The sequence below is a fragment of the Pseudomonadota bacterium genome, assembly GCA_016711215.1.
GTDB lineage: Bacteria > Myxococcota_A > Polyangia.
The window spans coordinates 402,889-773,985 of the sequence record JADJTL010000003.1 but is presented as its reverse complement, the minus strand read 5'-3'; the positions used below and the strand labels follow the sequence as shown (position 1 = coordinate 773,985).

The following is a 371,097-nucleotide window of genomic DNA, read 5'->3' as shown; positions in this document are numbered from 1 at the left end:
GAGTGTCAGCAAGCTCGGCGCGGCGGGCCGGTAGCCCCACCGCAGCACGAAGATGTCGTAGGCGCTGATGCGGCGCAGAGCCTGCGTGACGCTGAGCAGGTCGACCTCTCCCTGACCGCGGAAGAGCAGGCGCAGGTAGTCCTGGGTGGCGGGGTCGCTGGGGTCAGCGCCGCGTCCCATCAAGGGCAGGGAGATCAGCACGAAGATGGCGACGTTGATCGCGATCAGGCCATAGGTTACCCAGGGCGTGAAGCCGCGCGGGTTGGGCTGGTCGCCGATCGGGAGGATCACGCGAGGGTCATAGCAGATCGCTCGCCGACTGATCCAGCGCGGGGGCTGGCCGCGCGCGCACGCAATCTGGCGCTGGCTGGTGCTCGCAACCGGATACGCGCAAGCTGCTGCGCGCAGCTGATACAATGGGCGCTGGCGCCGCGCGCCGGCGACGAGGGGAGCTGGATGGATCGCGAAGCGACGTTGGTCGAGCCAGCCAAGCTGCTTGATGCGCTGGCCGATGGGGTCTACGCGACGGACAAGCACCGCCGCATCATCTATTGGAATCGCGCCGCCGAGCGCATCACCGGCTATCGCGCCGAAGAGGTGCTCGGCCGTTCGTGCTTCGGTGGCATATTGGCGCACGTCGACAAGGACGGACGTCGGCTCTGCGGCTGCGAGACCTGCCCACTGCAGCGCGCGATCAGCACCGGGAAGGCCAGCCGGCGACCGCTGATCATTTTCGCGCGTAAGAAGGGCGGCACGCGCCTGCCTACCGAGGTTTCGGTCGCGCCCTTGCGTGATCTCGAAGGGCGCGTGGTCGGTGGGGTCGAGGTCTTCCGCGACTCGACGGGGTTGCTCGACGATCTCGAGCGCGCGGCGGCGATTCAACGCCACGCCGTGCGTCTCGACCTGCCTGCCGATCAGCGCATCAGCTTCGCGGCGCGCGCGACGCCGCTCGACTTCGTCGGCGGCGACTTTCACCGCGTCGATCGCCTCGACGCCGACCGCTACGCCGTGTTGATCGCCGATGTCACGGGTCATGGCGTGGCGGCCGCGCTCTATACGATGCAGCTCCGTATGCTCTGGGAGGAGCTGCGCGCCCAATGGGGCGAGCCCGCGGCCCTGCTCGCGGCGATGAGTGAGCGTCTGCGCAGTGTCTTGCAGCGTGCGGAGGACTTCGCCACCGCCTTGGCGGGGGTCATCGATCTCGGCGCGCGCTCCTTCACCTTCGCCAGCGCCGGTCACCCGCCGCCGCTCTGGTTCTCCAGCGATGGGGGCGGCTCGGTGCTCGAGGCCGAGGGCGTGCCCCTTGGGCTCTTCGCGGGGACGCGCTACCAGGTGCATCGCCAGGCGTTGGCGCCCGGCGATCGCCTGCTGCTCTGCAGCGACGTCGCGATCGAGCAGAGCGCCGCGAGCGGCGAGCCGTTGGGCTCCGAAGGCCTGCTGGCGCTGCTGCAGACGCTGCGCTTCGACGGCTCGGCCGCGAGCCTCGCCACGCTCGAGCGCCGCTTGCTCGGCCACAGCGGCGCGATTCGTCTCGACGACGATCTGACGCTCGTGGCTGCGCGCCTGAGCTAGGCGTTGACAGTCGAGGCCGCGCTTGCGACCCCTTCGCTCGGGCGTATACTCCCGCCCGGCGGCGCCGGGCCTTGAGCACAGGAGCTGTTCCGGTCAGGTGATCCGCTAGAAACGATGTTGAAATGATCCGGTCGAAGACGCCGGTATTGGCGCTGTCGCGCTGGGCCGCCGCAGGCCGCGCGTCGCCGCGTGGTGGCGAGCGCCGGGGATGAGCAACTCGCTCCCGGTCGTGCTCACCATCGCCGGCTCCGACTCCTGCGCCGGCGCCGGGATTCAGGCCGACCTCAAGACCATCGCCGCGCTCGGTGGCTACGGCGTCAGCGCGATCAGCGCGTTGACGGCGCAGAACACCCGCGGCGTGCAGGCCGCGCAGGCGGTCGCTCCCGACTTCGTGCGCGCCCAGCTCCGCTCGCTCTTCGCCGACCTGCCGATCCGCGCGGTCAAGAGCGGCATGCTCGGTGGGCGCGAGGTCGTGCGTGTCGTCGCGGCGCTGATGCGCGAGCAGGCGCCTGCGCACTTCGTGCTCGATCCCGTCGGGCGCGCGACCAGCGGCGACAGCCTCCTCGATGCCGCCGGCCTGGCGGCGCTCGCGGATGAGCTGCTGCCCTTGGCCACCGTCGTCACCCCCAATGGGCATGAGGCGGCCGCGCTGACCGGCTTGCCCGTGACCACGGCCGCCGAGGCCGCCGTCGCGGCGCGCGCGTTGCTCAATCGCGGCGCGCGCGCCGTCGTCGTGACCGGCGGCGACCTGCGCTCCGACCGCGCGATCGACGTGCTGGTCACGGCCGCCGGTGAGCAACGCTTCGAGGGTGAGCGGCTCGCCTCGCGCCACACGCATGGGACGGGCTGCACCTTCTCGGCCGCGATCGCCACGCTGCTCGCGCAGGGCCATGCGTTGGCTCAGGCTGTGGCGCAGGCCAAACAGTACGTGACCCTGGCGATCGGCGCCGCGCCGGGCCTGGGCGCTGGCCACGGCCCCACCGATCACTTCTTCTTCCTGCGCCAGGCCGGTGCGGGCTGGGTGCCCACCGCCGCTCCCGCCCCGCGTCCGCTGCCCCGCTTGCACGTCATCACCGACGAGCAGCAGCAAGCGCGCTACACGCACGTGGAGCTGGCGCGCCTCGCCGCGGAGGGCGGCGCCGACGCGGTACAGCTGCGGGAGAAGCGCCCGCGGGCCACGCGTGAGCTGATCGCGCTGGCGCAGGCGATGCGGGCGGAGCTGGCGCCGCGGCAACTCCCGCTCGTGGTGGACGATCGGCTCGACGTGGCCCTAGCGGCGCAGGCGGAGGGTTTGCACGTCGGTCGCGACGACCCGGAGCCCGCGCTGGTGCGGCGCCTGCTCGGTGGGGCGGCCTGGGTGGGCGCGACCGCGAACAGCCTCGAGGAGGCGCGCGCGCTGGCGCAGGCCCCCGTTGACTACCTCGGCGTCGGCCCCGTCTTCGAGACGCACAGCAAGGCGCGGCCGGCCGCGACGCTGGGCCTCGACGGCCTGGCGGCGATCGTCGCCGCCGTCGACAAGCCCGTGATCGCCATCGGTGGGATCACCGCCGAGCGCGTGGCGGGGGTGCTCGAGGCCGGCGCCTGGGGCGTGGCGGCGACGGCTGCGGTCGTCTGCCAGCCGGACCCCGCGGCGGCGACGCGGCGCTTGCGTGAGGCGATCGAGGCCTTCGATCTCAGGAGCAGCGGATGAGCCCGAGGCTAGCGAAAGAGCCCGCTGACGTGGTGGTGATCGGCGGCGGGATCATCGGCCTCTCGGTAGCCTACGAGCTGCTGCGCGGCGGCGAACCGGCCCGCTTTCGGCGCACGGTCGTGCTCGAGCGCGGCCTCGCCGGCAGCGGCGCGACGCAGGCCGCCGGCGGGATGATCGCGCCGATCTCCGAGGCCGAGGTGCAGTCGCGCGCGGTGGTCGAGCTCGGGCTCGACAGCCTTCAGCGCTGGGGCGACTTCGCCGCGGGGATCGAGCAGCTCACGCCGCTGCGCTGCGGCTATCAGCGCGAGGGCACGCTCTGGGTCGCTGCCGACGGCGACGAGCTGCGCGAGCTCGAGCATGTCCAGGCGCTGCAGCGCGACAAGGGCGTCGCCTCGACCCTCTTGACCGCGCGCGAGGTGCTCGAGCGCGAGCCGCACCTCTCGTCGCGCCTCAGCGGCGGCCTGCGCATCGCGCTCGATCATCGCGCCGATCCGCGCCGGGTCACCGCCGCGTTGGTCGCGGCCCTCGACCAGCTCGGGGGCAGCCTGCGCGAGGGCTTCACGGTCGAGCAACTCGAGCGCGAGGGCGAGCGCTGGGCTGTGCGCGGCAGGGATCCCACGGGGCAGCCCTTCTGCTTGCAGGCGCGAAGCGTGGTGCTTGCCGCCGGGGCCTTTAGCGAGCAGGGCCTCTCGAGCCCGCTGCCGAGCCTCGGCCTGCGCCCAGTCAAGGGGCAGGCGCTGCGGCTGGAGCAGGGGCGGGGCCGCCTCTTGCGCCATGCGCTGCGCAATCCACGCGTCTACCTGGTGCCGCGCGACGACGGCGCGCTCTTTGTCGGGGCCACCTCCGAGGAGCAAGGCTTCGAGGGCAGCTCGACCGCTGGCGCCACGCTCGACCTCTTGCGCTATGCTTGGCGCCTCTTGCCCGGCATCTACGACCTTCCGCTGACCGAGCTGATCGTCGGCTTTCGGCCCGCGCTGCGTGACCACCAGCCGGCGATCGGTCCGCTGGCCGCGCCCGAGTGCCGCGGCCTCTACCTGGCGATCGGCCACTACCGCGACGGCATCCTGCTCGCGCCAGCGACCGCGCACTACCTGGCCCAGGCGATCCGCGAGGAGCAGGTTCCCGCGGCGCTCGCGCCCTTCCTGCCCGAGCGCCTGCTGGCCCCGCCCGCTGCTTCCGCTGCCGCCCTCGCCCCCTCGCTCGCCGAGGTCGCGCGATGAGCGGGGGCGCGGCGCTTCCGCCGCCCGCGGGCGGCGCCGGCGGCGGCTCGGACACGTCCGCGCAGATCACCCTCAACGGCGCGCCCCAGGCACTGATAGAGCCCAATCTGCAGGCGCTGCTGGCGCGACTCGGCCATGCCGAGCGGCGAGGCATCGCCGTGGCGCTCAACGATAGCGTCGTACCGCGTGAGCGCTGGGCGGCGACCGCGCTCCGCTCGGGCGATCGCCTGGAGCTGCTGGTCGCCGTGCAAGGAGGATGAGGAAGATGAGTGATCCAGCCGAAGCTGGGGCGCTGACCGCGCCTGCACCCTCCGCGCCGCCGACCGACGATGGCTTCGAGCTCGCGGGGCTGCGCCTGCGCTCGCGGCTGCTGCTCGGGACGGCGCGCTATCCGAGCCGTCAGACCCTCCTCGACGCGCTCGCTGCCGCGCAGACCGAGCTGGTGACGGTCGCGCTGCGGCGGGTCGGCGTCGGCGGCGATGGTGAGAACCTCTACGTGCAGCTACGCGAGCGCGGCTACCACCTGCTGCCCAATACCGCCGGCTGCTTCACCGCGCGCGATGCCGTGCTCACGGCGGAGCTGGCGCGCGAGGCGTTGGGCACACCGCTGATCAAGCTCGAGGTGATCGCCGACGAGGAGACGCTCTTGCCCGAGGTGCAGGCGCTCGTCGAGGCCGCAGGCGAGCTCGTGCGCAAGGGCTTCAAGGTGCTGCCCTACACCAACGACGATCCGATCGTCGCGCGACGGCTGCAGGAGCTCGGCTGCGTGGCGGTGATGCCCCTGGCCGCGCCGATCGGCTCGGGCCTCGGCATCCGCAACCCGCACAACCTGGAGCTGATCCGCCAGCTCGTCAGCATCCCCGTGATCGTCGACGCCGGCGTCGGCACGGCGTCGGACGTGGCCCTCGCCTTCGAGCTTGGCTGTGACGGCGTGCTGCTCAACAGCGCGATCGCGCGGGCCCGGGATCCCGTACGGATGGCGCGGGCGATGTACCACGCGGCCGCCGCCGGTCGTGACGCGCTCCTCGCCGGCCGCATGCCCCGCCGCTTCTATGCCGAGGCCAGCACCGCGCGCGAGGGTCGGCTCGGCGGGAAGGCGGAGTAGACGATGGTTGCAAGCAACGCTGATAGCGCCGCCTCGCCCCTCCCGGGGCGCGCCTTGCCGCGGCTGATGCTGGTCTGGAGCCCCGTCGCCGCGCCCCCCCTGCACGCCGATTGGGGGGGCCCGACGCGACCCTTTGCCGTGATCGGCGCCGCCGTCGACGCCGGCCTGCGCCTCCTGCAGCTCCGGGGCCGGGAGCTGCCGGGCGACGAGCGACGACGGGCGGCGCAGACGCTGCGCGAGCGCTTTCCCGCGCTCGAGCTCTTGATCAACGACGATCCGGCGCTCGCGCGGGAGCTGGGCAGCGGGCTGCACCTGCCCGAGCGCGCTGCCCTGCCGGTGGACTGGCCGCCAGCCGCGCGGTGGGGCCGGGCCGTGCATGGCGTGGAGGCGGCGCAGGAGGCCGCCTGCGCGGGTGCGCACTTCGTCGTGCTCGGGACGATCTTTCCCACGCCGAGCAAGCCCGGCCACCCCGGCGCCGGCCTGAAACTCGTCGCGGCCGTGCATGCGGCCGTGGCCACGCCGATCTACGCCATCGGTGGCATCGACGCGGCGACGGCGCCGACCTTGCGCGCCGCTGGCGCCCATGGCGTGGCCGTCCAGCGCGCGATCCTCGACGCCCCGGATCCCGCCGCCGCCACCGCGGCCCTGCTCTCCGCCCTGGCCTAGCGCCCGAGCGCATCCTTCGCCCGGTCGCGGCTGCTGGATCCGCCAGCCAGCCCTTCGCCGATCCTTCAGTAGCCGCAGGCAGGGGTCAATCGACACCAGCGCGGCGTCTTGTCTGGACACGCAACCTCTCGCAATGGCTAAGACAACATCATGGCACGGTTGATGCTTTTGTTCGCGGCAGAGAGCGTTTCCACGAGTCCCGAAGACGAGTCCCGAAGACGAGTCTCCAAGACGAGTCTCCAAGACGAGTCTCCAAGACGAGTCTCCAAGAGGTGTCCGATGAAGTCGCAGCGAATCAACCCCCGTCCTGGAAAGTCCCAGCGCTCCTCCGCGCAGGTCTCTCGGTCCTTCCGCGCGCTACGCGCCGCCACGCTGCTGGTCGGCCTCCTCTCCAGCGCTTGCACCAAGGGGCCGAGTGGCAGCGGGGCGCGCGAGCAGACCGGTTGGTTTGGTGACCAGAATGGCGAGTCGCGGGTGCTCCATCCCGGCACCTCTGGGGCCAGCGAGGTCTTCTCGCTGGCGGGTGGCACGCTGAACTGCATTCTGACGATCGCGCCGGTCACCAACGACAACAGCGCATCCTACGAGCCCGGCGCGGGCCAACTCATGGGCACCGTGTCGGGCTCACTCGTGTGCAACGGTCTCGAAGAGGTGCCTTTTTACGATTCCTCGGTGCCCAATCGGAACCGCTTCGACCGCTTCGGCGTCATTGTCGACCTCAACCGCATCGTCCATCAGTACGGCCAGGCGGGGGCCTCGGTCGATGTGACCCTCTACCCTGATTGTCCCTCGACGGGTTGTCCCGGGCCCGGTGCGGGCTCGGGCTCCGTCCTCGGCAGCGGCTCAGTCGCCACCGGCGCCGAGCAGCCGGGCTTCTTCTCAGGCGTTCGCTCGGATCTGAGTGCGCAGTGGATCGCGAGCCCCGGGGCGGCAGAGTTCAGCGTGGCGCTCCCCGGACTCGGCACCAAGAGCTGTTGGGTCTACGTCACCGCCGTCTCGCACGTCGACCTTGGCCCGCAATACGACTCGGAATCTCCCGTCGCCGGCGAGGTCTACTGCGAACCCTGGGCGCCCGTGCCCTTCAGCCTGCCGGTGCCCTCCAGCGGCAGCAGCACCTTCAGCGCCGCTGCCGCCGGCGGACCGCCCGTGCGGCTGACCTTCTGGGGCACCTCCGGCGCGCCGCCCCAGGTCAACGTCAGCGTCGCCGCCGAATGCCCAGCCAACGGCTGCTCCGCCGCACCCGCCCTCGTCGACTACGGCAACGCGGTCACGGTCGTGCCCGTGACCGCGTCCACGGTGACCCAGAGCGCGGGGAATACGGTCTTCGATCCCGCGCGGCATTGGTATCTCTGCCAGGACGAAAGCCTCGCCTTCGGCAACTTCTGCACCCGCCAGGGCAAGAGCTGTATTCGAGATGCCTCAGATGGCAGCGGCATCAACTTCCGCTGTCTCGACGACAGCCAGCTTTCGAGCCTGGCACCGAATCAGCACACCTTCCGCGAATGCGCCCTCGGCGGCGGCGCCTTCGGTTGGCAGTATCGCGACAGCGCCACCGGCCGTTGGTTCCCCTGCCAGGCCCCCGGAAACACGACCGGCGAGTGCCGCTGGGTCTTCGACCAGCTCGCTGACATTTTGGGTTCCCGGGGCGTAAGCGTGGCCTTGCTGCCAGCCGCTGCGCAGCAGCAGATCGCGGCCTGCAACCCGTCGGCAAGTACCGCAAGCCCCACGCCGTGGGCCATCGGCGGTGCCAACCCGCGCGCCACGAACTCTGCAGCCAGCCCTGTCGCAACCCCGCCGACCTATGCCGCGAGCAATCTCGCGACCAGCACGGCGCCGCCGGCGGAGCAGAGCCTTTGCCAGAGGGCCTGCGCGGTGGGGTCGAGCTGCGTCTTCGCCGTAGACTTCCCAGCGCTGGGCGTGGCCTCAGTGCAGGCGCAGCAGAGCGCCCAGTCGATCGCGCCCCAATGCCTGACGGACCGTGACCTTGCCGAGCGCTTTCAAACCCTAGGAGGGCGTTCGAGCCTTTCCCTCGCCTATCGGCAATGTCGCCCGGCGGGGGCGACGGGGTGGTGTGGTGTCAGCGGAGTGCTTCGCGCAGGAACGCCGTCGACCGGGCAAGCCTGCACGCGCGTGCGACCCGGAACGCCGACCTACTTTGGGCTGCGGCGCGCCGGCATTGCCCTTCCGGACTGCTAGGCGCTGGGCCCTTCCGGAATGCTAGGCGCTGGCCGTGCAGCGACTTCACGACGTGGGCGGAGGAAGACCGATGGAAACGCTAGGCGGACGAGTGAGACGGGACCCGGGACTGTGGTGTTCAGTACTGCTGACGACGACGCTCCTCGCCGGTTGTGGAGTTCTGGGCAGCGACGCGTCGGATGGAAAGAGCATCGAGCTGGCAGCCGTACTCACGGGTCCAGGTGGGAAGCCGCTCTTCCAGGTCTTCCAGGCGCTGAAGGCGTCCCGCTGCGGTGGGAGCGACTGTCTGATCGTCGTCAGGCCTCCGGTGGATATGGCCGCGCTTCCTCAAGTCATGGTGTCGCCAGCGGCTGGTCCGGTTCCTGGGGTGCCATGCGTTAGCCTCTCGAACGATAGCTTCACTGCCGCGACCTGCTCGGATGGCGCGGGGAGCGTGGGTTTCGCCCTCTGTTTGCCCGGCCCCGGAGACACCGCCTTCGCCTGGACCCCCTGCGCCGCGACGGAAGCGCTTTGGATGGGCCCCGACTACCTCGAAGCGATCCTGATGATGGGGCCGGCGCTCTCGGCCCTCGCCGGTGAGGCACCCGCCACCGCGGACGCCCCCGAGCCGGTGGTGGCCGGAAGCTGGCCCGCGGGACCCGCCAAGGTCTGCGTGGCGATGACGCCAGAGAGTGGCGTGGATCTCTTCTCCTTCGCAGTGACGATCAACGGCGGTATCGCCCCAGTTCGGGTTCAGGGACCGTCGGGCATCACCAACCAGCCGTCGAGCAACCCGGCCTGCGTCCTCGTCGAGGTCCCGCAGAGCGGCGGGGCCTCCATCGTGATCCGCGTCAACGCCAACGTGATGAAGAGCGCCAGCGACTGGGATAGCGTCAGCTGCACCTACACCTACGTGAATCCGGCGCAGAAGCCGGTTGTACGGTGTGCGGGTGGTGCTGCGCTGCCGAGCACTTTGATCGTCGGGCCGCCCGGCGAGATCGACCAGCAGATTTCGCAGATAGCGGCGACGCTTGCCGTGATCGGCGGGGTGCCGTCCGCGTGATTCGGCTGCTTCGATGCTGCTTGCTGCCGCTGGGTGGGGAACGCCCACCTGGAGTTCCCGAGCAGGCCAGGTTACCAGGCAGGCCCTCTGCGCCAGGATGAACAGTAAAGAGAGGGGAGAGAAGACATGATCCAGCAACCAAGCGTCCCCGATCGATGCGAGAAGCGCCCGCGGCCAGCCAAGTGCCGGCGCATGGGTCGGCCAGGCCGCGCGCGGCATCGAGCCGCAGACCGGCGGTCGAGGGGCGGCGGCGTTGCGGCTCTTCCGGGACTCATTGCATTCGCGGTCCTTGCCACGCTTCACGTCGGCTGCGGTCTGGATTTAGGGCCGACCGAGCAGGCCAAGGCCGGATGGACTTCGGAGACGCAAACACCGACGCAACTGGACTCGAGTCTCGCGAGTCTTGCGAATGGCGCAGGGCGAATCGAGATTGCGAGCTTTGGCCTCGACGGTCAACCGAGCGTGTTGGCGCTCGACGTAGCCTCGGTCAGCAGCGCCTCGGTCAGCAGCGCCTCGGTCAACAACGAGGTGGGCGGAGGTTTGGCCTCGCCGGATTGGATCGCGTCCCTTCGAGTGCAGGCCGCGGTCGACGGGTACGGGGTTGCCGCGCAGGTGCTTCCCGGCACGAGTGCCGAGGTGCAGGAGCTGCTCGCGAGCACCCCCTTCGCCCAGCTCCCAGGCGAGGACTTCGCCGTCATCACCGTCGACCTCGGTTCGGCGGCCGCGTTCACGGCCGCGCTCGTTGACGCGCCAGCGCGTTTCGCTAGCGCGCGCTGCGATGGGCCCCTCTGCGCTTCAGGTACCATGGCAGACGCTCCGGCGCCGCATGCTGTGGCGCGGCCTGCTCAAGTGCGGGTTACGCCTCCGGCCGCGATTCAGGCGACGACGGGGGCAGGCTCCTCCGCTTCGCCAGCAACGACGCCCAGGATCTCGGCGCAGGCAGGAGCGGCCGCGGGCACGGCGATAGCGTACACGGCTGGCCTGTGGAGTTCCGCGCACCCCTGCATAAGGACCGCGATGAGGCTCGGTGCCCTGCTGATGACTGGCGGTGTGGCATTCCTCGTTGTGCGAACGGCTCTCCCGTTCGCGATAGCGGGTGCGGCTAGCACGGCTCGTGTGGTGGGCACAAACGCCGCTGTCGCGGGTACGGGCGCGGCACTGACTGTGGCCGGCGCCGTGGCGATGGTGGCCTGGAACGCTGTCGCGGAGGGAGTTCAGGACGCGACGAAGTGCTACTCAGACCTCGACGAACTTGATCGTGCCGCGGGGCAGCAGGTCGAGGCCATAGGGGCAGCAGTCGATCAAATTCGCTAGCTAGCACACACAACATCTCCCACCCGACACGAAATCCCCAACCCACTAAACATCCCAAACATCCCCCACCTAAAACATCCCCCACCCCCCAGCAAACATCCCCCACCCGGGTTAATATGACGCGCTAGAGAAATGCAACTCATCTTGCTTTGCCAGCTTAGAACCTTAAACATCCCCCACCCGGGTTAATATGACGCGCTAGTAAAACATCCCCACAAAACATCCCCCACCCGGAAAACATCCCCCACCCTCACAAAACATCCCCCCAACCCACAACACATCCCCACCTACCAACATCCCCCACCCGGGTTAATATAACGCTCTTGAGAAATGCAACTCATCTTGCTTTGCCAGCGTAGCCACATTCGCGAAAACCTCGAAGCTCTGAGAGAAAGCAGCCCAAACAAAACATCCGACAAACATCCCCCACCCGGGTTAATATGACGCGCTAGAGAAATGCGCAACATCCCCCACCCGGGTCAATATCCCCAACCTCCCCACCCGGGTTAATATGACGCGCTAGAGAAATGCAACTCATCTTGCTTTGCCTCCAACATCCCCCACCCGGGTTAATATAACGCGCTAGAGAAATGCAACTCATCTTGCTTTGCCAGCTTAGCCACCTTCGCTAAAACCTCGAAGCTCTGAGAGAAAGCAGAGTCACAGTCCGTACCTGTCGCGCGCTGGGGCTTGCGAGGCAGGTGCCGCGCCGAACGCCGTGCCGCTGGTGAGCCGGCCGAGGCCGACGGCGGTGATGCGCTCGGCGAGCGGGTAGGAATGATCGCCGGGTAGACGACCCAGCGCTGGTCCAGCGCGAGGTCCGGCAAGGCGACGGTCATCGAATGCGTCAGCCGACAACAACAACAACAACAACATCCCCACCCGGGTTAATATGACGCGCTAGAGAAATGCAACTCATCTTGCTTTGCCAGCTTAGCCACATTCGCGAAAACCTCGAAGCTCTGAGAGAAAGCAGAGTCACAGTCCGTACCTGTCGCGCGCTGGGGCTTGCGAGGCAGGTGCCGCGCCGAACGCCGTGCCGCTGGTGAGCCGGCCGAGGCCGACGGCGGTGATGCGCTCGGCGAGCGGGTAGGAATGATCGCCGGGGTAGACGACCCAGCGCTGGTCCAGCGCGAGGTCCGGCAAGGCGACGGTCATCGAATGCGTCAGCCGCGGGGCGTCGGCGACCTTGACCTCGTGGCCCCAGCGTTGAGCGCGACGCATCGGCGCTGCGGCCGGGGGGAGCTCGGTGGCCGCGGCGTCCTCCCAGCGGCTGCCAGTCTACGACCTAGGGCACGCGCCAACGCAGGCCCGTGAAGCGTGCGTAGTCGCGATCGAGCGTGATCCATTCGCAGCCCGACTCGATCGCCAGGGCGGCGAACCAGGCGTCGGGCACAAGGTTACCGCGCGCGTCGGCCTCGCGACACAGACGCGAGAAGATCGACCAGTGCCCTTCGCCCGGCTGGACCGTCACGCAGTGTGCGGGCGCCAGCAGCACTTCACAGAAGCCAAGGGCCTCGGTCAAGGGGCTGGGCCTGACGAAGACCTTGGGGTGGGTGACGACACGCAGCACGCCGCTCAAGACCTGCGGGGCCAGGCCGTAGCGCGCCTCGCCATTGACCACGCCATCGAGCCACGTCCGACAGGCGCGGTGAGACGGCGAGTCGCTGCGGAAGGCATGCACCAACACGTTGACGTCTGGAAGGATCACGCCCCGCTCATCACGTCCTCGAGCTCGCTCGCCCGACTGAGGTCGACACCGGGCAACACGCCGCCCGTGCTCCGGGAGACCGGCAGCTCCACGCGCTCGACGGGCGCCACCCGCTTGCGGGCTAGCACCAGCGCCAACCCTTCCTCGACCATGGCCGTCAGGGTGCGTCCCTCGCTGTGCGCACGACGCTTGGCCCGTTGCAGCAGCTCATCACGGATCCGGACGGTCGTTCTCATATGTCAGAGCATATGGCCTTGACATCGATATGTCCACGGGCGAGCGGCGCCCGCACGGGGCAATCGGGGCCGAGTTCCCCATAATTCGAGAAGACGGCGAATCGCTGCAAAAGGACCGAGTCACGAGCCGTGCCGGTCGCGCGCTGGGGCTGGCGAGGAAGGTGGCGAGGCAGGTGCCGCGCCGAACAACGCCGCGCCGATCGTGAGCTGGCCGCTCGAGGTTAAGCGCCGACGCGCCCTGATGACGCGCCGTGGCAGTCCTAGGCCCCGCTAGTGGGCGCCTGCTGCTGGCTCCGGATTGCGAGGTTCCGGGCGCCGCGTCGCAGTGCCATGCACGCTCTTGGCACTCTTGTCTCGCGCGGGCCGCTGGCCTCCGCGTCCTAAGGCGAGCCAAGCTGCGGAGGTCAGCGTGACGCCCGCAAGTGCGGCAAAGCCGATCGCGCCGCCCTTGTACCGCGCGCGCCATTCACCGGCCTCTTGGGCCCGGAGCCTCAGGTGCCGGCCGACCGAGTCGGCGTTTCCGAGCAAGGGCGGCGACATCATTGGTTTGGCTATTTGCTCAAGGGCGTAACGATGGGCGTTGTTGGCCGGCGGCAGGTACACGGGCCACAGGGGTGATTGCACGGCGCGCTCCCGCCGGTCGCCCAAAGCTGCCAAGAAGGGTCCGATTCGCCGATAGAAGGGGTCCCTTCCGGCAAGTGACGCCGGCTCGGCGACGTTCTCGGTCTGGTGCCACGCCTGCTGGGCGTCCTCGTAGGCCTGTTGCGTCCCAACCTCTTCCAGCCCGAAGACGCTGCACACTGCGGAAAGGCAGAGCGCCGCGGCCGCTAGGGCGGTCTGCGCCCCCAGGCCAAGACCCGCCGTGGGCTGCTTGCCACCCACGGGCCGCCCCGTGGCCCGCGCCTCCGCGGCAGGCCCAAGGGTCGCCGTGAGGAGGGTAACCACGGCGATCTCCGCCGCGAGCGTCGACCAGCGCCTGCGTCTCGCTGGCCCTCGCGCCTGCCTATCGCTCATCGCTCCGACCTCCCCGCTCCCCGGCCTTTTCACCTACGCGCATGGCGCCAGTCAACCAGTGTCAAACAACGGGCACAAATCAATAGGCGCCAATCAACAGGCGCCAAGCGCCCACGACGAGCGCGATTCCCACCGACGACACGGCGACCCTCGGCCAAGCAGCCTTCGTGCCAGCTCCGTGGTCGCCTGGGGAGCTTGTAACGGACGGGAATCACCACCGCTCGGCCCGCGAAGGCGCTGGGCCTCCTCGCCGGGCATCCTCCGTCGTGGAAGCTGGACCTGGCAGCCGTCTCTGGCTTTCGGAGCGTGCGGCATGGCATCAGCGGCCACCTGCGGCCTGGTCGCCTCGGAGCAGCGTTGCCCCTCGGCCCCTCCGCCCCTCCGGCCCCCCAACACTCCGCCTCTCCCCTCGTTCCCTGCGCCGCCTGCCTCGGTTAGACTGCCGCGTATCGTCAGGCGAAGAACAGGGACAACGCGTCGCGGGCCACGTGGCCGGGCTGCTAGTTGTACGTAGGAGGCCGCGCACGCGCGCCCGCGTGGGAGAGGGTGGGGTAGCCGCATGATCGAAGACCTGAACACCGCCTTCGCGCAGCTCGTGCGTTGCTCGCCGATGGGGATCCACTTCTATGAGCTCGAGCCGAGCGGACGGCTCGTCTTCGTGGGCGCCAATCCGGCGGCCGATCGCCTGCTGGGTGTCGACAACAGCCAGTTCATCGGCAAGGCGATCGAGGAGGCCTTTCCGCCGCTCGCGGCTACCGAAATCCCGGCGCGTTACCGTACGGCCGCGGCGGAGGGCGTCGCCTGGAGCACGGAGCAGATCGACTACGACGATGAGACGATCCGTGGGGCGTTCGAGGTGCATGCCTTCCAGACCGGCTCAGGCCGGATGGCGGTGCTCTTCGCCGATATCACGCAGCGCCTTTGCGACCGCCGCGCGCTCGAAGAGAGCGAGCGCAGGTATCGCGATCTCTTCGAGAACGCGAGCGATATGATTCAGATCGACGATCGGCACGGCCGAGTCGTTTACGTCAACGCGGCCTGGCGGCGCCGGCTGGGCTATGCCGAGGCGGAGGTCGCGCCGCTGACGCTCGCCGAGCTGGTCCATCCCAATTCGATCGCCGCCTGGGAGTCGGTGCGTCGGCGCGCGCTGACGGGGGAGAACGTCGAGCGCTTCGAGGCCGTGCTGCAGACCAAGGAAGCCGAGGGCGTCTTCGTCGAGGGCAGCGTCAACGCGCGCATCGAGAGCGGCGCGCCGCTCTGGGTGCGTTACATCCTTCGGGACGTGACGGAGCGGCGGGAGGTCGACCGCGTCAAGGACGAGTTCATCTCGCTGGTCAGTCATGAGCTCCGCACGCCGTTGACGTCGATTCGCGGGGCCCTCGGGCTGATGGCGGGGGGCGTCGTCGGGGCGCTGCCCGAAAAGACGCTGACCATGGTCGAGATCGCCTGCCGCAACGCCGACCGGCTGATTCGGCTGATCAACACGATTCTCGACCTCGAGAAGCTCGAGGCCGGGAAGATCGTGCTGTACACAGAGCGCCTGCGGCCGCCGGAGCTCCTCCAGCCGGTGGTGGACATGCTGGCGGTCGTGGCGGCCGACGCCGGGGTGGCGCTGGTGGTCGAGGAGGTCGAGCCGACGCCCTGCATCGAGGGCGATCGCGACCGCCTGATCCAGGTGCTCACGAATCTGGTCGGGAACGCGATCAAGTTCTCGAGCACGGGCGAGACGGTGCGCCTCCGTTGCCGCGCAGCGGAGGACGCTGTGGTCTTCGAGGTCGAGGACCATGGCCCGGGAATTCCAGCGGGGGCGGAGCCGAAGCTCTTCCGTCGCTTCCAACAGCTCGACGGCTCGGCCACGCGTGCGCGAGGCGGCACTGGCCTGGGGCTCGCCATCTCGCGCGCCATCGTCGAGCAGCACGGCGGCTCGATTGGCGTCCAAAACGCGCCGCAGCAGGGTGCACGCTTCTTCTTTCGTCTGCCGCGCGCGCGCAGCTAGAAGGCATGCTGCGGCGGCCACGGGTGACCGGCCTTCTATCGTCTATCGAGCCTGACCCGTATCGAGCCCGACCCCGTATCGAGCCCGTATCGAGCCTGACCCCGTATCGAGCCTGACCCCGTATCGAGCCATCGAGCCTGACCCGGGTTCATGATCATCGACCCATCCATCGAGCTGGACCCGGTTGATGATCGGGGGCTATCGAGCCCGACCCGGCTATCGAGCCCGACCCGCTATCGCTATCGACCCGCTATCGCGCTATCGAGCCCGCTATCGAGCCCGACCCGCTATCGAGCCCGACCCTATCGAGCCCGACCCGCGCTATCGAGCCCGACCCGGGTTCACGTATCGAGCCCGACCCGGGTTGATGACCGGGGACAGGCCTCGACTCCCGCTTTCCCCACTGCTGCGGGCCGAGGAATGGGTTGGGCGTCTGGGTTGGGCCGTCACAGGACCGGATGTCGGACGCGCTGCCCGACCGGATGTCGGACGCGAGCGGCGACGTCATGCGCCAAGTAAGCAGGAAGATGCCGAAGAGCGATGGGCACGCGGTCTGCAGATGCCGACACGCTGCATGAGCATCCCTCGGCCGGTCATCGCTGGTGAGACCATAATGATCACCCGACGGTGCACGCAGCGGCAGTTCCTGCTGCGGCCCTCTTCGGCGGTGGTGGCGATCGTTGGGTACTGCCTCGCGGTGGCGGCGGCGCGGTACGGGGTGCGGATACACGCCTTCTGCGTGCTCTCCAATCACCTTCACCTCGTGGTCACGGACCTCAGGGGCACGCGGCCGGAGTTCTGCCGCTGGTTGTTCGAGTTCACCGCCGCGCCTCAACGCGCACTGGGGGCGCTGGGAGAACCTCTGGGCTACCGAGCCCCCGTCGGTCGTGCGCCTCGTCGACGCAGACGCGCAGCTCGCGAAGGCCGTCTACACGATCACCAACCCGGTGGCGGCGCTCCTGGTGACCGAGCACCACTACTGGCCGGGACTGATCAGCCTGCCGGCGCGAATGGGGCGGCCCCAGGCCTTTAAGCGACCAAGGGGCTTCTTCCGCGACAAGGGCCCACTTCCCGCGCACGCCGTACTGTCCGTCGATCCGCTCCCCGCCTTCGCGCACCTCGCGTGATCGAGCCCGACCCGGGTTGATGACCGGGGACAGGCCTCGACTCCCGCTTTCCCCACTGCTGCGGGCCGAGAAATGGGTTGGGCGTCTGGGTTGGGCCGTCACAGGACCGGATGTCGGACGCGCTGCCCGACCGGATGTCGGACGCGAGCGGCGACGTCATGCGCCAAGTAAGCAGGAAGATGCCGAAGAGCGATGGGCACGCGGTCTGCAGATGCCGACACGCTGCATGAGCATCCTCGGCCGGTCATCGCTGGTGAGACCATAATGATCACCCGACGGTGCACGCAGCGGCAGTTCCTGCTGCGGCCCTCTTCGGCGGTGGTGGCGATCGTTGGGTACTGCCTCGCGGTGGCGGCGGCGCGGTACGGGGTGCGGATACACGCCTTCTGCGTGCTCTCCAATCACCTTCACCTCGTGGTCACGGACGTCAGGGCACCCGGCCTGAGTTCTGCCGCTGGTTGTTCGAGTTCACCGCCAAGTGCCTCAACGCGCACTGGGGGCGCTGGGAGAACCTCTGGGCTACCCAGCCCCCGTCGGTCGTGCGCCCCGTCGACGCAGACGCGCAGCTCGCGAAGGCCGTCTACACGATCACCAACCCGGTGGCGGCGCTCCTGGTGACCGAGCACCACTACTGGCCGGGACTGATCAGCCTGCCGGCGCGAATGGGGCGGCCCCAGGCCTTTAAGCGACCAAGGGCTTCTTCCGCGACAAGGGCCCACTTCCCGCGCACGCCGTACTGTCCGTCGATCCGCTCCCCGCCTTCGCGCACCTCGCGCAGGACGAGTATGCCGCGTTGCTCACCGACGCCGTGGCCGCGCGCGAAGGCGAGTTCGCGGCGCTGCGGCGCGCCCAGGGCAAGGCCGTCCTCGGCCGACGCCAGGTGCTTCGGCAATCCGCTTTCGAGACGCCGCGCCGGGCCGAGCCACGCCGTCAACTGAGTCCACGCGTCGCCGGCGGCAACAAGTGGGCTCGGATTGAAGCGCTGCAGCGACTGCGCGAGTTTGTCAGCGGCTATCGCAGCGCCTGGCGCCGCTGGCGCGCTGGCGACCGGAGCGCAGTCTTCCCTTACGGCACCTGGGCGCTTCGCCTGCACGCCGGCGTTTGTTGCGCCCAGGCCCCCTGACGCCCGTCCCGCCCGGCCCCCTGGACCTGCCTGCTGCGCCCGCTCAGCCTGCTTCGCCACGCTGAGGTCCCACCGCTGCGCCCTGCGCAAGAAATAGCGCCCGCCCCAGGTCCCGTCGCTCCCTCCGATCCGGCCGATCAAGCCGAGAATTACCGCCTGGCCGTTCTACCACCACGGTTGCGGTCCGGTCCGGTTCGCGGTCCGGTTCGTCATCCCCGGTCTGGTCCGGTGGTCCCGCGTCGGCGCTCGCTGACGATCATTTTACAAAGGGCTGAGGTGCAGCTCACCACCGCTCGGCTCGCGCGCGCCATGCTGCCCAAGAGGTCACGGCCACGCGGCGGAGTCGATGCCGCGCACCGGCTGAGCTGACCACTGGCGTCGCCCGCTCAGGGGCAAGAAGAAGGTGAGGTGCGTGATGGCCCGTTGTTACTCGTCAGCGTGGAAGGTCGCCGTCGTCGGCGTGGTGCTCGTGGTGGCCGCGCTGCCAGCGCCGGCCCGGGCGAAGGCGACCGCCTACGTCGCCCTGCCGCAGGAGGGCGATCGGCCCACCAAGCTCAAGATTCGCCTGCTTCGCTACGAAGGGGGCACCAACGGCAAGGCGCTGGTCGAGCTCAAGAACACTGGCCAGGCTGCCGAGGTCTTCGTCGCCACGGGGCTCTATCTCGTCCCCGCAGGGGCCCCCGGCAGCGCGCCGCAGCGGCTCGGCGCCGCCGGCCCCTTCGAGGTCGAGCGAGCGGGCGGCTGGCAGGCCGAGGAGCAGCTCAAGGTCGCCCCCGGGGCCAGCGAGCGCCTGCGCCTCCAGGTGTTCTGCATCGATTCCCATCGCGCCTCGCCCGGGCAGGGCCAGGGCTTCAAGGTCGGCAAGACGCGCCTGCCCGCGGACCTCAGCAGCAAGATCACGGCGCGCACGAAGGCGGCGATTGCCAAGAACGGTGGGCGAGTCGAGGCCGCCATCAACGAGATTCAGGGGGAGGTCTGGAAGGCGCGCAACGAGGCCTGGGTACCGCTGGACGGCGAGCGGCCGCACGAGAAGGGGTCGCCGCCGCCGTCGAGCGCGACGCCCAGCCAGGGAACGAACGCGCCCTACTCGCTGGGGACGTTGCGGCAGCGCGCGCGTTCGAGCGAGCAGTCCGATCGGCGCTAGGGCGTTGGGCTAGGCGCTCCGCCCACGACCGGCGCGCTCGCGGCAGGTCGTCGAGCTGAGCTAGTTTCAGCCGCGTTGAATGCGGCCACGGAGGAGGAGTCGATGAAACCAAGAACCACGGTAAGCGTTCGCGGCCCCGCGCCGGTGCTGGCGCTGGTGCTGACCCTAGTCCCCTCGCTCCCCGCCGCCGGCTACGGCGTCAAGATGAGCGTCGAACTCAGTCACGGCGTGCTCGAGGCCAATCGGCGACAGCACGCCTTCCTCAAGGTTGGCCTGATCGGTGACGAAGTGCGGGATCTGTCGAAGCGGGCCGCGGTCAACGTCGCGTTGGTGCTCGATCGCTCGGGGTCGATGACGGGCCGCAAGCTCGAGCACGCCAAGCGCGCGGCGATTCAGGCGCTCGACGGTCTGGGACCGCAGGACATCGTGTCCGTGGTGGCCTACGACACCACGGTCGAGGTGCTGGTGCCGGCGACCAAGCTCCGCGATCGCGCTGCCGTCTATCGGCGAATCGCGCAGCTACGGGCCCGCGGGACGACGGCGCTCTTCGCCGGTGTGAGCAAGGGGGCGCACGAGGTGCTGAAGTTCCTCGACGGCCGTGGCGTCAATCGCGTGATCCTCCTCTCGGACGGACTGGCCAACGTCGGTCCGAGCTCGCCCGGAGCGCTGGCCGGGCTGGGTAGCTCGCTGGCCAAGAACGGCATCACCGTCAGCACGATCGGTCTCGGCCTCGGATACAATGAGGACCTGATGTATCGGCTCGCCGGCGCCAGCGATGGCAACCATGTGTTCGTGGAGCGTGAGGATCAGCTCCCCGCGGTCTTCGCGCGCGAGTTCGGTGACATGTTCGCAGTCGTCGCCGGCGAGGTGGAGGTCCGCATTCGTTGTGGTGTGGGTATCCGCCCGCTGCGGGTGCTCGGCCGGAGCGCGCGCATCGTTGGCGACGAGGTGAGCGTGCGCCTCAGCCAGCTACAGGCCGCCGTGCAGAAATACGTACTGCTGGAGGTCGAGGTCGATCCCCAGCCCGCGGGGAAGGCGATGACGCTGGCCGCCATCGCGCTGCGCTATCGCAGGCTCGACAACGAACGAACCGAGCAGCAGTCCGGTCAAGCCCAGATCACCTTCTCCGCGGCCGGCGAGGCGATCGCGGCCAGCGCCAACCGCGCGGTGGCCGTGGCGGCGCTTGAACAGCTCGCCAACGATGCGACCAAGCAGGCGGTCGAGCTGCGGGACGCGGGGCGCATCGCAGAGGCCCGCGTCCTGCTGAAGAAGAACGTGGGCGAGCTGAAGGCGTCGAACAAGGTGCTGAAGTCGAAGCAGCTCGACGCCCTCGAGAAGGACATCGCGGCGGCCGCCGAACGGGTCGATCAGCCCGCGGAGGTCTGGCAGCGGACGCGCAAGGCGATGCGTGGGCAGCAGCGGCGGGTCGAGAGCCAGCAGGCCTTCTAGCACGGCCGCGCGCCGGCCAGCCGGCGCAGTGGCCCGGTCATGGTCTCGTCGCGGAGGCGGCGGATTGGGAAGCGAGCACGGCGTGTGAGTCCACCGATCCGGAGGCACCTGCGAGCCAGCAGGCGACTCGTCGCAGCGCTGGCGCTGATGGTGCTGATCCCCGCCGCGCTGCTCGGCGGGCTGGCCCACGAGGTCGTCGTCGCCGACCGGCACCGGGCGCAGCGCGCCGTCGGTAGCCTGGTCGCCGGCGAGCTGCACCAGGTCGAGGCCCGGCTGCTGGGCGTGCTGGAGCGGCGCCGCGCCGCGCTGCTCGATCGCGGTCCGGCGCCGAGCGACACAGCGGCGCTGCGGGCGCTGGTCGCCGAGCATCCGGCGGTGCAGCAGGTCTTCCTGCTGGGGCCCGATGGTCAGCGCTTGCATCCCCCCGCGCTCGGCCCCCTCAGCGCCGAGGAAGAGGCCTTCCTGCAACGGGTGCGCGGCTTGCTCGCCGACCCCTCGCGGCTGGTGATCGCCGAGGAGGAGGGCGCGTCGTGGCTGCCACGGCGGTCGTCGTCGAGCGCGCGCGCGACCCTGCCGGTCAGAGCGCGGACGCCGGGCGCACGCGGGCCGCGCTCCTCGACGTCCAACAAGGCGGTCGCGGTGCCAGCCGCGGCGCAGGGGTGGTACGCCTGGTTCTGGGAGGACGGGCTGCAGCTGCTGCTTTGGCAACGCAGCCGTGCAGGCTACCTGCTCGGCCTGGAGCTCGACCGCTACCGACTGCTCGCCGACCTCGCAGCCGCGTTGCCCGATACGCCGCGAGGCCACCTCGCCGACCCACGGCGTCGTACCGTGCTCGTCGACGAGCGCGGTGGGGCGCTCTATCAATGGGGCGGCTATGACCCGGCGCCTGGAGCAAGCCCGGCGGCGAGTGTCGCGCTCGCGGCGCCGCTGCAGGCCTGGCAACTGCAGGGCTTCATCGACCCGCGGGTCACGGCCGCCTCGACCGGCCGGAGCCTGGCGCTCGCTGCGGGTGCGGGGGTGCTGGCGGTGACGCTGGCGCTCTGCGGTCTGGCGCTCTTTCTGTGGCGTGAGAGCACCCGGGCCGCGCGCGAGGCGGCGCAGCGCGTCTCCTTCGTCAGCCGCGTCTCGCACGAGCTGAAGACGCCCTTGACCAATATCCGAATGTACTCAGAGCTGCTCGAGGCGGAGTTCGGCGCGGGGGAGCCGCGCGCCGCGGGCTACCTGCAGATCGTCAACAGCGAGTGCCGGCGCCTCAGCCGCCTGATCGAGAACGTGCTCTCGTTTGCCCGGCAGCAGCGAACCGCGCCGATGCTGCGGCCCAGCGTGGGCCGGGTCGACGCGCTCGTGCGCGAGCTGATCACCGCCTTCGAGCCCGCCTTCGCGGCCAGGAGCGTGCAGCTCGTCTTCGACGCTCAGGCCGCGCGCCCGGTTTGGATCGACGCCGACGCGCTGCGGCAGATCCTCAATAACCTGCTCAGCAACGCCGAGAAGTACGCGGGCGGGGGCAAGCTGGTGCAGGTGTCGACCCGAGCGCGCGAGGGTGTGACGGAGATCCGGGTGCGCGACCAGGGTCCGGGGATCAGCGCGGCGCAGGCCGAGCGGGTGTTCGAGCCCTTCGTGCGCCTGAGCAGCGCCCTCGACGAGGGTGCGAGTGGCACCGGCATTGGCCTGGGTATCGCACGCGAGCTGGCCCGCGCGCACGGCGGGGATCTGCTGCTCGAAGAGGACGAGGCCGAGGGTGGTGCACCAGGGCCGCGCGGCGCGACCTTCGTTTTGACGTTGAGGACGGCGTCCGCGTCCGAGCCCGCGGTGGAGGCGAAGCCGGCGAGCGCGGCGACAGCGGGTTCGGGGGAGCGCGCATGAAAGTTTTGATCGCCGAGGATGATCTGCACACGCGCAACGGCCTAGCCGCGATCCTCGCCGCCGAGGGCTACGAGCCGATCCTCGCCGCCGATGGCCAGGCGGCGCTTTGGCTCTTCGAGCAGCAGCGGCCGGACTTCGTCTGCCTCGACATCATGATGCCGGGCCGCTCGGGCTACGAGGTGTGCCGGCAGCTTCGGCGCGCCAACGAGTCGGTGCCGATCATCTTCATCAGCGCCAAGTCCGAGGAGATCGACAAGGTGCTCGGCCTCGAGCTCGGAGCCGACGACTTCATCGTCAAGCCCTTCGGCGTCAACGAGGTCGTCGCCCGCATTCGGGCGGTCACGCGGCGCTGTCTGCAGCAGCGCGGGGGAGCGACGACGGGGACGTCCTTCCGGATGGACGACCTACAGGTGCTGCCGGCCGAGCTGCGCGCGCGGCGCGAGGAGCAGGCGATCGAGCTCAGCCTGCGGGAGGTCAAGCTGCTCGAGCTGTTGTGGCGGCACAAAGGGCAGGTGGTGGACCGCGGCCGAATCTTCGATCACTGCTGGGGGCTGCAACACGTGCCCAACAGCCGCACGCTCGACCAGACGGTCTCGCAGCTCCGCAAGCGGATCGAGCGCGACCCCAAGGCACCCCGCATCGTGCAGACGGTCCATGGCGTGGGCTACCGCTACGAGGAGCCGCGCTGAGGCGCGTCCGCGTCGTGCTGCGTCCGCGTCGTGCCGGGGTGCTGTGAAGAAAATGGCAAGGACACGCCGAGTCGCACAGCCCAATTCCGAACCGGCGAAGGCACCGTCGAACTTCGGCCGCGCGCGCATGACAGGGCCGGGACCATTCGGGTCAGTGCCGTTGACAGACCACGAGCAGAGCCTATTCTGCGGCGTGCACTGAAGCGGCTTCCGTCACACGTAGAACTGGAGGACCCGATGGCGACAAGGAATGGAAAGGTGGTGCTGATCACCGGCGCCAACAAGGGCCTTGGCAAGGAAATCGCCAGGCAACTCGGCGGCCGGGGGTACACCGTCGTGGTGGCCTCGCGGGACGAGAAGGCAGGTAAGTCGGTAGCTGACGAGCTCGTTGCCGAGGGCTGTGACGCCTATGCTGTTCGTCTCGAGGTGACCAACCCAGACCACATCGGCGCCGTCGTGAGCTACCTCGACAAGACCTTTGGCAAGCTCGACGTGCTCGTGAACAACGCCGGTATTGCCATCGAGTGGGACGGCAAGCCGACCAGCTCTGACAAGATCCGAAAGACCCTCGAGGTCAATGTCGTGGCCCCCTTCGCGATCACGGAGGCCTTGGTCCCTCTGCTCGCCAAGAGCGGCGACGCCCGGGTGATCAATCATTCGTCCATGCTCGGATCCATGGGGATGGCCGAGAGCCTGTGGGACCAGGTCAAGGGCTTCATGACGGTGGGGTACTGCACCTCGAAGGCTGCGCTCAACATGCTCACGCTGATCCAATCCAGGACGCTGGCCGCGAAAGCCATCGCCGTCGCCGCTGCGCACCCGGGCTGGGTCAAGACGGACATGGGCAGCCAGGCTGCACCCATGGAGGTGGCGGACGGCGCCAAGACCGTCGTTGGGCTAGTGACCATGTCGCGCGAAGATTTCCCCCACGGGCAAATGCAGCACCTCGGTGAACGGCTGCCCTGGTAGCCTCGACTCGGCTGGGTCCGCCGCCGGTTCGCCGGACGCGCTACACTCGCGCGATGCAGGCGCTCTCCCGACTACCACCGGTGGTCCTCGCTCTCTGGAGCCTGCTGCTCGTCGTCGCCGCAACGTACATTTGGCGCTGGTGGAGCGTGGAGCGAACGCGCGGCACGGCAGGCCACGCGTGGCCCACGCCAACCTTGCTCGGCATCGGCTTCGGCGTGAACTTCCTCGACACGCTCGGCGTCAGCTCGTTCGCCACCACCACGGCGGTGTTCCGCCTGGGTCGGCTGGTGCGCGACGAGCATCTGCCCGGAACGCTGAACGCGGGCCACGCGCTGCCGACGGTCATCCAGGCGCTCGTGTTCATCGTCGCCGTGCAGATGGACACGCTGACGCTGATCGCGATGATCCTTGCGGCCGTGCTCGGCGCGTTCTTCGGCGCGCAGATCGTCACGGGACTGCCGCGCCGCGCGATCCAGCTCGGGATGGGCACCGCGCTGCTCGTCGCCGCCGGCCTCTTCCTCGCCCGCAGCTTCGAGTTGGTGCCGGGCGGCGGCGCCGCGCTCGGCCTGTCCCAGCCGCTGCTCGCCGTCGGCGTCGCCGGCAACTTCGTGCTCGGCGCACTGATGACCCTGGGCATCGGCCTGTTCGCACCGTGCCTGATCCTCGTCAGCCTGCTCGGTCTGAATCCGCTCGCGGCGTTCCCGATCATGATGGGCTCGTGCGCGTTCCTGATGCCCGTCGCCGGCATGCCCTTCGTTCGCAGTGGTCGCTACGACGGGCGTGCCGCGGTCGGCCTCGCGCTCGGCGGCATCCCCGGCGTGCTGATCGCGGCGTTCATCGTCAGGTCGCTGCCGCTGAAGGTTCTGAACTGGCTCGTGTTCGTCGTCGTGCTCTACACCGCGATAACGCTGCTGTGGTCGGCGCTGCACGAAGCGCGGCGCGGCTCGTCCCCCGCCTGACGGCCCACGGCCTGAGGCCTGACGGCCCGTCCCGCTCGGCCGCCTGGTCTGGGTTCCGGTGGGTCTGGGCTCCGGGTGACCCTTGCGTGGGCTACCGAACCACGACGACCATCTTCCCCGTCGCTCGATTCTCATCCATGGCTTGATGAGCCGCGGGAAGCTGATCGAAAGACCACACGGGTCCCCGCCGGAACTCGAGCTGCCCGCCTTCAACCATCGAGACGTATTGCTGCAGCTGCTCGCGGGAGATGTCGCCGGCGCCGCCTGAGTACGACGTCAGCCGCACGGCCGTCGGGATGTGGCCCATCGGGCGGAAGGAGGGCAGTTCCCACTGCCCTCCGAGGATGCCCGTCATGCAGACGACCCCGCCCGGACGCGCACACTGGAGTGAGTCGAGCAAAGTGGAAGTCCCGATCAACTCGAGGACGCGGTCCACCCCTTCGGGATGCAACGCACGGACGCGCTCTGCGACGGTGCCAGCGTCGATGATGACTTCGTCGGCGCCGGCGCCTTTGAGTACATCCGCCTTCGCTTCGCTTCGGGAGGTCGAGATGACCTTCAACCCGGCGTGTTTCGCCATCGCCAGTGCAGCGAGGCCGATCGAAGACGTGCCGCCGCGAATCAAGAGTGTCTCGCCGGTCTGCACCTCGAGGCCGGTGCGAAGCGAGCCGTGGCACGTCTGCAGCAGCTCGGGCAGCGCGCCGAGCAGTTCCCAGGGAAGCTCCGTCTCGAGCGGGAACACGCTCGACCAGGGCACGCTGGTGTATTCAGCGTACGAGCCGTCGAACTGCCGGCCCATGCCGCCCATCATCGCTGCGACGCGCTGTCCGGCTGCGAGCTCGCCGCTTGGATCGCCGACGACGGTTCCCACGCACTCGATGCCCAGGACTCGCGGTAGCTTCACGGTGGGCGACTCGCCGATACGCGTGAACCACTCGGAGCGGTTCAGACCGAAGGCGCGGACCGCGATGAGCACTTCGCCTGCTGCGGGTTCAGGCCTCGGAATATCCTCGAGCACGAACGCCTCGGGGCCGCCGGGCTGATGGAGTCTCCAAGCTTTCATTTCTCATCCTTCCGGCTGGGTCGTGCGTGGTTGGGAGCCCAACCCGGTTGGGAGCCCGACCCTGGTTGAGAGTTCGCCCGCCGATCACGAGCGCGCGATTCGTGTCCCCATCGCAGAGAGCACGCGCTTCCTGTTGCGGGGCACGGACTTCAGCGTTCGTGCTCTCTGTCGCGACCATTCGGGGAGAGAGCACGGAGGCTGGTTTACAGGCGGCCGCGTTCCACACCCGCGACCGTCGAAGACGGGTTTACTGTCCAGCGGGGACATCCTCCGCGGGCAATTCTCTGCGCGCTCTCTGGTTTACAACTTCACGTCATCCAGGCTTGTTTGCGCCACACTGGTGGCGTAAAAGGAGGCCCGACGGAGAGCACGGGAGAGCCACCATGACGATCACAGATCCGAAGCCGCGACCGGCGGCCGGCAAGCGAGCCTTACCGGCACGGCGAGTAGTTGCAGATTCTGCAACAACTGGATCCGGAGCCTGGACCCATCCCATCTTAACGCGGTGCTCGTGGAGACATCGATGACCGACCTGACGCGCGAAGAGGAGGACCTCTACCGCCGAGTCGCGGAGATCATCGAGGCTGCGCGGAGCCACGTCGCCCGGTCCGTCAACACGGCGATGGTCAACGCCTACTGGCATGTGGGCCGCGAGCTGGTCGAGGTCGAGCAGCACGGAAAGGTCCGCGCGGACTACGGAGAGCGGCTCGTCGCCAAGCTCGCCAAGCGGCTGAGTGAGCGATTCGGCGGCGGGATGGGCGTCGCTACGCTGCGGCGGATTCGACGGTTCTACCTCACCTATCCCAGTGGCACCGCATTGCCCAGTGATGTCAGCGGCTTGGAGATTCGATCAACAGCGTTGATCGAATCTCCGGTGCCCGAGAAACGGTCAGCAGCGTTGATCGAATCTGCCACCGACCGCGCGCTTTTCCCGCCCGCTCTCGGCTGGAGCCACTACCTCGTGCTGATCCGGGTCCAGGACAACCATGCCCGCGCCTTCTACGAGATCGAGGCCGCCAAGGAGAGCTGGTCGGTTCGGGAGCTGGAGCGGCAGGTCGCATCCCTCCTGTTCGAACGCCTGGCGAAGAGCCGCAACAAGGACGAGGTCCTGGCGCTGGCCAAACAGGGGCAGACCATCACCGCCCCGAAGGATGTCGTGAAGGACCCGTTCGTCCTCGAGTTTCTCGACCTGCAGGAACGGTCCGCGTGGCTCGAGCGCGACCTCGAACAAGCGATCATCGATCGCCTCGAGTCATTCCTTCTCGAGCTCGGCAAGGGCTTCTGCTTCGTCGCACGACAAAGACGGCTCACCCTCGCGGGCGATCACTTCTACGTCGACCTGGTCTTCTACAACCGGCTGCTGCGTTGCTTTGTCCTCATCGACCTCAAGCTCGGCAAGCTGACCCACCAGGACCTGGGCCAGATGCAAATGTACGTGAACTATTTCGACCGGCACCAGCGCGAGGAACACGAGGCGCCCACGGTCGGCATCGTGCTCTGTTCCGACAAGAACGACGCGATGGTGAAGATCACGCTGCCCGAGCACAACCACCAGGTTCACGCTAGCCGCTACCAGCTCTACCTCCCGACCGAAGAGGAGCTACGCGAAGAGCTCGAGCGCGAGCGTGAAGAGGCCGAGCGAACGCTTCGGCTGGCTGCGTCGGAGACCGACGATGGCGAAGGTTAGCCCGCACAAGTGGGAGTTCCGTGCGCGCTTTCGCCGGCACGCCTTCGGCTGGAAGTCGCAGCCGGCCATCAAGCGCATCAAAGAGGCCGTCTCCGAGATCAACAAGGTCGCCCGTAAGGACAAGGTGCTGGCGGCCGAAGGGGCCGTGCTCTTCCTCGAGAAGGTGTCGCCTGCCTTGGAGCACGTCGACAGCTCCTCGGGGTCCATCGGTACCGCGGTCAACAATGCCATCGCGGCGCTCGTGGACATCATCGCCACGGCGCCGGCCGACGACAAGACGCGCGAGAAGTGGCTCCAGCGCCTGTTCGACGCGCATGCGGCCGACCAGATCCCGTACATCGAGAGCCTCGCGGAGTACTGGGCAGAGCTCTGCGCGTCACCGGAACTTGCAGCACGCTGGGCCGATGAACTCATCGGCATCACCCGGATGGCGCTAAGCCCCGACAAGAACCTGCGGGGACACTTCCACGGGACCTCAGCCTGCCTCACTTCGCTCTACGCTGCGGGTCGCTACGACGACCTACTCGACCTGCTCAAGGACGAGGGTTTCTGGCCCTACAAACGTTGGGCCGTGAAGGCATTGGCTGCGCAGGGCAAGAAGGCTGAGGCCATCGGTCTTGCGGAAAGCAGCCGAAGTCCGTGGGCGAGCGACCTGGACATCGATCAGCTTTGCGAAGAGATGCTGCTGTCCTCCGGTTTCGTCGACGAGGCCTACGAGCGCTATGGCCTACGAGCGAATCAAGCCGGCACCTACGTCGCGTGGTACCGCGCCGTCGCCAAGAAGTACCCGCACAAGAAGCCGGCCGAGATCCTCGACGACCTCGCTGGCGAGACGCCAGGTGAAGAAGGCAAGTGGTTTGCCGCAGCCAAGGACGCGAAGCTCTTCGACGAGGCGATCGCCCTGGCCAACAGCACACCCTGCTCGCCGCAGACCCTGACCCGCGCTGCGCGTGACTTCGAGGAGAAGAATCCAACCTTCGCCATCGAAGCAGGCATGGCAGCGCTGCGCTGGCTGGTGGAGGGGTACGGCTACGAGGTCACCGGCCTGGACGTCTTGAATGCCTACTCGCACACCATGAAGGCCGCCGAGCACGCCGGCTGCGCGGAGCAGATCCGCGGGCGCATCCACGACCTCGTTTCGCGGGAATCCTCCGGGGAGCGCTTTGTCACCAAGGTGCTCGGTCGTCGCTTGGGGCTGTCATGATGGCTCGCCGTCACGCCGCTAAGCCTACGCCGGACGCATCGGTGACCGAGGCCGCGCTCGAGGCGATGGACGCTGGCGAGCTGCGCGCGCTCATCCGCGACATCATCCCGTGGCTCGACGAGGCAGTCCACGCCCGCCTCGTCAACGCCCTGGTCGACCGCGCCGCGCGCAATCCGTCGGGATGGGCTCCCGCGGGACCCACGGATGCAAGGGTCGCCGACATCGTCGCGTTCGCCGAAGCGGCAACCCGCGTAGGCCGTGCCGACCCGTCGGACGTCGACGACTACCTGCGCCAGGGTTCGAACGCCTTTCTGGGCAAGAACTACCCGGCCGCCTTTCGCATCTTCCGCGCGCTGCTGCTTCCCATCGGCAACGTCGAGAGCGATCTCGGTCAGCACGAAATGCTCGACGAAGTGCTTGGCGTCGACGTGGCTGCCTGCGCCTCCCAATACGTGGTCTGCATGTACATGACAGCCACGCCCCAAAACCGAGGCAAGGCGGTGCTCTCGGCCATCGACGAGATGCGCGGCATCGGGCATTTCTGGGAGCCCCTACGGGAGCTGGAACGCGTCGCCGTCGAGCCTCTTCCCGAGCTCGATGACTTCCTCTCGCGGTGGAAGCCTCTCGTTGAGTCGCGCGTCCAGAAGGACCGCCAGAACGATTGGGACTCCGACGAAGACCGTTGGCTGCGTGAGGTCGTGCAACGAACACAGGGCGCTGACGGCCTGGCCGAGGTCGCGCGTGCCTCGAAGCGCGCCGACGACCTCCGGGCCTGGTGCCGAGCCCTGGTCGAGGCCGGCGACTGGAAAGGCGCGCTGGCTGCCTACGACGAGGCGGCCAAGCTCGTCTCCGACAAGGAGTACGCCCGTGGAGACTTCCTCGACGGCGCCGCGTTGGCGACGCAGGAACTCGAGCGCAAAGACCTGCCCGCGCGACTCGAACGCGCCTGGAGGGAGGCGCCGAGCATGGTGCGTTTGCGCCGGTGGCTGGGCTCGTCGAACACCAGGAAGGTACTCCTTGGACGCGTGAGCGAGACACTCGCCGCTGTCCCCAAGCACGCGCATTGGCAACGCGCCTTGCTCCACGTCCTGGGCGGGAACTTCACGGAGGCGGCCAAGCTCCTCGGTTCCGCGAAGGGGCTCGGTTGGTCGAGTGGAGATCATCCAGGTCACCTGCTGTTCCCGCTGTTCAACTCCTTGCTGGGTGGCATCGAGCTGCCCGATGAGGGCATGCGGGACTACGACGAGCTGAGCCTGCTCTCAGACCGTGACGAAGCTCGGCTCGTGACGCCGGAGGTGGCCGACCTCATCCGCCTTGCAGGGATTCAGGCACCCGACTCGGCAACACGAGCAGCCGTCATCAATTCGATGCGCACCGCTGCCGAGAAGCGCATTGCCGGTGTCACCGAGAACAAGCGTCGGCGCCACTATGGTCACGCGGCGTCTCTCGCTCTTGCGTGCGCACAGGTCGACAGCTCAACCACGGGCACGAAGTGGCTCGAAGGCATCCGCGACGAGTACCGGCGCTACCCCGCGCTCCAACGCGAACTCGGCGGACGCAAGGGGCGAGCATGAGCCGACGGGCGAAAGCTGCCGAGCAAGGCAGCGCTGAAGACGTCGAGCTTCACTACACGATCACGCCCAGACTGGTGTCATCCCTGGGCCACGCCCGATGGGTTGCTGGGAAGGCCTCGGTGCTGGGGCTTTCGCTCTACGGACTCCGTGCCCTGCAAACCGAGATGATGCACCTACGCATCGCGGAGATGACGGTCGCGTGTACCTTCAACGTGACGATGAAGGAGGTCGAGCGCGTGGTCGCCGGTGACCTCTTGCCGCCACGTCGGCAGGCCGCGATGGACACCATCCGTATGGCCACTGCGCTGTGCGAGGCTGTTCGGCTGGCGACTAGCCGCTCCAAGGCAACGGACGCCGAGACCTGCTGGTCCTACTTCGAGTTCGCGAAAGCCCAGCCCATGGGCTGGGCGCACTTTGTTGGTCTTCCGCGGGGCAGCCTGATCGACCACCGCCGCAAGAAGACCAAACCGCCGCCCGACATCGTGCGGCTCTACGAGTGGATCGACGGAGACGAGCTGGTCTCCGATGACCCGATCCTGCGGGCGGCGACCCTCTACTTTGGCCTTCGAGAACTCGACGAGGGACGGCCCGGACGGATCGCGCGGATGGCCGTCGTGGACCACGAGCTGCAAGCCCACCTCGACCCGCGAGGACTCCTCGTGCTGCGCAACCGCAAGCTCGGTGGCATGGCCCTTCGCCCGACCGCCCCTGGATTCGGGCAAGCGGAAACGACGAGCGACCTCACTCGCTACTTCGAGTTCTTCGCGAGTGCCGTGGGTGACGGCATGTCGGACATCGCCCGCGACCTCGAAGGCCGGCAGGAGACCGAGCAACGGCGTCCTTGGATGACCGTTCGCCCCCCAGACCAACTCGACCGCCAGATCTTCGACGCCGTGCGGCGACTTGGCAGCGCCACGATCCAGCAGCTCGTCGGCGCCCTCCATGCCCCGCCACCGCTGCGCACCGTTCAGCGCCGACTCAAGAAGCTCTGCGACAAGGGCCTCCTCGCCAAGCACGGCAGCCGCCGGGATGCGTTCTACAGACTGCCAGAGCGCACGCCGTAGGTCGCGTTTCGTCCGCCACTTTTGCGCCACCAACTGGCGCAAGAAACTGACCGCGGTCATTTCTCTTCGATGCGGAAATCATTTGGGTTTTGCGACGCGGCTGTTAACCAACGGGTCGTAAGTATACATCCTTGCCTTCGAGCCATTTTTGCCCCCACGCCAAACAGCGTGGGGGCGCCAGTTTACAAGAGCCCCGGTCGAAAGCGCCCGGGGCTCTTTCTTCTAACGCCCAGTCTTCGCGGGGTTCTGCGCGATCGGTGATCGCCGCGGTGGTCTCGGGCGCACGCTCGTAGAGATCACGGACGGCGACGTCGCGGGCGGCTTCGGGTCAGGTTTGGCTCTCTGTCTCTGAGATCGGGGAGAGAGCGCGGGGCCTGGTTTACAGCTCGGCCGGTTTCGTCCGCGGGAGGCTCGAAGGCGGGTTTACTGCGGGATGGGGACATCGTCTTCGTCACGGCGAACGGGCACAGCGTTGGCATACGGCCCCGGCACGCACCGGACGCGGTGGCCAAACCTGGCGCGGCATGATGCACCGCTCGCCCCCTACCATGCGGCCATCTTGAAGAGTCGCCCATCGGGGCCTTCATCGTGAAGCCTGAGCACGATCTCCTCGTCGGCGAACATGGGCTCGTCGCCCTCAGCCCGCGCTGGAAGCTCGGAGTCGATGAGCGTGATGACGAACTGAAGCCCGAAGTTCACGTACTCGCCCATGACAGCGAGCAAGTTTACCTTCTTCCGGTCGTCCAGCGATTCGAATACCCCGTCGTGGTAGACGAACCTCGGCGCCTTCTTCTCAAGGTGCGCGCGCAGCACGGCCATGTCGAACGCGACGCAGAGCAGCTTCCTGTAGGTGTGGCCCAGGTCGGCGCTCGTGGCGTTCCCGGACTCATCGAGAATCTCCGCTCGGAATTCGAGGTGCCCATGCTGGTTCGGAGCGACGCTGAGGAGCGCCTTGCGATCGATAACGTCTTCCACGATCTCGCTGAAGAACAACCGGATCGACGAGAACAGACTCGTTCCGTCCGAATTCTGCTTCTCGACGTCATCCTCGATCTGAGTTTGGAGACGCCCCTTCTCGTCGGTGATGGTTCGGATCTCCGTTCGCATCTCCTGGAGCCGATGAAGAAAGCCGCGCTGCCGCTCGAGCGACGTGATGTCCGCCTTTAGGCCGACGAGTTCATCGGAGACCTGTCGATACTTCGTGAAGACATCGGTATCCGTCAGGAAAGCCAGCATCTCGGATCGCCGCTTGCCGAGTTCAGTGAGATCAGTCGTCAGCCGTTTCAACGCAGCCTCGATCTCAGCGCGTTCTTCCTGCAGGTACTGCCGTCTCTCGTCGGTGATCGCTCGATTGAACGCGATCAACTGTTCGTAGTCCTTCTTGAGCTGCCCAGGGAAGGTCACGCCGACCTCGGCGAAGAGTCGCTGCGCGTCATCGGGATTGAAGAGAACCTGATCGTCCTCGAGTGAGGTGACAATCTTCTTCTTGGCGAGGCTCAAGGAGTAGCGCTCAGCGTTGAGCGCGGCGATTCGAGCATCGACGTCATCCACGACCAACTTAGTCTTCTCTTTGTCAGCAGTGCGGAAGTCGAAGGCGTTGAGCAGTTGCTGCTTTTTCTCGGCTTCCTTCTGCTTCAGAAGCAGCATGCCTTCGATCTTGCTGACGTCTTCGACTGACCCCCCCAGCTCCGCGCGGATGGTCTGGACCGTCGCCTGCTTGCCCGAGAGCTCCGCTTCTTTCTTGTACAGCCCTTCGACGAGCGCGGAGTCGAATCCAAGCACGTGCGCGAGAAACGGCTTCCACTCGACGTGCTTGTGGCCATTCCGAAGCTGGAAGACGTCGCGATAGTCGTCCTGCGACCGCAGCAAGTAGCCGAGCCCCTTCCGGTAGTCCCACGGCTTCATTGTTCGCAGGTCCAGAACGCCGTCGAGCAGGTCCTTCGCGCGATCGAACGGCACATCGACGTGGTCCCACTGTGGCGCCTGCAGTTCGGAATAGTCCTGCATGCGAGCCTGGTGGCGCTTGAAAGAAATCTTCGTGGGTTCATTCACTCCGCGTCGAACCGTCACGTACGATCCGTCGAGCAACTCAACCTCAAGCAAGAACACGAACCCGTCGAACAACTGCTGATGCTTGAAGAGGAAAAACTTCGAATCGCGACCAGAGAGCAGGCAGAAATCCACGAGTCTGCCCAGAGTGGTTTTTCCAAGGTTGTGTGTCCTTCTTCCGGTTCTGCGGCAGCCGGATCTCCGCCAACACGACGTTCAGCCCCGGCGTGAAGTCGACTGCGCTGAATACGGCAGGGCGATTCGTGTAGAGCCTAGAGAGCTTCATTGGGCCCCAGGTACTCGAGCGAGTCGGTTTTCGGGCGGTGCTCGACAAGACCGAGCAGGAAGAGGAAGTTGAGGGCTGGCAGGAAAAGCACGTCCCCTCCTGCGATGGCCTTGCGCGCGAACTTTCGCAGGGCATCGTACTCGTCGAGCCGCCGCGACTTCAGCCGCCCGAGAAGTACGAGTGCGACCCCGACTACCGTTCGATCCGGGTGGGAGTGTTTAGTCGGTCGAAGCATCATCTTCCGTCGCTCCGATGTCGCAGTGCCAGTACATGTAGAAGAGCATCGCTCGCGTGAGTCGCTTGTGCGCCCGCAGCACCGGATCGCGGCCAAACAGGAGGTCAGTGAGGTACTCGAGGACTTCGTCGAACGACTGGTGGGTCTTCTTCTTCGCCGTGATCTTGAGCTGGAACTCTGTCACCACGGTTTCGTAGAGCTGGCGCAGCCGCAGGTTCTCGGGTGCGGCGAGGAAGGCCTGGATTTGAGCGGTGTCCTTGAGGTAGTTCCGCCGCTGCAACTTGGCGTATTCCGCGGACATGTTGTTGAGCGCGTTCTTATCGGCGTAGGACACGCGTGGCGTCGGAGGGTTGTCGACGGCCGACTGGATGATCTCCTGATTGCGTGCGAACGCCTCAACCAATTCGGCAAGCTCGTCGGGGCTCACGATGAGCGGCGAATCGACGGGGTCAATGTTCGCGAGCGTTGCAACGCGCGGAAACGTCTTCAGCCACACTTCAAGCTGCTCGATGCCGCAAAGGTAGAGCGAACCGACAGGAAGGCCGCACTCCTTGGAGAGGTGCCCACGAAGCGTCTCATCGGCGTTCCCCGCCAAGCGCCGGTTCGAGAAGAGCATGTAGTGGTCGATCGCGCTCTTGGCCTTCAGGTTCTTGATGCGGGGGATCTCCTTGCCGATCACGGTGTCGCCCGCCGTCGAGCTGAAGAAATCGGCATCTGAGAAGGTCCGGTTGACACCGTTCGTGTGCTTCGCCTGCACGATAACCGTACCGACCCAAGGTGCCGACTTGCTGGGGTGCAGTTCCGCCGTGCCGACGAACTTTGCGTCTCGGCCACCGTCGGGCCCCTTCGAGAAGCCCTGCACCGAGATCCCGAGAAGCTGCTGGCACAGAAACACCACCAGGGCCTCAAACTGCTCGGGGCTCAGGTCTTCGTACGCGTACTTCACGTTGATGCCCCCCCGTGCGCGGTCCAGAAATCGGAAAGCAACTCAGCCTGCTGAAGCACCGTATTCGTGGCGGCTTCCTGTTTGTCGGGCGGATAGCCGTACTTGCGGAGGATGCGTTTGACGATGACGCGGAGCTTGGCGCGGACGGACTCTTTGACGGTCCAGTCGATGGTGACGTTGCGGCGGACGGTCTCGACGAGCTCGCGGGCGATGGTCTTGAGGGTGTCGTCGCCGAGGACCTTGACGGCGCTGTCGTTGACTTCGAGGGCGTCGTAGAAGGCCAGCTCGTCGGAGGTGAGGTGCAGCTTCTCACCGCGGCGGCCGGCCTCGCGCATCTCCTTGGCCAGCTCGATCAGTTCCTCGATGATCTGCGCGGCCTCGATGGCGCGGTTCTGGTAGCGACGGATCGACTTCTCCAGGAGATCGGCGAAGGACCGAGACTGCACCAGGTTGTGGCGCGAGCGGGCCTTGACCTCGTCGTTGAGCAGCTTGCGCAGCAGCTCGACGGCGAGGTTCTTGTGCTGCATGCCGCGCACCTCGGAGAGGAACTGGTCCGACAGGATCGAGATGTCCGGGTTCTTGAGGCCCGCGGCGGCGAAGATGTCGATCACCTGGTCCGAGGCCACGGCCTTCGAAACGATCTGGCGGATGGCTAGGTCGAGGTCACCCGAGGCCTTGCGATCACCCGCGGTGCTCTTGGCAATGGCAGTGCGGACGGCCTGGAAGAAGCCGACGTCGTCGCGGATGAGGATCGCCTCATCGTGGGGCACGGCCAGGGCGAAGGCCTTGGACAGCTCGGTGACGATTTGAAGGATGCGGTCCTTGCCGCCATCCTGGGCGAGCACGTGCTCCTGCGCGGCCGGCAACAGCGATAGGCGCTGGGCCGCTGTACCAGTAGTCCAGGCGCTCCAGTCGAAGCCGTGGAACAGACCACAGCAGACCTCGTGCTTCTCCAGCATCAGCGCGACCGCTTCTTCCTGGTCGATGGCCGTGTCGCCGTGACCGCCGCTCTCGGTGTAGGTGTGCAGCGCCCGCTTGAGTTGGTCGGCGAGGCCCAGGTAGTCGACCACCAGGCCGCCGGGCTTGTCGCGGAAGACGCGGTTGACCCGGGCGATGGCCTGCATGAGCCCGTGGCCCTGCATCGGCTTGTCCAAGTACATCGTGTGCATGCACGGCGCGTCAAAGCCGGTCAGCCACATGTCACGGACGATGACGAGCTTGAGCGGATCGGCTGGATCCTTGAAGCGTTTGGCGAGGGCCTCGCGGCGCGGTTTGTTGCGGATGTGGCCCTGCCATTCGGTGGGGTCGGAGGCCGAGCCGGTCATCACGACCTTGATGGCGCCCTTGGCGTCGTCGTCATTGTGCCAGTCGGGGCGCAGCGCGACGATGGCCTTGTAGAGGTCGACGCAGATGCGCCGGCTCATGCAGACGGCCATGGCCTTGCCGTCCATGGCCTCGAGGCGGCGGTCGAAGTGATCGACGAGATCGTCGGCCACCAGCGACATGCGCCGCTCGGTTCCCACCAAGGCTTCGAGCGCCGACCACTTGCTCTTGAGCTTCTCCTTGCCCTCGAGCTCCTCGCCCTCGGTGGCCTCCTCGAACTCGGAGTCCAGCTCCGGCAGCGCTTCGTCTTTGAGCTCAAGCTTGGCGAGCCGGCTCTCGTAGTAGATGGGGACCGTCGCGCCATCTTGCACGGCACGCTGGATGTCGTAGACGCTGACGTAGTCACCGAAGACAGCCCTGGTGTTCTTGTCGGTCAGCTCAATGGGCGTTCCGGTGAAGCCGATGAACGAGGCATTGGGCAATGCGTCGCGCATGTGGCGGGCGAAGCCGTCGATGAAGTCGTACTGGCTGCGGTGCGCCTCGTCGGCGATGACGACGATATTCTGGCGGTCGGAAAGCAGCGGGAAGGTGTCGCCGCGCGTCTCGGGAAAAAACTTTTGGATGGTGGTAAACACCACGCCGCCGGCCGCCACCTTAAGCAGCTCGCGCAGGTGCGTCCGGTCCTGGCCTTCTCGGGCTCCTGGCGCAGTAGCTCCTGACAACGCGAGAAGGTGCCGAAGAGCTGTTCGTCCAGGTCGTTGCGGTCGGTGAGGATGACCAGCGTTGGGTTCTCCATCGCCGGGTGTAGCACCACGCGGCCGGCGTAGAAGGCCATGGTGAGGCTCTTGCCCGACCCCTGGGTGTGCCAGACGACCCCGACGCGACGACTTCCGTCCGGCTGCGAAGCTTCGAGCGTGGCTTCGAGCGCGCGCCCGACGGCATGGAACTGGTGGTAGCCGGCGAGCTTCTTGATCACCGTGTCGCCGTCGCTCTCGAAGACGATGAAGAAGCGCAAGAGGTTGAGTAGCCGCCGCGGCTCGAACACGCCGCGGATCAGCACCTCGAGCTGCGACATGGAGGCCGGCGCCAGCTCCTCGCCCTCGATGGTGCGCCAGGGGGCGAAGCGTTCCTTCTGCGCCGACAGCGTACCGATGCGTGCTTCGAGTCCGTCGGAGATCACGAGCAGCTCGTTGAAGGTGAACAGCCCTGGGATCTCGCGCTTGTAGGTCTGAAGCTGTTGGTAGGCGCTCCAGATGGTGGCGTTCTCACTGGCGGCGTTCTTCAACTCGATGACCGCCAGCGGCAAGCCGTTCACGTAGACCACGACATCGGGCCGGCGCGTGCGCCCGCTCTCGGTGACCGAGAGCTGGTTCACCACCAACCAGTCGTTGTTGAAAGGCTCGTCGAAGTCGACGATGCGCACCGGGTCGTAGCCGATGGTGCCGTCGCCCCGCAGGTACTCCACGGCGACGCCGTTGACGAGGTAGTAGTGAAGCTCGTGGTTGGCATCGACGAGCTGCGGCGACGAGATGCGCGTGAGCTTCCGGAACGCTTCGTCGAGCCCCTCCTGGGGTACACCGGGGTTGAGCGCAGCCAGGGCCTCTCGCAGCCGGCCTTCGAGGACGACCTGCTCGTAGGTCGCGCGCTCGGCCGCCGGCTCGCCGGGAGCAATCTCGGGCCCGTGGGTGACGCGATAGCCCAGCTCCCCGAACCACTCCAGGGCCGCGTCCTCGACGACCGATTCGGTGAACGCTGTCATGGCTTCTTCCGCTCCTTCTTCTTGCGGGGCTTGGGTGCGTCGGTCTTCGCCGCGAGGCGTTTGGTCTCGGCCACGATGCGGTCGAAGTCGCTCTCGAACAGTCGGTCCTGCACGATGCGGTACTTCTCGAACTCGCTCTCGGCGTGTGCCTTGGCGATCTCGGCCGTCACCTTGCCGGCGTCCGAGAGCACCTCGCGATCGGTCGCGGCGAGGAAGCGATTCAGCCGAACCTCCCAATCCTGCATGGTCATGGGGATCTTGCGGAGCGCCATGTCCTCGGCCACGTCGAGGTAGGCGTTCACCAGCCGCGAGAGCTGCGCTAGCTCGTGCTCGGTGAGGTAGTTCTTGGCCACCACCACGTCGAACTTCTGGATCTTGCCGTGGGGCGCGTCGGTCCAGGTGTGGAGGCCCATGTGGTCCTTGGTGGAGTCCGCGCGGTCGACGATGACCTCGGCGGCGGTCTGCCCGTGGATGGCCCAGTGCAGCTTGTTCTGCACCGTGGCGAAGAAGCGTTTGGTGGCCTGCGCCGTGACGTCGTAGTCGACGGACGTCGCGTAGATGTCGGTGATCTTCTGGTAGAACTTGCGCTCCGAGATTCGGATCTCGCGGACGCGCTGGAGTTGCTCCTCGAAGTAGCGATCGCTCAGGACCGAACCGCCGCGCTTGAGGCGCTCGTCGTCCATGGCGAAGCCCTTGATGGTGAACTCCTCGATGACGCGCGTGGCCCACTTGCGAAATTGGACGGCGCGCTCGGAGTTGACCTTGTAGCCCACAGCGATGATGGCCGAGAGGTTGTAATGCTTGGTGTCGTAGGTCTTGCCGTCGGCGGCAGTTATTCGAAAATTTCTAATAACTGCCCCCTCCTCGAGCTCGCTGTCCGAGAACACCTTTTTCAGGTGGTAATTGATGGTCGGGACCTCCACGTCGTAGAGCTGCGCCATCATCTTCTGGCTCAGCCACACGTTCTCGTCGGCGTAGACCGCCTCCACACCGCCCCCGCCGCTGGCCGCCACGAAGGTCAGGTACTCGGCCGCCGAAGAACGGACGAGGGAGGTGGTCGGTGGGGTCTTCTTGCGGGTCATCCGACCTCCAATCGACACCTGGTGCGCACTCGATCGCCCGCGGTCTGCTCGGGATCGGGCCAAGATGGCCCGAGTCGTGGCTCGATTCCGGTTCCGGCAACAGTTGCCGGATTCGTTGCCGGAATGGTCATGCGGAGCCCTCCTGTGCCGCCGCTGGCCCGGACAGCAAGCCTTTGTCGCGCTGGAAGAGGTAGGACTCGACCAGGAAGACCGCGACCGTCTTGGCGGCGTTGACGATCACGCGGGCATGGTGAGGTGCGGGCTTGCGCTGTCTCGGGTGCCCGTCGCTCATCTTGTTGCGGATGGGCGCGAGGCCGTTGACGACCTGCACCAAACCGCGAACGACCTGTTTGAAGTTGTCGTCGAGGTCCGTGCGCTGGTCGTCGATGCGAAGCTCCTTTGCGACGGCCTTGAAGAGTCGCTGCAGGTCGCCCTTGTGGTCGCCGTTCTGCCCGAGGAGCTGACGCTCAAGCTCATGGAGGACAGCCTCCAGCATAGTTCGCCCTGTTGTAATCGCGCCCTCTAGGTCGGAAGCAGCCATGCGCTGGTCCGTCTTTGCCTCCAACTCGTGCACGTAGGCCAAGCTGAGCACGTCGACGTGGACATCCACAGTCGGAATCGCCACCGACGTGCCACGAAGTCGTGCCATCAGGTTCTTGTACTTGGCGAGGTGCGAGGACGTCTCGTCCCCCTCCCGATCACCGCGCCGCTCCAGCATCGCTTCGAGGACTTTGGCTGCTAGGCTCGGTTCCGCAGCCCGAAGAAAAGCGCGCAGCCGATTGGCCTTCGAGCCCTGTGGCTGCCGCTCGTCGATGTCGATACCCAGGTCGGCAAAGAACATCGCGAAGGTGCGGTTGCTGAAGTCGAGTACGTACCCGCTCCCCATCTCGAGCACTTCCTCGATGGCCGGCAGATCGAGCGTGGTGATCGTGGGCGGTGACGTCACGGCAGCCCCCCGAGATGCGCCGTCAAGGCCTCGGCCCAAGCCCGCACTCCCGCCGCTGTCGCCTCGACCTCCGACGCGGAGATCGTCACACGACGTCCCTCGCGAGCCTCCTGGTCCGCCGTCTGGCGAAGGTAGTCTTCGTCGACGACGCCCATGCGATGGGCGAGCAAATGCCGCTTCTGAAACGCTCGATGAAGTGCAGCCATCGTCTCTGTGCCGAGGACAGCCTCCGCGTCGAAGTCGAAGTGGATTTTGAGCGCGTCGTGCGCGCGCCTGATGTTCTGAAGGAAACCTTGCCGGCTTTGACTGGATCAGCAGCCTTGGCGGCGAACGCTTCGGACACCTCCCGTCCCCAGCCGTCAAAGGCGGAGACGCAATCTTCGAGCGCGTTCTCGACGAGGTTCTTCGCCACGTCGGCGTCGGCCGTCGCCGCCAGGGTCACCATCTTCGCGACAAGGCGCAGGTTCGCGTCGAGGATGTTGAGGTTGTTGTGTGCGCCGCAGTCTGGGCAGAAGCCGAAGACGCCGTAGATCGCGTAGCGGAGAGTGCAGCCGTCGCAGACGGTCTCTGTCTCCAGGTCCTGCTCAGAGTAGCCGCGGACGGGCGGCAGGTTCGTGGTGGCTATGGTGGTGCCTGCGCACTTCCTGTCGTCATCGATCTCGAACTCGACCTCGCCCTCCGCGAGGTTGGTTCCCTTCTCGATATGGGCGAACAGCGACGACAACGTCGTCTTGCCGCAGCCGTTCCACCCGTAGATGAGGTTGAACTGGCCGAAGCAGTGGAGATCGCTCGGCCACGCGAAGTCCCTGAACACGCGGTGCCAGCGGATCTTGGTGACCCGAGTGATCCTCATGCCATGGCCTCCCCTTGCTCGGCTTGGGCGACCGATAGCTCGCCGGAGAGAAGGCGTGGCAAGAGCGCATCTCGCAGTTTTGCCAGCGTCACGTTCTCGTAGTGGAGGGAGCGGATGCGCGCCACAACCGGCGACACGTGGGTTTCAAAAAGCTTGAGCACTACCGGCCCCGGATCGACAGTTCGCGCTCGTTCAAACGTGCGGGTGGTGATGGTGTCGAAAACGCTTCCATGCGCCTGAGCTACGAGTCGCACGAGCAAATCGTCGGCCAGAAACCGGAGATACCAGCGAGCATGCTTTGCCTTGGGGGCCAGCGCGTAGCACGTCTGATTCATGGCCATGTCTTCCGCGAACACGGTGAATCGACCGCAAGTCGCGCCACGAGCCACGACAACCACAGATCCTGCAGGGACTATCTTTGTCGCACTACGTTCCAGCCCCTGCGCTGTGATGGTTCGCTCTGTGTCTACGAGGAAGAACGATCCGCACTGCGAGACATCTTTGGCAGATGCCCACTTGATGCCGCCGTTCCAATAGTCAGGGACTGACGTTTTCGGAGTTCCGCCGGATAGCAGGTCTGCAAACTCCAGGAAGGGCACCACACGCCACCCCTTCGGAATCTCGCCCAACTCGGAATCCTGGAACTCTTTGGGGAAGAGGGCGGCGGTGGCGGGGTCCATGCCGGGGGCGTTTGTCCTTGGGCTTTGGCGCGGACGGGGTCGAAGTCGACGAACCAGGACTTGAAGAGCGCGCGCGCCATCGCCTCCAGCGTCTCGTTCATACGGCGGTTCAGCTCGATCTTGTCGTCGAGCGTGCCGAGGATGTGGGCGATGGCGCGTTGGTCGTCGGGCGGCGCGTGTGGAGCACGTAGCACGCCCAAGCCGCTTTGGGTTACGAGAGGCTGCGCGCTGCCCGTGGCGGTGGAGCGGAGGTCGAGTGATGCCAGGCGGTAGTAGAGGTACCTGACATCCTCGCCAGCCTTTGGACGAGCGACAATCGCGTTATCAGTTACCCACGACGGTTCGAAGACGGGGTGGACCGAGCCGCAGTAGGCACCCACACGGCCTATGACAACGACGGAATCTTCGTTCAGGAGTTCGTCTGTTCGCGCTATCTGACCGTTCGAGCCGAATACGGGATACTTGCCAACCGCGGTGTACTTGTCCGGGGATAGGCCTTTCCCGTTGCGAAAATCCGCAATCTCGCCCAGCGGGAGTTCTTCGTAACGACTATCCCCCATACCCAAGCCCCCTCAGGTTCTGGCGGATGGCCTTCTCGAGCTTGGCGCCCTCCTTGAACTGCTCGTCGAGCTTGGCGACGAGGCGTGCCATCTTCTCCTCGAAGGGCTCGCTGTCGTCTTCGATCTCTTCGGCGCCGACGTAGCGTCCCGGCGTGAGCACGAAATGATGCACTTCGATCTCCTCGGTCGTGGCGCTCTTGCAGAAGCCGGGCACGTCTTCGTACTTGGCGTTCTTTCCGTCCGGGCCGTCGCCGCGCCAGCGGTGATAGGTGTCGGCGATGCGGTCGATGTCGGCGTCGGTGAGCTCGCGGTGGACGCGGTCGATCATGGTGCCGAGCTTGCGGGCGTCGATGAAGAGGGTCTCGCGCTTGCGGTTGCGCATCTTCTTGCCGCGACCGCCGAGGCCGTTCTTCTTGTCGCGGGACAGGAACCACAGACAGACCGGGATCTGGGTCGAGTAGAAGAGCTGGCCGGGTAGCGCGACCATGCAGTCGACGAGGTCGGCTTCGACGATGGACTTGCGGATCTCGCCTTCGCCCGATTGCTGCGACGACATGCTGCCGTTGGCGAGGACAAAGCCGGCGAGTCCCGCCGGCGCCAGGTGGTGCAGGAAGTGCTGGACCCAGGCAAAGTTGGCGTTGCCCGCGGGTGGCGCGCCGTACTTCCAGCGCACGTCGTCGCGCAGGCGCTCGCCGCCCCAGTCGCTGTCGTTGAAGGGCGGGTTGGCGAGCACGTAGTCGGCCTTGAGGTCCTTGTGCTGGTCCTTGTGGAACGAGTCGCCCCACTCGCCGCCGAGATTCGCGTCGATGCCGCGGATCGCCAGGTTCATCTTGGCCAGGCGCCAGGTGGTGGCGTTCGACTCCTGACCGTAGACGCTGATGTCGCCAATGCGGCCGCCGTGGGCCTCGACGAACTTCTCGCTGGAGACGAACATGCCGCCCGACCCGCAGCAGGGGTCGAAGACGCGCCCCTTGAACGGCGCGAGCATAGTGACGAGCAGCTTCACCACGCATTGGGGCGTGTAGAACTGGCCGCCCTTCTTGCCCTCGGCCGAGGCGAAGGAACTCAGGAAGTATTCGTAGACGCGGCCGAGCACATCGCGCGAACGGTTTTCCTTGTCGCCGAGACCGATGGTGCCGATGAGATCGATGATCTCGCCGAGACGCTGCTTGTCGAGGGCCGGGCGCGCGAAGTCCTTGGGCAGCACGCCCTTGAGCGTCGGGTTGTCGCGCTCAATGGCCAGCATGGCATCATCGATGAGCTTGCCGATGGTGGGCTGCTTGGCCTTGCCTTGCAGGTGGGGCCAGCGGGCTTCCTTGGGCACCCAGAAGATGTTGTCGGCGCGGTACTCGTCCGGATCTTCCGGGTCGGCGCCGGACTTCTTCTCCGCCTGGAGGGCAGCGTACTTCTCCTCGAAGGCGTCGGAGATGTACTTGAGAAAGATGAGCCCGAGGACGACGTGCTTGTACTCCGCCGCGTCCATGTTGTTGCGCATTTTGTCGGCGGCCTGCCAGAGCTTCTGCTCGAAGCCGAGGTTCGCGGCCGAGCCGTTGCCGTTCGTCTCCGCCTTCACCTTGCGCGCGGTCTTCTTTGCTTTCGCCATCAGCGATCCCCCTGACTGCCATCGCGGTCACGGTCGCGGCGGGGCGCTGCAGCCTGCTCGGCCATCCACTTTTCAAAGTCGAGTTTGCGTATCCGCCACTGGCCCCGGACCTTGAACGCCGGCAGCTCACCGTCTTGGGCCATCGAGTACACGGTCTTCTCAGCAAGCTTGAGAATCGCCGCGATGTCTTTGATGGTGAGGACTTGGTCTTCGCTCATGTGCGCACTGCCCCGCTTCACCCGCGGGCATCCCGCGGCATTGGACTCCAACGAACGGCATCATATTCCAAAGCCGTCAGACGGACAATGCCGAACTGCGGTCGAAGTGCTCGAAATCAGACCGATCGGACGCCGGGACGCACTTCGCCCTGCCAGGTTGCGATCTGCTCCTCCCACGCGAGGCTCCCGAGCACCCGCCGCAGATCCCGCTCGCTCATCGGCTCCCGGCCATCAACGGCCTCGAGAAAGAGCACCTGCTCCTGAATGTCGGGCGCCAGGTGGGTGAGGTTCATGAGCTGGGTGATCCGGGCTCGGGTCAGCTGGTAGTGACGGGCGGCGTCGGCCTGGTCGCGGAAGTCGCCGCGCTCGATGGCGGCGCCCAGGCCATGGGCGAAGGCCAGCATCTGGGCCACGCGGGCCGGGCGTCGCACGGGCTGGCCATCGAGCCCGACCCGGGTTGATAATCGCGGCCGACCCGTCCATCGACCATCGACTCTCGCTAGCCCGACTGCTGCGGGCCGATGAATGGGTTGGGCGGTGAAAGGACCGGATGTCGGACGTGGTGCCCGACCGGATGTCGGACGCGCTGCCCGACCGGATGTCGGACGCGAGCGGCGACGTCATGCGCCAAGTAAGCAGGAAGATGCCGAAGAGCGATGGGCACGCGGTCTGCAGATGCCGACACGCTGCATGAGCATCCCTCGGCCGGTCATCGCTGGTGAGACCATAATGATCACCCGACGGTGCACGCAGCGGCAGTTCCTGCTGCGGCCCTCTTCGGCGGTGGTGGCGATCGTTGGGTACTGCCTCGCGGTGGCGGCGGCGCGGTACGGGGTGCGGATACACGCCTTCTGCGTGCTCTCCAATCACCTTCACCTCGTGGTCACGGACGTCAGGGGCACGCGGCCGGAGTTCTGCCGCTGGTTGTTCGAGTTCACCGCCAAGTGCCTCAACGCGCACTGGGGGCGCTGGGAGAACCTCTGGGCTACCGAGCCCCCGTCGGTCGTGCGCCTCGTCGACGCAGACGCGCAGCTCGCGAAGGCCGTCTACACGATCACCAACCCGGTGGCGGCGCTCCTGGTGACCGAGCACCACTACTGGCCGGGACTGATCAGCCTGCCGGCGCGAATGGGGCGGCCCCAGGCCTTTAAGCGACCAAGGGGCTTCTTCCGCGACAAGGGCCCACTTCCCGCGCACGCCGTACTGTCCGTCGATCCGCTCCCCGCCTTCGCGCACCTCGCGCAGGACGAGTATGCCGCGTTGCTCACCGACGCCGTGGCCGCGCGCGAAGGCGAGTTCGCGGCGCTGCGGCGCGCCCAGGGCAAGGCCGTCCTCGGCCGACGCCAGGTGCTTCGGCAATCCGCTTTCGAGACGCCGCGCCGGGCCGAGCCACGCCGTCAACTGAGTCCACGCGTCGCCGGCGGCAACAAGTGGGCTCGGATTGAAGCGCTGCAGCGACTGCGCGAGTTTGTCAGCGGCTATCGCAGCGCCTGGCGCCGCTGGCGCGCTGGCGACCGGAGCGCAGTCTTCCCTTACGGCACCTGGGCGCTTCGCCTGCACGCCGGCGTTTGTTGCGCCCAGGCCCCCTGACGCCCGTCCCGCCCGGCCCCCTGGACCAGCCGCTGCGCTCTCTCAGCCTGCTTCGCCACGCTGAGGTGGCAAGGTTGCGCCCTGTGCAAGAAATGGCGCCCGCCCCAAGCCCCGTCGCTCCTTCCGATCCGGCCGATCAAGGCGAAGACTACCGCCTGGCCGTTCCCCCACCACCGTTGCGGCGGTGCCGCAACGGACTCGCCGCCGTGACCGTGAACCATCATCCCCGGTCTGGTCCGCCGAGCCGGGTCTGGTCCGCCGAGCCGTGACGTGAGGTGTAGACGGCAGCGAGGCCGGCCGAACGCCCGCGGGGGGCGGCGGCGGTTGGGGAGAGCTCGCTAGACACCTGCGGCAAGGCGCCGCGGTGAGGATAAACGCTAGCGATTGAGTGGAGCTGATGGGGATCGAACCCACGGCCTCCAGAGTGCGATTCTGGCGCTCTCCCAGCTGAGCTACAGCCCCGTGCAAACAAACCGCCCGCGTCAACGGACCGGCGCTGGATAGCATCGGGGTTCCTGGAAGTCAATCTGCGGGAAGTCAATCCGGCGACTCGGGCGTATCCGGCGTGGCCGCCGGCGCCGTGGGGCTGGGCGCCTCGCTCTGGTCGTCGTCGTTGAGCGTGGGATCGTCGCTGAAGACGTGCATCACCGGGTAGGGGTGGCGCTCGGCGAGGTCGAGCAGCCAGACATAACGCCGGTCGCTCGATTTGCAGCCGAGGGTCGACGATGGCGAGGAGACGACCATCGGGTGGCCGGGGAGCTGGACCATGTAGCCATGGTGGCGGTGGCCGTTGAGCATGATGTCGATGCCGGCGTCGCTGCAGGTCTGCATCACCTCCGGGGCATTGCGCAGCCGCATCCCGACCTCGATCGGCGCGCGCCGACCGAGCTCGAAGGGCATCCGCAGCAGGTGGTGGTGGACGAGGCAGAGGCGCAGCCGCTCCTGCTGGAAGGCCGGATCACGCCCGAGCTCATGCAGCCAGACGAGCTGCTCACGCGCGACCTCGCCGCTGGCCGAGAGCGGGCCGACCAGGGGATTGCAGGAGTTGAGGCCGACGATCGCGATGTCGCCGATGCGCCGCACGTAGGCCCCCGCCGCGTTCGGCGCGTTGCCGATGCGCTGGCTGAAGGCGCGGTATTGCTCCCCCTTGGCCTGGATGCGCGCCCGCCGTCCGCGCCGCGGCATGATCTCGTAGGTGTCGTGGTTGCCGGGCACGACGAAGAGGCGCTGGCGGTCGATCCAGGGCTGCAGGTAGTGCTCGAGCAGGCGGTAGCCGAAGCCGTTGTCGGTCGTGTCGCCGGTGACCGCGATCAGCTCGGGCCCGAGCGGCAGGAGCTGGTCGACGACCTGGAGGAAGCGCAGGTTGGTGTTGGTCGGGTCGAGGCGCAGCAGCGCCTGCAGGTCCTCGGGCGTCGGCCGATTGGTCACCAGCGCCTCGGCCGAGGTCAGGTGGCGCTCCATCGCCAGCGCCAGGAGGCGGCTGATGATCTTCTCGTCTTTGCGCGCCGGCCAGCCGCGCCCCTGGTGCACGACCCCCTCGGGGTCGAGCAGGCGCAGCTTATCGGGCCGGCCCTTGCGATCGCGGCGACCCTCGATGCGCCAGCGCTGCCATTGATGGACGAGCTCCCAGCCCTCCTCTTCGTCGGGCTGGCTCCAGTCGCCACGTTCGCCGTAGCGGGAGAGGTGAAGGTCGCTGAGGTGGAGCAGCAGCATGCGGCGTCGGCCATTGCAGCACGAGCCTGCGGGTCGGTCAAAGCCTGCGGATGGGTGCGCGCGCGCCGCGACACGGCCGCGCCCGAGGGCGCGCCTAGCTGCAGCCGCTGGTCGAGCCGCAGTTGAGGCATTTGTAGCAGGTGCCGTTGGGCACCATCTCGATGCTGCCGCACTCCGAACAGGGGGGCGCACTATGCGCCGCGTAGAGCATCGACATCTGCGTCGACGGGATGCGCAGCAGCCCGCCCTGATCCTGGCCGAGGCTGTCGTCCGCCGGATCGAGCGCCCGGCCGGCGACCTGCTCGATCAGCGGGGCGTGCTTCGACTCGACGTCGATGCCCGGCAGCGTCTGCTGATCGGCGTAGTGGCCCTCCGGGAACTTCAGATCGAGCCAGCGGAAGATGTAGTCCATGATCGACTTCGCGTAGCTGATCTTCTTGTTGTCCGACCAACCCGAGGGCTCGAAGCGCGTGTGGGCGAACTTGTCGACCAGGAGCTTGATCGGCACGCCGTGCTGCAGCGCCAGCGAGATCGCCGTGGCGAAGCTGTCGACCAGCCCGCTGATCGTGCTGCCCTCCTTGGCCATGCGGATGAAGATCTCGCCCGGCCGTCCGTCCTCATACATCCCGACGGTCAGGTAGCCTTCGTGGCCGCCGATGCTGAACTTATGCGTCAGGCTGCGCCGCTCGGCCGGTAGCCGGTGCCGCACGGCCTGCGGTGGCCCCTTGGCCTCCGTGCGCGGATCGAGCTTGCCGCTGACCGTGGCGGTCTCGGCCGCCGGCTGCTCGTCGCGCTTGGTGCTCAAGGGCTGCGTACGCTTGCAGCCGTCGCGGTAGACCGCCAGCGCCTTGAGACCGAGCCGCCAGGCCTGCAGATAGGCGTCCTCGATGTCGGCCGGCGTGCAGTCGTGCGGCATATTGACCGTCTTGCTGATCGCCCCCGAGAGGAAGGGCTGCACGGCCGCCATCATCCGCACATGGCCCAGGTAGTTGATCGTCCGCTTGCCCTTCGGCGCGGGGAAGGCGCAGTCGAAGACCGGAAGGTGCTCCTCCTTGATCGACGGGGCGCCTTCGATGCCGTCGTGCGCATCGATGAAGTCGATGATCTGGCGCGTCTCGTGCTCGGCATAACCGAGCCGCCGCAGCGCCTCGGGCACGGTGTTGTTGACGATCTTCAGCATGCCCCCGCCGACGAGCTTCTTGTACTTGACGAGCGCGATGTCCGGTTCGACTCCCGTGGTGTCGCAATCCATCATGAAGGCGATCGTGCCGGTGGGCGCCAGCACCGTGACCTGAGCGTTGCGGAAGCCGTGCTTGCCGCCCAGCTCGATCACCTCGTCCCAGGCGCGGCGCGTCGTCTCCATCAGCTCATAGGGCACGTAGGCGGCGTCGATGCGGTCGAGCTGGGCGCGGTGCTTCTGCATCACGCGCAGCATCGGCTGCCGATTGATCGCGGCGCCCTCGAAGGGGCCGCGGTCGGCGGCAATCAGGGCGCTGACGCGGTTGGCCTCACCGTGCATCAGCGCGGTGATCGCCGCGGCGACGGCGCGTCCGGCCTCGCTGTCATAGGGCAGCCCGCGGCTCATCAGCAGCGCGCCGAGGTTGGCGTAGCCGAGGCCGAGCGGGCGGAACTTGTGGCTGTTCTCCGTGATCCGCGGCGTCGGATACTGGCTGTTATCGACGAGGATCTCCTGCGCCAGGATCACGATGCGCACGGCATGGCGAAAGGCCTCGACGTCGAGGGAGCCGTCGGCCTGCTGGAACTTGCGCAGGTTGAGGCTCGCCAGGTTGCAGGCCGAGTCGTCGAGAAACATGTACTCCGAGCACGGATTCGACGCGTTGATCGGCGCCGTGTTGGGGCAGGTATGCCAATCGTTGATCGTCGAGTGGAACTGCATGCCCGGATCGCCGCATTGGTGCGCCGCGCCGACCAGCGCGCGCATCACCTCGCGGGCGGGCAGGGTGCGTACGACCTTGCCGCTGGTGACGGCGCGCAGCTCCCACGCCTCGTCATTGGCCACGGCCTGCATGAAGGCATCGGTGACGCGGACGCTATGGTTGGCGTTCTGGAAGAACACCGAATTGTAGGCCTCGCCATTGAACGACCCGTCGTAGCCGGAGTCGATCAAGGACCAGGCCTTGCGCTCCTCGTGCGCCTTGGACTCGATGAACTCCATGATGTCTGGATGGTCGACGTTGAGGATCACCATCTTGGCGGCGCGGCGCGTCTTGCCGCCCGATTTGATCACGCCGGCGAAGGCGTCGTAGCCGCGCATGAACGACACGGGGCCCGAGGCCTGTCCCCCGCCGCCCAGCAGCTCGTTAGAGCTGCGCAGCGCCGAGAAGTTCGTGCCGGTGCCGGAGCCGTACTTGAAGAGCATGCCCTCCGTCTTCACCAGCGTCATGATCGACTCCATCGTGTCGTCGACCGAGTTGATGAAGCAGGCGGAGCACTGCGGATGTGCCTCGACGCCGACATTGAACCAGACGGGGCTGTTGAAGGCGGCCCGCTGCGTCACCAGCAGGTGGGCCAGCTCGTCGGAGAAGATCCGCGCCGTTTCTTCGTTGGCGAAGTAGCGCTGCTCGCGTCCCCAGCGGGCGATGGTGTCGACCACGCGGCCGATCAACTGCCGCACGCTGGTCTCGCGCTGGGGCGTGCCGACGGCGCCGCGGAAATACTTCTGCACCACCACGTTGGTGGCCATCTGCGACCAGCTCTTAGGCGCTTCGACGCCGCGTTGTTCGAAGACCACCTCGCCCGATCCGGCGCTGATCACCGCGTCGCGCGACTCCCACTCGAGGGTGTCGAAGGGATGCACCTGGCCGTCCGTGAAATGGCGCTCGAGCCGCAGGCCGGTCTGGCGCGGCTGAAGTGTCGTTGGCGGCTCGGACTTCAGGGTGGTGATCTCGACCCTCTTTTCCAGCATGGTGCCTCCCGAAAGCCAACCCCCTCATGGGGCCGGGATGTTCGCGCGGTCCGAAGGACACGGCCGTGCACGCGACACGCGCACGCGACCCGGGCCGCCGCCCAATCACGGATCTCCCCCCGCGCGGCCCCGCGCCGCTGCGCTCGGCGCAAGGCCACGACGATCCAGCGCTAGGCATGACGCTAAGCCCTGGCGAGCTTAAAACTACGCGCTCGCTTGGGCCGCCGCCAGGCGCCGACCAATGCCGACCTGGGATCTCCTGTGCACGGAGAAATTAGGCACCGAGGCGCGGCGCGTCAAACTTTTTTGCACAAGATGTTGTGCCCGAGGCCTGCCTGATCCCCAAGTCCTTGTGTCGTGGGTGTGGATAAGCTTGTGGGCTGAGCGATGAACCCCGAGCATATGCCTGGGCTTAGGCTTTGCGACTGCCGCCGCGGCTGGATTCCGGGCGGAGCGCGCCTATGCACGTGGCGGACCACCAGCGGAGTCCTCCTATCGCCGTGGTGAGCCTTGGACATACATCGATACATGTTTGAAATTGCTAAGCATTCTATCGACGAGCGGGCATCGCCGCGAGAGGCGGCCGGTCCGGCCTGCCGGCCACCCCGGCGGGCGCTTTCTTGCCCCGTCAGATCAGGCGTGATAACGGCCAGATATGCGCCCTGGCTGCGGAGCCAGCGCAGCGCTCGCGGCCAGCATCGCGCGGGCGGTGTAGGCTCTGGGCACCCGGCTCCCATGAGATACGACGCCAAAGACTGGTCGCTGGAAACCCGCCGCTCAGGGGTCGGGGCGATCGCTAGCGTCAGGTCGATCGCTGGCGTCAGGTCGATCGCTGGCGTCGGGTCGGGGCGCGACGCGCGGCGGTTGGCCTTCGGGGGACGGTGCCCATGAGCGATGAGCTGTCGGCGGTGCCGGTGATTCAGCTCTTTGGCGTGAGCAAGCGCTACGGCGTGGTCGCGGCGCTCGACGATGTCTCGCTGCAGGTCGCGCGCGGCACGCTGATGCTGCTCACGGGCGCCAGCGGCGCGGGTAAGACGACGCTCCTCCGCACGATCTTCGCCGCGGAACAGCCGGACGCCGGGCAGGTGGTGATCGCCGGTCGCAATATCGCGCGGCTGCGTGCCAGCTCGATCCCCTTCCTGCGGCGCAACGTTGGCGTGGTCTTCCAGGATTTTCGGCTGCTGCGCGAGTGCAGCGTGGCGCGAAATGTGGCCCTTCCGTTGGAGATCCAGGGGCTGTCGCGCAGGGTCGTGCGCGAGCGCAGCCAGGCGGTGCTGGCCGCCGTCGGCCTCGAGCGAGCGGCCGACACGGCTGCCGGGGCCCTCTCCGGCGGTGAGCAGCAGCGGGTGGCGATCGCGCGCGCGCTGATCGCGCAGCCGACGATTATCCTCGCCGATGAGCCGACCGGTAACCTCGACCCGGTTTGGACGCTGGTGGTGCTCTCGCTGCTGCAGGAGGCGGCGCGGGCGGGCACGACGGTGATCGTCGCGACGCACGATCCGCTGTTGATCGATCGCGCCGGCGATGCCCAGCTCTTGCGCCTCGAGGCCGGGCGTGTGATCGAGCTGCGCTACCCGGTGGAAGACGCGCCGGGCGGCGAGGAGGGGGCGGAGACGCCGCCGCCGGCGAGCGCCGAGGGCAGCGGGCTGGGGCCGGTCGCGCCCTGGTTCGAGGCGGTACCCTCGGCATGACCCGCTGGCCCTACTACGCGGGGCAGGCGCTGCGTGCGATGCGGCGCAGTGCGCTGGTCCAGCTCGCGGCGATCGCCGCGATGGCCGTGACGATGCTGCTGATCGGCCTCGCCGTCCTCGGCTCGCATAACGTCGATCGTCTGACGCGGCGCTGGGGCCGTGGCACCCAGCTGATCGCCTTCCTCAGGCCCGCCGCCGCCGCGCCTGCGGTCGACGCGCTGGTGGCCCTGCTGGCGAGTCGGCCGGACGTGAAGCTGGTGCAACGCATCACGCCCGCGCTGGCCTACCAGCGGCTGCGGCAGGTGCTCGGGCCGCGCAGTAACCTCTTGGCGGGCGTCGAGACGGACTTCTTTCCGAGCTCGCTCGAGCTGCGGCTCCGCGAAGGCCTGGGGCCCGCGCTCTTGCCCTTGTTGGCGCTGCTCGAGGCCTCACCGGCGGTCGAGCGTGTCGAGCACCTGGGGCATTGGGCCGCGCGGCTCGGGCAGCTCGCGCAGCTCCTGCGCGGCCTGGCGCTGCTGGTCGCGCTGCTGGTCGGCCTCGCCTGCGTTTATCTGGCGGCGAGCACGATTCGTCTCGGCGTCTATAGCCGCCGCGAGGAGATCGAGATCCAGATGCTGCTCGGCGCGACGCGCGGTTTCATTCGTGGGCCGCTGCTGGTCGAGGGCGCGCTGCAGGGCCTGACGGGCGGCGTCTTGGCGCTGGCCGCGCTCTATGGCGCCTTCCGTTGGGGTGCACCGCGGCTCACGGCCCTGCTCGGGTCGCTGCCCGGTGGCGCCGAGCTGAGCTTTTTTGAACCGCTGACGATCGCGGCTGGCCTGCTCGCTGCCGTCGGCGTCGGGCTGATCGGCAGCGGCGTCGCGCTTGGCCGCAGCGCTGAGGTCTGAGCGATGAGGGGGCACCGCGGCCGAGGGCGGCGCAGCCTCGCTCTCGTCGTCCTCGCGTTGCTGTCGGTCGGACCCCCGCCGAGCGCCCAGGGTGGCGCGGGCCTGACGGGGCTGTTGCGCCGCGAGACGACGACGCTGGCGGCGTTGGAGGGCCTCACGGAGCAGGCCGTGCAGCAGCAAGCCACGCTCGAGCAGCTCGACGCGCGGCGTCAGCTCATCGACGTCGAGCTCGGAGAAACGCGCCGGCGCCTCATGGCGCTCACGCAGCGCAGCGCCGAGCGCCGCCTCCAGCTCGCCCAGCGCCTGCGCGCGCTCTATGAGCTCAGCGCGGGAGGCCAGCTCCGCTTGCTGCTCGAGGATCAGCGCCCTGGCGCGTTCCTGCTCAAGTCGGCCGCGGTCCACTACCTGCTCGAGCGCGACGCGCGCGAGCTGGCACTCTATGCGCGCGAGCGGCGTCAGCTCGCGCGGCAGCAGCAGGCGCTGGCCGAGCAACAGCGCAAGCAGCGCGCGCTGAGCGCGGCGCTGCGCCAGGGTCAGGAGGAGGCGGAGCGGCTGCGCCAGGCCCATCGCAGCTCGCTGACGCGCATCCGCCGCACGCGGCAGGCGCGGCAGGCGCTGCGCAGCGAGCTCTCGCTGGCCCAGCGCGCGCTGCTGCGGAAGGTCGCCCAGCTCGATTCGCGGCTCGAGCGCGCGGGGGGCTTCGCCGCGCGTCGCGGGCATCTCCCGGTCCCGGTCGAGGCGCCCCTGGCTGCCGGCGCTGCCGGCACCGCCACCGCCGCTGGTGCCGCGTCAGCCGCGGTGGGCCCGACGGTGGGGCGCGGTGCGCTGGTCTTCGCGCCGGCGCGCGGCGCGCCTGTGCGCGTGGTCCACGGCGGGGTCGTGCGCGTCGCGCAGACCTTGCCGGGCTATGGTCAGCTCGTGCTGGTCGACCACGGCGAGGGGTACTACACGCTCTACGGCTATCTGACCCAGCTCGCCGTCGAAGCCGGGCAGCGCGTCTTTCGCGGTGCGGCCGTCGGGCGAGCGGGTCTCGACCCGCTCAGCGGTGACCCCGCCGCCTATTTCGAGCTGCGCCATCGCGAGCTGCTCTTGGACGCTCGGCAGTGGCTGCGGCCTTGAGGCGCCGGTGCGGGCTCGGCCGGCTGCTGGTGCCCGTCGGACGGGCAGCGCTCGTGCCGCTGCTGGGGCTGGCGCTCTGGCTGGGGCTGGCGCACTGGCTGGGGCTGGCGCACTGGCTGGGGCCGGCCCATTGGGGCGGCTTGGCCTGCGATCGCGCCCCGTGGCGGGTCGCCGCCCCCGCCGCGCCGCCCGCAACGGCGCCGCTGCCGCGCTGCGACCGCGCGCGCCCCTGCCTGGCGATTGTCATCGACGATCTCGGTCGCGCGCTCGGGCCGCTGCGCGAGCTGCTCGCCTTGCCGCTGCCGCTGACCTTCGCCCTCCTGCCCCACGCGCGGCAGACGGCGGCCAGCGTGGCCCTGCTGCGCGCGGCGGGGCGCGAGCCCTGGCTGCACCTGCCCCTCGAGCCGCAGCGCTCGACGGCGATCAGCGACGAGCCCGTCGTGCTGGGTCGCGGCGGCCGCGTGGCGCCGGTGCTGGCCGAGGCCTTGTCGCGGGTTTCCGGGGCCGTGGGGGTCAACAGCCATATGGGTTCTGCCTTCAGCGCCGACCCCGACGCCGCCGCCCGCTTGCTGCGGGAGCTCAAGCGCCGTCGCCTGCCCTTCCTCGACTCGCGGACCACCAGCGCGACCGTGCTCTGCCGCGTCGCCCGCCGGATCGGCGCCACCTGCCTCGAGCGCGACGTGTTCTTGGACGACGCGCGTGACCTTGTTACAGTCCCCGAACGACTGGGAGCGGCGCTCGCCTTGGCGCGGCGCCGAGGTTGGGCGGTGGCGATTGGCCACCCCAAGACCTCGACCATCCGGGCTCTGGCGGCTTGGGCTCGGCGCGACCTCGGCGGGGTGCGCGTTTTGCCCCTGTCGTCGATTGTCGCGGGTGCGCGGCCGGGTGGCCCTTGACGGGGAAATCTGCGCGCCCCTAGACTGATTGGCCCGGCGATCACTGATTGGCCCGGCGATCACTGACTGGCCCGGCAACCCTGCGTCTCTGCCCGAGCGAGCCCGATCATGTTCAAGCTGATCATCGAGGACGACGAGGGGAAGACGACGGTCGTTCCCCTCATCCGCGATGAGATCACCATCGGGCGCAAGGAAGGCAATACGATCCGCCTGACCGAGCGCAACGTCTCGCGGCGTCACGCCAAGCTGGTCAAGAGCAACGGCGCGGTCTTCATCGAGGACCTCGACAGCTACAACGGCATCAGGGTCAACGGCGCGCGCATCTCGGGCCGCGCGGCCTTCGGCGAGGGCGAGCGCGTCGAGATCGGCGACTACGTGCTCGGGTTGCAGGTCGAGGGCGACATCGAGCTCGGTCCCGTCGTCTCACATCGCCTCGGCACGACGGTTCAGGAGGCGCGCGAGCCCCTTTCGCCCTCCGCGCCCAGCAGCGAGGAGGGCGGCGCCGGGGCGGCCGACGCTGACGCCGCCGCGCGCGCGGCACCCGGTGGCGTGGTGCGCGATGTGGCGCGGCTGGTTTGTGTCTCGAGCAATTTCGCCGGGCTCGAGGCGGTGATCAGCAAGTCCCTGGTGATCGTCGGGCGGACGCCGGACAACGACATCGTGATCAACCACCGATCCGTCTCGCGCCACCACGCCCAGGTGATCGAGGAGAGCGGCCGGTTCACGATCATGGACATGCAGAGCGCCAATGGCGTGCGGGTCAATGGCGAGGAGTACGGCAAGGTCGAGCTCCGCCGCGGCGATTTGATCGACCTGGGCCACGTGCGACTGCGCTTCGTGGCGCCGGGCGAGGCCTTCCAGTTCTCGCGCGACGCCACCATCTACGACCTCGGTCGCGCGGCGCCGGGCAAGCGCTTGCTCCTCGTGGCTCTGGGTCTCGTCGCGCTGAGCGTGGCGGGTGTCTTGACCTGGCGCTGGATGCGCGCGCAGGCGGCGACGACGGAGCTGGGCGCCGCGGCGGGGTCCGGCCTGTCTCCCGAGGAGAGGTCGCCAGGCGCGCCGACGCCACAAACCCCAGAGCAAGCGGCGGCGATCCTGAAGAGCGTGCGCGAGGCGATCGCCGTCCAGTCGTGGGATCAGGCGTTACAGCGCTGCGCCGAGCTCGGTGACGAGGCCCGCGAAGGGGCGCGCGCCGACTGCGCGCGGGCGGGCGCCGAGCGCCAGGCCAAGCAGCGCTTCGACCAGGCGATGGCGGCCGCGACGACCAACGATCACGCAGGTGCCCTGGCGCTCTTCCAGCGCCTTCCCCTCGAGAGCGGCTATCGCGCGCAGATGGCGCGCAGTAGCGCCTATGCGCAGGCCCGGGCCAACTTCGAGGCGCAGGCGCTGCAGGAGATCGACGAGGCCGTGCAGCGGCGGCAGTGCGATCAGGCGCAGGTGCAGGTCGACCGGCTGCGCGCTCTGCTCGGCAACGCCGACGCCGCCGCGGGCCGCGTGGCGGCGTGTCGGGAGGCGCTGAAGCCTGAACGGACCAAGCCCGCCGTCGTGCGCAAGCCGCCAGCTCGGACGCTCCAACCGAGCGCACGCGGCAGCACTGCCGCGCCCGCCGGCCGTGGGGTCAAGCCGACCCCGGCGGCAGCGGTGACGCCCGCGCCGGCGATCGATCCGGCGGTGGTGCGCAGCCTGATCGATCGGGCCTGGACCGCCTATCGCGAGGGCTTCTATAGCAAGGCAGCCACGCTCGCGAATCAGGTGCTGCGGGTCGCGCCGAAGGATCCGCAGGCCTGGTCGATCGTCGGCGCCTCGGCCTGCTATCTCAAGCAGGAGGCGCAGGCGCAGTCGGCCTACACTCAGCTCGACAGCCAGCGCCGCCAGCTCCTGCGCCGCGTCTGCGAGCGTATGGGCGTCAATCTCAAGTAGACCCGCGGGATCAGGGTACCGCTGCCGGGCTCGGGTCGCTGGCCGCGTCGATCCACGCCATGCTGCGGGTGATCTCCGCGGCCGTGGTGGCCGCATCGAAGACCAGGATGGCCTCGGCGCACTTCGCTAACGCCGAGGGTAGCGCCGTCTGCCAGCCGATCTCCCCGCAGCCCAGCGGCAGCCGCAGGCGCAGCCCAGCGGCATCCGCTAGGCGCAGGGCGCGGTCAACGCTTCGAGCCGGCGCCGAAGGCGAGGTCGCCGCCGCCTCGGTTCCGGCGTCGGGCGGCGGAGGGGTCGCGGCCCCGCCGGAGGGCACGAAGAGCGTCGAGCCAGGTCCTGCCGGCACGACGGCCTGAGCCGCCGCCCGCGCCCAGGCGTCTCCGGGCTGGGCCGCGACCGGGCCGCGTCGTCGCGGGGCTGGACGGCTGGCGGCGCTCGCCACCACCTGCGCGGCGTGCTCCCAATCGCTCGCCGGAAGCGCCTCGAGCGGTGCGCCCGCCAGCTCGGCGCGCAGCGCCAGCAGCTCGGCCTCGGTGGGGAGCTGCTGCGGCCAGATCGCGGGCGTGAGCAGGGCGATGGTGATGCCCTCGTGTGCTGCGCGCTCGAGCAGCGGATCGAGACAGCCGAGCAAGCCGTCGAGCGCTCGCGGCGCCGCGTCGGTGCGTTGCTCGTTCAGCTCGGCCAGAGGCAGCGCACGACCGGCCGCAAAGCGCTGCCGCAGCGCGTCGGGGTCGCGCCGCAGCGTCAGGTTCCAGGGGTGGAGCACGAGGCGGGGGACCTCATGCTCGGCCGCCAAGCGGAGCGTGTCGAGCAGCTGCTGCGTCGCCGCGCGTCGTTCGCTGCGTTCGGCGCCGAGCGGCGACGCCATCGGATAACCCTCAGCGCTGCCGAGCGGGTGGGCCAGCTCGACGCAGCCGATGCCCTGCGCGCGCGAACGCGCCAGCAGCTCCCGCATCACGGGCGGTGGCAGGCGCGGATCGAGCGCCAGCGCGAGCGGATGGGTCGCGCGCAGCGAGCGCCAGCGATCGAGTAGCACCTGCGGTGGGCCCGGCAGGCTACAGACAGTGGTGGAAAGGGCGAGCCTTGCTGGCATCGGTTGGCGGCGCCGCTTGGAGGGGCCACCGGCCTCGTAGCACGGCTGCGCCGGCCTCCGCAACGCGGCCCGGTCTGACGCCAGGAAACCACGGGTGATTTTGACAAGCGCTGGAAACGGCAGCTAAATGGACGGCAAACCGTTTCGCGAGGAGCCCCATGCACGCCTGCCGCCGCCTCGGAGCCGCTCTGCTCCTCAGCCTCGCGCTGCTCGTTCCTTGCTCCCGCGCGCTGGCGCAGGTCTCGGGTGGTCCTGTCGACCTGCAGCTCTTCCGCCCGGCGATCGATTCCAAGGGCTACATCACGCTCGATGCCTCGCAGGTGCTGGGCCACCTCAACTTGAGCTTCGGCCTCGTGCTCAACTACGCGCGCCGGCCCTTCTCGATCGCCGGTCCACCCACAGGCGGCACGTGGTGCGCGGACCCCTCGACGCCCGGCACTGCCTGTTCGCCGGAGGCCCGGCTGCTCAGCCGCTACCAGGTGAAGAACCTGGCCACCGGTCAGCTGCAGGCGGCGGTCGGTCTCTTCCGCCACCTCGAGCTCGGCATTGGCCTGCCGCTGACGCTCTGGGACGGCGACACGACGCCCAATCCCGCGGCGCGCGACCACGGCAGCATCGATGCCCAGGGCGTCGGTGATTTGGTCCTCCACCTCAAGGGGCGAATCCTCGATACCTCTCGCTACCCGGTCGGGCTCGCGCTGGTCACCAGCGTGACGCTCCCCACCGGCGACGAGCATGCGTTTCTCGGCTCAGGGCGCGTCGGCTTGCTGCCGCGCCTGGTCGTCGACCGTGAGTTTCTCCGCGGTGGTCGACTCAAGCTGGCGCTCAATGTCGGCACGTTGCTGCGCTTCGGCAGCAACGCCGGTTGGACCGATGAGCGGCTCTGTGCGCTGCAGGGCGCGGCAGGGGTCGCGGCGGCCTGCGGCACCGGGCGCACGCTCAGCACCGATGATCAGCTGGTCTACGGCGCGGCGATCGCCTTCGACTTCGTGCCGCAGCGCCTGCAGGGCGTCGCCGAGCTGATCGGGCAAACGGGTTTCGATGGGCTCTACGATCGGTCCCGCCTCAACTCGGCTCATGAGGCGCTGGCGGGTCTCAAGGTGTACCTGGCCGACAATTCGTATCTCGCGCTCGGCCTCGGGCGCGGTCTCCGGGGCGGCGGGGATAATTTCCAGTACGGCTCGCCGGACGTGCGGGCCTTCCTCGCCTTCGTCTTCGAGCCGTCGATCGGCGATCGCGACGGCGATGGCATCAAGGACGACGTCGATCGCTGTCCGACGCGGCCCGAGGACTTCGACGGCTTCGAGGACGAGGACGGCTGCCCCGACCCGGATAACGACGGTGATGGCATCCTCGACGGCGACGACAAGTGCCCCAATGAGCCGGAGGATAAGGACGGCTACCAGGATGAGGATGGCTGCCCCGAGACCGAGTCGCTCGACCGCGACGGCGACGGGATCCCAGACGACCGTGACCAATGTCCGGATGAGCCCGAGGACAAGGATGGCTTCGAGGACGAGGACGGCTGCCCCGACCCGGATAACGATCGCGACGGAATCCTCGACCTCGATGACCTCTGCCCGAACGAGCCCGAGGATAAGGACGGCTTCGAGGACGAGGATGGTTGCCCCGACCCGGATAACGATAAGGATCGCATCCTCGACAAGGACGACCAATGCCCGAACGAGCCGGAGACCTACAACGGCAATCAGGACGAGGATGGCTGCCCCGACAAGGGGCGCGTGATCGTGCGCCACGGCGCGCTCGAGATCCTCGACAAGGTCTACTTCGAGACCGCGCGGGCGGTGATCATGCCGGTCAGCTTCCCGATCTTGGACGCGGTCGCCGCCACCCTCCGGGGCAATCCGCAGATCGAGCTGGTCGAGGTGCAGGGCCATGCCGACGAGCGCGGCAACGACGGCTATAACCTCACGCTGACCGAGCAGCGGTCGGAGGCCGTGCGCCAGGCCCTGATCGAGCGCGGTGTCGCGGCCGAGCGGCTGGAGGCCCATGGCTATGGCGAAACCAAGCCGATCGACCCCGCGCATAATCTCGCGGCGTGGTCGAAGAACCGCCGCGTCGAGTTCATCATCCTCAAGCGCGCGACCGAATAGGCCTGCCGTCGCGCAGCGCGCGCGCGCGGGCGACAACAGGGGCGTGATGTTCCGCCTGATTCGTGGGCTCCTCGGCTTTGTGCTCTTCGTCGCGTTGATCTACGCGGCGGTGACGGTGACGCTCGGTGAGCGCACGCTCTGGCAGCATCTCTGCGCCATCGCCGGCAGCAGCGAGAGCCGCGCCTTGGTCGACGGCGTCAAGCAGCGGACCCAGGGGCTGTGGGGGGGCTCGGCGACGGATCCCCAACGCGCTTCCCCTGGGCCGACGCCGGCGGCCGGGGCAAAGGGCGCCGCGGATCCCTTGACCGCCGACGAGCGCAGTCGGCTGCGTCGCCTGATTCGGCAGCGCCTGGCGGGGCGCGCTGCGGATGCCGGCGCGGGCCGGCGCGGCGCTCAGCGCAGTTCGAACTCCTTGCAGAAGACCACCTCTGCGCGCGCGTCGGCGTCCGCGCCAGAGCGGCCGGGATCACGCGCTAACCCATAGCGCTCTGACCGATGCTCGTCCTGCGGCCAGCCGTGGGCGCAGCGGGCGCGAGGCTCGGCGAAGAAGTAGGCGCAGCTCTCGCAGCAGAAGCGCAGGCCGAGGCGCGCGCATTGCTCAGCGAAGGCTAGCCTGTCGACGTTGACGCGCACGGCCCGAGCTTAACCGATCGGCGCTTGCGGCACGCCCTATGCTGTGGCAAGGGGCGAGGGCACGGTCGCGCCTCGCTGATGACATTCTCCCGCCGCCACAGGTACAGTCCGCGCGCATCGATGGGCCATTTCAATCGACTCAGGAGCTTTTCGACCGCCTTCGCTGGTCAGCGGATCGCGGCGTCCCACGCGGGCCACTGGCTGCGGCGCTGGCTGGTGGTGTTGCCGGCGCTGGCGGCTGGGCTGGGCAGCGCCCAGGCGCAACAGCTGCTCCCTCCCCGGCCGGCGGCGCCGACCTTGCCCGAGCCCACCTGGTCCCAGGCCTATTCGCCGGAGAGCGAACACGGCAGCTTCACGCCCGACGTCTACAAGGAGGATATCGGTCATACGATGCGCGTGACCGAGCTGATTTCTGTGGCTGTCGACTATCAGCACCCCGATGTCGCCTACGTCTCGTCGCAGGGCGGTTATGTCTTCAAGACCGAGGATGGCGGCAAGACCTGGACCGAGTCCCGCCTGATCGTCGAGCGCCGGCCGACCTACGGCGATGCCGGGCAGGTGATCTTCTACGGCGCGCAGCGCTTTGATGGCTGGGGCAGCCGCGCCACCAGCGTGCTCGGACCGCGACTCAGCATGGTGGTTCCCTCGGTGACGCGCGGACAGCTCGAGATCGGCGGCGGATCGCTGCCCGATATCGTCTATGGCAACTCGTCAGCGCAGCCGACGATGCTCAGTCGCCCGCGCGACTCGACCTTCCGCCGCTCGCCCGTCTCGACGGGTGGCCCCGAGCCGCTCTCGATCACCTCGGGGCATCATCGCGCGATGAAGTCGCGCTGGAATGTGCTGGGCTATGCGCCGATCGCGCCAGGGTCGGGCGGCCGCATCAGCGAGGAGGCCAACCGCAACTTCGGCGTCGGCCTGCCTGGCCGCGCGCCGCGCCTCCAGTCCGTGGTGCGCCGCTTCGGCAAGCCGACAGCTGGCCTGAATATCAAGCAGACCCTGCTGCTGCGCGGCAACATCATCCCGCACGGTCGTCTCTTCGTGATTCACCCGCGCGACCCCAACTGGGTCTATCTCTGCACGCTCTTCGGCCTCTTCATGACCGAGGACGGCGGTCAAACCTGGGTCCGCACCTGGGGCGGCTTCGCCAACTGGTCGCGCATGGTCTTCTCGGCGGCCGTCGACCCCCTCAACCCCGATCGCGTGTTGATCGCCACCGGTGATGGGCTCTTCTTCTCCGAGGACCGTGGCCATAGCTGGAGCAAGTCGACGCAGCAAGGCCTCGGGGCGGGCGTGGTCTGGTGGATCTACTTCAACCCCTGGGACCCCCGCTACATCTTCGCCGGCACGGACTACGGCATGCTGCGCTCGCCGGATAGCGGGCGCACCTGGGAGTGGATCTACTTCACGACCTTCCCGACGGCGCGCGTCGTGCGCTGGGTGACCATCGATCCCCATGACCGCCAGCGCGGCTATATCGCCACGCATGACGGCCTGTTCACCACGGCGAACCTGATGACCGCGCAGCTCGAGGACTGGACGCAGCTCGGCGGCCCGAAGTTCCTCGGCCAGGAGATGGTGAAGGTCTCGGTCAATCCCTGGCGCAAGGGGCACCTCTGGGCGCTGAGCAATCTGATGCTGCCCTCGCTGCTCTCGCCCGGCATGGTGGACTCGGGAGGGGCGTATATCTGGGAGAGCATCGACGGCGGCCAGCAGTGGAAGGTCATCTACTCGGGCGAGACCTTCGGGCGGCTATCCTGGTTCGAGCACGATCCCCGCGACCCGGCGCTGCTTTGGGTCGTCTGGAGTCGGGCTCTCTGGCGCATGCGGCGCAATCTCGGCGACCGTCCGCGTCAGCCGGACGAGCTCCCGCCCGCGCGGCGCGCGGCGCTGGCGCGGCTGCTGCGCGGCGACTCCGCCCCCGTCATCACGGACATGCTCTGGGCGGCCTACCGCTACACGGGCTTCGAGGTGCGGCGGCAGCTCGACTATCGCGCACGGGCGCGGCTCAAGGGCTTGTTGCCGCGGGTCGACCTCTCGTGGACCCACCTCCAGGCGCGCGACTACGGCCTGACCCAAGATGGCATCCTGCGCGGCGCGGGCTTCACCTACCGCTTCGACAACAAGCCGGCCTTTCGCTTCAACGAGCTGCGCTTGATGCTCTCCTGGGATCTCTCGTCGCTCGTCTTCAACCTCGAGAGCGCCCTCTTCGGCCGCATCGAGCGTCTCAACAGCGAGGGCCGCGATTGGCTGCGGCGCAGCATCCACCGGCTCTATAGCGAGTACCGCCGGACGCAGGCGCTGCTGATCGCTGCGCCGCCCGAGGATATGCGCCTGCGCTTGACCTATCGGCTCTGGCTCGAGGAGCTGCACGCCTATCTCGACTTCATCACCGGTGGCTATCTGACGCGCTATGCGCGTGGCGGCCGACCGCACGGTTACGATGCCAAGTGGTTCGTGCGCTGGCCGGGTACAGGGCCGGATCTGCGCTTGCCACCCCAGGAGGGTACCCATGACTAGAATCCATCGCCGCCGCGGCCTCCGCGCCACGCTCCTCGCTGCCGCGGGGCTCTTCACCGCGCTCTGCCTGGCGCCCCTGCCGGCCCAGGCGTTGAGCGAGGAGGAGGTGCTGGCGCGCTTTCATCACGAGCCGACCGTCCAGCAGGTGCAAGACGCGGCGATTCGCTATTACTTCGTCCATCCGGACAGCATCCGCGCGATGCGCCGCAACGCGATGCTCAAGGCGCTGGTGCCGACGATCGGTGGTGAGTTCACCAACTCGATCAGCCACGTCAACCGCGAGCTCAACGACGGGCTCTATCAGAGCCTGCCCTTCAAGGAGAGCGAGGCCGTCAACGGTGACGCGCTGGGCTGGCGGGTGCAGGTGAGCTGGGTGCTCGATCGCCTGATGTTCAACCCCGAGGTCCTCGACGTGCAGTCGCTGATCGGCATCCTCGACGGCGTCGTGCGCGAGGTCACGACCATCTACTACATTCGCCGCCGCCTGCAGATCGACACCATCCTCCGCCCGCCGCCCGACCTGGCGGCGCGCATCAGCCAGCGCATCCGCATCGAGGAGCTGACGGGGCTGATCGACGCGATGACGGGCAGCTTCATGACCAGGTCGCTGCGGCGCGCGCGCGAGCGCCAAGGATCGGGTCGCGGGCCGCAGCGGCGCGATGGCGCCGGCGAGAACGTGTTCAACTCGGGCGAGGGGCAGTGGCCGAGCGGGAAGTAGGGCCTGCAGCGGAAAGCAGGGTCTGAAGCGGGCGACTAAGGACAGGTCTCGGATACCGTTGGACCGGCGCCGGTGGTGCCGCCCTCGGTGAAGACGGAGAGCTCCGCGAGCCGATAGGCGTCGGTCCCGTAGGAGGCGTCGTCGATCAGGCGCAGTCCGACCCAGCGCGCCTCGCGTACGGGCGTGACGAGGATGTCCCGCGGCTGCGCCGTGCCGCTGCTCTCATCGACGACGACCGCCCAGGCCGGATTCGTCGCGCTCGGCGGGCCCGGGGTGGCCTCGTTGCTCAAGAGGAGCTGGTAGCGCGTGGCGAAGTAGTCGTTTCCGAGCGCGTTCCAGGCCAGCCGGGCGCTGCCGATGCGCTGCGCGCTGCCGAGGTTGATGGTCACCCAGACGTCCTCGAAGGCCAGCAGCGGGCTCAGCTCGACGGCCGTGCCCTCTTCGCCGTCGGTGATCAGCGCGCGTTGGCTCAAGCCGCTCGGCGCGACCGAGGTCTCCGCCGGCATGCCCAGCGCGGCGTTGCGCCGCCCCGCGCCCGTCGGGGGGAGCTGGGTGACGCCCTGCTGGAGCACGGTGACGCTCGCCGGCAGGCCGAGGCAGCCCTGCGGGGAGCGCGCGATCAGGCGCAGGGGATTCTGCGCGCCGGTCAGCAGGTCGACGAGCAGGCAGAAGCGACCGTCGACCACGTTGACCGGACCGAAGCGCTGGTCACCGCGCTCCACGAGGACCTGTGCGGCCCCTGCGGCGAGCCCGCGGATCGCCTTTCGCACGACGGTGGTCGGCTGGACGCTGAGTCTGTCCACCACCGGCGCGGCGGGCGGCGCCTGGTCGGCGCAGGCGAGGGGCTGCGCGAGCACGCCAGCGTCGGCCGAGACGACGCCGCGGTCGAAGGTTGCCGTCCGTGCCATGTCCGCTTGGCAGCCCCCGGCGACGAGCGCGCCGAGGGCCAGAAGGCTGCAGAAGTGGCCCACGGCCCCCGGGCGGGGAGGGGATGGGCTTGGCCGCGTCTCGAGGTGAAGCACTCCGACCTCCGACTGTGCAAGGGCAGCGTCTGCAGACGCATGCATAGCGTATGCAGACGTATGCAGGCGTATGCAAAGGAGCGGCCAGGAGCTAGCCTGCCCCTCTGTGCCTGTCAAGCCTGCGGGCCGGGCTATCGCCACGTTTCGCCGCGCTTCCGCCGCGGTGCACCGTCGCGCTTTCGCCGCGGTGCGCGGTCGCCAGGGGGGCGTCCTGGCGTGGACCCGGGCGGCTTCGGCGGCGCCGCCGCCGCGATTGCCTGGCGACAAAAGCCCGCGGGGGGGCTGGAGCCCTAGCCGCTCCCCGGCCGGAAGAGGCTTGCAACACCGCGGGATTGCGGCGGGCCAGCGCCAGGAGGCGTGCTCGCCGGCGGTTGGTACGAAACTTGATAGAGAAGTCCTCGGTGGGCCTAAGCGCCCGAGGAGTAACGAGCATGAAGAGGCTGGCCGATGCGCATGCGCTGAGGCTCTTGACCGTCGGGCTGGCGGGCCTGGCCGGGCTGGCCGGGCTGGCCGGGCTGCCCGCCTGCGGAGGCGAGGGCGCGCCGCCGCCCAAGGCCGGGGTGACGCGTCCGGTGCTGCAGGGCGTCTCTCCGACGCGCCTGGCCCTGGGCGATACGCTGACCATCATGGGCGAGAACTTCGCCGCCGAGGCGGCCGGTGAGCGCACCCGCGTCGTCATCGAGGGCAGCTACACGACGCCCTCCGGCCGCAGCCCTGTCCGCGTGGAGTTGGCGTCGCTGCAGGCCGTCAACGGCGGCACCCTGAGCTGGGTGGTCGGTCCGAACATGCCCTTCGGTCAGGTTCAGGACATCGGCGTGCTGGAGGGCACGATGCAGGCGGCGAACGTCGGCGCCGACGGGGCGACCAGCCCGCTCTCCGAGCGCATTCCGATCAAGATCGAGGTCGCGCCCTCGATTGTCGTGCGGCGGCTGCAGCCCCTCAACGCCGGCTGCGGGCAGCCGGTCACCGACACGACCGCCATGACGCCCCTGGTGCTGGAGGTCGAGGCGATCGGCCTCGGCGCGGGGCCGACCCAGGGAGGCCTGATCGTCTCCTACACGATGTTCAAGGAGAGCTTTCGCTTCGACGGCTTTTTTGGCAGCGACTACCAGACGGACCCGCAGCAGCTCTTCCCGCAGCGCGGGCCGGTGACGATCATCGACTATGTGCCCACGGGCACGATCAGCGCGCTCGGCACGGGTACGCCGCGCGAGCAGACGGTAATCCAGCAGGGCATTGGCGAGACGGGGGTCGGGACGGGCAATCGGCTCTTCGACCAGATGCTGGTCTATGTCGGACAGGCGGGCCAAACTGTTGGCGTGGCGCCGAAGTTTCGCCTATCGCAGGTGCGGACGGCGGCGCTGCCCAACGAGCAGGCGCAGAGCTACCAGTCGACCATCCTCGTCACGGCGGTCGACCGCAGCGGTAAGGTGGCGCGGCGCTCGATTCCGCTGCGCGTCTGGGCCCCGGTGTCGATCGAGGAGGATGGCAGCGCCAGGCCGGTGCGCTTCTACGTGCCGACGTTGATCCGCTCGTGCATCCGCGGCACGAGCCCGCCGGCGACGATGAAGTACTCGGAGGATACGAGCGAGTCGCGCACGCGAAGTCTCGAGTTCGTCGGCACCCTCGGTTCGACGCTGGGTCTCGACCCCGGCATCTCGGCCAAGGTCGACGCGGCCTTCCGGGTCGAGGTCGATGACCAGGCGACCTCGACGACGCTGGCCGGCACGAGCCTCGACGTCGCCGTGCTGCCGGGCGAGTTCGGAGCCGTCTATCGCCAGCTCGTGCAGCTCGAGCGCGTGGCGGTGGTGCGGCAGCGCGATGGCTGTGGTGTCGAGCAAGAGCTCGGTCGTGCCATCCTCACCGACTGGCAGTGGAACCCCGAGCTCGCCAAGGCCCACAGCAACTCCTGCCCCCCCGTCCCGCCCTCCGGCCTGCGCGAGTACGTGGCCCCAGGCACGCCGGGCCGCTGACGACGAAAATGCGAGAAGAAAGAGCCCCGACTCGGAAGAGCCCAGAGCCCCGCCCAGAGCCCCGACTCGGGTTGAGGTTTTCCAGACTGAAACGGTGGCGGGCTTCAAGAAGCGGATCGAGTTCGACGCCACCTTGAGGGCGGAGAGCGCCGAACTGGCGGTAAGCGCGATTTGGCCGAACATGCTAGAGGCGCCCTCGCTGGGCGCGGGCTCATGGAGAGTCGCGGCTGACACCACTTGGCGGCCACCAGGGGGCGTGGCGCGTCAATGGGTGCTGCGGCGCGGCGCCGAAGAGGTGGCCATCGAAATCTTCGTGTCTTCCGCGGGGCACGGGCCGGCCAGGCGTTTTCTGCTCTCTCGGAGTACAGAAAACACGATGGCTCCCAGACGGCGTATTTTCCGACGATGGCAACGGCGGGCTGCAGTTTCACCGCCTTGCCCCACCAAGCGACGACGACATCGACAGGCTCCTGCTTCGGGTGGCCGCGAAGGTGGACAAGCTCCTGTCGGACTCCGATGATGACGGTCCAGTCGACGAGGATGCTCAGGCCATGCTTGACGATCAGGCCGCTGCCGTCAATGCGCCGTGCAAGGCTCCGCGTTGGTCTCGGGCTACAGACAACGACCGGCCCCGCAGGTCACGCTGCGCCGTCTTCGAGGGCTACTCGCTGCACGCCGATCTGGCCGTCCACCAAAGAGACAGAAAGACACTCGAGCGTCTGCTGCGTTACGGGCTGAGGCCTCCCTTCGCACAAAAGCGGCTCTCGCTGACCTCCGAGGGAAACGTCCGCCTCAAGCTACGAAAACCCTACTACACCGGGCAGAGCGAAATCGTGTTGCCGCCCCAGGACTTCCTTCGTCGGCTTATCGCCACGATTCCTCCCAAGCGGATGAATCTGGTCCGCTTTCACGGAGTGTTCGCCCCGCGCGCGACGGTTCGGCCGGCGCTGAAGGGTCTGTTGCCCTGCAAACCTCAGGGCAACCCCAGCACCACCACCAAGCCGTCCACCACCACGGAGGCGACGGCCATCGCCGAGCCCTCTGCCGCGCCCAAAGAAGACCTCCCGCCGTTGCCTCCGCGCTACAGACGGCCCTGGCACGAGTTGCTCAAGAGAGTCTTCGACTTCGACATCGTCTGCGGATGCTGTGGCTCGAAGATGCACCACATCAGCCATATCGAGCATCCCCAGACCATCGAGCGCATCCTCAGCCACCTCGGTCTGCCGACCGAGCCGCCCCGCAAAGCCCCCGCCCGTGCTCCCCCGCAGTGTGAGCTCGACTTCGGCCACGTCGACGAGCCCGAGCTGGATGACGTCCCCGTCATCTACGTCGACTGACCGGTCTACCCAACCGCCGCGCTCGATTCTCGAGGCGGCCCTGGCATCCGTGCGTCTCCACTCCCATTTCCCCGGAATAGCTTGCATCCTGGTTTACGATCCAAACCCTGATAGAATCGGAATCAGCCTCAGCCGGCCACCCGGGCTACCCGGCCCTGTCGGCCCAAACCCGCTCTATTCGGCCTATCCCTTTCGATGAAGCCGGGACCCTGTTCTTCATCGACCCGCCCTATGCCGAGGAGTGGGCTCTCGACGACGGGATCCCGCCCGAGGAGATCGCGGACGCGGTCTCGAAGCTCAAGGGCGACTTCGTAGTCGCGTACACCGACTCGGCTCGCGCGAGGAGGGCGCTGAGCAAGGTCGGCCATCTCTTCACGATGAAGGTGACCGAAGGCCGAGGCGCCGGACTCTGGCAGAAGCGCAGCCGGCTCTTCGTCAGCTCCTCCAAGCTGCGCAAGACCGATGACCTCGAGTGGCTGGCGGACGAAGCTGGGCCAGGAGCCACGAACCCGCTCGTGGCCGAGGCGCTCGCCAAGCAGATCCCGCTCTTCAAGACGGACGAGGAGCGCTTCGTCCTCGGCGTCGTCCTCGAGCCGGAGACGGTCGACTCGCAGAAGGACATCTACTCCGCCCTCGAGGTGCGCGAGGCCGCTCACCGCTTCATGGAGGAGTACCAGAACGTCGGCCTCATGCACCGCCAGCTCGTGAACGACCGGGTGAAGATCCTCGAGTCCTACGTAGCACCGGTCGACTTCGACGCCGTCGGCGGACACGTGAAGAAGGGCACCTGGCTCCTCGCCGTGCGCGTCGAGGACGATGAGCTCTGGAAGCAGGTCAAGGACGGGGCACTGACCGGGCTGTCGATCGGCGGCAACGCAGTCAGAAATCCGGAGTAGGACGTAATGCCGAGTCGCGCCTCCAAGAGCCTGGAATCGCTCGGGCTGGCCGCAGATCACTCGGCATAACGCCAACATGTCAAACCACGAGCTCGACGCAGCAAGCATCGCGCAGAGCGAGGGGCATCCGGAACTTCCGGATGCACGAAGCGCTGCCATCATCGACGGGACTCTGTTGGGGCGGACCGCTCAGCAGGTTGGTCGCTTCACAGCGGCTGAGTAGGCGAAGCTGCGGATGGCGAAGCCGGTGGCCCGCCCGTGCCTCCGTGTCGCAAGCGCCGCTCGAGCCAGAATCCAAGCCATACCAGAGTGCCACCCACCAGCAGGAGATGGAGCCACCACGCCTCTGCAGAGTGAGCGACTACGAACTGGAAGTAGAACGTGTAGACGTTGATGATGAGAAACGTCAGGCCGTAACCCCGAAGCATCCGCTGACCCAATGTTCCAGCGAACCATAGGCACGCCACGCTGACTATGGCCCAGAGGAGGCTAAAGCCGATTCGCTCGCCTTCGTTGCCTTCCCAGCGGACGTGTTCCTCGAAGTAGCCAAACACCGCAAAGAACCAGAGCGCCAGGTGAATAACGAGAAGACCAAGGTGCGCATAGACGCGAGAAAATGACTGGTACGCACCCCGCAAGCGCGCTGCGTGCAACCAGGCGACTCCGAGGAAGACAAGACCGGCGGCAATGAAGCGCAGCGGGTAGTTCATGCTCAGCCAATAGGCGCCCCACCCGGACACATAGCCGGTCTCGCCACCAAAGAAGACGAAGAAGCAGACCCCCGAATGGATGAGCACGAGCCGGTTGCGCAGAAGATAGGCAAGACCCGCGAGCAAGACTGATTGCGTTCCCACCAGTGCAGGCCAATTCTTCGACCCGGTAGAGAAGTCGATCGCCAGTAGAATCGTTAGGCCTTGCAGCGCGAAGCCGGCAGCCATCTCCAGGGCGGCCCCAGTCTTCTCAAGCCCCTTGGCTCGCGTGAGCCAACGCGCAAGGAAGATCAGGCCCACGGTGGCGCCGGCGAGGCCGATCTCCCCGAGGCGGAGGGCGTTTACGAGCTCCTTGGCGAGCAAGACAATGCCAGCGCCGGCCGTGACGGCGCCGAGAATCGTGAACCAACGGACGAGCACGAGCACGTCCCAGCGCTCGGTCGGATACCGCGCTGCAATCTGTTGCACCTGCCTTGGATCAAGGATGCCCTGCATGGCCAGGTGGTCGATCTCGACAAGAATCCGGCGGTTCAACCGTGTGCTCATGCTGCTTTCTCCCGAACTCGTTTCAGCAGGAGTTCGCAGGCCACTCCAGCACCGAAGAGAGAAAGACCACCGAGGAGGAAGAAGACGCCTTCATGCGTGCGCTGCCAGAAATGCTCAAAATAGCGCGTGTAGACGTTGACCCCGAAGGCGGTCACGCCGAATGCAGTCATCAGGCCGTTATGCAGCCGCGCCCCCGCGACGATCTGACCAATGGCGGCCAGGGCAAAAGCTGCGATCCAAATGTTTGCGCCCCCCCAACGAGCGTCTCCATCGATCGTCATGATGACCAGCGAGAGATTCAGGTAGACGAGACCGACCGCTTCATAGGCCTGGAAGAAACGGCCCGTTCGCGCACGTAGATGCAGCTCGTGGTAAATGCCGATCCCGATGCCGAGAAGAGCTGCGGCGCTCATCAAGCGCGGATCTTGAATGAACACGCCATAGGTCGACCGGCCGAACATCGCCGTCCAGCTCCCGACCCAGTGGAAGAAGCCAAGGAGCCCCAAGATCAGGACGAAGATGTTCCCGAATCGATAGGCAAGGAATCCAATGACAGGAAGCGTCAGAACCCCCGTGACCAAGACGATCTGCTCCTCGGGGACATCGAAGGAATGCGCCGCTACACCGATCCCGAGCGTCGCTGTTACCAATCCCAGCGTCAGGACCACTTTCGACGAGATGCCGTAACGTCCCAGCTTGTCGATCGACAGCCAGATCCCTCCCCAGGTGAGCCCAGCACCCACCGCGAGCAGGAGAAAGGAGGCCACCACCATCGAGCTGGAAATCGCGCCGGCGAGTCCGAGAAGTCCGAAGAAAGCGAGGAGACCTCCCGAGATGCCTAGGTACTTTATCGCCTGACCAACTCCGAAGGATCTCAGCTCATACCGCTGCCTCAGGAGTTCGTGGGTCTCCTTCGATATCAGCCCGTCTGTCAGCCACGCGCCGAGATCCTGCGCCAGCCGCTCGCGCATCGCACGCACTGCCATGGTTGCTCTCCGCTCTTCGCCCTCCTGGCGACCGGGCGGCAAAAGTACCACGACCAGCCCTGATACTCCGAGGCCCATCTACAAGCTGGTCAGGAACTCCAGAACTTCCGGCCGGCGCCATCGCCCGCGCGTCGGCTTGATCGGCGGCGGGTTGGCCTCGATCGCCTTGCGCTTCTCCTCGAGATCGACGTGGCCGTAGAAACGCTCGGTCGTCGTGATCTGCGCGTGCCCGAGCAGGGCGGCGATCGCGTTGGGCTCGTCGCCCGCGCGGCGCATGTGCACGGCTGTCGTGTGCCGGAGCGAATGAGGGTGAACGCGCTTGCGGCCCAGAGACGAGACGCGCACGCCGGCCTTCTCCACGTACTTCTGCAGGAGGTAGGCGACCCCGTCGCGACCGAGGCGCTCACCGCGCTGGTTGACGAAGATCGGCGCAGTGCTCGTCGGCTCGACCCCGCGTCGGGCCAGCAGATCGCGGAGCACCACGGCGGTCTGGGGCCAAAGCGGGCTCACGCGCTCCTTGTTGCCCTTGCCGCGCAGGCGCACGAAGAACGGCTTGAAGAGGTGGAGGTCATTCGCGTTGAGATTGAGGGTCTCCTGCACTCGGTTTCCGCAGTTGTAGATGAGCGCGAACAGGGCGTAGTCGCGCAGCCCGCCGGACTTCGACCTGTCGATGGCGGCGAGCACCGCCTCCAACTCGTTGCGCTCCAAGTAGTCGATCGGCCGACGTGGCGCGATCTTCATCGGTATCACGATTACCCGCTGGCACTGCTCGAAGGCCGTGGGAACATTGGCCGCGACGATGCGGAAGAACGTGCGGATCGCGGCAAGCCGGACGTTGCGGGTCGCGATGCTGCACTTCCGCTCGCCCTCGATGTGCTCGAGGAAAGCGAGCACCGTCGGCGCGTCAAGGTCCGCGAGCGAGAGATCGGCGACCTTCTTGCTGGCGCGGCAAGCCGCGAAGCCGAGCAGGAGCTTGAACGTGTCGCGGTAGCTGTGGACCGTATGCGGGCTCGCCCCGCGCTGGCCAACCAGGTAGTCGGTGAAGAAGAACGTGATCTGGCGTCCCAAGGTTTCAGGCGAGTGCATGGTGGTCTCCCGCGGCCGCGACAAGCGAGCCGCCGTAGGTCCGGAAAAAGGGTAAGGCCTTTAATCCACGTTTTCGCCTGCGGAGGCGAGTATCGCCGGTCGGGGCCAGCGGTTCGCGGCGGTGAGTCAGCCGCTCGGGCGAGCAGTGTAGGGGCAGCAGTCGGCTCGTAGGGCTGCAGCGGGCGCAGCTTGGCCAACGCTGGCCGAGCCGATGGCGGTCAGCGAGGTTGGAGCGGTTCAGGTCTCGATTGGAACAGCTCGGGCTGGGGCTCGAGGTTCGGGGGCAACTGCGGAGGGTCGGGACCGGTGCCGGGGTCGTCGTCGCGATGAGCGGGGTGAGCCAAGATGGCGGCGATGGCGTCGGGGTCCTTGACGACAGCGATCAGACGCATTCGACGTTGGCAGCGCGGGCAGACGAGGGGATCGTCGAACGTGCGCCGCAGGAGTTCAGACCAGGCGATGCGCAGGTGCGGCGGCGGCGCGGAGGAAGGGGCGTCATGGCGGTCGGTTGACTGCTGGGGGCGCAGCGGCGGACAAGCAAACGGGTCGTCGGCCGGATCGAGCTGTTGGGCGACGCGCTGGGCGATAGCCTGGCGCTGGCGGTGGGCGGAGGCGAAAACGCCATAGAAGCGGATGAGATTGAGCCAAGGTGGCGGTGTCAGGGCGGCAAGCCGGCGGATGAACTGCTGCGGGGTCATTTGAAGCTGCGTCCGTCCGGTGGCGGTGGGCTTGCGAAGCCTGTAGACGACCATGCCCTCTAACAGCGAGACACGGCGGGCAGCCAGCGCCGGTCGCGCACCGTAGCGGAGCAGCCGACGCAAGCCACGCCGATCCTCGGCGGCCACTGCAACGTCGGCGTGCAGCGAGTAGCCGTCGAGCGCAAAGCAGCGAGGCCGGGCCGGCGGCTGGGGTGCCGGGTGGGTCTGCCATGGATGGCGACGAGGCGCCTGGGTGGCCTCCGCGAGGGAGTGCTGCAGCGCATCGGGGTCATCGTCGTCGATGGCATCAGCGCATTGCTGCTGCACCAGCGCCTCGATGCGGTCTCCGATGCGGCGTAGGAGCGCTTCGACTTCGTCGTCGCGCGGCGGTGGGAGCTGCGCGAAACCCAGCGCCCCACCCTCGTCGACGGAGAACACGCCATCGGGCACCAGCGCGTGAAAGTGTGGGGACAGAAGCAGCTGTGAATTGAACCGATGGATGAAGGTCACCGATCCACACAGAGGCTGGGCGATACCGACCCGTCGCGCCACACGCCGTTGCCAGGCAAACAGACTGCGTAACACCACCGACAACGCCGCGCTGAGCAGCTTGGTGTTGGTGCCCACCTGCCAGTGGATGCGCCACGGCAGCGACACTGTCCACTGCCGGTAGGCCACCTTGGGCAGCACCTTCGCGCTCAGAAACAACGCCGTCTGCTCCATCCGTCGATTCGCGCACGACGGGCACAACCTGCCTTTGCACGAAAACGCCAGCAAGTGGTTGAATCCACATGCCTTGCAGACAAGGCGCGAGAACCCTCCGGCAAGCCGTCCGCAACGCAGGTAACGCTCGAATTCCTTGCGTACAAACGCCGGGTAGCCGGCACCATGCGCGTCGGCTTGCGCCAGCACCGCCTCGTAGTGCGTGTCGATGACATGGTAGAGCGCTGACTTACCGGGTCGCCTTCGTTGATACCCCCGCTCCGATGGCGCCGCTGCTGTTGCACGTCCCGACACGCCCCCGCGACAGCGCACTCACAGTGCCAACGACGGCCCCCCGTGCTTTCAAGCACTTAGCTGCCTACTGTCCCGCTGATGTCCGCATACCGGTCCGGTGCATCCGACCGTCGGTGCCTTGCGACCGGATCGCTTTCGTCACAGAGGCCATTCACTGCGAGAAAGTGCAACCGATCGCTTTGCACACGCACCAGGCGCCTTGCCACAACCCCGTGCTGTCAGCCGCCAGCCGGAGAGCGGCTCTGCGGCTCACTTCCGCCGGCGAAAACGCGGAAGTCGACGTTGGGGAACGGGTTGTCGATCCTTTCGAGGGCGATAGCACCCGCTCGTCAATCTGCTCGGCCTCGATGGCATCTGCGAGGGCAGAGCCCCTACTCGGGTTGAGGTTTTCCGGGGTTGAGGTTTTCCGGAGAAGAGGTTTTCCGGATGCTTGCCGTTCCGGTGCGGATGGTATGCGAAGCGCGCAGGTGTGCGGGACAGGGGCGAGAGGCGGGACGGGATTGACCAGGAGGGCGGCGGCTGCCGCTGTTTCTCTTGGGGCGAGGGGGCGTCTTTACCCGCCTGAACGCAGCCAGCCCATCTCAGCGTGGCGAGGCGCGAGGCACGAGGGCAGCGGGGAGCGCGCGGGCCGGGTGGACTTTGCCTCAGGGCGCCTGGCGCAACACGCGCCCGCGTAAAGCCGCAGCGCGTAGGTGCCAAAGGGAAAGGTTGCGCCCCGGTCGCCCGCGCGCCAGCGTAACCAAGCGTCCCGGTAGCCCGCGACGAAATCGCGCAGGCGTTGCAGCGCCTCGATGCGCGCCCATTTGTTCCCACCGGCCACCCGAGGACTCGTTTTACGGCGTGGTTCGGGCCGGCTCGGCGTATCGAACGCCGACTGCCGCAGCACGGCGCGGCGGCCAAGCACGCCCCTGCCCTCCAGGCGGCGTTGGTCTGCAAGCGCCAGCTCGCGCGCAGTGACCGCGTCGGTCAGCAGCGCAACGTACTCATCCGCGTCCAGGTCCACGTACGCGGGCAGCGGAGCTACCGTCAAACTGGCCTCTGCTGGCAGCGGCCCCCGCTCACGAAAGAAGCGCTTGGGCCGCTTATAGGACTCGGCGCGCCCGAGCCGTGCCGGCCGGCTGATGAGCCCGGGCCAGTGATGGTGCTCTGTCACCAGGCCCGCTGCCGCCGGGTTGGTCAGCGTGTAGACGGCCTTGTCGAGCTGGGCTTCAGCATCCACCAGGCGCACGACCGACGGCGGCTCGCTCGCCCAGAGGTTTTCCCAGCGTCCCCAGTGCGCGTTGAGGCACTTCGCCGTGAACTCGAAGAGCCAGCGGCAGAACTCCGGCCGCGTCCCGCGAACGTCGGTGATCACGAGATGCAGGTGATTGGAGAGCACGCAGAAGGCGTGCACCCGCACGCCATATCGTTCGGCCGCGACGGCGAGACAGTAGCCGACGATGCCATTGACCGCGCCCGACGGCCGCAGCAGAAACTGCCGCTGCGCACAGCGGCGCGTCACCATCAGCGTCTCACCAGCGATTACAGGCCGCGGCAGGCTCATGTAGCGCCGGGGCGATTGCAGACGACGTGCCGATCATGCTGCCGCATGATTCTGAACGGTTAGCCCAAAGCGCTGCGCCTTCCGTCCGACCTTCGGTCCCGGTTCCGCCGGAAGACCGGCCTTGGGTTCCGCCGGAAGACCGGCCTTGGGATGGGCCCGCGCATCAACCCGGGTGCGACAGGTGACAGGTGGGGTGCGACAGGTGCGACAGGGATAGGTCCGCGCATCAACCCGGGTGCGACAGGTGACACCGCTCACCGGCGACACCGCGGGTGCGGCGACACCGCTCACCGGCGACACCGCGCATCAACCCGAGGCGACACGGCCGCGCATCAACCCGGGTGAGGCGACACGGCGGCTCACCGGCGACACCGCGCATCAACCCGAGGCGACACGGCCGCGCATCAACCCGGGTGAGGCGACACGGCGGGGTGAGGCGACACGGCGCTGAGCTTTACAGCCGCTGCTAACCCCATCTTGACCACCCCCACGCGCAAGTAGCTGAAATCAAGCGACTCCGGATCAGGCCGCAGATACAAAGCAGGCTACACGGCAGGCCTCGGGTCGATGCGGGCGGCCATCTGATCCTGGTCGACGAGGTGCTCGATGCGCAGGCGAGCAAGCAGCTCGCGCTGCTCGACGCTCGGCTCGGTGGCGACGTAGGCGACGGATTCGTCGGGCCCGGTGGCGACCATGTTGAGATGGCCGGCGGCGAGTTCCTCGAAGGCCGCGGGGGCGGTCATGGCTTTGCCCGCTTTGCGAAGGCGGCGCTCAAGGGTGCGTTCGAGCAGGAGCGCGAGCATGCACAGCGACACGTGCGCGCGAACTTTCGGGTCGGTGCGATGAAAGACGGGGCACAGAGGGGCCGCCTGGTGCGGCGCCTCTCAGTTTCCGGCCCCCATCGCGCCGGCCGCCGCGCGATTTTGCTCCTGGCGATTCTGTATCGCCCGGTTCGCCGCCACCTCTTGCATCTTCCGATTGACATGCTCTCCCTGGGGCATCAAGAGCGCGCCGTGGCGCAGCCAGGTCCAGAGAATCCAGCTGAGATTCGACAGGCCGGAGCCGATGGTGTCGGTCAGGCGCTGCCGGCCGAGGGTGAGCATGCCGGCGTTGAATTGACGTTCGGCCATTCCGAGGTGGTACTTCGCCAGCCGCGCCAGCGCGGCGTTCTTGCCGTCGACGGGTCCGAGCTCGCGCTCGACGCCCTCCACGATTTGCTGGGCCATCGCGAGCTGGGTCGCGGCGCGTTCGCGCACGTCCTCGGCGGCCTGGTCGGGTCCGGCGAAGCGCTCGGGATGGCGCGCCATCGTGAAGGCGTCGAAGGCGGCGCGCTCGGCTTGTTCGAAGGTGGCGCGTTGCAGGTCGCTGCGGCGCCGCGCCGAGGCGGTCGCGTCGGTGGCGATCGCGTAGTTCGGGTCGAGCTCCTGCGTCGTCGCCTCGAGCAGGTCGTAGGCTGCCTCGACCTCCCAGGGGTGGCCGGCCTTGACGGCCTTGCGGATCTGGCCGCGGCTGCCGCTGATCCCCGTCAGCTTGCGCTTGATCAGGGCCAGCGTGCGCGCGTTATAGCGCTGCAGGCGCCCGTTCTGCGGCTGGGAAGCGTTGCTGCTGGAGAGGTCTTGCAGCAGCCCGCGGTAGAGCCCGGCTCGTTCTTCCGTCCGGCGCTCCTGCTCCCCGACGCTGGTCGGCTGGGCGCCGCGGTTGCCGGTCTCGACTCCGCGGGCCATCGCCAGCAAGACCCGTCGCCGCGCTGCAGCGGCGGTGGGGGCACCGGCGCTGCCCTGGGCCGCGAGGTCGTCGATGAGCTCCATCGCTCCGCCGTAGTCGCCCTTCGAGGCCCGGCGATCGACCTTGCGCACCTCATGGCTCATCGTGCTGAAGCGCCAGGCCTCGCGCCCCAGCCCCTGCGTGACGCCCTTGACGGCCGACAGCGTGCCACCTACCAGGGCCGCGCCGAGATTGAGTACCAGCCCATCGGGGCGCGCTTCGAGCAGGAAACAAATCGTGCGCAAGGGGGCCTGGCGCAGGTAGGCCGCGCCGGCGGCGTAGACGCGGTGCGCCAGGCGATCGATGGCTCGCTTGGTGGCCGTGTGGCGGGTCGTGCTGAAGCCCCAGGCGCCCGCGATCAAGCCCGCTCCAGATACGCCGGCCGCTGCAGCGGCCCGCGCCGCGCCGCCCACCACGCGGCTGGCCTTGCCAGGCTGGCCCCGGCGCCCGCCGGCGCGTGAGCTCGGTACGGCAGACGGGTGGGAGGAGGTTGCCCCTGCGCTGACAGTCTGGGGCCGCGCCGCGCCCTGGGGCTGGGCCGTAGGCGCTCTGGTTAGCTGATTGGGGCGCGAGGCCCTGGCCCGCCGGGCTCCGGCCGTGGGAGCGCCGCCGCGGACGCCAGGCCGTGCTTGCACGGGATGCGGCCGGCCGGCCAGTCCGCTGCGAGTCCCGACCGGCCCCGTCGCTGGTCTCGGCCGGAAGCTCGCGCGGGCCGCCGCGCCCGGCACCGCCAGCGCGCCGCCCTCGCCAAACGCCAGCGCGGGCAGCGCCGCCAGGAGGCCCACCAGAACCCGTCGTCGCGCAATGCTTTCGGGCCACGCCCGCATTCCTCACCCGCCGCGCTCTGGCTATGAACCCGACCGCGCCCCAGCGAACCCAACCGCTCCAGCGAACCCGACCGCTCCCCAGGGGCCGCCCCGACCCTGCCCCAGCGAACGCGAGCTCGGGCCCCTCGCCCGGGCGCTCCGCGCTGCTTCGGCATAGGCGATCCGGCCGGCCTCGGCCAGCTGCCCTCCCTGGCTCATGGCTGCTGCGCGGCGGTCAAGGCCGAGCGGGCCTGGCAGCCATTGCGGCAGGGGCCCACCGGGGGCAGATGGGAGGGCGGGGGACAGCCCGAGCCGTCCTTGCCCGAGGGCCCCGTGGCCACCTCCGCCGTGAAGTCCCAGTCGACGAGGATCGCCTCGCCCATGTCGGCAGCACTGCCACACTTATCATGCCAGGTCAGGCGCGCCACGCGGTCGATCTTCACGGCCTGACGGTAATACTGCGCGTAAAATCCGGGGAAGAGGTCGCTGCTCACGTCGCGTCCGAAATCCGCAGTGGTGCTGACGGAGCTGTTCTCGCTCACGCCGAAGCCCATGCTGAAGTTGAGGCCGCGCACAAAGCCGAGCTGACCGCCGAACTGAGGCGAGAGGTTGACGTCCTTGCCGCGCTGGCGCGAGGTGCCCTGGTTCTCGCGATAGCTGATCTGGCGCTGCTGCACGCCGCCGGGGATGCAAGAGCCCACCATCTCGGGCGCCTCGAACTCGACGATGCGGTCGGCGCTGGTGTCGCGCCGCATCACCACGGTCTGGAAGATCTCCAGCGGAATGACGATCTGCGCCGAGCTCCCCTGAGCATCGGTGGCCCGTATGCCGATCTGCGTGACCACATGGCCGTCGCGGCTGTTGGAGACGGCGTTCTCGGCAAGGCCGTCGCCGCTCACGATCTTGCGCGTGCGCAGCGTCTTGATCCCGGCCTCGGTGCCCGCCAGGTCGTTGAGCGCCTTGAACAGGAAGCGCTTCTCGCCCGAGGCGTTGGCGCGGCACTGCTCCTGGAGGAAGTTGAAGACATAGTCCTCCATGCGCGGGGAGGCCGAGGTTGGCGGGATCCCGCCGGCGCAGCTGCTCGCATCCTGGAGCGCCGAGCCGGCGCCCTGCCGCACGACATCGTCGATCGTGAAGGCCCCAGAGTTGTCCGAGACGGTGTCGAAGACGCCAAAGGTATCGCCGACGCTGAGGTGCTCGCGCAGAAAGGTCCAGCTGAAGGTGAGCGGCGTCGTGGGCGTTCCCGGGAGCAGGCCGACCGCCTCGACGGCGATCGAGAGCGGCTGGTCTTCGGTCGTGGCGCTGACGACCAGCCGGCAATCGGAGCCCTGCGGCCGCAGCGCGCGCACGACGAGCGAGGGCTTGATCTCGATGCCGACGCTGACCGGCGCGGAGAGCGCCTCGTTGCCGTCGGCATACTGATTGAGCACGCGGACCTCGCCGACGAAGCGGCCGAGCTTGTTGCCGTCGGGGTGAAAGACGATGTTGGGGAGCATGCGCCAGGTGAGCTGGGTGCTATTGACGAAGTGGGCCTCGACCTTGAGATTGATCGGCGCGCCAGGATAGGCCTGGCCCTGGGGGTCGAAGTAGCGACCGCTGATGACCAGCAGCGAGCGGCCGCGCTGCGGGTCGACGAAGCCCTGGCCGACGACCTGCAGGTCCTGGCCGACGGCCATGGCAGGCGGTGAGGCCAAGCTGACGACGGGCTTCTCGACGCTCCCTGGACGGGAGCCCGGGTCGTTCCCCGCGCCGGCGTCGCCGCAGGCGGCGAGGACCGCAGGAAGCAATACCAGGCTGGCAGCATAGAGGCTGCCCGCAGACCGGCTGCCCGCAGACGCCCGTGCACGTATCGGATCGCTTCCACGCATCGGATTGCCCTCCAAAGCAGCATCCGTGCCTCGTGAAAGCAATCCCTGTGCCCAAGGTGGCGGCGACGGTTTTCCCTTGGCGTCGCGGCCTCCGCCCGGCAGCGCCGGCGAGGGCTGGGGTCATTCGTGGTCGCAGTGGATCAACGGCGGCTGCCACCTGAGCCACCGGCTGGGCGCCTGCGGTCGCGCGCGAGACCATCCTCTGTGCCGCCGCTCCCGCGTCGTCGAAGCGCTTTCGGCCGGTTGTCAGACGCTCTGGGCCCTGCGGTCGCCCGGCCACGGCGGAGCACTGCGGGCACGCCGGTTGCTTTGCCCCTAGGCCGCGTCGGTATAGGGTGGCCGCGTTGGCAGCCCTCAAGCGTGGGGGATAGCTTCGAGGCCACGAAGCCCAAGGCGATGATAGCCCGCATCAAACACCCCCCCGGCCCCACAGACTCCTGGGACCCCTGCGACCACGGGCAGGAGCCTCGGCGGTGGATGGCCTCGCGCTCGGTTAGGGCCCGCTCGCCCAGGCTGCGGCCGCTGCTGGCGTTGATGCTCCTGGGCGCCGGCTGCCTCCCCGGCTGTCTTCCCGCTGGTGAGCCGCCGGACCTCACTGACGGGGTGCTCCCCGCGAGCTGCGGCAACGGCCGCTGCGAGCCGGGCCAGGGTGAGGAGTGCGTCAACTGCCCCGGGGATTGCTCGTGCTGCACCGGCGTCGACGCCCAGGGAAGGGTGCCGCTGGGGCAGGACCTGCTCGCCGCCAATGGCGCCCCGGATGGCAAGCTGATCGAGCTCGATCCGCTAGCCGATCTGCAGATCGCCCTCGGCCGCGAGCTCTACGACGTCCCCGATCAACCCGATCTTCAGCTCCACGGCGCCGTTAGCGGTGGTGGGGCAGGGGGAGGCGCGGGCGGTTGCGGCAGCCGGTCGGCCCGCACTGCGGCCTTCGAGGTCACGGTGAGCCTGGACGGCCAGCATTGGGCCCCGATCGGCTTCTGGGCCCAGGCGACGGGCGCCGCCGCCTTCGACCTGGCTTGCGCCCGTCTCGCTCGCGTGCGCTTCGTGCGCGTGCGCGGCACCTCCGGCGCGCGAGGCCAGCTCGACGCGGTCTCAGCGTTCACGGACGCCGCGGGCCGGCAGCCCTCCTGCGATCCCCGCGGTCTCGCCGGTGATGGGGGCCCGCGATGAGTTGCCGCGCGGCCGGGCCTACCGTGCTGCTGGCGCTCGCGCTCGCCTTCGCGGCGCCGCCGCCCGCCGCAGCCGCGGGCGATGCCGTGCGCTGGGAGATGCTGACCACGGCCGGCTTCGGCGACGACATGACCTGCCTCGCGGTCAGCCATCGCGATCCCAACTTCGTCCTGGCCGGGACCTTCAACGGCAAGCTCTATCGCACGACCGACGGCGGCAAGACCTGGCAGGAGATCACGGTCACGCCCTACCGCACCTTGTTCTTCGGCCGCGAGCGCCAGCCGGATTCACGACTCGAGTATGCCCTCGGCCTGCCCGGCAAGTCACCGCTGCTGCAGCGCTGGTTGCGCGGCAAGGGCCTCCACACCTCGGGCGTCAATCTGCAGCAGCTCTTGGTGCAGAAGGGCGACAAGATCGTCGGGATCAACTGGATCGAGTTCGAATGGGCCGACGACAGCCGCGTCTACATCGGCACCTCCGACGGCCTCTATCGCTCGACGGATCGTGGGCGCACCTTCTTTCGCATTTGGCAGGGCATCGCGGGCCAGGCCGAGCGCATGGTCTACAGTGTGGCCTCCGATCCCTTCGAGCCGCGCAACCTGCTGGTCGGCACCGCCAGCGGGCTGTTCATCTCTCACGATCGCGGCATCACGCTCGAGAAGGAGATGAACTTCTACATCCGCGATTCGGCGATCTACGGCTTGTTCTATGACCCGCAGGCCAAGGGCCTGCTGCATATGGCGATGTCGGGCGCGGCGATGGCCAGCCCGGACGGTGGCAAGAACTGGATCACGACGTACTGGGACCAGTGGCCGCCGCGCTCGGACGTGCACTGGATCACCTTGGGACCGAACAACGTCCGCGCCCTCGGCACGATGGACGGCATTTTCGCCTCTTGGCAGGGGGGCGAGTACGGCACCTGGTCGCGGCGCGGGCGGCGCTTCGTCGGCGAGATGGTCTCCAATCTGTTGATCACCAAGCGCCCCGAGGTCTGGTACGCGCTGACGGAGATCGCGCTCTGGCGCACCTCCGACGCCGGCAACACCTGGAACAAGGTGCTGCAGCTCGGCGGCGGCGAGACGGGGCGCTGGATTGAGGCCTTCGAGAGCGACGAGAATCAGCTCTGGGTGCTGACCAACCGCCGCATCTTGCGGCTGCGCACCGGCGACGACGATGACGAGGCCACGCTGGCTCACTCGCCCTTTAGCCGGCGCCTGCTCGACTTGCCCGACCTCTGGACCTTCTGGCGCAAGACGCTCGAGTACAAGCAGGTCTACTTTCGCGACAACCAGGCCTACCGCGACCGTGCGCCGTGGGCCGCGATGCTGCCGGAGCTGACCGTCGGTGCGACCTACGAGGTCGGACGCGAGCTGCGCCTCGTGCGCGCCTATCCCTACCTCTTGCTCCCCTTCCTCTACCACAACCGCTTCGATCCCCAGACCTGGCGCTTCGAGGTAATGGCGAATTGGGATCTGAGCCGCCTGGTCTTCGACCGCCGCTCGCTGCCGCACTTCGGCCGCATCGAGGGCCATCTCGACGAGGAGCGGCAGAAGCTCGCGCAACAGGTGCAGCGTCTCTACGCGGAGTATCGCAGCGCGGCCTATCGGTTGGTGCACGCAGCGCCGGCCAGCCTGCTCGAGCGCGAGCACAATCGGCTACGGCTGCAGGAGATCGCCGCATACTTCGATGCGATCAGCGGTGGCTACTGGAGCAAGGCTACAGGAGGTGTCCTTTGAAACGAACACTTGGCGTCGTTTTGACGCTGCTGCTCGTGCTTGGCGCGGCAGGTTCTGTTGGGGCCCAAGAGGGTGCAGCAGGCGAGGGGGGCGAGGGGGGCGCGCCGGCCGCGCCGCCGCCGCCGGATCCAGCCAAGCTGCGGGCGCTCAAGCTGAGCTTCGAGCGCGAGCCGACGGTCAAGGAGGTGCAGGTCCAGGCCTTGCGCTTCTTCCAGGTCCATCCCGAGCGCGTCAAGACCTACCGTACGGGGGCGATGCTCAAGGCGCTGGTGCCGGATCTGGAGGTCGCCGCCAACGCCGAGCGTGGCGTCAACGACCGGCGGATGACGGACGCGCTCTACAAGGCCGTCTACGCGATCAAGGAGAGCGAGGACAACAGCCACAGCACCTATTCGCTCAACGTGCGCGCGCACTGGTCGCTCGACCGCCTGGTCTTCAACGCCGAGGTGCTGGACGTGACCTCGTTGGTCGGCGTGCAAGAAGGTCTCTTGCGCGAGGTGACCTCGCTCTACTTCACGCGGCGCCGCTTGATGACCTTCCTCAAGCTCAATCCGCCGCAAGATCCCGGTGAGCGCATCACCGAGTCGATTCGCCTCGAGGAGATCACGGCGAACCTCGACGCGCTGACGGGCGGCTACTTCACCGACGAACTGCGCAAGCGCCTGGGAACCTAGCAACCAGAGGGAAGCAACGCAGAGGGATCCATGAGCCTACAGGTGCTCTTTCACGGTAATTGCTTCGACGGCGCGGTCTCCGCGGCGGTGTTCTGGCGCTTCTATCGCGAGCGCATCGATCCGCGCGCGGTGGTCAGCTTTCGCGGGATGAGTCACGGCCAGGGCGATCCCTACGGCGCCGATCACGCGGCGTGCTTCAACGCCGAAGAGAACGCCGTGCTCGATTTTCGTTACTCGCCCTCGCCGCGGCTCGGCTGGTTTTGCGACCATCACCAGAGCGCCTTCCTCCAGCCTGCCGATCGCGACCACTTCGCTGCCGACCGCTCCGGGCGCAAATGCTTCGACCCGCAGGCGCCCTCCTGCGCCGGTCTGCTCGCTCGTTGGTTGGCGCGCGAGCATGGCTTCGATCCGGCGCCGCTGGCCGAGCAGCTGCGCTGGGCCGATCTGATCGACAGCGCGCGCTTCGAGAGCCCCGCGCAGGCGGTGCGCCTCGAGTCCCCGGCGCTGCAGCTGATGGCGCTGCTCGAGCAGGCGCCGCCGCAGGCGCTGGTCGAGGCGCTGATCCAGGCGCTGGCCGCCGGGACCCTGGCGCAGGCGCGGGCGCTGCCGGCGATCGCGCAGGCGGTCGCCCCGGTGCTCGAGCAGCAGGCGGTGCAGCTCGAGCTCTTGCGGCGGCGGATCGAGGTCCAGCGGGGCGTGGCGACCTTCGACCTCTCGGCCGATGGCGTCGAGGGCTTCAATAAGTTCGTGCCCTACTATCTGCACGAGGGGCTGCGCTACACGGTGGGGCTGACCGCTTCGCCGCGCCGCGCCAAGGTCTCGGTCGGCAGCAATCCCTGGCAGCGTCCCGAGCCGCTGACCAACCTGGCCGAGCTCTGCGCGCCCTGGGGCGGCGGCGGGCATGCGGTGGTGGCGGGGATCTCGCTGCCGCCGGAGCAGCTCGATCGCGCGCGCGCGGCCGCCGAGGCGATCGCCGCCCACCTGCGCGCCACCGCGCCTTGAGGGCCCGCTGCGCTGGCGGAGGGCCCGCGGGGGCGGCGGCGTGGGCCGCCAAGGTGGCATTCGTCGCCTAGCTGTGATGTGATCGCGGGCCTGATCCCGACGAAGTCAGCATCAGGGCCTTATGCGGCGCGCGCGCGCCGCCGACGGGCGGCGCTGGCGGCGCTGGCGGCGCTGGCGGCGCTGGCGTTTGCGCTGGTCTGCGCGCCGCGACCGGCCGCGGCGCAGCTCACCGAGCTGCAGCTCGCGCGGCGCCAGGGGACGGGCTGGTGGGCGCGCTTCAAGGGCTCGGCGGCGCTGCTCTCGACCTATCTCGGCAGTGGCACGCTGCTGACCGGCGCGCAGGGCGACAACCCCAACGTCGGCCAGGAGCTGCTGCTCGTGCCGCGGCTCAATCTGACGCGGGCTCAGAGCCTGCGGTTGCTCTGGGGCGCGGGCTGCGAATACACGCCGGCCGACAACGCAGGTTCGGGGCGGCGCTGCACGCCGAGCGACCTGCGCCTCTCCTACCATCACCTCGCGCTCTGGCGCGATCCTTGGCTCGGGGGCAAGCTGACCGGCAGCGCTCAGCTCTGGTTGCCGGTCTCCTATGAGAGCCGGGCCAACGACACCGTCGTCAATCTGCGCGGCGCCGCCGGCTACCTGGTGCGGGTCGCGCGCGACCGGCTCGAGCTGCGCTACGATCTCGCCCTGCAGAAGTACCTGCCGACCCGGCGCGAGCGCGGTCAGGGGGTTGCCCACCGCGCTGGCGATGGTCTGGCGCTCTGCCTCGCCCGCGCGGGGCGGGGCGACGGTACGGCCTGCGGCTCTGGTGGGCCGATGAACGACAACGTGCTGCTGATCAACAGCCTGCACACCGCCTGGTTCTTCAGCGATCGCCTCTGGTTCAGCGCCGATCTGCTGCTCTACAACTACTTCCGCTTCGCCGTGGCCGACGATCCGCTCAGCGCGCCGGGGCTGCCGCGCGTCGGCCGCGCCGATCAGAGCTGGGGCACGCTCGAGCTGGCTTACCAACTCCAGCAGCACGTCGTGCTCGCGCTCGGCGCCTCGAGTCGGCAGCCGGCGCTGACCGCCGATGGGCGTTGGCCGCGCTTTCCCTTCTGGGACTTCGTTTCCCCGGCGAATAACTACAGCCAGCTCTATCTCTCCGCCACCGTGATCTACTGAGCGCTACCGTGGCGGGCCGCCTGCCGCCTGACGGGCGACCGCGAGCCCGCCGAAGGATGATGTGATGATGCGCAGCCGAGGCCCCGTCGCCAGCTCAGCCAGCCGCCGCGCGCGCACGCGCGCCGGCGCCACCCTCCTCGCCCTCGCGGCGCTCGCCGCCTGCGCCGGTGAGGGCGACATCGACCGTACGCAGCCGAATCGCCTGCCGCGGTCGCTCTTCTCCGGCACCTGGTACCTGCGCAACACGGTGATCGGCGTGCCAGGCACCGCGACGGCCGCCTGGGTCGGTCAGACCGGCGCGCTCGAGAAGGTGCGCTGGGATGTGCAGGAGAAGTGGCTGATCGCCTACCGCGCCTACGAGGAGGTGCCAGGCACCGACAGTACCGAGCGCGGCAAGGTGGCTGCCAGCGAATACCGCGAGAACCCCGTGGCCGCCTTTCCGATCGAGTCGCACTTTGATCTGCGCCGCAACTACAACCCGACGACCGGCGAGCAGCTCAACGTGATCGAGGAGAACAGCACCGATCGCCCCTGGCATCAGCGCGAGTGGCTGCGCGTCGACTGGTCCACCAGCCAGGTCGATGGGCGGGCGTTCTACGGCGCGGGCGGGCGCGTGCCCTATCAGGCGCGCTTCTTCGTCCAGGCGCACGAGAAGAGCGCCGACGCGCCGCGCTTCATCGAGCGGGATGGGCGCGCGGTCGACTTCGACGCGCTGGCGACGGCGCGCGCGCGCCCCGCCGCGGCCTGGGGCGAGCGCATCGGCTATTTCGACCTGGTGGGGAAGTTCCTGCTCGAGCCCGAGACCGTCAAGCTGCGCTCGGGCGGGCGCGAGCGCGAGCTGCCCCTCTGCTGGTTCCAGAGCTACCGCGGCCAGAATTTCCAGACCGCGAGCTGCGGACCGACCGAGGTGCGCGTGCGCACCGCCTTCCTGCGCGTGGGCGAGCGCAACTTCGAGCCGGTGGCGCTGCCCAACCGCGAGATGGGCAAGTTTGGTTACTTTCGCACCGAGCGCTTCACCTGGGACCGCCGCTACGGTCTGCGCGAGTCGGGCCGCGTCTACCTCGCCGACGTCCACAATATTTGGCAGCGGGCCTATCGCACCGACGCGCAGGGCATGCTCGAGCGCGACGCCGACGGCGCCTATGTGCCGATCCCGGTAACCGAGCGGCAGCCCAAGCCGATCGTCTACCACCTCAACGAGGACTTCCCCTGCGAGCTGGTCGCCGCCGCGGAGCAGACGGCGGCCGGCTGGAATCGCGCCTTTCGCCGGACGGTCGCCGTGGCCAAGGGCCTGCTCGTGCGGACGACGGGCGAGAGCGAGGCCGAGCTCGACGCGATCGGCCGGGACGTCGTGCCCGATATGTTCCGGCTCGATCGCAATGGCTGGGAACAGCAGCAGCCGGGTGACGACTTCAGCTGCGCCAATCTTCGCCACGACGCGACGCGCGTCCGCGCCCGGCTCGGCGACCTGCGCTACAGCTTCCTCGCCTGGGTGCCCGAGCGGCAGCTTCGCGGCCCGCTCGGTTATGGTCCGCATTCGGCGGATCCGGAGACCGGCGAGGTGATCGCCGGCATGGCCCATGTCTATGGCGCTGCCGTCGACGAGTACGCCTCGACGGCGCTCGAGATCATTCGCGTGCTCAATAACGACCTGAGCCTCGACGACCTGACCACGGGCGCCGACGTCCGCAGCTATCTGGCCACGGTGCGCCAGCCAAGCGATCCGGCCAAGATCCCGGCCGAGGTGGCGCAGCTCCGCGGTGAAGCGCTGCGGGCGCTCTTGCTGGGCAAGGACGTGCAGCAGAAGCTCGCCGCCTTGCGCGAGCGCGGGCTCGAGCCGGCGAGCCCCGGCGCCAGCGCTCAGCGGCGCGAGCTGCTCGCGGGCAGCAGCCTCGCGGCGCCGCTGGTCGATGATGAGATCTTGCGCGCCTTGGCGCCGAGCGCCGCCACGGGCGGGCAGCTCGATCCGGCGAGCTTGCCGACGGAGCTGCGCGACGCGCTCTCACCGCTGCACTGGGCCTCGCCGGAGGCGCGCGAGCTCGACGAGCTGCGCATCGGTCGCGCGGCAGCGCAGACGCTGTGGTTGGCCGAGTTCGCCGACGATTCGATCCAGGGGCTGGCGGAGGAGGTCTGGCGGCGCTTTGGCGCCACCAAGGACTACGACGCGATGTGGCAGTACCTGCGCCAGATGATCTTCCGCGCGGTGATGGAGCATGAGGTCGGCCACACCCTCGGCCTGCGCCATAACTTCGCCGGCTCCTACGACAGCGTGAACTACTTCAACCGCTACTGGGACCTGCGGGCGCCGGCCGACGCCCAGGGCAAGGGCGGACTGATCACGCGCGATCCGCTGGCGGCGGGTGAATCGCTGACCTTCGCGCAGCTCTACCAGCAGGCGCAGCAGACCTCGGCGCAGGTGGCGGGGCGCATGCGCGAGCAGCAGTACTCGTCGATCATGGACTACCACGCCAAGTTCAACTCCGACGCTCAGGGCATCGGCAAGTACGATGAGGCGGCGATCCTCTTCGGTTACGGCGGCCACGTCGAGGTCTTCGACGAGGCTCCGGTGGGGGCCAAGGTCGTGCTGCGCGACCGCTTCAAGGACTGCCTGCCGCGCTACGAGAGCATTCCCAACCCGGCCTTCGACTATCTGCTCGAGCAATGGCACTACAGCTCGGTCTGGAACCTGCTCGGTGGCAAGAGCGGCCTGGTCCAGCGCCGCTTCCGCCGCTGGGCCGAGCTCAAGGCCGAGCAAGACCAGGCGACGACGCAATGCCGAGCCTTCGTTGCCGACGGCAGCGAAGAGGTCGCCGACTATGTCGCGCGTGAGGACACGCAGCGGGACGCTGAGGTGCCCTATATGTTCTGCGGCGACGAGTACGCGGGCGCGACGCAGAGCTGTCAGCGCTGGGACGAGGGCGCCGACCCACGCGAGCAGGTGCAGAACGTCGTCGACGGCTATCGCAGCTATTACTTCTTCAATAACTTCAAACGCGACCGCTTCGCCTTCGACGCTTACTCGGTCTTTCGGCGCGTCGCCGGCCGCTACTTCTCCTACCTACCCAACACCTATCAGCATTGGCTCTTCCAGACGGTCTTTCGCGACCCCCCGGATAGCGTGCAGGCGAACTACTGGACGCTGGGTACCTACACGGGCTTCAACTTGTTGATGGACGTGCTGGCCACGCCCTCCTATGGCACGTACTGCCGCTTCGACCCCGTGACGCGCAAGTGCTCGGCGACAGGGACGCAGTGGGGCCAGCTCAGCGACGACACGAAGGCGCCCGAAAGCAACCGCCTGGTAATCGAGCGCGGCCCGGGCCGCCGGCGCTTCAGCCGCTTCGACTATGCCTCCGGCTACAACTACCAGGAGCAGGTGCTCGAGAGCGGGCACTTCTGGGAGTCGCTGGCCGCGCTCGAGATGTTGACCCAGTCCGTCGGCACCTTCGTCGGCCGCGAGACCGGATCGGACTTCACGAGCTATCTGGTCCCCTACTACTTGACCTTCGACCACGAGCTGACGCGGCACTTCGAGGGCATCCTGACGGAGGACTACGAGCGCTATGCGCCGCGCATCGTGGAGGGCAAGCTGCGCACGCGGCCGGCGCGTCCGCTGCGGCTGCGGCCCGTCGGCAGCGAACCGGCCGTGCTGCTCGACCCGGCCACCGGCGAACGCCTCGACAACCTGCCGCTCGGCGAGGCGATCGATCTGCAGAATTGGTTCACGCAGAAATACTACACGCTGGTCCTCGGCATGCTCGAGCTGCGCTCGCTCTACAGCCTGCGCTTTGTCGACCGCCAGCAGGTCTTTCGCCAGGGGTCGGGGGAGCAGGTCACGCCGGCGCCGGGCAAGGAGCTCGTGTCCTGCGCCGATCCCTTGGGCGGTCACCTCTATAGCGCGCTACGCGACCCTGCGGTCGCCGACGAAGAGCAGCCCGCGGCGGTGAAGATGGTGCGGCTATGCCAGGACCAGGCCACGATCTACCTGGGCAATCCGACCTCCGACACGGCCACCGCAGACCTCAACGACACGATCAAGTGGCTCAACCTGATGCGCGGCCTCTACGGCATTCTCGGCAGTAACGTGAACTGAGGCCGCGGTGCGGAGCCCGTGGGGGCGCTTGCCGCTGACTAGGTCGCGCCGCGCCGCAGTCGCTCGAACTCGGCTTCGAGCTGCAGCAGGCGTGCTTCAGCGCGGTCGGCGCGCTGCTGTTCTTGCTCGGCGCGTTCTTCGGCCTCGAGGCGCTGGCTGACCAGGCCATCGACCATCGACTCCAGTCGCAGCGCGAGCTCGTCGGCCTCGGGCAGCGGCGCCGTGCCGTAGTAGAAGCGCAGCCGCTCTTGCTCGAGCGCCAGCTCCAGGCCGAGCACGGCCGAGGGGTAGCGCCCGTGTTGGGCCAGGATCGGCTGATAGCGGCGCTGCGCGGCGGTGGCGAGTCGGTAGCCCGTCAGGCGCCCGCGCAGGCGGTCGAAGATGAAGTACTCGGGAATGCCGAGCCGCGCGTAGCGCTCCACATTGACGGTCTGGTCCTTGTGCAGCTCGCCCCAGACGTGGACCTCGAGCACCCAGTCGAGGCCCTTCCCCTCCTGCGAGACGACCCACTTGTCGCGCTCGCCCGGGTCGACGTCGAGCACCGCCAGCACGTCCGGGTGGAAGCGAGGCTCACCGGGGTAGAAGACGTTGAGCTCGGAAGACAGATACACCTTGCGACCGATGCGGCGGAAGAAGGCATCGAGGGCGCTGATGGCGCTGGCCTTGGCCTTGCGATGGCGGTCGCCCTCCGGCATGAAGAGCTCGGGCGGGATGGCCGCGGGAAGCTGGGCCACGACGGCGCTGCGCTCGTCGGCGCTGAGGCGGTCCCAGCGCTCCTGCGTCGGGGCGCGCGGGTCGTTGGCGTCGATGATAGCGGTGGGCGCCGGCATCCACTCAGTCTAGCCGCGCCCCCGCGGCGGGTGCAACAGCCTGCCTGCGGCCTATCTCGTGGCTTGTCCCGCGACCTGTCCCGCAGCCGTCGCCGGTGCTGCAGCCTTGCCGCCCTTGAGCTGCCGCGACAGGGCGACCACGAAGAGCGCGGCGGTGGGCAGCGCCTTGCTCAACACCACCAGATAGCGCGCGGCGAGGGGCCAGGCGGCAGAGGGGTCGACCACGCGCGGATCCTTCTCGAGGTCGAAGAGGGCGAAGGGGGTCGGCAGCGCGAGCAGCACGAGGGCGGCGACGACGACGGCCGTATCCCAGCGGGGCCGGCGCGGCTGTGGCGCGGCGCCTGGCGCCTCGGCCAGGAGCAGCAGCACGCCCAGCACGAGGACCCCGCTGGTGTGGTGCTCCCAGACGTGCGCATAGCTGACGAAATGCCCCAGCAAGAGCAGCGCGACGCCGACGCTGAGGTCGCGCCCGCGGGCCAGCAGCACCACCAAGGCGCTGGCCCCCAACACGCCGATCCGCCAGAGGCCGAGGAAGCTGCTCCAATGCGCCGCGTGCCAGGCGGGCCAGAGGCGCTCCAGCGCCAGATACGCCGCGTAGACGAGCCCGACGTTGCCGCCGTCCATGCCGCCCACGGGCTGCGAGAAGTTGAGCTCCCAGAAGGTGCGTAGCCGCTGCGGGTGGCCCGCGAAGTCGTTTAGCAGCGCGGCCGTCAGGGCGCCGAGCGCCAGCGCCAGCAGCGGCCAGTAGCGGCGCTGGCGCAGCAGTGCCGGTATGGCCACGGCGGGGAAGAGCTTCAGCAGCAGGGCGCCGGTATAGGCCAGCGCGGCGCCGAGCCGCAGCGACCAGCGCGCGGGCGAGTGGGCCGGGCCGCGCGCGTCGAGGAGCACCGCGAGGGCCACGGCCGCGACCGTCACGAAGGTGAACTGCCCCATGTGCAGCTCGAGCAGGTAGGGGCTGCTCAGCAGCAGCGCGCCCAACGCGACCTCGCGTTGCCAGGCGACGCGGGTCTGCCGGGCGAGCAGCGCGCCGACGAGACCCAAGAGCATCAGCTCGGTCAGCGCCAGCCACAGCAGGTAGGCTGTCTGGGGCGCGAAGGCGCTGGCCGCGCGCCCCAGCGTCTGCCCGACCAGCGGCAGGTAGCGAAAGGGAAACCAGTAGGGCGTGCGCCGCGGCGTCTCGAGCTGCTGGTAAGGGTCGAGCCCCGCCGCCAGCGCCTGGCCGGCGTGGTAGACGGCGAAGAAGTCTGCGCCCGGCCCGATGCGATGAATCGTATCGTTATGCAGCGGCCAGATCACCGCGCGATGCGAGGCCGAGGTGGCCTCGGTGGCCAGCGGCTGTCGCGCCACGTCGACGACGAGCGCCAGGTGCAACGCCGCCAGCGGCAGCAGCAGCCACCAGCGCGCTCGCCGCGCGGCGCCCGGCCTCCCCGTGCCGCGGGGCGCCAGCGCCGCCCTCCGCCCTGGTCGCTTCGCTCTGCGCCGTGCCATCAGCGGGATGATAGAGGAGATGAGCCTTGGTCGCGCGCCCGGCAGGCGCGGGCCGCTACGCCTCCGCCAGGCCTGGGAAGACGCGGCGGACGCGCTCGAGGTGCTCGGGCTCGTAGTACTTGCCTTCGACGACGAGCAGCAGCGCGAGCAGGTCGTCGTCGGTGACCTGGTAGCTGCGCTCGGGGTGGCGGGCGGCCTGCAGGCCGAGGCGCTTCTTGGCGTGACGCAGCGTCAGCGGCTTGCGCGGCTTGGGCGCTCCGTTGTTGCCGTCGGTGGCGCTGCGCAGCTGCTCCTCGAGCACCTGCCGCTCTTGCCCCGGGACGGCGTCCTGCACGGCGCGGCAAATCGCCTTGGCGCGGTTCCAGCTCAGCTTGCCGGCGGCGACCAGCTCACGGACGCGCGCGTCCATGCTCGGCGCGTAGCGCAGGAGGTCACCGATCCAGCTCTCGCTCTTGTCGAGGAACTGACCGATGCGCTGCACCGACCAGTTGGCGTTGTTGAGATAGATCACGACGTCGAAGTAGTCGGTGATCTTGGCGTCGAGGCGATCGGCGTTGAGCTTGAGGTTCAGCGCGCGAATCTCGTCGAGGTCGCCGGCGACGACGCGCGTGTCGACCCGGTCGAAGTAGCCCGGATTGGCGCGACGAATGCGGTCAATCGCCGCGCGGCGGTGAAAGCCGCCGACGAGAAAGAGCTGCCCCGGTCGCTTCTCCCAGACCACCAGCGGCTCGAGCAGGCCGTTCTTGAGGATGTCGTGCTGGTAGTGCTCGACCTTGCGCGGGTCGAGCGAGCGATGGTTGCTCACGTCCGGATGGACCTGGATCGCCTCGAAGGGCACATAGTCGAAGCGCTTGGTCGTCAGCATCGTGGCGGCCTCCTTCCCTGATGGCATGCAAGCTTGGCCCCTTGCTTAACAGATTCCGTTCTGGTCGCGAAGCCCCAGCCGCGCGCCGGCCGACGCCCAGCGCGGCCTCGGCTGCCGAAGGACTTTGCTGGCCGGCGACCCGGCTGGTGGGTGACTATGCTCGGCGGCCGGCGACGCAAGCGAGCAGCGCGGGGAGGCGTGGCGATGACGGAGACAGACACGGCGAGGGTGCGCTACGAGGTCAGCGCCGGCGTGGCGACGATCACGCTCGATCGGCCGCGCGCGCTCAATGCGCTCGACCCACCGACGCTCGCGGCGCTGCGCGAGGCCGCGAGCCGGGCGGCGCTCGACGACGCGGCGCGGGCTGTCCTCTTGACCGGCGCGGGGCGGGCCTTCTGCGCCGGCGGCGACGTCAAGCAGATGCGCGTCTGGACCGCCGCGGGCCGGGCGGCGAGCACGGCCGCGGTGCTCGCCGAGGCGTCCGTGCTGCACCAGGCGATCGCGACCCTCTATCGCCTTCCCAAGCCCCTCATCTGCGCCGTCAATGGACTCACCGCCGGTGCAGGCGTCGGGCTGGCACTCGTCGCCGACGTGGTCTGGGCCGCGCGCTCGGCGACCTTCACGCTGGCCTATACGACGCTCGGCCTCTCGCCCGATGGGGGCAGCACCTTCTTGCTGCCGCGGGCGGTCGGTGCGGCCTTGGCGGCCGAGCTGCTGCTGACCAACCGCACGCTCGATGCCGGCGAGGCGCAGCGCTGCGGCTTGGTCTCGCGGGTGCTCGACGACCAGGTGCTGGCGCAGGAGGCCGTGGCGCTGGCGCAGCGCCTGGCCCAGGGACCCACCCGCGCCTATGCGGAGCTGCGGGCCCTGCTGCACGGCAGCGGTCTGCACGGCTTCGAAACCCAGCTCGAGCTCGAGCGCCTGGCGATCGGCCGTAGTGCTGGCACGGAGGACTTCGTCGAGGGGGTGGCGGCGCTGAGCGAGCGCCGCGAGCCGCGCTTCGGCGGACACTGAGGGGCGCGCTCGTCGATGGCAGCCGCGTTGGTCAAATACGTGGAGCGCGCGGGCGTGCGCCTGGCCTATGAGCATCGCCCCGGCGCGGGCCCGCGTGTGGTGCTGGTCGCCGGGCTGGGGCTCTCGGGGCACTCCTGGATGGGCCTGCCCGATGGGCTCGCGCATCGCGGCTACGAGGTGCTGCTGCCCGATAACCGCGGCACGGGACGCTCGGCGACGCCGCCGCCGCCCTACCAGCTCGAGCAGCTCGCCGACGATCTCGCCGCGGTGATCAGCGACGCAGGCACGGCGCCGGCGGTGATCGTCGGCCTGTCCTTTGGCGGGTTGATCGCGCAGCACCTCGCGCTGCGCCACCCGGCGCTGGTGCGCGGGCTCTTGCTCGCGGCGACGACCTGCGGGCCGCCCCTCGGCACGCCACCCCGCGCGCGGGCGCTGGCGCTGCTCGCCGCCGAGCTGCTCGGTGCCGCCTCGCCAGAGCGCCTCGGTCGCCTGCTCTTGCACCCCGCGGCGCCGGCGCGGGCGCAGCAGGTGCTGGCCGCCTGGCTGCGCGTGCTGCGCGACGGGAGCGACGCCGATCGCCCGCGCGCTGCGGGCGTCGAGGGGCAGCTCGCCGCCGGCGCCGCGCACGACATCGGCGCACGCCTACGGCTGATCGACTGTCCGACCGAGGTGGTGACCGGCGACGGCGATCGCGTGATCGCGCCGGCCAACGCCGTCGTGCTCGCGCAGGAGCTGCGAGGCGCAGGGCTGACGGTCGTCGAGCAGGCGGGTCATTGCTTCCCGCTCGAGCGCCCGGCGGTGCTGCCGGCGCTGCTGGCGCGGCTCGCACCCTGGCCCTGAGCGACGGCTAGGGCCCCTCGAGGTGCAGGGGCGTGCGCGCGCCCTGGCGGATCACGAGGCGGCGCACGATGGAGCGGTTGCTCTCGTAGAAGATCGCGCGCAGCTCGTGGTCGCCCGCTGGCAGGCCGCCGAGCAGCGGTTGCTTCGGGTAGGCCGTGCCGAGGAGCTGCCAGGTGACGCGCATCCCCTTGCGCGTGCGCCGTGGGACGGCGGCGTAGAGCTCGGCCATCGAGCCGACGCTGATGGCGTAGCCCGTCTGCGGCGGCACCGGTCGAAAGGCCCCAGGCCGCCAGCGCGCGTCGCGCCAGCCGACGAACGCGAGCAAGAGCAGCAAGGCTGGGACCAGCAGGGCGAGCACGATCCAAAGCCGACGGCGTCGGCGGGCGCGCACGCGCTGTGCCGCGGTGGGTCGGGCCACCCGCGCCGTTCGTCCAGCCGACGCGGCGAGGGCGCTGAAAGGCGGCTCCGCTGGCAGCGGGGCCGGCGTGGGCAGGGGCGGTGTTGGTGGTAGGGGTGGCGGGAGGCGTGGTGCGTCGCCCTTCGCGGTGGCTCTTGCGGTGATCGCAGGCGGTGGCGGCGGCCCCGGCCGGGAGGGCGCTGGTGCGCGTGCCGTTGCGGGTGGCGCCGAGGGTGCCGGCGGGGGTGCCGGCGGGGGTGTCGCCGAGCGGCGCGGCGGGGGCGTCGCGCCCGCCTGCACCGGGATGGTGGCTCCATCGGGCTCCTGGCTGAGCAGCTCGTCGCCGCCGAGCGACCAAGCGTCCTCCGGCGGCATCGCCGGCGCACCGACGACCGCATGCACGGCCGTCAGGCGCGGACTGCGCGCCCCGCGCGGCGCCGTGGCCGGCGCGCTTTGTTGCTCGCGCTCCGCCTCGTCCATCTCTCGCGCCGCGTCGAGCAGGATCTGCTCCCAGCCGCCGTTGAGGTTGCGTTCCACCTCGGGCGCCTTGCTGCTGCGGCAGCTCACGCGCTGGGTCGTCGAAAAGACCAGGCGCTTGAGCGCGTCGTAGCCCAGGCCGGTCGCGTCGCGCGCCGACCAGAGCTCCCCGTCGACGATGTGGATCTCGCCGGCCTCGATCCCCTCGCGCTCCATCCGCAGCAGCACCGAATGCCTGCCCATGCAGGAGACCTGGATGTAATCGAGCGCCGAGAAAGGGGCGTCCTCCGTGGCATCCGGCGCGGCGCCCGTCGCGACGGCCGGCGCGGCGCGCGGCGCCAGCCGCTGCTGCACCAGCTCGCGCAGCCGCTCGAGCGCCAGCGGCTTCTCATGCACCTCGATGTTCATGCGTGAGGGAATCCGGCGCTGATAGGTGCTGACGTAGCCGGAGACAAAGAGAATCGGCACCTCGAGGCTTCGCTCGTCGAGCAGGCTGATCAGCTCGAGCCCGGTGCCGTCGGGGAGATCGAGGTCGGCGACCAGCAGGTCGGGCGGCCGCGCAGCGATCGCCCGCGTGGCCTCGGCGATCGTGCCGGCGCCGCGCACCACGACGCCCGGTAGCTTGGCGATCCCACGGACCATCGAGGTGCGCAGCAGCGTCTCGTCTTCGACGATCAGCACCTGCTTCTCGCTGGCGTCGCGCTCCGCTGGGCTCATGGCTGCGGCTCCGACTGCCCTCGTACGCGCGCGGCGCTGACGCCGCTCGCGGCTTTGGGTTCCGGCTCGGCCCGGGGCGCGTCGATGGCGCCCTCCACCAGCGGCACCGTGACGACAGCGCAGGTGCCGCCCCCGGCGCGTTGGCGCACCGTCAGGCTGCCCGCCGCCGCCTCGGCCGCCTGCCGGCAGAGCGTCAGGCCCAAGCCGCTGCCCCGGCGCTTGGTGGTGAAGAACAGGTCCGTGCAGTGCGCGAGCACCTCGTCGCTCATCCCGGCTCCGTCGTCCTCGACCGTGAGCTCGAAGATCTGACCGCGGTAGTGGCGCGCGTGCACGCGGATCTCCCCGCCGCGCGCGCAGGCCTCGACCGCGTTGGTGACCAGATTGAGCGTGATGCTGCGCAGCACGCTCGGCTCGAGCGGCAGCGCTGGCAGCTCGCCGGCGTCGAAGCTCAGGCGGGCGCCGTTGCGCTCTGCCGTCGGTCGCAAGAGCGTCACCACCTCGGCGATCGCGCCGGCCGCGTCGGCCGGCTGCCGGGTCCGCAGCGGCCGGCCGACCTCGTCCATGCCGCGCAGCCGCTGGCTGATCAGGTTGATGCGCTGCACCTCGTCGAGAATGCTCAAGAGGTCGTTGCGCGCGCTCGCCGCCGGATGCTCCTCGAGCAAGAGCTCCGTCGTCGTGCTGATCGCCGCGAGCGGATTGCGCAGCTCATGCAGCAGGGGTGGCATCAGCGAGCCGACCGCCGCGAGCTGCAGCAGCCGGTCGCGCTCCTCGCGCAGGCGCGTGACGATGCTGATGTCCTGAAAGAGGCAGACGTGGTGCTTCGCGCGCGGGCTGGCCTGCGTCGGCACGAAGGTCGTGATCGAATAGCCGAGCGCGAACTGACGGCCGTCGCTGAGCGTGACCTCGAGCTGGCCGCGCTCGGGGCGACTGCTCGGCGTCAGCAGCTGCGCCAGGGGCGCCAGCACCTCGTCGACGCGACAGCCCTGGAGCTCGGCCACGCTGCGACCGAGGATCGAGGCCGCGCGTGGATTGGCGAGCAGGATGCGCCCGGCGCCGTCGAAGACGATGACCCCGGCGCCGATCGCGTCCATCGCCTCATGGGTCCAGGTGCGCGTCGCGCTCTTGCCTGGCGTCTGGGCCGCTGACACGGTCTGTCCCCCGTACCCCTGCGGCCACCGCGCTCGCGGAAGATCCACGGCGCGCCGGCCAGCCGAGCCCACAAGCTAACGCCCCTGAGCCCGCTTGTGAAGAATACGGCCCTCGGGTTAGGTCTAGGTCCGGGGCGACGGGAGGCCCGCAGCGATGCGAATTTGCGTGGTGGGAACGGGCTATGTGGGCTTGGTGGCCGGGGCGGGCTTCGCCGACTTCGGCAACGACGTCGAGTGCGTCGATGTCGACCTGCGCAAGGTCGAGGCGCTAGGCCAGGGGAAGATCCCGATCTACGAGCCCGGCCTGGAACCGCTCGTGCAGCGCAACGTACGGGAAGGCCGCCTGCGCTTCAGCAGCGAGGTCGCGCGCGCGGTCGTCGATGTCGACCTCGTCTTCATCGCCGTCGGGACGCCGCCGCGGGACGACGGCTCGGCCGACCTGTCGCAGGTCTGGGAGGTCGCGCGCGCGGTGGCGCGTCATGCCACCGGCTTCACGGTGGTCGTCAACAAGAGCACGGTGCCGGTCGGGACGGCCGACCGCGTGCTCGCGATTCTGCGCGAGGAGGGCGCGGGCAAGGACTTCGCCGTCGTCTCGAACCCGGAGTTCCTCAAGGAGGGCGACGCGGTCAACGACTTCATGAAGCCCGCGCGCGTCGTGATCGGCACCGACGACGAGCGCGCCCGCGAGCGCATGCGCTATCTCTATGCGCCCTTCGTCCGCACGCTCGAGCGCATCGTGCTGATGGACGCGCGCTCCGCCGAGGTCACCAAGTACGCCTGCAACGCGATGCTGGCGACGCGGATCTCCTTCGTCAACGAGCTGGCGCGGCTCTGTACGCAGGTCGGCGCCGATGTCGAGCAGGTGCGGACGGGCATGGCCTGGGACGACCGCATCGGCTCGAAGTTCCTCTTCCCCGGGGTCGGCTACGGCGGCTCGTGCTTCCCCAAGGACCTCAAGGCGCTGATCGCCACGGCGCGCGAGCACGCGCTGCCGCTCGAGGTGATCGACGCGGTCGAGCGGGTCAACGAGCGGCAGAAGCAATACTTGGCCGAGCTCGTGCTCGAGCAGCTCGGCGCGCGGGCGAGCGAGGCGACGGTGGCGCTCTGGGGCCTGGCGTTCAAGCCGCAGACCGACGACGTGCGCGAGGCGCCGGCGCTGGCGATCGTGCAGCGCCTGGCGGCCGCGGGGGTGCGCCTGCGCTTGCACGATCCCGTCGCGGGCGAAAACTTCGCCGCGCTCTTGCCGCCGTCGGAGCGCGTCACCTACTGCGCCGACAACTACGAGGCCGTCCGCGGCGCCGACGCGCTGCTGCTGGTGACCGAGTGGCGCGCCTACCGCCGCCCCGACTTCCGCCGCGTGCGCGGGCTGATGCGCCAGCCGAACCTCTTCGACGGCCGCAACATCTGGGAGCGCGCCTTCGTCAGCGAGCTGGGCTTCCGCTACACGGGCATCGGGCGCTAGGGGGCTGGCCTTCTCCCCTTAGGGGGGCCTTGAGCAAGGCGCCTAGATCGCCGCTGGCGAGGCGAAGAGCGCAGCGACTCGCCCTCCCCAGCTTTGGTGCGTGTTGGGTGCCGTGCTGCTCGTTGACGCCGCGGGTGCGAGCATTGGGGCCTCCTTCTTGCGCACCCTTTGGTCCTCCGCTCCCATGAAGGTCAGCACTGCGCGCGTGTAGCCCGAGAGGGCCACGAGCTGGTCCGGATGCCGCAGCGCCTCGATCAAGGGGGCGTCGGGCCGTCGCGTCGCCTCCAGCACCGAGGCGGCGGCTCCGGCAAGCGGCGCGTTGCCCGTTTGCTTGGCGCGGCGGGTGGCTTCAGTGGCTGCCGCCGTCAGCGGACCCGCCGCTTCGGACCAGCGCAGCGCGCGGGTTGCCGCGTGGAGAGCATTTAGGAGCGAGAGCGCCCGCTGGTAGCCCTGCCTGGCCCCTGCGTGGTCTCTTTGTTCCGAGCGCCCGTGCGCGTCAGCGACGAGCGGCGCGACCAGCTGCGCCACGACGGCTTCGAGCGGCCCCTGCGCCCGGGGCGTGGCGGGGCCAGGCGGGGCTCTCAAGGGCTTGAAGATCGCCTTCTCGGCCCGAGCCGTCGGGTCCTTGCTGGCCGCGGCGCGTCGGCTCGCGTTCGTCGCACCCGCCCGGGCGGGCTCGCGCCTCTTTGCTTCACCCGTGGCTCTGGGCGTCGCGCCTTGCTCGCTGCGGACGCCTAGAAAGCCGCCTTGGCGCGACCGGAGGGAGCGACGGCCGGACGTCCTCGCGCGCGCGGCCGGAGGCCTAGACTCCAGGCTGAAGGGGTTGAGTCGCGTCGCGGCCGCCTGCAGCCTCGTGACCAGTGTCCCGAGCTTGGCCCACTGGAGCTTGCCCGACCGGGCGCCCGACCGCTCCGCCGCGCTCGCCGGCGCCCTCTTCGCCGCGCTCGCCGACGACGCGCCGCCCCACGCGGCCGCCCTTTGCGGGGCTCCCGCGCCTGCCGCCGCCACTACCCCCCAGACGAGCATCGAGCGCAACAGCCGCATGCTACCGTCTCCTGCTGCCAACCTGCTGTTTCGGCTGAGCAAAGCCAGTGCCAAGCGGGACGGAGTCTGCCGACTCTTCGTGATCTTTGCAACAATCAAACAGCCCACAAATAGTCCAGATTCGCCAAGGTGGCAGGGCGCTCACCGAGGATCGGCCAGCCCTCTTCGGCGCCGGCCAGTTCGGTAGCCGCCTGTCGCCGACGCGACGGGCCGACGTGACGGGGATCATCGCTCCGACCGCGCGGGGCGCGTATGATGGCCCGATCCACAGCTTGGCGAGGTCTTCAGGTATGGCGCAGATCGGCGAGGGGATGGAGGCGTGGGCGGCGCCGGGCTCCGGGGAGCGCGGGCGCGTCGGCCTCGCGATCATTCATGGCATCAGCAGCAATCCCCTGACGACACGGCCACTCGCCGAGGCCTTGGCCCTTCACGGCTTTCGCATCGAGGTGCCCCGCCTGCCCGGGCACGGCACCAACTGGCGCGACATGGCCGCGACGCGCTACGCCGACTGGCGCGCGGCCGTCGAGCAGGCGGCACACGAGCTGGCCGCGAGCTGCGATCAGGTGCTGCTCGTAGGGCAGTCGCTCGGCGGCACCCTCGCGCTCGATGTCGGCTGCGGCCGCCTGCCGGGCGTGGTGGGCGTGGTGGCGATCAACGCTGCCGTGCTCGATCGCGCCGGGCTGGTCGCGCGACTGGCGCCGCTGGTCGCTCGGCTCGTCCCCGCGATCCCGCCGCGGCTCGCCGGGCTCGTGCGCAACGACGCGGCGCGTCCCGGGGTCGACGAGCAGGCCTACGAGTGGCTACCGACCCGCGCGGCCCAGTCGATGCTGGACGAGCTGCCGCGCCTGCGCGAGCGGCTGCGCCAGCTCGAGCTGCCGCTGCTGCTCTGTTGCTCGCAGCAGGATCACGTCGTGCCGCCTGAGAACACGCCGGCGATCGCTGGGCTGGTGGCGGGCCCCGCGGTGATCGTGCCGCTGCGGCGCTCTTTCCATCTGGCGCTGCTCGACCACGATCGTGCGCTGATCGAGCAGCACATCCTCGGCTTCGCCGACGCGCTGCGCCGCGGCGACGCTTGGCCCTGGGCGCTGCCGCTGGCGGTGGCCGAGGCGGCGCCCTAGCGCGCGCCTCGCCGCTGCTAGGGCCGCCGGTCGGGCGCCGCGTGCTGGCGTCGGCGGCCGCCGCGCGCTCAGCGCTCGGGCAGCAGCTGCCGCAGGATCACGGGGCAGGCGGCCTCGATCAGGTCGAGCACGCGCTCGAAGCCCTCGGCCCCGCCGCGGTAGGGATCCGGCACATCGAGCGGCGTTCCCGCGGGCAGAAAGCTGCTCAGCAGCCTGGTCTTGTCGCGGTAGCGCGCCTGCGGATCGAGCGCGTAGAGCACCTCGAGGTTGGCGCGATCCATCGCGACGATCAGCGCGAAGCGCTCGAAGTCGGGGCTGCAGAAGGTTTGCGCGCGGCCCTCGAGCAGGTACCCGCGTCGCGCCGCCGCCGCGCGCATGCGCGCATCCCGTGGCGCTCCGACCATATGCTCGAGGGTGCCCGCCGACTCGACCGGGATCTGCGCCTCGAGGCCCTGCGCGGCCACGAGCTGGCGCAGCACGCCTTCGCCCGTCGGCGAGCGGCAGATATTGCCCAGACAGACGAAGATCACGCCGCGTGCGCTGGCCTCGGGGCGCTCAGCTACTGCGAGGACCGACCGCTCCATGACTCTGCTCCAGCTCCTGGGCCTCGATCGCCGCTTGGGGCGCGAGGGTGATGGGGAAACGATCGTGCAGCGGGCTGAGCCGCCAGCCCAGCGCCGCGGCGCTGTAGAGCATCCGCGCCACCGGGCGCAGGGCGCCGGTCATGCGCCAGGCCTGCGCCAGCTCCTCGGCCAGATAGCGGTCGAAGCCGCCGCAGAGCCCGAGGGCGAAGAAGCAGATCGGGAACGAGAGCAGCGCCGCGCCGAAGAAGAAGACCGTGAAGCCCACCGAGCCGAGCGGCGGCAGGGCGGCGGCGAGCAGGCGCCAGAGCGCGTAGTTGAGCGCGCCGGTCAGCAGCGGGGCGACCGCCATCTGCCAGGCGAAGAAGCGCACGCGGACGATCGAGCGATGGTTGATGCTCCAGCCGACGATCACCTTGAGGGCGATGGTGGCCAGCAGCGCGACGTAGAAGCCCGTGAACTGCAGCCTGGGGATCAGCACCCAGAAGAGCGCGATGCGCAGCGCTTGCTCGCCGCCGAGCATCAGCGCGAAGAGCCCCGGGCGGCCCGCGCCCTTCTGCAGCATGTCGCTCAGCCACGCTGGCGCGAAGAAGACGCCGACGAGCGCGGCGAGGGTCAGATACTCGGCGGCGCGGGCCCACTGCGGCTCCATCGCCTGGCGGACGAAGGCGGGCCCGAGGGCCCAGAGCAGGCTGGCACCGACGGCCGCGTAGAGCCCGCCGATCTGAAGAAAGCGGGCGAGGTAGTACTGCGTCAGCGTGTGCTTGCCGTTGCCATGGCTCTCGCTGATCGCGGCCATCGCGGTCTCGAAGAAGCGATAGGCGATCGGAAAGAGGAACATCAGATTGTAGTGGATCTGCGATTCGATGCCGAGCCACTCGGTGTAGTTGATCAGCAGCAGCGAGATCACGACGCGCTCGACCGTCTTGGCCGCGCGATAGAAGACCTGGCCGCTGACCACGCGCAGGCCGTAGGAGAGCAGCTGCTTGGCGGTGCCGAGATCGAAGTGCACGAGGAAGAGCGGGAGCAGGCGCAGCCCCTGCCGCCGATAGATCGGCACGCCGATGACGAAGGTGACGATCATCGAGAGGTAGAAGCCGACGCCAATCCCGAGCGCCGCGCCGAAGGCCTCGCCGTACTGCGGATGCGAGCGACCCCAGGCCCGCAGCAGCAACACGCAGGGGATCTGGAGCGCGAAGCGCAGCAGCCAGTCGGAGAGCAGGTCGAGGCCGACGTTGAGGTCGAAGCGCTGGTAGGCCTGAAAGAATACCGTCATCAGGCCGAAGATGCCGGGGTACTGGATCAGGGCGATCAGCACGACGAAGTGAGCGCTGTAGCTGTAGCGCGTATGCGGCAGGATCAGCAGCGCGCCGAGGCTGGCCAGCGTGACGAAGACCAGGCCGCTGAGGATCTGCCACCAGACGAAGAACTGCGCCGAACGCAGCGCCCGCGCCGGGTCCTTACTGCGGTACTCGGCGAAGTACTTGACGAAGGCGGTGAAGGTGCCGGCGTCGAAGAGGAACCAGGCGACCTGGAGCGCCTCCCAGGAGAAGTCCCAGATGCCCTTGGCCTGGGGGAAGGGCTGCACGCGGTTCGGGATCAAGATGTTCGTCAGCCAGTAGTAGGGCACGAAGAGCAGCAGCAGAATCGACGTCAGCGTGAGAAACCCGGCCAGCGGGCGCGCGAAGCCGATCCGGCTCCAGCCGCCGCGCGCGTCGCCGCCGCCAGGGCCCGCTGGGGCGGCGTTGGCACGCTCGTTAGCGAAGAAGGTCGTCGCCAGCTCCGGGTGGGCGCGGCTGTAGGCGCGCGCGCGGGCGAAGAGCGCGACGGTGACTGCCCAGCCGAGACCGAGCAGCAGCAAGAGCAGGCCGAGCTTGCTGGGCCCCGGGACCGGCGCGCCGGGCCAGTCGGCGAAGCGCAGCGGGCGCTCGCCGGCGGCCTCGCTCGAGAGCCAGTAGAAGAGGTAGCCGCAATAGGGCCAAAGCAGCAGCTCGCGGTTGCTCGCGGCGGTGAGGCGCGCGGCCCAGACGTAGACCCGGCCACGCCCGAGGCTGCCGGCCAGCAGCAGGGGCTCGCGTGCGCCGTCGGCCTCGGCGGTCGCCTCGATCAGCACCTGGGAGGCGCCGCCCAGCTGGTCGCGGCGCGGGTCGCTGCGCGGGTCGAGCCGATAGCGCGCGCCGAGCTGCGGGGCGCTGGCCCAAACCACATCGCCGGCGAGCAGGCGCGGGGCGAGCGCCGTGGCGCGCGCCGTGATCGGCCGGGTGGCCGCGCCGCGCAGGGTCAGGCCCAGCGCGCGCAGCCACGGCGCAGGCGCGCGACCCGGCACGACCACCAGGCCCGCCCCCCGCGCTCGGACCTGGGCGAGCACGCGCGCCTGCAGCGCCGGCGAGAGGTCTCCGACGGCCCAGATCACGCGCGCGCGCTCGATCGCGGCGGGGACGAAGCGGGGATCGATCAGCAGGCGTTCCCGCAGCGCCTGCGCCGCCTGATCACGCTCCCCGACGATCGCCAGCGGTGTCGTTGCTGGCCCGGGGCGCGCGCCGCGGGCGGCCACCGGCACGAGCAGCACGACCAGCCGCACGACGAGCAGCACGACGACGTGAGGGCTCGCGCGCTGGAGGTAACCGAGCGTCATGAAGGATTTCGCTTCGGGCGCTCGCGGGGGCGCGTTCACCGGCCAGCGGCGTGCGCCGCGGAGGCCGCGGTCAATAGCCGTAGTTGGGGTCGCTGGTGCTCTCGCCGCCGGCGGCCGGGTTGCGCGGCGACGATGCGCTGGCCGCGAAATAGTCCCGCGCGGCGAGCGCCACGGCGGGGATCGCCAGCAGCGCCACGAGCCCCAGTCGCAGCGCGTGGCGGGTCAGGGGCCGGCAGCGGGCCAGTCGTGGGAGCTGCACCAGCACCAGCCCGAGCGGCGCCAGCACGAGCAGCACGAAGCTCGCCTTGGGCAGCTCGGCGTAGAGCAGGCCGACAGCCCACTGGCCCACGGCGACGAGCGCCAGGACCGGGGCGGCGCTGGTCAGCCGCCCGCTGGCGGGCCAGCGCCAGGTGACCACCCAGAGCCCCCCTAGCGCTGCCGCGGCGGCGCCCGCGAGCTGGCCGACGGCGGCGGTTCCTGCCATCACGAGCACGGCGGCGCCGGCGACGACCCAAAGCAAGAGCGCCAGGCCGAGGCCCGGTCCTGGCTCGCGCGCGGCAGCGCCGTCGAGGATCGACCAGACGGCGAGCATGCCGCCGGCCACCGTCGCCGCGGCGAGGCCGTATTGGGCGATGGGGCCGCCCTGCGCCGCCAGCGGGCGGACGAGCAGCCAGGCGCTCCCGGCGCAGGCCAAGAGGCGCAGCCCCCAACGCAGGGCGATCGGTCGTTGCCATAGCGCGTCCAGCGCGCCCAGCGCACCGCCGAGCGCCGCCAGGTAGAGGAGGGTCTGGCTGACGTCGTTGTTGGCCGAGAGCGGGCCGCCGGCCAGGCCCCAATGTCCCGCGATATAGCCGGCAGCGAGCGCCAGGGCGGCGCCCCAGCGCCCAAGGGGCTGGCCTACCCCGGCCGCGGCAGACGCCTCGGATGCGGGGAGGGCGGCGGTGCTCGCGGCCGTGCTTGCGGCCCAAGGGCGGCTGGCGGCGAGGAAGAGGGTCGCCGAGAGCAGCGCTGGGACGAGGGCGCCCCACAGTAATACAGCGGTTACCATGGAGCGGACCTCCTCAGCGCGATCTCGATGGCTCCCCTTGGCTCTACTGGCGGATACCCTCGATGGCGATCGCCAGCTTGAGCTTCTCGCCGACCCCGCCGGGCATGCCGGCGACGCCGTACTCGCTGCGCTTGATCGTCAGCTCACCAGCGTAACCCGTGCGGAAGTTACCCCAGGGATCCTTCGCCGCGCCGACCTTGAGCAGCCGCACCGTCACGGGCTTGGTGGTCCCGTGCAGCGTCAGATTCCCGGTCACGCTGACGCCCTTGCCGGCATTGATCACCTTCGTGCTGACGAAGCTGATCTTGGGGAACTGCTTGGTGTTGAGGAAGTCGGGGCTCTTGAGGTGGAGGTCGCGCTTCTGCACGCCGGTGTAGATCGAGTCGGTGTCGATCTCGACCGTGACCGCGCTATCCGCCGGCTTCTTGCCCACGGTGAAGCTGCCCGTCACGCCGCGGAAGAAGCCGCCGCTGGTGATGCCGGCACCGAGATGCTCGGCCTGAAACACCACCGACGAATGCTCGGGGTCGATCTTATACTGCTCGCCTGCCACGGCCTTGGCCGCCGCCTCCTTGATCGTCGCGGTAGCCGCGGCCGTCTTGGCCGGAGCTTCGGTGATCGTCGCGGTCGTGGCGGCTGCGGCCTTCACGGGCGTGGCGGCTGCCGCCTTGGTCGTCGCCTCGCTCGCCTTGGCGGGGGCCTCATTGAGCTTGGTGGTGGCCGTAGCCCCCGCCTTGGCCGTCGAGGCGGCCGCCGCCTTGGCGACATTCGCCAGCCCGCGCGCCCCGGCGACGCCGCCGTCGAGCACCAACGCCAGCCCTCCAGCCGTGGTCAGTAGCAGCCTCGCCGTCCTCGCGAACTTGGTCATCATGATCATTTCCTCGTTGCTCCTTGCTTTGCTGTCGGCCCTGATGGCACGGGCGAAAGAGCCCCTCGGACGTCCGCGCGTGCGGGAGCTATGCAGCACCGAAAGCGTTTGACTTCGCGACCCGTCTATCGCAGGCCAACGCTAAAGGCAAGGCCGGGACCCGGGTCTTGGGTGGGCGCTCAGAGCGCGTAGCCTGCGCTCAGCGTCAGGCGCAGGTAGCTGTCGGTGCCCGAGGTCGGGGCCGGGCTGTCGGCGGTGCAGGGGCGCGGGGGCTCACCTGCGGCGTCGAGGCCGGCCAGATCCATCGTGTAGCGCTGGTACTCGACCTGGGCGCCGTAGAAGAGCCCCCAGCTCAGTTCCCCGCGCAGGCCGGCGCGAAGGGCCCAGGCCAGACCGCTGCTGCGTTCGCCGAGGGCATCCACGGCATCTTGGCCGACGCCGAAGAGCGGTCGGAGGTCGCCGCCCAGCTCGAGCACGGCCAGGCGGGTGCCGAGCGGTTGACGCGCGGCGAGAGCGACGCGGGCGAAGCGGTAGTTGAAGCCGGTCAACACGTCGTTGGCGCCGAGCGAAAACTCTCGCAGCCCAACTCCGGCGCTGCCGATCAACGTCGGGCTCCAGGCGCTCTTCAGCGCCAGCGGCCAGCGGAGCACGAGGTCGGCCAGGAGCTGCTGCGACCGCGTCGCCACCTCGCTGCCGAAGTCGCAGGTCGGCGCTCGCCCATCGCTCTCCGGCAGGTCCGTGCTGACCGCGAGGTGCCGCGAGTAATCGACAGCGAGGCCCAGGTGGCGCAGGAAGCCCCGGGTCACCGTCGCCAGCGGATAGGCCTCGGCATGCAGCACGAACTCGGGAAAGGGGCTGCCGTCGAAGGAACGGTTGCCCGCGGCCGTCGGCGCCTTGAGCTCATAACGACGCTGGGCGATGCCCACCCCTACCGAGAGCTCGCCAAGGCCGGCCCAGCGTTCGCGCAGACCGGGTCGCGGCGGTGGTGGCGGGATCGGGCGGGGCGCAGCCAGCGCCTCCGGCGTGTCCTCGGGCGTCGCCAGCGCGGCGGCCGCGGCCGCCTCCGGATCCTCGGCCACCGCTGCTGCTACGTCGCGGCCCGTGACGGGGGCTGCGGGTGCCGCCGCCGGCTTGCCTTTGGCGTCGGCGATCGCCTTGGTCGCCGCGACCTGCTGATAGCTGCCCCGCGCCACCAGTGGCAGGCAGAGCTGGCCCAGGCCGCGGCCCGCCTTGCCGAGCGCGCTTGCGCTCAGCTCGGGGCTGGTCGGCGTACCGAGCGGCTGCCCGGTCGCACCGTCGTAGACAACGAGCTCGAGTCGCAGCGCGGGGCGCGCCCTGCGCCGCCGCTTCGCCGCCGGCCCGCGCGCCGCGTTCGCCGGCGGGGCCACCTTGACCACGGAGCCCTTGACCACCGCGCTGCAGCGCAGGCGGGTGCAGACGGCGACGATGCCGGCCGCAGTAGCGCCGTTGACCCGTTGGCGGCGCACCTCGCCGGCATAGTCGGCGATGGCCAGCACCTGCACGCTGCGGCCCATACCGCGTACGACCGCCGCGCGGGCTTTGCCGCCGCTCAGCCCCTCGAAGGGCAGCACGACGACGCGGGCCTTCTGTTTGCGCGCTGGCTTGGACTCGGGCTTGAGCTGGGGCTTGAGCTGGGGCTTGAGCTGGGGCTTGAGCTGGGGCCGGGCCGCCGTCGCTTTGGCGCTCGCCGGCGCCAGCCGCCGCGCGGCGCGGCATAGCGTCGGGCCCTTCGCGGCCAGCGCCGCATGCTGCGCGCCCGAGATCAGCAGCAACGCCATGCTCGCCGCGAGCCAGGCACCGCGGGCGCCTACTGGGGGTCGCATCAATCGCATCGAATGCATCGATGGCATCGTTGCTCCGTTATCCGGTGCTAATCCGGTGAGAGGATGAGTGGTAGACGTTAACACGGAGCCAGCGGCGAAACGAAGTTGGCCGCGCGGCAACCACCTGTGCTTTCTTGGCTGTGCTCCTTTTGGCGAGGGCTGTGCTTGGTTATGGCGCTGGTACCGACCCCGGATCCCACCTTCGACACCGCCGCGGCCCCTCGAGGCGCGGCGCTTTTGCGCGCGCGGCGCTGGAAGCGGGCGCTCTTCGTCCTGCTCGCCGCGGCCCTGTTGGTGACGCCCCCGCTGCTCCTCTGGCGCGCGCGCGCGCGGCGCCCGCCGGCCCCGCGGGTCCTGCGCTTCGGGCCCCTGCGCCTCGTCGCCGCGCTCGCGGTGCAGGCGACGGTCGCTGCCGCCGGGAGGGGTGGCGCCCTCGCCGTCGGCACGCGTGAGGGCGGCGTGCTGCTGACCAACCTCGGGGGGGGGCGCGCGCTGCCGCCGCGCTGGCTGCTGCCGCCCGCCGGCGCTGCAGCTGTGCTCGACGGCCCCGTGACGGCCCTCGCCTTCAGCGCCGATGGGCGGCGGCTGCTGGCCGCCGGTGGGCGCGCGATCGGCTGGTGGCAGGTGGATCCGCCGCGCCTGCTCGGCCAGCTCCGCGGCCCGCAGGCCATCACCGCCGCCGTGCTGGCGCCGGGCGACGCCGGGGCGCTCTTCGGTACCGACCAGGGCTTTGTCCAGCGCTGGCGCCTCGACCGCCGCGAGGCCGAGCCGGCCGCGGGGCTCGGCTGCGAGCTGATCGTGCTCGAGTACCAGCGCGCGCGCCTTCCTCTGGCCCGGCGCTGCCCCTTCGGCACCTTCGTGCAAACCCACGACCTGCGCCCCGCCTGCGCCTACCCGCTGACCCAGCTCACCCGTCGCGGTGCCCTGCTGGCGCAGGCCTGTCGCACCGGCACAGCCTCGCTGATCACGCTGCCGCAGGGCGCCACGCAGCATACGCTCGCCGGCGCCCTCGGCGCGCTCGCCTTCGACCCGCGCGGCCGCCTGTTGCTCGCCCGCGCCGACGGCGAGCTGCGTCTTTATGATCCAACCGCCCGCGCGGTCGTGCGGGTCTGGCCGCGAGCGGGGGAGGCTCGCGCCCTCGCCGCTGCCGACGACCTCGCCGCCCTCGCCGGCGCCGACGGCAGCCTGCGCCTCTGGGACCTGCGCGCCGCCGGGGACGCGCCCCCCAGCGCTACCCTACGCCTGCCGCGCCCGCCGGTCTGGCTGGCCCTGGAGGCCCACCCCCTTCGCCTCCGCGCCCTGCTCGACGATGGCCGCCTGGTCGAGGCGACGGTCGCCGCCAGCCTGGCCGACGGCACTGGCCACTCGATCCGCCGCCGCCCGCCCCACTGACCGGCGGCCCAACCGAACGATGATATTTTCCTCTTGAGTGGCGGGGCATTGCGATCGGCACGAGCTTTGCTTTTATCCGCTCACAGGTCAGGCAGGTTTCCGCAAGGGCAGGTTTCCGCCAGGACAGGTCTCCGCCAGCGGAGACAAGGGGAAAATAGGTCGAAGCCATGCGCAGAGAAGCCAGGTCGCGCCGTTATGTCGCCTTTTTCGCCGTCACCCTGCTCGCGGGGACCCTGCTGGTCGCGGGGACGCCGGGCGCCTGGGCCGAGCCGGCGGCGCCGGCGGCTCAAGCTCCCCATCTCGCCCCCATTCGAGGTTACCTTGGTGCCCTGCAGGGACTGAATCGTCCGCGGGCTGGACTGATGCAGCGGGCCTCGGCCCACCTGGCCCGCCCCTTGCGCCGCGGAGAGATCATGAAGGGGCTGACCGAGGAGCTGCATCGGGTCACCCGACCCGATGCGAGGGGCGCGCCGCAGGTCAGCCACACGGAGCTCCACTCGCTGCTGAAGGCCCTGCAGGCTGAGCAGGAGCAGCACGCCAGCTTTGACGCGAAGACCTTCAGGCAGCTCAGCGGCGTGCTGAACGACCGGCTGGCCCGAATTCAGCATGACGAAGCCCAGGCGCCGGAGGCCGCGGAGGCCGCCCCCGCATCGGAGGCGCCGGTGGCCGAGGCACGGCCTGCCACGCCGCCCGCCCCCCTGGGCGCCGAGGCCAACGCGCTGGTCGAGGCTGAGGCCAATCCGGCGGTGCGGGCGGCCATGGTGCGAGCGCTGCGTGAGTCGGGCGTCGGCGCGCCCGAGCTGGTCGTCAGGCAGCCGGCCGCGCGTTGGTCGCACGACCCGGCCAGCGCAGCGCAGAACCCCAGCGTGCATGCCCTTCAGCCGGCCGGCGCCTACACTGGCCCCAGCGTGGTCGGCCGCAGCCTCAACATGTCGCATATGGGTACGGTGATCGAGCAGCAGGGTGCAGGGGCGGCCACTGGGGCGATCCTTCAGGCGATGAGAGACCGGCGCGATGGCTTCTACCAGCATCTGCTGGCGCTCCATAAGGCGCAGCTTAGCGCCGCAGCAGCCCGGGGAATCGGTCCAGTGGCGCGCGGGCCGCTTCGCGAGCAACAAGCGAGCATCCGCAAGACCTTCCTGCGGACGATGGGCTCCAGCGGTAGGGAGCTCATTCGAGATAGCGATGGCGTCCTTCGGATCGCCGTGCGCTCGAGCGGCGAGATCGGTGCCGAGAAGGCGCATCTCCGCGGGGCCGTCAAGGCCGAGAAAAAGCATCAGCGCTGGGCGCACCGTGCCGAGGTCGCGGCCGCGAATCAGGCCCAGTTCGAGACGAAGAAAACGCATTGGGTGACGATGGGCGCGGGGGCGCTGGCGCTGGGCGCCGTGATGCTCAGCGTCACCGGCGTCGGGCTCGCGACGCTGCCCTTGCTGATCCAGGGGAGCACGGCGCTGGCCGCCTGGACGCAGGTCGGGATGGTCGCCGGCGGCGTGTTCGCCGGCGGGGCCACGGGACAATTCGTCGCCAATCGCGTCCAGGGCCTGCGGGCGGGCCTCAACGGCGCGTGGCTCCGCGCGGCTGACCGCCGGAAGGACGAGGCCGCGGCCGCCCATCGGGCGACGCTGTCCTACTACAACCTCGATCCCAACGCGCCGGCGGCCAACGAGAACCACTTCAGCAGCCCTCCGCGGCGCGCGTTCCCGTCAAGCATGGAGCGCCAGTACGCGCCGGGTGCAGCGCGGGCGCCTGCGGTGGAGGCCAAGTTCCCCGACGAGGCGCCGGCCGACGCCCCGAAAGGGACCAACGGTCATCCCGGCTTCGATGTTGACGACCATCGCCTGCCCGAGGCCGCCTAGCCGGCGGCAGCGGAGCGCCTGAGCCCCCAATGCCAAGTAGACCAGTCGCAAGAGCAATCGAAGGCACCGCGCCGCCGAGCGCGTCAACGCAGGAGGTCGCCATGGCGACACGCAACCGAATCGCCCCCGCCCATCGCCCGCCGATCGGCCAGCTCATCCGCCAGCGCAGGGCCTTCACGGCAGCCGGCGCTGCCCTGGCGCTCGCACTCCTCGCCGCCTCGCCCGCCTGGGGCGCGGCGCCGGCAGCAGCCGTGCTCGGCGCCTCCACCACGGGCACTCGAACTCCAGTGTCCACACAAGTCAGCAGGTTGGTCACGGGGCTGGTCACGCGCGCTGCTGGTGGCCTTGCCCAGGCGCGAGCTCGGTTTGTCGTGCGGAAGAACGCCGGGGAGGAGCTGCGCCGCTCAGGCCGCGCGGGTTTGGTCACTGGGGAGCGCTCGGTGGCCCCGGAGGAGGCCTTGGCCGCGGCACTCGTCGCCCACGGGGCCACCCCGCAGGCCGCGGCTCGCGCAGCGTGGAAGACCGTCGCCCGCGCCGGCCGAGCCGCACTGCCGGTGCTGAAGAACGACCTGAGGTCGGCCGCGGCGGCCCTTCGCGGGGCGTCCAAAGGATCCCAGGCGGCGGAATCCGAGGTGGATCGCCCTGGCGAGCGCTTTCTGGACGCGCTCTGGAGCTATGCTTCCCAGGCCGGGGACCTGGGCCACTCAAGCTGGGGCGCCCTGCGCTTTCGGGATGCGGTCGGCGTGCGCCGAACGGTGGCGCAGAGCCATAAGGCGCTCGACGGCCACCTCGTCGACGCGGTGGCGGCGCAAGACCCGGCGAAGATCGCGGCGGCGCTGGGGGTCGCAGCGGCGTTCCGCAAAATCACCGCGGATCAGTTGGGCTCCGTGGAGATCCATCGTCCGGGCGCTCGTTTCCTTAGTCCAAAGGGTCACGGTCAGCCGCTGGTGGAGGCCGCCCAGCACGCCTTCGGCGTGGATCGCGTCTTGAGCGCCATCGAGGCGACGCGCGAGGGAGAGCTCAAGGGTCACTTCACGAATCAGCTCGCGAACGGAACGGCTACCCTCGATCGGCTCCTCGGGGACGGCAGGGGCCTGTGTGAGGTCGCCGTTTGGCTCGAGCCGAGGCTTCGAGGGCTAGACGACACACACACCCAGACCCTCACCGGCAAGGCCCTCAAGGCCCACTATCGCTTCGGTGGCGGGCAACGCAGGATGAACAAGGTGATCGAGGAGATCGCCCCGCGCGCCCTTCGGGCGATGCTCCAAGGACTCGTCTTGCGAGCGACGAGGCTGAAGCCGGCCGAGGCCGCGCTGATAGCACCGCTGATGCTCGAGGCGATGTTCTACGAAATGCCTCGCGCCCTGAAGAAGGAGCTCCAGCAGCTTCGCGAGCAGGTCCGGCTGCTTGGCGTGGAGGAGGAGGCGGCGGTGGTGGCGGCGGAGGCGTCGGCGGCGCAATCGTAGTCGGAGGCCAAGCGCGGGCGTGGACGAAGGAGCGCCATCGGCTCAGCGATGAGGTCCCGAGCCTGCGCGTGCAGCAGCCGCAGCCCTGATCACCCGCGCGCCCGCTCCGCGGAGCGATGCCCACCACCGCCTTGCCGAAGCGCTTCGAGGCCCCTCCCCGGCGCTTGCCTAGCAGCCGTCGGGGAGGGAGAGCTGCAGGAGCTGCGCGATCAGCTCGTCGCGAGAGGTGGCGAGGCCCGGCCAGCAGCACCAGCAGTTGCGTCTGCAGCGGACTACGTCGGCTCGCGCGCCCCTCAATAGGCCTTGGCCACCACCGCGCGCTGGGCGACCGGCTCGCCGGTGATGATGCACCTGCCGGGGCCGTCGTGGGCGTCGACCAGGGGTAGGCAGCGGACGCTGGCCTTCAGCTCCTTGATCTTGGCATCACAGGCGGCGTCGTCCTTGACGTGGACCATCACGAACTTGCCGCCGCCCTGCTCGGCGCTGGCCGGCTCGAGGATCGCCCGCAGCTCGTCGAGGCTGTTGGCCAGCACCGTGTTGTCGAGCAGTCGCTGGCGCGCGCGCTCGAGCAGCTCGCGCTGCATCGCCTCGAGCTCGCCGAGCACGCGCTCGGGCAGCCCCGCCAGCGGCAGCGTTTGCTTGGCGGCCGCGTCGCGGCGCTTGCAGACGGCCTGGCCGGCGGCCAGGTCGCGGGGACCGAGCTCGATGCGCAGCGGCACGCCGCGCTGCTCCCAGTGAAAGTACTTGAAGCCGGGCTTGTAGCCCTCGCGGTCGTCGAGCTCGACGCTCAGTGGCTGGCCCGCGAGGCGCTGGGCGCGCAGCTCCGTGGCCAGCCGCTGCGCTTGCTCGAGCACCGCGCTGCGCTCTTCCTCGCTGCGGTAGATCGGCACGATCGCCACGTGGATCGGCGCTAGGCGCGGCGGCAGCACCAGGCCCTGGTCGTCTGAGTGCGACATGATCAGGCCGCCGATCAGGCGCGTGCTGACGCCCCAGCTCGTCTGCCAGACGTACTCGAGCTCCTTGTCCTTGTTCTGGAAGCGCACGTTGAAGGCCTTGCCGAAGTTCTGCCCCAGGTCGTGGCTGGTGCCCGCCTGCAGCGCCAGGCCGTTCTGCATCATCGCCTCGATCGCGAAGCTATGCACCGCGCCGGCGAACTTCTCGGCCTGCGTCTTGCGGCCCTGGATCACGGGCATCGCCATCACGCTCTCGGCGAAGTCGGCGTAGACGCCGAGCATCCGCAGCGTCTCGGCGCGCGCCTCCTCGGCCGTGGCGTGCGCAGTGTGGCCCTCCTGCCAGAGAAACTCGGTCGTGCGCAGGAACATCCGCGTGCGCAGCTCCCAGCGCACGACGTTGGCCCACTGGTTGATGAGCAGCGGCAGATCGCGCCAGCTCTCGATCCAGCGCGCGAAGAAGTGGCCGATGATCGTCTCCGAGGTCGGCCGGATGACGTAGGGCTCCTCGAGGGTCTTGCCGCCGCCGATCGTCACCACCGCCAGCTCGGGCGAGAAGCCCTCGACGTGCTCGGCCTCCTTGCGCAGGAAGCTCTCGGGGATCAGCAGCGGGAAGTAGGCGTTCTTATGCCCGGTCGCCTTGAAGCGGCGATCGAGGTCGGCCTGGATCTTCTCCCAGATCGCATAGCCGTGCGGCTTGATCACCATCGCGCCCTTGACCACCTCGGCCGCCTCGGCCAGGTCGCCCTGGCGGATCACGTCCTGGTACCAGGTCGCGAAGTCCTCGGCGCGGGTCGTGATCTTGTCGCTCTGGCCGCCCTTGGCTGGACCACCCGCCGTCGCGCGGCCGCCGCCGCCCGCTGGCCTATGCTTGTTGGAATCGCTCTGGCTCACGTGCACTGCCTCCCCGCGCCGACTCATAGCGTCTGACGCGGTCGCCACGCAAGCGGCTCGCCCGCGCCGACCCGGACCGGGGCGCCGCGCGCGGCCCCGCAGCCCCCGCGCTCAGCGAAAGAGCGAGCGCTGGCCGCCGATCGCTTGCTGGATGCCGAGCAGCTCGGCCAGCGTCGAGGCGACGCGCAGCGCCGACACCTCTGCCGGGCGACGTCCGGGCGCCAGCGACGGCCCCATGATCACCACGGGCACCAGCGCGTCGTCGTCGTTCAGCGAGCCGTGCGAGGTCGTCTGTTGGCGGTCATCCGAGACGAAGGCGTGGTCCTCCGTCCCGAAGAGCACCTCACCTGCGACCTCCGGATGCACGGCGCGGCATTGGGTGGCGGCCGCCGGGGCGCGCGCCTCGCAGTCGCCACGGACGCTCGCGCTCGGCAGCGCGAAGGCGACGCCGGGCAGCGCGGCGAGGCCCTCGGCGATGCCGTCGACGAGCGCGGCGCGCTCGGCGGCAGGCAGCGCGCGGGCAGCCTTGCCGAGGTAGATGAAGGGCACCTCGGCCGCGGCGATCCAGGGGCCCGCGCCCAGCCGCGCCTCGGCAGCCTTGCCTGCGGCCTCGATGATCGCGGCGGGCATGATCCGCTGGGGCCCGCGTCCGCCCCTGCCGCGCGTCGCGCCGTGGTCGCTGGTCAGCAGGACGCTGTATCGACCGGCGCCGTAGCGACGGTCGAGCCGCGCCAGCAGCCGTCCCAGCAGCACGTCGAGGCGCAAGAAGATGTCCAGCGCCTCCCACGACTCCTGGCCCCAGGCGTGTCCGACCTTGTCGTGGGTCGAGAAGCTGATCGCCAGCAGGTCTGCGGTCCTTCGACGAGGTCCCCGCGCCAGCGCGTCGACGGCGCGCAGCGCGGCCTCGAGCAGCAGCTCATCGGCGACCGGCGTCCGCTCGACGAGCGCGTTGGCCGCCGGCCCGGCCGCGAGCAGATGCGGAAAGACGCGGCCCAGGGGATGGTCGGCGGGCTCGTCGGGAGCATCGTCCTCGCCGCCCCAGCGCCGCAGCAGGTCGCGGTCCAGGGCCTCCCAACGGTAGGGGAGCCAGTGGCTCGCCGGCGGCAGCGTCGCCGCCCAGCGGGGCAGCGCGGAGACATAGTAGCGGCTCGAGGTCATCGTCCCGGTGTTGGCGTCGTACCAGAGCGCCAGCGTCGGCCGCTTGCCGCCCATCATCACGGCGGCGCGATCCTTGACGCTGAGCGACACGACCCTGCCGCCCTGCGCGCTCAGCGCGTCGCCGACCGTCGCAACGCGCAGCGCGTGCGGAGAGACCCCACCCGCCGCCGCGTCGCCGAGGACGGGAGCGCGGGGATCCAGGGTGACTGGCACGAGGACGTCGCGCTGCCGATCCAGCTGGCGGTTGCCGACGATGCCACTCTGGGCCGGCGCTGCCCCGGTGACCAGCGCAGCATGTCCCGGCGCCGTCAGCGTGGCGGCGTAGGGGAAGCGCACGCGCGGGAAGACGACGCCCTGGTCGAGCAGTTGGCGCAGGCCCAGGCGCGCGAGCGGCGCGTGCGCCTCGAAGGCCCAGCTCGGCAGCTGATCGATCACCACCAGGACGACGAGGCGCGGCGCTGGCCGCGTCGCCGTCGGCGCCGGTCCTGCCTTCGCCCGCAGCGGTGCGCAGGCCGTAGCGCCGAGGCCAAGCGCGAGGACGATCCCGAGGACGATGCTTGGCGCTCTGAGTCGCATGGCGCGGATGCTCTCCTGTTGGCTATTGAGCGAGGTTTTTGAAGGGCGCAGGGCAAGCGCCGCGCTCGCTCGGGGCGGCCTGGGCGATGCGCCCGCGCCGCGGCGCAACGTTCGGGCATGGTGGCTCGCAAATCAACAGCAATCGCTTAGCAGCCGCGCGCTCCATCGTCTATCATCCGCGCCCGCTCGGCGGAGCATGCGCGAAGGCTGGGCTCGGCGAGACGGGGTGCGGACACGGGCGTCCGCGCCGTGGGCGATCTGACTACGCGGGGCAGCCTCTCCGCGGGCAATGGATGTGAACGTGGGCAACGTCGGAGCGGATATCGAGTCGATCTGTGGCAAGTGCGGCGACGTCTGGCATGTTGTCGTGGCCAAGGTGGGGGTGCGGGTGGCCAAGGTCCAGTGCAAGCAGTGCGGTGGCCTGCACGGCTACCGGCCACCGGGTGGGCTGGCCAAGGCAGCGCCGGCGCGCGAGCGCCGCAGCAGCCGCGCCACCGGGCGGCGACCCTCAGGGCGAGTGAGCGCAGAGGCTCCGCTGCCGACGGTCGATCGCAGCAAGCCGCTGCGCACCTATCGACTCCAGGAGACCTTCGCCGTCGGCGACCGCCTCCTGCACCCGACCTTCGGCGAGGGCGTCGTCGAGCTGCAGATCAGCCCGCAGAAGATCCAGGTCGCCTTCGTCGGCAAGCGCCGGGTGATGGCCCAGGCCCTCCCGCCGCTTGAAGACGCCTAGCGCGTCTGTTCACGCCCTTAGCAGCCTAGGCCTGTCGGCCCCCCGCGCCTCAGGCGCGGATCGCCTCGGCGGCCACCGTGCGTGCGGCGCGCAGCGCGGGCCAGAGGCCGCCCAGCAGGCCCATGCCGCAGCCGAAGAGCAGGGCGGTGCCGATGATCGTCGGCGTGGGCACGAAGCGGAAGATCATCTCGCTCCAGCCGGAGAAGTCCATCAGTGGCAGCTCGGCGAGGCTGAGCAACAAGGCCCCGCCCACGCCGAGCGCCCCGCCGACCAGCGCCAGCACCGTCGACTCGAGCAGAAAGGAGAGCAGCACCGCGCTGCGGCTGAAGCCGAGGGCGCGCAGCGTGCCGATCTCGCGCCGTCGCTGGGCCACGGCGGCGTGCATGGTGATCGTGGCGCCGATCATCGCGCCGAGCGCAAAGAAGAGCGCGATCACCACGCCGAGCCCGCCGATGAACGCGGCCGTGCCCTCGGACTGCTTGGCGTAGTAATCGGCCTCGCGGAGCGCCTCGAGCTGCAGGCGCTGGTCGCTCTCCACCGCGGCCTTGAAGCCAGCGAATTGGCTGGGCGACGTGAGCCGTACGCGGGCGAGCGAGAAGGTCGCCTCGCGTCCAAAGGCGTCGCGCACGACGTCGAGGTCGCCCCAGATCTCCGACTCGAAGGAGGCGCCGCCCGCGGCGAAGACGCCGACCACCTGGACGGGGCGATTCTTCTTCAGCTCGAAGCGCTGGCCGAGCTGCAGCCCCTTGAAGCGTCCGACCAGGCGCTGGCCGATCGCCACCTCGGCGGTGCCCGGCCGTGGCGGGCGACCGGCGACGATCCGCCAGGCGCGGTGGAAGTGCAGCGCCGCCGCTGGCACCCCGCGCAGCCGCACATTGGCGACGTAGGGTCCGCCGGGCTTCTCGAGCAGGATCACCAGCATCACCTCGCCATGCGCGACGGGGCCGTCGCCGCCCGCCGCGACGCCCGGCGCGGAGAGCAGCAGCCCCAGATGCTGCTGGTCGAAGTAGCTCGCCAGCTCGCCGTCGCTGCCCTTGCGCAGCACCACGACGCTGTCATCGCTGCCACCGGCGCGAAAGGTGCGCTCGATGCCCTGCACCAGCATCAGCGCCGCCGCCAGCACGAAGACGACGAGGGCGAGGCCGAGCACCGTGAAGGCGCTGGTGGCGCGGCGCGCGCGCAGCGAGCGCAGGTTGTAGATCAGCGGCACCATCAGCCGACCCTCCGCAGCGCGTCGACGACCCGCAGCCGCAGCGCGCGATAGGCGGGGATCGCCGCGGCCAAGGCGCCGAGCAGGAGCCCGAGGATCAGGGCCTGGAGCGTCGTCTGCCAGGGCACGCGGAAGTGCGGGAACAGGCCCCCCATGTTCTCCTCGACGAAGCGGCCCAGCCCCTGGTCGATCAGCGGGAATGCCAGCAGCACGCCGAGCCCCGCGCCCAGCAGGCCGGTGGCCATTCCTTCGCCGAGGATCAGCAGCGCGAGCTGGCGCGGTGTGAAGCCGACCGCGCGCAGCATGCCGAACTCCTTGGTGCGCTCACGAACGCCCATCGCGATCGTATTGCCGAGGATCAGCGCCATGATCAGGATGATCACCAGCGAGACCAGGTCGATCGCGCCGAGCACGGCGCCGAACATGCCGAGGAAGGAGTTATTCATCTCGCGCTCGCTCATCGTCGCGGTCTGCTGCTCTTCGCTCTCGAACATCCGATCGATCTGCTGGCTCAGCGCGGCGCTGCGCCCCGGGTCGCTGACGCGACAGACGATCCAGCCCAGCTGGTCGCGCTGCGCCGCCAAGAGGCCGGACCAGTCGTTGAGGTAGTCCCAGCGAAAGATGAAGCTCGAGCGATCGACGGCCTTGCGCGTGGCCTGATAGATGCCGCGCACGTTGAACTGCCAGCTGCCGGGGAAGATCGTGCCGCGCAGCGTGACGCGGTCACCGACCTTCCAGCCGAAGCGCGCCGCCAGTGCGTCGCCGACGACCGCCGCCTGGCGGTCCTGGCGAAAGGCCGCGAGCTGCTCCGGCGGCAGCGCCATGTCGTCGTAGACCTCGAAGAAGCTGTCGCGGTCGACGGCGATCGTCGCGAAGAACTCCTTGTCGCGGACCGGATGCTTGCCGCCGAACCAGCTCGCGAAGGTCGCCTGCTCGACGCCCGGCAGGGCGCGCACGCGGTCGATGTAGCGGCGCGGCAGGGTCATCAGGAAGGTGACCTTATGCCGCGTGGCGATGCGGTCCTGCGCCGAGTGCTCGGCAGCAGAGAGCCAGCTCCCGACGATCGTGCGCAGCGCCGTGAAGGTGATCACCGCGACCGCGACACCGAGCAGCGTCAAGAGCGTGCGGCCGCGCTGATGACGCAGGTTGCGCAGCGCCAGCAAGACCCACTTCACGTCAGCGCCCCCTTGTCGAGCCGCCGCAGCACCGTCGCGCGCTCGGCGGCGAGCGGGTCGTGGGTCACCATCAGCACCGTCTTGCCGAGCTCCTGGTTGAGGCGCTGCAGCAGCTCGAGCACCTCATCGGCGCTCTGCCGATCGAGCTCGCCGGTCGGCTCGTCGGCGACGATGATCCGCGGGTCGTTGACGATGGCGCGCGCCACGCTGACGCGCTGTTCCTGGCCCCCGGAGAGCTGACGCGGGAAGTGATCGGCGCGGTCGGCGAGCCCCACCAGGCGCAGCGCGGTCTGCGCCCGCTCGCGACGCTCCGCGGCCCGCAGCTTGGTCAAGAGCAGCGGCAGCTCGACGTTTTGCGCCGCGGTCAAGACCGGCAGCAGGTTGAAGGACTGGAAGACAAACCCGATGTTTCCGGCGCGCCAGCGTGCCAGCGCACCGTCGCTGAGCTGGTCGAGGCGCGTGCCGGCGACCTCGATCTCCCCGGCGCTCGGCTGGTCGAGCCCCGCCAGCAGGTTGAGCAGGGTGGTCTTGCCCGAGCCCGACGGGCCCATCAGCGCCTCGAAGGCCCCGTCCGCCACCTGAAGGTCGAGCGCTTGCAGCACGTGGAGCGGCTCCTTGCCGCGCCAGTAGGTCTTGCTCACGCCGCGCAGGCGAATGATCGGCGCGGTCGCTGCCGCGCCGCCGCCAACCTCCGTGGTCGCTGCCACCGGGGCCCCAGCTTCGATGCTCACGTGCTCTGCTCCTTGATCCGCTGGCCGTCGGCGAGACCGGCGGGCGGGTTGCTGACCAGTCGCGTGCCGGAAGGCGGCCCGGCCAGCAGCTCGAAGCCGCCGCCAAAGGCCGGGCCGAGCTGCACCGGTTGCAGGCGCACGCGGTCGCCGTCGACGACGAAGACCAACGCCGCAGGGCCGCGGCGCACCACCGCGGCGGCGGGGACGATCACCTTGGGCGGCGCCTGCACGCTCGCGGCGTCGAGCGCCGCGCCGCGCAGGAAGGCGACGCGCGCGGCCATCTCGGGCCGCAGCTCGCTGACGGGGTCGACGAAGCGCACCTTGACCGTGGCGGTCGCCTTGGCGCGGTTGAGGCGCGGGCTGACGCGGACGACCTCGCCGCGCTCGCGCCGCTGCGGGAACGCGTCGAGCACGATCTCGCAGGGCGCTCCCGCGCGCACCTGCTGCAGGCGCGCCTCGGGCACGTCGACCTCGACCTCGAGCGTGCCGAGGTCCGCGAGCTCGAGAATGGGGGTGCTTGGTCCGACCCACTCGCCCAGCTCGGCGGGCTTGCTGACCACGGTGCCGCTGATCGGCGCGGCGATGGTCATGTAGTCGAGCTCGACGCGCTGCGCCTCGGCCTGCGCCCGGCTGGCGCTGACGTCGGCTCGGGCCGCGTCGACCTCGGCCCCGAGCGACGCGACGCGCGCGGCCAAATCCTCGACCTCGGCGGCGGGTGTCGCCCCCCGCTGCTGCAACGCGCGCTGTCGCCGGAGCTTCAAGGCCGCCTCGGCCAGCGTGGCCTCGGCCGCACGCACCCGCGCCTGCGCCGTCGCCACCCGCGCCCGCGCCGTCGCCAGCGCACTGCGGCGGTCGGCGTCCTCCAGCCGCACCAGGGGCTGACCGGCGCGGACGAGGTCGCCCTCCTTGACGGTGACCTGCGCGAGGCGGCCCTCGATCTGCGGCGTCAGCCGCGAGGCGCGCTGGGGCACGACGTAGCCGGTGGCCGTCAGCTCGACCCGCGCCTCGGCGGGCGACATCGTCAGCACCTCGGTCACGCTGACCGCGGTCCGGAACACCCGTCCGCTGAGGGCGGGCCATACGAAGGTCCTGGCGCCGAGCGCTGCACCGGCCAGGAGCGCGAGCAGCAGCAAGCGCCCGGGCCAGCGGCGCGGAGGCGCCTCCTCGGCCGAGCGGTCGATGCGTAGCGAGGCGAGGTCGCGGGATAGCTCTTCGGACATCGTGGTGGCCGCCGACGCTCTTGGTCGTTCTGTCGCTTCAGCCCTTGCCGATTCGGCCCGGGAGCATAGACCAGCCAGCGTCCCAGAGCGACCCCCTCCCGACGGCGGGCACGCGCCCCCTGCTGGGACCCGGCCCCCCGGGGAGACTGGCGGCACGCTGCGCTTGACGTCGGCGCGCCGGGCGCAGCAAACTGCGCTGCTGAGGCCTGCGCCCTGACCCGAGGACCACCATGAACGCCTGGTTTGCGGCCCTTCCGACGATCGAAAAGGTCTTCCTGCTCTTCGCCATCGCCGGTGGGGCGCTCTTCGCGGTGCGCCTGGTGCTGGCCTTCGTCACGGGCGGTGGCCTCAGCGACGGCGACGGCGCCGACCTCGATCACGCCGATCTGGCGGGCGAGGGCGAGGCCGCCCACGCTCACGACGGCACCGCGGATCTCGCGTTCAAGCTGCTCTCGTTTCAGGGGATGACGGCCTTCTTCATGATGTTCGGGCTGGTTGGCCTGGCGCTCAGTCGGGCCCACGCCATACCGGCGGTCGGGGCCGTCGGCGGGGGCCTCGCCGCGGGCTTGCTCGCGGTCTGGTTGATCGGCGCCTTGTTCGCGCTCTTCAACCGCCTGCAGTCGAGCGGGACGTTGAAGCTGCACAACGCGATCGGCGCCGAAGGTACGGTCTACCTGGACATCCCGGCGGGCGGCACCGGCAAGGTCCAGGTCGCCGTGCAGGGCCGGCTGCTGGTCCTCGAGGCCGCCAGCCACGCGGGCGACCCCGTGCCGACGGCGACCCGGGTGCGCGTCGTCGCGCTCAGCGGCGCCAGCGTCTTGGTGATCGAGCGCCTCGCCCCGCTCGCCGGGGCTGAGGCCTCCGCCGCAGGCCGCAGCCTTTGACCGAGAGCGCAAAGCACCTCAGCGAGACCGCGCAGCAGCTGCTGCAAGGAGGCCCGATGCCCCTCACCCTCTGGACCTTGGCGATCGCCGCGTTGTCGGTGCTCGTCGTCTTCTTCATGTTGTTCCTGGCCAGCCGCTACAAGCGCTGTCCTTCGGATAAGGTGCTGGTGGTCTTCGGCAAGGTCGGCGTCGGGCAGTCGGCGCGCTGCATCCACGGCGGTGGCACGCTCGTGCTGCCGCTGATCCAGGACTACCGCTTCCTCTCGCTCACGCCGATGACCATTGGCATCCCGCTGCAGAACGCGCTCTCGCTGCAGAACATCCGCATCAACGTGCCGAGCACCTTCACCGTCGGCGTCAGCACCGATCCGACGATCACGCAGAACGCGGCCGAGCGGCTGCTCAACCTGCAGCCGCGCGAGATCGAGGGCATGGCGCGCGAGATCATCTTTGGCCAGCTGCGCCTGACGGTCGCCTCGCTGACGATCGAGCAGATCAATCAGGATCGCGAGTCCTTCCTGGCGTCGATTCGCAAGAACGTCGAGCCCGAGCTCAATAAGATTGGGCTCTACCTGATCAACGTCAACATCACCGACATCACCGACGAGTCGACCTATATCGAGTCGATCGGCCGCAAGGCAGCGTCGGAGGCGATCAACAAGGCCAAGGTCGACGTCGCCGAGCAGGACAAGCTCGGCGCGGTCGGTGAGTCGGGGGCGGTGCGCGAGCGCGAGATCCGCGTCGCCGAGAACGTGGCCCAGTCGGAGAAGGGCAAGAAGGCCGCCGAGGCCGACCGCCGCATCTACGTGCAACAGCAGGAGACGGAGGCCGCCGTCGGTGAGGCCGCGGCGGTGCGCGAGCGGCACATCAAGGTGGCAGAGAACGAGGCGACGGCCGATAAGGGTCGCAAGCGCGCCGACGCCGATCGCCGCGTCTACGTCGCCGGCCAAGAGGCCGACGCGGTGCGCGGCGAGAACGAGGCTCAAGCGCATATCGCCGGCTACAACGCCGAGCTGGAGGTGCGCCAGGCGGAGGCGATGCAGCGCGGGCAGGTGGCCGAGCGGCAGGCGATCGCCGAGGTGCAGAAGGCGCAGTACCTCGCCGAGCAGGAGCGCCTCAACGCCGAGCAGATCGTCCGCCAGGAGATCGACCGGCGCAAGGTGGAGATCGCCGCCGAGGCCGAGGCCGAGAAGACGCGGCGCGAGGCGCGCGGTCAGGCCGATGCGACGCTGATGCAGTACGAGGCCGAGGCGCGCGGGTTGCGGCAGGTGCTCGAGTCCAAGGCCGAGGGCTATCGCGCGCTGGTGTTGAGCTGCGCGGGCGATGCGCGCGCGGCGGCGACCTTGCTGATGATCGAGAAGCTCGAGAACATCGTGGCGCGTCAGGTCGAGGCGATCAAGAACCTCAAGATCGACAAGGTGACGGTCTGGGATAGCGGCAGCGGCGAGGGCGGTTCGTCCTCGACGGCTGGCTTCGTCTCCAGCTTGATCAAGAGCCTGCCGCCGCTGCACGAGGTGGCGGCGATGGCCGGGGTCGAGCTGCCCAGCTACCTCGGCCACATCAAGGAAGGCGCCAGGGCCGGCGCCGCGGGTCATCCGGGGGCCGGCGGCAGCCCCAGCGCGGCGCCAGCGGCGCTCTAGCCGGGCGCGCGACCGCGCTGGCCGACCGCGCTGCCCGTGACGAGGCCGGTACGGGCCGCTACGACTTGGGACCCTTCTCTTCGCGTTGACGCTGGGAGTGGTCGAGCGTGCGCTTGCGCAGCCGAATGGCCTGCGGCGTGACCTCGACCAGCTCGTCCTCGGCGATCAGCTCGAGCGCCTCCTCGAGGGTGAAGCGCAGGTGCGGGGTCAGTCGGTAGTTCTCGTCATGGCCGGTCGAGCGGACGTTGGTCAGCTGCTTCTTGCGGCCCGGGTTGACCACCAGATCGTTGTTGCGGCTGTGCAGGCCGACGATCTGGCCGCCATAGACGGGCTCCTGCGGGCCGATACAGAGGCGCCCGCGCTCCTGCAGCCCGTTGAGCCCGTAGGTCACCGTCTCGCAGGCCTGCTGGACGATCATCACGCCGTTCTCGCGCCGCCGCAGCGCCCCCGCCCAGGCGCCGTAGCGCGCGAACGAGTGGTAGAGCACGCCCTCGCCGCGCGTATCGGTGAGGAACTCGCTGCGGTAGCCGATCAGCCCGCGGCTCGGCACCTCGAACTCGAGGGGTCGCCGTGCCGCCGAGGTCGACCTCGTGGCGCATCAGCGTCGCGAAGCGCCGGCTGAGCTTGTCGATCACCGTGCCGGAGAAGGCCTGCGGCACCGACACCACCGCTAGCTCGTAGGGCTCTTCGCCGTCGCGAATGACCACCTGGGGTTGGCCGACGGTCATCTCGTAACCCTCGCGCCGCATCTTCTCGATCAGCACGCTGAGGTGCAGGGTGCCGCGCCCGTAGATCTTCCAGGCCTCGGTCCCCTGGGTCGAGCCGTCGCGGAGCGCCTCGAGGCGCAGACCGACGTTATGCTCGAGCTCCTTATCGAGTCGCTCGCGGAGCTGGCGTCCGGTGACGTACTTGCCCTCGCGTCCGGCGAAGGGCGAGCTGTTGATGCCGAAGAGCATCGAGATCGTCGGCTCGTCGATCGGGATCAGCGGCATCGGCGCCGGGTGTTCGGCCGCGCAGATGGTCTCGCCAATCGTGACGCCCTCGATGCCGGCGAGCGCCACAATTTCCCCGGCGATGGCCTCCTCGAGTTCGACGCGCTCCAGCCCACGAAAGCCCATCAGCTTGGTCACGCGGAAGAGATCCTGCGCCCCGCTCCGCCGGCAGCAGACGGCCTGCATGCCGCGGCGCAGCCGCCCGGCCTGCACGCGGCCGATCGCGATGCGGCCGACGTACTCCGAGTAGTCGAGGGTCGAGACCTGGAGCTGGCAGGGCGCGGTCAGGCTCATCGCCGCCGGCTCGACGTGGTCGATGATCGCCTGGAAGAGCGGGCTCATGTCGCTGCCCGGCGCGTCGTCCTGCAGCGAGGCCCAGCCGGCCTTGGCCGAGGCATAGACCGTCGGGAAGTCGAGCTGGCGGTCGCTCGCGCCCAGCGCGCTGAAGAGGTCGAAGATCATGTCGAGCACCTCGTTGGCGCGTGCTCGGGGACGGTCCATCTTGTTGATCACGACCAGCGGCCGGTACCCGTGCTCTAGCGCCTTGCGCAGCACGTAGCGGGTCTGCGGCATCGGGCCCTCGACGGCGTCGACGACCAACAGCACCGAGTCGACCATCCGCAGCATCCGCTCGACCTCGCCGCCGAAGTCCTGATGTCCCGGCGTGTCGACGATCTGCACGCGGTGGCCCTGCCACTCGACGGCGGTGCACTTGGCCACGATCGTGATCCCGCGCTCGCGCTCCTGCGGATCGGAGTCCATCACGCGTTCGACGACGGGGCCGCGCTCGCTAAGGGTGCCCGACTGTCGCAGCAGGCAGTCGAGCAGTGTGGTCTTGCCGTGATCGACGTGGGCGATGATGGCAACGGTACGGCAGGGAAGATGCTCGTTCATGGGGCGCCATCCCTACGCGCGAACGACCAGGTCGTCAAGCGCTCTTCTTCGCGCGGGGGCTCGCGCGGCGTGCTAGCGTCACCGGGCCGAGGATCGCGCCCCCCGGATGATCGACAGCCATTGCCACCTGACCGATCCGCGCTTCGCCGCCGACCGCGACGCCGCGCTGGCGCGCGCGCGCCAGGCAGGACTGAGCGCCTGCGTGACGATCGGCACGGGCTGCGCCGACGCCCGCGCCGCGCGCGCGCTCGCCCGCGCCGCGCCGGACCTGATCTACTGCAGCGCCGGGCTCGACCCCTTTTCCGCCCATGCGCTCGGCGGCCAGTTCGCGGCCGGATTGGCGGAGCTTGGCGCCCTGCTCGCCGAAGGTGGCTTCGTCGCGCTCGGCGAGGTCGGGCTCGACTTTCACTACGATTTGGCGCCGCGGCGGGTCCAGGCGGAGCAGCTCGCGGCGCAGCTCGGGCTGGCCGAGGCGCTCGGGTTGCCCGTCGTCATTCACGTCAGGGAGGCTCACGCCGCGATGGCTGGCGCGCTGGAGGCCTTCCCGCGGGTCAGCGGCGTGATCCATAGCTTCACCGGGGGACCGGCCGAGGTCGAGCGCTACCTGGCCCTCGGCTGGTCGATCGCCTTCAACGGCATCGTCACCTTCCCCAAGGCTGAGGCGCTGCGGGCGGCCGCCTGCCTCGTGCCGGCCGAACGCCTCTTGGTCGAGACCGACAGCCCCTATCTGGCCCCCGTGCCGCGGCGCGGCCAACGCTGCGAGCCGGCGGACCTCGTCCAGGTGCTGGCGCGCCTGGCGCAGCTCCGCGCGGTCCCGCTCGAGGCGCTGGCGACGACGACCGCTGCCAACGCCCGGCGCTTGTTCCGGCTGCCGCCGCCGCCGGCCGTCGCCGGGTCGCCCGGCCCCGTCATCGGACTCGGCCTCGGCTGAGGCGCCGATCAGCGAGTGGCCACTGGCCCTCGCTCGGCGCGCGTACTATGGTGCGCCGCGATTTTCGAAGACCCTCTTCGAAGATCCTTTTCGACGGCCCCTTTCGAAGACCAACGGCAACTGGGGCGAGAACACCTGGCGCAGGATGAAACACCTGGCGCAGGATAACGAGGAGTGAGGGCAATGGCGACCGTGGAACTGACGGCAGAGAACTTCGAGGCAACGCTGGCCAGCAAGGACATCACCCTGATCGACTTCTGGGCCGGATGGTGCGGGCCCTGCCGCTCCTTCGCCCCGATCTTCGAGGCGGCGTCGGAGAAGTATCCCCACATCACCTTCGCCAAGGTCGACACTGAGGCGCAGCAGGAGCTCGCCGGCGAGTTCGAGATTCGCTCGATCCCGACCCTGGCGGTCTTTCGTGAGCAGATTCTCCTCTTCATGCAGGCTGGCGCCGTGCCGGCGGCGGCGCTCGATGATCTGATCAAGCAGATCGAGGGCGTCGACATGAAGGAGGTGCGGGCCGAGGTGGCCAAGCACGAGCAGGGCCATGAGCATGAGTGCGGCTGCGGCGCCAAGCACTAGCCGCCGGCTGCGCGCGCCTCAGGCGAGGGCGCTCTCGCGCCCCGAATCGATCGTGAACAAGCAGCTCGAGCGCGTCGCCGCGACCATCCGCGCGGCGAAGGCCAGGTCGAGATCGTGCGGCATGCCGAACACGTCCATATCCGATTGAGGCGCGCGCGCGAGCCCTTCCTCCAGCGTGCCGAGGAAGACCAGCGTGCGGGCCGCCGCCGGGATCCTGCAGACGTCGCGCAGCTCTTCGACGTAGGCCTCGACGCGGACGCGATCGCCCTCGGCCGCAACGACGGAGATCAGGTTCAGCTCGGCCCGCCAGGCGCGGGCGAGGCGGTAGGCGAGCAAGATCCCCAGGTGCATGTTGCCCTTGGCCAGCGCCGCTTCGATCGTGTCACCGGCGTCCGGGGCCCGCAGCCAAACATTGACGACCGTCTCGCGCCCCAGCCCTGCGCGCGGGTGCATGCCGAGCAGCGCGACGCCGACCTTCAGCCGCTTCGCCTCGCGGACGACGCGTTCGCTCTGCGTGCGCCGCTCGGCCTCCTCGGGGAGGTTGAGCAGGAGCACGTTCGGCCGGAAGAAGGCGCTCTTCAGCGCCTGCAGTCCGGTGATGATCCCCGTCACGTAGTCGGTCGAGTCGATCACGCTCCAGGTCGAGAAGACGCCGCGTTGGCGTAGGGCGCGGCCGAGGCCCTCGACCCGCGGCGTGAGGTCGGCGAGGGTCGTCAGATCGGCGATGCCGAGCAGCTTGGCGCTGCCGGCCGGCTTGGTCATGTGCACCACCAACGAGAACTCGCCGCGCACCTCGGCGCCATCGACGACCGGCACGAGGAAGCCCGGCTTCCACGCCCGGGCGGTTTCGATCCCCAGCTCCGTGCACTTCGAGGCCGCCCACTCGGCGAAGGCGACGAAGATGCCGCTGCGGACATCCTCGCGGCTGCCGGGGATGCGCCGCTGCATGATCCAGAAGTAGAGCGCGCCGACCATGCCCCAGGCGATCAAGGAGAAGGACGGGTTGACGATGAACATCGCGAAGAGGCAGCCCAAGGTGCCCAGCAGCGGCACCCAGACCGGCAGGCGCAAGGTGGGGCGAAAGCTGACCAGACCGAGGCTCGATTCGACCAGCATCACGACGTTGATCACCGCGTAGGCGATGAGGAAGAACATCGAGATCAGCGGCGCGATCACGTTGAGGTCGCGCAGCAGCAGCGCGGCGAGGACGATCCCCCCGGAGAGCAACATCGCGCGGCGCGGCTCCCCCTTGGCCGTGACCCGCGCCAGCCCGCCGCCGCCAGGGATCAAGCCGTCGCGCGCCAGCGCCAGCAGGATGCGCGGCGCGCCCACCAGCGAGGAGAGCGCGGAAGAGAAGGTGGCGCCGAGTAGGCCAGCGAGCACGGCGGGTCGGTAGAGCGACCGGTCGACCATGAAGGTGTAGTTAGCCGTGAGCTCCGCGGGCGTGCCGGCGCGCGAGGCCCAGACGGCCAGCACGACATAGACCAGCGCAGAGACGCTGATCGCGGTCAGCGTTCCGAGAGGGATGCTCCGGCGCGGGTTCTTCAGCTCGCCGCTCATGTTGGCGCCGGCCATGATCCCGGTCGCCGCGGGAAAGAAGACCGAGAAGACGACCCAGAAGCTCGTCCCCGAGAAGCCCTTCTCCGGCGAACCGCGGAAGCTGCCCCACCAGGTCGGCGCGAGGCTCGATCGCCAGACCTCGAGGTTTCCGAAGACCGCCACCAGGGAGACGACGATCACGACCATCACGACGTACTGCACCTTGAACGCCAGCCCGGCGCTCAGATACGCGATCGCGAAGACGACGCCGAAGGTGGCCAGGTCGACGAGCAACGCCGGATGAGTGGGGAAGATCGAGAGCCAGCCCTCGCGGAAGCCGAAGACATACATCGCCACCGCAAGGGCCTGGGAGAGGTAGAGCGGCACGCCGACGCTGCCGCCGATCTCGATCCCGAGCGATTTGGTGATGATGGCATAGGGACCCCCGGCGCCCAGGCGGGTGTTCGTGGCGATCGACGAGAGCGAGAGCCCGGTCGCGGCGGTGATGCCGAGGGCGAGCGCCATGATCAAGAGGCCACCGAGCAGCCCCGCGTTGCCGACCACCCAGGGCAGGCGCAGGTACATGATCACGCCGAGAATCGTCAGGACGGTCGGTGTAAACACCCCAGCGAAGGTGCCGTACTGCGTCGGCGCGGGTCGGCGCGGTGCTGCGGCTGAAACGGGTTCCGTTTCCATCGGTCGGCCTCCACGGTGGTTGCGAAGCGGCGCTGAGCCCCACAGATAGCATGGTCGCGGTCGATTCCTCGCCGCCTCTCTAGCAGGGCGGTCGCGCAACTGCTGGCCGGCGGTTGCCGATAAGGCCGGGCCACTCGCCGCCGCAGGTCGCGGTTGGCGCAGCCCCAGGAGTTCGCACGCCATGCTAGACCCACTCGTTCGTCGTGGCTCGCCCTTGAGCGGCACGCCTGCAGCCGCCTCACACGCCACAGCCAAAGCCGGTGGCTCTACGGGGCAGTCGTTTCGCGCGCTGATGCTCGCCGCCGAGGCGGGCGGCCGCTCAGCGGCCCCTGCCGCTGGCGCAGGAGGCCCGGCCGTTGCGCCGCCCGGCGATTCACCCTGGGCGGGGCTGGTGCGCGATGTCGACACGCGCCGACGCGAGCTCGATGGGATGATGCGACGTGCGCTGCGCGGTGAGGACCTCGGCGCGCGCGAGCTGCTGGTCTGGCAAGCCCAGGTCTACGCCTACAGCCAACAGGTCGAGCTGGTCAGTCGCGTCGCCGACCGCACCGTGCAGGGGGTCAAGCTGCTGCTCAACACTCAGCTGTAGTAGCGAAAGGCGTCCATTGCGTAAGGCGCCACCTGCGCGGCGGAGCGCGCGGCGATCGCTTGGCGCAGGGCGTGGGCCGCCTGCACCAGCTGATCCGCCGGCAGGGCGTCGCGCAGCGGCGAGACGAAGACGAGGTCGCGCGCTCCCAGGTCCATGCGCGCGATCATCGTGGCGGTAGCCTCGGCATGCGCGGTGACTGAGGTCGCGCCGCCGGCACCGGCGAGCACGATTACCCCGGTGCGCAGCGGGGCGCGGCGTTGGGCGGCGACGGCGCTGAGCAGGCCGTCGAGGTCCGGCGACTTGCCGAGCGCGGCACGTAGGGGCGCCAGTCCCGTCTCCAGCCCCAGATAGACCGCCCGAAGGCCAGCGCCGTGGAGCGCCTGCCAGTCGCTCGGATTGCGCGCCGGGGCGTGGTCCGGATCCCAGAACGCGGCGACGCCGCGGCGCCGCTCGCCGAGCTGGGCAGCGCAGGCGGCCAGCGCCGCGAGCAGTCGTGGCTGCGAGAGGCTGAGGGCGCTCGCCGAGCCGAGAAACACGCCGCTGCGCAGCGCGAGCAAGGGTCCGAGCAGCTCGCGGACGGCCTCGAGGTGCGCCGCGAAGGCCTGGGGCGTCTGCGGGCGAAAGCGCCGGGCACGATAGAACGCGCAGAAGGTGCAGCCCGCATTGGGGCAGCCGATCGCTGGCAGGGCGACGACATCCATCGTGCGATCGGGCGGGAGGATCTCCACGGGCTCGGGGTAGGTGGCCGTGAAGCGCTGCGCTTCGCGCGCGTGCTCTGCCGCCGACCAGCGCTCGGCGCGGGCGAGGCGGGCCAGCAGCTCGGCGCGGTCGGGTTGCGCGCCCGAGAGCCGCAGGGGCCCCTCGCCGTCGCTGATGCGGCGGTGGAGCGCGGCCGCGAGGCGGCGCGCCGCTTCGTGGCAGCCGGCGGGATCGCTGACCGGGCTGGGGGAGGGTCTGGGCTGGAGATAGGTCACGACCTCGCCGGCGAGCGTCCGGCGAAAGAGCTGACCGTGCGTGCGCAGCGAGCACCAGCGCCCTCGCGCGTCGAGGCGCAGGCCCGTCCCGCCGTCGAGCTCGACCGCCGCATCCGCCGGATCGATGCGCGCGTCGAGGGTAGCGACGGTCGACCTGGCGCCCATCAGCGCGCGCGGGGGCTTGTTCTGCCGCTGCTTGAACACGCGCCGCTCCCCTCCGCGGCGGGCCAGGCCGCCCGCTCTCGGCTGCCGCTCATACCATGGACCGAAGGCGGGCAGCAGCGCGGCCGGCGGCAGGCCCGGACGCGCCACGTCGCCGGGCCGCGGCCACGTCGGGTACTCATACGATGTCACAAAGAAGTCACTTCGTGCCGCCGGCACCTGTCACGCGCGCCGGGCAAGGTTCCGGACGCGATGGGAGCCGGTGTTCCCGAGGAGCTTGAGTCGATGCGATGTCTGAAGCGCGCCCCACGGCCTTCCCCCCACGAGCCCACGGGCCCGAGGGCGCTCGAGGCCACGACCCGCGCCGCTCTCAGTCTTCTGGTGCTGGGCCTCTTCGGTGGCAGCTTCGGCTGTGCCACCGGAGGCCTGGGGCAGCCCGCGGCCGCGCCCACGGCGGGCGGCTATTCGCTCTATGAGCTCTCGATGCCGCCGGACGACGGTCGACTGGCGGCCGAGCTGCACGCCAGTCGCCTGGCGGCGGCGGAGGCGCGCCGCCTCGGCCGTCCCTGTCCCGAGGCGCCGCAGCCCGCGCCCTTGGACGGCGCCGTGGCCGTCAACTGCTACCGCGGCCACGTACTCGATCCCCTGGCCGAGCCCGAGCCCCTGCGGGGAGCCTCAGCGTCGAGCAACGGCTATCGCACGCTGCGTCAGCGCGAGCTGACGGCCGAGCGGATGAGCGGCATCTCAGGCATGACGGGGCGCGTGGAGTTCCGCCGCGCCTGGTCGGCTTCCGACCTCGGCGGACTGGCCCGCTTTCAGTGAGGGCTGAGGCTCAGGAGGCGGGCTTGGGCGCTGGGGCCGGGCGCTCGACCAGGGCGTAGGTGAAGGAGAGCAAGAGGTTGTTCTACGAGGCCCAGCTCACCAGCTTGAAGGAGAGGTTGAGCTCGAGGTTGACGTTGGTCAGCTCGAGGGCGTTCCGCTGGTCGGTGGCGGCCTGGTTGTTGATCGCCGGGACCATCGCCTCGGCCAGCCCGCCGTAAATCACGCGACCCTCCGCCGTCGCGCCCTTGCCGATCAGCCCGACGGAGGGGCCCCCCTGGACGACGTGCTTCAGCGCCACGACCTCGATCTCGGGCGTCGCCGCATCGTCCGCGATCGCCAGCTGTCCGTCGGCGATCATTTGGCGCGCTTCGAAGCCGGCCTTGAGCTCGAGGGAGAGGTCCTTGCGATCCAGCGGCTTGCCGAAGGCTCCGACCGTCTCTTGGAGCGTGGTCGGCGTCAGGGCGTCCGTCAGTCGCAGCGTATCCGCCGTGCGGGATAGCGCGCCGGTGTAGGTCACCGGGGCGGCGCGCACGTCCTCGCCGGGGAAGAGCGCCGTGGTCAGCTTGAAGCGCGCGAAGGGGCCGAGCCAGGGCAGGCGGCGCGGGTGGTAGAGGTAGATGCTCTCGAGCAAGAGCTGGTCGTTGGTCTTGACGAACTGGTCGACGGCCGGCGTGCGCGTGAAGGTCTCGCCGAGGGTCAGGCCGTTACGCCACTCGTGCACATCGCGCGTCCAATCGAGCGCGCCATTGACCTTGAGGCCGACCGCGAACGAGGTACCGTCGATGCGACCGACGACATTACTGCTCTGCGAGAGCGCGACCGAGGAGCCGAGCGAGAGCTCGCCCTCCCAGCCGCTGGTGGTCAGCGCGGCAACGACCACCGGCGCGTTCGGTACGTAGCGCGGTTGAGGCTCCGCGGCGTTGGCGGCGCCGGCCCAAGCCGTGCCTGCCAGCAGGCCGAGCAGGGCGGCGCGCCTCGAGCGACCGCCCCGACCTCGAGGATGCCGGTGATTTCTTGGCGTCTCGCGGCCAACCTCCGCGCCGGTGTCGGCCTCGCCACGGTTCATGGCCCCGATTTGGTCAAAACTGCTCTGCATGACAGCCCTCCTCTCGTCGATTGATGCCGCACGCGCGGGTCGACCGCGTTGCGCCGGGCCCTGTGCCGCGTTATGCCGCGTTGTGCCGGGCCCTGTGCCGGGCCCTGGCCGCTCGGCTCGTCGGCCCTGGCGCGACGGTCAGCCGTGCGAGCGCCGATCTCTTAGCCGATCAAGCGCGCCGCTGTAAACTAAGTTATTGTTTTAATGTATCGTATATTGCGATATCCTTACTTGCTTATTGGTGAAGGTCGAATGCTGGATCACGAGCACGGGAGCCATTCGCTGGTAGGGCCTGCCGGCCAGGCGGCGGAGCGGCGCGTCCGCGCCGGACTGCGCGCGCTCCTGGCTGGCGGCGTGGTCGCGAGCGCGCTGCTGGCCGCAGCGTGTCACCTCGTCCTGCCCTACACGGCTTCGACCGTCGACGCCGCGCCGACGCGAGCGCAGGACGGTGCTTTGGCCAGCGACGCAGGCGTCATCGCGACGGCGGACGGCTGGGCCGTCGTCGACGCCGGTGGTGATGCCTCAGCGGGCGGCAGCGGCTGCCGTGTCGGTCTCGCCGCGCGCCCAATCGACGAGACGATGGTCGCCTGTCGGGTCAGCGGCGCCGCGCGCGAGGTCGATCAGTGCCACGCCGCGTCGCTCTGCAACGAGGGGCGCGGCTGGCAGCTCTGCGCGCCACTGGCGTACGCCCAGCGCTTCGCGGCGCGGCGGCCGCCGGTGATCGGGGCCTGGATCGGCGGCTGCATCTACGATCTCTCAGCGCGACCCTACGCCTTCCTGGTCCAGGGCGCCTGCCCCCATTGCGGCGACGCGGAGCTCGGCACGGCGGTCGCGCTGGCGCGCAACTGCCGCACCAACGGCAAGGACGACGACGCTAAGGACAGCAACACCAAGGCCTACCGGAGCGCGGCCAAGAGCGTCGGCTTCGTCAGCGGGGCCGCATGCGCCACGATGCTGCCGAGCCTCGCAGCCGGCCAGACGGAGGCCTACTGGCTGCCGGCAGCGGCCAGCGAGCCGCGCGGGGCCGCGTTCTGTTGCCTCCAGCCGGAGAAGCGATAGCGCGTCGCCGACCGCCGCGCGGGCGCGGGCGTCAGCGCTTCCGGGCTCGGGTCGCTGCAGCGAGCGAGTCGCCCCAGCGTCATTGGCTCCAGCGTCACAGGCTGTCCCAGAAATCGCACTCCGCCCGCTTCCAGGCGCTGATTGTCGTCGGCTCGAGGTCGAGTCGGAGCAGCTCGTCGCCGGCCGCGGTGAAGCGCGGCCACGCTGGCTGGTCACCCCCAGGCGCGCCGTCGCGCGCAAAGCGCGTCCAATACCCGGCCATTTGCTCGGCCAACGCGCGCTCGCCGGCCGTGAAGGTGCCATAGCCCTCCGGACGGTCGAAGAGGAAGAAGACCTCCGCCCCGTGATAGGCGCCGAGCGGGAGCGTCACGAGCCTCACGTCGTCGGGGGCGCGCATGAAGGCGTAGCCGTAGACTGTGGCGCCCGCGGCCACCAGCGCTCGGGCCGTTCGCCGCACGCCGCAGACGAACACCGCATCGCCCACCAGGGTGCTGATCGCGTCGCGCGGCGCCTGGAACGCCTCGGCGGGGTAGCGCGCCAGGACCGCCGCCGCGTTCTCGCTCCCCACGCGCCGCTCGACGACCTCCGTGTAGCTCGCCGCGTTGGCGCCCCAATAGCCCGCCAGGAGCGCGAAGATGGTGCCCTCGTCGCCGTTGCTGCCGACGATCGCTGTAAGCGCGCCGAGGTCCGCGGACCGAGCGGCGTCGGTGGGCGACGCGGGGAGCGCGCTGCCATCGACGACCGGCCCCCAGCGCCGTCCCGGCACCACCACGGTCGAAACCTCGGTGGGCAGCGCTTGCATCACCTGCGCGCCGGGACGTGCGCGCAGGCAGCCGAGGACGTCGCTCGCCGCGTCGCAGCCGAGCGCGGCCACCAGCGCATCGGCCTGCGCCCTTCCCGTCGCCAGGTCGTAGTCGCCGTCGCCGCCCGCGCCTGGGTGGATGCAAGCGCCGCTCTGGATGATGATCCGCTGAAAGAGGCCGCGGCTCGAGGGCATGAAGGTCTGGAGGCAGACGGCATCGCCGCCGGCAGAGGCGCCGAAGATCGTGATGCGTGTCGGGTCGCCGCCAAAGGCCGCGATGTTGTCGCGGACCCAGCGCAGCGCCGCCTGCTGGTCGAGCAGGCCCCAGTTGGCCCCGGGGGCGGGCAGGCTCGGGTGCGCGAGAAAGCCGAGTTGGCCGAGGCGATAGTTGAAGGAGACCACCACCGCGCCGCCCCGCTCGGCGAGGCGCTGGCCGTCGAGAAAGGGCGAAGCGCTGCCGCCGGAGAAGAAGCCGCCGCCGTGGATCCAGACCATGACGGGCGCGGGGAGCGCCGGCTGCGGGTTCGGCGCCCAGACGTTGAGCGTCAGGCAGTCCTCGCTGAAGGGCCCGGGAAGGCGATCGGACGGGAGGACGGTTTGCAGGCAGGAGGCGCCCAGGCGTCTGGCGTCCCGTGGCTCGGTCCACGGGGCGGGCGGCTCCGGCGGCGCCCAGCGGCGTTCACCGCTGGGTGGAGCGGCGAAGGGGATGCCGAGGAAGACCCGGCTGCCGCCGACCACGCTGCCCCGGAGCGGTCCGCTGCCCGTCAAGGCCATCGCGGTCGTCGCGCTGCGGTCGCCGCCCGCGTCGCGCGCCCTGTCCGCATCGGGGGGCGTCGCCGGCGCTGCGCTGCCCGAGCAGGCGGGTGCCAGCAGCAGCGTGAGCAGCGCGAGCGGCAGGGTCCGAGGCCCTCGCGCCCCTCGGGTCGCGGCCGAGCCGCCTCGGCCCCGTGATCTGCGGTCCAGGCGACGCAGCATCATTCCCCCCCGTCCCTCGATGTCGTATCGCTCGATGTCGTATCGCTCGATGTCGCTGGGCCGGCCCCGCGAGGCCACGATCCGCGCCGAGTCTGCGGCCGCGCCGGCGCCTGCGCAAGCTGCCGATCGGTCGACACCCGATGCACCCGCGGCCAAGGATCAATCAGGGATCAACGATTGCGTTGATTTTTCTCCGCGGGCAAAAGAAAGTACGCCGACGGGTGCTCGTGGACCCCTCTGCGCACGGGCAACGCCCTTTCGGCAGAAGGGCTGTCTCCAAGGGCGGGTGACGCCGGGCGACGCGCGGCGTCAACGTGCTCGCGCCGTCGCAGGGTGCCTTGATGGCAGGGTGCCTTGATGGGAATGCCGCCGAGCGCGCGGATGCAACGTAGGCGGATGCAACGGATGGGAGAGCCATGAGCAAAGGGAAATCGACAGCGGGCTGTCCGACGCAGGTGTTGCAAGGCGCCATGGCCTCCGAGCGCTCGATGCCCTCGCTGCCGCGGACCTGGCTCGCGGCCCTTGCGCTCCTTGCGCTCCTCGCGCTTGCCCTCGCCAGCGCGGGCTGCAGCGGCAGGGAGTGCACGAGCGGCACGATCGCGGTGGGCGACGAATGCCGCCCTGCCGAGGCGCAGGTGACCTGCGGGCCCGGCTTCAAGGTCGTCGGCATCGAGTGTCGTCCGGATGACGATTGGGTGAAGAACTACTGCGACGCGGCGACGACGACCTTCCAGGACGGCAAGTGCGTCGGCACCGGCGGCCCCGCCGGCCTCTGCGCGAATAAGTGCCCCGCCGCTGCCGGGTCGACGATCTGCGTGGCCGGTCGGGTGCTCGAGTTCACCAGCCTGCTGGCCAAGGGTGCCAAGGAGGCTACGCCGCTGAGCCCCGCGAGCGGGGTCGAGGTCGCGCTCTACGATCCGGTCCAGTTTCTTACCCAACCCGGCAGCCCGCCAATCGCCACCGCAGCGATCGACGACGAGAACGGCTGCTTCACGATTCCGCAGATTAATCTGCCCCTCGTGGCGCCGGTCTTCGCCGCTGGCGTGCGCGCGAAGGCTGGCGGTGCGGCGACCACGCTGATTCAGGCGGCCGTGGCCATCTTCGGTCGCGCCGACACCAACGTGACCACCGCCGAGGTGCTGGCCGTGAACCAGGCGACCACCGACGCCTGGGGCGTCAGCGATCTGCTGACCGCCGGCTCGATGGCCCTGTGGTATCGCTCGGAGAGCAGCGGCGCCGGCATCGAGGGCGTGGTCCCGACCCAGAGCGGCAACCTACCAGCGAGCTGGACCGGCCCCACGTGGTGAAGCCCGTCGTGCGCTACCTCAGCGCGGACGGAGGCGCCATCGACGCCGCTGCCACGGCGACGACGGGCTCCGGGATCGCCGTCGCCACCCCTCCAGGCCTCGGCAACTACGGCGGGATCAAGTCTGGCTGCACCTTCACCGACACGCTCACCGGCAGTGCACCGGGGGCGTTGTTCTTCGTGCCCTTTGCCGGGCAGGGCTGCTGAAGCAGGCGGAGGTTGCGAAGCATGCGACGATTGCTGCTGCTCTGCCTGCTCGCGGTCGCACCGGGGGCGGGCGGCTGCATCGAGCCCTTCCAGGGCACCTACGTTCACATGGACCTCGTCGGCATCCGCTCGCCCTGCGAGATGATGCGGATCCTCGCGCTGACGGCACCCGAGGGCTGGCAGGCTTGCCCCGCCGATGGCAGTCCGGCAGCCGGACGGCTCGTGCACCACTACGAGCTCTGGGGCACGATCGCGCGCACCTCGGTGGTCCAACTGACGCACTTCACCGTCCAGCCGGCCACGCTCTTCGACGAGCAGCTCGAGCTCGAGCGACAGGGCGCGCGCTTGCCCGACGCCAAGGTCTTTCGGATGGCGGGTCCCGGGGCCTTCGACGCCCTCCCGGAGAGCGAGCAGCTGCGGATCAAGGACCGGATCCAGCAGGCCAGCGCGGTCAACGTGATTACGAGCTACAGCGCTGAGCGCTTCGCGAGCGACGGTGTGACGCTGCTGCCCTCGCTCTACCTGGGCAACTTCCGCGAGCTCTCGCAGCCGCACGCGGGCACCTACTTCGGCCAGGTCCAGGGACCGCCCATCGGTGGCGGGGCCTCGATCGTCGGTGGCGCCGTCATTCGCTTCCCGGTGGCGCTCTATGATCTGGACGGCTTGACGCTGACCATCGAAGACGGGCCGGTCGAGCGCAAGCCGAGCGCGCCCTCGGGGCTGATCGTCGTCGCCGGCTCGGCCCAGGCGATCGCTCGCGGTCTGCTCAACGTAGCGGCAGCCAATGAACGACGGCCCGAGATTTCAGCGACCTTCGGAGTCTATGAGCGTCTCGACGAGGAGTCGTATTTCTGATGGGCACCCAATCGCCGGGCGCGGCTGAGCGGCAGAACTCGTGATGCACCTGCGCGCAACGAACCTATCCATCGCCATGCTTGCGGCTGTCTTGTTGAGCACGACCGCGGCCTCTGGCCAGTCGCGCGCGGTCGACGCCCACTTCTTCCGACCTGGCCTCTATACCGGCGCGATGTTCGGCGTGGACGTCGCGCAGTCCGCGCTGAAGTGGCGCCTCGGTACCCGCGTGCTGGCCGACTTCGAGAGCAAGCCGCTGCACCTGCGCTTTCCCCAGGCCGACTGCCCCGCGGGCGGGTGCCGGCGCGGGGTGCTGGATTGGGCGATGATCTCGCACCTGCAGGCACAGTTCGGCCTGACGCGCTGGTTGGAGCTGGGCCTCGATTTGCCGCTGATGCGTCATGGTATCGCCGGTGGCGCGAGCGGTGGTCTCGGCCTCCTGCGGGCCAGCGATCCGATCACCAATGTCCCGGCCTCGCGCGTCTCCCCGCTCGACGTGCGTCTGGGTCTGCGCGCTCGCCTGTGGCAAAGCGACACCCTCGCCCTCGCCATCGCGTTGCAGGGCAGCGTCCCCTTCGGCGATGAGGAGGTCTTTGCCGGCGAGGGCAAGGCCACGCTGGAGCCGCGGCTGCTCGCCACGGCTCGTCTGGACGGGTGGGTCGCCTCGCTCAATCTCGGCTATCACTGGCGGCCGGAGCGGCGGCTCGTCCTCTGGGACAATCCGGACGACGCCGAGGGGGCCGTGCCGCTGCTCGGCGTCGACGACGAGCTGAGCTATGGCGCCTCGCTCTTCTTCTTCCCCCACTGGCGCGTCGGCCTCGGCGTCGAGCTGCTGGGTGCGCTGCCCCTTTCCAGCGCCGCCTACAGCGTTCAGACGCGCAGCATCATCTACCCGCCGGCGACCGGTTGCCCCGCGGGTGCCGCGGCGGGGCTGCCCTGCGAGATCGTCACCAGCCGGCGGGCGGTGGCCCCGGGGACGATGGTCAGTGAGCTGCTCGGGGGGCTGTCGCTGCGGCCGAGCCGCAGCCTCAAGCTCGTGGTGGGCGCCGGCGCCGGCCTGACCGGGGCCGAGCGTCGCGCCGATCTCCGCGTGCTGGCGGGTCTGAGCTGGATCTCGGCGAGCAGTCAGGAGTACGACCGCGACCACGATGGCATTCCCGACGAGCGCGACCAATGTCCGTTGCAGGCAGAGGACGTCGATGGCGTCAGCGACGACGACGGCTGCCCCGACTTCGATAACGACGGCGACGGCGTCGGCGACGTGCGCGATCGTTGCGAGAACGAGGCCGAGGACATCGACGGCTTCCGCGACGACGATGGCTGTCCCGACCTCGATAATGACGGCGATCAGATTCCGGACCTTCTGGACCGTTGCCCCGACGAAGCCGAGGACCGCGATGGTGTGCTCGACCAGGACGGCTGTCCCGATCTGGATAACGACGACGACGGCGTGCCTGATGCGCGCGATCGTTGCCCCGACGAGGCAGAGACCAAGAACGGGTTTCAGGACGACGACGGCTGTCCCGACCTCGCGCCGCAGCTCTGAGGTCAGGTTGAGATGGCGATTCGCGCGCGCATGGGTATCGCCGGGCGGTTGATCGTCACCAGCACCTTGTTGCTGGTGCTGGTCGTCAGCGCCTTCGGCTGGGTCGCCGCCGGCCAGTCGCGGCGCCTGATCGACCATGCCGCGCGTCGCCACCAGCAGCGCCTCGCCGAGTGGCTCGACCGCTCGGGCCGGGCCCAGGTGCTCTTTCTCGCGGAGACGGCGCGCATCGCCATCGTGCAGAGCGACTACACCACGCTGCAGGAGACGATCGAAAACGTCGCCCGCCGCGACGATCTGATGCTGCTCGCCACGGTCGTCGATTCGTCGGGCAACGTCCTCGCCGACAGCCGCGCTGCCCAGGTCGGCCACCCCGCCGATGCCAGCGTGGCGCCGCTGGTGCAGGGCGGGGAGCCGCGCGTCGTCGCGGATGCGACGATCCGCGGGCAGCAGGCCATGATCTTCACCGCGCCGATCATCCACACGGGGAAGGTCCTCGGCCACGTCGCCTTCGCGTCGAGCCGCGCGCCGCTGCAGGCGGAAATGGACCGGGCGCAGCAGCTCAAGCAGCTCGAGCTCAAGGCCACGTTGGCCAAGACGCTCGGCATGGGACTGCTTTCGGTGCTGGTGGGGGCCGTCCTCACGATCCTGCAGGGGATGCGAATAAGCCGGCCGCTGCGGGAGGTCGCGCGCAAGGCCGATCAGATCGCGCGCGGCGACCTGCAGGCGCGCGCGCTGGTCAACAGCCAGGATGAGATCGGGCTGCTGGCCGACCGATTCAACTTCATGGCCGAACAGGTCAGCGTGCTGATGAACGAGGCGCTGCATAAGGCGGCGATGGAGAAGGAGCTCGAGCTGGCGAGCGCCGTACAGGCGACCTTGGTCCCGAGCTCGCCGGTGATCCGCCGGCAGGGCATCAACCTGGCAGGCTACTTCAAGCCAGCGACGCGCTGCGCCGGCGACTGGTGGACCTACTACGATCTCTCCCACGGCCGCCTGATGGTGATCATCGGCGACGTCACCGGCCACGGCGCAGCCTCGGCGATGGTGACCGCCGTCGCCAAGGGGACGGCGTCCACGGTCAACCGACAGTCCGCCGGTAACCCGGACCTCACCGAGCTGATGCTGGCGATGAACGCCGCGATCCATGACATCTCGCGCGGGCAGTTCGTGATGACCTGCTTTGTGACGATCTTCGATCCGCGGACCTATACGCTCGAGTTCGCCAACGCGGGGCACCACTTCCCGGCGCTCTATCGCGCGGGAAGTGGGCAGATCGAGGGCCTTGTCTCGCGCGGCAACCGGCTCGGCGATCTGGCGGAGGCGCACTTCGCCGTCGAGCGGGTGCAGGTCGCGCCCGACGACGTCTTGGTCTGGTACACGGATGGGATCATCGAGTGTGAGAACGCCGCCGGGGCCGTCTACGGCGAGCGGCGCTTTCGTGCGGTGATTCGCGACCATGCCGCGGAAGCCGCGGAGCGGGTTCGCGATGCGACAGTGCAGGAGTCGAGCAAGTTCTGCGGCACCGCCGCCGCGCAGGACGACGTGACGGTCGTCGTGGGGAAATTCAGTTGAGACCATCACTAGCACGCCATCTCGGGTCCTTCTTCGCTCTGGTCGCGGTCGTTGCGCTGACCACCTCCGCTCACGCCCAGGGGCGCGCGAGCTCAGCCGCTGCGGCGCAGGATTTGGTCGAGCAGGCCGACGCGGAGCTCGCCGAGGGCCGCCTGCCCGCGGCGGAGGCGCTCTATCGCCGAGCGTTGGCCTATGCGCCGCTGGAGATCGGCTTCGAGCGCTATTCGATGCTGCTCTTCGCGCAGCGCCGCTTCCTCGCCGGGCAAACCCTGATCGACGCGGGGCTGCGGCAGCATCCGCAAAGTGAGGCCCTGCGGGCGCAGCGCGGGCTGCACCTCTTCAAGCTCAACCGCGTGCGCGAGGCCTACGCGGACCTCAGCGCGGTGGTGGAGAGCCAGCGCGGACGCTTCGCGACGCAGGCGGTCACCGCCCAGTGCTGCTTGCGCATGGCTGACTATCCGTGTGTGCGCGCTGCCGTCGACGCCTATCTGACGGCTCGGCCGCCGAAGATCGAGGGCAAGGACTACTCGTTTCGGGTGCTACGCGCGCTGGCCAACCTGCGGCTCGGCGAGCGGCAGACGGCCTCTGCCGAGCTGGCGGAGGTGCTGCGGGCGCAGCCGCAGTACCTGCCGGCGCTGCAGGCGCAGGCCGAGCTCCAGCTCCGCGCAGGCGCCTTCCGCGCCGCCGCCTTCAGCTACGAGCGACTGCTGCCCCGCGCACCGAGTCCAGAGCTGCACCTGATGCTGGGGCAGGCCTATCTCGGTGATGGGAGGGCGGCGCTGGCCCTGGTCCAGGCGCAGCAGGCCTTGGCGGCCCAGCCGAAAGATCGGGAGAGCATTCTGCTCGAGGGCGACGCGCTGACCGCGCTCGGGCGCTTCGAGCAGGCGCTGGTCGCGTATCGGCGGTTGGCGGCGCGCGACGCCGCGACGATGTACCGGCGCAACGCCAAGCTCTTTCTGCGCCGCGGGCAACCCGCTGAGGCGCTGAGCGAGATCGAAGCAGAGGCCCGTATGCCGACCGCGCCCAACGAGGTGCTTGCCCTGGCGCTGCGGGCTGCGACCGGCGCCAAGCTCGTGCCGCAGGCCAAGGGCTACGCCGACCGCCTGCTTGGCCGCAGCGGGATCACGGTCGAGATGCGCCTCCAGTGTGGGCGCGCCTATGGCGCCGCTGGCGAGACGGAGCGCGCGGAGCAGGTCCTCGAGGCGGTGATTGCCGCCGAGGCCGGGAACCTCGCGGCGCGCCGGGAATTGGTGCGGCTGCTCGTCGGCGTCGCCGAGGCCGCGCGCGCGAGGGGCGCGCTGCCGCTGGCCCTGAGCACGCTCGAGCGCGCTCAGCGGCTTCAACCCGCGGCGATCGTCGTCGCGCGCAACCTGGCGCTGTTGCAGCTCAAGACCGGAGCGGCGGCGGCGGCGTTGCTGCAGCTCGAGGGGGTGCTCGAGCGCGTGCCCGGGGACCTTGATGCCAACCGCTTGGCGGGGCGGGTGCTGGTCGCCATGAAGCGTCCGGAGGCTGCGCTGCTACGCCTCAACGCCGCGGTCGCTGCAGCCGGGCCCCTCGGTGGACCGGCGCTGGCGCGAGCGCTGGCCGACACGGCGGCGGTGCACTGCGGCCTCAGGCATTTCGACGAGTGCATCGCGCAATTCGACCGCGCGCGCGAGCTGCTGCGCGGCGCCACGGGTGACGCGGCGCGCTTGGCCGCGCTGACCGGCTTCGTCACGGCCCAGAGCATGCGTGCCTACCTCCAACGCGCGGTCGCCGCCGGGGTCGCGGCGAAGGCGCGGGCAGCCGATGTCCGCCAGGCGATCGCCCTGGCCGCGGCGCTACCAGAGAGCGAGCGCACCCTCGCCCAAGGGGTGGCGGCGGTCGTGGCGGTGCTCGAGGAGCCCGAGGCCCGTCGGCGGCGCGGGAACGCGCTCGGGCGCTTGCGCTGGGCGCAGGTGTTGCGGCCCGGCTATGAGCGCATCGGCGCCAACCTGATGGCCGCCTACCTCGACTACCTTTCGGGGGCCCCCTCGCGGAAGCTGCGCGGCGCCCAACGTCTCGAGCGCCTGGCGCGCCAGGTCAACGAGCCGGAACGAGGCGCCCTGCTTCAGCTCGCGGCGAGCGGACATGAACAATACGGGGCCGCGCTCTTCCGCGCGGGCCGCTTTTCCGTCGCGCGGCAGGCCTACGCCCAGAGCGCCGCGTTGGCGGTGGGCGAGCCATCCCTGGCGCAGCAGCATAACCGCCTGCTCGCCGACGGGGTGGGCAAGGCGCCGGAGCAGGTCCAGCTCGCCTTGCGCAACCTGCAGGCGCGGCTGCCCCTGGCCGACTGCAATCTCGCCGTGCTCTACGAAGAGCGTGGCGCCGCCGGTGATCAGTCGCGGGCGCACCAGCTCTATCGATCATGCCTGCGCCGCGGTGGTGTCTATCCTGGGTTGCGCCAGCTCGTCGAGGCGCAAGAGCGGGTACGAAAGGTGCTGGAACCATGAGAGCGTCGCTTGCTCGGGGCCGTCGGATTGGACTGTGCGCGCTCGCGCTCGGCTGGATGGCGTGGCCCGCGCTGGTGCGGGGTCAGCCAGCGGCAACGCCGCTGACGGTGGCGCTCTACGCGCCCGACGTGGCCTTCGCCGGCTCCGCGGCACGTTACGCCTATGTCACCGCCTTGGCCGCCCATCTCGCTCAGGCCCTGAAGCGTCCGGCCGTCGGTCGCGCCTACAAGCAGCTGGGTGACTTCGACCGCGATTGGCGCGCGGGGCGCATCGGCGTGGCGGTCGTCGGTTCGCTGAAGCTGGCCTCGGGGGTGCGCGGCGCGCAGGTCATCGCCACCGCTCTCCCGCGGCGTGCGGGGGCAGGCGATTGGACGATCATGAGCGCGACCGCAGACCTGGCGGGGCTCAAGCACCAGGTGCTGCAGGTGCCGATGATGGGGCAGCTGACCTGGGCCTTCCTGCGCTACGTGCTCTTCGCCGATCAACTCGATCCCCGCAGCTACTTCAAGGTTCGCGTCTCGCCCGACGTCGCCTCGGCGGTGGCCGCCGTGCGGATCGGCCGGGCGGCCGCGGCGCTGGCGCCGGCGAGCACCCCAGGGCTGCGCGCCGCCATCGGCCCCGTCGAGCTGCCCCCGCCGGTCTTGGCGGTGCTCGAGACGGGGCTCTCGGCGACCGAGGTGGCGTCGATTCGGCAGGCCGCGCTGGCGTTCGCCGAGCCCCTCTCCGCCGACTACGGCACCTTCCGAGCGACGGGCACCGAGGCCTTTCGCGCGCTGGCCGCCGCGGCCCGTCGACGTCAGCGAAGCCTCGCGTTGTTGCCCGTGGTGCCGCTGCGCCTGGCGCCCGACGCGGTCGTCGATCCACGACGCTTGGCCATCGCGCTGGAGCCGCTCGACGAGGCGCTCTGGCTGCCCTGAAGCCGCACTGCGGCGATCGCCAGCCGCGCTCCCGAGATTTCCTTTTGCTCGCGTCATCTCTGCTAAGATGGCGCGCTTGGTGGTGGCGCTCTGCACCTCCCGATACTCCGCCCGTGGCCTGCCGCCGGCGTTCTAGGGGGCTAAGATGGACATCCCAGCGGAGCTGCGGCAGTTCGCCGAGGTCCTGACCGACAGCTATTTCATCGTCGACCGCGACCGCAACATCGTCGACTTCAACCGTGCCTTCTACTCGATGCTCCCGCGCGCTAGCGCGCGCACGCTCAAGTCGAGGAAGTGCCACGAAGTCCTGAAGCTCAATATCTGCAAGGAGCGCTGCATCGCGCAGCAGTGCTGGGCCAGCGCCGCCCCCGTGCGTCTGGACGAGATCCGCGGGACCGTGGAGGGGCAGGAGGGCGAGCTGAGCTTCATCCTGAGCGCGATTCCGATTCGCAACGCGCAGGGTGAGCTGATCGGTGCGATGGAGGTTCAGCGCAACGTCACTGATGAGTCCGCGGTGCAGAATAAGTATCGGCGACAGGTCGAGGTCAGCGAGAACCGCCTGACCGAGCTGAAGGAGAAGCTGCACCAGCGCTCGGGCCGCCTGCTCGAACTGAGCCGTGAGGTTGGCCGCCTGCAGCAGGCCCTGCTGAAGGCCAAGACGAGCCTCTTCGGCTAATGACCGTGGTGCCGTCTACCTCCAACATCGCGCGCTGCCCGCGCCTCCCCGGCGCGCCGCGTGGGGCTGACGCGTGAGTGAGCGCGCCGACAGCCTGGCGCACGATGATGCCAGCGCTATCCCGGAGCCCCCGGCGAACTTCGGCAAGTACCGCCTGCTGCGGCGCATCGGTCGCGGCGGTATGGCCGAGGTCTTCCTCGCCCGGCCGAGGGGCCAGCGTCGCCTGCTCGCCATCAAGTGCATGCGCAAGTCGCTGGCGGCGCGGCCGGCCTTCGTCGAGATGTTCATCCGCGAAGGCAAGCTGGCGATGCAGCTGCACCACGACGGCATCGTCAAGACCTTCGAGATCGGCCGCGTCCACGGCATCCCCTTCATCTGCATGGAGTACATCTCGGGGATCGACCTCTCGCAGCTGATTCCGCGCATCCATAGCCACTACCTGCGGCGGCTACCCGTGCCACACGCGCTCTACATCGTTAGCCAGGTCTGCGAGGGGCTGGAGTACTCCCACGGGCTGCGCGATGGTGACGGGCGGCCGCTCAAGCTCGTCAACCGCGATGTCAACCCGTCGAATATCCGCATCGGCTTCGAGGGGAAGGTCAAGCTGCTGGATTTCGGGATCGCCAAGGCGGCGACCGCGCTGAGCAGCGAGATCGGCGCGATCAAGGGCAAGATCGGTCACATGTCGCCGGAGCAGGTCCGCGGCCTGCCGCTCGATCACCGCTCCGACATCTTTTCCGTCGGCGTCACGCTGCACGAGATGCTGACCGGCGAGCGCCTCTTCAAGGGGTCGAGCGACTTCCAGACGATGGACCGCGTGCGGCGGGCCGAGGTGCCCAGCCCGTCGAGGGTCAACCCGCGCGTGCCGGAGGATCTCGATGCTGCCGTGCTGCGCATGCTCGAGCGCAGCCCTGAACAACGCTTCCAAACGGCGGGTGAGGCGGCCGAGGCGCTGCGCCAGGTGTTGGCCCGCTACCGCTTCAGCAACACCGAGCTACGCGATCTCGTGCGCGAGCTCTTTCATGCCGAGTGGGAGCAAGACGAGGCGCTGATCGCGGCCAGCAGGGCAACCGAGGAGTATGATGTCCTGCCGCGCAGGACGGCGCCCGACGAGGACTACGGTGAGTTCGTCCTGGCGCTCGATGGCGCCGAGGGCAAACCGAATCGAGGTCCAAGGCAACGCCGGCGCGCGGCTGCGTGGTGGATGTATGGGCTCGTGGTGGCCTCCGTGGTCGTGGTGCTTGCGGCGCTGGTCTTCGTGCTCTTCAGAGCATGACCTGCCCCTTAGCGGCAGAGGCGCAGCGCGGGCGCCAGATCAACAGATCAACAGGCCAGATCAACGGGCCAGATCAACAGGCCAGATAAGCAGGCCGGGTGAGCGATGGTCGGTGACGAAGTGAATGCGGCGGGCGATGGTCTGGCGCCGACGTCAAGCGCCGACGCCCGCGCTGCGGCCGACGATTGGGCGCGCTTGCTCGCGGCGATCGCGCAAGGCGACCCGATCTCCTCGATCGATCGCTTGCTCGTCGCCGTCGCTTATCTCGACCTCGGCGCCCCATGCGCGGAGGTCGAGCAGCACCTTGGCGGCGCGCTGGAGGGGCAAGCGGACGAGGCTCGGCTGCCGCGCTGGCTCTTGCGCCAATGCACGCTCTACGGGCCTGGGCAGCCCGAGGGCAAGCGGGGACCGGTCGGCTCGCCGCTGGCTGAGGATCTGCGCCGGCTCGCCGCCGCGCCAGCGCTGGAGCGTCGGGTGCCGCGCGCGGCGGGCGCCGCGGCGGGGGACGATGCCGCCGAGGCTTCGCGGCTGGTGCGGCAGCTGATGCTGGTGACGACCGACCGTTGGGAGGAGCTGGCGGCCGAGCTGGCGCAAGGGGATCCCACGGAGCAATGCCTCGCGGCGCATGTTTACGGCGATCGGCTCGGCCAACGCGAAGAGCAGGTGGCGCTCCTCGGTCAGCTGAGCCCGCGCTTCCCGCTCTTCGTCGCCGAGTCGCTCCTCGATCTGGCGTGGGCCGAGGCGTCGCCCGGCCTGGCGGTTGGCGCGGCGCTGCAGGCGCGGGAGGCTGCGCTCGGGACTACGGCCTGCGCGGTCGAGCGGGTGGCGACGACCGCGGTGCTCGCCCTCTGCGTGGCCGACAGCGGGGTCGTCCTCCCGCCGCTGCCCGTCACCCAGCGCTCGCGAGCCTGGGCCGAGATCGAAGCGCTGGCCGCCAGGCGTGGCTGCGCTGCGCAGGGTCCCGCCCTCGCCGAGCAGCACCTACAGCGTGCGCGCGTGCATGAGAGCGCGTTCGCAGCCGCGCTGCGGCTGCGCGCCGCGCAGCTCCTCGTCGCCGCCGACGAACCGGCCCGTGCCGACGCGGCCCTGGCGCTGGCGGACGACGTGGTGCTCGGGCCGGTGCTGCGGCGCATGCGCTTGCTCTGCCAGGCGCGCCTGGGGCAGCGCGCGGGGCTGGCGCGAGCGTTGATGGCGGTGCTCGTCGACCTCGCGCCGGCGGCGGCGGCGGCGGCGCTGCACCTCGCCGTGGAGCTGGCGATCGACGACCCTCCGGCGCTGCGCGCCATCGCCGAGCAGCTACGCGTCCTCACCCGCGAGGCCCCGCCCGAGCTGGCCTGGGAGGCCGGCGGCCTCTTGCTCGCCGCCTCGCGGCGCCTGCGCGCACCGGGCCTGCTGCGCGAGGCCTGGCTCACCTTGGGCCAGCGCCTGACGACGGATCATGAGCGCGCCCTCTGCGCCTTCGCGGCGCTCGGCACCAGCGTTCACGGCATCAGTGCTCCTCAGGTCGCCACGGCAGACCGCGCGGCGAACGAGGCGGTCGACCAGCAGCTGCTGACCCTGGCGCAGCGCACGCTGCCCGCCAGTCTCCCGCTGCTGGCGCTCACCGCGCTGCGCTGGCCGAGCGGCGCGCGCTGGGAGGCGCTCCTCAGCGCGCTGCTACCGGTCCTCGAGGGGGCCGAGCCCGCGGCCGCCGTCGCCGCGCTCTGTGAGCTGGCGCGGCAGCTCGCGCGCCGCAGCGACGGACGGCAGCAGGCGTTGGGCCTGCTCGAACGCGCTGGAGCGCTCGCGCCGGGCGCGGCGCCGACGCTGCGCCAGCTCGCGGAGGTGCAGCTCAGCCTCGGCCAGCCCGCCGCCGCGGCAGCGACCCTCGAGCAGACGGCAGCGCTGGTCGACGATCTCGAGGCGGCTGAGCTCTTTTGCGAGATCGGCCGGCTCCACCGTGCCGCCGACCCGACCGCGGCCGCCGCCCCGCAGGCCTTCTACCGCGCGCTCGAGCTCAATCCCTTCCAGCCCGAAGCGCTCAACGCGTTGCGGCTCCTGCTCGGCCCGGAGGCCCATGATCAGCGCATCCCCCTGCTCGAAGGACTGCTCTCGCTCGCGCCGCCGACCGCTGAGCGGGTCGCGCTCCTGCTCGACCTCGTCGGTGACCTGCGCCGGCGGGGCGCGCAGCGCGGTGGCGTCGTCGACCTCAAGCCTGCCCTCGACCGCAGCGCTGAGGCGCTCAGTCTGGCGCCCGCCGACGAGCGCGTGGGCCAGCAGTTCGCCGAGCTTTGTCAGCTCACGGGCGAGCGGGCGCGGCTCTTTGCCAGCGCGCCCCTCCTGCAGCAGACGCGGACCGGGCGCCAGGCGCTGGCCGAGGCGCTGGTCGCCGATCAGCGCTGGGCCGAGGCCGTCGAGGCCTGGCGGGCGGTCGCCGCTGGTGAGGCCGGCCAGGCCGAGGCCAAGGAGGCGGCGCTGCTGCTGGCCGGGCGCATCGCGCTCGAGCGGCTGGGCGAGCGCGCGCAGGCTGTGACCTTGCTGCAGCAGGCCTGGCGCGCCAGGCCCGGCACGGTCGCCGTCTTCGAGCTGCTTCATCCGCTGCTCGCGGATGGCGGGCGCTGGGCGGAGCTAGCGGCGTTGCTGGAGGAGCACAGCGCCTTGATCGTCGCCGAGAAGGCCGTGCCGCTGCGGATCGAGCTCGCGCGGCTGGCGCTCGAGCAGCTAGGCAATCGCACCCTCGCGCGGCAGCAGCTCGAACAGGTCCTGGCCGCGCAGCCGACGCAGATCGAGGCGCTGCGCCTGCTCGCCAGCAGGGTCGACCTGACGGAGGGGCCGCGTGAGCGCGCCCGCGTGCTCGAGCAAATCGTCGCGGTCAGCGAGGGCCAAGACAACCTGCTCGAGCCCCTGCTGCAGCTCGGTGCGCTCTATGCGGAGCTCGGCGACGAAGGGGCCGAGCTGCGCATCTTGGGTAGTCTGCAGCAGCTCTACCCGGACGACGAGGCGGCGTTGCGCTACTGCGAGCAGGCCTATGCGCGACACGGGCGCTGGGCTGAGCTGGCGTCGCTCTATGAACGACGGCTCGCGGCCCTGGCGGCGAGCAACGGCGGCGTCCTTCCCGAGGCGGCGGCGGCGCTGCTCGAGCGCAAGGGGCATATCGAGCTCGATCGGCTCGGGGCGCGGTCGAGCGCGACGGACAGCTTCATCCAGCTCCTGGAGCTGCGACCGGGCGACACCGCGACGGTACGCCTGCTCGAGCAGGTGCTGACCGAGGGGCTGGATTGGGCCCGCATGGTCACCGTCTACGAGCGCCAGGCCAGCATCGCGCGCGAACGCGCCGCGCAGATCGCCTTCCTCCGCCAGGCGGCGCGCGTCGCGCGTGAGCGCCTACGCGATGAGGCCGAGGCCCTGAGGCTCTTCGAGCGGCTTTACAAGCTCGATCCGACGGACGCCGAGGCCTTCGCCGTCCTCGAGGGACGCCTGGAGCGGCAGGAGGATCACCGCCGATTGGTCGATCTGCTGGTCGAGCACGCAGCGGGGATGGGCGAGCCCTTACATCGCCTGGAGGCGCTGTTGCGGGCCGCCGGGATCTGCGAGCGCATCCCCGATGTCGAGCGCGCACTGACGATCTATCGCCAGGCGCACCTGGAGGAGCCCGCCAGCGCAGCCGCGCTGGACGCACTGGCGCGCATCTACGAGTCGCGGGAGCGCTGGCAGGAGCTGCTCGAGACGACCGAGAAGCAGATCGCGATCGAGCCGAGCGATCGGCGCCGGGCGCTGCTCTGCTTCAAGTGCGGCTCCGTGATGGAGACGCAGTTCGCGAACGACCACGACGCGCTGCGTTACTACACGCGAGCCGTCAAGATGTCGGCGACCTGCCTGCCGGCGCTGCACGGCTTGCGTGACCTCCACGCGCGCCGCAACGAGTGGGATCACGTCGCGCGCACGCTCGAGCTCGAGGCGCGGATCTGGAAGGATCCGAAGGGCAAGGCCGACACCTTGGCTCGCCTCGGCGAGCTCTATAAGGAGCGGCTGAACGATCCGGAGAAGGCGAAGGCCTGTTACCACCGGGCGATCGAGGTCAGCGCCGACTGTCTGCCCGCCGCCCTCGCCCTCTTCGAGATTCACGCCGACCGCGGCGACGCCGCCGAGGCCGCGCGCTGGGGTGAGGTCTGCAACCGCAGTGGCACGCTGCGTCGCACGCCGGCCCTCGAGCTGCGCTTTTACGTGCGCTGGGCTCGGGCGCTTGCCCGCTGTGAGCGACCGACGCAGGCCGCCGAGGCCGCGCTCCAGTCGCTCGAGCTCGCGCCCGCCGACACCGAGGCGCTGGTGGTCTTGTTGGAGCTCTGTCGCCACCACCCCGGGGCCTACGACTTCCAGCACGCCTTGGAGCAGCTCAGCCACTCGGAGCCGGTGCAGCAGCACCCGGTGGCGCGTGCGCTGGTGGACACCTGCTTCGGCGCGCTGGCCGAGCAGCGGGGCGACGTCGAGGGCGCCTTGGCGCTCTTTCGGCGCGCCCAGCAACAGGCGCCCGACGAGCTCGAGGTGACGCGCTCGCTCGCGGACCTGCTGCTGGCGATCGACGCGAGCGATGAAGCGCTGCAGCTGATGCAGCAACTGCGCGCGCGGGCTGGCGGGTCGCCCGATTGGCTGGCGGCGACCGGTTGGCTCGCGTCCTTCGAGCTGCTGCGCCGCGGGCGACCGGAGCGCGCGGCGGCGCTCTATCGCGAGATCCTTCAGCGCGAGCCCGCGGCCGACGAGACGCGCCAGAAGCTCGTGGAGTGCCTCCTGCTTGCTGGCGCTGCGCCGGCCGCCTACGCCGAAATGCTGCCGCTCTGCGAGGGTCAAAGCGGCGCGCCAGCGCTCACGCCGCTGCGTCTCGCGGAGCAGCTCCAGCTGCTGGGAATGGCAGCCTACCGCAGCGGTCGCGCGAGCGAGGCCGAGCGCCACTGGCGGCGCGCGAGCGAGGTGTTGCCCCAGTGGGTCGCCGCCAACCTTGCCCTGGCGCGGCGCCACTTCGGCGCCGGCGACCTCCGCGCCGCCGAGCGCGAGCTCAAGGCTGCCGAGCAGAACGCCGAGACCGGCCACGACGAGGTGCAGCGGGCCCAGGCCCAGTTCTATGCCGCGAGCGGCCATCCCGAACGGGCGGTCGTACTGCTGCAGAAGGTCTGCCGCGGCGGCGACGCTGCCGCCGCGAGGGGCGAGATCGACGACCGCGTGGCCTTGGCTCGACTGCTGGCGGCGCGCGGCGACCACGCGCAGGCGGCGACCGTTCTGCGGGCGGCGCTCGCTGACCATGGGGCCTATGCCGAGGCCTACGGCGAGCTCCTGAGGCTCTCGGTCGCCGTCGGTGACACTGCTGCAGCGCGCCGCGCTGCCCAGGTGTTGGAGTCGGCGACGGGCCAACGCGATGACCGAGCGCTGCCGCCGGCGCTCGACCGGCCGGTCAGCGTGGCGGGCTGGGAGAGCTTCACGGCTCCCTGGCGCGAGTCGCCGTGTGATTTCGTGTTGCACGTCTTTGACGAGGTGCTGCCCGAGGCGATGGTGGCCGACCGCAGCCAGTGGCAGCCCGTCGTGCACCGGCCTGCGCTGGAGGCCCGCGACCTCGCGGCGCGGGTGCTCGGCGTTTCCGGCGTGACCCTCGCCCGCGTCGCCGAGCAGGCGGCGCTGGTGCGGGTTCAGGGCAGCACGGTGCTGCTCTCGGAGGTCGCCCTGCAGCTCGAGCGGGACGAGCTGCGCGTCTTGCTGCTGCGCGCGGCGGTTGCGGTGCGGCTTGGCTACCCCTCCTTGCTCGCCAGCGCGGCCGGGCGCCTGCGTCGCTTGCGCGAGCTGACCTTGGTCCTCCTCGGGCAGGACGAGGCGCAGGGACCGGGTTTTCAGGAGCTGCTGCGGCGCTTGCCGCGGCGCACGGTCAGGCAGCTCACTCAGCTCCGCGCGCGGATCGGCGGGCCCCTTCCCGAGCTCTTCGACCGCTGGCTGGCGAGCACTGTGGATCTATGGGATCGTCTGCCCTTGCTGCTCGGCGAGGACTTCGGTGCCTGGTCGCGGGTGGCGCTCGTCGCCGACGCCTTCCCGCCGGCGGTGGTGCGCGAGGGCGGCCTCTTGGTGGCCTCGCCCGCAGTGGAGCGCATGGCGCAGTATTATGTCTCGGCGGCCTTTGTCGAGGACCACCGCCGGCTCTGGAGCTGAGCGGCTCCCGATGAATTCGACAAGGCTCAGGCGCCAGAGTAGCCTGGCGAGTGCGAGGGAACGATGAGTGATCGGCTGCACGTCGAGGTAACTGAACTCGAGAACGTCAATTACGTCGCCTTGGCCGGCGTGATCGACGAGGATAACGCGCTCAGCGCCATCACCGAGCGCTTGACCAAGCCCCTGGTCGTGATCAAGAGCGCCGACGTCGAGCGCATCAACTCCTGCGGCGTGCGCGACTGGGTCAACTGGCTCGGCGAGCTCCAGCAGAAGCAGCTCGACGTCTATCTGATCGAGTGCTCACCGGCGATGATGACGCAGGTCAACCTGATCAATAACTTCACCGGTCACGGGAAGATCCTCAGTTTCTATTCGCCTTACTTCTGTCCGCCGCCCTGCGAGTCGGACAAGATGTTGTTGATTCGCATGGAAGAGGCGCTGCGGACGCAGCCCTTTCGCGCGCCGGTTTCCCGCTGTGATGAGTGCGACCAGCTGCTCGAGTTCGACGACCTCGAGAGCTCCTATTTCGGCTTCCTCGCCGGGCTCCAGCTGCCCAAGATCCCGCCGGAGGTCGAACAGGCGCTGCGTAAGGTCAGCAGTGGTGACGCCAAGCCGCTGCGCTCACGGAGCTCGATGATCAAGCCCGCGCTGGCGACGGTCGGTGCCTTCGGGCCCAGCTCGCTCACAGGCGGTGGCAGCAGTTCGAGCATCCCCAGCTCGCGCGAGCTGAAGAGCCTGCTGAGCGAGGTCTCGTTCACGCACACGCCCTTCGACCCCGAGGGTGCGTCGCCGGCGCCCTTCCCCAACAAGCTGCTCTATGTGGTGGTCGGGTTGCTCAGCCTGGCGATCCTGCTGCTGACCTACGTCGTCTTCCGCGGGGGCTGAGCCTCCCGCGCCGGGATTGGGGCAGCCCCTCCCCTCTGGTGGGTCTCCGACTAGCCGCCGTGGGGCGGAGCTCCGGGAACCAGATAGGGCCACAGGAAGACGAGGCCCGCGACGACGAAGAGCAGCAGCGCGGCGATGGTCAGCACGAGATAGCGCAAATCGAAGACCCAGCCCTTGCCCTGCGGCGCGTTCAGCTCCTCCCGGACGCGCCCCTCCGCGACGACGGGGTTGGGCTCGTTGAAGAAGCCGAGGTGGCGCAGGCTCTGCGTCGATGCTGCGAGATCGAGCACGACAATCACCTCGGTCGTCTTGCCCGGCACCGTGTTGAACATCAGCTCGGTCGCGTGCTTCGCCACCATGTACAGACCCAGACCCGCACCGGAGGGCTTGTCGGCGATCTGGTCGGCCGCCTGCGCGCAGTGCTCCAGTCGGTCGAGCACCGATGAGCGGCGTAACGATCCGTAGGTGTCGCGCACGCTGATCACGAGCCGCCGCCCATCGCAGCCGTACTGCAGCGTCACCGGTCGTTCGAGCCGCACGTTGGCCCGTTGGTTGGGCATCAGATGGCCGAAGAGCGGCCGCCCTTGGCCATCGACCGGTGCGTCGTAGAGCGCGTTCATCAACAGCTCTTCGGCGACGAGCTGCACGCCGTCGCAGAGGCGGGCGCGGAGGCGCAGCGTCTTGACGAAGGCCAGCAGCGAGGTCGTCGCGCGGTGCCGATCCTCGGTAGAGGTGATCACCTCGGTGCCGATCAAGACACCCCACGGCAAGAGCTTCGACACGCCGAAGATGTTGCCCCAGGCCAGCTTGCCTGCCAGATAGGTCAGCAGGTTTGGCGCGGCCCCGAGGTAGTCCTCGGCGACGACCGATTGGACGGAGGGTTGTCGTAGCAGGTAGACGGCGTCGACGAGGCTGGGCTCGGGGAGCACCAGCGCGCTGGCGCACGCGGGCCGCAGCTCGCCAAGCAGCGCGACCAGGGGATCGCCGACGCCCTCGAGCCGCCCGAGCAGGACATCGCCTTCGGCGGCGACAGCCTTCGGGTCCGCTACCACCTGCACCGAGCCGCCGACGCCACGCAGCTGCCCGACCCAGCTCCTCACCGGAGTTGGATCCTGGCTATAGACGACGCAACGAGGACCTAGCATGGCGCGGGATCGACTCGCTGAGCACTGATTCGACGCACACTCCACCCGAGGCGCCGTGCCCGGGCAGTGGCCTTAAAGTCCCCAAAGCGCGACGCCGCGCCAGTATGCGTCACGACCCCCATGATTGCAATTCACGCCCGCATCGAGTGCACATCGAGCGCACACCTCCAGCGCACATCGGCCGCGGGCCTTCGCGCGCGCTTGTCTTCGGCGCGCCGTCGCGCTAGTTGCAAGGGTCATCGCAAGGGTCAGGCCTGCGCCGTGCCTTCCCCGGTCCGGCGCCCTTGCGTCACCCCAGGAGGAGGCCCCCGGCGGCGCCGTCCTGCACCGACCGCGCTCGTGGGTTCGCCCGTGAGGCGACACGTGAGGCGAGAAGGAGCCGTCGATGTCCGCTTCCCTCAAGGTCTTGCTGGTCTATCCGCGTTTCGAGGGCAAGTCGTTTTGGAACTACCAGGCGACGCTCGAGGCGGTAGGCAAGCGCTACTCGAATACCCCCCTCGGCCTGATTACGGTCGCCGCGGTGCTGCCGCGCGATTGGGAGCTGAGGCTCTGCGACTGCAACGTCGGTGAGCTGACCGACGAGGACCTGGCCTGGGCCGACGTGGTCTTCACCGGCGGCATGTTGCCGCAGCAGACCCATGCGCTCGCGGTGGTCGGCCGAGCGCAGCGCTTGGGGGCCTACGTCGCGGTGGGTGGCCCCGACTGCACCTGTAGCCCCGAGGTCTACGCGGCTGCCGACCTACGCGTTGCCGGCGAGGTCGAGGCCGTGGTGGACGCGCTGGTCGAAGCCGTTCGCGAACGGCGCCGCGGCGCCCTGGTGCGCGCCGAGGACTTCCCCGACGTGCACACCTCGCCGGTGCCCCGCTTCGACCTGCTGCGGCTCGAGCGCTACCTGCACGTGGGCGTGCAGTTCTCGCGCGGCTGCCCCTACGCCTGTGAGTTCTGCAACGTCATCGAGCTCAATGGTCGGCGGCCGCGGACCAAGACCACCAAGCAGGTCTTGGCCGAGCTGCAGGCGCTCTACGACCTCGGCTGGCGCGGGCACGTGGACTTCGTCGACGACAACTTCATCGGCAACCGTCGCGAGGCGGCCACGCTCTGCGCCGCCCTGAGCGCGTGGTTGGCGACGCATGGTCAGCCCTTCGAGTTCTCCACTGAGGTCAGCGTCAACCTCGCCGACAGCCCGGCGCTGCTCGAAGCGCTGCGGCGCGCCAACTTCTTCGCCGTCTTCGTCGGTATCGAGACGCCCGACCCCGCGGCGCTCGCCGGCGCTGGCAAGACGCATAACCTCAACCGCGACCTCGTCGAGCATGTGCGCGCGATCCAGCGGGCCGGTCTCTTCGTCAACGCTGGCTTCATCATCGGCTTCGACGCCGAGACGCAGAGCATCGCTCGGCCGATGATCGACTGCATCGAGGCGGCGGCGATCCCCGTCTGCATGGTCGGGCTGCTCTACGCGCTGCCGAATACTCAGCTCGCCCGGCGCCTCGCCGCCGAGGGGCGGCTGGAGGGGGTCTTCGACCAGGTGGTCGCGGGCGGCGGCGACGCCGATCAGTGCACCTCGGGACTCAACTTCCGTACGCGGCGGCCCAAGTCCGAGGCGCTCGCCGACTACCGCCAGGTGCTACGCGAAATCTACGCGCCCGGCGCCTTCTTCGGGCGCGTCCGACGGATGGTGCGCGAGATGGATCTCAGCGCCAACCGCTGCCGCCAGCCGCTGCGCCTGCTGCTGCGCGACCTGCGCAGCTTCGTCCGGATTTGCCTACGCGCGGGCTTTCGCGACCGGGCAGCCCGTCGCCACTACTGGGGGGCGCTGCTCGATGCCCTGATGCACAACCCGCGCGGGCTGCGCACGGCGGTGTCGATGGCCGCGCTCTATCTCCATCTGGGCCCCTTCGCCCAGACGATGGATACGCTGCTCGAGCAGCGCGTGGCGACCCTCCTCGAGCCGCTGCCGACCTGAGCCGCGCCACCGGCTTGCCCGGGGTCGCGGCGCCTGGACGGGTGCAATATTCCTGTTCAGGTCGTAACAAAAACCACTCTTAATAATTGCGCTATAGTGGAGGCGTGCGCTTCTTCGGCCAACACAGGGTGTGGGCCCTGGGCCTGCTTCCGTGCTTGCTCGGGCTGACGGGCGCTTGCGTGCGCGCGGGCTTCGAGACCGGTCGCGCGCCCCTCGCCGGCGATGCCGGGGCGGATCGTGCGTCAGAGCTGCTGACGCTCGGCTTGCGTGATGCGCTGACGGGGCGCTCGGATCGCGCGCGCTCGCGCACCCTCGACCTCGTGATCGCCGGTGATCAGGGCGTCGCCCGCTACTGCCTGACGCTGGCCGACGCGCTCCCACCGAGCGACGCCGACGCCCCCTGTGTGCAAGGGCAGGGCCCCGCGGCTGGCTGGTGGACGGCGCGTCCGCCGCAGTTCCTGCTTCCGGCGGAGGAGGGGCGCCACGCGCTCTCGCTCTGGGGCGCGGATGCCCAGGGGCGGGTGTCATGGGGACCGGCGCGCGCTTCGATCATCCTCGACACCCTCGCGCCCCCACCGCCGACCCTCGACCTGACCGACGTCAGCAGCGGCTCCGCGCTGATCACGGCGACCGGAGCCGTCAACGTTACCCTCGGCGGTGACGCCGGCACGAGCGCCTATTGTCTGATCGAGACCGCCGCGGACCTCCCGAGCCCGGGGGCGCCGCGCTTCGACGACCCTTGCTTCGCGGCGCCGCCGCAGGGGCCGCTGCAGCTCGGCGCGATCGGCCTGCGTGTCGTCTGGGCCTTCGCGCGCGACGAGGCCTGGAATGTCTCGGCGACGCCGGGTTCGGCGCGGATCGAGTGGCGCGCCGGGGCTGCGCTGCCGGCCTTCGTCTGGGTCGGTCGGGCGGGTGATGCGGCCTTCGCGAATCCCGAGAACTGGTCGACTCGGGTGGTGCCTGGCGCGGGCGACGTCGCGCGCTTCGATGCCAGCTGCGGGGCCCGCTGCGACTGCACGCTCGGCGCGCCGACGAGCGTCGCCGGGCTCGACCTGGCGCCCGGGTATACGGGCCTCTTGCGCCAGGGGGTCGGGCAGACGCTGAGCGTCGGCCCGAGCGGGATCGCGGTCGCCGGGGGCACGCTACGCGGCAGCGAGAGCGCGATCGTCGTCAACGGCAACGTCACGCTGACCGGCGGGCGCTTCGAGAGCACGCGTGGGACGCTCTCGATCGGGTTCGCGACGGCGGTCGACAACACCGGCGGGCTGACCCTTTCCGGGGGCGTCTTCGTCGCCGGCGCGGGGACCGTGCGCTTCGATGGTAGCAAAGCGAACGACGAGCTCTGGACCGACGTGGCCCGCATCGACAGCGTCGCCCCGCTGCAGCTCAACCGCCTCGTCGTCAGTATCCTCGACACGAAAACGACCCAGGGCCAAGACGGCGCGATCCTCCGCCTCGGCGCCACGACGCGCGTGCTCGTCGCCGCTGAGCTGGTGCTCGAGGACGGCAAGCTCGTCGGCGGCGCCATCGAGCTGCGCGGCAACCTCACGACCACCTGCGCCGGCGCGGGCGTCTGCGCCGAGGGCGGCCTGACGCCCCTGATCGTCAAGGGCGATGGCGTCGCGCAGACCTATGGCGGCCCCGGTCTCGGGCCGCTGGTCGTCGTGGACAAGGACGGCAGCTTCGAGCCGGCGGCCGGCACCACGAGCTACAGCCTCTCCGGCTTGAAGCTCAGCCGAGGCAGCTTCGTCAGCCCCACGGGCACGCTGCGCTTTCACTTTGATCGCGAGTACGGGCTGCCGCTGCCGCACGACGACGAGGGCTTTCGCATCGTCGGCGGCACCTTCGTCAACCGGCTCAGCGCGCTCGTGATCAACCCCTGGGTCAGCACCGAGGCCAATCAGAACGCCTTTCCGCTCGACGTCGGGACGCTCGACGTGCCGACGCTGCTCATCGACCTCGACGACTACAACCAGCGCTACGGCTTCAACAACGAGTGGATCGGGCTGGCGCCCGGCACCGTGCTGCGTGTCGCCGGCAGGCTCGAGGTGATCGACGGTAGACTCGAGGGTGGTCGGATCGAGGTCGGAGGCGACGTCGCCTTCTCGTGCGCGAGCGAGCGGCGCTGCGCGGGAGGGGGTTCGACCGAGCTGGTGCTGAAGGGCGCGCGGGCCCAAAGCCTCTACCAGCAGCTCGGCACCTACAGCGCGCAGCTTCCGGGCGCGGCGGTGCTGATCGACAGGCCGCCGCTGGCGCCGGCGCTGCGCGCCACCTCCGCGCTGCGGCTCGATGGACCCAATCAGGGCCTGCAGCTGCTCTCGGGCGCGCTGACCACGGAGGGTCGCGCGCTGACCGTGGCCGGCGTGCTGACGCTCGAGGAGGGGACGGTCCTCACGCTCGGGGGTGGCGCCCTCAGCTACGGCGCGCTCGTCGACCGCGGCGCGACCGTGAATCCCTGAGGTGAGGAGCCGGGCGCGTCAGAACACGGTCAGCGAGAGGCCGTGGCTGAGCCCGTAGAGCGCCTCGGCGCTGCGGCCCGCCGAGAGGTCGGCGGGCACGAGATACACGTCGGTGCCGAGGAGCTTGGCGCTGAGGCGCAGGTGCTGCCACTCGAGCGCGACGCCCAGGGGCTCGAGGCCGAGCAGCAGCAGGTCGATGTTGTCCTGGTTGCCGGGCACCAGGACGAAGCCCAGCTCGGCGCCGAAGACGAGCCTGAAGCGGCCCCAACCCGGTCGCCCCTCGAGGCGCCCGCCCAGCAGGTAGCCGGTCGCGTCGCCCGGGTAGACGCGGAAGAGGAACGCGCCCTGGAAGCGCCGCGTGCCGCTGCCGACCTCGAGGCCGACGATGGGACCGCCGCGCGCCTCGCCGAAGAGGTAGTAGGTCTGCAGATCGACCCCGACGGTGAAGAGCGGCGTGGGCGCCGGCGCGCGCTTGATGATCAAGGGGGCGCCCGGCGCCGGCGCGGTCGGGGTGGGCGTTGGCACGGGCGCGGGCGCGGCCGCGGCGCCGGCGGTGGTGGGTGGCGCGGCCGGCGCGGTGCTGGGCACGGTGCTGGGCGCGGTGCTGGGCGCGCTAGCGGGTGCGGTGCTGGGCGCGGTGCTGGGCGCGCTAGCGGGTGCGGCGCTGGGCGCGGTGCTGGGCGCGCTAGCGGGCGTCGCCACGCGCTCCGCCACGGGCTCGTTCGTCGTCGCCGAGTCCGCGGCAGGCCGCGCCAGCTCTGCCGCCAGAGCGACGATCGTCGGCAGGAGCTCTGCCGCGGGGACGCGGGCGCTGCGGTGGCGTGCGGCGCCAGTGGTGGGGGCATAGGCGCTCAGCTCGACGGCGACCTGGCCCTTGGCGCCCTCGAGCTTCAGCGCGAGGATCGCTCCCACCATCAGGCTCCGCCCGAGCTGCAAGATCTCATGCGGCGCGAGGCTGGCCTGCAGGCCGAGCATCTGGCGCATCGCGGCGACGCTCGCGCGATCGACGGCCGGGCAGCCGGCACTGGCGAGCTCCTGCCGAATCCGTCCGTCGGCGAGCAGCGCGACGGCGCTCGGTACGCCCCGGGCCTCGGGCTCGAGCAGCGCGGCGCTGCAGGCACCAGCGGCAGGCTCCGCGGCCGCCGCTTCTGTCGCCAGTGCGATGGTCCCCATTCCGAGCACGACCACCCAGCAGCCCCAGCGTTTGCGTAGGGTACTCATCGGCGTCTCCGGCGCCGCGAACCGAGGCGCTCGATCAGCAGCAGCCCGCCCACGGCCCCGAACCCGAGATCGGGCGCGCCCGCTGGGCCTCCCTCGCGGCGCGCGGGATCGTCGTTGCAGCCGCCACAGCCGTAGCCGAGGCGGTCCTTGCCCAGGGTGCCACGCTCGCCGCTGCTGCCGCTCTTTGGCGCCGTGCCCGCGGCGGGGTTCGCGCTTGGTTGACCGCCCGGGCTGAGGGCACCCGGGACGGTGCCCGCCGCGCCGATGGCGTTGCCCGCGCGCAGGCAGCCCGTCGCGCCGCAGGCGCCCGGGCAGCAAAACGAGCCGCAGCAGTTGGGGAGCGCCGAGGGGCAGTAGTAGCCGTTGCCGCAGCAGGTGGCGCCCTGCGGGGCGCAGGTCCCGTCCGAACAGCAGACGGCGCCGCCCGAGGCCTTGCAGCAGCCGCCCTTGTTGCCGCAGGCGGTGCTGCCGAGGCCGCAGGTCTGCGCCTGACTCTGCGGGCAGGCGGCAGCGCTGCCGGCGCAGCTCCCGTCGGCGCAACAAACGGTATCGGGCGGCGCGCAGGCCTTGCCCCCGCCGCAGCAGGTGGTGCCCGGAGGCTGGCAGGCGCCTTCGCAGCAGACGCCCTCGCAGCTCTCGCCGCCGCAGCAGGGATGCCCGTCAGCGATGCAGCTCCCCCCGCAGCAGAAGGTTCCCGTGCCGCAGCAGCTCTCCCCGCAGCGCTCCTCGCCGCTCGGACAGGGGGGCGGCTTGTCGGTCTCGCTCGGCGGGGTGTTGGGCTTCGACGCGCAATAGGAGCCGGCGAAGATCGCGCAGGACCCGTCCCAGCAGCAGTAGGGCTCGTCGGCGCCGCAGCAGACGCCGTTGCCGCAGGCGTTGGGCTGCGCCGGATCCGAGCAGCTACCGCAATTCGGCAGCCCGGAGGGACAGCAGGCGCCGTGGTCGTTGATCGGCCGCTCGGCCGGGCAGCACTTGCCCTCGCTACAGGTGCTGCCCTCGGCGCAGGACCCCGTGCCGCAGCAGCTCGCCGCCGCGGGGATGCAGGTGTCGTTGCAGCAGCTCTTGCCGCTCTCGCAGTAGCCCGTGCCGCAGCAGGTCACGCCGCTCGGCGCGCAGCTCCCGTTGCAGCATTGCTGCGAGGCGCTGCAGCAGTGGCTGCCGCACTTGTTGCTGCAGGTCGTGCCGCCGCCGGAACCGACGCACCAGCGCACGACCGCCTCGGCCGCGGCGGTGCAGTCGCAGCCCGCGGCGCAGGGGTAGGTCCCGCCGCCGGAGACCGTATACCAGCAGCTGGCGGCGCCGCGGCTGGTGGCGACGCAAGTGCTAATGCTGCCTCCGCGCCGGCAGGCGCTGACGGTGTAGCACGATTGCTGAGCCTGGGCGCTGGGCGTGAAGAGCAGGGGGAGCACAAGGGCGAGCGCCCCCGCGCACGCGACACACGCGACATGGGATGGGCGCATGGGCTAATACTACGGGGTACGAAGGATCGGCGTCAATTTCGCCGGGCGCCTCGGGTCTGGCCGCGTTAAACGTCTGGCCCCGATCAAACGTCTGGCCCCGATCAAACGTCTGGCCCCGATCAAACGTCTGGCCCCGATCAATCTGGCGCGTGGACCGCGCGGCAGAGCTCCTGGTGGGCGTGGTTGACCAGGCGCAGCGTCAGGCCCGTGCGCTCGAGGTAGGGCGCCTTGAGAAAGAGGTGCACGTTGCGTACGCCCTCGACGCTGGGCGCCTCGCCATGCGCCTGCTTGCCGGCGCTGCCCGTAATCAGCCGCAGGCGTTCGCCGGGCTGGACGACGATCCCGGCCTTGAGCGTCGTCACATCGCGTTGCCGGCCCCCGCCGAGCGCGGTGGTCACCATGCAACCCTCGACGTTGAAGGGGGCCGCGCCCTCGTTCTTCAGCTCGATCCACTCATGGTTGAGCAGCTTCTTATCCGCCGTCGCCTGGGTCGCTGTGATCTTGATCGGGCTGGTCATGCGCGCTCTCCCTCGTGCCGCAGTCTAGCCCAGGACGGCCCCGCTCGACTAGCCGCCAGCCGGCGCCGGCGCGACCTTGAGCCGCTCGATGGCGCGATCCGCGGCCTCGAAGAGCCACTCTGGCCGGGAGTCCGCGTTGATGGCCGCCATCGCCCAGTAGATATCGGTGCCCGGTGGCCGTCCCTGCCTGAGCGCTGGCGTCTCCATGAATCCCGACGCCGCCGCGGACACACGAACCTCGCGCTTCGCCTGGCCCATGGCCTGCTCGACCTTCGCGGCCCCCAGGCCCTCACCGACGAGGACGAAGCTGAGCTCGTCGCCGCCGTGGCGGAAACCAGCGACGCTGAGCCGCCTGACGCCCTCGATGCCCCGCAGCTTCCCCTGAATCAGCTCGGCGAAGCGGCGAAAGACTTCGCGGTTCACCTTCGCCTTCGAGTGTGCCTGGTTGAGCCCAGCCACGTTGGCGATGTCCACGACGACGTAGAAGGCGCTCTGCTTCGAATGGGCTCTGAGGTACTCCAGCAATCGCCGCACGGTGGGCACGCGGTTCTCGCCGCGTTCCAGCCGCGTGACAGGGTCGCGGTTTTCGCCACCGGAGGCGCGGAAGGCCGCGCGCAGCGCGCGCAACCACCGGCCCACCGACGCCTCAGGGCGCGTCGCCCCCAAGGGCATGACGGCGGCGCGGCGCAGCGTGATCTGGTCCGGGAAGACGCCCGTGACGGAGGTCGGAGGCGCGCTGACCTTCTTCGAAAGGGCCTCATCGGGCCGCTTGCGCTCGATGCCTCCGCCCAGCGCCAGCGACGGTGCCTCGATCGCCGCGAAAATCCGCGTCAGCGTCTTCTCATCGGCTACCGGGGCGTCGCCCTCGGCGGCGCGGCGCCGCTGCTCGCCCTGTGCCTGCGCGTTCTGCGCCCGCGCCGCTTCCGCCGCCTTGATCACGAGCCCCACCCGGGGCTTGCTGCCGCGCCTGATCTCGGCGACGCCGAAGTGGAGGCCCGCGCCGCCCGCCGCCGCGTTCGCTGGCTCCTTGGGGTGCCGCGCCTGGGCGATGCCCTCGGACCGCGCGTAGACGTCGATGTCCGCCTGCGCCCCGCGCATCGCCCGCTCGATCGCGGACTGATCAACCGAGGCGTCAGCATAGACCAGCGCGCTGAAGCGCGGGCCGCCCTGGCGGAAGAGCAGCACCTGGGCCTCGAGGCCATCCAGTGCATGGCCCGCCAGGCGAGCATAGGCCGCGAGGTGTTTGTTCGCTGCCGCGCCAGAGCCGGCCGCGGCGTTGAGGCCGCCCAGGTTGTGGACCTCGATATCGACGTAGAAGGCGCGGCGCTCACCGCCCTGCTGGGTCACCAGCCGCTGCGCCTCTCTGAGGCTGCCGACGCGCTCCTCGTTGCCGTGAAGGCCCAGCACCGCGTCGCGCCGCGTGCCACCCGCGCTGATGAAGAAGCGCAGGGCCTGGGTCTTGGTCAGGCCCAAGGCCGTGAGCGTTCGCACCACCCGAGCGGCGCCTCGCCTGCCGGGCCCTCGGAGCTCTCGCCTCAGGGCTACCCACGGCGCCTGCTGAGGCGGCGCCGCGCTCGCTGGTAGGGCGAAGAGCAGGGCGAGCGACGCCAGCAGCGCCGGCAAGGGAAGAAGGCGGGACCAGGAGTGGGGCTTGAGCACGGTCTACGCTCCGCTGCCAGCGGGCTTCAACGGAACCTGGTTCGGGTCCGAGGGTAGCTGGCGTTTGGCTCGACGGCCCTCGCGAGGGCGAACGCCGCGCCCTCGGCGCAATGCACGCGCCGTGCCGGAAGGCGGCGGCGCCCCGGCCTGCTGAAATGTGACGTAGGTTTCGCCCGCGCGCCCCGCGCCCGCCGCCCCCCGCCGCGCCCCTGGCCGCTGGTGGCGCCTGACGCGGTCGGTCGATCGACCGAAAGCCGGGCGCTAGGTGCTACGCGCTGGGCTCGTCGGGGCCCTCTTGCGGAGCCTCGGCGCTCTCGCCGGCGGCCTTCAGCCGCGCCAGCCGCTCGGCCACGGCGGCCTCCCGACCATTGCCGCTCGGCTGGTAGAAGCGCTGGCCGATCAGGGCATCCGGCAGATACTGCTGGGCGACGTGATGCCCGGGGTAGTCGTGGGGATAGCGGTAGTCGCGCCCGTGGCCGGCGGCGCGCGCCAGCGCCGTCGGCGCGTTGCGCAGGTGCAGCGGCACCGGCAGCGGGCCGTGCTCGTGCACGGCCTCACGCGCGCGGTCGTAGGTCGTCAGCGCGCTGTTGCTCTTCGGCGCGGTCGCCAGGTAGGTGCAGGCCTGCGTCAGCGGCAGCAGGGCCTCGGGCAGGCCGACCAGTCGCACGGCGTCGAGGCAGGCGATTGTCAGCCCCAGCGCCTGCGGGTCGGCGTTGCCGACGTCCTCGGCGGCGAAGATCACCATCCGGCGCACGACGAAGACGGGATCCTCGCCGGCCTCGAGCATCCGCGCCATCCAGTAGACGGCGGCGTCGGGGTCCGAGCCACGCAGGCTCTTGATGAAGGCGCTGACGACGGCGTAGTGCTGATCGCCCTGCTTGTCGTGCAGCAGCGTCTTGCGCTGCAGCGCCAGCTCGGCCAGCTCGAGCGTGAGCTCGCCGCCCGGACCGGCGAGATTGGCGGCGATCTCGAGCGTCGTCAGCGCGCGGCGCGCATCGCCGTCGGCGGTCTGGGCGATAGCCTCCAGCACGCTCTCGTCGCAGCGCGGCTGGAGCGTGCGCAGCTCGGCGTCGCTCGCCAGCGCGCGGCGCAGAATCGTCACCAGGTGCGGGGCCGCCAGCGCCTCGAGCCGCAGCACGCGCACGCGCGAGAGCAGGGCGGCATTGACCTCGAAGGAGGGGTTCTCGGTCGTCGCGCCGATCAGCACGACGGTGCCGGCCTCGACGTGCGGCAGCAGCGCGTCCTGCTGGGCCTTGTTGAAGCGGTGAAGCTCGTCGATGAAGAGGACCGTCCGCCGCCGATAGACATCGCGCTGCTCGGCGGCCTCGTCGACCGTGGCGCGCAGCTCCTTGACGCCGGCGCCGACCGCCGAGAGTGCGACGAAGCGGGCGCCGCTCTGCTCCGCCAGCAGGCGGGCCAGGGTCGTCTTGCCGCTGCCGGGCGGCCCCCAGAGCACCAGCGAGGGCAGGTGCTCCTCGGCGACCACCCGCTGCAGCAGGCGCCCGGGCCCGAGCAGATGCTCCTGGCCAAAGAACTCCTCCAGCCGCGCCGGCCGCATCCGCGCTGCCAGCGGCGCGCCGCGCTGTTCCCGCTGCGCCTGATGCTGAAAGAGGTCCATCGCTGCCCCCGAGCGTGCCCGAGAGCGCCGGCCCACGTCAACGTGCCCGCGCGCCCGGGCTTCCGCGCCGAGCCCTTCGTCGACTACCCTCGGCCGGCGATGACGACCGCCGGCGAGCTCGAGCTGCGTTTCGTAGGGGGGACGCTCGAGCTGCGCGGCTGGGCGAGGGGCTCAGGCGCGCAGCTACCGCCAGCCTGCCGCTGGGATCCGCGGACCCGCTCCTTTCGCGCGCCGGCGCTGGCCTACGCCGAGCTCGTGCTGGCCTTGCGTCAGGCGGGGCAGCCCTTCAACGACGCGGCGAGGCGCTATGGCGTGCTGGACGAGGGGCTGCAGGTGCGGCGCGCGCCGCGGCCCTTTCAGAGCGAAGCGCTGACGGCCTGGCGCGCGGCCCAGGGGCGCGGGGTCGTCGCGCTGCCGACGGGCGCGGGCAAGAGCGACGTGGCGCTCTTGGCGATCGACGCGATGCGGCGGGACGCGCTGGTGATCGCCCCGACCCTCGACCTAGTCGCGCAGTGGTACGACCTGCTGCGCACGCGCTTTCGCTGCGACGTCGGGGTGATCGGCGGCGGGGAGTTCCTGCTCAAGCCGCTGACCGTCTCGACCTACGACTCGGCGCGGCTGCACGCCGAGCACCTCGGGGCGCGCTTCGGCCTGGTCGTCTTCGACGAATGCCATCATCTGCCCAGCGAGGGCTACGCGCTGGCGGCGCGCGCGCTGCTCGCCCCCTACCGGCTCGGGCTCTCGGCGACGCCAGAACGCGCCGACGGCCGCCACGCGCTGCTCGGCGAGCTGGTCGGCCCCCAGGTCTACCGGCGCGACGTGGTCGACCTGGCCGGCGTCTATCTCGCCGACTACCGCGTCGAGCAGCTACGCGTCGAGCTGACGCCCGAGGAGCGCACGGCCTACAGCGAGGCGCGGCGGGTCTATCGGGCGTTCGTGGCGGCGGCCGGTCTGCGGATGAGCTCGCCCGAGGGTTGGGCGCAGTTCGTGATGCGATCGTCGCGCACTGCCGAGGGGCGGCAGGCGATGCTCGCCTATCAGCGGCAGCGCACGCTGGCCTTCGCGGCGCCTTCCAAGCTGGCCTATGTCGAGCACCTGCTGCAGCGCCATCGTGGCGATCGCGTGCTGCTCTTCACCGAGCGCAACGACGCGGCCTACGAGCTCTCGCGGCGCTTCCTCGTGCCGGTGATCACGCACCAGACCAAGGTCACCGAGCGCAGCGCGATCCTCGCCGCCTTCGCCGCCGGCACGACCAACGCGCTGGCGACCTCGAAGGTGCTCAACGAGGGCGTCGATATTCCGGCGGCGAACGTCGCGATCGTGATCTCGGGCAGCGGCTCGGTGCGCGAGCACGTCCAGCGCCTCGGTCGCATCCTGCGCCAGACCGGCGACAAGCGCGCCGTGCTCTATGAGCTGGTGGCCAGCGGCACCTCTGAGGTGCTGACGAGCAGCCGCCGGAGGGAGCACGTTGCTTACCAGTGATCTCGTGCGCGTGCGGCGGCGCGCCGGACGCCTCAGCGTGCCGCCGCTGCGCCCGCTCGAGCGCGAGCGTCTGTTGGTCGCGGCAGAGCGCTTCGTCGCGCTCGCCCGCGCGCATGTCGGCGGCACCCGCGGCGCCTTCACGGCCGCCTGCGACGAGGTCCCCGGCGAACCGACCGACTACAAGCTGCTCAAGGGCCTGCGCAAGCTGCTCGAGGATCGCTGCACCTTCGAGCAGCACGCGGTCCTCGATCCGCCCGAGCTGCGGCGGGCGATCTTCGCCCACGCGGCGGCGGCCCGGCGCGCCTCGAGCGAGCAGCAGCCCTTTGATCGCGAGACCGTCCTCCGCGCCGCGGCCGGGGCGCTGGGGCTGAGGGCGGAGCAGGTCGAGCAGGCGCTCTACGCCGACCGCAACGACCAGCATCGCCTCGTCGCCTTCGCCGCGCTCGACGCCGCGGCCCTCGTCGAGAGCTACGAGCTGGGGCAGCAGCAGGCCGTGCTGCTGCGCGCGCTGCGGGTCACGGTCGAGCTGCGTTGCCCGGACGCCGCCGCCTACCGCGCGATCTTCGGCCGGCTGAAGTTCCTCCGGCTGCTCTATCGGCTCGAGCGCCTCGACGACGGACGCTACCGCCTCGAGGTCGATGGGCCCTTCAGCCTCTTTCAGGAGGTGACGCGCTACGGGTTGCAGCTCGCGCTGCTGCTGCGGGCCTTGCGCGGCGCTGGTCAGTGGCGGCTCGCCGCCGACGTGCGCTGGGATAAGGATCGACCGCCCTTGCGCTTCGAGCTCGAGAGCGAGGCCTCGCCCGAGCGCCCGGCCGCGCCGCCGCCGCCGCCCGACGAGGTGGCGCGCCTGCTGACGGACTTCGCGCGGCTCGAGAGCCCGTGGCAGGCCGCGCTCGCGCAGGAGGTGGTCGAGCTGCCGGGCGTGGGCCTCTGCGTGCCCGACCTCGTCTTCACCCACCAGCCGAGCGGCCGGCGCGTCTTGCTCGAGGTGCTCGGCTACTGGAGCCGCGAGGCCGTTTGGCGCCGCATCGACCTGGTTCGCGCTGGCCTCACGCAGCCGATGCTCTTTGCCGTCAGCAAGCGTCTGCGCGTCAGCGAGCAGGCGCTCGACGCCGACCTGCCCGGCCAGCTCCTGGTCTATGCGGGCGTGATCAAGGCGCGCCAGCTCGCCGAGCGCCTGGCGCTCTACGAGGCGCGGGGCTAGAGGTGCGCGGGGCTAGAGGCGCGCGGGGCTAGAGGCGCGCGGGGCTAGAGGCGCGGCGCCGCGGCGGGTGTCGCCGCGAGCTGCGTCGGCGGTGGCGGTCCGAAGTAGCGAGCCAGCCGCTCGCCAGCGGTGGCGAGGAGCTGCGGCAGATCGAGCGTTGCCCAGCCAAGCGTCCAGCCACCGCCCTCGCTTTGGTTCGGAATGACCCGCGTCTCTCCGAGCACCCAAGCGTGCAAGGCCTTCACCCGCAGAGCGCCCAGGCTGGCACCGAGGCTCATGACCTCGGAGACCTCTGGCGGACCACTGCCCGCCGGATTCGGCGTCTCGGTAATCCGATCATGGGTCACGATCGTGACGCCGAAGGGGGTATTCAGGAGCGACACGGCCCGACTCTCGCGGGCGCCGGAGGCCCGGCTCGCCGACCCGGCGCTGCTCCACGGACCCTGCGCGTCGCCGACGTGGTCGCTGACGGCCAGCGAGGCGAAACCACTGCCCCCGCCCAGCGTCTCGATTCTGAAGGCAGTTGCCTGCGACAGGTCGCCGCCGTGGCGATTGCTCGCGAATCCGCGCAGCCCCATCGTGGCGAGCACCTCGTCAGAGACCGTCTTGCGGATGCTCACCTTCCCGTCGGGCTCCGGATGGATCCACGCGCGATCGGCCACGGGCACGACGGGGCCGCCGGCGAGGAGGGAAGCCGCCAGGTAGCCGGCGCCGAGGAGGCCACCGATCCGCCTCAGCCGCCTCAGGGAGGTCCTCAGTCTGCCTTGGGTCCTTGGTTGCTCGGGCGCCCGGACGCTCGGCTGCGCGCCGCGCTGATCGCGCGCGTCAGCGGCCCGGGGCGCAAAAGCGCTGAGCGCGGTTGCCCGGGCGCCGCCAGGGGCTGCCGCGATCAGCGCCCCCGCAATCACTGCCAGACGCCACTCGCTACGCCAACCGCTACGCCACTCGCTACGCCAACCGCTACGCCAACCGCTACGCCAACCGCTACGCCAACCGCTACGCCAACCGCCAGGTCTGGGCATCTTCCGCTCCAGCGCTCGACCGACCTGGCTCGACGAACCTGGGGGTCGGTCGGTGTTACTCGATCGGTGCTACGCTCGTCAGGCTCCGGTGGCTCCGGTGGCTCCGGTGGCGCTCTGGGCCTCCCGGGAGGCGCGCCGCCCTCGAGGCCGACCGAAACACGGTGCGGGGGTGGTGGTCAACGCATAAACGCGCCGCAGCGCCCTGCCGCGCCGGCCCGCGCGCGATCCGCCCGCGCTTGACTTTGCGTCCAGCCTCCGTTAGTAGCCCTCCAGCGGGAACATGCCCGACGGCTGCCAGTGGCTCGGTCCACGGCGACGGTCTCCCCGAGGCAACGACCTGGGCGAGGACCGAGGGGGGATCTGATCATGGTCAAGCTTCGTTTGACGCGTGCGGGTGCCAAGAAGCACCCGGTCTACCACGTCGTGGCCACCGATTCGCGCAGCCCGCGCGACGGTCGCTTCATCGAGCGCGTGGGTTTCTACGACCCCGGTCAAGAGCCGGTGGCCATCCGCCTGGACGACATGCGCGTGCAGCACTGGCTCGGTGTCGGCGCTCAGCCGACCGAGACGGTCAAGCGCCTGATCTCGACCTGGCGTCGGGCCCAGCCCGCGGCCTGAGGCGCTGGCCCGCAGCGCTTGGCGCTGCGCGGATCGGCCCTGCTCGCTCGGAGGCCCTCAGTGCGAGCTCCCCGCGGGCGGTCTCGCCCGTGGGGAGTTCGCGCGCGCGGCATGGAGCTGCCATCCAGCAGAGACTTGGAGGTTCAGCATGAGCGGCAACAGCGGGTCGATGCGAGAGCTGGTGGCCTTCATGGCCAAGGCTCTGGTCGACCAACCTGAAGAGGTGGAAGTCAGAGAGCTCGACGGCGATCAGAGCTCGGTGCTCGAGCTCAAGGTCGCCGAGGACGATCTCGGCAAGGTGATCGGCAAGCAGGGGCGCACGGCGCGCGCGATGCGCACCATCCTCACGGCGGCCTCGGCCAAGGTGCGCAAGCGCGCGGTGCTCGAGATCATCGAGTAGCTCGCCTGGCGCGCGTCCGCGCGTCGGCGCCGAGGTTAGCTCGGATGTCCAGCTTCGGCCCCAGCGACGCCCCCCGCGACGCGATCGAGGTCGGTCGCGTCGGTCGACCGCACGGGCTGCGCGGCGCCGTCACGGTTCAGCTCCATGACCCCTGCTCGACCGCGTTCGAGCGCGCGCGCCCCGGCGAGCTGGGGCTGCGCCTCGCCGACGGGGCGTGGCGATCGGGCCTGCGCGTGGTCGGCCAGGCCGGGGCCAGCAGCAGGATCCTCGCCATCGATGGGGTGACCGGACGCGATCAGGCCGAGACCCTGCGTGGGGCGGCCGTCTGGGTCGCGCGCAGGGCGCTGGCGCTGGCGCCCGGGGAGGTGCTCTTCGTCGACCTCGTCGGCTGCCGCGTTCACGAGGGGAGCGCAGCCTACGGCGAGGTCGTCGAGGTCTTCGAGGCCGGGGCGGCCGCCGTGCTGGTGGTGCGCCAGGGAGCGGACGAACGAATGGTCCCCTACGCGGAGGGCACGGTCGGGGCGATCGACCTCGAGGCCAAGACGATCGAGCTGATCGACGGCGAGCAGTGGCCCGTCCAGCCGGCGCAGGATCCCGCGGAGGGGCGGCCCTGGCGCGGCGGCTCGCGCCGACGCTGATGCGCTTCTCCGTCGTCACGCTCTTTCCGGAGCTCTTTCGCTCATGGCTCGAGAGCGCCCTCTTGGGCAAGGCGGTGGCCGCCGGTCGGATCGAGGTGCGGCTGATCGATCCGCGCGCCTTCGCGCACGATCGGCACCACACGGTCGATGACACGCCCTACGGTGGCGGCGAGGGGATGGTGCTCAAGGTCGAGCCCTTCGTCGCGGCGATCGAGGCCGCGGCGGAGGCCCTGCCGGCGGTCGCGGCGCATCGCGTCCTGCTCTCGCCGCAGGGCGCGCGCCTGACGCAGGCCAGGCTGCACTCGTTCGCGCTGCAGCCGCATTTGCTGCTGGTCTGCGGGCGCTATGAGGGCTTCGACGAACGCATCCGCGCCAGCGTCGAGGAGGAGCTCTCGCTCGGCGACTTCGTGCTCAACGGCGGCGAGGTCGCGGCGATGGCGGTGATCGATGGCGTTTCGCGCCTGCTGCCGGGCGTGATCGGCAACCGCGCGTCGCTGCAGACGGAGTCGCATGCCGCCGGTCTGCTGGAGTACCCGCAATACACGCGCCCGCGCGAGTACGGTGGCCTGGCCGTGCCCGAGGTGCTGCTCAGCGGGGACCATGAGCGCATTCGTCGCTGGCGGCGCCAGCAGATGCTGCTGCGTACGCGCGCCCGCCGCGCGGATCTCTGGCGTGCCTTCAGTCCCGACGCCGAGGATCGGGCGCTCCTGGCTGAGGCAAGGCTGCCCGCGACGCCGGGCCCGGTCTCCATCGCCCTCCTGCACCACCCCGTCTACGATCGTGACGGGCAGGTGGTGACGACGGCGCTGACCAACCTCGATCTGCATGACATCGCGCGCTCGGCGCGGACCTACGGGCTCGAGCGCTACTTCGTCGCGACGCCGCTCACGAGCCAGCAGGAGCTGGTGCAGCGCATCCTCGGCCACTGGCGCACCGGCCATGGTGCCAACACCCACGCCAGTCGGGCGGAGGCGCTCGCCCGCGTCGAGGTGGCCGCCGACCTCGACGCGGTGATCGCTGCCATCAGCGCGCGCGCTGGACGTCCGCCCTTGGTGGTCGCGACGACGGCCGCCCGTCGCCCCGGACAGCTCGACGAGGCCGCACTGCGGCGCCGCTGGGAGCCAGGCCAGCCGCTCTTGCTGCTCCTTGGCACCGGCTGGGGTCTGACGCAGGCGCTGCTCGATCGGGCCGACGCCGTGCTCTTGCCCCTGGGCGGGCCAGGCGAGTACAACCACCTCTCGGTGCGGAGCGCGGCGGCGATCTTGCTTGACAGACTCTTCGGTCTGCGCCAAGAGCATGGGCCGCCGGCCCAGCGGTGACGTGCAAGGACGCACGCGATCCCGGGACGGCCGCCGTCCGAGGTGAGGAGCAGCCGACATGAGCAGCGTCAATCCGATCATCGCCGAGCTCGAAGCGCGCGCAGTGGCGCCCGAGCATCCCGAGTTTCGCGTGGGGGACACCGTCCGGGTGCACGTTCGTATCGTCGAGGGCCAGCGCGAGCGCGTGCAGGCCTTCGAGGGCGTGGTGATCCGCCGGCGGCGCGCGGGCAGTCGCGGGACCTTCACCGTGCGGAAGATCTCCTACGGTGTCGGGGTCGAGCGCACCTTCCCGTCCTGGTCGCCGCGCCTCGAGCGCATCGAGGTCGTGCAACAGGGCGTCGTGCGGCGCAGCCGACTCTTCTACCTCCGCGAGCGCGTGGGCAAGGCCGCCCGCATCCGCTCCCGCGTCGATCCGCGCCGTGCGGGGTCGCGCGCCGTCGCGGCTGTCGCCGCGAAGGCAAAGGCTGCTCCGGCAGCGCCCTCAGCCAGCTAGGCTCAGCCAGCTAGGCTTGATTGGCGGCTGGCGCGGGCCAGCGCTCTTGATGGGCCAGGTTCCTTCCGGAAGGCGGAGACCCACCGCTGGGGACCTCCGCCGCGAGCGGGAGCGTAGCCCATGGGCTCGAGCCAGTTGGAAGGGCGTCGCGGCGAGCAGCTTGCCGCCACCTATCTCGAGCGCCGCGGCTATCACCTGATCGAGCGCAACTACCGGATCGCCCAGGGAGAGATCGACCTGATCGCTGAGGACGGCGAGGTGCTCTGCTTCGTCGAGGTGCGCAGCCGGCGGGACGCAGAGCACGGCCATCCGCTAGAGACGGTCGGGCCCCGTAAGCAGGCGCGGCTGATCCGCGCGGCCCGCCACTACCTCGCATCCAGAGCGCTAGGCGATCGGAGCGTACGCTTCGATGTCGTTTCGATCGTCCACGAGCCGGCGTTGGAGCTGCGGCTCGTGCAGGGGGCCTTCGAGGTCGGCACGCATTGGTGGTGAGCGACCAGTGGTGAGCGACCAGTGGTGAGCGACCAGTGGTGAGCGACCCGCCTTCAGAACGACGTGCAGCGGCGCTCAGTCTGCGCGCGCTGGCAGATCTCATCCTGAGGGTCGCTCTGCAGCTCTTCGACCGAGAGGTCGTCCTTGCACACGCAGAGCTTGCAGCAGTCGAGGCCCGGATAGACCTTGATCCCGCCGACGCGGCAGGCGAAGCCCTGACGGCAATTGGGGCCCTGGCCCGGGCAGTCCCCATCCCCCTTGCAGAGCTTGGTGCAGCGCGGGACCGGCGCCTCTGCGCTCTTGCGCAGCGCACAGATGCGCGAGCGGCACTCCAGCGCATAGCTGAGGCTGAAGGTGCCCTGCTCTTCAGTCTGCTCGGCGACGCCCGGGTCGACCTCGCCGCTGGGACAGCGGATACCGACGTCTCCGTCGTCGCAGCCCGTCGCGGCGGCGAGCGCCAGCAGCAGCGCCGCGAGCGCGCTAAGGCGGGGCAGGGCAAGACGGCGCAGGCCAGGACGGCGCAGGGCAAGGCGGCGCGGGCTCACGATCATGTAGCAGACTCCATGTAGCAGGATGTAGCAGGATGTAGCAGGCTCCTGCGCGACCCGCGCACTCTCGCATCGGAGAGCGGGGGTCGTCAAGAACAGCCGGCGCTTACCCTTTGATTTCCTTGCCTCTGCGGCTGGGCCGGTGCTACCGTCGGCCCTCGTCAGCGCCGAAACGGCGCCGCTCGTCCACGGTCGATTCCCGGGCGGCGGGTGACCAGCTCAGCGCGCGTTGCTCGCGCGAGAAACCGGGGCGGGGGATCCGTGCGGATCAGGCAGCGGTGCGGATCAGGCAGCGGTGCGGATCAGGCAGCGGTGCGGATCAGGCAGCGGTGCGGATCAGGCAGCGGTGCGAATCAGGCAGTCGGGCGGATCATCAGTCAGCGCGGCCACCGACGAGCCCACAGATGGGATCACAGATGGGATCACCCGTGGGCACTCACCCCTGGGAAAGCATGGGGCGATGGCGGATGATTCAACGGTGCCAGAGGATTGGGAATTCGGCGCAGAGCGCGACCGAAGGTCGTCGCCGCCGCGACCTGCGGGAACGTGGACCGTGGATAGCAGACAGTCGATAGCAGACAGTCGATAGCAGACAGGGGCCAAGGGATGCACCTACCGCGTGCTCAGAGGCAAGATCGGCGAGTGGCAGGGCGGATGGCTGAGATCACGGGGTCTCGCGGCTGGATCCGCCCCTTGCGCTGCGGGCTGCTGGGCGTGGGTCTGGCGCTGCTGGCTTACCCTCCCGCGATCGCCGAGGCGCGACCCGACGTCGATGTCGTTGGGTCGGGAGCGCCCGCCGAAGGCGATGCGGGCGAGATGGAGTTCGCGCCGGAGACCGTCGAGAAGAGCGGCCCGCCCTCCAAGGCCCTCGTCCGCGCCCTCGAGCTCTACCGGGGCGGCGATTATTACGGCGCGAGCATCGAGCTCTACAACGTGGTCGAGGGCCGTAGCGGGGACTCCGAGGTCCATCGCCTGCGGGCCGAGTTCACGATGGGCAAGACGCTCCACCACCTGGGCTTCCACTCGGCGGCGCTCGCCTACTTCGACCGCGTGGTCCAGAAAGGCGAGGCGCACCCCTTCTTTGCCGAGACGCTGAAGTGGTTGGCGGCCCTCAGTCAAAGCCTGCCCGAGGCCGTCGTCGTCGAGCGCCTGGGGAAGTACAAGGCCAAGGACCTGGAGCAGCCGGTGTTGGCGCGCTTGCGCGGCGAGCTGCTCTACCTGCTCGGCCGCCACCACTACGGCAAGCAGGGCGTGGAGCAGGCCGCGGCGCTCTTCGGCGCCGTGCCGCGTGGCAACCGCATGTATCCGCGCGCCAAGTACATGCAGGGCATCAGCTTTGTCCGGCTGGGGCGTGGCCCCGCGGCGGCGGCGGCCTTCAAGGACGTGTTGCGCGTGGCGCGCGAAGCGCCGGCCACGTCAGAGATCCAGCGCTTCGAGCAAATGGCGTTGCTCGCGCTGGCCCGCGTCTTCTACTCGACGCGCCAGTTCGAGCTCAGCATCAAATACTACGAGCGCATCGACGAGACCTCCGAGGACTGGCCGACGGCGCTCTTCGAGTCGAGCTGGGCCCATTTCCTGCGCAACGACTTCTCCAAGGCGTTGGGTAACATCCACACGCTCAACGCGCCCTACTTCGAGAACCTGTCCTTTCCCGAGTCGCAGGTGTTGCGGGCCGTCGTCTACTGGAAGAACTGCCTCTACGACCAGGCCGAGGTCGCGATCGAGGACTTCGACCAGCGCTACCCCAAGCTGCAACGTCAGGTCACCGAGCTGCTTCGGCGCTACGCTGATCCCGCCGAGATGTTCCAGCTCTTGCTCAAGCTGCGGCGCGAGGCCGCCGGCCTCGGCCCGGAGCTGCGTCGCCTGCTGCTGGCCACGCTCGCGGACAAACAGTTCCAGTCGGCCCTGGTCTACGTCGACGAGCTGGCGCGCGAGCTGAAGCAGATCGACGCTGCCGATGCCGAGTGGAAGGCCTCGGCGATCGCAGGCGTGATCCTGCAGGACGTGGCGCTGCAGAAGTCCTTCGCCGAGAACGCGGCCGGCGAGCTGGCGCAGCGGCGCCTCAAGCGCTACTCGGCCGAGATTAACGAGCTGCAGAAGCAGGCGCTCAAGGTGCAATACGAGATCATCAACGGGCGCAAGAACACGCTCGAGAGCGGGCTGCGCGCCGAGCAGGTGTCGCGATCGCCGCGCCAGGCGCGACCGGTCGTCGTCGACGACGAGCACCACTTCTGGCCCTTCGACGGCGAGTACTGGCGCGACGAGCTCGGCTACTACCGGGTCAAGGTCGCGTCGATGTGCAGGCAGTGAGGGCGACGGCAGCCGGCCGCCGCGCGATCACCAGCGGCGGGCCAGGCAGCGCGCGCGGCTCCTCGCGTGAGAGGTCAACGACAATGCAGCGATGCGGTCGACGAGAGCAGGCAGCGGCAAGGCGTCGGATGGGCGCTGGTCCATCCTTCGCGCCGCTCGCGCTGGGACTACTGCTGGCCGGCGCGGCGCAAGCGGGCCCACGTTACCAGAAGACAGAGGTCAAGGTCGTAGCGGGCGGGCGGCACTTCACCGCCGCGCAGCGGCCCGTGGCCAAGGCCGCAGCCCCGGCGCTCGCGGCCGAGGCGTTCCGCCACGCGATTCAGTCGAAGGTCGCGCGGCTCAACGACACCGCGATCGCTACGCTCAAGCAGCTGATCAAGGTCACCGACGAGAACGACGCCGAGAAGCCCGATTACTTCTTCCGCCTCGCCGAGCACTTCCGCGACAAGAAGAGCGAGTACATGTTTCGCGCGCGCGAGCTCGACGAGCGCATCTTCGTCGCGTCGACGCCCGCCGAGAAGGATCGGATCAAGGCGCGGCAGAAGCAGTTCGAGCAGCTCGAGCAACAGTGGATGCTCGGCGCGATCAAGCTCTACCTGACGGTGGCCAACACCCCCGCCTACGCCAAGTATCCGCGGATGGACGAGGTGCTCTACAACCTCGCCGACATGCTCAATCAGGCCAAGCGCCACGACCGAGCGCGGGTCTTCTTCGGCGAGCTGATCCGCAACTATCCCCAGAGCCGGTACCTCCCGGACGCGTACCTCTCCTTCGCGGAGCACTACTTCAACGAGGGTGACGTCGAGGAGGCGCTGCGGCGCTACGAGCAGGTGGCCCGCTATAAGGACTCCGCGCTCTACGGCTATGCGATTTACAAGCAGGCCTGGTGCTGGATCAACCTCAACGATCCGCGGCGCGCCCTCGAGCTCTTCCTCCGCGTCATCCGCGAAGGCGACCAATTCGCTGGGACCGCCAAGAGCAAGCTGATGCTCGTGCGTGAGGCGAAGAAGGACCTCGTGCGCGCCTACGCGATGGTTGGCACGCCAGAGCGGGCCTGGCCCTTCTTTCAGCGCGTGGGCGGCGACGCGGCGCCGATGATGTTGGAACGGCTGGGCGAGATCTACTACGACCAGGGCAAGTTCAGCGCCTCGATCACCATCTTCAAGCAACTGATCGGCCTGCAGCCGCAGAGCGCGAGCCTCTGCGTCTGGCAGCACAACATCGTGCGGGCCGCGCTCTCGGGTTTGGGCAAGACCGAGCAGGTGCTGGAGGTCAAGCGCCTCGCAGCCGTCCACGAGCTCCTGCGCCGTCAGGCGCGGCTGCCGGCGAGCGTCGTCGCGCAGTGCCGCGAGCGCGCGGCGGGCACGCTGCGCGAGCTGGCGACCCTCTGGCATAACGAGGCGCAGAAGACGCTGAACAACGACACCTACGCCCTGGCGGAGCAGCTCTACCAGCAGTACCTGACCAGCTTCCCGCAGGAGAAGGACCACTACGCGATGGCCTTCTTCTACGCCGAGCTGCTCTTCAAGCTCGAGCGCTGGGAGCAGGCCGCCGACGCCTACACCGTCGTCGTCGCGCTGGAGCCGCGCGGCAAGTACCTCAAGGAGTCGGCCTACGCGGCCGTCATCGCCTGGAAGAACGCGCTCAACGTGGCGGAGGAGGTCAAGGACCACGACGCGAGCGCGCCGGGTGAGAAGTTCGAGCCGCGTCCGATTCCGGCCAACCAGCAGAAGATGCTGGTGGCCTTCGACACCTATCTCAAACACGTCCCGGACGCACCTGAGCGGCCCGCGATTCTCTATCGCAAGGCGCGCACCTACTACGAGCACAACCACTTCGCTGAGGCGGTAGACGGCTTCGCCCAGGTGCTGGAGCAGTACCCCGCGCACGAACTGGCGGTCTACGCGGCCAACCTGCTGCTCGATGCGCTCAATATCCTCAAGCGCTACGACGACATCGCCGACTGGGTCGAGCGCATGAACAGGATTCCCCAGCTGGCGACGAGCGAGCTGAAGGAGACGCTGGCGCGGATTCGGCGCGAGATCAAGCGCAAGCAGCTCGAGGACTACCAGGAGCGCGGACGCTACCGGCAGTGCGGCGAAGGCTACGCGCAGCTCGCCAGCGACTATCCCGACGACGCGCGCTGGCCCGAGCTCGCCTTCAATGCGGCGCTCTGCTTCGAGGCCGCGAAGCTGATCGGACAGGCCATCAGCATCCGGCAGAAGCTGATCGAGGTGGCGCCCAAGGACCCCTTGGCGCAGCGCGCGATGTACATGATCGGCGCGAACTTCCATGCGCTTGCCTGGTACAGCCGGGCCGCCGAGTGGTACGAGCGCTTTGCCAAGGAGTTCCCCGGCGAGAAGGAGGCTCCAGAGGCGCTGCAGAACGCGATCGTCTTCCGCCTCGGCCGCGCCGAGTATGAGCTCGCCCAGAAGGACATCGAGTTCTTCGCCAAGAGCTACGGCAAGCGGCCGCAGTACGCGGCGCGCACCGCGCAGGTCGTCTTCTCGCTCGGCCAGCGCTTCGAGCAGCGCAACGACCTGGAGGGCGTGATCAAGTATTACGGCGACTACCTGCGTGACTGGGGTCGCTATGGCGGGGTGGACCGCCAGATCGTCGCGCATGTGAAGATCGGCCGCGCGCTCTGGCGCGCCTCCTGTCCGGTGGGCGGACTCAACGGCGCCTGCATCAAGATGGATCGTGTTCGTTCGAAGCGCACCGTGCGTAAGGCGGCTGGCGGCAAGAGCCGCGGGGTCGAGCTGCGCAAGCAGTGCGGGCCCGAGACCAAGAACCGCATCACCGTGGTCGACCGCAACGGCGCCAAGGTGCGCCAGGCGCAGGGGCACCTCGCCGAGGCGCTGACCTTGGGACGTCGGGCGGGGATCACGCGTGCCGCCGCAGACGCGGATCAGGAAGAGGCCGGTCGGCGGGAACAAGCGATGCGTCACGCTCTCGCCGAGGCGCGCTTCCTCCAGGCCGAGGCGCAGCTCGAGGCGTTCTTGGCGCTCGAGTTCCCCACCGACCTCGACTTCTCCGAGGGGGACGCACGCCGCAAGCAGGCCTCGGTGCGCGCCTTCCGCAAGTATCTCGACAGCAAGGGCAAGCTGCTCGAGCGCGCCCGCCAGAGCTACCAGGACACGATCCAGCTCCGCGAGTCCGACCTGGCGATCGCCGCGGCGGCCCGCATCGGCCAGCTCTTCCAGAACTTCGCCGACGCGCTCTACACGGCCCCGGTGCCCAAGCCGGCGATCCCGCCGGCGCTGCGCGGCGGCGCGGCGCGCGACGAGTTCGTCACGGTCTTCACCGATGCCTACTGCGACACGCTCGAGGATAAGGCCCGCCCGCTCGAGGAGAAGGCGGTGCAGGGGCTCGACGCCTGCCTCAGCAAGTCGACAGAGCTCTCCTGGTACAACGAGTGGTCCCAGCTCTGCGAGCAGGAGCTGAACCAGATCAAGCCCGCGGAGTATCCGATGGCGTCGGAGGTCCGCCCTGAGCCGGGCTACCTCTCCGCTCGCGCGGACCGTGCCGGCGTAATCACGGTGATACGGTAGGAGTCCACGGATGATCGCCGCAAAGCAGCGAAGCTCGGGGAGAGGTTCATCGGGGCGCGGCGTGCTGATCGCGCTATCAGTTGCTGCCGCGTGCGGGCCGACGCGGCCGGCGCCCGTGCATCCGGCGGCGATCGCGGCGCGACCGAGCGCGACGGCCCTGCCGGTGGTGCCCCGGCGCCATTCGAAGGCCGAGGAGCAGGCGCGCACGGCCTTCCTCGCCGCCGTCAAAGACTACAGCGCCGCCGCGCGGCCGCTCGACCGCGAGCGCTGCGGAGCGCTGGCGCAGCGCTTCGGGGCGGTCTACGACGAGCACCAGCTGGTCGAGGCGCGCTTCAACGTCGCCGCGCTGACGGAGGAGTGCGGCGATACGAAGACGGCCGACCGGCTCTATGCGGAGCTGCTGCAGGCGCACGCGGGCTATGGCCCCGCGCTGAACAACCGCGGTCGGCTGGCCCTCTTGGCCGGTCAGCGCGCGGAGGCCGCCGAGTTCTTCCGACAGGCAGTCGCGGTGGGGAGCTCGGATGGCTACGTGAATATCGCGTTGCTCCAGCGCGAGCGGGCCTTGGCCGGCGACGAGGCCGCGCTGCGTGAGGCCGTGGATAATATCCACCGCGCGCTGGCCGTCGATTCCTACAACATCCAGGCCTACGATACCCTGGCGACGCTGGTCTTCGACCGAGCCAAGACCAACGCCGACCTCGAGATCGCCCGGCTGATCTGCGTGCAGGCGATCAAGCAGCGGCCCGACTATGCACCGGTCTACAACGTGCTGGGGCTGGTGCTCCTGCGGATGGACGAGGTCACCCGTGCGCTGCGGCAGTTCAAGCAGGCGGTCGAGCTCGACGAGCGCTTCATCGAGGCGCAGATGAACATCGGCGCGATCGCGCTCGGCTTCCGCGATTACAAGACGGCGGAGCAATCCTTCACCAAGGTGCTGGCGCTCAATCCGGATGCGCCGACGAGGTTCCAGGCGACCATCGGGCGTGGCGTGGCCTACCGTGGCCAGCGCCGCTTCGACGAGGCGCTGGCCCAGTATCGGGCCGCCGAGGCGCTCGACGCCAACCATCCCGCGGTCGCCTTCGATATCGGTGTGCTGCTCCAGGATTATCTTTTCGACGGCAGCGACGCCGATAAAGGGATCGCGCAGCTACGTCAGGCTCGGACGCTGCTGCAGCGCTTCGCCGCGGCTTCGTCGGATCCAGGGAAACGGGCCGACGCGCTTCGTCGTATCAGAAATATCGAGGAGTTGCTGCCGATGATCGAGGAACAGCAACGGCTCCAGGCCGCGCCGCAGAAGCAGCCCTAGCCCGCCTGGCACCGCTCTCGCCGCGGGGATCCCTGCGGCGCCGAGAAAGGTGAGCCTGGACTGGCCGGCTGCTATAGTTGTTGGCTGCAGCGACGGAAGCGACGGAAGCGACGGAAGCGACGGAAGAGGGGGAGGCAGGATGCAAACGCGACGACAATCGTTAGGGCGGTCGTTAGGGCGGTGGCGCGTGGCGGCAGTTGCCCTCGCCCTCGCCGCTGGGTTCTGGTTCGCCGCTCCGGTGGTCGCGGCCCCGCCGCCGAGCGGAGACGTAAAGTACAAGCAGGAGACGCGCTACGACTTCGACGATGACCTGGTCGAAGGTGAGCTCCAGCGCCCCGACGACGAGCTGATCGAGGGCTCGCGTCGCGCCAAGCATTCAAGTCTGATCAAGATTCGCGAGCACTTCATCCCCGAGCTGCTGAAGTCCGCCGAGGACCTGTAGCGGCCAGCCGCGGCCGGGAGTGTGATGATGGCGACCAACCTTCCCCTGACCTTCGCGATCGAGCGAACCGGCGCCGCGCCGCGTGAGCAGCGCTTGCTGGTGAGCGTGCCCGGCGCGGTGAAGATCGGCACCCTCGACTCCTCGCAGCTCCGCCTCGACGATGACCAGGTCGCCCGCATGCATGCGGTGATCGAGGTCAACGGTCCCGACGATCTGCAGCTGATGGACCTTGGCAGCGGTAGTGGCACGCTCTTGCGCGGCGTCCGCGTCACCAAGGTCAAGCTCGAGGAGGGCGTCGAGTTCACGCTCGGCAGCACGCGGCTCCGCCTGCGGGTTGGCGCCCCACAGCCGGTCGCGGTCGAGCGGCCCGCCGCCGCGGCGCCGGCGCCGACAGGGTTGCCGCTCTCGCCCGGCTTGCGGCTGCCGCAGGGCTACGCCGCCGCCAGCGCGACGCTCGGCGCCGGCGCGGCGCTGCCCGCAGGAACGGCGCGCGTCGAGGGTGGCGCCTGGGGCGCCGGGAGCGGGGGATCGGAGCAGTCCGACGCTGCGCGCGCGGTCGAAATCACGACGATGTTCGAGGAGACCGTCCTCAGTGTGCGTCACCTCGACAACCCGGCGGGTGGCCACGCCACGGCCTCGACCTACGCGGTGATCACCGGCGGGGCGCTCTTGGTCCTCGCCGCCCTCGCGGTGGCGGTCGCCGGGTATGGGGGCCTCGGCGCGCTCCTGCTACCGCTGGGGGTCGCCGTCGGCCTCTACGGCGCGATCCGGCTGGAGGACGATCGGCGCTCGCCCGACTTCACCCTCGGCTCGGTGCCCGGCGCCGACGTCAACCTCGTCGACGCCGCGGTCCCCGCCGAGCGCTTCCCCCTCGTTCGCGCGGATGGCCGCGACTACGCGCTGCTCTTCACCGCGCAGATGGGTGGCGACGTGACCATCGGGGGCGAGCGCCTCGAGCTCAACCGCCTCGCCGGCGGCGCCAAGGTACGCCCCGTTCCGGAGTTCGGCGCCACCTTCGCCTATCCGATTCCTCCGCAGGCGCGGATCAAGGTCGACATCGGGGCGACGACCTTTCTGATCAACTCGGTCCAGCCTGCTCGTCGCCTGGCGAGCCCCTTCGGCCAGCAGCTCGACTGGCTGCCGACCTTCGGCGTTTCGGCGGCCGCGCATCTGCTGCTGCTCTTTCTGGTCTTCGCCGTACCGCCGGACGCCAAGGCGCTCTCGCTCGATCTCTTCGACGCCGACAACGAGCTGGTGAAGTACCTGATCAAGGCGCCCGAGCGTAAGGACGAGGACCTCCCCGAGTGGCTGAAGGCCAAGAAGGGGCCCCAGGACGCCGGCGGCAAGGGCCAGCGCCATAAGGGCGACGAAGGCAAGATGGGCAGTAAGACCTCGAAGAACCGCAGAGGTCTCTACGGTCTGAAGGGGCCGAAGGATAATCCCGATCCGCATCTGGCCCGTGAGCTGGCCGAGCACCAGGCGAAGACGGCGGGCGTCCTCGGCCTCCTGGGCTCCCCATCCGGCAGCCACCTGGCGTCGATCTTCGGCCGCGATACCGCGCTCGGCACCGACGCCGAGGACGTGATGGGCGGCCTGATCGGCGACCAGATCGGCGAGGCCTACGGCGCAGGCGGCCTCGGCCTCGTCGGCACGGGACGGGGCGGCGGTGGCACGGGTGAAGGCACCATCGGTCTCGGGGCGCTGGGAACGATCGGCAAGGGCGGCGGGGGCGGGGATGGTGCCGGTTATGGCACCGCCGCGGGGCGACTCGCCGGGCGCACGGCGTCGGTGCCGATCGTCCAGGCCGGTCAGGCGGAGGTCCGCGGCGCGCTCGACAAGGAGATCATCCGTCGCGTCATTCGCGCGCATATCAACGAGGTCAAGTTCTGCTACAGCCAGGCCCTGCAGACCGACGAGGACCTCGGCGGCCGCGTCGTGATCGAGTTCACGATCGCCGCCAACGGCACGGTCGTGGCGTCCAGGGTGCAGACCTCGACCCTTGGCAATGCTCGCGTCGATCAGTGTATCGCTGACGCCGTGCGCCGCTGGCCCTTCCCCAAGCCCAAGGGCGGCGGGATCGTCATCGTCTCCTATCCCTTCGTGTTGCAGGCGGCTGGCGGTTAGGCTGCTTGCACCTGGCGTCGAAGTCGCGAACATTCACCCCGGGGCCCCCTGGCTCGGCCCGGCGGAGGCGTCTCGTGAGCAGTCATGATCAACGACGGCGATCGGCACGATCGGCAACCTGCCCGCGTGGCCTCGTACTGCTGGCGCTCTTGGCCGCCAGCGCCTGCGGACGGCTGAGCTGTAGCCCTCAGCGACATCGCGCCATCGCCCACGTCAACGCGGGGGTTCGCGCCTTCGCTGAGGGACAGCTCGGCGCGGCCCAGCGTGAGCTCGAGCAGGCCGTCGAGCAGGATTCCACCCTGGCCGTCGCGCTGGCGAATCTGGCCAAGGTCTACCAGCAACTCGGTCGCTGGGAGCTAGCCCAAGCGCGGCTGGCGCAGTTGGTTGCGCTCGAGCCGGGCAACGCGCGAGCGTTCTACGAGTTGGGCAAGGCGCTGCAGAAGCTGCAACGCCTCGAGGAGGCCCAGGCGGCCTATCAGCGCGCGCTGAGCCTGAGCCCGAACCTCTACGTGGCGCACTACGAGAGCGGGACGCTGCACGAGGCGCTCGGCCAGCCCAAGGAGGCCGATGCAGCCTACCGACGGGCGATCCAGATCAACGCGCATTTCGACAAGCCCTTCGTCAAGCTGGGTCGACTCTACCTCAAGCATGACTACGCCGAGTTGGCGATGCAGGTGTTACAAGCCGGCGCAGCCGTCAACGAGGCGAGCGCAGAGATCCACGACTTCCTCGGCCTGGCCTACCAGCAGCTCAAGCACTTCGATCGGGCGATCGAGAGCTTTCGCCGGGCGCTCGAGCTCGAGCCGGATCGCCATGTGGCGCTCTTCAACCTCGGGATGGCCTATGCGGAGGCCGATCGCCGGGCCCTGGCCGAGCGGACGCTCACGCGCTTCACCGAGCTCGCCGGCAGCAGTCGCACGATCGGCCCCGAATACCGGAAGGCGGCGAGCGAGAAGATCATCGAGCTTCACGAGGCGCAGCTCGGGGCGCCCCAGCCGCCGGCCAAGCTGCAGTAGCTCGAGATCAAGCACGGGCGATGGCCCGCGCTGGCGCGCCGCCGCGGCGACGCGCGAGGCGCCTCGGCGGGTGCCGGTGGCAGCCGGCGGTGCAGCGTCAGCCATTTTGCTCGCCATCATCTGACCATGATATAAGTGGAGTCCGATTCTGGGGCTGTTTCGCTGCGTTACGCGGGGAGGAGCACCAGGGCGAGTAAACACCTTGCGCGCCGGGCGGCGGCCGGAAGGCCGCGGTTGTCAGGTTCGCGGGGGGACATCCGCATCCGAAGTTTTTTTGCGGCGGCAGCGACTTGCTCGACACCCAGCCCGGGGGCTAACGCATCGCGTGGTGGTGGGCCAGCGCTGGGTTGTCGAAGTTCGCCGGCCGCATCCTCAGTCGCCAAGCGGGAGATGAACGGGAGAGTCATGAACGACATCAAGCGGCGCCTGCAGCGGTCGATGGATTGGTCGAGCCTGATCGATGAGCTCGAGTCAGAGGTGGAGCTGATCGAGGATCGCGAGGAGCAGTCGCGCCAACTCTACGCGCTGGGCCAGGCCTGCGAGGAACGCTTCCTACGCAAAGATCGCGCGATGGTCGCCTACCAGAAGGCGTTCAAGCTGCAGCCGCAGGACGTCCGTCCCTTGGGCCGCGCGCGGCAGATTTACCATGAGATGGGCAACCTGCGGATGGTCGCCAAGCTCTTCGAGTTCGAGCTCAAGGCCACCACTGAGCCGCAGGAGCGCGCGCGCCGCCTGACGGACCTCGCGCTGGTGGAGATCGACCTCGGGCAGGCCGACGCCGCGCGCGTGCGTCTGGCCGAGGCGCAGGCGCTCGACCCTCAGGTGGCCGGGCTCGACGAGGCGCTGCAGACGCTCGCCTTCGACGAGCGGAACTGGCAGCGCGAGGCCGATCGCCTGATCGATCGCGCGGACGAATCCAGCGATGTGCGCGAGGCGGCGGGCTTCCTCGTCCGTGCCGCCCGCATCTACGCGCTGCAGTCTCCGGGCGACTATATGACCGAGCGACTGCTGCAGAAGGCCATCGAACGCCACGTCGGTGACCCCGCGGCCAACGAGCTGCTGGAGCTCGCCTGGCAGCAGCAGGGCCGGCTCGAGGAGATCGCCGCGTTGCACGAGGCGCGGCTGGCGCAGGCTACCGGCAGCGCGCGGGAGCGCCTCTGTCGCCACTTCGCGTCGCTCTGGGCGATCCGCTACGCCGACCTGCCGATGGCGGCTTCGTTCTATGAGCGCGCGCTGCAGAGCTACTACGGCGGCGAAGGAGAGCCCTTTCATGGGCATCTCGCCGCCTTCGCCATCTTGCGCCAGGTCAAGGGGGCTGCTGGCCGGTGGTTCGAGCTGCTCGATTTGGCCGACGCCGGCATGAGCGCGCCGCTGCTCGAAGAGGACCAGATCGGCCTGGCTGCCGTCGCCGGTGAGATCGCCTGGAAGGAGCTGGACGACGTCGCGCGGGCCACGCCCTATTTCGAGTGGCTGGCACGTCTCGATGCCGAGCACCCGAGCCTCTTGGCCTTCGAGGCGGCGCTGGGCCGGCGTCTGGGCGACGACGAAACCCCAGCCGCTGCCCCGGAGCTCGCCACCGCTGCCCCGGAGCTCGCCACCGCGAAGCCGGAGCTCGCCACCGCGAAGCCGGAGCTCGCCACCGCCGCGCCGGAGCTCGCTGCCGCCAAGCCGGAGGTCGCTGCCGCCGCGCCGGAGGTCGCTGCCGCCGCGCCGGAGCTCGCTGCCGCCGAGCCGCGCGTGGCGCTTACGCCATCGCCCGCGCCGAGCGCTGCGCCTGTCCTGGGCGACGACCTCGTTCCGCCGCAGGTAGAGGTCGTGCCAGCGGAGGTGCCAGCGGAGGTGCCAGCGGAGCCGCCGGTGCCGGCCAGCAGGGCCGCGAGGGTGTCGCCCGCAGCTCAGCCGACGGCGGCGCTGCCCGAGGAGGCCGTGGACGAGGCGACCGCCCGCTTGTTCACCGAGGCGCAGGCAGCGGAGCAGGACTCGCTCGAGCGTGGCATCAGCGCGTGGCGCAAGGCCGCCGCGCAGGCGCGATCCGCGCGGACGCCGCGTCGCGCCTTGGCGCGCCTTTACCTGCAGGCCGAGCGCTGGAATCAGCTCGTCGAGGTGCTGAAGGAAGAGACCGAGATCGTCGAGGATCCGGCGCAGAAGCGGGCCCTGCTGCTGCAGGCCGCCGAGGTCTATCGCGATCGGCTCAAGCTCGACGCGATGGTCGTCAACGTGCTGTCGCAGGCGCTCAAGACTTACGAGCAGGGCGAGGGCGCGGCCGACAGCGCTGGGCAGCTGGAGCTCTTGGGGCTGCTGGTCGAGCAATACGAGCGCACCAAGCGCTGGAGCGACCTGATCGGCGCGCGGCGTCGGCAGGCCGAGCTGGTGGCCAGCGTGCAGGAGAAGGTGGAGATCTGGCGCCAGATCGCCGTGCTCTTCTTCGAGCGCTTCTCCAACCAGGCCGAGGCGATCAAGGCCTACGAGCAGGTGCTCGAGCTCGACCCGACGGACCGGCAGGCGCTGACCGAGCTGAAGCAGATGTACGAGCGTCGCCGCGACTGGGACAAGCTGATCACCGTCTGGCAGCGGGAGATCGACCTGCTCAGCGCCGACGAGGAGCGCGCGGAGGGCTACCTCGAGCTCGCCCGCCTCGCCGCGACCAAGCTCAAGCGACCGCAGATTTCCAGCGAGCTCTGGAGCCGCGTGCTGGACTTCGCCCCGGCCAATCTCGAGGCGCTGGAGCAGCTCGAAGCGCTCCACGAGCGCGCCAAGGAGTGGGAGCCGCTGGCAGCGGTCTGTCGCCGCCAGGTCGAGCACGCCGCCGATCCGGGGCGAAAGATCCAGCTGCTGCAGAAGCTCGCAGTGCTGCAGAGCGAGAAGCTCAACGATGACGGCGCAGCGATCGGCGCCTGGCGCGAGCTGCTCGAGCTTGATCCGGAGAACCGCCGCGGCCAGGACGCGCTGAAGAAGCTCTACCTCGCGGCGAAGGACTACGACAGCCTCGAGCAGTTCTATGCCGCGCAGAATAAGTGGGAAGAATTCATCCGCGTGCTCGAGCGGCAGGTCGAATCCGAGGGCGAGCTCGCGGAGCGCCTCGACCTGCACTTCAAGATCGCCGATCTCTGGCAGCGCCGGCTCGACAAGCCTGACCGCGCGATGCGTGCCTTCGAGAAGGTGCTGGCGCTCGACGAGAGCAACCTGCGGGCGGCCGAGGCGCTGATTCCCCTCTATGACGGCGGCCAGGACCAGGGGCGCTTCGCTCGTGCGCTCGAGATCCAGCTCTCCCACACGCCCAGCGGGACCCTGCGCCTGGAGCGACTGCAGGTCCTGGCGGCGCTCTACGAGGACCAGCTACGCGACGCCCGCAGCGCGTTCCGTTGCAGCATCGAGGCCCTCGGGCTCGATCCGCGCGCCCTCTGGGCTCGTGAGCGTGGCGAGCGCCTGGCGGCCCAGGTCGGCGCCTGGGCCGAGCTGGTCAGCGCCTATGAGGCGGCCCTCGAGGCGCTGGCCGATCCGGTCGACCAGCTACCACTCCTCCTCCCCACCGCGCGCATCTACGAGGTCGAGCTCGCCGACGTGCCCCAGGCGCTGCGCACCAACCAGCGGCTGCTGGCGATCGATCCCCAGCAGCCCGAGGCGTTGGAGGCGCTCGAGCGGCTCTACGGGCGGACCGCGCAGTGGCAGGAGCTGCTCGCTGTCCTCGAGCGCAAAATCGAGCTCGTGGTCGGTGACGAGCAGCGCCGCGAGGTGCATTTCCGCATGGCGCAGATCCACGAGCGGGAGCTCGAGGATCTGCCGCGCGCAGTCTCGGCCTATCAGACGATCCTGGCGCTCGGTGGGGATGACCTGCGCGCCTTGCGCGCCCTTGCCACGATTCACGAGCGGCAGGAGCGCTGGCCCGAGCTGGTGGAGACGCTGCTGCGTATGCTGCCCCTGCTGGACGCGAGCGAGCGCGAGCAGACCGTCGAGCTCAAGTACCGCCTCGGCCAGCTCTACGACGCTCGCCTCGACGACGCGGCGCAGGCGATCGAGGCCTATCGCGACGTCCTGGAGCTGCAGCGCGATCACGCCGGCGCGCGTGCCGCCCTCGAGCGCCATCTCGAACAGCCAGCCGACCAGCTCGCGGTGGCCGCGGTGCTCGAGCCGATCTACGCTGAGTTCGAGGAGTGGCATCGCCTCGTCGACCTGCTCGAGATCCGGCTCGCCCATCAATCGGACCCCGCCAGCAAGGTCGAGTTCCTGCTGCGCATTGGTGCCCTCTTGGTCGAGCGCATCGGCGATGGAGACCGGGCCTTCGAGGCCTACAGCCGCTGCTTCCGCGTCGATTCCGGCAACCCGACCGCGCGGGCCGAGCTCGAGCGATTGGCGGAGATTCAGGATCGTCTCGCCGACCTGGCGCGCCTCTACGAGCAGGCGACCAGCGAGACGCTCGACGCCCAGCTTCAGCACGCGTTCTTCCTGCGCTTGGCCGCAATCATGGAGGACCGGCTCGAGGAGCCGGCGCGCGCGATCGAGTTCTACCGCCAGGCGCAGGCACTCGAGCCCGACAACGTCGGGACGCTCGACGCGCTGGATAAGCTCCTCAGCCGCGCCGAGCGCTGGAGCGAGCTGCCAGGCGTCTACCGGCGCAAGGTCGACTTGCTCGCCGACGCCGGTGAGCGCCAGCTGCTGCTGGCGCGGATGGCCTACCTCTGGGAGGAGATGCTCGGCAACCTGCCCGAGGCCATCAGTTGTTACGATGAGATTCTCACGCTCGATGAGCGCAACGTCCCCGCGCTCAAGGCCCTCGAGCGGATGCACCAGATCAAGCAGTCCTGGCCCGAGCTGGGCGACAATCTGCAGCGCCAGCTGACGCTGGTCGGTGACGACCCAGAGGCCACCGACCTGCTGCTGCGGCTGGCGAGCCTGCGGGAGACCGAGCTCGGCGAGGTGGCGAGCGCGGTCGAGACCTACCGCGAGGTCCTGGAGCGCGACGGCCGCGAGCCCACCGCGGTCGCCGCCCTCGAGCGGCTGATCGTCGATCCGCGGCACGAGCTGCCCGTGGCGCAGATCCTCGAGCCGCACTACAAGTCGGTCAGCGACTGGCGCAAGCTCGCCGGTGTCTACGAGATCATGGTCAAGCACGCCCAGGAGTCGGCACGCCGCCTCGAGCTGCTGCACCAGATCGCGGAGCTGCATGAGGTCGCCGGCGAGGATCCGGCGGGGGCCTTCGCCGTCTTCGGCCGCGCGCTGCGCGAGGACCCGAGCGACGAGCTGACCCAGCAGCGCCTGGACCGGCTGGCGCGGCAGCTCGGGGCCTGGCAGGCCTTGGTCGAGCTCTACGCGAGCGTCGTGGAGGGGCTGCACGATGACGCCTTGGTCGTCGCGCTCGAGCTCAAGGCCGCCGAGGTCTACGAGCGCCAGCTCAACAACCTCGAGCAGGCCGCCGCCGCCTATCGCCGCGTGCTCGCGACGCACCCCGATCAGCTCGAGGCGATTGATGCCCTGGAGCAGCTCTACCGCCGCACGGAGGCCCACGAAGCGCTCGTCGCGCTGCTGCTGCAGAAGGCCGACGTCGTGCTCGACGGGGCCGAGCGCAAGCGCTTGCTCTATCGCGCGGCGCAGATCGAGGAGGACGTGCTCGAGCGGCCCGAGGAGGCGGTTCGGGTCTATCGCGGCGTGCTCGAGATCGACGCGGCGGAGTCGGGGGCGATCGACGCGCTGGAGCGGCTCTTCACCCGGCTGGAGCGCTGGGAGGACCTGCGCGACAACTATCAGCGCAAGCTCGAGCTGGCCGAGGAGTCGACCGCCAAGAAGGCTGCCCTGCACTGGCTCGGTGCGCTCTTCGAGCAGCGCCTCAGCGATCCTGACAGCGCGATCGAGACGCTGCAGGCGGTGCTCGACCTCGACGCCGAAGACGATGCGGCGCTGCGAGCCCTCGACCGGCTCTTCCAGCAGGGCGAGCGCTGGCAGGACCTGCTCCAGGTGCTCGAGCGCCAGGTCGAGCTGGCCGCCGGCTCGGCCGCTGGCATTGCGCTGCGCCATCGGATCGCGCGTCTCTGGGAGCGCGAGCTCGCTGATGTGCCGCGGGCGATCGAGACCCACCGCGAGGTGCTGGCGATCGACTCGCAGCACGAGCCAACGCTGGGCGCGCTCGAGGCGCTGCTGCGCGGCGGGCAAGAGCCGATTCTCGCCGCCCAGGTGCTTGAGCCCGTCTACGAGCGCGCCCTCGAATGGGCCAAGCTCGTCGAGGTCTACGAGGTCGTGGTGCGCCATAGCGATGACGCGCTGCGGCGGCAGGAGCTGCTGCACAAGATCGCCGGGCACCGCGAGTACAAGCTCGGTGACGCGCGCGGGGCCTTCAACGCGTTGGGCCGCGCCTTCCAGCAGGACAACAGCGACGAGCGCGCCATCGGCGGTCTCGAGCGGCTGGCGGCGGAGGTCGGCCTCTGGCGCGAGCTCGCCGCGCTCTACCAGGCGGAGCTCGGTGCCTTGGTCGACCCGACGCGACAGGCCGAGCTCGGCCTGCGCGTCGCGCGCGTCTTCGAGGAGGAGCTGAACGCGCCGGAGCAGGCGATCGTGCACTTCGCCGAGGTGCTGCGCGTCGATCCGGAGAACCGCCAGGCCGTGCTGGCCCTCGATCGGCTCTACCTGGCGAGCCAGCAGTACGCGCCGCTCGTCGCCGTGCTGCGTCGCGAGATCCAGCTGGCCGGGGGCGACGAGGAGGCCGTCGCGCTGCAGTTCCGCTTGGGGCAGCTCTATCAGCTCAACCTGGGCGACGTCAGCAGCGCGATCGAGTGTTATCGCGAGATCCTCACCGCCAACCCAGCCCATCCGCCCAGCCTGAGCGCGCTCGAGCTGCTGCTCGAGGACGGCCAGGCGCGGCTCGAGATCGCCGAGATCCTCGAGCCGCTCTATCGGCTGAGCGAGCAGTGGGTCAAGCACGTGCGGATCATGGAGGTGCAGCTCGAGCACGCCGATGATGCCGCCGACAAGGTGCAGATCGTTCAGCGGATCGCCGAGACCTACGAGCAGCGCATCGGTGACGCCGAGCAGGCGCTGCGCTGGTGGGGCATCGCGCTGCAGTTCGATCCGCGATCGGAGCTGGTCAACGAGGAGTTGGCGCGCCTCGCGCGCAGCCTCGACCAATGGGCGCTGGTCGCCGGCTACTACCGCGAGGTCCTGCCCCAGCTGCAGGGGGAGGAGCGCCAGCAAGCGCTCAAGGTGCTGGCGAAGATCTACGACGCAGAGCTCGGCGACGCCGCCGCCGCGGAGCAGGCGCACCTCGAGGTGCTGACGCTCGACGCCGAGGACGGCGATGCCCTGGCCGCCCTCGACCGGATCTACGAAGAGGCGGCCGCGTGGGGCGACCTGGCGGGCATCCTGCGGCGCCGCGTGGCCCTGACCGATTCCAGTGAGGCGCAGGTGCAGCTCCAGCTGCGCCTCGGCGAGACCTGCGTCAACGCGCTGCGCGACGACGACGCGGCGGTGACGGTGTACCGCCAGGTGCTCGAGAACGACTCGCGCAACGCGCGGGCGCTGGATGCGCTCGAGGGGATCTACTTCCGGCGCGAGCAGTGGCGCGAGCTCTACGAGACCTACGAGAAGCTGATCGACATCGCGCCGGGCGATGCGGGGTTGGCCGATGGCTACGCGCATATGGCGAAGCTCGCCAGCGACGCGCTCAATGACCCAGCGCAGGCGAAGGAGCTATGGAACCGGGTCCTCGACCTCCGCGGCGAGGATCCCGTGGCGCTCGAGGCCCTGGCGGCGCTCTACGAGCGCGCCGAGGACTGGCGTGATCTGGTCGAGGTCCTGCAGCGACAGGTCGCGGTGGCGGCCGGCGCCGCGGATGAGATCGGGCTCCAGCAACGCCTCGGTCGGATCTGGGGCGAGCGGCTAGGCCGCGAGCGCAACGCCCTCGAGTCGTGGCAGCGCGTGATCGCCCTCTCCCCCGAGAACGTGCCCGCGCTCTACGCGATCGCCGCGATCCACCGCGAGAGCCAGGCCTGGGAAGAGCTGGTGCCGACGCTGCACCGCCTGATCGAGGTCGGCCCGGCGCAGGGCATGCCCGACAGCGAGCTCGCTGCGCTCTACGCGCAGCTCGGCGACCTGCAGGGCCAACAGCTGCTCCGTCCAGAGCCGGCGATCGAGGCCTGGCGCCAGGTGCTGCGCCTGGCACCCTACGACCCCGCGGCGCTGACCGCGCTCGAGCAGCTCCTGACGCAGGAGGCGCGCTGGGAGGAATGCATCGAGGTGCTCGATCGACGCGTCGAGGCGCTCGAGGCGCCCGCCGAGAAGGTCGACGTGCTGCTGCAAGCCGCGAATCTCTGGCAGGACAAGCTCGGCAATCTCGAGGCCGGCGCCCGCGTCTACGAGCGCGTCCTCCAGCTGCTGCCGGGTCATGAGACGGCGTTTGCCGCCCTCGAGCAGCTCTACCGCGATGGGGAGCAGTGGGAGCCGCTGGTCGAGCTCTTGCTCGGACGCGTCGAGTACGTCACCGAGGTGCGTGAGAGCGTCGAGCTCCTGCACCGCGTCGCGCGGCTCTACGAGCGGCGCCTGCATCAGAACGACGCCGCCTTCATGGTGCTCCAGGCCGCCTTCAAGCGTGACTACGCCAACGACCAGACGGTCAAGGAGCTCGAGCGGCTGGCCTCGCTGACCAACCGCTGGAACGAGTTGTTGACCGAGTGCAACGCCATCGTCCAGACGGTCGGCGAGCCGCGGACGAAGGCCGACCTGCTCGTCAACATGGGGGTCTGGTACGGCGAGCTCGGCCACCTGGAATACGCGATTCCCGCGGTGCAGCAGGCGCTGCAGATCGATCCCGACAGCCGACGTGCGCTCGACGCCCTCGCCACCTTCCACCGCAAGGCCGGCCGCTGGGCGGAGCTGGTCGAGGTGCTGACGCGCAGCCAGGAGCTGACCGAGGAGCCGCAGCAGCGCGGGGTGCTCCTGGCGGCGATCGGTGAGACCTTCGAGTATCAGATCAACGATCCACGCCAGGCGATCCAGGCCTACCGCAAGGCGCTGAAGCTCGACGACAGCAACGAGGACGTGCTGAGCGCCCTCGATCGGCTCTACCGCGCGACCGAGCAGTGGGAGGGGTTGATCGCCGTGCTCGTTCGCCAGGCCGAGCTGGCCGACGACGCCGAGCGCGTGATCGAGCTCAAGGGGAAGATCGGCGCGCTCTACGACGGTCCCGTCAACGACCCCGCCCGCGCGATCGAGAGCTACAAGGACATCCTCGGGATGGAGCCGCATAACCCCGGCGCGTTGAAGGCGCTGGAGCGACTCTACGAGCGGACCGGCCAGACGGATCAGTACCTCGACGTGCTCGAGGCCCAGCTCGACGTGGTCAGCGCTGATGACGAGCGGGTGGCGCTCTACCAGCGGATGGCTGGCGTCTGGGAGGAGCGCTTCAACAAGCCCGAGCGCGCCGCCGAATGCCTGGAGAAGGTGCTCACCCTCGACGACCGCCACCTCGCCAGCTACCAGGCCCTCGAGCGGCTCTACAGCCGCAGCGGACGCTGGGAAGACCTGGTCGAGGCCTACCGCCGGCACATCAACGCGGTGGCCAACCCGGCCGCGCGGATCGCCCTCTATCTGGCGATGGGCGAGAGCTACGAGCGCTCGCTGCAGGACCCCGACCGCGCGATCGAGGCCTATAGCGCCATCCTCTCCTTCGACCCGGAGCAGCTGGAGGCCCTCGCCGCGTTGGCCCGACTCTACGAGCAGATCGAGGCTTGGGACCGCGCCGTCGATGTGATGAACCAGCTGGTCGAGCTGCTGACGGAGGTGCCGCCGCGGGTCGACGTGCTCTACCGCCTGGGGCGTGTCTACGAGCAGGAGCTGAGCGACGCGCTCTCGGCCGAGGAGCGCTATGTAGCGGCGCTCGAGCTCGATCCGAGCCACCTAGCCGCGCTGATGGCGCTGGTTTCGCTCTATAAGCACCGCGGCGATTGGGCCAAGGCCGGCCAGCTGATGCAGCGTGCGGTCGAGCAGTCGACCAACGCCCTCGAGCAGTCACGGCTGCTCTACGAAGCCGGCGTCGCCTACCTCGAAGAGCTCGGCGACGAGGCGACGGCGACCGAGCTCTTCGCGCGCACGTTGAGGATCGACCCAGACCACGTGCAAGCGGGCGAGCCGCTCGCCGAGATCCTCTACCGCAACGCCGCCTGGGAGCCGCTCGAGCCGGTGCTCGAGATGCTCCTGCGCAAGGCCGACCGCCGCAACAACCGACGCCTGCACGAGCTGCACTACCGCCTGGCGCGCACGGCCGACGAGCTGCAGAACCGCGACAAGGCGCTGAAGAACTATCGGGCCGCCTTCGACCTCGACTCGACCGACCTGCCGACGCTGCGCGGATTGGCGCAGCTCCAGTACCAGCTCGAGGATTGGGACCGCGCCTTCAAGACCTATCAAACGCTGCTAGTTCATCTCCGCGACACGCAGCAGCCGCACGAGACCGTCGAGGTCTTCAGCCGCCTCGGTCAGATCAAGCTCCGCCTCGGTGAGCGACGCAAGGCGCTCAACATGTTCGAGAAGGCGTTGGAGCTCGATGCCCATCATCGCCCCGCGCTCGAAGCGGTGATCGAGATCCAGACGGCGCAGAGCGACTGGGAGGCGGTGATCAGCGCCAAGCGAGCCCTGATCGATGGCGCCGATAACGAGCGGCACTACGCGCTGCTGAGCGAGATCGCCGAGCTCTATCAGGACAAGCTGAAGAACGTGGAGAAGTCGGTCGCCGCGCTGCGCGAGGCGCTGGCGGTCAATCCCGACGCCTTCCCCGTGCTCCACCGCTTGGTCGAGCTCTACTCAGAGACGAAGCAGTGGAAGCGAGCGGTCGAGATCATCCTCAAGCTCGCCGAGCTCGAGAGCTCCGTGCGGCTGCGCGCGCGCTACTTCTACACGGCCGCCGTAATCAGCCGCGACGAGATCCGCTCGCTCGACGACGCGCTCGACCTCTTCGACCAATCCCTCGACGCGACCTTCAGCGAGGTCGGGCCGACGACCGAGCTGGCCGCGGAGCAGTTCAAGGCCTTCGAGGCCCTGGACCGCATCTGCACGCAGAAGAAGGACTGGAAGGCGCAGGAGCGCTACTACCGCAAGATGATCGCCCGGCTGCCGCAGCAGGGACAGAACGAGTGGAAGGTGCGCCTCTGGCACGCGCTGGGCGAAATCTACCGCACGCGGCAGCGCAGCTTCCCCGAGGCGATCGCCGCCTTCGAGGTCGCCACGCGGCTCGAGCCGCAGTCGATGCAGCGGCATGAGATCCTGGCTGAGCTCTACCTGATGGCGGGACCGGAGAGCTACTACAAGGCGCTCGGCGAGCATCAGGTGCTGCTGCAGGCCGCGCCCTTCAAGGTCGAGTCCTATCAGGCGATGCGCAAGATCTACATGGACCTGCGCGAGTACGATCGGGCCTGGTGCCTCTGCGCCACGCTCGCCTTCCTCAAGAAGGCCGACGAGGAGGAGCAGCGCTTCTTCGAGCAGTACCGCCCGCGGGGCTTCGTGCGCGCCACGGCGCGGATGACGGATGAGCTCTGGCGCAAGAACATCTTCCATCCCGACGAGGATCGCTTCGTCGCCACCATCCTCGCGCTGGTCGCTCCGGTGGTCGGGCCGCTCTTGGCGCGGCCCCACAAGCAGTTCGGTCTCAAGCGCAAGGAGCGCCGCGATTTGGCGACCGACCAGCTGACCTTCTCCAAGGTCTTCAACTACGTGACCTCGCTCTTGAACGTGTCGCAGCCAGAGCTCTACCTGCAGCCCGATCGCCCGCTCGGCCTGCAGCTCGTACACACCGAGCAGACGCCCTCCTTCGTGGTCGGCGCCGACCTGCTGCAGGGACGGACGGAGAAGGAACTGGCCTTCGCCATCGGCGAGGGGCTCTTCTTCCTGCGGCCGGAGCACTTCCTCGCCGGGGTGCTCTCGACGCCGGCGCGCCTGCGCATCGTCTTCCTCGCCGCGCTGCGCCTCTGTAGTCCCCAGCTCCCGGTGCCTGCGGCCGAGCAGACGGAGGTCGAGAAGCTGGTCAAGGAGCTGGGCAAGCGGATGCATCCGGCGCAGCTCGAACAGCTCGCCCAGGTCGTGCAGCGCTTCCTCGAGCGGCGCGCGGAGGTCGATCTGGCGAAGTGGCTGGCGGCGGTCAAGCTCAGCGCCGACCGCGTCGGGCTCGTGCTCTGCAACGACCTCGAGGTGGCCGCCAAGCTGATCAGCGCGGAGGCCAGCTCGGCGCTCAATCTCTCGCCCAAGGAGCGGGTCAAGGAGCTGATGCTCTACAGCGTCTCCGACGAGTACATGGCCCTGCGCAAGGAGCTGGGCCTGGTGATCAGCACGGAGGGCTAGCAGCCTTCCGCCGCTAATAACCGGGACGGGATCCCTTGGCGAGGCCACGGACGCGGTAGACGTTGAGCTCTTCGGCTCTGCCCCTGACGCGCATCCGCGTCGGCGGCTCGAGCTGGAGCGCCGGTCCTGCCTCGCGACAGGTCGCCTCGCTGATCAGGATCTCGCCACCCTTGGCCAGCGAGCAGAGGCGGGAGGCGGTGTTCACCGCGTCGCCAATCACCGTGTACTGCAGGGTCTTGGACGAACCGATCGCGCCGTAGACGCAGGCGCCGCTGTTGATCCCGATGCCGATCTGAATCGGCGGCTGGTTCTCGGCGCGGCGCGTCTCGTTGAACTCCTCGAGCGCATGCATCATCTCGAGCGCGCAGTGCACGGCGTCGAGCGCGGCGCTGGGCTGCGCGATCGGCACGCCGAAGACCGCCATGATCTCGTCGCCGACGTACTTATCCAGCGTGCCGTTGCAGCGGAAGAGGACCTCCACCATCACCTCAAAGTAGTCGTTGAGCACCGAGACGATGTCGCGGGCGTCCGCGTCCTCGGTCATGCCGGTGAAGCCACGGATATCGGCGAAGAGGGCGGTGACCTGGCGCATCTCGCCGACGCCGTCGAGCTTCAGCTTGCCCTCGACGAGCTGTTGGACCATCGCCGGGGAGAAGAAGCGTTGAAACTGCGCGCGGGTGCGCGCCTCCCACTCAATCTTCGAGACCAGGCGCGCGTTCTGGATCGAGACCGCGGCCTGCGCGGCGATGCTGCTGAAGACCTGCAGATCCTTCTCGCTGAAGGCGTTGGTCGCGATCTGGGAGTCGAGGTGCATGATCCCGAGCAGCTCGCTGGCGTGCAGCAGGGGCACGCTCATCGTCGAGCGAATCCCCTGCATGATCACGCTATGCGCCCCAGAGAAGCGACTGTCGACGCTGGCGTCCGACGAGAGCACGGCCTGGCGGCGCTCGATCACCTCCTTGATGATGCTGTTGGAGATGACGATCTCTTCGGCCGGCGCACCGGTGCGCTGCCGGGCGACGCGCGGCAGCAGCTGACCCTCGTTGTTGAGCAGGAGGATCACGCCGCGGTCGGCGCGTAGCATCTGGAACGCGTTGTCGAGGATCTTGTGCAGCAGGCGGTCAAGGTCGAGCTCGTTGCCGACGGCGCGACTCAGCTCGTAGGCGATGCGCAAGCGCTCGTAGTCGAGGCGGAGCTGCTGCTGATCCGTGATCTGTCGCTCGGGCGCGAAATTGGCGTCGGGCCGCGCCGCGATGCGCTGTTGAATATGGCTCAGCGCCATCGCCGGGGCGATCGTGACCTTCTGCAGCGGGACCTTTTCATCGCCCGGGTCGGCCAGCTCGCGAAAGACGAGCTGCGTCGAGCCTACCGTGATCTCGTCGCCGTCTCGCAGCGTGTGCTGATCGACGCGTTGGCCGCGGACGAAGGTGCCGTTGAGGCTGCCGAGGTCGCGAAGAAGGAAGCGTCCGTCGCGACCGCGCCGGACCTCGGCGTGTTCCTTCGAGATGATGCGGTCGAGGATCTGGATCGTGTTGTTCGGATGCCGCCCGAGGGTGTTCGTCTCGACAAGCTCGAACTCGCTTGGGTCGCTTGCGGACGTGAGAATAAGCTTGGCCATGCGCGCGACTCAAAATGCTAGGCGAAAGGCGCGAGGGCTGTAAAGCACGAAGGCAGGCGCTCGCCCCGGCGCGCGCTGGTCCCTCAGGCGACGCTCGCTTCGCCGGCCGCGCTGGCCGGCAGCAGGAGCGAAAAAGTGCTGCCTTTTCCTGGTGCGCTGCTGACCACGAGCTGCGCTCCGAGCACGCCGGCCAGCTGGCGTGAAATCGCGAGGCCGAGGCCGCTGCCGGCATGCTCGCGCGTCGAGGAGCCGTCGACCTGGCGAAACTCGTCGAAGATCAGCTCGAGATCCTCGGCGCGGATGCCGATGCCAGTGTCCTCGACGAAGAGCCGGAGCTGCCCCCCGGCCTGGGCTTCGACGCCGACCGTGACGCTCCCCTCGGGGGTGAACTTGATCGCGTTTCCGAGCAGATTGACGAGGATCTGTCTTAGCTTGGCGGGGTCGGTCAGGATCGGTGGGAGCGCCGGCGGGAGGCTCGCCTGGGGTCGGTAGGGTCGGTCCTTGGCCAGCGGCGCCGTGGCGAGCAGGACCTCTTGCACGAGGCGGCAGACGTCGACGCTTTCGAGGTGCGGGGTCATGCGGCCCGCCCCCATGCGCGAGAGGGTCAGCACGTCCTCGATCAGGGCGAGGAGGTGGCCGGCGCTATCGATAATCCCCTGCAGGCTCTGCTGCTGCTCGTCGTTGACGTCGCCGTAGGCCCCGTCGGCCAGCAGCTCCGCATAGCCGAGGACGGCGTTGAGCGGTGTGCGCAGCTCGTGGGTCATGTTGGCGAGGAACTCGGTCTTGAGCCGGTTGACCTGCTGCAGCTGGTCGCGTTGCTCGAGCAGCTCGACGTTGCGCTGCTCGAGCTCGCGCGCGAGCTCCTCCGCCGCCCTGAAGGCACGCGCGTTCGCCACCGCGATCGCCAGCTGCGCGCTGGCATGGCGCACGAATTCGCGTCGTTCGGCATCCAGGGCATCGTTGCGCAGCAGCAGCACAATGCCCTCCGTGCGTTCGTGAAAGCGCAGCGCGCTGTAGCAGTGAAGCCAGCGGCCAGCCCGAGCGTCGGCGTTGGCGCTCGGGCTGGCGGCCGCCTCGGCGACGACGAGCTCGAGGCAGTCTGGCGCCGCGAGCAGGCGCTCAGCCAGGCCCGTGGGCAGGACGGTGGTCGCCGCGTCGCTGGCGCAGGCGCCGGCGCTGACCTCGAGGCGCGCGGCCTCGCCATCGTGGCAGAGGAAAATCGCGCCCCCGAGCGCCGCCGTGTCGCTGATCAGCGCGGCGAGCGCGGTATCGAGCAGGTGCCGCAGGCGCAGCGGCGCGTTGAGCAGGGCGGAGAAGTCGCGGCTGCGGCGCAGGGCGTCGGTGCGGCGCTGGACCTCGCTCTCGAGCGTGCGGTTGAGGTGCGCGAGCGACTGCATCGTGTGGTGCAGTCGCGCGGACATGCGGTTGAACGAAGCGGCCAGCAGGCCGAGCTCGTCGCGGCGCTGGACCCGGAGCTGTAGGCCGAGCTGGCCCTCGCGCAGCTCGTCGGCGCTCCGGGCGAGCGCCAGGATCGGCCGCGAGATGCGAGCCGAGAGCAGCAGCGCGATCAGGATGCCGCTGCCGAGCACGAAGAGGGCCACCCGCGCGCCAGCGACGAGGACCGCGCGCAACCGCGCCTCGGCCGGCCGGCGCGAGAGGCCGAGCTGTGCCACCCCGAGCATCGTTGGGCGCGCGCGTCCACCGTCGCCAAAGAGGCCATACTCGGCGTCATCGGCCACGCTGACGACCGGCGCGAAGAAGTCGATGTGCTGACGGGCAGCACGCTGGAGCGGTGGTCCGTTGAGCTGTCGGGCGAGCTGGGCCAGCAGCCCCTGGCCTGGCGGCGCGACCGCGCCCGAGGCGGTCGGCTTGCTGAGACGGGCGAGGGGCACGCCTCGCCGATCGTAGATCACGACGAAGCTGACATCCGGCTCGGCGAAGGTCGGGCGCGCGGCGGCATGGAGCAGCGCGAGGTCGCCGCTGTAGGCGCCGAGCTCGCTCCGGCCGGCCAGGTTCGCGACGAGGCTGCGCCCGCGCGTCGCCTGCTCGGCGCGGATGAAGCCCAGCTGCTGCGAGTAGTAGACGTAGCCCGTGATCGCCGAGGTCCCCGCCGAGAGCGCGATCAGCCAGAGCAGCACGCGCGTGCGGTAGCGGTCCCAGAGACGAATTCTGCCCGCCGGCCCCAGGGCGCGCACCAGCGTGCTGACCGTTGCGGCGCCATCGTCCTGCGACTCGCGTTTCACGGCTGAACCCCCGACTGCGACATGCCTAGGGTGTGATGATTTCAGCGCGCGCGGCCCAGGCCGAGAGGTCGATCCCCAGGTGCGCCGCGGTCAGCGCATTGATCGCGAGGCGGGGCTCGCCAGCACTAGAGCCTCGTGACGAGGCGCCGGCGCTGCCCAGCCGCGCGCGTGCCTCCCTCGACGGCGGGTGCGCAGCCAAGAGGGCGCGCGCCTCTTCGGCGGCCGCGTCCGCGAGCTGTTCCGGGCTGTGTGCGAGCGCGAAGAGCGCCCCTGCGCGCACCTGCTGACGCGTGACCCCCACCAAGGGAATGCGCCGGTGGAGCTGCAGCGCGACCGCGTAGCGCACCAAGGGGCCCGTCAGGCTGTCAGAGCCTGGCAGCAGCCAGATGGCGTCGAGGTGGGCCGCTTCGCGACGCAGCAGCCGCACGGCCTCACCGCCGGAGCGGCTGGACATGCGCAGGATCTGCAGTTGCCTCCGCCGGACCTCGCGCGCCAGGGCCCGCTCGAAGGCTGCGGGCCTCGGCCGCTCTCCACACACCAAGCCGATCCTGCGCGCCTCTGGCCGCAGCGCGGCGAGGGTGGCGAGCACCGCTCGGGGGCCGATCGGCGCGGCGACGGACTCCCCTGCGGGCAGTGCCCCGTCGCTGACGTAGACGGCGAGCAGGGGACCGACGCCGGACCGGCCGACCGAGCGATAGGCTGTCGCGCCGACGGCGACGACCAGCACTGGTCGTGTCGCCTTGAGGTAGGCGACCAGCGCTCTGCTGGTCTCGGGCCGTACCGCCAAGACCCGCGTCTCCGCGCGAAGACGGCTGCGGAACGCCGCGATGAACTGCTCGTATTCGGCGAAGCCCTCGCGCCGGATCAGGGTGACGAAGGGTTCCGCCCTGCTCTGCGCGAGGTCCGCGGCGCCGGCCTCGTAGGCGACGACCAGCGCCAGCAGCGCTGCGCCGTAGGCGGCCCCTCGGCTGAGGCCGGAGAGCCTGTGGCGGCGCGCAAGGGCGGGGTCGGCGGCGCGCCCAATCACGGTTCGTCAGGGTCGCTGGCGCTGCCGGAGCTTGTCGGGCTGGCGCGCCCACTCTGGCCCGTCTGCTTCTTGACCCCTTGGATCGTGAGACCTTGCGATCGCATCGGAGCGCCGCTGCTGTAGGGATCGGAGGGCGTCACCTCGACATAGATCGACTGGCCCAGCTGGAAGCGATCGTCGCTCAGGCGCACGGTGCTCGCGCCAGGCACGAGCGCGCCATCGACGAACCAGCGAATACTGAAGGTGACCCGATCCTCCTCGGCGTCGCGAGCCTCGGGACGCGCCAGCACGCCGGCCGGCGTCTCCTGGACCGTGACGTAGACCATCTGCGGCGGTTGATTGGCGGTCGGCGCCGCCGCGGGTTGAGGCTTCGGGCGCCGCGCGAGGATCCCCACCAGGACGAGCCCCACGAGCATCGCGAGCGCCAGCCACAGGCCACGCCCCTTCGCGGGCGGCGCGGCGAGCGGGCGACGCGCGGCTGTCACCGCGCGCCGGCGCTCGCGCGTGGGGGCCTCGGCGCTGGCGACCGCCTTCGCGCCGGGTCGCGTGCCACCACCTTCGCTGCGCTGCTGCGCCCGGCGCTCCGCGGCCAGCGTGAGCTGGCTCTTCTGGGCGCGAAGACCGCCGGCCGCGGTGAGTGCCGCGGATCCGGCGCCCGTGCTCGCCGCCTCGGGTCGGGCAGGTGGCCGCGAGGCTGGCCGCTCGCCGGCTGCCGTGGTCGGGGCGGTCGGCTCGTCCTTGCCCAGCGGTACCCGCGGCACGCTCTCCGCCGTGCGAAGCGCGGCGCGCAGGCGCTGCAGCTTCTCGAAGAGGGCCGTCTTGCCCTCGCTGAGCGCGCGCATTCGCGTCAGGTCCTTGGCGCGCAGCGCGTCGTTGACGCCCTTCTGTGCCAGGTCGAGCACACCGTCGATCATCACCACGACGCGGTGCGATTGCTCCATCAGCCGCACGCGACGCGGCACGGGCAGGGCGGCAGCGTCCTCGTGGGCGTTCACTAGCGCGTCGAGGTAGGTGTCGTAGCGGGCGTTGTACGCCAGGAGATCCTCGTCCGGCTCCATCTCCGGGGGATCCGGCAACCACGAAGCCTCGAGGCTCGACCCGGGCAAGGTCGCGACCGCCGCCACCACCGCGGGGGCGGCCGCCGCTACCGCGCGACTGCCAGCGAAGCCGCTCTGCGCCAGCCCCTGGCAGTGCCGCAGCAGCGCGGCGAGGACCTGATCCGCGCCGCCCGTGATGACCTCGTCGGCGTAATGCGTCTCCAGCGGCGCCTGGCCGCGCAGCAGGAGCGGGACGGTGGCGGTGGTCGGGTCAGCACGCAGTCGGCGGCAAAGTGCCTCACCGCCGCCGGCGATGGTGCTTTCGACGACAACTGCGTTCGCATCGGCCGCGCGGTCGAGGGTCTCACCGACGGCCTCGCAGAAGATGACGCGGGCCTCGGCTCCGACCAGGCGCTCGTTCAGCTCGAGATAAAGGCGCTCGTCTCCCGCGATGAGGATCGTCGTGACGCCGCGCATGGCGCTGATGGTATCGTCTGGAAAAGCGAAGTCAAATTGTTGCAGATCGACTCCCAAGGGCGCGACAATCGCGGCCCGCGGGAAGGCGGGCGGCGGGGGCTCGAGGGAGGCGCCGGCAGGGCGGGGCGACGCAGGGGCGGGATGGCGGCTCGCGGCGGGCCCTGGGGCCGGGACCGCGCGGCCAGGATGTCGGAGGATCAAGGATGGCGCGCAACGAGTCGGGTGGCGGGTTCAACTTCGTTTCGTTCGCGCTGCTCTTGGCGCTGGCCGGCGGCGTCTATGGGGCAGTGAAGTTTGGCCCGCCGCACTGGCGCAAGTGGCAGGCCAAAGAGGTCCTCGACGATACGGTGTCGCGCTTCCTCGGCAACCGCGCGCCTTCGGCCGAGGTCGATATTCAGCTCGCCGCAGAGCTGCGTGAAGGTGCTATCACGCGCCTGCGGGCGCTCGGCATCGTGGATCCCGGGCTCGATGTCACGATCGAGCGGCAGGGCCTGGGCGCTAAGGTGGCGGCCAGCTACCAGGAGGTGGTGCGCCACCCCTTCGTCAACAAAATCAGCGTGCTGATCTTCCGCCCCACGGTCGTGCGCGAGCGCAAACCCTAGGCGGCAGCGGTGGTGGCTCGGGGCTACCCCTGCGCCGAGTGCCCCGCCTTTGCTGCCCCGTCTTCGGTCTTGACAGCGCTGGCCCCGGGGCGCTATCCACCAGGTCCCGTTCGAGCGAAAGTGGCGGAACTGGCAGACGCGCTGGATTCAGGTTCCAGTGGCCGCAAGGCTGTGGGGGTTCGACTCCCCCCTTTCGCACCCTGCACTGGCTTCACTGCACTGGCTTCACTGCACTGGCTTCGCGCGCGCGTCGCCGCTCGTGCAGGGCGGTGGCTCGTGCCGGCGGCCCTCGGGGCTGGTCGTCTCCCACTCCTCCGGCGTCAGCGTCTTCATCGTCCACGCATGGACCGCACCCTGGAGCTCCTCGCCGAGCGCGGCGTAGACCCTTCGGTGGCGCTCCACCAGGGCTTGCCCACGAAAGAGCGAGGAAACGATCACCGCGCTGAAGTGCGTCTCCGCGCCCGCGGGTGCGCGGTGATTGGGGCTTTCGTTGGTCACCCAGAGCTGAGTCGTTTGCAACGCTGCCTTCAGCTTATCCTCGATTGCGCCTTGACGTGTCATCAGTGTCTTCCTCGTCGCTGGTGTAAAGGGTGACCGGCTCCACTCAGGTCCGCTGCCGGCGCGGACGACCGCCGCTCAGCGCAGCCAAGGTGGCAGCCGCTCGCCGCGGATCAGGTCCTCGATCGTCTCGCGCTCGCGCACCACGGCCCAGCGGTCGCCGTCGACCATCACCTCTGCCGGGCGCGGGCGCGAATTGTAGTTCGACGCCATGCTGAAGCCATAGGCGCCAGCCGACATGATGGACAGCAGCGCGCCCGGATCGAGCGCCGGGAGCTCGCGATCCTTGGCCAGGAAGTCGCCACTCTCGCAGATCGGCCCGACGACGTCGATCGGCCCGCGGGTCCGACCCTGACCGTCGGCGAGCGCCGCGAGCTTGATCTCGTGAAACGCGCCGTAGAGGGAAGGCCGTAGCAGGTCGTTCATCGCGGCGTCGACGATCAGGAAGCGCTTATGCCCGCCATCCTTGAAGTAGACGACGCGCGTCAGCAGGACACCGGCGTTGCCGACGATCACGCGGCCCGGCTCGCAGATCACCGTCAGCTCGGGGTCCGCCAGGCGCCGCATCAGCGTGCGCACCGCCGTGCCGTACTCGTCTGGGGTCGGCGGTGACTCGTCCGCGTAGCGAATGCCCAGGCCGCCCCCGATGTCGAGGTAGCGCAGGCGCAAGCCGCCCCCGCGCAGCGCTTCGACGAGCTCGACCAGGGCGTCGAGCGAGTCGACCAGCGGCTGGACCGTGGTGAGCTGCGAGCCGATGTGGCAATCGACGCCGCAGACGTCGAGGTGGGGCATCGACCGCGCGCGTTCGTAGACGCGGCGGGCCTCACCGATCGCGATCCCGAACTTGCTCTCTCTCAGGCCCGTGGCGATGTAGGGGTGGGTCCGAGGATCGACGTCAGGGTTGACGCGTAGCGCCACCGGGGCGCGGCGGCCCAGCGCGGCAGCGACGCCCTCGATCAGCTCGAGCTCTCCCTCGCTCTCGACATTCAGCAGCAGGATCTCGGCCGAGAGCGCCTGAGTCACCTCGTCGGCCTGCTTGCCGACACCCGAGAAGACGATCTTGCGCGGCGGGATGCCGGCGCGGAGCGCCCGCTCCAACTCGCCGCCGCTGACGATGTCGACGCCGGCACCGAGGCGCCCCAGCGTAGTGAGCACGGCGCCGTTGCTGTTGGCCTTCGTGCTGAAGCAGATCAGCCGCTGCAGGCCGGCCAGGGCCTCGTCGAAGACGCGGTAGTGGCGGCAAATGGTCGCATGGCTATAGACATAGCAGGGGGTGCCGACAGCCGCGGCGATCACCCGCAGGGGCACGCCCTCGCAATACAGCTCACCAGCCTGGTACTCGAAGCGGTGCATCAAGGCCCATCAGGGCCGCTCGAGAGGAGCAGCGCGCCCCTGCGCATCGCCTGGCTCCCGGCGCGGCTCGAACGTCGTGGTGGTCGGCCCCCCACCGCGCGCTAGGAGGCGGCGCGCACCTGTGGATCGTCGAAGAGCTTCTGCGACGACTCGAGCGTGCGCGTCAGGCTCTCGGCCACCAGCTCCGTCAGTGCGGCTGTCGGTTGGCGCAAGACCTCATAGTAGCGGTGTCGCTCGACGGCATGGATGATCGCCGGCGGCAGCCCGTCGCGCAGCAGCAGCGCATTCATCAGCAGGCGCGAGACGCGGCCCGAATGGCGCGGCCACGGGTAGATCGCGATCAGCTTGTGATGGGCGGTCGCCGCACGGCGAATGGGATGCAGCTTGCGCGCCTCGGCCGAGGCCAGCCACTGCGAGAGCTTGCGCATCAGATAGGCGATCTTCTCCGGCGGGGCGATCTCGTGGAAGTACTGCCGATGGAGCGGATTGTCCTTGCGGTACTGCAACGCCGGGCTGCTCGCCCCGCGCGACGTTTTGGGCGTACCAGGCTCCGTGCAGAGGATCTGGTGCAGGCGCTTGATGAACTCGAGCGTCAGGGGAGGCTTGCGGCGCAGCGCCGCCGTGCGAAGAAAGCCGATCGCGGTCTTGAGGTTGCGCAGGTCGTCGTACTGCGGAATCAGCGACGAGTCGCTGATGATGGCGTCATCGAGCGCCGAGTTGAGCTCGTGATAGGAGAGGACCACGCCCTCGAGCGCGTTGTCGTGATAGACCCAAGAGGAGTCGAGCCGCTGAAGGAGCGGCAGCGCCGCGGCCTCATTCGTGGCCAAGCGCGCCTGTAGCGCCTCGTTCAGCTCATCGATTCTAAGATAGAGCCGCTCCATCCACCTTCCCTTGGTCGCTTCCCTTGGTCGCTTCCCTTGGTCGCGCTGCTTGGTCGCTTCCCTTGGTCGCTTCCCTTGGTCGCGCTGCTTGGTCGTGCCTTCGACCGCCTGCGACGCCGGCCGACGCGTGTCGGGCCGGACCCCGAGGCCGCTCGGTCGGGCGATAATCGCGCCCGCCGGGATCACGGACCACGATCCGGCGCCGATCCGCCGCCGATCCGCCGCCGATCTGGCGACGATCCGGCGACGATCTGGCGACGATCTGAATCGCGCTTTTCCGCCCGCCAGGGGCCCGGATAATGACGATCCGTGGCGCTCTTGTCAAGCTGAGGCCGAGCCCGATCGCTGGATCCACCGTACCACCACGACCCACGTCGTGGATACCTCAACATCTTGTGTGTACTCGCAAGGCTTACATCAAGATTATGTAACATCATGATGTACAAGAGGAATTCATCCGGCACAACTTGACTGTCAGTGGCTCCGGTGGTGATATGGTGGCATTCAGTGGGATGAAGTGGAAGTCAGTGGAGCAGGTCGGGAAGCTGCACCGGCCGCGGGATGGCGCTCGTCAAATAAATGTTTATAGGCACTTACGAGCACAGCCTGGACAGCAAGGGGCGACTGAGCCTGCCCGTACGCTTTCGTGAGCTCCTCGCCGCGCAGGCTGATAGCCGCCTGGTGTTGACCTCCAACGTCGACCCGCTGGGTCGCTGCCTGGTGGCCTATCCGCTGCAGGAGTGGATGGCGTTTCAAGAGAAGCTCGCCGCGCTACCGCAATTCGACGAGGCCGTGGTGCGTCTGCGCCGGCTCCATGTGGCCGGTGCGTCTGAGTGCAGCACCGATCGTCAGGGCCGCATGTTGATCCCGCCGCTCTTGCGCGAGTACGCCGGGCTGAAGAGCATGGTCGTCTTCGCCGGCGTCGGCCAGACGATCGAGCTCTGGGATCGCGAGCACTGGGACGACGAGCGGCGGCGCGCCAAGGAATCGATGCCGCAGATCAGCGACGCGCTGGCGCGGTTGGGGCTCTAGATGCAGGCCGCAGGCGACGACCTCACGCGCGGCGAGCATGCACCGGAGCCGGAGGGCTACGGCGGGCATGCGCCGGTGCTGCTCGAGGAGACCCTGACGCTGCTGGGCGTGCGTCCCGGTGGTCACTACTGCGACGCCACCCTGGGCGGGGGCGGTCACGCGCGGGCCGTGCTCGAACGCAGCGCGCCGGACGGTCGCCTCTTCGCGATCGATCACGATGCGGAGGCGATCGAGCATGGGCGTCGCGAGCTGGCCGCCTTCGGTGAACGCCTGCGCCTGCGTCAGGGCAGCTTCGCCGAGCTGCGGCGGCTGGTGGCCGACGAGCATTGCGCGCCCTTCGACGGCGTCGTCGCCGACCTCGGTGTCTCCTCTCACCAACTCGGCAGCGCGCGGCGCGGTTTCAGCTTCGCGGCCGAGGGTCCGCTCGACATGCGCATGGATCAGTCGGCGCCGGTGACGGCCGAGCGGCTGATCGCCGAGTCCTCGGAGCCCGAGTTGGCGACGATCCTGCGCGACTATGGCGAGGAGCGGCACTGGCGCCGCCTGGCGCGCGTGATCAAGCAGGCCCATCGGGCCCGCGAGCTGCGCACGACGGCCGACCTCGCGCGCCTCGTCTGGCGCGCCGTCGGAGGGCGAGGCAGTGGCGCGCAGCGCTCCCGGGTGCACCCGGCCACGCGCGTCTTCCAGGCGCTGCGAATCGCCGTGAATGACGAAATCGGCGCGCTGCGTGCCTTCCTCGAGCAGGTCTTCGACGTGCTGCGACCGGGTGGCGTGGTCGCGGTGATCGCCTTTCACTCGCTCGAGGATCGCGAGGTCAAGCAGCACTTTCGCGCCGCCGCGCGCCCCTCGCGCAGCGATCCATGGTCGCCGACCGCTGCAGGCCAGCAGCAACCTTTCGCGCGATTGCTCACGCCGCGCCCGCTGCGGCCGGCGGCGGCGGAGCTGGACGAAAACCCGCGGGCACGCAGTGCTCGCCTGCGTGCTGCGGAGAAGCTGCCATGCTGATCCCCGTCCTGACTGGTGACCAACGTCGGCAGGTGACGACCCTGTCGCTGCTGATCGGCGCCGTGGCGCTCTTGGCGCTGGGGCACGTCTGGACCCAGCTCCGCACGATCGAGTACGGCTACGGCCTCTCGCGCGCCTCGCGCCTCCAGGCGCGCCTGATCGAGGCCAACCGACGCCTGCGTACCGAGCTGGCGATGCTCAAGAGCCCCGGGCGCTTGACGGCGCTGGCGAATAGCGACCTCGGCCTGGCCGCGCCGGAGCCCGGCCAGCTGCGGCGCCTGGGCGGATCCGCCGCCAGCGGGTGGGCGGCTCGCGCCGTCCAGCGGCCCGCGGGTCCGCTGATGGCATTGGCCCAGCTCCGTGAGGCCCAGGCGCGCGAAGCGGGCGCCATATCGGCCGCGTCGCCTGGCCCTCACATCGCGTCGGGGGCCGCCGTGACGGCCCCGCTCGGCCTGCTCTGGTCCTCCGCCTTGCGTCGCGGCGGCGGGCAGCGGCTCTAGGATGGCCGCGGCTGGTCGGGCTCCAGAGCCTGCCGGGGCGAGGGCGCAGCGCTGGTTGCGCTGGCGGGTCGGCCTCTTCGTCTTGGCGCTGTTGATCGGCTTTGGTCTGGTCCTGCGGCGGTCCTTCCAGCTCCAGGTGCGCGATGGTGCAAGGCTCAAGGAGCTGGCCCTCCAGCAGTACCTGAAGCACATCGAGCTGCCTGCGCGGCGTGGTCCGATCTTCGACCGCCACGGCGCGCCCCTGGCTGTCAGCGTCGAGGTCGATTCCGTCTGCGCCAATCCGCGCCAGGTCGGCGCCGCGGCTCGAGAGGTCGCCACGCGGCTCGCGCCGCTGCTGGAGCTTGGACGCGCTGACCTGCTGGCGCGCCTCCGCTCGCGCCGCTTCTTCGTCTGGCTCAAGCGACGCGTGACGCCGCAGCTAGCCGAGCGCGTCCGAGCGTTGAGGATCCCAGGGGTGTTTCTGCAGCGCGAGAGCCGTCGCTTCTACCCCAACGGCGCGCTGGCCGGCGCGCTCCTGGGCTTCTCGGGGGTGGACGGACGCGGGCTCGAGGGGGTCGAGCGGAGCCTCGACCGCTCGTTGCGCGGGAGCCCCTTGCGGGTGCGGGCGCTGCGCGACGCGCTCGGCCGCAGCGTCCTCGATCAAGCGCTCGGCGAGGGCGATCGGCAGGGGGATCAGGTCGTCCTGACGATCGACAAGCTGATCCAGCATGAGGCAGAGCAGGCCCTGGCCGACGCGCAGACCCAGGTCGCCCCCGGCAGCGGCTGGACGGCCGCCGTGGTGATGGATCCCCTCAACGGCGACATCCTCGCGCTGGCCGGCACGCCGGCCTTCGATCCCAATCGCGTGGCGCAGGCGCGGGCCAGAGACTGGCGCATCCGAGCGCTCGCCGACGCCTTCGAGCCGGGCTCGACGCTCAAGCTCTTCACGGTGCTCAGCGCGCTGGTGACGGGCGTGACCCACGAGCGCGAGTTGATCGACTGCGAAAACGGCCGCTGGCGCATCGGCCGCCGAACGATTCACGATCACAAACCGCACGGGCTCCTCTCCGTCGCCGACGTCGTCAAGAAGTCCTCGAACATCGGCGTATCGAAGCTCGCCTTTCGGATGGGCAAGCAGCGCCTCAGCGAGGGCCTGCGCCGCTTCGGCTTCGCTCAACGCACGGGGCTGCCCCTGCCGGGTGAGCGCACGGGTGTGCTCTATGACCCGGCGCGCTGGTCCGACGTGGCGCTGGCCAACATCGCCTTCGGTCAGGGCATGACGGCGACCGTGGTGCAGCTCGTGCGGGCCCTCGCGGCGATCGGCAACGGAGGCAAGCTGCTCGAACCGCGGCTCGTGCTGCAGACGATGCGCGAGGGCGCGGCCGCGACCGCCGTGCCCGCGGTGCGAGGCCAGCAGGTGGTCGACCCGGCGCTCGCGCGGCGCATGTTGGCGATGATGCGAGGCGTGACCGAGGACGGCGGCACTGCGGAGGCTGCAGCGGTCGACGGCTACAGCGTCGCCGGAAAGACCGGCACGGCGCAGAAGGTGGATCCCGTCACTGGAACCTACTCGACGACCAAGTGGCTCTCGTCGTTCATGGGCTTGGTGCCTGCCACGCGCCCGCGGCTGGCGATCATCGTCGTCATCAACGAACCGTCCGGGGCATCGCACTATGGCGGTGAGGTCGCCGGTCCGGTCTTCAGGCGAATCGCGGGTCAGGCGCTGCGCCACCTCGGGGTGGCCCCCGATCTCCCGGTGGGCGAGGCGCTGGCCGGTCGGGCGGTCGGCCGGCCGACCGCCGCGCCGTCGGCCTCAGCGGCGGCGATCGAGCCGCCCGCGCTGCCGCAGGCCGCCGACGAGGGCGCGATCGGCGCTGGCGGGCTCGAGCTGCCAGATTTCCGCGGCCTCGGGATGGCCGAGGTCCTCGACCGCGCGCGCGCCGCTGGCGTTGGCGTGCGCCTCGTCGGCAGCGGCGTCGCGGTTTCGCAGCGGCCGAGCAAGGGTTTCGCCGGGGGCCCCGCGCTCTGTCAGGTCACGCTGGAGCCGCCGAGCTGGCGCGCGCCGCGGCGCGTCGCCGGCGTGAGCACGACGCTGGCCGCGGGGCGCTGACCCGGCGGCGCTGGCCGCCTGAGCAGGGGCCCCGCAGGCGCTCACTTGCTCCCGTCGTTCTCCTCCGAGAGGTACTGCAGAATCACCTCGTCGAGACTGCGCTCCGAGATCAAATCGGCGCCGAAGGGACGCGGATGGCCCATCGCGCTCGGCGTCGCCGAGGCCGATGCGGTCGGTCGCTTGGTCGGCACCATCCCGACGGCCGATGGCGGTGGTACCGCGGTCGAGCGTGTCTGGCCCGGGCGCGCGGTGGCGGTCGCGGTGGCCGCGATGGCGCTCGGTGATCGCGCCCCCGATGCTGCGCGATCGATCACCACCGCCGGTCGCGCGACCACGGCCGCCTGGCTCTGGCCGCCGCCCCGCCGCGCGATAGCGCCCGAGGGACGCGCCCCGCCGAGCGTGGCGATGCGGTAGACGCCCCCACCGCTGCCGATGGGCTGGGCGGCCACGGGGCCCTGGGCGATAGCGGGAACGCCGCTCGAGCTTCCCGGCGCCGCGGCATCGACCGGGGAGTAGGAGCCTGTCGCGCGGCGCCCGCGACCGGAAGACTTGGCTGAGGGCGCCGTGTAGCGCTGCGGCGTCGAGGCGGAGCGCGCGGCGTTGGTGCCGACGCTCGCGGCGTCGGCGCCACTCGGTCTCGCCGGCGCGGGCGCTCCCGTTTGACCGCGGGCCCAGGTTGGAATCGAGTAGGTCCCCGACGCGCGTTGCTGGCGCGTGTCGCCAGCCTCGGCTCTGGCCGTCTGGTGCGTCGCGCTCGCGGGTCGGACTGCGGGCGTCGCGCCGGTTGGCGGCCGGCGTTCGCTCGCTGCGGCGGGCCGGCGGGTGACCTCAGCGTCGGGGCCGAGGCGGGGTTGGGTCTGCGCCCCTGCTGGGGGCGCGGCGCGAACTCCGCCGGCGGCGTCGCCGGGGGCGTGGCGCTCGATCCGCTGGACCAACGTCGGCTCGGCGTGGAGCTCGGCGGCGCTGCTGTTGCCGCGTGCCCACTCGAGGGCGTCCTCGAGGCCGCGTCCCGATCGCGTGGGCGCTGATGGCGGCTGCAGAGGCGCGGCGATCGGCGTCGAGGCCGCGCTGGCCCCGCGGCCGGTCGCCGCGCGCGCCGGCGGCTGCGCCACTGGGGCGGCGATGCGTTGCGTGTCGGCAGCGCTGGCCGCGTCGGCGTCGCTGAGCGAGGCGATCAGCGCGTCCGCGGGCGCCGCCCCCGCCTCGTTCGGCGGGAGTGCGTCCAGCACCAGCTCGGCCGCGGCCTCGGCGGCCGCGTGCTCGGCGAGCTCCTGCTCGGCGACGCGATCCGTCTCCGCCGTCCCAGCGCTCGCGTCGGCTTCCGCCGGCGCCGCATCCTCGACGCCGAGCACCGCCGCGATCTTCTCGTCGAAGGCGCCGTGCCGGAGCTGCCGCATCAGCGACTTGTGCTGCTCCTGCATCATCTTGCGAACAGCAGGCTCGTGGCCTGGCTGCTGCGCCAGCTCGCTGTAGTCGGCGCGCGCCGAGGCGATGATCACGCCGCGATAGTAGAGGTGCGTGAAGACGTGCGGATGGTCCAGCCCGGAGTCCTCCGTCTGCACGTGGTAGACGCGGGCGCCATGGCGGACGTTGTGATTGAAGCCCTGGAGCGGCGAACGGGAGGACATGGTCAGCTTCTGGAGCGCGCTACCGCAAGGGGATCACGACGGATGAACGATACAGCCGCCTATGCTAACACCCCGACGCGGCTCAGCCAATAGAGCCGCTCATTGGGCGTGCCCCCGCTCAGGGTCTTCCTGCAGCCGCGGGCAGCCGACGAGCCGAGGGGCCGACGAGGGGCCGACGAGGGGCCGACGAGGGGCCGACGATGACTCTCCCAGCCAGCATGATCGACCGCGCTTCGCCGATCGGGGTCTTCGACTCCGGTCTCGGCGGCTTGACCGTGGTGCGCGCGCTCAGCCGCGAGCTGCCCGCGGAGCAGATCGTCTACCTCGGGGATACGGCCCGCCTGCCCTACGGGACGAAGTCCGCGGCCACCGTCGTGCGCTACGCGCTGCAGATCGCCGAGGTGCTCCTGCGCCAGGGGATCAAGTACCTCGTCGTCGCCTGTAACACAGCCTCGGCGCACGCCCTGCCCGCACTGCGCGAACGTATGCCCATCCCCGTGCTCGGCGTGGTCGAGCCCGGCGCGGCGGTGGCCGCGGCGCTTACCGGCGCGGGTCAGGTCGGCGTCCTGGGCACGCTCGGCGTGGTCGCGTCGGCGGCCTACCAACGCGCGATGCAGGAGCTTCGCCCCGAGCTCGCCGTCTTCGGTCAGGCGTGCCCCCTGCTGGTGCCGCTGGCCGAGGAGGGGTGGATCGACCATCCCGTGACGCGGCAGGTCGTGGCGCACTACCTGGGCGAGCTGCAGGCGCAGGCCGGGTCGATCGAGACGCTGGTCTTGGGATGCACACACTACCCGCTCTTGCGCGAGGTCATCAGCCAGCAGGCGGCGATCACGCTCGGGGCCGGCGTGACGCTCGTCGATTCGGCCGAGGCGGCCGCGGCTGCCGTCGTCGCAGACCTCTCGGCGCGCGGCTTGTTGGCGCCCGAACGGCGCGCGGCCGACCGCTTCATGTTCAGCGATGTGAGCCGCTTCGTCTCGGTGGCCGAGCGCTTTTTCGGCCGTCCGCTGGGTGCCGCGGAGCATGCGGACCTCTGAGCGCCACGACGCGCTCGCGCGGCGCAGGAAGGCGCCCGCCTGCGCCGCCGCTGCCTTGACAAGGCAGGCCATTCGCCTAATAACCGCTCGCGCCGAGAAGAACCCCAGCGCCGCGTCAGGCCAACGAAGACCGGCGCCCTCCGATGACCCTCGTTCCACTCAGTCGCCAGCGGGTTAGACCACGCCTTGGTTGGGGTCGACGATGACGCAGCAGGTTTCTGATTCGCCCGCCGTCCGGGTGGCCTCCGCCGACGCTCGCAGCGAGGAGACCCCGCTGCCGGTCGCTCAGCTCGCCGCGGCCCTGCAGCTGGCGCGCAATGTTGCGGCGGGGCAGGGCGCTCCGCCGGCGGACCTGACGCGGCAGCTCGCGGGGATGGCGCGGCGGGTGGCCGAGCTGCCCCCGGAGCTGCTGCGCGGCGAGCTCGAGGCCCTGCTGCTGGGGACGCACGTCCCCGAGGCGCTGCAGTGGCTGCATCAGGCTGGACTGCTGGCGGTCCTCCTGCCCGAGCTCGAGGCGACGGTGTCCTTCACGCAGGAGGCCGGGCGTCGGCACAAGGACGTCTGGGAGCATACAAAACAGGTCGTGGCGCAGGCCGTGCCCCTGCCGGCCTTGCGCTGGGCGGCGTTGCTCCACGACGTGGGCAAGGTGCCGACGCGGGCCTTCCTCGCCGATGGCAAGGTCACCTTTCACGGGCACGCCGAGGTCGGTGCACGCATGTTCGACCGCATCGCGCGCCGCTTCGCCTTTCCCCGACCGCTGCGCGAGCGGGTGCGCGGCTTGATCCTGCACCACCTGCGGGCCAACCAATACGATGGCTCCTGGACCGACGCAGCGGTCCGGCGCTTCGACCGTCAGATGGGCGACCTGCTCGAGGAGCTGCTCTTGCTCTCGCGCGCCGACATCACTTCGGCGCGCCAGCATAAGCGCGACCTGGCGCAGCGGCGGCTCGACGAGCTGCAGCGACGGATCGCGTCGCTGCGCGAGCTCGACGCGATTCAGCCCCCGCTGCCCTCGGGGCTGGGTGACGAGATCATGCGCCACTTCGCCCTGGCGCCGGGGCGGGCGATCGGCGACCTGAAGCGCCAGCTCGAGGCGGCGATCGAGCGCGGCGAGCTCGAGGAGCGGCGCGACGCCGAGTACTACTTGAGCTGGCTCGCGCCCGTGGTCGCAGCCTCGAGGTAGGGGCGCAGGAACTCGACGAAGCGCAGCTCGCTGCCGCGGAGCCCAACGGCGTAGACGTAGCGGCTGGCGAGGTGCGCGCCGAAGACCGCCTTGAGATAGGCGTTGGGAACCCGCGCCAGGATCGTCTTGGCTCCGATCAGGCGCTGCAGGGTGCTTGGGCAGGCCTCGGCGAGCACCCGCGCGCGCAGCAGCTCGTTATCCCACAGCGTCGAGCCTTCGATCTCGCGCTTGAGCTCGCTGATCTTGTCGCTGAGGAGATCCGTCAGCACGCTGCGCGGCAGCGCGGCGCGCGCGTGTTCGCTCCAGATGCAGGCGAACTCGCGCTGGGCATTGTCCGCGATCCGTTCCTGCGCCTCGACGACATAGTCACGGTAGAACGCCGGGGGCTCGGCGCCCGTGACCAGCATGTGCGCGGCGAACTCGGCATCGCTCAGCGCCAGCCCCGCCAGCACCTCGAGCGACGAGGAGGTGACCCCGCCCTTATTCGCCGAGGCATCCTTGAAGAGGATAACCCCCGCCTCCTCCAGCGCGATCCGCGCCGCCTGGGTGAAGAAGAGATTGGCGCCCTCGACGATGATCCGAAAACGCGGCACGCCGCGCGCGTCGATCAGCTGCCCCACGTTGTTGATGTGGACGGAGTCAGGTCGTCCGCCGCAGGGCACGAAGAGGTCGGCCTGCGCCAGGGGGTTGAGGTGAAAGGTATCGCGAAAGGCGAAGCCGCTCTCGACCTGAGTCCCGTCCGGCAGGGTCAAATCGCGCTCCTCGACGCCGACGAGAAAGCCGCGCGGGCCGAGCCTCGCGCGCTCGAAGCTGCGAATCGGCTCGCGCAGCGCGGCGAGCCGGCGCAGCTCGCTGCGATCGAGGCCATCGGGGTCGTAGAGCACACCACTGCCGTCGACGACCGCGATCGTGCGGTCGTTGGCGCACTTGATCTCGTTGGAGCCGAGGTCGCCGTCGGGGCCGCCGGTCTGCAGCTTGGTGACCGTCCGCTCGTCGAGGCCGAGCTTCTCGAGCGTCGCGAGCACGTATTGGTGCACCGAGCGCGTCGTCATGCCGTGGACATCGTGCGGGATGCCACCGAGCTGCGGGCTCTTGCCGGTGGTGAAGGCGCGCCAGTAGGCATAGCCGCGCGCGCGCGCGTGCTCGCTGGCCCAGTTCATCAGCTCCGCCGTCCCCTCGTCGGGCCCGAGGAAGATCAGCTCGGGCGTGCCGTGGTGATCGATGACCTCCGGGTCGGGAAGCAGCAGGTCGAGCATGCTGTCGACGTACTTCTTGAACGCCGTCTCCGCCCGGCCCTGATGGTCGAGCGCCATCAGGATGCCGCCCTTGGCGCCCCCTTCGGGGATGTCCTTGTTCTTCTTCTGCTGGGTGCGCGCGAGTTGGTAGACCTCGTTGAAGAGGTGGTCGACGTTGGTGCCGAAGGCCTGCGGTGTCGGCGAGCGAACGATCCGCACCCCTCCACGCGCGACCTCGCGGAAGCGGACATGGAAGCCGCGAAACTCGCTGCCGACGAAGAAGAAGATGCCGTGGGGTCGATCGGGGTAGTCGCGGCTGTCGAGAAAGGCGGGATCGAGGCGAAACGCCAGCGCGACCTTGCGGGCCTTGTAGAAGTTGGTCGTCAGGATGTGACGGTTGAAGGTCAGGCAGGCGGTGAGGATCTGCTCCTCGATCGGATCGGCGGCGGCGTTATGCAGCCGCGCCTGCAGCGCCGGTCCGTGCTCGCGATCGTAGCGCTTGACCGGTGTTTCGGGCGACCGCTGATGGTGCTCGGCGAAGTCGGCGTAGAGCGCCTTGATCAGCCCGGGCTGGCGCTCGAGCGTCTCGAGGATGCGATCCTCGGTGAAGGTATCCTTGGTCAGCCGGTGCTTGAGCTCGGCGAGCAACCCCAGCCGGATCGGATCGCCGCCGAGCGCCGTCGCGAGGGAGACGTACTGCTCGCGGTACCGCGTCAAGAACTGATGGGCGAACTTCCAGCAGGCGTAGGCGTAGACGACCTCGGGGGCCGAGAGCCGCCCTTGCTGAAAGAGCGGCGTCAGGGAGGTGCGCGGCAGCGCGTAGACCAGGCTGATGTCCTCGCGCATGCTCTCGAGCACGGGCTCGGGAACCTCGCCTGAGAGCACGACGCAGTAGACCACGATGCCGGTCGGGAACTGCTCGATGTACTTGCGCTGCGAGTGCAGACCGTAGGAGTTGAGCACATCGGAGATCGCCGAGAAGTAGCTGTGGGTGCCGCCGCGGCGATAGGCGACGAGGATCGCTTTGCTGCGGAACTCGGGCTGGTCGAGGATCTCGATGCTCGGACCGAGCTCGGTGCCCGCGCGCGCGACGAGGCGCTGGCAGCGCGCGAGCGCCCGCTCGTCGACGCCGACGCGCAAGCAGGGCGCGCCCACGCCCTGCGACGGCAGCGCGCCGCCGCCCTCGGCGTGGCGCTCAGCGGGCCGCGAGAGCAAATAGAGTCGCAGGTGCGCGAGCGAGTCAGGCCCGGTCGTGCCGGTGGTGCGGTAGCATTCGAGCCGGAAGTCGGGATAGCGCTGCTCGATTCGACGCTCGATCTCGACGGCCAGCGTGTGCTCGTCGCGGCAGGCGTAGAGCGCGCTGTCGGCGTGCTCGCTGACCAGGCGCAGCCCGACATTCTCGCCGCTGGTGCGGGCCAGGATCTTGCCGGCGAAGAGCGCCTGGATGTGCTTGGCGACCTCCTGCGGGCGCGTCGCGCGGAAGTAGCTCGGGTCGAGGCCAAGCTCGCTGTAGAACCACGCCATCTCGCGCAGGATCACCTCGGGAGCGAAGGCCTGATCGGCGGCGATGAGCTGGTAGACCTCTTCGATCAGCGGCGCCGCGAGCCCGGATCGCTCGGCGATGACGCGAAGCTGCGTGGCCAGGGCGGAGTCGTTCATCGCCGCCCACTCTAGCGCGCGTCGGGTAGCGAGGCGAGCGAGCGTAGCCGGTGTCCGTAGGGAGGAGGGTCTGGCCACGCGCCCTCGCCGCCGAGCAGGAGCAGGGCGCCGGTGGCTCTGCAGATCACCCCGAGCTGAGTCGCGAGCGCCCGCAACGCCAGCTGATCGAAGGAGGCCTCCGAGGCGGAAACGGCCACCAGGCTGATTCGCCGCTCGCGGGCGAAGCGCGCGAGCTCCTCGATCGGTGTGCGCCGTCCGGCCCACTCAGTATCCCAGCCGGCCTCGCGCAGGGCGAGCTCGGCCAGCCTCAGGCCCAGGGTGTGATCGTCACCGGGCGCCACCAGCAGCAGGGCGCGCCTGGCGCCCGCAGGGATCACGATGCTCGGCAGCGCGCGCGTGAGCCCGCGGGCCAGGCGCTCGGAGGCGAGGTGCTCCTGCAGCACCGTCAGTTGGCCGTGCGCCCAACGCTGACCGATCGCCTTCAACACGGCAGCGAGCCGGTCGCCCACGCGCCACCAACTGCCCGCGGCATCGCGCTCGGCGAGCAAGGCCCGGGTGACGTCCTCGGGCTCGCCGCCGCTGATCAGCAGCGCCACCCAGGCGGCGGTCCAACCCTCGGCGACCTCGACGCCTGGAGGCGCGCCCGAGGCCGGGCGCTGAGTCGACCACCTGGCCTCGTCGGCGAGCAAGGCCTCGACGGCTGCCCGCGGGTAACGGCGGTGCCCGCCGGGCGTCTTGACGCAGGCCAGCACTCCAGCCTCCGCCCAACGTTTGACGCTCGTAGTGCCGACCCCCAGCAGCCGCGCCGCTTCCTGGGTGGTGAGGAGCTCCAGCCCGGTCTTCTCTTCCATCCGGATGAAATCCTCCATCCGGATGAAATAGTCGAATTGGTCGTTGAGGTCAACCTTGTACTTGACACAGTCGACCATGTCGTCCATTGTGTTGGTCGTTATGGACAAATCAAGCGCTCAACCCGCCGCCGCCTCCAACCGTTCTGGGGCCTCCCAGCCCTACGACGTGGCGATCGTCGGTGGCGGCCTCTCCGCCGGCCTCGTGGCCCTGGCGCTCCTCGCCCGCCGCCCCCAAACCCGGCTCGCGATCGTCGAACGCGGCCCACGACTCGCGGGGAACCACACCTGGTGCGTACACGAAGACGGCCTTCCGGCCGACAGCCGCGCCTTGCTCGAGCCCCTGGTGGTGCACCGCTGGGCCGAGCATGAGGTCCGCTTCCCGAGACGCCGGCGCGTCTTGCGCTCGCCCTACGTCTGCGTCACCGCCGAGCGGCTGAACGAGCGCGTGCAAGCGGTGGTACGGGCGGCGCCCCACGCCGAGCTGCAGCTGGGCGCGGAGGCGATGGAGGTCGCGCCGCGAAGCCTTCGTCTCGCCGATGGGCGGGTGCTCTCCGCGCAGGTGGTGCTCGACGGACGCGGTCCGCGACTGGGGCTCAACGAGGCCGCGTTTGGCTACCAGAAGTTCCTTGGGCTCGAGCTGCGGCTCGCGCGGGCCCACGCGTTCCGAGCTCCGCTGCTGATGGATGCCACGGGCGTGCAGCAGGACGGTCTTCGCTTCTTCTATCTGCTGCCGCTGGCCGCGGACCGCGTCCTTGTCGAGGACACCTGCTTCTCCGTCCGCCCCGAGCTCGATCGCGAGCGCTATCGCGCGCGGGCGCTGGCCTACGCCGCGCGGCAGGGCCTGCTCGTCGACGCTGTGACGCGCGAGGAGATGGGCGTGCTGCCGATGCCGATGCAAGAGCAAAGCGACCCGCCGCGAGCTGCTGCCGCGCAGATCGGCTACGCGGGCGGCTTCTTCCACCCGGCCACTGGCTATTCGCTGCCGATCGCCTTGCGCGTGGCCCTGGCGCTGGCGGAGGCCCTCCCGCGAGAGGCGGAGCGGGCGTTGGCGGCGTTGCGGCGGAGCTACGCCGATCAGGCGCGCTTTGCACGGAGGCTGAACGCGCTGCTCTTTCGCTGCTTCCCTGACGACGCGATGCGCAACGTCTTCGAGCGCTTTTTCGGGCTGCCCGAAGCGCTGATCAACCGCTTCTATCGCCTCGAGATGACGCGCGCCGACCGCGCCCGCATCCTGCTCGGGCGCCCGCCCGAAGGCATTTCGTTGCGCAAGGCCCTAGCCTTGATCGGAGGCGTCTCATGAAATCACAGGCTGCCGAGGTGCAGCGGCCCTTCCTGGCTCAGCTCCTGCGCGAGGTGCTGAACCCGATGCCCGCGATGGACGAGGCGCCCTGGTCGGCGCTGCGGGTACCCACTGCCGTCTGGGAGCGGGCGCTTGGCGGACCGCTGGCCGACTTCATCGATCGTCCGGGCAAGGAGCTGCGCGCGAACCTGGTGGAGGCCTCTTGGGCGCTCGGCGGCGGCCGCCCGGGCGCTCAACCGCGCGAGTTGCCCTATCTGGTCGAGATGCTCCACGCGGGCTCGCTGATCGTCGACGATCTCCAGGACGGCTCGAAGACCCGGCGCGGCGCGCCCGCGCTGCACGAGCTCTACGGTCTGCCGACGGCGCTCAACGCCGGCAACTGGCTCTACTTCTGGCCGCTCGCCCGCCTCGGGCGGATGGCGCTGCCGACCAGCGCGAAGCTCGCGCTCTTCGAGCAGATCTCGACGACGGTTTTGCGCTGTCATCAGGGTCAGGCGCTCGATTTGAGCTGCAAGGTACACGCGCTGGCCGCCGCCGAGTTGCCACCGATCGTCGAGGCCACGACGGCGCTCAAGACCAGCGCGCTAATGGGGCTCGCCGCCTCGATGGGCGCGATCGCCGCCGGCGCCGCGCGTGAGCGGGTGGAGGCCCTCGCGGCCTTCGGCCGGCAGGCCGGTGTGGGCTTGCAGATGCTCGATGACCTTGGCGGTTTGACCAGCGAGGATCGCGCGGAGAAGGGCCTCGAGGATCTGCGCGGCGCGCGACCGACCTGGCCCTGGGCCTGGCTCGCGGCGCAGGCCGACCCGCGCAGCTACGCCCGCGCCCAGGCCGAGGCGAAGAAGGTCGCTGATGGCGGCGATCCGCAACGGCTGCGCGCGATCCTCCGGCAGCACGTCACCCTGATCGGCCGGCGGCAGGCAGACCAGCACCTCGACGCTGCCCTGGCGGGCCTGCGGCGGGAGGTTGGGCCATCGCGGGCCCTCGGCGCGCTGGTGCGCGACTTCGATCGCATGAGGAAGAGCTATGGCTGAGCGGACGGTGCGCCGGGCGGCGGTGATCGGCAGCGGCTTCGGTGGTCTGGCGGCAGCGATACGGCTGCAAGCTGCCGGCGTCAGTACCACCGTCTACGAGGCTCGCGACAGGCCGGGTGGACGCGCCTATGTCTACGAACAGGACGGCTTCACCTTCGACGCCGGTCCCACGGTGATCACGGCGCCCCATTGCCTCGAGGAGCTCTTTGCGGTCGGCGGCCAGCGCCTGGCCGACCACGTCGAGCTGCTGCCGGTCACCCCCTTTTATCGCCTGCTCTGGCCGGACGGCGACAGGCTCGACTACACGGGTGATCTGACCGCGGAGCTGCGCAAGCGCGGCGAGCGCGAGGCAGCCGGGTATCAGCGCTTCGTAGCCTACTCGAAGCGCGTGTTCGAGGCCGGCTACGAGGAGCTCGCGGCGACCCCCTTTCTGCGCTTCATGGACATGGTGCGCGTCGCCCCGCGGCTCGCGCGCCTCCGCGCCGACCGCTCGGTTTACGCCGCCGTCAGCCGCTTTGTTGACGACGAGCACGTGCGCCAGGCGCTCAGCTTCCACGCGCTCTTGGTAGGCGGCAACCCCTTCGAGACCAGCGCGATCTACACGCTGATCCACTACCTGGAGCGCAAATGGGGGGTCTTCTTTCCGCGCGGGGGAACTGGTGCCCTCGTGCGCTCACTCGTCGAGCTCTTCCGCTCGCTCGGTGGTGAGCTTCGCCTCGCCACGCCCGTGGAGCACATCCGGCTGAGCGAGGTGCGCGGCCGGACCCGCCATCTGCTACGGGCAGCAGAGGGCAGCGAAGAGAGCTACGATCTCGTGGTCTCCAACGCCGACCTGCGCCATACCTACGCGGACCTCTACCAGGGCGCGCCAGCGGCCGATCGCGCCCGCCGGGCGGTGGAGCAGCTCGACTGGTCGATGTCGCTCTTCGTGCTCTACTTCGGCACCGATCGCAGCTACGCCGACGAGGTCGTCCACCACTCCGTGATCTTCGGACCACGGTACAAGGGATTGCTGCGCGACATCTTCCACGGCCACGAGCTGCCGGCGGACTACAGCCTCTATCTCCACGCGCCGACCGTCACCGACCCTTCACTCGCGCCGCCCGGTCACGGTGCCTTCTACGTGTTGTCGCCGGTGCCCCACCTCGGCCACGCGCCCCTCGATTGGGAGGCGATCGCGCCTGCCTACGCCGATCGCATCCTCGCCACGCTCGAGTCCGTCATGCCGGACCTGCGTCGGCACGTGGTGACGCGGCGCTGGATGACGCCCCTCTCCTTTCGAGACGACCTGCGCAGCTATCATGGCTCGGCCTTTTCCTGCGCGCCGACGCTGATGCAGAGCGCCTGGTTCCGGCCCCATAATCGCGATCCGCGCATCCCAGGCCTCTACCTGGTCGGCGCTGGGACTCATCCTGGCGCGGGCCTGCCCGGGGTGATCAACTCCGCCAAAGCCACTGCCAGCGTCATCCTTTCCGATCTGGGGATCAGCCGAGAGGAGGCGGCGTGATCGATGCGCGCAAGGCTCTGGCGCGCCGGATGATGGCGGGCGGCTCGCGCAGCTTCTGGCTGGCCGCGAAGCTCTTGCGGCGCAGCGTCCGCGACGACGCGGCGGTGATCTACGCCTTCTGCCGCCGCGCTGATGACGCCGTCGACCGCTGCCCGCCAGGGGCCGCCGCCGCGGCCGTCCTGGTGCTGCGGAGCGAGGTCGACCTCGTCTACTCGGCGCGCACGCCGAAGGAGCCGATTCTGTCGGCCTTTCAGCAGGTGGTTCGCGAACGGCGCATTCCGCGCCGCTACGCTGATGAGCTCCTCGCGGGGATGGCGATGGATGCCGCGGGCGCGGCCTACGAGACGGTCGACGAGCTGCTGCTCTATTGCTATCGGGTCGCCGGAACCGTCGGCCTGATGATGTGTCACGTGATGGGCGTGCGCAGCGAGCGAGCCCTGCGGCACGCCGTCCATCTCGGTCTCGCCATGCAGCTCACGAACATCTGCCGCGATGTCGCTGAGGACTGGTCAAATGGCCGGCGCTACCTCCCCTGGGAGCTGTTGTCGCGGCATGGCGCCGCAGGCTCGGTGGAGCCTGGGGCGGAGCTCCCGCGCTCCTGGCGCCAGGCGATGGCCAGCTCGGTGCGCGAGCTCCTGTCGTTGGCCGATCGCTTCTACCTCTCTGGCGACCAGGGACTGGCAGAGCTGCCGCTGCGCTGCAGCCTGGCCGTGCGAGCGGCGCGGCTGATCTATTCGCGCATCGGGCGCGTGATCGCCGCGCGGCGCTTCGAGATCGCCGCCGGCCGCGCGGTCGTCTCTGGGAGTTACAAGCTCGGGCTGCTGCTGCGCGCGCTCGCTCTCGGTCTGCTCAGCGGCTGGCGTCGCTGGGGCAGTCCGATCCGCGCGCCGCTCGGCCTGGTCGCGCCCTCGGCAGAGCTCTGGCTGTCCGAGGCTGGAGGTCGCCGATGAACGCACCCTGGGCGGTCTCGCTCGCGTTGCTCGCCGTGCTGAGCAGCGGCAGCCGTGCCGGCGGCAGTCCCTCGCAGCGGTCGCCGCGGCGCAGGGCGACGGGCGACGTGATTGTGGTCGTGACCGGCCTGCGCCACGACGGCGGCAAGGTCCTGGTCGGTCTCTACCGCGGGGAGGCTGGCTTCCCTGCGGATGGGCGCGCCGCCAGCGCCCGGGCCGAGGTGACAATTGTTCGGGGTACGGCGCGCGTGCGTTTCTCCGCGGTGCCGGTCGGCACCCTGGCGGTGGGGGTGCTCCACGACGAGGACGGCGACCGCGCGATGGACACCGGGTTGTTCGGCCTGCCGCAGGAGGGCTACGGCGTCAGCCGCGATGCGGTGCGCGCCTTTGGACCACCGCGCTATCGCGATGCGGCGCTGCGCTTGGCCGCCGGCGAGCACAAGCTGGTCCGGATCCCGATCCACTACTAGCGGCCGCGGTGGAGGCAGCGATGAAGCACCGACTACGTCCCGAGCGCCTCGAGGGCGCCCATCCCGCGGGCCAAGAGCAGCCGACGGTGCCCCTTACCTGCACCGTCGTGGGCGGCGGGCTCGCGGGTGCGGCGGCGGCCACGGTGCTCGCCGAACGCGGCGTCAGCGTGACGTGGATCGAGCGTGAGGCGTATCTCGGTGGAAGGGTAGGGGCCTGGACCGAGCAGCTCCCCGACGGCGAGCCCTTCGAGATGGAGCGTGGCTTCCACGCCTTCTTCCGCCAGTACTACAACCTGCGCGCGCTCCTTCGCCGCTTCGACCCCGACCTGTCGATGCTGCAAGCCCTCGAGGACTACCCGATCCTCGGCCCCGGGGGCGCGCGGCAGTCTTTTCGCGCGCTGCCGCGACGAACGCCCTTCAACCTCGTTGCCTTGACGCGGCGCACGCCCTCGCTCGGCCTGAGGGCGCTGCGGCGCGTCGATCTGCGGGCAGCCTTGCGCATGCTGGCCTTCGACCAGGAGCAGACCTACCGGCGCTTCGACGGGGAGACCGCGCGGGCCTACCTCGACTCCCTGCGCTTTCCGCCCGCCGCCCGGCAGCTGCTCTTCGAGGTCTTTGCTCACTCGTTCTTCAATCCCGAGGAGGAGATGAGCGCGGCCGAGCTGCTGATGATGTTTCATTTCTACTTCACCGGGAATCCCGAGGGGCTGCTCTTCGACGTGCTGCGTAAGCCCTTCTCACAGGCGCTCTGGGCGCCGCTGGAGCGCTACCTGCTGGCAAGAGCGGCGACCGTGCAGCGCGGCGAGAGCGCGCGCAAGATCGAGCGCCGCGCGACGGGCTGGCGGGTCGTCACGGACACGGGCGCGATCGACTCCGACCTCGTGGTGCTGGCGCTTCCGGTGGCGGCCCTGCAGCGCTTGGTCGCCGACTCGCCCGAGCTGAAGGACCCGACCTTCCGACGCCAGGTAGCAGGGCTGGCCCTGACGCGACCCTTCGCGGTGCTACGGCTGTGGCTCGACCGCCCGCTCGCGGCGGAGCGTGCCCCCTTCGCCGGCACGGCCGGCGTCGGCCTGCTCGATAATATTTCGCTCTACGATCGCTTCGAGGACGAGAGCGCGGCGTGGTCCGCGCGCAGCGGTGGTGCGGTGGTCGAGCTGCACGCCTACGCGCTGCCCCCCTCGCTCGCTGAGCAGGCGGTGCGGGCCGAGCTGCTCGCTGGATTGCACGCGCTCTACCCGGAGACGCGAGCGGCCGCTGTGATCCACGAGCGCTACCTCTGGCGCGACGACTGCCCAGCCTTCGCGCCCCACGCTCATGCCGACCGGCCGACGGTGGCGACGCCCTTCGCGGGGATCGCCCTCGCCGGCGACGCGCTGCGGCTGCCCTTCCCCAGCGCCTTGATGGAGAAGGCCGTGTCGTCGGGCTTCCTCGCCGCCAACAATCTGCTGGCCCCGCATGGCCTACGCTCGGAGCCGCTGCTGGTGGTGCCCACGCGCGGCCTGCTCGCCCCGCTGCTGAGCTAGGAGGAGAGATGCAAGTGAGCGTGACCAAACGAAGGCAAATCCTCGTCGGTAGTCGGTTGCCGGCCGCAGCGAACGCGGAACCCTCGCGTCCCGACTGGCAGCAGGCCAGCCCGGCGTGGATCGCTGGGGCCTTGAGGCACGCGGCGGAGCGGTCGCCCGGTGGTTGGTATGTCCTCGATGCCGCGCGCGCGATCGAGGGGCCGAGGCCCTACCGCGTCGCGGGGCGCGAGCTGGTCGCCTGGCGTGCCGACGGGCAGCCGCGGGTGGCGCCGGAGGCCTGTCCCCATCTGGGGGCGCGCCTCTCCGAAGGCCGCGTTTGCGGCGGGAGGTTGGCCTGCCCGTGGCACGACCTGACGCTCGGCCCGGAGGGGCATGGCGGCTGGAAGCCGCTGCCGGTCTTCGATGATGGCGTGCTCCTTTGGGTTCAGTTGCCCGATCGGGACCCGCCCGCCGAGCGGCCGCGCCTCGCGCCGCGCCCCCAGCGCTTCATCGACGCCGTCGTGCGCCGCGAGGCCGCTTGCGACGCCCGCGACGTGCTCGCCAACCGCCTCGACCCGTGGCATGGCGCCCACTATCACCCGCATAGCTTCGCGACGCTGCGGGTGCTGGAGCAGGCCGGGGACGCGATCACTGTGCGCGTGGTCTATCGCCTCGTGGGGGCGATCGCGGTCGAGGTGGACGCGCGCTTTCACTGCCCCGATGCCCGCAGCATCGTGATGACGATCGTTGCGGGTGAGGGGCTCGGCTCGGTGGTGGAGACGCACGCCACGCCGATCGATCCGGGCCGCACCGCGATCATCGAAGCTACGCTGGCGACCTCGGATCGCGCCGGTTTCGCCCTCGCGCGTCGCGCGGCAGGCCTCTTGCGACCTTGGATTCGGCGCGCGGCAGCTCGGCTCTGGATCGAGGACGCCGCCTACGCCGAGCGTCTCTACGAGCTGCGTCAGGCGCGACAGGGCGCCACCGCGGCGGGCTAGCGACCCGGGCGGCCCGCGGGATCGTCGACCGTGGCGAGCAGGGCCTCGTAGTCGGCGAGGGCCCGACGAAAGCCTGCCGCGGCGTCGATCGTGCGCTTGTCGGCCTCGGCGGCGGCCAGCTCGCGGAGATTGACGGTGAGCAAGGTACCGGCGCCGAACTCCAGCCGCTCACGCTCGGCCGCCTCGACCTGATGGGCCGCCTCGCGCTCCTCGCGCGCCACCTCGGCGCGCTGGCGCGCCGCCAAGATCGCGGAGCGCGCGTCGCGGAGCTGCGCCTCGACCTGCTCGCGTTGGAAGCGCTGCTTCGCCGCGAGCTCGCGCTGCCGCGCCGCGGCGCGCAGCAGGCCGCCGCGGGCCTTGCGTAGCGGCAGGGGCCATTCGAGCTTGAGGCCCACGCCCACCTCGCCGCGCCGGTCGCGATAGGCCTCGTCGCCGAGGTCGAGACCGAGGTCGACGATGGCGGCCAGCCGCGGCAGCCGTTGGTTGGCGAAGAGGCGCGCCTCCACCTCATTGTCGGCCTGCGCCAGCTCGAGCTGCAGCAGCTCGGGGCGGCGCCGCAGCGCCGAGCGAAGATCGCTGGTGACCGGTCGTGGCTCGCGCGCCTCGGGCAGCAGCGGTGCGGACGCCGGCAGGCGCTCGCGTCCGGCGCGGAGCGGGTTGCCGCTGGCGTCGCGCAGGAAGAGCGAGAGCTTGATCGCGCTCTGCTCGAACTTCCGCTGAGCGCTGACGACGCCGCCCTCGCGCATCAAGATCGTGCGCCGGTTGTCCAGGACCTCGATGCGCGGCAGGTCGCCGCGCGCCACGCGCGAGCGCAGCGCGTCGTCGCGCTCGCGGGCGATCGCCAGCAGCTTGCGATCGACCTCGAGCTTCAGCCCGGCGGCGACCCAGGCCCAGAAGTGATAGGCCGCCTGGCGACGCAGCTCGATGCGGAGGGCGCCGACACCCAGCCGAGCGGCCTCGCGACCGAGCCTGCTGCGCTGGAGCTGCGCCCGGCGCGCGTCGATCGGCCCGTCGCGAAGCAGCGGTAGCTCGACGCCGGCGCGAAGCTCGCCTGCCCCCGCGGTGCCGTCGCCCTCCTTGTAGATCGGGAGGTCGCCGTGCCCGAGGCGCCAGCGGCCGAAGAAGCGCGCGCCCCAGAAGGGCGTCGGCTGGCTCAGCGTCACGCTCGCCACGCCGTACTCGTAATCGGCGTGGGGCAGCCAGCTGCTCTCGGCGCGCAGCTCGGTGTCGAAGCCCCCCTCCGCCTGTAGCTGCTTTCCCTCCGCCTGGCGCAGCTGCTGCGCTGCGGCCTCGAGCAGCGGGTGGTGGCGCTCGACGCTCGCCAGGACCTCAGCCAGGCTGAGGACCGGCGCCGCCCCGGAGCCCAGCGGCAGCAGCGCACCGAGGGTCAGCGTGAAGGCAGCGACGCAGCGCGCCGCGCGCGTGTGGGGGCGAGACGGGGGCATCAGCCGCTCTTGGCCCCCGGCTTGGCCTCCACCTTCGGTGGGGTGAGCCGCTTGGGGAAGCCGTTGAGCTGGCGCCAGAGCTCGTAGCCGAGGCTGACCCGATCGAGCAGCACCCAGCCCTTCGTGCGCGCCCCCTGGCGCAGGTAGCGCCCGTCGGGCCAGCGCGCGGCTCCCGGCACCACGAGCACGCGGAAGCGGCCGCTGCCGTCCGCCGCCGCGTCGACGAAGGCGACCGCGCCGCCGAAGGTGCCCACCGCCACTGCCGGCCAACCGCTGAACTGCACCGCGGGCCAGCCCTCGAACTGCAGCCGCACGATGCGGCCGGGATCGACCAACGGCACGTCATTGCCGTCGATCCACAGCTCGACGGCACGCTGCTCGCTCGTCGGCACGAAGACGAAGAGGGGATCGCCGGCCTTGACGAAGTCGGCGCCCTCGCGGGCGACCACGCGGAGGATCGATCCCTCCCGCGGCGCGCGGACCACCATTTGCGCCTGCCGGGCGCGTCGAACCTCGACCTGGGAGAGCTCGGCACGGGCCTTCTGCACCTCGGCCTCGGCGGAGTTGAGCTCGGCGCCGAGCTTGGCGAGCTTGCCGTCGAGCTCGGCGCCCTTGGCCGAGACCTCGGCGCGCTTGGCCAGGACCTCTCCGCCTGCGCCCTCGAGCGCCGCCTGAGCGGCGAAGACCTCCGATTGGGCCTTGGCCGCTGCCAGCACGCCGAGCTCGCGGTCGCGCTCCGAGGCCAGGCCACGGTTGGCGAGGGCCTCGACGCGCTGGACATTGAGCTGCGCCGTGGTCGCGGTCGCCTTGGCCGCCACGAGCTCCTGCTCGCTCGCTTTGACCCGGTTCTGTGCGACGCGCACGCGCGCCTCGGCCGCGGCGAGCTCAAGCGTGCGGGCCGAGCGTAGTGCGACGCGCTGCCGCTCGTAGGCGCCGATCGCGAGCTCGCGCGCCGCCAGGCGCGCGGCGGTGGCGTCGCGTTCCTGCTGCAGGCGCAGCAGAATCAGCGGGTCGTTGTCGGCCAGCTCGAGCAGGCGATCGCCCTTGCGAACGTGGCTGCCCTCATGGACCCACCAGTTGAGGATGCGGCCGCCGATCGGCGCGCCAACCACCTGGGCGCGTTCCGAGGGCGTGAAGGCCGCGATGCGTCCGTCGCCGGGCGAGGTCTGCTGCCAGGGCAGCAGCAGCAGCGCCACGCCGATCAGCAGCAAGAGCGCTACGATCAGTCGAGCGGAGAGCGCCACGCCTCGCGACGCCCTCACGAGCTGCATCGCCGTCAACCCGGCGCTGGCGGAAACGCGGGCGCTTGCCCCGGAGTTCTTGCTGGCGCTCACGTCGCTTCCTCCGCCGCGGGCTGAACGTTCGCAGTGAGCGCCAGCACCCGGTCGCAGCGGCGGAGCACGTCGTCGTGCTGGCTCGCGATCAGCAGGGTCCAGGGCGCGTCGTCGGCGTAGAGCAGCTCGAGCAGCGAGGCGCGCGCCTGCGGGTCGAGTGCGTCGAGCACCGCGTCGACCAGCAGCAGCCGCGGCGCGCGCAGCAGCGCGCAGGCCACCGCGAGCCGCACCCGCTCTCCGGCGCAAAGCGGGGCCCCCTCGGCGCCCAGCGGCGTGTCCAGGCCCTCGGGCAGGTGCCGCACCACGGTGCCGAGGCCAACGCGGTCGAGCACCCCCTGGAGCGCCTCGTCGCCCGCTCCGCCACCACGCAGCTGCAGGTTCTCGCGGAGCGTGGCCACGAGCACTGGCGCGTCGCGCAGCAGCAGTAGGCCTTGGCGCAGCTCCGGCAGGTCGACCAGGCGCAGCTCGACGCCGTCGATGATCACGCGCCCCTCCTCGGGCGCGCGGAGCCCGTAGAGCGTGTCGAGGAGCTGACTCTTGCCGCTGCCGCTGGCGCCGGTGATGCCGATCCGCTCGCCCGCGCCGATGCGCAGGTCGAGCGTCTGGGCGGTCGAGCCGAGGCCGCCCAGACGAACCCCCTCCAGCGCGGCGCTGGCGGCCCCGCTGCCGCCGCCAGCCGGCACGCCGAAGGCGGGCTCGAGCGGCAGGTCGATCAGCTTACCCAGTTTGTCGATCGCCGCCGCGAGGTCGTAGAAGGTCTCGAGCTGCTTGCCGAACTTGGCCAGGCTGGCGACCACGACCGTCACAATCAGCTCGGCGGCGACGAGCTGGCCCAAGGTCAGCTGTCCCTTGAGCACCAGCCAGCCGCCGATGGCCAGCAACGCGCTGCTGAAGAGCACCTGCAGCCCGATCAGGCCGACGATCTGGCGCAGCACCCGGCGGAAGTGCCCGCCGCGCGCGCGCAAATAACTGCGGGCGAGCTCGTCGGCGCGGGCCGCAGCCGCCCCGGCATCGCGCCGTGACCTGAAGATCAGGGGAAGGCGCGCCAGCTCCTCGAGCCACGCGGCGATCGCGTACTTGGCATACGACTCCTCGATGCTGCTCTCGATCGTGCCGCGACCACCAAGCAGCAGCACCGCGGCGAGGGCCGCCACCAAGAGCACGCTGAAGGCGACCAGCAGCGGATGGTAGAAGCTGAGGATGGTGATGCCGATGACGACGGCGAGGGAGAGATCGAGCCCGTCGAGGAGCAAGGTCGCCGTGGCCTTTTGCAGGGTCACGACCTCGAAGAAACGGTTGACCAGCTCGGGTGCGTAGGCGCGCTCGAAGGCGCCGAGGCGCACACGAGGGAGGCGCGTCGCGAGATCGACGACCGTTCGCACCAACACGCGCCGCTGGAGCTGTTCGACGACGATGCTCTGGAGCACGCGCAATCCGCCCGCCAGGACCAGGCCCGAGAGGAGCAAGAGCGTGAGGACGAAGAGGGGCTGCAGCAGGCCGCCGAAGGCGATCGTGTTGACGAGCGCCTGCACGGTGAGCGGTGTGGCGAGCGCCAGAACCCCGGCGAAGGCGGCGTAGACGCCGAGGGCCCAGAGCGTCTCTCGCTCCAGTCCAAGGGCGGCGCGCAGGCGCCGCAGGGGCGAGGGCGTGCTGCTGCTGCGCTCCTGACCCGCGCCCAGCGCCTCGAGCGGCAACGCGCTCTCGAGGGTGAGCCAGCTCGTCGCTTGGCGCGCGCTCGCGAGGTCCAGCAGCGAGGCCAGCTCGACCGTGCTCAGCGTGCGGCTGCGTGCCTGCCCCTCTTGCAGCACGGTCGCGCGCAGGCGTCGACCGCGCCGCTCGGTAATCAGCACCCAGCGCAGGCTACCGTTGTCGGTCGGGCCGCAGGCCAGCAGCGGCGCCTGAGGGTCGACGAGCTGGAGCGCGTCCCTGACGGAGAGCTGGCTCTGGCCCGCTTTGAGGCCGAAGGGTGAGGCGAGCGCGATCAGCGCCCGGCGCGCCCAGGGAACGCAGGCTTCGCCCTCGTGCGGCGCTTGCGGCGCCGGGATCCGGCGCGTCCCTGCCGAGGCCAGCCCCAGCCGGTCGAGCACCAGCCCCAAGACCAGGCGCAGGCTCTCCGCGGCTGCGGGAGCCGCGCCGCCGACCGCGGTCGAGCCGCCCTGCGCCCCGCAGCGCGAGGGCGGGGTCGCTGGTGGCGCGTGCTTCGGCGTGTCGGCTGGCTCGGGGAGCATGGATCATCTCGCGGCGCTAACGCGCGCGCCCCGGCAGTATGCCGACCCTCTCCCGCCCGGGCAACCCGCCGCCAGGGTCTGGGTAGCGGCCAGGGTCTGGCGCTAGGGTCTGGCTTTGCCTTGGGGACAATGGGCGCCCTTCCTGCTAGTTTCCGCGGGCGTTCGCATGCCGGTCGATTCGTGCCGCGAGGGATCTATGTGCTGGTGCCGACCACCCCGATGGTTCGTCGTGGCAGCGATGGCTGCGCTGGTCTCGTCCGCCCTGGCGGCGCGCGCGGCTCGACCCGACGCGGGCGTCACCGCCACCGCGACGAGCACCGACGCGCGCGACGCGGGGCCAGCGCCGCGCGATGCAGCCGCAGACGCCGCGCCGCCGCAGCTTCCAGCCGCGGTCGCCGCCCTGCGCTGGACCACGCGCCAGCTCCAGGCGCTCGTCGACGAGCGCCTCGCGGTCGCGATCGATCCGGCGACCCTCTTCGAGGTTCCCTTTGAGGACGAGGCGGCGATTCGGGTCGAGACCGAGCGCCTGCGCGCGATCGTCGAGGCCGCCGCCGCGCCCAGCGACGCCAGCGTCGGCCAGGCGTTGCGCCCCCTCGACCCCATGCTCTATGCGGCGCGGATCGAGCTCGATCGCGCCCGGCTCGGGTTCTACTCGCTCGGCAGGGAGCAGGGGGAAGCGCTCCTCGCCCGCCACGCTCAACGCCAAGGGGCCGATACCTCCTCCCAGGCGGCGGTCGAGGTCAACGAGGCCAACCGGCGGGCGCAGTCCGCAGAGACCGAGCGCCAGCGCGCGCTCGACGCCGCGAGGCGGGCCCGCAGCGAGGCCGAACGGATGGTCGCCGAGGAGCGGGCGCGTCTCCTCGGTGTGGCAGGGGCGCAGGCGCAGCTCGAGGGCAAGCAGGTCGGCGAGCGCCAGGCCCTGAAGGCCCGCGCGGAGCAGACGCTCGGCTTCGTGCGGCGCGTGCGCGACGCGATCGCCGCTGACCCGGGCGACACCGCCGCCGCGGCCGACGCGCTCTACCTCGGGCTGCGGACCTGGCTGCGGGCGACGCGCGATGCGCTCGCCGAGGCCCTCTCCGCCTCCGCTCGGGAGATCCCTGCGCCTGGCGAGGATCGCCTGGCGGGGCTCTCCGTCGATGTCGACCGCCGCGACAACGATCGTGCGCGCGCCGAGCTGGTCAAGGCTGCAGCCGCGCTGCGTGCCACCGAGGAGGCGCTGCGCTGGGATCGCATGACTCAGCTTGAGGCCGAGACGCTCGCCCTCAACACGGCGAGGCTGCAGCTCCTCGCCAAGCTCTCGCGGGCCCGCCGCACGGCGATCGTCGGCTTCGGCGAGGCCGGCTGGGATCAGGCGGTCGCGGAGGTGCGCCAGGTCGTGCTCGTCATCGGCTACCACCTGAAGGTTTTCACGCGCTGGCTCTCCGCGCTCAGAGGTGGCGCTGGTGGGGCGCGTGGCAAGTCCGCGATGGTCGCGACCTTCGTCGCGTTGAAGTGGCTCCTCGTGCTCGTCGCGTTCCTTTGGTGGCGCCCGCGCGCGCAGGCGGTGCTCGAGCAGTGGCGCGACCGCGCCCGCGAGGAGGACCGCCGCGCGCGCCGGACCTCCCCCGGTCTGCGGCAGCGTGCCATCGGCCACCTGCTGCATGTGCGGGGGCCGCTCGAGTTGCTGCTCCTCGGCCTCGCCCTGCTCTGGCTGCTTCCCGCGCAGGCCAAGGGGCTCTTCGAGGTCGAGATCCTCTTCGTGGTCGTCGCCTGGACGCTCGGCGGTGCGCTCGCGGTCATGAGCATCGATGCCGCGGCCTCAGGCGTGGAGGAGGTCGTGGGCGGGCGAGGCTCCGCCAGCGCGCAGTTGCGCCTCCGATCCCTGCGACTGACGGGCCGCACCGTCGTCGTGGTCGGGCTCATTCTGGCGATCAGCGCCAGAATCGTGGGCAAGGGGACGATCTACAGCTGGGTGCTCTCCACCCTCTGGTTCATCGCGCTTCCGGTCTTTCTCGTGCTGATCCGCTGGTGGCGTCACGAGATCTTTCGGCGGATGGCGCGCTTCCGTCGCAGGCGGGCGTACTTCCGCTGGGTCGTCGATCACCAGACTGGGTGGCGAAGCTTCCCCGCCGCGACCTCGGGCGGCGTCTACCTCTTCTTCCACGGCGCCGCTCACGCGAGTCGCACCTGGCTCAGCAGCTTCGATGTCACCCGACGGCTGCTCGCCTACCTCTTTCGTCGCGGGCTCGACAAGCTGGCCGACGGCGCGCGGTTCAGTCTCTTGCCGGTGCCCGAGGCGCTCTTCGCCAAGTTCTCGCCGACGGCGCCGCCAGCGGAGATCCTGAGCGACGAGGAGGATGGCGTCGCGCCGGTAATCAAGCGCATCTGCGCGGAAGGCGGCGGCGTCTACGTCGTGGTGGGCGAGCGCGGTGGTGGCAAGAGCACGGTGCTCCGCCGCGTGCGCGATTCCCTCGCCGCGGTGTCCCTCGTCGATTGCCCGATTGCCGGGCTCGACGCGCTGCGCCTGCAGCTGGCGCGCACGCTGGGCCTCGACGAGCGCGCCAGCCTCGAGGAGGCCGGCCGGGCCGCCAACGCGTCGAGCGCGCCGGGGGGCGATCCAGCCCTGCTGATCGATAACGCCCACCGCCTGATTCAGCCGCGGATGGGGGGGCTCGCCGCCTTCGACCAGCTCCTCGACGCGGCGCGGCACCACAGCAGCTCCTGCAGCTGGGTCTTCGCGATCGACCATACGCTCTGGCGCTTCTTCGAGCGCGCGCGGGGCGCCCGACCCGCCTTCGACGAGGTGATCACGCTCGCGCCCTGGTCCGAGTCCAGGGTCGTCGCGCTGCTGAGGACCCGCTCGCACGAGGCCGGCATCGAGCCGCGCTTCGACCACCTGGTCGAGCGCCTGCCCACCGATGCCGACGAGCTCGAGCTCGAGGAGGCGCATGCTCGCACGGAGGCGCGCTACCATCGCCTGATCTGGGACTACGCCGCTGGAAACCCCGGCGTCGCGCTCCATATGTGGCGGCGTTCGCTCGGTCTCGACCCGCAGGGACGGGTCTTCGTCAAGCTCTTCAGGGCGCCGGACCCCACGGATCTCGAGGCGCTGCCCGACCGCGCGGTTTTCGTCCTCCGTGCCGTGGTTCAGCTCGAGCTCGCCACCACCGCTGACATCCGTCAGGCGACGATGCTGCCCGAGGCGCAGGTGGAGAACGCCATCCGCTATGGCCTCGCCCGTGGCTACTTCGAGGAGGTCGAGGGGCGGTATCGGGTCACCTGGGGCTGGTTCCGCGCCGCCACCCGCGTCCTTCAGCGCCGGCACCTGCTGCCCGTGGCGCGCTAGTGGAGGCCAGCATGTCGCAACGTCCGCCAGCCGCCCGCGCCGCGCTTGTCGTCTTCGCTGGCGCCCTGCTCGCGCCGGCCGTCGCCCGCGCCCAAGACGCGCCAGACCTCGGCACGCTCGCGAACATCGTGCGCTGGGGCGGGGTCGCGCTCTCGGTGCTCGTGATCGCAGCGTCGATGATCGCGCTGCGCATCGTCGGGGACCTGGCCGCGCGGCTCAGCAAGCGCTTCGCCAACCGCCGTCCGCTAATCCAAAAGGTCGAGTCCACCACGCGCTTCGTGGTCTACCTCGTCGCGGCCGGCATCTGCCTCGGGCTGAGCGTCCGGCTCGACAAGACGGCGATGACGGTGATCGGCGGCGCGCTCGCCTTCGCGGTCGGCTTCGCCATGCGCGACCTCGTGGCCGCCTTCATCGCCGGCATCACGATCATGTTCGATCGCCCCTTCCAGGTCGGCGACCGCGTGACCTACGCCGGGCAGTACGGCGACATCATCAAGATCGGTCTGCGCAGCGTGCGGATGAACACGCTCGACCACAACATCATCACCATCCCGAACAACAAAGTCCTCACCGACGTGACCTCGAGCGGCAACTATGGCGCCCTCGAGATGCAGGTGGCGATGGACTTCTACATCGGCGCCGATCAGGACGCCAAGCTCGCTGCCGAGCTCGTACGCGAGGCCTGCCTGACGAGCCCTTACATCTTCCTCGATCAAGAGGTGCCGGTGCTCGCCAAGCAGACGATCCTCGAGGACTACGTCGCCGTGCATCTGAAGGCGCGGCCCTACGTCTTCGACTGCAAGTACGAGAAGCCCTTTGAGACCGATGTGCACTTCCGGGTGTTGGACGCCTTCCGCGCCAACGAAATCCTCCCGCCGGCTGTCCTCCACCGGCACGTTGGTGAGGAGGGCAAGCGCGCGCTGAGCGTGCCTGGCCCGCAGCCGCAGCGCGGCGCCCCCGCTGCCTGAGGAGCGGCAGCGACCACCGCGCGCCCCTGAGGTCTGCGCCTCGCTGGGCGCCGCGTGCCCGGGCGAGAGAGGAGCGGCAGATGCCAGTAACCCTGCTCGAGGCTGCCGCGATCCTGCGCGATGCTGTGGGCGCGCTGCACTTCGGCGCGCCCGTGGCCTACGTCTACAACCCGCTGGCCTATGCCTGGGACAACCACGCGGCCTACCTTCGGCGCTGGGGCGCTGGGCCCAAGCGCGTGGTGTTGCTGGGGATGAATCCGGGCCCCTTCGGCATGGTGCAGACGGGCATCCCCTTCGGCGACGTGCCGACGGTCCGTGACTGGCTGGGCCTCTGCGAGCCCGTGAGTCGTCCGGGCGAGGCTCATCCCAGGCGCCCGGTCGAGGGACTCGCCTGCCGGCGCGTCGAGGTCAGCGGCGCGCGGCTTTGGGGGGCGATCAGACGCTGGGCGAGGACGCCCGAGGGCTTCTTCGCCCAGGCCTTCGTCGCCAACTACTGTCCGCTGGCCTTCCTCGAGGACTCGGGTCGAAATCGCACGCCGGAGAAGCTACCGCTGGCCGAGCGCGAAGCGCTCTTCGCCGCTTGCGACGAGCATCTGCGGGCGCTGGTCGAGGCGCTGCGGCCGACCCACGTGATCGGCGTCGGCGCCTTCGCCGCGGGACGGGCGCGCTCCGCCCTGGCCTCGGCCCAGCTGCAGGTCGGTCGGATCACCCATCCGAGCCCGGCCAACCCCGCGGCGAACCGCGACTGGGAGGCGACCGCGCGGCGCGAGCTCTGCCAGCAGCTCGGGAGTCCCGAGGCTGACCCTCTTGCGCTCACCTGAGCCCGTGGCAGAGTCGCGGCGGAGACGCAAGCATGCCGGATCGCAGCCTCCCCGCCACGGCGCCGAGCGAGCTCGAGCTGCGCGCCCGCAGCCTCGCCGAGCTCGAGGCCGCCGTGCGCCAGCATAACCACCGCTACTGGGATCTCGCCGCGCCGACCATCAGCGACTACGACTTCGATCGGCTGGTGCAGGAGCTGGCGCGCCGTGCCCCGGACGCCCCCATCTTGCGCGAGCTCGGCCCCAGCCCAGCGGGGCGTCACGGCGCAGAGGTGCAGCACCGCAGCCCGATGCTCTCGTTGGATAAATGCTACGACGACCGAGCGCTCGAGGCTTGGGTCGCGAAGTTCGAGGGCGAGATCCTGGCCACGCCCAAGCTGGACGGGATCGCCGCCAGTCTGCGCTACGATGCCCGTGGCGAGCTGGTGCTGGCCGCGACCCGGGGCAGCGGCGCCGTCGGTGAGGACATCACGGCCAACGTGCGGACGATCGCCGAGGTCCCGCCGCGCGTCGTGCGCGGCCGGGCGCTCGAGGTACGCGGCGAGCTCTATCTGCGCAAGAGCGTCTTCGCCGGCTTTGGGGAGCATTTCGCCAATCCGCGCAATCTGGCGGCCGGTGCGATCAAGAGCAAGGACCCGGAGCGCTGTCGCAGCTATGGGTTGTCCTTCGCCCCTTACGACCTGCTGGAGGACGGGCAGCCCACGGAGCACGAGAAGCTGGCTGCGCTGGCCGCGCTCGGCTTCCACCCGGTCGATCATCTGCTGGTGGCGCGCGACGGGCTGCAGCAGGCCTACGCGCACTTCGCGGCGCTGCGCGAGCGGCTCGACTACGAGATCGACGGCGTCGTCTTCAAGGCCGACCGCGTCGCCGAGCAGCAGCGGCTGGGGCTGACCGCGCATCACCCGCGTTTCGCGATCGCCTACAAGTTTCAGGGCGACTCACGGACGAGCGTGCTCGAGGCCGTGAGCTGGAGCGTCGCGCGCTCGGGGGTGATCACGCCGATCGCGCACCTCCGGCCGGTCGAGCTCTCGGGGGCCATGGTCAGCCGCGCCTCGTTGCATCACGCTGGCTTCATCGCCAAGCTCGGGCTCTCGCTCGACGCCGAGGTGCTCGTGACGCGCCGCGGCGGCGTGATTCCCAAGGTCGAGCGCGTCCTCCGTCCGGGCGCGCAGAGGGTGACGGTGCCCCAGCACTGCCCCTCCTGCGCTGGACCCGTGCTGCAGCGCGGAGACTTCCTCCACTGCGCCGCCCCGAGCCATTGCCGCGAGGCCGTGCTGGGAGGGCTGGCGCACTACTGCGCCGTCGTCGACCTCCAGGGCTTCGGTGACAAGCTGCTGCGCGACGGCTTCGAGCAAGGCCTGCTGCGCAGTCCAGCCGATCTCTATCGCCTTGGTCGGGCGGAGCTGCTGCGCCTCGATCGCGTCGGCGAGAAGCTGGCGACCCGGCTGCTGCAGCAGCTCGCGGCGCGACGGCGGCTCTCGCTCGAGATCTTCTTGCGCGCGCTCGGCGTCGAGGAGCTGGGGCAGCATGTGGCGCGCCTGCTCGCCGAACACTTCGCCCCGCTGGCGCGCGTGCGGCAGCTCACGGTCGCTGAGCTGCTGGCCCTGCCCTCTGTCGGTGAGGTGATCGCCAGCAAGGTCGTCGCTGGGCTGCAGGACGCGGCGGCGCTGATCGACGCGCTGCTCGCGGAGGTGGTGCTCGACGATTCGCCACGCGCCGCTGGCGCCAGCATCGGCGGCGCGCAGCGCGAAGCGCTGGCGCCTGCTGGGCCGCTGGTGGGCAAGAGCTTCGTCTTCACCGGCAAGCTCGAGACCTTCGAGCGCAAGGCTGCGCAGCGCGAGCTCGGGGCCCGCGGCGCGACGACACCGGCGGGCGTCAGCCAGGCGCTGGACTACCTGGTCGTCGGCGCGGGCGATCCAGCCGCAGCAGCGAGCAGCAAGCTGCTCAAGGCTCAGCGCTTGCGCGCCGCGGGCGCCAAGCTGCAGATCGTCAGCGAGGAGGAGTTCCGCGCCCTGCTCGAGCGCGCTTGAAGGCGGCGCGCGCCGAGCGTCCCGTGAGGGAGGGCCTCAGAAGCGGTCGCAGGGGGTGCCGAAGGGCTCCCCGAGGTAGACGCCCAGCTCGTTGTAGACGAGTTGCAGGTTGTCGGCGATCGGCACGTTGAGCAGCGCCGTCGAGCGCTTGCCACGGATCCAGAACGAGTTGGCCTGCTCGAGGGCCAGGCGCAGGCTGCCGTCGCGGGTGGCGAAGACGTCGCCGCGGCTGTCGGAGACCACGTTGGTCATCGGCAGTCGCTTGAGGCGGCCGAGCGGTCCTGCCCAAAGGCGGAAGTCCCGCGCGGCCGGGTCGGCGCTGCGATCGACGAAGTAGTAGATGCCGCGACGGTCGCGGGCGAGCCCATGCGGCTGGCGGCGGGCCAGCGGCGCGGCGAAGCCGGCGCGCGCCGTCAGCCGCGCGGTGGTGGCGGCATCGAGCAGCTCGAGGGCCATCGTGCGCGTGCCGCAGGTTAGCTTGCAGCGCTGCGCTTCGGCATCGAGCTCGAGCCAAGAGTAGTGGCGCAGGTCGAGCCCGCGAAAGCTCTCGGCCCGCGTCGGGGCGAAGAAGCGCGGGTCGAAGAACCAGCCCTCACTCAGCCCGCGCTCGGCCGGGACCAGCCGGAAGCCGGCTGCTTGATCACCAAAGAAGACCTGGTGCGGCGTGTCGGCATCCTCCTTCGCCGCGGCACGCGCCGGGCGCCAGCCGACCAGCGCGCCGTCGCGGCCGCCGCGGCAAAGGGCGATCGCCTCGGCGAAGCGGCGCTCGGCGAGGTTGCCCGCGCCGCTCCACGACAGGCGCTGGCCGAGCTGCTCGCGCGCGAAGTCGGTGGCGTTGGCGGCGCTGGTCGCCGTGGTCCAGCGCAGGACCCTGCCCGCGCGCTCGAGGGCCATGGCGGCGCCAAAGCGGCAGTCGAGCTGCGTGAGGTCGCGAGCGACGGCCGCCCGCGTCGCTGGCGAGCGGCAGAGGTGAGCCAGGGCCTCCAGCGGCGCGGCGCAGTAGCTGTCGATGCCGTAGCCCTGCAGCGTCGGGTCGTCGATGGTGGTCCAGTCGATCCGCGTGCTGAGCGTGGCGCCGCAGGCACGGGCCGTCGCGGCGCTCTGCTCGGCGAGGCCGGCCTCGGCCCGTTGACGGGCGCCGGCGCGGTCGAAGCGCTGAAGCGCCGCGAGCTCGCCGGACGCGAGCTGCGCCTCGTGCTGCTTGCGCACGGCCGCCGCGGCGAAGCCCTGGGAGCGCGCCTCGTCGTAGCGCAGGTCAAGGCCGTCACGCGCGCTCAGGCCAGGGAGGTAGAGCTTGACGCCGGCGCCGTAGCTATAGCGACCGCTCTCGATCTGCAGCGGACTGTAGGTCTGACCATCGATCGTCGTCTGGTAGACCGTGCGTCGGTCTGAGCTGCTGTCGAGCTTGCAGGGCAGAACCTTGCCATCGAGCGGGCTGCCGGTGCCCTTGGTCCGCAAGAGAAAGCCGCCGTCGGCCAGCCGCACGAGCGCGACCTCGACGCCCTCGGCGCCGCTGTAGACCTTGGTGCCGTCGGGCACGACGGCGGCGACGGGCGGCGGTGTCCCGGGCGCGGTCGCCCGTGGGGTCCGTGCGGCGCAGCCAGCCAGCAAGATCAGCAGCCAGCTCGCGCGGCTGCAAGGAGCGGGAGTGGGTCTCATGCGCTGGTTCTCCTCATGGCTTGGGTGACGTGCGGCAAGCGCGCGGCGCGGGTCCTCGCGCTAGGGTGGCAGTGGCAGGCCCGCGTGCCGGCAGGCGGCGCGCACGGCCGGACGGCGCCGCGGCGCGACATTGCGCAGCATCGCCAGGGCCAGGCCGAGGTTGCGCTGCACGCAGTAGGCTCGCGTCATTAGCACGAAGGCCTGATCGGTCCGGCGTGTGAGCAGCGAGCGCCGGGCGAGCATCAACGCCTGTTGCGGATCGTCGCGCTCGAGCGCCGCCTGGGCCTGGCCGAGCTCGGCGGCGACGTCGCCAGGGAGCGTGGCCTCGCCGCCGGCGGGGTGAGTCGCTCGCGTCCGCGTGCGCGCCGGCGTGGCCAGCGCGGGCGCCGGCGTGGCGCGGCGCGTGGCGCCGGCGTCGCTCGGCGCCTCGGCCGACCCGTCGGCGCGGCTCGAGCCGATGCCGCCATCGGCTCGAGCCGCGGCCGCGGTCGGCGTCGGCCTCGTGCCGGGCGGGGTTCGTGAGCGGCTCGGCGCGAGTGCCGGGGCCGAGCCCTTGGCAGTGCGCGCGGGCGGGCCGGCTGGGCGCAGCCAGAGCAGCAGGCCGAGCGCGGCGCCCGCGGCCACCGCGACGAGCACGCCGAGGAGCAGGCCGCGGCGCGAGCGCGGCCGCGCGCCTGGTGACGCGCTTTCCTTAGGCGCGGGGCGCTGGCCCTCGGAGGCGAAGGCTGCGGGCGCGGGCGGCGCGGTCGCGAGCGTCGGTGCGGTGGCGAGCTCCACGGGATGAGCCGGCAGGCTTGGCGCAGCCAGCAGGCCAATGGCCGTCGGCGTCGAGCCAGCGCTTGCGTCGGTGGCGGCCGAGGCCGCGGCTAGGGCCGCGCTGCTCAGCGCGCTCGCGAAGTCGGCGATCGAGGGGAAGCGCTGCGCGGGATCCTTCGCCAGCGCGCGTTGCAGGGCGCTCGTGAGCGGCGCCGGCACGGTCCCCGAGAGCGTCGCCGTCAGCGCATGCGGTGAGGCGTAGGCGACCTGGTACACCACCTGGGCCAGGGTCTCACCGCTGAAGGTTGCCTTGCCGGTCAGCAGCTCGAGGACGATCGCGGCCAGCGCGAACTGGTCGGCCAGCGGTCCGATGCGCTCCGATTGGCCGCTGAGCTGCTCGGGTGCCATGTACTGCGGCGTGCCGAGCATCGCACCCTCGACGGTGACGACGCTGCGCGAGTCGCGGATCTTGGAGATGCCGAAGTCGAGCACCTTGGCCCGCGTCCGCTGGCCCTCGCCGCTGGGTTCGAGCGTGAGGAAGATGTTCTCGGGCTTGAGGTCGCGGTGAACGACGCCATGGTCATGGGCCGCGGCGAGCGCCGAGGCGATCTGCTGCACGAGGACGATCACCTCGCCCAAGGGCAGCGCGCCCCGTAGCAGCCGCTCGCGCATGCTCTCGCCGCGCAGCAGCTCCATCACCAGATAGGGCGTGCCGTCCGGCAGCGCGTTGAAGTCCAGCACGTCGACGATGTGTGGATGCGCCAGCCGCGAGGCGATCTCCGCCTCGCGGCGAAAGCGCGCCACCGCCTCGGCGTTGCCGGCAATCGCCCCAGCGAGCACCTTGATCGCCACCTGCTTGGGCAGTCGCAAGTGCTCCGCCAGCCAAACCGTGCCCATGCCGCCGCGACCGATGCAACGCAGGACGCGGTAGGTCTCGTCGAGGATCGCGTTCGCCGCCACTTCGCTGCGCATCGTCGCTGCACCGCCTCTTGCGGGCCCGGTCCCCCGCGTCCTGAGGAGCATGCCTCAGTCGCTGCCCGCGCCGCTACTCGGACTCGACGCGGATCTCGAACTGTTCGGGGTGGAAGCCCGCTCGCGCCTCGACCCGCAAGCTGCGGCCGAAGCGGCGCTCGAGCTGACTGAGCCGCTCCTGTTCGGCGTCTGCCAGCAGGTCGGCGACCTCCGGGTGGACCGAGACCGTCAGCGAGCGCCCGGGCAGGTTCGCGCCGTGGCGTGAGATCTCGCGCAGGACCTCATAGCAGACCGTCTGGGTCGTCTTGATCGCGCCCCGCCCGCCGCAATGGGAGCAGGGGGCGGTGAGCTGGTGCATCAGGCTCTCGCGCACGCGCTGGCGCGTCATCTCGACCAGCCCGAGCGGCGAAATCTCGAGCGCATGGGTCTTGGCGCGGTCGCTGCTCAGCGCCTCGGCCAGCGCGCGCCCGACCTGATGACGGTTGCTCTCCAGCTCCATGTCGATGAAGTCGACGATGATGATGCCGCCGATGTTGCGCAGGCGCAGCTGCGCGGCGACCTCCTTCACCGCCTCGAGGTTGATCTTGGTGATCGTGTCCTCGAGGCTACGGTGTCCGACGTAGCGTCCGGTGTTGACGTCGATCGCCGTCAGGGCCTCGCCCTCGTCGATCACCAGATAGCCGCCCGATCGCAGCCAGACCTTGCGCACGAGGGCCCGGTCGATCTCGTGCTCGATGCCGTGCGCATCGAAGAGGGGCTCGCGATCCTGATAGAGCTCGAGCCGCGTCTCATGCTCGGGCATGAAGGTGCGGACGAACTCGAGCAGGCGCGTATAGGTCGGGAGGTCGTCGATGATCACGCGCTGGACCTGAGCCGAGACGAGGTCGCGCACCACGCGCAGCGCGAGGTCGAGATCCTGGTGCACGAGGCCCGGCGCCGCGACCCGCTTGGCGCGCGCGCTGACCTCGTCCCAGAGCTTGAGCAGGAAGGCGAGCTCCGCGCGCAGGTGGTCCTCGCTCTGGTGCTCGGCCACCGTGCGCACGATGAAGCCGGCCCCCGGCGGGCGCAGACGGCCGATCGTCTCGCGCAGGCGCAGGCGCTCGCCTTCGTCGGTGATGCGGCGCGAGATCCCGACGTGGTCGACCGTCGGCACGAGCACGAGCGTGCGTCCGGCGAGCGACAGGTAGCTCGTGATCCGCGCGCCCTTGCTGCCGATCGGCTCCTTGGCCACCTGCACCAGCAGCTGCTCGCCCTCATGCAGTCGCTGCTCGATCGGGATGCAGGGCGGCGCATTCCCAGGGTCAGCGGCCTCGGGGGTGGGCTCGCCCTCTTCGCCCAGCGGCGGTACGTCGCCGGCGTAGAGGAAGGCCGCACGCTCGAGCCCGATGTCGACGAAGGCCGCCTGCATGCCAGGCAAGACCCGCACGACCCTTCCCTGATAGATGTTCCCGACGATCCGCCGGTCGGCCGGACGTTCGATGTGCAGCTCGATCAGCTGGCCATTCTCGACCAGGGCGACGCGCGTCTCGGGACCATCGGCGTTGACGAGCAGTATGTGGCCCAAGGGAATCCTCGCCTCGCCTGGCAGCGTCAGCCGCGCCCGGCCCGTCACGAGCGGCGCAGCGACGATGATCGACGCGCGCGACGAGCCTCAGAAATGCGCGAGCACTATGACACAGATGTCCGGCGACGGGGAGTCGTGCTTGCCGGTCGATTGCGCCCGGAGGCGCGAGTTTGTTCGGAAATTACGCCGAACGCCCAAGCCTTCGGGGACTGGCAGGACCTTTGCTTATTCACGGGCCGAGCATCGCTTGGCTTAATGGCCGCCGCCGGCGGCACTTGGATAGCAACCTCGATAACAACCTCTATGGCAACCGCGCGCAAGGCTTAGGGCACGACACTGGGGCGAGCAGCCCAACCGCTTAGCGACTGCAAGCTTAGCGACTGCGAGCTTAATTAATTGGGGAGCCCCATCGCGTCGAAGGGCGCGCTGCGGCTCGCGCGGTCGCACGAAGCCCCCCGAGGTTATCCGCCTCGGGGGGCTTCCTCTTTTCTGCAGCGAGAGCCTCCAGCGATCAGGTCGGCGCTGGCGTCGCGATTGCGCGGACGCGATCGACGAGGCGCTGCAGCCAGCGCGTCCCGGCCGCCACGCTCTCGGTGTCGAGCTGCTGAATGGCCGTCAAGAAGCGCGCCGCCGCCCGTTGAGGCGCGGCCGCGCCGCCGAGGCCAAGGCCAGCGCATAGGCGCTGGCGATCCAGGTCGTCGGGCTCATCGAGGTCGGCGTAGCGCGCGCGAGCGCGCCCGACCATTCGGGCCACTGGGCGGCGAAGCGGCGCTGCACGGCGAGCTCTTGGGCGAAGGCCGCGCCGCCTTCCTGCGCCAGCGAGGCGATGGAGTCCGGCAGGGCCTCGGCCAGGCGCTTGAGCTGACGTAGTCGTTCCTCGATCGCCGCGCCGACGACGCCTTGCGCCGCGCGGTAGAGCGCGTGCTCCAACGCCCTGTCGCCCGACCAGGGCAGGCGCGCCTGTTCGTAGAAATGCCAGAGGGCGACGAGCTCGCCGATATAGCGCAGGTTCTTGGCGACGCGCGGCCCGATGCCGCGGAAGCGCTCGCGGCGGAAGGGCTGAGCGCCGGTCGGCAGCGGCTCGCCGACGACGAGCTGATTCGGACCGTAATCGCGGCGATAGACGAAGCCGGCCGCCAGCACGGTGCCGAAGTCGATCTGCACCGGTCCGACGAGCCCCGCCTGACCACCGAGAAAGATGCGCGCTGAGCGCAGCATCACGCCGCGCGGCACGTCACCGATCAGCGAGGCCGTGGCCTTGTCCCCGCGCGGACCAAAGGGGGTGAAGTTGAAGTGGATGAACGAGCTGCCGACCTCGCTATGATCGTCGCGGCTGCTGCCGCCGGCCATCAGCACGTCGCAGAAGTTGATCAGGCTGCCGAGCGTGACGAAGGGCAGCAGCAAGGTCTGCTTCAGGCCGACCGCATGCGCCGTACTGGCCTCTTCCTCCAGCAGGCAGCCTGCGCGCACCTGCGCCGCGGGGCCGCAGCTGACGCCATCGAGGTAGACCGACCCCGTATGCGCGCCGCCGTTGAGGGCCACGTTCCGCCCGAGCGCGCAGTTGTCGACCATCACCGGGCCTTCGGCGCCGAGCGTGCAGCCCGGTCCGATCAAGAGCGCCTCACCGCGCAGCTGTGTTCCCGGGAAGAGCGTGGTGTCGGGGCCGTGGAGGCGCTCGATCACCACCTCATCGCCGATGGTGATCTGCTCCGGCACCGGAATAATGATGCCGCGGGCGCGCAGCGCCTCGATCTTGCTCGCCTTGGTCATTGGCTGGCGCTGGTCTTACCGCCCAGCTCGGCGGCGCGACTGAACACGCCCTTGACCGCGTTGCGGTAGTCGACCCAGGTCTTGCCGATCGCGTCGAGCGCACCGCCGAAGGCGTCGCGACCGGCGCGACGGAAGCAGTCCTCGAGCGCCGAGACGTCACGGTCGTCGCCGCTCATCCGCCGCTGCACCAGGATCGTCAGGCGCTCGGGTCGCTGGTCGGCGAGCGCCGCGGCGCAGTCGTCGCACAACTTGCTGGCGAAGCGCGGATCCTCCTTGCAGCTGTTGTAGATGTGCTCGACGAGGGCCTGCGTATCGGGCGCCTGTCGCACCTGCTGGGCCATGCGCGGCAGCGCCGGGATGGCGCAATGCAGCGCGTGGACATAGCCCGCCGCGATCGCGCGGTCGTTGGCAGACCGCCCCGCGCCGTGAAAGGTCCGCGCCGCCGAGAGGAGGACCTGCTCGCGCGCCGTCTGCTCGCGCACCGCGGCAAGCCTTTTGATGTAGCTCGCGAACACCTGTCGCAGCGCGAGGAGCTGCTGCCTGAGCGTCGCCACGGCGGGGACGAAGGTCTCCGGCGCCTGCAGCTTGGCGAGCGCCGTCTCGGCGGTGGCCAGCAGCGGCAGGCACTTCTGCTCGAGGTCTCTCGGTTGGTGCTCTGGGTCGGCGTTGAAGGCGCGGGTCAGCGCCTCCATCACGACGAGGTTGTCGCTGGCGCGATGAACGTCGGCCTGCCCCGCCCTGACGGTGCAGCGCCAAAACCCGGCCAAGGGGCCGCTCTCCACCTCGCCGAAGGCCTGGAGGAAGAGCGCTGCGGCCTGGCGTTGGCGTTCGGTCGCCGCGCTATGGACGACATAGACGGTAAGCGCCGCCAGGAGCCCGGCGCTGATCGCTGCCGCCGTGCGGCGCCGGCGGCGCGAGCGGCGCTGGGACTGCTCGAGGAACTGCTGCACCTCGCTTTGACCCGCCGCCGTCCCCGTGGGCTTCAGCGGCGGCTCGCCGGCTGGCCGCCCAGGTGCGCCCGCCTCTGCGGCCGAGGGGAGGGGCGGGGGTTTGGCGGCGTCCACGCCTTGGGCAAAGCGCTGACCTCCGAGCGCGGCACTACACGCTAGGCAAGCGACGGTTTGGTCGGGATTCGGGGTGCCGCAGCGGGGACAGGTGATCATCGTCGGCGCTCCGGAGGGGTGTGCGGGTTAGCGAGCCGCGGCGCGACGCTAACACAGGGCTCAGGGCCGAGCACAGGAGCCCATCGCCAGCCTCCATGACCCCCCTGCACGGCTGGCCGGCGCCGGCGCCGCTCGGCCGCTCGCCGCTCGGCCGCTCGCCGCTTGCGTTTGGGGCGACTTTGTTCCAAGACCAGCCTGCCACCCGAGGAGTCGGCCATGCCGTCGAGCCCCTTGCGCCCCTTGACTCGTCTTGCCGCCCTGGTCGCCGCGCTCGCGCTGGTACCCAGCGTGGCGGCCGCCGAGACGAGCAGAGCGTGTCCCGCCTTTGTCGTCGACCACGGACGGCCGATCGAGACGGCCTGTCGAGCGCTGCGTCTCCCCACGTCGCCCGTGCATGACTTCTTGAAGATGGCCCACGCGCCCGCCCGGTCGACGGTCCGGCGCCTCGTGACGGAGCGCCAAGCGCTTCAGAGCGAGCTCGGCCCGCGGCCCTCGCTCGCCGTGCTGCTCGACGCCCTCGAGTTTGGTCGGTCAGGTCGGTTGGGCGTGGCGCTGCCCGAGAGCATCGGCCGCCTGAGGAGCCAAGCGAGCGGGCGGCTCGCTCTCGCGCTCGACCGCGCGGTGGCGATCAACTACCTGGCCTACGACCAGGAGCGCAAGATCGCGCAGATCCCGCATGCTGCGCATCCGGAATCCGTGGCCTTCGTGCTCCAGGAGGTGCTGCGGCGCTCAGGCGAGACCACGCAGGATACGCAGGCGCTGGGCGTCATCTTGGCACTGCTGCATGACCTGATCGAGGATAACGTCCACCTGGCCGTGACGCATCAGGAGGCCAATTCCGCCGTCCTGCAGGTGATCGACCGGCAGGCGCCGCCGGCCGAGCTGCCGCGCTCCGAGCGGCTGATCTGGAGCACGGCGGCGGCCCGCGACGCGCTCAACGAGGCCTTCGCGGGGATCGAGGTGCCGGGCGCCGGTGGTGTGGGCGATGCCGTCGTCTATTTGACCGAGCCGCCCTCGCCCCACGGCTTCGCGCAGTACCTGCATGTCCCCCGCATGGGCGCAGGGGCCGTGGGTACGCGCGATCTGCGCCAGCGGATGACGCGCGCGGCTGCCTTCGCCGATTTGGCCAGCCGTGGCGGAGAGCTCGTCGCGGGCGTGAAGCTGGCCGATCTGCTGAGCAACGCCTCGCGGCTGCATGTCCCGTCGCGCCATCACGACCTGCCGGGCCTACCACTCCGCAGTCGGCTGCTTCATGACGTCGCCGCGCGCAGCTTCTTCGCTGACCGGCTCGCGGCCCAGGCGGGCCAGCTCGGGGCGCTCAAGCCGGCCTTCGATGACATGATCACCGACGTCCTGAATTCGGACGACCTTGCCGCGGTCTTGGGCCGGGACCGCTGGTGCGACGCCTGCACGCTCGAGCAGCGGATGCAGCTCTTCGCCTACGACAACCGCGCGCGGATCAGCGCGCATACCGAGGACTACCTGGCGAAGCTGGCCGCCCTGCCTTCGGCAGCGCGATGCGCTCAGAAGCGCAGATAGCGCTCACCGTAGACCAGCTTGGCGCCGAGGTGACTGCCCGCGATCAGCAGCGTCGCCGCAAGGACCAGCAGCGCGCGGAAGCTCCAGCACGCCGCGCGCCGACCCTCGTGGCGCCGCAGCCAGAGGCCGAGGGCGAGCGCGAGGGTGGCGCAGGTCGCGCTGCCGAGCATTAGGTTGCGGTGGTCGACGATCAGGCTGAGCGTCGCGGCATCGCCGCCGACCGCGACGCTGGTCGCGCGGAACAGGCCAGAGGCGATACTCGGCAGGCAGGAGAGCACAGCCAGCGCGAGCAGCGGCAGCGTCGCGCGCCGCCAGCCCGGCGGGCGAAATCCAGCCGCGCCAAGCTCGACCAGCAGCGCGAGCAGCAGCCAGGCGATCGGGAAGTGAACGGTCAACGGATGGAGCCGTCCGATCAGCGCCAGGACGGAGTGCTGGATCGGCTCGGCAGAGGCACCGACCACCTCGATCACGTCGCTCGCCGCGACTGCCGCGACCGCCGCGATTGTCGGCATCCAGCGCTCCTCTTGCTCGTCCGGCGTCAACCCTCCTCGCGCCCGGCGACGAGCTGCCGTCTATAGACGACCCGCCCGGCGGGCGCAACTGCCGGCAGCGCCGGCGTCCGCCCGCGCCTCAGGGCCAGCAGGTGCTGCGGCGCAGCACGGCGTCGACGCGGCGGCGCACCGCCCAGGGGAAGGGAGGCCTGTCGCCGAGCGGCAGGGCGCAGCTGCCCTTCGTCGCGTTGATCAGGAGCAAGGGCAGCCGGCCGGCCGTCAGCAGGGGCGCTTCGCTGGCGGTCAGATACCGGCGCAGCGCGCGCTCCGAGGTCGAGGCGACCCGAGGCCGGTCCGCGGGCACGCAAACGAGCTGTCGACCATCCCAGCCGACGACGGCGCCGCTGCAAGCCTCCCAGATCTCCTGCCCGTCGGCTGAGGTCAGCAGCGTGATCTGCAGCGCGCTGCGCACCGTGTCGTAGGCGCAGGGCGCCCAGGGCTTGGGCAGCAGCCCGTGGCGCTCCGCGACCGGCGAGACGCTGAAGCGCACGGGGAGTCCATCACGCAGGCGGCTGGTGGCGCGCCGCTCCGCGCGCAGCCGCGGCGGGTCGCCTCCCAGCCAGACCACCCAGCAACCGGGCCGGGCGCCCCGCGCGAAGGCGCTCAGCGCCGCCCGAGCCGCACCCTCGTCGGCGCCGAGGCGCGCTTGCTGCTCGGCGCCGAGCACGATGCCCCGTGGCGTCAGTCTCAGCCGCGTGTAGCGCATCCCAGGGCTCCAAGCTTGAGGTGCAGCTCGTCACGCTCGCGGGCGGCGTCGGAGGCGAAGACCACGCCGCTGCCCACGCCGTAGCGCCAGCCCTCGCCGCGGCGCAGGGCCGTGCGGATCAACAGGCTGAAGATCGAACGATCGCCGCGCGCCAGCCCGAGCGCCCCGCAGTAGGCCCCGCGCGGCTCCGCCTCGAGCTCGGCGATCAGCGCCAGCGCGGCGCGCTTGGGCGCGCCGGTCACCGAGCCGCCGGGGTGCAGCCCGGCGAGCACCTCGAGCGGACCGACGCCCGCTGCGAGCTCGCCGACGATGTCACTCACCGCCTGCAGCGCATAGGGCAGCGCCACCAGGCGCCGCGCGCAGCTCACCTGCACGGTGCGCGGACGGCAGAGCGGTATTAGGTCGTTGCGCACGAGATCGGTGATCATCGCCAGCTCCGCGCGGTCCTTCTCACTCCTGCTGAGCTGCGCGTCCGCTGCACGCCCCGCGGTGCCCTTCATCGGCTCGGCGTGCACCTGCCGATCCCTGGTCTCGAAGAGCAGCTCGGGCGAGGCCGACACGAGCTCCTCGCCCGAGGGCAGCCGCACCCAGGCCGCGAAGCGCGGCAGGCCACTGGCGCAGAGCGTCGCCAGCAGCTCGGCCCCGCTGGCCGGCGCCAGCGCGGCGCTGCGGCAATAGCAGACCTGGTAGACATCCCCCGCGGCGATGGCCGAGCGGATGCGCTCGACGCCGGCTTCGTGGTCGCCCTCGTCGAGCGTCACTGCCAGCGGGCGCGCCAGCACATCCCACTCCAGGTCGACAGCCCGCGCTGCGTCACCGACCCAACGCTGCGCAGCGGATCCCGAGGTCTCGAAGGGGGCGAAGACCAGCATGGGCGCTTGATCGTCCCGCAGGCGGGCGCGGGGCGCGGGAAAAAGCGGCGCCAGCAGGAGCCAGCTGCTCTCAGCGAAGCCGGGTCCCAGCAGCGCAAACGAGGGGTAGCGATCGAGCTGCGACAGCTTCATCGTCGAGGCCCCAGCGTGCCCTTGAAGAACTCGGCGACGATCGCGCGCCCGGTCGGGCTCGCATAGGAATCGGGGTGGAACTGCAAGCCGGCGATCGGCAGCCGCTCATGCTCGAGCGCCATCACGATGCCATCGGCCGTCGCCGCGACGACCCGCAGGGGCGCGGGTAGGTCGGTCAAGGCCAGGGAATGGTAGCGCATCACCTCGTGCGCGCCGCTGCAGCCGGGGAAGAGGCGCGATCGCTCGAAGGTGATGCAGTGGGGCTGCCCATGGCAGGGCTGCGTCCGCACCAACCGCGCCCCAAAGGCCAGACCGATTGCCTGATGACCGAGGCAGACGCCGAGCAGCGGCAGACCGCGTCGCGCCGCCTCGGCGACGATGCCGACGATGCCGGCCCGCGCTGGGTCGGTGGGGCCCGGGCCGATCACGACCGCGTCCATGCCCTCGAGGCGCGTGGGATCGCCGGCGACCGCGAGGCCAGGCTGCACGCTGATCGCTTCGCGTGCGAAGGGCAGCAGGTCGATCAGATTCCAGGAGAACGAATCGTCATTCTCGACGAAGAGTAAAGGCATGGGAGCGTCGCCGGCCTGGCGCGAAGCAGCAGGCGCTCAGCGCGCGCGCGCCGGCTTGGGTGTGGTGCCCTTGCGGCGGGGCGAGGCGGCGGCGGGCTTCGCAGCGCCGCGGCGTCGGCCGGCCCGCGGCGCGGCCTGCTGAGCGGGCGAGATCTCCTGCGCGGTGAGGATGTAGCGCTTGGCCACCAGCAGCGTGCTCTCGCCCTGCAGCAGCGGAAGAAACGCTTCGGCGCCGGCCAGCGTATCGAGCACGCGCTCCCCGTCCGGCGGCGGCCAGCGCCGCAGTACACCCTCGACCTCGGCCTGCGCCGCGCTCAGGCCACCGGCGAGCGTCAGCCTGATGGGCGTCTCCACGGCGCCGGCGAGGTCGCTGACGCCAGCATCGACGGCGCTCGTCACGCGGGCCCAGACGACGCGGTCGCGCTGCACCAGGAGGGTGCCCTCAGCCGTGCTGCAGGGCAGAAAGGAGTCCGGGAGCTGAAACAGGTCGAGCAGAGTCTCGCGGCCGCCGCGCTCGCTGAGCCGCGGTAGCACGAAGACCTCGCCCTCCAGCCGCCGCCCACCCTCGATCAGCAGGTCTACGGGGAGGCGCTGTTTGGCGATCGAGAGACCGCCGCGAACGAAGACCTCCGGCGAATACATCGCACTCTGCCTTTCCTGAGCGCCTTGACGGTGCTCAAACATGATTGCGCAGCATCAGCTCGCGCGGATGCGGGTCGAGGTAGCTCTGCTGCGCCAGGTAGGCCAGCGCGTGACGTCGCACATGGTGGCGGATCAGCGTCAGCGGGACAACCAGCGGGACCCAGCCGCGGTGGTAGTGCTCGATCAGCTCATGCAGCTCGCTGCGCCCGGCCTCGTCGAGCACCTCGCGCAGATGTCCGGCGACGTGCTGCAGCACGTTGGTCTGCTTGCGGGTCGTGGCGATCCTCGCCAGGCCGCCGAGGAAGAGGCTTCGGTACTGCTCGGCCAGCGCCTTGCGCTCGGTCGCCTTCGCCGCCGCGACGAGGCGGCCGAGCTGCTCGTAGCTCGGCCGATCGTGGGCGAGCAGCAGCAGCTTCTCGCGGCTATGGAAGGCCACCAGCTCGCCGCGGGTCCAGCGCGGCTGGAACAGCCGCCGCAGTCGGCGGTAGGCGAAGATGCGCTCGATGAAGTTCTCCCGCAGGCGCGGGTCGTTGAGGCGTCCGTCCTCTTCGACCGGAAGCTCCGGCAGCGTCTCCATCAAGACCTGCGCGAAGAGCCCGCGGCCCTGGCGCTGCGGCACGCCGCCCGCGCCGTAGACGCGCACGCGCTCCATGCCGCAGCTCGGTGAGCCCTTCTGCAAGATGAAGCCGCAGAGCTCGGCCGCGCCGAGCTCGCGCGCCTTGGCGCGGGCAAAGGCCACCATCGCCGCCGTGTGGTCGCTGCCGCTGCGCTTTGCGACCAGCCGCGGCACCTCGGCGGCGGCGGAGCGCTCGAGGCGCAGCGTCTCTCGCGGCACCCCGAGCCCGATCTCGACCTCGGGACAGACCGGCACGAAGCGGACGAAGGCACCGAGCGTGTCGCGCAGGAAGCGGTCGAGCTTATGCCCGCCGTTGTAGCGCACCTCCTGACCGAGGATGCACGCTGAGATGCCGAGACGAATCTCGTCACTCGCGGGACCGGCGGGCTCAGCGCCGACAACGTCAGAATGCGTCATGGTGGAGCGCATCATACACCGAAGGACCGCCGCTCAGATGAAGGACCGCGGCTCAGATCTCGTAGACCTGCTGCTCGCGCGGCAGCTCGAAGAAGAAGGTGCTGCCGCGGCCCGGGGCGCTCTCGACGCCGATGCGCCCGCCGTGCTGCTCGACGATCGCGCGGGCGATCGCCAAGCCGAGGCCCGTGCCGCCCTTCTTGCGTGCGTCCGAGCCATCGAGCTGCTGAAACCTGGTGAAGAGCAGCTGCTGCTGCTCGGCGCTGATGCCTGCCCCCTGGTCGGTGACGCTGACGCGCAGTCGATGCTGATTGACCCCGCGCGCGCCGATGGTGATCGTCGTGCCCTCAGGCGAGAACTTGATCGCGTTGCCGAGCAGGTTGGTGAGCACCTGGATCAGTCGGTCGCGGTCCGCGCTCAGCTCGAGGGCCGCGTCCACCGCGCCGGTGTCGACCACGATGCCGGCGCTATCGGCGAGCGGCGTGAGCTCGTCCACTGTCCGCTTGATCACCTCCGCGATCGTCAGCGGGCGGAGGTGCAGCTCGACCTTGCCGGCCGCTAGCTTCTCCAGGTCGAGGATGTCGTTGATCAGTCGCACCAGACGCTCGCTGTTCTGGCGCGCCAAGGCCGCCAGCTCGCGGGCCTTGGGCGGGAGCGTGCCGACCACGCCACCCTCGAGCAGGCCAAGCGCCCCGCGAATCGCCGTCAGCGGCGTCCGTAGCTCATGGCTGACGACGGAGACGAACTCGCTCTTCAAGCGCTCGACCTCCTTGCGCGCCGTAATATCGCTGGCCATGCTGCAGAGGGCGTAGGGCTCCCCCTGCGCGTCCTGGAGCGCGAACTTCAGCACCAAAAAAATAGGCGCGCCCTCAGCGTGTGAGAAGACCTCCTCGACGGTGAGCGGCTCCCCTCCCTCGATCACCGCGCGGTCGTGCGCGGCCAGCGCGCCCGCGATCTCGGGCGGGAAGAAGGCGTCGTCCGTCAGGCCGACGAGCGCGCTGCCTGCCAGACCGGTCAGGTCCGCGTAGCGTTGGTTGACCAGGAGATAGCGCCCCTGCCGGTCCTTCAGGCTGATCGCCGCCGTCGAGTAGTCGAGGATCGCCTGCAGGCGCGCCTCGCTCTCGCGCAGCGCCGAGTGCTGGTGATCGATCTCGCGAAAGAGCCGTGACAGGCGGCGCGCCATCGCGTTGAGGCGCCGGGCCAGCGCACCGAACTCGTCGCGCGTGTTGAGCTTGGCGCGGGCGCCGAGCTCCCCTTGGCCGAGGGCGCCCGCGCAGGCGACGAGCAGGCGCATGCGCGCGGTCAGCACGCGGGCCACGAGCAAGGAGACCAGCAGCGCGAACACTGCGCCGGCCGCGTGCAGTGCCAGGGTCAGCCAACGATTGCTCCTCTGCAGCGCCTTGGCGCGGGCGAGGAGTAGGTGGCTGCTCCGTTCCTGATGCACCTTGAGCTTGGCGGTCAGCTCGGAGAGGTCAGCCATTAGGGGGCGCAGCCCTTGATTGGTCAGCGCCAGCGCGCCGGCCTGCTCGCCGCGACGGAGGCAAGCGAGCACCGCCCGAGCGCTGGCCGTGTACTGCCCGTACTTCTGCGCGACCTGCTGCGCGCTGGGGCGGCCGGGCGCGTCAGCGGCCCCGCGGCGTTCGCGCAGCCGCAGCAGGAGCTGGCGCGCCGCGTCCTGGCGGGCCGCTTCGACGCGCGCCAGCGTATGCGCCGCCCGCGCCACCGCCGGCGCCACCGCCCGCCGCTCGGTCAGGGTCACGAGCCGCGTCAAGGTCAAGTAGTGCCGCAGCTGCAGCGCCGAGACGCGGGCGATCGCGCGATCGTCGAGCAGTCGATCGCGATAGAGGCGCTCGAAGACGCCCTCGCTGCGCTGCGCCGTGCGCAGGCTGGTCAACGAGCCGAGCGTGCTCAGTCCGACGACGAGCACCATCGGCACGGTCAGCTTCCAGAAGAGGGGCGGATCGAGCACGATCCGCCCGATAGCGGCAAGCCGCGGTATCGCGCGAGGCATGTCACACCAGGATGTTGGGGCTGCGCGGGAGGATAGCGCCGATGCTCGCCAGACAGAAGTCCGACGCGCACCCCTTCACGGGGGCTGGCTCAGTAGCCGCCGACGAGCGCGATCGACGGAAGCACGAGCTGTCCGGGATCGTCGCGGTTGAAGCCGAGCCGCCCGAGCTCGCGCTCGAAGATCGCGACGATCTCGGGGTCGAACTGCGTGCCGGCGCAGCGCTGGAGCTCGGCCCGCGCCGCGGCATGAGGCAGGGCGCGCCGGTAGGCGCGATCGGTCGTCATCGCGTCATAGGTGTCGGCGACGCTGATGATGCGCCCGATCAGCGGAATGCGGTCGCCGCTCAGCCCCTGCGGGTAGCCGCTGCCGTCGTAGCGCTCGTGGTGGCAGTAGACGGCCGGCACGAGGTCCCGCAGAAAGGGGATCGGATCGAGGATGCGTCGGCCCTTCTCGGGATGCGTGCGAAAGATGGCGATCTCATCGGGGGTCAGGCGACCGGCCTTGTTCAGCTTCTCGCTCGGGATCCCGATCTTGCCGATGTCGTGGACCTTGGCCGAGAGCACCACGCGGTCGAGGTCCCGCTCCGAGAGGCCGAGGCCCTCGGCGATCAGCCGCGCGAAGACGGAGACGCGCTCGGAGTGGCCGCGGGTGTAGCGGTCACTCTCCTCGAGCGCGTTCGCGAAGCCGACGATGGTCTGGCGGAAGTTCTCCTCGAGGCTGAGATTGGCGACCTCCAGCCGCTGCTTCGAATCGAGCAGGTTCTGGTAGAGCCGCGCGTTCTCGATGCTGAAGGCGGCGCGACTGCCCAGGACCGCCAGCATCTTGCGCTGACCCTCGTTGAACTTGCGGCCGCGCGTATAGGAGCAAGCGTTGAGCATCCCGACGATGCGGTGGTGCACGACGAGCGGGATCGAGCAGAAGGCGACGACGCTCTCCGCGTCGACCTCCGCGGGAAAGAACTGCTGCAGCCGGGCGCCGTGGGCCAGCACGGGCATCGCGCCTTCATAGCAGCGCAGCAGCTCGCCGACCCTCGGCTCCGTCAGCGCCTGCTCGTGGCCATTGCGGCAGCGGCGCAGACGCTCGCTGTAGGACCCGCTGTTCTCCTCGTCCTCGAGCAGCAAGGTCACGGCGTCGGCGCCGAGCTCGTCGATCGCTGTATCGACGAGCAGCCGGAGGATCGGCTCGACGCTCAGGCTCTGGCTGATCGCCTCCGAGATCTTGTAGACGCTCACCGCCTCGCGCAGGCGCATGTTCTCGCGCTCGAGGCGCTGGCGCTCGAGCGCGCGTTTGACGATGTGGACGATGTCCTCGACCTTGAAGGGCTTGAGCACGTAGTCATAGGCGCCACGCTTCATCGCCTCGATCGCGGTCTCGACCGTGCCGAAGCCGGTGATGATGATGGTCAGCACCGGAAGCTGGAGCCGGTTGATCGCCTCGAGCAACTCGAGGCCGCCCATGCGGGGCATCTTCAGGTCGCTGATCACCAGGTTGTAGGAGCGCTGCTGCAGCTCGGCCAGGGCGGCCTCGCCGTTTTCGGCCGTGCGGACGACTAACCCCTCAGTGGTGAGGAAGTCGCTGAGGATCCCGCGAATTACTTTCTCGTCGTCGACGACGAGAACGCGGGGGGCCTCTTCGTGGAGCGCCGTCTCCATCGTGCCTCCGAAAAGCGAGCCAAGACGATCGTTATGGGCCGAGATTCTATCGTAATTCAGGGGGGCGCGTCAATTTGGCGCGCCTGCTCTGCCCCGTGGTGCCCCCCTTGCCCTTGCCGCGCCTGGGTGGATCCTGGCGCCGGGCCGCGCGGCTTGGATCCCGCGGGCGGATCACCGCCAGCGCGTGCGTCTCGGCCCGTCTCGCGACCCGGGCTGGTCGGCGCGGCCTCCGCGCACCATACTGCGGCCCGTCAAGGAGTCCCCATGCTGCTGGCCTGCGACCTCGGAAACTCGCATACGGTGATCGGCTGCTTCGACGGCGCGCGGCTGCTCGAGCACTGGCGCATCGCCACCTCGGCGGACCGCACCGCCGACGAGAGCGCCGTGCTGCTCGACCAACTGCTGCGACTCGGGACGGTCGTCGGGCCGCCGACCGCCGCGATCATCGCCTCGGTCGTTCCGGGGGCGACCGAGGCGATGCGGGTCGCGCTGCGGCGGCGCTTCACCGTCGAGGCGCTGCTGGTCGGCCCCGAGCTCGATACCGGGCTGCCCGTGCTCTACGACCACCCCGCCGAGGTCGGTGCCGATCGCATCGTCAACGCGGTGGCGGCCTACGCGCGCTGGCAGCAGGGACTGATCGTCGTCGACTTCGGGACGGCCACGACCTTCGACTGCGTCACGCCGCGCGGCGAATACCTCGGCGGGGCGATCGCGCCGGGGTTGGCCATCGGCGCCGAGGCGCTCTACCGCCGCACGGCCAAGCTGCCGCGGGTCGCGATCGAGCGACCGGCCCGCGCCGTCGGCCGCAGCACGGTGGCGAGCATGCAGGCCGGGCTCTACTTCGGCTATGCGGGCCTGGTCGACGGCGTCGTCGCCGCGCTGCGCGCCGAGCTCGAGTTCGAGCCGAAGGTCGTGGCGACCGGCGGGCTCGCGCGGCTGATCGCCGGCGCCTCGCGCCAGATCAGCGAGGTCGATGAGCTGCTCACGCTCGAAGGCCTGCGCCTGCTCCACCAGCGCAACCAGGGCCGCGTTCCCGCCTGAAACACGGGCGCCGGAAGTGGCGATGAGGGCTAGCATCTGTTAGCACCGGAGAGTCGGCAGGACCGGCCAGCGGGAGGTGCGGCATGAAGAAATTCGACGCCGGTGACATCCGCACGGTGGCGCTCGTCGGCCACGGCAAGTCGGGAAAGACCTCGCTCGGCGAGGCCCTGCTCTTCGAGACCAAGGTCAGCTCCAGGCTCGGGAAGGTCGACGACGAGACCTCCCTGCTCGACAGCGAACCCGAGGCGCTGGCGCGCAAGGCGAGCATTCAGCTCGCGCTCGGCTCCTGCGAGTGGAAGCGTCGCAAGATCAATTTCGTCGACACGCCCGGCGACGCCAACTTCTCCGCGGACGCGCTCCTCGGCCTCTGGGCCGCCGATACGGCGCTCTTGCTCGTCAGCGGCGCCGACGGTGTGCAGGTCGGCACCGAGCGCGCCTGGACCTCGGCGCGCGAGCGCGCGCTGCCCGTCGTCGTCTTCGTCAGCAAGCTCGACCGCGAGCGGGCCAGCTTCGCCCAGGCGCTGGAGCAGGTGCGGCGTCTGCTCAGCGACAAGGCGGTCGCGCTGCAGCTCCCGATCGGGCAGGCCCACGACCTCAGTGGGATCATCGACCTGCTGCCGCTCAAGACCCTGACCCTCGGCGCCGACGGGCATAGCGCGGTGGTGGGCGAGATCCCCGAGGCCCTGCGCGCCGACGCGCTGCTGGCCCGCGAGCAGGCCGTCGAAGCGATCGCGGCGACCGACGACAAGCTGATCGAGAAGTACCTCGAGACCGGCGCGTTGAGCGACGAGGAGCTGCGTCGCGGCCTCCTCCAGGGGCTGCTCGCGGGCACCCTCGTGCCGGTGCTCTGCGGCGCGGCGACGCGCAACCTGGGCAGCGCCTTGCTGCTCGACTTCCTGGCCGACTGCTGTCCGCCGCCGACCGCGCGCGCGCCGGCCAAGGGCCGCGACCGCGCTGGCCAGCCCAAGTCCCGCGCGTACGATCCGGCGGCGCCCTTCTCCGGCTTCGTCTTCAAGACCATCGCCTCGGACATCGGACGCCTGACGCTGCTGCGCGTCGTCTCCGGCACCCTCGGCCACGACAGTCAGCTGATCAACGCCAGGACCGGCGCGCACGAGCGTGTGGGCCAGCTCTACACGCTGGTCGGCAAGCGCCGTGACACGCTCGAGCAGGCGACGGTCGGTGATCTCGTCGGGCTGCCCAAGCTCAAGGACGCCCATACCGGCGACACGCTCGTCGATGAGCACGATCCGATCGTCTTCGCCGCCCCCGAGCTGCCCGCGCCGGTGATCGGCTTTTCCCTGCGGCCCAAGGCCAAGGGCGACGAGGAGAAGCTCGCCGCGCGCCTGGCCGACCTGCTGCTGGAGGACGCCTCACTGCACCTCGATCGCGACCCCGTGACCCATGAGCTCTTGCTCCGCGGGCTGGGCCAGGCGCAGATCGAGCTGGCCGTCGGCAAGCTCAAGCGTCATGGTGTAGAGGTCGAGCTCGAGCTGCCGCGGATTCCCTATCGCGAGACGATCAAGGGCCAGGCGACCCACGTCGAAGGCAAGCATAAGAAGCAATCCGGCGGCCGCGGTCAGTACGGCGTCGTCTACCTCGATATCGAGCCCAAGCCCAAGGACAGCGAGGTCGAGGGCCCGCTCGAGTTCGTCGACGAGGTCTTCGGTGGCGCGATACCGCGCCAGTTCATCCCCTCGATCGAGAAGGGCATTCGCGACCGGATGCTGCGCGGTGGCCTGTCGGGCTGTCCCGTCGTCGACGTCCGCGTGACCCTCAAGGACGGCAAGTACCACCCCGTCGATTCGGATGGCCGCTCCTTCGAGCGCGCGGGGTCCAAGGGCTTCCAGGCCGCCTTTCGCGCCGCCCATCCGATCTTGCTCGAGCCGATCTCGAGCCTCGAGATCGTCTGCCCGGCCGAGTTCATCGGCGACGTCATCGGCGACCTCAGCAGCCGCCGCGGGCGCGTCCTGGGGACCGAGGCCTTCGGCCAGCAGCAAGCCATCCGCGCCGAGGTGCCCCAGGCCGAGATCCTGCGCTACGCGATCGACCTCGAGTCGATCACCGCCGGTCGCGGCCACTTCCACGTCGCCTTCGCGCATTATCAAGAGCTGCCGGCCAATCTCGCCGAGAAGGTGATTGGCGAGGCCAAGGTCGCCGAGGAAGAGGACTAGGGCTCCGCGCCGAGAAAGGGTCACGCTATTGAGTCTCGCACTGACAGTTCTGGAGCCCGGGAAGCTCTCCTCCGCCGTGTCGCGGGTCGTTGGCGCCGAGACGCCGGCGCCGGCGCGGATGATGGCGGCCCGCGGCCTGGCGCCGCTGGGTCCGCTGGACCTCGTGACCGCCATCTACCAGCTCGGCTTCGACAGCGATGAGGCGATCGCGTCGGCGGCGCGCCAGACGGCGGACAAGCTGCCCGAGGCTGCGGTGGGCGCTGCACTCGCTGGCGCCGTCGATTCGCGCGTGATCGAGTTCTTCGCGCTGCGGGTGATCAACAAGGCGGCCCTGATCGAGCGTGTGCTGCTCAACGCGCAGACCGACGACCAGACCTTCATCTCCCTGGCGTCCAAGCTCAGCAGCGATCGTCAGCTCGAGATCATCGCCGCCAACGAGCTACGCGTCCTGCGCTCACCGGCGATCATCGAGACGCTCTACTTCAATCGCGCGGCGCGCATGTCCACCGTCGAGCGTCTGCTCGAGCTGGCCGTCCGCAACGGCCTCGAGCTGGCGGGGATCCCGCAGTTCAAGGACATCGCCGCCAACATTCTCGGCACGGCGACGAGCGAGGAGGAGGGCAAGGGCGAGCTCGCGGCCGACGAGGGGGCGAAAGCGGGAGCCCTGCTCGACGCGGCGGCGATCGATGCGATCTTCGCCACGGTCGTCGACGGCGCGATCGACGGCGAGGCGCTGGGCGAGCTGGAGTTCGGTCAGCAAGAGGAGCGGGAGCGTCACGCCGAGGATATCGGCCGCCTCCCGGTCAACGCCAAGATCCGCAAGGCCACCTTGGGGACGGCGTTCGAGCGCGCTGTCTTGATCCGTGACCCGATCCGCATGGTCGCCGAGGCCGCGATCCGGTCGCCCGGGGTGAGCGAGAACGAGGCGGCGCGGTACGCGGCCAATCGCAACCTCGCCGAGGACATCATCCGCTTGATCGCCGAGAAGCGCGAATGGCAGCGCAGCTACCAGATCAAGGTCGCGCTGGTGAACAACCCGAAGTGCCCGCTGGCCCAGGCCATGCGGCTCCTGAGCCACCTGCGCGCCGGCGATCTGCGCGCCGTGGCCCGCTCGAAGAACGTGGCGAGCGTGCTGGCGACGGCCGCCAAGCGCGCCGCCGGCGGCGGCGCGTAGCGGCCGGCGCGCCCTCAGCGATGCGCGGCTTCATCGGACGACTCGGCGGCATGATCGTCGCTCCGCGCGCGACGCTCGCGCGGGCCGCGCCGCCCGGCGCGAGCGGCGGCTTCGCCGACCTCTGGGCCCTCCTCTTGCTCGTGGTGCCCGCGTTGCGCCTGTCGCAGCTCGCGGCGGCGGCCTGGTACGCGATCGACGTCAGCCCGGTCGGCGGCCTCCTTCTGCTGCTCAACACCGCCGCGCGCGCGGTGGTCCTGCCCTTCGTGGCGAGCATCCTCGGCGGTGCGCTGCTCTGGTGGGTCGGGCGCGGACGGCTGCCCGCGCGCTATGCTGAGCTCGCCGCGCTCTGTCTGCTGCCGGCGGTGGTGCTGAAGCTCGCCCTCAGCGGCGTGGCGCTCTTCGCCGCCGAGGGTGTGCAGGCGGACCTGCGCCTCGTCGCGCTCGTCGGCGGTGGGCTCTGGTCCGTGGTCATGCTGGGGCTGGCGGCCCGGACCCTGCGCGAGGCGGCGGCCTGAGCCGCCGAGGAGGCGAGCAGGCGGCATGACCCAGCGAGCACGCGGAGGGGATCGCGCGCGCGCCGATGAGGCGCCGCTCGCGCGCGTCTTGGGGCGCATCGTCGTCGGCCTGGCGGTGGCCCTGGTCGTCTACCAGGCGGTCGGCCTCCTCCGCGACGGCGAGCGCCTGCGGCCGCTTGCGCGCGGGCAAGCGGCGCCGCCGCTGCGCGCGCCGACGCTCGAAGGCGTGACGATCAGCCTCGAGCAATGGCGCGGTCGCGTCGTGCTGCTCGAGCTCTGGGCGACCTGGTGCCCGCCCTGTCGCGAGAAGCTGGCGCTGCTCGACGGGCTGCAGGACGACTACGGCGCTCAGGGGCTGCAGGCCCTGACCGTGGAGATCGAGGGCAACGCGAGCGGCGCGCGCCAAGTCCTGCGTCAGCAAGCAGAGCGGCGCCAGCGCAGAGGACAGCCGGCGAGTGGCGTGGTCCACGCGATCGGCAACGACCTGGTGGCGGAGACCTATCGTGTGCAGACGATCCCGCAGCTGGTATTGATCGGGCGCCGCGGCGAGGTGCTCTACGTTCACGTTGGCGGCGGTGGCGAGGACGAGCTGCGTCAGCAGCTCGCCCGGGCACTGAGCGTCTCTAAGCCCGCGCAGCGCGTCTCTACGCCAGCGCAGCCGGGCAGCACGACAGGAGCGAGGCGATGAGCGAAGGGCCAGCCAAGTTCGGCAAGTGCAGTATGTGCGGCAAGGCGCTGCCGCGCGGGCAGGCCTACCTCAAGTGCACGGTGGCGACCTGCAACAGCGGGCGGCTCAGGCTCGTCTTCTGCAGCCCGGGTTGTTGGGATGCCCACCTGCCGGGCGCGCGCCACCGCAGCGCCGGCTACACGGAGCACGTCGCCTGAGACGCATCGCCTGAGACGCATCGCCTGAGACGCATGGGCGGAGGCACCGGTTCTCAGCGCGCCAGGCGCAGCAGGCCTTCCGGCACGTCTGGTTTCTCCTCCTCCTCGGCCAGCACCTCATGACAGAGGTCGCAGTCCTGGGGGATCACCCGCCCGTCGGCCGCCTTATGCTCGTCGTCGTGGCAGCGGAAGCAGCCCTCGCTTGTTTGGCGATGACCCAGATGGCTGGGGTAGGTGCCCCAGCGAATGCGCATCGCCGGGAAGATGTTGCGCTGGTAGAGGCGGCCGAGCTCGGCGCCGGCCGCGGCGATGGCCTGCGCCTTGGCCTGCGCCACCTGCGGATAGCGCTCGCGATAGAAGCCCTGCAAGGCGCTGGTGAAGTGCCCCGGGGCCTCGGCGCGCGGCGTCTCGACCTGGGCGAGCAGTGCCACGGCCTGGCGCCGCACGAAGGGCAGCGCGGCGTCGATCCGCCGCGCGCTGAGGGCACCGTCGACCGCCACCGCGGCAGAGGCCGCGAAGATATGCGTCGGCCGGTTGTGGCAGTCGATGCACTCCATCGTGCGCGCTTCGCCTGGCGCGCTCGTGCTCGCCGAGGCCTTAGCAGCGCCCGCCGGGCTAAAGGTGCGCACCAGGCGCCCATGCTCATAGACGCTGACCTGCCCGATCTTGGAGCGCTTGTGATCGAGCGCCTGGTAGACGACCTTGACGGCGGGGCTGACGTGCCAGTGGATGCCTTCGTAGCGGCCGGTGCGCGCGTTGATCCCGCCAACGTTGAGCATCACGACGTTGGTGCGGCGGGTGTTGGCCTCGTCGTTGGCAAAGAGGTCGCGGCGCAAGAGGTGGACGCCGTGGAACTTGGCCGGCCAATGGCAGTGCTCACAGGTCTCGCGCGCCGGACGGAGGTTGTCGATCGGCGTCGCGATCGGGCGCGAATAGCTGCCGGCGAAGACCGCCCAGATCTGGCGTACCCCCGAGAGCTTCGACTTGACGAACCACGAGGCGCCCTCGCCGATGTGGCAGCCCGCGCAGCTCACGCGCGCGTGGGGCGAGGCGAGGTAGGCGGTATGCTCGGGCTCCATCACCGTGTGGCAGAGTTCGCCGCAGAACTCGGAGGTCTCGCTGTAGCTGACGGCCTTGTAGGCGGTCAGCGAGACCAAGACCACGTTGACCAGCGTCACCATGACGACGAAGGCGATCGTGCGCCGGGCCCGTTGATTCGCCAGCACGCTGGCGACGGCCGTGCGCAGCGGGGCCTCGCGCTGGCGCCGGCGTGAGCGCCAGGCCCCGAGGGCGATCAAGCCCAGGCCGCCAACAAAGAAGGGTGGCATCACCAGGTAGGTCACGGTGGCGACGTAGGGGTTGAGCCCATGCCCCACCAGGTCGACGACGGTGAAGACGAGCATCGCGTTGCCGAACACCGTGGTGATCAGCGTGCCGAGGATGGAGACCCAATTGTCCCAGAGGAAGGGGAGCAGGCCGAAGAGCCGTTTGAGCATGTCGCTTCCTTCTTGTTGATCGTTCTGATCGTTGGCCCCTCAAGTACAGCCCAGCCGAGGATTTGCGGCAAGATTACAGCTTGTCGCTCACGGCTTCGCCGCGCCTTCCTGGGGGGCGCCTTGGCAGCGGCTTCCCAACCTTGGCAAAGCGATCTAGCGTGAGCGCGGACTGGCGCACCGGGCTGTGCTGACGGGAGCCTGTGGTGGCCGAGAACGGAAGCAACGAGCTCGTGGACGGGCTCGCGCGGCAGCGCGCCCAAGACCCCGGCTTTGGCGCCTGGCTGCAGCAGCTCGCTGCGGCTAAGCTGCCGCTGCCGGCGGTGGGCGAGCTGCGGCAGCGTTGGGAGGCCCTGCAGGCGCGCGGGCCGGGGGCGAAGAAGGCGCCGCACGAGCGCCCGCCCGCGCCCGGCGCCCTGGCGCGGGCGTTGGCGCTCGCCGACGACGCGGTTTGGCAGCCGCCCTGGCTCTACCTGGCGCTGCGCCTCGAGGTCGGACAGTGGCGCTACCTGCGCCTGCACGTCGAGCATCCGCTGGTCGAGTCGATCGCCTTGCGGGCCTTCCTCGCCGCCAAAGAACGCCTGGTGCTCGGCGATACCGAGCCCTACCCCTGGCCCCTCGAGCTCGACTTTGGCGTCTTTCGTGGCGCCCTACCGCGCGCCCGCGATGCGCGCGGCATCGGCCAGGGGTTGACCCAATCATGCCATTGGCTGGCCGAGCGCCTGGCCCGTGGCGGATCCCCGGCCGCGGCGCAGCTCGTGGCCTTCCTCGGGCAGGTGCGGCATCGCGGCCGACCCCTGCTGCTGCAGCCGGAGTTGCTGCAGCCGGAGCCCTTGCGCCAGGCGCTGGCGCGCGCCGACGCTGAGCTCGCGGCGGTGGCCTCGAGCGCGCGCTGGCCGGCGATCGAGGAGCGCCTGAGCGCGCTCGGCTTCGCCCCCGGCTGGGGCGGCACCGCGGGTCGCGCCCGCGAGACGATGCGCCTCTTGAGCGATCTGCTCGCGGCACCGGATACGACCGGTCTCCAGCGACTCTTCGCGCGCTTGCCGCTCGTCACCTCGGTGGTCGTAATCTCGCCCCACGGCTTCTTTGGGCAGGCCCATGTCCTCGGGCGCGCCGACACCGGCGGGCAGGTGGTCTACATCCTCGACCAGGTGCGGGCGCTGGAGGGTGAGCTGCGGCGCCGCTTCGCCGATCAGGGGCTCGAGATCGACCCGCAGATCATCGTCGTCACGCGCCTGATCCCGGAGTCGCCCTCGACGACCTGCAGCGAGCCGATCGAGGCGATCGGGGGCACGCGGCACGCGCACATCATGCGGGTGCCCTTCCGCGACCGCAGCGGCGAGGTGGTGCCGCAGTGGATCTCGCGCTTCGAGCTCTGGCCCTACCTCGAGGACTTCGCGGCCGAGGTCGAACGCGAGCTGCTGGCGGAGCTCGGGGGCCCGCCCAGCCTGCTGCTGGGCAACTACTCCGACGGCAACCTGGTCGCCTGGCTGATCGCGCAGCGGCAGGGCGTCACCTTGGGCAGCGTGGCGCACGCGCTCGAGAAGACCAAGCGCCCCCACGCCGACCTCGAGTGGCGACGGCACGATCGCCAGTATCACTTCGGCTGCCAGGTCAGCGCCGATCTGCTGGCGATGAACGGCGCCGACTTCGTCGTCGTCAGCAGCTTTCAGGAGCTGGCGGGGACCGCCGCCGGCGGCGTGGGCCAATACGAGAGCCATGCGGCCTTCACGCTGCCCGGGCTCTACCGCGTCGTCGACGGCGTCGATCCCTTCGATGCCCGCTTCAACATCCTCCCGCCCGGGGCCGATCCGGCCGTGTACTTCCCCTACGACGAGAGCGCGCGCCGCTTCACCGACCTGCACACTGAGTTGGAGGAGCTGCTCTATGGCGATGACGTCCGACCCGACGCGCGCGGCGTGCTCGAGGACCGCGACAAGCCGCTGCTCTTCGCCATCACCCGGCTCGACCGCGTCAAGAACATCTCCGGTCTGGTCGAGTGGTTTGGCCGCAGCCCGCGCCTGCGCGAGCAGGTCAACCTCTTGGTCGTGGCCGGCCGCGTCGACCCCGGCCGCACCGACGATGATGACGAGCGCGGCCAGATCGAGCGCCTGCATGATCTGATGGACGAGCATCAGCTCGACGGCCAACTGCGCTGGCTCGGCCTGCTGCTCGAGAAGGCGCTGGTCGGCGAGCTCTACCGCTACGTCGCCGACAGCCGCGGGGCCTTCGTCCAGCCTGCGGTCCACGAGGGCTTCGGTCTGACGGTGATAGAGGCGATGTCCTGCGGCCTGCCGACCTTCGCCACCTGCCACGGCGGACCGCGCGAGATCATCGAGGATGGCAGCTCGGGTTTTCACCTCGACCCGGCCCAGGGCGAGCAGGCGGCCGAGCGGATGGCCGAGTTCTTCGAGCGCTGTCGCGATGACCCCGCGCGCTGGACGATGGTGTCGCGGGCCGCGCTCGAACGGGTCGAGCTGCACTATAACTGGGCGCGCTACGCGGAGCGCCTGGTGACGCTGACGCAGGTCAGTCGGTGCTGCGGGCAGCTCGCCGCGCGCGAGCGCGAACCGATGGCGCGCTACTTGGAAACGTTCTACACGCTGCAGCTCCGTCCCTTGATGAAACAGGTGCCGCGTCGCGACTACGCGGCCGGACCGCTGCAGCCTGGGCGCACGGGAGGCGACTGAAATGAAGGCGATCGTCGTGGCGCAGGATGCGCGCCAGAGCCTGCTTTGGCAGGAGGTGCCGCAGCCCTTGCCCCTGCCTGGCGAGGTCTTGATCAACGCGCGCGCGACCGCGGTCAACCGCGCCGATCTGCTGCAGCGCAAAGGACGCTACGCGCCCCCCCCCGGGGCCAGCGAGCTGCTGGGCCTCGAGGTCGCGGGGGAGGTCGTGCAATGCGGCGACCAGGTCTCCGGCTGGAGCGTCGGCGATCGCGTCTGCGCCCTGCTCCCCGGCGGAGGCTACGCGCAGTACGTCACCTGCCCCGCCGAGCTACTCCTGCGCGTGCCCGGCAACATCTCCTTCGCGGAGGCAGCGGCCCTGCCCGAGGCGCTCTACACCAGCTACCTCAACCTCTACGCCGAGGCGCGCCTGCGGCCCGGCGAGCACGCGCTGATCCATGCCGGCGCCTCCGGCATCGGCACCGTGGCGATTCAGCTCTGCGCCGCCCTCGGCTCGCCGGTCTACGCGACGGCCAGCGCCAGCAAGCTGCCCCGCTTGTTGCAGCTCGGGGCCACGGTCGTCTTCGACCGCGAGCAGGAGGACTTCGTTGCCGGCGTCAAGGCCCTGACCGAGGGGCGCGGCGTCGACGTAATCCTCGACCCCGTCGGCGCTTCCTACCTCGCCCGCAACCTGGCGGCGCTGCGCGTCGGTGGCCGTCTCGTCGTGATCGGCCTGCTCGGGGGCGCCAAGGCCGAGCTGCCGCTAGGCGACCTGTTGACGCGCCGCCTGCGCATCATCGGCTCCGTGCTGCGCGGCCGCAGCGTGGAGGAGAAGGCCGAGCTGACACGGGAGCTCGAGCGCCGCGTCTGGCCGCTGGTGGCGAGCGGCAAGCTCCGCGCCGTGATCGACCGCGTCTTCACCATCACCGAGGCTGAGGCCGCCCACGCCCTCCTCCAGTCCAACGAAACCACCGGCAAGCTCGTCCTGATGGTCCCCCGCTAACCACGCGCCAGCCGCCAACCCGCGCCAACCCCCCACCGACCCCAAGCGCTCAGCGGGCAGCGTCGCCGGCGTGCCCTCCACGCCACTTCCTGCTACGCTACGCAGCAGCCTTGACCAAAAACCGGTACATCGTCGACGCCCCGCGCGCGGCAGCCTGCTTGCTGCTGGCGGTTGGCGTGTTCTTCGGTCCCGCCGGGCTCGGGGGCTCGCCTGGGTTCGTGGCCAGCTCGAGCACCTGCGGCCTTTCGTGTCCCTGTGTCGAGGCGGCTCAGGTCGAGCGCGCAGGTGATCGCGTGGAAGCCGCCGCGGCAGACTCGGGTGAGGACGCGTGTCCCGGCGACTGCCCGCAGTGCGGCTGCTGCCTCGGCCTCGCGATGGCCGTCCTCCCCCTCCCCTTGACCTCGAGCGCAGTCGGCTGGACCGCCGCGCGCAGGCTCGCGCCGATCGACGCCCCGGCGTCGGGGGCGGGTGCCGCTGTCTTTCGACCGCCGCGCTCCCTCAGCTGAAGCACCCGAACGCCCTGGTGTAGGTCGGCGCGGCAACGCTCCGTCGCCCGCCAAGGGACCCGGCTCGCGCCCAGCAAGGGAGAGATGCGATGTCTTGCAGGAGGCTGATCGGCCTGCTGCTCGGCGCGTCGCTGTGGACCTCGTCCGCAGGCGCGCAGGAGCAGCCGCAACCGATCGTGGAAATCACCTACGCCAGCGCGCTCGCGCTCGCCCGGGCGCAGGCACCCGCGCTCGCCGCGGCCTGGGCACGCGTGCGCGAGGCCGAGCGCCAGGTCGAGGCGGCGTCGGTTTGGCGCTTCAATCCACAGCTCTCAGGGTCCGCGGGACCACGCCTGCGCGCCGCTGCCACGAGCGTCGAGGGGTCGGCGTCCGCGCAGCAGTGGCTCGAGCTCGGTGGGCAGCGCGGCGATCGGGTCGAGGCGGCGCGCGCGGGGGCCGCGGCGACGGCGGCTCGGCGTGAGGACGCTCAGCGGCTGCTCCTCCGCGACGTCAGCCTCGGCTTCATCGCAGCGCTCTACTGGGAGCGACGCAGCCGCCTCGCCGAGGAGAACCTCCGCCTCGCCGAGGCCGTCGCGCGGGTCGCGACGCGCCGCCACGAGGTGGGTGACCTCGGCGGGCTGGAGCAAGCCGTGGCGACGCTCGCGGCGGTCCGGGCCCGAAGCGAGACAGAGCGGGCACGGGCCTCCCAGACCCAGGCCGAGGGACGGCTCAAGGCGCTGCTCGGCCTCCAGCCAGCGACCGTCCTCGTCTGCCGCGGGGACCTGCGCCAGCTCGGCCTCCCCGCTCCGAGCGCAGCGGGCCTCGACGACCGACCCGATCTTCGCGCGCTGCGGGCCGGTATCCAGCAAGCCCGAGCGGAGGCGGAGCTCGGGCTCGCCAGCCGCGTGCCGAACCTCGCTGTGGGGGCCAGCTACGCGCGCGACGACGCCGACGACCTCGTGCAGGGCACCCTCACCCTCGCGCTGCCGGTCTTCGACCACGGCCAAGGTAGGACCCTGGTGGCCAACGCGCGCGGCGCGCGACTGCGCGCGGAGCTGGCGGCGACGCGAAGCACGGCGGCGATCGACGCCGCCACGGCGCAGGCGACGGCCCGCAGGCTGAGCAGCGCGGCGCAGCGCTTCGAAGCCGAGGGGCTCGCGACGCTCGCGCGCTCCGAGCGAATCGCGAGCGCTAGCTATGACGCTGGCGCTGTCGCGCTGGGCGAGCTGCTCGCTCTTCGCCGCGAGCTCATGCAAGCGAAGCTCGACTACGCCGAGCTCCTCTTCGGCGCAGCGCTGGCCCGCGCCGAGCACGCGGCGAGCACCGGAGCGCTCCGATGAGCGCCGCGTCGCCACCTGGACGGTCAACCCTCCATCCTCTGAGGAAGCCCGCCATGCGTCACGCATCGATCCCCCAGCGCCTGATCGTCAGCGCCCTCGCCCTCGGGCTCGCTGCCTGCGAGCGCAGGCTCGACCCAGCGCCGCCAGCTGAGCAGCCGAGGGCGCCAGCCGTCACAGCCTCCGCCGCGGAACCCAGCCATTCGACCACCGGCGCGGATTGGTGCGTCGGTCACGCGCTTCCCGAGTCGAAGTGCACCAAGTGCAACCCCTCGCTCATCGCGCGCTTTCGCGCCGCAGGCGACTTCTGCGAGGAGCACGGCTTCCCGGAGTCCGTCTGTCCCGTCTGCCACCCCCAGCGGCCTCCTGCGGGTGCGGAGCAGGCGGCGATCGAGGCCCGGGTCGTGCGTCTGCGAGCGCCGCAGCTCGAGCGCGCCGCGGGCCTCGCAACGGCGGCCGCCGAACGCTGGCGCGCCGCCCCGGTCGTCGAGTGCACCGCGCGCCTCGCCTTCGACGCCGATAGACTGGCCGACATCCGCGCGATCGTCCCCGGCCTCGTGCGGCGCCTTCGTGCCGAGCTCGGTGCTCGCGTCGAGCGGGGCGCGCCACTCTTCGACTTGGAGAGCACGCGCGTCGGCGAGATCCAGGGCGCCCTGCAGACCGCGCGCGAGCGCGTGCGCACGGCGCAGGCCAACCTTGAGCGCCAGCGCGTGCTGAGAGCGAGCGACATCGCCTCCGCTCGTCAGGTGGAGCTCGCCGAGCAAGGGCTCGCGAGCGCCCAGGCCGAGGCGCGCACGGCCGAGGCCACCCTGCGCATGGCGGGTGCTGCCCAATCAGCGCCATCGGGCCGTTACACGCTCACCGCGCCGCTGGCGGGCACCGTCGTGCGCAGACCGGCGGTCGTCGGCTTGCTCGCCACCGAGACCGAGTCGCTCGCGACCCTCGCCGACACCTCCGTCCTCTGGGCGCTCTGCGACGTCCCGGAGGCGCACGCCTCACGCGTCGCGCTGGGACAGCGGGTCCTCGTCAGCCTCGATGGCAGCGACGACGCCCCGATCGCCGGCACGCTGACCTGGATCGCCGCGGAGGTGGACCCTCGAACGCGCACCGTCGCCGCGCGCGCCGAGCTGCCGAACAAGGATGGCCGCCTGCGCGCGAACCAGTTCGCCCGCGCCCGCATCGAGACCGGCGCCCCGCGGACGGCAGTCTCGGTCCCGCGCGCTGCCGTGCAACGCGTCGGCGAGCGGGAGGTCGTCTTCGTGCGCAGCGCCCCGGGCGTCTACGAGCCGCGGGTCGTGCGGCGCTTCGGCGCGGGCGCCCGCGTGCAGGTGGAGGGGCGGGTGCAAGTCGGCGACGCGGTCGTGACCACCGGCGCGGTGCTCCTGCGCACGGAGATCATGCCGGGCACCCTCGGGGCGGGTTGTTGTGAGGTCGGGCTTCCCCGTGACCGGCGAGGTGACTGATGCTGACCCGGCTGATCGACCACTGTCTTCGTCACCGGCCGATCGTGCTCGCGGCGACGGCGGTGCTCGCGCTCGTCGGCCTCTTGAGCCTGGCGCGCCTGCCCTTCGACGCCTTTCCCGACACCACGCCGGTACAGGTGCAGGTCAACACCACGGCCCCGACCCTCTCACCGCTCGAGGTCGAGCGGCAGATCACCTTTCCCGTCGAGCAGACCATCGCCGGACTGCCCGGGCTCAGCGAGGTGCGGTCGCTCTCGAAGTTCGGCTTCTCGCAGGTGACGGCGATCTTCGACGACCACACCGATATCTACCTCGCGCGGCAAGTGGTCAGCGAACGGCTGGCCACCGCCGAGCTCCCCGAAGGCGTCGGAAGGCCGGCGCTCGGCCCGGTCGCCACGGGGCTCGGCGAGGTGTTCCAGTACGTGCTGCACAGCGGCACGCTCTCGGCGCGCGAGCTCCGCACGCTGCATCACTGGGTCATCCGCCCGCAGATGGTTCAGGTCCCCGGGGTCGCCGAGATCAACACCTGGGGTGGCTACGAGCAGCAGGTCCACGTCCTCGTCGACCCGCAGCGCTTGATCAAGCACGCGCTGACCCTCGACGACGTCGCGCGCGTCCTGCGGCACGGCAACCGCAATGCCGGCGGCGGCCTGTTGAACCAGGCTGGCGAGGCGCTGCTGATCCAGGGCCAGGGGCTCGTCACGGGCCGGGCGGACCTCGAGGCGATGGTGCTCGCCACGGTCGACGGCACGCCGATCCAGCTCCGCGACGTGGCCGCGGTGCGCGAAGACCACGAGCTCCGGCGTGGGGCCGTGACCTACCAGGGACGGGGCGAGGCCGTGCTCGGTCTTGGCTTCATGCTGATGGGCCAGAACAGCCGCGAGCTGACGCAGCGGCTCGAGGCCCGCCTGCACGAGGCGCGGCGCAGCTTGCCGGAGGGCGCCGCGCTGACGGAGGTCTACAGCCGGACCACGCTCGTCAGCCAGGTGCTGGCGACCGTCCGCAACAACCTGATCGAGGGCGCGCTGCTCGTGATCGCGGTGCTCTTCGCGTTCCTCGGTAACCTCCGCGCGGGCCTCATCGTCGCGCTCGCCATCCCCTTGTCGATGCTCTTCGCGTTCAACGCCATGCTGCGCTTCGGCGTCGCCGGCAGCCTGATGAGCCTGGGCGCCATCGACTTCGGCCTCGTCGTCGACAGCTCCGTGATCATGGTCGAGAACGCGACGCGGCGCCTGAGCGAAGACACCTCGGGGCGCAGCGTGCGCGAGCTCGTGCGCGATGCCGCTGTCGAGGTGCGCCGGCCGACGCTCTTCGGCGAGCTGATCATCGCCATCGTCTACCTGCCAATCCTCGCGCTCGAGGGCGTCGAGGGTAAGCTCTTCCGCCCGATGGCCCTGACGGTGATCTTCGCCCTCGCCGGCTCGATGATCCTGTCACTGACGCTGGTGCCGGTGCTCGCCAGCTATGCGCTCAAGCGGGGCAAGGAGCAGGGCGACAACCGGGTCGTGCGCTGGCTCAAGCGGCGCTATCGGCCGCTGCTCGTCTGGGCCCTCGGCCACCGCCGGGTCGTGTTGGTGCTCGCGGCGCTCGTCGTGCTCAACGCCGGGCTCCTGGCGACGCGGCTCGGGTCCGAGTTCGTCCCGCGGCTTCGCGAGCAGGCGATCGTCCTCAACACCGTGCGCATCGCCGGGGTCTCCCTCGAGGAGTCGGTGCGCTACGGAACCCAGATCGAGCGCTTCCTGCTCGAGCGCTACCCGAGCGAGATCGAACACGTCTGGACCCGCACGGGAACGGCCGAGGTCGCGACCGACCCGATGGGCTCCGAGGTCTCAGACGTCTTCATCACGCTCAAGCCGCGCCGCGCGTGGCGGGCGGCCTCCACGCAGGACGAGCTCGTCGAGTCGATGCGCAGGGCCCTCGCGGGCCTGCCTGGCATGCGCACCGTCTTCACCCAGCCGATCGAGATGCGAATCAACGAGATGATCGCCGGCATTCGCTCGGACATCGGGATCAAGCTCTTCGGCGATGACTTCGACCAGCTACGGCTGACGGCCGACGAGCTGCGCCGAGCCGTCGAAGCGCTCCCCGGAGCGGCGGACGTCACGGTCGAGCAGCTCACCGGACAGGCGATGCTGACCATCGACGTCGACCGCCAGGCCGCGGGGCGCTACGGGATTCCCGTCGGCACGATCCTCGAGGTCCTCGAATCCCTGGCCACCAGGAAGGTTGGTCAGGTGATCGACGGCCAGCGCCGCTTTGATCTGGTGCTGCGCCTCGGCGACGACGCGCGCAGCTCGGCGGAAGCGATCGGCCAGGTGCTGCTTCGTAGCGCGGCTGGCGCGCAGGTCCCGCTCTCCGCGCTCGCCCACCTCCGGGTCGTCGAAGGCCCGTCGACGATTCAGCGCGACTGGGCCAAGCGGCGCGTGGTGATCCAGGCCAACGTCCGCGGTAACGACGTCGGCTCCTTCGTCGGCGAGGTGCGGCGCGTGCTCGCGCAGGTGAAGCTCCCGGAGGGCTACTACACGACCCTCGGCGGCCAGTTCGAGAACCTCGAGCGCGCGCAGACCCGCCTGCTCTTCGTCGTGCCGATCGCGCTGCTGCTGATCCTCTCGCTGCTCTACCTCACCTACGGACGGGCGGCCGACGCCCTGCGCGTCTTCACGGGCGTCCCCTTCGGCGCCGTTGGCGGCGTCGTCGCGCTGTGGCTGCGGGACCTGCCCTTCTCGATCTCGGCGGGGGTCGGCTTCATCGCCCTCTCCGGCGTGGCGGTGCTCGGTGACATGGTGCTCGTCTCCTACGTGAGGCAGCTCCTCAAGCGCGGGCGCGCCCCCCTTGCCGCGATCCGAGAGGCCGCCGAGACGCGCCTGCGGCCGGTGCTGATGACCGCGATGGTCGCGGCCTTCGGCTTCATCCCGATGGCCTTCAACACCGGCGTCGGCGCGGAGGTGCAACGACCCCTCGCAACCGTAGTCATCGGGGGCATGATCACCGCCACCATCGCCACCCTGCTGGTCCTCCCCGTGCTCTACGCCAGCCTCGCCACCACCCCACCACCCAATCCCCCGCAAACCCCCGAGCCCTACCCCCCGCTCCGCACCCCCCCCCGCCAGAAAAAGGCCAGACTGCGCGCAGCTGCGGTGTTCGCGTCATGCTCTTCTTCTCTGCTCGGGCCATCGGTCAGCAGCCAGTCTCGCCCTCAAGGGTAATTCCGCAGGAACCGACTGTCTCACTCGCGTTGGCACGGAGGGCTCCGGCTTGAGCAGACTCGGCACGGGGGCTGCAACCGTGGTCCTCCAGCTTGATGCCAAGCTGGAGGTTGTTGATGAAAAAGATGTTGTTGAGCGAGAGCTTAAACTGCTGGTCGAGGCCAGGAAGCGCGTCCGCCTGGCCACGACGCTGTGTCTCACCGTTGACACCCCTCGGTGCGCGTCCACGAGACGCGTCGGGAGAGGACGCAAGAGCGTCGAAGGACGCAGCCTGCCGCTTGCAGCAGGCACACACGCCACCGCCACGAGGCACGACACCGCGCCGCGGCCACCGGCAGAGCGCCACCGTGTCGCAGAGGCTCTTGTTCTGGGCCGCACTCGGCGTGCTCGCCTCGTGCGGTGATGGCCCGGTGACGACGATTGACGCTGCCCCCTCGCGGGGCCAGGCCGATGCCGGCCCGCGCGCATGGTCCGAGCGAGACGCGTCGATCGAAACCGACGGCGCCACGCCAAGAACAGAGTCGAGCGTTCCCCTCGAGGTGATGGACTTCAGCGCGGCGAGCTCGACCGTACCCCGGCGCCAGGCGGTGCAGTTACACGTTGCCGCGCGGGGCGTCCCGCCACTGCACTACGCCTTCCAGGTGATCAGCGGAGAGGGCGCGATCGCCGGCGCTGGGCCCGATGCCACCTTCACCGCTGGGTCGCTCCCAGGCAACGCCGCGCTTACTGTGAAGGTCACCGATGGCCGCGGCCATACGATCACCGCTGCACTGGTGATCCCGATCGTCAACGCGCGTCCCGCGATTACCGCGTTCGATGCCGCCGCGCCGGTCGGCAAGACGGCCCAAATGACGGCCGTCGCCGCCGACCCGGACGGCGACCTGCTGACCTACCACTACGAGTTGGTCAACTGCTCGGCGAGCATCACGGGGACCGGGCCGCAAGTTGCGCTCACCCTGGGCTCGTCCGGGACCTGTGAGGTCCGGCTCACAGTCCGCGACGACCTCGGACTCTCGGCTTCGGCCGCGACCTCCGTCGCCGTCTCCAACTTAGCGCCGTCGATCACGAGCTTCGCGCCATCGAGCGCGAGCGTGCCACGTGAGGACAAGGTCGAGCTGCTGCTCGCGGCCACCGATCCCGAGGGGGAGAGCTTGAGCTATAGCTACAAGGTGCTCGCCGGCAGCGGCACGGTGGCCGACGAGGACGGCAAGACGATGCTGAGAGCCGGCACCCGACTAGGCTCGCTACGGATCGCCGTCACGGCCGAAGACCCGCAGGGGGCCACCGCCACCGCCGAGCTCGAGGTCGCAGTCGTGAATCGCCCCCCGAGCATCACCCAGCTCATGGCAACACCCGTCAGCGTGGTGCGCGGCGACAGCGCCGTGATCTCCCTCTCGGTGACCGATCCCGATGGGTCGCTCGACACCCTCGAGACCCGGCTCGAGCTCGTTGGGGGCAGCGGAACGCTGGTGAAAGACGGACAGGTCTACACCTTTCGTGCCGGAGCCGTTGGCGACCAGGTCGCGTTCAACGCCTTCGTCAGCGACGGCAACGGCGGCCTCGACAAGGCTACCCTCTACGTCACGCTGCTCAACGCCCCCCCGACCATCACCAGCCTGACGGTCGCGCCGCAACGCGTCTACGAGCAGCAGCCAGCGACCCTCACGGTCACCGCCGCCGACACCGGAGGCACCTCGCTCGAGTACAGCTACGAGCTCGATCCGGCCAGCACAGCGGGTGGCAGTCTCAGCTTCGCCGCTGGAACCTGGCAACGGAGTGCCTCGGTCAGCTACACGCCACGGCAGAGCGGCGAAGCTCACATCACCGTGCGCGCGCGCGACGGCGAAGGCGCGATCAGCGAGCCACACCTTCAGAAGCTGACGGTCAAGGCGGCGGCGCCCGCGATCGCGATCATGGACTGCGACACCTCCTGCACCGAGATCGATCCTTACACGGGCCGCTTCGACTTCGGGTCGGTGCCGCTCGGACGCGAGTCGCCGGCGGCTTCGCTGCGCCTGTTCAACGCCGGCAGCATGACCCTCATGCTCCACGACATGCGCTTCGTAGACGGCGACCCTGGGGACTTCTCCTTGCCCCATTCGCTTTTCTTAAGACCGATCGAGCCCGGTGAGTCCATCCCACTTGAGATCACCGTGCACCCGGAGAAAACCGGTCTGCGTCGCACCCGCCTCGCCATCTCCAGCAACGACCCAGAGCGTCGGACGGTCTGGTTGGCCGTGACCGCCACAGGAGTCGCGTCTACGCCCTAGCATGTCGCCAGCAACGGCGACGACACCAGGGGTACGGGGAGCGCGACCGCGCCCCTCGCGACAGTTGATGCTGGGCTGAAGCGGACCAGCGCCGGTGGCGAGGTCGAGGCGGCCCTGGAACTGCTGCAAATACTCGACGTTCGCGGCGCCACGGTCACGGCCGATGCGAACACCTGCACCGCCGCCGTCACCACCGCCGTGCGCGATGCGGGCGCCGACTTCGTGCTGGCGCTTAAGGGCAACCGCAGCGCGCTGCACAAGCACGTCCAGCAACGCTTCGCCGATGCCGCCGAGCGAAACTTCCGCGGAATCAAGCAGTGCCGGTCGCGCGACGACGCTCACGGACGCGTCGAGTGCCCGGCGACCCCCCCCCCCCCCCCCCCCCCCCCCGCCCCCCCCCGCCGCGCCCCCCCCGCCCCCCGCCCCCCCCCCCCGCCCCCCCGGCCCGCTCCCCGGCTGGGTCCGGGCGATGCCCATCGGCGACCTTCCCTTACAGTGGGCTTCAATGGGGCCGCAGCTTGGTAGCTGCGGAAAGGCGTTTCGTGCGCGGTCGTCCGTCGGACTTGTGCGGAAAGCCCCCCCGCCCGCTTCCGTGCAGCGCGCCCGTTCAATGGGGCCGCAGCTTGGTAGCTGCGGAAAGCATTCGTCGGAGCCCCTCCGCGGCACAGCGGTACGGCGCGCTGCTAGCTTCAATGGGGCCGCAGCTTGGTAGCTGCGGAAAGCGCGACGCTGCGCCTCAGCGCCGACGACGCGGAGAGCTTCAATGGGGCCGCAGCTTGGTAGCTGGAGATGGGGCCGCAGCATGGCTGTCCAGTTAGGAGGAAAGCGGTGCAAGAACGATCGGTTGAGCGAGGGCTTGAAGAGCAGGGTTGGGCGTGATCAGCTCGGCGGATGAGCATGCAAGGCAGCGATGTGCGGGAGGTGTTCGAGGCGATTCTGCCGGACGAGGCGCTGACGGCGGTGGTGCAGGCGGCTGGGCTGCAGCAGCGCGAGCGGCGCCTGAACGCGCTGGTGTTATTGCGATCGATGGTGGTGTCGGCGTCGACGGGGAGGGGCGGGCGGCAAGCGGACGCGATGAAGATGTATTTCGAGTCTGGGGGGCCGAGGGTAGTGCGTGGTGGCTTCTACGGGTGGTTTGGGCCGGCGCTGGAGCGAGCGATGGAGGGGGTGCGGGACCGCGCGCTTGCATATGTCGCGGGGCAGGCGCTGGACCTGCCGGGGCTGTTGGGCCGTACGGCGCGAGACTGGCACATCGTCGACGCGACAACGGTGCGGCTCGCCGATGCGCTGATGGACGAGTATCCGGGCGCCGGGGCATATGCGGCGTTGAAGGTGCACAAGCGCTATTCGGTGGGGATGGGGACCACGGTGGCGTATCACCTCAGCCCCGCACGCGAGCACGACGCGCCGCATCTAAAGCTCGACGAGAGCTGGCGTGGCCTCGGGCTGTTGGTGGACCTGGGCTATGCTTCGCTGAAGCTGTTGTCGAGCTGCGACCGCTACGGCGTCTCGTATGTGCTGCGGCTGAAAGAGAATTGGAAGCCGAAGGTGTTGCACGTCGCGCGTGGCAGCGTCAGCCGCACGTTTGCGCCCGGAACAGACCTCGACCTCCTGCTGCAACGCGAGGTGCTCAAGCTCGACGGCAAGGTAATCGACGCCGACGTCGAGCTCGGCCATGGGTCGCGCGTGGTCGGTGCACGGCTGGTGGGCGTCTCGACCCCAAAGGGCTACTGCTTCTATCTAACCAACCTCGCTCCCGACGTTGCGCCACGTGCTGTCGCCGACCTCTATCGGGTGCGCTGGGAGATCGAACTCGACAACAAGCTCGACAAGTCCTGTTTGCGCCTGGACGACATCGGCGCCAAGACAGGCCCTGCGGTGCGTGCCCTGGTGCACGCCGCGATGGTCGCTTCGGTCATCGTTTGCATGCTTGCGCACCATCACCGCCGCCGGGAGGCGCCTCCCCCTCGCGGCAGGGCCGAGCGGACGAAGCCGCCGCTGCATCCACAAGCCCTCGCGCGTATGGTCGCCGTCGCCGCCTTTGCCATTGGCCGGGCCTTTGAGCTCTCCGGCCGCGAGGCCGACCTCGAGGTGGCGTCGCCTCGCCGAGCTATTCAACGGCGAGACCGACCCCAACTGGCGGCGCCGCCCCTCCGTCCTCGACCAAATGCGCGGTTGGCGCATCTCCCCAGGTCAGCCCAAACGGCTCCGTGTTGCCCACGCTTCGCTTAACTGATCACGCATGGGGGCCGCAGCTTGGTAGCTGCGGAAAGGCGACGGGATGCTTCGCCATCCACGACGGCGTGCTGCTTCAATGGGGCCGCAGCTTGGTAGCTGCGGAAAGGTCTTTTTCACAAACAGGATATCGCCCGGCCTGTTAGGCTTCAATGGGGCCGCAGCTTGGTAGCTGCGGAAAGACGACGCGCTGGCCCTCGCCGCGCGGGCAGGAGCGAGGCTTCAATGGGGCCGCAGCTTGGTAGCTGCGGAAAGGAGGCCGCATTTGGCCTGCCGCACCTCGCGGCAGGACGCGCTTCAATGGGGCCGCAGCTTGGTAGCTGCGGAAAGGCGCAAGCCAGCTTCGATGGTCACACGGGAGGGCTACGCTTCAATGGGGCCGCAGCTTGGTAGCTGCGGAAAGGCAGCCGAGGAGTTGGCGGCCGCGATGGACGAAGGCGACGGCTTCAATGGGGCCGCAGCTTGGTAGCTGCGGAAAGGTGAAGGTCGTTGCAGCCGTTAGCGGGCGCTCTATGGCTTCAATGGGGCCGCAGCTTGGTAGCTGCGGAAAGTGGACGTATCGGTGAGCGCGCGGGCGTTCTGTACGCCGCTTCAATGGGGCCGCAGCTTGGTAGCTGCGGAAAGATGGACAGCTGTCATTCGGTTACGAAGTCGATGTTGAGTCGCTCGACCCCCGGCGGCCCCCGCCGGCAGGCTTCAATGGGGCCGCAGCTTGGTAGCTGCGGAAAGCGTCACCAACCTCAGCAACTCGGTTCAGGCCGAGTGGCTTCAATGGGGCCGCAGCTTGGTAGCTGCGGAAAGCGGCGCGGGCGGCGTCGGGGGGTGCGGCATGATCGCGCTTCAATGGGGCCGCAGCTTGGTAGCTGCGGAAAGGCGCTTGCGACCGGCCCGACTTCAATGGGGCCGGCGGCGCAGGCCGAGCCCAGCCGCTTCAATGGGGCCGCAGCTTGGTAGCTGCGGAAAGGGCTCTGCTGAAATCGTGAGGCTCTTCGTGTCGTTGACAGCATGGTTTCGAGCGGCTGTCGCTAGGGGTCGTGCGGTGCATGGCAGTTCCTGGGCTTGCTGGCCTCGATCAGGTGCGACTTAACGCAATAACGCGGGGTTGGGTTGGCGCGAGCGGGTGCGGGGGATTTGGCACCACCGGATCGCTCGATCGCCTGAAACGGCTCTTCCCTTTTCAGCCCGCAGCAGCCGCGGGACTATATCACGGTGCAGGTCTTGGTGGCTTCTCGGTAGGGACGGCCGAGCGCCTCGACTGAGGACGCGCCGCGCCCTGGGGCCGGGCCGAGGTCAAAGAGCAGCACCTGGTCCTCGTCGTGGTCGATGACCGCGTGCAGCTCGGCCTTCAACTCGACGAGGGCCTGCTGGCTGAGGTCACAGCGGAACACAGAGTACTGCAGGTGGTCGCCGAAGCCGCGCAGAACCTCGAACGCGCGGCGCAGGCGCTTTGGGTCGCAGACGTCGTAGGTGACGATATAGCGTTGCATCTGTGCAGGCTCAGCGGGTGACGAAGACCGGCATCTCGGGGAGCTCGCCGACGAGATAGCGGGCGAAGAGGCGCGCTTGAACCTCGAGCACGCGGCGATAGCTGATGCGGTAGCCAAAGACCGGATGGGTGACGAGCTCGTTCATCCGGCGCTCGTAGGCCTCGATGAAGCGCCGGCGGGCGGCGTCCTTCAGAGCCACGGCGCCGACGCCCCGGCTGAAGTCGTCCTCGGCGACCACCTTGGTGTTCAGCGCCACGAGCACCACGGAGTCGGCGATCAGTGGGCGAAAGGGCTCCATCAGGTCGAGCGCCAGGGAAGGGCGCCCATAGCGCGGGCGGTGGTAGAAGCCCAGATGCGGGTCGAAGCCGACCGCCGTCAGCGCTAACGTCCAGTCCTTGACCAGCAGCGCGTAGGCGAACGAGAGCAGGGCGTTGACGGGGTCGCGCGGCGGACGCCGGTTGCGTCCCTTGAAGTCGAAGGCGCCGTTGAGGGGCTCGCGCAGCATGTCGGCGAAGGACTGGAAGTAGGTGCGCGCCGCCGTGCCCTCGATCCCCAGCAGGGACTCGACCGATGGGGCGACCATCGCGTGGTCCAGGTCGCGCTGGAGGTCGACCAGGGCGTTGCGCAGCTCGGCGCGCCGGTTCCTGCGCAGCATCGTGCGCTGGTTGCGGATCTTCTGCGCGACCAGCGAGCGGGCCACCGCGAGCGCCCTGCCGCCGTCACGGGCGGCGGAAAACTGACACTCGCGCAGCAGCACGTTGCGGTGGGTGAGCCCGGTGAGCATGCCGTAGAACCAGCCGCCGTAGCTGAAGAGGGTGAGCGGGATGCCCTTCGTCGCCAGCGCGCGCAGGGCCTGGGTCGTCACCTGCACGTTGCCGTAGACGGCCACCTGCGAGACGTCGCGTAGGCGCACTTGGTAGGGCTCGGCATCGCGGGTGCTCACGCGCAGCAGGTTGCCCGACTCGATGCCGAGCTTGCCCCACTGCTCTTGGAGGTGCAGCGGCTTGGCGTCGTCGCGCGCCGGGAAGAGCAAGCGCACGGGCGTGCTCTGTTGCTCCGGGTCGGGGTGCAGGTTGAGCTCGTCCGGAAGGCAGAGGCCCGCCAGCGAGCAGCCGACGCACTTTGGGCTGTCGACGAGCGGCGGCGGCGGCTGGCTCGCGGCGGGTAGGGCGCGCAGTTGCTCAGCGGCCTGCAGCGTCAAGGCTCTGAGCTCGGGTGTGATCGGGACCGTGACCCTCGTGCGGGCCGCCGCGTAGTAGAGCACGCCTTCCTGGCAGCTCAGGCCGTTCTCCTCCAGCACGATGGCCTGGGCGCAGAGCTGCGCGCGCTCCGGGTAGTAGGAGCGCTCCGCGTTCGCGGGGGGCTTGCCGCGCTTGTACTCGACCGGCGTCGCGCGCGTCCCATCGGATTCGATCAAGTCGATGCGGGCCACGATGCCGGCGATCGGCGCCGAGAGCTCCACGCTGCGCGCATGCAGCGTGGGGCCGGCAGGAGCTGGATCGCTGCGCTCCTTTTCCTCGCCACCCTCCGGCGGGGGCGAGGCTCGCGCGGGGAGGTGTCCGGCCCTGCGGTCGACGCGCCGGTGCGTCAGGCGACCGTCGACCGTGTAGTAGTTGTCGCGGAACTCCCCCTCGACCCACTCGATGTAGGCCAGACGCGGGCAGTAGACGTACTCGTTGATCATCCGCGCCGGAACCAGCAGCGGCGTGTCGAGATCGTCGGCGGTTGCACCCAAGAGCCTTCCCTCCTGCACGCAAAGGCGTGTCGGTTCCAGCTCAGCACAGCGTTCTGACATCCGGGGACAATCTCGGTTCAGCCTTGTGGGGCCTCCTCGGCGGCCCGAGCGCTGTCGCGGGTATGGGCGCAGCCGGTAGCGCTGGAGGAGCCCGGCGATCGCGCAGTGCCCCACCCCCGTCCCAGCCGCAGCCGCGGTGGACGCCCCGCGTGGTGTGCCCGCGTGGTGGACCCGCGCCGGTTCCGCTGCTGCTGGCGCTGCGCCAGCAGCGCGAAGGCCAAGCGCCGTGAGCCCCGGGGTCAGTCTGGTGCAGCCTCCCTCGCTCGCGGCGTCTTCCACAGCAGCGCGCTGACGGCCCAGTCCACGTCGAGCTGGTCGACCCCGTTCCAGGTGCTGAGGGTGGCGGCGGTGACGGGCTGACCGAGCGCGTGGCGGTTGGCGCTGGCCAGGGCGGTGGCTGCGTCGCTGTGGCTGCGCCTTGAGGCTGGCGCCGGCGCCAGCTCTCGGCCGCAGGCGTCGAAGAAGCGCAGGGTGCCATCGCTGCGGCGCTCCACCCAACAGCCGCCCTCGTGAACCTGACGGTGATGGAAGGCGCAAAGCTCGACCAGATTACCCACCGCGGTAAGCCCTCCGTCGGCCCAGTGTTCGATATGGTGCGCGTGCAGCCGCCGCGTGCAGCCGCAGCCGGGGAAGCGGCAACCACCGTCGCGATGATGCAGCGCGCGTCGCATCGGCTCGGGCACGGCGCGCGTCTTGCGGCCGATCGAGAGCGGCTCGCCACGCGAATCCTCGACCAGGCGCACGATGCTCCCGTCGCAGGCCAGGCGCCGCGACGTTTCCGCGGAAACGTGGGGGCCATGCTCGATGGCACTGCGGCCGCCCCCGGGCGCCGCGGCCTGTGCGAGCACGCGCGCGTCCACGTGCACGACGAGCTGGGCCTCAGCGGCGCGGTCGCCGCCCAATCCCTCCCCCAGCGCGGCCTCGGTTACCCGGGCCAGGGCGTCGGCTCGCCCTTGCGCCTGCCGCGTCTCGGCGAGGAGGCGTGGCGCTACTGCCAAGGCCAGCGCCACCGAGGGCTCGGACGTTTCCGCGGAAACGTCCGAGGCTCCCCTTTCCTCGGCGAGCTGAGCGTCGGCGGCCTCGAGCGCCGCCAAGAGGCGGGCGCCCTGCTCGGGCGGCAGCCGCCCGCGGAGCACGAGCATGCCGGCCTCGTCCCAGTACACCTGAAGGCCGCGCGCCTCGTGCCTGGCCCGGGCGTTCGCAGCCTCCTGCTCGGCGCTCACCGCTCGGCGATAGCCCCGAACCACGCGCTCGACGTGTGCGGCCGTGCCGCAGCAGGCGATGGCCAGCAGGTCGCCCTCCGTCTCCAGCGTCGCCACGCGGGTCAGCGCACGCACCTTGGCATAGCTCACCTTTCCGGCGGCCAGCGCCTCGCGCGTCGCGGGAAGCTCAGCGAGCGCGCGGGCGACCCGGACCTTCTCGCGCGCCGCGCCCAGCTCGATGCCCGTGCGCCAAGCGAGCCAGTGCGCGCAGGAGCGAAACCCGCTGGCCCAGCCGTCGCGCCGATCGAACTCACGGATCAGACAAAGCAGCCGGTAGGTGGCCGCATGGAGCTGCGCCGCCAGCTCGGCGATCGCCTCCCCGAGCGAGTCGAGGTCAGGCTGGACGGCGGCCTCGAGGGCCAGCGAGGGAGGGGACGAAGCGGCAAGGGCGAGATGTTGCATAAGAGCGCTCCTGGGTGGGCCAGTGTTATCGATAAAGCTAACACCAAGGTTGCGCGAACTCGTGGAAGGCTCGCTGCGGCGCTTTCGGCGGTCTTTAACGAATTTGAGCGAGCGCGGCGATGTTCATTGCGCAGCGGACGTCAGAGGCCCGCCGAGGGGCGTTGCAGCCCGACGCGGCCCTTGTTGGGCGGCGCGCGGGAAAATTGTGTCAAGAGCTAAATAGCTAGTTAGCTGCTGCTCAGCATTCTCTTTTGCATCTCGCTCGGCGGCGTGGCGCTGGGGGCGCGGCGCCGAGGTGGGCGGAGCGAACGGAGGGGCGGTCGGCTTCTTCTGGCTCTTCGTCGCGGCCTTCCTTTTTGCGCTTGCGCATGGTAGCCGCCGCAGAGGAACTAGACCTCCAGGGCGCGGAACTGTCCAAGGCCGAAGTGAGCAGCGTAGCCCAGTGAGATGGGGCCTGGGACCGGCACGGAGAAGATCAAACTGATGGCGAACCCAGCATCGACCGGCGGCGGATGGGCCGGGTGCCGCCGCACGCGAACCGCGTGTCGCAGGGCGTGGTTCTGCTCGTTCCACGGGAGCACTCGGACCTCAGCGGACGGAAGGTCGCGGGATGCAAGCTCGGCGAGCACCTGGCCCTCGATGCTGCTTGAGCCGCGTGGCTTGGGATGGCGCGGGGGCACAAAGGGCGTTTCGCTCACCCAGGCCGAAGCGCTCCCGGTCGGTCCAAGTAGCTGGCGGATGCCGACGTCGAGGGGCGAAGACAACCCGAGCAGGTCGGCCAGACTGCCCTGGCCCGCGACGGCGAGCTGAAGATCGCCCACCCCACCCCTGGTCCACGTGCGGCGCAGGGACCTGATGGCCTGCTGCGCCCTGGGGTCGAGCCCCATGGGCGCGTGGACGAGGATGTGGTCGAGATGTCCGTCGCGGTCGAGGTCCGTAGGCAGAATCGATGCGTGCCGGTGGCCTCGTAGCAGCTTGCCGCCCTCGTCCCGGCCGGTGAGCGCAGGACAAAGGACAGACTCACCGCGTGCGGCCACTGAAACGAGTGCGCGGTGCAGGAGTTCGCCCTGAGGGAGGGTTCGGGCGCGCGTTGGCAAGGCAGAGCGAGTGCCTCTCGGCGTGGTGAGTGCGAGCAGCATGGCCGCAACGTGACCGCTTGGTCTCCGGGTGTAGGCGGCGGGAGGGCCGACGGTGAGCGCGTCGCTGCGGCGCAAATAGAGCACGCGGCGCGAACCGGGCGGTTGACCCCAGCCGTGGCCCTTCCACCACGCCGTGTCTCGTTGCAGGCAGTCGAGCAGATCGGATGGGTAGCTGGCAACAGCCGCCGTGCGTTCCTTGAGCAGCTTCTTCGATGGCCGCTTCTTGGCGTCGGGCAGCGGATGGGCATCGAGGGCATTCGCCACGCTGCTCTTACGCCAATCGGCGTAGGTCTCGGGGAGCTCCGGTACCAGCAAGGAGACCTGCTCCCAATGGGGGCTGACCGAAGCATCGCCACTGTGGGGGTAGGCGTCTTGGCCGGGAGGCAGGGTGGCGTCGTCGCCGATCGCGCTGGCGACGACCCAGCTCTCGCTGCGACCGAGATATCCGAGCTGTGTGGCCAGGCTGCCGAAGAGCGTATGTGCTTCGCGAGCGAGAGCACAGGGCCAGCGCACGGCGAGCGGTTGCTGGCCAACCTCGGCCCAGGTGTCGTAGACGAGCGTCGTGCTCTCGCGGCCATTCTTAAGCGTGCCCAGCGGCATGAAGTGCCGACTGTGCGCGACGCTGGCCTGCGGCAAGCGGTAAGTCGGCAGAGTGCTCGCGAGCGCCTCGATCAGGCGGCGCGCGGTGGCAGGAACTTCGCTCCAATGGTGAGTGGCGTAGCCGCAGGCGATCAAGGCGCGAAGCAGTCGCCACGGACTCGGGGGCCACTCCACGAGGCCCTCGTTGACATGGTGCCCCGGAGGCGTGGCGTGGTAGCGCCCTCCCGGGAAGCTCAGCAGCAGGGTGGGCATGCTCAGCTCCCGTGCTCGTCGTGCTCCGCGTCGTCACTCGCTTCATCTTCGTCGGTGCTGGTGGTGTCCTCGTCCTTCCCCTTCTTGAGCGGTCCGTCGAAGACGACGGTCTCTTGCAGCATCTGCGGCGCGCACGCGGCGATGGCCGCGGCTAAGGCTGCTTCGAACTCGGCCAGGGGCGGGAGCACGAAGCCGTTGGGGCGCGTCGCGACAATCGCACCGTCTTCGACCCGCTGGAGATCGCAGGCGGTGCGCAGCCGAAGATCGCCGTCCAGTAGTTTCCGGACGCGGTGCAGCGCGAGCAGGATCAGGAGTCGCTCGGCCTCGGGCCCAAGCCCATAGCCACGGAGCTGGGCGAGATCGAGGTTGATATGGCAGTCGATACGATCGGCTGTGAACTCATCGCGCGCGAAGGGCACGTTGCCGAAGCCATCTTTGGTTACGCCCGACGGGTTTACGTGGTCGTTCTTGACGCCACCGGAGGCCGCGATGCGCACGCCGCTGGCCTCGATGAAGGCGGAGAGGGCCCGAGCCACCCGCAGGCGCCCGCCTGCCAGCTCCTTCTTTGCGAGGAACACGCCGTGGATCAGGCTGCCGATGTCGTAGCGCAGCAGCACCGCGGCGAGGAGCTTACGGTTGATCGGTCCCTCCTCGAGGCCGCCGAGGTCGGCCTTGAGCTTCTTTGCCAAGGAGGCGTCGGCCTTGTTCTCTAAGATGTAGGGGCTGTTGAGGCGATGGGCCTCGAGCATCGTGTCGGTGAGGAAGGCCCCATTGCGGGTGACCGTCACATGGGAGGTGCCGCGAAGCACCGGCACGGGGGTGTGGGCCGCGTAGTCCCAGCAGGTCGCCTCGAGGCGATTCGCCATGCTCTGGGTGCTCTCAACCAGCAGCTTGGGCCCCTGGTTCGTCTGGTAGGTGGCGGCCCCGAGGCTCGGGAAGCCGGTCGGCTGGAAGCGGTCCGACTGGATCGGACGCAGAGGCACGGTGAAGAGCAGGCGCGTCGCCTGATCGAGCGCGGTGAGATTGATGCTCATGTTAGCTCCTTGTGCTGCTGGGGATCGAAGCGTTGGGCCATCGCACGCGCGCAGCGCTGGCTGACTGGAAAGGCGAGGGCGGCGGCCCAGCGCTTCGCCGTGGCGGCATCGGCGAAAGCCGCGCGTAGTGGCGGTCGGAGGCCAGCGCTGCGCAGGCGCCGCAGCGCGAGAGCCACCGCGCCGGCGGCATCGCCGGCGAGGAGGCGGCGAATCGTTCCCTCGTCGACGGGGATCGATCGCTGGGTCTCCAGCGGCCACGGCAGGCAGCAGAGGCGAACGGCGATCCAGGCCTCGTCGGGCCAGGGGTCGCGGCGCGCCTGCGCGCATGGCGCGGAAGCGCAGCGCTCCCAGCGGACGGCCATCAGGGAGCGCGCCAGTATGGAGACGCGCTCCAGGTCAACCTCGCCCGCAAGGAGCGCGGCGAGGTCCGCGGGATGCGCGTCGCATCCGCGCGCCGACACGAGAGGCAGCCGGCGCTGGCCGTGTTGAGCCGCCTCGATCACCCGCCGTTGCACCAGCGCCCCGAAGTCCGCCACGGGATCGCGACCCATCATCACGACCCGAGAGTCGCGCCGCAGGTGTTTGTCTTGCTCCAGGAAGCGACGGCCGCCGGGCTGGAGCGGTAGCCAGTGATGCCGAACCGGGTCGTGCGGCCGGCGTGTCGCATCGTACGAGGCAGCGGCGCTGCCCAGTGCGCAAGCGAGGCGCCACTCGACGGTGCCGTCATCAGCCGCGACGATCCACTCCGGCGCGAGCGGCGGAAGCGGTCCGGCCTTGAACGCCGTTCCGCTGGCCTGCAGGGCTTCCACACTGCCCGCCGCAAGCAGAACCGCCTGCCAGCGTGGGGGAGCGTCGTCGTGGGTCAGAGCCGCAAAAACGGCGTCGGCGAGCCCGCCCTCCGCCAGTACGAGCCGTCTGGGCGCATGTTGGTCCCGGGCCAATCGCTGGAGACGATCGATCCAGGGGGCGAGATCGTCGATCAGATGCGCACGGGGCCGCGAGTAAACCCCCAGCCGTCCCAGTGGCACCGCGATCTTCGATTGGCCATTGCGCTCCAGGTACCCGAAGCGATTGAACGCAGTGATCCCGCGGGTCGCGCCGAGGCGTGACAGCGCACGGGCGACGTCGATCGGGCGGTGAGCGACTTGCCTCCCGAGCTGGAGGCGGGCCTCGCCGATCATTGCCTCCAGGTCGGCCAGACTGGTCGGGTTGGACCACAAGGGCATCCACTGCTCACCCCGATCGGCCTTCTCATGCCCCCGCGTGCCGTGGCCGGCGGCATGCGCTCGAACGGCGAAGGGGGCGCTGGCTCGGCTCGTCGCGAATGGATCGAGGCGTCGCGTCGATCGCGCACTGAAGAGCAGGGCGCCCTCAAGCATCAGGATGAAGTCCCACGGGTTGACCAGGCTGTCGCCCCCGGGACCGCTGCTGCTGTTGGCGCCTCCCGCGCCACCGGGCAGGAACTGGCCGATAGCGGCGCCGCAGAGCAGGCCATCCGTGGGTGTGTCCCATAGGCTGTGCGCGAGGAGTTCGGTCGCCGCTGGCTTGCATCGACCATCAGGCGCGGCCAGGTCGAAGAGGTCACCGAGACGCTGCATCGCGTTATTCGTGAAGTCGAGACGGCCATCGCAGCCGCCGGTGCCGAGCAGCGAGGGCCAGGCTGCGCGTCCGTCATCGAGCAACACCATCGCCGCGTCGAGCCAGCGGCGGTGCGGGCCGCGCCAGGACCGGAGGAAGGGAGTGAAGAGCTCGGCCTTGAGCGCCTTGAAGTTTTTTTCGGCAAGAGCGAGTTCGCGTTTGTGCTCGAGGTCGCTTTCCCTCGCCCGCGCGGTGCGCTTCTCCGCGTCGCTCATGCCCTTCTTCACTTTGGTCGTGGTCTTGAGCTGCCGGATGGCAGCATCGGCAGCGGCGATCTGGGCGAGGGGACCGCGGGCCGCCGCGATACCCGCGCGGAAGGGTGCGAAGCGGGCGGCAGTCGATCGCTCGATGGGATCCAGCGCGGGGTCGTCCTGCCTGTAGAAGCCTGAACCCTTGTTCCAGGGGGAAACAAAGGCCGTTGGCGCATAGCCTGTGAGCAGAAAGCGCTCCAGCTCGGCGCGCTCGAGCGTGCTCAGCAGGCAGAAGTGCTCATCTTGCCACCAGCCGCGGGCCTGCGAGTCGGGCGTTTGCTCGGCCAGGACGCGCAGGATCCCGAGTGCCTTAAGGTAGTACGCCAGCGGCGCGGGGGTGCAGCCGGCGAGATGGTGCAGGTGGAGCGTCATCGGGGTGGCTCCTGGTGCGGCGCGAAGATCGGGTCCGCGGTGGTTCGCGCGGAGGCCCGGCGGTCGGCCGCCATCAACAGCCCTTCCAGCCAAGCCAGTGCCCCCGGGCCTAGGCGCGCTATGAGCCCCAGCGTTCGTTCGCGCCAGCTGCGACCAGTTACCGCGGACAAGCCGAGCGCGGCGGGTTCGAGGGTGAGCGTCAGCGGTGTCAGCGGCGGGCCTCCAGGGTCCTCCACGGCGGCGAGCGAGGGCAGCACGTCGCCCTCCCGCACGCCGCGAATAGGCAGCCCGTGCCCATCATCGGTTGCCCGGTAGTCTTGGTCTTTGGGTCCCGCATGGAGCGCGACGCGAACCTTTCCGTGATGGCACGCGACCAGGTAGGCCAGCAGATCGAAATCCTCGGCCGAGCAGTCGAGCACGGCTTGTTCGCCTGGTGTGGGTGGGGTGGGCGCAGAGGCCTCAGGAAGCGCTTGACCCAGGAGCGGCAGCGCTTCGCGCCAGGGACCGAGCAGGGCTTCGTGCAGCGGGGCGTGACGTCTGAGAACGGCGAAGAGCGCGAGGGCGCTCGCCAGCTCGTGCCGCAGCCCCGGTCTGAGATCGCGGTCGTCGCTCGTGCGGTAGGTCTTGGGCGGCTTGGGCCACGCGCTTCTCGGCGCCTTGGCGAGATCCTGGCGAGCGGGACGCTGCTCGTGGCGGATGGCCCCCTGAAAGGCCGGGTGTGCCTTGCCCAGATCGTGCCACTGGCCAGCGAGCTCGAGGACTCGGCGCAGGTCACTACGCAGGCCCACCGCCCGGGCGATGCCCTCGGCGATTTCGACAACCTCGCGACTGTGACAGGCGATGGTCTTCCACGCGGCGACGCTCAGGCTCTCGCTGTCACCGCGCCTGTCCGCGTCGAGCTGGGCGCTGGGTCGTGCTGCTAAGGGAGGAGGTGGCACCGGAGGCACAGGAGCGCGCGAGGTCGGGTCAAAGCCGCGCTCGACGCTGTAGCCGCCGGCGTCGCTTGCGACGCAGACCAGGCGACCCGGCGTCAGCATTGCGCGGTCGGCGACCACCCACTCGCCGTCGATCCAGTCCCACGTCCAGGCTCTGACACCGGGGCGGAGCCGTGGTTTGCGACTCTTGCCCGATTCCTTGCCGCAGAGCCAGTCGCGTGCCGTGAGGAAGGGCACGGCGCACAGCTCGGCGCGGCTCGGCTGGCGCTCCGGCGGTGGTGTCGATCCAGGCCTGCCCTTCTTGCCGGGAGGTGCGTCGGTCCAGAACACGAGCACGTCTTTTTCCGTGCCGGCCCGGATGAAGCGGCTGATGTCCAGCTCGCCACCTGTGAGATCGGGTGTCGTGTCGAAGAGCTCTTCGAATTCGCGGCGGAGCAGGAGGTGCTGGGGCTCGTATGGGTAGAGTCGCGCGCGGACGTTCTCAGGCAGGTGCTCTTCGAAGAGCTCCAGCGCGGCGATGCCGACCTCGGCGCTGCTGAGCCCTTGGATCGCGTCCCAGGCCGCCTCAAGTTCTGCACTGGAGTAGGGTGGTGCGGCGAGCGCGTCGCGCCCGCGATCGACGACGACCACCGTGCCCCGTCCACCGTAGCGAGCACAGCGACCGAAGCGCTGCACCAGGCTGGGCCACGGTGCGAGGTCCGTGACGATGCACCCGGCGGAGATATCGACCCCCGCTTCGACGACCTGCGTCGCGACAATGATGCGGTTATTGCCGGGCGTACAGGCGGCGCGGCTGAGGAAGCGCTGGCGCCACCTCGCGCGCTCGGCGCCGCGAAAGCGGCTGTGAATGAGCTCGACAGGTTGCGCGGGGGCCCGCTCGCGCAGGCACGCGAAGGTCTGGCAGGCGCGGTCCACGGTATTGCAGACAACCAGGGTGATGCGGCCGTTAACGCCGTCGATCAGCTGCGCATGCTCGTCTAGCACGAGGCGAGCGAAGGACTCCGCGTCCTGCCGCGCAAGGGTGGCCAGCTGAAGCTGCTTCGTGATCGACCATGCATCACCCGTGCGCTGGTCCGCTGGTACGACGCAGGGGTCGCGAACCCATTCGCTGTGTCGGGGCGCCGTGTCGACGCTCTCCAGCCAGTCGGGCTGCAAGGTTGCGCTCATCCACCAGGTGCTTCGCGGCCGCAGTCCCTTCGGCGCGTCTTCGTCGTGAAAGGCCTGGAGCTGAGCACTGGTGGCCAGCCCAACGTCCATCAGCTGGACCTCGTCCATCACCCATAGCGCATCGTGACTGAGCAATCCGAACTCGAAGGGCCAGCGCGCGCGCCCAGTGGCGTAGCCGCGGTTCAACGCGCGGGAGAGCAACATGTCCTGCGTGCCGACAAGCACCGCGCACGCCTCAGGGAAGAGGTTCCAGTCACCGTCGGCCTCGGCGCCGCCCATGAGGGTGTGCACGCCGACTCGGCCCGTGTGGTCGGAAGCGGTATCCCAGAGCAGGTCAGTGCGGTCTAGCGCCGCTCGCACGATGGCCTCTGTCTGCTCGACCAGCACGCGCATCGGCAGACACCAGACCAACCGGCGTGGCCAGCGATCGTCGGCACGCTCGATGCGGTGCCAAGACCAGGCGGCGAGCACGCCCAGCGTCTTTCCCAAGCCCGTGGGTATGCGAATCAGGCGGCTGGCGGGGTCCGTTCTCGTGGCGAGCGTACATTGCCAGGGGTGCGGCGAGACGGACTCACCGACGACGCGCCGGAACCAGGTGTTGAAATCAGTCATCGGCCGCTCATCGTGCGATCGTTGCCGTCGTTCTTTGGGTGATGCTCGCTCATCTCACCACGCTGCTTTGACATCCGGGGTCACTCCGATTCACTGTTTTTTGCTCGCGCTCGCGTTGGCGTCCGCCTGCTCCCTGCCCTCGTATCCCGCTAGGGCGGCGTGGAGTTGGGTTTGGAGGTGGGTGGCTAGGGTGGTGGGGGCGAGGACGCGGGCGCGGGGGCCGAAGCTCAGGAGCCAGGCGGCGAGCTCGGTCAGGCCGTCGACGGTCATGGTCAGGGTGACGGCGCCGTCGGCGGCGGGCGTGAGCTGCTGGGTCGGGTGCCAGGTGCGCTCGCGGATGTAGCGGGCGACCTCGGGGGCGAACCAGAGGGTCACGGGCGTGGGCTGGCCGTCGCCGCAGATGCGGAAGCGGTCGTGGACGAAACGATCGAAGTCGAAGCTCGTCGGACGGTCGAAGGTCGCGTCCGTCGGCAGGGCGGCGGCGATGCGCGCGACGGCGAAGGTGCGGACGGCCTGGCGCAGGTGGCAGTGGGCCACCAGGTAGGCGCTGCCGCGGTGCAGCCAGAGCTTGTAGGGATCGACCCGCCGGGTGGTCTCGTCGCCGCGGCTGGCGCGGTAGGTGATCGCCAGGGTGACGCGTCGGGCGCAGGCCTCGGTCAGCGTGTCGATCAGCTCGCGCAGCGCGCCGTGGTCGGGGCTGCCGAAGCGGTCGCCGACGACGATGTCGTCCATCTGCTCGGCGAAGCGGCGCTGCTCCGGCGCGAGGAGGGCGTCGAGCTTGTCGCTGAGGGCCTGCAGCCCCTCGAAGAAGGGCGTCTGGGCGAAGTGGCGCAGGGCGCTGCGGGCGGCGCGCAGGGCGAGCAGCTCGCTGGTGGCGAGGGGGATCGCGCGCTGGCTGCGGAAGGCCTCTGTCAGACACCAGCGCCGCAGGCCCTCGCGCTCCTCGGTGTAGAGCGGGAAGCCGGCGGCCTGCAGCGCCTCGAGGTCGCGGTAGCAGGCGCGCTGGGCGGCGACCTCGTCGCCCGCCAGCTCGGCCACGCTCTGGCCCTGGGCGGCGCGCTCGAGGCGGCGCAGCAGCTTCCATTGGCGCACGACCTGCGCGTGGCGCGGCATCGGGTGGGTGGCCTCCTTGGCGCGGGCAGGGAAACGTAGGGGGCTTGCTGCTCGGGGGCCAGTTCCTCGCCGGGCCGCCCGGGCTCGACAGGCCGCGCGGGCGCATTGAACGGTTGGCGATCTTGCACTAGTGTCGCCGCCCGATGGACGTCAGCACCTTGACGATCGCCGAGCTCGAGGCTCACCTGCAGGCGCGGGTGGCCGCGGCGTTGGCCCAGGTGGGGGCGCCGGGCGTCGCCTTCGAGCTGGTGGCGCCGCCGCAGCCCGAGCAGGGCGACCTGGGCTTCCCGTGTTTTGCGCTGGCGCGCGTGCTGCGCCGGGCGCCGCCGCAGATCGCCCGCGAGGTGGCCGCGGCGCTGACGCCCGACGCGGTGATCGCCGCGGCGAGCGACGACAAGGGCTACGTCAACCTCAAGCTGCACGAGGCGACGCTGGTCCAGGTGGTGCTGCGGCAGGCGCTGAGCCAGGGCGCGCGCTTCGGCGCGGAGGGCGCGGCGGCGCCGCAGCATTGGCTGATCGAGTACTCCTCGCCCAACACCAACAAGCCGCTGCACCTCGGGCATCTGCGCAACAACCTGCTCGGGGCGGCGGTGGCCGCGCTGCTGCGCTTCGTCGGCCATCGCGTCACGCGGGTCAACCTGGTCAACGACCGCGGCGTGCACATCTGCAAGTCGATGCTGGCCTACCAGCTCTGGGGCGCGGGCAGCGACCCGCAGAGCGCGGGGCAGAAGGGCGACCGCTTGGTCGGCGACTGCTACGTGCGCTTCGAGCGGCGGCTGAGCGAGGAGTACCTGGCCTGGCAGCAGACCCCGGCGGCGGCCGCGCGCCTGCAGGGCTGGGTCGGCAGCGGCGAGGGCCGCGTGGCCAGCGCGGCGCAGGCCTTCTTCGCCGGCTACAAGGACGACTACTTCAACCAGGACTCGGTCCTCGGCGCGCAGGTGCGCGAGCTGCTGCTGCGCTGGGAGCAGGGCGACCCCGAGGTCCTCGCGCTCTGGCGTCGAATGAACGACTGGGTGCTCGCCGGCTTTCAGGCGACCTACGCGCGGATGGGCGTCGGCTTCGAGCTGATCCAGTACGAGAGCGAGACCTACAAGCTCGGCAAGCGGCTGGTGCAGGAGGGGCTCGATCGCGGGGTGATGCAGCGCCGGGCCGACGGGGCCGTGATCTGCGATCTGGCGCAGGTGGGGCTGAGCGGCGAGAAGGTGCTGCTGCGCAGCGACGGCACCAGCGTCTACATGACCCAGGATCTCGGCACCGCGGTCGAGCGCGTCGACCAGCTCCAGCCGGCGGTGCTGGTCTACGTGGTCGGCGACGAGCAGAACTACCACTTCGACGTGCTCTTCAAGATCCTCGGCTTGCTGCGGCCCGGGCTGGCGGAGCGCTGCCGGCATCTCTCCTACGGGATGATCCGCCTGCCCGAGGGGCGGATGAAGAGCCGTGAGGGGACGGTCGTCGACGCCGATGACCTGATGGACGAGATGCACCGGCTGGCCCGCGCCGAGACCGAGGCGCGCGTGGCGGAGGGCAAGGCGCATACGGCCGACCTGAGCGAGGCCGAGCTCGAGCGTCGCGCCGAGCACATCGGCATGGCCGCGCTCAAGTACTTCTTGCTCAAGTACTCGCCGCGCAGCGCCTTCGAGTACGACCCGCGCGCGAGCATCGACTTCCTCGGCCAGACGGGGCCCTATTGCCTCTTCAACTACGCGCGCACGCGCTCGCTGGTGCGTAAGGTCGGGGGCGGCGAGCCTGGCTTCGAGGCGGCGGCGGCCGCGCGGCTGCAGACGCCGCAGGAGCTCGACCTGGTGCGGCGCCTGGCGCAGTGGCCGGCGCTCGTGCTGCGCGCCGCCGAGAGCTGCGACCCGTCGCGCCTCGCCGAGTACCTCTTCGACCTTTGCAAGCGCTTCGCCTTCATCTTCACCGACAAGGCGAATCATCCGATCGCCACCTGCGACGACGCCGAGCTGCGCGCCGCGCGCCTGATGCTGGTGGCGGCGGTGGGCCATACGGTGAAGGCCGGTCTCGGCCTGCTCGGCATCGCCGTGCTGGAAGAGATGTAACGCGGCGCCGCGCTGCCCAAGGAGTGTGCTTGCGATGGTGCAGCTTCCCGAGCTCGACTACCGCGTGCTGAGCGCGCTCGCCGCGACGACGGAGCCCGTGGCGATCGACGCGCTGGCGCTGCGCCTCGGCCTCGATCAGGCGCAGGTCGCCGCGGTCTGTCTGACGCGCGCGCTGGCGGGCGAGGTCGCGGTCGAGGAGGAGCGCTATCTCGAGCTCAAGCTCGGTGCCAAGGGCAAGGCGCTGGTCGGGCGCCCCTTGCCGGAGCGCGCGGTGATCGAGGCGCTGGCGCGCGCGGGCGGCCAGGCGACGCTGCAATCCCTGCCCGAGCAGACGGGCCTGCCGCAGAAAGAGGTCGGTCAGGCGCTGCGCTGGCTCAAGCATCGGGGTTGGGCCGAGCAACAAGGACCCGCGCTGGCGCTATGCGCGGCGGGCCGCGCGGCCCTCAGCGCGCCGCCCGCGGCGGACGAGGCCCTGCTGGCGGCGCTGGTCGAGCTGGGCACTGCGACCGAAGAGGCGCTGCGCGCGCGCGGAATCGACTTCGCGGCGGCGCGGCGCCTGCTCGAGGGCCGCAGCGGGCTGCTCGAGGAGCGCGAGCGCACGACCCGCCGCGTGGCGTTGGCGGCAGCGGGACGCGCGCTGGTCACGCGCGGGATCGCGGCGCGCTCGGCGATCAACCAGCTCAACGCCGAGCTCTTGCGCAACGGCGGCTGGCGCGAGGTCGAGCTGCGGCCCTACGACGTGACGCTGCCCGGGCCGGCGCTGCACCCCGGCAAGTCGCATCCGCTGGTGCGGATCTTCGAGCAGACGCGGCGCGTCTTCCTCGAGCTCGGCTTCGACGAGATCGACAGCGCCTTCGTCGAGTCGGCGTTCTGGGACTTCGACGCGCTCTTCTCGCCGCAGGACCATCCCGCGCGTGACATGCAAGACACCTTCTACGTGGCGGCGCCGGCGCGCTGCGCCCTGCCCGAGGAGGCGCTGGTGCGCAGGGTCGCGCGCACCCACGAGGACGGCGGCGAGAGCGGCTCGATCGGCTGGCGCTACCGCTGGGATCCCGAGCTGGCGCGGCGTCCGCTGCTGCGCACGCATACCACCGCGGCGACGATCCGCGCGCTCGCCGCCGACCCGCGCGCGCCGCGCAAGGTCTTCTGCGTCGGTCCGGTGTTTCGCCGCGAGACGGTGGATTACAAGCATCTGCCCGTCTTCCACCAGGTCGACGGCATCATCGTCGACGAGCAGGCGAGCTTCGCCACCCTGCTCGGCACCTTGCAGGCCTTCTATCGCAAGATGGGCTTCGAGCGCTTCCAGTTCCGGCCGGGCTTCTTCCCCTATACGGAGCCGAGCGTCGAGGTCTTCGTCTGGCTCGAGTCGAAGCAGGATTGGGTCGAGATGGGCGGCGCCGGGATCTTTCGTCCCGAGGTCACGCAGCCGCTGGGCTGCCAGGCGCCCGTGCTGGCCTGGGGCCTCGGCCTCGAGCGCCTGGCGATGTTCCGCTATGGCGTCGCCAGCATCGGCGAGCTCTACCGTGCGCGGCTGGCCTGGCTCGAGGAGGCGGCGCTATGCCGGTAATCGGAATTCCGCTGCACCTGCTGCGGCAGCGGGTGGCCACGCCGCTCGAGCCGCAGCAGCTCGTCGAGCAGCTGCAACAGCTCGGCTGCGACGTCGAGGGCTATGCGACGCTGCGACGCTTCGGCTGCAGCCGCTGCGACAACATCCTCGAGATCACCGAGACCGAGCATCCGCCCGTGCTCTGCGATCGCTGCGGGGCCGACTTCCGCGCGCTGCCGGCCCTGCTCAGCGCGCTGGGGACGACCGAGGTGATCCGGATGGAGCTGCTCGCCGTGCGGCCGGACATGTTCGAGCCCGGCGGCTTGGCGCGGGTGCTGCGGCACTACCTCGGCGAGAGCGAGGAGCCGGCGCGCTATACGCTGGCGCCGCCGCGACTGCGCGTGCGCGTCGACCCGAGCGTGGCGCAGCCGGAGAGCCACCGGCCCTTCATCGCCTGCGCGGTCGTGCGTGGCCTGGCGCTCGACAACGACCTGATCAAGACGGTGATGAAGCTGCAGGAGAACCTGCATTGGGCGCTCGGTCGCGATCGCAAGCACGCCTCGATCGGCGTCTACGACCTCGATACGCTCGACGCGAGCGGGCTGGTCTATCGCACCGTCGGGCCGGACGAGCTGCGCTTCATCCCGCTCGGCTATGACGTGGCGGCGCCCGCCAGCGCGCTGACGCCGCGGGCGATTCTCGCTGAGCATCCGAAGGGCCGCGCCTATGCCTGGTTGCTCGAGGGGCGCGCGCGCTACCCGCTGCTCTGCGACGGCGCCGGGCAGGTGCTGAGCCTGCCGCCGATCATCAACAGCGAGCCGACGCGGGTGACGCGGGCGACGCGCAACTTCGTCATCGACGTCACCGGCACCGACGAGCGCCTGATCAACCGCGCGCTGAACATCATGGTCACGAGCCTGGGCGAGCTGGGCGGCCCGGCGCTGACGCTGGAGCAGGTGACGATCGATTATCAGGGTCGCAGCGTCGTCACGCCGGACCTCACGCCGCAGCGGGTCATGCTCGATGTGGCGCTGGCCGCGCGCCGCATCGGGGTCGCGCTGGACGCCGCGACGCTGGCCGGGCTGCTGCGGCGGATGGGGCATCGTGTGGCTGCCGCCGGCGCTGCCGCCGGGCAGGCGGGCTCGCCCGAGGTCACGGCGCTCGAGGTGGAGGTCCCGGCCTACCGCAACGACATCCTGCACCCGGTCGATCTGATCGAGGACGCGGCGATCGCCTACGGCTACCACAACATCGTGCCCCGGCTCACCGTCGCCATGACCGCGGGCAGCGAGCAGCCGATCGAGCGCAGCGCTGCGCAGGCGCGCCAGGCGCTGCAGGGGCTCGGATACTTCGAGGTGCTGACCCTGCTGCTCTCCTCCGAGGCGCAGCAGTACGAGGCCCTGCGCCTGCCCGTCGATCCCGAGCGCATCTTGCTCGCCAATCCGATCAGTCACGAGCAGACGATGCTGCGCACCTCGCTGATCCCGGGCCTGATCGATACCCTCAGCGCCAACACCGACCACGCGATGCCGCAGCGGATCTTCGAGGTCGGGAAGGTCTCGCGCTGCGTCGCGGCGCTCGAGACGGGGGCGCTCGAGACGCGCAGGGTCGCGGCCGCGAGCTGCGGCCCACGGGCGGACTACGCCGAGCTGCGCTCGACCTGCGAGGCGCTGCTGCGCGAGCTGGGCTGGGCGCTCGTCACCGAGCCCGACGCGACGCCTTGTTTCATCGCCGGTCGCGGCGCCCGGGCGGTCGCGCAGCGGGGCAGCGAGCGGCGCGCGGTCGGGTCGATCGGCGAGCTGCATCCGGAGGTGCTCGAGCGCGCGAGGCTGACCCAGCCCGTCGCCGTCTTCGAGGTCTCGCTCGACGCGCTGCGTTGAGCCAGCCCGCGGCTGGACCTGTCGGGCGCACTGGCCGATACTAGGCGGGCATGCCCACCGGACGCCCGTCTCACTCGAGCCTGCCGCTGCAAACGGCGCTCGGTCCCTATTTCATCGAGCGCCTGATCGCCAGCGGTGGCATGGCGGAGATCTATCTCGCGCGGATGCGCGGCCTGGCGGGCTTCGAGAAGCAGGTCGCGCTGAAGGTCATCCTGCCCGAGCTGGCCCGCGATGCCGCCTTCACGCGGATGTTGGTCGCCGAGGCCAAGATCGCCGTCGGCCTGACTCACGCCAACATCCTCAAGATCTTCGATCTCGCCCTGATCGACGGCACCTACCTGATCGCGATGGAGTACGTCGACGGCGCTGACTTCTTCCAGTTGCTGCGCCGCTGCAGCGCGCGACAGCGCATGCTGCCGGTCGCGGCGGCGCTCTACATCACCCAGGCGGTTGCCAGCGGTCTGGCCTACGCGCACGGACCGGGCGCGCCCTCGGGTCATCCGCCGGGGGTGATCCACCGCGACATCAGCCCGCAGAACATCCTGCTCTCGCGCTATGGGGAGGTGAAGATCGCCGACTTCGGCATCGCCAAGGTGGTCAACATCACCAGCCAGACGCGCGCCGGGGCGCTCAAGGGCAAGCTGGGCTACATGTCGCCCGAGCAGGCCTGGGGCGAAAAAGTCGACGCGCGCAGCGACATCTTCAGCGCCGGCGTCGTGCTCTACGAGGCCCTGACGGGCCGCTCGCTCTATCTCGAGAGCGATCCGATCAAGCTGCTGCAACAGGTGCGGCGCGCCGAGATCCCGGCGCCCTCCGCGGCCCAGCCGGCGCTGGGCGCGGACTTCGACCCCTTGGTGCTCAAGGCGGTCGCCCGCGATCCGGCGCAGCGCTATCAGACGGCGACCGAGCTCGGCGCCGCGCTCGCCGAAGCGCTGCATCAGCGTGATCCGCATTTCGTGGCCCGCCAGCTCGGCGAGCTGGTCAGCGACGCGCTGGCGGACGAGGCACAGGTCACGACGGCGCCGGCGCGCCGGCGTGCCGAGGCGCGGCCGGCGGACCCGATGAAGGGTGAGGACTTCGTGACCCACGAACACTCGCTGATCTCGAGCGAGCAGCAGGCCGCCGCGCCGGCACGCGCCGGAGCGCCGAGCGACGACGCTGGCAACGCGACGACGGCCCCGCGTCACCAGCGGCAATGGGGCCGCCTGCAGCTACTGCCAGGGGAAGAGGGCGAGCGCAGCGTGATGCTCGCCGACGAGCTGGTGATCGGGCGCGGCGGCGAGCTGGCGCTTTCTGACGGCCGCGTCTCGCGGCGCCATGCCCGCGTCTGGCGGCGCGAGGCGAGCTACTGGCTCGAGGACCTGAAGAGCGCCAACGGCACCTTCCTCAACCTGCAGCGCGTCGATGCGCCGACCGTGCTGCAGAGCGGCGACCTGGTGCGGGTGGGACCCTATGAGCTGAGGTTCACGGTGGAGCCGGATCCGACGGCCCGCGAGCCGGCGGCGCGCGGCGCGCGTCATGCGCCGCGCGTGACGATTCAGGAGGTCGCGCGGCCGCCCGAGGGGGCCGTCGGGGAGGTGCCGCGGGCGCGGCGCGCCGTGGCGCCGACGGTGGCGCTGCTGCGCGAGGCGCGGCTGGTGGTCAACCTCGGCGGCCAGACGGTGCAGGTCGAGGTCGGGGAGGGCCTGGCGCTCGATCACGCGCTGACCCTTGGCCCCAGGACCGTCGCCGGCACGGCGGCGCGCATCGTGCGTGGCGCCGAGGGCTTCACCATCGATCCGGGTCAAAGCGCGGCCGGTGTCCTGCGGGTCAACGATAGCCCGCTGAGCGCCCGACAGGCGCTCAACGCTGGCGACAAGATCGCCCTTGGTCCGCTGGTGGCCGTGGTCGAGCTGGTCTGAGCCCGGCGCGCCGCGCGGGGGGCCCCGAGGGCGGGTCGCTCAGAGCGGCTGGACGAACTCGCTGCGAATCGTTCGCGGTCCGACCTCGGCGAAGTGAATGGTCAGGTTGAGGTTCGGCGGCGTGCCCCGAATCATCCGGATGCTCCCGACCCCGAACTTCACATGGCGCACGCGCATGCCGATGCGGAAGTCGCAGCTCAGATCGTCGCCGCCCGCGGCCGATTGATCGAAGCCGTCGTCGCAGTCGACCCAGCGCTCTTCTGCCGGCTGGCTCGCCGAGCGCTCGGCGGGGCGGGCGAAGCTGCGCGCGCGGCCGCGCGCGCCATTTCCGTAGCTCGCGCCCTCGGGGGCGCGCGACGGCGCTTGACCGGCCCAGGCCGCATCGGTGCGCAGCAGCCGCGCCGGCACGTCGGTCAGGAACTCCGAGGGGGCGTTGACCTGCTGCTGGCCAAAGAGCCAGCGGCGGCGAGCGTGGCAGAGGTAGAGCTGCTGGCGGGCGCGGGTCACCGCCACGTAGGCCAGCCGGCGCTCCTCCTCGAGTTGTTGCGGGTCGTCGAGCGAGCGCGCGTGCGGAAAGACGCCGCGCTCGAGCCCGATGATGAAGACGTGGGCGAACTCGAGCCCCTTGGCGCCATGCACGGTCATCAGCGTCACCGCGCCGTGCTCGGCCGGCGTCTCGTCGAGGTCGCCGGCGAGCGCGGCCTGCTCGAGGAAGCCGGTCAAGCTGGGGGCCTCGCTGTGCTGCTCGTAGGCCCGCAGGCTGCCGATCAGCTCGAGCAGGTTCTCGGCCCGAGCTTCGCCGTCGGGGCTCGGGTCGCTGGCGAGGCGGTCGCCGTATCCGGTCCGTTCGATCACCAGCTCGGCGAGCGTGGACGGGAGCAGGGTCGGCGCCTCGGCGCTGAGCTCGTCGACCAGCGTGCAGAAGGCCGTCAGCTTGGCGCGCGGGCCGCTGCTCAGCGCGCCGGCGCCGGCGGCGCAGGCACGCGCGGCGGCCAGCGCCGAGCTGCCGCTCGCGCGCGCCTCCTCGCTCAGCTTCGCCAGCGTCGCGCTGCCGATGCCGCGCGGGGGCTCGTTGATGATGCGCTGGAGCGCGAGGTCGTCGCTCGGATTGGCCAGCAGGCGCAGGTAGGCCAGCACGTCCTTGACCTCGGCGCGATCGTAGAAGCGCACGCCGCCGACCACGACATGGGGAATCGAGGGGCGGATCGCGCGCAGCGCCTCCTCGAGCACCCGCGATTGGGCGTGGGTGCGGTAGAAGACGGCGCATTGATCGTAGGGCAGCTCCCGCTCGCGGCGCAGCCGCGCGATGGTGTGGGCGACGAAGGCGGCTTCGCTGCGCTCGTCCTCGCAGGGGGCATAGGTGATCGGCGATCCCGGGCCGGCGTCGGTCCAGAGCCGCTTCGGTCGGCGCTCCGGATTGCGGGCGATGATCGCTGAGGCCGCATCGAGGATCGTCTGGGTCGAGCGGTAGTTCTGCTCGAGCGTGACGATCGCGGCGTCGGCGTGATCGCGCTCGAAGTCGAGGATGTTGCGGATATCGGCGCCGCGCCAGCTGTAGATCGACTGGTCGTCGTCGCCGACCACGCAGAGATTACGATGGCGCGCGCTGAGCAGCCGCACCAGCTCGTACTGGACATGGTTGGTGTCCTGGAACTCGTCGACCAGCAGGTGCGCAAAGCGCTCGGCCAAGGACTCGGCCAGCGCGGTCTCCTGGCGCAAGAGCTCGAGCGTCCGCAGCAGCAGCCCGCCGAAGTCCACCGCGTTGGCCGCTTGCAGCCGGGCCTCGTAGGCCGGGTAGACCTTGGCCACCACGTCGCTGACGAAATCGCCAGCGCGGAAGTCGCGCGGGAACAACCCCTCGTTCTTGGCGCGGTCGATCCGCCCCAAGATCTCGGCCGGAACGAAGAGGCGCTCGGGCAGCTTGATCGCGCGCATCACCTGCACGACGAGCGCGCGTTGGTCGGCGCCATCGTAGATCTGGAACGACTGCTTGAGACCGATGGCCTGCCCGTGCTGGCGCAGGAGCCGGGCACAGATGGCGTGGAAGGTGCCGATCCAGGCCGCCTGGGCGCCGCGCCCGATCAGGCCTTCGGCGCGGTGGCGCATCTCGCCCGCGGCCTTGTTGGTGAAGGTCACGGCCATCACCCGCGCCGGGTCGATGCCACCCAGGACCACGCGCGCGATCCGATGGGTGATCACGCGCGTCTTGCCGCTGCCGGCGCCGGCGAGCACCAGCAGCGGCCCGCCGTCGTGGAGGACGGCCGCCCGCTGCGGCGCATTGAGCGACTGGAGGTCCACGAGCGTCAGCGCGCGGCGTTGACGTAGCGCAGGCGCAGGTCGTAGAGGAGCTCCTCGAGCAGCTTGGCCTCGTCGGCGTCGAGGTTGCCCCGGGTCTTGGTGCTGATCAGCGCGAGGATGTCGATCACCTGCTGGGCCAGCGGCAGATTACGCTGAAGCTGATCCTCCGGCGTCGGCGCCTCGCCCAGGTGGACCAGGGCCGAGGTGCCGAGGGAGAGCAGGAAGGTCGAGAAATCGACCGCGGGGAGCGCGGGGCCGGCCCCCGGCGCGCTCGCGTCGGCCCGATCGTCGACCCGATCGTCGGCCCAATCGTCGGTCCGATCGTTGACCCGATCAGCGTCGTCGGCGGAATGACGCCTATCCCGAATCGTGAAGCTAGGATCGTCGCTCATCGGGCTCGTTCCATTGGCTCGCGGGCTAGTCGGCGGCGGGGGCCTGGGGCGCCTCGCCGGGCGGCGGGAGCGGTTCTCCCTTGCCCGCGACGTCCGGCAAGGCGGCGAGGTGCTTGCGTAGATCTTCTCGCGACAGATCGCCGCGCTGGATGAAGCGGTCGGTCAGGCGCTTGTCATAGAGGAGCTCGGGTCGTGCAGGCATGGCAGCGGGACTCCATTGGCCAGTAGAGATCAGCTCTTACGGGTCCCCGCGCGCGCTGTCAAGCCCGCTCGCGCCTTGACACACCCGGTCGCGGTGCATACCTTCCGCGCTCGCTGGCGCCGCCCCTCGACCGCTCGGCGGTCTCCTACACAAAGAATCAAGATGGCAACAGACTATTACGAGCTGCTGGGCGTTGGACGCGAGGCCGCGGCCGACGAGGTCAAGAAGGCCTACCGCAAGCAGGCCCTCAAGTACCACCCGGATCGCAATCCGGGCGACAAGGAGGCCGAGGAGCGCTTCAAGGAGATCTCGAACGCCTTCGAGGTGCTCGCCGATCCCGAGAAGCGTCAGCTCTATGATCGCTTCGGGCCCGAGGGTCCGCGGCGCGCGGGCTTCGGCGGCTTCAACAGCGTCGACGATGTCTTCGCCTCCTTCCGCGACATCTTCGGCGACATGTTCGGGATGGGCTTCGGCGGCGCGAGCCAGCAGCGCGCGCGTGGCTCCGACCGCGAGGTCGACCTCGACCTGAGCTTCATCGAGGCGATCGAGGGCTGTCGCAAGGACCTGAAGGTGCAGCGGCGCGAGCCCTGTACGGACTGCCGCGGGAGCGGCGCGGCGCCCGGGACGCGGCCGGCGACCTGCCCGACCTGCAGGGGCAAGGGCCAGGTCATGCACGCCCAGGGCTTCTTCATGATCAGCGCCGGCTGTCCGACCTGCCACGGGGAGGGCAGCGTAATCAGCGACCCGTGCAAGACCTGCGGCGGCGCGGGCCTGCAGGAGGTCGACGATTCGCTGCAGGTCTCGATTCCGGCGGGTGTCGAGGACGGTCAAACGCTGCGCCTCTCCGGCAAGGGCGATCTGCCGCCGACGGGGGGCCTGCCGGGCAACCTCTATGTCCACATGCACGTCGCCGCGCATCAGCACCTCGAGCGCGACGGCGCGAACCTCTATGTCGAGGTGCCGATCACCTTTCCCGTGGCCGTGCTCGGTGGGCGGGTGAAGGTGCCCGTGGTCGAGGGCGAGATCGAGATCCAGATCAAGCCGGGGACGCAGCCCGGCGAGGTGGTCGTGCTGCACGGCCAGGGGGCGCCCCACCTGCACCGCTCGGGGCGCGGCGACCAGCTGGTCCGACTGACGATCGGGGTGCCGGCCAAGGTCGAGGAGAAGACCGAGCAGCTGCTGCGCGAGCTGGCCGAGCAGCTCGGCGCGGAGGGCCTGGCCCCACGCCACGTCGGGCTTTTCGATCGGCTACAGAAGCGGGGTCGCGCCAAGCGACAGCGGCGGAGCTGAGCGCGCGGGGCTCGGCCGGGCGACGACCTGCCTAGGCGCGACGACCTGCCTAGCCGTGCAGCAGCTCGAAGAGCTTCATCGTCACCGAGGACACCAGGGCCGCGGCGGGGATCGTCAGCACCCAGGCCCAGACGATGCGCGCGGCCACGCCCCAGCGGATGCCGGAGAGCTTGGTCATCGCGCCGACGCCGATGATCGCGCCGGTGATCGTGTGCGTGGTCGAGACGGGAATGCCGCTGTGCGTGGCGAGAAAGAGCGTGAAGGCGCCCGCCGTCTCCGCGCAGAAGCCGCCGACCGGCTTGAGGCGCGTGATCTTCATCCCCATCGTGCGCACGATGCGCCAGCCGCCGAGCGCGGTGCCGATGGCCATCGCCGCGTGGCAGGAGAGGATGATCCAGAGCGTCTCGATATTCGTCAGCGCGAGCTCGGTGTCGGGGTGCATGAAGCCCGCCGCGATCAACAGCGCCATGATGATGCCCATGGTCTTCTGCGCGTCGTTGCCGCCGTGGCCGAGCGAATAGAGCGCGGCCGAGACGAGCTGGCCGCGCCGGAACAGGCGATCGACGCGGTCGGGTCGCCAGCGGCGGAAGAGCCAGAAGATGGCGAGCATGATCGCGAAGCCGACGAGCATGCCGATCACCGGCGCCAGCGGAATGAAGGTGACCGTCTCGACCAGCTTATGCCAGCGAATCACCTGCCAGCCGCCGTAGGTGATGCCGGCGCCGGCGAAGCCGCCGATCAGCGCATGCGAGGAGCTCGTCGGCAGGCCCCACCACCAGGTGATCAGGTCCCAGACGATGGCGCCGATCAGGCCGGCCAGCACGACCAGCACGAAGCGCGGATCCTCCGGTCGGATGACGACGATCTTGGCGATCGTCGAGGCGACATGGGGCGCGAAGACGAACATCGCGATGAAGTTGAAGAAGGCCGCCCAGATCACCGCAGCGCGCGGCGTGAGGACCCGCGTCGAGACGACCGTGGCGATCGAGTTGGCCGCGTCGTGGAAGCCGTTGATCACGTCGAAGGCGAGGGCCATGATCACCGTCGCGATGACGATCGGCCACAGCCCGGCCATCTCAGTTGCCCTCCAGGATGATGCCCTCGACCAGATTCGCCACGTCCTCGCAGACGTCAGTGGCGCGCTCGAGGTACTCGAAGATCTCCTTCCACTTGATCACCTCGAGGGGATCCGTCTCCTCGCGGAAGAGGCGAGCGAGCGCGCGGCGGAGCAGGGCGTCGGCCTCGTTCTCGATGCGGTTGATCTCGATGCAGATCTCCAGCACCTCCTTGGTCCGCCGCTTGTCCCCGAGCGAGCGCACGGCGCGTTGCACATGCTCGACGGCCCGCACCAGCACCGCGGCGAAGTCGCGCACCTCCGGCATCAGCTCGCGTACCTCGTAGAGCGTGATGCGCTCGGCGGCGGCCTCGACGTGATCGAGGATGTCGTCCATCCGCGAGATCAACTGGTGGATGTCGTCGCGATCGAGCGGCGTAATGAAGGTGCGATGCAGCGCCTCGATACAGCGATGCGTCACCCCGTCCGCCTGGTGCTCGATCTCGAGGATACGCTGGCTGTGGCCGCGCCCGATGCCCTCGGTCGCCAGGCCCTGGAACTCCCGCACGCCCCGGAGCGTGAGCTCGGCGTGCTGCTCGAAGTAGGAGAAGAAGCTGGGTTCCTTGGGTAAGAGTCGGCCGAACATCGCTGCCCCCTGCCTGACGTCTGCCCTCCCCCTAGCCCGCGCGACCGGGCCCCGTCAAGGGGAACCCTCGCGGTCGACCGCGGCGATGTTGGCCGGAACGTGCGCGCCGTCTTGCCCGGCCCAATCGCGGCAGTGTAGTATCGGTCGCTCAGTTGTTCAGCTGGCGGTGAGGCGAGGCGCAGGCGGGGCGAGGCGGCCCCTGTGCAACCAGCGGCGCTCAACCAGCGGCGCGACATGACGAACCGGTACCAAGGACATAACGAACCGGTACCAAGGGACTCGCAGCATGCGACCGACCTTAGCGCGCCGGCACCGACGCCGGCGCGTGGGTCGAGCAGCGCATTCCGGACACGAGAGGAAGGGTGATGAGCGGAATTCTAGCGGTGTTCAACGAGGGCGGCCCCTTCATGTACACGATCCTCGCCGTGTCGATCTATGCCCTGGCGGCGATCATGCACAAAGCCTACCTGTTATGGTTTCGGCTGCGCTTGGCCGAGGACGAGCTGACGGGGGCGATCTTCAGCCAGATCGCCAACAACAACTACGCGCGCGCCCTGCAGTACTGCAACACAAAGGTCCATCCGCTGACCTCGATCCTCAAGGCCGTGCTGCTGCGCGCCAACAAGTCGGAGAAGGAAATCCGCCGCGCGGTCGAGGTCGCCGCGGCCAAGGAGATCCCGAAGTTCAAGCGCGGCGTCGCCTTCCTGCCGCATCTGGCGAATATCGCCACGATGGTCGGCTTGCTCGGGACGATTCGCGGACTGATCATCGCCTTCTCCGGGATGGAGGGCGGTGACGCCGTCAAGCGCCAGGAGGCGCTCTCTGCCGGTATCGCGATCGCCTTCCGCGCGACCTTCTTCGCGCTCTCGGTGGCGGCTGCACTCGTGTTCTTCTTCGTCGTGCTCAGCAGCAAGCAGAACAAGCTGCTGGAGCGGATGGAGCATGCCGTCACCTCGGTGGTCGACATGATCGTGACCAAGAACTCCCGCGCCGCAGCGGCGCCGCGCAAAGAGGGCTAGCGCAGTGTTGAGCGGAGGGCTAGCGCAGTGTTGAGCGGAGGGCTAGCGCAGTGTTGAGCGGAGGGCTAGCGCAGTGTTGAGCGGCGGGCACGGCGGCGGTTTCAGCGGTGCGTCGGATGAGGAGGATGAGATCTATCTCAACCTCACGCCGATGATCGACATTTTGACCTGTCTGCTCTTCTTCCTGCTGATCTCCTTCGGCGCGGTGATCATCGCGCTGATCAACGCCAGCGTGCCGGTGCTCAGCGACGGCGACGCCGACCCCAACGCCAGCCGCGCCAAGGTGACGATGGGCCTCCAGATCACCGAGAGCGGGATGGTGGTCAGCGCCAGTCACGACACGATGAGCGAGGCCGAGCTGGCGGGTCTGCGCAAGACGCTGCCAAAACGCGCCGGCGACTATGACTACGAGGGTTTGCACCAGCATCTGCTGGGCGTGAAGAAGAAGTACCCCAACTCGAGCACGATCGTGATCACGCCGGCGCCGGCCGTCCTCTATGAGGCGGTGGTCAAGGCGATGGACGCCTCGCGCGACCGGGAGGGTGGGACGAAGCGGCGGCCGCTACGCGTGCCGGTCTTCCCCGAGGCCGTCGTCTCGACGATCGTGGAGTGAGGCAACGACGATGATGGGCGGCAAGCACAGATGATAGGCGGCAAGCACGATGGGGCGGGTGAGGCCAAGGAGATTGTCCTCAACCTCACGCCGATGATCGACATTCTGACCTGTCTGCTCTTCTTCCTGCTCCTCGGCTATCGCTCGCAGTCGGTGATGCTGGAGGGCGCCCAGGGGCTCGCGCTGCCGCCCTCGCATTCGGATAAGGGCCTCGTCGTGACCCTGACCGTGACGGCCAGCCAGAACGAGATCAAGCTGATGGACTCGCACGTGATGCGCCTGCGCAAGGGCGAGATCGCGCCCCAGGACCTGCAGGGCAACAAGATCGTGCCCCTCTACACGCGGATGGCGCGGCTGCTCCAGCTCAAGAAGCTCAAGCCCGACGATGCGTTTGTGTTGCTGCTCGCGGACAAGCACCTGCGCAGCGACGTGATCACGAAGATCATGAAGACCTGCGGCATGGCCGGTATGCCGAACTTCAATCTCGGCGTCGCGCGACCCTAGCCGCGGCCGGCGCGAGCCGCGTCGCTGCGCGTGTTCAGCCGGCTGTGCCGCGCGCCGTAGAGCCAATAGACCGCCAGGCCGATGGCCAGCCAGGCGCCGAAGCGCAGCCAGGTGACCAGCGGCAGCTCGAACATCAGCCAGCCGCAGCAGAGGATGCAGCCGATCGGCACCAGGGGCACGAGGGGCGCGCGAAAGGGGCGCGGGCGCTGCGGGTCGACATGGCGCAGCACCATGATGCCGATCGCCACCAGCACGAACGCGAAGAGCGTGCCGATGTTGGTCAGCTCGACCATCTCGTTGATGTTGGTCAAGCCCGAGAAGACCCCCACCAGGACGCCGGTGAGGATCGTCGTCACATGGGGCGTCCGGTAGCGCGGGTGGACGCGGGCCGCCCACTGCGGCAGCAGCCCGTCGCGGGCCATCGCGAAGAAGATGCGCGGCTGGGCGATCTGAAAGGCCACCAAGACGGAGGTCGTGGCGAAGAGCGCGCCGAGCGAGATGATACCCGCGGCCCAGTGCATCCCGCGGGCGGCGAAGGCCACGGCGAGCGGCTCGGCCGATCCGAGGGTGTGCCAGGGGGCGAGGCCGGTGAGGACGATGGCGGTGGCGACGTAGAGCAGGGTGCAGACCACGAGGCTGGCGATAATGCCGATCGGCAGGTCGCGCTGCGGGTTCTTCGCCTCCTCGGCGGCGGTGGAGACGGCGTCGAAGCCGATATAGGCGAAGAAGATGATCGCCGCGGCGCTGGAGATCCCGCGGAAGCCATTGGGGGCGAAGGGCGTCCAGTTGGCGGGCGTGACGTAGCAGGAGCCGACGATCAGGAAGAAGCCGAGGATCGCGAGCTTGAGCACGACCATCACGGTGTTGAGGCCGGCGCTCTCGCGCATGCCGCGCACGAGCACCCAGGTGATCGCGGCCACCGACGCCATCGCCGGCAGGTTGAAGACCAGCGGCAGGCCGAGCAGGCGCGGCGCCAGCGCGAGCGCCTGGGCGTCGCGCAGCACCGTATGACCGAGCGCCGCGAGCTCAGCATGCGCGGCGGTCTGCTGCGCCACGAGCGCCGCGGCGTGGGTCGCCGAGCGCAGATCGGTGCCGAGCCAGAGCGGGAATTGGAAGCCCAGCCCGCGCAGCAGCTCCTGGAAGTAGGCCGACCAGGAGATCGCGACCGCGACGTTACCTACCGCGTATTCGAGCACCAGATCCCAGCCGATGATCCACGCCACGAGCTCGCCGAGGGTGGCGTAGGCGTAGGTGTAGGCCGAGCCGGAGATGGGCGCGAGCGAGGCGAACTCGGCGTAACAGAGGGCCGCGAAGCCGCAGGCGATGGCGACGAGGAGGAAGGAGATCGCCAGCGCGGGTCCGGCCCCGACGTGATGGCTGCCGCCGGCGGCGGCCGTGCCGATGCTGGAAAAGATCCCGGCGCCGACGATCGCGCCGACCCCGAGGGCCGTGAGCTGGATCGGACCCAGCGAGCGGTGGAGCTGCGTGTGCGGCTGCTCGGTATCCGCGATCAGTTGGTCGAGCGGCTTGACGCGAAGAAAGCGGCGCATTGTGGGCCCTATCCAGAGGGTGGTGTGCCTGGGCGGTCTTCGGCCTGAGCGCCGAGGTCGGCATTCTGCGTCATCGGGGTCGCCTCTGACAAGCTGCGCTGAACCGCAGAGCGCTGGCGCCGGCGCCGGCGCAGGGCGGCCCAGAGGAGCAGCAGCAGCCCGACGCCGCCGACGATGGCGCCGACGGCGAGGCGCCTGCGACCCAAGCGCCGCGGGGCGCTCTGCAGCCGGCGCCGCCAGCGCTGCAGGCGCGGCTCAGTGCCGACGCCCAGCGTGGCTGGGAGCGCCGCGCTGGCGCCGCCCTTGGTCAGCCAATCGGCGACGAGGCGCCGCGCGAGCAACCAGCGCTCGCCCTCCTCGGGCCAGGCGACGGGTGCGGAGGCCTCGGTCTCGTCGGCGAGCGCCCGCGGGATCAGCGTGCGTAGCAGGCGATCGACGGCCGCGCCGTGACCGGCGCGACGGGCCAGCACGAGGTACTCGACGTCCTGCAGGCCGCGGCGCCAGTTCTTCAGGCGAATGCTCGGCAGCGGAAGGTCGAAGCCCTGATCCTGCGCGGGGAAGAGCAGGTCGCGCCCGGGGTAGAAGAGGAGCCCGTCACCATTGAGCCGGTCGCCGTCACCGTTGCTGAAGGTGATCGGCTCGCTGAAGACGTCGATCGGCCCGCGTCCGCCCTGGGCGTCGCTGTAGTAGGTCGACTCCCAATAGAACCAGCGCTCGATGCCGTACTTGTACTGGATCCAGGCATTGACGCGCGGTGACACGGCGACATCGTCGACGACGAAGCTGCCGCTGAAGGGCCGCACGCCGTTGTAGATCCACTGCTCTCGCCCGGCGGCGCGGGCGCGCCTGGCGTTGGCGGGCGAGTAGTCCGAGGCCAGGGCGGCGAAGAGGTCGGTAGCGAGCTGCGGGGTATAGGCGTGGGTGACGAAGCTCGGCACCGGCCGCGCGCGCCGGGCGATGCTGTTGATGGCGGCGAAATCGCCGGGGCTCGGTTCGTCGTGCGCGTAGAGGAAGTAGGTCGCTCGGGCGCCGTGGACCGAGAACCAGTCGTGCCAGCGACGTGCCTCGCCAGGGGTCAGCGCGCCGCCGTAGGAGTGAATGACGTAGAGCTCGAGGCCGGCGCCCTCGCCGGGGCCTTCGTAGCCCGCGGCGCGGCTGAAGGCCTCGCCGCTGAGCTGGCGCCGCAGCACCTCGGTGGGCGCTTGATCGCGGCCGATGAAGAGCGACAAGCGGTGCCGGCGGGCGAGTCGGAAGTGCCGCGCGCGCAGGGCCTCGACGGCGGCCTCTGCTGCCTCCCAGGGCCGCGGCAGGTAGCGCGCGACGAGCACATCGCGGTCGTCATCGGAGCCCGAGAAATAGACCATCGTGCGCAGCGAGGGCTCTTGCGGCAGCGTCAGCGGCAGGACCTCGAGGGTGATCGGCAGGCTGCCGCCAGGGAGCGTGCAGGGCCGACCGGCGACCGAGACCTCGAGCCTGCCCTGATAACGCCCCGGCGCCGTCTCCGGCGGAATGAAGAGATCGACCCAGACGCCTTGGTTTCGTCGCGGCGCTACGGTGAAGCTGGCCTCCGCCCGCAAGGGGATCAGCGCATCTGGGAGCCAACCGAGCGCGACGCGCGGCTCGGCGGCGCTGCCCGGCTCCCAGTTCAGCGACGCGGAGCGCTGGCGCAGCTGCTGGTAATGCTCCCTGAAGAGCTCGATCCGGCGCCCGACGAAGTAGCGGTCGGGATCGGCGCTGAGGCCGCGATTGACGATCGGGCCGACGCCGGGGAGTCGCACGCTGACCTGCGCCGTGGCGGTCGCTCCGCCGACGAGGATCAGCTGGAAGGCGACAGTCTCGTTGCGGGCGCCGAAGAGCCGCACGCGCGCTGGCCGGGCGCTGAAGACGCCATTGCCGCGCGCCAGCGGCTGCGCCGGCGCGTCGGCGGCGACCTTGACGCCGTCGTCGACGGCCCAGATCGCGCGCAGCTCGGCGCGCGCAGCCTGTGCCGTGAGCAGCAGCAGCGCCGCCGCGGCGAGGGCGGCCAGCGCGAGCGTCGAGCGATGGCTGGTCATCGGCACCCTCCCAGACCGGCGAACAAGAGCGTCCTGCAGCTCCGCCCGGCAGACCCTCGATGTCAAGCTTGTTACGCGCGCGCCGGCGGAGTACGGGTGCAGTCCGATCGCGGATGAGGGCTGAACGTGTCGCGCTGGCTCGATGGCTTGAATGACGAACAACGACGAGCCGTGGCCGCGGCCGACGGCCCCTTGCTCGTGCTCGCGGGCGCCGGCAGCGGCAAGACGCGCGTGATCACGCATCGGATCGCGCACCTGATGGCGGGTGGCGTCGCCCCCGAGGCAATCCTCGCCGTGACCTTCACGAACAAGGCCGCCGACGAGATGCGCGAGCGGCTGGTGACGATGGTCGGCAAGAAGCGGGCGCAGGCCGCGACGCTGAGCACCTTTCATGCTTTTGGCCTCGCCCTGCTCAAGGACGAAACGAAGCGGCAGCGGCGCGGTGCGCGGCTGGTGGTCTTCGATACCGGCGATCAGCTCGCCTGCCTGCGCGAGCTGCTGCGGCGGGTCGAGCTTGGCCGCGCCTTCGATCTTGGCGCGCTGCTGCAGCGCATCAGCGCCTGGAAGAACGCCTTCCTCGCGCCGGGCGGCCTGCCGGCCAGCGAGGACCCCTACGATGAGGCTGCGGCCGAGCTCTATCCGCGCTACCTCGAGCAGCTCGAGGCCTACGCCGCCGTCGACTTCGACGACCTGGTGTGCCGGCCGACCCAGCTGCTCGAGAGCTCGGCGGCCTGCCGCGAGCGCTGGGCGGGGCGCTTTCGCTACGTCCTGGTCGACGAGTATCAGGACACCAACGCGGCGCAGCTACGCTTGCTCCGCGCGCTCGGTGGCGCGCATCGCAACGTCTGCGTGGTCGGCGACGACGATCAGTCGATCTACGGCTGGCGCGGCGCGGACGTGCGCAACATCTTGCGCTTCGGCGACGACTTCCCCGGTGCCCAGGTGATCGCGCTCGAGCGCAACTACCGCTCCTGCGCGCCGATCCTCGCGCTCGCCAATCAGGTCATCGCTGCCAACCCCGAGCGGCACCCCAAGCGCCTGAGGCCGACGCGCCACGGGGGTGCGAAGGTGCGCTTGGTCGTCGGGACCGACGGCGAATCGGAGGCGCGTTGGGTGGCGCTGGCGTTGAAGCACTCCGTCGAGCGCCATGGGCGCGCCTGGGGCGATGCGGCCGTGCTCTATCGCTCGAATGTGCTCGCGCGCGCGTTGGAGGAGGCGCTTCGCGAGCACGGCGTCCCCTACCGCGTCTTCGGCGGTGCGGCCTTCTTCGACCGCAAGGAGGTCAAGGACGTCGGCGCCTATCTGCGCCTCTGCTGCAATCCGCAGGACGAGATCGCGCTGCGCCGCGCCATCAACACCCCCGCGCGCGGCATCGGGCCGGTGACGGTCGCCAAGCTGGCGGCCTGGGCCGAGGCCGCACCGGGACGCACTCTCTTTGCGGCGCTGACGCAGGCCCCCGAGGTGCTCGGCAGCGGTGATCGGGCCCTCGCGCCGATCGCGGAGCTGGTGGCGCTGCTCGGCGAGCATGCCCCCGGGCTGCGTCGCGGCCAGGCCCTGGTCGAGAACGCCCAGCGTCTGGTCGAGGCCACCGGCCTGCGCGCCGAGATCGAGCGCAACAGCGCCTCGGGGAAGATCTTCGAGCGGCGCTGGGGCCACGTCCTGGGCTTCTTCGACGGCCTGGCCGCCTATTGCCGGCGGGTCGACGAGCCGAGCGTGGCGGACTACCTCAACCGGCTGGCGTTGATCAGCACGAGCGAGCCTGCGGCCGAGGGCGCGGCCGATTGCGTGACGCTTTGCACCCTGCACGGGGCCAAGGGCCTCGAGTTTCCGCTGGTGATCATGGTTGGGATGGAGGAGGGCCTGCTGCCCCACGATCGGACGATCAACCCGCAGGCCAACGACCTGGAGAGCAGCGGCATCGACGAGGAGCGACGGCTTTGCTACGTCGGCATCACGCGCGCCCGGGATGAGCTGGTGCTGACCCGCGCGGCGCGGCGCCTGATCCGCGGACGGCTCCAGGACCGGCAGCCGAGTCGCTTCCTCGAGGGTCTGGCGGCAGAGGACTTCGAGCTCGAGGACCTCTCCGCGCCACCGCCCTTGGAGGATGTCAAGTCGATGATGGCGGCGCTGCGAGCGCAGCTAGGCGGGGGCTGAGGCAGGCTGAAGGGAGGCGGTCGGCGGCTCCCCTGAGGAGAGAGCCGCCGGCCCTCGGCCGTCGAGGCGCCTAGGGTCGCGTCAGCCCCGTGAGCGAGCCGCCGAGGTCCTCGATGCTGTCGTAGAGCAGCTGAGCGATGTAGCTGAAGTTATGGGCCCAGGCGCCCGGATCCTTCTGGCTCAGCTGGTAGTTATGCGTCGCGCGGACCAGCTTGTCCGTCCAGCCGGTGAAGCTGCCGCCGCCGCATTTGCCGAAGTAGGGGTAGGCGTGCCCGTCATAGCAGAGCGTCGGTGCGACGACCTGGATTTGGGCCAGCAGCTTGGCCGCGAGGCCCTGCAGCTCGTCGGCCAGCCTCGTCGTCGCCGCGTCGCCGTCGTAGTCGATACCATCGCGCGAGCTGCCCCGAATGGTGGTGAGCTCGGCGGCTGTTGTCACGCTCTCGTGACAGCCGGCGGCCTTGCAGGCCCCGGCGTTGTCGGCGACGTGGAAGGAGTGATCGGTCGCGCCCGGGGCATGGCAGCCGACGCAGCCCGTCTTGCCGGCGATCGCGGTGTGGTTCCTGGTGGTCCGGTAGGTCTTCCCGGAGTACTCGTAACCGAGCCCGCCGGCCGAGCCGGCGATGACGCCCGCCGCCGGCAGGTAGTGCACGTTGCGGAAGCGGGGAGCCTGGCCGGCGCTGGTCCGAGCGAGGATATCGGCGTCGATGGTGGCCTTCGACTCGCGCCCGCTATGACAGGTGGCGCAGAGGTTCATCATCTTATCCGGCGCCTCGGTCGTGCCGAAGGAGAAGGGCGCCGTCGCGCCGGGGAAGCTGATCGCGTCGACGAGGCGGACCGGGGCGGTCGCGCCGAAGGAGGTGTGGCAGGTCGCGCAGTCGAGGCCGTTATCCTGCTCGGTGCCGGTCGGCGACTCGACGCCGTTGGCCAGGTAATAGGTCAGCCCCTCGGAGCCCCCATGGCACTTGGAGCAGGCGGAGGCCACGGTCCCGCTGGCCTCGGCGTCCCAATGGCGGGCGGCTTCGCCGGCGCCATTGAAGTGGCCCTTGTCGTTACGCTGGTCGTCGGAGAGGGCATACGCCGCGTCCTCGATCACCGTGTTCAGGTCGACGATCGCGTCGTGCAGGAGCTGAATGATGTACTTCGCGTTATGCGCGAAGGCCCCCGGGTCCTTGGCCGCGACCTGGTAGTTATAGGCGGCGCGCAGCAGGCGCGGCGTCCAGTCGGCGTAGCCCGTCGTCTCGGTGGCACCACAGCTGCCGTTGTTATCGGCGTCCTTGAAGAAGTAGGGGTAGGCCACCGCGTTGTAGCAGGGCGCTGGCAGGCTCTTCTTGGCGGCATAGGCCCGCAGGGCGGCCAGCAGCTTCTCGCGCAGTCCCTGCAGCTCGAAGTAGATGCCCTCGGTCTTGTTGCCGTCGTTGTCGTAGTCGGTGAGCTTCGAGGCCACCATCCTGATGCCGCGCAGCTTCTCGACGCTGTCGGCCCCGGTATGACAGCTCTGGCAGGCGCTGGTCTTGACCTCGAGCGAGTGGGGGTTGTGGCAGCCGACGCAGGTGTCATAGCCAGGAACGTGGCGGAAGCGCCAGTCGTAGGTCTTGCCCTGGTACTGATAACCGCCGAGCACGCGGCCGGCATTCAGCGTCGCGCCCGCCGCGTAGTAGTGGATGTTGAGGAAGCCGAGCTTGATCGCCGCCGTGGCCGGGTCGCCGTCGTGGTCGATCGCCGGCGGCACGGCGTCGAGATCGAGGCTGCTCTCGGCGATGATCTGATGCAGGCCCTTGATGGCCGGGTTCGCGCCGGAGGCCGACGCGCCATTGAGCTCGGCGCGGCGGCGAACGTTCGGGTCCGGAAGTCGGGCGACGAGCGCTGCCTTCATCGCGTCGACCGTCGCCTTGAGGCCAGCGACGTCGGCGATGCGCTCGTCGACCGCGAAGGTCGAGGAGCGGCCCTGGTGGCAGGTCATGCAGCGGGCCTCGGGACCGAGATCACTGATCTCAATGCCCGAGGGGAAGGTGACGCTGGCCAGCCGATCGGCCTTCGGGTTGTGACAGGCCTGGCATTGGATGCCCTTGGCTGCTGCTGTCGCGGCCACATCGACCTTGCCCGCCGCGCTGCCATCGTCACCGAGGAAGTCGCGGAAGCCGGCGGTGCTGTGGCACTTGCCACAGCTCGTCGGGACGACCGCGGGGTTGTCGCCGTCCCAGTGGCCGAAGGCCTCGGCCGCGGTGTCCGCATGTCCGGATCCCAGCCAGGCGGTGAGCTGCGCCAGCTCGGTGGCGACCGTGACGACGAGTAGGCCTTCCTTGGCGCTGGTGGCGCCGCGCGCCTTGATCGTCGTCTGGCCGTCGCGAACACCGGTGACCGTGCCGTCCGCGGCAACCGTCGCCACGGCGAGGTTCTCGGAGGTCCAGGTGTAGGTGGCGTCGGTCGCGTTGACCGTGCTCGCCGTCAGCTTCGTCGTGGCACCCACCTTGGCGAAGGGATTGCCGGCGATGATCACCGCCGCCTCGCCCCGCGTCGTGACGACCAGCACGTGGTCGGCGCTGAGCCCGCTGCTCTTGCCCGCGACCGTGATCGCCGTCTCGCCCCCAGCCACGCCCGTGACCACGCCCTCGTCGCTGACGGTGGCCTTCTTCGGGTCGGCGCTGGTCCAGGTGTAGGCGCTGTCGACTGCACCTACCGTCCGGGCCGTGAGCGTCAGGGTGCTGCCCACCTGCACCGCGTTGCCCCCGCTGACGACGACGTGCTCCAGGCCCCCGCCTTCGTCATCGCTGCAGGCGCCGATCGCGGAGGCGATCAGCAAGGCTCCGAGGGCGACGCCGAGGCGCCTTCCGGCGCGACCGAACCGTGCCGAGCTAGCTGGCTTACTCATGATGCTCTTCTCCTGGCCACGTAGTGTTACCGAGCCCGGTAGCCTTGGAATGCCCCATCGAATCGAGCCGAAGGGGCGTGCTCCGAATGACCGCCGTTATGCTGTCTGAAGGCCCGCGTAGTGGGCCCGATAGTCGGCCAAGTGGGCCGCGCTGTCAAACTCAACCAGGCGAGATTATTGGCCGAAATGGAACCGAAAGGGTGCCCTTTTGGGCCGGCCCGTCGGTCCACTAAGGTCGGTCCGCAGAAGTTTGTGCGGCGCAGGCCTGCGGCTAGGATGCGGCCAGGCGGGGTGCGAAGCATGGATCCGATCCGAGGGCAGCGAGAGCAGCAGTGGAGGGGACGAGGCCGCCGGCGCACGAGGATGCGCTGGGCGTCTAGCGACGCGCGATCGACGCACGCGATCGGCCTGCTGGTTCTGGCGGCCGCGCTAGCGGCGGCCCCGCCAGCGGCGGCGGAGCCGGAGCCACCGACCAACGCGAGCTGCCTGGACTGCCACGCAGAGCGCGAGGTGGTCGGCGCGCGATACGTCGTGGATGGCCGCGACCTCGCCGTTGGTCCCCACGCCGACGCTGAGGTCAAATGCGTCGACTGCCATACCAAGGCGGCGACGGTCCCAGACATCACTGAACACGGTCGGCTGGGTCCGGCGAGCTGCGGCGAATGTCACGAGGCTGGGGCCGAGCTCGCCGCGGGCGAGCACAGTCGAGACCGCAGGCTGCCGGGGCGTAAGCTGCCGACCTGCGGCACCTGCCACGGGCTGCATCGGATCCTCGCGGTCACGGATCCGGCCTCGCCCGTTCATCCGGCGCGGCAGGCCGCGACCTGCGGGAAGTGCCATGGCGGTGCGGTGATCGGCAGCTTCCTCGCCAGCATTCACGGCCGCGCCTCGACCGCGGGCGCGACGGCCACCGACGCGAGCGCGCCGCGCCCACGCTGCTCGAGTTGTCACGGTCCGCATCGCATCGAGCACGGTGATGTGCTGCGCAGCCCGCGCTTCAAGCTGGCGATGGTGACGGCCTGCAGCGGCTGTCATCCCAAGGTCGCAGCGGAGTACCGCGGCAGCGTTCATGGCGTGGCGCTGCTAGAGCGCCGCGAGATCGAGTCGGCCTCCTGCGTCGACTGTCATCGCGGCCACGAGATCTATCGCCCCAGCGACCCGCGGTCGGCCGTCTTCGCCACGCGGGTCATCGACGACTGCGCGAAATGCCACGCCGACGCCAAGTTGATTCGCCGCTTCAACCTGCCCGGCAACGTCGTCGCGTCCTACGAGCTGAGCTACCACGGCCTGGCTGGGCGCGAGGGCGACGGAAGGGTCGCCAACTGCGCCACCTGCCACGAATTCCACGCGATCTACCGCGCCGGCGATCCGCGCTCGTCGATCCACCCGGGCAAGTTGGCGCAGACCTGCGGCAAGTGCCATCCGGGGGCCACCAGCCGCTTCATCCAGGGCACGATCCACATCCAGCCCGGTAGCCAGCAGCACCGCGCCGTGGCCCTGGTGCGCGCCGTCTATCTCTGGCTGATCGCCATGGTGCTCGGCGGCATGGCGCTGCATAACGTGCTCGACTTCCTGCGCAAGCTGCGCCAGCGCCGGCGGCGCGAGGCCAGCCAGCCGGCGATCGAGCGGATGACGCGCATCGAGCGCCGCCAGCATGCGGTGCTGATCGTGTCGTTCATCTTGCTCGGCTACACCGGCTTCGCGCTGCGCTATCCCGGCGCCTGGTGGGTCGCGCCGCTGCGCTGGGCGGCAACCACCGAGGTCTTTCGCTCGCTGCTGCACCGCGTCGCCGGCGTCGGGCTGATCCTCGCCGGCCTCTTTCACGTCGGCTTCTTGATCTGGCATCGCCGCGGGCGTGAGCAGTGGCCACACCTCGTGCCGCGCCTGCGCGACCTTTACGAGCTGAGAGACAACCTGCTCTTTCTCGTCGGGCGTCGCGCGCAGCCGCCGCGCTTCGGGCGCTTCGGCTACATCGAGAAGGCGGAGTACTGGGCGCTGGTCTGGGGCACGGCCGTGATGGCCATCACCGGGCTGGCGATGTGGTTCCAGGTCGAGGTGCTGCGCTGGCTGCCGCGCTGGGTCTTCGACGTCTGCGCCGCCGTGCACTTCTACGAGGCAATTCTCGCCGTCTCGGCGATCGTCGTCTGGCACTTCTACTTCGTGATGGTCAACCCGGAGGACGCCCCGCTCTCGACGGTCTTCCTCGACGGCCGCATCACGCTCGAGCACCTGAGAGAACACCGCCCCGCCGAATACGACGAGCTCGCGCGGCGCGGCGAGCTTCCGACTGAGGCGCAGGGCGCTGAGGCTGGCGGCCGCGAGGAGGAGTGATCGCCACCCTCAGCCGAGGAGCCGGCGCGCCATCGCCACGTAGATCGCGACGATCAGCGCCACGCCGATCACGAACGCCAGCATCCCGATTGGGTTGAAGATCCGCTTCCAGCTCTGCCACTCGTCGCCCATCCGCTCCTGCTCAAGCCGACCGCTGGCCTTCAGTCGGTCGTAGAGGCGCTTGCGCTCGTGCAGCATCTCCTCCTCGGTGATGCGCCCCGAGAAGATCACCGAGTCCATCGGCCACTTCTCGACGCGGAAGTGCACGTTGAAGAAGTGGAAGGTGAAGATGAAGCCCGCGGCGAGCAGGGCCTCGTCGCTGTGCATGATCAGCGCTACGTTGATCGCCCAGCCGGGGAGAAAGCGCGTCACCGTCTCGGGAAACCACATCACCAGCCCCGAGAGCCCGATCACCGCCACGCCCCAGAACACGCCCAGGTAGTCGAACTTCTCCCAGTAGGTCCAGCGGTCGAATTGAGGGCGCGGGCCTCGACCGAAGAACCATTTCTGGTGGGCCCAGAAGTCCTTGAGGTCCTGGAAGTTGGGGATCGGCGAGTCGGGGCCGAAGACCACGCCGAAGAAGCGGCGCCAGCGCCAGCGGCCGCCCTCATCGCGGTAGTCGCCCCGTGCCTTCCAGAGGCGGGCGCCGACGACGCCGAGGTGGATCGCGAAGTAGACGCCTGTGAGCACCGCCCCGAGCCGATGCAGGGTGGCGGCCACATGGGGGCCGCCGAGCAGTCGGAAGATCAATTGCGCCCAGTCGCTGGTGTAGAACTTGAGCGGCATGCCGGTCAGGACGAGCAGCAGGAAGCTGATGATCACGAGGAAGTGGCAGAAGCGGTCGACCGGCTGGAAGCGAACGTAGACGCGACCCGTCGTGACCTCACGGGCGCGGCGCTTTTGCGCAGAGAAGGCCTTTGGATCGCGGATCACGAGCGCCAGCGAGCGCGCAAACCACAAGATCGTATGCAGCCCGAAGAAGCCGAAGACCCCCAAGATCAGGGCAGTCATCAACACGTAGGTCCAGTAGAGCATCGGATAGCGCGCGCGGTCCGAGTGATTGGCGTGGGTCAGATAGCCGGTGAAGCCCGCCGTGGCGCTCGGGTGGCACTTTTGGCAGACCGCCAGGCGCCGCGCCGGGGCCAGTCGGGACTGCGGGTTGCTCACGGGCAAGACATCATGGTGCCCGTGGCAATCGAAGCAGGCGGCGACCTCCGTGCGGCCGAGCGCGATCGCCTTGCCATGGTAGGTCTCGCGGTAGCGCGCGAGGCGGTCGAGGTGGCAGCGGCCGCAGCGCTCATCGCTCGCCAACTTGAAGACGTTCTTCGTCGGCGCGACGATCTGGTGCGACGTGTGACAGTCGATGCAGACGGGCCCGCGCGGATCGCCCTTGGCCAGCAGCTGTCCGTGAATGCTCTTGGCATAGACCTCGGCGATGCCGAAGTGGCACTTGGCACAGGTCGCCGGCACCTGGCGGTGCGAGATACTCGAGCGCGGGTCGCTCTTCGGATAGATCGCATGGCTGCCGTGGCAGTCCGTGCAGGAGGGCGCGACGATCAGGCCGTCCCGCAGCAGGCCACGGCCGTGGATGCTCTCCTCATAAAACGACACGGCCTGCGGTTGCTTGATGTGATGTTCCTTGACGAGCGCGGCATTCTGATGGCAGCGGGCGCAGGTGTAGGGCAGGCGCATCTTGAAGACGCGCGAGCGCGGATCGCTGACCTTGACGATGTCGTGGGCGCCGTGGCAATCGCCGCAGCGCGCCGCGCCTCCACGGTTGTGCGCCCAGGCCTGGCCATGCACGCTGCCGGCGTAGGCCTCGGCCTGATCCTCGTGGCAGCTCTCGCAATGCGGCGGACCGAGGTGCGCCGCGTGGGGCGCGGCCGCGTCGGCCTCGGCGAGCTGCGTGTGGCAGTCCGTGCAGGCGAGGTCGGCGTGGATCGATTTCTCCAGCGCCGCAGTGTCGAGCACGAGCTGGCGGGCAGGATCAGCCAGCCGTTGGTTGACGCCTGCTTTTCCATGGCAGCGCAGGCAGCCCTCGGCCGCTGCGCCGGCGTCGGCGGCGTTGCTCGGGCCGACCGGCAGCAGCAGCGTCAAGGTCGCCACGAGTGGCAGAATCCGGGGTCGCGGTCGTGCCGTCCCGCGTCCGCTTCGGCGTGCTCCGGACATGTCGTTCGTCTCCCCTGGCGCAGCGGCGCGGGCGCTGCACTGTAATGCTGGCTCCCGGCCGGTTTTCTGTTGTGGACTGAGTATCATAGCGGGTCGCCCGCGATCGGAAGATTCAGCCCTCCGGTGCTGTGGCGGCGCCCTCCGGTGCCGGGGCGGCGCTCGGGCCGGGCTGCGTCGCATGGCCCCGCGCATACGCGCCTTTGACCCCGGCCCCGACGTTACTGTATGTTACCGCCACTTTTCTGTGGGGTGAGCTAATGGCGTTTCTTTACGGCGACTCAACTCCTTTTCCACTCGAGGAGAACTTCATCGACACGCTACGCAACGCGACAGATATCTGTATCGCGTTGCTGCGCGCCGACGAGGCCCTCGACGGGATTCAGCGCTCGGTCGAAGAGGAGCAGCAGGCGGCCGAACGCGACCTGCGCGGCGTCGAGCGGCTGGTAACCTCGGTCAATCAGGTGCTCGAGCCCCAGGTCGCGAGCAGTGCCGGCTCGTCCTATGTCCAGGGGGTATGTGGTCGGCTGCTGCAGACGGCGCAGAGCGTCGTCGACAACGCGGCCAAGGACGTGGTTGCGCGGCGCGATGCGGCCGTGCGCCAGGCGGAATCCAAGATGGCTGCCGAACGCGCGCGCATCCCGCAGGCGCTCGAGCGCTTCCTGTTGGCGCACGAGATACCGGGCACGCAGTGGAGCATCAGCTGGATCACGCGGCGCGGCACGACGCAGCAGACGCAGGGGCCGACCCAGGCCAACGCCTGGGCGCTGGCGCGGACGCCGATTGGTCTCGAGGCGACCTTCGAGCTCGATGTCGGCCAATCGCCGCTGTGGGCCCGTCCCTTCAAGCTGGGCGACCTCAAGCAGGAGGTGGCGATTCAGCTGCCCCATAAGGGCGGCTGGCTCGATCGCGGCACGAGTCTGCGCGAGGAGCGCCTCGACCGGATGTTCGTCACCGAGGTCAACCTCACGCCGCAGCGGGCGTCGGTCGTGCTGCGGCGCGGGGTGCGACCGCTGGGTCCAGGCTACGAGCTGACGATCAGCCCCGACGGCAAGGCGCCGCCAGAGATCAAGCCGATCGGTGAGGAAGGCGCGGCCGCCTCCGACGACAAGCTGGTGTTGGAGGGTCTCGATGCCGCCGCGATCTCGGATCTCTGGACGATGATCGAGGCGCGGCTGCTGCCGCTGGTCGGCAAGCGCGTGCGATTGGCGCAGGCGCTGCTGGAGGGGCTGCCGCTGGCGGAGATCAAGTCGCCGGCGAAGGTGGCGCAGACGCTGATTCACGTGACGGCGCCCTTTGTCCGCGAGATGGGGCGCCGCAGTCCCGTGCCGGGCGAGCTGGTGCTCAAGCGCCAGGTCGAGGATGGTCGCCGCGAGGAGATGTTCATCTCGATTCGCGAGCTGACGGATAAGTTCGCCACCCTGACCCCCGAGCGGCAGAGCTTCTTCGGGGAGTACGGACTCGTCTTCGACGTGCGCGAGGCGGCGCCGGCCGACGGTGGGGCCTCAGCGTCGCCTGCCACGGCGGGCGTGGGCACGGCGGATGCGGCGGCGGCCGCGAGCGCGGCGTCGTAGGGCCCCGCTCGGCCGTGCTCCTTCGGCCTCATATCGTCGCCATGCGGCCCTATGTTCCCGGCGAGCAGCCTGCCGCCGGCGCAAGGGTAATCAAGCTCAATACCAACGAGAACCCCTATCCGCCGAGCCCGCGGGTGGCGGAGGCGATCGCCGCCGAGCTGGCCGCAGACGGCGCTGCAGGCGCGCCCGGTGCGCGCCTGCGTCTCTACAGCGACCCGGCGGCCACGACCTTGCGCGCGGTGGCTGCCGAGCAGGCCGGCCTGCCGATCGAATGCGTGCTGCATGGCAACGGCTCCGACGAGCTGCTGGCGATGCTCGTGCGCAGCTGTGTCGGCGAGGGCGACGCGGTCGCCTACCCGCACCCGACCTACGTGCTCTATGAGACCCTGGCGCGGGCCCAGGGGGCGCGACTGGCGGTCTACGATTCGCCGCGCGACTTTGCGCTGCCCGCCGCGCTCTTCGGCACCGAGGCGAAGCTGGTCTTCGTCGCCAGCCCGAATTCGCCCTCGGGCATCCGTTACGCCAACGAGCAGCTCGCGCGCCTGGCGCGCGGCTTACCCGAGGCGCTCGTCGTGATCGACGAGGCCTACGCTCCCTTCGCCGATGGTGACGCGTTGGCCCTGGTCGGCACGCTGCCCAACCTCGTGGTGCTGCGCACCTTGTCGAAGAGCCACAGCCTGGCGGGCATGCGCGTGGGGCTGCTCTACGGGCCAGCGGAAATCCTGCAGGGCGTGGCGAAGGTCAAGGATAGCTACAACCTCGACCGCCTGGCGATCGTCGCCGGGACCGCCAGCCTCAGCGATAGCGCCTGGACGGCGGGTAACGTGGGGCGCGTGCGTGCCGAGCGCGAGCGCCTCTCGCGCGGGCTGATCGCGCTGGGGCTCGAGGTGCTGCCGAGCGAGGCGAACTTCGTCTTCGCGCGCTTTCCCAGCGCGGGCGCTGCCGCCGCGGCCTATCGCTTCCTGCGTGAGCAGGGCATCCTCGTGCGGTATTTTCCGACGCGCTTGCTCGATGACGGGCTGCGCATCACCGTCGGTACGGAACCCGAGGTCGACGCGGTCCTGGCTGCGCTTCGAGGGCGCCCGGCCGAGCCCTGAAGGTCCTGAAGGTGGGGCGGTCGCGCGTCCGAGCGACCTTGGGGCGCGCGGGTCTACCAGCCTGGCGTGGCCCGTCGTTCGAAGCCGAGCCGCCAGATCTTCAAGCCGCGTCGCTCGCAGGCCAGCTCGCGGGAGGTGCGCTCCTCGGCCAGGCGCTCGCGCGCGAACGAGAACTCGCCCGCGGTGTTGCAGAGTAGCGGATGGGTTTCGAAGAGCCCCAACGCCTCGAGCGTCGGTTCCCACACATCCGATTGGTGAAGCAGCAGCCCGCCCGGTCGTAGCGCAATGACCAGCGCGTCAGTCGTGGCGGGGCCGAGCCAGCGCCGGTTACGCTGCCGCCGCTTGAAGAGCGGGTCGGGAAAGTTGATCCAGAAGCGCAGCACGCGTTCTGGCGGAAAGAGGCGCGGCAGGTCGACGAGGAAGTTGCTCGCCTCGAGCGCGAGATTGCTCAGGCCGAGCCGGCGAGCGACCCGGCGGCCGCGCTCTAATATGTCCGCGCGGATGTCCAGCCCAACGAAGTGGCGCGTGGGGTGCTGCAGGGCGCGCCGTACGAGGAAGAAGCCGTCACCGCAGCCGAGCTCGACCTCGACCTCGGCCCCTTCCGCCAGGCGCAGCTCGTGCCTCGGCGCCAGGGCCGGCGCCTTCAGCGGATTGACATGGTGACGAATGCGTGGCGACATCGACCGGCAGAAGCCCGTCAGCTGGGCGAGCGGCTGGACGCTCGCACCCGTCACGCGCCCTGTCAATGGTGGCGCGCCCTGTCAATGGTGGTCTTGGCGGGCTGCCGGCGAGCGTGGGGATATGCCGAAGCGGCGGCAGCGGTCTCAGGGAACTTCAGAGAAGCTCACGGAAAGACGCCGGCCACACTGACGACCGCGGTGGCGCGGCCGCGCGGATCGGTGGCGGCAGTCGGTGCGACCACGAAGTGCCGCTCGCGCTCGGGTCGCGCGCTCAAGTTCCAGGTGGCCATACCGATGTTGAAGGCCGCCGCACCCGCCGAGACGGCCCCCGCGGCCCGTAGCGCGGAGGAGCCAGTGGCGAAGGCGAGACCGCCGGCGAGCAGGCCGATGCCCCCACTGACGTAGGAGAGAATAGCCGTGGTGCGCGCCCGCTCGGCCTTGGCGACAAAGACGCCGTTGGCGATGGCGAAGCCGAGGTTGACGGCACCGAGCGTCGCCAGACCGGCGACCGCTGGCGCGGATTGGCTGACGTCCCACGAGCCAATGCCCGGTGCGATGGCAGCGGCGTGCCGGCTGATCAGCAGCGCCGCGAGGGTGCCCGCGATGATGGCGAAGCGGCGAAAGCTCGATGTGTTCATGGCGCCATCCTCCGTCCCTACACTGCCGCACGCCGCCGCTCCGACTCGGCCGCTCCGAGTCGCCCGCGACGACTCGCATGGCGCACTGCGCCATATCGCGGGCAAGGGAGCCCTATATGCACGTACGGGGCCAACCTTGATATCGACTGAAATGCGTTGTAAGTTCTTGTATTCAAAGGGCCGTGTTTTGCGGCAGGGACATACCTAGCGCGCTGCGTCATTGAATTCGGGGCAAAAATGTCACAGTGCGTAACAAAACTGCCACAGTGGGGTCAGTTGGATCCAAAGCGTGGCCGGCCCCTGGCGCAGGATGGGTCGAGGCGACCCTCCCTTGGTGGTGTTGGTGGTGTTCGCGGCGAGGGCCAGAGTGGGCGCGGGCGCCGGGGCAAAGCCGGGGACCTCCGGATCGAGGCCCGGCTTGACACCCAGGCCGGCCGCACCATCTTTGGCCACTCGCCCACGCCAGGTCTGGCCCCGAGGGCAGGTCGGGCCCCGAGGGTTGGGCGAGCGATGGCCTGGTGGCGGGCTCGGGGACGCGAGGGCGCGACAGGTCGCAGCGAAGGCGGCCATGGGGCAAGGGAGCGATGAGGCTAAGCGACGACCTGCAAATCGCGGTGAGCGTGGCCCTGAACGAGGCCCAAAGTCGGGCTCATGAGTATGCGGGCGTCGAGCACCTGCTCTTCGCGCTGCTGCATGACCGGCAGACGACTGAGGTCATCCGGCAGTGTGGGGTCGATCCGGGGCCCTTGCGCAAGAGCCTCGACGCCTTCCTGCGCGAGCAGGTCGAGGCGCTGGCCGAGGGCCGGCGTCGGACCCCGCAGCCCACCCTCGCTTTCCAGCGCGTGTTGTCGCGGGCGGCTGCCCATGTCCAGGGGACGGGCAAGGACGAGGTGCAGGGCCATAACGTGCTGGTCGCGCTCTACGCCGAGCCCGAGTCCTGGGCCGTCAGCCTGCTCGAGGAGGCAGGTCTGAGCCGGCTCGAACTCGTTGGCTATCTGGCGCACGGTGCGGCGAAGGATGCGGGCGGCGCGGCGGGCGGAGGGGCGCTCGACCGCTCACTCAACGCCGAGGTCGGTGCGGAGGGCGAGGAGCGGGGAGGCGCCGGGCGGGCGCAGGATCCGCTTGCCGCCTACACCGTCAATCTCAATGCCGAGGCGGAGAAGGGGACGATCGATCCGCTGATCGGCCGCGAGGCAGAGCTGCAGCGCGCGATGCATGTGCTCGCTCGGCGGCGCAAGAACAACGTGCTCTTGGTGGGGGAGTCGGGGGTCGGCAAGACGGCGATCGTCGAGGGACTGGCGCGGAAGATCTTCGCCAGCGAGGTGCCGGAGCCGCTGCAGAGCGCCGTGATCTACGCGCTCGACATGGGCGCGTTGCTGGCGGGAACGCGCTACCGCGGGGATTTCGAGAGCCGAATGAAGGCCGTCCTCCAGGCGTTGGAGCAGCAGCCGCAGGCCGTGCTCTTCATCGACGAGCTGCATACCGTGATCGGTGCGGGGGCGGCCAGCGGCAGCACGATGGACGCCTCGAACATGCTCAAGCCCGTGCTCGCCAACGGCAAGCTGCGCTGTATCGGCTCGACGACCTACCAGGAGTACGGCCAACACCTGGAGCGCGATCGCGCGCTGATGCGGCGCTTTCAGAAGCTCGACGTCGGCGAGCCCGATCTCGAGGACGCCGTGCGCATCCTCGAGGGGCTGCGTCCACGCTACGAGGATTATCACGCGGTCGTCTACGGGCGCGCCGCGCTGCGGGCGGCGGCTGAGCTCGCGCAGCGCCACCTGCAGGACCGACGCCTGCCCGACAGCGCGATCGACCTGCTGGACGAGGCCGGCGCGGCTGCCCGCCTCGCCGGGCGCAGCGGGGGTCGGATCGGTCAGCACGAGATGGAGGCGATCGTCGCGAGGATGGCGCAGATCCCGACGCAGCGCGTGTCGCGCGACGATCGCCAGCGCCTGGCCAGCCTGGCCAGCGATCTGAAGGCGGTCGTCTTCGGTCAGGACGAGGCGATCGACCAGATCTGCGCCGCGATCAAGATGGCGCGCGCGGGCCTCGGCGGGGCGGACAAACCCGTGGGCTCCTACCTGCTGACGGGGCCGACGGGCGTGGGCAAGACCGAGCTGGCCAAGCAGGTGGCGACGACGATGGGCCTGACGCTGATCCGCTTCGACATGAGCGAATACATGGAGCGGCATACCGTCTCGCGCTTGATCGGCGCGCCGCCCGGCTACGTCGGCTTCGATCAGTCGGGGTTGCTGACCGAGGCCGTGCGCAAGACGCCCCATGCCGTGCTGCTGCTCGACGAGGTCGAGAAGGCGCATCCCGATGTCTTCAACCTCTTGTTACAGGTGATGGACCACGGCTCGTTGACCGACAACAATGGCCGCAAAGCCGACTTCCGCCACGTCATTCTCTTGATGAGCAGCAACGTCGGCTCGCGCGAGCTGGAGCAGCGTGCCGTCGGCTTTGGTGAGCAGCAGAGCGGCGAGCGCGACGACGAATACAAGCGCATGTTCAGCCCCGAGTTCCGCAATCGGCTCGACGCGCGCATTCGCTTCCAGCCGCTGACGCCGGCGGTGATGATCCAGATCGTCGACAAGCTCGCGGCGGAGCTCGCAGGCCAGCTCCTGGCGCAGAAGGTCGCCATCGAGTTGACGCCGGCGGCGCGCGCTTGGCTGGCGACGCGTGGCTTCGACCGGCAGTTCGGGGCGCGGCCCTTGGCGCGGGTGATCCAGCAAGAGCTGAAACGACCGCTGGCCGAGGAAATGCTCTTCGGTAGCCTCCAGGGCGGGGGAAGCCTGGTCGTCGAGGTTGAGCAGGACCGCTTGAGGCTCCGCGTGGTAGCGTCTGCGCCGGCTACGAAGAAACGCTCGCGGAAGCCCCAGTGACCGACCTCGACGCCGTCTATCTCGATCATAACGCCACGACGCCGCTCGACCCACGCGTCCTGCAGGCGATGATGCCCTACCTGGCCGGGGGCGCGGGCAATGCTTCGAGCCTGCATCGACTCGGGCAGCGCGCGCGGCAGGCGGTCGACGTGGCGCGCCAGCAGGTCGCGGCGTTGATTGGCGCCAGCCCCGACGAGGTCTTCTTCGTCAGCGGCGGCACGGAGGCAGACAACTGGGCCTTGCGCGCGGGTGTGGCAGCGGCGGCCGGCGCGCGCGACCTCGGTGGGCCGGCGCAGCTGGTGACGACGACGGTTGAGCACTCAGCCGTGCTACAGACAGCCGAACGTCTGCGGGCGCAGGGGGTGACGGTGACCTTGGTCGAGGTCGATGCGGCTGGCCGGGTCGATCCAGAGGCCTTCGCCGCGGCGCTGACGCCGAAGACCGCATTGGTCTCCGTGATGCTGGCCAATAACGACGTCGGGACGATTCAGCCGGTGGCAGCGATCGCGGCCCTTGCGCGCCAGGCGGGCGTTTGGATCCATAGCGACGCGGTGCAGGCGGTCGGCAAGATCGCGGTCGACGTCCGGACCCTCGAGGTCGACCTGCTGGCGCTCTCGGCGCATAAGCTTGGCGGGCCCCAAGGGGCGGGGGCGCTCTTTGTCCGGCGCGGCCTGCGACTGCCGCCCCTGCTCGAGGGTGGCGGACAGGAGCGTGGTCGGCGCGGTGGCACCGAGAACGTGGCTGCCATCGTCGGTTTCGGTCGCGCCGCCGAGCTAGCGCGGAGCGAGTGGGCCGAGGGTGCCCGGCGCACGGCTGAGTTGCGCGAGCGCTTGGAGCTGGGGCTGCTGGCGCGCATCCCGCGGCTGACGATCAATGGACGCGAGGCCCCGCGCCTGCCCAACACCTTGAGCGTCTCCTGCGCCGGGGTTGATGGGCTCGACCTCGTGCTGAACCTCGACCTGGCCGGCGTCGCCGCCTCGACGGGCGCTGCCTGTTCTTCCGGTCGGGTCGCGCCCTCACATGTCCTGCGGGCGATGGGGCGTGATGCCGCGACGGCACGCGAGGCCCTGCGCCTCTCGCTCGGGGCGAGCAACAGCGAGGGCGAGATCGACCGCACCATCGAGGTCATGGCCGAGGCGGTCGCGCGCCTGCGCGCGCCGGCGACCTCGGCCTAGCGCCGCGCGCTGGAGCGAGAGGGTGGGCGCCATGCGCGTGGTGGTCGCGATGAGCGGGGGCGTCGATTCGAGCGTCGCGGCCGGCCTGCTGCGGGAGGCCGGCCACGAGGTGATTGGCCTGACGCTGCAGCTCTATGACTGCGAGACCGGCACGAGCGAGCGGAGCTGCTGCGGGCTTTCCGGGGTCGCCGCCGCGCGCGCCGCCGCCGGCGCCCTGGGACTGCCCCACTACGTCATCGATGGCCAGGCGTCCTTCGAGCAGCAGGTGCTGCGGCCGGCCTGGGACGACTATGCCGCGGGGCGCACGCCCAACCCCTGTGTGCGCTGCAACGACGCGCTGAAGCTCGGGTTGCTGGATGCCCAGGCGCGTCGCTTGGGCGCCGCGTTCGTGGCGACCGGCCACCACGCGCGGATCGCGCACGGCGCCTGGCCCGTGCTGCGTCGCGGCCTCGACCGCGAGAAGGACCAATCGTACTTCCTCTTCAGCCTGGCCGCCGAGCAGCTTCGGCGCCTGCTCCTGCCGGTCGGCGAGCGGACGAAGGCGGAGGTGCGCGAGCTGGCCAGGCAGTGGGGGTTGCCCAACGCTGCTCGCGCCGAGAGTCAGGATGCATGCATCGCGCAGCGTGGCGACTTGGCCGAGGCGCTGCGGCTGCGCTTCGGAGCGCCGGCACGGCCCGGCTTGATGCGTCAGGCAGAGGGGCGCGTGGTCGGCAGGCATGAGGGCGTGCATCGCTTCACGGTCGGGCAGCGCAAGGGGCTCGGGGTTGGCCTCGGCGAGCGTGCCTACGTCACGGCGATCGACGCCGCGCGCGGGGAGGTTCGCCTGGGCAGCGCGCGAGCGCTCGAGCGGGCAGGGCTCTATGCTGACGCGGTGTCCTGGCTGATCGAGGCGCCGCCGACCGGCGAGCGTGCTGTCGAGGTCCAGATGCGCTATCGCCAGCGTCCCGTGCCAGCGCGCCTGGTGCCGCAGGCCCATGGGACCGTTGAGGTGCACTTCGAGCGGGCGCAGCGCGCGGTGGCACCGGGGCAGGCGGTGGTCTTCTTCGAGGGCGATCGGGTGCTCGGTGGTGGCTGGATCGCGAAGGCGATCGGCGACGATGCCTGAGCTGCCCGAGGTCGAGACGATCGCGCGCCAGCTCGCGCCTGTCCTGCAGGGCCGGCGCGTGCACGGGCTGGCGCTGCTCGATTCCCGCTTGGCGCCGATCCAGACGCGTGCCGTCGTGGGCGCTCGCGTGGGTGCGGTGCAGCGCCTGGGCAAGCAGGTGGTCTTGCGGCTCGACCCGACGCCCACTGGGGCCGCGCCTAGGCGCGCCCCCCGCAGTCCCACGGAGCTTCCGGCGGCGGCAGCGCGCTGGCTCGTCGTTCACCTGCGGATGACGGGGCGCCTCCTGTGGCAGCCGGGCGCGCAGCCGGCGCCGCTGGCGCATACGCGGGCGCGGCTGCGGCTCGAGGGCGGCACGCTGGTCTTCGTCGATCCGCGGCGCTTCGGCACGCTCTCGCTGGTCGACGACCTCGAGTGTGTGCGGCCGCGCGGCCTCGAGCCGCTGGGAGCGGAGCACAGCGTCGACCGGCTCGCCGCGCTGCTCGCGGCTGGCGGCGCAAGGCAGGCGATCAAACCGTGGTTGCTGCGCCAGGACCGGCTGGTTGGGCTGGGCAACATCTACGCGGCGGAGGCGCTCTTTGCCGCGCGCATCGACCCTCGGCGCGCCGTGGGTCGGTTTCGGCCCGCCGAGGTCGCGCGCCTGCACGCGGCGATCGGCGAGGTGCTGACGGCCGCGATCGCGCATTGCGGCACGACCTTTTCAGATTTTCAGGACGCGCACGGCGTGACGGGCTCCTACCAACACTACCTGCGGGTCTATCGGCGTGAAGGGCTGCCGTGCCTGCGCTGCGCCGGGACGGTGCGGCGCCTGGTGCAGCAGCAGCGCAGCACGTTCTATTGCGCGCGCTGCCAGCGCGGCGCAGGCTAGCGGGCAAGCGCAGGAGGCGGGTGGCGATGAGCGTGATCTTGGCCTACGACATTGGCGGCACGCACGCGCGCGCCGCGTTGGTGACGGCATCCGGTGCGGGTTGGCGCGGCCGTGCGCAGCGTGTCCTGCGGGCCGGCGCCACGCGTGAGGCGCTCGAGGCCGATCTGCGGGCGCTGACGGCCGAGGTCTGGGCGCGCGCCGGCCTCCCCAGCGAGCAGGAGACCGAGCTCGCGGGGGTGGGGATCGCGCTGCCGGGCCCGACGGACTACCTGACCGGTACGCCTTGGCTTGAGCATAAGCTGCCTGGACTGCGCGGTCGGAGTCTGGTGCCGCTCCTCGGGCGGCCCGGCGTGCCCGTCGCCTGCGTCAACGATGCGGAGGCCTTCGCACGGGGCGAGCTGGCGCAGGGGGCCGCGCGCGATGCCGATAGAGCATTGTTCTTGACGCTCGGGACGGGGCTGGGGAGCTGTTTCGTTGCCGACGGCGAGGTCTTGCGCGATGCGCCGGACGTGCCGACCGGGGGCGAGCTGTGGAACCAAGCGCTGGGCACCGACGGGCGCACGATCGAGGATCACGTCGGGCGGGCCGCGCTCGAGGCCTGGTATGTGGCCCATGGCGGGGACGCGAAGCACTCGCTCGAGCAGGTCGCAGCGCTCGCGCAAAGCGGCGACACGCGGGCGCAGTCCCTCTTCACGCACCTTGGAGAACGCCTCGCCGAGGGTCTAGCGCCCCATTTACGGAGCTTCGCAGCCGATCGCGTCGTGCTCGGGGGAGGGATCGCCCGCAGCGCCGACCGCTTCATGGGGACGCTGGCGCGCGGGTTGCGGGAGCGCGGGGTCGGGGACCTGACGATCGTCGCGAGCGCGCTGGGTTCGATGGCGGCCCTGGTGGGCGCCGCCGCCATGGTGCAGCGGCGGCAGGCCGCCTTCGAGCAGCGGCGGGTGATCTACTTGCACGGGTTGGCGTCGGGCCCGCGATCCCGCAAGGCCGAGGCCTTCGCCGCCGCGCTCGCGGCGCGCGGCAGGACGTTGGCGCTGCCCGACCTCAACGAACCGGTCTTCGCCGACCTCACCCTTTCGCGCCAGCTCGCGCGCCTCGACACTCTGACGGCGGACGCGCCGCCAGGCTCGGTGCTGCTGATCGGCTCCTCTCTCGGCGGCTACGCGGCTGCGCTCTTTGCGGCGCGCAGCGCCAAGGTGGCGGCCTTGGTGCTCCTCGCGCCGGCCTTCGACTTCGCCAGCCGCTTTGGCGAGTGGCTGGGCAGCGCGGCACTCGAGCGCTGGCGGCGGGCCGGAACCCTGGCGATCGACCACCACGCCCATGGTCGCGCCGAGCCCTTGCGTTGGAGCTTCATGGCCGACGCCGCGCAGCACGCAGCGTTTCCCGCGGTGAGGGTGCCCACGCTCGTGCTACATGGTCGAGACGATGAGGTCGTCGCGCCGGCGCTCTCGGCGGCCTTCGCCGAGGGTCGACCCAACGTGCAGCTCACGCTCCTGGAGGCGGAACACACGATGGGCGCCGTGGTCGACGACGTGGTGGCGCGAGCGCTCGCCTTCCTCGAGGCCTGGTGGCATTGAGACCGCGGTCGGTCGGGGCGGCTCTGGAAGCTGGACCTTCCGGGCGGCGTCGGTTGCCCCCATCGCCGGCCGCGCCGTGCCGCACCACTGCCTTCCGGGCCGAGAAATCGGCCGTAATCCTCGCGTCCCGCCCGCTGCGACTGGCGCCCTGAGGGCACTTGGAGACTGGCACGTTGGTTGCTTTACCGGGTGCACAGGCCTCAGGGAGGGGAACCAAGATGAAAAACCTGTTCACGCGGCTTTGGCACGATGAGTCTGCCCTCTCGGGCATCGAGTACGGCATTCTGGCGGCGATCGTGGCCGTTGGGCTCGCTGCGGCGGCCAACAAGCTCTGGCAGAAGATCGACGCGAAGTACACTCAGGCGGCGGGGAGTGTGGGCACGCCGGCGGGGCACCAGTAGCAGCCGCGAGCGGAGGCTTGGCTCGTGGCGCAGGGCTCGTGCTAGCGTGCGGGCGTCGATGCCATGACCCTTCCGCTACGTCTCTCTGAGTGGATGCTGCTCGCGCTGGGGCTGCTCGCGGCCTCGGTCGCTGATGTGCGCGTGCGACGCGTGCCCAACTGGCTGACGATGGCGGTGCTGGCCCTCGGGCTGACCGCGCGCGCGCTGGCCGGCGGTGTGGTCGCCTTGGGCGGCGGGCTGGTGGGTGTGGCGCTCGGCACGGTCCTGCTCCTCGTCCCCTTCGCACGCGGCTGGCTCGGTGGTGGTGACGTCAAGTTGCTGGCGGCCATTGGCGCCTGGCTCGGTCCGGTGTTTGTCGTCTGGGCCGCGCTCTACGGGACGGCGATCGGTGGCGCGCTGTCGATCGTTTACGTCGTCTGGTTCGTTCCTCGCGAGGTCCGCCGCGACGTGCTCGCGGGCTTCAAGGCGATGGTGCTGCTGCGGCGCATCGAGGCGCCGCCCGTGCGCGAGGCGCGCTTCAGCCCGCCCTACGCCATCGCGCTGAGCGCGGGGGCAATGATCACGGTGACGGTTTATGCGGCGCAGCTTGTCGCCCGCTGAGGCGCTGCGGTGCAGGCGCCGCCGCGGCCGCGGCGACGAGGGCATCGTTTCCGTCGAGCTGGCGATCCTCGCGCCGTTGCTGCTGCTGCTGATTTACGGGGCGTTGACGATCGGCGGCGCGGTCTACGCGCGGCACGCCCTCTTCGAGGCGGCCGGCACCACGGCGCGCCTCTGTGCGCTGCAGCCCGACGTGGATTGCCGCGCGCTGGCGACCCAATGCAGCCTCGGCCAGCTCGGCAGCGTTTGCGCCGAGCTCGCGACCTCCTGTCGGCCGGTGATCGTCGAGCAGGCCGACCGGTTGCAGCTGCGGCAGCTCGACGGCAGCGCGACGATCGCAGCGGCGAGCGTTCAGCTCGGCTGCACCTTCGTCGGCAGCATCGGCGGCGAGTTCTTGGCGGAGCATGAGATCCGGATCACGCATTTCTCGGCGTCTGCGCTTGTGCCATACTCGGCGGCGGCGGCGCCTGGCCCCTAGGCCGCTCCTTTTCGTCCTTTTCGCAAACGCTGGTTCTGATCGGTCGGAGAGCAGCCCAAGCGCATGGCCACCACGGAACGCTCGCAGCAGACGACCTCGGCAGGCGTGGTCGGCTTCATGATCGGGGCCGTCATCTTCGCCGCCCTGGCAGGGCTGCTGCTCTCGCGTCTGCTCGGCCAGCGCTACGCGCAAGAGCCGCTGCGGGCCGTGGTGGTCGCGGCCGCGGACCTACCCGCCGGACAGCCGCTGTCGACCACGGATCTGCGCCTCGCCGATTGGCCGGTCTCCTCGGTACCGCGCGGCGCCTTCGCCGCGATCGAGGATCTGATGCGGCTGCAAACCGTGCCCCTCGTGCCCTTGGCGCAGGGAGCGCCGGTGCTGGCCGGGCAGCTCTCGGCCAGTGGCGCCGGGCTCGGCGCAGCGGCCAAGCTCGGCGATGGGCAGCGCGCGGTCGCGATCCACACCGACGCCGCGCTGGCGCTGGCGCGCTTGCTCTACCCGGGGGCGCATGTCGACGTGCTGGCGACGCTGCGCTCCTTCGGCAGCGGCGCCGGGAGCAAGCCGGTGCAGACCAAGGTCATCCTGCAGAACGTGACCGTGCTGGCGGTCGGCGGCGACCTCGACCCGGCGAGCGCTTGGCGCCGCGGCGCTGGCGTGGGCGGAGCGCCGGCGCTGAGCGGAGCCACGACCAGCAAGAGCGCTCAAGACGACGCCGAGCGACGCGTGGTGACCTTGGCCCTGACGCCGGAGCAGACCGAGCGCCTGGTGCTGGCCGCGCGGGAGGGCGTGCTCGACCTGGCGCTGCGCAGCCCTCGCGATCAGGAGCCCGTGACCACTTCGGGGGTGACGCCCGAGGCGCTTTTCCGCCCCGAGGCCGGTGAGCGTCTCGATCCAGGGCGGGGTGGCGACGCCGATCCGCCGCGCTAGGTCGCTCCGTCTGACCGCGTCGTCGTTGGCGGCAACGCTGGAGGAAGTCGATGGCAGGAAGCCGCTGGGGGCGAGCCGTGCTGCTCGCGTTATGCGCGCTGGGCGCGCTGGGTTTGGCGCCGGTGCGCGCGAGGGCCGAGAGCGAGGGCCAGGTGATTCCGGTCACCGTCGGCGTCGGTGGCTCGCGCCTCGTGCGTTTTCGCCTGGGCGCCGACCGCTTCACCATCGCCGATCCGAGCATCGCCGAGGCCAAGCTGCTCAATGCGCGGGCGCTGCACGTGGGCGGGCGGCAGCTCGGCGAGACGGCGATCACGGTCTGGGATAGCCGTGGCACGCCGGTGCGCCTCGTCGTCAGCGTGGGCGTGCCGACCGAGGGTCTGGCGGCGCGGCTGAAGGTGATTTTCCCGAGCGAGACGATCGCCGTGCAGTCCAGCGGCGAGACGCTCATCCTCACCGGCAGCGTCAGCGATCCGGTGGTCGCCGAGCGGGCGGTGAAGGTGGCCGAGGCGCACCTCGCGAGCGCCGTGGCGCAGGGCGCCGCTGGCGCGGCTTCGGCGGGTACGGCGAGTGGCTCGGCAGCGGATCGCGCCGGCGCCGGGTCGGCCGGTCGCGTGCTCAACTTCCTCGACATCAAGGGCCGCCAGCAGGTGCAGGTGCGCGTCAAGGTGGCGGAGGTCTCGCGCACCGCGCTGCGCCAGATGGGGGTCAACGTCTGGGCTCGCACCAATCCGGCAAAGGCAGGCTCCGGCGCGGCGGCCGGGATGCTGGCTCCGGGCAGCACCCCTGGCACCGTCGTCTCGCCGAGCACCTCCGCTGGGTTGCAGGCGGAGAGCGAGGCCGGCGAAGGGGGCATGGTGGCCACGCCGCTGCTCGGCGGCCCGGTCGATCAGAGCTTCGGCTTCTTCCTGGCGACGGGGGCGGCCTCGGCGCTGCCGATCAGTGTGGCGCTGAACCTGATGCAGGGGCGCCAGCTGGCCAAGATCCTCTCCGAGCCGACGCTGGTGGCCTATTCGGGACAGCGGGCCGAGTTCCTGGCCGGCGGGGAGTTTCCCGTGCCGGTACCCCAGGGCCTCGGGACCACCTCGATCGACTACAAGAAGTTCGGCGTCGAGCTCGCCTTCACGCCGACCGTGCTCGCTGGCAACACGATTCATCTCGACGTCGCCGTCACCGTTAGCGAACGCGAAGCGGCCGGCGGCGTGCAGATCCTCGGAACGAGCGTGCCGACGCTGCGCTCGCGCTTCGGGCGCACGACGATCCGGCTGCGCAACGGCCAGAGCTTCGCGATCGCCGGCTTGCTTCAAGACCAGATCAGCGCCGCGGTGAACAAGGTGCCGCTGCTCGGCGACCTGCCGATCCTCGGCGCGCTCTTTCGCCAGAAGACCTTCACGCGCGAGGAGCGCGAGCTGGTGATCCTCGTCACGGCGGAGCTGGTGCGGCCGCTCAAGCCAGGCGAGGTGCCGGCGCTCCCCGGCGAAGATGAGATCTCCGATCCCGGCGCGGTGGCGTTCTTCCTGCTCGGGTCGATCGACCCCGAGCTCAAGGGATCGCGCCGCGCCGCGCCGGCCGGGCCGGTCGGATACGGAAAGTGAGTGCGCCGCGGCGCGTCGGTGCCAGCGGTGGCGATCCCCCACGGCGCGGCGTCGAGGCAGGCGCCGACCCCGTCGCGCCCCGGCGCTCGCGCCGCGCGGCGCCGACCAACGACGACCCTGAGGACACGGAGCATGAGGTCGAGCGCCGGGCGGCCGAGGCCTCCAGCCGCCAGCGGCCCGGCGCCGGGCGTCGTCGTCGGCATAGCCTGCTCGCGACCCGGGTCCATGAGCATTCGGTGCACGTTCGCGCCCCGCGGCCGCGCAGCAGCCGGCGCTCACGCCGACAGCTAACGGTGTTGATGGCCTGCCACGGCGGCGTGGGCGCCACGACGCTGGCGGCCTCGGTCGGCGCCTTCGTGGCGCAGGGCGGCCGCCGGGCCTGTATCGTCGACCTCGATCTGCAGTTCGGTGCGGTGCTGACCACGCTCAACCTCAAGGGGCGCTTTCCGCTCTCCGAGCTGGCGGCCGAGCTTCGTGCCCACGGCAAGAGCGGCCTCGATAAGGCGATGCTGCGCGGGCGCCTGCCCCGCTGGGGCGACGCGTTATGGGTCGCCACCCAGGTGGGCTGCGTCGAGGGCCTGGCGGAGGTCGAGGCCGACCGCATGGCGACGCTGCTCGAGCAGATCAAGCGCTGCTTCGACGTCACGCTGATCGACGGCGTGCGCGACTTCAACGATCTGGCGCTGGCGGCGCTGGACGTCGCCGATCGCGTCGTCCTGGTGGCCACGCAGGACGTGCCGGCGCTGCGCGGGCTGGCAGCGCGCCTCGATATTCTCAGGCGCCTGGGCTACGAGACGAACGAGCTGCACGTCGTGCTCAACCGCTACAGCGAGAAGGGTCCGGTCCCGCTCGAGGCGATCATCGAATCGCTGGGGGTGCGCCCGGCGTTCCTGGTCGCCAATGACTTCAAGACGGTGCATCGGGCGATCAACGACGGCGTCCCGCTACCCGTGGGGGCGCCGCAGGCGCGGGTGACGCAGAGCATCGCGGCGCTGGTCGAAGCGCTCTTCGCCGTGCCCGTGAGCATCGAGCGTCCGGGGTTGTGGAAGCGCCTGCTGGGCAGCCGTTGAGGCCGGGCAGACGCCAGGACGCGCAGGCGGGAGGCAGACGATGAAGGTCGGTAGTCGGCTTGGCCGCAGCGGGGAGACGCGACACGAGGCCACGGCTGCGGCCGCGACGCGTCCGGTGCGCCGGCCCGCGGGCCTCGGCGATGCGCTCTTCAGCGAGATCTACCTGGAGATCATCGACCGCCTCGAGACCCGCGGCGCGCTCGAGCTCGACCCGCAGGAGCTGCTGCAGCGCGTGACGGAGCTCGTCGCCCAGGCGTTGGAGTCGCGACGGCTGGTGCTCTCGACCCGCCAGCGCGAGCAGCTCGTCGCCGCGATCGGTGATGAGATCCTCGGCCTGGGTCCGCTCGAACCGCTGCTCGCCGACGCGACCGTCAGCGATATCCTGGTCAATGCGCCCGATCAGATCTACGTCGAGCGCGGCGGCGTGCTCGAGGAGGTCGAGACGCGTTTTCGCGATCGCGCGCACCTGCTCAACACGATCAACCGCATCGTCGCGCGCGTCGGTCGGCGGATCGACGAGGCCTCGCCGATGGTCGACGCCCGCCTGCCCGACGGCTCGCGCGTCAACGCGGTCGTGGCGCCGCTGGCGATCGACAGCCCCGTGCTCTCGATTCGCCGCTTCATCGGCGGCCCGGTCTCGCTGCGGGAGCTGGTCGATCGAGGCACGCTCTCGGTCGGCATCGGCCACTATCTCAAGAGCGCGGTGCGGTCGAAGTGCAATATCCTGGTCTGCGGCGGCACGGGCGCCGGCAAGACGACGCTGCTCAACGCGCTCTCGCGCTATGTCTCGAGCCGCGAGCGCGTGGTGACGATCGAGGACTCGGCGGAGCTGCGCTTGCAGCAGCGGCACGTCGTGCGCCTGGAGACGCGGCCGCCGAACCTCGAGGGCCGCGGTGAGGTGACGATCCGCGACCTGGTGCGCAACGCGCTGCGGATGCGTCCCGATCGCATCATCGTCGGCGAGGTGCGGGGCAGCGAGGTCTTGGACATGGTCCAGGCGATGAACACCGGCCACGAGGGCTCGATGACGACCTTGCACGCCAACAGCGTCAGCGACGGCTTCAGTCGCTTGTTGGCGATGCTCAGCATGGCCGGCACGCAGCTCTCCGAGTCGATGATGGCGCAGCTGATCGCGCGGGCGATCGATGTCGTCGTCCACGTCGCGCGCGGGGCCGATGGGCGCCGACGCATCAGCGCGGTGGCGGAGGTAGCAGGCGTGGAGGGCGTGAGCTTCGAGCTCAACGAGGTTTTCCGCGTCGCCCGCGGCGAAGGAGCGAGCAGCCGCGGGGCCTGGCTGGCTTCCGGGCACTCGCGGCTGCTCGAGCGCTTCGCCGCGGCGGGGGTACCGCTCGAGCAGCGCTGGCTCGGGCCGGCGGCCGGCGAGGGAGCGTGAGGGGCGCGTGATGAGCGGGGCGCAGGTCTACCCCTGGCTGGCGGTGGCGGTGGCGCTGGCGCTCTTCTGCGCGCTGCAGGCGGGCTACTGGTGGGCCCGGGGCCGGCGGCGGCGAGCGATCGCGCGGGCCAGTGAGGGGCTGCTGGGGATGCTCGCGCGGGCCGCCCCGCAGGGGATCCAGATTCGCGCGCGCGCGCGGGCCGCCTCCCAGCTCGGACGGCTGGCGGCGCTGCCGGCGATCGAGCGCTTGCGCGACGCGTTGGCCCAGGGGGGCTTCGCGATCGACGCGCGGCGCTTCTTGCTGGTGGCGGCAGCGGCGGCGGGCGGGACCCTCATCCTTGGGCTTGTCGTCGGCGCCGGCTGGCTCGGCGCGGCGGTCCTCGCGGCGCTCGTTTGCCTCGGCCTCCACGTCCACGTGACCCGGCGCTGCGAGGCGCGCCTGCGGGTCGTCGACGCGCAGCTGCCACGGGCGCTCGAGAGCATGGTCTTCAGCCTGCGCGCGGGGCGCGGGCTCGAGGAGGCGGTGCGAAGCGCGGCCGAGGAGACGGAGCCGCCCCTCTCCGTCGATCTGCGCCGCTGCTACGAGGAATATGCGCTCGGGCGGCCGATCGAGGCGGCGCTGCAGCAGCTTCGCACGCGCTGGCCGGCGGTGCGGGCGCTCTACTCCTTCGTCGAGGCCGTCGCCGTGCTCAAGCGCACGGGTGGTAACCTGGTCGAGGTGATGGAGACGCTGATCGAAACCCTGCGCCTGCAGGCGGCGCATCAGGCGCGACATCGCGCGTTGACCGCGGAGGGCCGCGTCTCGGGGCTGATCCTGACCGTCCTGCCGCTGTTGGCGGTCGCCGGTCAGGCCCTGGTCTCGCCGGGCGCGCTGGTCACGATTGCCGCCGACGCCAGCGGGCGCATGATCTTGCTCACCGCCGCGGCGCTCTGGGCAGTCGGCGCGGTCTGGGTGGCGCGCCTCGGCCGTCCGGGGCGCGGAGGGGCGTGAAATGCCGGTAGTCGTGCTTGAGGCGCTCTCGTTGCTGCTCTGCGTGCTGCTGGCCGCGGGGGCGCTGCTGATCGCGATCCGGCTCCGTCGCTTGCGCGCGGGCGCGGCAGCGATCGCCGAGGACGCCCGTGAGCCGCCCGCCCTCGGCGGTTGGCGTCGACTGGGTGCGCGCCTGCGACCGACGCGGGGCGGGGAGGCGGAGGCGCTGCAGCAGCGGCTGGTTCATGCAGGGCTCTACGGCCGCGACGCGATCGATCTCTTCGTCGCCGTGCGCTTCGTCGTGCTGGTGGCGGGGTTCTTGCTCGTGCTGGGCGGGCGCGCCCTGGTGGCGGAGAGCAGCTTCGACCAGCTGCTGCTCGTGCTCGTGGTGGCGGCCGTCGTGGTGATCGGCCCGAACGCCTGGCTGGGCAGCCGGATTCGGCGCCGGCAGCGCGAGGTCTCAGAGGCCCTCCCCGATGTGCTCGACCTGCTCGTCGTCTGCCTCGAGGCGGGGCTCGGTCTCGAGCAGGCGCTCGAGCGCGTCGTGCGCGGGGGCGGTAGTTCCGTCGGCGAAAGCCGACTGCTGCGGCAGGAGCTGGATACGGTGCTGAGCGACGTGCAGCTGGGGATGCCCGTGGCGGCGGCCTGGCGTCGCTTGGCTCAGCGGCTGGGCGGCGAGGACGTCAGCAGCGTGGCCGCGCTGATCGCCAAGGCCTCGGTGATGGGCGCGCGCCTCGGCGAGTTGTTGCGGGGCCACTCCAAGACCGTGAGACAGCGCCAGCTCCTGCGTTTGGAGGAGGCCACCGGCACCGCGAACGCTCAGCTCGCGTTGCCGCTGACGATCTGCCTGCTGCCGGCGGCCCTGTTGCTGATGATGGGACCAGCCGCCCTGGCCCTCTTCCGAGGGCTCTGAGGTGCAGCGCGGCAGCCCTGCTCGCGGTGCGTCGCCGACGCCTGGCCGCACTGTCTGGGCGCTGCTGCTCTGGCTGCCGCTGAGCGGCGCGGCGGGTTGCATGCGCCAGGCGTCGCGCGATGGTCTGCGCCAGCCCACGGCGCGTGACGTCGCCGGGCTGCGCTACGAGATGGTCGAGTCGTTGGTGGCCCAGGGGAGCTACGACGCAGCGGTGCCGCTGCTGAACCAGTTGCTGTTGCAGCATCCACGCGCCGCGCGCCTGCATCTGCTGCGCGGTATCGTGCTGCGCGAGAAGCGCGTGCTGCCGGCCGCCGAGAGCGAGCTCCGCCTGGCCGTGCGCCTCAACCGCAACGACCCCGAGGCGCACGCGGCGCTGGGGGCGGTCTTGATGCGGCAGCGGCGTTACCGCGAGGCCGAGCGCGCGCACCGCCAGGCGCTCGCCTTGGCCCCGCACTTCGCTGCCTATCACAATGACCTGGGTTTCTGTTTGTTGGTGCAGCGGCGCTTGCCCGCGGCGCGAGCGGCGCTGCTGCAGGCCGTGCGACTGGATGCGACCCTGCGCCGCGCCTTCAATAACCTGGGGCTGACGCTGGGACTGATGGGGCGCTCGGAGGAGGCGCGTGAGGCCTTCGCCCAGGCGGGCAGTCGCGCCCTGGCGCTGACGAACATGGGCTACGTCGAGGAGCTGCGTGGGCGACCCTTGGCCGCGCGCCGCTACTACGAGCAGGCGTTGCGCGAGGAACGGGGCTATCGACCCGCCTTGCGCAACCTTCATGCGCTCGAGCCTGGGCGCGCGCTGCGCGAGCCGGCAGCGGAGGTGGCACCGCTTCCGGCGGAGGAGGAGGACGCTGATGTCGATGCTGAAGGGACGAGCGGAGCGGTCGGTTCGGAGGGCGCGACGGGGCGCGCTGCTGCTGTGCCTGTGGCTCCTGCCGCTGGGGACGATCAGCGCTTGCTTCAAGGTCGAGCACCTCGGTGAGGCGACCGGCCGGGCCACGGAGCGGGCCTTTCGCACCCAGGCGCTGCCGCCGCAGGAGCTCTACGGCCAGCCCAAGGCGATGGAGTCCGAGCTGGCCAGCGGCGCGGTCAAGACGATGATCGGCGGGAGCAGCGCGCAGAGCGCGCGCGGCGAGACCGCGCTCTCGGCGCCGGTCGAGCTGCGCTGAGGGCTGAGGGCGAAGGCGTCGTGCTGCAAGGGTCGAGGCGCGGTCTCCCCGGTCGGGGGGAAGAGGGCGTGGTGGCGGTAGCCGTCGCGTTGCTGGGGCTGATCCTGCTGGTGACGGCCTTCGGCCTCTTGCGCTTCGGGCGCCTGCGGCTCGAGCGGCAGCAGCTGCAGCAGGCTGCCGACAGCCTGGCGCTGGCGGCGGGGATCGTGCTGCGCGACGAAGGGCGTGAGGCCGCTGGCCAGCATGCCCTCAGCGCGCTGGCGGCGCGGCTGGCGCTCGCGATCACCGGGCGCCAGGACGTCCAGCTGCTGCCGATCGAGCTGCAGCTCGAGCACGATGCCGCGGGCCGCGAGATCGGCGAGGTCCTCACCGTGCGGCTCAGCGCCTCGGCCGAGCCGCTGATGGCGGGGCGCGCAGCGATTCAGCTCCAGGCCGCGGCCGCGGTGCGCCTCGGTCGGGAGCTTCAGCCCGCTGGCAGCGAGGGCTGGCCGGCGGTGGTCTACGTCGTCGAGGCGACCAACTCGCTCTGGCAGAAGATCGAGGGCACCGAGCAGAGCTTCTGGGAGATTGTCTATCAGGCCTTCAATCAGACCAAGCTCGAGCAGCTCCCCGCGGCGACGGGGCTCGTCGCCTTTGCTCGCCAGGAGCAGCTCCCCGCGGTCGAGCCGCGGCTGCACAATAGCCCCGCGATCAGGGCAGGCCTGCAGCAGCTCAACAGGATCGCCGACGTGCGCAGGGGTAGTCCCTTCAGCTTCGCGTTCATCAGGGCATATTTCGATAGTTCGACGCGCAACATCGACCTCGGCCTGAAGCGCGCCGCCGCGCTGCTCGCCGCGCCGCAGCACGCCAGGCGCAGCCGCAATGTCGTGCTCGTCGCGACCGGCCCGCCCTTGACCGACGAGCGCGCCTACCTTCAGCAGCTGATGCAGTTTTGGCGCAGCCCCTCCGACGAGACCATGGAGAGCGCCCGCGCGCTGCGCGGCCCCGCGGCGAGGCCGGGCGCCGCGCTCTACAGCGTCGAGCTCGGGACGTGGAGATACCCGACCGAGGTGCTCGACGAATGGGCATGGGGGATGGTGGCGCGCCTTCAGGGCAAGACGATGGCCAGGTTCCTCGTCGATGCGGCGGGGGCGGCGGGCAGCGAGGGTGGCGATCCGGCGTACTACTACCCGCTCAACCTGGTCGACACGGCGGACCGTCTCGGCGACCGGCTGACCTCTGGAGCGTGCAGCTTCCGCGTCGGGGCCGATCGCGGCGCTGCGGCTGCCGAGCAGGATTCGGCGGCGATCAGCCGTGCCGCGCGTGCGGGTCGCCTCGGGGTCTTCGTCGTCGGCGAAAGCGAGGGCAGCGAGCGCCGACTGCCGCGTCTGCTCGACGGCACGACGAACGCGCTGGCGCAGGAGCAGACCCAAGGCTATGCGCTGCAGAACCTGCGGGGCTGGCCGGAGCTACGCCTCGCGCTCGGCACCTGCCTCGCGCTGGGGCGCGATCCGCATCAGCGCTTGCTCGTGCGCTGGGGCGAGCCTGCGCCGAGGCTGCCAGCGCTGGCCGCGAACTGAAGGCCGACGCGCGCTGGCGCCCGTCGCCCTCAGGCCTCGAGGCGCTGCACCACCGCCTCCGTGAATTCAGTCGTGCTGGCGCTGCCGCCGAGGTCACGGGTGCGCACGCCCGCGACCAAGGTGCGCTTTAGCGCCTCGCGCACGCGCGCAGCGACGGCCTCCTGTCCGAGATGATCAAGGAGCATCGTCGCGGCCTGGAGCAGCGCCGTCGGATTGGCCAGGTTGCGGCCCGCGATGTCTGGCGCCGAGCCGTGGACAGCCTCGAAGACGGCGCAGTCGGGACCGAGGTTGGCGCCCGCCGTGACGCCCAGCCCGCCGACCAGCCCGGCGCAGAGGTCCGAGAGGATGTCGCCGTAGAGGTTCTCCATCACCACCACGTCGAAGCGCTGCGGATCGAGGACGAGCTTCATCGCGGCGGCGTCGACGATGCAGTCGTCGGCGGTCAGCGCCGAGTACTCGCCAGCGACCTCATGGAAGCAGTCGAGAAAGAGCCCGTCCGCCAGCTTCATGATGTTTGCCTTATGCACGGCCGTGACGCGGCGCCGACCGTGGCGGCGCGCATACTCGAAGGCGAAGCGGGCGATCCGCAGGCAGGCGTGGCGCGTCATGATCTTCAGCGATTCGACGACGCCGGGCACCACCTCATGCTCGATCCCGGAGTAGAGGCCCTCGGTGTTCTCGCGCACGACGATCAGGTCCACGTCCTGATAGCGGCTCGGCACGCCGGCCAGCGATCGCGCGGGTCGCAGGTTGGCGTAGAGATCGAGCTGCTTGCGCAGGCGCACGTTGAGCGAGCTATAGCCCTTGCCGACGGGCGTCGTCAGGGCCCCTTCAGGGCGACGCGGGCCGCGCGGATGGCGTCGAGGGCGCTCGAGGGTAGCGGGTCCGCGCCGGCCTCGGTGATGCGGGCGCCGGCCTGATGGGTCTCCCATTCGACCTCCGCCCCTGCAGCCTCGACGATGCGGACGACGGCGTCGCAGATCGATGGACCGATGCCATCGCCGGGAATCAACACCACTCGCTGGGACATGCGCGACTCCGTCAGATTAGTGGTAGGAGGATACCAGCAGCGGGGGCGTTCGTGGCGGTCGAAGCGCGTGAGGATGCAAAGGGTGGTGCGCTTGGCGCGAGCGGGGCGACCGTGCCGCAGGAGGCGCGCGCGGTGGTCTTGCTCTCGGGTGGCTTGGACTCGGCCGTCTGTCTGGCGCTGGCGCGGGCCGCCGGGCAGCGCTGTTTTGCGCTGACGGTGCGCTATGGCCAGCGCCACGCGGCAGAGTTACGGGCGGCGGCGCGGGTGGCCGCCGCGCTGGGGGCCGACCAGCACCTCGAGCTGGCGCTCGACCTGCGCGCGATCGGCGGCTCGGCGTTGACCGACGCGATCGCCGTGCCCAAGGCGCGCGCCGCCGAGGACATCGGTGCCGGCGTGCCCGTGACCTACGTGCCCGCCCGCAACACCATGTTCCTCGCCTGCGCGCTGGCCTGGGCCGAGGTGCTCGACGCGCGGCACATCTACATCGGCGTCAACGCGCTCGACTACTCGGGCTATCCCGACTGTCGGCCGGCCTTCATCGCCGCGTTCCAGGCGCTGGCCGACCAGGCGACGGCGATGGGGACCGAGCGCGGGGCGCGGCTGCTGATCGAGGCGCCCTTGCTGGCGCTCGACAAGGCGGCGATCGTGCGGCAGGGGGTGGCGCTCGGCGTCGACTTCAGCCTGACCCATAGCTGCTACGACCCGTTGGCGGACGACCGCGCCTGCGGGGCCTGCGATGCGTGTCTGTTGCGGCGCAAGGGCTTCGCGCTCGCGGGCGTGGTCGACCCCCTGCGCTACGCTGCAGAGGCGTCGTCGTGAGCGAGGCGCCCCTCGCCGCCGCCAACCCCGCGGGGAGCCGCTTGCCCGCGCTGCAGATCGGTCGGCTCCGAATCTGGCCGCCGATCCTGCAGGCGCCGATGGCGGCTTTGACGCATCTGGCGACGCGGACAATCGCCGAGCGCTTCGGCTGCGGCATGGCGGTGACCGAGTTCGTTCCGGCGGCGGGCCTCGCGGCGGGCGCGGCGCGGGTACGCGCACGGATGCGGCGTAGCCAGGGCGGCGGGCCGCTGGCCGTGCAGATATATGGCCGCGAGCCGGGGCAGATGCGCCGCGCGGCGGCGATCGCCGCCGCGGCCGGCGCGGAGCTCGTCGACATCAACATGGGCTGTCCGGCCAAGACGGTGACGCGCGGGCAATGCGGAGCGGCGCTGATGCGCGAGCCGGCGCTGGCGGTGGAGCTCGTGCACGCGGTGGGCGAGGGGGTCGCGGGTCGCGCCGAGGTGACGGTCAAGCTGCGCGCCGGCTGGGACGACGCGCAGCGCAATGCCCCCGAGCTGGCGGCGCTGCTCGTGGCCGCGGGCGCAGCCGCCGTCACCGTGCATGGACGCACGCGCGCGCAACGCTTCAGCGGCCCGGTCGACTACGCGCTGATGGCGGCGGTGAAGGCTGCGGTGCGGGTGCCGGTAATCGCCAATGGGGACATCGTCGATGTGCCGACCTTGGAACACGCCCTGCGCGTCAGCCGGGCCGATGGGGCGATGATCGGACGGGCGGCGATCGGCGACCCCTGGCTCTTCGCGCGGCTGAAGGCCTGGTGTGAGGGCCGCGCGCTGCCGCCGCCGCCGACGCCAGGCGAGCGGATCGCGACCTTTCTCGAGCACTGTCGCCTGCACCTCGCTGGTTGTGACGACGAGAGCCGCGCGGTGCAGCAGATGCGGACCTTCGCCGGCCGCTACCTGGCGCCCCTCGATCCCGAGCTCCGGCTGCGCCCCTTGGTCAACCGCCTCGATGGGCTGCAGGCGATCGAGGCCCTGCTCGATCAGCACTGTCGGGTCGCGGGGTGAGGGGTGGAGAACCTCTGGCGGCTACCCGAGGCGCTTGCGGATGGGACTGAGCGCAGCGAGCTGCTCGCGGAGGGACCCGGCGCGCGGATCGAGCGCATCGTCTCCTCTGGTCACCGCACGCCCGACGGCGCGTGGTACGACCAGCCGCGGGACGAATGGGTCGTGCTCCTGCAGGGGGCGGCGCGGCTTGGTTACGCCGATGGAACGACCCGCGAGCTGCGCGCCGGCGATTGGCTGCTGCTTCCCGCGCACTGCAGGCACCGCGTCGAGCAGACGAGCAGCGCGCCGCCCTGTATCTGGCTCGCCGTCCACGCCGCGCTGAGGCCCTGAGCGAGCGGTCCCCCGCGCTAGAGATAGCCGGCGATGCGGTAAGCGAGCAAGCCAAGGTACTCGCGCAGCGCCATCGTGCTGCGGTCCAAGGCGATCGCCCGTGGCAGCCAGTTGCGGGCGCTGCTGAGCGTCACCTGCTGGTAGTCCACCGGCCAGGGAACGACCTTCAGGCCGACCTTGGCGAAGCAGGCCACCGCCCGCCGCATGTGAAACGCGGAGGTCACCAGCAGCACCGGTCCCCGCACGTCGCCGAGCAGGCGGGCGCTGTAGCGTGCGTTCTCATGGGTATTGCGGGCCTGGTTGTCGATGCGGAGGCGCGATCCCGTCACGCCGAGCTCGCGGGCCAGCGGCGCGAGCACGTCGGCCTCGCGCTCGGTGCGTTGGAGCAGGGCGCTCGACCCACCCGAGATCAACAGCACTGCACGCGGGTAGCGCTGCGCCAGCCGCAGCGCCTCGACGAAGCGATCGGCCGCAGCGTTGAGCTCGTAGGGCCCACGGGCGAGGGTCTCCGGGTCGGTGGTGCCCCCCAGCAGCACGATGGCCCCGGGCGCCGTCGGCAGCGCGGGCGAGCGGGGATAGGCGCGCTCCAGGGGCGCGAGCAGGAGGTTGGCGATCGCGCCGCAGCTGAAGAGCCCGAGGGTGACGAAGGCCAGCGCCACGCAGAGCCAGCGTAGTTGCCGCCAGCGCTGCGCGCGGCGCAGGCCCCAAGCTCCGAGCAACGCCAGGAGCCCAAGGAACAAAGGCTGCGTCAGCAGCGCAAGCGATTTCGACAGGAAGAAGAACACGCCCCGCCCTCAGCGAGCCGCTACGCTCGAGCGCGACGCGGCGTTTCAGCTATCGTCGCGGTTCTGCTGGCGCAGCCGAGCCTGAGCTTCGCGCTCGGCGAGCTCCTCCGCGAACATCGTCAACGAGAGCGGGCAAGGCAGCTCGTTGGAGTCGACATACTGGCACTCGCGCTGGTCGCATTGGACGTAAGGATGATCCGCACCGCTGAAGCGGCGTGGATGACGCGTTCGGAGCTGGATCTGGACGGTCTCGTGGACCACCGGACATTCGAAGGGCCGGCGCTTCTTGGCCGCCATGAGGTCACTCCCCGGTCGCGCGTGCTGGTGTTGGCACTAGTCCGTGTCGAACCACGCCGCGCTGGCGGCGCTAGCGCTGCCTTGCGGCAACATATGCTGCAGCTGGCTGCGCACACGGGCACGGTCAAGGTTCATCACCTGACAAATGCCAGGAAACGAGGTAATGCCGGTCTCGTCCTCGGAGCTCTCGAAGAGCCAGGCGCGTGCTGCCTCCGCGAGTTGCCGCTCCTCATCGGTGCGTCCGCGCCGGTAGACAAGGAGATCACGGACAGCCCGCGCAAAGACCGCGGCGAGCAGGCGCTTCTCGGCGTCGCCGTCCATTACGCGCGCGCGCTCCCAAGCGATCGGCGCCTGTTGCAGCGCCGATCAACCCACCCTGAGGACGAAGCGGTGGACGCCGAAGGGGACGCCGAAGGGGACGCCGAAGGGGACGAGCGCATGCGCGATGTCGCGGGACCCGCTGCGGCCATGGTCCCCAGTCGCGGCACCCACCGCGCTGGAAGGTCGCTCGATAACTGCTTGATCAACTGCTGCTTGATCAACTGCTGCTTGATCAACTGCTGCTTGATCAACTGCCAAGGGCCCCGATCAAACTCGGACTGATTGCGCTCGGTCTGAGCTCGATCGGGGTGGCAGCCAGGCCTCACCGCCCTGCCAACAACGATGAGTGACAGCTTCCGCACCGCTACCGTTCAGTTCACTGAGAACGCGGCAGCGACGTGGCTGCTGATTCTGTCGTTGGCTCGTCGCTCGCGACGCTGGCCGTGTCGGCCTGCGCTTCGGGGGTAACACCCACAACCGATTGCCGTTGCGCTTTGCGCTCCGTCTTTCGCTTGTGCCGTTCCTGCCGCGCGAGCTCCTTTTGCCGTTTGCTAAAGCCTGGTCTGCCGTCAAATGCCATTTACCAGCGCCTGCCCTGGCCCTGGCGTCCGCCTGGGCCGCCGCCGCCGCCGCCCTCGCGGCCACGACCGCCGCCGCCGCCGCCGCCGCCGCCGCCGCCGCCGGGTCCGCCCCAGCCGCCGCCGCCGCCGCCACCACGCGACTCGCGCTCACGCGCCTCGTTGACCTTCAAGCGCCGACCGTCGAGTTCCTGGCCGTCGAGCGCGGAGACTGCTGCCTGTGCATCGGCTGCTGAGCCCATTTCGACGAAACCGAAGCCGCGTGAACGGCCAGTCTCGCGGTCTGTAACGATCTTCGCCTCGACAACGGTGCGCCCATCCTGCTCGAAAGCAGCGCGCAGCTCCGTATCCGTCGTCCCGAAACCCAGGTTGCCCACATAGAGACGTGTTCCCATCGCGATCTGATCCCATTCCTCGGGCCACTTCCTGGCCCGCATTGCTCGGGGAAACGCCCCGCATCGAACCCCGATGCGCCCTTGGTGGCGGCCCCGTGTTGGCTGTCGCCGCACGCCCCCGAGAATCGCTCCCAGATCAGCGCGGAAACGAGGCACCATCATCATTGGGTGCGACCTTTGTCAAGCGGATTCGGGGCGGGCCTCAGGGTTGCGTGCGGGGCGGTGGCTTGTCTCCCCCAGTCAAAGGTGCTAGGCGTACGCGGGCCGGCCGCCGCGACGGGCCGGGCGCCGGTCGCGCGAGGCGCGCACGGGCGGGTGGTGCGGCGCGGTCCCGCCTCGCGGACGCCGACAGCATCGTCGTCAGCCCCCGTGGGGGAAATCGATGGACATCGTTCAGCTCCTGCTCAAGACCATGATCGTCACCGGCGCGAGCTGGGTGCTCTGGTCGCTCGTCGCGCTCTCGGTGCTGAGCCTCGGCATCATCCTCGAGCGCGCCTTCGTCTTCCATCGGATCGCCGGTGACGCCGCCGACCTCGGCGAGCGCCTCGTCACCTATCTAGAGGTCGGCGACCTCGAGCGGGCGCGGCGGATGGTCGGGCCGCTGGCCTCGGTCGCGGCCCGCGTGGCCTACGAGGGCCTGCTCGCCTACGAGAAGGGGCCTGAATCCGCCGCCGAGGCTATGGCGGCGGCGAAGGCGATACAGCGCACCCGGATGGAGGAGCGCCTCGCGATTCTCGGGACGCTCGGCAACAACGCGCCCTTCATCGGGCTCTTCGGCACGGTCATCGGTATTATCAAGGCCTTCCACGACCTCTCGGTGGACAGCGCGGGCGCCGCGAAGGCCGTCATGGCCGGGATCTCCGAGGCGCTGGTGGCGACGGCGATGGGGCTCTTCGTCGCGATTCCCGCCGTGATGGCCTTCAACTACTTCCAGCGGCGCATCCGGGCGCAGCTGACTGCCTCTGACGGCCTGGTGCACCTCCTGCTGGCCGAGCTGCGGCGCCGGCCGAGCGCGGCGGCGCCGGCTCCACGGGGATAGGTGAGCGGATGGCGGGCGGTGCCGGGCTGCACGACGATGACCATGAGGAGCGCTTGATCACCGAGATCAACGTGACGCCGATGGTCGACATCATGCTCGTGCTCTTGATCGTCTTCATGGTCACGGCGAGTTTCATCGTCAGCCCGTCGATGAAGGTCGAGCTCCCCAGCGGCTCCGGTAAGGCTCAGGCCGATCGGCAGCCGGACGTGGTCGTGGTGGTCAACCGCAGCGGCGGCATCGAGATGCGCCAGCGGAAGCTGTCGCTCGAGCAGATGGTGGAGACGCTGCGCCGCGAGCATCAAGCCAAGCCCTCCGCTCGGCTGCTGGTCGTGGCGGACCGCAAGGCGTATCATGGCACGGTGGTACGGGTGATGGACGCGGCGCGCTCGATCGGTTTCGAGCGGCTGGGTGTAGCGGTGGAAGGCCAGCCCTGAGCTTGCCGATGCGCTCTGCCAACGAGGAGACCAGCGGACCTGGCCCCGGGGATCGGGGGCGGGCGTCGGCGCCACGCGCCGGTCACGCGGCCCTGCGCTGGTTTGTCGTCGCGTCGCTCGCGGTGCACCTCAACTTGGCGTTGATTCTGGTGCTGGTACGCGAGCCGCCGGCTGCGCCCCCCAGACCGCGGGCGGTCGAGGTCGAGTTGGCGGTCGCGCCAGCGGCGGCGCCGGCAGCGGAGCCGACCTTGCCCCAGTCGCCGCCCCTGCGGCCGGCCCCCGATCGCCCTGCGCCGCAGCCTTTGCCGATGCGAGCTGAGGCTGTGCCTGCGCCTGTGCCCGAGCCGCAGCCGCCAGCGCCAGCGACGCCACTGCCGCCGCGGCCCCTTCCTTCTCGCGATCGGGCGCGGACGATGGTCGAGCTGGAGGCGCCGCGCAGCGAGCGCGCGCCGGACGACGCCCGCTTCCTCTCGGACGAGAATCGCCGGGTCGAGCTGGAGACGCGCGCCAAGGAGACGACCCTCGAGGTGGGCGACGAGTCGGCGGCGATCGAGCTGGCGATGGCACGCGCGCCCTCACCGCGCACGTCGGCGCAGCCTCCGGCCACGCGGCCCGGGTTACGGGACGCCCCGGATCAGGCCGTGGGCCACGCGCCAGCGCCAGCGCCAGCACCAGCACCAGCACCAGCGCGATCCGCGGCTGGCGCGCGCCCACCGCGTGCACCGCTATTGACGATGCGCGGCGCGACGCCTTCCGCTCCCGGATCCGGGCGCGCCCTGGCGGCCGAGCCTCTGGTTCGCGGCGAGGGTCCCGCGCCGGCGCTCGGTGGAAGCGCGGAGCAGTCCGCAGCGGCGCGCGAATCGCGGCCGGTGCTCTCGCTCGACCACCGCGGCTATGATCGCGTGTTTGGCGCGGGCGCCGAGCGCGAGCGCGAGCTCGCGCTGCGGACGCCCTCGGTCGCGCGCGGAGGCGCGGTGGAGGGGCGCTGGAGGCGGCTGCGGGCGGCGCTGGAGAACTTCACGCCCGACGTGCGCTCCGGCAACCAGACCGCGTTGAACACGCGTGCTGACCCCTTCGCGCTCTACATCGCTCGCATGCATCGACGGATTCATACGCGCTGGGGCTTCGACTTCCTCGGCAGCCTGGATCGCAAGTCAGGCCAGCACCCACTCAACGACCCGACGCTGAGGACGACGATTGAGATCGCCGTGGCGCCCGAGGGGGCGGTGGCGAAGGCGACGATTGTGCGGCCCAGCGGCCAGCTCGTCTTCGATGCGGCCGCGCTCGACACGGTCTTCAGCGCGGCGCCCTTCCCGCCGACACCGGTGGCGATTCGCTCGGCCAACGGGCAGGTCTACATGCACTGGAGCTTTCACCGCGACGAGCGCCAGTGTGGCACCTTCGGGGTCGAGCCCTTCATCCTCACGCAGCCCGGCGACAGCCTGCGCCACAGCCGGCGCGGCGCGCCGCCCAGGGAGCAGGCGAGGCCCAGCGCTTCACCTCCTGTCCTGCGCCCGCGCGGGATCTCGGGGATCGCCTCGGCGACTGGGCTGGGGCGTGTTGGGGCCTAGTGGCGCGCCGGCGTGTGGCCCCGGCGCGCGCCGGCGCGCGAGCGACCGATGAAGGCGCCCGGATGAACACGCCGCTGATCAGAGCGCTCGGCCAGGCATGCGCGGAGTCCTGGGGCGTGGTGCTGCTGCGCGACGATGGGGCGGTCGTCGATCAGTCCTTCGCCGAGCCCAGCGCGACGGCTGCAGGGTTTGGCCCGCAGCTCACCGGGGTGCTGGCCGAGGTGCGCCGAACAGCACAGGTGCTGGAGTACGGCCAGGTCGCTGAGATCGCGGTTTCCACCGACCGCCTGACGCTGCTGGTGCGTGCGGTCGGATTGCGGCACTATCTCGCGCTGATACTGGCGCCCGATGGCAACGTCGGGCGGGGACGTTTCCTGCTGCGCACCTTCGCTTCGCGCCTCGCCGCCGTGCTCGAATGAGCAGGTTCGGGCGAGCGGAGCGTCGGGCGCTCAACGGGGCTGAGGACGATGGCAAATGAAGATGTGAACAAGACTGAAGGCCGAGCGCAGTCACTGGCCGAGGTCCGGGCGCTGGCGCGTATTCTGCGCCAGTACGACCTGAGCGAGCTCGAGGTCGAGACGGACGAGGGCCGCGTCAGGCTCAAGCGTAGCTCGGGCGCGGCGCGCGTGCAGCCAGCGGTTGCGGCAGTCGCGATCGACGATGCGGCCGGCGTCGCGACGTCCGGTGCCGGCGAGCGGTCGCGTGGTACGAATGCTTCGCCCGAGGTGGCGGCCAAGACCATCACCTCGCCCTTCGTCGGTACCTTCTATCGCGCGGCCAGCCCCGACGCAGCGCCCTACGTCGAGGTCGGGCAGACGGTGCGCAGGGGCCAGACCCTGTGCATCATCGAGGCGATGAAACTGATGAACGAGATCGAGGCCGAGCGCGATGCGAGGATCCTCGAGGTCCTCGTCAATAGCGGCGACTCCGTCGAGTTCGGTCAGGCGCTCTTTCGCGTCGACGGCGCCTGATCAGTCGGCCGCGTGATGACCCCAGCCCGGCGCACCTTCTCTAAGGTACTGATCGCCAACCGCGGTGAGATAGCGCTGCGCATCCTGCGCGCCTGTCGTGAGGTCGGTCTGCGCACGGTCGCGGTCTACTCGCAGGCTGACGCTGAGGCGCTGCATGTGCGCTTTGCCGACCAGGCCGTCTGCATCGGGCCGGCGCCGGCTCGCGACTCCTACCTCAATATCCCGGCGATCATCAGCGCGGCCGAGATCACCGGGGCGGATGCGGTGCATCCGGGCTATGGGTTCCTCGCAGAGAGCGCGGAGTTCGCCGAGCTCTGCGAGCGCTGTGGTTTGGTCTTCATCGGGCCCTCACCCCGGCTGATGGGTCTGATGGGCGACAAGGTGCGCGCCCGCGCGGCGATGGCGGCCGCCGGCGTGCCGATCTTGCCCGGATCCGGCGTGCTGGCGACCGAGGCCGAGCTGCGCAGCGCGGCCCGCGCGATCGGCTACCCGTTGATCATCAAGGCCTGCGCCGGTGGCGGCGGCCGGGGCATGAAAATCGTCGGCGACGAGAGCACGCTGCTCGCCTCCTGGACCACGGCCCGAAGCGAGGCCGAGGCGGGCTTCGGCAACCCCGATGTCTACGTCGAGCGCTTCATCTCCGCGCCGCGCCACATCGAGATTCAGGTGATGGGCGACCGTCACGGGAAGGTCGTCCACCTCGGCGAGCGCGAGTGCTCGATCCAGCGCCGGCACCAGAAGCTGGTCGAGGAGGCGCCGTCGGCCATCCTCAGCCCCGCGGATCGAGCGCAGCTCGGGGCGCTCGCCGTGCGCGCCTGCGCGGCGGTGGGCTACGACAACGCGGGCACGTTGGAGTTCCTGCGCGACGAGAGCGGGCACTGCTACTTCATGGAGATGAACACGCGGCTGCAGGTCGAGCACACCGTCACCGAGCTGGTCGCCGGCGTGGACCTGGTCCAGGCGCAGCTCGCCGTGGCCGCAGGTGAGCCCCTGGCCTGGAATCAGGATCAGCTGCAGCTCCGCGGTCACGCCATCGAGTGCCGGATCAACGCGGAGGATCCGGTGACCTTCGCCCCGTCGCCGGGACGCATCACCGCGCTGCACTGGCCGGGCGGTTATGGTGTGCGGGTCGACACCGCGGCCTACGCCCAGTACGTTGTGCCGCCGCACTACGACTCGTTGATCGCCAAGCTCGTGGTCTGGGGTGCCACGCGCGACGAGGCGATTCGCCGCCTACGGCGCGCGCTCGGAGAACTCGTGATCGAGGGAATTGTTAGCAATGTTGAGCTTTTCAGAGAGATCGCAGCGAGTGAGGCCTTTGCCGCGGCGCGGCTGGATACCCACTTCCTGGAGCGACTCGTGCGCGAGCGGAAGGGATGATGCCGTGAGCGCTTCGAGCTTCGTGGATCGCCCGCGCCACGAGACCATGATACCCTCGCCAACAATCCGCACCGGGAGGGGCCCGGGGCGCCTGCTGGTGACTTGCCGCAAGAACTGACGTTGGTCGCTAAAGTCAACAAGACCAAAGTAATCAACGCTGCACAGAAGTTCGTGCAGAAGGGTCAGTACGAGCGCGCGATCCGCGAATACGCGAGAATCGTTGATGAAGATCCGCGCGATGTGCGCATCTGGCTCAAGATCGGCGATCTGTGGGCCAAGCATGGGGATCAGCGGCAGGCGGTCGACACCTACCTGAAGGTGGCCGAGTTCTATTCGGAGCAGGGCTTCTACTTGAAGGCGGTCGCCGTCTACAAGCAGATCCTCAACATCGACTCGACCCAGGTCAACATCAACCTCAAGCTCGCGGAGCTCTATCGGCAGCTTGGGCTGCTCAACGATGCCATCCAGCAGTACGAGCGGGTCGCCTCTTACTTCCAGCAACAGGAGCGCGGCAAGGACGCGATCGGCGCGTTGCGGCAGGTTGTCGAGCTCGCGCCGGAGAACGTCGCGACGCGCATCAAGTTGGCCGAGCTCTGCAGCAAGGAGCAGCTCCGCGCCGAGGCGGTCGTCGAGTTCACGCAGGCCGCTGATCAATTGCGCGCGGCTGGAAGAATCGACGATTTCATCAAAGTTGCCGAGCGCTTAGTCTACCACGATCCCGAGCAGGTCGCGGTCGTCAAGGAGCTCGCTGCGCTCTACCTGCGGCGCCGCGATCCGCGCCGAGCGCTGCAGAAGCTGCAGGTTGCCTTCAAGGCAGACCCTCGTGACGAGGATACGCTGCAGCATTTGGCCGAGGCCTTCCAGGATCTCGGTCAGGTGCCGAAGACGATTTCAGTGCTCAAGGAGCTGGCGCGCATTCAGCGCGAGGGCGGTCGTCCTGAGCGCGCCACTGTCACCTTTGAGCGCGTGCTCGAGTTGGCGCCCGATGACGCCGAGGCGCGCTCCGCGTTGGGCAGCGCGGTCGGTGCGGCCGGCCGCTCGCGCTCAAGTCTGCAACCCGCCCTGCCCGCGCTGAACAGCGACGAGATGCCCGCTCTGCCGGTGGTGGTGGAGCGAATCAGTCCGCCAACGACCGGTTCGGCCGCCCATGCTCCGTTGCCGCAGTCGCCGACCTTGGTCGAGGTGCCGGCGCCGCTGACGGCGCTGCCGAGCGACGAACGCGCCGAGAACGCGGCGCGCATCGTCGCCGAGGCCGACGTCTACATCAAATACGGGCTGCTGGATAAGGCCGTCGGTCATCTGCGGCAGGTCTTCGGCTACGAGCCCGAGAACATCGAAGCGCGGCTGCGGCTGGCCGATCTCTATCGCCAGCTTGGACGACCCGGGGCGGCCAGCACCGAGCTGCTCTCGGTCGCGCGGACGATCGCGGCCGAGGATCCGCTCGGCGCCTCGCGGCAGCTCCACGATGCGCTGAGCCTGGACCCGGGCAACGCCGACGCTCGCGCGTTGTTGGCGCGCCTCGACGGTGGCGCGGCCGGTCTGGGCGGGCGGGGGCCTGCGGAGGAACTCGACCAGGAGACGATCGACATCACGGACGGCCTCGACGCGGTCGGCTCGATCGACCTGGAGGCCGAGGACATCGTCGAGGAGATCGTCGTCGAGAGCTCGGGTCTCTATCGCCCCGACGACCCCAGGATCGGACTGGACACCGATGTGCAGGCGACCGCCGTGGGGGCCGCCGCCGAGGTGCTCAACATCGAGCTCGAGGAGTTCGAAGAGGGAACGGGGAGCATCGCCGTCCGCGGCGAGGCCGTCGACACGCTGGGAGGGGTGACGCCGACCTCCGATGTGATTCAGCTCCCGCTGCAGGCGGGTCGGGACCTGCTGCAGGAGCGGCTCCAGCGGCAAGAGGCCGCTGGAACGGGCCTCGCTGACGATCTAGAGGAAGCGGACTTCTTCATCCAGCAGGCCCTGTTTGCCGAGGCCCGCGCGATCTTGACGGAGCTGGCGACACGCTACCCAGGCCACCCGCTGATCGAGGGGAAGTTCAGTGAAGTTGAGGCGATGCAAAGCCAGCAGGGGCCTGCGCCGTCGGCCTCGGCCGAGACGAGCGCGGCCGCCCACGACCTCGCCGCGGCGTTGGCGAGCGAGCTGAGCCTGCACGGCGCCTCGACGAACGAGTCGGTCGCGGAGTCCACCTACGAGCTCGACGACGGCTTACAGGACGTCAAGCAGGGCGTGACAGCGCACGGCGTCCAGGTCGAGGACTACGATACGCACTACGATCTCGGCATCGCCTACCGCGAGATGGGCTTGCAGGACGACGCCATCGGTCAGTTTCGTATCGCGATGCGAGCGCCCGCCAAGGAGGTGCTCTGCCACCTGATGGTCGGGCTCTGCCTGCGCGACAAGGGCGAGCTTGCCGAGGCGATCAACGAGCTGAAGACGGGGCTCTACGTCGAAGGCATCTCCGAGCGCGAGGCGGTCGCCCTCTACTTCGAGCTCGGCCAGTCCTATGACCAGTTCGACGACGATGCCGAGGCGCTCTACTACTACGAGAAGGTGCTGAAGCGCGACCCGACCTTTCGCGAGGCGAGCGATCGCGTGGCGATCCTGCGCGAGCGGCTCGGAGCGACCGATCGTGACGGTGAGTCGGCAGCGATGCATGATGACGACGCTGGCGCGAGCGCGACCTTCCCAGCGCCGAGGACCTGACCCGCGCCCGAGGGGGGGGCAGCAGCTAGATGCGGCCTTGGCCTTGACTGATTCGGCATGCCAACCCTCGTAGCGATACGCGGACCGAGCGCCGGCAAGCACTACCCGATCGCGGGGACGTGCGTGCTGGGGCGCTCGTTCAACAGCGAGGTCTACATCGGCGACCTGAACGTCTCGCGGCGCCACGCGCAGATCACGCAGGCCGCTGACGGTCACTGCGTGATCGAGGATCTCGGCAGCGGCAACGGCACCTTCGTCAACGACCAACTGGTCACGCGGCATCGCCTCGCGCCGCGCGACATCCTGCGCATCGGCGGCTCGGCTTTTCGCTTCGACCCCGATCCCCAGCCGCGCTGGGTGCCGGACGTGCAGACCGTGATCGCCGAGATGGTCGAGCCCGAGAGCGGCGAGCTGCGCCTCGATGCCGAAACCACCGTGCAGCTCACTGCGGCCGCTGCGCGTGAGGCGCAGGGCCTCGATGCCCTGCCGCAGGACCGCGCCGTCCGCATGCTCAAGGCGATGTATGCCGTGGCGGACGCGCTGGTCAATGAGCTCGACCTGCCGCGCCTGCTGGATAAGGTGCTCGGCCATCTCTTCGCCGTCTTTCCCCAGGCCGATCGCGCCTTCGCGCTGCTGGTCAACCGCCAGACTGGGCAGCTGGTCCCCGAGGCCATCAAGCAGCGCACGGGCGCGCTCGGCGCGGACGTCACCTTCTCCCAGACCATCGTCGACCAGGTGCTGCGGCGCGGCGCCGGGGTCATCGGCGATCCAGCGGCGTCGAGTCGCAGCTCGAGCTGGGCGAGCCCGCGTGGGGCCGTCGATAGCGGCGGTGCCAGGCCGCTGCAGCAGGCGCCGGGGGCCCCGAAGATGGGTGCTCCTTTGATCTGCCGTGGCGAGGCGCTTGGCACGATTCACCTCGAGGGTCGGCCGGGGGCCCTGCCCTTCTCGCCCGAGGATCTGACGCTGCTCTCGGCGATTGCGCGCCAGGCGGCGCTGGCGATCGCCAACGCGCGCGCGGGGCAGTCGCTGCTCTCGCAACAGCGGCTGGAGGCCGATCTGCAGCTCGCTCGGCGCATCCAGGAGGGGTTCCTGCCGCGGCAGCTCCCCCGCGTGCCCGGGCTCGAGTTCGAGACCCACTACGCGGCCGCGCAGCAGGTGGGGGGTGATTTCTATGACGTGATCGAGCTCCGGCCCTCGTTGATCGGCATCCTCGTCGGCGACGTCTCGGGCAAGGGCGTCAGCGCGGCGCTGCTGATGGCGAAGCTGACCACGGCGATTCGCCTGCACGCCCACACCAATCCGCAGCCGTCGGCCGTGCTCGATCACGCCAACAGCATCCTGATCGCGGCCGAACAGGACGCGATGTTCGCCACCGTGCTCTTCATCCTGCTCGACCTCGAGGCGCGCACCTTCAGCGTGGCCAACGCCGGTCACCAGCCGCCGATCGTCTGCAGTCATCGCTTCAGCGGGGTGTCCGAGCTCGACGACGCGACGGCCGTCGCACTGGGCGTCGTGCCCGAAATGCACTACCCGCAGGAGATCTACCAGCTCGTCCCCGGAGACGTGGTGCTGCTCTACACCGATGGCATCAACGAGGCGCTCAATCGCGACGGCCGGGACTACGGCATGATGCGCTTGCGCAAGGCGATCACGGGCGGTCGCGCGGAGCCCGGCGAGGTCGTGCGGCGCGTCGTCGCCGACGTACAGCGCTTCGTGCGCGGCGCACCGCAGAGCGATGACCAGACGCTGGTGGCCTTCGGGCTGAAGGTCGGTGAGCGCTTCGGGCGCACCCTGGTGGTGGGGGCCGGGGGGTTGGAGCTCCCGGCAGAGGATCAGGGGCCCCGATGAAGACCGCCCGCTCCGCTCGTTCGGCAACAGCTCCAGCGCTGCGGTGGAACACGCGGCACCTCTATCCGAGCGAGGCCGCCTGGGGGCGGGCGCGGCGCGCGCTGAGGGCCGCGCTGGCAGGCATTCGCGCGTGTCGCGGGACCTTGGCCGGTGGCCCCGCGCCCGTGCGGCGCTGCCTCGACCGAGCCTTCGCGGCGCAGCGCGACCTGGCGCGGCTGACGAGCTACGCGGAACGTCGGCACGATGAGGACACGCGCGTCGCGCGCTACCAGGCGCTGCGCGAGGTGGCCGAAAAGCTGGCGACCGAGCTGCTCGAGGCCTGCTCGTTCATCGAGCCCGAGCTCGCCGCGCTGCCCGAGCCGCGACTGCGCCGACTCTGCCAGCATCCGTCGCTCGCAGCTTACACGCGCTTCCTCGGCGAGGTGCTGCGCCTCCGGCCACATCTGCTCTCGGCGGCGGAGGAGGCGTTGCTGGCGCGCACGTCGCTCCTGCGCGAGACGGGACAGCAGGCCTACGCGACCTTCTGCGGCGCCGACCTCGTCTTTCCGCCGCTGCGCAGCGCAACCGGGCGCGGCCTACCCTTGACGCAGGCGCTTTTCCCGCGCTACCGGGCGGCGCCCGACCGGGCGCTGCGCGAGCGCGCCTTCTCGACCTACTTCGGGACCTTCCAGCGCTACCGTCACACCCTGGCCGCTTTGCTGAGCGCGCAGGTCAACGCCAACATCACCTTCGCGCGGGCGCGACGCTACGACACTGCCTTGGCCGCCGCGCTGCACGATGACGAGCTGCCGCTCGAGGTGTACTCACGGACGATCGCCGCGGCTCACGAGCACCTGCCCCTGCTGCATCGCTATTTCCGACTGCGTCGTCGGCGGCTCGGCGTCGCGCGGCTGCGCTATCATGACCTCTACGCGCCGATCGTCGAGCGCGCGAGCTTCCACTTCCCCTTGGCGCGGGCGCGCGAGACGCTGCAGGCTGCGCTGGCGCCCTTGGGGGGCGAGTACGCCGCCGTGCTTGCGCAGGCGCTGGGCGCGCGCAGCGGCTGGATCGATCTCTATCCGCAGCCTGGCAAAGCGAGCGGCGCCTACATGGACGGCAGCGCCTACGACGTGCACCCCTATGTCCTCGGCAACTACCTCGACGACTTCAACTCGCTGAGCATGTTGGCGCACGAGCTGGGCCACGCGCTGCACTCCTTCTTCTCGAACCGCGCCCAGCCCTACCCCAAGGCCGAGTACGCGACCTTCGTCGCCGAGGTCGCTTCGACGCTGAACGAGATACTGCTGAGTGCCCACCTGCGGCGCAGCGCGCGCACGCCCCGGCAGCGGCTCTTCCTCCTCGGCGAGCAGCTCGAGGGCTTCCGCACGACCTTCTTCCGACAGGCGCTCTTCGCCGAGTTCGAGCTGGCGATCTACGAGCGGGCGGAGGCGGGGCAGGCGCTGACCGCCGACGTCCTCTCGGCCGTCTATCTGCGCTTGCTGCGCAAGTATCATGGGCACGAGCGCGGCGTCGTCGAGGTCGACGAGCGCTGCGCCATCGAGTGGGCCTGCATCCCTCATTTCTTCCTCGGCTTCTACGTCTTCCAGTACGCCACGGGGTGGACCGCGGCGACGGCGCTGGCGGAGGCGATCGCGCGCGAGGGTGCCGCGGCAAGCCGACGCTATGCCGAAGCGCTGCTCACCACGGGCCGCTCGGCCCCGCCGCTGGTGCTGCTGGCGCGCGCGGGTGTCGATCTGACGGGGATTGAGCCCTACCGGCTGGCGATGGCGGCCTTCGAGCGGGCGCTCGCCGAGGCAGAGGCGCTGGCGGCGGGCGCGAAAGCGTCGCGCCCGCCAGCGATCCCATAATCGATCCCATAATCGATCCTTGAGGGTCGCCGCGCTCTCGTTTAGCCTGACGCTCACAGCTCACGCTGCGCCCGTGGCGAAACTGGCAGACGCGCCAGACTTAGGATCTGGTGCCCTCGTGGCATGGGGGTTCGAGTCCCTCCGGGCGCACCCGAGAGGCAGGTCGTGATGTCGCGCTTGCGCCTGGGTGAAATCCTGATTCAGGCCGGGGTGCTCGAGCCCGCGGGGCTCGAGCGCGCGCTGCAAGAGCAGCGCCGCTGGGGGCGCGGTCCGCTCGGTCAGTACCTGGTGCAGCTCGGCCTCGTCTCCGAGGAGATGATCGTTCGCGCCCTCAGCCGGCAGTTCAACATCCCGGCGGTCGCGCTCGATCCCGAGCTGATCGACCTCGGCGCGGCGCGCTTCATTCCGGATGACATCTGTCAGCGCCACCGCCTGGTCTGCATCAAGGTCGACCGCGAGCGTCGCTTCCTCGACGTGGCGATGGCCGATCCGGCGAGCCTCGATGCCGTCGACGAGGTGCGTGTCGCGACGCGGTACAACGTGCGCCCCTATTTCGCGCTGCCGAGCGCGATCGAGCGCGCCCTGGGCCGGGTCTACGAGGGCGTGGCGCCGCTGGGTGCGCTGGCGCCGGCGAGCGGTGCCCGAGAGTTCGAGCGCGGGAGCGCGGCAACAGCGCCGCGCCTGCTGGGTCGTAAGGAGATCAGCTTCGACGAGGTCAGCGTCGGCGAGATCGGGGCCCTCGACGTCGTTGGGGCACTCGAGGGTCCCGCGCCGATCGCTCTGCCGGCCGGGCTCGCGCCGGGCGGCCCGGGCCGCAGCGCGCCGCAGCCCAAGAGCCCGCCAACCGCCGCCATGGCCGGCGGCGCCAGCCGGGCTCTCGGCGCCGACCCGCCGGCACCGCACCCACGCTCGCCCGGGGAGCTCGCTGCCGGGAGTCCGCAGGACGACCATGGCGCCCAGTTGGCTCAGCTCGAGCGCCAGCTTCGGGCCCAAAGCGACCGCTTCTCGATGCTGCTGCAGCTGCTGCGCTCGAAGGGCATGCTGAGCGGCGACGACCTCTCGCGCCTGGGCGACTAGGCGCCTGGGGGCGGCGCTGCAACGCCCACCTGCCGACGCCTGCCGACGCCTGCGTTCAGCTCCCGCCGCCGCTCCCACGCGCTGCGCGTTGACTTCGACCTGCACCATGGTAAAAAACGCCCGCAGCGGCGCCCCTGCGCCGTGGTTGCGGGCGCGCGCAGGCTGCGCGGTTTAGCGGCTCGGGGCTGGAGCCGGGCGGCAAGGATGGGTCGATGATGGCGGAGAGCGTGCTCGAGTACCGGGCGTCGGTCGAGCGACTGAGCGACGTGCAACGCCGCCTGGCGGTGGCGATCCCCTGGGCGCAGGTCAAAGGTCGCATCGACGAGGCCTTCGGCGAGCTCGGTCGCGGGGTGGAGTTGAAGGGTTTCCGCCGCGGCAAGGTCCCACGGCAAATGCTCGAGCGCCTCTTCGGCCCGCAGGTCAGCGCCGATGTGGCGCAGGCGCTGGTGCGCGACAGCCTGGTCAAGGCGCTGGGCGAGCATGATATCGACCCCGTCGCGACGCCGGCGGTCGATGAGGGCGCGATCAGCCCGGGCGAGGACTTCCGCTACACGGCGCTGCTCGAGGTGCTGCCCGAGATCGAGGCGAAGGACTACTTCGACGTGGAGCTCGAGCGCCGTCCCGCGCGGGTCAACGATGAGCAGGTCGAGCAGGCCCTGCGCGCCAAGCAGCAGGAGCTGACTGAGTACGTGCCCGTCGAGGGGCGCCCGACCGCCGCCGGCGACGTGCTGCTCGTCGATTTGCTAGGTCGCTTGGGCGAGCGGCCCTACACGCGCGACGGCGTGCTGGTCGAGCTGGGCGAGCCGCCGCGCGAGCCGCTGCCGGGCCTGGCGGCCGCTCTGACCGGCCTGGCCCCCGAGACCAAGGAGCTCCAGGTCGAATTGGACCTCGGCGCGGCCGCCGGCGATGCGGAGGGCGACGCCCAAGGGCCGGACAAGGCCCGCCTGCTGGTGACGGTCAACGACCTCAAGCGCAAGGTCGTGCCCGAGCTCGACGACGAGATGGCGCGCGATACGGGCGAGGCCGAGACGCTGGCCGAGCTGCGCGACAAGCTGCGCGAGCAGCTCCTGGTGGCCGACGAGCGCCGCGCGGTGGAGGAGTGCAAGGAGCTGCTCGTGAAGAAGCTGCTCGAGCGCCACGAGGTGCCCTTGGCGCCGGTGCTGGTCGAGCGGCAGATGGAGCAGATGTCCGCCTTTCAACGCATGTTGATGGGCGAAGAGAGCACCAAGGACGAGGCGGCGCGGGAGCGCTTGCGCAGCGGAGCCGAGCAGAGCGTGCGCTCGTTCCTGCTGATCGAGGCCATCGCCAAGCAGGAGGCGGTCTCGGTCGTCGACGAGGATGTCGAAAGACACCTGCAGGAGCTCGCCAGCGAGCGCGGCCAGCACCTCAGCCGGGTGCGCAGCGAATTCGAGAAGGAGGGCCGGATGGAGCAGCTCCGGCGCTCCTTGCGGCACGACAAGACGATCGACCTGCTGGTCGCTCGGAGCAAGATCACGGTGGCCGAGCCAATGGCCGAGCCAATGGTCGAGCCAATGGTCGAGCCAATGGTCGAGCCAATGGTCGAGCCAATGGTCGAGCCAATGGTCGAGCCAATGGCTGCGGGATCGCGATAGGAGCACGACCGATGTGGCAGCCCGAGACGAATATCGTGATTCCAACCGTGATCGAGCAGACCCACCGCGGCGAGCGGGGTTGGGACATCTACTCCCGCCTGCTCAAGGACCGCATCGTCTTTCTCGGGGGTCCGATCAATGACGATGTCGCCAACACGGTGATCGCGCAGCTTTTGTTCCTCGAATCCGAGGACCCCGACCGCGACATCATGCTCTACATCAACTCGCCCGGGGGCGTGGTCACCTCGGGCCTCGCCATCTACGACACGATGCAGTACGTCAAGTCGGAGGTGGCGACGATTTGCATGGGGCAGGCCGCTTCGATGGGTGCCCTGCTGCTTGCGGCCGGCGCCGCCGGCAAGCGCTTCGCGCTGCCCCACGCGCGGATCATGGTCCACCAGCCGCTCGGGGGCTTCTCGGGGCAGGCCTCGGATATCGACATCCAGGCGCGAGAGATCCTCCGCACGCGTGAGCGCCTGAACAACATCTTGGCCAAGCATACGGGTAAGGATCTCGATACGGTGAGCAAGGACACCGATCGTGACTACTACCTGACCGCGGCGGACGCCAAGGAGTACAATCTGATCGACGCGCTCCTCGAGCGCAAGGCCGAGCGCCGGCCGGCGACCGAGCTGAAGCGCGAGAAGTAGGCGGCGCGGGGCGCGGCAGGCCGCCCACGGGCTGGCCGGCACGGCGCAGATAAAATATCCTGCGACGGCAGGGGGCGCGGCTGCACGGCGCCTGGCCGTCAGGTGTGCGCGCGGGGGAGCGGGGCCTTGGATCGACGGCGAGACGACACTCACGGCAACTTGAGCTGCTCCTTCTGCGGCAAGAGCCAGAAGGAAGTGAAGAAGCTCATTGCCGGGCCCACCGTCTACATCTGCGACGAGTGTATCGGTCTCTGCAACGACATCATCGCCGAGGAGCTCGTCAAGGAAGAGCGGGGCGGACATGGTGCCGGTCGGATCCCCAAGCCCGCCGAGATCAAGGGCGTGCTGGACGACTACGTCGTTGGGCAGGATCGCGCCAAGAAGACGCTCGCCGTCGCCGTCCACAATCACTACAAGCGCATCGATGCGCGGCTGGGCAGCGACGACGTCGAGCTGCAGAAGTCGAACATCCTGCTGATCGGGCCGACCGGCTGTGGCAAGACGCTGCTCTGCCAGACCCTGGCGCGTGTGCTCAACGTGCCCTTCGCGATGGCCGACGCGACCAGCCTGACCGAGGCGGGGTACGTCGGCGAGGATGTCGAGAACATCATCGTCAACCTGTTGCAGAACGCCGATCACGACATCGAGCGCGCAGCGCGGCATCGTCTACATCGATGAGATCGACAAGATCGCGCGCAAGGCGGAGAACCCGTCGATTACCCGCGATGTCTCGGGCGAGGGCGTCCAGCAGGCGCTGCTGAAGATCATCGAGGGTACGGTGGCGTCCGTGCCGCCGAAGGGGGGCCGCAAGCATCCGCAGCAGGAGTTCCTGCAGATCGACACCACGCACATCCTCTTTATCTGCGGCGGTGCCTTCAACGGGCTCGAGGACATCATCGAGGCCCGCGTCGGCAAGCGGTTGATGGGCTTTGGCGCCGACGTCAGGAGCCGGCAGCGCCAGGGCGCGTGGGAGTACCTGCGCCAGGTGCAGCCCGAGGACCTGCTGAAGTTCGGGATGATCCCGGAGTTTGTTGGCCGCTTGCCCGTGATGGCGCCGCTCCAGGAGCTGGACCACGAGGCGCTGGTGAGCATCCTGACCAAGCCGCGCAACGCGCTCGTCAAGCAGTACGACAAGCTCTTCGAGCTCGACGGTGTGAAGCTGAAGTTCACCAAGGGTGCGCTGCGGGCGGTGGCGCGCGCCGCGCTGAAGCTCAACAGCGGTGCCCGCGGCCTGCGCGCCGTGCTGGAGCACGCGATGCTCGACATCATGTTCGAGATCCCCTCGCAGGACAACATCAAGGAAGTCCTGATCAACGAGGACGTGATCGACAAGGGAGCGCAGCCGATCCTGGTCTACGCCAAGGACGCCGCCGGCGCCGAACGCTGAGAGACGCCCAGGCGCGGGCGCCTTTCCGCCTCTCGCGAGACGATCGGATCGGTCGGTCCCGTCTGCAATGGTTGTGGTTGCTGGCCGGCCCGCCGCGAGCTGCTCGGCTGGTGGGGCCGTGCTAGCATTCCGGCCGCGGAGGGATCATGTCCGAGAAGCAAGACTCACGCGCCGTGCCGTTGCTGCCGCTGCGCGACATCATCGTCTTTCCGCACATGGTCGTGCCGCTCTTCGTTGGGCGCGAGCGCTCGATCAACGCCCTCGAGCACGCCGCGGCGACGGAGAAGGAGGTCGTGCTCGCGGCGCAGCGCGATCCTCGCACCAACGATCCGGGGCCCGGTGACGTGTTCGCCGTGGGCACGCTCGGTGTCATCGTCCAGCTCCTGCGCCTGCCCGACGGCACGGTGAAGGTGCTGGTCGAGGGTCGTCAACGGGTGCGGCTGGCCGAGTTCGCGGCCGAGGAGGGCTTCGTCGCGGCGCGGCTCGCGCCCTTCGAGGAGGAGCTGGCGAGCGGCGTCGAGGTCGAGGCGATGGTGCGCTCGCTGCGCACGACCTTCGAGACCTACGTCAAGCTGAACAAGCGCATTCCGCCCGAGATCCTCGTGTCGCTGCAGACCGTCGAAGAGGGCGGTCGCCTCGCCGACACCGTCGCCGCGCACCTGACGCTCAAGCTCGAGCAGAAGCAAGAGCTGTTGGAGATGCCGTCGATCGCGCAGCGGATGCAGAAGCTCTTCGAGCTGATGCAGGCGGAGATCGAAATCCTGCAGATGGAGCGGCGGATTCGCTCGCGCGTCAAGCGGCAGATGGAGCGCAACCAGAAAGAGTACTACCTCAACGAGCAGATGAGCGCGATCCAGAAGGAGCTCGGTGAGCCTGATGAGTTCAAGAGCGAGCTGCAGGAGATCGAGGACGGGCTGCGCGACAAGCCGATGTCCAAGGAGGCGCAGGATCGCGTGCGCAAGGAGATGCGCAAGCTGAAGATGATGGCGCCGATGTCGGCCGAGGCGACCGTCGTGCGCAATTACATCGACTGGATCTTGGCGCTGCCGTGGAGCGAAAAGACCGCCGAGCAGCTCGACATCGAGCGCGCCGAGCGCACCCTCGATGAGGACCACTACGGCATGCGCAAGGTCAAGGAGCGGATCCTCGAGCACCTCGCGGTGCAGTCCTTGGTCAAGCAGCTCAAGGGACCGATCCTTTGCTTCGTTGGACCACCGGGCGTTGGCAAGACCTCCCTCGGGCGCAGCATCGCGCGGGCCACCGGCCGCAACTTCGTCCGGCTCTCGCTCGGGGGCGTCCGCGACGAGGCGGAGATCCGCGGGCATCGGCGGACCTACATCGGCGCGTTGCCGGGGCGCATCATTCAGAACCTGCGCAAGGCGGCGAGCAGCAACCCGGTGTTCCTGCTCGATGAGGTCGACAAGATGTCCGTCGATTTCCGCGGCGATCCGGCCGCTGCGCTGCTCGAGGTGCTCGATCCCGAGCAGAATCACACCTTCAACGACCACTACCTCGACCTGGACTACGACCTCTCCGACGTGATGTTCGTCACCACCGCGAACAGCCTGCACGGCATCCCGATACCGCTCCAGGATCGGATGGAGATCATCGAGCTGGCGGGCTACACCGATCACGAGAAGCTGCAGATCGCGCGGCGCTACCTGATTCCCAAGCAGCGGGCGGCCAACGGTCTCGAGGCATGCGCGGTGCAGATCAGCGACGAGGCGATCACGACGCTGATCCACGGCTACACCAAGGAGGCCGGGGTGCGCGGTCTCGAGCGCGAGATCGCCGCCGTCTGCCGTAAGCTGGCGCGCAAGAAGGTGCGCACGCCGCGGCGCCAGGGTTTCCGTGTCACGGCCAATCGGGTCGAGGCGCTGCTGGGCGCGAAGCGCTTCGCCGAGCCGGTGAAGCAGACCGCCGATGACGTAGGGCTGGCCAACGGGCTCGCGGTCACCGCCTACGGCGGGGATCTGCTGGCTACCGAGGTCACGGTCATGCCCGGAAAAGGCAAGCTGGTGCTCACGGGCAAGCTCGGCGACGTGATGCAGGAGTCGGCGCAGGCCGCCTTGAGCTATGTGCGGAGCCGGGCGGTCAGCCTTGGCTTGGAGCCGGATTTCTATCAGCGCGTCGACGTCCACGTGCATTTCCCGGAAGGCGCGATCCCCAAGGACGGTCCTTCGGCCGGGATCACGATGGCGACGGCGCTGGTCTCGGCGCTGCTGCGGATTCCGGTGCGCCGCGACCTGGCCATGACCGGCGAGATCACCCTGCGCGGCCGCGTGCTGGCGATCGGGGGCCTGAAGGAGAAGTTGCTGGCAGCCCAGCGCTCAGGCATGACGACGGTCTTGATCCCGGAGGAGAACCGCAAGGACCTGAAGGAGATTCCAGCGCACGAGCTGAGCGGGCTGAAGGTCAAGGCGCTGGGGCAGATGGACGCCGTATTGCGCCTGGCCCTGCGCCTCAAGGACCCCAAGGCCTTCCTGCCGAACCCCTCCGAGGTCGTTGATTGGCGCCTGGCGCAGCAGTCGCCCTCGACCGCCGCACACTGAAGGCGGCAGGGCCCAGGGAGGCCTGCGGCGCGCTGAGGCCCGTGGCGCGCCGACAGCCGCGTGGGCCGAGACAACGCGATCGAGGTTCCGGCGCGCTCTAAGCGAGCTGCGAGCTGAAGGAGGCGAGAATGAGGCAGGGCAGCGGTGAGGTTCGGCTGGTGATTGGCCTGTCAGCAGTGCTGCTGGCGGCCGCGCCGGGCTGTCGCGGAGACTTGCTGGCGAGCGCAAACGAGTTCAGCAACGGAGCACCAGAGCTCGGGGCCTTCCAGCTCGAGCTGACGGGCGACGCCGAGCGCGAGGGGCTCGAGGTCGCGCAGACGACCGCGGCGCTCGCGGACGTGGCGCAGGGCCTCGATGAGGAGGCGATCGCGCCCTACCTCGAGGGCGCGCGCGATGGGCTGCGTCAGCTCAACCAGGCGCTGCGCGGCACGCTCGCGCCGGTAGCCGCACTGCTGCGCGAGCAGGCGCCGAAGACCCTGCGGGGCCAGCGCCGCTGGTGGGGGCCCGCTACCCGCGGCGCCACCGACTACTCGTTCGTGATGGAGCGCGGGGCGCTGATGCGCTCGCGCTTTTCCTGGGCGCTGGTGGCCAAGGCGGCGGCGGCAAGCACCGACGCCTATCGCGTGATCGCGGCCGGCACGATTGTGGTGGGCGCAGAACGACGGCGTGGTCGGGGCGTCGTCGGCCTCGACCTCGATCAGGCGCGAGCGGCGGATTCGACGGTGGGGGCCGGCGGCAAGCTGCTAGTCAGCTTCGCGCACGGGGCGCTCGGCACCGCGCTGGCCTTTCGGCTCAAGGACTTCACCCCGGACGCCGCCGACGGCGCCTTGACGCCCTACAGCGCCGTTGTGCAGGGCTTGCACCTGCGACCGGCGAGCGAGGGCGATCTACCGGCGCGGAACGTGGTGCGACTGGCGTACTACGGCAACGCGCAGGACAGCGCTCAGAGCGCGACGCGCGAGCTGATCCTCACGCGGGCGCGGCATTGGCGCGGCATCGGCGGTCGCATCGATGCGCTCGCGACGGGCGGTGACCTCGAGGCGAATCAGGCCTATGTGATCGCGGAGTGCTGGAGCGAAGGGCTGGGGCAGCGTTTCCTGCGGGTGCGACGGTGCGCCCGCGAGAACCCCGGCAACGATCCGGGCTGCACCGTGGTGCGCAGTGATGGCGACGAATCCGCCTGCGCCCTGGGCCTGCGCCGGGCCGAGCTGCCGCCGACCGATCCCGCGCAGGACGCGGCCGAGCCGCTGTCGCCGACTGAGCTCGAGCTCGCTGTGCCCGCCGAGAGCGAGTTTCCGAGCGCGCCCGCGCTTGCCGAGTAAGCCGGACAACCCAGTGGTTCACTGCTGTGGTTCACTGCTGCAGCTCACTGAAAGCCGAGCCAACGCCCACCCTGGTAGACCAGCAGCGAGGCCACGTAGGCCAGCCCCGTCAGGTAGCCCATCATCAGCAGCGCCAAGCGCCAGGAGCGCGACTCCTGGCGGACGACGGCCAGGGTCGAGAGGCATTGCATCGCGAACATGAAGAACACGATCAGCGATAAGCCCGTCAGCGGCGTGAAGACCGGGTGGCCGTTCGGGCGACGCTCCCGCCGCAGCGCGGCGCGCAGCGAGTCGCTCTCGGCGTCGGGGTGGCCGACGCCGTAGACGAGGCCCATCGTCGCCACGAAGACCTCGCGTGCCGCCAGCGAGCCGATCAACCCGATGCCGATCTTCCAGTCGAAGCCGAGCGGCGCGAGGAGTGGTTCGATCAGTCGCCCGAGGCGCCCGGCATAGCTTTGTTGCAGGCGATCGCCGCGCGCACCCGCCGCTGCCTGCGTCGGCTCAGCGGCACCGGCCTGCGGGGCGCTGGTGGAGGCAGCGCTTGGCCGCGGCGCGCGGGCGTCGACTGGCGGGCGTGGCAGCGTCAGCAGCACCCAGAGCACGACGCTGGCGGCGACGATGACCGTGCCGGCGGTGTGCAGGAAGAGGCGCGACTTCTGCCAAAGCACGAGGCCCACGGTGCGCGCCGAGGGCCAGCGATAAGGGGGGAGCTC

At 70.1% G+C, this 371,097-nt stretch carries 269 protein-coding genes, 3 tRNA genes, 6 pseudogenes and 2 CRISPR repeat arrays (1 of these 280 only partly in view); of the genes and pseudogenes, 164 read left to right on the top strand and 114 right to left on the bottom strand.

The features are described from left to right. On the bottom strand, positions 1-291 hold a 291-nt coding region (locus IPL40_12010), incomplete at its 3' end, for a hypothetical protein (GenBank protein ID MBK8481885.1). Between the two features lie 165 nt (positions 292-456). Here IPL40_12010 and IPL40_12005 point away from each other — a divergent pair. The 8 genes from IPL40_12005 (at position 457) to IPL40_11970 (ending at position 9,491) form a co-directional block, all read left to right on the top strand. Continuing rightward, on the top strand, positions 457-1,572 hold the full coding sequence (locus IPL40_12005) for a SpoIIE family protein phosphatase (protein ID MBK8481884.1): 1,116 nt from the start codon (positions 457-459) through the stop codon (positions 1,570-1,572). Positions 1,573-1,780: 208 nt separating this feature from the next. Further along, positions 1,781-3,262, top strand: coding sequence for a bifunctional hydroxymethylpyrimidine kinase/phosphomethylpyrimidine kinase (gene thiD / locus IPL40_12000; GenBank protein ID MBK8481883.1), 1,482 nt, complete (start codon positions 1,781-1,783; stop codon positions 3,260-3,262). After that, a complete protein-coding gene (gene thiO, locus IPL40_11995) occupies positions 3,259-4,482 on the top strand; it encodes a glycine oxidase ThiO (GenBank protein MBK8481882.1) in 1,224 nt (407 codons plus the stop codon). Before thiD ends, thiO begins: the two co-directional genes overlap by 4 nt. Then, positions 4,479-4,742: a sulfur carrier protein ThiS gene (thiS, locus tag IPL40_11990; GenBank protein ID MBK8481881.1), complete on the top strand. Its 264-nt coding sequence runs from the start codon at positions 4,479-4,481 to the stop codon at positions 4,740-4,742. The genes thiO and thiS overlap by 4 nt, the downstream gene beginning before the upstream one ends. Before the next feature lie 5 nt (positions 4,743-4,747). After that, on the top strand, positions 4,748-5,587 hold the full coding sequence (locus IPL40_11985) for a thiazole synthase (protein MBK8481880.1): 840 nt from the start codon (positions 4,748-4,750) through the stop codon (positions 5,585-5,587). A gap of 3 nt (positions 5,588-5,590) precedes the next feature. After that, on the top strand, positions 5,591-6,253 hold the full coding sequence (locus IPL40_11980; protein MBK8481879.1) for a thiamine phosphate synthase: 663 nt from the start codon (positions 5,591-5,593) through the stop codon (positions 6,251-6,253). Positions 6,254-6,532: 279 nt separating this feature from the next. After that, on the top strand, positions 6,533-8,449 hold the full coding sequence (locus IPL40_11975) for a hypothetical protein (protein ID MBK8481878.1): 1,917 nt from the start codon (positions 6,533-6,535) through the stop codon (positions 8,447-8,449). A gap of 91 nt (positions 8,450-8,540) precedes the next feature. Beyond that, positions 8,541-9,491, top strand: coding sequence for a hypothetical protein (locus tag IPL40_11970; protein MBK8481877.1), 951 nt, complete (start codon positions 8,541-8,543; stop codon positions 9,489-9,491). A 452-nt stretch (positions 9,492-9,943) separates the two neighbouring features. On the opposite strand, the gene IPL40_11965 is transcribed toward IPL40_11970, so the two are convergent. The 5 genes from IPL40_11965 to IPL40_11945 form a co-directional block, all read right to left on the bottom strand. After that, positions 9,944-10,222 carry a hypothetical protein gene (locus IPL40_11965; protein ID MBK8481876.1) on the bottom strand — a complete coding sequence of 93 codons (279 nt, stop codon included), beginning with the start codon at positions 10,220-10,222 and terminating at the stop codon, positions 9,944-9,946. A gap of 1,561 nt (positions 10,223-11,783) precedes the next feature. Then, positions 11,784-12,029 (bottom strand): hypothetical protein, encoded by a 246-nt coding sequence (locus IPL40_11960; protein ID MBK8481875.1) that lies wholly within the window; start codon positions 12,027-12,029, stop codon positions 11,784-11,786. A gap of 64 nt (positions 12,030-12,093) precedes the next feature. After that, positions 12,094-12,516, bottom strand: a complete 423-nt coding sequence (locus IPL40_11955) for a type II toxin-antitoxin system VapC family toxin (GenBank protein ID MBK8481874.1) — start codon at positions 12,514-12,516, stop codon at positions 12,094-12,096. After that, complete coding sequence (locus tag IPL40_11950) at positions 12,513-12,752, bottom strand: hypothetical protein (GenBank protein ID MBK8481873.1); 240 nt, start codon at positions 12,750-12,752, stop codon at positions 12,513-12,515. Before IPL40_11950 ends, IPL40_11955 begins: the two co-directional genes overlap by 4 nt. Positions 12,753-13,022: 270 nt before the next feature. Continuing rightward, positions 13,023-13,766, bottom strand: coding sequence for a hypothetical protein (locus IPL40_11945; protein ID MBK8481872.1), 744 nt, complete (start codon positions 13,764-13,766; stop codon positions 13,023-13,025). Between the two features lie 559 nt (positions 13,767-14,325). Between IPL40_11945 and IPL40_11940 the strand changes: the two genes are divergently transcribed. Beyond that, positions 14,326-15,762: a PAS domain S-box protein gene (locus IPL40_11940; GenBank protein ID MBK8481871.1), complete on the top strand. Its 1,437-nt coding sequence runs from the start codon at positions 14,326-14,328 to the stop codon at positions 15,760-15,762. Positions 15,763-16,649: 887 nt separating this feature from the next. Beyond that, entirely contained in the window at positions 16,650-16,889 is a 240-nt protein-coding gene (locus IPL40_11935) for a hypothetical protein (GenBank protein ID MBK8481870.1), read from the top strand. 628 nt (positions 16,890-17,517) lie between these two features. Here the strand turns inward: IPL40_11935 and IPL40_11930 are convergent. After that, positions 17,518-17,823 carry a hypothetical protein gene (locus IPL40_11930; protein ID MBK8481869.1) on the bottom strand — a complete coding sequence of 102 codons (306 nt, stop codon included), beginning with the start codon at positions 17,821-17,823 and terminating at the stop codon, positions 17,518-17,520. Positions 17,824-18,424: 601 nt separating this feature from the next. On the opposite strand from IPL40_11930, the gene IPL40_11925 reads away from it, so the two are divergent. The 6 genes from IPL40_11925 (at position 18,425) to IPL40_11900 (ending at position 25,085) form a co-directional block, all read left to right on the top strand. After that, the gene (locus tag IPL40_11925; GenBank protein MBK8481868.1) at positions 18,425-19,156 is read left to right on the top strand and encodes a hypothetical protein; all 732 of its coding nucleotides are present in this window, start codon (positions 18,425-18,427) and stop codon (positions 19,154-19,156) included. Positions 19,157-19,258: 102 nt separating this feature from the next. Then, entirely contained in the window at positions 19,259-20,605 is a 1,347-nt protein-coding gene (locus tag IPL40_11920; GenBank protein ID MBK8481867.1) for a VWA domain-containing protein, read from the top strand. Between the two features lie 84 nt (positions 20,606-20,689). After that, a complete protein-coding gene (locus IPL40_11915) occupies positions 20,690-22,468 on the top strand; it encodes a HAMP domain-containing histidine kinase (GenBank protein ID MBK8481866.1) in 1,779 nt (592 codons plus the stop codon). Beyond that, positions 22,465-23,157 carry a response regulator transcription factor gene (locus IPL40_11910; GenBank protein ID MBK8481865.1) on the top strand — a complete coding sequence of 231 codons (693 nt, stop codon included), beginning with the start codon at positions 22,465-22,467 and terminating at the stop codon, positions 23,155-23,157. Before IPL40_11915 ends, IPL40_11910 begins: the two co-directional genes overlap by 4 nt. 237 nt (positions 23,158-23,394) lie before the next feature. Further along, complete coding sequence (locus IPL40_11905; GenBank protein ID MBK8481864.1) at positions 23,395-24,126, top strand: SDR family NAD(P)-dependent oxidoreductase; 732 nt, start codon at positions 23,395-23,397, stop codon at positions 24,124-24,126. A 53-nt stretch (positions 24,127-24,179) separates the two neighbouring features. Beyond that, positions 24,180-25,085, top strand: coding sequence for a sulfite exporter TauE/SafE family protein (locus tag IPL40_11900; GenBank protein MBK8481863.1), 906 nt, complete (start codon positions 24,180-24,182; stop codon positions 25,083-25,085). A 91-nt stretch (positions 25,086-25,176) separates the two neighbouring features. Here IPL40_11900 and IPL40_11895 read toward each other — a convergent pair whose 3' ends face one another. Then, positions 25,177-26,148, bottom strand: coding sequence for a zinc-binding dehydrogenase (locus tag IPL40_11895; GenBank protein ID MBK8481862.1), 972 nt, complete (start codon positions 26,146-26,148; stop codon positions 25,177-25,179). 523 nt (positions 26,149-26,671) lie between these two features. On the opposite strand from IPL40_11895, the gene IPL40_11890 reads away from it, so the two are divergent. Genes IPL40_11890 through IPL40_11875 form a run of 4 tightly spaced genes read left to right on the top strand, consistent with a single transcriptional unit; the run spans position 26,672 to position 31,677 of the window. Continuing rightward, positions 26,672-27,835: a DUF1016 family protein gene (locus IPL40_11890; protein ID MBK8481861.1), complete on the top strand. Its 1,164-nt coding sequence runs from the start codon at positions 26,672-26,674 to the stop codon at positions 27,833-27,835. Continuing rightward, on the top strand, positions 27,822-29,039 hold the full coding sequence (locus IPL40_11885) for a hypothetical protein (protein MBK8481860.1): 1,218 nt from the start codon (positions 27,822-27,824) through the stop codon (positions 29,037-29,039). Before IPL40_11890 ends, IPL40_11885 begins: the two co-directional genes overlap by 14 nt. A gap of 41 nt (positions 29,040-29,080) precedes the next feature. Further along, positions 29,081-30,613 carry a hypothetical protein gene (locus IPL40_11880; protein ID MBK8481859.1) on the top strand — a complete coding sequence of 511 codons (1,533 nt, stop codon included), beginning with the start codon at positions 29,081-29,083 and terminating at the stop codon, positions 30,611-30,613. Then, complete coding sequence (locus tag IPL40_11875) at positions 30,610-31,677, top strand: BlaI/MecI/CopY family transcriptional regulator (GenBank protein ID MBK8481858.1); 1,068 nt, start codon at positions 30,610-30,612, stop codon at positions 31,675-31,677. Before IPL40_11880 ends, IPL40_11875 begins: the two co-directional genes overlap by 4 nt. A gap of 543 nt (positions 31,678-32,220) precedes the next feature. Here the strand turns inward: IPL40_11875 and IPL40_11870 are convergent. The 11 genes and pseudogenes from IPL40_11870 to IPL40_11820 form a co-directional block, all read right to left on the bottom strand. Continuing rightward, positions 32,221-34,012 (bottom strand): annotated as a pseudogene (locus tag IPL40_11870) (DUF2326 domain-containing protein). Continuing rightward, on the bottom strand, positions 33,999-34,247 hold the full coding sequence (locus IPL40_11865; GenBank protein ID MBK8481857.1) for a hypothetical protein: 249 nt from the start codon (positions 34,245-34,247) through the stop codon (positions 33,999-34,001). The pseudogene IPL40_11870 and the gene IPL40_11865 overlap by 14 nt, the downstream one beginning before the upstream one ends. Continuing rightward, the gene (locus tag IPL40_11860) at positions 34,231-35,193 is read right to left on the bottom strand and encodes a hypothetical protein (GenBank protein MBK8481856.1); all 963 of its coding nucleotides are present in this window, start codon (positions 35,191-35,193) and stop codon (positions 34,231-34,233) included. The genes IPL40_11865 and IPL40_11860 overlap by 17 nt, the downstream gene beginning before the upstream one ends. Beyond that, positions 35,190-38,275 (bottom strand): annotated as a pseudogene (locus IPL40_11855) (type I restriction endonuclease subunit R). Before IPL40_11855 ends, IPL40_11860 begins: the two are co-directional and overlap by 4 nt. Then, entirely contained in the window at positions 38,272-39,357 is a 1,086-nt protein-coding gene (locus IPL40_11850; GenBank protein MBK8481855.1) for a virulence RhuM family protein, read from the bottom strand. The pseudogene IPL40_11855 and the gene IPL40_11850 overlap by 4 nt, the downstream one beginning before the upstream one ends. 127 nt (positions 39,358-39,484) lie before the next feature. Further along, on the bottom strand, positions 39,485-40,303 hold the full coding sequence (locus tag IPL40_11845; protein ID MBK8481854.1) for an abortive infection family protein: 819 nt from the start codon (positions 40,301-40,303) through the stop codon (positions 39,485-39,487). Positions 40,304-40,388: 85 nt separating this feature from the next. After that, a complete protein-coding gene (locus IPL40_11840) occupies positions 40,389-41,117 on the bottom strand; it encodes an AAA family ATPase (protein MBK8481853.1) in 729 nt (242 codons plus the stop codon). A 505-nt stretch (positions 41,118-41,622) separates the two neighbouring features. After that, positions 41,623-42,396 (bottom strand): restriction endonuclease subunit S, encoded by a 774-nt coding sequence (locus IPL40_11835; GenBank protein ID MBK8481852.1) that lies wholly within the window; start codon positions 42,394-42,396, stop codon positions 41,623-41,625. Next, positions 42,386-43,999 (bottom strand): SAM-dependent DNA methyltransferase, encoded by a 1,614-nt coding sequence (locus tag IPL40_11830; protein MBK8481851.1) that lies wholly within the window; start codon positions 43,997-43,999, stop codon positions 42,386-42,388. The genes IPL40_11835 and IPL40_11830 overlap by 11 nt, the downstream gene beginning before the upstream one ends. Next, a complete protein-coding gene (locus IPL40_11825) occupies positions 43,999-44,217 on the bottom strand; it encodes a helix-turn-helix domain-containing protein (protein ID MBK8481850.1) in 219 nt (72 codons plus the stop codon). Before IPL40_11825 ends, IPL40_11830 begins: the two co-directional genes overlap by 1 nt. Positions 44,218-44,333: 116 nt before the next feature. Beyond that, on the bottom strand, positions 44,334-44,630 hold the full coding sequence (locus tag IPL40_11820) for a hypothetical protein (protein ID MBK8481849.1): 297 nt from the start codon (positions 44,628-44,630) through the stop codon (positions 44,334-44,336). Positions 44,631-44,907: 277 nt separating this feature from the next. Here IPL40_11820 and IPL40_11815 point away from each other — a divergent pair, with 277 nt between their 5' ends. Further along, positions 44,908-45,807: a hypothetical protein gene (locus IPL40_11815; GenBank protein ID MBK8481848.1), complete on the top strand. Its 900-nt coding sequence runs from the start codon at positions 44,908-44,910 to the stop codon at positions 45,805-45,807. Between the two features lie 389 nt (positions 45,808-46,196). Here IPL40_11815 and IPL40_11810 read toward each other — a convergent pair. The 3 genes from IPL40_11810 to IPL40_11800 form a co-directional block, all read right to left on the bottom strand. After that, positions 46,197-46,269: transfer RNA gene (locus IPL40_11810), tRNA-Ala, on the bottom strand. Positions 46,270-46,344: 75 nt separating this feature from the next. After that, positions 46,345-47,520: a metallophosphoesterase gene (locus IPL40_11805; protein MBK8481847.1), complete on the bottom strand. Its 1,176-nt coding sequence runs from the start codon at positions 47,518-47,520 to the stop codon at positions 46,345-46,347. Positions 47,521-47,614: 94 nt separating this feature from the next. Next, positions 47,615-50,446, bottom strand: a complete 2,832-nt coding sequence (locus IPL40_11800; GenBank protein MBK8481846.1) for a vitamin B12-dependent ribonucleotide reductase — start codon at positions 50,444-50,446, stop codon at positions 47,615-47,617. Positions 50,447-51,333: 887 nt separating this feature from the next. On the opposite strand from IPL40_11800, the gene IPL40_11795 reads away from it, so the two are divergent. The 5 genes from IPL40_11795 (at position 51,334) to IPL40_11775 (ending at position 56,956) form a co-directional block, all read left to right on the top strand. Next, positions 51,334-52,137 carry an ATP-binding cassette domain-containing protein gene (locus IPL40_11795; protein ID MBK8481845.1) on the top strand — a complete coding sequence of 268 codons (804 nt, stop codon included), beginning with the start codon at positions 51,334-51,336 and terminating at the stop codon, positions 52,135-52,137. Beyond that, on the top strand, positions 52,134-53,021 hold the full coding sequence (locus IPL40_11790) for a hypothetical protein (GenBank protein MBK8481844.1): 888 nt from the start codon (positions 52,134-52,136) through the stop codon (positions 53,019-53,021). The genes IPL40_11795 and IPL40_11790 overlap by 4 nt, the downstream gene beginning before the upstream one ends. A 3-nt stretch (positions 53,022-53,024) precedes the next feature. Next, on the top strand, positions 53,025-54,140 hold the full coding sequence (locus IPL40_11785) for a peptidoglycan DD-metalloendopeptidase family protein (GenBank protein ID MBK8481843.1): 1,116 nt from the start codon (positions 53,025-53,027) through the stop codon (positions 54,138-54,140). Next, the gene (locus IPL40_11780) at positions 54,137-55,036 is read left to right on the top strand and encodes a divergent polysaccharide deacetylase family protein (protein ID MBK8481842.1); all 900 of its coding nucleotides are present in this window, start codon (positions 54,137-54,139) and stop codon (positions 55,034-55,036) included. The genes IPL40_11785 and IPL40_11780 overlap by 4 nt, the downstream gene beginning before the upstream one ends. 108 nt (positions 55,037-55,144) lie before the next feature. Beyond that, entirely contained in the window at positions 55,145-56,956 is a 1,812-nt protein-coding gene (locus tag IPL40_11775; GenBank protein ID MBK8481841.1) for an FHA domain-containing protein, read from the top strand. A 10-nt stretch (positions 56,957-56,966) separates the two neighbouring features. Here the strand turns inward: IPL40_11775 and IPL40_11770 are convergent, their stop codons facing one another. Continuing rightward, a complete protein-coding gene (locus IPL40_11770; protein ID MBK8481840.1) occupies positions 56,967-58,049 on the bottom strand; it encodes a hypothetical protein in 1,083 nt (360 codons plus the stop codon). 158 nt (positions 58,050-58,207) lie between these two features. Between IPL40_11770 and IPL40_11765 the strand changes: the two genes are divergently transcribed. The 4 genes from IPL40_11765 (at position 58,208) to IPL40_11750 (ending at position 64,034) form a co-directional block, all read left to right on the top strand. Continuing rightward, positions 58,208-60,163 (top strand): OmpA family protein, encoded by a 1,956-nt coding sequence (locus IPL40_11765; protein MBK8481839.1) that lies wholly within the window; start codon positions 58,208-58,210, stop codon positions 60,161-60,163. 46 nt (positions 60,164-60,209) lie between these two features. Beyond that, positions 60,210-60,647, top strand: coding sequence for a hypothetical protein (locus tag IPL40_11760; GenBank protein ID MBK8481838.1), 438 nt, complete (start codon positions 60,210-60,212; stop codon positions 60,645-60,647). A 269-nt stretch (positions 60,648-60,916) separates the two neighbouring features. Continuing rightward, the gene (locus tag IPL40_11755) at positions 60,917-63,316 is read left to right on the top strand and encodes a hypothetical protein (protein ID MBK8481837.1); all 2,400 of its coding nucleotides are present in this window, start codon (positions 60,917-60,919) and stop codon (positions 63,314-63,316) included. Further along, positions 63,309-64,034: a hypothetical protein gene (locus IPL40_11750; GenBank protein MBK8481836.1), complete on the top strand. Its 726-nt coding sequence runs from the start codon at positions 63,309-63,311 to the stop codon at positions 64,032-64,034. Before IPL40_11755 ends, IPL40_11750 begins: the two co-directional genes overlap by 8 nt. Before the next feature lie 35 nt (positions 64,035-64,069). Here IPL40_11750 and IPL40_11745 read toward each other — a convergent pair whose 3' ends face one another. Beyond that, positions 64,070-64,942, bottom strand: coding sequence for a hypothetical protein (locus tag IPL40_11745; GenBank protein ID MBK8481835.1), 873 nt, complete (start codon positions 64,940-64,942; stop codon positions 64,070-64,072). A gap of 545 nt (positions 64,943-65,487) precedes the next feature. On the opposite strand from IPL40_11745, the gene IPL40_11740 reads away from it, so the two are divergent. The 3 genes from IPL40_11740 (at position 65,488) to IPL40_11730 (ending at position 69,262) form a co-directional block, all read left to right on the top strand. Further along, entirely contained in the window at positions 65,488-67,029 is a 1,542-nt protein-coding gene (locus IPL40_11740) for a hypothetical protein (protein MBK8481834.1), read from the top strand. Between the two features lie 227 nt (positions 67,030-67,256). Then, positions 67,257-68,366, top strand: coding sequence for a transposase (locus IPL40_11735; GenBank protein ID MBK8481833.1), 1,110 nt, complete (start codon positions 67,257-67,259; stop codon positions 68,364-68,366). A gap of 377 nt (positions 68,367-68,743) precedes the next feature. Then, complete coding sequence (locus tag IPL40_11730) at positions 68,744-69,262, top strand: hypothetical protein (GenBank protein MBK8481832.1); 519 nt, start codon at positions 68,744-68,746, stop codon at positions 69,260-69,262. 206 nt (positions 69,263-69,468) lie between these two features. Here the strand turns inward: IPL40_11730 and IPL40_11725 are convergent, their stop codons facing one another. The 5 genes from IPL40_11725 to IPL40_11705 form a co-directional block, all read right to left on the bottom strand. After that, positions 69,469-70,518, bottom strand: a complete 1,050-nt coding sequence (locus IPL40_11725) for a DUF2157 domain-containing protein (GenBank protein ID MBK8481831.1) — start codon at positions 70,516-70,518, stop codon at positions 69,469-69,471. Further along, positions 70,515-71,504, bottom strand: a complete 990-nt coding sequence (locus IPL40_11720; protein MBK8481830.1) for a hypothetical protein — start codon at positions 71,502-71,504, stop codon at positions 70,515-70,517. Before IPL40_11720 ends, IPL40_11725 begins: the two co-directional genes overlap by 4 nt. Before the next feature lie 78 nt (positions 71,505-71,582). Further along, positions 71,583-72,590 carry a tyrosine-type recombinase/integrase gene (locus IPL40_11715; GenBank protein ID MBK8481829.1) on the bottom strand — a complete coding sequence of 336 codons (1,008 nt, stop codon included), beginning with the start codon at positions 72,588-72,590 and terminating at the stop codon, positions 71,583-71,585. A 218-nt stretch (positions 72,591-72,808) separates the two neighbouring features. After that, positions 72,809-74,200, bottom strand: a complete 1,392-nt coding sequence (locus IPL40_11710; protein MBK8481828.1) for a transposase — start codon at positions 74,198-74,200, stop codon at positions 72,809-72,811. Between the two features lie 658 nt (positions 74,201-74,858). Further along, the gene (locus IPL40_11705; protein ID MBK8481827.1) at positions 74,859-75,848 is read right to left on the bottom strand and encodes a hypothetical protein; all 990 of its coding nucleotides are present in this window, start codon (positions 75,846-75,848) and stop codon (positions 74,859-74,861) included. A 244-nt stretch (positions 75,849-76,092) separates the two neighbouring features. On the opposite strand from IPL40_11705, the gene IPL40_11700 reads away from it, so the two are divergent. Further along, complete coding sequence (locus IPL40_11700; protein ID MBK8481826.1) at positions 76,093-76,299, top strand: hypothetical protein; 207 nt, start codon at positions 76,093-76,095, stop codon at positions 76,297-76,299. 94 nt (positions 76,300-76,393) lie between these two features. Here IPL40_11700 and IPL40_11695 read toward each other — a convergent pair whose 3' ends face one another. The 3 genes from IPL40_11695 to IPL40_11685 all read right to left on the bottom strand — a co-directional run bounded on the left by IPL40_11695 (position 76,394) and on the right by IPL40_11685 (position 80,112). Further along, a complete protein-coding gene (locus tag IPL40_11695) occupies positions 76,394-76,591 on the bottom strand; it encodes a hypothetical protein (GenBank protein MBK8481825.1) in 198 nt (65 codons plus the stop codon). Positions 76,592-76,732: 141 nt separating this feature from the next. Further along, positions 76,733-77,974 carry a hypothetical protein gene (locus tag IPL40_11690; protein MBK8481824.1) on the bottom strand — a complete coding sequence of 414 codons (1,242 nt, stop codon included), beginning with the start codon at positions 77,972-77,974 and terminating at the stop codon, positions 76,733-76,735. Positions 77,975-78,633: 659 nt separating this feature from the next. Beyond that, positions 78,634-80,112 (bottom strand): hypothetical protein, encoded by a 1,479-nt coding sequence (locus IPL40_11685; GenBank protein MBK8481823.1) that lies wholly within the window; start codon positions 80,110-80,112, stop codon positions 78,634-78,636. 651 nt (positions 80,113-80,763) lie between these two features. On the opposite strand from IPL40_11685, the gene IPL40_11680 reads away from it, so the two are divergent. The 6 genes from IPL40_11680 to IPL40_11655 all read left to right on the top strand — a co-directional run bounded on the left by IPL40_11680 (position 80,764) and on the right by IPL40_11655 (position 90,125). Then, the gene (locus IPL40_11680; protein ID MBK8481822.1) at positions 80,764-81,456 is read left to right on the top strand and encodes a hypothetical protein; all 693 of its coding nucleotides are present in this window, start codon (positions 80,764-80,766) and stop codon (positions 81,454-81,456) included. Next, entirely contained in the window at positions 81,453-83,192 is a 1,740-nt protein-coding gene (locus tag IPL40_11675; protein ID MBK8481821.1) for a hypothetical protein, read from the top strand. Before IPL40_11680 ends, IPL40_11675 begins: the two co-directional genes overlap by 4 nt. Beyond that, positions 83,189-83,866, top strand: coding sequence for a hypothetical protein (locus IPL40_11670; GenBank protein ID MBK8481820.1), 678 nt, complete (start codon positions 83,189-83,191; stop codon positions 83,864-83,866). Before IPL40_11675 ends, IPL40_11670 begins: the two co-directional genes overlap by 4 nt. 30 nt (positions 83,867-83,896) lie before the next feature. Beyond that, positions 83,897-84,868: a hypothetical protein gene (locus IPL40_11665; GenBank protein MBK8481819.1), complete on the top strand. Its 972-nt coding sequence runs from the start codon at positions 83,897-83,899 to the stop codon at positions 84,866-84,868. Positions 84,869-84,946: 78 nt separating this feature from the next. Further along, a complete protein-coding gene (locus IPL40_11660) occupies positions 84,947-86,032 on the top strand; it encodes a hypothetical protein (GenBank protein MBK8481818.1) in 1,086 nt (361 codons plus the stop codon). Between the two features lie 64 nt (positions 86,033-86,096). Then, on the top strand, positions 86,097-90,125 hold the full coding sequence (locus tag IPL40_11655) for a zinc-dependent metalloprotease (GenBank protein MBK8481817.1): 4,029 nt from the start codon (positions 86,097-86,099) through the stop codon (positions 90,123-90,125). Between the two features lie 38 nt (positions 90,126-90,163). On the opposite strand, the gene IPL40_11650 is transcribed toward IPL40_11655, so the two are convergent. From IPL40_11650 to IPL40_11640, 3 genes are read right to left on the bottom strand one after another with little or no spacing between them, the layout of a single operon-like run. Continuing rightward, the gene (locus tag IPL40_11650) at positions 90,164-90,955 is read right to left on the bottom strand and encodes a Uma2 family endonuclease (protein ID MBK8481816.1); all 792 of its coding nucleotides are present in this window, start codon (positions 90,953-90,955) and stop codon (positions 90,164-90,166) included. Between the two features lie 51 nt (positions 90,956-91,006). Further along, positions 91,007-92,443, bottom strand: coding sequence for a DUF2029 domain-containing protein (locus tag IPL40_11645; GenBank protein MBK8481815.1), 1,437 nt, complete (start codon positions 92,441-92,443; stop codon positions 91,007-91,009). A gap of 55 nt (positions 92,444-92,498) precedes the next feature. Continuing rightward, positions 92,499-93,308 carry a ParB N-terminal domain-containing protein gene (locus IPL40_11640; protein MBK8481814.1) on the bottom strand — a complete coding sequence of 270 codons (810 nt, stop codon included), beginning with the start codon at positions 93,306-93,308 and terminating at the stop codon, positions 92,499-92,501. A 204-nt stretch (positions 93,309-93,512) separates the two neighbouring features. Between IPL40_11640 and IPL40_11635 the strand changes: the two genes are divergently transcribed. Both IPL40_11635 and IPL40_11630 read left to right on the top strand, forming a co-directional pair. Further along, the gene (locus IPL40_11635; protein ID MBK8481813.1) at positions 93,513-94,322 is read left to right on the top strand and encodes an enoyl-CoA hydratase/isomerase family protein; all 810 of its coding nucleotides are present in this window, start codon (positions 93,513-93,515) and stop codon (positions 94,320-94,322) included. Between the two features lie 15 nt (positions 94,323-94,337). Next, entirely contained in the window at positions 94,338-95,162 is an 825-nt protein-coding gene (locus IPL40_11630; GenBank protein MBK8481812.1) for an alpha/beta hydrolase, read from the top strand. Between the two features lie 7 nt (positions 95,163-95,169). On the opposite strand, the gene IPL40_11625 is transcribed toward IPL40_11630, so the two are convergent. Beyond that, positions 95,170-96,753 (bottom strand): response regulator, encoded by a 1,584-nt coding sequence (locus tag IPL40_11625; GenBank protein MBK8481811.1) that lies wholly within the window; start codon positions 96,751-96,753, stop codon positions 95,170-95,172. Next, the gene (locus tag IPL40_11620) at positions 96,750-97,901 is read right to left on the bottom strand and encodes a PAS domain-containing protein (protein MBK8481810.1); all 1,152 of its coding nucleotides are present in this window, start codon (positions 97,899-97,901) and stop codon (positions 96,750-96,752) included. Before IPL40_11620 ends, IPL40_11625 begins: the two co-directional genes overlap by 4 nt. 154 nt (positions 97,902-98,055) lie before the next feature. On the opposite strand from IPL40_11620, the gene IPL40_11615 reads away from it, so the two are divergent. Continuing rightward, the gene (locus IPL40_11615; protein MBK8481809.1) at positions 98,056-99,363 is read left to right on the top strand and encodes a UDP-glucose/GDP-mannose dehydrogenase family protein; all 1,308 of its coding nucleotides are present in this window, start codon (positions 98,056-98,058) and stop codon (positions 99,361-99,363) included. Between the two features lie 42 nt (positions 99,364-99,405). Here IPL40_11615 and IPL40_11610 read toward each other — a convergent pair whose 3' ends face one another. Then, positions 99,406-99,891, bottom strand: a complete 486-nt coding sequence (locus tag IPL40_11610; GenBank protein MBK8481808.1) for a hypothetical protein — start codon at positions 99,889-99,891, stop codon at positions 99,406-99,408. Positions 99,892-100,697: 806 nt separating this feature from the next. Here IPL40_11610 and IPL40_11605 point away from each other — a divergent pair. Next, entirely contained in the window at positions 100,698-101,525 is an 828-nt protein-coding gene (locus IPL40_11605) for an alpha/beta fold hydrolase (GenBank protein MBK8481807.1), read from the top strand. Between the two features lie 68 nt (positions 101,526-101,593). On the opposite strand, the gene IPL40_11600 is transcribed toward IPL40_11605, so the two are convergent. The 5 genes from IPL40_11600 to IPL40_11580 all read right to left on the bottom strand — a co-directional run bounded on the left by IPL40_11600 (position 101,594) and on the right by IPL40_11580 (position 108,501). Next, positions 101,594-102,109: a low molecular weight phosphotyrosine protein phosphatase gene (locus IPL40_11600; GenBank protein MBK8481806.1), complete on the bottom strand. Its 516-nt coding sequence runs from the start codon at positions 102,107-102,109 to the stop codon at positions 101,594-101,596. After that, positions 102,081-104,741 carry a lipopolysaccharide biosynthesis protein gene (locus IPL40_11595; GenBank protein ID MBK8481805.1) on the bottom strand — a complete coding sequence of 887 codons (2,661 nt, stop codon included), beginning with the start codon at positions 104,739-104,741 and terminating at the stop codon, positions 102,081-102,083. Before IPL40_11595 ends, IPL40_11600 begins: the two co-directional genes overlap by 29 nt. 70 nt (positions 104,742-104,811) lie before the next feature. Continuing rightward, the gene (locus tag IPL40_11590; protein ID MBK8481804.1) at positions 104,812-105,789 is read right to left on the bottom strand and encodes a hypothetical protein; all 978 of its coding nucleotides are present in this window, start codon (positions 105,787-105,789) and stop codon (positions 104,812-104,814) included. Positions 105,790-105,832: 43 nt separating this feature from the next. Further along, positions 105,833-106,666: a YceI family protein gene (locus IPL40_11585; protein MBK8481803.1), complete on the bottom strand. Its 834-nt coding sequence runs from the start codon at positions 106,664-106,666 to the stop codon at positions 105,833-105,835. A gap of 170 nt (positions 106,667-106,836) precedes the next feature. Then, positions 106,837-108,501 carry a hypothetical protein gene (locus tag IPL40_11580; protein MBK8481802.1) on the bottom strand — a complete coding sequence of 555 codons (1,665 nt, stop codon included), beginning with the start codon at positions 108,499-108,501 and terminating at the stop codon, positions 106,837-106,839. Between the two features lie 165 nt (positions 108,502-108,666). On the opposite strand from IPL40_11580, the gene IPL40_11575 reads away from it, so the two are divergent. The 3 genes from IPL40_11575 to IPL40_11565 all read left to right on the top strand — a co-directional run bounded on the left by IPL40_11575 (position 108,667) and on the right by IPL40_11565 (position 113,215). After that, the gene (locus IPL40_11575) at positions 108,667-109,893 is read left to right on the top strand and encodes a hypothetical protein (protein MBK8481801.1); all 1,227 of its coding nucleotides are present in this window, start codon (positions 108,667-108,669) and stop codon (positions 109,891-109,893) included. A 167-nt stretch (positions 109,894-110,060) separates the two neighbouring features. Beyond that, on the top strand, positions 110,061-111,749 hold the full coding sequence (locus IPL40_11570; GenBank protein ID MBK8481800.1) for a hypothetical protein: 1,689 nt from the start codon (positions 110,061-110,063) through the stop codon (positions 111,747-111,749). Positions 111,750-111,850: 101 nt separating this feature from the next. Next, entirely contained in the window at positions 111,851-113,215 is a 1,365-nt protein-coding gene (locus IPL40_11565) for a hypothetical protein (GenBank protein ID MBK8481799.1), read from the top strand. A 293-nt stretch (positions 113,216-113,508) separates the two neighbouring features. On the opposite strand, the gene IPL40_11560 is transcribed toward IPL40_11565, so the two are convergent. Both IPL40_11560 and IPL40_11555 read right to left on the bottom strand, forming a co-directional pair. Next, a complete protein-coding gene (locus tag IPL40_11560; protein ID MBK8481798.1) occupies positions 113,509-115,086 on the bottom strand; it encodes a proline--tRNA ligase in 1,578 nt (525 codons plus the stop codon). A gap of 84 nt (positions 115,087-115,170) precedes the next feature. Then, positions 115,171-116,793 (bottom strand): alkaline phosphatase family protein, encoded by a 1,623-nt coding sequence (locus IPL40_11555; protein MBK8481797.1) that lies wholly within the window; start codon positions 116,791-116,793, stop codon positions 115,171-115,173. 301 nt (positions 116,794-117,094) lie between these two features. On the opposite strand from IPL40_11555, the gene IPL40_11550 reads away from it, so the two are divergent. Next, the gene (locus IPL40_11550) at positions 117,095-117,526 is read left to right on the top strand and encodes a hypothetical protein (GenBank protein MBK8481796.1); all 432 of its coding nucleotides are present in this window, start codon (positions 117,095-117,097) and stop codon (positions 117,524-117,526) included. Positions 117,527-117,575: 49 nt separating this feature from the next. Here the strand turns inward: IPL40_11550 and IPL40_11545 are convergent, their stop codons facing one another. From IPL40_11545 to IPL40_11530, 4 genes are read right to left on the bottom strand one after another with little or no spacing between them, the layout of a single operon-like run. Further along, the gene (locus IPL40_11545; GenBank protein ID MBK8481795.1) at positions 117,576-118,739 is read right to left on the bottom strand and encodes an ABC transporter permease; all 1,164 of its coding nucleotides are present in this window, start codon (positions 118,737-118,739) and stop codon (positions 117,576-117,578) included. Next, complete coding sequence (locus tag IPL40_11540; protein MBK8481794.1) at positions 118,739-119,911, bottom strand: FtsX-like permease family protein; 1,173 nt, start codon at positions 119,909-119,911, stop codon at positions 118,739-118,741. The genes IPL40_11545 and IPL40_11540 overlap by 1 nt, the downstream gene beginning before the upstream one ends. After that, positions 119,908-120,618 carry an ABC transporter ATP-binding protein gene (locus tag IPL40_11535; GenBank protein MBK8481793.1) on the bottom strand — a complete coding sequence of 237 codons (711 nt, stop codon included), beginning with the start codon at positions 120,616-120,618 and terminating at the stop codon, positions 119,908-119,910. The genes IPL40_11540 and IPL40_11535 overlap by 4 nt, the downstream gene beginning before the upstream one ends. A gap of 20 nt (positions 120,619-120,638) precedes the next feature. Continuing rightward, the gene (locus IPL40_11530; GenBank protein ID MBK8481792.1) at positions 120,639-121,862 is read right to left on the bottom strand and encodes an efflux RND transporter periplasmic adaptor subunit; all 1,224 of its coding nucleotides are present in this window, start codon (positions 121,860-121,862) and stop codon (positions 120,639-120,641) included. A 230-nt stretch (positions 121,863-122,092) separates the two neighbouring features. Here IPL40_11530 and IPL40_11525 point away from each other — a divergent pair, with 230 nt between their 5' ends. After that, on the top strand, positions 122,093-122,746 hold the full coding sequence (locus tag IPL40_11525; GenBank protein ID MBK8481791.1) for a hypothetical protein: 654 nt from the start codon (positions 122,093-122,095) through the stop codon (positions 122,744-122,746). Positions 122,747-122,802: 56 nt separating this feature from the next. Next, positions 122,803-124,386, top strand: a complete 1,584-nt coding sequence (locus tag IPL40_11520) for a flotillin family protein (protein ID MBK8481790.1) — start codon at positions 122,803-122,805, stop codon at positions 124,384-124,386. Between the two features lie 58 nt (positions 124,387-124,444). Here IPL40_11520 and typA read toward each other — a convergent pair. Continuing rightward, positions 124,445-126,272: pseudogene (typA, locus tag IPL40_11515) on the bottom strand (translational GTPase TypA). A gap of 106 nt (positions 126,273-126,378) precedes the next feature. Here typA and IPL40_11510 point away from each other — a divergent pair. Both IPL40_11510 and trxA read left to right on the top strand, forming a co-directional pair. Beyond that, entirely contained in the window at positions 126,379-127,203 is an 825-nt protein-coding gene (locus tag IPL40_11510; protein MBK8481789.1) for a TatD family hydrolase, read from the top strand. Between the two features lie 183 nt (positions 127,204-127,386). Then, positions 127,387-127,785 (top strand): thioredoxin, encoded by a 399-nt coding sequence (trxA, locus tag IPL40_11505; protein MBK8481788.1) that lies wholly within the window; start codon positions 127,387-127,389, stop codon positions 127,783-127,785. An 18-nt stretch (positions 127,786-127,803) separates the two neighbouring features. On the opposite strand, the gene IPL40_11500 is transcribed toward trxA, so the two are convergent. Next, positions 127,804-130,020, bottom strand: coding sequence for a sodium transporter (locus IPL40_11500; protein MBK8481787.1), 2,217 nt, complete (start codon positions 130,018-130,020; stop codon positions 127,804-127,806). Between the two features lie 181 nt (positions 130,021-130,201). Between IPL40_11500 and IPL40_11495 the strand changes: the two genes are divergently transcribed. Beyond that, positions 130,202-130,609 (top strand): hypothetical protein, encoded by a 408-nt coding sequence (locus tag IPL40_11495; GenBank protein MBK8481786.1) that lies wholly within the window; start codon positions 130,202-130,204, stop codon positions 130,607-130,609. Here the strand turns inward: IPL40_11495 and IPL40_11490 are convergent. Further along, entirely contained in the window at positions 130,600-131,787 is a 1,188-nt protein-coding gene (locus tag IPL40_11490) for a hypothetical protein (GenBank protein MBK8481785.1), read from the bottom strand. The two genes, IPL40_11495 and IPL40_11490, sit on opposite strands and share 10 nt — an antisense overlap. A gap of 243 nt (positions 131,788-132,030) precedes the next feature. On the opposite strand from IPL40_11490, the gene IPL40_11485 reads away from it, so the two are divergent. Further along, a complete protein-coding gene (locus IPL40_11485) occupies positions 132,031-132,567 on the top strand; it encodes a hypothetical protein (protein ID MBK8481784.1) in 537 nt (178 codons plus the stop codon). Positions 132,568-132,649: 82 nt separating this feature from the next. On the opposite strand, the gene IPL40_11480 is transcribed toward IPL40_11485, so the two are convergent. Continuing rightward, entirely contained in the window at positions 132,650-133,663 is a 1,014-nt protein-coding gene (locus IPL40_11480; protein ID MBK8481783.1) for a hypothetical protein, read from the bottom strand. 252 nt (positions 133,664-133,915) lie between these two features. Between IPL40_11480 and IPL40_11475 the strand changes: the two genes are divergently transcribed. Beyond that, the gene (locus IPL40_11475) at positions 133,916-134,722 is read left to right on the top strand and encodes a hypothetical protein (protein MBK8481782.1); all 807 of its coding nucleotides are present in this window, start codon (positions 133,916-133,918) and stop codon (positions 134,720-134,722) included. Positions 134,723-134,816: 94 nt separating this feature from the next. Here the strand turns inward: IPL40_11475 and IPL40_11470 are convergent, their stop codons facing one another. Continuing rightward, entirely contained in the window at positions 134,817-136,502 is a 1,686-nt protein-coding gene (locus IPL40_11470) for a carboxylesterase family protein (protein MBK8481781.1), read from the bottom strand. Between the two features lie 413 nt (positions 136,503-136,915). Here IPL40_11470 and IPL40_11465 point away from each other — a divergent pair, with 413 nt between their 5' ends. The 11 genes from IPL40_11465 to IPL40_11415 all read left to right on the top strand — a co-directional run bounded on the left by IPL40_11465 (position 136,916) and on the right by IPL40_11415 (position 154,372). Next, on the top strand, positions 136,916-137,806 hold the full coding sequence (locus IPL40_11465) for a hypothetical protein (protein ID MBK8481780.1): 891 nt from the start codon (positions 136,916-136,918) through the stop codon (positions 137,804-137,806). Continuing rightward, positions 137,800-138,012, top strand: coding sequence for a hypothetical protein (locus IPL40_11460; protein ID MBK8481779.1), 213 nt, complete (start codon positions 137,800-137,802; stop codon positions 138,010-138,012). Before IPL40_11465 ends, IPL40_11460 begins: the two co-directional genes overlap by 7 nt. 21 nt (positions 138,013-138,033) lie before the next feature. Beyond that, complete coding sequence (locus tag IPL40_11455) at positions 138,034-138,867, top strand: hypothetical protein (GenBank protein MBK8481778.1); 834 nt, start codon at positions 138,034-138,036, stop codon at positions 138,865-138,867. A gap of 76 nt (positions 138,868-138,943) precedes the next feature. Beyond that, positions 138,944-140,410, top strand: coding sequence for a transporter (locus IPL40_11450; GenBank protein ID MBK8481777.1), 1,467 nt, complete (start codon positions 138,944-138,946; stop codon positions 140,408-140,410). Between the two features lie 12 nt (positions 140,411-140,422). Continuing rightward, the gene (locus IPL40_11445; protein MBK8481776.1) at positions 140,423-141,982 is read left to right on the top strand and encodes a SpoIIE family protein phosphatase; all 1,560 of its coding nucleotides are present in this window, start codon (positions 140,423-140,425) and stop codon (positions 141,980-141,982) included. Then, on the top strand, positions 141,979-144,453 hold the full coding sequence (locus IPL40_11440) for a hypothetical protein (GenBank protein ID MBK8481775.1): 2,475 nt from the start codon (positions 141,979-141,981) through the stop codon (positions 144,451-144,453). The genes IPL40_11445 and IPL40_11440 overlap by 4 nt, the downstream gene beginning before the upstream one ends. Continuing rightward, a complete protein-coding gene (locus IPL40_11435) occupies positions 144,450-145,370 on the top strand; it encodes a hypothetical protein (GenBank protein MBK8481774.1) in 921 nt (306 codons plus the stop codon). The genes IPL40_11440 and IPL40_11435 overlap by 4 nt, the downstream gene beginning before the upstream one ends. Positions 145,371-145,515: 145 nt before the next feature. Further along, positions 145,516-146,046, top strand: a complete 531-nt coding sequence (locus IPL40_11430) for a PAS domain-containing protein (protein MBK8481773.1) — start codon at positions 145,516-145,518, stop codon at positions 146,044-146,046. A gap of 73 nt (positions 146,047-146,119) precedes the next feature. Beyond that, positions 146,120-147,322 (top strand): serine/threonine protein kinase, encoded by a 1,203-nt coding sequence (locus IPL40_11425; protein ID MBK8481772.1) that lies wholly within the window; start codon positions 146,120-146,122, stop codon positions 147,320-147,322. A gap of 105 nt (positions 147,323-147,427) precedes the next feature. Then, positions 147,428-153,487 (top strand): hypothetical protein, encoded by a 6,060-nt coding sequence (locus IPL40_11420; GenBank protein ID MBK8481771.1) that lies wholly within the window; start codon positions 147,428-147,430, stop codon positions 153,485-153,487. Between the two features lie 63 nt (positions 153,488-153,550). Further along, complete coding sequence (locus IPL40_11415) at positions 153,551-154,372, top strand: hypothetical protein (GenBank protein ID MBK8481770.1); 822 nt, start codon at positions 153,551-153,553, stop codon at positions 154,370-154,372. 50 nt (positions 154,373-154,422) lie between these two features. Here the strand turns inward: IPL40_11415 and IPL40_11410 are convergent, their stop codons facing one another. Further along, positions 154,423-155,472 carry an ATP-binding protein gene (locus IPL40_11410; protein ID MBK8481769.1) on the bottom strand — a complete coding sequence of 350 codons (1,050 nt, stop codon included), beginning with the start codon at positions 155,470-155,472 and terminating at the stop codon, positions 154,423-154,425. Positions 155,473-155,902: 430 nt separating this feature from the next. Between IPL40_11410 and IPL40_11405 the strand changes: the two genes are divergently transcribed. After that, positions 155,903-157,480 (top strand): B12-binding domain-containing radical SAM protein, encoded by a 1,578-nt coding sequence (locus IPL40_11405; protein MBK8481768.1) that lies wholly within the window; start codon positions 155,903-155,905, stop codon positions 157,478-157,480. Positions 157,481-157,566: 86 nt separating this feature from the next. Further along, entirely contained in the window at positions 157,567-159,939 is a 2,373-nt protein-coding gene (locus tag IPL40_11400; protein ID MBK8481767.1) for a hypothetical protein, read from the top strand. 18 nt (positions 159,940-159,957) lie between these two features. Here IPL40_11400 and IPL40_11395 read toward each other — a convergent pair whose 3' ends face one another. The 5 genes from IPL40_11395 to IPL40_11375 all read right to left on the bottom strand — a co-directional run bounded on the left by IPL40_11395 (position 159,958) and on the right by IPL40_11375 (position 166,415). Continuing rightward, the gene (locus IPL40_11395) at positions 159,958-161,160 is read right to left on the bottom strand and encodes a hypothetical protein (GenBank protein ID MBK8481766.1); all 1,203 of its coding nucleotides are present in this window, start codon (positions 161,158-161,160) and stop codon (positions 159,958-159,960) included. Next, positions 161,157-162,620 carry a hypothetical protein gene (locus IPL40_11390; GenBank protein ID MBK8481765.1) on the bottom strand — a complete coding sequence of 488 codons (1,464 nt, stop codon included), beginning with the start codon at positions 162,618-162,620 and terminating at the stop codon, positions 161,157-161,159. Before IPL40_11390 ends, IPL40_11395 begins: the two co-directional genes overlap by 4 nt. Positions 162,621-162,757: 137 nt before the next feature. Continuing rightward, positions 162,758-163,138, bottom strand: coding sequence for a hypothetical protein (locus IPL40_11385; GenBank protein MBK8481764.1), 381 nt, complete (start codon positions 163,136-163,138; stop codon positions 162,758-162,760). A 48-nt stretch (positions 163,139-163,186) separates the two neighbouring features. Continuing rightward, positions 163,187-164,632 carry a hypothetical protein gene (locus IPL40_11380; GenBank protein ID MBK8481763.1) on the bottom strand — a complete coding sequence of 482 codons (1,446 nt, stop codon included), beginning with the start codon at positions 164,630-164,632 and terminating at the stop codon, positions 163,187-163,189. 433 nt (positions 164,633-165,065) lie between these two features. Further along, positions 165,066-166,415 (bottom strand): replication-associated recombination protein A, encoded by a 1,350-nt coding sequence (locus IPL40_11375; protein MBK8481762.1) that lies wholly within the window; start codon positions 166,413-166,415, stop codon positions 165,066-165,068. Between the two features lie 99 nt (positions 166,416-166,514). Between IPL40_11375 and IPL40_11370 the strand changes: the two genes are divergently transcribed. Both IPL40_11370 and IPL40_11365 read left to right on the top strand, forming a co-directional pair. Continuing rightward, positions 166,515-167,897 carry a DEAD/DEAH box helicase family protein gene (locus IPL40_11370; protein ID MBK8481761.1) on the top strand — a complete coding sequence of 461 codons (1,383 nt, stop codon included), beginning with the start codon at positions 166,515-166,517 and terminating at the stop codon, positions 167,895-167,897. Further along, positions 167,884-169,101 carry a DUF790 family protein gene (locus IPL40_11365; protein MBK8481760.1) on the top strand — a complete coding sequence of 406 codons (1,218 nt, stop codon included), beginning with the start codon at positions 167,884-167,886 and terminating at the stop codon, positions 169,099-169,101. Before IPL40_11370 ends, IPL40_11365 begins: the two co-directional genes overlap by 14 nt. 44 nt (positions 169,102-169,145) lie before the next feature. Here the strand turns inward: IPL40_11365 and IPL40_11360 are convergent, their stop codons facing one another. Beyond that, the gene (locus IPL40_11360; GenBank protein MBK8481759.1) at positions 169,146-169,721 is read right to left on the bottom strand and encodes a hypothetical protein; all 576 of its coding nucleotides are present in this window, start codon (positions 169,719-169,721) and stop codon (positions 169,146-169,148) included. Positions 169,722-170,486: 765 nt separating this feature from the next. Here IPL40_11360 and rpsP point away from each other — a divergent pair. The 6 genes from rpsP (at position 170,487) to IPL40_11330 (ending at position 174,083) form a co-directional block, all read left to right on the top strand. Continuing rightward, a complete protein-coding gene (rpsP, locus tag IPL40_11355; GenBank protein ID MBK8481758.1) occupies positions 170,487-170,741 on the top strand; it encodes a 30S ribosomal protein S16 in 255 nt (84 codons plus the stop codon). A 169-nt stretch (positions 170,742-170,910) separates the two neighbouring features. Continuing rightward, positions 170,911-171,141, top strand: coding sequence for a KH domain-containing protein (locus IPL40_11350; protein MBK8481757.1), 231 nt, complete (start codon positions 170,911-170,913; stop codon positions 171,139-171,141). 44 nt (positions 171,142-171,185) lie between these two features. Then, on the top strand, positions 171,186-171,779 hold the full coding sequence (gene rimM, locus IPL40_11345) for a 16S rRNA processing protein RimM (GenBank protein ID MBK8481756.1): 594 nt from the start codon (positions 171,186-171,188) through the stop codon (positions 171,777-171,779). Beyond that, the gene (trmD, locus tag IPL40_11340) at positions 171,779-173,098 is read left to right on the top strand and encodes a tRNA (guanosine(37)-N1)-methyltransferase TrmD (GenBank protein MBK8481755.1); all 1,320 of its coding nucleotides are present in this window, start codon (positions 171,779-171,781) and stop codon (positions 173,096-173,098) included. Before rimM ends, trmD begins: the two co-directional genes overlap by 1 nt. A gap of 58 nt (positions 173,099-173,156) precedes the next feature. Continuing rightward, positions 173,157-173,591 carry a 50S ribosomal protein L19 gene (gene rplS / locus IPL40_11335; GenBank protein MBK8481754.1) on the top strand — a complete coding sequence of 145 codons (435 nt, stop codon included), beginning with the start codon at positions 173,157-173,159 and terminating at the stop codon, positions 173,589-173,591. A 120-nt stretch (positions 173,592-173,711) separates the two neighbouring features. Beyond that, positions 173,712-174,083: a YraN family protein gene (locus tag IPL40_11330; protein ID MBK8481753.1), complete on the top strand. Its 372-nt coding sequence runs from the start codon at positions 173,712-173,714 to the stop codon at positions 174,081-174,083. A gap of 53 nt (positions 174,084-174,136) precedes the next feature. On the opposite strand, the gene IPL40_11325 is transcribed toward IPL40_11330, so the two are convergent. Continuing rightward, on the bottom strand, positions 174,137-174,634 hold the full coding sequence (locus IPL40_11325) for a hypothetical protein (protein MBK8481752.1): 498 nt from the start codon (positions 174,632-174,634) through the stop codon (positions 174,137-174,139). A 651-nt stretch (positions 174,635-175,285) separates the two neighbouring features. Here IPL40_11325 and IPL40_11320 point away from each other — a divergent pair. The 7 genes from IPL40_11320 (at position 175,286) to IPL40_11290 (ending at position 197,692) form a co-directional block, all read left to right on the top strand. Next, entirely contained in the window at positions 175,286-176,941 is a 1,656-nt protein-coding gene (locus IPL40_11320) for a hypothetical protein (GenBank protein MBK8481751.1), read from the top strand. A gap of 128 nt (positions 176,942-177,069) precedes the next feature. Beyond that, entirely contained in the window at positions 177,070-180,492 is a 3,423-nt protein-coding gene (locus IPL40_11315) for a tetratricopeptide repeat protein (GenBank protein ID MBK8481750.1), read from the top strand. A 10-nt stretch (positions 180,493-180,502) separates the two neighbouring features. Further along, positions 180,503-181,798, top strand: coding sequence for a tetratricopeptide repeat protein (locus IPL40_11310; GenBank protein ID MBK8481749.1), 1,296 nt, complete (start codon positions 180,503-180,505; stop codon positions 181,796-181,798). A 187-nt stretch (positions 181,799-181,985) separates the two neighbouring features. Further along, complete coding sequence (locus IPL40_11305) at positions 181,986-182,240, top strand: hypothetical protein (protein ID MBK8481748.1); 255 nt, start codon at positions 181,986-181,988, stop codon at positions 182,238-182,240. Between the two features lie 24 nt (positions 182,241-182,264). Continuing rightward, on the top strand, positions 182,265-184,364 hold the full coding sequence (locus IPL40_11300) for a TonB family protein (GenBank protein MBK8481747.1): 2,100 nt from the start codon (positions 182,265-182,267) through the stop codon (positions 184,362-184,364). A gap of 74 nt (positions 184,365-184,438) precedes the next feature. Beyond that, on the top strand, positions 184,439-185,380 hold the full coding sequence (locus tag IPL40_11295; GenBank protein MBK8481746.1) for a tetratricopeptide repeat protein: 942 nt from the start codon (positions 184,439-184,441) through the stop codon (positions 185,378-185,380). Between the two features lie 390 nt (positions 185,381-185,770). After that, positions 185,771-197,692, top strand: coding sequence for a tetratricopeptide repeat protein (locus IPL40_11290; protein MBK8481745.1), 11,922 nt, complete (start codon positions 185,771-185,773; stop codon positions 197,690-197,692). Between the two features lie 13 nt (positions 197,693-197,705). On the opposite strand, the gene IPL40_11285 is transcribed toward IPL40_11290, so the two are convergent. From IPL40_11285 to IPL40_11270, 4 genes are all read right to left on the bottom strand, one after another. Continuing rightward, positions 197,706-199,310, bottom strand: a complete 1,605-nt coding sequence (locus tag IPL40_11285; protein ID MBK8481744.1) for an FHA domain-containing protein — start codon at positions 199,308-199,310, stop codon at positions 197,706-197,708. Positions 199,311-199,393: 83 nt separating this feature from the next. Continuing rightward, the gene (locus IPL40_11280) at positions 199,394-201,553 is read right to left on the bottom strand and encodes a HAMP domain-containing protein (protein MBK8481743.1); all 2,160 of its coding nucleotides are present in this window, start codon (positions 201,551-201,553) and stop codon (positions 199,394-199,396) included. A gap of 25 nt (positions 201,554-201,578) precedes the next feature. Further along, entirely contained in the window at positions 201,579-202,580 is a 1,002-nt protein-coding gene (locus IPL40_11275) for a hypothetical protein (GenBank protein MBK8481742.1), read from the bottom strand. After that, the gene (locus IPL40_11270) at positions 202,577-204,094 is read right to left on the bottom strand and encodes a hypothetical protein (protein MBK8481741.1); all 1,518 of its coding nucleotides are present in this window, start codon (positions 204,092-204,094) and stop codon (positions 202,577-202,579) included. Before IPL40_11270 ends, IPL40_11275 begins: the two co-directional genes overlap by 4 nt. Positions 204,095-204,297: 203 nt before the next feature. Here IPL40_11270 and IPL40_11265 point away from each other — a divergent pair, with 203 nt between their 5' ends. Both IPL40_11265 and IPL40_11260 read left to right on the top strand, forming a co-directional pair. Further along, positions 204,298-204,696 (top strand): hypothetical protein, encoded by a 399-nt coding sequence (locus tag IPL40_11265; GenBank protein ID MBK8481740.1) that lies wholly within the window; start codon positions 204,298-204,300, stop codon positions 204,694-204,696. Positions 204,697-204,810: 114 nt separating this feature from the next. Continuing rightward, positions 204,811-204,894, top strand: a tRNA-Leu gene (locus tag IPL40_11260). Positions 204,895-204,921: 27 nt separating this feature from the next. Here the strand turns inward: IPL40_11260 and IPL40_11255 are convergent. From IPL40_11255 to IPL40_11245, 3 genes are all read right to left on the bottom strand, one after another. After that, positions 204,922-205,257: a BolA family transcriptional regulator gene (locus tag IPL40_11255; protein MBK8481739.1), complete on the bottom strand. Its 336-nt coding sequence runs from the start codon at positions 205,255-205,257 to the stop codon at positions 204,922-204,924. Between the two features lie 75 nt (positions 205,258-205,332). After that, positions 205,333-206,607: a diaminopimelate decarboxylase gene (gene lysA, locus IPL40_11250; protein MBK8481738.1), complete on the bottom strand. Its 1,275-nt coding sequence runs from the start codon at positions 206,605-206,607 to the stop codon at positions 205,333-205,335. Positions 206,608-206,708: 101 nt separating this feature from the next. Then, on the bottom strand, positions 206,709-207,488 hold the full coding sequence (locus IPL40_11245) for a Fic family protein (GenBank protein ID MBK8481737.1): 780 nt from the start codon (positions 207,486-207,488) through the stop codon (positions 206,709-206,711). Between the two features lie 561 nt (positions 207,489-208,049). Here IPL40_11245 and mraZ point away from each other — a divergent pair. From mraZ to IPL40_11225, 4 genes and pseudogenes are all read left to right on the top strand, one after another. Beyond that, positions 208,050-208,520: pseudogene (gene mraZ, locus IPL40_11240) on the top strand (division/cell wall cluster transcriptional repressor MraZ). Next, positions 208,521-209,525, top strand: a complete 1,005-nt coding sequence (gene rsmH, locus IPL40_11235) for a 16S rRNA (cytosine(1402)-N(4))-methyltransferase RsmH (GenBank protein MBK8481736.1) — start codon at positions 208,521-208,523, stop codon at positions 209,523-209,525. It begins immediately after the preceding pseudogene. Next, positions 209,519-210,025, top strand: coding sequence for a hypothetical protein (locus IPL40_11230; protein ID MBK8481735.1), 507 nt, complete (start codon positions 209,519-209,521; stop codon positions 210,023-210,025). The genes rsmH and IPL40_11230 overlap by 7 nt, the downstream gene beginning before the upstream one ends. Before the next feature lie 55 nt (positions 210,026-210,080). Further along, entirely contained in the window at positions 210,081-212,114 is a 2,034-nt protein-coding gene (locus IPL40_11225) for a penicillin-binding protein (protein MBK8481734.1), read from the top strand. Between the two features lie 41 nt (positions 212,115-212,155). Here IPL40_11225 and IPL40_11220 read toward each other — a convergent pair whose 3' ends face one another. After that, positions 212,156-213,742 carry a hypothetical protein gene (locus tag IPL40_11220; protein MBK8481733.1) on the bottom strand — a complete coding sequence of 529 codons (1,587 nt, stop codon included), beginning with the start codon at positions 213,740-213,742 and terminating at the stop codon, positions 212,156-212,158. Between the two features lie 218 nt (positions 213,743-213,960). Here IPL40_11220 and IPL40_11215 point away from each other — a divergent pair, with 218 nt between their 5' ends. Beyond that, positions 213,961-214,776, top strand: coding sequence for a glutamate racemase (locus IPL40_11215; GenBank protein MBK8481732.1), 816 nt, complete (start codon positions 213,961-213,963; stop codon positions 214,774-214,776). A 202-nt stretch (positions 214,777-214,978) separates the two neighbouring features. Beyond that, positions 214,979-215,959, top strand: a complete 981-nt coding sequence (locus IPL40_11210) for an HD domain-containing protein (GenBank protein ID MBK8481731.1) — start codon at positions 214,979-214,981, stop codon at positions 215,957-215,959. On the opposite strand, the gene IPL40_11205 is transcribed toward IPL40_11210, so the two are convergent. Then, entirely contained in the window at positions 215,917-218,853 is a 2,937-nt protein-coding gene (locus tag IPL40_11205) for an NAD-glutamate dehydrogenase (protein MBK8481730.1), read from the bottom strand. The genes IPL40_11210 and IPL40_11205 overlap by 43 nt on opposite strands. 11 nt (positions 218,854-218,864) lie before the next feature. Further along, positions 218,865-219,791 (bottom strand): helix-turn-helix domain-containing protein, encoded by a 927-nt coding sequence (locus IPL40_11200; protein ID MBK8481729.1) that lies wholly within the window; start codon positions 219,789-219,791, stop codon positions 218,865-218,867. A gap of 13 nt (positions 219,792-219,804) precedes the next feature. Here IPL40_11200 and crtY point away from each other — a divergent pair, with 13 nt between their 5' ends. Genes crtY through IPL40_11165 form a run of 7 tightly spaced genes read left to right on the top strand, consistent with a single transcriptional unit; the run spans position 219,805 to position 227,462 of the window. Further along, a complete protein-coding gene (gene crtY / locus IPL40_11195) occupies positions 219,805-221,004 on the top strand; it encodes a lycopene beta-cyclase CrtY (GenBank protein ID MBK8481728.1) in 1,200 nt (399 codons plus the stop codon). Then, the gene (locus tag IPL40_11190; protein MBK8481727.1) at positions 221,001-222,035 is read left to right on the top strand and encodes a polyprenyl synthetase family protein; all 1,035 of its coding nucleotides are present in this window, start codon (positions 221,001-221,003) and stop codon (positions 222,033-222,035) included. The genes crtY and IPL40_11190 overlap by 4 nt, the downstream gene beginning before the upstream one ends. Then, a complete protein-coding gene (locus IPL40_11185; GenBank protein MBK8481726.1) occupies positions 222,028-223,542 on the top strand; it encodes a phytoene desaturase in 1,515 nt (504 codons plus the stop codon). The genes IPL40_11190 and IPL40_11185 overlap by 8 nt, the downstream gene beginning before the upstream one ends. Then, on the top strand, positions 223,539-224,492 hold the full coding sequence (locus IPL40_11180; GenBank protein MBK8481725.1) for a phytoene/squalene synthase family protein: 954 nt from the start codon (positions 223,539-223,541) through the stop codon (positions 224,490-224,492). The genes IPL40_11185 and IPL40_11180 overlap by 4 nt, the downstream gene beginning before the upstream one ends. Continuing rightward, positions 224,489-224,962 (top strand): DUF2141 domain-containing protein, encoded by a 474-nt coding sequence (locus tag IPL40_11175; GenBank protein ID MBK8481724.1) that lies wholly within the window; start codon positions 224,489-224,491, stop codon positions 224,960-224,962. The genes IPL40_11180 and IPL40_11175 overlap by 4 nt, the downstream gene beginning before the upstream one ends. A gap of 20 nt (positions 224,963-224,982) precedes the next feature. Further along, on the top strand, positions 224,983-226,485 hold the full coding sequence (locus tag IPL40_11170) for an FAD-dependent oxidoreductase (protein ID MBK8481723.1): 1,503 nt from the start codon (positions 224,983-224,985) through the stop codon (positions 226,483-226,485). 8 nt (positions 226,486-226,493) lie between these two features. Further along, positions 226,494-227,462, top strand: a complete 969-nt coding sequence (locus tag IPL40_11165) for a Rieske 2Fe-2S domain-containing protein (GenBank protein ID MBK8481722.1) — start codon at positions 226,494-226,496, stop codon at positions 227,460-227,462. On the opposite strand, the gene IPL40_11160 is transcribed toward IPL40_11165, so the two are convergent. Genes IPL40_11160 through IPL40_11150 form a run of 3 tightly spaced genes read right to left on the bottom strand, consistent with a single transcriptional unit; the run spans position 227,459 to position 232,469 of the window. Then, a complete protein-coding gene (locus IPL40_11160) occupies positions 227,459-228,907 on the bottom strand; it encodes a TolC family protein (GenBank protein MBK8481721.1) in 1,449 nt (482 codons plus the stop codon). The two genes, IPL40_11165 and IPL40_11160, sit on opposite strands and share 4 nt — an antisense overlap. Beyond that, positions 228,907-230,178 carry an HlyD family efflux transporter periplasmic adaptor subunit gene (locus tag IPL40_11155; protein MBK8481720.1) on the bottom strand — a complete coding sequence of 424 codons (1,272 nt, stop codon included), beginning with the start codon at positions 230,176-230,178 and terminating at the stop codon, positions 228,907-228,909. The genes IPL40_11160 and IPL40_11155 overlap by 1 nt, the downstream gene beginning before the upstream one ends. Before the next feature lie 59 nt (positions 230,179-230,237). After that, positions 230,238-232,469, bottom strand: coding sequence for an ATP-binding cassette domain-containing protein (locus IPL40_11150; GenBank protein MBK8481719.1), 2,232 nt, complete (start codon positions 232,467-232,469; stop codon positions 230,238-230,240). Between the two features lie 238 nt (positions 232,470-232,707). On the opposite strand from IPL40_11150, the gene IPL40_11145 reads away from it, so the two are divergent. From IPL40_11145 to ligA, 4 genes are all read left to right on the top strand, one after another. Next, on the top strand, positions 232,708-235,794 hold the full coding sequence (locus tag IPL40_11145) for an AAA family ATPase (GenBank protein MBK8481718.1): 3,087 nt from the start codon (positions 232,708-232,710) through the stop codon (positions 235,792-235,794). Between the two features lie 11 nt (positions 235,795-235,805). Next, a complete protein-coding gene (locus tag IPL40_11140; protein MBK8481717.1) occupies positions 235,806-236,762 on the top strand; it encodes a mechanosensitive ion channel in 957 nt (318 codons plus the stop codon). A gap of 80 nt (positions 236,763-236,842) precedes the next feature. Next, positions 236,843-237,583, top strand: coding sequence for a single-stranded DNA-binding protein (locus tag IPL40_11135; protein MBK8481716.1), 741 nt, complete (start codon positions 236,843-236,845; stop codon positions 237,581-237,583). A 32-nt stretch (positions 237,584-237,615) separates the two neighbouring features. After that, positions 237,616-239,610, top strand: a complete 1,995-nt coding sequence (gene ligA, locus IPL40_11130) for an NAD-dependent DNA ligase LigA (GenBank protein MBK8481715.1) — start codon at positions 237,616-237,618, stop codon at positions 239,608-239,610. Positions 239,611-239,646: 36 nt separating this feature from the next. On the opposite strand, the gene IPL40_11125 is transcribed toward ligA, so the two are convergent. The 5 genes from IPL40_11125 to IPL40_11105 all read right to left on the bottom strand — a co-directional run bounded on the left by IPL40_11125 (position 239,647) and on the right by IPL40_11105 (position 247,494). Next, on the bottom strand, positions 239,647-241,269 hold the full coding sequence (locus IPL40_11125; protein ID MBK8481714.1) for a hypothetical protein: 1,623 nt from the start codon (positions 241,267-241,269) through the stop codon (positions 239,647-239,649). A 60-nt stretch (positions 241,270-241,329) separates the two neighbouring features. Beyond that, positions 241,330-242,997, bottom strand: coding sequence for a serine/threonine protein kinase (locus IPL40_11120; protein ID MBK8481713.1), 1,668 nt, complete (start codon positions 242,995-242,997; stop codon positions 241,330-241,332). A 73-nt stretch (positions 242,998-243,070) separates the two neighbouring features. After that, complete coding sequence (locus IPL40_11115; protein MBK8481712.1) at positions 243,071-244,561, bottom strand: Rne/Rng family ribonuclease; 1,491 nt, start codon at positions 244,559-244,561, stop codon at positions 243,071-243,073. 615 nt (positions 244,562-245,176) lie between these two features. Next, the gene (locus tag IPL40_11110; GenBank protein ID MBK8481711.1) at positions 245,177-246,331 is read right to left on the bottom strand and encodes a UDP-N-acetylglucosamine pyrophosphorylase; all 1,155 of its coding nucleotides are present in this window, start codon (positions 246,329-246,331) and stop codon (positions 245,177-245,179) included. Beyond that, complete coding sequence (locus IPL40_11105; GenBank protein ID MBK8481710.1) at positions 246,328-247,494, bottom strand: hypothetical protein; 1,167 nt, start codon at positions 247,492-247,494, stop codon at positions 246,328-246,330. The genes IPL40_11110 and IPL40_11105 overlap by 4 nt, the downstream gene beginning before the upstream one ends. Before the next feature lie 216 nt (positions 247,495-247,710). On the opposite strand from IPL40_11105, the gene IPL40_11100 reads away from it, so the two are divergent. After that, positions 247,711-249,033, top strand: coding sequence for a hypothetical protein (locus tag IPL40_11100; protein MBK8481709.1), 1,323 nt, complete (start codon positions 247,711-247,713; stop codon positions 249,031-249,033). Here IPL40_11100 and IPL40_11095 read toward each other — a convergent pair. The 8 genes from IPL40_11095 to IPL40_11060 all read right to left on the bottom strand — a co-directional run bounded on the left by IPL40_11095 (position 249,018) and on the right by IPL40_11060 (position 257,201). After that, entirely contained in the window at positions 249,018-249,545 is a 528-nt protein-coding gene (locus IPL40_11095) for a hypothetical protein (GenBank protein ID MBK8481708.1), read from the bottom strand. The two genes, IPL40_11100 and IPL40_11095, sit on opposite strands and share 16 nt — an antisense overlap. 118 nt (positions 249,546-249,663) lie before the next feature. Beyond that, the gene (locus tag IPL40_11090; GenBank protein ID MBK8481707.1) at positions 249,664-250,290 is read right to left on the bottom strand and encodes a hypothetical protein; all 627 of its coding nucleotides are present in this window, start codon (positions 250,288-250,290) and stop codon (positions 249,664-249,666) included. Continuing rightward, positions 250,272-251,294 (bottom strand): chorismate-binding protein, encoded by a 1,023-nt coding sequence (locus tag IPL40_11085; GenBank protein ID MBK8481706.1) that lies wholly within the window; start codon positions 251,292-251,294, stop codon positions 250,272-250,274. The genes IPL40_11090 and IPL40_11085 overlap by 19 nt, the downstream gene beginning before the upstream one ends. After that, positions 251,291-251,866, bottom strand: coding sequence for an aminodeoxychorismate/anthranilate synthase component II (locus IPL40_11080; protein MBK8481705.1), 576 nt, complete (start codon positions 251,864-251,866; stop codon positions 251,291-251,293). Before IPL40_11080 ends, IPL40_11085 begins: the two co-directional genes overlap by 4 nt. 36 nt (positions 251,867-251,902) lie before the next feature. Continuing rightward, positions 251,903-252,508 carry a hypothetical protein gene (locus IPL40_11075; GenBank protein MBK8481704.1) on the bottom strand — a complete coding sequence of 202 codons (606 nt, stop codon included), beginning with the start codon at positions 252,506-252,508 and terminating at the stop codon, positions 251,903-251,905. Positions 252,509-252,542: 34 nt separating this feature from the next. Then, a complete protein-coding gene (locus IPL40_11070; GenBank protein MBK8481703.1) occupies positions 252,543-253,541 on the bottom strand; it encodes a DUF1722 domain-containing protein in 999 nt (332 codons plus the stop codon). A gap of 52 nt (positions 253,542-253,593) precedes the next feature. Further along, positions 253,594-255,507: a PAS domain-containing protein gene (locus IPL40_11065; protein ID MBK8481702.1), complete on the bottom strand. Its 1,914-nt coding sequence runs from the start codon at positions 255,505-255,507 to the stop codon at positions 253,594-253,596. A 131-nt stretch (positions 255,508-255,638) separates the two neighbouring features. After that, complete coding sequence (locus IPL40_11060) at positions 255,639-257,201, bottom strand: response regulator (GenBank protein MBK8481701.1); 1,563 nt, start codon at positions 257,199-257,201, stop codon at positions 255,639-255,641. Positions 257,202-257,465: 264 nt separating this feature from the next. Between IPL40_11060 and IPL40_11055 the strand changes: the two genes are divergently transcribed. The 6 genes from IPL40_11055 (at position 257,466) to IPL40_11030 (ending at position 262,990) form a co-directional block, all read left to right on the top strand. Then, a complete protein-coding gene (locus tag IPL40_11055) occupies positions 257,466-258,242 on the top strand; it encodes a type III pantothenate kinase (GenBank protein MBK8481700.1) in 777 nt (258 codons plus the stop codon). Between the two features lie 83 nt (positions 258,243-258,325). Next, positions 258,326-260,416, top strand: a complete 2,091-nt coding sequence (locus IPL40_11050) for an elongation factor G (protein ID MBK8481699.1) — start codon at positions 258,326-258,328, stop codon at positions 260,414-260,416. 28 nt (positions 260,417-260,444) lie between these two features. Then, positions 260,445-261,590, top strand: a complete 1,146-nt coding sequence (locus IPL40_11045; protein ID MBK8481698.1) for a hypothetical protein — start codon at positions 260,445-260,447, stop codon at positions 261,588-261,590. A gap of 20 nt (positions 261,591-261,610) precedes the next feature. Beyond that, positions 261,611-262,105, top strand: a complete 495-nt coding sequence (locus IPL40_11040) for a hypothetical protein (GenBank protein MBK8481697.1) — start codon at positions 261,611-261,613, stop codon at positions 262,103-262,105. 25 nt (positions 262,106-262,130) lie between these two features. Then, positions 262,131-262,793 carry a TlpA family protein disulfide reductase gene (locus IPL40_11035; protein MBK8481696.1) on the top strand — a complete coding sequence of 221 codons (663 nt, stop codon included), beginning with the start codon at positions 262,131-262,133 and terminating at the stop codon, positions 262,791-262,793. Next, positions 262,790-262,990, top strand: coding sequence for a hypothetical protein (locus IPL40_11030; protein MBK8481695.1), 201 nt, complete (start codon positions 262,790-262,792; stop codon positions 262,988-262,990). The genes IPL40_11035 and IPL40_11030 overlap by 4 nt, the downstream gene beginning before the upstream one ends. Before the next feature lie 53 nt (positions 262,991-263,043). On the opposite strand, the gene IPL40_11025 is transcribed toward IPL40_11030, so the two are convergent. Further along, positions 263,044-264,486 carry a NapC/NirT family cytochrome c gene (locus IPL40_11025; protein ID MBK8481694.1) on the bottom strand — a complete coding sequence of 481 codons (1,443 nt, stop codon included), beginning with the start codon at positions 264,484-264,486 and terminating at the stop codon, positions 263,044-263,046. A 203-nt stretch (positions 264,487-264,689) separates the two neighbouring features. Here IPL40_11025 and IPL40_11020 point away from each other — a divergent pair, with 203 nt between their 5' ends. From IPL40_11020 to IPL40_10985, 8 genes are all read left to right on the top strand, one after another. Next, positions 264,690-267,173 (top strand): sucrose synthase, encoded by a 2,484-nt coding sequence (locus IPL40_11020; GenBank protein MBK8481693.1) that lies wholly within the window; start codon positions 264,690-264,692, stop codon positions 267,171-267,173. Between the two features lies 1 nt (position 267,174). Continuing rightward, entirely contained in the window at positions 267,175-268,152 is a 978-nt protein-coding gene (locus IPL40_11015) for an NAD(P)H-quinone oxidoreductase (GenBank protein MBK8481692.1), read from the top strand. A 110-nt stretch (positions 268,153-268,262) separates the two neighbouring features. After that, positions 268,263-268,658: a hypothetical protein gene (locus IPL40_11010; GenBank protein MBK8481691.1), complete on the top strand. Its 396-nt coding sequence runs from the start codon at positions 268,263-268,265 to the stop codon at positions 268,656-268,658. Between the two features lie 89 nt (positions 268,659-268,747). Beyond that, positions 268,748-269,977: a TolC family protein gene (locus IPL40_11005; GenBank protein ID MBK8481690.1), complete on the top strand. Its 1,230-nt coding sequence runs from the start codon at positions 268,748-268,750 to the stop codon at positions 269,975-269,977. Further along, positions 269,974-271,437, top strand: a complete 1,464-nt coding sequence (locus IPL40_11000; protein ID MBK8481689.1) for an efflux RND transporter periplasmic adaptor subunit — start codon at positions 269,974-269,976, stop codon at positions 271,435-271,437. Before IPL40_11005 ends, IPL40_11000 begins: the two co-directional genes overlap by 4 nt. Continuing rightward, a complete protein-coding gene (locus IPL40_10995; GenBank protein ID MBK8481688.1) occupies positions 271,437-274,643 on the top strand; it encodes an efflux RND transporter permease subunit in 3,207 nt (1,068 codons plus the stop codon). The genes IPL40_11000 and IPL40_10995 overlap by 1 nt, the downstream gene beginning before the upstream one ends. A 347-nt stretch (positions 274,644-274,990) precedes the next feature. Further along, positions 274,991-276,913, top strand: coding sequence for a choice-of-anchor D domain-containing protein (locus IPL40_10990; protein MBK8481687.1), 1,923 nt, complete (start codon positions 274,991-274,993; stop codon positions 276,911-276,913). 891 nt (positions 276,914-277,804) lie between these two features. Then, entirely contained in the window at positions 277,805-279,145 is a 1,341-nt protein-coding gene (locus tag IPL40_10985; GenBank protein ID MBK8481686.1) for an IS4 family transposase, read from the top strand. 5 nt (positions 279,146-279,150) lie between these two features. Further along, positions 279,151-279,772: a CRISPR direct-repeat array (repeat unit 36 nt; unit sequence GCTTCAATGGGGCCGCAGCTTGGTAGCTGCGGAAAG). A gap of 69 nt (positions 279,773-279,841) precedes the next feature. Next, positions 279,842-280,113: a CRISPR direct-repeat array (repeat unit 36 nt; unit sequence GCTTCAATGGGGCCGCAGCTTGGTAGCTGCGGAAAG). A gap of 234 nt (positions 280,114-280,347) precedes the next feature. On the opposite strand, the gene cas2 is transcribed toward IPL40_10985, so the two are convergent. The 8 genes from cas2 to IPL40_10945 all read right to left on the bottom strand — a co-directional run bounded on the left by cas2 (position 280,348) and on the right by IPL40_10945 (position 293,207). Further along, positions 280,348-280,635: a CRISPR-associated endonuclease Cas2 gene (gene cas2 / locus IPL40_10980; protein ID MBK8481685.1), complete on the bottom strand. Its 288-nt coding sequence runs from the start codon at positions 280,633-280,635 to the stop codon at positions 280,348-280,350. A gap of 10 nt (positions 280,636-280,645) precedes the next feature. Continuing rightward, a complete protein-coding gene (gene cas1, locus IPL40_10975) occupies positions 280,646-282,319 on the bottom strand; it encodes a CRISPR-associated endonuclease Cas1 (protein ID MBK8481684.1) in 1,674 nt (557 codons plus the stop codon). A gap of 350 nt (positions 282,320-282,669) precedes the next feature. Continuing rightward, positions 282,670-284,094 (bottom strand): DUF222 domain-containing protein, encoded by a 1,425-nt coding sequence (locus IPL40_10970; protein ID MBK8481683.1) that lies wholly within the window; start codon positions 284,092-284,094, stop codon positions 282,670-282,672. 389 nt (positions 284,095-284,483) lie between these two features. Beyond that, positions 284,484-286,085, bottom strand: coding sequence for a type I-U CRISPR-associated protein Cas5/Cas6 (gene cas5u6u / locus IPL40_10965; GenBank protein MBK8481682.1), 1,602 nt, complete (start codon positions 286,083-286,085; stop codon positions 284,484-284,486). A gap of 2 nt (positions 286,086-286,087) precedes the next feature. Then, positions 286,088-287,119 (bottom strand): type I-U CRISPR-associated protein Cas7, encoded by a 1,032-nt coding sequence (gene cas7u, locus IPL40_10960; protein MBK8481681.1) that lies wholly within the window; start codon positions 287,117-287,119, stop codon positions 286,088-286,090. Beyond that, positions 287,116-289,380: a type I-U CRISPR-associated protein Csx17 gene (gene csx17 / locus IPL40_10955; GenBank protein MBK8481680.1), complete on the bottom strand. Its 2,265-nt coding sequence runs from the start codon at positions 289,378-289,380 to the stop codon at positions 287,116-287,118. The genes cas7u and csx17 overlap by 4 nt, the downstream gene beginning before the upstream one ends. Further along, positions 289,377-292,094, bottom strand: coding sequence for a CRISPR-associated helicase Cas3' (gene cas3 / locus IPL40_10950; GenBank protein MBK8481679.1), 2,718 nt, complete (start codon positions 292,092-292,094; stop codon positions 289,377-289,379). Before cas3 ends, csx17 begins: the two co-directional genes overlap by 4 nt. Positions 292,095-292,184: 90 nt before the next feature. Further along, positions 292,185-293,207, bottom strand: coding sequence for a WYL domain-containing protein (locus tag IPL40_10945; protein MBK8481678.1), 1,023 nt, complete (start codon positions 293,205-293,207; stop codon positions 292,185-292,187). 143 nt (positions 293,208-293,350) lie between these two features. Here IPL40_10945 and argS point away from each other — a divergent pair, with 143 nt between their 5' ends. Genes argS through IPL40_10925 form a run of 4 tightly spaced genes read left to right on the top strand, consistent with a single transcriptional unit; the run spans position 293,351 to position 300,591 of the window. Beyond that, complete coding sequence (gene argS, locus IPL40_10940; protein MBK8481677.1) at positions 293,351-295,264, top strand: arginine--tRNA ligase; 1,914 nt, start codon at positions 293,351-293,353, stop codon at positions 295,262-295,264. A 34-nt stretch (positions 295,265-295,298) separates the two neighbouring features. Then, positions 295,299-296,831, top strand: coding sequence for a phenylalanine--tRNA ligase subunit alpha (locus IPL40_10935; protein MBK8481676.1), 1,533 nt, complete (start codon positions 295,299-295,301; stop codon positions 296,829-296,831). Next, the gene (locus IPL40_10930) at positions 296,822-298,690 is read left to right on the top strand and encodes a phenylalanine--tRNA ligase subunit beta (GenBank protein MBK8481675.1); all 1,869 of its coding nucleotides are present in this window, start codon (positions 296,822-296,824) and stop codon (positions 298,688-298,690) included. Before IPL40_10935 ends, IPL40_10930 begins: the two co-directional genes overlap by 10 nt. Before the next feature lie 50 nt (positions 298,691-298,740). Beyond that, positions 298,741-300,591, top strand: a complete 1,851-nt coding sequence (locus IPL40_10925) for a protein kinase (GenBank protein MBK8481674.1) — start codon at positions 298,741-298,743, stop codon at positions 300,589-300,591. A gap of 39 nt (positions 300,592-300,630) precedes the next feature. Here the strand turns inward: IPL40_10925 and IPL40_10920 are convergent, their stop codons facing one another. The 3 genes from IPL40_10920 to IPL40_10910 are packed head-to-tail and all read right to left on the bottom strand — an operon-like array spanning position 300,631 to position 303,483. Then, on the bottom strand, positions 300,631-302,889 hold the full coding sequence (locus IPL40_10920; protein ID MBK8481673.1) for a UvrD-helicase domain-containing protein: 2,259 nt from the start codon (positions 302,887-302,889) through the stop codon (positions 300,631-300,633). 5 nt (positions 302,890-302,894) lie between these two features. Next, complete coding sequence (locus IPL40_10915; protein MBK8481672.1) at positions 302,895-303,281, bottom strand: DUF1844 domain-containing protein; 387 nt, start codon at positions 303,279-303,281, stop codon at positions 302,895-302,897. A 25-nt stretch (positions 303,282-303,306) separates the two neighbouring features. Beyond that, positions 303,307-303,483, bottom strand: a complete 177-nt coding sequence (locus tag IPL40_10910) for a hypothetical protein (GenBank protein ID MBK8481671.1) — start codon at positions 303,481-303,483, stop codon at positions 303,307-303,309. 162 nt (positions 303,484-303,645) lie between these two features. Here IPL40_10910 and dnaJ point away from each other — a divergent pair, with 162 nt between their 5' ends. Then, positions 303,646-304,773, top strand: coding sequence for a molecular chaperone DnaJ (dnaJ, locus tag IPL40_10905; protein MBK8481670.1), 1,128 nt, complete (start codon positions 303,646-303,648; stop codon positions 304,771-304,773). A gap of 49 nt (positions 304,774-304,822) precedes the next feature. Here the strand turns inward: dnaJ and IPL40_10900 are convergent, their stop codons facing one another. Together IPL40_10900 and IPL40_10895 are read right to left on the bottom strand one after the other, a co-directional pair. Further along, the gene (locus IPL40_10900; GenBank protein MBK8481669.1) at positions 304,823-305,848 is read right to left on the bottom strand and encodes an inorganic phosphate transporter; all 1,026 of its coding nucleotides are present in this window, start codon (positions 305,846-305,848) and stop codon (positions 304,823-304,825) included. A gap of 1 nt (position 305,849) precedes the next feature. Next, positions 305,850-306,473: a DUF47 domain-containing protein gene (locus tag IPL40_10895; GenBank protein ID MBK8481668.1), complete on the bottom strand. Its 624-nt coding sequence runs from the start codon at positions 306,471-306,473 to the stop codon at positions 305,850-305,852. Between the two features lie 365 nt (positions 306,474-306,838). On the opposite strand from IPL40_10895, the gene IPL40_10890 reads away from it, so the two are divergent. The 3 genes from IPL40_10890 to IPL40_10880 all read left to right on the top strand — a co-directional run bounded on the left by IPL40_10890 (position 306,839) and on the right by IPL40_10880 (position 308,609). Beyond that, positions 306,839-307,492 (top strand): MotA/TolQ/ExbB proton channel family protein, encoded by a 654-nt coding sequence (locus IPL40_10890; protein ID MBK8481667.1) that lies wholly within the window; start codon positions 306,839-306,841, stop codon positions 307,490-307,492. Positions 307,493-307,568: 76 nt separating this feature from the next. Then, the gene (locus IPL40_10885) at positions 307,569-308,105 is read left to right on the top strand and encodes a biopolymer transporter ExbD (protein MBK8481666.1); all 537 of its coding nucleotides are present in this window, start codon (positions 307,569-307,571) and stop codon (positions 308,103-308,105) included. 30 nt (positions 308,106-308,135) lie between these two features. After that, positions 308,136-308,609, top strand: a complete 474-nt coding sequence (locus IPL40_10880) for a biopolymer transporter ExbD (protein ID MBK8481665.1) — start codon at positions 308,136-308,138, stop codon at positions 308,607-308,609. On the opposite strand, the gene IPL40_10875 is transcribed toward IPL40_10880, so the two are convergent. Further along, a complete protein-coding gene (locus IPL40_10875) occupies positions 308,606-310,159 on the bottom strand; it encodes an amino acid permease (protein ID MBK8481664.1) in 1,554 nt (517 codons plus the stop codon). The two genes, IPL40_10880 and IPL40_10875, sit on opposite strands and share 4 nt — an antisense overlap. An 8-nt stretch (positions 310,160-310,167) precedes the next feature. Next, positions 310,168-312,213 (bottom strand): DUF4091 domain-containing protein, encoded by a 2,046-nt coding sequence (locus IPL40_10870; protein MBK8481663.1) that lies wholly within the window; start codon positions 312,211-312,213, stop codon positions 310,168-310,170. A 126-nt stretch (positions 312,214-312,339) separates the two neighbouring features. Here IPL40_10870 and IPL40_10865 point away from each other — a divergent pair, with 126 nt between their 5' ends. Beyond that, positions 312,340-314,367 (top strand): UvrD-helicase domain-containing protein, encoded by a 2,028-nt coding sequence (locus IPL40_10865; GenBank protein MBK8481662.1) that lies wholly within the window; start codon positions 312,340-312,342, stop codon positions 314,365-314,367. 70 nt (positions 314,368-314,437) lie between these two features. Here the strand turns inward: IPL40_10865 and IPL40_10860 are convergent, their stop codons facing one another. Beyond that, positions 314,438-317,236, bottom strand: a complete 2,799-nt coding sequence (locus IPL40_10860; protein ID MBK8481661.1) for an Ig-like domain-containing protein — start codon at positions 317,234-317,236, stop codon at positions 314,438-314,440. 363 nt (positions 317,237-317,599) lie between these two features. Between IPL40_10860 and IPL40_10855 the strand changes: the two genes are divergently transcribed. Beyond that, positions 317,600-319,567 (top strand): cytochrome c3 family protein, encoded by a 1,968-nt coding sequence (locus IPL40_10855; protein ID MBK8481660.1) that lies wholly within the window; start codon positions 317,600-317,602, stop codon positions 319,565-319,567. A 9-nt stretch (positions 319,568-319,576) separates the two neighbouring features. On the opposite strand, the gene IPL40_10850 is transcribed toward IPL40_10855, so the two are convergent. Continuing rightward, entirely contained in the window at positions 319,577-321,673 is a 2,097-nt protein-coding gene (locus tag IPL40_10850; protein MBK8481659.1) for a hypothetical protein, read from the bottom strand. 320 nt (positions 321,674-321,993) lie between these two features. Between IPL40_10850 and IPL40_10845 the strand changes: the two genes are divergently transcribed. Both IPL40_10845 and hisC read left to right on the top strand, forming a co-directional pair. Then, positions 321,994-323,307, top strand: a complete 1,314-nt coding sequence (locus tag IPL40_10845) for a hypothetical protein (GenBank protein MBK8481658.1) — start codon at positions 321,994-321,996, stop codon at positions 323,305-323,307. 41 nt (positions 323,308-323,348) lie between these two features. Continuing rightward, positions 323,349-324,404 carry a histidinol-phosphate transaminase gene (hisC, locus tag IPL40_10840; protein MBK8481657.1) on the top strand — a complete coding sequence of 352 codons (1,056 nt, stop codon included), beginning with the start codon at positions 323,349-323,351 and terminating at the stop codon, positions 324,402-324,404. A gap of 53 nt (positions 324,405-324,457) precedes the next feature. Here the strand turns inward: hisC and IPL40_10835 are convergent, their stop codons facing one another. Beyond that, the gene (locus IPL40_10835) at positions 324,458-325,138 is read right to left on the bottom strand and encodes a methyltransferase domain-containing protein (GenBank protein ID MBK8481656.1); all 681 of its coding nucleotides are present in this window, start codon (positions 325,136-325,138) and stop codon (positions 324,458-324,460) included. A gap of 110 nt (positions 325,139-325,248) precedes the next feature. Further along, positions 325,249-325,722, bottom strand: coding sequence for a hypothetical protein (locus IPL40_10830; GenBank protein ID MBK8481655.1), 474 nt, complete (start codon positions 325,720-325,722; stop codon positions 325,249-325,251). A gap of 584 nt (positions 325,723-326,306) precedes the next feature. Between IPL40_10830 and IPL40_10825 the strand changes: the two genes are divergently transcribed. The 16 genes from IPL40_10825 (at position 326,307) to IPL40_10750 (ending at position 344,398) form a co-directional block, all read left to right on the top strand. Next, on the top strand, positions 326,307-328,610 hold the full coding sequence (locus tag IPL40_10825; GenBank protein ID MBK8481654.1) for an AAA family ATPase: 2,304 nt from the start codon (positions 326,307-326,309) through the stop codon (positions 328,608-328,610). Beyond that, the gene (locus IPL40_10820; protein MBK8481653.1) at positions 328,607-329,785 is read left to right on the top strand and encodes a cysteine desulfurase; all 1,179 of its coding nucleotides are present in this window, start codon (positions 328,607-328,609) and stop codon (positions 329,783-329,785) included. Before IPL40_10825 ends, IPL40_10820 begins: the two co-directional genes overlap by 4 nt. 31 nt (positions 329,786-329,816) lie before the next feature. Next, entirely contained in the window at positions 329,817-330,890 is a 1,074-nt protein-coding gene (mnmA, locus tag IPL40_10815) for a tRNA 2-thiouridine(34) synthase MnmA (protein ID MBK8481652.1), read from the top strand. Then, positions 330,883-331,755: a bifunctional DNA-formamidopyrimidine glycosylase/DNA-(apurinic or apyrimidinic site) lyase gene (mutM, locus tag IPL40_10810; GenBank protein ID MBK8481651.1), complete on the top strand. Its 873-nt coding sequence runs from the start codon at positions 330,883-330,885 to the stop codon at positions 331,753-331,755. The genes mnmA and mutM overlap by 8 nt, the downstream gene beginning before the upstream one ends. A 26-nt stretch (positions 331,756-331,781) precedes the next feature. Continuing rightward, complete coding sequence (locus tag IPL40_10805) at positions 331,782-333,332, top strand: ROK family protein (GenBank protein MBK8481650.1); 1,551 nt, start codon at positions 331,782-331,784, stop codon at positions 333,330-333,332. A gap of 218 nt (positions 333,333-333,550) precedes the next feature. Continuing rightward, positions 333,551-333,733 (top strand): Flp family type IVb pilin, encoded by a 183-nt coding sequence (locus IPL40_10800; GenBank protein MBK8481649.1) that lies wholly within the window; start codon positions 333,551-333,553, stop codon positions 333,731-333,733. Between the two features lie 63 nt (positions 333,734-333,796). Further along, the gene (locus tag IPL40_10795; protein ID MBK8481648.1) at positions 333,797-334,333 is read left to right on the top strand and encodes a prepilin peptidase; all 537 of its coding nucleotides are present in this window, start codon (positions 333,797-333,799) and stop codon (positions 334,331-334,333) included. After that, entirely contained in the window at positions 334,320-334,808 is a 489-nt protein-coding gene (locus IPL40_10790) for a pilus assembly protein (protein MBK8481647.1), read from the top strand. Before IPL40_10795 ends, IPL40_10790 begins: the two co-directional genes overlap by 14 nt. A gap of 63 nt (positions 334,809-334,871) precedes the next feature. Continuing rightward, positions 334,872-335,735, top strand: coding sequence for a Flp pilus assembly protein CpaB (gene cpaB / locus IPL40_10785; GenBank protein MBK8481646.1), 864 nt, complete (start codon positions 334,872-334,874; stop codon positions 335,733-335,735). A 50-nt stretch (positions 335,736-335,785) separates the two neighbouring features. Beyond that, complete coding sequence (locus tag IPL40_10780) at positions 335,786-337,327, top strand: type II and III secretion system protein family protein (protein MBK8481645.1); 1,542 nt, start codon at positions 335,786-335,788, stop codon at positions 337,325-337,327. Then, positions 337,324-338,397 (top strand): AAA family ATPase, encoded by a 1,074-nt coding sequence (locus tag IPL40_10775; protein ID MBK8481644.1) that lies wholly within the window; start codon positions 337,324-337,326, stop codon positions 338,395-338,397. The genes IPL40_10780 and IPL40_10775 overlap by 4 nt, the downstream gene beginning before the upstream one ends. A gap of 40 nt (positions 338,398-338,437) precedes the next feature. Next, entirely contained in the window at positions 338,438-339,790 is a 1,353-nt protein-coding gene (locus tag IPL40_10770; GenBank protein MBK8481643.1) for a CpaF family protein, read from the top strand. A gap of 10 nt (positions 339,791-339,800) precedes the next feature. Beyond that, on the top strand, positions 339,801-340,781 hold the full coding sequence (locus IPL40_10765; GenBank protein MBK8481642.1) for a type II secretion system F family protein: 981 nt from the start codon (positions 339,801-339,803) through the stop codon (positions 340,779-340,781). Between the two features lies 1 nt (position 340,782). Further along, positions 340,783-341,673, top strand: a complete 891-nt coding sequence (locus IPL40_10760) for a type II secretion system F family protein (GenBank protein ID MBK8481641.1) — start codon at positions 340,783-340,785, stop codon at positions 341,671-341,673. A 100-nt stretch (positions 341,674-341,773) separates the two neighbouring features. After that, on the top strand, positions 341,774-342,652 hold the full coding sequence (locus IPL40_10755; protein MBK8481640.1) for a tetratricopeptide repeat protein: 879 nt from the start codon (positions 341,774-341,776) through the stop codon (positions 342,650-342,652). Between the two features lie 258 nt (positions 342,653-342,910). Beyond that, entirely contained in the window at positions 342,911-344,398 is a 1,488-nt protein-coding gene (locus tag IPL40_10750; protein MBK8481639.1) for a Tad domain-containing protein, read from the top strand. Between the two features lie 29 nt (positions 344,399-344,427). On the opposite strand, the pseudogene IPL40_10745 reads toward IPL40_10750, so the two are convergent. Beyond that, positions 344,428-345,428: pseudogene (locus tag IPL40_10745) on the bottom strand (NAD-dependent isocitrate dehydrogenase). On the opposite strand from IPL40_10745, the gene queC reads away from it, so the two are divergent. The 3 genes from queC to IPL40_10730 are packed head-to-tail and all read left to right on the top strand — an operon-like array spanning position 345,318 to position 347,602. Continuing rightward, positions 345,318-346,247, top strand: a complete 930-nt coding sequence (queC, locus tag IPL40_10740; GenBank protein MBK8481638.1) for a 7-cyano-7-deazaguanine synthase QueC — start codon at positions 345,318-345,320, stop codon at positions 346,245-346,247. The pseudogene IPL40_10745 and the gene queC sit on opposite strands and share 111 nt — an antisense overlap. After that, complete coding sequence (locus tag IPL40_10735; protein ID MBK8481637.1) at positions 346,244-347,272, top strand: tRNA-dihydrouridine synthase; 1,029 nt, start codon at positions 346,244-346,246, stop codon at positions 347,270-347,272. The genes queC and IPL40_10735 overlap by 4 nt, the downstream gene beginning before the upstream one ends. Positions 347,273-347,275: 3 nt before the next feature. Continuing rightward, positions 347,276-347,602, top strand: coding sequence for a cupin domain-containing protein (locus IPL40_10730; protein MBK8481636.1), 327 nt, complete (start codon positions 347,276-347,278; stop codon positions 347,600-347,602). Between the two features lie 17 nt (positions 347,603-347,619). Here the strand turns inward: IPL40_10730 and IPL40_10725 are convergent, their stop codons facing one another. The 4 genes from IPL40_10725 to IPL40_10710 all read right to left on the bottom strand — a co-directional run bounded on the left by IPL40_10725 (position 347,620) and on the right by IPL40_10710 (position 349,978). Continuing rightward, on the bottom strand, positions 347,620-348,387 hold the full coding sequence (locus IPL40_10725) for a YdcF family protein (protein ID MBK8481635.1): 768 nt from the start codon (positions 348,385-348,387) through the stop codon (positions 347,620-347,622). 45 nt (positions 348,388-348,432) lie between these two features. Continuing rightward, positions 348,433-348,684 (bottom strand): hypothetical protein, encoded by a 252-nt coding sequence (locus IPL40_10720; GenBank protein ID MBK8481634.1) that lies wholly within the window; start codon positions 348,682-348,684, stop codon positions 348,433-348,435. Positions 348,685-348,720: 36 nt separating this feature from the next. Then, on the bottom strand, positions 348,721-349,005 hold the full coding sequence (locus IPL40_10715; protein MBK8481633.1) for a hypothetical protein: 285 nt from the start codon (positions 349,003-349,005) through the stop codon (positions 348,721-348,723). 580 nt (positions 349,006-349,585) lie between these two features. After that, positions 349,586-349,978, bottom strand: a complete 393-nt coding sequence (locus tag IPL40_10710) for an RNA-binding protein (GenBank protein MBK8481632.1) — start codon at positions 349,976-349,978, stop codon at positions 349,586-349,588. A gap of 382 nt (positions 349,979-350,360) precedes the next feature. Between IPL40_10710 and IPL40_10705 the strand changes: the two genes are divergently transcribed. The 16 genes and pseudogenes from IPL40_10705 (at position 350,361) to IPL40_10630 (ending at position 370,384) form a co-directional block, all read left to right on the top strand. Beyond that, positions 350,361-351,017, top strand: a complete 657-nt coding sequence (locus IPL40_10705; GenBank protein MBK8481631.1) for a MotA/TolQ/ExbB proton channel family protein — start codon at positions 350,361-350,363, stop codon at positions 351,015-351,017. An 8-nt stretch (positions 351,018-351,025) separates the two neighbouring features. After that, positions 351,026-351,451: a biopolymer transporter ExbD gene (locus IPL40_10700; protein MBK8481630.1), complete on the top strand. Its 426-nt coding sequence runs from the start codon at positions 351,026-351,028 to the stop codon at positions 351,449-351,451. Between the two features lie 8 nt (positions 351,452-351,459). Then, the gene (locus tag IPL40_10695; GenBank protein ID MBK8481629.1) at positions 351,460-353,022 is read left to right on the top strand and encodes a TonB family protein; all 1,563 of its coding nucleotides are present in this window, start codon (positions 351,460-351,462) and stop codon (positions 353,020-353,022) included. A gap of 62 nt (positions 353,023-353,084) precedes the next feature. After that, positions 353,085-353,441, top strand: coding sequence for a hypothetical protein (locus tag IPL40_10690; protein ID MBK8481628.1), 357 nt, complete (start codon positions 353,085-353,087; stop codon positions 353,439-353,441). Between the two features lie 48 nt (positions 353,442-353,489). Next, on the top strand, positions 353,490-353,993 hold the full coding sequence (gene accB, locus IPL40_10685) for an acetyl-CoA carboxylase biotin carboxyl carrier protein (GenBank protein MBK8481627.1): 504 nt from the start codon (positions 353,490-353,492) through the stop codon (positions 353,991-353,993). Between the two features lie 15 nt (positions 353,994-354,008). Further along, positions 354,009-355,373, top strand: a complete 1,365-nt coding sequence (gene accC / locus IPL40_10680) for an acetyl-CoA carboxylase biotin carboxylase subunit (GenBank protein MBK8481626.1) — start codon at positions 354,009-354,011, stop codon at positions 355,371-355,373. A 120-nt stretch (positions 355,374-355,493) separates the two neighbouring features. Beyond that, positions 355,494-358,088 carry a tetratricopeptide repeat protein gene (locus tag IPL40_10675; GenBank protein MBK8481625.1) on the top strand — a complete coding sequence of 865 codons (2,595 nt, stop codon included), beginning with the start codon at positions 355,494-355,496 and terminating at the stop codon, positions 358,086-358,088. A 57-nt stretch (positions 358,089-358,145) separates the two neighbouring features. Then, positions 358,146-359,936 carry a SpoIIE family protein phosphatase gene (locus tag IPL40_10670; GenBank protein MBK8481624.1) on the top strand — a complete coding sequence of 597 codons (1,791 nt, stop codon included), beginning with the start codon at positions 358,146-358,148 and terminating at the stop codon, positions 359,934-359,936. After that, positions 359,933-361,783, top strand: a complete 1,851-nt coding sequence (locus tag IPL40_10665) for an oligoendopeptidase F family protein (protein MBK8481623.1) — start codon at positions 359,933-359,935, stop codon at positions 361,781-361,783. The genes IPL40_10670 and IPL40_10665 overlap by 4 nt, the downstream gene beginning before the upstream one ends. A 67-nt stretch (positions 361,784-361,850) precedes the next feature. After that, positions 361,851-361,933 (top strand) — tRNA-Leu (locus IPL40_10660). An 18-nt stretch (positions 361,934-361,951) separates the two neighbouring features. Beyond that, a complete protein-coding gene (locus IPL40_10655; GenBank protein MBK8481622.1) occupies positions 361,952-362,860 on the top strand; it encodes a hypothetical protein in 909 nt (302 codons plus the stop codon). A 212-nt stretch (positions 362,861-363,072) separates the two neighbouring features. Then, a complete protein-coding gene (gene tig / locus IPL40_10650) occupies positions 363,073-364,473 on the top strand; it encodes a trigger factor (GenBank protein MBK8481621.1) in 1,401 nt (466 codons plus the stop codon). Between the two features lie 11 nt (positions 364,474-364,484). Then, complete coding sequence (gene clpP / locus IPL40_10645) at positions 364,485-365,123, top strand: ATP-dependent Clp endopeptidase proteolytic subunit ClpP (protein ID MBK8481620.1); 639 nt, start codon at positions 364,485-364,487, stop codon at positions 365,121-365,123. A gap of 126 nt (positions 365,124-365,249) precedes the next feature. Then, positions 365,250-366,510 (top strand): annotated as a pseudogene (clpX, locus tag IPL40_10640) (ATP-dependent Clp protease ATP-binding subunit ClpX). 146 nt (positions 366,511-366,656) lie between these two features. Then, positions 366,657-369,062 carry an endopeptidase La gene (lon, locus tag IPL40_10635; protein MBK8481619.1) on the top strand — a complete coding sequence of 802 codons (2,406 nt, stop codon included), beginning with the start codon at positions 366,657-366,659 and terminating at the stop codon, positions 369,060-369,062. Positions 369,063-369,190: 128 nt separating this feature from the next. Beyond that, positions 369,191-370,384: a hypothetical protein gene (locus tag IPL40_10630; protein MBK8481618.1), complete on the top strand. Its 1,194-nt coding sequence runs from the start codon at positions 369,191-369,193 to the stop codon at positions 370,382-370,384. Between the two features lie 44 nt (positions 370,385-370,428). Here IPL40_10630 and feoB read toward each other — a convergent pair whose 3' ends face one another. Then, positions 370,429-371,097: the 3' end of a ferrous iron transport protein B gene (gene feoB / locus IPL40_10625; protein MBK8481617.1), read on the bottom strand. It continues 1,995 nt past the right edge of the window; 669 of the gene's 2,664 nt are visible here — the last part of the coding sequence; its start codon lies beyond the right edge, outside the window; its stop codon occupies positions 370,429-370,431.

Excerpts from the sequence above, each read along its gene's own strand:
- IPL40_12005 (MBK8481884.1), top strand. The coding sequence starts at position 457 with ATGGATCGCGAAGCGACGTTGGTCGAGCCAGCCAAGCTGCTTGATGCG.
- thiD (MBK8481883.1), top strand. The coding sequence starts at position 1,781 with ATGAGCAACTCGCTCCCGGTCGTGCTCACCATCGCCGGCTCCGACTCC.
- thiO (MBK8481882.1), top strand. The coding sequence starts at position 3,259 with ATGAGCCCGAGGCTAGCGAAAGAGCCCGCTGACGTGGTGGTGATCGGC.
- thiS (MBK8481881.1), top strand. The coding sequence starts at position 4,479 with ATGAGCGGGGGCGCGGCGCTTCCGCCGCCCGCGGGCGGCGCCGGCGGC.
- IPL40_11985 (MBK8481880.1), top strand. The coding sequence starts at position 4,748 with ATGAGTGATCCAGCCGAAGCTGGGGCGCTGACCGCGCCTGCACCCTCC.
- IPL40_11980 (MBK8481879.1), top strand. The coding sequence starts at position 5,591 with ATGGTTGCAAGCAACGCTGATAGCGCCGCCTCGCCCCTCCCGGGGCGC.
- IPL40_11975 (MBK8481878.1), top strand. The coding sequence starts at position 6,533 with ATGAAGTCGCAGCGAATCAACCCCCGTCCTGGAAAGTCCCAGCGCTCC.
- IPL40_11960 (MBK8481875.1), bottom strand. The coding sequence starts at position 12,029 with ATGCGTCGCGCTCAACGCTGGGGCCACGAGGTCAAGGTCGCCGACGCC.
- IPL40_11950 (MBK8481873.1), bottom strand. The coding sequence starts at position 12,752 with ATGAGAACGACCGTCCGGATCCGTGATGAGCTGCTGCAACGGGCCAAG.
- IPL40_11945 (MBK8481872.1), bottom strand. The coding sequence starts at position 13,766 with ATGAGCGATAGGCAGGCGCGAGGGCCAGCGAGACGCAGGCGCTGGTCG.
- IPL40_11940 (MBK8481871.1), top strand. The coding sequence starts at position 14,326 with ATGATCGAAGACCTGAACACCGCCTTCGCGCAGCTCGTGCGTTGCTCG.
- IPL40_11920 (MBK8481867.1), top strand. The coding sequence starts at position 19,259 with ATGAAACCAAGAACCACGGTAAGCGTTCGCGGCCCCGCGCCGGTGCTG.
- IPL40_11910 (MBK8481865.1), top strand. The coding sequence starts at position 22,465 with ATGAAAGTTTTGATCGCCGAGGATGATCTGCACACGCGCAACGGCCTA.
- IPL40_11905 (MBK8481864.1), top strand. The coding sequence starts at position 23,395 with ATGGCGACAAGGAATGGAAAGGTGGTGCTGATCACCGGCGCCAACAAG.
- IPL40_11900 (MBK8481863.1), top strand. The coding sequence starts at position 24,180 with ATGCAGGCGCTCTCCCGACTACCACCGGTGGTCCTCGCTCTCTGGAGC.
- IPL40_11895 (MBK8481862.1), bottom strand. The coding sequence starts at position 26,148 with ATGAAAGCTTGGAGACTCCATCAGCCCGGCGGCCCCGAGGCGTTCGTG.
- IPL40_11890 (MBK8481861.1), top strand. The coding sequence starts at position 26,672 with ATGACCGACCTGACGCGCGAAGAGGAGGACCTCTACCGCCGAGTCGCG.
- IPL40_11885 (MBK8481860.1), top strand. The coding sequence starts at position 27,822 with ATGGCGAAGGTTAGCCCGCACAAGTGGGAGTTCCGTGCGCGCTTTCGC.
- IPL40_11875 (MBK8481858.1), top strand. The coding sequence starts at position 30,610 with ATGAGCCGACGGGCGAAAGCTGCCGAGCAAGGCAGCGCTGAAGACGTC.
- IPL40_11865 (MBK8481857.1), bottom strand. The coding sequence starts at position 34,247 with ATGCTTCGACCGACTAAACACTCCCACCCGGATCGAACGGTAGTCGGG.
- IPL40_11850 (MBK8481855.1), bottom strand. The coding sequence starts at position 39,357 with ATGACCCGCAAGAAGACCCCACCGACCACCTCCCTCGTCCGTTCTTCG.
- IPL40_11835 (MBK8481852.1), bottom strand. The coding sequence starts at position 42,396 with ATGGGGGATAGTCGTTACGAAGAACTCCCGCTGGGCGAGATTGCGGAT.
- IPL40_11830 (MBK8481851.1), bottom strand. The coding sequence starts at position 43,999 with ATGGCGAAAGCAAAGAAGACCGCGCGCAAGGTGAAGGCGGAGACGAAC.
- IPL40_11825 (MBK8481850.1), bottom strand. The coding sequence starts at position 44,217 with ATGAGCGAAGACCAAGTCCTCACCATCAAAGACATCGCGGCGATTCTC.
- IPL40_11815 (MBK8481848.1), top strand. The coding sequence starts at position 44,908 with ATGAGCATCCCTCGGCCGGTCATCGCTGGTGAGACCATAATGATCACC.
- IPL40_11805 (MBK8481847.1), bottom strand. The coding sequence starts at position 47,520 with ATGCTGCTGCTCCACCTCAGCGACCTTCACCTCTCCCGCTACGGCGAA.
- IPL40_11800 (MBK8481846.1), bottom strand. The coding sequence starts at position 50,446 with ATGCTGGAAAAGAGGGTCGAGATCACCACCCTGAAGTCCGAGCCGCCA.
- IPL40_11795 (MBK8481845.1), top strand. The coding sequence starts at position 51,334 with ATGAGCGATGAGCTGTCGGCGGTGCCGGTGATTCAGCTCTTTGGCGTG.
- IPL40_11790 (MBK8481844.1), top strand. The coding sequence starts at position 52,134 with ATGACCCGCTGGCCCTACTACGCGGGGCAGGCGCTGCGTGCGATGCGG.
- IPL40_11785 (MBK8481843.1), top strand. The coding sequence starts at position 53,025 with ATGAGGGGGCACCGCGGCCGAGGGCGGCGCAGCCTCGCTCTCGTCGTC.
- IPL40_11775 (MBK8481841.1), top strand. The coding sequence starts at position 55,145 with ATGTTCAAGCTGATCATCGAGGACGACGAGGGGAAGACGACGGTCGTT.
- IPL40_11770 (MBK8481840.1), bottom strand. The coding sequence starts at position 58,049 with ATGCCAGCAAGGCTCGCCCTTTCCACCACTGTCTGTAGCCTGCCGGGC.
- IPL40_11765 (MBK8481839.1), top strand. The coding sequence starts at position 58,208 with ATGCACGCCTGCCGCCGCCTCGGAGCCGCTCTGCTCCTCAGCCTCGCG.
- IPL40_11760 (MBK8481838.1), top strand. The coding sequence starts at position 60,210 with ATGTTCCGCCTGATTCGTGGGCTCCTCGGCTTTGTGCTCTTCGTCGCG.
- IPL40_11755 (MBK8481837.1), top strand. The coding sequence starts at position 60,917 with ATGGGCCATTTCAATCGACTCAGGAGCTTTTCGACCGCCTTCGCTGGT.
- IPL40_11750 (MBK8481836.1), top strand. The coding sequence starts at position 63,309 with ATGACTAGAATCCATCGCCGCCGCGGCCTCCGCGCCACGCTCCTCGCT.
- IPL40_11745 (MBK8481835.1), bottom strand. The coding sequence starts at position 64,942 with ATGGCACGGACGGCAACCTTCGACCGCGGCGTCGTCTCGGCCGACGCT.
- IPL40_11740 (MBK8481834.1), top strand. The coding sequence starts at position 65,488 with ATGAAGAGGCTGGCCGATGCGCATGCGCTGAGGCTCTTGACCGTCGGG.
- IPL40_11730 (MBK8481832.1), top strand. The coding sequence starts at position 68,744 with ATGAAGGTGACCGAAGGCCGAGGCGCCGGACTCTGGCAGAAGCGCAGC.
- IPL40_11725 (MBK8481831.1), bottom strand. The coding sequence starts at position 70,518 with ATGAGCACACGGTTGAACCGCCGGATTCTTGTCGAGATCGACCACCTG.
- IPL40_11720 (MBK8481830.1), bottom strand. The coding sequence starts at position 71,504 with ATGGCAGTGCGTGCGATGCGCGAGCGGCTGGCGCAGGATCTCGGCGCG.
- IPL40_11715 (MBK8481829.1), bottom strand. The coding sequence starts at position 72,590 with ATGCACTCGCCTGAAACCTTGGGACGCCAGATCACGTTCTTCTTCACC.
- IPL40_11705 (MBK8481827.1), bottom strand. The coding sequence starts at position 75,848 with ATGAGCCTGCCGCGGCCTGTAATCGCTGGTGAGACGCTGATGGTGACG.
- IPL40_11695 (MBK8481825.1), bottom strand. The coding sequence starts at position 76,591 with ATGACCGCCCCCGCGGCCTTCGAGGAACTCGCCGCCGGCCATCTCAAC.
- IPL40_11680 (MBK8481822.1), top strand. The coding sequence starts at position 80,764 with ATGGCCTCGCGCTCGGTTAGGGCCCGCTCGCCCAGGCTGCGGCCGCTG.
- IPL40_11675 (MBK8481821.1), top strand. The coding sequence starts at position 81,453 with ATGAGTTGCCGCGCGGCCGGGCCTACCGTGCTGCTGGCGCTCGCGCTC.
- IPL40_11665 (MBK8481819.1), top strand. The coding sequence starts at position 83,897 with ATGAGCCTACAGGTGCTCTTTCACGGTAATTGCTTCGACGGCGCGGTC.
- IPL40_11655 (MBK8481817.1), top strand. The coding sequence starts at position 86,097 with ATGATGCGCAGCCGAGGCCCCGTCGCCAGCTCAGCCAGCCGCCGCGCG.
- IPL40_11650 (MBK8481816.1), bottom strand. The coding sequence starts at position 90,955 with ATGCCGGCGCCCACCGCTATCATCGACGCCAACGACCCGCGCGCCCCG.
- IPL40_11645 (MBK8481815.1), bottom strand. The coding sequence starts at position 92,443 with ATGGCACGGCGCAGAGCGAAGCGACCAGGGCGGAGGGCGGCGCTGGCG.
- IPL40_11640 (MBK8481814.1), bottom strand. The coding sequence starts at position 93,308 with ATGCTGACGACCAAGCGCTTCGACTATGTGCCCTTCGAGGCGATCCAG.
- IPL40_11635 (MBK8481813.1), top strand. The coding sequence starts at position 93,513 with ATGACGGAGACAGACACGGCGAGGGTGCGCTACGAGGTCAGCGCCGGC.
- IPL40_11630 (MBK8481812.1), top strand. The coding sequence starts at position 94,338 with ATGGCAGCCGCGTTGGTCAAATACGTGGAGCGCGCGGGCGTGCGCCTG.
- IPL40_11625 (MBK8481811.1), bottom strand. The coding sequence starts at position 96,753 with ATGAGCCCAGCGGAGCGCGACGCCAGCGAGAAGCAGGTGCTGATCGTC.
- IPL40_11615 (MBK8481809.1), top strand. The coding sequence starts at position 98,056 with ATGCGAATTTGCGTGGTGGGAACGGGCTATGTGGGCTTGGTGGCCGGG.
- IPL40_11605 (MBK8481807.1), top strand. The coding sequence starts at position 100,698 with ATGGCGCAGATCGGCGAGGGGATGGAGGCGTGGGCGGCGCCGGGCTCC.
- IPL40_11600 (MBK8481806.1), bottom strand. The coding sequence starts at position 102,109 with ATGGAGCGGTCGGTCCTCGCAGTAGCTGAGCGCCCCGAGGCCAGCGCA.
- IPL40_11595 (MBK8481805.1), bottom strand. The coding sequence starts at position 104,741 with ATGACGCTCGGTTACCTCCAGCGCGCGAGCCCTCACGTCGTCGTGCTG.
- IPL40_11590 (MBK8481804.1), bottom strand. The coding sequence starts at position 105,789 with ATGGTAACCGCTGTATTACTGTGGGGCGCCCTCGTCCCAGCGCTGCTC.
- IPL40_11585 (MBK8481803.1), bottom strand. The coding sequence starts at position 106,666 with ATGATCATGATGACCAAGTTCGCGAGGACGGCGAGGCTGCTACTGACC.
- IPL40_11580 (MBK8481802.1), bottom strand. The coding sequence starts at position 108,501 with ATGCGACCCCCAGTAGGCGCCCGCGGTGCCTGGCTCGCGGCGAGCATG.
- IPL40_11570 (MBK8481800.1), top strand. The coding sequence starts at position 110,061 with ATGCGCAGAGAAGCCAGGTCGCGCCGTTATGTCGCCTTTTTCGCCGTC.
- IPL40_11565 (MBK8481799.1), top strand. The coding sequence starts at position 111,851 with ATGGCGACACGCAACCGAATCGCCCCCGCCCATCGCCCGCCGATCGGC.
- IPL40_11560 (MBK8481798.1), bottom strand. The coding sequence starts at position 115,086 with ATGAGTCGGCGCGGGGAGGCAGTGCACGTGAGCCAGAGCGATTCCAAC.
- IPL40_11555 (MBK8481797.1), bottom strand. The coding sequence starts at position 116,793 with ATGCGACTCAGAGCGCCAAGCATCGTCCTCGGGATCGTCCTCGCGCTT.
- IPL40_11545 (MBK8481795.1), bottom strand. The coding sequence starts at position 118,739 with ATGGTGCCGCTGATCTACAACCTGCGCTCGCTGCGCGCGCGCCGCGCC.
- IPL40_11530 (MBK8481792.1), bottom strand. The coding sequence starts at position 121,862 with ATGTCCGAAGAGCTATCCCGCGACCTCGCCTCGCTACGCATCGACCGC.
- IPL40_11525 (MBK8481791.1), top strand. The coding sequence starts at position 122,093 with ATGAACGCCTGGTTTGCGGCCCTTCCGACGATCGAAAAGGTCTTCCTG.
- IPL40_11520 (MBK8481790.1), top strand. The coding sequence starts at position 122,803 with ATGCCCCTCACCCTCTGGACCTTGGCGATCGCCGCGTTGTCGGTGCTC.
- IPL40_11510 (MBK8481789.1), top strand. The coding sequence starts at position 126,379 with ATGATCGACAGCCATTGCCACCTGACCGATCCGCGCTTCGCCGCCGAC.
- trxA (MBK8481788.1), top strand. The coding sequence starts at position 127,387 with ATGGCGACCGTGGAACTGACGGCAGAGAACTTCGAGGCAACGCTGGCC.
- IPL40_11500 (MBK8481787.1), bottom strand. The coding sequence starts at position 130,020 with ATGGAAACGGAACCCGTTTCAGCCGCAGCACCGCGCCGACCCGCGCCG.
- IPL40_11495 (MBK8481786.1), top strand. The coding sequence starts at position 130,202 with ATGCTAGACCCACTCGTTCGTCGTGGCTCGCCCTTGAGCGGCACGCCT.
- IPL40_11485 (MBK8481784.1), top strand. The coding sequence starts at position 132,031 with ATGCGATGTCTGAAGCGCGCCCCACGGCCTTCCCCCCACGAGCCCACG.
- IPL40_11480 (MBK8481783.1), bottom strand. The coding sequence starts at position 133,663 with ATGCAGAGCAGTTTTGACCAAATCGGGGCCATGAACCGTGGCGAGGCC.
- IPL40_11475 (MBK8481782.1), top strand. The coding sequence starts at position 133,916 with ATGCTGGATCACGAGCACGGGAGCCATTCGCTGGTAGGGCCTGCCGGC.
- IPL40_11470 (MBK8481781.1), bottom strand. The coding sequence starts at position 136,502 with ATGATGCTGCGTCGCCTGGACCGCAGATCACGGGGCCGAGGCGGCTCG.
- IPL40_11465 (MBK8481780.1), top strand. The coding sequence starts at position 136,916 with ATGAGCAAAGGGAAATCGACAGCGGGCTGTCCGACGCAGGTGTTGCAA.
- IPL40_11455 (MBK8481778.1), top strand. The coding sequence starts at position 138,034 with ATGCGACGATTGCTGCTGCTCTGCCTGCTCGCGGTCGCACCGGGGGCG.
- IPL40_11450 (MBK8481777.1), top strand. The coding sequence starts at position 138,944 with ATGCTTGCGGCTGTCTTGTTGAGCACGACCGCGGCCTCTGGCCAGTCG.
- IPL40_11445 (MBK8481776.1), top strand. The coding sequence starts at position 140,423 with ATGGCGATTCGCGCGCGCATGGGTATCGCCGGGCGGTTGATCGTCACC.
- IPL40_11435 (MBK8481774.1), top strand. The coding sequence starts at position 144,450 with ATGAGAGCGTCGCTTGCTCGGGGCCGTCGGATTGGACTGTGCGCGCTC.
- IPL40_11430 (MBK8481773.1), top strand. The coding sequence starts at position 145,516 with ATGGACATCCCAGCGGAGCTGCGGCAGTTCGCCGAGGTCCTGACCGAC.
- IPL40_11420 (MBK8481771.1), top strand. The coding sequence starts at position 147,428 with ATGGTCGGTGACGAAGTGAATGCGGCGGGCGATGGTCTGGCGCCGACG.
- IPL40_11415 (MBK8481770.1), top strand. The coding sequence starts at position 153,551 with ATGAGTGATCGGCTGCACGTCGAGGTAACTGAACTCGAGAACGTCAAT.
- IPL40_11405 (MBK8481768.1), top strand. The coding sequence starts at position 155,903 with ATGTCCGCTTCCCTCAAGGTCTTGCTGGTCTATCCGCGTTTCGAGGGC.
- IPL40_11395 (MBK8481766.1), bottom strand. The coding sequence starts at position 161,160 with ATGAGTACCCTACGCAAACGCTGGGGCTGCTGGGTGGTCGTGCTCGGA.
- IPL40_11390 (MBK8481765.1), bottom strand. The coding sequence starts at position 162,620 with ATGCGCCCATCCCATGTCGCGTGTGTCGCGTGCGCGGGGGCGCTCGCC.
- IPL40_11385 (MBK8481764.1), bottom strand. The coding sequence starts at position 163,138 with ATGACCAGCCCGATCAAGATCACAGCGACCCAGGCGACGGCGGATAAG.
- IPL40_11375 (MBK8481762.1), bottom strand. The coding sequence starts at position 166,415 with ATGGACCTCTTTCAGCATCAGGCGCAGCGGGAACAGCGCGGCGCGCCG.
- IPL40_11370 (MBK8481761.1), top strand. The coding sequence starts at position 166,515 with ATGACGACCGCCGGCGAGCTCGAGCTGCGTTTCGTAGGGGGGACGCTC.
- IPL40_11350 (MBK8481757.1), top strand. The coding sequence starts at position 170,911 with ATGCGAGAGCTGGTGGCCTTCATGGCCAAGGCTCTGGTCGACCAACCT.
- rimM (MBK8481756.1), top strand. The coding sequence starts at position 171,186 with ATGTCCAGCTTCGGCCCCAGCGACGCCCCCCGCGACGCGATCGAGGTC.
- trmD (MBK8481755.1), top strand. The coding sequence starts at position 171,779 with ATGCGCTTCTCCGTCGTCACGCTCTTTCCGGAGCTCTTTCGCTCATGG.
- rplS (MBK8481754.1), top strand. The coding sequence starts at position 173,157 with ATGAGCAGCGTCAATCCGATCATCGCCGAGCTCGAAGCGCGCGCAGTG.
- IPL40_11330 (MBK8481753.1), top strand. The coding sequence starts at position 173,712 with ATGGGCTCGAGCCAGTTGGAAGGGCGTCGCGGCGAGCAGCTTGCCGCC.
- IPL40_11325 (MBK8481752.1), bottom strand. The coding sequence starts at position 174,634 with ATGATCGTGAGCCCGCGCCGCCTTGCCCTGCGCCGTCCTGGCCTGCGC.
- IPL40_11320 (MBK8481751.1), top strand. The coding sequence starts at position 175,286 with ATGGCTGAGATCACGGGGTCTCGCGGCTGGATCCGCCCCTTGCGCTGC.
- IPL40_11315 (MBK8481750.1), top strand. The coding sequence starts at position 177,070 with ATGGGCGCTGGTCCATCCTTCGCGCCGCTCGCGCTGGGACTACTGCTG.
- IPL40_11310 (MBK8481749.1), top strand. The coding sequence starts at position 180,503 with ATGATCGCCGCAAAGCAGCGAAGCTCGGGGAGAGGTTCATCGGGGCGC.
- IPL40_11300 (MBK8481747.1), top strand. The coding sequence starts at position 182,265 with ATGATGGCGACCAACCTTCCCCTGACCTTCGCGATCGAGCGAACCGGC.
- IPL40_11290 (MBK8481745.1), top strand. The coding sequence starts at position 185,771 with ATGAACGGGAGAGTCATGAACGACATCAAGCGGCGCCTGCAGCGGTCG.
- IPL40_11285 (MBK8481744.1), bottom strand. The coding sequence starts at position 199,310 with ATGGCCAAGCTTATTCTCACGTCCGCAAGCGACCCAAGCGAGTTCGAG.
- IPL40_11270 (MBK8481741.1), bottom strand. The coding sequence starts at position 204,094 with ATGCGCGGCGTCACGACGATCCTCATCGCGGGAGACGAGCGCCTTTAT.
- IPL40_11265 (MBK8481740.1), top strand. The coding sequence starts at position 204,298 with ATGGCGCGCAACGAGTCGGGTGGCGGGTTCAACTTCGTTTCGTTCGCG.
- IPL40_11255 (MBK8481739.1), bottom strand. The coding sequence starts at position 205,257 with ATGACACGTCAAGGCGCAATCGAGGATAAGCTGAAGGCAGCGTTGCAA.
- lysA (MBK8481738.1), bottom strand. The coding sequence starts at position 206,607 with ATGCACCGCTTCGAGTACCAGGCTGGTGAGCTGTATTGCGAGGGCGTG.
- IPL40_11245 (MBK8481737.1), bottom strand. The coding sequence starts at position 207,488 with ATGGAGCGGCTCTATCTTAGAATCGATGAGCTGAACGAGGCGCTACAG.
- rsmH (MBK8481736.1), top strand. The coding sequence starts at position 208,521 with ATGCAGGCCGCAGGCGACGACCTCACGCGCGGCGAGCATGCACCGGAG.
- IPL40_11230 (MBK8481735.1), top strand. The coding sequence starts at position 209,519 with ATGCTGATCCCCGTCCTGACTGGTGACCAACGTCGGCAGGTGACGACC.
- IPL40_11220 (MBK8481733.1), bottom strand. The coding sequence starts at position 213,742 with ATGTCCTCCCGTTCGCCGCTCCAGGGCTTCAATCACAACGTCCGCCAT.
- IPL40_11215 (MBK8481732.1), top strand. The coding sequence starts at position 213,961 with ATGATCGACCGCGCTTCGCCGATCGGGGTCTTCGACTCCGGTCTCGGC.
- IPL40_11210 (MBK8481731.1), top strand. The coding sequence starts at position 214,979 with ATGACGCAGCAGGTTTCTGATTCGCCCGCCGTCCGGGTGGCCTCCGCC.
- IPL40_11205 (MBK8481730.1), bottom strand. The coding sequence starts at position 218,853 with ATGAACGACTCCGCCCTGGCCACGCAGCTTCGCGTCATCGCCGAGCGA.
- IPL40_11200 (MBK8481729.1), bottom strand. The coding sequence starts at position 219,791 with ATGGACGACATGGTCGACTGTGTCAAGTACAAGGTTGACCTCAACGAC.
- crtY (MBK8481728.1), top strand. The coding sequence starts at position 219,805 with ATGGACAAATCAAGCGCTCAACCCGCCGCCGCCTCCAACCGTTCTGGG.
- IPL40_11190 (MBK8481727.1), top strand. The coding sequence starts at position 221,001 with ATGAAATCACAGGCTGCCGAGGTGCAGCGGCCCTTCCTGGCTCAGCTC.
- IPL40_11185 (MBK8481726.1), top strand. The coding sequence starts at position 222,028 with ATGGCTGAGCGGACGGTGCGCCGGGCGGCGGTGATCGGCAGCGGCTTC.
- IPL40_11175 (MBK8481724.1), top strand. The coding sequence starts at position 224,489 with ATGAACGCACCCTGGGCGGTCTCGCTCGCGTTGCTCGCCGTGCTGAGC.
- IPL40_11170 (MBK8481723.1), top strand. The coding sequence starts at position 224,983 with ATGAAGCACCGACTACGTCCCGAGCGCCTCGAGGGCGCCCATCCCGCG.
- IPL40_11165 (MBK8481722.1), top strand. The coding sequence starts at position 226,494 with ATGCAAGTGAGCGTGACCAAACGAAGGCAAATCCTCGTCGGTAGTCGG.
- IPL40_11160 (MBK8481721.1), bottom strand. The coding sequence starts at position 228,907 with ATGCCCCCGTCTCGCCCCCACACGCGCGCGGCGCGCTGCGTCGCTGCC.
- IPL40_11155 (MBK8481720.1), bottom strand. The coding sequence starts at position 230,178 with ATGCAGCTCGTGAGGGCGTCGCGAGGCGTGGCGCTCTCCGCTCGACTG.
- IPL40_11150 (MBK8481719.1), bottom strand. The coding sequence starts at position 232,469 with ATGCTCCCCGAGCCAGCCGACACGCCGAAGCACGCGCCACCAGCGACC.
- IPL40_11145 (MBK8481718.1), top strand. The coding sequence starts at position 232,708 with ATGGCTGCGCTGGTCTCGTCCGCCCTGGCGGCGCGCGCGGCTCGACCC.
- IPL40_11140 (MBK8481717.1), top strand. The coding sequence starts at position 235,806 with ATGTCGCAACGTCCGCCAGCCGCCCGCGCCGCGCTTGTCGTCTTCGCT.
- IPL40_11135 (MBK8481716.1), top strand. The coding sequence starts at position 236,843 with ATGCCAGTAACCCTGCTCGAGGCTGCCGCGATCCTGCGCGATGCTGTG.
- ligA (MBK8481715.1), top strand. The coding sequence starts at position 237,616 with ATGCCGGATCGCAGCCTCCCCGCCACGGCGCCGAGCGAGCTCGAGCTG.
- IPL40_11125 (MBK8481714.1), bottom strand. The coding sequence starts at position 241,269 with ATGAGACCCACTCCCGCTCCTTGCAGCCGCGCGAGCTGGCTGCTGATC.
- IPL40_11120 (MBK8481713.1), bottom strand. The coding sequence starts at position 242,997 with ATGCGCAGCGAAGTGGCGGCGAACGCGATCCTCGACGAGACCTACCGC.
- IPL40_11110 (MBK8481711.1), bottom strand. The coding sequence starts at position 246,331 with ATGACCAAGGCGAGCAAGATCGAGGCGCTGCGCGCCCGCGGCATCATT.
- IPL40_11105 (MBK8481710.1), bottom strand. The coding sequence starts at position 247,494 with ATGATCACCTGTCCCCGCTGCGGCACCCCGAATCCCGACCAAACCGTC.
- IPL40_11100 (MBK8481709.1), top strand. The coding sequence starts at position 247,711 with ATGCCGTCGAGCCCCTTGCGCCCCTTGACTCGTCTTGCCGCCCTGGTC.
- IPL40_11095 (MBK8481708.1), bottom strand. The coding sequence starts at position 249,545 with ATGCCGACAATCGCGGCGGTCGCGGCAGTCGCGGCGAGCGACGTGATC.
- IPL40_11090 (MBK8481707.1), bottom strand. The coding sequence starts at position 250,290 with ATGCGCTACACGCGGCTGAGACTGACGCCACGGGGCATCGTGCTCGGC.
- IPL40_11085 (MBK8481706.1), bottom strand. The coding sequence starts at position 251,294 with ATGAAGCTGTCGCAGCTCGATCGCTACCCCTCGTTTGCGCTGCTGGGA.
- IPL40_11080 (MBK8481705.1), bottom strand. The coding sequence starts at position 251,866 with ATGCCTTTACTCTTCGTCGAGAATGACGATTCGTTCTCCTGGAATCTG.
- IPL40_11075 (MBK8481704.1), bottom strand. The coding sequence starts at position 252,508 with ATGTATTCGCCGGAGGTCTTCGTTCGCGGCGGTCTCTCGATCGCCAAA.
- IPL40_11070 (MBK8481703.1), bottom strand. The coding sequence starts at position 253,541 with ATGACGCATTCTGACGTTGTCGGCGCTGAGCCCGCCGGTCCCGCGAGT.
- IPL40_11060 (MBK8481701.1), bottom strand. The coding sequence starts at position 257,201 with ATGGAGACGGCGCTCCACGAAGAGGCCCCCCGCGTTCTCGTCGTCGAC.
- IPL40_11055 (MBK8481700.1), top strand. The coding sequence starts at position 257,466 with ATGCTGCTGGCCTGCGACCTCGGAAACTCGCATACGGTGATCGGCTGC.
- IPL40_11050 (MBK8481699.1), top strand. The coding sequence starts at position 258,326 with ATGAAGAAATTCGACGCCGGTGACATCCGCACGGTGGCGCTCGTCGGC.
- IPL40_11040 (MBK8481697.1), top strand. The coding sequence starts at position 261,611 with ATGCGCGGCTTCATCGGACGACTCGGCGGCATGATCGTCGCTCCGCGC.
- IPL40_11035 (MBK8481696.1), top strand. The coding sequence starts at position 262,131 with ATGACCCAGCGAGCACGCGGAGGGGATCGCGCGCGCGCCGATGAGGCG.
- IPL40_11030 (MBK8481695.1), top strand. The coding sequence starts at position 262,790 with ATGAGCGAAGGGCCAGCCAAGTTCGGCAAGTGCAGTATGTGCGGCAAG.
- IPL40_11025 (MBK8481694.1), bottom strand. The coding sequence starts at position 264,486 with ATGCTCAAACGGCTCTTCGGCCTGCTCCCCTTCCTCTGGGACAATTGG.
- IPL40_11015 (MBK8481692.1), top strand. The coding sequence starts at position 267,175 with ATGAAGGCGATCGTCGTGGCGCAGGATGCGCGCCAGAGCCTGCTTTGG.
- IPL40_11005 (MBK8481690.1), top strand. The coding sequence starts at position 268,748 with ATGTCTTGCAGGAGGCTGATCGGCCTGCTGCTCGGCGCGTCGCTGTGG.
- IPL40_11000 (MBK8481689.1), top strand. The coding sequence starts at position 269,974 with ATGAGCGCCGCGTCGCCACCTGGACGGTCAACCCTCCATCCTCTGAGG.
- IPL40_10995 (MBK8481688.1), top strand. The coding sequence starts at position 271,437 with ATGCTGACCCGGCTGATCGACCACTGTCTTCGTCACCGGCCGATCGTG.
- IPL40_10985 (MBK8481686.1), top strand. The coding sequence starts at position 277,805 with ATGAGCATGCAAGGCAGCGATGTGCGGGAGGTGTTCGAGGCGATTCTG.
- cas2 (MBK8481685.1), bottom strand. The coding sequence starts at position 280,635 with ATGCAACGCTATATCGTCACCTACGACGTCTGCGACCCAAAGCGCCTG.
- cas1 (MBK8481684.1), bottom strand. The coding sequence starts at position 282,319 with ATGATCAACGAGTACGTCTACTGCCCGCGTCTGGCCTACATCGAGTGG.
- IPL40_10970 (MBK8481683.1), bottom strand. The coding sequence starts at position 284,094 with ATGCAACATCTCGCCCTTGCCGCTTCGTCCCCTCCCTCGCTGGCCCTC.
- cas5u6u (MBK8481682.1), bottom strand. The coding sequence starts at position 286,085 with ATGCCCACCCTGCTGCTGAGCTTCCCGGGAGGGCGCTACCACGCCACG.
- cas7u (MBK8481681.1), bottom strand. The coding sequence starts at position 287,119 with ATGAGCATCAATCTCACCGCGCTCGATCAGGCGACGCGCCTGCTCTTC.
- csx17 (MBK8481680.1), bottom strand. The coding sequence starts at position 289,380 with ATGACGCTCCACCTGCACCATCTCGCCGGCTGCACCCCCGCGCCGCTG.
- cas3 (MBK8481679.1), bottom strand. The coding sequence starts at position 292,094 with ATGACTGATTTCAACACCTGGTTCCGGCGCGTCGTCGGTGAGTCCGTC.
- IPL40_10945 (MBK8481678.1), bottom strand. The coding sequence starts at position 293,207 with ATGCCGCGCCACGCGCAGGTCGTGCGCCAATGGAAGCTGCTGCGCCGC.
- argS (MBK8481677.1), top strand. The coding sequence starts at position 293,351 with ATGGACGTCAGCACCTTGACGATCGCCGAGCTCGAGGCTCACCTGCAG.
- IPL40_10935 (MBK8481676.1), top strand. The coding sequence starts at position 295,299 with ATGGTGCAGCTTCCCGAGCTCGACTACCGCGTGCTGAGCGCGCTCGCC.
- IPL40_10930 (MBK8481675.1), top strand. The coding sequence starts at position 296,822 with ATGCCGGTAATCGGAATTCCGCTGCACCTGCTGCGGCAGCGGGTGGCC.
- IPL40_10925 (MBK8481674.1), top strand. The coding sequence starts at position 298,741 with ATGCCCACCGGACGCCCGTCTCACTCGAGCCTGCCGCTGCAAACGGCG.
- IPL40_10915 (MBK8481672.1), bottom strand. The coding sequence starts at position 303,281 with ATGAGCGACGATCCTAGCTTCACGATTCGGGATAGGCGTCATTCCGCC.
- IPL40_10910 (MBK8481671.1), bottom strand. The coding sequence starts at position 303,483 with ATGCCTGCACGACCCGAGCTCCTCTATGACAAGCGCCTGACCGACCGC.
- dnaJ (MBK8481670.1), top strand. The coding sequence starts at position 303,646 with ATGGCAACAGACTATTACGAGCTGCTGGGCGTTGGACGCGAGGCCGCG.
- IPL40_10900 (MBK8481669.1), bottom strand. The coding sequence starts at position 305,848 with ATGGCCGGGCTGTGGCCGATCGTCATCGCGACGGTGATCATGGCCCTC.
- IPL40_10895 (MBK8481668.1), bottom strand. The coding sequence starts at position 306,473 with ATGTTCGGCCGACTCTTACCCAAGGAACCCAGCTTCTTCTCCTACTTC.
- IPL40_10890 (MBK8481667.1), top strand. The coding sequence starts at position 306,839 with ATGAGCGGAATTCTAGCGGTGTTCAACGAGGGCGGCCCCTTCATGTAC.
- IPL40_10880 (MBK8481665.1), top strand. The coding sequence starts at position 308,136 with ATGATAGGCGGCAAGCACGATGGGGCGGGTGAGGCCAAGGAGATTGTC.
- IPL40_10875 (MBK8481664.1), bottom strand. The coding sequence starts at position 310,159 with ATGCGCCGCTTTCTTCGCGTCAAGCCGCTCGACCAACTGATCGCGGAT.
- IPL40_10870 (MBK8481663.1), bottom strand. The coding sequence starts at position 312,213 with ATGACCAGCCATCGCTCGACGCTCGCGCTGGCCGCCCTCGCCGCGGCG.
- IPL40_10860 (MBK8481661.1), bottom strand. The coding sequence starts at position 317,236 with ATGAGTAAGCCAGCTAGCTCGGCACGGTTCGGTCGCGCCGGAAGGCGC.
- IPL40_10855 (MBK8481660.1), top strand. The coding sequence starts at position 317,600 with ATGCGCTGGGCGTCTAGCGACGCGCGATCGACGCACGCGATCGGCCTG.
- IPL40_10845 (MBK8481658.1), top strand. The coding sequence starts at position 321,994 with ATGGCGTTTCTTTACGGCGACTCAACTCCTTTTCCACTCGAGGAGAAC.
- hisC (MBK8481657.1), top strand. The coding sequence starts at position 323,349 with ATGCGGCCCTATGTTCCCGGCGAGCAGCCTGCCGCCGGCGCAAGGGTA.
- IPL40_10830 (MBK8481655.1), bottom strand. The coding sequence starts at position 325,722 with ATGAACACATCGAGCTTTCGCCGCTTCGCCATCATCGCGGGCACCCTC.
- IPL40_10825 (MBK8481654.1), top strand. The coding sequence starts at position 326,307 with ATGAGGCTAAGCGACGACCTGCAAATCGCGGTGAGCGTGGCCCTGAAC.
- mnmA (MBK8481652.1), top strand. The coding sequence starts at position 329,817 with ATGCGCGTGGTGGTCGCGATGAGCGGGGGCGTCGATTCGAGCGTCGCG.
- mutM (MBK8481651.1), top strand. The coding sequence starts at position 330,883 with ATGCCTGAGCTGCCCGAGGTCGAGACGATCGCGCGCCAGCTCGCGCCT.
- IPL40_10805 (MBK8481650.1), top strand. The coding sequence starts at position 331,782 with ATGAGCGTGATCTTGGCCTACGACATTGGCGGCACGCACGCGCGCGCC.
- IPL40_10800 (MBK8481649.1), top strand. The coding sequence starts at position 333,551 with ATGAAAAACCTGTTCACGCGGCTTTGGCACGATGAGTCTGCCCTCTCG.
- IPL40_10795 (MBK8481648.1), top strand. The coding sequence starts at position 333,797 with ATGACCCTTCCGCTACGTCTCTCTGAGTGGATGCTGCTCGCGCTGGGG.
- cpaB (MBK8481646.1), top strand. The coding sequence starts at position 334,872 with ATGGCCACCACGGAACGCTCGCAGCAGACGACCTCGGCAGGCGTGGTC.
- IPL40_10780 (MBK8481645.1), top strand. The coding sequence starts at position 335,786 with ATGGCAGGAAGCCGCTGGGGGCGAGCCGTGCTGCTCGCGTTATGCGCG.
- IPL40_10770 (MBK8481643.1), top strand. The coding sequence starts at position 338,438 with ATGAAGGTCGGTAGTCGGCTTGGCCGCAGCGGGGAGACGCGACACGAG.
- IPL40_10765 (MBK8481642.1), top strand. The coding sequence starts at position 339,801 with ATGAGCGGGGCGCAGGTCTACCCCTGGCTGGCGGTGGCGGTGGCGCTG.
- IPL40_10760 (MBK8481641.1), top strand. The coding sequence starts at position 340,783 with ATGCCGGTAGTCGTGCTTGAGGCGCTCTCGTTGCTGCTCTGCGTGCTG.
- IPL40_10755 (MBK8481640.1), top strand. The coding sequence starts at position 341,774 with ATGCGCCAGGCGTCGCGCGATGGTCTGCGCCAGCCCACGGCGCGTGAC.
- queC (MBK8481638.1), top strand. The coding sequence starts at position 345,318 with ATGGGTCTCCCATTCGACCTCCGCCCCTGCAGCCTCGACGATGCGGAC.
- IPL40_10720 (MBK8481634.1), bottom strand. The coding sequence starts at position 348,684 with ATGGCGGCCAAGAAGCGCCGGCCCTTCGAATGTCCGGTGGTCCACGAG.
- IPL40_10715 (MBK8481633.1), bottom strand. The coding sequence starts at position 349,005 with ATGGACGGCGACGCCGAGAAGCGCCTGCTCGCCGCGGTCTTTGCGCGG.
- IPL40_10710 (MBK8481632.1), bottom strand. The coding sequence starts at position 349,978 with ATGGGAACACGTCTCTATGTGGGCAACCTGGGTTTCGGGACGACGGAT.
- IPL40_10705 (MBK8481631.1), top strand. The coding sequence starts at position 350,361 with ATGGACATCGTTCAGCTCCTGCTCAAGACCATGATCGTCACCGGCGCG.
- IPL40_10700 (MBK8481630.1), top strand. The coding sequence starts at position 351,026 with ATGGCGGGCGGTGCCGGGCTGCACGACGATGACCATGAGGAGCGCTTG.
- IPL40_10695 (MBK8481629.1), top strand. The coding sequence starts at position 351,460 with ATGCGCTCTGCCAACGAGGAGACCAGCGGACCTGGCCCCGGGGATCGG.
- IPL40_10690 (MBK8481628.1), top strand. The coding sequence starts at position 353,085 with ATGAACACGCCGCTGATCAGAGCGCTCGGCCAGGCATGCGCGGAGTCC.
- accB (MBK8481627.1), top strand. The coding sequence starts at position 353,490 with ATGGCAAATGAAGATGTGAACAAGACTGAAGGCCGAGCGCAGTCACTG.
- accC (MBK8481626.1), top strand. The coding sequence starts at position 354,009 with ATGACCCCAGCCCGGCGCACCTTCTCTAAGGTACTGATCGCCAACCGC.
- IPL40_10670 (MBK8481624.1), top strand. The coding sequence starts at position 358,146 with ATGCCAACCCTCGTAGCGATACGCGGACCGAGCGCCGGCAAGCACTAC.
- IPL40_10665 (MBK8481623.1), top strand. The coding sequence starts at position 359,933 with ATGAAGACCGCCCGCTCCGCTCGTTCGGCAACAGCTCCAGCGCTGCGG.
- IPL40_10655 (MBK8481622.1), top strand. The coding sequence starts at position 361,952 with ATGTCGCGCTTGCGCCTGGGTGAAATCCTGATTCAGGCCGGGGTGCTC.
- tig (MBK8481621.1), top strand. The coding sequence starts at position 363,073 with ATGATGGCGGAGAGCGTGCTCGAGTACCGGGCGTCGGTCGAGCGACTG.
- clpP (MBK8481620.1), top strand. The coding sequence starts at position 364,485 with ATGTGGCAGCCCGAGACGAATATCGTGATTCCAACCGTGATCGAGCAG.
- lon (MBK8481619.1), top strand. The coding sequence starts at position 366,657 with ATGTCCGAGAAGCAAGACTCACGCGCCGTGCCGTTGCTGCCGCTGCGC.
- IPL40_10630 (MBK8481618.1), top strand. The coding sequence starts at position 369,191 with ATGAGGCAGGGCAGCGGTGAGGTTCGGCTGGTGATTGGCCTGTCAGCA.